Source organism: Mycolicibacterium sp. MU0053 (genome assembly GCF_963378095.1).
In the GTDB taxonomy this organism is placed as follows: Bacteria; Actinomycetota; Actinomycetes; order Mycobacteriales; family Mycobacteriaceae; genus Mycobacterium; species Mycobacterium burgundiense.
Genome location: NZ_OY726397.1, coordinates 3,249,711 through 3,700,554 on the forward strand (window position 1 = coordinate 3,249,711; position 450,844 = coordinate 3,700,554).

The following is a 450,844-nucleotide window of genomic DNA, read 5'->3' on the forward strand; positions in this document are numbered from 1 at the left end:
TCGCGATAGCCGGGGCCGGAGCGGTGGGTCGCTCCATCGCCCGCGAACTGTTGGAGAACTCCCACGATGTGACGCTCATCGAGCGCAACGCCGAACACATCGACGTCGACGCCATCCCGGCCGCGCACTGGCACCTCGGCGACGCCTGCGAGTTGTCGCTGCTGGAATCGGTGCGCGCCGAGGAATTCGACGTGATGATCGCCGCGACCGGCGACGACAAGGCCAACGTGGTGCTTTCACTGCTGGCCAAGACGGAGTTCGCGGTGCCGCGCGTGGTGGCCCGGGTCAACGATCCGCGCAACGAGTGGCTGTTCGACGAGGCCTGGGGCGTCGACGTCGCGGTGTCCACCCCGCGCATGCTGGCCTCGCTGGTGGAGGAGGCCGTGGCCGTCGGCGACCTGGTGCACATCATGCAGTTCCGCAAGGGCGGCACCAACCTGGTCGAGATCACCCTGCCCGACGACACCCCGTGGGGCGGCAAACCGGTGCGCAAACTGGACCTGCCCCGCGACGCCGCGTTGGTCACCATTCTGCGCGGGCACCGGGTGATCGTGCCGCAGGACGACGAACCGCTCGAAGGCGGCGACGAGTTGCTGTTGGTCACCACCCCCGAGGTCGAGGACGAACTGCGGGCGCTGCTGCGACCGCCGTCGGTCTGAGCTTCAGTCGCGGCCGGTGACGTCGGCCCCGGGGGTATCGGCCGAGGCGTCGACGGCGGGCGCCGGCGCGCCCTGGTTGACGGCATGGATGGCGCGTTGGGCCGTCTTGATCGCCAGGTAGGTACCGAGCGCCAGCGCCGCGGTCAGCGGCCAGCCCATCGCGATGCGGGCCACCCCCAGCCAGCCGGTCTGATCGGCATCGTAGAGGTGCTGCTGGACCAGGAACCGGGACGCGAACAGCACCGCCCAGGCCAGCGTGGCGATGTCGAAGGCCCGGGTGGCCCGGCGCACCGACCGCCATTGATGGCCCTGCCCGTTGGTCCAGCCCCAGACATAACCGACGACCGGTCGGCGAATGAGCACCGAGATGCCGAACACCGAGGCCCAGAACAGCGATGTCCAGATGCCGAGCAGGAAGTAGCCTTTGGACTCCCCCATCAGGTAGGCGATCAGCGCGCAGATCCCGACCCCGAAGAATCCGGAGATCGCCGGCTGAGTGGTCTCCCGTCGCGCGAGTCGCCACACCAGGATCACCGTCGCGGCGACGAGCGCCGAGATGATCGCCGGCATCAGGCCGAACAGCGAGGAGATGGGCACGAAGACCAGTACGGGCAGCGACGAGTAGATCAGTCCACTCACGCCACCCATCTGGTCGAGCAGGCCTTGGGCGCCGGTGCGTTTGTCTGTCAAAGTCCCAGTGTTCGTGTCGGATCAGCGGATTTCGTAGTGCGGGTTGTAGATCGCCTTGGTGCCGTTCTCGAGCGTGCCGAGCCGACCGCGGACCAGCAGTGAACGCCCGGACTCGATGCCGGGAATCCGCCGTTGCCCCAGCCACACCAGCAGGACCGTGGCCGTACCGTCGAACAGTTCGGCCCGGACCCCGCCAGCGCAGCCCTTGGCGTTGGTTTCCACACTACGCAGGGTGCCGACGATGGTGACTTCCTGACCGCGCTTGCTGTCGATCGCGCGCTGCGCGCCGGTGTGCGCGGCCTCATCGGTGAGCTCTTCGACGTCGCGCTGTTCGGGGTCTTCCGTCAGCCGACGGGTGAGCCGACGCAGATAACCTGCGGCCGTAGCCATGGCTTCTCCTGCTTCTTCGTTGCACTCGTTGTGCGAGCTGCCCTCGCCACCGTAGACCCCTGCGTACCCAATTGCCACGAGGCGCTACCCGCCCCCGCATCCGGCGTTCCGCGCACACCAGGCACCATCACTGAATGGCTGTTGACCTCCGCGGTGTCCGCACCGTGCTGCTGCCCGGAACCGGCTCCGACGACGACTACGTCCGACGGGCGTTCGGCCCTGCTCTGCGCGCCGTCGGGGCCGTGGCGATCACCCCCGCCACGGTGCCGCATCGGCTCATCGACGCCTACCGACAGGCGCTGGACGAGGCCGCCGAGGCGGGTCCGATCGCGGTCGGCGGGGTGTCGCTGGGGGCTGCCGTGGCGGTCGCCTGGGCGCTCGAGCATCCGGGGCGGACGGTGGCGGTGCTGGCGGCCCTACCGGCCTGGAGCGGTGACCCGCGGGAGGCGCCGGCCGCCGCGATGGCCCAACTGTCGGCGCAGCAGTTGCGCAGCGACGGCCTGGCCGCAGCCACGGCACGGATGCAGCAGTCCAGCCCGGGGTGGCTCGCCGCGGAGTTGGCCCGGTCCTGGGCGGGTCAATGGCCCGATCTGCCCGACGCGATGGAGCAGGCCGCGCGCTACATCGCCCCCACCGCATCCGAGCTGACCGCCCTGCGGCCGCCGCTGGGGGTCGCGTCGGCGGCCGACGATCCGGTGCACCCGCTCGAAATCGGCGCCGAGTGGGTGGCGGCCGCCCCGAGGGCCGCGCTGCGCACCGTCACGTTGGCGCAGTTCGGTGCGGATCCGGGGGCCTTGGGTGCGGCGTGTCTGGCCGCGCTCGACGACGTGGCCGACTGACCGGCTCGAACCGATTGTCTCGCTCCTGCGCCGCCGCTGGCGCGTCGGCTCCGTCGACTCGACTAGCCGCCGGTGATCGTGTTGGTGCTACGCAGTTGCTGCATGGCCGACACCGAGCGACGCGCGGCCGGGTTCGGCGGCTCCGGCTCCGGCGGTGCCTGCTGTCCGGCCTGCTGTCCGGCCTGCTGGGCGGCGGCCTGTTCGGCGGCGGCCCGCAGCTGGGCGGCCATCGGCTCCGGCAGTTGCACCGGCAGCGGAGTGCGGACCGGCATGGGGGTGTCGCCGCGCCGGACCACCGTGTCGGCCAACGCATTTCGGGCTTCCTGGACCAGCGCGGCCATGGTCTCCAGCGTGCCGTTGACCACGCACCGGATCATCCAGCGGTAGCCGTCGACGCCGATGAACCGGACCGCTCCGGAGGCCGTGCCGACCACCTCTCGCCCCCACGGGCCGGTCTCGATGCTGACCTCGGCGCTGTCCTTGCGCAGGGAGTCCGCCAGCTCGCCGGCCACCTCCCGCCACAGCCCGGCGCTCTTGGGCGCGGCGTAGGCCGCAACGGTGAACCGTCCGTTCGGGGTCACCACCCACACGGCGCTGGGCACGCCGGCCTCATTGAGTTCGACCTGCACCTGCCCGGCCTCGGGCATCGGGATGAGCACCGACCCCAGATCGAGCCGTCCCACCGCCGCGACGTCCGGGTCGTCGAAATCCTCGATGTCGAACGGGCCGTCGAGGTCGTCGGCGTCGTAGTCCTCGTCGTAGTCCAGGCCGCTGCTCACCGCGCTCTCGGCGGGCGCGCCGTCGTCGTCCTGCTTGCTCTTACCAAATGCCATCACAGACTCGCATGTCCTCCGGAGGAACCGTGACCGCCATCGCCACGGGTGGTGGCCGAAAGTCCGGCCTCGTCGAATGAGCTGACCTCGATGAGTTCAGGCAACTCGACCTGCTGCACCAGCAGCTGCGCGATGCGATCACCCCTACTGATCAGGATACGTTCGCTGGGATCCAGATTGATCAATGAAACCTTGATCTCTCCCCGATAACCGGAATCGATGGTGCCGGGACTGTTGACTATCGAAAGCCCCACGCGCGCAGCCAGACCCGAACGCGGGTGGACCAGCCCAACCATTCCCACCGGAATCGCGACCGCGATACCGGTCGGAACCAACGCGCGTTGACCCGGCCCCAACTCGACGTCTTCGGCGCTGAACAGGTCCACTCCGGCGTCGCCGGCGTGGGCACGCTGGGGCAACGGGAGTCCGGGGTCCAGGCGAACAACAGCCAGACGAGTCGACACGAGGCCACAGACTACCCTTGGCCGGGTGTCGGACTCGGGTGTGACCTCTCAGCAGGTGCGATACCGCGAGCGCCTTTGGGTGCCGTGGTGGTGGTGGCCGTTGGGGTTCGGCTTGGCGGCGTTGATCGCCGCGCAGGTCAACCGGGCGCTTTCGGAGACCGATTTCCCGGAGTGGGTGCCGTTCGCCGCGCTCTTCGCGGTGGCGGTGGGCGTGCTGCTGTGGTTCGGTCGCGCCGAGGTGGCTGTGATCTCCCGGGACGGTCAGGTGGAACTGTGCGCCGGTCCGGCGCACCTGCCGGCCGGCGTCATCTCCCGCAGCGCCGAGGTGCCGCGGTCGGCGAAGTCGGCGGCACTGGGCCGCCAACTCGATCCGACGGCCTACGTCCTGCATCGGGGATGGGTGGGACCGATGGTGCTGGCGGTACTCGATGATCCGGACGACCCGACGCCGTACTGGCTGGTCAGCTGCCGTCATCCGGACCGCGTGCTGGCTGCGTTGAACGGCTGATCAGGCCGCGCAGTCGTTGCAGATCATCACGCCGTTCTTCTCGCTCGCGAGTCGGCTGCGGTGCTGGACCAGGAAGCAACTCGAGCAGGTGAACTCGTCGGCCTGCTTCGGAACCACCCGCACCGACAGCTCCTCACCGGAGAGGTCCGCCCCCGGCAGTTCGAATGATTCCGCGGACTCCACCTCGTCCACGTCGACGACCGCCGACTGGGCCTCGTTGCGACGGGCCTTCAGTTCCTCCAGCGAATCTTCGGACACTTCATCTGTCTCGGAGCGCCGCGGCGCGTCATAGTCGGTAGCCATAACCTCTTCCCCTCGTCGTCCCCGTGCGCACAACGTGCTGCAGCATGGCTTTGTACCAGTGCCGAACGCGTGCGCCAAATGATTCGTGCCCGTATCGGCCTCTGTTCAACTGTGATTTACGTCACACTCTGTGCCGGCGCTTCTCGATTCCGTTGCGGACGGCGCCGCAAAGGTGCTCTAGAGTTCGGGCGTGGTCGCACAAATCACCGAGGGAACTGCCTTCGACAAGCGCGGATTACCCTTCCGCCGCCGCAACATCATCCCCGGCGTCGTCACCGTGGCGGTGCTCGCCGTCGTCACCGCGCTGGTGTGGATGATCGCGCTCACCCGGCCCGAGGATGTGCACCAGGCCGCGGTGTGCAACCCCCCGCCGGCCCCGGCCGACGGCGGTACCGCGCCCACACCCGGCGAGCCGGTGTCGCGCTCGGAGATGGCGGAGGTGATGCCGGCCAAACTCGCCGAGACCAAGATCAACGTCCTGAATGCCAGCGGACAGGGCGGACAGGCCGGCGAGGTGTCCGGGGCGCTGCGCGACCTCGGCTTCGCCCAACCCACCGCCGCCAACGATCCGCTCTACGCCTCGGCCCGGCTGACCTGCCAGGGTCAGATCCGCTTCGGACCCAACGGGCGGGCCGCGGCCGCCGCGGTATGGCTGGTGGCCCCCTGCACCGAACTGTTCGAAGACGGTCGCGGCGACGATTCGGTCGACCTGGCAATCGGGACCGAATTCGGCACCCTGACCCACAGCGACGACATCGACGCCGTGCTGGCCGGGTTGCGTCCCGACGCCACCGAACCGGCGGATTCGCAGTTGCTCAGCAAGATCCACTCGGCAAGCTGCTAGCGCCTACTCCCGCAGCGGCGCGAGCCCTCCGAGCCCGCGCAGGACCTCCTGCAGCTCATCGGCGATGCCGGGCGCGCTCGCGGCGGTGAGGGCCGCGTCGTGCCCCGGATCCGGCACCAGCACCACGGCGCCGGCCTCGGCCGCGATCAGCGCCCCCGCCGCCCAGTCCCACACCTTGAGGCCGTGCTCGTAATGGGCATCGAGGCGGCCCGCCGCGACCAGGCACAGATCCAGCGCCGCCGACCCGATCCGGCGCACGTCGCGAACCGCCGGCAGCAGCCCCGCCAGCAGCGCCGCCTGGGCCCGCCGGCGGTGTGGCGAATAGCCGAAGCCGGTGCCTATCAGCGCCATGTCCAACCGCGTCACGGCACTGCAGCGCAAGTCCACCACACCCGTCGGGCCGCTGACGGTGGCGCCGAAACCCAGTGCCGCCGAAAAGATTTCACCACCGACGACGTCGGCCACGGCCCCGGCCACCGAGACGCCGTCGATCTGCGCCGCCACCGACACCGCGTAGGCCGGGATCCCGTAGACGAAGTTCACGGTGCCGTCGATCGGGTCCAGCACCCACGTCACCGTCCCCGCGGCGACCGCGTGCGTGGGACCGCCGCCCTCCTCGCCGAGCACGGCGTCGCCGGGACGCAGCTCGGCCAGCCGACGGCGCAGCAGCGCCTCGGTCTCGGTGTCGACGACGGTGACCGGGTCGGTCGGGGTGCTCTTGGCGGCGACGGCGTCGAGGACCGGGTTGGCGCCGAACACCTCGGCGCGGCGCGACCGCACGAACGCGGCCGCCTCGGCGGCCACCTGCTCGGCGACCGCCCGCAGCGCAGCGACATCCTGACCTGGGGGCACGGCGGGGTTCGTCACCGCTCCATCGCAACACACCGCAGGCGCGACGCACTATGTTTGAACCGCTGACCGCCACGCCGCCCAGGAGTTGCCATGACCGCGCAAGTTCCCAGTCCTGCCGCAAACCACGGTTTCGGCATCGACGTCGGAGGCAGCGGCGTCAAGGGCGGCATCGTCGATCTGGGCACCGGGCAGCTGGTCGGGGAACGCTTCAAGCTGGCCACGCCCCGACCGTCCACCCCGGACGCGGTCGCCAAGACCATCGCGGCCGTCGTCGCGCATTTCGGTTGGACCGGACCGCTGGGGGTGACTTATCCCGGCGTGGTGACCGACGGCATCGTGCGCACCGCCGCCAACATCGACGACTCGTGGATCGGCACCAACGCCACCGAGGTGTACCGCACGGCGCTCGGCGGCCAGCCGGTGACGGTGCTCAACGACGCCGACGCCGCCGGCCTGGCCGAGGAGCGCTTCGGTGCGGGTCGCGACCAAACCGGGGTGGTGGTGTTGCTGACGTTCGGGACCGGGATCGGCTCGGCGGTGATCCACAACGGTGTGCTGCTACCCAACACCGAGTTCGGCCATCTCGAGGTCGACGGCAAGGAGGCCGAGCACCGGGCCGCCTCCTCGGTCAAGGAGCACAAGGGCTGGACCTACGAACGCTGGACCAAGGAGGTCACCAAGGTGTTGGTGGCCGTCGAGAACGCGGTGTGGCCGGATTTGATCATCGCCGGCGGCGGCATCAGCCGAAAGGCCGACAAGTGGGTTCCGCTGCTGACCAACCGCACCCCCGTGGTGGCCGCCGCCCTGCAGAACACCGCCGGGATCGTGGGAGCAGCGATGGCGGCGCACGGGGACGGCACCGGGTAGCCTCGAACGCAGGAGACGCGCTGAGTTACTTCTCGACGCGGTCAATCGCCGCACTGTCGTTACAATGGTCGAGGCGGCCGCCCAACGAATAGCGGTGAAGCTCCAAACCAGAGACTGACGCCGACATTCCAATGCCGACGCTTGCGGTGACGCACGCCCTGCGCACCGGAAGTCAGCACGACCGAAAGGGTGTACGTGGCAGCGACAAAAGCCAGCACCGATGAGCCGGTGACGGCCACCGCCACCAAAGCCTCCGCATCAGGCACGGCGGCCAAGCGCGCGCCCGCCAAGCGGGCCACCAAGGCGGGACGGGCGACCAAGGCCGCCGATGGTGCGGCCAAGCCCGCCAAGGCAGCACCTCGCAAGGCAGCCGCCAAGGCCGCCGGCGGGGCGCCCGCACGGGGCCGCGCCAAGAAGGCGACGACGAAAGCCGTCGACGCCGACGGCGTCGAAATCGAGGACGTCGAGACCGAACCGGGCGACGAACTCGAGGCCGACCCCGACCTGGTGGTCGGCGTGGATCTCGAAGACCTCGAGGACGAGGACGAGACCGACGCCGCAGCCCCGGCCGGCACCAAGAAGGCCGCGTCCGGCAAGTCCGCCAAGGACGATGACGACGACGACATCAACGAGCCGTCCGAGAAGGACAAGGCCTCGGGCGATTTCGTCTGGGACGAAGAGGAGTCCGAGGCGCTGCGGCAGGCCCGCAAGGACGCCGAGCTCACCGCTTCGGCCGACTCGGTCCGCGCCTATCTCAAGCAGATCGGCAAGGTGGCGCTGCTCAACGCCGAAGAGGAAGTCGAGCTCGCCAAGCGCATCGAGGCGGGGCTGTACTGCACCCAGCTGATGACCGAGTTCGCCGAGAAGGGCGAGAAGCTGACGACGGCGCAACGCCGCGACTATCAGTGGATCTGCCGCGACGGCGACCGCGCCAAGAACCATCTACTCGAGGCCAACCTGCGGCTGGTCGTCTCGCTGGCCAAGCGATACACCGGCCGCGGGATGGCGTTCCTGGACCTCATCCAGGAGGGCAACCTGGGCCTGATCCGTGCGGTCGAGAAGTTCGACTACACCAAGGGCTACAAGTTCTCCACGTACGCCACCTGGTGGATCCGCCAGGCCATCACCCGCGCCATGGCCGACCAGGCCCGCACCATCCGTATCCCGGTGCACATGGTCGAGGTGATCAACAAGCTCGGCCGCATCCAGCGCGAGTTGCTGCAGGACCTGGGTCGCGAGCCCACGCCCGAAGAGCTGGCCAAGGAAATGGACATCACGCCGGAGAAGGTGCTGGAGATCCAGCAGTACGCGCGTGAGCCCATCTCGCTGGACCAGACCATCGGCGACGAGGGCGACTCCCAACTCGGCGACTTCATCGAGGACAGCGAAGCCGTGGTCGCCGTGGACGCGGTGTCGTTCACGCTGCTGCAGGATCAGCTGCAGTCCGTGCTCGAGACGCTCTCCGAGCGCGAGGCGGGCGTGGTGCGGCTGCGGTTCGGCCTCACCGACGGACAGCCGCGCACCCTCGACGAGATCGGGCAGGTCTACGGCGTGACCCGCGAGCGGATTCGCCAGATCGAGTCCAAGACCATGAGCAAGTTGCGGCACCCCAGCCGCTCGCAGGTGCTGCGCGACTACCTGGACTAGATCGTCAGCGGCGGGAACCGGCCGTCGGCGTCCGGGAGGTACGGGGTGATTCTGCTCACCGCGCGGACGGGCACCGGCCCGTACAGATGGGGGAAAACCATCGACGCGGGATCGGTGGGCACCCCGGGTTCCCACCGCAGCGGCGCCGCGAGCAACGCCGGATTCAGGTACAGCAGTACCAAATCGCGCCGGCCGGCATAGAGCCGGTTGGCGGGCAGATGCACCTGCTCAGGCGTCGACAGGTGGACAAATCCCACCTCGCGCAGCGACGCCGGCCGGTACTCGGCGGTGCCGGCGGCCTCGGCCCAGTCCGCGGCCGCGCAGAGGTGAACGAGGTCGGCCGGGGTCGCAGGCATGGCATCAGCCTGCCGCAGCGGCGCGACGAAGCGAAGGTGAGACACGACACACCGGTGCAGCCTTGGGGAACAACGCCGGAACGCCGAACGTCTGACAGAGTAAGAGATCACGCGAGGAACGGAGGAGCCATGACCGCAACTCTGACCAGTCCGGCTTTGACACGGGCTGATCGCTGCGACCGGTGCGGTGCTGCCGCCCGGGTGCGCGCCAAGCTCCCATCCGGAGCCGAATTGTTGTTCTGCCAGCACCACGCCAACAAGCACGAGGCCAAGCTGGCCGAACTCGCCGCGGTGCTGGAGACCAGCCCCGCTGAGTAGTAAGTCGCCGTCGGAGCGTCGCGCTTCGCAGATTCGCCGGAAGTCAGGAATGCTGGTCTGGTCATGAGCGACCAGACCGCGAAGCCTTCCCGACACCACATCTGGCGCGTTTCGAAAAGGACGCTGTCGAAGGCGTGGGACGACTCGATCTTCGCCGAGTCCGCGCAGGCCGGGTTCTGGTCGGTGCTCTCGTTGCCGCCGTTGCTGCTGGGCATGCTCGGCAGCCTGGCCTACATCGCACCGCTGTTCGGCCCGGCCACGCTGGCGACCATCGAAGACCGGCTGGTCAGCACCGCGGCCAGCTTCTTCTCCGACAACGTCGTCACCGAGATCATCGAGCCCACGATGCGCGACATCGTGCAGGGCGCACGCGGCGAGGTGGTGTCGCTGGGCTTCGTGATCTCGCTGTGGGCGGGCTCCTCGGCGATCTCGGCCTTCGTGGACGCCATCGTGGAGGCGCACGACCAGACCCCGCTGCGGCACCCGGTGCGGCAGCGCTTCTACGCCCTGGGCCTGTACGTGGTGGGACTGCTGATCATCATCATCTCGGCGCCGTTCCTGGCCCTAGGGCCGAGCAAGGTCGCCGAATACATCCCGGACAGCTGGGACAACGTGCTGAGGTTCGGCTACTACCCGGCGCTGGCCCTGGGGTTCATCATCGCGATCACCGTGCTGTACCGGGTGTCGCTACCCCGGCCGCTGCCGACGCATCGCCTGGTCATCGGGGCGGTACTGGCAACGACGGTGTTCATGGTCGCCACCGTCGGGCTGCGCATCTACCTGAGCTCGATCACCCGCACCGGTTACACCTACGGCGCGCTGGCCACCCCGATCGCGTTCCTGCTGTTCGCGTTCTTCCTGGGGTTCGCCATCATGATCGGCGCCGAACTCAACAACGCGATCGAAGAGGAGTGGCCCGCGCCGGCCACGCACACCCACCAGCTGCGCTCCTGGCTCGAGGAGAAGGCGACCGCCAAGGCCGACGGAAAGACGGCGCGGCCGGTCGCCCAGGTGCCCGACGGGGCACCGGAGACCGAGCAGCCCGCGTGGCCTACGTCTTCTTGAGCTGCTCGTAGATGCGCTTGCAGTCCGGGCACACCGGTGAGCCGGGCTTGGCCGACTTGGTCACCGGGAACACCTCGCCACACAGCGCGACCACATGGGTGCCCATCACCGCACTCTCAGCGATCTTGTCCTTCTTGACGTAGTGGAAGAACTTCGGCCGGTCGCTGTCCGTCCCGTCGTCAGTGCGTTCGTCGGTGTCGGTGCGCTCGATCGTCTGAGTCTGCATAGGTGACATTGTGCCGCAGAAAATTACGGGCGGGGAACCGGTCCGTTCACAGCCGCTCATCTGTGCAAGAGTGGAGGAATGAAGCACAGCCAAGAGCTGGGTTTCGACGACGAAGGTCGGCCGGTACTCATCACGCGCGCAGCGATTCCCTCGGAAGAGGAGCATCGCCAGCGGGTTCGCAAGTACCTGATCATGATGTCCTGCCGCGTCCCGGCCCTGCTGCTCGCCGCGTGGGCCTACAGCGTGTGGCACAACGGGTGGATATCGCTGGCGATCGTCGCGGTCTCGATTCCGCTGCCCTGGATGGCGGTGTTGATCGCCAACGACCGGCCACCCCGTCGCGCCGAGGAACCCCGCCGATACGACGGCGCCGCACGGACGTCGCTGTCCCCCACCGAGGAGCATCCCGCCCTCGATGCCGGCGGCCGCTACGTCGACGGGATCGTCGTGGACGCCGAGGATCCTCGGCCTGCGGCGAATCCCGACGCCGAACCTCCTGGCTGAGCGCGTGGCTCGCGCGATTCTCAGCGCATTCTCAGGTCAATCGGCCATTTCTGCACGTCAGACGGTGTGAAACCGCGACATTGTGGGAACTCTTTGCTCCGTTAGGGCGTTAGAACGTTTGACAGTTCGAGCCACTAAGGAGGCCGATATGGCGAATGCCACCGCAACCCGGATCGACGGGGATCTGGACGCTCAGAGCCCAGCCGCTGACTTGGTACGGGTGTATCTGAACGGTATCGGCAAGACCGCGTTGCTCAACGCCGCCGATGAGGTGGAACTCGCCAAACGGATCGAAGCTGGGCTGTACGCGCAGCACCTGCTGGCGACGCGGAAGCGACTGGGCGAGACCCGCAAACGTGCTCTTGCCGAGGTGGTGCGCGACGGCCAAGCCGCGCGCAGCCACCTGTTGGAAGCCAACCTGCGCCTGGTGGTGTCGTTGGCCAAGCGCTACACCGGCCGCGGCATGCCGCTGCTGGACCTGATCCAGGAGGGCAACCTCGGCCTGATCAGGGCCATGGAGAAGTTCGACTACGCCAAGGGCTTCAAGTTCTCGACTTACGCCACGTGGTGGATCCGGCAGGCGATCACCCGCGGTATGGCCGACCAGAGCCGCACCATCCGGCTCCCGGTCCACCTCGTCGAACAGGTCAACAAGCTGGCCCGGATCAAGCGCGAGATGCACCAGCAGCTGGGTCGGGAGGCCTCGGACGAAGAACTCGCCGAAGAGTCGGGCATTCCCGTCGAGAAGATCAACGATCTGCTCGAGCACAGCCGCGACCCGGTGAGCCTGGACATGCCCGTGGGCTCCGACGAGGAGGCGCCGCTGGGCGACTTCATCGAGGACGCCGAGGCGTTGTCGGCGGAGAACGCGGTGATCTCCGAATTGCTGCACACCGACATCCGGCACGTGTTGGCCACGCTCGACGAGCGGGAGCAGCAGGTGATCCGGCTGCGGTTCGGCCTCGACGACGGCCAGCCGCGCACGCTGGACCAGATCGGCAAGCTCTTCGGACTCTCGCGGGAACGCGTGCGTCAGATCGAGCGCGAAGTGATGTCGAAACTGCGCCAGGGCGATCGCGCCGACCGGCTCCGTTCGTATGCCAGCTAACGAATAACCGTCCTCGCACTTCAGTGTGCCCGCCGCTCCCCCTCGGCGGGCACACTGCTATCCGGGTGGCGCGGCGACGTTAGAGGTCCATTGGCGCAGCTCGCCAAGTAGACTTGGGCGGACGGAGGGTGGCATATGAACGACCTAGTCGATACAACGGAGATGTACCTACGGACGATCTACGACCTCGAGGAAGAGGGCGTGATCCCGTTGCGCGCGCGGATTGCCGAGCGGCTGGAACAAAGCGGTCCTACCGTGAGCCAGACCGTATCGCGGATGGAGCGTGACGGATTGCTCCGGGTGGCCGGCGACCGGCATCTGCAACTCACGGAGAAGGGACGGTCGCTGGCCGTCGCCGTGATGCGCAAGCACCGGCTGGCCGAGCGGCTGCTGGTCGATGTGATCGGCATGCCCTGGGAAGACGTGCACGCCGAGGCCTGCAAGTGGGAGCACGTGATGAGCGAGGAGGTCGAGCGCCGACTGGTGGCCGTGCTGGACAACCCGACCGTGTCCCCCTTCGGTAACCCGATCCCCGGGCTTTCGGAGCTGGGCATCGGCACCGCGAACGGCTTCGAGGATTACAACCTGGTGCGCCTGACCGAGCTGCCGCCCGGCTCCCCGGTCGCGGTCGTCGTGCGCCAACTGACCGAACACGTCCAAGGCGACACCATGCTGATCAGCCGTCTCAAGGACGCCGGCGTGGTGCCCAACGCCCGCGTCACCGCCATCGTGAACCCACCCGGGGAGGTCACCATCGTGATCCCGGGTCACGAGAACGTCGACCTGCCCCACGAGATGGCCCACGCGGTCAAGGTGGAAAAGGTCTGACGGCGCCGCGCAGCGGCTACCCCGCCGCGCGGCCGGAGTGCCGGCGCGGCGGGAGTCCGACGCCGATCCGTTCGGCGAGCCGGTAGCCGGTCAGCGCGAGCCGGCGGATGTGCTGCGGCCGCAACCCCGAGTGCAGCGCATCGTCCAGCATCCCCGCCATCCGGTGTGTCTCGTCGATGCAAAGGGCCTGCTCCAGGGCCACCCCGGCCAGCGGACCGTCGCCGCGTACATAGGCGAAGAACGCGAGCAGGGTCAACGCCTCGGCACGCCACGGGGCCGGCAACGCCCGCGACAGCACCGCCCACAGCGACTCCGCCTGATCCGCGGACTCGCCGATCGCCAGCCCGTAGAGCGCGTCCCGAACCGTGATGTCGGTCAGTGCGTAGGCCAACGCCGCGAGTTCGACGTCGGTGAGAACATCGCCGGCCCCGACGCGGTGCACCGCGGCCAGGGTGTCCTCCAGTGCGCGGCGACTCGCCGCCTCGGGGTTCGCGGCGCGGGCGGCGTCACCGCCCCCGCCGGCGAGCGCGGCAACGGCCCGTGCGATCGCCGGCTGATCGCGTTCGGCGTCGAGGTCGATCACGGCCTGCATCTCCGACCGGCTGCCGTACAGCCGTCGCCCGTCGAGCACCGCCGCGACCGACAGCGGCGAGGCCCCCGGATCGTCGATGCGACCGCCGGCGCCACAGCCGTCGACGCAGTGCCATCGGCCGCCCTCGGCGATGCGGTCGACCACGTGCACGGCGGTGAGCTGCACATCGTTGTCGGCCAGCAACTCGCCCAGGTCCGCGCACATCTGCTGGTATTCGTCGTTGCACATCGGGCACCGGGCGCCCTCGGCGTCGACGATCACGGCGATGACCGCATCGGTCTGTGCCGCCGACGCGACATCAACCAGATGTTCCAGCTCCCCATCGAGACACGGCCCGAGATCGACCCGCATGACCGCGCCCAACTGGCCGCGGTCGATGCCGACCAGGACGAGCGACTTCACCGGGGCGAAGCCCAGCACCGCGGGCAGGGCGGCGATCAGTGCCGCGGGGCGGTTGAACACGAAATCAGGGGTCTGCGATGTCATGCCCGAACGGTCCCAACCGCCGCCGTCACCACCGGCCCCGAGACCGGCCGGATCGCTGCGATGTGTGGATGAAGTCGCAACTGTGAGTACACCCGCGGAGGGACACGCCCGGCCCGACAGCCGTTCGCTGGTAGCCGAAATCGGGACTTCCCCGCCCCGATAATCTGTTGGACCCGGTGTGTCGCGGTCCCAGCTGTGTTTGCCGCGACGCTCTGGGGGACACTTAGAGGTAACGGTCCGGCAGCCGACGGCTGCCCCAGCCGTAACGAGGAGGCGAATACATATGACTCACGTACCAGGTCAGGACCAACCCGAGCAGACCGGTATGTACGAGTTGGAGTTCCCCGCGCCGCAGCTGTCCAACGCCGACGGCCGCGGGCCGGTGCTGATCCACGCCCTGGAAGGGTTTTCCGATGCGGGCCACGCGATCCGGTTGGCCGCCGCGCACCTCAAGGACACCCTCGACACCGAGCTGGTGGCCTCGTTCGCGATCGACGAGCTGCTCGACTACCGCTCCCGTCGGCCCCTGATGACCTTCAAGACCGACCACTTCACCGACTACGAGGACCCCGAGCTGTCCTTGTTCGCGCTCCACGACAGCGTCGGCACGCCGTTTCTGCTGCTGGCCGGCATGGAACCCGACCTGAAGTGGGAGCGGTTCATCAGCGCGGTGCGCCTGCTGGCCGAGCGGTTGGACGTCCGACGCACCATCGGGCTCGGCGCGATCCCGATGGCGGTGCCGCACACCAGGCCGATCACGCTGACCGCGCATTCCAACGACCGTGAGCTCATCGCCGAGCACACCCCGTGGGTCGGCGAGGTTCAGGTTCCCGGCAGCGTCTCGAGCCTGCTCGAGTATCGGATGGCCCAGCACGGCCACGAGGTGGTCGGATTCACCGTGCATGTGCCGCACTACCTTGCGCAGACCGATTACCCGGCGGCGGCGCAGGCCCTGCTGGAAGAGGTCGCGCGTTCGGCGTCGCTCGAACTGCCGACGCATGCGCTCAACGAAGCGGCCGCCGAGGTCCGGGTCAAGATCGACGAGCAGGTCGAGGCCAGCGCCGAGGTCGGCCAGGTCGTCAACGCGCTCGAGCGCCAATACGACGCGTTCGTCTCGGCGCAGGAGAACCGGTCGCTGCTGGCACGCGACGAGGACCTGCCCAGCGGTGACGAACTCGGCGCCGAATTCGAGCGGTTCCTGGCTCAGCAGTCCCACGAGAAGTTCAACGACCCGTTTTCCGACGGCGACAGCACGCCGTAGCCGAACGGGGCGAACCCCGCAGCGCTCCCCCAGTAGAGTCGGGCCATGGGTACCGATGTGACTGTGTTGCGGGTGTTCACCGACTCGGCCGGAAATTTCGGAAACCCGCTGGGGGTCGTCGACGCCGCCACGGTGGCACCCGACGACCGTCAGCGGTTGGCCACCCACTTGGGTTACAGCGAAACAGTTTTCATCGACCTTCCCGCCCCCGGCGCGCCCACTGCCACCGCCCGTATCTTCACGCCGGTGACCGAACTCCCCTTCGCGGGCCACCCGACCGTCGGGGCCGCGTGGTGGCTTCGGTCCCAGGGCTGCGCCATCCACACGCTGCAGGTCCCGGCCGGCATCGTGCAGGTCAGCTACGACGTGGGCCCGCACCGGCGCACCGCGATCAGCGCTCGGGCCAGATGGGCACCCGAATTCGCCATCCACGATGTGGACTCGGTCGACAAGCTGGCGGCGGCCGACCCCGATGACTTCTCCGACGACGTCGAGCACTATCTGTGGACGTGGACCGATCGGGACGCCGGCAGGATCCGGGCCCGGATGTTCGCCCACAGCCTCGGGGTGCTTGAGGACGAGGCCACCGGCGCAGCGGCGGTGCGGCTCACCGATTACCTGAGCCGGGATCTGCTGATCACCCAGGGCAAGGGCTCCGAGATCGAAACCCAGTGGAACTCCGAGGGGTGGGTCCGCATTGCCGGCGGCGTCGTCGACGACGGGGTACGCACCGTCGACTGAGTCGGCGTCGCAGGTCAGCCGGCGGCCAAGCCCTCACGGTGCTGACGCAACGCCTGGATCTCCCGCTCGAAGTCGTCGGCGGAGGTGAAGGACCGGTAGACCGAGGCAAAGCGCAGATAGGCGACCTCGTCGAGCTCCCGGAGCGGCCCCAGGATCGCCAGTCCGACCTCGTGGCTCGGCACTTCCGGACCCGCGGCTCGCACGGCGTCCTCGACCTGCTGGGCGAGCACGTTGAGCGCGTCGTCGTCGACCTGGCGGCCCTGGCACGCCCGGCGCACGCCGCTGATCACCTTCTCGCGGCTGAACGGCTCGGTGACGCCGCTGCGCTTGACGACGGCCAACACCGCGGTTTCCACGGTGGTGAAGCGCTTGCCGCACTCCGGGCAGGATCGCCGTCGGCGGATCGCCTGACCCTCGTCGGTCTCGCGGGAGTCGACCACGCGCGAATCGGGATGCCGGCAGAAAGGACAGTGCATGTCCGCTCCTTCATCGCACCGGCATTGAGATGACGTGTTCGACTCAGAGACTACCTGCGCCCGCTGTGGCCGGGCCAGCGCGTCGAGCGCCACCGCCTCAGCCCACCGGGGCGATGAGGGTCTGCCCGGCGGCGATGGCCGGCGAGTCCAGTTCGTTGAGCTCGCGAATGCGTTCGACCACGCTGCTCACCGGGGCCTGCGGTGCCACCCTGGCAGCCAACCGCGCCAACGTCTCCCCCGACTGCACCTGGACCACCCCGAGCTGATTCGGCACGGACCCCGAGGCGTCGCGGACCTTCTCACCGAACTGCGCCACCGCGCCGAGCCAGACCGTGATCAGGGCCGCCAGCAGCGCCAGACCCACGACGGTGACCGGCGTGATCGCCTTGGCGGGCCGCCGGGTGTGCACCGCGCGGGAAACCCGGACCCCGGTGCCGCGATGGCGCGGTCCGGCCACGGCGGGCCGGGCGGGCCGCGGCCGGTTGCCGTCGACCTCCCGCGGCAGGGCCCGCGTGCGCCTGCGAGCCCGGCCCGCGGGGTCGAACTCGACCGACGAACCGGTGTTCAGGGGGTGTTCCCAGGTCTCCGGGTAAGCGCTGATGCGTGTCATGTCCGATCCTTCCGGTCGATGCGAGCCGTACATTCGTTCGCTCCTATGTTCGAATGTAATCGATCACCTGTTCGAACAGAAGCCCGAAACCGAACGTGTGATCGAACTGTTGCCGAACGATAAACCGGGGCACCGACATCCCGCGGGGACCGCACGCGACCCAGACACACCTCGAACACATGTTTGATTCTTGGCCGCCGGAGGACTAAATTCAGCCCCATGGCTGACACCGAGACCGGCAGCACCTCCGCAGACTCCAAACCGGGCAGCGACGCCAAGCGTGGCGTGCGCGACACCGCGCTCACCGAACGGCAGCGCACCATCCTCGAGGTGATCCGTTCCTCTGTCACCACCCGCGGCTACCCGCCCAGCATCCGCGAGATCGGCGATGCGGTCGGTCTGACGTCCACCTCGTCGGTGGCCCATCAACTCCGCACCCTGGAACGCAAGGGCTACCTGCGCCGCGATCCCAACCGGCCGCGCGCGGTCGACGTCCGCGGACTCGATGAGACGCCGCCGGCCGCGGTGACCGAGGTCGCCGGCTCCGACGCGTTGCCCGAGCCCACTTTCGTGCCGGTGCTCGGCCGGATCGCCGCCGGTGGGCCGATCCTGGCCGAACAGGCCGTCGAGGATGTCTTCCCGCTGCCGCGCGAACTCGTCGGCGAGGGGTCGTTGTTCCTGCTCAAGGTCGTCGGCGAGTCAATGGTGGACGCGGCGATCTGCGACGGCGACTGGGTGGTCATCCGGCAGCAGAACGTCGCCGAGAACGGCGACATCGTCGCGGCGATGATCGACGGCGAGGCCACCGTCAAGACCTTCAAGCGCACCACTGATCAGGTGTGGCTGATGCCCCACAATCCGGCGTTCGAGCCGATTTCGGGCAACGATGCCGCAATCCTGGGCAAGGTCGTCACCGTCATCCGCAAGATCTGACCCGGGCCGACGGGTCTAGTCGGCCCGGCTGAACCCGTTCGCCTCGGCCAATTCCGGGCTGGCGAACCAGATTTCGGCGACCGTCTCGTCATAGCCCGGCGTGCCGGGGACGTGGTACCGGCCCGTGCGCATGCTGCCCTTGATGGGGTAACCATCCGGTGCCCGATGCGGGTCGTCGAGCGGCAGGTGGATCGCCGGCGGGGCCCCGGCGTCCTGGCCGGCGTCGTCGTCGCGCTCCTCGGCGACTGCCTCGTCCTCGGCCGGCTGGGTGAACCGGGCGCCCTCGGAGTATTCGGCGGGCGGTGGCGGCACCGCGCCGTACACGGGCGCGAACAGCGAGCCCGGTCCGGGCAGGTAGTCGTCGTCCTCGGGCGCATCCCAGGACGAGCGGCGCTGATCGGCGCCGTAGGCCGCGTGGCGACCCGGCTGCTGCTCGGTATCGACGGCACCCACCACCCGAGTTGGCGCGGTGTCGACGGCGTCGGGGTCCTCGTCCTCGTCGGTCTCGTGCAATCCCCGGTGAGTGAACAGACCACCGTCGTCGGGGTCGTCGAAACGGGCGGGTGTTTCCCCGCGATCCGACCATCCCGAGCGCGGCGGCGCCAGGTAGCCGCCGTCGTCGTAGCCGCCATCGTCGTAGCCGTCGTCATCGGCTTCGGGGACCTCGGACCGCACCGACCAGCGGCTGCGTTCGGACTGGAAGTCGTCGTCCTCGTCGTGGCGGTCCTCGTGCACCTCGGCCGCCGGGTCGCGGTCGGCGTAGCCGTCGTCGTAGCCGGGCCGGTAGCGCGACTCCGGCTCGACGTCCTCGTCGTCCTCGGCCTCGGCTGCCGACCGTGCCGAGCGGCGCCGGCTCATCGCGAACCACGCGTACAGGGAGCCCAGGATCAGCAGCGCCAGCGGCACGATCCACCACAGCCACCAGTTCTGCCAGGCAATCCCACTGTCCTCCGCCGGGGCCGGCGGGGTGGCCGGGGTGCTGGGCACCGGAGCGTTGGGCACCTCGAGACCGACGAGCGGTTCGGCGAGGTTGGCCGGCTCACTGCTGAAGGTGTTGTTGGCGCTGTCCCACGAGATCTCGCCGCCGCTGAACTGCTGCGTGACGACGGTGCCCTCGGTGTTCTGATCGCCGACCGGCACGCCCAGCTCGCCGGCGGCCCCACCGAGTTTGTCCCACGCCGCCTTCATCGCGCCGCCGACAATGACCGCGCCGTGGTCCTGGGTCCAGAAGATGACCGGATGGTCGGGTGCGGAAAACTCCTGCATGCGGCTGTCCGGGACACCGCCGTCGGTCTCGCTGCCCACCGGGAAACCGAAGTCGCCGGCGGGACCGCCCGCGGATTCGTACTTGGCCAGGATGTCCCCGGTCACGGCGACGGCCCCGGTCTCGGGCGTGTAGAAGACCTTGCCGCCCGCGAAGTCCTGTCCGGTCCCGCCGTCGCCGATCGGGTACTGCTGCCCCGCGCGCGCACCCAGTGGCCCGGCCGCGCCGCCGTTGGCCCGCCAGGCCGCCGCGATCGCCGAGGTCACATCCGAGGGGATGTTCAGACCACCCAGCTGACCCGCCAGTTCGGGCGGCTCGGTGGCGAAGGTCCGCGTCCGGGTGTCGAACGACAGCAGTCCGCGGGTGAAGCGCTGCGAGACCACGTCACCGCTGTAGGTCTCGTCCTCGGTCGGCACGCCCAACACGCCGGAGGACCCGCCGAGCTGATCCCATGCGGCGTTGATCGCGCCCCGAACCACCCAGGCACCGGTTTCCGGGGTCCAGAAAATCACCGGATTGTCGGCCGCGCTGAAAGTCGAGTTGCGGCTCTCGGGGCTGACGCGGCCCGGCCCCTCGTCAATTTTGGGGAAGCCGAGATCACTGTCGGCGGGTCCGCCGAGTGCACGGTATTTGTCGAGAATTGCGCCGTGCATGATCTTCGCACCGGTGGCCGGCGAGAAGAAAATGGCGCCGCCCGCGTAATTTTGTCCGAAACCCTCGCCGGCCGGGTAGACACCGCCGTCGGGCGGACCCAACTGAGAGGTGTCCCCACCGGCGGCGCTCCAGGCCGCATTGATGGCGTCCGCAGCGTCGGTCTCCGGCGACGCATTGGCAATCGGCGCATACAACGCCGCGGTTGCGACCGCGACGATCAGGCCCATTGCCGCTCGGCCGACAATGCCGAATGACATTCGTTGTCGTGTCATCAAACTCACCCACGCTCCCCGACCGCTGCATGTCGCCATATTGCGCCCACCACCGGCCTCATCAGCGCCACTTCCGAATCGACGCAGCTTGAGGCCATATAGAGGTCATTTTGCAGACAATACCCACAGCTGTCGCAAATAACGTGGAGCCGCGACCGTTCTGCGCGTTATTGATATCCGATGGTTTTGTTCACCGCCGGGCAATTCCGGCGGCGTCAGACACCGAGCTTGCGACCCAGGATTTCCTTCATGATCTCGGTGGTACCGCCGTAGATGGTCTGCACCCGCGCGTCGAGATAAGCGCGCGCCACCGGGTATTCGCGCATATAGCCGTAACCGCCGTGCAGTTGCAGACAACGGTCGATCAGCTTGACCTGAGCTTCGGTCGAATACCACTTGGCCATCGCGGCCTGCTCGGCGGTGAGCTTGCCCTCGAGGTGCAGCTTCAGGAACTCGTCGACCATGATCCGGACCGCGGTGGTCTCGGTGGCCAGTTCGGCGAGCACGAAACGGGTGTTCTGGAAGCTGCCGATGGGCTTGCCGAACGCCTTGCGCTCCTTGGTGTACTGCACGGTGGCGTTCAGCACCGCTTCCATCGCCGAGATGGCCATGACGGCGATCGAGATGCGCTCCTGGGGCAGGTTCTGCATCAGGTAGACGAAACCCTGGCCCTCCTCGCCGAGCAGGTTCTCCACCGGCACCTTCACATCGGTGAAGGACAGCTCGGCGGTGTCCTGGGCGTCCAGGCCGATCTTGTCCAGGTGGCGGCCGCGCTCGAAGCCGGCCATGCCGCGCTCGACGACCAGCAGCGAGAACCCGAGGGCACCCTTGTCCGGATCGGTCTGCGCCACCACGATCACCAGGTCGGAGTGGATACCGTTGGTGATGAAGGTCTTCGCACCGTTGAGAATGTAGTGGTCGCCGTTCCTGACCGCACGGGCCTTGATGCCCTGCAGGTCGCTGCCGGTGCCCGGTTCGGTCATCGCGATCGCCGTGATCAGCTCTCCGCTGCAGAACTTGGGCAGCCAGCGCTGCTTCTGCTCCTCGTTCGTCAACCGCAACAGGTACGGCAGCACCACGTCGTTGTGCAGCGAGAAGCCCAGCCCGCTGTAGCGAGCGGCGGTCGTTTCCTCGACCAGCACCGTGTTGTACCGGAAGTCGTCGTTGCCGCCGCCGCCGTACTCCTCCGGCACCGCCATCCCGAGGAAGCCCTGCTTGCCCGCCTCGAGCCAGACATTGCGGTCGACGATCTTGTCCTTTTCCCACTGCTCGTGGAACGGGGCGACGTGCTTGTCCAGGAAGCCCCGGTAGGACTCGCGGAACAGTTCGTGCTCGGGCTCGAACAGGGTGCGCTCGTACATCGTGGCGTTGCTCACGGGACCTCCGGAAAGTTTGATCAAAACGCGAAAACTCGTGCCACGACGATATCTCAACCGGGTGGTTGGTTGAAAATCGGTCAGCGGGCTTCCGCGGCCGCCAACCGGGGCGCGACGAGGTCGACGTAGGCGTTGCTTATCCGGACGGCGTCGGCCATCGGATAGCCCCGCATGATCACCGCCGAGAGCACGGTGTTGATGACGGCCCACAACATCAGCGCCGCGTCGGCGGCCTGCTGCTCGCCGAGGGCCGCGAAATCGCGGGCCAGGGTGGCCACGGCCACCCCCGAGAACTCGTCCATGATCTGCGCCGCCTGGGCGTCGGTCGAGTTCTGCAGCACCATGCAGACCTTGAAGAAGCCCGGCCACCGTTCGAAGCTGGCGAGGATGGCCGTGACCTTGGCCCGCACCCGCGCTTCGGCCCCGCCGGCGCCGGTGGCGTCGGCCTCGAACACCGGCCGCGCCCATTCCCGCAGCACCGCGGCGTAGACGTGCTCTTTGGAGCTGAAGTAGCGGTACAGGGTGCCCAGCGCCACCTGCGCGTCCTCGGCGACATCGCGCATCTGGATCTGGTCGTAGTCCTGCTTCTTGAGCGCCGCCAGCGCGGCGGCGACGATCTGCGACCGGCGGGCCCGCTTGTAGGCCGGCAGGTCGGACCCGTCCGCTGCGGGCCCCGGGGACGCGGCCGGCTGCTTCATTTCCGCGGGAGTCCCAGGATCACGGTCGCGATGATGTTGAGCTGGACCTCCATGGTTCCCCCGCCGATGAGTTCGGCCGGCAACTGCAGGGTGTGCGCCACCGCCGTCGCCTCCGGACCCGCGATCAGCGACGTGCGCCCGGCGAATTCCATTGCCGCCGTGCCGATGCGGCGAAGGATGACCCCCGTGGCGACCTTGGCGATACTGGTGGCCGGTCCGGGCGAGTGCCCGGCGAGCCGGTTGAGGGTGTCCCGCAGGCCCAGCGCGGCCACGGCGTTGGTGGCGGCGCGGATCTCCCCCAGCACCCGCACCACGTCGTCGCGGTCGACGGCCGGATCCTCGCTCAACGCCCGCAGCACGGCTTCCCGGTCGTCCTTGAGATAGCCGCTGATGGCCGCGCGTTCACTGGCCATCGTCGCCACCGCCAGCGACCAGCCGTCGGCGGGTCCGCCGACCAGCATGTCGTCCGGGATGAACACGTCATCGAGGAACACCTCGTTGAAGTGCGCCTCGCCGGTTGCGGTGCGCAGCGGCCGGACGGTGATACCCGGCGTGGTCATGTCGAGCAGGAAGTAGCCGATCCCGCGGTGTTTCGGGGCGTCCGGATCGGTGCGGGCCAGCAACGCACCGAAGTCGGCGCGGTCGGCCGAGGAGGTCCACACCTTCTGACCGTTCACCCGCCAGCCGCCGTCGACACGGGTGGCGCGGGTGCTCAGCGCCGCCAGGTCCGACCCGGCCGCGGGCTCACTGAACAGCTGACACCAGGCCACGGTGCCACGCAGGATCGGATCGGCGAACCGCTGCTTCTGCTCCTCGGACCCGGACGCCAGGATGGTCGGCAGGATCCATTCGGCGATGCCCAGCGAGGACCGGACCACCTGCGGACGCTTGTCGAACTCCTCGGCGATGATCAACTGCTGCATGGCCGTGGCGTCCAGCCCCCACGGCACCGGCAGATGCGGGGCCAGCAGCCCGGCGGCTGCCAGCACATCGCGCTGGTCACCGCTGTACAGGTTGAGGTAATCCGGGCTCTGGCGGCCGGGCGTGGCATTGCTCAAGGTGGCGGCGCGGTCCAGGGTTTCGACGACCGCGGCCCGGAACTCGGCCTCGGCAGCCGGCAGGGTGACCGAGAAGTCACGCGGTGCGCAACCGGGTTCGCCGAGCGCGCGCGCCCAGCGGCCGGCCGGACCGCTGAGCGCCGCCAGGCTGATGGCGCGCCGCCAGTACAGGTGCAGATCGTGTTCCCACGTGTAGCCGATCGCACCGAACATCGTCAGCGCGTCCAAGACCAGATCGGGCAGCCCGGCGTTGGCGACAATCGCCGCCCCCGCCGCGGCGACCTGCAGTTGCTCCGCCGACTGGGCGACGGCCCGGACGGCGTCCCACGCGGCCGCCGCGGTCAACTCGGCGTCCACATAGAGCCGGGCGGCCTTGTGCTGCAATGCCTGGAAGGCGCCGATGGGTCTGCCGAACTGTTCGCGCACCTTGAGATGGTCGATGACGTTGTCGGCGCACCAGCGAGCGATGCCGGCGGCCTCGGCCGCCAGCAGCGCCACCGAGATGCAGCGCGCCCGTCCCGCATCGATGCCCTCGATGACGTCGGCGCCGGGCACCAGGTGATCGGTGACGCGCAGCGCACCCACGTCGCGGGTCAGGTCCGTCGCGGACACGGCGCTGCTCTGCAGGCCCGGTGCGGACGCGTCCAGCACGGCCCACAGCACGGCCCCGGCCGCGGTACGGGCGCTCACCAGGATCCGGTCCGCGGCGCGCAGCCCCACCTCCGGGCCGACGGCACCGCGCAGCGACCAACCCCCGTCCACCGGCGCCGCTTCGAGCTGTCCGGCCTCGGGCAGCACCACCACGGCCGTGCTGCCGGCGGCGATATCGGCGAGCAGCGCTCCCACCGCGGATCCGGGGGCAGCGGTGGCCGCGACCGCGCCGGCGACCATGGTCGGCAACAACGGACCGGCCAGCAACGCATATCCGGCCGCATCCAGGACGCAGGCCGCATCGAGCAGATCGCCGCCCTGCCCGCCGCACGACTCCGGCAGGTTCACGGCGTGAAATCCCTGGGCCACCAACGCCGCCCAGAAGTCGGGGCGGGCCCCGGCGGCCAACCCGTCGAATTCGGCCCTGGTCTTGGTCAGCGGTGCATGGCGCTGGGCGAAGCCGAGCACGGCCTCGCTCAGCTGGGTCTGCTCGTCGGTCAGCGCCAGTGCCACGGTGTGGGTCCCCTCATCGCCGGGCGGTGTATTTCAGCAGGGTGACCCCGCTGTCGGTGCAGTCCACGAACACCGGCGTCACGGCCATGCCGACCGCCACCTCGGCGGGTTCGACGTCCACCAGTTCGGTGGCGAACCGCGGGCCCTCGTCCCAGGCCACCACGGCCACCAGGTGCGGGACGGCGTCGGCGAACTGCGGTGCCACCGGCCGCTGCGCGACGGCAAAGCTGACCAGGGTCCCCGCCCCCGAGATCTGGCGCCACTGCAGGTCGTCGGCCAGAGTGCCGGGGGCGAGCACGCGCGGGTAGAACACGTAGCGGTCCAGCGAGGGCGAGAACTGGATCCACACCTCGTGCCGGCTCAACCCGTCCCAGAACGGCTGCGAGGTCGGGGTGGGCAGCGGCATCGGCCGCGCGGAAGCTGTCGTCATCGCTGTTAATCCCCTTCCAGGACAAGGGCTTCTTGCTCACTGAGCACGCCGCCGTTGCCGGAGACGAACGCGCGGTGACAGTCCGCGACCTGGGTTCGGCCGGCCCGGCCCATGAGCTGCCGGGTGGCGTCGCAGACGTGGTGCATGCCGCCGCCGTTGCCGGGCTGCCCGTAGCCCAGCTGACCGCCGGCGGTGTTCATCGGGAAGTCGCCGCGGAACGTCAGGTCGTGCCCGTTCACGAACTGCATGCCCTTGCCCTTTTCGCAGAACCCGGCGTCCTCGAGCGTCAGCAGCGCGGTGATGGTGTAGCAGTCGTAGATCGACACCATGTCCATCTCGGCCGGGGTCAGGCCGGCCATCGCGAACGCCTTCGGCGCGATGTGTTGCATCGGGGTGTTCAGGGGCTCCTCGGCGTACACCGCGGACTTGTAGGGCACCCGCTCGCCGAAGCCCTTGATCCACACCGGGCGATGTCGACCCGTGCGCGCCAGGCGCTCGTTGGTCACCAGCACGGCCGATCCGCCCATGCACGGCATCACGATCTCGAGCATCCGCAGCGGGGCCGCGATGACGGGGCTGGCGAGCACGTCCTCGGCGGTCAGCGGCTTGTGCTGGAACACCGCGCCGGGCGTGTGGTTGGCGTTGACCCGCTGGTCGACGACGATCTTGGCCATCGCGCGCTCGTCGTATCCGTAAGCGGCCGAGTACATCTGGGCAACCTGCGCATAGGGCCCGTTCTGGCCGAGGTAGCCGTACGGGATCTCGAATTCGGCCTGCGGGGAGCCGTAGCGGAAGCTGGACGCGCCGAAGTGCAGCGCATCCCCCATGTTGGGCAGCCGCTCCGGATGCATCGGCGTCAGGTAGTTCGCCGGGATCGCACACAGCACCGCCTCGCAGATGCCCAACTCGATGGCGGCCGCGGCGCGCCACACCATGGCGGCCGCGCTGGCACCGCCGAGGTCCACATACTCGGCGAAGTTCACCTTCAGCCCCAGATATTCGACCACCGTGGAGGGGACGAAGAGCTCCGATTCGAAGATCCCGGTGGTCACCAGGCCGTCGACGTCTTCGACGCGCAGCCCGGCATCGGCCACCGCGGCCGCGGCCAGCCGCGCCCACTGTTCCAGCAGGAATTCCGGCTTACCAGCGGGTTTGCGCTCCGCCGGTAGCTCGTGGAAACCGACTATCGCGGCTTCACCTCGCAGGCCCATGTCCGCCGTCCCTTCGCGTCTCCGGGCAGCGTACTAGAATGAGAACCTGATTTCGATTTTGCCCCGGGGCTAGGCGGTGGCGAACCCGCGCAGGCTCGCGGCCAGCCCGGCCGGGACCTGTCCTTTGATCCGGGTGCCGGCCGCGGTGTGTTCGGTCGCATCGATGCGCCCGATCTCGTGCATCCGGGCCACCAGGTCGCCACGCTCGTAGGGGATGGTGACATCCACCGAGACATCGGTGGGCTCGACCAACTCCCCCATCCGCTGCCGCAGCCGGTCCAGCCCCTCGCCGGTGTGCGCGGAAACGAACACCGCCGCCGGCAACGCGCGCCGCAGCTTTGCCAACGCCAACTCGTCGGCGGCATCGATCTTGTTGACCACCAACAACTCCGGCGCGGGCTGACCGTCGCGGTCGGCGATGACCTCGCCGACGACCGCACGCACCGCCGAAATCTGGGCCAGCGGGTTGGCGTCCGAACCGTCCACGACGTGCACCAGCAGGTCGGCGTCCACCACCTCTTCCAGAGTGGACTGGAAGGCCTCGACGAGCTGGGTCGGCAGATGCCGCACGAAGCCCACGGTGTCGGTCAACACGAACGGGCGACCGTCGTCGAACTCGCCGCGGCGCGTGGTCGGTTCGAGGGTCGCGAACAGTGCGTCCTCCACCAGGACGCCGGCGCCAGTGAGCGCATTGAGCAGGCTGGACTTGCCGGCATTGGTGTAGCCGACAATCGCGACCGAAGGCACATCGCTGCGGCGGCGGCCACCCCGCTGGGTATCGCGGATCTTCTTCATTTCCTTGATCTCACGACGCAGCTTGGACATCCGTTCCCGGATGCGACGGCGGTCGGTCTCGATCTTGGTCTCGCCCGGTCCGCGGGTACCCACCCCGCCCCCGGCGCCGCCCGCGCGACCACCGGCCTGCCGGGACATCGACTCACCCCAGCCGCGCAGCCGGGGCAGCATGTACTCCATCTGGGCCAGCGACACCTGCGCCTTGCCCTCGCGGCTGGTGGCGTGCTGGGCAAAGATGTCGAGGATCAGCGCGGTGCGGTCGATCACCTTGACCTTGACGGCCTTCTCCAGCGCGGTCAGCTGGGCGGGCGAGAGTTCGCCGTCGCAGATGACTGTGTCGGCACCGGTGGCCAGCACCACCTCGCGCAGTTCCTGGGCCTTGCCGGAGCCGATGTAGGTCGAGGGGTCCGGCTTGTCGCGACGCTGAATCAGTCCCTCGAGCACCTCGGAGCCGGCGGTCTTGGCCAGCGCCGCCAACTCGGCCAGACTGGCCTCGGCGTCGACGGTGTTGCCGTCGGTCCAAACCCCCACCAGCACAACGCGTTCCAGCTGAAGTTGACGGTACTCGACTTCGGAGATGTCCTCGAGTTCGGTGGACATTCCCGCGACGCGGCGCAGCGCCGCGCGGTCGTCGAGGGCCAGCTCACCCAGGGTGGGCTCGGCGGGCAAACGGGTGTCATCAGTCATGGGCGATCCCCGATGGTGGCACAGCCCGCGACCTTCCCGCCAATGAGTTTCACGTCTGCGCGCTCCACCAGGCCCGCGCCAATTCGCCGTGGGCCACCAACACCGACGGTCCGCGCAGGTAGCTGGTCGCGTCGGTGATCGTCACGGCGACCTCGCCGCCGGGCACCGCCACGCGCACCGTCCCGGTGTCGGCGTCGAGGTGTCGCAGCGCGGCCACCGCGGCCGCGACCGTGCCGGTTCCGCAGGACCGGGTCTCGCCCACGCCGCGTTCGTGGACGCGCATCCGCACGGCATTGCCGACCGGTTCGACGAGCGGTGTAGTTCCGCGAGGAAGAGGCCGGTCGACAACTGAATCCACCGGCGCGGTGAGCACCTCGATGTTGACGCCGTCGGGAAACAGCGCGGCGTCGAAGTCCACGGGTGCGGCGACATCCAGCGCGGCCAGCTCCGCAGCCGTCAGCGTGGGGTCCACGCAGGCCAGATGCGGATTGCCGACATCGACCGCCAGGCCGGTGAAACGCCGGCCGCCGACGGTGGCGGCGCCGGTTCCGAAGAAGTTGGCCTTGCCCATGTCCACCGTGACATCGGCGTTGACCGCGTCATGTCCGTGCACCACCACCGGCCGCGCGCCGGCCACGGTGCCGACCACGAACTCGGCGCCCGACTCCAGTCCTGTCGCGCACAGGTAGTGGGCGAACACCCGCACGCCGTTGCCGCACATCTCGGCGACCGATCCGTCGGCGTTGCGGTAGTCCATGAACCAGTCGTCGGCGGCGACGCCGGCAGGCAGCGCGCCGAGGACGCCGGCGGCCACGGCCGCACCGGCCCGGGTCACCCGCAGCACCCCGTCGGCACCGAGGCCGCGCCGGCGATCGCACAGCGCACTGACCGCCGCAGCGGACAGCTCCACCTCGGCGGGGATGTCGAGCAGCAGCACGAAGTCGTTCTGTGTGCCGTGCCCCTTGGCGAACTTCACCTGTTCAGGATACGTGCCGCCAGGCCGACAACGCCTGACTCAGCAGTTCGGTCCCCGCCCCGTCGAGCCAGCGCACCCGGTGGTCGCGACGAAACCACGACCGTTGCCGTCGCACATATCGGCGGGTGCCCGTGAAGGTGGGCTCGCGGCCGCCATGACCGTCGCCGCCGGCGTCGAGGTCGGCCAGCACCTGCGCATACCCGAGCGCGCGGGAGGCGGTCACCCCCGCCCGCAGGCCGACCTCGCAGAGCGCACGCACCTCCTCGACCAGTCCGTGGTCGAACATCGCGTCGGTGCGGGTGCGCAGCCGCTCGTCGAGAAGTTCGGTGTCCCAGTCCAATCCGATGATCGCGGTGTCCCAACGCGGCACCGCGCCGATGGTCGGGGCCGACGCCGCGAACGGTTGCCCGGTCAGCTCGATCACCTCGAGCGCGCGCACGATGCGCCGACCGTCGGTGGGCCGGATCGCCGCGGCCGCCGCCGGGTCCCGCACGCCGAGCTCGGCGTGCAGCGCCGCGGTGCCGACCTCGGTGAGTCGCTGCTCCCAGCGCGCCCGCACCGCGGGGTCGGTGGCCGGAAACGCCCAGTCGTCGAGCAGTGACTGCAGGTAGAGCATGGACCCGCCGACGATCACCGGCACCGCCCCGCGCGCGGCGATGTCCTCGACGTCGGCGGCCGCCGCCTGCTGATAGCGCGCCACCGAGGCGGTCTCGACGACATCGAGCACGTCGAGTTGGCGGTGTGGAATGCCGCGGCGCTGCTCCCGGGTGAGCTTGGCGGTCCCGATGTCCATTCCGCGGTACAGCTGCATGGCGTCGGCGTTGACGATCTCCCCGCCGAGGCGTTCGGCCAGGTCCAGCGCCAGGGCGGATTTGCCGGTGCCCGTCGGCCCGATCACCGCGATGGGTCTCACGGCAGCCAGACGCCCGCGAAGTAGCCGACACCGAAGGGCGCACCGCGGTAGTAGGCACGGGCCTGCCGCGGCTGTTCCAGGAGGCCGGCGAGCACCGCGAACGGCACCCGGCCCACGATCAGTTCCGGGAGCCGCCGCAGCGCGGCACCGTCGCCGCCGGCCAACGCATCCTCGAGGCGCTGCTGCACGGCCACCGATTCCGGCTGGTGGCCCCCGGGCGCGCCCGGGGTCAAGGTGTGCGCGCCGTCGGCGACGACCAGCACGCCCACCTCGTCGGCGACGGCGTCGATCTCGGCGCGCAGCCGCGCACCGGCTGCGGTGGCGTCCTCGGCGTCACCGTCCGGGGCGAACCATCGCACCTCGGCACGGGCCGCCGGGGCCGCGATGCCGCGCACCCAGCCGGTGATCAGGGCGCACAGCGGGAGATCCGCGGGCTGGGCGGCGTCCGCCGAAAGACCCACCGGCACGTCGACCCCGTAGCCGGCGAACGTGCCCGTGGCCGCCGGGCTCGCCGCGCCGGCGAGCGGACCCGCTCCTACCGCGATCCACCGGTCCGGCAACGCCGCCGCGCTGGCCAGCACCGCCTCGCGAGCCGCGGCGAGCTCATCGGCGGCGGCGCCCGCCAACTGCGGCACCAACACGGGTGCCGAGGGAATGATCGCGACGGCGGTCAACACGGCTGCAACGTTATCGGGCGGCGGCCGCGGCGCCGGCCTTCGCCTCGTCCCGGGCCAGTGCCGCGGTGGCGATCACCATCATCGCGATCGCGACCAGCAGGATCAGCCAGCCCGACTCGCCGGGACGTAGCGTCTCCCCGAGCACGACGATGCCCAACACGGAGGCCACCAGCGGCTCGGCGATGGTCATCGTCGGCAATGACGCGGTGATGGCCCCCGCCCGGAACGCCGACTGCTGCCACGCCGTCCCGGCGACCGCCACCAGCACCCACGCGTAGAGCTCCGGGGACCGCAACAGCGCCCCGGCGCCCGCACCGAGCAGCTCCACCAGGCCCTTGGTCAGCACCGCGAACACCCCCCAGAGCGCGCCGGAGACCAGCGCCAGCAGCACCGCGCGCGCCGGGCCGGTGCTGCGGCCCGCGGCCAGCACGCAGCCGATCAACAACGGCACGAGGACCGCGGCGACCACGGCCCAGGTCTGCGTGGTGGCCCGGGCTTGGCCGGCCGTCGGATTGCCGACGGTGACGATGATGGCCACCGAGGCGGCCAGCAGCACCGCCCAGGTCCACTCGGCGCGGGTGACGCGTCGGTGCGCGGCCCGGGCGCTCAGCGGCAGCGCAAACAGCAGCGAGGTCACCAGAATCGCCTGCACCAGCAGCACCGACCCCAGCCCCAGCGCGGTCGCCTGCAGCGCGAATCCGATCGCACCCACGCCGCTGCCGAGCCACCAGATACGTTCCCGCAGCAGCTTCAGAAACAGGCCGGCGTGGCCCACCGGCGCGTCGGTGACCTGGTGCGCTGTGCGCTGATGGATGACATCGCCGATCGCGATGAACAGGGCCGCGCCCAGGGCCAACAGGGCGGCGATGTCGGCTTTGGCCATGTCCGGCGAGACTACCTGCTTGAATACCCCTGTTAGACAAGGCGCCGCGTCGCGCGGCAGTGCGCGGAGAAATCCGCTTGGAGAATAGGTACCGGTAGGCCATGACCACACAAGATCCGATGAACGGCGAAGCGTCCCCGACACCGGCCCCCCGCCCCGTTCCGGGGCCGATCCCCAGGCCGGGGCCTCGGCCGGGGCCACACCCGGCCGCGGTGGTGCCCGCAGTCCCGTCGAGTGACCCACACCGGTTCGGCCGCGTCGACGACGACGGCACGGTGTGGTTGATCAGTAGCTCCGGTGAGCGGGTCATCGGATCGTGGCAGGCGGGCGACGCCGAGGCGGCGTTCGTACACTTCGGTCGCCGCTTCGACGACCTGGCGACCGAGATCACGCTGATGGAGCGCCGGCTGGAGTCCGGCACCGGCGACGCCCGCAAGATCAAGGCCGCGGCGGCGACACTGGCCGAGACGCTGCCGACGGCCAGCGTGCTCGGCGATATCGACGCCCTGGCGGCCCGGCTGGGCAAGATCGCCGAACACGCCGAGACCGCGGCCGCCGAGGAGAAGGCCAAGCGCGAGGAACACCGCGCGGCGCAGACCGCCCGCAAGGAGGCGCTGGCCGCCGAGGCCGAGGACCTCGCGGCCAACGCCACGCAGTGGAAGGCCGCCGGTGATCGGCTCCGCGCGATCCTCGACGAGTGGAAGACCATCACCGGCCTGGACCGCAAAACCGACGACGCGCTGTGGAAGCGTTATTCAGCGGCCCGCGAGACGTTCAACCGGCGTCGCGGCTCGCACTTCGCCGAGCTGGACCGCGAACGGGTGGGCGCCAGGCAGGCCAAGGAGAAGCTCTGCGAACGCGCCGAGGCGCTGTGCGACTCGACGGATTGGGGTCCCACCAGCGGGGCGTTCCGCGACCTGCTCGCGGAGTGGAAGGCCGCCGGGCGGGCATCCAAGGATGTCGACGACGCGCTATGGCGCCGGTTCAAGGCCGCGCAGGACAAGTTCTTCTCGGCCCGCAACGCGGTGACCGCCGAGCGCGACGCCGAGTTCAAGGCCAACGCCACCGCCAAGGAGGCGCTGCTGGCCCAGGCCGAGAAGATCGACCTGTCCAACGCCGACGCCGCCCGGGCGGCGTTCCGGGCCATCGGCGAGAAGTGGGATGCGATCGGGAAGGTGCCGCGCGAGCGCACCGACCTGGAGCGGCGGCTGCGTGCGGTGGAGAAGAAGGTTCGCGACGCCGCGGACGCCGGCTGGACCGACCCGCAGGCGCAGGCGCGCGCCGAGCAGTTCCGCGCTCGGGTGGCCCAGTACGAGAAGCAGGCCGCCAAGGCCGAAGCGGCGGGCCGCACCAAGGAGGCCGAGGAGGCCAAGGCCAACGCCGAGCAGTGGCGGCAGTGGGCCGCGGCGGCTGAGGGTGCGCTGACCAGAAAGCGCTGACGCTCAGGGCTCCCGCGGGGGCTCGTCGGGCGGATCGGCGGCCGGCGGCAGGTCATCGAGGAGACTCCGGGACTGCCGCTTGGCGGCCTCCTGGCGCCGGGCGTCCTCGGCCGCCAGCTGCACCGCGGTGCGGGTCCACACCACCCGCGCCCAGTGGAACGCCAACAGGATGACGGCCACCCAGGCCAGGAACAGGCCGATCCCGGGGCCGGGTTCGCCGGGCGCCGCGGTCTGGCGGGTCCACACCGCCAACATGCCGATCGCGGCCGCCAGCCAGGAGCCGGCCAGCGCCACCCACGCCAGCACCCAGCGCCGGGTCAGCAGACCCAGCATCGAAAAGCCCACGCCGAAGATCAGCGCCAGCCAGCAGAACAACCGGTGCGGCATGGCCACGCCGACCTCCATCGCGGCATCGTTACCGAGTAGGACGTCGACGCCGCGCGCGGCGCCGGTGTGCGGCAGGATGAACGAGACCAGCAGCACGAAGACCAGGACGGCCACCACCAACGCCCGGGCACCGGGGTCGATCTCGCCGGCCACCCGCTTCTCGGCCGCTTCGATGTCGGCCCGGAAGCCCTCGAAGTCGTCGGCACCGCGCGGCGCGGTCATCGTGCGCACCCCGCGGCCGCGGGCGCCGGGGCCGGGACACCGAGACCGGGCAGTCCCAGCCCGACGGTGCGGGGCCGTTGACCCGTCTCGTGCGCATCGCCGGCGCGGGTGCGGCGGTGCTCGAGCAGCGCGCCGTCGGCGATCAGGTGATGCGGTGCGGCCGCGGTGACGACGGTCTTGACCACGTCGCCGGGACGGACCCCGGCCCCGCCGGGCACGAAGTGCACCAGGCGGCCGTCGCGTGCGCGGCCGCTCATCCGCGCCGTAGCGGTGTCCTTGCGACCCTCACCCGCGGCAACCAGAAGTTCGACGGTGTTGCCGAGTTGCGCAGTGTTTTGCTGCAGGGAAATCTCCTCCTGGAGTGCGATGAGCCGTTCGTATCGTTCCTGGACGACGGCCTTGGACAGTTGATCGGGCAGGTCGGCGGCCGGTGTGCCCGGACGCTTCGAATACTGGAAGGTGTAGGCGCTGACGAACCGGGCGCGCCGGACCACCTCGAGGGTCGCCTCGAAATCCGCTTCGGTCTCGCCGGGGAACCCCACGATGATGTCGGTGGTGATCGCGGCGTGCGGCATCGCCTCGCGGACGCGGTCGATGATGCCGAGGTACCGGTCGGCGCGGTAGGAGCGCCGCATGGCCTTCAGGATGCGGTCGGAGCCGGACTGCAACGGCATGTGCAGCGCGGGGCACACGTTGGGGGTCTGCGCCATGGCCTCGATCACGTCGTCGGTGAACTCGGCCGGATGCGGTGAGGTGAAGCGCACCCGTTCCAGCCCGTCGACGCGGCCGCAGGCGCGCAGCAGGGCGGCGAAAGCGCCGCGGTCGCGCGGGGTCTCGGGATCGGCGAACGACACCCCGTAGGCGTTGACGTTCTGACCGAGCAGCGTGACTTCCAGCACGCCCTGGGAGACCAGCGATTCGACCTCGGCGAGGATGTCACCCGGACGGCGGTCCACCTCCTTGCCGCGGAGCGCGGGCACGATGCAGAACGTGCAGGTGTTGTTGCATCCCACCGAGATGGAAACCCATGCGGCATAGGCGGATTCACGGGCCGCCGGCAGCGCCGAGGGAAACTCTTCGAGGGCCTCGGCGATCTCGACCTGGGCGACCCGGTTGTGCCGGGCGCGTTCGAGCAGCGTCGGCAGCGAACCGATGTTGTGGGTGCCGAAGACCACGTCGACCCACGGCGCGCGGGTGAGCACCGCTTCGCGATCCTTTTGTGCCAGGCAGCCACCCACCGCGATCTGCATGTTCGGGTCGCGCTGCTTGCGCGGCACCAGATGGCTGAGGTTGCCGTACAGCTTGTTGTCGGCGTTCTCGCGGACCGCGCAGGTGTTGAACACCACGATGTCGGCGTCGGTCCCGTCGGGGGCGCGCCGGTACCCGGCGGCGTCCAGCAGGCCGGCCAGCCGCTCCGAGTCGTGCACGTTCATCTGGCAGCCGTAGGTTCTGACCTGATACGTGCGGGTCGGTTCCGCAGACGGCGCGACAGGCGGCTGGGTCGCGGGAGCACAGGCCGAAGTCACCCGTCCATGGTACGGACGGGTGCGCACCAGACCCAACTCGACGGTTTCCGCGCCTGCGCGCGCATCGCGGGTTGGGTGGGTAAGGTCTTGGCCCATGGCCGCCGCCGCTGAGAACGACGTGCCGATGATCTCTCTTTCCGCGGTCAACAAATACTTCGGTGATCTCCACGTCCTCAAGGACATCGACCTCGAGGTGCGCCGCGGTCAGGTGATCGTGGTGCTGGGACCGTCCGGCTCGGGCAAGTCCACGCTGTGTCGGGCCGTCAATCGCCTCGAACCGATCGATTCGGGCACCATCACGATCGACGGCCGGGAACTGCCGAGCGAGGGACGCAAGCTCGCCGAGTTGCGCAGCGACGTCGGAATGGTGTTCCAGTCCTTCAACCTGTTCGCGCACAAGACGATCCTGGAGAATGTGGCGTTGGCGCCGACCAAGGTCCGCAGAACGCCCAAGGAGCAGGCCCGGGCCGAGGCGATGGCGTTGCTCGAGCGAGTCGGCGTGGCCAACCAGGCCGACAAGTATCCCGCGCAGCTCTCCGGGGGGCAGCAGCAGCGGGTGGCCATCGCCCGGTCGTTGGCGATGAAGCCCAAGGTGATGCTGTTCGACGAGCCCACCAGCGCGCTGGACCCCGAGATGATCAACGAGGTCCTCGCGGTGATGACGGCGCTGGCCGAAGGCGGAATGACCATGCTGGTGGTCACCCACGAGATGGGCTTTGCCCGCCGCGCCGCCGACCGGGTGGTGTTCATGTCCGACGGGGCCATCGTCGAGGACGCCCCGCCGCAGGAGTTCTTCTCCAACCCGACGACCGACCGCGCCAAGGACTTCCTTGGAAAGATCCTCAATCACTGATGGCGAAAGGAAACTCCATGCCCACCTTCCGATTCCGCCGGGTCGCGGCCGCCGCGCTGGCCGCGCTGCTGCCGTTGGCGCTGACCGCATGCGGCAGCGACGAGAACAAGATCGTCATCGGCACCAAGTTCGACCAGCCGGGCCTGGCGATCAAGAATCCGGACGGTTCCATGAGCGGCTTCGACGTCGACGTCGCCGCCTACATCGCCGACAAGCTGGGCTACTCCCCCGAGCAGATCGAATGGAAGGAAGCCCCGTCCGGCCAGCGCGAGACGCTGATCCAGAACGGTCAGGTCGACTACATCGTCGCGACCTACTCGATCACCGACTCCCGTAAGGAAAAGGTCGACTTCGCCGGCCCGTACCTGCTCACCGGCCAGAGCCTGCTGGTGCGCGCGGACAACACCGACATCACCGGCAAGGATTCGCTGGAGAACAACAAGGTGCTGTGCTCGGTCACCGGTTCGACCCCCGCGCAGAAGATCAAGGACGAGTTCCCCGGTGTGCAATTGCAGCAGTACGACACCTACTCGGCCTGCGTGGAGGCGTTGAAGAACAAGGCCGTCGACGCGCTGACCACCGACGAGGTGATCCTGGCCGGCTACGCCGCGCAGACTCCGGGGGCGTTCAAGATCGTCGGCGAACCGTTCTCCGAGGAGCGCTACGGGGTCGGCCTGAAGAAGGGCGACGCGGAACTGCGGGACCAGATCAACGACGCGCTGGAGCAGATGCAGGCCGACGGAGCCTGGGCCGCCGCGTTCGAGCAGAACCTGGGTCCGGCCGGCATCGCCACCCCGACGCCGCCCGCGGTCGACCGGTCCTGAGACCGCGCACGGGACCGGGTAGCCAGTGGAGGTTCTGACCGAATACCGCGAGCAGGTGCTCGCGGCGTTCCTGGTGACCATCAAGCTGACGCTGTACTCGGGCCTGGGCGCGTTGGTACTCGGGACGGCGCTGGCCGCGATGCGGCTGGCGCCGGTACCGGTCCTCAACTGGATCGGCACCAGCTACGTCAACGTGGTGCGCAATACCCCGTTGACGTTGATCCTGCTGTTCTGCTCCTTCGGCGTGTCCCAGACGCTGGGGTTCACGCTGGTCGAGGCGGGCTCGCCAACCTCGGTCGCCGACAGCAACTTTCGCCTGGCGGTGTTGGGCCTGGCCGTCTACACGGCCTCGTTCGTGTGTGAGACGGTCCGATCGGGCGTCAACACCGTGCCGCTCGGCCAGGCCGAGGCGGCCCGCTCCCTCGGTTTCACCTTCAGCCAGAACCTGCGAATAGTGTTGCTGCCACAGGCGTTCCGCGCGGTGATCATTCCGTTGGGGTCGGTGCTGATCGCGTTGACCAAGAACACCACGATCGCCTCGGCGATCGGGGTGGCCGAGGCGGCGCTGCTGATGAAGGAAATGATCGAGAACACCGCGGCGCTGGTGGCGGTCGGCACCATCTTCGCGATCGGCTTCGTGGTGCTGACGCTGCCGATGGGGTTGTTCTTCGGCTGGCTCAGCAAGCGGATGGCGGTGGCGCGATGAGCGGCGCGACGGTCCTGTTCGACGCCCCGGGCCCGCGGGCGCGGGTCCGCAACCACATCGCGACCGCGGTCACCGTCGCGGTGTTGGCGCTGATCGCCTGGGTCGGCTATGCCGCACTCGCGGACAAGGGCCAGTTGACGGCCGAGAAGTGGCAGCCGTTCCTGACCGGCAACCTGTGGCGGACCTACGTGCTGCCCGGCATCCAGGGCACGCTGACGGCCGCCGCGATCTCGATTGTGCTGGCGCTGGTACTGGGCCTGGTGCTCGGCGTGGGCCGGCTGGCCCCGAATGCCGCGGTGCGGTGGGTCTGTTCGGTGCTCGTGGAGTTCTTCCGCGCGGTGCCCGTGCTGATCATGATGATCTTCGCGTACTTCCTGTACGCGCAGTACGGGCTGTTTCCGTCGCAGCAGGTGGCGCTGGCCGGGGTGATCACCGGACTCACGCTCTACAACGGTGCGGTGATCGCCGAGATCGTGCGCGCGGGGGTGCACTCGCTGCCGCGGGGGCAGGCCGAGGCGGCCGCGTCGTTGGGCCTGACCTGGGGTCAGACCATGCGTTCCATCCAGTTGCCGCAGGCGATCACCGCGATGCTGCCGGTCTTGATCTCGCAGTTGGTGGTGGTGCTCAAGGACACCGCGATCGGCTACCAGATCACGTTCGTCGAGATGGTCCGACAGGGCACCGTGGTCGGTTCCGCATACGGCAACTACATTCCGGCGCTCATCGTGATCGCGGTGTTGATGATCGCAGTCAACTTTGCGCTGTCCGCACTCGCAGTGCGGGTCGAGCGCCGGCTACGGCAGTCCCGCCGGGCCCCCGAGCCGATGGCCGCCGAGCAGCGCACCGAACAGCCCGGGGATTGACCGGGAGCACTAGACCCGGCGTCGGTCCCGTTCGGCCGCCAGTTCCGCGGTGACCACGTCGAAGGCCATGCCCTGCTGATAACCGCGGCGGGTCAGCATCGCGACGAGCCGGCGGGTGATCTTGGGATCGTCGCCCTCGGCCAACCGGTCGCGGCGCAACTTGGCCCGCACCAACTCCTCGGCACGTTGGCGTTCGGCGCCGGCATCGATGTCGGCCAGCGCCGCGCTGATCACCTCGTCGTCGACGCCCTTGGTGCGAAGTTCGGCCGCCAGCGCGCGTTTGCCCTTGCCGGCGTTGATCCGGCGCGAGCGCACCCACTGCTCGGCGAAGTCGGCGTCATCGATCAGGCCCACCTCGGCCAGCCGGTTCAACACCGCCCCGCTGATCTCGTCGGGATACCCGCGCTTGCTCAGTTGTTCGGTGAGTTCGGCGCGGGTGCGAGCCCGCACGGTGAGCAGGCGCAGACAGACTGCTCGCGCCTGCTCCGCGCGCTTGACCGGGTCGGCCTGTTCGGCCGACTCGGCCTCGGCGGGATCAGAAGTCGACGGGGGCGGGCAGGACGTCACCGGTTGAGCCAACGCTCGCATCATCGGTCAGCACGGCGCCGATGCCGAGCTTCTCCTTGATCTTCTTCTCGATCTCCACGGCCGCGTCCGGGTTGTTCAGCAGGAAGTTGCGCGCATTCTCCTTGCCCTGCCCCAGCTGCTCGCCCTCGTAGGTGAACCACGATCCGGACTTGCGGATGAAGCCGTGCTCGACACCCATGTCGATGAGCGAGCCCTCCTTGGAGATGCCCTTGCCGTAGAGGATGTCGAACTCGGCCTGCTTGAACGGCGGCGCAACCTTGTTCTTGACGATCTTGGCGCGGGTGCGGTTACCCACCGCGTCGGTGCCGTCCTTGAGGGTCTCGATCCGTCGGACGTCGATGCGCACCGAGGCGTAGAACTTCAAAGCCTTTCCGCCCGTTGTCGTTTCCGGGCTGCCGAACATCACCCCGATTTTCTCGCGCAGCTGGTTGATGAAGATCGCGGTGGTGCCTGAATTGCTCAGCGCGCCGGTGAGCTTCCGGAGCGCCTGGCTCATCAGGCGGGCCTGCAGGCCGACGTGGCTGTCGCCCATCTCGCCCTCGATCTCGGCGCGCGGGACCAACGCGGCCACCGAGTCGATGACCAGGATGTCCAGCGCACCGGAACGGATCAGCATGTCGGCGATCTCCAGGGCCTGCTCGCCGGTGTCGGGCTGGGACACCAACAGCGCATCGGTATCCACACCGAGCGCCTTGGCGTACTCGGGGTCCAGTGCGTGCTCGGCGTCGATGAACGCCGCGATTCCGCCGGCGGCCTGCGCGTTGGCGACCGCGTGCAGTGCCACGGTGGTCTTACCCGAGGATTCCGGGCCGTAGATCTCGACCACGCGACCACGCGGTAGGCCGCCGATACCCAGCGCGACATCCAGCGCGATGGATCCGGTGGGGATCACCGAGATCGGCTGGCGCGTTTCGTCGCCGAGCCGCATCACCGAGCCCTTGCCGTGACTCTTCTCAATTTGCGCGAGAGCAAGCTCGAGGGCCTTCTCGCGATCGGGGGCCTGCGCCATGATGTTCCTCCGGTAGTCGTTTCGGTGACCGGTGTTCGGTCGGTTGGCAGTGACGCTAGATCAGCCCTCCGACAAATCTCGTCGGCCGAACATTCACCACAATAACGAACAGGTGTTCGAGTGCAAGTTAGGCGCGCCGCGCGTGTCAGGCGAGGCCGTCGAGGACGCCGGCGAGCTCGGCGGGTCGCGACAAGAACGGCGAGTGACCGCCCCCAAGCTCGATGACCGCGGCACCCAACCGGTCCGGCGCCACCCGTCGTGACCAGTCCGGATTCACAATCCGGTCCTCGGCGCAGACGATGTAGGTCGACGCCCCGGCGGGCAGCGGATCGTCCGTCCACACCTGCCGGGCCGGCCCGTAGGCCTGCGGGCGCAGCCGCGCCAGGGCGGCGGCCGCGATGTCCGGCTCGCAGTCCTGGTAGAGCAGCGTGCGGGCCAGTTCGTGGTCGCTCCAGGTGGTGCAGCCGTCCGCCCGGCTCAGTCCGCGCAGATATGCCGGATCGGTCAAGCCGCCGTCGCGCTCCTGATCGGCCTGGCTGCGCCCGGCCTCGGGCAGCATCGCGCACAGGTACACCGCGTGGCGCACCGTCCGGCGCTGCGCCACCAGCGGCACCACGTGGCCGCTCAGCGAATGCCCGACCACGATGTGGTCGTCGTCGGGACCCATGGCCGCGATCACCGCGTCGGCGTAGTCGGCGAAGGTCGCCGTGGGGACGTCGATCGGCAGGTCGGGGGCCACCACCCGGTGCCCGCGTCGCTGCAGTTCCGGCGTCAGCCGCTCCCAGCACCACGCGCCGTGCCAGGCGCCGTGCACCAGGACAACGGTGCTCATGTTTTCACCACTGGTCGCGGGGCACGTCGAAGTCGGCACACAACGCGCGCCAGACCTCGCGTGGTTCGACCCCGTCCTCGATGGCTTGCGCGGCGGTTCGCCCACCCACGCCGGTCAGGACGTGGTCGACGAGCAGCGAGGCACCCCGCACCTCGCCGAATTGGTCGGTGACAAGGACGTGGAACTCGGTCAACCGCACGCGACGAATCTACCGAACTACTTCCTGGCACACCCGTACCGGATCGGCGACCTCGGCAGCCGAGGCACCGGCGGCGCGGGCGGCCTCGGCGTAGCGCGGGGCGGCCAGCACTTCCCGGACGGCCGCCACCAGCGCCTCGGCGGTCAACGGCCGGACCAGCTGCGCACTGCCCTGGCGCACAACGCGATTGGCCATCTCCCATTGATCGCCGCCACCCGGAACCACCACCATGGGTACCCCGGCCAGCAGGGTCTTGGCCACGATGCCGTGTCCGCCACCGCAGATCATCAGGTTCGCACCGGTCAGCAACCGGTCCTGGCGTCCCAGCCCGACCACGGCCCACGGCGGGACCTCGAGATCCGCTCCCCCGAGCCGCGACACCGCCACCCGGGTCCCGGCGGGCAGGCCGTCCCCGGGGACCAGGCACTGCAGGGCCAGCTCGGCCATCCCGGTGGTCCCGGTGGTCGCCGTCGACGGCGCGACCACGATCAGCGGCCCGTCCCCGGCCGGCGGGGTGAGCACCTGCGAGGTCGGCTCGAAGTGCAGCGGACCCACCACCACCGCCTCCGCGGGCCAGTCCGGCCGCGGCACCTCCAACGCCGGCAGGGTCGCGATCAGCCGACGCAGCGGACCCGGATCGCGGGCGGGCAGACCGATACTCACCCGCGCCGCCGAGCGCTGCGCCAGACCCGCCTGCCAGGACCGCGCGGTCAGCTTGCGCATGACCGCATCGCGCAACCGGCCCCGCAACCCGGTGCCCGGGGCCAGCCCGCTGCCGATCGGCGGCAACCCCTTCGACGGCAGGTAGAGCGGGTGCGGGTTGAGTTCCACCCACGGAATGCCGAGCAGTTCCGCGGCCATCCCGCCGCAGGCGGTGATGACATCGGAGACCACCAGATCCGGTGCGAGCTCCGCGAGCTGTGGCGCATTGAGCACCGCCATCCGGGCGGCCCGGCGGTGGATCTTCTGCCCCGCGTCGGTGTCGTCGTCCTCCTCGGTGGGATCGAGTCCCAGCAACTCGGTCGCCGCGAGGCCGGCCGTGCGCGCGGTCTCGAGCCACTCGACGCCGGTGAACAACGTGGGATCGGCGCCGGCGGCCTGCAATTTGAGGCACAGCGCGATGGCTGGGAAGGAATGACCGGGATCGGGGCCGGCGACCACGGCTACGCGCATCGCCACAGCCTGCCACAGCGCACTAAGCTGACCCCATGACGGAGCAGAGCACCGATCTGGAAGCCGAAGCCAACATCGCCATCGTGGAGAAGTTCTTCTCTGCACTCCGCGACAAGGACCTCGACACCGCCGATTCACTGCTGGCCGACGGGCTGGTCTATCAGAACGTCGGACTCCCAACGATTCACGGTCGCCGGCGTGCCATCAAATTGTTCGCCGGCATGCAGCGACCCAGCATGGGCTTCGACGTCAAGATCCACCGCAGCGCGGCCGACGGGCCCACCGTGCTCAACGAACGCACCGACGCGATCACCGTCGGCCCGGTCCGGGCGCAGTTCTGGGTATGTGGCGTCTTCGAGGTCCACGACGGCCGGATCACGCTGTGGCGCGACTACTTCGACTTCTTCGATATCACCAAGGGCCTACTGCGCGGCCTGCTGGGCGTGGTCATCCCGGCGCTGCGGACCACGCTGTGACGGATCGCACGTCGCACGCGGTTGTAACATTGTTGTAACATTTGGTTAAGACCATGACTGATAACAACGCCGCGCCGACCAAGCCGAATCCCTTGCAATACGTCCGATATTGCTACGGCGGTCGGCTGCCCAACTCGATGCGCGACTGGGTGCGCCACGACCTGGCGGGCAAGGGCGCCACCCGTCGCATGATGGTTCGGATGTTCATCCCGGCGGTGCTGATCCTCGCGCCGTTCTGGCTCATCCCCACCACGCTGTACGTGCACCTGGGCATGACGCTGCCGATCCTGATTCCGTTCGTGTACTTCTCGCACGCCTTGAACAAGGTGTGGCGGCGGCACATGTTGCGCACGCACGGCCTGAACCCCGGGTTGGTCGACGAGATCTCCCGCCAGAAGAAGGCGCACGTGCACCAGGCGTACGCGGACAAGTACGGCCCGCGCATCGGACCGCCGTCCAGCCACGACGTGTGAGCTGTCAGGCCTGGCGCAGCTGACCTAGTTCGTCGAACGCCTGCGCCCAGCCGAGCAGCCGGTCGGTCGCGTCGGTCAATTCGCTGCGATAGCGGTGCTGCGAGGCCAGCAGTTGCGGTGACGGCGCCCCGCCCCCGTTGGCCGCCGATACCAATTGCGCTGCGGCGGTGACCATCTCGTTGTACTGACGGACACCGATGCCCAGTTGCGCGGTGTAGGCGTTGATGGTCGGCGCGAGGTAGGCCCGGGAGTTGGGCGCGGTGGTGGCCGCCTGCTCCATCGACACCACCTGCGCCGCGGTGGCCGCCATCGCGGTCGCGGTCTGGTTGGCCACCGCGGTCAGATCCTGCACCTCACCGACCGGCAACAGATTGCCGCGTTCCATCACGCTCAGCAGCGAGAACAGGCCGCGCTCCGAGGCGCCCAGGGCGTACATCGCCGGGCGCGCGGCCGAACCGTGCGGCGGCAGCCGCCGAGTGGCGGCCGGCCGCTTCGGCGGCAACGGCGTCGAGCGCAGCCACCGGTATCGCAGGAACGCCAGCGTGGCCGGGAACGCCGCGCCGGCGGCCAGCAGTCCGGGGATCAGCAGCGCCCAGGCGGGCGTGCTCCAGGTTGCCAGCAGCACCGTCACCAGAATGCAGAACAGGGTCGCGAAGGTGAACAGCAGTCCGATCCGCAGCGCCCATTTGCGCTTACGCAGCAACCGGGCGCGCGGGTCGGCGGCCAAGCTGAGTTTGTGGGCGACCAGGTCGGCGGCCTCGCTGGCGCCGTCGATCCCCCGTTGCAGCACCGCTCGCCATTGCTTGGTTAGAGGCTTGACCGCCATCGTTCTACCTTCATTCGCACTGGCCAGCTCAGCTACTGACTGAGCGGCTTATCGGGGGCGGCCTCAGCGGCCGGTGTCGCGGGGGATGCCTGCGGGGTGCCGGACGTGGTCCCGGTCGTCCCCGAGGTCAATGACTCGCCGCGCATGGAGGCCCGGATCTGCTCGAGCCGCGAGTGCCCGGCCATCTCCACGCTGGCCTGCTGCACCTCGAGCATGCGGCCCTGCACCGAATTCTGTGCCAGTTCGGCCTCACCCATGGCGTTGGCGTAGCGGCGTTCGATCTTGTCGCGGACCTCATCGAGGCTCGGCGTGTTGCCCGGCGCGGCGATCTCGGTCATCGACCGCAGCGACGCGCTGACCTGCTCCTGCATCTTGGCCTGCTCGAGCTGGCTGAGCAGCTTGGTCCGCTCGCTGATCTTCTGCTGCAGCACCATCGCGTTCTGCTCGACGGCCTTCTTGGCCTGACCGGCGGCCTGCAGCGCCTGATCGTGCAGCGCCTTGAGATCCTCGACGCTCTGCTCGGCGGTCACCAACTGCGCCGCGAACGCCTCGGCGGCGTTGTTGTACTCGTTGGCCTTGGTGGCGTCGCCGTTCCCGACTGCCTGGTCGGCGAGCGTGATCGCCTGCCGGACGTTGGCCTGCAGCTTCTCGATGTCGGCGAGCTGCCGGTTGAGGCGCATCTCGAGCTGACGCTGATTGCCGATCACCTGGGCGGCCTGCTGGGACAGGGCCTGATGCTGACGCTGAGCCTCCTCGATGGCCTGCTGAATCTGGACCTTCGGATCGGCATGCTCGTCAATCTTCGAATTGAACAGCGCCATCAGGTAGCGCCATGCCTTAACGAACGGATTGGCCATGAGTGTCATGCCGCCTAACGTTGTCGGTGGTGTCTGGTGTGACTCGACCTGCGCAGACCAATTTATCGGTTCGGCGGCGTTCGCCACACTCCCCTACTCGAAAATCGAACGTGGCGCCGATCAGGCCACTGCCATCGCGACCGGCTTGACCGGCGGGATGACGACCTTGGTGCTGGCGTCGATGCGCGCGGCGCCACCGGCGCCGGGTTCGGCGTGTTCGTGGTGGGCCATCTGCTCGCCGGCGTCGGTCAACACCAGCGACAGCGGAATGTCCAGCGCCGAGCAGATCGCGCTGAGTAGCTCGCTGGAGGCCTCCTTGCGGCCCCGTTCGACCTCAGAGAGGTAGCCGAGGCTGACTCGGGCGGAGTCAGACACCTCGCGCAGGGTGCGGCCCTGGGCCGTACGGGCACGACGCAGCACGTCTCCAACGACCTCCCGCAGCAACAACGTCATCGTGTCTCCTTTGCTCCGCGGGGACGGCGCGTCGACAGGGACGGCGCGCCCAGCGCGGACTTCGTCGGGCTCTGTGGTGATCAACGTCTACGACGTCGCGTTTGGTTCCCGGGGAGCCCGGCGAAAATCCCGGATCGCCGAGACCAGATAGTCGATGCCGGTCCACACCGTGAGCAAGATCGCCAGCCCCATCACGACCGAGGCCGTGGTGTGCCAAACCGTGGGCCAGGCGTCCAGCGGTAGCACGAACAGTCCGATACCGACGGCCTGCACCAAGGCCTTGAGCTTGCCGCCGCGGCTGGCCGGGATCACGCCGCGGCGCAGCACCGCGAATCGCAGCACCGTGATGCCGATCTCGCGCACCAGGATGACCACCGTCACCCACCAGGGCAGGTCGCCCAGCATCGACAGCCCGATCAGCGCCGAACCGATCAGCAGCTTGTCGGCGATCGGATCGGCGAGCATGCCGAACTCGGTCACCATGTTGTATTTGCGGGCCAGCTGACCGTCGAGCCGGTCGGTAATCACGGCGACCGTGAAGATCGCGAAAGCCGCGATGCGGTTCGCGAATTCGTGACCGTCGCCGGCGAAGAGCACCAGCAGGAAGACCGGAACCAGCACGAGCCGCAGTGCGGTCAACAAGTTAGCGGCATTGACCACGGAAGGGCGCCGGGCCGCCGGTTCAATTTCAGGGTGCCCCGACACCGCAATAGAATATCGGTGGCGTCTAAGAGCCCGGCACCCGATACTGTCCACCCGTGAACGAGCCGCAATCCACCGCCCCGACAGTGCGTCGCGCCCGCACCTCCGACGTGCCGGCGATGAAGCGTCTCGTGGACACCTACGCGGGCAAGATCCTGCTGGAAAAGAACCTGGTCACGCTGTACGAAGCGATCCAGGAATTCTGGGTCGCCGAGCTCGACGGCGAGATCGTCGGCTGCGGCGCGCTGCACGTGATGTGGTCGGACCTGGGTGAGGTCCGCACGGTGGCCGTCGATCCCAAGGTCAAGGGCCGCGGGGTGGGCCACGCGATCGTGGCGAAGCTGCTCGAGGTCGCCCGCGAGCTGCAGCTCGAGCGGCTGTTCGTGCTCACCTTCGAGACCCGGTTCTTCAGCGCGCACGGCTTCCGCGAGATCGACGGCACCCCGGTGACCGCCGAGGTGTACGAGGAGATGTGCCGGTCCTACGACATCGGCGTCGCCGAGTTCCTGGACCTGAGCTACGTCAAGCCCAACATCCTGGGCAACACCCGGATGCTGCTGATCCTGTAGCCGAAACTCACCCTTGGGCCGGAAAGTCCGAATGGATTCCGGCATTTCGCCGATCTCGGTACCTAAAACTCCGGCTCGTCGTCGGTGTCGGAGTCCTCGGCCGCGCGGCCGCTGTCGCCGCGGATCAGCGCCAGCGTCGAGGCCAGCTCGTCGGGCTTGACCAGCACCTCGCGTGCCTTGGACCCCTCGGACGGCCCGACGATGTCGCGTGTCTCCATCAGGTCCATCAGCCGGCCCGCCTTGGCGAACCCGACCCGCAGCTTGCGCTGCAGCATCGAGGTGGAGCCGAACTGCGAGGACACCACCAGCTCGACGGCCTGCAGCAGCACGTCCAGGTCGTCACCGATGTCGGGGTCGACGTCCTTGCGCTCGCCGCCGGGCTTGGCGGCGGTCACGCCGTCGGTGTAGTCGGGCTCGGCCTGGTCCTTGCAGGCCTCGACGACGGCCTGGATCTCCTCGTCGGTGATGAACGCGCCCTGCAGCCGGATGGGCTTGTTGGCGCCCATCGGGAGAAACAGGCCGTCGCCCATGCCGATCAGCTTCTCCGCGCCCTGCTGATCGAGGATGACGCGGCTGTCGGTCAGCGACGACGTCGCAAACGCCAGCCGCGACGGCACGTTCGTCTTGATCAGCCCGGTCACGACGTCCACCGAGGGGCGCTGGGTGGCCAGCACCAGGTGGATGCCGGCCGCACGGGCCTTCTGGGTGATCCGCACGATGGCGTCCTCGACGTCGCGGGGCGCGGTCATCATCAGATCGGCGAGCTCGTCGACGATGGCCAGGATGTACGGGTAGGGCTTGTATTCCCGCTTGCTGCCCAGCGGGGCCGTGATCTCGCCGGAGCGCACCTTCTCGTTGAACACGTCGATGTGACGCACCCGGGAGGCCTGCATGTCCTGGTAGCGCTGCTCCATCTCCTCGACCAACCAGGCCAACGCCGCCGCGGCCTTCTTCGGCTCGGTGATGATGGGGGTGATGAGGTGCGGGATGCCCTCATACGGCGTCAGTTCCACCATCTTCGGGTCGATCAGGATCATCCTGACCTCCTCGGGGGTGGCCCGCGCCAGCAGCGAGACCAGCATCGAGTTGACGAAGCTGGACTTACCGGAACCGGTGGATCCGGCCACCAGCAGGTGCGGCATCTTGGCCAGGTTGGCCGAGATGAAGTCGCCCTCGATGTCCTTGCCGAGTCCTATCACCAGCGGATGGTGGTCGCGCCGGGTGCTGGGCGCGGTCAGTACATCCGCGAGCCGGACCATCTCGCGGTCGGTGTTGGGGACCTCGATACCCACCGCGGACTTGCCCGGGATGGGCGCGAGCATGCGCACGCTCTCGGTGGCCACCGCATAGGCGATGTTGCGGTGCAGCGCGGTGATCTTCTCCACCTTGACGCCGGGGCCGAGTTCCACCTCGTAGCGGGTGACGGTGGGTCCGCGGGTGCAGCCGGTGACGGCGGCGTCGACCTTGAACTGCTGCAGCACCGAGGAAATCGACTCGACCATCGCGTCGTTGGCCGCGCTGCGCCGCTTCGGCGGATCGCCGGCAATCAACAGATCCAGCGGCGGCAGCACATACGGGCCCTCCACCACGCGGTCCACCACCGCGACCGCGGCCGGTTCGGGGGCGGTCTTGGCGGCCGGCTTGCGCTTGCGCGGCTTGGCGGCCACCGCGGGCTCCGGAATGGTCGGCGGGTCGTCGAGGCCCACGGCGGTCTCGTCGTTCAACGGGTAGTTGTCGTACGGCGTTCCGCCCGGCCACCTCTGTGGCTCATCCTGATACGCCGCGGGGTCGTCGTAATAGCCGTCGGAGAAGTCTTCGGTATCGCGCTGTCCCGCTTCATCTTCGGCGTACTCGTCGTACTCATCGTCGTAGTAGTCGTCGTACTCGCGGTTGAAGCGGGTGCTGAACATGTGGTGCAGCGTGGCGGGCACCTCGCGGATGGTGGTGCCGGTCAGCAGCAGTAGCCCGAAGACCACGCCGATGAACAGCAGCGGTGCGGCGATCCAGACCGTCAACCCGTCCGACAACGGTCCGCCGATCGCGAAGCCGAAGAACCCCGCCGCACCCTGGCGGGCGCTCGGGTCCTCTGGTGAACCGGACCACAGATGCCACAGTCCCAGGGCCGGCAACGCCACCATCGCCACGCCGAGGATCAGCCGGGGCCGCGCCTCCGGATCGGGCGCGGTGCGCATCAGCGCGATCGCGACGGTCGCGACGGCGATCGGCAGCAGCATCACCGACGAGCCGACCATGGTGCGCAGCACCTCGTCGATCCACGCCCCCACCGGCCGCGCCGCGTCGAACCACGAACTGGCAGCGATGACACCGGCGATCCCCAGAAGGGCCAGCGCGATGCCGTCGCGCCGGTGGCCCGGTTCGATATCACGGGCCCGGCCCACCGACCGCGCGGTACTGCCGGCACCCCGCGCCAGCATCAACCAGGTGGCCCGCGACGCCCGCCCGACGGCGACACCGGCCGCCGCCACCGGCGACGGGCCGTGTTGGGGCCGACGCGCCGGCGCCTTCTTACGTGGCGGGGCGGGCCGCTTGGACCGCGCGGCCGACTTCGAACCGGCCCCCGACCGCGCCCCTGACCTGCCCGTTTTCGCGCCGGAACGCGCAGCGGTCTTACTTGCCATGGGCCCAAGCCTAGTCGCAACTACCTCATCAGCACCATCCGCCACACTGGTCACGAACGGGTGTCCGCGAGGTCGCTGCGCACCCTGAACCCGGTCTGTGGCCGAATCGTTATCGGCTCGTGGCCGTCCTGGGCCGCGTCCACCCCCGCACCGGCTGCACCCATCCGCGCCGGAGTGCCGCCGCCCGGTTAGGGTGTGGGACGTCACATCACCTCATCGAGGAGACCCGCATGCCCGTTGTTGTCGTCGCCACCATGACCGCCAAGCCCGAGTCGGTGGACGCCGTCCGGACCGCGTGCACCGAGGCGATCGCGGCGGTCCACGACGAACCCGGTTGCCAGTTGTATGCGCTGCACGAGACCGACCGCACCTTCGTGTTCATCGAACAGTGGGCGGACGCCGAGGCGCTCAAGACGCACAGCACCGCACCGGCGGTGGCCAAGATGTTCGGCGCGATCGGCGAGCATCTCGACGGCGCACCCGACATCAAGATGCTGACGCCGGTCGTGGCCGGTGATCCCGCCAAGGGCCAACTGCGCGCCTGATGGGCACCAGTCTCAGCGGTAAGACCGCGTTCATCACCGGCGCCGCCCGCGGGCAGGGCCGGGCGCACGCGGTCAAGCTGGCCTCCGAGGGCGCCGACATCATCGCCGTCGACCTGTGCGGCCAGATCGAGTCGGTGCCCTATCCGTTGGCCACCCCCGACGACTTGGCCGCCACGGTCAAACTGGTCGAGGAGACCGGGGCGCGGATCGTGGCGGTCGAGGCCGACGTCCGCGACCGCGACGCCCTCAAAGCAGCACTGCGCACCGGCACCGCCGAACTCGGCGACCGCCTGGACATCGTGATCGCCAATGCCGGCATCGCACCGATGGCCGCCGAGGGCGCCTGGCAGGACGTCATCGACGTCAACCTGACCGGGGTCTATCACACGGTCGACGTGGTGATGAAGCCGATGATCAAGTTCGGCAACGGCGGGTCCATCGTGCTGACCAGCTCGGTGGCCGGCCTGGTTGGCCTGGGTTCCCCGGTAGCGGGCTCCGTCGGGTACGCCGCCGCCAAGCACGGCATCGTCGGACTGATGCGTGTATACGCCAATGTCCTTGCGCCCTACCGGATTCGGGTCAACTCCGTGCACCCGGCCGGGGTGGACACCCCGATGATCGACAACGACTTCACCCGGTCCTGGCTCTCCGGCCTGGCGCAGCAGAGCGAGGGCGGTCCGGATATGGGCAACGCGCTACCGGTGCAGACGCTCGACGTCGAGGACATCGCCAACGCGGCGTACTACCTCGTCTCCGATGCCGGCCGCTATGTCACCGGCGTGGCGCTGCCCGTCGACGCCGGGTATGTGAACAAGCGCTGAGAGACTGCTCCGGTGCCCCGAAACGCTCCAGCACAGACGGCCTTTGGCCCGATGGCACTCGCGGCGGTCGAGCACCACGAGCCGGTCGATCGGCGCCTCCTCGATGATGATCTGGCGGCCTCCTTCCTGCCCGCCCATCTGCGGGCGATCGTCGCGGCGACCCGAGCCACCCCGCTGCGTAACGCGCTGATCCGAAGTTCGGAGCGCAAAGCCCCCGGGATGTGGGCCAGCATGATGTGCCGCAAGCGGTTCATCGACGACCGGTTGTCCGACCCGCTCAACGAGTTCGACGCCGCGGTGATCCTCGGTGCCGGCCTCGACACCCGGGCCTACCGGATCGCCCGGCACAGCAATCTGCCGGTCTTCGAAGTCGATCAGCAGGTCAACATCGACCGCAAGCGGGTCGCGGTCAACCGCACGCTGGGCGCCATGCCGCCGTCGGTGCGGCTGGTCGCGGCCGACTTCGAACACGACGACGTCATGGGCGCGCTGTCCGCCCACGGTTACAACGCCGCCCAGCGCACCTTCTTTGTCTGTGAGGGCGTGACGCAGTACCTGCACCCGCACACGGTTACCGCGCTGTTCGAGCAGCTTCGCGCCGCAGCGACCGGCAGCCGGCTGATCTTCAGCTATGTGCGACAGGATTTCATCGACGGCACCAACTACTATGGTGCCCAGGCCTTGCACAAGAAATTCCTGGGATCACAACCGTTGTGGCACACCGGGTTCAAGCCCGAACTCCTGCACGAGTATCTCGGCGAGCACGGTTGGCGACTCATCGAGCAGGCCGGACCGAGCTACTACCGCGACATCTACATCCGCCCCGCCGGACGTGATCAGGTGGCTTCGACAATCGAATGGACGGCCCACGCCGAGTTGCCCTAGCGACGGGTGAAGCTACTACCACCTGGGTACACCTTCGTTACAGGTTGCAAATTCGGCTACGAGGCAGGGGTGCAGAAGTGGCGGCGCGGTGCAGACGCTGACGGTAGGTTTGGTCGCCGATCCCGGTTTGTCCACCACGATCGTCGACTCGCTGGCCGCGGAGCTACCAAGGAAATTCGCCGAGCAGATCAGCGACCGTATCCACTGGAAGGTCGAAACCCACACCCGCGCCCTGCCGCTGGACGAGCAGGGCAACGTCGAGGTGTGGGAGCACAGCGACCGCTTGATGCGTCAGCAAGGTTGGGATCTGTTCGTCTCCGTGACGGAGCTGACCCGGCGGTGGGGCGAGACGCTGGTGGCTTCCGATACCAACAAGACCTACCGCGCCGCGGTGATATCACTTCCCGCCCTGGGGCCGATCCGGTTGCGGCACCACGTCACGAAGTCGATCGTGCGAGTTGTGCACGTCCTGTTCGATTCGGAGGGCTCGAACACGTACCGGCCAGGCCGCTCGCGGCCCTCCCCCTTGCACCCGACCCGCGAAGAGGTCGCCGACGACAGCAGCGGCCGAAATGTGGTGGTGGAGCTCAGTCCGGTACGTGGTCGACTCCGGCTGGTGCTGGGCATGGTCCGGGTCAATCGTCCGTGGCGACTGTTGCCGAGCCTGTCGAGCGCCATCGCGGCCGCGGTGGCTGCCGCCGCATTCGGCGTGTTCTACTCCAGCATCTGGAACATGGCCGATTCGATGAGTGGGACGCGATTGGCCATCATCAGCGTGGTGGCGATCATGTCCATGATGCTGTGGCTGATGCTCTACAACGGGCTGTGGGAGCGTCCCCGCGACCTCGATCAACGCAGCAACGCCGCGCTGTACAACACCGCCACGGTGCTGACGTTGGCAGCGGGGGTGACAAGCATGTACGTCCTGCTTTTCACGGTCGTGCTGCTGGGCTCGCTGATCATCGTTCCGCCGGACTACCTGGAGTCGGTCCTGGCTCACCCGGCGAGCTGGCGCGATTACACCGAACTCGCATTGTTGGCAAGCTCGTTGGGGACGTTCGCCGGGGCACTGGGATCCAGTTTCGAAAGCGACCGCGCCGTCCGCAGTGCCATGTACGGGAAACGGGAGCAGGAGCGGCACGCCAGGACGACGCGCTGAATTGGCGGCTTAGGTCGCGACGACTATGGGAATAGCTCCCTGCAGAAGCCACCGAGCCGGGAGGACTCATGACGATCTCGCCCACCGATGTGCGGCGGTTACTCGCTGCGCCGGACACCGACGCGCTGCTGGTCTTGATAGAGGGGCGCACCGAGGTCATCCCCGCCGCCGCGCTGGACTCCGACGAATTTCGGGGTGCCTTGACCGTGACGTCCCGGACGGAATTGATCGACCGCGTCGGCTCCGCCGACCCGACCGAACATGAGGTGAGCGAACAGGCGGCGAGCCTGGACGCCGAGATCGCGAACCTCGGCGCCTGATCACGCGTCAATTCGTCTCGCCGGTCTCCGCCGAGTCGTCGGCGCCTTCCGCTTGATCCGGTTGCGGTGCGGCCCGCTGCTGCAGCATTTCCGGATCCCCGTCCGGGTCGTCGTGCTCCTCACCGCGTCGGTGTTTGCCGGCCATGCCACCGCCACCTTTCGGGCTCGCGCGTCGGGTTGTCGCGTCCTCCGGGATTGCCCTCCGCGAAGACGCCTCAAACGCTGCAGGGCCGGCCGGCCGCGGGTAGCCCAGATGAGAACGCTCTCATCTGAGTCTCACCTGGGTTCCACGGCGCACCAGCACTGTGGGCATCATGCGCGTTCTACTGATGTGTCTGGTGGCGCTGGCCGTGGTGGCCGGCGCCGGTGTCGCGGTGGTCTCGTTGCAGCCGAGTGCCGCCGAAGAGCCGCTGCGGCCCATCCGGGTGCAAGCCCCGCACCAGCCGGACCCCTCGGGCGCCGACGCCCCGCCCACCGCGGCCACCCCGGTCCCCCGGCCGCGGCACGCCCATGCCGGTCCCCCGGATGTGCCGCCGCCCCCGCCGGCCATCCAGACGATCAACCCGCCCGCGCCGGCGACCGGCGGTCCGCCGCACCACGACTGGGCCGACGACGATGATGATGATTGGGACGACGACGATTGGGACGACGACGACTGAGACGACTGATCCGGTGGCCGCGGCACCCCGGGCGGGCAAGATGGCCACCATGAGCCAGGCCCCCAGCACATCGAGGTGGAGTCGGATCCTGCCGAGCGCAGCCCGGACCCGCATCATCGCCTGGGTCCTGCTGCTGGTGATGGCGGCGCTGGGCATCGTGACGCTGGCCACCTGGCTGCTGCTGAAATCGAGCATCAACGCGCGGATGGACGAGGCGCTGCGCGTCGAGGTCGAGGAGTTCGGCGAACTCAGCGCGCCGGGGGTCAACCCACGTACCGGCGAACCGTTCGCCAGCATCGACGAGGTGATCCACGAGGCCATCGCCTACAACATCGCGCGACCCAACGAGAAGTTCCTCGGCTACGTCGACGGCGTCTACCGCACCCAGAGCCGCCAGGAACCCGGCGCCACCGAAGTGCTCGCCCAGGACGAGGTGTTCGGCCGGCGAGTCGCCACGGTCACCGAACCCACGGCGGGCCTTTACGAGCACCCGAGCGCCGGCGAGGTCCGCTACCTGGCGATCCCGGTCTCGCTCGACGGCGACGACTCGCGCGGGGTGATCGTGGCGGCCTACCTCGGCGACGCCGAACGCGAGGCCGCCGACAACGCCGCCCGGATGCTGCTGCTGGTCGGATCGGTGACGATGGTGGGCGCCGCCGCGGGCGCCTGGCTGCTGGCCGGGCGCGTCCTGCATCCGCTGCGCGACGTCGTCGCCACCGCGCACACCATCACCGACACCGACATGTCGCAGCGCATCCCGATGCGCCGCGGCGGCGAACGCGACGAGATCAACGAACTGGTGGCCACGCTCAACGGCATGCTCGACCGCATCGAGGCCGGCATCGCGGTGCAACGGCGTTTCATCGACGACGTCGGCCACGAGTTGCGGACCCCGATCACGATCGTCCGCGGCCACCTCGAGGTGCTCGACCCCACCGACGCCGAGGACATCGCCGCGACCGTCGCGCTCGTCGACGACGAGCTGACCCGGATGAACCGGATGGTCTCCGACCTACTGGTCCTCGCGCACTCCGAGCAGCCGTCGTTCCTGCAACCGGAGCACACCGACGTCGCCGTGCTCACCGAGGACGCCTTCATCAAGGTCTCCCGGCTGGCCGAGCGCAACTTCGTCCTGGAAACCACCGCGGACGTGACGGCGGTCTTGGATCCGCAGCGCATCACCCAGGCCCTGGTTGCGTTGGCCGACAACGCAACTCGGTTCACCGCACCCGGTGCACGGATCGGGGTGGGGTCACAGTTGTCCGGCGGCTGGCTGCGATTCTGGGTCTCCGACTCCGGCCCCGGGGTCAGCCCGGCCGATCAGGCCCGCATCTTTGACCGGTTCGCACGCGGCAACGGCCGGCACTCCGGCGACGGGGCCGGGCTGGGCCTGTCGATCGTGCGGGCGATCGCCGTCGCGCACGGCGGCGACGTCCTGCTCGACAGCGTGCAGGGGCGCGGTGCCACGTTCAGCATCACCATTCCCGCAGTCCTGGAGGACCGATGGCCCGCATCCTGATCGCCGAAGACGAGCCCAGAATCTCGTCGTTCATCCGAAAGGGGCTGACCGCGAACGGCTTCACCGTCACCGAGGTCACCGATGGAGCGTCTGCCTACGATTACGCCCGCACCGGCGAGTTCGATCTGATGGTGCTCGACATCGGACTGCCGACCATGGACGGTTTCGAGGTGCTGCGCAGGTTGCGTGCCGAAGCCAATCAGCTTCCGGTGGTGATGTTGACCGCGCGCACCAGCGTCGCCGACACCGTTGCGGGCCTCGAGGGTGGCGCCGACGACTACATGCCCAAACCGTTCCGCTTCGAGGAACTGCTGGCCCGGATACGGCTGCGGCTGTCCACCGAACGGGTCAGCGAACTGACGGTGTTGTCCTACGGTGGACTGAGCCTGGATCTGCGCACCCGCCGCGCCCGGGTGGACGGGCGCACGATCGACCTCTCGGCGCGCGAATTCGCGCTTGCCGAAACGTTCCTACGCCACCCCGGGCAGGTGTTGTCCCGCGAACAGCTGCTGAGCCAGGTGTGGGGTTACGACTACGACCCGGGCTCCAACGTGGTGGACGTCTACGTCCGGTATCTGCGGCGCAAACTCGGACCGGAGCGCTTTGTCACGTTGCGCGGCATGGGTTATCGCCTCGACGCGTTGCCGTGACGCGCGCTAGATCTCCAACACGGTCGGCACGATCATGGGTTGGCGCCGATAGGTTTCACCCACCCACTTGCCGACCGCACGCCGCACCGCCTGGGCGACCCGTCCGGAATCCGTGACGCCCTCGGCCGCCAACTTCTCCAATTCGGCTGCCACCTTCAGGGTGGCCGGTTCCAGCGCCTTGGGATCCTCGGAGAAGCCGCGCGCGTGCAGATGCGGGGTCGCCGCGGGCTTGCCGGTGCCGCGGTGCACCACCACCGTGATGGCGATGAATCCCGAGGACAGGATCAGCCGCTCGCCGAGGGTGGCATCGCCGACATCCCCGGTGATCAGACCGTCGACGAACATCTTGCCGACCGGTACCGCGCCGGCAATGGAGGCGACCCCCTTGACCAGGTCGACGCTGACCCCGTTCTCGGCCAGCATGATGTTCTCTTCGGGCACCCCGGTGCTGACCGCGAGCTTGGCGTTGGCCCGGAGGTGCCGCCAGGTGCCGTGCACCGGCATCACGTTGCGGGGCCGCACACCGTTGTACAGGAACAGCAACTCGCCGGCGTAGGCGTGGCCGGAAACGTGTACGCGCGCTTGGCTGTTGGTGACGACACGGGCGCCGATCTTGGCCAGCGCGTCGATCACGCCGTATACCGCTTCCTCATTACCGGGTATCAGCGAACTGGACAGCACGATCAGATCGCCGTCGGTCAAGGTGATGCTGCGGTGCTCGCCGCGCGACATCCTCGACAGTGCGGCCATCGGCTCGCCCTGGGTGCCGGTGGTCACCAACACCACCCGGTCCGGCGGCAGTTCCTCGGCGGCGCCGATGTCGATGACGTTGTCGTCGGCCACGGTCAGGAACCCGAGCTCCTTGGCGATGCCCATGTTGCGGACCATCGAGCGGCCGACGAAGGACACCTTGCGCCCCAATGCGACTGCGGCATCGACGATCTGCTGCACGCGGTCGACGTTGGAGGCGAAACACGCGACGATCACCCGGCCGTCGGCGCCCCGGATGAGGCGGTGCAGGGTGGGCCCGATCTCGCTCTCGGACGGACCGACCCCCGGATGCTCGGCATTGGTGGAGTCGCACAGGAACAGATCGACCCCCGCATCGCCGAGCCGCGACATGCCGGGCAGGTCGGTGGGCCGACCGTCCAGCGGTTGTTGGTCGAGTTTGATGTCGCCGGTGTGCAGGACCGTCCCGGCGCCGGTGTGCACGGCGATCGCCAGCGCATCCGGGATCGAGTGGTTGACCGCGAAGTACTGGCATTCGAAGACCCCGTGCGTGCTGCGCTGCCCCTCGGCCACTTCGACGAAGATCGGCTTGATGCGGTGTTCGCGACATTTGGCGGCCACCAACGCCAGCGTGAACTTCGAGCCGACGACGGGGATGTCGGAGCGCAGCTTGAGCAGGAACGGGATGGCCCCGATGTGGTCCTCGTGGGCGTGCGTGAGCACCAGCGCCTCGATGTCGTCGAGACGGTCTTCGATGTGGCGCAGGTCGGGCAGGATCAGGTCGACACCCGGCTCGTCGTGGCCCGGGAACAGCACACCGCAGTCGAGGATCAACAACCGGCCGAGGTGTTCGAACACCGCCATGTTGCGGCCGATTTCACCGATGCCGCCGAGCGCCGTTATCCGCAGCCCGCCGGCCGCCAGGGGTCCGGGCGGTGCCAAATCCGTATTCATGGTGTTCCTATCGAAGCAATGCAGCGGCCCGCAATTCAGCGGTCAGCGCTTGGAGTTGCTCGTCGGTGGCCGGGACTTGCGGCAAACGCGGGTCGCCCGCGTCGAAGCCTTGCAGCCGCAGCCCGGCCTTGGACATGGTGACGCCGCCGAGGCGGTATTGCGCGGCATTGAGCGGTCCGAGGGCCACGCTGGTCTTGCGTGCGGTACCGATGTCGCCGGAGTTGAACGCCGACCACATTTCGCGCAGCTGGGCCGCGGCCAGGTGGCCCCACACGCTGATGAAACCGACTGCGCCGACCGCCAGCCACGGCAGGTTCAGCGCATCGTCGCCGGAGTAGTACGCCAGCCCGGTCTCCGCCATGATCTGGGCGCTGCCGTGCAGGTCGCCCTTGGCGTCCTTGACCCCCACGATGTTCGGATGCTCGGCCAGTAGCCGCATGGTGTCCCATTCGATCGGGACGACCGAGCGCGGGGGGATGTCGTAGAGCACGTTCGGCAGGTCGGTGGCGTCGGCGACGGCGCGGAAATGCGCCAGCAAACCGCTCTGCGGGGGCCGCGAGTAATAGGGCGTGACCACCAGCAAGCCGTGGGCGCCCGCGGCCGCGCTGCGCCGGGCCAGGCCCACGCTGTGCGCGGTGTCATAGGTGCCGGCACCGGCGATGATGCGCGCCCGGTCCCCGACGGCGTCGAGCACCGCGGAGAGCAGTTCGATCTTCTCGTCATCGCTGGTGGTCGGCGATTCGCCGGTGGTGCCCGAGATCACCAGACCGTCACAGCCCGCGTCCACCAGACGGATGGCGAGCTTCTTGGCGACGGCCGTATCTAGCGCGCCCTTCGAGTCGAACGGCGTCACCATGGCAGTCAGCACGGTGCCTAACCGTGCGCCGACGTCGAATCCGCTGGTGCTCACGGCGTAAGGGTACCGCGCGCAATCAACGCAGTTTCACGCCTCGGTCCCCAACGGGCTGGTGGCCACTTCGGTGCCGTCGGCCTGGGTATGGATGGTGAAATCGGCGAACGCCTGCGGCGCGACAGCTACCAATTGCCGCAAGCATTCGATGGCCAGCCGACGGATCTCCACGTCGGCTTGTTCGCTGGCACGCATCGCGATGAAATGCCGCCACGCCCGGTAGTTGCCCGTCACCACGATGCGGGTCTCGGTGGCGTTGGGCAGGACCGCACGCGCGGCCTGGCGCGCCTGTTTGCGCCGCACGGTGCCGGCCGCGCCGGCCAGTTTCTCGTCGAGTTTGGTCAACAACTCGGTGTAAGCCGCGCGACTGGCATCGGTCGCGGCCAGGAACAACCGTTCGAGTTCCGGGTCGCCGTCGATCCCGGGCGGCAGCACCACCTGCGAATCGTTTTCGGGCACATACCGCTGCGACAGCTGCGAGTAGGAGAAGTGCCGATGCCGGATCAGTTCGTGCGTGCAGGATCGCGAGATTCCGGTGATGTAGAAGCTGACCGAGGCGTGTTCGAGCACCGAGAGGTGGCCGACATCGATGATGTGCTTGAGGTAGGCGGCGTTGGTCGCGGTGCGCGGATTCGGCTTGTCCCAGCTCTGGTAGCACGCCCGCCCGGCGAACTCGAGCAGCGCGGGTCCGCCGTCGGCGTCGGTGCTCCACGGCACGTCCGGCGGCGCGGTGAACTCCGTCTGGGCGATCAGCTGCACGCGCAGCGGTGCGGTCTCGGCCACGCGGTGAGCCTAACGCGGCGGGTCGCCGGGTTGCCGGAGGTGTGATCGGAGGATCCGCCCGGTCGCGGCGGCGGTCAGGCCGATACCCGTCGGCTCAGCTCCCCCGCCAGGTCCCCGCGGTCACCGACCCGCACCGAACCCAGGTCCAGCCAGCCGGCCATCGCGTGTAGCTCGGGGGCCAGGGCGGCGGCCACCCGGGCGCGGTCCTGGCCGTCCTCGCTGAACGCGCCGAGCACGTGCAGGGCGTTGGCGGCCCGGTCGGCTTTCAGATCCACCCGGCCGACGAGTTTCCCGTCGAGCAGGAACGGCCACACGTAGTAGCCGTAGCGGCGCTTGGCCGCCGGTGTGTAGATCTCGATGCGATAGTGAAAGCCGAACAGCCGTTCGACCCGCGGGCGGAAGAACACCAGCGGGTCGAACGGGCACAGCAGCGCCGTCCCGCGGTCGGTACGCGGAATCTTCTGTCCCACACGCAGATACGCCGGCGCCCCGTCGATGTCGACCCGTTCCAGCTCGCCGCTGGCGGCCAGCTCCGCCAGCGCGGGTTTGACCTGGGCGGCGCCGAGGCGGAAGTAGTCGCGGATGTCGGCTTCGGTGCCCACCCCCAGCGCGGTGGCAGCGCGCAGGGTCAGCTCGCGCACCGCGTCGGCGTCGTCGACCTCGCGGGCCAGGACGTCGGCGGGCAGCACCCGTTCGACCAGGTCGTAGTGCCGGGCGAAGCCGACCCGGGTGGCCGTCGTCAAGACCCCCGCCGACCACAGTGCCTCGGCAACCCACTTGGTGTCGCTGCGATCCCACCAGGGTCCGCGTTGTCCGCGCGGTTCGGCCTTCAGATGCGCCTCGATCTGCCCGGCGGTCGACGGGCCGATCTCGGCCACCGCGGCCACGATGTCCTCGGCCAATTGCCGGTTCTTGCGGACGATCTCGGTACCCCAGCGGCCGTGGGTGTATTCGCGCATCCGCCAGCGCAGTAACGGCCAATCGTCGACCGACATCAGCGCGGCCTCGTGCGCCCAGTACTCGACCAGCAGCCGGGGCGACCGGGCGCTGTGGCTCCACGCCGCCCGGTCCAGCAGCGCGCGGTCATACGGTCCCCACCGGCTGAACACGGGCGCATAATGCGCGCGTACCGCCACCGACACCGAATCCAGTTGCAACACCTGGATACGCGAGATCAGCCGGCGCAGATGAGCGCGGGTGACGGCGCCGCCGGGCCGGGGCTCGTGAAATCCCTGCGCGGCGACGGCAATCCGACGCGCTTGGGCAAGACTGAGTCGCGCCATCAGCGCCAGTAACTGGCAAACCGGTACCGCAGCCCCGTCGAACTGGTCAGCCAGTCCTCGGTTGCTCCCTGCCAACTCTCGTCGAGCAGCGGAGCCACCGCGTCGTCGTCGTTGCGCGGCAGGTCGATCTCGATCTCGGTGACCTCGCACCGCGACGCCAGCGGCAGCGTCAGGGCGTAGATCTGCGCGCCGCCGATCACCCAGGTGTCCTCGATCGGCACCTGCTCCAGATCAGTGACCACCTCGGCGCCCTCGGCCGCGTAATCGGAGCTTCTGGTGAGTACGAGATTGCGGCGGCCCGGCAGTGGACGAACCTTGGCCGGCAGCGACTCCCAGGTCAGCCGGCCCATCAGCACGGTGTGGCCCAGCGTCAACTCCTTGAAGCGGGCCTGGTCTTCGGGCAGCCGCCACGGGATGGTGTTGGCGCGGCCGATCACACCCGAGGTGGACTGCGCCCAGATCAGGTTCAATGCCATGGGCTCACACCGCCACCGGCGCCTTGATCGCCGGATGCGGATCGTAATTCTTGATCACGACATCCTCGTAGGCGTAGTCGAACAACGAGTCCCGGTGAGCCAGAACAAGTTCCGGGTAGGGTCGCGGGTCACGCGACAGCTGCTCGGTGACCTGGTCGACGTGGTTGTCGTAGATGTGGCAGTCGCCGCCGGTCCAGATGAACTCCCCTACATCCAGGCCCGCCTGAGCCGCCATCATGTGGGTCAGCAGCGCGTAGCTGGCGATGTTGAACGGCACTCCGAGGAACAGGTCGGCGCTGCGCTGATAGAGCTGACAACTGAGTCGCCCCTCGGCCACGTAGAACTGAAAGAACGCGTGGCACGGCGGCAGCGCCATCTGCGGGATCTCCCCCACATTCCACGCCGAGACGATGTTGCGGCGCGAGTCCGGATCGCTCTTCAACAGCGCGAGCGCGGCACTGATCTGGTCGATGTGCTCCCCGGACGGCGTCGGCCAGGACCGCCACTGGACGCCGTACACGGGACCGAGATCGCCTGCCGGACCGGCCCATTCGTCCCAGATGGTGACGCCGTGCTCCTGCAGCCAACGCACGTTGGAGTCACCGCGCAGGAACCACAACAGTTCATAGACCACCGACTTGAGGTGCACCTTCTTGGTGGTGATCAACGGGAAACCGGCGCTGAGGTCGTAGCGCAACTGATGACCGAACAAGCTGCGGGTGCCCGTGCCGGTGCGATCGGATTTCGGGATCCCGGTCTCGAGCACCAGCCGCAACAGATCCTCGTAAGGCGTAGCGATCGGCATCTGGTCAGCCTACCGCCGCTGGTTCCGAGTTCGGCCGGTACACACTCCGGTGGGCGGCATTCGGTACCGCTCGGCCACCTCGGTGCGGACGGCACGGTAGAACAGAGGCATGCCCCTCATCAAAGACACCGTGACCACTGCCGACGGCACCTGCGCCGTCACCTTCGCCACCCCCGAGGGGGACGGCCCCTGGCCTGGCGTCGTGATGTATCCCGACGCCGGCGGTCCGCGGCAGACCTTCGACGAGATGGCCGCCCAACTGGCCGCCGCCGGGTATGCCGTGCTGGTACCCGACATCTACTACCGCCACCCGGACTGGGCGCCGTTCGACATGGCGACCGTGTTCGGTGACGCCAAGGAACGCGGCCGGCTCTTCGCGATGATCGGCAAGGTCACCCCGGACATCATGGCCGCCGATGCCGCCGCGCTGTTCGACTACCTGGCGGCCCGGCCCGAGGTGCGCGGCGCGGCGTTCGGCACCACCGGCTACTGCATGGGCGGGCGCACCTCGTTGGTGGTTGCCGGCCGGCTACCCGACCGGGTGGCGGCCGCGCTGTCGTTCCACGGCGGCGGGCTGGCCTCCGACGATCCGGGCAGTCCGCACCTGCTGGCCGGCGCCATGCGCGCGCCGGTGTATGTCGGTGGCGCCAAGAACGACGCGTCGTTCACCGCGGCGCAGGCCGAAACGCTGGACAAGGCGTTGACGGCCGCCGGTGTCTCACACACCATCGAGTTCTACGAGGCCGGGCACGGCTTCGCGGTGCCGGACAACGCGCCCTACGACGAGGCGGCCGCGGCCCGGCACTGGACGGCCATCACGGAGTTCTTGGGTCAGCACCTGCAAAATCAGACGTAGCGGTTGCGGCCCGCCGCCGCGCCCGCAACCATCTGCACCGCGTACACCGCCAGCGCCATGATCCACGGCGCGGTCCAGCCGCCGGTCAGGTCGTGGAGCAGTCCGAACAGCAACGGGCCCAGGCCGGCCAGCAGATAACCGAAGCCCTGCACCATGCCCGACAGCTGGGCGGTGTCCTCGGGGGTGCGGGCGCGCAGCGCGATGACGGCCAGCGCCAACGAGAACACCGACATCCCGAAGCCGACCAGGATGCTCCACAGCAGCGGCGCGGCCCCCGGGTCGACCGCCAACCCGATCATGCCGACGAAGCCGACGACGCCGAGTCCGACGATCCATCCACTCTGATGGCGCTGCCGGGCGGCCAACGGCGTGATGAACAGGCTGATCGGCACGGCCAGCAGCGAAACCAGGCCGACCAGCAGCCCGGCGCTGCGCTGGCTCACCCCGTGGTCAATGAAGACCTCGGCCAGCCACCCCATCACGATGTAGGCCAACAACGACTGACAGCCGAAGAACAGCGTGATGGTCCAGGCGAGCCGGTTGCGCAGCAGCGAACGCGTGGGTGCGGCGGGCGCCGCGGTCTGCGGGGTGACCCGGCCGAGCCCGCGGGCCCCCACCAGCCACAGCAGCAACGCGAGCAGCGCCAGCACCGCCCAGCTGCCCAGCGCACCCCGCCAGCCGCCCAGCGCGTCCCCGAGCAGCGGCGTCGCGGCCGAGCCCAGGGCACCGCCGCCCTGCAGGGCGGCGGTGTAGACGCCCGTCATCAGGCCGATGCGCGCTGGGAACGATCCCTTGATGACGACCGGGATCAGGACGTTGGCCAACGCGATTCCCGCGGTGGCCACCAACGTTCCGCCGATCACGACATAGGGGCCGTCGAGTACCCGCACGCCCAGCCCGATCGTCAGCACCGCCAGCGCCAGGGCGATGGCGCGCCCCACCCCGAGACGGCGCGACAGCCACGGTGCCGTCAGGCCGGCCGCGGCGAAACACAATCCCGGCAGGGTGGTGAGCACGCCCGCCCAGGTCGCCGACACGCCCAGGGCCTCGCGCATGTCACCGAGCAGCGGGCCGACGCTGGTGATCGCCGGGCGCAGGTTCAGCGCGGTCAGGATAACCGCGGCCACCAGCAGCGCACCCCCGGCCACCATCACCGGGGGCCGGATCTCTACGGCACCGTCGAGTTCGAGTTCGAGCTCGTGCTCGTATTCGACTCGGAAGTGGGCGCGGCCCTTGTCGTTCACCACGCCATGGTGCCCTATGCCGCGATCACCGCCGCGGCCGCGGCGTCCTCAGCGCCGGCGTGCGTGCATGAAAGTCGCGACGCTGCGGAAGATTCCGCGCGCAGCGTAGATCGCCGCGACGACCGACAACCCGATGAGGACGATGAACATCACCATCCAGTTGGTGCGGCTGTGGCTCACGTTCCACCACACCACGGTGAACAGCACCGCGCAGATGAAGACCACGATGTCGCGCCAGTTGCCGCTGTAGCTCGCCGCCAGCGCGCGGATCTCCCGGTTCCTCTCGACCGCGGTGACGATGTCATCGATGCGGATGTCGATGGATCGCTGCAAGGCTTCGCGACGCTCGGTCTGCTCCGGCGGAATCCGCTCGAGCAGTTCCATATCCGCCTTGATCGCACCGCGCAGGTCCGGGCCCTTGATGTTGCCTGCCACCAATCCCAGCAATGCACCCCCGGCAATCGGTGCGGCGCCCAACGCGAGTTCAGCCATTCCGGGCATGGCGGTGACGCTACCCGAGTGCGCAGCGGATGTTCTGCGGTATGTCAGCGCCCGTACCTGGAGTTCCCGCCGATGACGAAGTCCGGAAGAGTGTCGCCCTGACGCTTGATCGCGTCGATGTAGAGCTGACGGGTGACCGCGGCGTCGACGTGGCCGACGTAGTTGCCCTGCTCGTCGTAGTTGAGGAAGGCGCCATAGATGATGAACAGCGCCTCGGTGTCCTCGGTGTTGCTTGCCGGAGCCTCCAACGTGTGGGTCGAACCGGCCGGCTCATAGATGTAGGTGCCCGCTACGTTGAGGGATTCTCGGCCGTATTCCCGGTAGAACCAGCTGCCGGAGGTGGTGTAGCCGTGCACTGCACCGGTATGCAGATGCGTGGGAATCACCGTGCCGGGCGCGAATCGGATATTGGCCACCGTGAGACCGGCCTCCACATCGGCTACGAGGAGTTGGGCGGACATTCCCGGCGCCAGGACATCAATCGCCCACGGCACGTCCTTGGTCTGCATGGTGAGCGCGATCGGGGGGGTGATATCGGTGACGGTCATCGTGACTCCTTGGCTGTGATGTATTGCCCGACGAACAGGGCCTGTGTCCATCATGACCACTTATCCACCCGATTCCTTGTCATTTCACGACTTATATTTTACATTTGACGACTATGGCGGATCTGGTGCGCGCGTCGTCACTGGTCCATGTGCCGGAGTTGATCACCGAGCATGGCGGCGATCCGCAGCGCTTCCTCACCGAGGCGGGTATCGATCCGGAGGTCCTGGGCGATTTCAATCGCTACATCCGTTACACGGCCCTGACCACACTCGTCGGCAATGCGGCCCAGGAGCTGGCCGTACCGGACTTCGGGCTCAGACTGTCCAAGCTGCAAGACCTCGAAATGCTGGGCCCCATCGCAGTGCTGGCTCGCAACGCCGCGACTGTGCAGGCCGCGCTCGTCGGGGTGGCCAAGTATCTGCACACCTACTCCCCGGCGATCAAGGCCGATCTGAATGTGGGCGAGAACATGGCTCGCGTTGAGTTCGCGATCACACTGGCCAGGGTTCCGCACCGGGCCCAGATGATCGAGGTGGCACTCGGCGTCATCAGGGGCATGTTCGCGATGCTCTCCGACTCGGACTTCCGGCCGCACCGGATCACCTTCCGCCATGCCCGGATATCGCCGACCGAGGTGTACCTCGATGCGTTCCGGTGTCCGGTCGAGTTCAACGCGCAGGCGAACGCTCTGTTCTTTCCCCGTTCCCTGCTCGCACAACGCATTGCCGGCGGCGACTCGCAGTCGTACGCATTGGCAGCTCGTTATCTGACCGGCCGGCGGCAACACCGGAATGTGGAAGAACACGTGGTGGAGTTGATCGACAAGCTGATGCCACTGGGACAGGCATCCCTCAACGACGTCGCCCGCACCCTCACGCTGCATCCGCGGGTCTTGCAGCGACGTCTGGCCGAGGCTGGTACCAGCTTCGGGCAACTCCTCGACGACCGGCGTCGAGAGAGCGTCACGGAATTGCTTGCGGTTCCCGACCTGCCGCTGTCCTCGGTGGCCACCCAACTCGGCTACACCGAACAAAGCTCCCTGACCAGGAGCTGTCGTCGCTGGTTCGGCGCAGCACCACTGGCGGTTCGGCGCACGCGGGCCGGCCGAAGCGTTCATTCTCGTCTCGAAGTGTGAGCAGTTCCTCAGAAAGTTTCGACCAAGGCCGGTCGTGGGCATACAGAGCACAGGCCCGACGGGATTGCGTCGGGCACAATCGAGGAGTTGAACGAGCATGAGCGGTATGGATAAGGCGAAGAACAAGCTCGATGATCTCGGCGGCAAGGCCAAGGAAGCCACCGGCAAGGCCACCGACGACAAGAGCACCGAGAACGAGGGCAAGCTCGACCAGGTCAAGTCCAATCTCAAGGACGCCGGCGAGAAGGTGAAGGACGCCTTCAAGTAGGCCCCACGCCCTCCCATCGGCCCGTCATCGACATCCTCGGTGGCGGGCCGATTCGCGTGCTAGCCCATGAGCGCGGCGGCTACCGTCGCGCCGAGGTTCCAGCACGCCTCGAGGTCATCCTTCGTCGGCTTGCCGGAAACGATGACCGTCTCGGCGGCGCGCTCCCAGCCCAGCCCGGCGGTGATGCCGTCGAGCGCACGCACGGCGCCCTCGGTGCCTTCGTTGCCGTGCAGCCACACCCCGAACGGTCGCCCCCGGGTGGAATCCAGCAGTTGGTAGTAGGACTGATCGAACGCGTGCTTGAGCGCACCCGAGATGTAGCCGAGGTTGGCCGGCGTGCCCACCAGGTAGCCATCGGCCTCGAGCCAGTCCACGGCCGACACCGTCAGCGCCGGTCGCCGGATCACCTCCACCCCCTCGATCTCGGGGTCGGTGGCACCGGATACGACGGCCTCGAACATCTCGTGGCAGTGCGGCGACGGGGTGTGGTGGACGATCAACAGCCGCGCCGTCAGGGTGGTCACGTCGCTCGCTTCCTGCTCGGGTCGGGTGGCCCTACCCGGACGCTATCAGCGCTCCGACTCTAAGAAGGTCACGACCGCGACACGCCGTACACCCAATCGTTGCCTTAGATTTGCCTTATTTTTCTTAGTTTTCGGTGTATGGTCGTTACGCATAACGGTAATGGCGTCGCCCCGCGGGCACGGCCATCCGACCCACTGTTGGCAGCCAGGGAAGGAGCCAGCATGCAATCAGACACATCCCGGCGGGTCGCACTCGTCACGGGTGCATCCCGAGGAATCGGCGCCGAAGTCGCCCGGCACCTCGCCGACGCCGACACCCACGTCGTCGTCAACTACCGGCACAACGCCGCCGGTGCCGACGCGGTCGCCCAGGACATCCGCAGCGCGGGCGGCCACGCCTCCACGGTCGCCGCCGACGTGTCCGACGACGCGGCCACCACCGCGATGATCAACGATGTCGCCCACCGGTTCGGTCGGTTGGATGCGTTGGTGCTCAACGCATCCGGCGGACTGGAACCGGACTCACAACCCAACCACGCCATGCGCGTCAACCACGACGCGCAGCGACGGCTGGCCCGGCTCGCGCTGCCACTGATGCCGGCCGGTGGCCATCTGGTGTTCGCCACCAGCCACCAGGCGCACTTCTATCCGTTGAAGGCGGTGCCGAAGGGCTACGCCACCGTCGCGGCCAGCAAACGGGGCGGGGAGACCGCCCTCTACGCCATGCGCTCGCAGTTCGACCATCGCGACATCCACTTCACGGTGGTCTCCGGCGACATGATCGACGGGAACAGCTTCGGCAATCTCGGCGACCGGCCCGAGTTCACGGCGTTCGCCGCGGCGATCGCGCGCGCGGCGACCGCACCCAAGCCCACGGGAATCGTCTACGTCGGCGGCCCGGACCATCTCGCGCGGATGTCCGCCTAGGGCCCTGAACGGCTCGCCCGCTACCGCTGCTCCTGCAGTTCGACGGCCTTCTTCATGGCCGCGCGCGCCCTGGTGCGGTCGCCGGCGTAGTCGTAGGCGCGGGCCACTCGATACCAGCGCACCCAATTGTCCGGGTCGGCGTCGAGTTCCGCCCGCACGGTGTCGAACAACGCATCGGCGGCGCCGCGCTCAATGCGTCCGCTCGCGCGCCGGGGCAGCGTGCTGACATCGAGTTCCAGCCCCTGCTCGGCGGCCAACCGGGCCAATCGCTGATGCGCGAATCCCGCTCTGAGGGTGGCGATCATCGCCCACAATCCGATGAACGGCAGGATCAGCAGCGCCAGCCCCAGACCAACCGGGGCGGCGCGGCCGTCGCCGATCAGCGCCACGGCGATGCGCCCGAGCAGCACGAAGTACACGACCAGGGCCACGCACAGGAAGCCGATCAGCACCTGGGTACGCAGGACGTGCATCAGCCCAGGTTCATCAGGGACTCGATGCCGATGGTCAATCCGGGGTGCGCGGCGATATTGCGGACGCCCAGCAGGACGCCCGGAACGAACGACGTGCGGTCCAGGCTGTCGTGGCGGATGGTCAGCGTCTCGCCCTCGGTGCCGAACAGCACCTCCTGATGGGCCACCAGACCGGTCAGCCGCACCGAGTGCACGGGGACCCCGTCGACGTCGGCCCCGCGCGCGCCGTCGAGCCCGGTGCTGGTGGCATCGGGGTTGGGCGGCAGGTCTTTTCGCGCCTCGGCGATCAGCTTGGCGGTGCGGGCGGCGGTGCCCGACGGGGCGTCGGCCTTGTGCGGGTGGTGCAGTTCGATGATCTCCACCGACTCGAAGTACGGGGCGGCCTGCCGGGCGAAGTGCATGGTGAGTACCGCGCCGATCGCGAAGTTCGGCGCGATCAGCACGTGGGCGCCGGGTTTGGCCGCCAGCCAGTCGCCGACCTGATCCAGCCGCTGCTGGGTGAACCCGGTGGTCCCGACGACGGCGTGAATTCCGTTGTCGATCAGGAACTTCAAATTGTCCATCACCACGTCGGGATGGGTGAAGTCGATCACCACCTCGGTGCCGCTGTCGGTCAGCAGGGACAGGTCATCACCGTCGTCGACACCGGCGGACAGGGTCAGATCATCGGCGGCCTCGACCGCGGCGACCATGGTCGCGCCCACCTTGCCCTTGGCGCCCAGCACTCCTACTCGCATGGGTGCAGCCTACTGCCCCTACTTGACCGTCAATCCGGCATCTACCGGCAGGGTGACGCCGGTGATGTAGCGCCCGGAGTCCGAACACAGGTAGACCATCGCCTCGGTCACATCGCGGCATTCGACCATCGGGGTGGGTAGCAGATTCGTCAGGACCGCGGCGAATTCGGGGTGCTCGCCGAGGTACTGGGCAACCTCGGCGTTCTCGATCATCGGGGTCGCGACACCGGTCGGATGCACCGAGTTGACCCGGATGCTGTGCTCGGCGAGTGTCGTTGCGTAGTAGCGCATCAGCCCGACCACCCCGTGCTTGGCGGCCGTGTAACCGGCTCCGCCGTGGCTCTTCGTGGCGAAGCCCGGCCCCACGGATTTGAGCCCGGCCGCCGAACTCGTGATCACGATGGCACCGCCGCCACCGTGCCCGAGCAGTGCCGGCAGCGCCGCCTCGATGGTGAAGTACACGCCGTTGAGCATCACGTCGATCGAGTCCCGATAGGCGGACAGCTGCTGGGACGGCGCACCGAACACCGGACCGATACCGGCGTTGGCCAGCACATAATCGATACGACCCAACCGGCCGACCGCATTGTCCAGCACGTCGCTCAGCTGTTCGAGGTCCCGGACGTCGGCCTGCTCGGCGATGATTCTGCGGCCCGCCTTCGCCACGAGCTCGGCGGTTTCGTCCAAATCCGCCGGCGTACCCATCGGGTAGGCGACGCTGCCGAGTTGGGCGCATAGGTCCACCGCGATGATGTCGGCGCCCTCCTCGGCGAACCGCACCGCATGCGCGCGGCCCTGCCCTCGGGCAGCGCCGGTGATGAATGCCACCTTGCCCTCGAATCGTGCCGCCATCTGCTGCCTCTCGTCGTGGATCAGACTGGCCAGGAATGCAACTGACCGGTGTTGTGCCTGATAATGACCGCCGGGATCGGGTGCGGCAGGGCCTATCGCGCTCCTCGCGGAGACTGCACAATGCGGATCGTCATCTCTGTGCAGCACGCCATGGCCCGCCGCCGGAAACGGCGCTTGACTACCACCATGTCTGCTATCCGGATTGATCGCGACGGTCGTGTCGCGCACTTGGTGCTGGCCCGCCCGCAACGGCGCAACGCGCTCGACGAGGAACTCATCGCCGACCTGAACGACGCCGTTGCCGAGCTCGAGTCGGCCGTCGACGTCGGCTGCGTGGTGGTGCGCGGCGAGGGGCCCGGCTTCAGCTCCGGTATCGACGCCGCGACGCTGGAGCGCCTCGCCACCCCGGACGGACTCCGCCGCATCCGCGGTGCGTTCGTGGCGGCCTACGACCGGCTCGAGGCGCTGCCGATACCGACCGTCGCGAGCGTGCACGGCTGGGCTATCGGCGCCGGATTCGAACTGGCGCTGGCGTGCGACCTGCGGGTGATCGCCGGCGACGCCACGCTGGGCCTGCCGGAGACCCGGATGGGCGTGGTGCCCGACGTCGGGGGTGCCGCACGGCTGGCGGCGCTGATCGGGACGGGCCGGGCCAAGGAACTGATCCTCACCTCCGCGATGATCGACGGGACCCGGGCCGGGCGGCTGGGCATCGCCAACCGGGTCGCCCCGGCGGCGCGGCTGGCGGCCGCGACGGCGACCCTGACCGACGAGTTGCTGGCCTGTTCGACGACCGCCAACGGGCTGGCCAAACGCATCATCGACCGCGCCGCCCGGCCGCTGTGGTCCGAAACCCTCGACGCGGAACTCGACGCCCAACTGCAGTGCATCGCGACACCGGAGTTCGCCCTCGCCTACCGGCGGTTCCTGGCCGCGCCGGGCGCCAACACCCCGCAAGCCCGCCGATGACTCGGCGCGAGCTCCGCATTCCGGCCGGCGACACCACGATCGCGGCCTGGCACTATGCGGCCGCCGGCCCGGGCCGGCGGCCGTGCGTGGTGATGGCCCATGGCTTCTGCGGCACCCGGGACGCCGGGCTGGTGGGCTTCGGTGAGCGCTTCGCCGCCGCCGGGATCGACGCGCTGTGCTTCGACTACCGCGGTTTCGGCGCCTCCGGCGGACAACCCCGCCAGATCATCGATTTCGCCGCACAGTGTCAGGACTACCACGCGGCGCTCACCGCCGCCCACCGCCTGGAAAACGTTGCCGGCGTGGCTATCTGGGGCACCTCACTATCCGGTGGCCACGTGTTCTCGGTCGCTGCGCAGCGGCACGACCTGCTCGGGGCCATCGCCCTGACCCCGATTGCCGACGGGCTGACGACGTTACTGCGGATGCGGCACACGATCACCGCCGGCATCGCGGTCCGGCTCTGCTTCGCCGCGGTGCGGGATGCGATCGGCGCGCGCCTCGGGCGTCCCCCGGTGCTGCTGCCCGCGGTCGGCGCCGCGCACACCGTCGCGATGCTCACCACACCGGACGCCCTGCCGGGCTATCTGGCAGCGGCCCGGCATGCGCCGCTGTGGCGCAACGAGTTCGCCGCCCGCATGCTGCTCCACGTGCCGCGGTATCGGCCCGGCCGGCACGCCCACCGCATCAGCTGCCCGATGCTGGTGCAGATCGGCACCGCGGATCTCAACGCCCCCGCGGACCTGGCCCGAGCCGCGGCCCGACGGGCCAACGCCGACGTCCGTGAGTATGCCGAGACCGGGCATTTCGATGTGTATGACTGCGGACCGGCCTTCGATGCCGTTGTCGGCGAGCAGATTTCGTTCCTGTTGTCACTGTCGGAAAGGACAGCTTCATGACTGCCACCAGAATTCCCCGGGCCTGCGTGATCGGCGCCGGATCGGCGGGGCTGGCCGCCTGCGCCGGGCTGAAGAACGCCGGCATTGCGTTCGACTGCTACGAGAAGAGCGACCGGGTGGGCGGCCTGTGGGTCTTCGACAACCCGAGCGGGGTCGCCGCCGCATATCGCACGTTGAGTTCCAACGCGCCGAAGGCCTACATGGGCTACCGCGACTTCCCGATGCCCGACGACCTGCCGGCGTATCCGAGCCACTGGGATTTCGCCCGCTACTTCGATGACTACGCGCGGCACCACGGCCTCCACGATCACATTCAGTTCCAGACCGAGGTCACCCGGGTCACGCCGCTCGACGGCGGCGGCTTCGAGGTGCGACTGGCCGACGGCCGCGTCCAGCTCTACGACCAGGTGCTCGTCGCCAACGGTCACCATTGGGACGCCCGCATGCCGGAGCCGATGTTCCCGGGCGACTTCGCCGGCACCGTGATGCATTCCCGAGACTACCGAGACGCCGCGTTCATGGCCGGAAAGCAGGTGGTGGTGGTCGGAATCGGCAACAGCGCGGTCGATATCGCCTGCGAGGCCGCACATCTGGCCGACAAGACCTATCTTTCGGTGCGACGCGGTGCCCACATCATGCCGAAGTACGTGTTCGGGATGGCACCGCCGAACTGGTTGCTGAACTCGGCGTCACACAAGCCCGGGCGCGTGCTCCTGGGGGCACTGATGCGGTTGGTGAACGGTCGCGCTCAGGACTACGGACTGCCGGCGCCGGATCACTCCTTCGGCGACGCCCATCCCACCATGTCGGCCGGCCTGATGGATGAACTGCGGCTGGGCCGCATCACGCCCAAACCACCGATCGCGGAGCTGCTCGGCGACCGGGTCCGGTTCGCCGACGGCAGCATCGAAGCCGTCGACGTGATCGTCTGCGCCACCGGCTACCGGATCACCTTTCCGTTCTTCGACCAGGCCTACGTCTCGGCCCCCGACAACCAGATCGCGCTCTACCACCGCGTGGTCGACCCGGACCGGCCCGGATTGTTCTTCGTCGGGCTGTGCCAACCGCTGGGGGCCATCCAGCCGTTGGCCGAGTTGCAGGGCAAATGGATCGGAGAGCTGCTTGCCGGCCGCTGCGCGCTGCCCACCGCCGAGCTCATGCGCCGCGCCATCGACGCCGATCAGCGTTGGCTGCGCAAGCGATTCATCGACTCCACCCGCCACACCGTCCAGGTCGACCACAACCACTACCTGAAGACGCTGCGCCGCGAGATCCGCGCGGGGCGACGACGGGCGCGCCGCCTCGGACCGAACCCCGTGGGCCCGCACACCGGGTCGCCCCGATTGGTATCCTCGGCAACCGGTTTGACCGATACTGACCTGCCGCAACGTCCGGCCCAGTAACATCTCAGCGGTGGTCAGTGTGGGCACCGCCGATGACGCGATCGTCGCGTGCGCCCATGATCTCGCCGCCCGGGCCGATGAGGTCGCGGTGCAACTCAGCGAGCAGTTGGCGGGGTCGGTACCCGAATTCTTCGACGACGACGATCTGGTGCGTGAAGTCGAGGCCAGCGCGTACGGGAATGTGGCGGCGATGCTCTCGGTGTTCCGGGCCGAGACGGTGGCCGAGCAGGTACCGATCCGGCCGGAAGTGACCGCGTTCGCCTCGACCGTCGCGCGGCGGCAATTGCCGCTCGAATCGCTGATCCAGTCCTACCGCGTGGGGCAGACGCTGTTCTCCCGGCTCTGGATGGATGTGCTCGCCGAGCGACTCACCGAACAGCACGTGTTCATCGAGGCGTTGCACCAGAGCTTCGACGAGCTGAACATCTACCTCGATCGTGTTGTCGCCCAGTTGGTCTCCGATTACGAGCGCGAGCGCGACCGATGGGTGCTGGGGGCGGCGGCGCGTCGCACCGCCGTGGTGGAGCGGCTGCTCCGCGGTGATCGCATCCCCGTTGAGCACGCCGGCCGCCAGCTCGATCACGACCTGCGGGCCCCCCAGACCGCTCTGGTGGCCTGGATGCCCTCGCACGGCGAGGTGGACTTGCAGCTCGGCGCGCTGGCACGCACCCTGACCGCCCTGGCCGCCGCGGCGGGGGTGCCGCAAATGCTGATGCTGCCCGCCGGCACCTGCGCGATGTGGGCCTGGATCGCCGGCGAGCCCGATCCCGACCGACTCGCCGAATGCGCCGAGCAGCTCCCGAAGTCAGAGGTCTTGATCGCGGTCGGCCAGACCACCGCGGGCGCGGACGCGTTCCGGGTCAGTCACGAACAGGCGCAGCGGGCGCGCCGGGTCGCCGCCCGGATGCCGTCACCGCGGCGGCTGACCCTGCACGCCGACGTCGCCACGGTCGCGCTGCTCGCCGGTGAGGAGGAGGAATCCCGCCGTTTCGTGGCCCGGACCCTCGGCGAGCTCGCGGTCCGCACCACCGCGGCCGAGCAGTTGCGGGAGACATTGTGGGTCTTCCTGCAGGAGGGCGGCAACACCCGGCGGGCCAGCGAACGGCTGTTCATGCACCGCAACACCGTGCTTTACCGGCTACAGCGCATCGAGGCGCTGCTCGGCCATCCACTGCAGCGCCGGCGACTGGACCTCGAGGTGGCGTTACTGCTGACCAAGACGTTCGGCGAGGACATGCTGCCCGTCGATGCGCACTACACCTGACGACTGCTGCTCGCCCAATATGGCTGGCGCAGTTCGCGTTTGAGCACCTTGCCGGCCGCCGAGACAGGCAGCTGCGCCACGAAGTCGACGCTGGTCGGCGCCTTGTAGCCGGCGATGAACTGCTTGGCGTGCCGGCGGACCTCCGCCTCGGACGTGTGGGCACCAGGTCGCAGCACCACGACGGCGTGTACCCGTTCGCCCCACCGCGCGTCGGGAATGCCGATGACCGCACACTGGGCCACCGCTGGATTGCGGGCCACCGCGCTCTCCACCTCGACCGAGTACACGTTCTCACCGCCGGTCACGATCATGTCCTTCATCCGGTCCACGACGAACACATAGCCGGCCTCATCCATGTATCCGCCGTCGCCGGTGTGCATCCACCCGTCGCGCAGCGCAGCGGCGGTTTCCGCGGGTTTGTTCCAGTAACCGAGCATGACGTTGGCGCCGCGCACCACGATCTCACCGACGGTGCCCCGCGGCGCCTCGATGCCGGTCTCGTCGACGACACGCACCTCGCAGTTGGGTGCGGCGCGGCCGGCCGAACCCAGCAGTCGGGGCTCGGCGTGGTCCTCGGGACCGAGCAGCGTTGCGATGGGCGCCAATTCGGTCATCCCGTAGGCCTGGGTGAACGATGCCTGCGGCAGTGCGGCGGCGGCACGTTCGAGCATCGCCGCCGGAATCGGTGCGGCGCCGTAGAGGACCGCGCGCACGCTGGACAGGTCGTGCGCGGACAGGTCGGGGTGGTCGATGATCGCCTGGATCATCGTCGGCACCAGGGCGACGTCGGTGACGCGCTGGGATTCGACGGCCGCGAACACCGCGCTCGGATCGAAGCGCGGCACAATCACGTGCGTGCCGCCGAGCAGCGTGGCGGCGCCCCAGGCCGCCAGGTCCGCCAGATGAAACATCGGCGCGGCATGCAGATAGCGGGTCTGGTGGCCCGCTCGGAACAAGTGGCCGGAGGCGATGGCGCCGAGCCACGACGTCACCATCGCGGCGTGCGAGAGCATCACGCCCTTGGGGTCGCCGGTGGTCCCGCCCGTGTAGAAGATGCCGGCCAGTTCGGCGCCGCCGCGCCTGGCATCCGGCACGCCGCGCGCGCCCGCGAGCAGGTCCTCGTAGTCCACCGTCGCCTCGGGGGCCGTACCGTCTCCGCAATACACCACCGCCGTCAGGTCCGGACAGCCGCCCCGGATCGCCGCCAGCATGCCGGCATGCGCCTCGTCGACCAGCAGTACCTTGGCGTCGGAATCCCGTAGCGCATAACCGATCTCGGCCTCGCTCCAACGGGTGTTCAGCGGGGTCAGCACCGCGTCGGCCCACGGCACCGCCAGCAAGTATTCGTGGTAGCGGTCCGAGTTCAGCGCCAGAATCGCCACCCGGTCGCCGGTCCGTACGCCCAAATCGGTTAAGCCACCGGCCAAGCGGGCGACACGGTCGGCGACCTCCCGGAAGGTCCGGACCCGCCGGCCACAGATCGTCATGTCCATCTCGGGTGTCTGTTGAACACCTCGATGCAATCCCTGGGTCAAATACATTGCTGCGCCTCTAACCAGGCTCGGGGGTCCAGCAGCGGACCCTGCGAAAAACTTGTCGGCTGAGGGTAAGCAGGCCCGACGCGTCGATCCGGGCGATGTTGCAGGATGTGGACGGCCCGTCGATAGTTTGTTCGCGTGCACAATCCCCCGGCCGAATCGACGTGCCGGCGAACTCCGCACGCTCCTTCTGACCCAATTGATCGTTCCGGCGAGATTAGGGTGGGGAGATGAGAGTCGGCGTCCCGATGGAGACCAAGAACAACGAGTTCCGGGTGGCGATCACCCCGGCTGGGGTGCTGGAGTTGGCCCGGCGCGGTCATGAGGTGTCCATCCAGGCGGGCGCAGGCGCGGGCTCGGCCATCTCTGATCTGGACTATTTGGCCGTCGGCGGCAAGATCGTCGATTCCGCCGAACGGGTGTGGACCGAGGCCGACCTGATCCTCAAGGTCAAGGAACCCGTCGAGGCCGAGTACCGGCACCTGTGCCGGGATCAGACCCTGTTCACCTACCTGCATCTGGCCGCGTCCAAGCCGTGCACCCAGGCGTTGCTGGCCGCCGGCACCACCGCGATCGCCTACGAGACGGTTCAGTTGCCGGACGGTTCGCTGCCGCTGCTGGCACCCATGAGCGAGGTCGCCGGGCGGCTGTCGGCGCAGGTCGGCGCCTATCACCTGATGCGTTCGCACGACGGCCGCGGGGTGCTGATGGGTGGCGTACCGGGCGTCGCGCCGGCCGAGGTGGTCGTGATCGGCGGCGGCACTGCCGGTTACAACAGCGCCCGGATCGCCGCCGGCATGGGCGCCGACGTCACGATCTTCGACATCAACCTCGAGCGGTTGCGGGACATCGATGCCGAATTCGGCGGGCGGATCCGCACCCGCTACTCGTGGACCTCCGATTTGGCGGCCGCGGTCAAGGAAGCCGACCTGGTGATCGGCGCGGTGTTGACCCCGGGCGCGCATGCGCCGATGCTGGTATCCAATTCCCTTGTCGCCCAGATGCGGTCAGGCTCGGTACTGGTCGACATCTCGATCGACCAGGGCGGCTGCTTCGAGGACTCCCGGCCCACCACCCACGACGATCCGACGTTCATGGTGCACGAGAGTGTTTTCTACTGTGTGTCCAACATGCCCGGCTCGGTACCGCGCTCCTCGACCTTCGCCCTCACCAACGCGACCATGCCCTACGTACTCGAGCTGGCCGACCGGGGCTGGCGGGCGGCCTGTCAGGCCGATCCCGCGCTGGCCAGGGGGCTCTCCACCCATGCCGGCGCGCTGCTGTCCGAGCGGGTCGCCGCCGACCTGAAGCTACCGTTCACCGACCCGGCCGACCTGCTGGCGTGATCGCCGCTCAGTCCAACAGGTCACCGTCGACATAGCACCACCGGCCGGCGCGCCTGGCGAACCGCGACCGCTCGTGCAACACACCTGCTCGGTGGTGGGCGATGAACTCGACCTCGCCGCGGGCATCGCCGGGTTGTCCGGCCCCGGTGGCGAGGATCTGCAGGCCGGTCCAGTGCGGCTGATCATCAGCGGTGAGCTCACCGGGCCGGGTGCGCGGATGCCAGGTCCGCCAGACGAAATCCAGATCGCCGGTGGCATACGCGCTGTAGCGGGCCCGCATCAGGTCCTCGGCGGTGCCGGCCTGCCGCTCCCCCACATGCAGCGGTAGGCAGCAGGAACCGAACGCATCGTCGCGGCCGCAGGGGCAGGGGTCGGTGGCACGCACGGCCCCAGTCTGCCCGGCGCCCGCCACCGGCCGGGGATCGACTCCCTACGGCGTGAGGCCGGCGATCACGTCGGCGGCCGGGCGGGCGGCGGCCGCGGCGAAGTTGGTCCCCGCCCACAGATTGGTGCCGGCCGGATCGCCGGCCGCGACGGCCGCGCGCCGGATCGGCGAGGTCATGTAGTGCACCTCGGGATATCCGGCGGGCGCGAGATCGTCGAACCGGCGCATGAAGTCGTTGCGCAGGCCGCGGGCGAAGCGGCCCGAGAACGCCCGGGTGATCGCGGTTTCGGTGAAGTCCCCGGAGATCAGCGCCGTGCGGTGGACGGGGTTGGTACCGGCCTCGTCGGCGAGCAGCAGTGCGGTGCCCACCTGCGCCGCGGCCGCTCCGGCAGCCAACACCGAGGCCACGCCCCCGGCGCCGCCCAGACCGCCGGCCGCGATGATCGGCACGTCGACCACACCGCGGACCGCCGCCAACAACGCGGAAAGGGACTGCTCGGGAGGCCGCCCGGTGGGGTTCCAGTTGGCACGGTGCCCGCCGGCTTCCGGTCCCTGCACCACCACCGCGTCGACACCCTGTGCGACGGCCGCAGCCGCCTCGTCGGCGCTGGTGACGGTCATCATCGTGGACATGCCCAGGCCGCGAAGCCGTTGCAGCACAGCCTGTTGCGGCAGGGCGAAGGTGAAAGACACCACCTCCGGGCGCAGGTCGGCGATCACCTCGAGCTTCTCCGACCAGCCGTCGTCGTCAAAGCGGGGCGGGCCGACCTCGACGCCGAACCGCTCGGCCAGCGCGGTCAGTTCCCCGCGGTACCGGAGCAGTTTCTCGGGCGCGGCCACACTGGCTTGCGGCACAAAGAGATTGACGCCGAGGGCTTGGGTGCTGGCTGAGCGTGCCGCGTGGAGATCTGTCGCCAACCGCTGTGCCGGTAGGTATCCCGCCGCGAGGAATCCCAGCCCGCCGGCGTTGGATACCGCGGCGGCCAGTGCCGGCGTGGTGGGGCCCCCGGCCATCGGGGCGCCCACCAGGGGCACCTCGAGGTCGGCCAGGGTGAAGGTCATCGGGTCCCTGCCCTCGCCCTGAGTCGGTGCGGCAGAGCACGGGTGGAGGAACACGGCCCGAGCACCGCGGCGCCGAACGGTTTGGTCAGCAGTTGGCGCGCCACGGCGTTGACCTCATCGAGGCGCACGGCGTCGATCTGCGCCAGCGTCTCATCGAGGCTGCGATGCTTGCCGTAGTTGATCTCGCTGCGGCCGATCCGGTGCATCCGCGAGGCCGAGTCCTCCAACCCGAGCACCAGTCCGCCGCGCAGCGAACCCTTGGCGATCCGGCATTCCTCTTCGGTGATGCCGTCGGTGGCGATGTCTTCGAGGACGTCGAGGGCCACGGTGACCACCTCGTCGAACCGCTCGGGCAGGCAGCCCGCATACATCGACAAGGTGCCGGTGTCGGCGAAGGTGTCCACCATCGAGTAGACCGAGTACGCGAGCCCGCGTGACTCCCGAATCTGTTGGAACAGACGCGAACTCAGTCCGCCGCCCAGTGCATTGTTGAGCACCGCCAGCGCCCAGCGATGCTTCCAGTTGCGGCCCGGCGCACGCACTCCGAGCATCAGATGGGTCTGCTCGGCGTCCCGGCTCACCAATTCCAGCGCCGGTAGCCCGCTCACCCGGCCGCTGCCGACCCGAGGGGCGGCAGCGTTGCGGCCCTCGACGATGCGCGCACCGAAATGCTCGCGCACCAGGGCCACCACCTCGTCGTGATCGACATTGCCGGCCACCGCGACCACCATCCGATCGGGGGTGTAGCGCCGCAGGTGGAACGAATGCAACTGGTTGCGTGTCATCGCCTCGACGGACTCCACGCTGCCGATCACCGGCCGGCCCACGGGGTGGGTGCCGAACATCGCCGAGGAGAACACGTCGCCGAGGGTGTCTTCCGGATCGTCATCGCGCATCGCGATTTCCTCGAGCACGACGTCACGTTCGACCTCGACATCCTCGGCCGCGCATCGCCCGTTGAGGACGACGTCGGCCACCAGGTCGACGGCCAACGCCAGATCGCAGTCGAGCACATGCGCGTAATAGCACGTGTGTTCCTTGGCGGTGAACGCATTCAGTTCCCCGCCAACCGCATCCATGGCCTGGGCCATGCCGACCGCGGTGCGGGTGGGGGTCGCCTTGAACAGCAGGTGTTCGAGGAAATGTGCGGCACCGGCCACGGTGGGACCCTCGTCGCGGGAACCGATGCCGACCCACACCCCGACTGAGGCCGAGCGTACCGACGGCACGAACTCGGTGACGACCCGCAGGCCGCCCGGTAGAGCGGTGCGGCGCACGGCCAACTGGTCGTGCGCCGCTCCGTCGGCTCTAGGCGTCGGCGGTCGCAACATCCGTAGACGCCGGAGTGTCCTCCGGTGCCTCCGCTGCCGCGGCGTCGTCGTCAGCGACCAAGATCAACGAGATCTTGCCGCGGTTGTCGATGTCGGCGATCTCGACGCGCAGCTTGTCGGCCACCTTCACGACATCCTCGACCTTGTTGATGCGCTTGCCGCGCCCCAACTTCGAGATGTGCACCAGGCCGTCGCGGCCCGGCAGCAGCGACACGAACGCGCCGAAGTCGGTGGTCTTGACGACCGTGCCGAGGAACCGCTCGCCGACCTTGGGCAGCTGCGGGTTCGCGATCGCGTTGATCTTGTCGATCGCGGCCTGCGCGGCCTCACCGTTGGAGGCGCCGACGAATACCGTGCCGTCGTCCTCGATGGAGATCGACGCGCCGGTCTCCTCGGTGATCGAGTTGATCATCTTGCCCTTGGGCCCGATCACCTCGCCGATCTTGTCCACCGGCACCTTGATGGTGGTGATCCGCGGCGCGAACGGGCTCATCTCGTCGGGCTCGTCGATGGCCTCGGCCATGACCTCGAGGATGGTCAGCCGCGCGTCCTTGGCCTGGGCCAACGCGCCCGCGAGGACCTGCGACGGGATGCCGTCGAGCTTGGTGTCCAGCTGCAGCGCCGTGACGAACTCCTTGGTGCCTGCGCACTTGAAGTCCATGTCGCCGAAGGCATCCTCGGCGCCGAGGATGTCGGTCAGCGTGACGAAGCGTCTTTCGACGCCACCACCCTCAATTTCCACGTCATCGGACACCAGGCCCATGGCGATGCCGGCCACCGGCGCCTTCAGCGGCACACCGGCATTGAGCAGCGACAGCGTGGAGGCACAGACCGAACCCATGGAGGTGGACCCGTTGGAGCTCAGCGCCTCCGAGACCTGCCGGATGGCGTACGGGAACTCCTCGACGCTCGGCAGCACCGGCATCAACGCGCGCTCGGCGAGTGCGCCGTGGCCGATCTCGCGGCGCTTGGGCGAGCCGACGCGGCCGGTCTCACCGGTCGAGTACGGCGGGAAGTTGTAGTGGTGCATGTAGCGCTTGGAGGTTTCCGGTCCCAGCGAGTCGATCTGCTGGGCCATCTTGACCATGTCGAGGGTGGTGACACCCATGATCTGGGTCTCGCCGCGCTCGAACAGGGCACTGCCGTGCGCCCGCGGGATGATCGCAACCTCGGCCGACAGCGCCCGAATGTCGGTGACGCCACGGCCGTCGATGCGGAAGTGGTCGGTCAGAATGCGCTGCCGGACAAGCTTTTTGGTCAGCGCACGGAAGGCGGCGCCGATCTCCTTCTCGCGGCCGGTGTAGGTCTCGGCGAGGCGCTCGAGCACCTCGACCTTGATCTCGTCGGTCCGGTCGTTGCGCTCGTTCTTGCCGGCGATCGCCAGCGCGGCCGACAGCTCGTCGGTGGCCACCGAGGCCACCGAGTAGTAGACGTCCTCGCCGTACTCGGGGAACAGCGGGTAGTCGGCGGTCTCTTTACCGGCGGCGTCGTGCAGTTCCTGCTGCGCCTGGCACAGCGCGGCGATGAACGGCTTGGCGGCCTCGAGGCCCTCGGCCACGACGGCCTCGGTCGGTGCGGACGCGCCGCCGGCGATCAGGTCGATGACGTTGTCGGTGGCCTCGGCCTCGACCATCATGATCGCGACGTCGTCGGCCGTCTTACGACCGGCGACGACCATGTCGAACACCGCACGTTCGAGCTGCTCGACGGTGGGGAACGCGACCCACTGGCCGTCGATGAGTGCGACCCGGACGCCGCCGACCGGGCCGGCGAACGGCAGGCCGGAGATCTGGGTCGACGCCGACGCGGCGTTGATGGCCAGCACGTCGTACAGATCCTTGGGATCCAGGCTCAGGATGGTGACCACGACCTGGATCTCGTTGCGCAGACCGCTGACGAATGTGGGCCGCAGCGGCCGGTCGATCAGCCGACAGGTCAGGATCGCATCGGTGGACGGCCGGCCTTCGCGACGGAAGAACGAGCCGGGGATGCGGCCGGCGGCATACATCCGCTCCTCGACGTCGATCGTCAAGGGGAAGAAGTCGAAATGGTCTTTGGGAGTCTTGCTGGCGGTCGTGGCGCTCAGCAGCATGGTCTCGTCGTCGAGGTAGGCCACGACGGCGCCGGCGGCCTGTTGGGCCAGCCGGCCGGTCTCGAAACGGATGGTTCGGGTGCCGAAGCTCCCGTTGTCAATGACGGCGGTCGATTCGAACACGCCTTCGTCAATCTCAGCAACAGACATAGATGTCCGCATGCCCTCTCTGGTATTCAAACTTTTTCGCGTCGTCACGCGTCCAGTCCCCAGATGCGGCTACGGCCGTCGATCGAAGCTGCCGGAATTCTTCCGGCAGCCACTACCGAAGACCGCCCACATTGGCGACCTTTCCCACTACGGGGAGCAGTGACGCGCTGGAACGGTGCGCGCGGTCTGCGCGAACCGCACCGATGTCCGCAGGCCGAACAGACCCGGAACAGCCTTACTCTACACCGCGGGGCTGTCAAAACCGACAAACGCGCAGGTTAGCGCGTCAGCGCTGGTTCTCCACGCACACGGTGAACAGGCGTTCCTCGTAGGCGTAGCCCTGCCCGCTCAGGCACTGATCGACGTTGGCGACGCCGGTCAGGATCTGGGTGGCGCGCTGGCGATGCGGCACCGAGCGATCGGCGCAGTCCACCCGGATCGGATCGGTGTGGTGCTCGGGGTGCACGCTCATGCAGCCGCCGACCACCCAGTCGATGTCCAGGCAGACCGTGCTGACCGTGTCCGACAGCCCGCCCCGCTGGGAGTAGAACGAGTCCGCGTCGCGAGGGCATTGGTCACCGCCGGGGCCTTGGACCGTGGCGATCACCTTGTAGTTGGATTCCGCGCTCCCGCAGGCCACCTCGTGGGCCTCGGGGCGGTCGATGGCGCCGCCGACCCGAAGGCAGTCCCCCACGTCGAGATCGTTGGCTCGCGTGTTGGCCGGCGGAACCTCGGCACAGCCGGTCACCCAGGCCGCCGCGATGATCACCACGGCGGGGATGACGCGGCGATGAGTCAGCGCCGCAGACCCAGCCGCTCGATGAGCGAACGGTAGCGGGCCACGTCGACCTGGGCGATGTACTTGAGCAGGCGACGACGGCGACCGACCAGCAGCAGCAGTCCGCGCCGCGAGTGGTGGTCGTGCTTGTGCAGCTTCAGGTGCTCGGTGAGGTCGGTGATGCGCTTGGTCAGCAACGCGACCTGCGCCTCCGGCGATCCGGTGTCGGTCTCGTGCAGACCGTAGGTGCCCAGGATCTCTTTTTTCTGCTCGGCGGTAAGCGCCACGAATTCACTCCATCTTTTCAGTCCGCGAACTTTGCACATCCCCGGCGGGGATCTGACGCGGCCACCGCGAACTGCAGCCCACGTCAACGTCGTCGCAGAGTCTAACAGCGCCACCCGCCCGGCCACGATTCGCCAGGCTGCGGCCCCGAATCAGCCGGCGTCGCCCAGGATCGCGCGGGCCTTCTCGGTGTCGACGTGCATGGTCTTGACCAGTTCGTCCACCGAATCGAACTTCTCCTGGCCGCGGATCCGCGCGACGAAGTCGACGGCCACATGCTGGCCGTACAGGTCGGCCGCGGTGTCCAGGACGAACGCCTCGACGGTGCGGGTGCGCCCGGAGAAAGTCGGGTTGGTGCCCACCGAGACCGCGGCCTGATACCGCTCACCCGGTATCACCGTGCCCATCACGGGGCCCTGGCCGAGCACCGTGAACCACGCGGCGTAGACGCCGTCGGCCGGGATCGCCGAGTGCATCGGCGGGGCCACGTTGGCGGTCGGGAAACCCAGCCCCTTGCCGCGACCGTCGCCGCGCACGACCACGCCCTCGACGCGGTGCGGGCGGCCCAGTGCCTCGGTGGCCGCCGCCATGTCGCCGGCGTCGACGCACGATCGGATGTAGGTCGAGGAGAACGTCACGCCGTCGTTCTGATCCTGCTCGGTGACCAGCGACATCGCCTGGACGGAGAACCCGAACCGCTCGCCGGCGGTGCGCAGCATCTCGACGTCGCCGGCGGCCTTGCGGCCGAAGGTGAAGTTCTCCCCCACCACGACTTCCACCACGTGCAGCCGTTCCACCAGCAATTCGTGCACGTAGCGGTCCGGGGTGAGCTTCATGAAGTCCGCGGTGAACGGCATGACGAGAAAGACGTCGATGCCGAGTTCCTCGACCAGTTCGGCGCGCCGGGTCAAGGTGGTCAGCTGCGCGGGGTGATTACCGGGAAAGACCACTTCCATGGGGTGCGGATCGAAGGTCATCAGCACCGCGGGCACCCCACGGGCACGGGCCGCCTTGACCGCGCGGGCGACCAACTCGGCGTGTCCGCGATGCACCCCATCGAACACACCGATGGTCAGGACGCATCGGCCCCAGTCCGTGGGGATCTCGTCTTGTCCCCGCCACCGCTGCACGTCGACAAGCCTACGACGCCAGGGTCCGCCGGTTCGCCCGGGTTGCCGAACCGGGCGCGCCGCGCCGACCACCGGCGGCACGCGGGACACCCGGACGCGGAGACCATTGCCTAAACTCGTCCTCGTGAGTCTTCCTGGTGGTCTCGACAGTGGTGCCGGCGACCTGACCACGGTCGCCCAGGACTACCTGAAGGTCATTTGGACCGCTCAGGAATGGTCGCAGGAGAAGATCAGCACCAAGTTGCTCGCCGATCGCATCGGCGTCTCGGCCAGCACGGCCTCGGAGTCCATCCGCAAGCTCGCCGGCCAGGGCCTGGTGCACCACGAGAAGTACGGCGCGGTGACCCTGACCGAGCGGGGGCGCTCGGCCGCGTTGTCGATGGTCCGGCGGCACCGGCTGCTGGAGACCTTTCTGGTCAACGAGCTGGGCTACAGCTGGGACGAGGTGCACGACGAGGCCGAGGTGCTCGAGCACGCGGTGTCGGACCGGATGCTCGACCGGATGGATGCCAAGCTGGGCTACCCGACCCGCGATCCGCACGGCGACCCGATCCCGGCCGCCGACGGCAAGGTTCCGACCCCGCCGGCCCGGCAGCTGTCCGATTGCGCCGACGGCGACGTCGGCACCGTGGCACGCATCTCCGATGCCGACTCGGACATGCTGCGGTACTTCGACACCGTGGGAATCAACCTCGATTCCCGGCTTCGGGTGGTGGCGCGGCGCGACTTCGCCGGGATGATCTCGGTGGCGGTCGAAAACACCGACGGCTCCACCGACCCCGACATCGCCATCGAGCTGGGAAGCCCTGCAGCCCAAGCTATCTGGGTTGTTCCCAGCGGAACACGAGGGTCAGGCGAAGTCGGCGCGGACAGCCTCTGAGGCATACACCCCGAGCAGGTCGCGGGCCGAAACGATGCTCACCAGCTTCCCGGCGTCCTCGACCAGCAGGTGACGGATGTACTTATCGGTCATCCGCAGCGCCGCCTGTTCCACGGTGGTATCGGCCGCACACCACAACAAGGTCGTGCTGGCGATCTCGACGGCCGGGGTCGAGGCGAAATCCCGTCCGGCGGCCACGGCGCGGGCTACATCACGTTCGCTGATCAGCGCGGTCGGCCGCTGCTCGTCACCGATCACCACCACCCCGACGCCGTTGGCGACGAGCGCTTCGGCCGCCTCGAGAACACTGGCGTCGGCGGGGATGCGCACCACCGAGTCCCCGGTGATGTCTGCGATGAGGATCGATCCGGCCGCGGGAATGCTAGTCATAGCCCTCATCCTGCCATTGGCGGCAGCCGCGCATCAGGGACCTACGTCGTCACCGACGGGACTTACGGCAGTGTCGCGGGGCGCACCACGACCACCGATTTGGTACGGCCGCCCGAGCCGTCCTCCAGCAGCGCCATCACCCGGCCGTCCGGCGCCACGGCGGCATAGATGCCGGCGATACCGGCGGCGGGCAGCGGCCGGCCGTGGCCGGTGTCCTCGGCCTGACCCGCATCGAGTTCGCGGCGGGGAAACGCCAGCAGGCACGCCTCGTCCAGCGAGTAGCTGAGCTCGGGCGCCTCGGCCAGCTGTTCCAAGGTGCGGGCGTGTTCCAGACCGAACCCGCCGACCCGGGTGCGCCGCAGCGCCGTCAGGTGTCCACCGACACCGAGCGCCACGCCGATATCGCGGGCCAGCGCACGGATGTAGGTGCCCGCCGAGCAATCGACGACGACCTCGACGTCGATGCGGTCCGCGCCGCGGTGCACGGCCGTGATGTCGAAGGCGTCGATGCGCACCGCGCGGGCGGCCAGTTCGACGGTCTGCCCCTCGCGGGCGAGTTGGTAGGCGCGCTTGCCGCCGACCTTGATCGCGCTGACCGCCGACGGCACCTGTTCGATGTCGCCGCGCAGCGCGGCCACCGCCGCGCTGATCGCCGCATCGGTGACCCCGGCCGTGGCGGCCTCGTGCAGCAGTTCGCCCTCGGCGTCGTCGGTCGAGGTGACCTGGCCCAGCCGGATGGTGGCGGTGTAGGTCTTGGACGACCCTGCCACCAGACCCAGGATCTTGGTGGCCCGTTCGATCCCGATCACCAGCACCCCGGTGGCCATCGGATCCAGGGTGCCGGCGTGGCCCACCTTGCGGGTGCCGAACAGCCGACGGCAGCGTCCGACGACATCGTGACTGGTCATCCCCCCGGGCTTGTCGACGACGACCAAACCGGGCGCGGGAATCGGCTTGCTCACAACACGATCGCCGTCAGCGCCAGCCCATCGGTGACCGACCAGCGCCCCCGCAACCGGGTCAACGGCGGCCCGAACCGCGCGGCCGGATCGATCAGGATCTCGGAGGTGAAGGTCCCGGCGTTGCCGGCCGCGTCCACCTCGAAGGTGATGTGGGCGTCCTCGAAACCCAACCAGCGCTGGGTCAGCGGAAACCAGGCCTTGTAGGTGGCCTCCTTGGCGCAGAACAGGATCCGATCCCAGTGCAGGCCGTCGGGCAGGGCCGCCAGTTGGGCACGCTCGATGTCGAGGCTGATCGCCGGGAGCACGCCCGCGGGCAGCACATCGTGGGGTTCGGCGTCGATGCCGACCGACCGCACCACCGCGGCCGATCCCACCACCGCGCCGCGGTACCCCTCGCAGTGCGTGAGGCTGCCGACCACACCGTCGGGCCATTGCGGTTCGCCCTTGCTGCCCTTGAGGATCGGGGCGGGCCCCAACCCGAGATCGCTCAACGCCAGGCGCGCGCAGTGCCGCACGGTGATGAACTCGTTGCGTCGCTTGGCCACCGACGAGGCGATCAGCGCCTCCTCCTCCGGCAGCGGAACCAGCCCGGGCGGGTCGTGGAACACCTCGGCCGAGGCCACCGACTCCGGCACGATCGCCGCGATGCGCTTGGTCATGATCGCCTGCTGCGCAACCGATCTCGGAACTTCTCCGAGGTCGCCCGCATCTCCGGGGTGATCATGAAATGCCCGCCGAACTCGTTGAGGTAACCGGGAGCGTACTGCGGGTCCGGCAGGACTTGCCGCAGCCAGCGATAGGGTTTGCGGCGCCGCCATTCGCGCGGATAACCCACCGACACCTCCTCGAAGCGCACACCGTCGTACCAGGTGGTGCGCGGAATGTGCAGGTGACCGTAAACCGAGCAGATCGCGTTGTACCGGGTGTGCCAGTCGGCGGTCTCGGTGGTCCCGCACCACAGCGAGAATTCGGGATAGAACAGCACATCGCAGGGTTCGCGGACCAACGGGAAATGGTTGACCAGCACCGTCGGCGTCATCCAGTCGAGGTCCTCGAGACGCTTGCGGGTCTGCGTGAGCCGGTCGCGGCACCAGGCGTCCTTGGTCGCGTAGGGCTCGCTGGAGAGCAGGAACTCGTCGGTGGCCACCACATTCTGTTCCCGCGCGATCGCGAGCCCCTCGGCCTTGGTGGTGGCTCCGGCCGGCAGGAACGAGTAGTCATAGAGCAGGAACATCGGCACGATGGTCGCCGGGCCGCCCTCCTCGGTCCACACCGGATACGGATGCTCGGGGGTCACGACGCCCATCTCGTCGCACATGTTGACCAGATAGTCGTAGCGGGCGCGGCCGAACACCTGCACCGGATCCTTGCCGGTGGTCCACAGTTCGTGGTTGCCCGGCACCCAGATCACCTTGGCGAAGCGTCTGCGCAGCAGATCCAGCGACCAGCGGATCTCATCGGTGCGTTCCGCGACGTCGCCGGCGACGATCAGCCAGTCATCCGGCGAGGACGGGTACAGCGACTCGGTGACCGGCTTGTTGCCGGTGTGACCGGTGTGCAGATCGCTGACCGCCCACAGGGTCGGGCGCGATCTGCCCGCAGTCTCGTGTGTCACGACAATCCACCCTAGTCATCTGTCTCGACCGCGGTGCGCGGCCCGTAGTGACGAACTAGAACAGGTTCTCGTTTGTTCCTTGTACACTCCCCGCAAGGTCGGTTGCGCAACGAGAGTGGGGTGGTGATGGTCGCCAGAATGCGGTTGTTCGCGGTATTGGGGGCGGTGCTCACCGCGATCGTGGTCACGCTGCAGACCGCCGCGCCGCTGGTCCCGGGCCCCACCGACGTCGCGCTGCGATCCACCGACACGCCGATGACGTCGACGAGCGGCAGCAGCGTGATCAACTACACCGACCCCGAGCCGTTCAACCCGTGCACCGACATCCCGTTGGACGTCGTCAACGGGCTGGGGCTGGGATTCGGCCCGCCCGAGCAGGAGAACTCGCTGCGCTGCAAGTACGACGCGGGCCAGTATCAGATGGCGGTGGAGGCCATCGTCTGGCGGACCTACGAGAAGTCACTGCCCGCCGATGCCGTCGAATTGGACGTCAACGGGCACCGCGCGGCCCAGTTCTGGGTGATGAAGCCCACCGACTGGAACGACCGCTGGTGGATCACCTGCATGATCACGTTCCGGACCAGCTACGGCGTCATCCAGCAGTCGCTGTTCTACTCGCCGATCTACTCACCCAGCCGCCCGGACTGCATGCAGGAGAACCTGATGCGGGCCCACCAGCTGACCCCGCACTACAAGTTTTGAGCAACCCGGTCGTCTCCCGCGGCGTGAAAAAGGCGCTCAGCAGGGCGCTGCGGGTCCCGCCGCCGCGTACCGACTTCCGCGTCGAGCGCCGGGTACCGGTCCCCATGCGCGACGGCGTGCAGTTGATCGCCGACCACTACATCCCCGAGACCGACCGGCCGGCGGGCACCCTGCTGGTGCGCGGACCCTACGGTCGGCGCTGGCCGTTCTCGGCGCTGTACGCCTCCGTCTACGCCACCCGCGGCTATCACGTGGTGCTGCAGAGCGTGCGTGGCACGTTCGGTTCCGGCGGGCACTTCGATCCGACCGTCAACGAGGTCGCCGACGGCGCCGACACCGCGGCCTGGCTGCGTTACCAACCCTGGTACACCGGATCGTTCGGCACGGTCGGGTTGTCGTATCTGGGAGCCACGCAGTGGGCGTTGCTGCAGGATCCGCCGCCGGACATGGCGGCGGCGGTCGTCGTGGTCGGCGTGCACGACTTCGCCGCCAGCAGCTGGGGCACCGGCTCGTTCTCGGGCAACGACTTCTTGGGCTGGAGCAACATGGTCAGCCACCAGGAGGATCCCGGCGTGCTGCGAACCGCGCTGCGACAGGCGCGGGCCGGCCGGGTGGTGGCGAAGGCGCTCGACCAGGTCCCGCTGGCCGAGACGGGGCGCCAACTGCTCGGCGCAGGCGCCCCGTGGTGGGAATCGTGGGTCGAGCACCCCGCCGTCGAGGATCCGTTCTGGGACCGGTACCGATTCCAGGACGCGCTGGATCGGACCCGGGTGCCGATCCTGTTGATCGGCGGCTGGCAGGACCTCTTCCTGGAGCAGACCCTCGAGCAGTACCGGCGGCTACGCGCCCGCGACGTCGACGTCGCCATGACCATCGGGCCCTGGACGCATAGCCACATGACGGGCAAGGCCGCACCGGCGGTGCTGCGCGAGTCGCTGGGGTGGCTGGACCGGCACCTGGCCGGCCTGCCCACGCCGCCCCGGAGCCGGGTCCGGGTCGCGGTCACCGGCGGGGGTCGATGGCACGAGCTGGCCGAATGGCCGCCGGTGACCACCGCACAGACGTGGTACCTGGAATCGGGGCGGCTGACGCGCACGCCCGCGCCCGAATCGGCGGTGGCGTCGTCGTCGTTCACCTTCGATCCGCGCCATCCCACCCCCACCGTCGGCGGCCGGTTGCTGTCGGCGGCCGGTGGGCGCCGCCGCGACGACTCGCTGGCCGCGCGCGCCGATGTGCTGGCCGTCGACAGCGACCCGCTGGCGACCGAGGTCCACGTGTACGGCGCGCCGGTGCTCGAACTCGACCACGCCTCCGACAATCCGTACGTCGACGTCTTCGTCCGGGTCAGCGAGGTCGACGCGAAGGGCCGCTCCCGCAACCTCAGCGACGGCTATCGGCGGCTGGTCTGCTGCCCGGGGGACGCTCCGGTGCGGCTGGAACTCGACGAGATCGCCCACCGCTTCGCGGCCGGTTCCCGGATCCGCGTGCTGGTGGCCGGCGGCTCGCACCCACGGTATGCGCGCAATCTGGGCACGGGTGAGCACCCCGCCCGGGGCACCGCGATGCGCCCGGCCACCCACACCATCGGGCACCGCGGTCGTTCGCGGCTGCTGCTGCCGGTCGGTGCCGCCCGACCGTCAACCGACTGAGCTGCGCACCCGCTCGGCGATCTCGGCACCGGAGATCGAATCATGAACGGGCTCGGCCAGTTTCACGTCGTCCTCGGCCAGGGCGAGGTCCACCCAGCTCTTGCAACCCGCGTAGTCGGACAGCCGCGGCAGCCGCAGCGGTTCGATCAGGGCCCAGGTGGTGACCACCAGCACCGTCAGCCGATGCTTCGGACGGAAGTCCAGCCGGTCGGTGCGCACCGACTCGGCGGTCCAGATGTGCAGATCCTCGATGTCGCCGAGTTGGTCGGGCCGCTGCACCTCGATCGCCGCGTCGACCTTGGCGGCGGCGCGCACCACGATCTCGGTTTCGGTGCTGTCGGCGGCCGACGGCGCCAACAGGTCGCGGTGTTCGGGGCGCATCCGCTCGGCATGACTGTGCGCGACGGTCGGAAACAACAGGAACTCCTCGGCCGCCACGTCGAAGCGCTTCTCGTGAATGCCGCCCTTGCGCAGCAGGATCCGCTGGCGGCCGTCGAGCAGCGCGTGCACCGCCGCGCTCCACTCCTTGAGTGCGGCGGTCATGAGCCGCGGGCGGCGATGCGTGCCCGGACCTCGGGACGGCGCAGCGGCGGCTGCGTCTTGGGCGGCTGACGGCGCGGCGGCAGGTCTTCGAGCAGCCGGGCCGTGATCGCGGTGACCTCCGCGACGGCCACCTCGAACGCCTCGGCGTTGGCGTCGGAGGTGCGGGCGATCCCGCTGACCTTGCGCACATACTGGCGGGCCGCCGCCTCGATCTCCACGGGGGTCGCCGGCGGCTGCAACCCGCGCAACTCGGTGATGTTCCGGCACATGGACTCCAACGTAGGCCCGTTGCGCGCCGGTGGCTACGGTGATGCTCATGAGTGCCTCTGACATCCTGCTGATCGATACCACCGACCGGGTCCGGACGCTGACGTTGAACCGGTCGAAGTCGCGCAACGCGCTGTCCACCGGGTTGCGCTCCGAACTGTTCGGGGCGCTGGCCGGGGCCCAAGCCGACGCCGACGTCGACGTGGTGATCCTGACCGGCGCCGATCCGGTGTTCTGCGCCGGTCTGGACCTCAAGGAACTCGGCGACACCACCGATCTGCCCGACATCTCCCCCAAGTGGCCCGCGATGGACAAGCCCGTGATCGGGGCCATCAACGGCGCGGCCGTGACCGGCGGGCTGGAACTGGCGCTGTACTGCGATGTGCTGATCGCCTCCGAGAAGGCCGCCTTCGCCGACACCCACGCACGGGTCGGGCTAATGCCCACCTGGGGGCTGTCGGTCCGACTGCCGCAGAAGGTCGGGGTGGGGCTGGCTCGGCGGATGAGCCTGACCGGCGACTACCTGTCGGCCGCCGATGCGCTGCGCGCCGGCCTGGTCACCGAGGTGGTGCCGCACGAGCAGCTGCTGGACGCAGCGCGTGCGGTGGCGGCCTCGATCGTCGGCAACAACCAGAAGGCCGTCCGCGCGCTGCTGGACTCCTACCACCGCATCGACGGCGTGCAGACCAACCCGGGGTTGTGGATGGAGGCGGAGGCCGCGCGGGCCTGGATGCGCTCGACCAGCGGTGACGACATCGCCGCCAGCCGGGCCTCGGTGATCGACCGGGGCCGCGCCCAGGTCCGCTGACCCGCCCCATCCCCCATCCCCCATTCCCCCATCCCGCGAGCGTGCGGGTCCCCGGGCGACACGCCGCTAGCTGGGCGTAGTTTGCGCACCTTCGCGGGGGCGCTAAACCCGCTGCGCGGCAACCGCTCCCGCGGCATGTAGCCATCGCAGCGGATCGCCGATCGCCGCGTCGCCCGAACCCGCGAGCTCGGTCAGCGACACGGTCGGCACCGTGCACTGCGCGGCGACCTGGCCGGCGACGACGACCGCGGCCGTGCCGGCCTGTTCAGCCGCGGCCAGCACGTGCCCGACCAGCTTGCCGCCCAACGAGGTGTCGTCGAAGCGACCCTCGCCGGTCACGACGACGTCGGCGTCGGCGAGGTGTCGCGGCAACCCCGTGAGCGCGGCGATGCGCTGCGAACCGGACGTCGTGGTCGCACCCCAGGCCAGCAGCCCGAATCCGACTCCGCCGGCCGCCCCGGCGCCGGGTTGCTCGGGGTCGGCGGCCAGCCCGGCCGCGCGCAGGGCCTGCGCCCAGCGCCGCAGACCGCTGTCCAGCCCGGCGATGTCCTCGGGGTTCGCGCCCTTCTGCGGGCCGAAGACCGCCGCGGCTCCCCGCGGACCGTACAGCGGTGCCTCGGTGTCGGCGAGCAGTTCGACGCCGCCCGGAGGCAGCGCCGCAAGTCCTTCCGCGTCGACGTGTGCCAACTCGGCCAGGCCACGCGCGCCGACGCCGATCGGGTTGCCCCCGGCGTCGAATGCCTTGAGCCCGAGTGCCATCAGCACTCCGGCGCCGCCGTCGGTGCTGGCCGATCCGCCCAGCCCCACCTGCACCGAGCGCGCGCCCGCGGCCAGTGCCGCCGCGATCACCTCGCCCAGCCCGCGACTGTCGGCGCGCCACGGGTCCAGCCGCGGCAGCAACGCGATCCCGGAGGATTCGGCGAGTTCGGCCACCGCGCGGCCGTCGTCGTCGAGGAGCCAGCGCGCGGGCACGCGCCGACCGTCCGGGCCGTGCACCTCGAGTTGTCGCCAGTGCCACGCCCCGGCGGTCGCGATCGCCTCGAGAGTGCCCTCACCCCCGTCGGCCTGGGGCAGCAGCACGATCTCGTCGTCGCCGCGCATCGACCGCCAGCCGTGCGCCAGGGCCGCGGCCACCTCGGCGGCCGAGGCGGAACCCTTGAAGGAGTCCGGCGCGATCAGGACCTTCACAGGGCGGGCAGCACCAGATCCGAGTACCTGCGCTTCATCGTCTCGATGACCGCACGCCCCTCGGTTGCCCACACCGCCTCGTTGAAAATCTCGACCTCCACGTCGCCGTCGTAGCCCGCCGTCGCCACCAGTGTGCTGATGGCGTCGAAGTCTATGACGCCATCGCCCATCATGCCGCGCGACACCAACGGGTCGGCGGTCATCGGCACCAGCCAGTCGCATATCTGGTAGGAACTGATGCGGCCTTCGCGGCCCGCCGCGGCGATTCCGGACGCCAGGTCGGGATCCCACCACACGTGGAAGGTGTCGACGACGACGCCGACCACGTCCGCGGGATGCGGAGCCGCCAATTCCAACGCCTGCCCCAACGTCGAGATCACCGCGCGGTCGGCGCAGAACATCGGGTGCAGCGGTTCGAGCGCGAGCCGCACATGGTGCTCTGCCGCGTACGGCGCCAGGGCGGCGATCCGGTCGGCCAGCCGAGCGCGGGCACCGGCCAGGTCGCGATCCGGGATGCCGCCGGCCACCAGCACCAGCTCGGAAGTGCCCAGGGTGGCGGCCTCCTCGATGGCGCGGCGGTTGTCCGCCAGCGCCGCCGGGCCGTTGTCGATCCCGGTGAGAAAGCCGCCCCGGCACAGGCTCGAGACTCGGAGTCCGTTGTCGTGCACCAGCTTCGCGGCCATGTCCACGCCGACCTCGGCGACCCGGTCGCGCCAGAGCCCGATCGCCGGCAGCCCCGCGTCGGCCGTGCCTTCCACCGCCTCGCGGAGTGTCCAGGACTTTGTCGTCATGGTGTTGAGCGACAACCGCGCGTATTCCGTGCCCGCGGCCGTCATGAGCCGACACCGTGCACGGTCAGGAACATCCGCATCCGGCCCGCCGCCAGGTCCGGGTCCGACAGCAACCCGGCACGGTCGGCGAGCACGAACAGCTCGCACAGGTGGCCCACCGAGCGGCCCGAGGCAAGCCCGCCGACCATCGCGAAGCCGGGCTGCTGACCGTTGAGCCAGGACAGAAACGCGATGCCGGTCTTGTAGTAGTAGGTCGGGGCGGCGAAGATGTGTCGGCCCAATGCGCGGGTGGATTCCAGGATGTCGCGGGCGCGCTCGGTGTTGCCGCCGTCCAACTCCTGCAACGCGGTCGAGGCCGCCGGGTAGATCGCGGCGAAGATGCCCAACAGCGCATCCGAATGACCCGCGCCGTCGCCGATGATCAGTTCCGGGTAGTTGAAGTCGTCGCCGGTGTACAACCGCACCCCGACGGGCAAGGCGCGACGCAGTGCCACCTCGTGTTCCGCGTCGAGCAGCGACACCTTCACACCGTCCACCTTGTCGGCGTGGTTTTCGATCAACTGCCCGAAGGTGGTGGTGGCCGCGGCGATATCGGTGCTGCCCCAATAGCCGCGCAGCGCGGGGTCGAACATCTCCCCCAGCCAGTGCAGGATCACGGGCTGGTCTGCCTCGGTGAGCACGGCCGCGTACACCGACAGGTAGTCGACCGGCGTGGTCGCGACGTGTGCAAGCGCCCGGGAGGCCATCAGGATCACCTGCGCGTCGGCCCCGCGCACGACGTCGATCTGGGTGCGGTAGGCGTCGGTGATCGCCGCCAGGCCGCGGGCGCCGGCAGGGACGTCGGCGATGGCGAGATGGTCGGTGCCGGCCCCGCAGGCCAGCCGACCGCCGACGGCGGCGGCCTCGCGCCCGCTGCGGGCGATCAGGTCCTTGGTGGCGGCCCAGTCCAGGCCCATCCCGCGTTGGGCGGTGTCCATCGCCTCGGCGACACCGAGCCCGTAGGACCACAGCTGATGGCGGTAGGCCAGGGTGTGGTCCCAGTCCAGGTCGGCCGGTGCGCCCGGGGTGTTGTCGGCATCCACCTTGGGGATGACATGTGCTGCGGCATAAGCGATCCGGGACGAGAGTGGCGCGTCGGGACGCCGCCATGGTCCGGGGCGGCCGAGCTCGTGGCGGCGCAACTCGCCGCCAACCGGCAGCGTGAGCCCGATGCCGGTGGCCGTGGCCGTGGCCGTGCCGGCGGCGGTCACAGCTCGATCTCCGGGACAACGATGCGCCGGCCCTCGGCCGAGCTGCGCAGCCCCAGCTCGGCCAACTGCACTCCGCGCGCGGCCGACAGCAGGCCGAACCGGTGCGGGCGACCCGCGACCACGTCGCGCAGGTACTCCTCCCACTGCAGTTTGAAACCGTTGTCCAAGTCGGCGTTCGCGGGCACCTCGAGCCACTGGTCGCGGAACGTCTCGGTCACTGGAAGATCGGGATTCCAAACGGGTTTGGGCGTGTGGGCGCGCTGCTGGGCGACACAGCGTCGCAGTCCGGCGACCGCGGAGCCGTGGGTGCCGTCGACCTGGAATTCGACGAGTTCGTCGCGGTACACCCGGACCGCCCACGACGAGTTGATCTGCGCGATGATGCCGCCCTCGATCTCGAAGATGCCGTAGGCCGCGTCGTCGGCGGTGGCGTCGTAGGGTCGGCCCTGCTCGTCCCAGCGGGTCGGGACGTGGGTGACGGTGCGGGCGGTCACCGCCTCGACGGCGCCGAGCAGCCCCTCCATCACGTAGTTCCAATGGCAGAACATGTCCACGGTGATGCCGCCGCCGTCCTCGGCGCGGTAGTTCCAACTCGGACGTTGGGCCGGCTGGCCGTCCCCCTCGAACACCCAGTAGCCGAATTCGCCGCGCATCGACAGGATGCGCCCGAAGAAGCCCTCGTCGACGAGCCGGCGCAGCTTGACCAAACCCGGCAGATAGAGCTTGTCGTGCACCACCCCGGCGACGACGCCGGCGTTCTCGGCCATCCGCGCGAGTTCCACTGCTTCGCTGAGTGTTTCGGCAGTCGGCTTCTCGGTGTAGACGTTCTTGCCCGCCTTGATCGCCGCGGTCAGGGCAGCCATCCGCCGAGAGGTGACCTGCGCGTCGAAGTACACCTCCACCGTCGGATCGGCGATCACCGATGCCAGGTCGGTGGTCCAGCCTTCGACGCCGTGGGCGGCGGCGATTTCGGCGAGCTTGTCGGCGTTGCGGCCGACCAGGATCGGTTCCACCTCGACCCTGCGGCCGTCCTCGAGCAGCAGTCCGGTGTCACGCAACGGCAGGATGGACCGCAGCAGATGTTGGCGGTAGCCCATCCGGCCGGTCACGCCATTCATCGCGATACGGAGTTTGGTGCGGCCGGAGCCGGGAGATGCAGACATGCGCGAATTCCTCGTCTAGTGAACCGGCGGATCGGACGCCGACAGCCAGTGCGGTCGATGGGACCTGGCGCCGCGACCATCTCGGCAACGAGTGGGCGGCGATGCGTGCACTTCGGAATGCGCTTTCCAAGGTAGACTGCGCAGGCGTTCCGGTCAACTCCGGAACTCTCGAAAAACGAGCGGGAGCGGCGATGGCGGCGGTAACCCTGCAGGACGTGGCGCAGCGGGCCGGAGTGTCCCAGGCCACCGCATCGCGCGTGCTCAACGGCTCGAGCCGGGTGCCGGGCGAGGATGTCGCGGATCGGGTCCGCACCGCCGCGCGCGAACTCGGCTACGTCCCCAACGCCCAGGCGCAGGCACTGGCGCGGGCCTCGACGGGACTGCTGGGCCTGGTCGTCCACGACATCGCCGACCCCTACTTTTCGTCGATCGTGCGCGGCGCGCAGGCCGCGGCGCGCGCCGCGGCCAAGCAGGTGCTGCTGGCCAGCACCGACCGGGACTTCGACATCGAACGCGAATCGGTCAGCACCTTCATCGCCCACCGCGCCGACGCGATCGTACTGGCCGGCTCGCGCCAGAGCGGGCATTTGGACCGCGAACTGGAAGCCGAGTTCGAGCGCTACCGCGCCAACGGCGGACGGTTGGTCGTCATCGGCCAGCCATTGGCATACGGCGGCGCTGTCGAGCCCGAGAACCAGGCCGCCGCAGCGGAATTGGCCGAGGCACTGATGGACGCCGGACATCGCCAATTCGCGGTGATCGGCGGCCCGGGCAGCATCCGCACCGCGGTCGATCGCCGCAACGGATTCGTCGAGGCCCTCTGCCGACGGGGGCTTTCCACGGTCGTGGAGGTCTCGGGCGACTTCACCCGCGACGGCGGGTACTCCGCGGCCCGTCGGCTGGCCGCCGCGCTGCAGCTCGAACCCGGCGCCGCGGCCGCGCCGGTGTGCGTCTTCGCCGTCACCGACGTGATGGCGATCGGCGCCATCGCCGCCTGGCGCGAGCTGGGCCTGCAGGTGCCGCGTGATGTGTGCATTGCCGGCTTCGACGACATCCCCACGCTGCGGGACCACACCCCGAGCCTGACGACCGTCGCGCTCCCGCTCGAGCGGATCGGTGCGCGTGCCGTCGAGCTCGCACTTCACGGCGCCGGCGACATCGATGACCTGCGTGAACGCGTACCCGGACGGGTCCTGCTGCGGGACAGCACCCGTCTGGACTGAGGTACGCGCACCCGGGACGCACCCCCGATGCAGTTGACAGTGTGTGCGAGGTCACGTTATCGTCGGAACCGCTTCGGAAAGCGCATTCCCAGCGGGTGAGGATCTTCGCTCCCGCGCCACTGCGACCCTTAGGAACCTCGATGGCGGTAACCGCTTCGACTCGCGCCCAGACACCGGCGGGCGGCCCGGCCGCCCGGCCCGTCGCCCCACGGGCGCGGCGGACCTTCTCCCCACGCCGCACCGCGGCTTCGGTGTGGCGGCCGCTGATCCTCGTCATCGCCCTGGTGGCCGGCTGGTGGGCGGTTACCGAGGCCCAGCTGGTGGCCCCCTACATCCTGCCGTCGCCCGCCGATACCTGGAATGCCGCCGCGGACAACGTCGGCTACCTGGCACAGCACACCTGGGTGACGACGTGGGAGACGGTGGCCGGCTTCGTGATCGCCGCCGTCCTCGGCGTGTTCATGGCGGTGGTGATGGTCTACTCCACGAGCCTGGAGAAAACGGTCTACCCCCTCATCCTCTTCGCCCAGGTGATCCCCAAGATCGCCGTCGCGCCGCTGTTCATCGTGTGGTTGGGCTTCGGTCCCTCGCCGAAGATCCTGGTCGCCGTGCTCATGGCGTTCTTCCCGATCGTCATCTCGGGGCTGGCCGGGATGCGGTCGGTGGACCCGGAGATCCTGGAACTCACCTCCACGATGGGCGCCAGCCGGTTCAAGACCTTCTGCAAGGTCCGGCTGCCGGCCGCACTGCCCCAGCTGATGTCCGGGCTCAAGGTCGCCGCCACCCTCGCGGTCACCGGTGCGGTGGTCGGCGAATTCGTCGGCGCCAATGAAGGGCTCGGCTATGTCATCCTGCAGGCGAACGGAAATATCGACACCGCAATGCTTTTCGCGGCGCTGATCATCATGTCGATGCTCGGGATCCTGATGTTCGCGATCATCGAGATCGCTGAACGCCTGCTCATCCCCTGGCATTCATCGCGGCGCATCGTCAATTCCGCCGCCGTGTGACCATCGACCCAAACGAACCAGGAGCTGATCCATGATCGTCACCCGACCCCGTCTCACGGCCGTAGCCGCGGCCGCCGCCGCGATGCTGGCGCTGGCAGGCTGCGGTAGCGGCGCCGAGAACACCGCGGCCACAGCGGGTTCCACCGCCCCGGCCACGCTGATGTTGAACTGGTATCCGTACGGTGAGCACGCCCCGTTCTACTACGGCGTGCAGGAGGGCATCTTCGCCAAGCACGGCATCGACCTGCAGGTCGACGCCGGCCAGGGCTCCACCAAGACCGCGCAGGCGGTGGGCTCGTCGAAGGTCGACTTCGGCTGGGCCGACGCACCCGCGGTGCTGAGCAACATCGACAAGGGCGTCGACATCAAGAGCGCGGGAGTCTTCCTGCAGACGACACCGTCGGCCGTGCAAGTGTTCGCCGACTCCGGGATCGAGACCCCGCAGGATCTTTCGGGCCGCACCATCGCGGTGTCCGCCGGCGACGCCCCGACCACCACGTTCCCGATCTATCTCGAAAAGGTCGGCGTCGCCGAGGATCAGGTGACCCAGCAGAGCCTGGACGCCGCGGGCAAGATGGCCGCCATGCTGGCCGGCCGGGTCGACGGGCTGATCGGCTTCTCCCACGACCAGGGCCCCACCGTTGCCGACAAGAGCGGCCGGGACGTGCATTACCTGCGTTACTCCGATGCGGGCCTGAACTTCTACAGCAACGGCCTGATCGCCAACACCGCCACCATCGAGGGTGACCCGGAACTGGTGCAATCGATGGTCGACGCGACCAGCGAGGCGTTCGCCGCGGCCGTCGCCGACCCCGACGCCGCGGTCGAGGCGATGGTCGGCAAGGATCCGCAGATGCCGCCGCGCGAGGTGCTGCTCGAACAGTGGAAACAGACCATCCCGCTGCTGTCCACCCCCGCCACCACCGATCAGGCGCCCGGCTTCAACGCCCCCGAGGACTGGACCACCACCGTCACCACCTTGACCGAGGCCGGACTGCTGGAGTCGGCGAGAGACCCCGGTGTTTACTGGGACGCGTCGTTCGCGCCCAAGGCCGAGCAGTAGGAAGGGCAACGACATGACCGCCGCAACACTCCCCCGACCGAAGACCACTGTGACCGAAGACGCCATCGCGATCGACGACCTCAACGTCACCTTCTCCTCCAAGCGCGGCACCGTGACCGCCCTGCAGGACATCAACCTGCGGGTGGCCGACGGCGAGTTCGTCTCCATCGCCGGACCGTCGGGCTGCGGTAAGTCGACGCTGCTCAAGGTCATCGCCGGGCTGACCGACTCGACCTCCGGCGAGGTGCGCCTGCGGGGCAACCCGGTCCGCGGACCGCAACGCGAGATCGGCTACGTGTTCCAGCGCGCCGCGCTGCTGGAATGGCGTTCGGTCCGGCGCAACGTGTTGCTGCAGGCGGAGATGCGGGGCATGCCGCGCAAGCTCGCCCAGCAACGCTGCGACTACCTGATCGAGATGACCGGCCTCAGCGGATTCGAGAGCGCGCTGCCGCATGAGCTGTCCGGCGGTATGCAGCAACGTGTTTCGTTGTGTCGGGCACTCCTGCACGAACCGGATGTGCTGCTGATGGACGAACCCTTCGGCGCGCTCGACGCGTTGACCCGGGAGAAGATGAACGTCGAGTTGCATCGCATCTGGCGCGAGACGGGCACCACCGTCGTCCTGGTGACGCACTCGGTCGCCGAGGCGGTGTACCTGGCAAACCGCGTGGTGGTGATGAGCCCGCGCCCGGGACGCATCGCGGAGACGCTGGGCGTCGACCTGCCCGCCGAACGTGCCTACGGCGAGACGATGGAACGCCCGGCGTTCATCAAGGTGGCCAACCGGGTGCGTGATCTACTCGGTAGCCCCACCGCCGCAGACTGACCCCGCCCCGACGTCCCCCCGCGAGCGCATTCCCCGCGAGCGTCCGAGTCTCCGGCCGACACGCCGACCGAAATGCGGAGTTTCCGCACGCTCGCGAGGGATTGGCCATGCGGAGGGCGAGGGTGAGCGGGTGGGCCATGTGAAGGATCTGAGACTGGCCGCGGGCCGCGGTTCCTTTTCGAGATTGCATCCTCGGCGTTCACATTGAGTCCATGGCGGGAATTCGGTCGATTTAGCGCCGCCAGCGCAACCTCAAAGCCACCAAGGCAATCTCGGCTTTGTCCAGCATCCATGCGGATACTCGCCACGTGGCGGCCGCCAGCGTCAACGCCCAACACGGCGCGAAAGCAGCACGAGTGGCGCACGTGCCCACCAAGACACCCGCGAACGTGCGCAAACTACGTGAAAACCCCGGCGTGTCGGCCGGGGACCCGCACTCTCGCGGGGAGAGAGGGGGCGGCCCTAGACGGCCCAGCGGCCCGAGAGGGTGCGCACGCCGACGAAGACCAGGCGCAACACCATGAACGTCGACAGCCCGGCCCAGATCCCCCACAGGCCCCAGCCGAAGGCCAGCGACAGCCAGATCAGCGGCAGGAACCCCAGCAGAGCGCTGGCCAGGGTGGCGTTGCGCATGAACTTGGCGTCGCCTGCGCCCAGCAGCACCCCGTCGAGTGCGAAAACGATTCCGGCCACCGGTAATTGGGCCACCAGGAACCACCACGGCACCCCGATGTAGTCCAACACCGACTGATCGGTGGTGAACACCTTGGGCAGCACCGTGGCGCCGGCCCCCATCACCGCCGCCAGCACCGTCGCGGCCGCGGTGGAGAACACCGTCACGCGCCCGGCCACCGCCTTGGCATGCCCGGGGCGACCGGCGCCGAGAGCGGCGCCCACCAGTGCCTGGGCGGCGATCGCCAACGAATCCAACGCCAGCGCCAGAAAGCTCCACAGCTGCAGCACCACCTGATGGGCGGCCACTGCGGCCGCACCGAAGCGCGCCGCGACCGCGGCCGCCGAGACGAAACAGGCCTGAAAGGCCAACGACCGCAACAACAGGTCCCGACCCATCACGGTCTGCGACCGCAGCACCGCCGGATCGGGACGCAGCCGCACCCGCTCGACGAGCAACGCCCGGCAGAACAGCGCCGCGGCCAACCACTGCCCGCACACATTGGCCACCGCGGAGCCGGCCAACTCCAGGCGCGGCAACCCCAGCCAGCCGTACACCAACAACGGACACAGCACCGCCGACAGCGCGAAGCCGATGATCACGTACCGCAGCGGCCGCACGGTGTCCTGGACGCCACGCATCCAGCCGTTGCCGGCCAACGAGATCAGGATCGCCGGCGCGCCCAGGATCGCGATGCGCAGCCACGGCAACGCGGCCTCGGCGATGTCGTCGGAACCGGCGATGACGGTGACCACCGGCGCGGCGAAGGCCTCCACCACGGCGATGATCAGCAGCCCCAGCCCGACCGCCAGCCAGGTGGCCTGGACCCCCTCGTGCAGCGCGGCCGGGCGGTCGCCGGCGCCGTAGTGCCGCGCCGAACGGGCGGTGGTCCCGTAGGACAGGAAGGTGCCCTGCGAGGCCACCAACGAGAGGATCAACCCGCCGATGGCCAGGCCCGCGAGGGCGAGCGCACCGAGGCGGCCCACCACCGCGAGGTCGAACAGCAGGTACAACGGTTCGGCGGCCAGCACCCCGAGGGCCGGCAGTGCCAGCCCGGCGATGGTACGGCTCGACGGCGCCTCCGGGTCACCCGAGGGCCGCACGCAACTCCCTGACCACCTCGGCCACGGTGCCCGTCGTCGAATAGCCCGCGGCGAGCCGATGGCCGCCACCACCGAATCCCGTTGCCACGGTGGACAGGTCGTAGGACTTGGCGCGCATCGACACCGACCAGTGTTCCGGTTCGATCTCCTTGAACACCACCGAGACCTCGGCCTGTTGGGCGGTGCGGACGATGTCGACGATGCTCTCGACCTCCTCCGGCCGCGCGTCGACCCACTCGTGGTGGGCGACGACGGCGTAGACGAGACCGCTGCCGTCCAGCGCCTCGGGGATCAGCTGCGCCGAGGACAGCACCCGCGCCAGCATCGGCAGCCAGGAGAACGGGTGGGTGTCGAGCAGCGTGCGGCTGATCGCGGCGTTGTCGACGCCGAGTTCGACCAGCCGGGCCGCGAGCCGGTGCGCCCGCGGGCTGGCCCAGCGAAACGATCCGGTGTCGGTGATCAGCCCCGCGTACAGGCAGTGCGCGACGAACTTGTCGATCGGTTTGTCCCAGGCATCCAGCAACTCCGCGATCAGCAGCGTCGTCGAATCGGCCGACGGGTCGACGTAGTTGGCCGAGCCGAACAGCTGGTTGGACGCGTGGTGGTCGATGACGAGCACCTCGGGCCGCGCACCGTGCTCGTCGCGATCCAGCAGCGCGCGCAGTCCGCCGAGGCGGTTGACGCTGGGGATGTCGACGGTGACCACCAGGTCGGGGTGCGGATGCACCTGTTCCGGGCGTGCCAGCAGATGCCCGCCGGGCAGGCTCTGCAGCGACTCCGGCAGCACCGCCGGCGCGGCAAAGCTGACCACCACGTCCTTGTCCGCCTGCTCGAGCACCTGCGCCAACGCCAGGCCCGCGCCGATGGTGTCGGCGTCGGGATACACATGCGCGACGACGACGATGGTCTCGGCGCGGTCGAGCACGTCTGCGGCCCCGCGCGCGTCGACGCGGGTTCCTACCAGGGCTGTGTCAGCCGTCGGTTCGATCGCCGTCACCGGTGTCCTCGGGTTCGGTCGGTTGGGCTCCCTCGTTGCCCTCCACCCCAGTGACACGGTACGGGTCGGCCTCCCCCGCCGGTTTGGCACCCTCGCGAACCCGGGCCAGGTCGGCGTCGGCGGCCCGCGCCCGGGCCAGCAACTCCTCCATCCGATGGGCGGCATCCGGCACGGTGTCGCGCTCGAAGGCCAGCGTGGGGGTGTACCGAACTCCGGTTCCCGCACCGACTTTCGTCCGCAGCACGCCCTTGGCGCTCTCCAGTGCGGCCGCCGCCCCGACGTAGTCGGGTTCCTCGTCGAGGCTGCGGCCCAGCACGGTGTAGTACAGCGTGGCGTCGTGCAGATCACCGGTCACCTTGGCGTCGGTGATCGTGACGCCTGCCAGCCGCGGATCCTTGATCTCGTACTCGATTGCCGAGGCGACGATCGTCGAGATCCGCTTGGCCAGCCGTTTCGCCCGCGCGGGATCGGCCATCGCTAGCTGAACCTGCCGGTCTTATTCGCTGCGCTCATCATCCGCGCTCTTTTTCCACCAGCTCGTAGGCCTCGATGACGTCGCCTTCCTTGATGTCGTTGTAGGTCAGAGTCAGGCCACATTCGTAGCCGTCGCGGACCTCGGTGACATCGTCCTTCTCGCGCTTCAGTGAGGACACCGTCAGATTCTCGGCGACCACCACGTTGTCACGCAGCAGTCGCGCCTTGGCGTTGCGCCGCATGATGCCGGAGGTGACCAGGCAGCCGGCGATGTTGCCGACCTTCGACGACCGGAAGATCGCCCGGATCTCGGCGCGGCCGAGTTCCTTCTCCTCGTAGATCGGCTTGAGCATGCCCTTGAGCGCGCTCTGAATCTCGTCGATGGCCTGGTAGATGATCGAGTAATACCGGATGTCGACACCCTCGCGGTTGGCCAGTTCGGTGGCCTTACCCTCCGCGCGGACGTTGAAGCCGATGATGATGGCATTCGAGGCCGACGCCAGGTTGACGTTGGTCTCGGTGACGCCACCGACGCCGCGGTCGATGACGCGCAACTCGACCTCGTCGTCGATCTCGATGCCCAGCAGCGCCTCCTCCAGCGCCTCCACGGTGCCGGAGTTGTCGCCCTTGAGGATCAGGTTCAGCTGACTGGTTTCCTTGAGCGCCGCGTCCAGATCGTCCAGGCTGATCCGCTTGCGCGACCGGGCCGCCAGGGCGTTGCGCTTGCGCGCGCTGCGCCGGTCGGCGATCTGCCGGGCGATCCGATCCTCGTCGACCACCAGCAGGTTGTCGCCGGCCCCGGGAACCGAGGTGAACCCGATGACCTGCACGGGCCGCGACGGCATCGCCTCTTCGACGTCCTCGCCGTGCTCGTCGACCATCCGACGCACCCGGCCGTAGGCGTCGCCGGCGACGATCGAGTCGCCGACGCGCAGCGTGCCGCGCTGGATCAGCACCGTGGCCACCGGGCCGCGACCGCGGTCCAGATGCGCCTCGATCGCCACACCCTGGGCTTCCATGTCGGGGTTGGCCCGCAGATCCAGGGCCGCGTCGGCGGTCAGCAGCACCGCCTCGAGCAGGGCGTCGATATTGGTGCCCTGCTTGGCCGAGATGTCGACGAACATGGTCTCGCCGCCGTACTCCTCGGCGACCAGGTTGTATTCGGTGAGCTGCGCCCGGATCTTGGCCGGGTCGGCGCCCTCCTTGTCGATCTTGTTGACCGCGACCACGATCGGCACATCGGCGGCCTGCGCGTGGTTGATGGCCTCCACCGTCTGGGGCATGACGCCGTCGTCGGCGGCGACCACCAGGATGGCGATATCGGTGGCCTTGGCACCACGGGCACGCATGGCGGTGAACGCCTCGTGACCGGGGGTGTCGATGAACGTGACCAGGCGCTCGTTGCCGTCCAGCTCGGTGAGGACCTGGTAGGCGCCGATGTGCTGGGTGATGCCACCGGCCTCGCCCTCGCCGACATTGGCTCGACGGATGCTGTCCAGCAGTCGGGTCTTGCCGTGGTCGACGTGACCCATGACGGTGACCACCGGCGGCCGCTGTTCGAGATCTTCCTCGCCGCCCTCGTCCTCGCCGTAGGTGAGGTCGAACGATTGGAGCAGCTCACGGTCCTCGTCCTCGGGCGAGACGACCTGGACGACGTAGTTCATCTCGCTGCCGAGCAGCTCGAGGGTCTCGTCGCCGACCGACTGGGTCGCGGTCACCATCTCACCGAGGTTGAACAGCGCCTGCACCAGCGATGCCGGGTTGGCGTTGATCTTGTCGGCGAAGTCGGACAGCGACGCGCCGCGGGCCAACCGGATGGTTTCGCCGTTGCCGTGCGGCAACCGCACGCCACCGACGACCGGCGCCTGCATCGAGTCGTATTCCTGACGCTTCTGCCGCTTCGACTTGCGGCCGCGCCGTGGGGCACCGCCGGGCCGACCGAACGCACCGGCCGCACCGCCGCGCTGACCGGGACGACCGCCGCCGCCGGGACGACCGCGGAAACCACCGGTCGGGGCACCTGCGCCGGCACCTGGAGCGCCGCCGGGACCGCCGCCGCCGCGGTAGTTACCGCCGCCGCCGGCACCGGGACGAGCGCCCTGACCTGGGCCGGGACGCGGGCCGCCGCCGGGACGAGGACCCGGGCGGGGTCCACCGCGACCGGGCGCACCGGTGGCGGGACGGGGCGGCATGTTGCCGGGGGTGACGCCGGGGCGCACCGCGCCGGGTCCGGGGCGCGGACCACCGGGGCCGGCCGGGCCGGGCCGGGGGCCCTGCGGACGCGGAATGGCGCGTTCGACGGGCTGCTGGGTGGAGAACGGGTTGTTGCCGACGCGGGGCGGACGCGGTGCGCCGGGCTTGGGACCCGGGGTCGCGGGCCGCGGCGCGGGGGTGGCCGCCGGCGGAGCCTGCGCGGCCGCCGCCGGGGCCGCGGGTGCCGCAGGTGCGGGTGGCGGGGTGGGCGCGGGCGGCGGGGTGGGTGCCGCCGGCTTGGGCGCGGCCGGCTTGGGTCCGCCGGGCTTGGGGCCCGCGGCCGCCGGAGCGCCATCGCCGGCAACCGGTGCCGCGGGTGCCGCAGGCGCGGCAGCAGCCGGGGATGTCGCCGGGGTTTCGGGGGCTTTCTGGGCCGGGGGCGCCTTCTCGGCTGCCTTACCGCCACCGAACGACTCGCGCAACCGGCGCGCGACGGGTGCTTCCACCGTCGATGATGCCGATTTCACGAACTCGCCCTGCTCGCTCAGTCGAGCGAGGACTTCCTTACTTGTAACACCGAGTTGCTTCGCCAACTCGTGCACACGGGCCTTGGCCACTACTTCTCCTCATCTGGAGGCGGCAGCAGTGCTCAGGCCGACGCCTCGGGTTTAGCTATGACGCATGGTCATCGAGACTTCACGGTGTGCTCATGTTCTTCGCTACCTGTCTTTTAACCGAGATCGTCGGGTGCTCCGATTGCTCGAAGTACTCAACCACCGCGGACGTGTCCGGTGGACCGGTGATACGCAGTGCTCGTACAAAGGCCCGCCGTCGAAGCGCTTCCTGCAGGCACTGCGGATCGGGATGCAACCACGCACCCCGACCAGGAAGATTACCCGCTGTGTCAACCATGACGGCGACGCCATGCTGGCGCTCGTCGTCACCGCTGCAATCAGCCACTACCCGAAGCAGATCGACGGCCAGCTCTCGTCTCCGGCACCCGACACACGTTCGCACCGGACCTTCGGTTCGGCGGTGCTCCCGTGCGATGGGGACAGAATTCTCGCGCTGGATCACGGTTCAGTCTACCGTTACCGCAGCCCGCGTCTGAACCAGTGTCAGTTTGCCGTCGTCGGCTAACTCTCGGGCGCGCCGCTGCGCGGCGTCCCGGCGGCCCCGGCCTGCTCGGCAGGGGTTTCGGCGTCGCTGCGAATGTCGATGCGCCAACCCGTCAGGCGCGCCGCCAGCCGGGCGTTCTGTCCTTCCTTGCCGATCGCGAGCGACAGCTGAAAGTCCGGAACCACGACACGCGCGGCGCGGGTGTTGGGGTCGATGACCGACACCGAGACCACCTTGGCCGGCGAGAGCGCGTTGGCCACGAACCGGGCCGGATCCTCGTCGTAGTCGATGATGTCGATCTTCTCGCCGGAGAGTTCGCTCATCACATTGCGCACGCGCTGGCCCATCGGACCGATGCACGCGCCCTTGGCGTTGAGGCCCGAGACGCGCGAGGTCACCGCGATCTTCGAACGGTGGCCGGCCTCCCGGGCAACGGCGACGATGTCCACCGAGCCGTCGGCGATCTCGGGAACCTCCAGCGAGAACAGCTTGCGCACCAGGTTCGGATGGGTCCGCGACAGTCTGATCTGGGGTTCGCGCACGCCGCGGGTCACGCCGAGCACGAAACACCGCAGCCGGTCGCCGTGCTCGTAGGATTCGCCGGGCACCTGCTCGGAGGCCGGAATGATGCCCTCGGAGTACTTGGTTTCGCTGCCCATCCGCAACACCACTTCGCCGCGGGCGTTGGCGCGCGCGTCGCGCTGGATGACGCCCGCCACGATGTCGCCCTCACGGGCCGAGAACTCGCCGTAGAGCTTCTCGTTCTCGGCGTCGCGGAACCGTTGCAGCATGACCTGGCGGGCGGTGGTCGCCGCGATCCGGCCGAAACCGTCCGGGGTGTCGTCCCATTCGCTGATGACGCGACCCTCGTCGTCGTGCTCGCGCGCGATGACCTTGACCGCGCCGGTCTTGACGTCGATGTCGATGCTCGCATCGGGCTGGTGGCCCTCGGTGTGGCGGTAGGCGGTCAACAGCGCCGACTTGATGGTCTCGAGAAGTTCACCGGCCGGGATGCCCCGGTCGGCTTCGATCGCGTGCAGTGCGGCCATGTCGATGTTCATTGATCGGCCCCCCTTCCGGTTTGGTCCACCAGCTCCAATTCACGCTTGCCGGGTGCGGAAAAATCCACTTGGACAACAGCTTTGACTATGTCGTCGAGATTGAGTTGGCGCACCGACCAGTCCGACCGGTCCCGGACCACGACGTGCAGCAGGCCGTCCTCGACGGCCGCGACGCGTCCGGTCAGCGTGGTTCCGTCGGCCAGTTCCAGCGCCACCTTGCGGGTCCGCGCGCGGCGGAAGTGCTTGGGATCTGTCAGCGGGCGGTCGACGCCCGGGGAGGTCACCTCCAGGACGTACGCCGCAGTGACCTCGGGCACGCCATCGAGCAGTTGTGATGCCGCCCGGGACAACTCGGCAACGGCGTCCAGCGTCAGGGCGGTGTCACCGTCGGCGACGATCACGATCCTGGCGGGACGCGCGACGGTGTCGATGACGACGTCCTCGATTTCGTATCCCGCGCGTTCGAATTCGGCACCGAGGAGTTCGATCACCTGCGGCGACGTGGGTAGCCCCCCGGAAGATACGGCGCGCTGCGTCACGGTGGGGGCTCCTCATCTTGAATTGTGCAGCCAGCAGTCGCGGGACTGCCCGCGACACCAATGACCCAGGATACGCCAGGATTCGAGTGCCTTGACGCCAATCGCGGTGCGCCTCGGCCGACGCCGCCCGGCGGTGATGGCAGGATGTGGTCCGTGCGCAGGCGTGAGGTGTTGATGGGCGCCGGCCGCGGCGTGATCGGGCTGGCGTTGATCGCGGTGACAGCGGGAGCGTCGACCGCGTGCGGCACCGACGCGCCGCCCGAGATCGATCCGCTGCAGAAACCCCGGGAACTGGCCGACTCCGATGCCGACCTGGCCCGCCGCGCGGCCACCGCGGCGCCGCCGGCGCTGGTTGCGGCGCTGACCCAGATCGCCGCCGAGCGGACTCAGCACGCCCAGGCGCTGGCCGAGGAGATCGCGCGCGAGGCCGGCGAGCCGTTGCCGACGCCGACCGCGGTCGCGACCGCGACGACCACGCCGCCCGGTTCCGCCACCGCGACACCGCAGGCCGGGCCGGCGCCGTCGGTCGCCGACGTCGTCGCCGCGTTGCGCAGCGCCGCGGACAACGCCGCCGACCTGGCGGCGGGCCAATCCGGTTACCGCGCCGGGTTACTGGCCTCGATCGCGGCGGCCTGCACTGCGTCGTTCACGGTGACCCTGCCGACCCCGAAGGCGGCCTCATGACATCGCCGGTCACCTCGCCCGAACCGCAACGGCCCTCGGAGCCGGCCGCCGCGGCCCTCTTCGACGCGCTCACCGTCGAGCACGCCACCGTCTACGGCTACGGCATTGTCTCCGCGCGCTCCACCCCCGAGGACAACTATCTGGTGGCCAAGGCGATCACCGCGCACCGCGACCACCGCGAGGCCCTGCTGAGCATGCTCGAGCGACGCGGTGTCGAGGCACCGTTGGTGGCACCCGGTTATCAGCTGCCGATGCAGGTCGACGACGCCGCCGACGCGGCGAACCTGGCGCTCCGGATGGAGAACGACGCCGCGGTGGCGTGGCGTGCCGTGGTCGAACAGACCGACAACAGCGATGAACGCACCTATGCGGTTTCGGCGCTGACCCAGAGCGCCGTCGACGCCGCCCACTGGCGGCAGGTGCTCAAGATCTGGCCGGTCACCAGCGCGTTCCCGGGCGGCGCCGAGTAGGTCCGGCGCCGGGTCAGGTCAGCGCGCCGGCAATCGCCGCGGCCCCGCCGTCGACCGCGATCTCCCGGGTCTCACCGCTGAACCGGTTGCGCAGTTCGACCACGCCCTGAGCCCAGCCGCGTCCGACCACCACGATCCAGGGCACCCCGATCAGTTCGGCGTCCTTGAACTTGACCCCCGGTGAGGCCGTCCGGTCGTCGAACAGCACGTCGAGGCCCAGGGTGTCCAGCTCGCCGGCCAGTTCGGTGGCCCCGGCGCGCGCGGCGGCGTCCTTGTTCGCGATCACCAGGTGCACGTCGAACGGCGCGACGCTGGCCGGCCAGCGCAACCCCAACTCGTCGTGGTGCTGCTCGGCGAGCACGGCCACCATCCGCGAGACCCCGATCCCGTAGGAACCCATGGTCAGCCGCACCGGCTTGCCGTTCTCGTCGAGCACGTCGGCGGAAAACGCGTCGGCGTACTTGCGGCCCAGCTGGAAGATGTGGCCGATCTCGATGCCGCGGGCGCTGACCAGTCGGCCCTGTCCGTCCGGTGCGAGATCGCCGTCGCGCACCTCCGCGGCCTCGATGGTGCCGTCCGGGGTGAAGTCGCGGCCGGCGACCAGGTCGACGACATGCTTGCCGGGGGCGTCCGCGCCGGTGATCCACGCGGTGCCGTCCACGATCCTGGGGTCCACCAAATAACGAACCCCGTTGTCCTGCAATGCCTTCGGGCCGATATACCCCTTGACCAGGAAGGGGTGGCGCGCAAAGTCGCCGTCGTCGAGCATGGCGTACTCGGCCGGTTCCAGCGCCGCGGCCAGTCGCTTGTCGTCGACCTCGCGGTCGCCAGGGACCCCGATCGCCAGCAACTCCCACTCGCCGCCGGGTTCGCGCACCTTGAGCAGCACGTTCTTGAGCGTGTCGGCCGCGGTGATCTCGCGGCCCAGCCCGGCGGTGTTGGCCCACTCGACCAGGGTCGCGATGGTCGGGGTGTCGCCGGTGTCGTGGACGACCGGATCGGGCAGCCCGTCAAACGGGATCGGCTCGGGCGGGGTGGTGACCACCGCCTCCACGTTGGCGGCGTAGCCCGATTCCGGGCACCGCACGAAGGTGTCCTCGCCGACCTCGCTCTCGGCCAAAAATTCCTCCGAGGCGCTGCCGCCCATCGCACCCGAGACCGCAGAGACGATCACGTAGTTGACGTTGAGGCGGCCGAAGATGCGCTGATAGGCCTCCCGGTGCGCGTGGTAGGCGTTCTTGAGGCCGCTGTCGTCCACGTCGAACGAGTACGAGTCCTTCATGATGAACTCGCGTCCGCGCAGGATGCCGGCCCGCGGGCGGGCCTCGTCGCGGTACTTGGTCTGGATCTGGAACAGGATCAGCGGGAAGTCCTTGTAGGAGCTGTACTCCCCCTTGACCGTCAGGGTGAACAGTTCCTCGTGGGTGGGGCCCAGCAGGTAGTCGTTGCCGCGGCGATCGTGCAGCCGGAACAACGTGTCGCCGTATTCGGTCCATCGGTTCGTGGTCTCATACGGCGCCCTCGGGAGCAGCGCCGGGAACAGGATCTCCTGCCCACCGATGGCGGCCATCTCGTCGCGGACGACCTGCTCGATGCGGCGCAACACCCGCAGCCCCAGCGGCAGCCAGCTGTAGAGGCCAGGGCCGATCGGCCGGATGTAGCCGGCCCGGATGAGCAGCTTGTGGCTGGGAACTTCGGCGTCGGCGGGGTCGTCTCGAAGCGTCCGAAGGAACAGCTGCGACATACGGGTGATCACAGCGGGCCAGCTTACTGAGCGGGTCCGCGCCGCCCGGAGACGGCTGGGTCGGACGCGGCGGGCCCGAGCGCGCTACAGCTCACCGGCGTCGAGCGCGTCCTTGACTTCCTGGGCGTGGGCGACCTGCTTGGCGGTGTAGCCGATGAACAGCGCCGCGGCGCCGACCAGCACCGCGACGGCGGCCACCCACAGCAGACCGAAGGTGTAGCCGGAGTCCAGCGCCGCCATCTGCGCCTCGTTCATGTTCTTGACCGGGCCGGTGGTGCCGCCCAGATACAGCGTGCGCGAGGTGATGACGGCCTGGATGATGGCCAGCACCAGCGGGCCGCCGAGGCTCTGCAGCATGAGCGCGATCGCCGATACCGGACCGATCTGGTCGAAGCCCACCCCGGCGATCGCCGACAGCGTCAGCGGCACCACGATCATGCCGATGCCGATACCGCCGACGGTGATCGGGACGACCAGGTTCGGGAAGTACGGGATGCCGGCATTCAGCGTGGAGCCGTACAACATCGCCCCGAGCACGATGACACCGCCGACGATGACCAGGATTCGCGGCGGGAACAGCCGCACGAGCTGCGACGATGCGCCGAGGCCGATCCCCATGCCGATCACGAACGGGATGAAGCCGATGCCGGCGCGCAGGGCGCTGTAGCCCAAGATGTCCTGCACGTACAGGCCGATGAGCACGGTCAGCGTGAACAGCACACCGCCGGCCAGGAAGATGGCGGCGAAGGTGGCCAGCCGGTTGCGGTCGCGGAACAGTTCGAAGGGCACGACGGGGTTGACCGCGGAGCGCTCGACCACGATGAACGCCGCCGCAAAGACCAACGCCGCCGCCCCGGAGCCCAGCGTTATCGGAGTCAGCCAGCCGTGTTCGGGACCGCTGGAGAAGCCGAACACCGCGGCGGTGCAGCCCAGCGTGGCCAGCAGTGCGCCGGCCGCGTCCAGCTTCATCCGCTCGCGTTGGGTCTCGCGCAGGGTGGCGTGCGCCAGATAGATCACCAGCACCCCGATCGGCACGTTGACCAGGAACGCCAGCCGCCAGGACACCTCGGTCAGCGCACCGCCGACCACCAGGCCCATCACCGAGCCGATGCCGGTCATCGCGGCGAACACCGCGGTGGCGGCGTTGCGTGCCGGTCCCTTCGGGAAGGTGGTGGCCACCAACGCCAGACCCGTCGGACTCGCGATGGCCGCGCCGACACCCTGCAGCAGCCGCGCGATCACCAGCGTGGCCTCATCCCAGGCGATACCGCACAGGATCGAGGCGATGGTGAACAGCGCGACGCCGACAATGAAGGTGCGCTTGCGTCCGATCGTGTCGCCGAGTCGGCCGCCCAGCAGCATCAGCCCGCCGAAGGTCAGCACGTACGCGGTGATCACCCAGCTGCGGCCCGCGTCGGACAGCCCCAGTTCGTCCTGGATGCGTGGCAACGCGACGATTGCGATGGTGCTGTCCATCGTCGCCAGCAGCTGCATGCCGCCGATGGCGACCACTGCGTAGATGAATCGCCGCGACGGCAGCCAGGCCGGCAGCGATTTGTCGACCGGAACCGGCAACACGCGACCTCCAGCCTTGGCAGACTCCGCCCGCTCTGCATCGTTGAGAGCCGTCATAGCGAGCTACCCTACAGTAATATTAAGAGATGCTTAAGCTCGGTTGGTCAGGGTGACACCGAACTGAGATCTGGTCCGGCACTGCCGCGGCCCCGGCGGGACCGCACCCGCCCCGACGCGCCTCAGGACTCGCCGAGCGCGTCCTGCAGGCCCACGACCTGCCCTATCACGATGATCGCGGGCGGTCGGATGTGCTCGGAGCGGATGGTCTCCGCGATGTCATCGAGCCGCGCGCGCACCACGCGTTCGGCGGCGGTGGTGCCGTGCTGGATCGCGATCACCGGCGTCTCCGCAGGTCGGCCGCCCTTGCGCAACACCTCGGCGAACAATTCGATCCGTTCGACGCCCATCATCAACACGATGGTGCCGGACATTGCCGCCAGCGCGGACCAGTTCACCAACGATTCGGGGTGATCCGGCGCCAAATGGCCGCTGACCACCACAAATTCGTGGTTGACGCCGCGATGGGTCACCGGAACACCGGCCAGCGCCGGCACCCCGATGGCGCTGGTGACGCCCGGAACAACTGTGACGGGGATGCCAGCCTCGGTGCAGGCGAGGACTTCCTCATAGCCGCGCGCGAAGACGAACGGATCGCCGCCCTTGAACCGCACCACGAAGTTGCCGGCCCGCGCGCGGTTGATCAGCAGTTCGTTGATCGCGTCCTGGGCCATCGCCCGGCCGTACGGAATCTTGGCGGCGTCGATCACCTCGACGTGCGCCGGCAACTCGGCCAGCAGGTCCGCGGGCGCCAACCGGTCGGCGACCACCACATCGGCCTGCGCGAGCAGGCGCCGTCCCCGCACCGTCACCAGTTCGGGGTCGCCAGGGCCGCCGCCGACCAGCGCCACGGTGCCCTTGCGGGCGGTGGGCCCCTCGCCGCCCTGCGCCTCGACGATCACGCCGGCCTGCAGGGCTTCGCGGATGGCGGTCCGGATGGCGGCCGAGCGGCGGTGCTCACCGCTGGCGAGCACACCGACGGACAATCCGTCGTACTCGAAGGTGGCCGGGGTCAGCGCCGTTCCCTCGCGGGCGATGTCGGCGCGCACACAGAAGATCTGCCGTCGATCGGCCTCGGCCACCACGGCCGCGTTGACGGCCGGGTCGTCGGTGGCGGCGATCACGTACCAGGCGTCGGCGAGGTCGCCGTCGCGGTAGTCACGCAGGATTACCGTCGCGCCCGCCATCGCCTCGACCGCCGGGGTGGCGGCGCGGGTGATGACATGCACGTCGGCGCCGCTGGACACGAGTAGGCCGAGGCGTCGTTGCGCCACCGTGCCGCCGCCGACCATGACAACCTTTTTACCGGCGAGTCGCAGGCCGACGAGATAGGCGTTATCGGTCACTCGCCGAGCTTAGACGCTGCGGCATACGCCACGAAGCGACGGACCGCGGCCGGGGTGGCAACGGGGTGGATATGCAGATAGGACGCATGCACGCCACCGTGCACCGCGCCGTCGCTGACCGTACTGCCGCCCGGCAGCCGATACTTCCATGCCGGCGGATACGGTTGGGCGAAATCGACTGCGGTGCGGTGGAATTCGTGTCCCGTGACGCGAGCGCCGGTGGTGTGCAGCACCGAGTCGGCCGCGGCGACCGCGTCGCGATAGCCCAGGGTAAGCCGCTCGGTGAAGCGCGCCGAACCGTGCAGCACATCACACATCGGGTGACCGTCGAGATCACCCATCAGATACGTCAGTCCCGCGCACTCGGCGTAGATCGCGCCGCGTTTCGCCAGCGCCCGCACCCCGTCGCGCAGGGCGTGGTTGGCCGAGAGCTCACCGGGATACTGCTCGGGGAAGCCGCCCGGCAGCACCAAAGCCGCGGCCTGCTCGGGCAGCGGGTCGGTGAGCGGGTCGAACTCGACGACGTGGGCGCCGGCGGCCCGCAGCAGTTCGGCGTGCTCGGCATAGCTGAAGCTGAACGCCCGACCGGCCGCCAGCGCCACCACCGGGTTGCCGGCGACCGGTTCACCGATCGCGTCGGCGGCGCGCCACTGCTCGACCGCCACCCCCGAGGTGGCAACGCGCAGCACCGCCGCGAGATCGACGTGGCGGCCCGCCAGTTCGCCCATGGCCGCCACCGCGGCGTGCGCTTCCGCGCCGTGTTCGACCGCGGTGATCAGCCCGAGATGACGCGACGGGACGACGAGGTCGTCAACGCGCGGGATCGCACCGAGCACCGGGATGCCCGCCACCTCGCAGGCCTGTCGCAACACCTGTTCATGACGGCTGCTGCCGACCCGGTTGAGGATCACCCCGGCCAGTCGGGTGCCGGGATCGAACGTCGAGAAGCCGTGCAGCAGCGCGGCGATGCTGTGGCTTTGACCGCGGGAATCCACCACCAGGATCACCGGGGCGCCCAGCAACGATGCCACCGCTGCGGTGGAACCTTCTGCCGGGCCGCTGCATTCGGGATCGATGCGGCCGTCGAACAAACCCATCACGCCCTCTACCACCGCGATGTCGCAGCCCCCGACGCCGTGGGCGTACAGCGGTGCGATCTGCGCCGGAGAGACCAGCACCGGGTCCAGGTTGCGGCCGGGCCGGCCGGTGGCCAGCGCGTGATAGCCCGGATCGATGAAGTCCGGGCCCACCTTGAAACCGGCGACCCGGTGGCCGGCATGACGCAGGGCGGCCATCAAACCCGTTGCCACCGTGGTCTTTCCGCTGCCCGAGGACGGTGCGGCGATGACCACCGCCGGCGCGATGGAGCGGGGCTGCGGCATGGGTGCTTCTCCCCCGCGCTCAGGCGGCGTCGCGCACGACGTCGGTCAGCACGTCCGCCCGCAGTTGCTCCAGCCGCAGCACCGGCGCGTCCAGGGCGGTGGCCAAATCGGCGGCCAGACCCAGCCGGATGTAGGAGTTCTCGCAGTCGATCACCACCGCCGCCGCACCCTCGGCCACCAGCCGCGCCGCGGCGATCTTGGTGCGTCCCAACGGATCGACGCCCCCGGTGGCGCGGCCGTCGGTCAACACCACCACCAGCGGCCGACGGGTGCGGTCGCGGGCCTTCTCCCGGCGGACCAGTTCGGCGGTGCGCAACAGTCCTTGCGCCAGCGGAGTTTTCCCGCCGGTGTCGAACCGGGTCAGCCGCCGCGAGGCGATATGCGAGGACGAGGTGGGCGGCAACAACACCTGCGCCTCGGCGCCGCGGAAGGTGACGACGGCGACCTTGTCCCGACGTTGGTAGGCGTCGCGCAGCAGCGACAGCGCCGCACCGCTGACCGCCGACATCCGGTCCCGCGCGGCCATCGACCCCGAGGCGTCCACCAGGAAGATCACCAGGTTGCCCTCGCGGCCCTCGCGGATCGCCTGGCGCACATCGGCGGCCGCGGGCCGGATCCGACCCGGCCCGCTCGAGCGGGAGGCCGCGGCGAGCACGGTGGCGAAGACGTGCAGACCGTCGCCCGCGTCGGTCGGGCTGACGCCGACCACCCCGCCGGTCCGGTTGCGGGCCGTCGATCGACGTCCGGGGGCACCCTCGCCCACACCGGGCACCCGCAGGGCGCGGGTGCGGAACGCCGGGGCCGGCGGCGCGCTGGGGGTGCTGGGGGCCGGCCCGGTGACCGCCGAATCGCCTTGGGGCTCGGCAGGTTCGGACGCCTCGGCGGGATCGGGGCTACCACCGCCGGGCGGATCGGGATCCGGCTCGGGCTCGCTGTCCTGCAGCGCCTCGTCCAGGGCACCGGGATCCAGGCCGGGATCGTCGAACGGGTCGCGCCGACGTCGGTGCGGCAGTGCCAGCTCGGCGGCCACCCGGATGTCTTCCACCTCAACCTGATCCGCGCCCCGCCAGGCGGCATGGGCGACCGCGGTGCGGGCCACCACCAGGTCGGCCCGCATCCCGTCGACGTCGAACGCCGCGCACAGCCCCGCGATCCGACGCAGGTCGTCATCGCCGAGTGCGACCCGGGGTACCCGGGCCCGCGCGTCGGCGATCCGGCGGGCCAGCTCGGCATCGGCGGCCGCGAATCTCGCGGCGAATGCCGATGGGTCCGCCTCGTAGGCCAACCGGGCGCGGATGACGTCGGTGCGCACCTCGACATCGCGGGAGGCGCGCACGTCGACGGTCAGGCCGAAACGGTCCAGCAGCTGCGGGCGCAACTCGCCCTCTTCGGGGTTCATCGTGCCGATCAGCACAAAGCGCGCCTCGTAGGAGTGTGAGACGCCGTCGCGCTCGACGTGGACGCGGCCCATGGCCGCCGCGTCGAGCAGCACATCGACCAGATGGTCGTGCAGCAGGTTGACCTCGTCGACGTAGAGCACCCCGCGATGGGCGCGCGAGAGCAGGCCCGGCGAGAACGCATGCTCGCCGTCGCGAAGCACCTTCTGCAGGTCCAGTGACCCGACCACGCGGTCCTCGGTGGCCCCGATCGGCAGCTCGACCAGCCGGGCGTCGTCGATCTGCGCCAAGATGTCGGCCAGCGCACGGACCGCGGTGGACTTCGCGGTGCCCTTCTCGCCACGGATCAGCACGCCGCCGATCTCGGGCCGGACCGCACACAACACCAGCGCCAACCGGAGTTGGTCGTGGCCGACGATCGCGCTGAACGGAAATGGGCTGTGGATGGGACTTCCTCGCTTCTCCTCGGCGCTCACGACGGCGCCATACCTTCTTTGCGACCACTCAGTCGCACCATCGGCACGTGCGGAATGCCGTCCTCGACGAACTCCGCACCGTCGGGCATGAACCCGTGCTTGCCGTACATCGGCTGCAGATAGGTCTGGGCGTTGGATCCGGCACGGATACTCGCCGACTTCGGCCAGCGCGGCCTGCAGCAGCCTGGTGGTGTGGCCCCGGCCGCGCGCATTGCGCTGGGTGCATACCCGGCCGATCCGGAACGCCTTCTGGCCGCCGGCGTGTTCCTCGGTCAGCCGCAGCGTGCAGATGACGGTGGGCGCGGCGGGTCCGTCGGCTTGTTCGAGCCAGAAATGCCGCGTCTCGGCGAGCAGGTCGCGACCGTCGAGTTCCGGGTAGGGACACGCCTGTTCGACGACGAAGACTTCCACCCGCAGCTTGAGCAGCTCGTAGAGGGTGGGAGCGTCGAGATCCTTGGCCCAGGCCCGACGCGGCAGCACGGTCACGGCACGGTCACCGGCTCGGAATCTCTTGTCGTGGAATCGGATCCGAGGCCCAGCACCTTGGTTCCCCAGGCCCACACCTCGTCGTAGAGCGCCGGGTTGTCGGACAACACCGTGCCCAGCGACGGAATCATGTCCTTGAGCTTGCTCTGCCACGCGGTGCTGTACCGGTCGGCGAAGCAACGCTCCATGACCTCGAGCATGGCGGGCACGGCGGTCGAGGCCCCGGGCGAGGCGCCGAGCAGACCGGCGATGCTGCCGTCGGCGGCGGTGAGCACCGTGGTGCCGAACTCCAGTGTGCCGCCCTTGCCGTTTCCCGGCTTGATCACCTGCACGCGCTGACCGGCCACCGACAGATCCCAATCGGCATCCACTGCGGTGGGCGCGAAGTCGCGCAACATGTCCACGCGGTCGGTCTCGGACAGCATGAGCTGGCTGACAAGGTAGCTCACCAGGCTCATCTGGGTCAGCCCCACGCTCACCATGGAAGCCACGTTGTTGGGTTTGACCGACAACGGCAGATCGGTGAAGTGCCCCTGCTTGAGGAACTTCGGCGTCCAGCCGGCGAACGGCCCGAACAGCAGCCACTGCTTACCGTTGATGAAGCGGGTGTCCAGGTGCGGGGCCGACATCGGCGGGGCGCCCAGCGGCGGAAAGCCGTACACCTTGGCCTGGTGTGCGGCGGTCACCGCGGGATTGGCGGTACGCAGGAACTGCCCGCCGACCGGGAATCCACCGTAGCCCTTGGCCTCGGCGATCCCGGACTTCTGCAACAGCGGCAGCGCGGCGCCACCGGCACCGACGAAGACGAACCGCGCGTTGATCTTGCGGGTCGCGCCGGTGCGCCGGTTGCGGACCTTGACCAGCCAGCTGCCGTCGGACTGCTTCGACAGATCGCGGACCTCGTTGCCGAACAACACGGTGGTGCCGTTGCGGGCGCCGTAGCCGATGAGTTGCTTGGACAGGGAGCCGAAGTCGATGTCGGTGCCGTCGTCGGCCCAGTTCAGCGCGACCGGTTCGGAGAAGTCCCGGCCGGCGGCCATGTACGGCAGGCGCCGCGCGAATTCGTCGGGGCTGTCGATGAACTCCATGTTCGCAAACAGCGGGTTGTGCACCAGCGCCTCGCGGCGGCGGCGCAGATAGTCGATCCGCTCCGGGCCCTGCACGAAGCTGACATGCGGGATCGGGTTGATGAAGCTGCGCACATCGGTCAGCACGCCGTTCTCGACGGCGTGCGCCCAGAACTGGCGCGACACCTGGAACTGCTCATTGACCGTGACGGCCTTCTTGATGTCGATCGACCCGTCCGGGCGCTCGGGGGTGTAGTTCAACTCGCACAGCGCCGAGTGTCCGGTGCCGGCGTTGTTCCACGGATCGCTGCTCTCGGCCGAGGCGCCGTCCAGGCGTTCGATGAGCGTGATCGACCAGTTCGGTTCGACGAGGCGCAGCAAGGCTCCCAGGGTGGCGCTCATGATGCCGGCGCCCACCAGCACTACGTCGGTTTTTTCTACGTTGGCATCTGACACCGGATCGTTGGTCCTTCGCGCGTCGTCTGTTGACCGAGGTACCGAGCCCGGTCATGTGGGGTCGTCTCAGGTTAGCCCGCCGCGGTGCGTGTTAATCCGGCGAGTCAGGTGATCTTCCAGACACCGGCCGCAGCTAAGGTTGAACCGTGACGGTATGGGAGGCCGACGTCCTACCCGGCTACCACCAGCACAGGATGGAACTGGGCGCCGACCCCGACGGCGAGGGCGACCTCATCGCGACCCTGGTGCGTCGCGGTCCCGCCGCCCCGGCGCGGCACGCGGTGCTCGGCGTGCACGGCTATACCGACTACTTCTTCAACACCGAGATGGCCGACCGGTTCGCGGCCCGCGGGCTCGCCTATTACGCCCTGGACCTGCACAAATGTGGCCGGTCCTGGCAACCCGGGCAGACCCCGCACTTCACCACCGACCTGGCCCGCTACCACCTCGAACTGGAACGGGCGCTGGCGGTCATCGCCGCCGAAACCGACGGCGCCCGGGTATGCGTCGTGGGCCACTCCGCCGGCGGACTGGTCGTCACGCTGTGGCTGGACCGGCTGCGCCGGCGGGATCTGACCGCCGCCCTCGGTGTCGGCGGCCTGGTCCTCAACAGCCCGTTCTTCGATCTGCACGGGCCCTCGATCCTGCGGGCCGCGCCCACCTCGGCGGCGCTGATCGCCTTGGCGCGGATGCGCAAGACGCGCGTGGTGCGCAAACCGAAAGAGGGCGGCTACGGCACCACGCTGCACCGGGACTTCCACGGCGAATTCGACTACAACCTGGACTGGAAGCCGGTGGGCGGGTTCCCGATCACGGTCGGCTGGATCAACGCGGTGCGCCGCGGCCACGCCCGACTGCACCGCGGCCTCGATGTCGGTGTGCCCAACCTGATCCTGCGCTCGGATCACTCGGTCGCCGAGACCCGCGACGACCCCGAGGCCATGCAGCGCGGCGACGCCGTCCTCGACGTCCGGCACATCGCCCGGTGGGCCGGTTGCGTCGGCAACCACACCACGATCGCCCCGATCGCCGACGCCAAACACGACGTATTCCTGTCGCTGCCCGCGCCGCGGGCCGCGGCCTATGCCGAACTCGACCGCTGGCTGGACCGCTACCTGGGCAGCAGCACCGCCGAGACCTCCGAGACAACCAGACAGGGCTGACGTGGACCACTTCGATCTGACCATCATCGGTACGGGCTCGGGCAACTCGATCCTCGACGAGCGCTACGAATCGAAGCGGGTCGCCATCTGCGAGCAGGGCACCTTCGGCGGCACCTGCCTCAACGTCGGCTGCATCCCGACCAAGATGTTCGTCTACGCGGCCGAGGTCGCCAACACGATCCGCGACAGCGCCCGCTTCGGTGTCGACGCCCGGATCGACGGGGTGCGCTGGCGCGACATCGTCTCGCGGGTGTTCGGTCGCATCGATCCCATCGCGTTGGGCGGCGAGCGGTATCGACGCTCCTCCCCCAACGTCACCGTGTTCGACGGCCACACGAAGTTCGGCCCCACCCGCGGCGACGGTCGCCATCTGCTGCGCACCGAGGCCGGTGCCGAGTTCACCTCCGATCAGGTGGTGATCGCCGCGGGCGCGCGCGCGATGGTGCCACCGGCGATCGGTGCGAGCGACATCAAGTGGCACACCAGCGACACCATCATGCGGATCCCCGAGGTGCCCGAACATCTGGTGATCGTCGGCGGCGGATTCGTTGCCGCCGAGTTCGCTCATGTGTTCTCCGCGTTGGGATCTCGCGTGACGCTGGTGCTGCGCGGTGCGACGCTGCTGTCGCACTGCGACGACGACATCGGCGAACGGTTCACCGACATCGCGTCACGCAAGTGGGAGGTGCTGTTCGGTCGCACGGTCACCGGCGGGCGCACCGACGATGCGGGCACCACGGTGGAACTCGACGACGGCTCGATGCTGCGCGCCGATGCGGTACTGGTGGCCACCGGCCGCCGGCCGAACGGCGATCTGCTCGACGCCAAGCTGGCCGGCGTCGAGGTGACCAGCGCCGGTCAGGTTGTCGTCGACGAGTATCAACGCACCAGCGCCCGGGGCATTTTCGCGCTCGGCGACGTCTCCTCGGATTATCAGCTCAAGCACGTCGCCAACATGGAAGCCCGGGTGGTGCGCCACAACCTGCTGCAGGAGTGGGCGGACACCGATGCGCTCGCGAGCGCCGATCACCGGTACGTGCCCTCGGCGGTGTTCACCGACCCCCAGGTCGCCCACGTCGGCCTGACCGAAAACGAGGCCCGCGCATTGGATCTCGACATCAAGGTCAAAATCCAGGATTTCGGCGACGTCGCCTACGGCTGGGCCATGGAAGACGGCACCGGGGTGTGCAAGATCATCGTCAACGCCGACAACGGGATGATCCTGGGCGCCCACATCATGGGCCACCAGGCCGCGACGCTGATCCAGCCGCTGATCCAGGCGATGAGCTTCGGGCTCGGCGCCCAGGACATGGCCCGCGGCCAATACTGGATTCACCCCGCCCTGCCCGAGGTGGTCGAGAACGCACTGTTGGCCCTGTGCGGCGAGCCGACCTGGCCCGCGCCCAAGCGCCACTGACTCCCCCGCGATTTCGGTGCGCCTGGGGGCGCTCAGCGCCTCCCGGCGCACCGAAATCACCTAGTTGTGGGCGGCGCCGATCCAGTGCAACAGGTCGTGCACGGTGGGGTCCTCGAGCCGGTAGCTGACCTGCCGCCCGATCCGGGTGGACGACACCCAGCCCTGCTGGCGCAGCACGCGCAGCGCCTGCGAGACCGCGTTCTCCGAACGGTTCAACGCGTCGGCCAGGTCGCCGACACAGATGCCGGGCGCGCGGTGCAGTCCCAGCAGGATCTCCAGGCGGCCCGGGTCCGACAGCAGGTCGAACCGCTGCGTCCAGCCCGCGATGTCCACATCCGCCAGCGCCGAGGTCGCCAACACGACCTGGGGCGGTCCCTGTTCGTGCTCCATGATCCCCCTCAATCTAGTCCAGGAACCCGTGCCGCAGGATCGACCACGCGGTGCCGGTCATCGCGCCGGGACCCGCCGACCGCGGCGCGCTCGGGCGGCCGCCACCACCGCGCTGAACAACCGCAGGTCATCGAGGCGCTCCTCGGGATGCCATTGCACGGCCACGCAGAACTGCGGCCCCTGGCCGTGCGGGTCGACCTCGACGGCCTCGATGACTCCGTCGGCGTCGTGCGCGCTGGCGATCAATCCCCGACCGAGCGTGGCGATGGCCTGATGGTGGTAGCACTGCGCGTCGGTGGACTCGCCGACCACCGCGGCCACCCGGGTGCCGGGCACCGTGCGGATCCCGGACGTGCTGAAAACCGCGTTGCCGACCTGGTGGCGGGTGTGTCCGACGAGGTCGGGCAGGTGCTGGTGCAACGTGCCGCCGAGTGCGACGTTGAGCAACTGGGCGCCGCGGCAGATGCCCAGGACCGGCAGGTTGTCCGCCAGCGCGGCGCGCAGCAGGGCGAACTCCCAGGCGTCGCGTTCGTGGGCCGGTTCGTCGGTGGCCGGATGCCGGGCCTGCCCGTACGTCGCCGGGTCGATGTCGGGTCCGCCGGTGAACACCAGTCCGTCCAGCCCGCCCACCACCTGCTCGGCGATCGCGTCGGTGACCGGCTGTGGTGGCAGCAGCGTCGCGATGCCGCCGGCCCTCGTGACCCCGTCGAAGTAGACGGCCGGCAGGAAGCTCGCGTGCACATCCCACACCCCGGTCTGCGCCTGTTGCAGATAGGTCGTGAGCCCCAGCACCGGTCGAGCCGCCTCCGCGCCGTTCAAGATCCACGCACCCCTTCCCGTATCGGTGGGCGAACGGCCTCATTCTCACCGCACCGGCATCGAAGACGAAATCCCCACGGAGCGTCACGATCCCAGCGCGGTCGACGGTCTGTGACACACGTCTCTTCGCGCCGCCGCGCGGGTTTGAACTCGGGGGACGCGGGTAAACATCAGCAGCATCAGCGGCACCACCGGGGCGGCGGTGCACGACCACTGGAGATACGAGCAGATCGGGGTAGGGTCGAACCGATGTGTGGAGCGACCGGAGAGGTCCGACTCGACGGCAGGACACCCGATGTGGCTGCCGTGTCTGCGATGGCCGCCGTCATGGCACCGCGAGGTCCCGACGGCGCCGGAGCCTGGTCCCAGGGCCGGGTGGCACTGGGTCACCGCAGGCTGAAGATCATCGATCTGTCCGAGGCCGGCGCGCAGCCGATGGTGGACTCCGATCTGGGACTGGCGATCGCCTGGAACGGCTGCATCTACAACTACAAGCAGTTGCGTGATGAGCTGATCTCGGTCGGCTACCGGTTCTTCTCCCACAGCGACACCGAGGTGTTGCTCAAGGCGTACCACCACTGGGGTGACCGATTCGTCGAGCGGATGTTCGGCATGTTCGCGTTTGCGATCGTCGAGCGCGACAGCGGGCGGGTGCTGCTCGGCCGTGACCGTCTCGGCATCAAGCCGCTTTATGTCACCGAGGACTCCCGGCGCATCCGGTTCGCCTCGTCGCTGCCCGCGCTGCTGGCCGGCGGCGGGGTGGACACCCGCATCGACCCGGTGGCGCTGCATCACTACCTGAGCTTCCACTCCGTGGTCCCGCCGCCGCTGACGATCCTGCGCGGCGTCCGCAAGGTGCCACCGGCGACCCTGATCGCCATCGAACCCGACGGCACCCAGCACACCTCGACGTATTGGACGCCGGACTTCACCCGCCACGCCGACCGCACCGACTGGACCGAACGGGACTGGGAGGACGCCGTCCTCGACTCGCTGCGACGCGCGGTCGAGCGCCGCCTGGTCGCCGACGTTCCGGTGGGCTGCCTGTTGTCCGGCGGCGTCGATTCCAGCCTGATCGTCGGCTTGCTCGCCGAGGCCGGACAGACCGGTTTGCAGACGTTTTCCATCGGGTTCGAGTCGGTCGGCGGCGTCGCCGGCGACGAGTTCAAGTGGTCGGACATCATCGCCGAGCGCTTCAACACGCAGCACCATCAGATCCGGATCGACACCCAACGCATGCTGCCGGCGCTCGACGGTGCGATCGGCGCCATGAGCGAGCCGATGGTCAGCCACGACTGCGTCGCGTTCTACCTGCTCAGCCAGGAGGTCGCCAAGCACGTCAAGGTGGTGCAGTCCGGTCAGGGCGCCGACGAGGTCTTCGCGGGGTACCACTGGTACCCGCCGATGGCGGAGCCGTCCGCGGCCAGCCTGCAGGGCGCGGTCGCCAGCTACCGCGGCGCCTTCTTCGACCGTGATCAGGCCGCGATGGATCGCCTCGTGGCCGGATCCCCGGGCGATGTGGTCGCCGCCGACGACCCCAGCGGGCGGTTCGTCACCGAGCATTTCGCCCGGGCCGGCGCCGAGACCGGGGTCGATCGCGCGCTGCGACTCGACACCATGGTGATGCTCGTCGACGACCCGGTGAAGCGGGTCGACAACATGACCATGGCCTGGGGCCTGGAGGGCCGCGTCCCGTTCCTCGATCACGAACTGGTCGAACTGGCCGCGGGCTGCCCGCCGCACCTCAAGACCGCCCTCGACGGCAAGGGGGTGTTGAAACAGGCGGCTCGCCAAGTCATCCCGTCGGAGGTCATCGACCGGCCCAAGGGGTACTTCCCGGTGCCGGCGCTCACCCACCTCGAAGGCCCCTACCTCGACATGGTCCGCGACGCGCTCTACGCGCCGGCCGCCAAGGAGCGCGGACTGTTCGCACCCGACGCGGTCGACCGTCTGCTGGCCGATCCCAACGGTCGGCTGACGCCGCTGCGCGGCAACGAATTGTGGCAGATCGCGCTGCTCGAACTCTGGTTGCAGCGCCACGGCATCGACGGACCGGCCGCGTGACGATGAATGCCGTCGAGCACTCCCCGCCCGGCGACCCCGCCCGCGAACCCATCACACTCGGGCTGCATGACGCCTCGCCGCAGCATCTGGTGGACGCCATGGCCGACGACGTGGTGCTCGAATTAGGTTGGGGCCGGCTGATTTTCGGCCAGACCTTCGCCGACCCCGAAGTGCTGGCCGCCACCCTGGCCCATGAACGGCCCGGCCGGCGCGACATCTGCATCTACGCTCGCGAATCGCATGTGCTGATCTCCCGGGCGCCCAACGAGCTGTTCATCGATCCCAGCCACACCTACCGGCTGCGCTTCAGCGAGCCGCACTCCGAACCCCCACCGCCGTCCGGGTTCAGCATCCGCACCCTGGAATCCCCCTCGGACGCCGACGAGATCAACCGCGTCTTCGTGCGGTGCGGCATGGTGCCCGCCCCCACCGACGTGATCTGGGAGAACCACCTGCGCGCCGACGCGGTCGACTATCTGGTCGCGGTGCGCGACGACGGCGGCATCATCGGGACCGTCACCGGTGTCGATCACCACCGGCTGTTCGCCGACCCCGAGGACGGCTCGAGCCTGTGGACCCTGGCCGTGGACCCGACGGCGGGCCTGCCCGGCATCGGCGCCGCGCTCACCGCGCAGTTGGCGTCGATCTTCCGCGACCGGGGCCGCGCCTACATGGACCTTTCGGTGGCCCATGACAATTCGGCGGCGATCGCGCTGTACGAGAAGCTGGGCTTCACGCGCGTCCCGGTGCTGGCGGTCAAGCGCAAGAACGCGATCAACGAACCGTTGTTCACCCCGATCCCCGAGACCGTCGACGACCTCAACCCGTACGCGCGCATCATCGCCGATGAGGCCATGCGCCGCGGCATCCGGGTCGAGGTGCTCGACGCGGAGACCGGCGAAATGCTGCTGACCCACGGCGGTCGCAGCGTGATCACCCGCGAATCGCTGTCGGAGTTCACCTCCGCGGTCGCCATGAGCCGCTGCGACGACAAGCGACTGACGCGGCGGATCGTCGGCGAGGCCGGCGTCGTGGTTCCGCGCGGCCGGCTGGCGACCTTCGACGAGGCCGACCACGCGTTCCTCGCCGAGGTGGGCGATGTCGTCGTCAAGCCGACCCGCGGCGAACAGGGCAAGGGCATCACGGTCGGGATCAGCAGTTCCGAGGCGCTCGACGCCGCACTGGTCCGCGCCCGCGAGCAACACCCGGAGGTGCTGATCGAACAGCGCGCCACCGGCGACGACCTGCGGTTGGTGGTGATCGACGGCAAGGTGGTGGCCGCCGCGCTGCGCAAGCCCGCCGAGATCACCGGAACCGGTACCCACACCGTGGCCGAACTCATCGAGGCCCAGAGCCGTCGGCGCGAGGCGGCCACCGGCGGCGAGTCCCGCATCCCGATCGACGACGTCACCCGCGACACCGTGGCCGAGGCCGGCTGGTCCTTCGACGACGTGCTGCCCAAGGGCACCCGGCTGCGGGTGCGCCGGATGGCCAATCTGCATCAGGGCGGGACCATTCACGACGTCACCGACCAGGTCCACCCCGAGTTGTGCCGGGTCGCGGTCACCGCGGCCGCGGCCATCGGCATCCCGGTCACCGGCATCGACCTGCTGGTCCCGGACGTCACGCGCGACGAGTACGTGTTCGTCGAGGCCAACGAGCGCCCCGGGCTGGCCAACCACGAGCCGCAGCCGACGGCCGCGGCCTTCATCGACTTCTTGTTCCCGGGTCAGCCCGGCCTGCCCCAGGCGTGGACCGCGGCCACCGCACCCGAATAGGGCTGGCTCACCACGTGCTGGTGCGCAACACGATCTCGCCGGCCAGCTGGGCGGTGGACTCGGCGGCGTTGCGCCGGCCGAGCAGGTCGACCACCCGGAAGTCCCCGAACACGAACTGCTGACTGGCCAGCGCGACCGAGCGCGCCGCGGCCGTGCTCACCAGGGCGGTGGTGTTGAGTTCCACCGGCGGGCAGTCGGCGTCGCGGATCACGCCGTCGGAGTCGGCGGCCCGCGGATGTCCGCGGTCGACGACCACGAGCGCGGTGAACCGATCGAGGCGCCGGGCCGCCAGATCCCAGGCCAGCTCGGCGCCCGCGCGATCACCGACCAGCACCGCCCAGGGCACGGTCAGCCAGTCCAGGATTTCCAGCACCGACTCCGGCTTCAGGCGGGGCTCCGGCCCGATGACCACGGTCCGCAACGACGCGGTGTGCAACCGTTGGCAGACACTGTCATAGGCGGCGGTCGCCTGTTGGGCGGCGCCGAGTAGGACCACGACCGGGCCCGTCTCCGGGCCGGAAACGTCGACCGGGATCGGGAAGCCGTCGACGGTCATCGTCGTCGGAGGCATGCGGTCACGGTACAGGGCGTCGGTGTCGCCCGACGCCGTTTCTGTGCGGCTGCTGTCCACTCTCAGCCTGCTATCAGAAGTCACGAAGCCGCGCCGTCTGTCGACCGAAGACGTCCAGAAAAGTCTGCGGCAGTGACGCTTTCACGGGAATCGCGGTGTTCGGCTCGGCGGTCACCAATCCGAAGGTCGCCATGGACCCGACGTTGGCGAACGCCATGTAGATGGTGCTCTGCTCCCCGGGCAACTCCATGCTCTGCCGGTACACCAAGACGTCGGCGCCGTCGGCGGCGGCACGTTCGGCATCCGGCAGCCGGGTGGTGGTCATCGGGATGCCGGGCGACGCGTCATCGAAGAACACCTCGAAGCTCGCGCAACGCTCGGCGGTGTTCTCCAGCGCCGCCAGATCCAGCGGCCACGACAGCACCGTCATCGCGATGCGGGCGCCGTCGTAGCCGACGTTGTATTTCACGGCGCTGCCCGGCCCCCGCTCGGCCGAGGCCGCGATCACCTTGGTCAGGCCGTCCGAACAGTTCGGCGGCATGCTCGACATCGACGGCGGCGACTGGGCACCGTCGGGTTGGCCCGGCTGCTCGATGATCCGGGAGTACTGCACACCGGGTGGAAAGTCCGCTTCGGTGAGAACCGCCCGGTCCAGCTTGGCGCCCGGCCAGGTGGGAGTGCCGGTCAAGGTCGGCGCACAGGCGCACACCCACATCGTCAGGCCCGCGAGCAGCCACGCCGCGGAGCGACGGCTCACGGGAGGGTGAGGATTTCGGCGCCGTCGTCGGTGACCACCAGGGTGTGCTCGAATTGCGCCGTCCATTTGCGGTCGGTGGTCGCGACGGTCCAGCCGTCGTCCCAGATCTCGTAGTCCAGCGCGCCCAGGTTGATCATTGGCTCGATGGTGAAGGTCATCCCGGGTTCCAGCACGGTCTGCACCGACGGCTCGTCGTAGTGCAGCACCACCAGACCGTTGTGGAAGGTGGTCCCGATGCCGTGTCCGGTGAAGTCGCGAACTACGTTGTAGCCGAACCGATTTGCATAGGCTTCGATGACCCGGCCGACGACCGACAGCTGCCGCCCGGGCTTGACCGCCTTGATGGCGCGCATGGTGGCCTCATGGGTGCGCTCGACGAGCAGGCGGTGCTCCTCGGAGACATCGCCGGCCAGGAAGGTGGCGTTGGTGTCGCCATGCACGCCGTCGAGGTAGGCGGTGACGTCGATGTTGACGATGTCGCCGTCCTCGATGACCGTCGAGTCCGGGATGCCGTGGCAGATGACCTCGTTCAGCGAGGTGCAGCAGGACTTCGGGAACCCCTTGTAGCCCAGTGTCGAGGGATAGGCGCCGTGGTCCAGCATGTACTCATGGGCCACCCGGTCGAGTTCGTCGGTCGTCACACCGGGCGCCACGGCCTTGCCGGCCTCGGCGAGCGCACGGGCCGCGATCCGGCCCGCGACCCGCATCATCTCGATGACCTCGGGGGTCTGCACCCAGGGCTCGCTGCCCTCGCGCACGGTCGGCTGCCACGCGTACTCGGGGCGTGGGATCGACTTGGGGACCGGCCGGGTCGGCGAGAGCTCACCGGGGCGTAGCGGCGTGCGAACAGGCATATAAGCAGGGTAGTCGCAGGGCGTCCCGGGTGCCGACGCGCCGGAGCGCCGCGCGCCGCCGAGGTAGCGAGAATCACAATCTCCGTTGGCGAGAGCGCTGCTACCGTAGGTCGGTGACCGAGACCGTGCACCTGCTCCACCTGCTGGATTACCGCACCGCGGTGGAAACCGACGAACGCGTCGTGATGGAGATGGACAACCGCCCCGATCTGGCGAACGTCCGCGGCGCACTGCAGGGCGGCCTCATCGCCACCTTGATCGACATCGCCGGCGGGGTGCTGGCCGGCCGCAACGTGGGACCCGACCAGGATGTGACCACCGCCGACCTGAACATCCACTACCTCGCCCCGGTCGTGGAGGGACCCGCCCGGGCCGAGGCGACGATCGTGCGGGCCGGGCGGCGCTTGATCGTGACCGCCGTCGATGTCACCGATGTGGCTCGCGATCGGCTGGCGGCGCGGGCGACGTTGAGCTTCGCCGTCCTCGACAAGCGTTGAGAATCAGCGGATTCCGCGGCGCAGCCGCCAACCCTTGCGGGGTCCGCGGATGTCCACCGAACCCCACACCACCTTGCCGCTGAGGACCACGTGCGGCCGGCCCTCGCCGGGGGCGTCGGTGCGATAGTCGTTCGCGCTGCCGACGATGACCTCGACGTCGTCGATCGAGGCGCTGGCCCCGTCGGGTAGCCGCAGATCCAGCGAACTGAACTTCAGATCGAGTTCGATGACCACGATCGGACCGGCGAACCGGGCGCGGGTCAGATCCAGGTTCACCGTGCCCATCCGCCGCACCAGGGCCAACCTGGTGGGCACCGCCCACTCGCCGTGACGCTTGAGCGAACCCATGACGCCGCGCAGTTCGACCCGGTCGGTGGCCGAGGTGACGATCGCCCCCGGCCCGGGCAGGTCGTCGACCAGCACATCGAGTTCGGCACGCAGTCGCGCGACCGAGACCTGCGCGGAGCGCTCCTCGAACTCCTCGATGTCGATCAGCCCGAGCGCGACGGCGTTGTGCAACCGGCGCAGCGTGCCGTTGCGATCGGCATCGGAGATCCGCATCGGGGCTGGTTGGTGATCGATTTCGGACATGGCGTGCCCCAGTTTACGGGCGCACCCGGAACGGGCGCGCCAGGTCAGGTCAGGTAGCCGTCCGGCAGGCTGTCGAACATCTGCTTGGTCATCCGCACCGCGTACTCCGAACTGCCACCGCCGACGATCAACGCCGCGAACGCCATGTCGCCGCGATAGCCGGCAAACCAGGCGTGCGAACCGCCGTTGAACTCGGCCTCACCGGTCTTCCCGCGCACGTCGCCGTAGCCGTTGAGTTCCTTGGCGGTGCCGTTGGTGACCACCATGCGCATCATCGACCGCAGCCCCTCGAGCTGGTCCGGGCCCACCGGCGGGCGCTCCCCGATGATCTCGGTGGAGCGGCCCAGGATCAGCCGCGGGACCGGGGCCGCGCCCGCCGCGACCGTCGCCGCGGCCATTGCCATCCCGAACGGGCTGGCCAGCACCTTGCCCTGACCGAAGCCATCCTCGGTGCGTTCGGCCAGATCGACGGTGGGCGGCACCGAGCCGGAGACGGTCATGATGCCGTCGATCATGTAGTCGGGGCCGATGCCGAACTGGGCGGCCGCGGTGGTCAGCGCGCGCGGCGGCATGCGGCTCGCCAGCTCCGCGAACGTGGTGTTGCACGAATTGGCGAACGCCTTGGACAGCGGCACGGTCCCGAGATCGAAGCGGTTGTAGTTGGGGACGGTGCGGTGCCCGATGTCAATGGTTCCCGGGCACCCCAGCAGCGTGTTCGGCGTGGCCATGTCGCGTTCGATCGCCGCACCGGCGGTGATGATCTTGAAGGTCGAGCCGGGTGGATACATGCCCATGGTCGCGGTGGGCCCGTCGACGTCGGCGGCGGCGTTCTGGGCCACCGCCAGGATGTCGCCGGTCGAGGGCCGCAGCACCACCATCATCGCCTTGCGGCCCTGCCCGTTGACGGCGTTCTGCGCCGCGTTCTGCACCGCGCGATCCAGGGTGATCGACACCGAGGGTGCCGGTTCGGCGGGTACCTCGCTGAGCACACCCACGTCGACGCCGTTCTGGTTGACGCTGACCACGCGCCAGCCGGCCTCCCCGTCGAGGTCGTTGATCACGGTCTTCTTGATCTCGTTGATGATCGCCGGCGCGAAGGTGGGGTCGGTGGGCAGCAGATCGGCCAGCGGGGTCACCACCACGCCGGGCAGATGTCCGATCGCGGGCTTGACCCGGTCGTGGTCGTCCTTGCTCAGGGTCGCCAGTTCCATCGGGGTGGCGACGGCGCTGGCCCGCTCGGCCAGCCGCTGCGGGTCCAGGGTGTCGTTGAAGGGTCGCAGCGCATCGACGACGGCGCGCGCGGTCGGCATCAACTCCAGCCCGGCCTCGCGAGCGTCGATCGCGTAGCGGTATTTGTTGCCCGGCACCAGCACATCGGTGCCGCCGACCTCGTTCACCGAGGCGCGCCGCGGCGGGTCCCCGCGCAGTTCCAGACTCTGGTTCTCCCCCAGCCTGGGGTGCAAACCCGTTGCGGTCCAACGGACTTCCCACTTGCCCTCGTTGCGGACCAGGTTCAGCTCGCCGTCATAGGTCCAGGTGCGGTCCTTGGGCAGGTGCCAGCTGTAGCGGTAGTGCACGGCGCCGGTGTCCTCGGTGAACCGCGAGCCCAGCACCTCGGCGTCCAGCCCGGTGGCCTGCAGTCCCGACCAGGCCGCATTCAGGGCGGCGCGCGCCTCCTCCGGGCGATCCGACAGGTCGGCCGCCGCGGAGGTGTTGCCGGCCGCCAACTGGGCGAAGAACGCTTCGGCCGCGGGCGTCGGGCCGTCGGGCCGCGGGGTGCAGGACGGCAGCGCCGCGACCAGCAACGCCGCTAGCACGCCCGCGCCGATGCGTGTGACTGTTGATCTAATTGTGACCATTGGGACTGATGTTAGAGCGGTGACGACGGTTAATCGGGTAGCGACACCGCGCGCCGGTCGGCGAGGCGTCGAGATTGCACTGACGGCCCTGACATTGCACCTGAGGCGTGATCGAGGCCGCATTTGCACCCGCAGCGCAATGTCGGCGCCCTGAAGGCAATCTCGCCGCGGAGGTGGCCGTCGGGGCGCCCAGCTCAGTCGAGCAGCACCGTCGCGAAGGTACCCACCTCGGTGAAGCCCGCGCGCTCATAGGCCGCGCGCGCGACCGTGTTGTAGCTGTTGACGTACAGGCTCGCGATCCGACCGCCGGCCACCAGGGCCTTCCCCACGGTGGCGGTCCCGGCCGTGCCCAGCCCGTGGCCGCGCCGATCCGGGTGCACCCACACCCCCTGGATCTGCCCCACGTGCGGGGACTGGGACCCGACCTCGGCCTTGAAGATCACCTCGCCGTGTTCGAAGCGGGCCCAGGCGCGGCCCGCGGCGATCAGGTTCGCGATCCGCCTGCGGTAGCCCCGGCCGCCGTCGCCGACGCGCGGGTCGATTCCGACCTCCCCGATGAACATGTCCACCGCGGCAATCAGGTACGCGTCGAGTTCGTCGAGGCGCACCCGGCGCACCGCGGGATCTACCGGGCTGCTCGGCGCGGTGCTCAGCGCCATCAGGGGTTGCTGTTCGCGCACATCGCGCGCCGGACCCCAGGCCCCGTCCAGCCGTTGCCACATCGGCAGCACCAGTTCGGCGGGTCCGACCAGCGAGGAGCAGCGGCGCGCCCCGCTGAGCGCCTTCTCGGCGAAGGCCGTCAGATCGGCGACGCTGCCGCGCAGCGGGATCAGATTGGCGCCGGCGAAACACAGCGATTCCTCGGGGTGCCGCCGGGTCCACAGTTCGCCGCCGATCGCGGTCGGATCCACGCCGTAGTCGGCCACGCGCGCGGCCACCATGCAGGAGACGACGGGGTCGGCGTCGAGCACGCGGCGCACCGCGGCGGCATCGCGCACCACGGCCACCTGACGGTCTTCGCTCAGGCGAAAGAGCGGCGGAGCCGACATTGGCACTCTCTCTACGACTGCGGCCATCGGCGAGGGCCGCGCGCCACTAGCTTACGGTCACCACCGGCGGACCGCTGGGAGTTCCCGCGTCCCCGGGTGCCGCGCCCATTTCCGAGGCGATCCGCAGGGCCTCCTCGATGAGGGTTTCGACGATCATGGCCTCGGGCACGGTCTTGATCACCTCGCCCTTGACGAAGATCTGGCCCTTGCCGTTGCCGGAGGCGACGCCGAGGTCGGCCTCGCGGGCCTCGCCGGGCCCGTTGACGACGCAGCCCATCACCGCCACCCGCAGCGGCACCTCCATGCCCTCGAGCCCGGCGGTGACCTCGTTGGCCAGCGTGTACACGTCGACCTGGGCGCGCCCGCACGACGGGCACGAGACGATCTCCAGCCCGCGGGGCCGCAGGTTGAGCGACTCCAGGATCTGGTTGCCGACCTTGACCTCCTCGACCGGCGGCGCCGAAAGCGAGACCCGGATGGTGTCGCCGATCCCGCGGGACAGCAGCGCACCGAATGCGACGGCGGACTTGATGGTCCCCTGGAAGGCCGGCCCGGCCTCGGTCACACCGAGATGCAGCGGGTAGTCGCACTGGGCGGCCAACTGCTCATAGGCCTCGACCATGACCACCGGATCGTTGTGCTTGACGCTGATCTTGATGTCGCCGAACCCGTGCTCCTCGAACAGCGAGGCCTCCCACAGCGCCGACTCCACGAGCGCCTCCGGGGTGGCCTTGCCGTACTTCTCCATGAACCGCTTGTCCAACGAGCCGGCGTTGACCCCGATGCGGATCGGGATGCCCGCCGCGCCGGCGGCCTTGGCCACCTCCCCGACCCGGCCGTCGAATTCCTTGATGTTGCCGGGGTTGACCCGCACCGCCGCACAGCCGGCGTCGATGGCGGCGAAGATGTACTTCGGCTGGAAATGAATGTCGGCGATCACCGGGATCTGCGACTTCTTCGCGATCGTGGCCAGCGCGTCGGCATCCTCCTGCCGCGGGCAGGCCACCCGGACGATGTCGCAGCCCGAGGCGGTCAGCTCGGCGATCTGCTGCAGGGTGCTGTTGACGTCGTGGGTCTTGGTGGTGCACATCGACTGCACCGAGATCGGGTGCTCACTGCCCACGCCAACGTCGCGGACCATGAACTGTCGGGTCTTGCGTCGGGGCGCCAGGACGGGCGCTGGCGGCGCAGGCATCCCCAAACCGATGGACATGAGGAGTCCCCTTCTTCTAGCTAAAACAGGGTGATCGGGTTGATGACGTCGGCGGTGACGGTCAAGAGCATGTACCCGGACACCACTATCAAGACTACGTAGGTCGCCGGCATGAGCTTGAGGTAGTTCACCGGACCTGCGGCGACCTTGCCGCGGGCCTTGCGGATCATGTCCCGGATCTTCTCGTAGGTCGCGATCGCGATGTGGCCGCCGTCGAACGGTAGCAGCGGCACCAGGTTGATGACGCCCAGCACGAAGTTGAGCTGCGCGAGGAAGAACCAGAACGCCATCCAGACGCCGTGCTCGACGGTCTCGCCGCCGATGCGCGAGGCACCCACCACGCTGATGGGCGTGTCCTGGTCGCGTTCGGCGCCGCCGATGGCGTCCACCAGCGCGCCGACCTTGGTGGGGATGTTGATCAGTGCCTTGCCCAGATGAACCGCGAGTTCGCCGGTGAACGCGACCGTGGCCGGTGCCGCCGTGAGCGGATTGTGCTGGACGAACGGTTCGGGCTCCAGCGCTCCGACGCCGATCGCCCCCACGGTGCTGGGCTCGGTCGCATCGGAGCTGAGGTAGCGCTGGGTCGGGACGACGTCGACGATGGTCTCGACGGTCTGCCCGTCGCGCTTGAGCACGATCGGCACCGGCCCGTCGAGGCCCCGGATGACCTCGGCCATGTCGGCGAACGTGTCGACCTCGGTGCCGGCGACCTTCACCACCTCGTCGCCGGCCTGGATCCCGGCCTGCGCGGCGGGGCCCGGGCCCGAGCACTCACCCATCTCTTGCGGACCGATTTGCGATGCGACACAGAGAGTTTGGCCGACGACGGCGGTGGTGGGCTGGCTCAGGTTCGGCAGCCCCCACACGATCGCGATCACGTAGATGATCACCAGGCCGAGGGCGAAGTTCATGCCCGGCCCGGCGAACAGCACCGCGACCCGCTTCCACACCTTCTGCTTGTACATCGCATACGGCCGATCGGCGGGATCCAGTTCGTCGACCGCGGTCATCCCGGCGATGTCGCAGAACCCGCCCAGCGGCACGGCCTTGACGCCGTATTCGGTCTCTCCCAGCCGATTCGGCCGACGGGTGGACCACAGCGTCGGCCCGAAGCCGACGAAGTAGCGGCGCACCTTCATCCCGGTGGCACGCGCCACCCACATGTGACCGCATTCGTGCAGGGCCACCGAGACCAGAATGGCCAGGGCGAACAGCACCACGCCAAGTACGTACATCATCGGGCGGGCAGAACCTCCTGTGGGGCGTTTCTCTTCCACACTGCGTGTGCCTCACGTCGGGCCCAGTGCTGCGCGTCGAGTACTTCGTCAACGGTAGCCGGTTCCGCGGCCCATTGACCTGCGGCGTGTACTACCTCACCCACGGTGTCGACGATCGCGGGGAACGAGATCTTCCCGGCGAGGAAGGCCGCGGCGGCCTCTTCGTTGGCGGCGTTGTACACCGCGGTCAGGCAGCCGCCGGTCTTACCGGCCGCGCGGGCGAGGTCCACGGCGGGGAACACCGCGTTGTCGAGCGGCTCGAACTCCCAGGTGGAGGCGGTGCTGAAGTCGCAGGCGGGCGCCGCACCGGCGACCCGGTCCGGCCAGCCGAGCGCGAGCGAGATGGGCAGTTTCATGTCCGGCGGGCTGGCCTGGGCGATGGTCGACCCGTCGGCGAAGGTGACCATGGAGTGCACGATCGACTGCGGGTGGACCACGACGTCGATGTGGTCGTAGTCGATCCCGAACAGCAGGTGTGTCTCGATCAACTCGAGGCCCTTGTTGACCATCGAGGCCGAGTTCAGGGTGTTCATCGGTCCCATGGACCAGGTGGGGTGCGCGCCGGCCTGCTCGGGCGTGACCGACTCGAGGTCGGCCGCGGCCCAGCCGCGAAAGGGCCCGCCGGAGGCCGTCAGCACCAACCGGGCCACTTCGTCCGCGCGTCCCGACCGCAGGCACTGGGCCAGCGCGGAGTGCTCCGAATCCACCGGCACGATCTGTCCGGGTGCGGCCGCGGCGAGCACCAGCGGACCGCCGGCCACCAGCGACTCCTTGTTCGCCAGGGCGAGCCGGGCCCCGCAGCCCAGCGCGGCCAGGGTGGGCCGCAGCCCCAGTGCGCCGACGAGCGCGTTGAGGACGACATCGACCCCGGTCGTCGCGGCGGTGTCCGCGACGATGCGGGTGGCGGCGTCGGGCCCGGCATACGGGACATCCCCGAGCCGCTGCGCGGCGGCCTCGTCGGCCACGGCGACGTTCGTCACGCCGGTCTGGGCCCGCTGGGCGGCCAGCAGATCGATGTTGGCGCCGCCGGCGGCCAACCCGACGACCTCGAAACGGTCGGGGTTGGCAGCGATCACCTCCAACGCCTGGGTGCCGATCGACCCGGTGCTGCCGAGGATCAAGACCTTGAGGCGCTCATCTGTCACGAATCCATTGTGCCGCCTGCCGGCGCGAGAAACCGCATCGGCATTTCCTACAAGGTGTTGGAAAATCAGACACTCTGTAGGAAACTGGGGCCATGAGTACTTTTCGCGCTTGGTTTTCCGAGCTGACAGCGGCGCCGGAGCCGACCCCGGCCGAGGACTACGGATTCTTCGGTCCCGACTCCGTCACCTGGCGGGTCTGGAGTTACCCCACCTCCCTGACCATCGGCTTTCAGCGCGCCGTGGTCGTCGAAGAGCTCGACCCGGCCCTCGTTGCCGCCGTCGACCAAACCCATGAGATCTACCGCCGGCCCCGCACCCGGTACGACCGGACGCTGCGCTACTTCGCGATGGTCGCGTTCGACGACAGCCGGTCGACCACCAAGGCCGCCGACGTCCTGGTCAAGATCCATTCCAAGGCCATCGGTACCGATCCGGTCACCGGTCGGCGCTACGACGCCAACGATCCGGATTCGCAGCTCTGGATTCACCTGACCGCCTGGCATTCGATCCTCAAGGCCTATGAGAAGTACGGTCCGGGCCCGCTTTCCGAGGACGACGAACGCCGCTACTGGGCCGACTGTGCGGTGGCCGCCGAACTGCAGACCTGCGATCCCGCCGACGTGCCGCGGACCCGCGAGGGCGTGCAGGACTACTTCGATCGGATGCGGCCGGAGCTGATCGGCTCGGACATCGCCAAGCGGGCCATGAAGCACCTGCTGCGCGCCGAGGTGATGCTGCCGGAGATGCCGCGGGTGCTGCGGCCCGCCACCTGGGTTGCCACCGCGGTCCTGCGGCGCGGCACGCTGGCGACCATGCCGCGCTGGATGCGGGAGCTCGCCGGGTTGTCCACCTCGCGCGTGCTCGACGCCCTGGCGGTGCCGCCGCTGCGGGTGGCGTTCGCGGCGGTGGCCCTGAGCACCCGGCTGCAGTTGATCCTGCTGCAACTGCTGTCCCCCACCACCGTGCCGGTCGCCGCGCGGGTGCTGCGTTCGGTGCCCGCGATCAATCCGGTCACCACCACGCCGCGCGTCGCGCAGGCCCGCTTCGGATACGACAATCCGCGCGCGGCCCATCAGGGACTGCGCGCCCGGCAGCAGCAGCGAGTGTTCGACGCCGGCGCCGCCCCCAGCGACGAAGGCATCGTCGAGTCGCAACCCATCCTGGGCACGGTCGGGTGAACGGCAGCCGCACCGGTGCCCGGGCCCGAGCCGAGCACCTGGGCCCGCAGCGACGCCGCCCGCAGGTGCTCGACGCCGCGTTGGAGATCGCCGCCGACCGCGGCCTGGCGCACATCACGATGGGCAACATCGCCGCCCACCTGGGCGTCAGCCGCCCGGTGGTCTATGACTGCTTCCCCGGCCGCGGCGACGTGCTGGCCGCCCTGCTGGAACGCGAAACCGAGGTCGCGCTGAGTCGGCTGCTCGCGATCCTGCCGCCGCTGAAGACCGGTTCGGTCGAGGAGATGTTCGTCGAGGGTTTCCGCTCGTTGCTCGGTGATGTCCGCGACCGTCCCGCGTCCTGGCGCATCATCTTCACCAACGATCCGGATCCGGTGTTGGCCCAGGCGATCTCGGCCGGTCGCCGCCAACTCTGCGAACACACCGCTACCGTCATGCGTCCGCTGCTGCAACGTTGGCAGGTCGACGACCTCGAGCGGGTGTTGCCGGTACTGACCGATCTGTTCCTCGGAATCTGCGAGACCTCGGCGCGCACCATGCTCGCCGAGGACTCCGACTGGCAGCCCGATGAGCTGGCCGAGATCGTCGGCCGAGCGGCGTATCGGGCCCTGCGCGCCCGCTCTTCATGACGCGTTTGTGACGCGAATCTTTTTCGGACAAGTCCGGATTGCCGTCGGCTCCGAATGCTGGGTGTAGTTCACCACTGACGGACGAAGGAGTCTGCACCCATGAAGTCGATTCAGATCAAGACGATTACGGTCGGGTTTGCCGCCCTGGCCACGCTCGGGCTGGCGTCGTGTTCCTCCGACGGCGCCACCGAGACCGACACCTCGCCGTCGGCTGCCGCGGACATGTCCGCCGCGACCTCGGCGATGATGACACCGGTGTCGACCGAGATGTCGGCGCCGGCAAGCAATCTGGTCGGCGCGGGGTGCGCCGCCTACGCCGAACAGGTGCCGTCCGGCCCCGGCTCGGTGGCCGGCATGGCGCAGGACCCGGTGACGGTCGCGGCGTCGAACAACCCGCTGCTCACGACGCTGACCTCGGCCCTGTCGGGTCAGCTGAACCCCGAGGTGAACCTGGTCGAGACCCTTGACGGCGGCGAGTTCACCGTCTTCGCGCCGACCGACGAGGCCTTCGGGAAACTCGATCCCGCCACCGTGGAGACCCTCAAGACCGACAGCGAGTTGTTGACGTCGATCCTTACCTATCACGTGGTGCCCGGCCAGGCCGCCCCGGACCAGGTCCCCGGTGAGCATCAGACCGTTCAGGGCGCTCCGGTCACCGTCACCGGCGCGGGTGACGACCTGATGATCGGCGATGCCGGATTGGTCTGCGGTGGCGTGCAAACCGCCAACGCGACCGTCTACCTGATCGACACCGTGCTGATGCCGCCGGCCAACTGAGCCGGTCGTCGGGTTTGAGCGCGGCGGAATCAGGGCAGCATGACCGACATGGCGACGCCGGTTCATCTGCTCTGGTTCCGCCGCGATATCCGGCTGGCCGACCATCCGGCCCTGCTGGCGGCCGCGGCCGATGACGCCCAGGTGCTGGCCTGTTATGTCCTCGATCCGCGGCTGGCCACGGCCGGTGCGCGTCGGCGTCAGTTCCTCTACGACTCGCTGCGTGAACTGCGGGCCGGCCTCGACAGTCGGCTGCTGATCCTGCGGGGGCGCCCGGAGAATCGAATCCCCAAGCTGGCCAAAGAAGTTGGCGCATCCGCCGTGCACGTCAGCGCCGACTTCACCCCGTTCGGTACCCGCCGCGACGACGCGGTGCGCGCCGCGCTCGGTGACATCGCGCTCGAGGCGACCGGCTCGCCGTACCTGATTGCACCGGGGCGGGTGCGAAAGAACGACGGCACGGCCTACCGGGTGTTCACGCCCTACCACCGGCGCTGGGTCGAGCACGGGTGGCGCCCGCCGGCGAAATCGGCGGCCGCCGCCGCCCGCTGGATTGATCCCGCCGACACCGGTGAGCGCAACCACGACATCCCCGATCCCGGCAGCACCCTGAGCATTCCCGCCGGGGAACGGGCCGCGCGGACGCGGTGGACGGACTTCGTCGAACAGCACCTGCCCGCCTATGCCGACGCGCGGAACCGCCCCGACCTGGACGCCACCAGCCGCATGTCGGCCTACCTGCACTTCGGCAACATCCATCCCCGCACCCTGGCCGCCGACCTCACCGGTGCGGCCGCCGGGCCCCGCGCCTATCTGCGGGAGCTGGCCTTCCGGGACTTCTACGCCGCGGTGCTGCACGAGTGGCCGCGCAGCGCCTGGTGGAACTTCAACCAGGCCTTCGACGCCATCGAGGTGGACCGGGACGAGGACGCCGAGCGCACGTTCGAGGCCTGGAAGGAGGGGCGGACCGGCTTTCCGCTCGTCGACGCGGGCATGCGGCAGCTGCACCAGACCGGGTTCATGCACAACCGGGTCCGGATGATCACCGCGTCGTTTTTGGTCAAGGATCTGCATCTGCCGTGGCAATGGGGAGCCCGGTGGTTCCTGGACCAGCTGCTCGACGGGGACATCGCCAGCAATCAGCATGGCTGGCAATGGGCCGCCGGTAGCGGCACCGACGCCGCCCCCTACTTCCGGGTGTTCAATCCCGACGCCCAACGCACCAAGTTCGACCCGGACGGTGACTACGTGCGGCGCTGGGTACCGGAGCTGGACACCCCGGCCTATCCGGCGCCCATCGTGGACCACGGGGAGGCGCGCCGCGAGGCGCTGCGCCGCTACGGGTCCATCAGCTGAGCTACGCCCGCACCCGGTATGCCAGAATGTCTCCCATGGTCAGCACCGAAGTTGAGCGCTACGACAACGACGTCGACCCCGCCGACGTGCCGTCGGCGAAGTGGGGTTGGAGCCGGGTCAACCACCGCACCTGGCACATCACCGGTTTCGTCATCGCAATCTTCCTGCTCGCCACGATGCACGGCGCTCATCCCGGCAACGTGGAGAACATCTTCGTGATCGGGTTCGCCGTGGCCGTGCTGGTCATCACGATCCGCGACATGGTCGGCCGCCGACGCGGCTGGCTGCGCTGAGCGCCTAGCCCTCTTCGGCGGCCAACTGGCCGCAGGCGGCCGCGATCTCGCGCCCCCGGGTGTCCCGGACCGTGCAGGACACCCCGTGCGCGCGCACCCGCCGCACGAATTCCCGCTCCACCGGTTTGGGACTGGCGTCCCACTGACTGCCGGGCGTCGGATTCAGCGGGATGAGGTTGACGTGGACCAACGGACCGAATGCCGCACGCAGCTTCTTGCCCAGCAGATCCGCGCGCCATGGCTGATCGTTGACGTCGCGGATCAACGCATACTCGATCGACACTCGGCGCCCGGTCACGTCCGCGTAGTAGCGGGCCGCGGCCAGGGTCTCGGAGATCGCCCACCGGTTGTTGACCGGCACCAGGGTGTCGCGCAGTTCATCGTCGGGGGCGTGCAGCGACAGCGCCAGGGTGACGCCGAGCCGCTCGTCGGCGAGGCGCCGGATCGCCGGGGCCAGCCCGACCGTCGACACCGTCACCGACCGCGCCGAGATCCCGAATCCGTTCGGCGGCGCGTCGATGATGCGGTGCACGGCGGCCAGCACCCGGTTGTAGTTGGCCAGCGGCTCGCCCATCCCCATGAACACCACATTCGACAGTCGCCCGTCGAAGTCGTCGCGCATGGTCGCCGCGGCCAACCGCACCTGCTCGACGATCTCGGCGGTCGACAGATTGCGGGTCAGACCGCCCTGGCCGGTCGCGCAGAACGGGCAGGCCATCCCGCAGCCCGCCTGTGAGGAGATACACACCGTGCTGCGCTCGGGGTAGCGCATCAACACCGACTCGAACGTCGTGCCGTCGGCGGCGCGCCACAAGGTTTTCTGCGTTTCGCCGGCATCGCAGCCGATGTGCCGGACCACGCTCAGCAGCGTGGGAAACAGCGCCGCACCGACCTGATCGCGCACCGCGACGGGCAGATCGGTCATCAGCTGCGGATCGCCGATCAGCCGGCCGTAATACTGGTTGGCCAGCTGCTTGGCCCGAAATGCCGGCAGTTCCAACTCGCCCACGGCGTCGGCGCGCGCGGCGGCATCCAGGTCGGCGAAGTGCGCCGGCGGCTTTGCCCGCCGCGGCGCCTCGAAGACCAATTCCTGCTTCATCACCGCCCAGTATCCCGGTTGAGGGCGGCCAGCACCCAATCGTGGACCGGGTACGCGCGTGTCAGGCCAGCAGCGAAAGCACGATCCAGGTGGCCACCGCCGACGGCAGGATCGAGTCGATCCGGTCCATCAGGCCGCCGTGGCCCGGCAACAAGGTGCCCATGTCCTTGATCCCCAGATCCCGCTTGACCTGGGACTCCACCAGATCGCCGAGGGTTCCGGTGATGACCAGCATGATCCCCAACGGGATGCCGATCCAGGCCGGCTTGTCGAGCAGGACGGCGACCGCGAACACTGCCGCCGCGGTGCCGAACACCAATGACCCCGCGAAGCCCTCCCACGACTTCTTCGGGCTGATCGCCGGGACCATGGTGTGCTTGCCGAAGAGCACGCCCGCGGTGTAGCCGCCGATGTCGGAGAACACCACGGCGAGCACCATGCAGAAGACCCGGGCCCAGCCGTCGGCCGGATACACCAGCAGCACCCCGAAGGCGCCGCACAACGGTATCCAAGCCGCCAGGAACACCGTCACCGACACATCGCGCAGATAGTTCTGCGGTGGGGTCTTGAGACCATGGGCCAGCAGCCGCCAGACCAGACACACCAGCACGGTGCCGCCGAAGGCGCCCAGCGCACCGGCCGCGCCGAAGGGCCAGGTCAACCAGATCATGGCCTGGCCGCCGACCAGCAGCGGCAGCACCGGGATCGCATAGCCGCCGTCGCGCAGCCGGCGCACCACCTCGTGGGTGGCGATCGCGATGGCGACCGCGACCACCGGAATCCACACGTAGGGCACGTACAGCAGGATCGCGATGAGCGAGGCGCCGAGGGCGACGCCGACGGCGATCGCCGCGGGGAGGTTCCGTCCGGCCCGGGACGTCTTGGGGGGCGGCCCGCCGGAAGCCGGGCCGGGTTCAGTCTCTGCCACGAGCACAATTGCCAAAGGCCTCAGACCTCCAGCAATTCACCTTCCTTGTGTTTGACCAGGTCGTCGATCTGAGCGGTGTACGTGTGCGTGGTCTTGTCGAGGTCCTTCTCGGCCCGGGACACCTCGTCCTCGCCGGCGTCGCCGTCCTTCTTGATCCGCGCCAGTTCCTCCATCGCCTTGCGACGGATGTTGCGGATCGCGACCTTGGCATCCTCGCCCTTGGCCTTGGCCTGCTTGACCAGGTCGCGGCGGCGTTCCTCGGTCAGCTGCGGAATGCTCACCCGGATGATGTTGCCGTCGTTGGTGGGGTTGACGCCCAGGTCGGACTTGCGGATGGCGTCCTCGATGTTGCGCAGCTGCGAGGCCTCGTAGGGCTTGATCACGACCATCCGCGCCTCGGGCACGTTGATGCTGGACAGCTGGGTGATCGGGGTCATCGCTCCGTAGTACTCGATGTTGATGCGGGAGAACATGCCCGGGTTGGCCCGGCCGGTGCGGATGGACGCCAAATCATCGCGCGCCACCGTCACGGCCTTTTCCATCTTCTCCTCGGCGTCGAAGAGTGCCTCGTCGATCATCGCCTGATCTTCTCCCGTCGCTTCCTGTTCAGCCCTGATCGCACCCGTGCTCAGGTGGTGACCAGTGTTCCGATCTTCTCACCAGCGACTGCCCGAGCGATATTGCCATCGGTCAGCAGATTGAAGACCAGGATCGGCATGCCATTGTCCATGCACAGCGAGAACGCGGTGGCGTCGGCCACGCGCAGCCCCTGGTCGATGACCTCACGGTGGGAGATCTCGGTGAGCAGTTCGGCGTCCGGGTTCTCCCGGGGATCGTCGGTGAAGACGCCGTCCACGGCCTTGGCCATCAGGACCACGTCGGCGCCGATCTCCAGGGCGCGCTGCGCGGCGGTGGTGTCGGTGGAGAAGTACGGCAGCCCCATGCCGGCGCCGAAGATCACCACCCGGCCCTTCTCGAGGTGACGCTGGGCGCGCAGCGGGATGTACGGTTCGGCGACCTGTCCCATGGTGATGGCGGTCTGAACTCGGGTGTCGATGCCTTCCTTCTGCAGGAAGTCTTGCAGCGCAAGGCTGTTCATCACGGTGCCGAGCATGCCCATGTAATCCGAGCGGCTGCGTTCCATCCCGCGCTGCTGCAACTGGGCGCCGCGGAAGAAGTTGCCGCCGCCGATCACCACGGCCACCTGCACGCCGCTGCGGACCACGTCGGCGATCTGGCGGGCCACCTGCGCCACCACGTCGGGGTCCAGTCCCACCGCGCCGCCGCCGAACATCTCGCCACCTAGTTTGAGCAGGACACGCTGGTATTTGGGGCGGACTTCTGCGGCATCGGTCATGGTCGGCCCCCTCAGGCTGGAAGCGCTCTTCTTGCACGGAAGCACCACCCCGGGCGGGCCGAGACGGCTGGAGCCCATCCTGCCTCATCGCCAGGCCCGATTCGGCCGCGGGGGTTTGTGCGGTGCGTCGCGGCGGGGCGCCTGCGGCGCCGACGGCGGCCCAGCGGTAACATCACCTGTCTACCTGAACAGATGAGCGGAAGGCCGGCATGCGGGCTCGAACGATAGTCACCCTCGCGGCGATCGGTGCGCTGCTGACCGGCTGCGCCGGCGCGACCGAGCCGCCGCCCGATCAGATCGTGCTGGCCGAGGGCCAAGAGCTGGGCGGCTTCAATCCGGTGAGCGGTTATGGCGAGCAAGGGGTTTCGCCGCTGTATGACGGCCTGCTGCGGCCGGCGGCCGACGGCGACGCGCTGATCCCCGAGTTGGTCCCGGCCCTGGCCGAGGGTGCGCCCGAATCGGTGGGGCCGCGTCGCTGGCGGCTGCCGCTGCGGACCGATGTCACGTTCTCCGACGGCAGCACGTTCGATTCGGCCGACGTCGTGGCCACCTACGGGGCGCTCAAGGACCCGGTCGTGGCGTCCGAGATCTCCACCAACGTCGACGCGATCGCCGACGTGGCCGCCGACGGACCGGATGCGGTGATCGTGACCATGCGCACCGACGCCAACCCCGAGCCCTACCTGCTGGCCGGGATCGTGCCCGCGGAGCGGGTCGAGGCCAAGCCGGCCGCGGACTGGGCCTTGAACACCGCCCCGGTCGGCACCGGACCCTATGTGTTGGAGAGCCTGCGACCTGATCAGGCCGTGATGGTCGCGCGCGACGACTACTGGGGCGAGCGGGCGCAGGTCGCCCGGATCGTCTACACCCACACCCCCGACGACAACGTGCGCGCGCAGCGGCTCAGCACCGGCGAGGTCGACGGAGTCAGCCTGCCGCCGCGGCTCATCGACTCGCTGCAGGGCGACGACATCACGACGGTGGCGGTCAAGTCGGCAGACTGGCGCGGGGTGTCCTTCCCGGCCGGCAACGCCTTCACCGCGGACCCGCAGGCCCGGTTGGCGATGAACCGCGGCATCGACCGCCACGCCCTGATCCGCGACGTGCTCAGCGGCTACGGCCGCCCGGCCCATACGCCGGTGGCCGACGTCTACGGCGCGGCCTACAACCCGCAGGCCGTCTTCGCCTTCGATCCCGCGGCGGCGACCGGACTCCTCGACGCCGCAGGTTGGCGCCCCGGCCCCGGCGGAGTCCGCGAAAAGGACGGCGCGCGAGCCGAGTTCGAGCTGCTCTACAACGCCGCCGACACCGTGCGCCGGGATTTGGCCGTCGCGTTCGCGGCGGCCGTCAAGCCGCTGGGCATCGCCGTCCGGACCCGTGGCACCAGCTGGGACGAGATCGACACCAGCTTCGAACGTTCCGCGGTGCTCCTCGGCGGCGGCTCGACGCCCTACAGCATCGATGCCCAGGTGTACGACACGTTGCACACCCGGCTGCCGAACTCCTCGCCGTACGCCAATCCCGGAAACTTCACCTCCCCCGGACTCGACGAGCTGCTCGATGAGGCCAGGCAGCTGCCCGACGGAGCGGCCAAGGACGAGCTGTACCGGCAGGTCCAGGCCAGCTACCTGAGCCGACCCAGCAACGTGTTCCTGGCGTTCCTCGACCACACCTACGGCTACCGCGAGTCGGGCTGGAACCAGAGCGCACCGATCCTCGAGCCGCATTCCCACGGTGTCGCGTGGGGCCCCTGGTGGCGATTGAACGCATGGACGCGTTGACCGCGATCGCCGTCGACGACCGCCTCGCCACCCGGCGCGGCGAACGGCTCGGCGCGGCGGGCCGGTTGCTCGCGATCCGCGCGGCCATCGCCGTTCCGGTGACGGTCGCGGTGTCGGCGGCCATGTTCGCGGTGGCCTCGCTGTCCCCGTTCGATCCGCTGGTGGCCTACCTCGGCGACCGCTATCAGACCGCGACCCCGTCACAGCGCGAGGAGTTGCGCATCGCCTACGACGTCGGCCAGCCCTGGTGGCAGGCGTGGTGGCAGTGGCTGGGCGGCCTGGCCCGCGGTGACCTCGGCTGGTCCTCGACCCAGTCCCAAGCGGTGAGCACCGTGCTGGCCGAACGGATGCCGTTCACGTTCGCGCTGTCCGGGTTGGCGTTGATCATCGCCGCCGCGCTGGCCATCGCCCTGGGATGTCTGGCCGGGATGCGGCGTGGGCCCGTCGACAAGCTGTGCACCGGCTTCGCCGTCACCTTCGCCGCCGTTCCCCCGTTCGTGGTGTCGCTGGCGCTGGTCACGGTGTTCGCGGTCGGACTGCATTGGCTGCCCACCTCCGGGGCCCGACCGCCGGGCGGCCAGTACACCGTCGCCGGTCTGCTGACCTACGGGTTGCTGCCGCTGATCGCACTGACCGTCGCGCAGATCCCGTGGCTGCTGTTGACCACCCGCGCCGCGGTGTTGGAGGCCTGCGCATCCGATGCGGTGCGGGCCGCCCGGGCCCGCGGCGTGCACGGCTGGCCGTTGCTGCGCTCCCATATCGCGCCGGTATCCGTGCTTCCCACGTTGGCGTTGCTGGGCACCCGGCTGCCGGAACTGATCGCCGGGGCAACGATCGTCGAGACCGTGTTCGGGTGGCCCGGTGTCGCCGCGGTGCTGGTGGATTCCGCCGTGGCGCTGGACTTCCCGTTGATGGCGGCGCTGACGGTGGGCGCGGCGTTCGCGGTGCTGGTGGGATCGGCGATCTCCGATGCGGCCGCGGTGGCCCTGGACCCCCGGATCGAGATGCGCGCATGATCACCGTCCCTCGCACCGGCACGCCGCCGCGTCGGCTGTCCTCGTTATGGCCCGTCGCCGTGCTGGCGCTCATCGCGCTCGCCGCGGTCCTGATCCCGGTGTTCGCCGGCGAACAGGGCGCCGACTTCGCCGCGGCGTTGCGACCACCTGGACCCGGAAATCCGTTGGGCACCGATCATTTCGGCCACGACCTGCTGGTGCGCTGCGCGCAGGGCCTCCAGATCTCCTTGCTGATCGCCGCGGTGTGCGCGCTGATTTCCACCGTGCTCGGCGTGCTGATCGGCACCACGTCGGCCCTGGTCGGCGGCTGGCTCGACGCCGTGGTGATGCGGGTGGTCGACGGTTTCAACGCGCTGCCGCATCTGGTGCTGGGCATCGTGATCGCCGCGATGTGGCGCGGCGCGCCGTTGGCCATCATCGCCTCGATCGCCCTGACCCACTGGCCCGCGGTGGCCCGGGTGGTGCGGGCGGAGTTGCTGGCGGTGACCGATGCGGGTTGGGTGCAGACCTCGCGACTGGCCGGGGCCTCGCGCTGGTTCGTCGCCCGCCACCACTTGTTACCCGCGGTCACCGGCCAGGCCGTGGTGGCCATGGTGATGCTGTTGCCGCATGCGGTGTGGCACGAGTCGACGTTGTCGTTCCTGGGGGTGGGCCTGTCCCCCGAACAGGCCAGCCTGGGCACGCTGCTCGGGCAGGCGCGCGGCGATGTGCTGACCGGCGCCTGGTGGACTCTGGTGGTCCCGGCCGCGGCCCTGATCGTGACCGCACTGACCTTCTCCGCAGCCGGATCGATGCTGCGTCAACGCAATTCCCCGCCAACCGGACAGGTGTGGTAACCATGGGCTCAATAGCCGCCTTGGAGCAACTCACCGTCGACATCGCGACCCGGCCGGGCCGACGCTCCCCCAGCGTGCAACCGCTGTGCGAGGTCGATCTGAGCGTGAACGCGGGAACGGTGACCGCGCTCATCGGCGAATCCGGTTGCGGCAAATCCCTGGTCGCCGCGGCGCTGTGCGGACTGCTGCCGCCGGGATCGCGGGTGCGCGGCCGAATCATGTTCGACGGCAACGACCTCGCCCACGCCGGCGAGCGCTGCTGGCGACCGCTGCGCGGGCACCGGATCGGACTGGTCCCGCAGTCACCGGCGACGTCGTTCACCCCGGTGAGCACGATCGGCAGCCAACTCGCACAGGTGTGCCGACTGCTCGGGTCCGACCGCACGGCGGCCGAACTGCTCGCCGCCGCACACCTGCCCGCGGCCAGCGGCAGCCGGTACCCACATGAACTCTCCGGGGGGATGGTCCAGCGCGCGGCCCTGGCCGCGGCGCTGGCCGGACGGCCCGACGTGCTGGTCGCCGACGAGCCGACCTCGGCGCTGGATCCCGACAATGCCGCGCTGGTCTGGCAGCTGCTCTCCGACGTGGCCGCCGACGGGGTCGCCGTGCTGGTGATCACCCATGATCTGCCCTCGCTGCTGGCGGCGCAGGTGTGCGACGACATCGCCCTGATGCGGGCGGGCACCATCGTAGGACGCGCGCCGGTCAGTGAGTTTGCTTGCAGCACCGACGCTTACGCCGGCCGATTCTTCGCCGGGGCGCTGCTGTGAGCGTCGCGGTCCTGCACGCCGACCGCGTGTCGGTCAGTTTCCCGGGCCAACCCGTGCTGCGCGACGTCACCGTGCGCGTCGGCACCGGGGACACCCTGGGGGTGCGCGGACCGTCCGGCTGCGGCAAGACCACGCTGCTGCGGGTACTGGCCGGGCTGCATGCCCCGGACGCGGGCACGGTCCGCTACTCCGGGTCCCCGGCGCCCGAACCCGGCGCCCTGGCGATGCTCGCCCAGCACCCCCGCCAGGTGTGCAACCCGCGCTGGACGCTGGAACAGATCGTCACCGAGCCCGCCCGGATCCGCGGTGGGGCCACCGTCGGCACGGCCGAGGCCGTCGACCGGGTCGGACTGCCGACCGCGTTGCTCGACCGCTACCCGGCGCAGGTCAGCGACGGGCAACTGCAGCGGGCCTGCCTGGCGCGGGTGCTGCTGCAGCAACCGCGCTATCTGCTGTGCGACGAGCCGACCGCGATGCTGGATCCCATTGCCGCCGAGGACATCACCGAACTCCTCGGCCGGCTCTCCGAACAGGCCGCGGTCGTCGTCGTCAGCCACACTCGGACCCTGATCGGCGCGCTGGCCGACACCGTGCTGGAACTGACGCCCGAGCCCGCTCAGCTGTCCTGAATCCGCGCGAACGGGGCCGCGGCCTCGAGTTCGAACGCCAACTCCAACAGTCTGGCATCCTGCCCCAGCGGCGCGCTGAACATCATTCCGATCGGCAGCCCCGTGCTGGACTGGGCCAGCGGCAGCGAGATCGCCGGATCACCGGTGATGTTGTGCAACGGGGTGAACGCGACCCAGTCGATGAGCCGGTCGATGACCTGCTCGTAGTCCGCCATCGGGTCCAGCGCCCCGATCGGCGGGGTCTCATGGGCCAGGGTCGGGGTGAGCACCACATCGAAGCGCCGGTGCACCGCGGCAAGGCTGCGTCGCGTGGTGGCCAGCCGGGCGATCGCGGTCGGTATGCGATGCAGATTGCGGGCCGCATGCCGGTCCAGGCCCAGCGACAGGTTGTCCAACCGGGTTCGGTCGAAGCTCGCCCCGAACCTCTTGCGGCCACCGCGCACCAACGCCATCGACAGCAGCGCCCAGTACAGCACGAAGTCGTCGACGAAGGATGGCCGCACCGGTAGCTCTTCGAGCGGCTCGACATGGTGTCCGAGGGTCTCCAGCAGGGCCGCAGCCTTGAGCGTCGCCTCGCGGACCTCCGGTGCGCTGTCGCGGCGAATCGACCGGGTCACCACCGCGATGCGCAACCGCTGATGGGCGGGTCCGGTGACATCGCCGATCGCGGGCAGTCTCCGGTTACGCCAGGCGCGTTCAGCCTCCCGATAGAACGCGGCGGTGTCGCGCACCGAGCGCGTCAGCACACCGTTGGCGACGATCTTGATCGGCATCTCGGCGTGCTCGGCCTCCAACGGCAGCCGGCCGCGGGACGGCTTGAGTCCGACCAGTCCGGTGCAGGCGGCCGGGATTCGGATGGAGCCGCCCCCGTCGTTGGCGTGCGCGATCGGCACCGCACCGGTCGCCACCAACACCGCCGACCCCGACGAGGACGCTCCGGCGGTGTGCTGCGGATGCCACGGATTGCGGACCGGGCCCAGCCGCGGGTGTTCGGCGCTGGCGCTGAAGCCGAACTCCGACATCTGGGTCTTGCCCACGATGTTGAGGCCGGTCGCGAAGAACAGCCGGGTGAAGTCGCCGTCGGCGGCCACCGGAAACGGGCGCCACGCGTCGCTGCCCTTCATGGTGGGCAGGCCCGCCACATCCGAGTTGTCCTTGATCGCGGACGGCACCCCGTCGAAGAACCCGCCGTAGGGGCGGTTCGCGCGGGCCCGGGCGCGGTCGAAGGACTCGCCCGCCAACGCGTTCAATGCCGGATCCACCCGGGCGGTCCGGTCGATCGCGGCCTCGATGGCCTCGCTCCGCGAGATCGTGCCCGCCTCGATCGCCTCGGCCACCGCCACCGCGTCCAGTTCGCCCAGCGCGTCGTCGCCGAAGACCTGCATGTGTGCCATCGCCCGACGCTAGCAGCCGCGCATAGGCGAAACCCCGCGCCGCCGGGGTCGCCGGCATGGCGCGGGGTTTCACAATTGAGCGGTGGGTGCGCCGCTCAAGTCTCAGGCTTGGCCGACCTCGAACCGGACGAACCGGGTGATGGTCACGCCGGCCTCGTCGAGCAGGGCCTTCACGGTCTTCTTGCTGTCGGACACCGACGCCTGCTCGAGCAGCACGACATCCTTGTAGAAGCCGTTGACGCGACCCTCGACGATCTTGGGCAGCGCCTGCTCGGGCTTGCCCTCGGCCTTCGCGGTCTCCTCGGCGATACGCCGTTCGTTGGCCACGACGTCCTCGGGCACGTCCTCACGGGTGAGGTACTTGGCCTTCAGCGCGGCGATCTGCAGCGCTGCGGCGTGCGCGGCCTGCTGATCGGAACCGGTGTACTCCACCAGCACGCCGACCGCCGGCGGCAGGTCAGCCGCCCGCTTGTGCAGGTAGGTCGCGACCGTGCCGTCGAAGTACGCGGCGCGGCGCAGTTCGAGCTTCTCACCGATCTTGGCGGACAGGTCGGCGACGGCCTGCTCGACGGTGCCCCCGCCGAGCTTGGCTGCCTTCAACGTGTCGACGTCGCCCGCCTTGGCCGCCACGGCGGCATCGAGGATCTGGCCGGCCAGTTCCTGGAATTCGGCGTTCTTGGCGACGAAGTCGGTCTCGGAGTTCAGCTCGATGAGCGCGCCGTCCTTGGCCGCCACCAGACCCTCGGCAGTGGCGCGCTCAGCGCGCTTGCCGACGTCCTTGGCGCCCTTGATGCGCAGGATCTCGACGGCCTTGTCGAAATCGCCGTCGCTCTCAGCCAGCGCGTTCTTGCAGTCGAGCATTCCAGCGCCGGTCAGCTCCCGAAGTCTTTTGACATCGGCAGCGGTGTAGTTAGCCATGTAAGCCTTCTCCTGAAGAAATTACGAAGCGTCAGTGGTGGGTTCGGTGACCGTCGCGGTGACGGTGGCCGTCGCGGCGGTGCCCTCGGTGGGCGCGGCGGCCGTGCCCTCGGCAGCCCCGGCCGTGGCGGTGGCCAGCAGTTCCTGCTCCCACTCGGGCAGCGGCTCTGCGGCGGCCTGCGGCTTGTCATCGGCGGCGCCGGCACCGGCGCGCGCCTGCAGCCCCTCGGCGACGGCCGACGCGATGACCTTGGTCAGCAGCGCGGCCGAGCGGATGGCGTCGTCGTTACCCGGGATCGGGTAGTCGACCAGGTCGGGATCGCAGTTGGTGTCCAGGATCGCGATGACCGGGATGTTCAACTTGCGCGCCTCGCCGACGGCGATGTGTTCCTTGTTGGTGTCGACGACCCAGACGGCCGAAGGCACCTTCTGCATGTCCCGGATGCCGCCGAGGCTGCGCTCGAGCTTGTTCTTCTCGCGGGTCAGCATCAGGATTTCCTTCTTGGTGCGACCCTCGAAGCCACCGGTCTGCTCCATGGCCTCGAGTTCCTTCATCCGCTGCAGGCGCTTGTGCACCGTGGAGAAGTTGGTGAGCATGCCGCCCAGCCAGCGCTGGTTCACATAGGGCATGCCGACGCGGGTCGCCTCTTCGGCGATGGATTCCTGGGCCTGCTTCTTGGTGCCGACGAACATGATCGACCCACCGTGGGCGACGGTTTCCTTGACGAACTCGTACGCCTTGTCGATGTAGGTCAGCGTCTGCTGCAGGTCGATGATGTAGATGCCGTTGCGGTCGGTGAAGATGAACCGCTTCATCTTGGGGTTCCAGCGACGGGTCTGATGCCCGAAATGAGCGCCGCTGTCGAGCAGCTGCCTCATGGTTACGACGGCCATGGTGAATGCCTATCCAGTTCTTGTCGGTTGTCATTCGGCATCGGTTGAGCCGAACCCTGGCGACTGCTTTGATGCCGGACCCACTCCTGAGAGCGGGACCGCCCGGCATGCAGGCACGGACCCCGAAAACAAATCCGTTGTGCAGACGCGCGAAGTCAGCCCGAGCAATCGAGCTGCAGGAAGCAGTTTACACCGTGTCGGGGGGTGCTTCGTCCACAGCGTTTGTGGACCGCCGCGGCGGTCCACAGGCGCGGACCGCCCGGTGTTGGCAGGTGGGGCCGCGGCGCGCTGAACTGGGCCATGCGCTGGATTGCCGCGGCACTCGTCCTGATTCTGCTCGCCGCACCCGCGCGGGCCCAGTGGCCCCGGCTGGACTGGCCGCTGCGGCCGGCGCCCACCGTGCTGCGCAGCTTCGACGCGCCGACACCGAATTGGCAGCGCGGACACCGCGGTGTCGACCTTGGCGCTCGCGTCGAGGCGACGGTCTACGCCGCCGGGCCCGCGCGAGTGGTGTTCGCCGGGATGCTGGCCGACCGTCCGGTGGTGTCGCTGGCCCATCCCGGCGGACTGCGCACCAGCTACGAACCGGTGCGTCCGGCGGTGCGCGTCGGACAGCTCGTCGACGCGGCGAGCCCGATCGGAACAGTGCAGGCCGGGCACCCCGGCTGCGCGGCGCCGGCCTGCCTGCACTGGGGCGCCATGTGGGGTCCGGCCGCCCGGGCCGACTACGTCGATCCGCTGGGTTTGCTGGCCCAGACGCGGGTTCGGCTCAAGCCACTACCCGGTTGAGGAACTCGGTCACCGCGGCCGACACCTCGGCGGGCCGGTCGCGCTGCACCCAATGCCCGGCGCCGTCGACGAGCACCAGGCGCGCCTGCGGGATCAACCGGGCCGCGGTCCGCGCGTGCGCGACCGGCACCCCGCCGTCCTCGGTGCCGTGGACGATCAACGCCGGGGGCCGGAACGACGAGAGCCGGTTCGTGTAATCGGTGCGCTGGGTGCGCCACCCGACCTGATCGCGCTGCCACTGCGCGAACTGCTCGAACCCGTGTCCGGCCTTGGCCGCGGCCTGTACCTCCGCCATCAACTCCGGGGTCCGTTGCGCGGGATCGCGGATCAGGGTGGACATGCTCCACGACAGCATGGCCGCGTTGCCGGCCATCCAACGACTCAACCCGGACAAGGCCCCGGTCTTGACCATGGCGGCGGTCACCGCCTGCTGCAGCGCCGACAGCGGCCCGTCGGAGAGCCGGCCCATGATGCCGTAGGTGCCGAAAAGCAGTGCCGCCCGGACTCTTTCCGGCCGGGCCAGGACATGCCCGATCGTCAGCCCGCCGCCCAGCGAAAGCCCGCCCAGCACGTAGGCGTCCAACTCCAGGGCGTCGACGAACTCGCCGACATAGGCGACCAGATTGGCTTGCGTGCACGGCCAGGGCGCGGGCGGGCTCTGGCCGAATCCGGGGTGGTCCGGCGCGATGACGCGGTAGCCGGCGGCGGCCAGGTCGGGGCCGAGCCGACCCCACGACAGCGTGGCGCTGTCCACGCCGGCGCCGTGCAGCAACACCACCGTCGAGGACGGCGTACGCGGCGGCCGCCATTCGCAGTAGCTCACCGGGCCCCAGACCAGGTCGACGGTCGTGCGGACGGTGCTGCTGTCGGTCATGCGCGCGGATGGGCCTGATCGTGCACCGCGCGCAACCGCGCGACGGTGACATGGGTGTAGAGCTGCGTGGTCGCCAGCGAGGAATGTCCGAGCAGTTCCTGCACGATGCGCAGGTCCGCGCCACCCTCGAGCAGATGCGTCGCCGCGCTGTGGCGCAAACCGTGCGGCCCCATCGCGGGTGCGCCGGCGACCGCACCGACGGTCTCGTGCACGACGGTGCGGGCCTGCCGGGGATCGATCCGGCGCCCCCGCGCGCCCAGTAGCAGCGGCGGTCCCGAATCCGGCGTGGCCAGCTCGGGACGACCGTCGGCCAGCCAGCATCGCAGCGCCTCGGCCGCCGGTTCGCCGAACGGCACGGTGCGTTGCTTGTTGCCCTTGCCCAGGACGCGCAGCACGCGCCGGTCCACGTCGACGTCGTCGACATCCAGGCCACACAGCTCGCTGACGCGAATGCCGGTGGCATACAGCAGCTCCACAATGAGCCGGTCGCGCAGTGCCAGCGGATCACCTTGAACTGCACCGGATTTGGCCGCGGCCATGGCATCCAGCGCCTGGTCCTGGCGAAGCACCGCGGGCAGGGTCCGGCGCGCCTTGGGCACCTGCAGGCGCGCGGCGGGGTCCACGGCGAGCAGGCCACGGCGGGTGGCCCAGGCCGTGAACGCCTTCACCGCCGAGGTGCGCCGGCCCACCGTGGTGCGGGCCGCGCCGGCCGCGGCCTGCGCGGCCAGCCAGGACCTCAGCACCGGCAGCGTCAGCGCCGCGAGGTCCGCGTCGGGGTCGCGGGCGCCGACGAAATCGAACAGCGAGCGCAGATCGCCCAGGTAGGCCCGTCGGGTGTGGGCCGAGCGGCCCTTTTCCAGCGTGAGGTGCTCGGCGAACTCGGCCAGGACCACCTCGAGGCTCGCGGACATGGAACTACCGTCGCAGATGCTAGGCCGGTTTGGCCGCTTCGGCCTCGGCGAGTTCGCGTTTCCACTGGCGGAAGGTCTCCTCGGTGCGGCCGCGGCGCCAGTACCCGGAGATCGAGGACGCCCACTTGGCCGGCACCTCGCGTTCCTTGCGAATGTAGGCCCGCAGGTTGTGCATCACCGCCTGGGCCTCGCCGTGGATGAAGACCTGCACCTGCCCGGGCAGCCACGGCGCGGCCTTGACCGCCTCGATCAGTGGCGCCCGGTCGCCGGCCTGGTCATCGGAGACCAGATCGGCCCGACCACCGCGGTATACCCAGGTGAGCCTGACACCGTCGGGGACCGACAGTTCCAGTTCGTCGGCCTGATCCGCGATTTCGATGAAGGCGTAGCCGACCGCGTCCGAGGGCAGCGCCTCCAACGCGGTGCTGATGGCCGGGGTCCCGGCCTCGTCGCCGGCGAACAGGTACCAGTCGGCGGCCGGATCCGGCGAAAACCCGCCGTTGGGATCGGTCAGGTACAGCGGGTCACCGGGTTGTGCGCCCGCCGCCCACGGCCCGGCGACGCCCTGATCGCCGTGCACGACGAAGTCGATGGTCAGTTCCCGGGCCACCGGATCGACCCTCCGCACCGTGTAGGTGCGGACCACGGGTCGTTGCTCGGGCCCGAAACTGTCCAGCGTCAGCGGCCTTTCGAGCGCCGCCACGTCGACGCCGACCGGCACGAAGGCGATCTTCAGATAGGAATCGGTGGCGTCCTTCGGGGTGAAGGCATCAAATCCCTTTCCGCCCAATATCACCCGAACCATATGCGGTGTGATCCACTCGGTGCGCACCACCTCGAGGGTGTGCAATGGACGGCCCGCCACATTTCCTCCTGAAAACTGCCCGACTGCTGAAATACTCGTTGCTCCCGACTATACGGAGAAGCGCCGGCGGGATGTCGGCTTGCACCCGCAGGCCCGCGACGTGCGGGTACGGTGGAACCCGCAGCTGGTCTGCCATCGCCGCGCCCGCGTGACGGTGGCATCGAGTGTCGTGCGCCCCCGGGTGCGTGGCGCGAGAGGGAACCCGGTGAGAATCCGGGACTGTCCCGCAGCGGTATGCAGGAACGAACGCCGTCACCAGCACTGGCCACCGGGCCGGGAAGCGACGGTCAGTAGGAGTGCCGGATCCCGGTACGCGCCCGCGAGTCCGAAGACCTGCCGGTTGCGCTGGACGCGCCGCGTCCGGCCGCACACCGCCTCGTGGAATGGGCGTCGGGCATGCGTGGTCGTCGACTCCGCGGCACGACGCCTGTAGGCGATGGGCATCCCGTCGTAGTAGAAGGACGTCGCAGTGTCTCGCACGCAGTCAACCCCTTTCACCACAACCACTCTGGGCTCCCCCAGGATCGGCCCCAACCGCGAACTCAAACGTGCCGTCGAGCGCTATTGGGCCGGCCGAACCGACCGTGCCGAACTGGAATCGGTGGCCGCCGAGCTGCGGCGGCGGACCTGGTCGGCGCTGGCCGAGGCCGGCCTGGATTCGATCCCGGTCAACACGTTCTCGCTGTATGACCACGTCCTGGACACCGCCGTCATGCTGGGCGCGCTGCCACCGCGGGTCGCCGCGATCCCCGACGAGCTGGACCGGTACTTCGCCGCCGCCCGGGGCACCGATGAGGTGGTGCCGCTGGAGATGACGAAGTGGTTCGACACCAACTACCACTACATCGTGCCGGAGATCGGTCCCGAGACCTCGTTCCGCCTGCATCCCGACAAGGTGCTCGCGGAACTCGATGACGCTCGTGCACAGGGAATTCCGGCTCGCCCGGTGCTGGTCGGCCCGATCACCTTCCTGGCTTTGAGCAAGGCGGTCGACGGTGCGGGTGCGCCGCTCGGGCGCCTCGATGAGCTGTTACCGCTCTACCGTGACCTGCTGGGCCGCCTCGCCGACGCCGGCGCCGAATGGGTTCAGATCGACGAACCCATCCTGGTCACCGATGCGGTGGACGACGCCGCACAGCTGGCCGAGCGGGCCTACCAGTTTCTCGGCGACAGCCACCAGCGCCCCGCGATCTTCGTCGCCACCTACTTCGGCGCCCCCAACGGGGCGCTGCCCGCGTTGGCCCGCACCGCGGTCGAGGCCATCGGCCTGGATTTGGTGTCCGGCAGCGAGCAGGCCGTTGCGGCGGTCCCCGAACTGGCCGACAAGCTGCTGGTCGCCGGCGTGGTCGACGGCCGCAACATCTGGCGCGCGGACCTGGAAGCGGCGCTGGGCAAGCTGGCCGCACTGCTGGGCTCGGCCGCCGCGGTGGCGGTTGCTACGTCGTGTTCGACGCTGCACGTGCCGTACTCGCTGGCTCCCGAGACCGAACTCGACGACGCCCTGCGCAGCCGGCTGGCCTTCGGGGCGGAGAAGGTGACCGAGGTCGTCACGCTGGCGCGCGCGCTGCGCGACGGCCGCGACGCGGTGGCCGAGGCGATCGAGGCGTCCAACGCCGCGCTCGCCACCCGCACGGCCGACCCGCGTCTGCACGTGGCAGCGGTGCGGGCGCGGCTGGATTCCATCCTGGCCGCCGGCTTCGGCCGCGGCCCGGCCGCCGAGCGCCGCACAAGCCAGGACGCCCGGCTCAAGCTGCCCGCCCTGCCCACCACGACCATCGGCTCGTACCCGCAGACGGTCGAGATCCGCCAGGCGCGCGCCGCGCTGCGATCCGGTGCGATCGACCACGCCGGCTACGTGGCGAAGATGAAGGCCGAAGTCGCCGAGGTGATCCGGCTGCAGGAGGAACTGGGCCTGGACGTGTTGGTGCACGGCGAGCCGGAACGCAACGACATGGTGCAGTACTTCGCCGAGCAACTCGATGGATTCTTCGCCAGCCAGAACGGCTGGGTGCAGTCCTATGGCAGCCGCTGCGTCCGCCCGCCGATCCTGTTCGGCGATGTGGTCCGGCAGAAACCGATGACCGTCGAGTGGATCACCTACGCGCAGTCGCTGACCGGGAAACCCGTCAAGGGGATGCTCACCGGGCCGGTGACGATCCTGGCGTGGTCGTTCGTCCGCGACGACCAACCGCTGGCCGACACCGCCAACCAGGTCGCGCTGGCGATCCGCGATGAGACCGTGGACCTGCAGCACGCGGGCATCGCGATCATCCAGGTCGACGAGCCGGCGCTGCGGGAGCTGCTTCCGTTGCGCCGCAAGGACAAAGACGACTACCTCAACTGGGCGGTCGGCGCGTTCCGGCTCTCGACGTCCGGGGTCAACGACGCCACCCAGATCCACACCCACCTGTGCTATTCGGAATTCGGCGAGGTGATCGGCGCGATCGCCGACCTGGACGCCGACGTGACGTCGGTGGAGGCCGCCCGGTCCCACATGGAGATCGTCGGCGACCTCAACGGCGCCGGCTTCTCCAACAGCATCGGCCCCGGCGTCTACGACATCCACTCACCGCGCGTGCCGGGCACCGCGGAGATCGCCGCGGCGCTGCGGCTGGCGCTGGCCGCCGTGGGACCCGAACGGCTGTGGGTGAATCCGGACTGCGGGCTCAAGACGCGCCACCAGGAGGAGGTCGTGGCCTCGCTGCGCAACATGGTGGATGCCGCCAAGCAGGTCCGCGCCGCGCAGTCCTGATCGGGTTGCAACGGGTCCCAGCCCGCGCAGCGGTTCACGTTCCGAGTGCCAGTCGCAGCGGCGGGCTGTACAGCTGGATTAATTCATCAGAGCTCATCGAGGCAAGCGGTTCGAGGCGCAGGATGTAGCGGGTCACGATCAGGCCGGCGATCTGAGCACAGAACATCGCGGCGCGCTTACGGGCGTTCGCCCCGCCGATGCGCGCTGCGATCAGGTCGATCAGTTCGACTTCGACCATCTCCTTGAGGAGGTTGGCCACCACCACGTCGTGGGCTGCGCCGGCCACCAATACGCGCAGCGGTGCACCACTGTCGGGATCTTCCCAAAGGTGCAGTAAGGAGCGCAGCGCACGCTGGGGAAACAGGGCGGGATCCCCCTCTGCGGCACGACCGAGGATGACGGTCGGATTGGTGGCCAGGGCCAGGGTAGCGCCCAACAATCCCTTCTTGGAGCCGAAATAGTAGCTGACCAGGGCAAGGTCAACGCCGGCATCCATCGCTATCGATCGCATGGTGGCCGTCTGATACCCGTCCTCGAGGAAGCGGCGTCGGGCGGCATCGAGAATCTGCCTGCGCGTGTCCGGGTTTCCAGGCCTGCGTCCCCGGCGCGAAACAGAATTCATCATGGTTGAGATTGTATTCGCCGCAGGGGCAGAGTGAGTGCGATGCAGCACCGCAACGAACGGTCGTCTCCCACACGTCCCGTTCTGGTCCCGCCGCCCAGCCCTGCGGCGGCGTCTCGCCGTTGCCCGCGAAAGGCGCGCGGATGAGCGATATTTCGGCAGCGAGCCTACTCAGACGAGGCTGGATGCTGCTGGTGGTCGTGGTGGTCGCGGCGGTCTCGGGATTCAGTGTGTATCGACTTCAGGGAGTCTTCGGAACGCACAGCGACGCCTCGCCCGCCAACGTCACCTCGAATGACATCGTCCCTTTCCACCCAAAACACGTGATCCTCGAGGTTTTCGGACCTCCGGGCACGGTCGCGACAATCAACTACCTCGACGCCGATACCGCACCGCGCGAGGTCCGCGAGACGACTCTGCCGTGGGCCCACACGATCACGACCACACAGCCGGCGGTCTTGGCAAACCTGGTGGCGCAGGGCGACCGCGACGTGATCGGCTGCCGCATCACCGTCAACGGCGTTGTCAAAGACGAGAGGACCGTCAACAAGGTGAACGCCTATACCTTCTGCCTGGATAAGTCCGCATGAGTGCCGGGTACGGTGCTGGGGTCGGCCTCTCGGGGACCATCCGCCGGTTGGCGGTGCTGATCCTGTTGTTCTGGGTGGGTCTGGCCGCCATCACCAATGCCGTCGTGCCGAGATTGGAAGAGGTTGCAAAGCAACACAACGTGGCGATGAGCCCCGGGGATGCGCCGTCGATGCAGGCGATGAAACGGATCGGCGAGGCGTTCCACGAATTCGATTCCGACAATGCGGCCATGATCGTCCTGGAGGGTGACGAGCCGCTGCGCGAGGACGCGCACCGCTACTACGACACCCTGGTCCAGCAGCTGGCCGAGGACACCGAACACGTGGAGCATGTCCAGAACTTCTGGGGCGACCCGCTGACAGCGGCGGGCGTACAGAGCACCGACGGCAAGGCTGCCTACCTCCAGGTCTATCTGGCGGGCAACCAGGGCGAGGCGTTGTCGAACGAATCCGTCGCTGCGGTCCGCGACATCGTGGCAGCTACGCCGCCGCCGAACGGGGTTCGCGCCTATGTCACGGGCGCGGGACCACTGCTCGCGGATCAGTTCGGTGCCGGCAGCAAGGGCACCGTCAAGGTCACGATGATCACTCTCCTCGTGATCGCGGTGATGTTGTTCTTTGTCTATCGTTCGGTGGCCACCATGGCCCTGGTGTTGGTCATGGTTTTTGTGCAACTGGCCGCGGCCCGGGGAATTGTCGCGCTGCTGGCCGATTCCGGAATCATCGGGCTTTCGGTGTACGCGACCAACCTGCTCACCTTGCTCGTCATTGCGGCCGGGACCGATTACGCGATATTTTTCATCGGCCGATATCAAGAATCGCGTGGGGCCGGCGAGGATCGAACGACGGCCTATCACACGATGTTTCACGGCACCGCGCACGTTGTCCTGGGTTCGGGATTGACCATTGCCGGCGCGGTCTACTGTCTCAGCTTTACCCGGTTGCCCTATTTCAACAGTCTCGGCAGTCCCGTCACGATAGCTGTCCTGGTGGCGCTGGTGGCTGCGCTCACGTTGATCCCTGCCGTCCTTACCGTCGGCAGTCGGCTGGGCCTTTTCGAACCGAGACACACCATGCGGACACGCGGATGGCGGCGGATCGGTACCGCCGTTGCGCGCTGGCCGGGACCGATCCTGACGGTGACGGGCACGGTCTCCGTCATCGGCTTGCTGGCACTGCCGGGTTATGAGACGAGTTACGATGTCCGGCACTACATTCCTGCCAGCGCTCCGGCAAACATCGGGTACGCCGCCGCCGAGCGCCACTTCCCTTCGGCCCGGCTTCATCCCGAGCTACTGCTGGTCGAAGCCGATCACGATCTGCGCAACCCGGCTGACATGCTGATCCTGGAAAGGATTGCCAGGGAGGTCTTCCGCGTTCCCGGTGTCGCCCAGGTCCAGTCCATCACCCGGCCGCTCGGCACGCCGATCGACCACAGCTCGATCCCTTTCCAGATCAGCCTGCAGAACACCGGACAGGTCATGAACCTCACCTATCAACGGCAACGCGCCGACGACATGCTGAAACAGGCCGACGAGCTCACGAAATCCATCGACGTGTTGAAACATCAATACACGTTGCAACAAGAACTGGCAGCTACTACGCATGACCAGGCGGAAAGCTTTCAGGAAATGACCGCCACTTTGAGCGAGATCCGGGACAATATGGCGAATCTCGACGACTTTTTGAGACCTATCCGCAATTACTTCTATTGGGAGCCGCATTGTTACAATCTGCCGTCCTGCTCTGCGGCAAGGTCCGCCTTCGAGGCTCTGGACGGTGTCGACCGGATGAGCGGGCAGCTGAAAAGCGTCGGTGAAGCCCTCGAGAAATTGAATGCAATTCAACCGCAACTGGTAGAACTGATGCCCGGCCAGATCACCAGCCAAGAGACAAATCGTGAACTGCTGCTCTCCAGTTACTCGACGATGTCGGGGATCTACGATCAGATGGCGGCGATGACCGGAAATTCAATGGCCATGGGGCAAGCGTTCGATGCCGCCAGGATCGATGATTTCTTCTATCTACCACCGGAAGCCTTCGATAATCCGGACTTTCAGCGCGGTTTGACGATGTTTCTCTCGCCGGACGGTCACGCGGCCCGCATGATCATCACCCATGACGGCGATCCTGCGACCCCTGCGGGCATTGCGCGTATCGACCCCATCAAGAACGCGGCGAACGTGGCCGTAAAAGGCACCCCCTTGCAAGGCGCCGAGATCTCGGTCGCCGGCACCGCTGCCACGTACAAAGACATCCAGGACGGCGCCAAATACGACCTGATGATCGCCGCCGTCGCCGCACTCAGCCTCATCCTGCTCATCATGATGTTCATCACGCGCAGCCTGGTCGCTGCAATTGTCATCGTGGGTACGGTGGCACTTTCGTTGGGTGCCTCGTTCGGACTATCCGTGCTCGTGTGGCAGCACATTTTCGGCATCCCACTGTATTGGATTGTCCTCGCACTGGCCGTTGTCGTGCTCTTGGGGGTCGGGTCGGACTACAACCTATTGCTGATCTCCCGATTCAAAGAGGAAATCGGCGCCGGTATCAAAACGGGGATGATCCGAACAATGGCCGGCACCGGATCCGTGGTGACGGCCGCCGGCCTCGTCTTCGCTGCGACCATGTCGTCATTCGTCTTCAGCGATTTGCGTGTTCTCGGCCAGATCGGGTCCACCATCGGCCTCGGCCTACTGTTCGACACCCTCATCGTGCGCGCGTTCATGACCCCGTCGATCGCGGTCCTGCTCGGACGCTGGTTCTGGTGGCCACAACGCGTGCGGCCCCGCCCGGCACCTCAGGTGCTTCGCCCCTAGAGGTCATCCTGCCGGGCGGGCCGTCACAGCCCGCTGCCCCGCGCGATCCGCCACCGGCCGTCGCGTTGTTCGACCAGGCCGACGATCTCGAGCATGGCGAGCGGGCCCAGCACCTGCTGGGCGGGCACCGCCGCGGCCACCGCGATCTCGTCGACGCTCGCACCGCCGCGACCCGGCAACGCTTCGAACACCGTCCGTTCGACGTCGGACAGCCCGTCCAACGGGGACACCGGATGCTCCGGATCCTCGGCGAGTTCGCCCATCCGCCCGACGATCTCGACAATCTCCTGCGGGCGCGTCACCAACTCCGCACCCCGGCGCAGCAGCTGGTGGCAGCCCGCCGAGGCGCCGGAGGTCACCGGGCCCGGCACCGCACAGACCACCCGCCCCATCGCGGTGGCCCACGCCGCGGTGTTGGCCGCGCCGCTGCGCAGCCCGGCCTCGACCACCACGGTGGCCCCGGAGATCGCCGCCACCAGCCGATTCCGGGTCAGGAACCGGTGCCGCGCCGGTCGAACACCCGGTGGGTACTCCGAGAGCAGCAGCCCGGCGGTGGCGATCCGGTGCAGCAGCGCGGAGTGCCCCGCCGGATACAGCACATCGATGCCGCCGGCCAGCACCGCCGCGGTGGTTCCCTCGTTGGCCAGCGTGCCGCGGTGCGCCGCCCCGTCGATCCCGTACGCCCCGCCGGATACCACCGCGACGTCGCGGTCCACCAAGCCGCCCGCCCAGTCCGCGGCGATGTGCTCCCCGTAGGCCGTCGCGGCCCTGGTGCCGACGATCGCCGCCGAGCGCAGCGCGACCTCGTCGAGTCGGGCCGGTCCCAGTGCCCACAACACCAGGGGCGCCCCCGCGCGGGACTTGCCGCGCAGTTGCCCCGCCCCGAACGCCGCGAACGCCAGGTGCGGCCACTCCTCGTCCGCGCGGGTGATCAGCCGCCCACCGCGGCGGGCCAGCACCTCGAGATCGGCGGCAACACAGTCGAGGTCGCGTCTGGCCTCGGTCGCCTCGCGCAATCCGGCCGGCACCTCGCCGCGGCGCACCAGTGCCGCCGCTTCTACCGGCCCGCGTTGTGCGACCAGCTCACCCAACTGCGGACACGGCGGCTCCACCACCCTCGACAGGTAGGCCCACGCGTGTCGGTCCTCGGCGTTCATCGGGCCGCGCCCGGCTGCCGGAAGCTCAGTGCCACCACGATGTCCTCGGGAGTCGGCGACGTCCGGCCCGCGAGGTCGCACAACGTCCACGCGATCCGCAACGAGCGGTCCACGCCGCGGATGCTGAGCAATCCGCGGTCCAGCGCGGTGCGCAGCGGTGCCATGGCGATCCGGCTCGGCCGAAAGGCGCGGCGCAGCACCGGTCCCGGTACCTCGGCGTTGGTCCGCACCCCGACCACGCGCCACCGCTCGGCGGCCGCCGCACGCGCTGCCGCCACCCGGGCCCGCACCGCCGCCGATGGCTCGCCGGTTTCCGCACCGAGTGCCCCGGCCCGCGCCGGCTGCATCTGCACCCGCAGGTCGACCCGATCCAACAGCGGACCCGACAGCTTGCCCAGATAGCGCCGTTTCACCGCGCCGGGACAGATGCAGTCCTGCGGATCGGCGGGTGCACACGGGCAGGGGTTGGCGGCGAGGATCAACTGAAACCGGGCCGGATACCGTGCCACCCCGTCGCGGCGCGCGAGCCGGATCTCGCCTTCTTCCAAGGGGGTTCGCAGGGCCTCCATGGCACTGACCCCGATCTCGGCGCATTCGTCGAGGAACAACACCCCGCGGTGGGCGCGGCTGACCGCGCCGGGACGCGCCATCCCGGCGCCGCCGCCCACCAGCGCGGCCACGCTCGAGGTGTGGTGCGGGGCCACGAACGGCGGGCGGGTGATCAGCGGGGTCTCCTCGGCGAGCAACCCCGCCACCGAGTGAATGGCGGTCACCTCCAATGATTCACTGCGCGACAGCGGCGGTAGCAGTCCCGGAAGTCGCTGTGCCAGCATGGTTTTGCCGATCCCGGGCGGACCGGTGAGCATGAGGTTGTGCCCGCCGGCCGCGGCCACCTCGACCGCATACCGGGCCTGCGTCTGCCCCACCACATCGGCCAGATCCGCGGCGGAGTCGTCGGCCGGGGTACCCGCCGCGACCCGGCCGGCCAGGCGCACACTGCCGTCGAGCCAGCCCTGCAATTGGCGCAGCGACTCGGTGCCGTGCACCTCGATACCTTGGACCAGACTGGCCTCCGCGAGATTCGCCTTGGGCACCACCACCGTCGGCCAGCCGTCGCGGCGGGCCGCCAATACCGCCGGCAGCACGCCCCGCACCGGCCGGACCCGGCCATCGAGCGCCAACTCACCGAGCAGGATGGTCTTGTCCAGCTGCGGCCACGGCTTCTTGCTCGTCGCCGACAACACCGCGCTGGCCAGCGCGATGTCGTAGGTGCTGCCCATCTTCGGCAGCGTCGCCGGGGACAGCGCCAGCGTCAGCCTCGACATCGGCCACTGGTTGCCGCTGTTGGTCACCGCCGACCGGACCCGGTCCCGGGACTCCTGTACGGCGGTGTCCGCCAAACCGACCAGATGCACACCGGGCAGGCCCGAGGTGATGTCGGCTTCGATCTCGACGAGTTCACCGCGCAATCCGCTGACCGCGATCGAGAACGCCCGTCCCAGAGCCATCACACCACCCCCTGCAGGTGGCTGATCTCGGGTTCGCGCCGCCGCCCGATCCGGACCCCGACGACGTCGATGCGCAGATTCGCCCAGCGGCCATCCTGGGCGGCCAGCCACAGTGCGGCCAGCCTGCGTAACCGCCGCACCTTCTCCGGCGGGACGGCCTCGGCCAGTCCCCCGAAACCGTCCCCGGTGCGCGTCTTGACCTCGACGAAAATGACTGTGCCCGAGTCGTTGTCGGTGGCGATCACATCGAGCTCACCGTAGCGGCAGCGCCAGTTGCGCGCCACGATCGTCAGTCCGAGGCCGACCAGATGATCAACGGCCAGTTGTTCCCCGAGGGCTCCCAGCTGCGCCCGTGTCCACGTCGTCATGGCAGCCAGGATGGCCGCACCACCCGACACGGCGTTAACGGGTCACCGGGTCGATCCGCCGATCAGAGGTAGTTGTGCACAGTTACGCCCCGATCCACAGCCCGCGCGTCCCGGACCCGCACCCGCACCCGGATCGAGTCAGACCGCCGCAGAACTATCGTCGTCGTCGACGTCGTGGCGGACCACCCGTACCCGGCCGTGTGGCAGGCACACCATGTAGCCGTGGTACTTGCCGTAGAGCTCCCACGCGGTGGCGTGGTCGTCCGGTGCCACGTCGATGCGGTGCCCCCGGGAAAAGCTCAGGTGCAGGCAGCCCTCGTCGTCGCAGCGGGCATGCGTGCACACGGCGCCGGCGAGATCGAGCAGCGGGCGTTGTTGGTCCGGCACGTGGGCCGGGTCGATGAGCACTTCTTCTTCGGGATAGCCGGCCACCGGCGGCAGCGTCAGCCGCAATGGTCGGGAGATCACCAGTTCGTTGTAGTCGTCGAGGTTCAGGACCAGACCGCCGCGCAGTGACATCCGCTGGACGGTGCACTGCTCGATCCATTGCGTGAGCATGAAGCGCTCCCTTCGCCGCGTCGTTGGGGCAGACCTCCATGGTATGCCCGCACGTCGCTACGAGACGGGTGGTCTTGAAATCTCCGGATCGGCGCCCTACTCGGGCAGCCGCAGCTCCGGCTTCTCGACTTCTTCGATGTTGACGTCCTTGAAGGTGATCACCCGGACCTGCTTGACGAACCGCGCCGGTCGGTACATGTCCCAGACCCAGGCGTCGGCCAGGCGCAGCTCGAAGTACACCTCGCCGTCGGCGTTGCGCGGGATCAATTCGACGCTGTTGGCCAGGTAGAACCGGCGCTCGGTCTCCACGACGTAGCTGAACTGTCCGACGATGTCCTTGTACTCGCGGTACAGCGAGAGCTCCATCTCGGTTTCGTACTTCTCGAGATCCTCAGCACTCATCTGGTTCGCAGTCCTTCTTGTGTCCACTCGGAGATATCTGGCATTGTCCGCCTACCCGTTCTCACGTCGTTGTTCAGGCTCGCACGGCGCGGCCAGGCGGCGCACGTTGATGAAGGAATACCGGTGCTCGGCGCACGGACCCAACGCGGCCAGCGCCGCGCCGTGCGCGGGCGTGCTGTAGCCCTTGTGCTCGGCGAATCCGTAGCCGGGAAACTTCCCATCCATCTCGACCATCAGCCGGTCCCGGCTGACCTTGGCCAACACGCTAGCCGCCGCGATGCACGCCGCCGCGCCGTCCCCGCCGATCACCGGCAGCGACGGCACCGGCAGGCCTGGCACCCGGAACCCGTCGGAGAGCACATAGCCCGGCCGCACCGCCAAGCCCGCCACGGCCCGCCGCATCCCCTCGATGTTGGCGACATGCACCCCGCGCCGGTCCACCTCCGTCGAGTCGATGAAAACGACGTGAAAGGCCAACGCGTACCGGCAGATAAGGGGGAAGAGTTGCTCGCGCTGCTTCTCGGTGAGCCGCTTCGAATCGTCGAGCAGCGCGAGGCTTTCGCGGCGATTCGGTCCCAGCACGCAGGCCGCGACCACCAGCGGTCCCGCGCACGCACCGCGGCCGACCTCGTCGACGCCGGCGACCGGACCCAGCCCGTTGCGATACAGCGCGGACTCCAGCGTGCGCAGCCCCGACGATTTGCGGATCACGGTCCGCGGCGGCCAGACGGCGGTCACCCTAACCGCCTTGCTGCGGGTTGAGCGTGTTCACACCACCCCACCGCGATGGTGGCCAGGCGATGAATTGTGCCTTGCCGATGACGTTGTCCACCGGGATGGTGCCGTTCATCGGGTCGCCCGTGCAGATCAGGCCCTTCGGGGCGTCCTCGGGCGTGCTGGTGCAGTGGGCGCGGGAGTCGGCCGAGTGGGTGCGGTTGTCGCCCATCACCCACAACCGGTCGGGCGGCACCGCCACCGGACCGAACTCGTTGCCGAGGCACGGATACACCGCGGGGTCGGCATTCATGGTCTCGGGATCGAGATAGGGCTCGTTGAGCGGCTTGTCGTCGACCGTCAGACCGGTATCGGCCCGGCACTGCACGGTTTGGCCGCCGACCGCGATCACCCGCTTGACGAGGTCGTTCTGATCGGGCGGGACGAATCCGATGACCGACAGCGCGTCCTGCACCCAGCGAATTGCGGTGTTGTCCGAGCGGATGGACTTGTAGCCGACATTCCACGACGGCGGCCCCTTGAACACGATGAGGTCGCCGGGTTGCGGCTCGCTGAACCGGTAGGTCAGCTTCTCGACCATGATCCGGTCGCCGACGCAGCCGGGGCACCCGTGCAACGTGGGCTCCATCGACTCCGAGGGAATCAGATAGGGCCGCGCGACGAACGTCAACATCACGTAGTAGAGGACCAGCGCGATCACGATCAGGATCGCGCCCTCGCGAAGAGCGGAATGCTTCTTGGTGCTCTCCGCGCTGTCGTCCTCCGGAGTGGGCGGGGCCTGCCGTGCAGCTTGGGCCGAGTCCTCGGTGTCGGTCACGGGATCAGCGTAGCCACGCCGAAAACACCCCCGCGCAGCAGCGTGCGCGGGTCGCGCAAGATCAGCGCTTCTCCTTGATCTTGGCCTTCTTGCCGCGCAGTTCGCGCAGGTAGTACAGCTTGGCGCGACGCACGTCGCCACGGGTGACGACCTCGATCTGCGCGACGTTGGGCGAATGCACCGGGAAGGTGCGCTCGACGCCGACGCCGTAGCTCTCCTTGCGGACCGTGAAGGTCTCCCGGACGCCACCGCCCTGACGACGGATCACGACGCCCTTGAAGAGCTGGATACGTTCCTTGGTGCCCTCGATCACCTTCACGTGCACATTCACGGTGTCGCCGGCGCCGAAGGCCGGGATGTCGTCGCGCAGCGACGCCTGGTCGACGAAGTCCAGCGTGTTCATCGGTGACTCTTCCTTGCGGGTCGCGGCTCAGTGCAGCAGCACTCGCTCTGGTGAGCGATGCGGTTGCCGAGCCGATGTTCGGGCCAAATCAGGTTCTCGTACAGTTCTCGCGCAGCCGGCTGAGACACCGGCAGGCGCGGACAACTGCTCAATTGTGCCAGACGGCGCCCACGGGAGCGAAATCGTGGACGCGACCGGCGCTGACAGGCCTGTGACCTCGGCGTGCCTGGCTGGCCGCGGCGCGCTCGCGCTGATTAGGCTGAATTTCGCGGCCCGGCGCAGCGGCGCGGCCCGCAATCCGTCCCCGGTTCGTAAGCCGTCCTCGAGGAGATGCATGCGTCGGCGCCTGGTGAGCGTGCGAGGTATCGCCGCGGTGACCATCGCGGTGCTGCTCGCCAGCACCGCCGGCTGCGAAGCCCGGGTCCATGGCAGCCCCGGCGACCCACCCGTCGGCCCGCGCCCGGCCGTGGCGCCCGAGGCTCCGGGTGACGCCGCGGCGTCGGCGCCGCCGAATCCGCCCGCCGGGTCGTTCGACGACCTGGCCGCCCGGGCCGCCCATGCGGTCGCCGACGCCGCGGCCAAGGGCGCCGACATCGCGTTCATGGTGCACGACCGCCAGACCGGACAGCAGGTGTCCGCCGGGGGCCGGGGGCTCGCGACGGCCTCGGTGGCCAAGGTCTTCATCGCCGACGACTTGTTGATGCGCGAACCGGACCTGTCCCCCGCCGACCGCACCGCACTCGAGGTCATGCTGCAGTCCTCGGACGACGATGCGGCCGAGCAGTTCTGGAATCGCGGCGGCGGCGACGCGATCATCGGTCGCGTGGCGGCCCGCTACGGCCTGACGGCCACCGCGCCGCCGAACAACGGGCGGTGGTGGAACACCCTGAGTTCCACCCAGGACCTGGTCCGCTTCTACACCAAGCTGCTCGACGGCGGCGGCGGGCTGCCGCCCGAGCGCGCCAACCTGATCATCAACAATCTGGCGCTGTCCACCGCGAGCGGCATCGACGGCTATCCGCAACGGTTCGGCATTCCCGACGGGCTGCCCGCGGAACCCGTTGCGGTCAAGCAAGGTTGGATGTGCTGCATCGGCGCCGACTGGATGCACCTGTCCAGCGGATATGTCGGCGCGGACCGCCGCTACGTAATGGTGATCCATGCGCTACAACCGACCGACGACGCCACGGCACGGGCCACCATCACCGATACCGTCCGGGCGATGTTCCCGGGCGGCCGCGTCTAGTCCAGCAGGTCCGGACGGCGCTCCCGGGTGCGCTGCACCGCCTGTTCATGGCGCCACGCCGCCAGTTTCGCGTGGTCACCGGAGAGCAGCACCTCGGGCACGTCCAGCCCGCGCCAACTCGCCGGCCGCGTGTAGCTCGGCCCTTCCAGCAGCCCGTTGGAGTGCGAATCCTCCTGGTGCGAGGCGGGATTGCCCAGCACGTCGGGCAGCAACCGGACCACGGCCTCGATCATCACCAGGGCCGCGGCCTCGCCCCCGGCCAGCACGTAGTCGCCGATGGAGACCTCCTCGACCCGCATCCGCCGGGCGGCGTCGTCGGCCACCCGCTGATCGATGCCTTCGTATCGACCGCAGGCGAAAACCAGATGCTGCTCGCCGCTCCACCGGGTCGCGGTGGCCTGATCGAACAACCTGCCCGCGGGCGTCGGAACCACCAAGAGGGTTTGCTCCGAACAGATTTCGTCGAGTGCGGCGCCCCACACCGGTGCCCGCATCACCATGCCGGGGCCGCCGCCGTACGGGGCGTCGTCGACCGATCGATGCACATCGTGGGTCCACCGCCGCAGATCGTGCACCCCGAGTTCGACGATGCCCGCCTCGATCGCCTTGCCCGGCAACGCCTGCCGCAGCGGCGCGAGATAGTCCGGAAAGATGGTGATGACGTCGACGCGCATGCCCACCCCGGCTACTCGAGATCCAGCAGGCCGTCCGGCGGGTCGATCTCCACGATCCCGTCGGCCAGGGACACCGTCGTCACGATCGCGGCGACGAACGGCACCAGAATCTCGGCCCCGGCCGGAGTTTTCACGCTCAGCAACTCGCCCCCGGCGGTGTGCAACACCTCGACGACGGTGCCGACCTCGACGCCGTCGACCGTCCGCACCGTCAGCCTCTCGAGCTGATGGTCGTAGTACTCGTCGGGTTCCTCGATCGGCGGGAGGTCCTCGGAATCCACCACGAACAGCGTGCCGCGCAGCGCGTCGGCGGCGTTGCGATCGGCGACACCGGCGAGCCGTATCAACAGCCGATTGCCGTGCGTGCGCGCCGATTCGATGGTGTAGCTGCGGGCACCCGCACCGCGGGATGCCTTGGCCTGCAGCATGTTTCCGGGAGCAAAGCGCTCCTCGGGGTCGTCGGTGCGGACATCGACGACAACCTCGCCGGTGATGCCGTGCGCCCTGGCGACCCGACCGACCACTAGCTCCACGAGAGCACCGCGCTTACTGGTCGGTGTCCACCACGTCGACCCGGATACCGCGGCCGCCGATGCCGGCGACCAGGGTGCGCAGCGCGGTTGCGGTACGTCCACCGCGTCCGATCACCTTGCCCAGGTCGTCGGGGTGTACATGCACCTCGACGGTGCGACCACGACGGGAGGTGACCATGTCGACGCGAACGTCATCGGGGTTGTCGACGATTCCGCGCACCAGGTGCTCTACGGCGTCGACGACGACCGTGCTCATTCTGCGGGTGCCTCGGCGGCCTTGGCCTCGGTGCTCTCCTCGGCCTTCTCGTCAGCCTTGGCCTCGGTGCTCTCCTCGGCCTTGGCTTCGACCTTCTCGTCGGCCTTCTTGGCGGGCGCCTTCTTCTTCTTGGGCGTGGTCGCCTCGCCGGCGGGCGCACCGTCAGCCTCGGCCAGCGCGGCGTTGAACAGGTCCAGCTTGCTGGGCTTGGGCTCCTTGTGCTTGAGGGTGCCCTCGGCGCCCGGCAGGCCCTTGTACTTCTGCCAGTCGCCGGTGATCTTCAGCAGCGCCAGCACGGGTTCGGTGGGCTGGGCGCCGACGCTCAGCCAGTACTGCGCGCGCTCGGAGTCGATCTCGATGAGGCTCGGGTCTTCCTTCGGGTGGTACCGGCCGATGACCTCGATGGAGCGTCCGTCGCGGCGGGTACGCGCATCGGCGACCGCGATGCGGTACTGGGGATTGCGGATCTTGCCGAGGCGGGTGAGCTTGATCTTGACAGCCATGTGAAGTCTTTTTCTCCTACGATTGCCACGCTGCAATTCAGCGATGCCGGGCGGGTTGCCCGAATCCGGTTTTGCCTCGCGTGTGTGACGCCGCACGGCGCATCCGGTGAAGGAAGCCGCGGGGCAGACAGCGGTTCATTGTGCCAGAACGAGGGGTCCGGGCGGAAATCGTCGCCGCTCAGCGGCCCCGTCCACCCGCCTCGGCGGCGTTACAGCAGCTTGTCGAAGCACTTTTCCTCGACGCGCCGGGTCAACCGCCAGCCGTCAGTGGTGCGGACCAGCTCGTCGCAGTACCAGATGCCGACGAACAGCACCTGCTTGGTCTCCTGATCGAAGACCAGTGGATTGAAACAGATCGTCCGCGCGGTCGCGGTGTCCCCGTCGAAGCGGATATCGAAGTTGCCGAGCAGGTGCGAATACGCCGGAAAGTTCGGCAGTATCTCGGCCAGCCACGCCTTGACCTCCGGGTACCTACCGTCGATGCCGCCGGTGACGCGGTAATCGATGTAGGCGTCCGGCGTGAACACCCGGTCCAGGTCGTCGAAGCAGCGCTGGTCGATCGCAGTCGCGTAATCGACCAGCAGCTGCTGGATCTCGAGACGGTCGGAGATTTCTTCCAGGCTCAGCACGTCCCCATTCAACACCGTTAAGCTCGGTGCCCATGCGAAAGCTGGCAAGCGGACTGACCCTGATGCTGCTCGCGGTGGCGCTGACGATCCCCGGCATCGACGGCACGGCCCGCGCCGACGCGGTCGACGTCCAACCCGCGGGTTCGGCGCCGATCCCGGCCGGCCCCGCCGAAGCGTGGATCGTCGCCGACATGGACAGCGGGCAGGTGCTCGCGGGCCGCAACGAGGATCGGCACTACGCGCCTGCCAGCACCATCAAGACGTTGCTCGCGCAGGTCGTCCTGGACGAGGTCCCGTTGGATTCGACCATCGTGGCCGTCGAGGCCGACACCGAGGTGGAGTGCAACTGCGCCGGAGTGGCCCCGGGGCAGACCTACACCGCACGCCAACTGCTCGACGGTCTGCTGCTGGTCTCGGGCAACGACGCCGCCAACACTTTGGCGCGGATGCTCGGCGGCACCGAGACCGCGCTGGCCAAGATGAACGCCAAGGCCGCCCTGGCCGGCGCGCACGGCACCAATGCCGGCAGCGTGTCGGGCATCGACGGCCCCGGAATCGCCATGTGGTCCACTGCGCACGACATCGCGGTGATCTTCCGGTCCGCCATGAGCTACCCGGTGTTCGCCGAGATCGCCGCCCAACCGTCGGCGGTCTTCCCCACCGAGACCGGCCAGCGGGTGCTGGTCAACCAGAACGAGATGCTGGGCCGTTATCCCGGCATGCTGGCCGGCAAGACCGGCTACACCGACCTGGCCCGTAAGACCTACGTCGGTGCCGCCCACCGCGACGGCCGCAACCTGGTGGTCGTGCTGATGCACGGCCTGGTCACCGAGGGTGGACCCACATACTGGGACCAGGCATCCAGCCTGCTGGATTGGGGATTCGGCCTGGACCGCGGCGCCGGTGTCGGCGTGCTGTAAGCGAGATCGCACCGTGGCCGGGGGGTGACCCGGACTCAATAGGCTCGACGTTCGTGCCCTCGCGACGATCGCTGCCCCGGGCGGTCAGGGTGCTGGCCCTGCTGGTCAACGTTGCCGTGCTGGGCGCCATGCTGAGCGCCCCCACCGCCGGCGCGCAACCCGACATCGGCGCCGGCGCGGTCACCGCACCGGACGGCCCGGCCCGGGCTTGGCTCATCGCCGATATGGACACCGGGCACATCCTGGCCGGCAAGGACCCCCACGCGTCGTACGCGCCCGCGAGCACCATCAAGGTGCTGCTGGCCATGGTCGTGCTCGATCACCTCGCGCCGGGCGCCGCGGTGCGCGCCAACGCCAACCACACCCGGGTCGAGTGCTCGTGTGTGGGACTGGTGCCCGGGCAGGTCTACACCGTCCGGCAGTTGCTCGAGGGGCTGCTGATGGTCTCCGGCAACGACGCGGCGAATCTGCTCGGCGACCTGCTCGGCGGCTACCGCGCGGCGATCACCCGAATGACGGCCAAGGCGCAGAGCGTGGGTGCCCGGAACACCCGCGCGCTGTCGCCGTCGGGACTCGACGGCCCGGGCTGGGAATCCCGCACCACCGCCCACGATCTGGCGATCCTGTTCCGCCGCGCGCTGGCCTACCCGCTGATCGCGCACATCATGCGCCAGCCCTCGGCGATGTTTCCGGCCCGGACGGGCCACAAACAGATCGTCAACCAGAACAAGCTGCTGCAGCGTTATCCGGGCAATCTCGGCGGCAAGACCGGCTTCACCAATCTGGCCGGTGACACCTTTGTCAGCGCGGCCCAGCGCGACGGCCGCCGCCTGGTGGTGGCGCAGTTGAAGGGCAGCGGCGACCTGTACGACCAGGCGATGCGGCTCTTCGACTGGGGGTTCGCCCGGCCCCGCTGACCCCGTGGGGCAGGACGGAATCTACGGGTAGGTCTTGCCGCGCAGCACGACCAGGTCCGGGCGGTTCAACACGCCCGGCTCGCGCGGGTCCGCGGAGTAGCAGACCAGGTCGGCGGGCGCGCCGTGCGCGAGCCCGGGCCGGCCCAACCAGTCTCGGGCGGCCCACGAGGCCGCCCCGAGGGCGTCGGTGGGGCTCATTCCGATCCCGGTCAACGCGGCGACCTCGTCGGCGATGCGTCCGTGCGCGATCATGCCGCCCGCGTCGGTGCCGGCATAGATCGGCACGCCCGCCTCGCGGGCGGCGCCGACCCGCTGCCGGCACGAGCCGTACAGATCCTGCATGTGTTTGGCGTAGGTCGGGTATTTCGTTGCCGCCGAGGCGATTCCGGGGAAGTTCTCGATGTTGATCAGGGTCGGCACCAGCGCGGTGCCGTGTTCGAGCATGAGGTCGATGGTGTCCTCGGTGATGCCGGTCCCGTGTTCGATGCAGTCGATGCCGGCCTTGATCAGACCCGGCAGCGCGTCCTCACCGAACACGTGGGCGGTCACCCGCGCCCCATTGGCGTGCGCGGCCTCGATCGCGGCGACCAGCACGTCGTCGGACCACAACGGGGCGAGGTCCCCCACCGACCGGTCGATCCAGTCCCCCACCAGCTTGACCCAGCCGTCGCCGAACCGGGCCTGCTCGGCCACGTACTGCGGCAGTTGCGACTCGTCCTCGATGTCGATCGGCAGGTTGGGGATGTAGCGCTTGGGGCGGGCCAGGTGTCTACCGGCGCGGATGATCCGCGGCAGGTCCTCGCGGTCGTCGAAGCTGCGGGTGTCCACCGGCGAGCCGGCATCGCGCAGCAGCAACGCGCCGACGTCGCGTTCGGCTTCGGCCTGCGCGGCCGCCCCCGCCAGGTCGGTCGCGCCCTGCGGCGCCAGCCCGACGTGGCAGTGGGCGTCGACCAGGCCGGGGATGATCCAGCCGTCGGTGAACACCGTCTGGGCGTCGGGGACCGGTTCGGCCGAGAGCACGCCGTCGGCGATCCACCAGTCCACCGGTTCGGCATCGGGCAGACCGATGCCGCGTACGTGCAGGCGCACTACTTCTGACCCGGGAACTTCAGCTTGGACAGATCGAAGTCGGCCAGCCCCGGGGGCAGCTCGTCCAGTCCGGGGGGCAGCTTCGACAGATCCGGGAAGCCGCCGGGCACGCCGAGCGGGTTACGCGCCTTCGGCTGAGTCGGGCCCGCCTTCTTCTTGCCCTTCTTGCCCTTGGCGTTCTTGGCGTTCTTACGGCTCTTCGACTTGCGGTTCATGCCCGGGATGCCGAACTGGCCGGCCATCGACGACATCACCTTGCGTGCCTCGAAGAACCGGTCGACGAGCTGATTCACTTCGGAGACGCTGACACCGGAACCGTTGGCGATCCGCAACCGGCGCGAGGCGTTGATGATCTTGGGGTCGGCCCGCTCGGCCGGGGTCATGCCGCGGATGATCGCCTGCAAGCGGTCCAGGTGCGTGTCGTCGACGGCAGCCAGCGCGTCCTTCATCTGCCCCGCGCCGGGCAGCATGCCCAGCAGGTTGCCGATGGGACCCATCTGGCGGATCGCCAGCATCTGCTCGAGGAAGTCCTCCAGGGTCAGCTCGCCCGAGCCAATCTTGGCGGCGGCCTCTTCGGCCCGCTGCGCATCGAAGACCTGCTCGGCCTGTTCGATCAGGCTCAGCACATCGCCCATGCCGAGGATCCGGCCCGCCATCCGGTCGGGATGGAAGACGTCGAAGTCCTCGAGCTTCTCACCGGTGGACGCGAACAGGATCGGCACGCCGGTGACCTCACGCACCGACAGCGCCGCACCACCGCGGGCGTCACCGTCGAGCTTGGTCAGCACCACACCGGTGAAGCCGACGCCGGCGCCGAAGGCCTCGGCGGTGGCCACCGCGTCCTGGCCGATCATCGCGTCGACGACGAACAACGTCTCGTCCGGTGAGACCGCATCTCGGATGGCGGCCGCCTGGGCCATCAGCACCTCATCGATGCCCAACCGGCCCGCGGTGTCGACGATCACCACGTCGAAATGCTTGGCCTTGGCCTCGGCGAGGCCCGCCGCGGCGACGGCCACCGGGTCGCCGGGGCCGGCGCCGACGGCGCCCACGGCCTCGTCGGCGGTGCCGGGGTGCGGCGCGAACACACTGACGCCGGCGCGCTCGCCGACGATCTTGAGCTGATTGACCGCGCCCGGGCGCTGCAGATCGCAGGCCACCAGCAGCGGGGTATGGCCCTGGCCGCGCAACCATTTGGCGAGCTTTCCGGCCAGCGTCGTCTTACCGGCGCCCTGCAGGCCGGCCAGCATGATCACCGTCGGCGGCGTCTTGGCGAAGGCCAGTGTGCGGGTCTCGCCGCCGAGGATGCCGATCAGTTCGTCGTTGACGATCTTGACGACCTGCTGGGCGGGGTTCAGCGCGCCGGAGACCTCGGCCCCGCGGGCCCGCTCCTTGATCCGCGCGATGAAACCGCGCACCACGGGCAGCGAGACGTCGGCTTCCAGCAGGGCCAGCCGGATCTCGCGGGCGGTCGCGTCGATGTCGGCGTCGGTGAGCCGGCCCTTGCCACGCAGGCCCGCCAGCGCATCGGTCAACCGGTCGGACAGGGATTCAAACACGGGGCCAGCCTAACTGTTCGCCGTGGCCGCCTTGACGGCGCTCAGCCCGCATCCTCCACCGGTGGTGCCGGCGGCGGGGCGGGCAGCACCTCGTGCAATCGGCGTTCCAGATCCTGCTGTTTGTCCGCCAAACCGGGGCCGACAAGTCCGAACACGTCCACCACCGAGGAGCCCAGGGTGGTCACGCGCGCCCACGCGATGTCGACACCGGCGCGTTCGAGCACCGCGGTCAGGATCGCCAGCATGCCGGTCCGGTCGGTGCTGCGCACCTCGACGGTGAGCCGGTCCGGGGCCCCGCCCGGATGCCAGATGATCCGCGCCGGTGCCACCGGCGGGTGGATCGGGACGCCGGCGCGCAGCGTGCTGGCCCGACCGCGGGCCTCAGGTCCGGCGGTCTCGGCGTCGCGGCGCTGCAGCGCGGCGATGACGTCCAGCTCACCACCGAGCGCGAGCACCAGTTGCTGGCGCAGCACGCCGACCGCCGGCGGCTCACCGAAGTGCGGGGCCACCACGAACGAATTGATGGCCGACCCTTCATGGCTGTTCACCGAGGCCGAGTACACCCGCAACGAGTGCAGGGCGAGCACACCGGCGGCCTTGGACAGGAAGCCCCGCTCGTCCGGGGCGATCATCGTGACGATGTAGGTGCGCGGGCTGTCCCCCGGCGCCATCCGGACATGCACGGTGCCGTCCTCGGCGGCCAGCGAAAGGTCCTGGGGGTCAATTGAATCGGCCTGTGGCAGCGGCTCACCGGCCATCACGAGCCGGCAGCGACGGACCAGTTCCCCGATCAGTGAGGCCTTCCACTCCCCCCACACCCCCGGGCCGGTCGCCAGCGAATCCGCCTCGACCAGGGCGTGCAGCAACTCCAGCAGCACCGGGTCCCCGTCGAGCTTGTCCACCACCGCGGCGATGGTCTCGGGGTCCTGTAGATCCTTGCGGGTCGCGGTGCCGGCGAGCAGCAGGTGGTAGCGGACCATCGCCGAGAGCGTGTCGATGTCCGCGGGCCACAGTCCCAGCCGGACGCCGATCTGAACGGCGAGCTCGGCGCCGACCACGCTGTGGTCGCCGCCGCGGCCCTTGCCGATGTCGTGGCACAGCGCCCCGAGCAGCAGCAGGTCGGGGCGCGATACCCGGGTGGTGAAACCGCTTGCAAACGATACGGTTTCGATCAAATGCCGGTCCACGGTCCAGATGTGCACGATGTCGCGCGGGGGCAGATCGCGGATCGCTCCCCACTCCGGGAAGAGCCGCCCCCACAGGCCCGTGCGGTCCAGCGCCTCCACGGTGCTGATCGCGGCCGATCCGGCCGCCAGCAGCACCAGCAGATCGTTGAGTGCCGGGGCCGGCCACGGTGCGCGCAGCTCCGGCGCCGAGGCGGCCAGTCGGCTCAGCGTGGCCGCCGACATCGGCAACCCGGTGGTGGCCGAGGCCGCGGCCACCCGCAGGATCAGGCCCGGGTCCCGTTCCGGCCGGGCGTCGCGGGCCAGGATCACCTCGCCGTTGTATTCGACCACGCCCTCGTCCAGCGGTCGCCGCTTCGGCCGACGCACCGCCGCGAATCCCCTTTTGGGGAGCGCATTTCGGGCCGTTCGGATGCCGGAGTCGACGTAGTAGCCGATGGTGCGGGCGGCGTCGGACAGCCGGCGCGCCAGGTCGAAGCGGTCCCCGACGTGCAATGCGGCAGCGATTTCGTCGGCGTGCTGCGCCAACAACAGGTCACGTCCGCGGCCCGAGACCCGATGCAGTTCGGTGCGCACGTCCAGCAACGCCCGGTGGGCATCGCCGAGCGTGCCCATCGGCGAGGCCAGCAGCCGACTCGGATAGACATCGGCGAGTTGGGCGATGGCCAGCGCGTTGAGCAGTTGCACATCCCGCAGGCCGCCGCGGCCACTCTTGAGGTCGGGTTCGGCCCGGTGGGCGATCTCCCCGCTACGCTCCCAGCGCCCACGGGTGTGCTCGGCGAGTTCCTCGAAGCGCGCGGCGATTCCGGTCCGCCACTGCCGCCAGGCCCCCCCGACCAGCAACGCCGAAAGCGCACCGTCGCCGGCGATGTGGCGGGCTTCGAGCATCGCCAGCCCCGCCGAGATGTCGGTGCTGGCCACCTGCAGCGCCTCCGGTACGGTGCGCACGCTGTGGTCGAGCCGGATGTTGGCGTCCCACAGCGGATACCACAGCAGTTCGGCGACCTTCGAGACCACCTCGTGGGGCATATTGTCGTGCAGCAGCATCAGATCCAGATCCGAGAACGGCACCAGTTCGCCGCGCCCCAACCCGCCGGTCGCGATGATCGCGAAGCCACTGGTCGCGGTGATGCCGATCTCGGTGGCCTTGCTGGTGAGCCAGAATTCGTGCAGTTCGAGCAGGGCCTGCCGCAACCCGGCGGCGTCGAGATGTCGTCCCGCGCCGGCGAGCAGATGCTTGACCGCGGTCGCCAGATCGGTGGCCGGCTTCGACGCGCCCGCCGCCGGCGCCTCCCATCGGGAGGCTCCGGCGGCGGGGTCGGGTGTCTGCTTCATTTCGTCCTCCCCATGTTCGTCATCCGGTTGACGCTCACCGGCGTGAAGTCCGGGAAGACTTCGACTGACTGTCAGAAACCGTTGGGCATCAAAGGGCGTCGCTGCCCCGCTCACCGGTGCGTACCCGCACCACGGTCTCGACCGGGCTCACCCAGACCTTGCCGTCGCCGATCTTGCCGGTGCGGGCGGCCTGCACGATGACGTCCACCACCTTGTCCACGGCGGAGTCGTCGACGACGACCTCGACGCGCACCTTGGGTACGAAATCCACGGAGTACTCGGCGCCCCGGTAGACCTCGGTGTGACCCTTCTGTCGCCCGTAGCCCTGGACCTCGCTCACGGTCATTCCCAGAATGCCCGTCTGCTCCAGACCGGTCTTCACATCTTCAAGCGTGAACGGTTTGACGATTGCGGTGATCAGCTTCATTTCGTCGATCCCTTCCAATTCACAGTCGATTCTCCCCGATCAGACGAGCTCATAAGCGGTTTCCGCATGCGTGGTCTCATCGATACCAGTGTGCTCGTCCTCTTTACTGATGCGCCAACCCAGCGGCTTGACCATGAAGGCGATGATGGTGGTCATGATCGCAGTAAACACGACGGCGATGAGGGCGATCGTGAACTGCACGACGAGTTGCTGGAATCCACCGCCGTAAAACAGGCCGGTGTCGAGTGCCAGCAGGCCGATGCCGATGGTGCCCCACAGCCCCGAGACCAGGTGAACTCCCACCACATCGAGCGAATCGTCATAACCGAGCTTGTATTTCAGCGCGATGGCCAGCGACGAGAGCGCACCGGCCACACCGCCCAGAACCAGCGACCCGATCGGGGACAGCGCGCCGCAGGCCGGAGTGATCGCGACCAGACCCGCGACGATGCCCGAGGCGGCACCGACGCTGGTGGCGTGACCGTCGCGGATGCGTTCCACCAGCAACCAGCCCAGCATCGCGGCCGCGGTCGCGGCGGTGGTGTTGACCCACACCTGACCGGCGATCATGTCCGCGGCACCCTCGGAGCCGACGTTGAAGCCGAACCAACCGAACCACAGGATGGCCGCACCCAGCATCACGAACGGGATGTTGTGCGGACGGAAGGTGGACTTGCCGAAGCTGGTCCGCTTGCCCAGCAGGATCGCCAGGATCAGCGCTGCCACGCCCGCGTTGATGTGAACCACTGTGCCACCGGCGAAGTCGATGGGCGCCACGGTGGCCGACACCGTGCCGTCGTCGGCTGTGCTGGTGCCGAAGAGCCAGGACGCGAACCCGTTCTCGCTGCCCGAGAGCAGACCGCCGCCCCAAACCATGTGCGCCAGCGGGAAATACACCAGGGTGACCCAGATGCCGCCGAAGACCAACCAGGTGCCGAACTTCATCCGCTCGGCGACCGCGCCGCTGATCAGCGCGACCGTGATCACCGCGAAGGTCAGTTGGAAGCCGACCCAGACGATCGCGGGGACGGTGCCGAAGCCGCCGATGACAAACGCGTCCGCCCCGTCGATGACCCGGGTTTCGAGCAACTGGCCGACACCGAACAACGAGAACGGATTGTCGAAGATGCCGAGGATGTCGCTTTCGCCGGTGTGCCCCGAGGAGAACGACATCGAGTAGCCCCACAACACATAGATCACGCTGACGATGCCGATGGAACCGAACGACATCATCATCATGTTGAGGACGGACTTCTGCCGGGACAGACCGCCGTAGAAGAACGCCAGCCCCGGCGTCATGAACAGCACCAGGGCGGCCGCGGTAAGAACCCACGCCGTATCGCCGGCACTCAAGCCGTCCGGCCCGAAGGGCGCGAACGCTTCATCTGGTAAGGCTAAGAGCACTTGGGTGAACCTCCTCGCGAAGTACGCCGACTTAACGGCCTCGCAGAGAAGGTTCTACAGCTGCGGTTTCACCGGTGATTCTGTTGTGTTTCCTGCTTGTGAACGGATTTCCGCACCTCGTTACACTCATGTTTCGTCCAGCCAGACAGCCGGATTCAGCGCTCCCCCAGCAACGCATCGACGAACGCGGTCGGCTCGAACGGGGCCAGATCGTCGGGGCCCTCGCCCAGCCCGACAAGCTTGACCGGCACGCCCAATTCCTGCTGGACGCGGAACACGATGCCGCCCTTGGCCGTGCCGTCGAGCTTGGTCAGCACCACCCCGGTGATGTCGACGACCTCGGCGAACACCTTGGCCTGCGGCAGCCCGTTCTGCCCGATGGTGGCGTCGAGCACCAGCAACACCTCGTCGACCGTGGCGCGTTTGCTGATCACCCGTTTGACCTTGCCCAACTCGTCCATCAGGCCGGTCTTGGTGTGCAGCCGCCCCGCCGTGTCGATGACGACGACGTCGGCCCCGGACTCGATGCCCTTGTCGACGGCGTCGAAGGCCACCGACGCCGGGTCGGCGCCCTCGGGGCCGCGCACCACCTCCGCGCCCACCCGGGAGGCCCAGGACTGCAGCTGATCGGCCGCGGCCGCGCGGAAGGTGTCGGCGGCACCGAGCACCACGCGGCGCCCGTCGGCCACCAGCACCCGGGCCAGCTTGCCCACCGTGGTGGTCTTACCGGTGCCGTTGACACCCACCACCAGCAACACCGAGGGCGCGCCGGGATGCGGCAGCGCCCGGATCGACCGGTCGTACTCCGGATGCAGCTGCGAGATCAGCGCATCGCGCAGCACGGTGTGCGCATCGGCGGTGGTCCGCGCGCCGCTGGAGACCAGCTTCGCGCGCAACTGCTCCATCACCGCGGCGGTCACGGTGGGGCCGAGGTCGGCACCCAGCAGGGTGTCTTCGACGTCCTGCCAGGAGTCCTCGTCGAGGTCGCCGCCGCCGAGCAGCCCCAGCACGCTCTTGCCCAGCGCGTTCTGCGATCTGGCCAACCGCCCGCGCAGCCGGTCCAGCCGGCCCTCGGTGGGGGCGATGGTGTCCAGCGCGGGCTCGGCGGGTGCAACTGCCTCGGGCGCGGTGACCGGCGGCGCAGGCTCGGGCTCGACGGCGGGTGCCGCGGGCTCGACTACGGGCGCCTCGGGCTCGACGACGGGTGGTTCAGGGAGCTGGACATCGGCAATGGTGCGCTTGGGGGCGTCCCGCGGGACGGTGGCGTCGTCGCCGATGACCGGGACGCGGTCCTCGGTACGGCTGAACGAGATCCCCGATGACGTCGTGTAGCCGCCCGAGCGGTCGAGGGTCTTGGTCTCGTCCTTCGGTGCCAGGCTGATCTGACGCCGCCGATACCGCACCAGCCCCACGGCGAGCGCGGCAACAATGAGTACGGCAATGACCGCTATCGCGATCCAGAGAGCTTCTGACATTGGACCATTGTTCCAAAGCCCGCCGCGACGCCCGGCAGCGCACGGGTGTCGACCCGGCCGGAAAGTGGGTACCCGGGCAGCCATGGCAACGGTTGACATCTCCGAGTCCTCGACGCTGACCCCCGCGCAGGCCTGGGCACTGGCCTCGGACCTGCGGCGCTTCGACGAATGGCTGACCATCTTCGGCGGCTGGCGGGGGCCCGTGCCCGCCGAGGTCGCGGCCGGCACCGAGGTGTCGTCGCTGATCAAGGTCAAGGGTTTCCGCAACGTCATCCACTGGGAGGTGACCCGCTACGAGGAGCCCCGGCGCATCGGGCTGCACGGTCACGGTCGCGGCGGCGTCCAGATCCAGCTGGACATGACGGTTGCGGACAACCCCCGCGGTTCAACCTTCCACCTGGTGGCGGAGCTGCGGGGCGGCCTGCTTTCCGGGCCCGTGGGACGACTGGTGGCCAAGGTGCTCGAATCCGATGTCCGACGGTCGGTGCGCAAACTCGCCACCTTGTCCCCGGCGGGCTCCGAGCGCCGCTAACCGGTGGTGCTGACCAGCTCCTGGCCGCGCATGCGCTGGGAGATGACCTGGGTGATGCCGTCACCCTGCATGGTCACGCCGTACAGCGCGTCGGCGATCTCCATGGTCGGCTTCTGGTGCGTGATGATGATCAGCTGGGATTTCTCCCGCAACTGCTCGAACAGGCCGATCAGCCGACGCAGGTTGACGTCGTCGAGGGCCGCCTCCACCTCGTCCATGACGTAGAACGGCGACGGCCGGGCCCGGAAGATCGCGACCAGCATCGCGACCGCGGTCAGCGACTTCTCCCCGCCCGAGAGCAACGACAGCCGCTTGATCTTCTTGCCGGGTGGGCGGGCCTCCACCTCGACCCCGGTGGTGAGCATGTCCGACGGGTCGGTCAGGAGCAGCCGGCCCTCGCCGCCGGGGAACAGCGACGAGAACACCTGGCTGAACTCGCGTTCCACGTCCGCGTAGGCCTCGGCGAACACCTGCAGGATGCGGGCGTCGACGTCCTCGACGACGTCGAGCAGGTCCTTGCGGGCGGCCTTGACGTCCTCGAGTTGGGTGGACAGGAAGTTGTAGCGTTCCTCGAGCGCCGCGAACTCCTCGAGCGCCAGCGGATTGACCCGGCCCAACTCGGCCAACTCCCGCTCGGCCCGCTTGGCGCGGCGTTCCTGGGTGGGCCGGTCGAAGGGCATGGGTGCCGGCGCGGTGACCTGCTCGCCGCGCTCGCGGGCCTGCTCGTACTCGGCCATCTCCAGTTCGCTGGGCGGCAGCGGCACCTCCGGCCCGTACTCGGCCAGCAACTCTGTGGTCGCCATGCCGAACTGTTCGAGCACCTGCTCTTCGAGTTGTTCGATGCGCATGGCCGCCTGCGCCTTGGCCACCTCGTCGCGGTGCAGGGAGTCGGTCAGCGCCGTGATCCGGGCACCCAGCGCGTCGACCTCCGCGCGGGCGGCGCTGAGCGCGGCCGCCCGTTGGGCGCGTTCGGCGGTCAGCCGGTCCCGGGTGCGCGAGGCCACGGCCACCACGGCGCTCAGTCTTTGGGCCACCTCGCGGCCCGCGGCGGCGACCGCCGCGGCGACGGCGGCGGCGTGCTCGCGGGCGGCCGCGGCTTGCTGGGCCCGCACCCGCGCTTCGCGTTCGGCGGCGGCCGCGCGGCGCAGTGAATCCGCCCGTCCGCGAACGGCATTCGCGCGTTCTTCGGCGGTCCGCACCGCCAGTCGGGCCTCGACTTCCGCGGCGCGGGCGGCCTCGGCGGCCGAGACGACCTCCGCGCGGTCCGTCGGTTCGGTGTCGACTTCCGACGGGGTGTGCTGCGCGTTGTGCAGCCGGGTTTCGAGTTCGGCGAGTTCGGCCACGGTCTGGCCGCGGCCGGCCTCGAGTTCCTCGCGCTGCTTCATCTGGCGGCGCCATTCCTCCTCGGCGATCCGGGCCTCCTGGCCCAGCCGGCCGAGCTGTTCGTAGATCGAGGAAATCGCGGCGTCGGACTCGTTGAGCGCGGCCAGCGCCTGTTCGGCGGAGTCTTTGCGGGCGGCCTGCTCGGCCAGCGCACCCGAGAGCGCGGCACCCAACTCCGAGGTCTGGGTCTCGGCGGCCGCCAACTCTGTCCTGGCCTGCTCGATCGCCGACACCAGTTCCAGCGATGACGGTTTGCGGTCCGAGCCCCCGGTGATCCAGCCCGGCCCCACCAGGTCGCCCTCGGTGGTCACGGCGCGCAGCTGCGACCGGCGCGCCACCAGGTCGATTCCCGCTCCGAGGTCCTCGACCACCACCACGTCGCCGAGCAGCGCGGTGACGGCACCGCGCAGCCGCTGGGGCGTCTCGACGAGGTCGAGCGCCCACTGCGCGCCGGCGGGCAGTTCCCCGTTGCCCCGCGTCGGCTCGGGCCAGTCACCGAGCAGGATCGCGGCTCGCCCGCCGTCGGCGGTCTTGAGCGCCTCGACCGCCGAGTGGGCCGCACTCGGCGATTCCGCGGCCATCGCGTCCGCGGCCGAGCCGAGCACCGCCGCGAGCGCGGTCTCGTACCCGGCACGCACTTTGAGCAGACCCGCGACGGTACCGAAAAAGCCTGCGTCGCCGCGGTTCTCGGCGAGCCAGGCGGCGCCGTCCTTGCGGTCCAGGCCCACCGACAGCGCCTCGATCCGGGCCCGCAGCGAGGCCACCAGACGTTCGGCCGAACGCTCGGCCGCCTGCAACTCGGCCACCCGCTCGTCGGCGAGCCGCAGCGCCGTCACCGTGCGGTCATGTTGTTCGTCGAGTCCGACCTCGCTCTGGTCGAGCTCGCCGACCCGGCTCTGCACGGTTTCGAACTCGGCCTGGGCGGCCTCCACGCGGCCGGCGGCCTCCTCGATGCCGTGGGTGAGGCGGGCCACCCGCTCGTCGATCGATTCGACGCGGGCGCGCATGGTCTCCACCTGGCCGGCCAGCCGGGCCAACCCCTCCCGCCGGTCGGCCTCGGCCCGCACGGCGGCGGTATGGGCGCGTTCGGCTTCTGCGGCCACCTGTTCGGCGTGCGCCAACTCGGCCCGGGCGGCCTCGGCACGCATCCGGGTCTCCTCGAGAATCTCGAGCAGTTCCCGTTCCATCTCGGCGATCTCGTCGGCCTCGGCCTCGAGTTCCTCGGGGTCGCGGCCGCCGCTGCGTACCGGCTCGGCCTCGAGCAGCTGGGCTCGTTCGGTGGCGATCCGCACGGTCGCGCTGACCCGCTCGGCCAGCGCGGACAGCCGGAACCAGGTTTGCTGCGCGGCGTCGGCGCGCGCGCTGAGTGTCCCGACCGCCGATTCGTGGGCGGTGAGTTCCTCGTTCGCGGCGGCGTGCCGTTCCACGGCCTCCTCGTGCTCCTTGCGCAGCACCGCCTCGGTGCCCCCGACGCCGTCGAGCTCGGCCTGCCGCCGCACCAGATCGTCGGCGGCCAGCCGCAGCCGCGAGTCCCGCAGGTCCGCCTGGATGGTCTGCGCGCGGCGCGCCATCTCGGCCTGCCTGCCCAGCGGTTTGAGCTGGCGCCGCAGTTCGGTGGTGAGGTCGGTCAGCCGGGCCAGGTTCGCGGCCATCGCATCGAGCTTGCGGACCGCCTTTTCCTTGCGTTTGCGGTGCTTGAGCACCCCGGCCGCTTCCTCGATGAAGGCGCGGCGATCCTCGGGCCGCGATTCCAGGATCTGCGCCAGTCGGCCCTGACCGACGATGACGTGCATCTCGCGCCCGATTCCGGAGTCGCTGAGCAACTCCTGGACGTCCATCAGGCGGCAGCTGTTGCCGTTGATCTCGTACTCGCCGGCGCCGTCGCGGAACATCCGCCGCGTGATCGAGACCTCGGAGTATTCGATCGGCAGCGCGTTGTCGGTGTTGTCGATGGTGACCGTGACCTCGGCGCGGCCCAGTGGGGCGCGCGTCGAGGTGCCGGCGAAGATGACGTCCTCCATCTTGCCGCCGCGCAGGGTCTTGGCGCCCTGCTCACCCATCACCCAGGTCAGCGCGTCGACGACGTTGGATTTTCCCGACCCGTTGGGGCCCACCACGCAGGTGATCCCGGGCTCGAACCGCAGAGTCGTCGGCGAAGCGAAGGACTTGAAGCCCTTCAGCGTCAGACTCTTGAGGTGCATGGCGTGCCAGCGTACCGGCCGTGGGTTCCGCTAGCGTTCAACGAAACCCTGGATCGGCTCGGCGGCCTCGGACCAATCCCACACCACGTTGTCGACGGTTCCGGGCGTCGAGGTCCCCCGCAGCAGCTCGAGCAACGCCGCACAGGACTCCCGCGGGCCCTGGGCGACCACCAGCACGCGGCCGTCGGGCTGGTTCTTGGCGTAGCCGGTCAGTCCCAGTTCCAGCGCGCGCGCCCTGGTCCACCACCGAAATCCGACACCCTGCACCTGGCCGTGCACCCACGCCGTCAACCGCGTGCTCACGTCGGGTTCGCCGCGATCTCGAAGCTCACCTCGGTGCCCGACTTGAGGGTGCGTCCCACGGTGCAGACCTGGTCGATGGCGCGGTTGACCACGATGCGCAGCCGCTGCGCCTCGGCCTCGGTCAGACCGGACAGATCGACCACCAGGGTCTCCGCCAGGTGCGGGTAGCGTTCCTGCTCGCGGTCGGCCGCGCCGGAAACCTCGATCGTGGCCTGAAAGTCATCGCCGAGCCGGCGCGCCAGCGGCTGGTCGCTGCTCATGCCGCTGCAGGCGGCCAACGCGATCTTCATCAACTCGCCGGGGGTGAAGACGCCGTCGACGTCCTCGGAGCCGACGAGCACCTCGGCGCCGCGTGAGCTGCGCCCGGTGTAGCGCCGGGTGCCGGTGCGTTCGACCCACAGTTTGGTCATGGTGCTCCTTGTGTTTGTCAGGCGCGCGGTCGGGACTGGCGCGGCTTGGGCTGACAGCGCGGACAGTAGAACGACGAGCGGTTCATGAATTTGTCCCGCCGGATGGTGGCCCCGCAGCGTCGGCACGGCCGGCCCTCGCGGCCGTAGGCATCCAGCGACCGATCGAAGTATCCGGATTCGCCGTTGACGTTGACATACAGCGCGTCGAAGGAGGTGCCGCCCTGCTCAAGCGCCTCGTGCATCACCTCGGTGGCTGCCTCGAGTGCCGCGGCCAGCTGGGCCCGGGTCAGCTTCTCGGCCAGCCGGAGGCCGTTGATGCGGGCCCGCCACAGCGCTTCGTCGGCGTAGATGTTGCCGATTCCGGAGACCACCGTCTGATCGAGCAGCTGCCGCTTGATCTCAGAGTGCTTGCGCCGCAACACCGTTACCACCGCGTCGGGGTCGAACAGCGGATCCAGCGGGTCCCGGGCGATGTGGGCGACCGGCGCCGGCACCACCGAACCGTCCACCTCGACCAGATCGGCCAGCTGCCAGCCACCGAACGTGCGTTGGTCGACGAAGCTGAGGGTGGTGCCGTCGTCGAGTAGCGCCGCGATGCGGACGTGGTCGCTGCGCGGGACGGGCCCGATCAGCATCTGCCCGCTCATCCCGAGGTGCACCACCAGCGCCTCGTCCTCGGAGAGCACCAGCCACAGGTATTTGCCGCGCCGGCCGGTACCGATCACGCGGGCGTCGAGCAGCCGGGCGCTCAGATCCGCGGGCCCGGCCTCGTGGCGGCGCACCGCCCGCAGGTGGTGCACCCGGACCGCGCTGATCGACCTGCCGACGACGTGGCCGGCCAGCCCGCGACGAACCACCTCGACCTCGGGTAGCTCCGGCATGTCAGGCCTGATCCAGCGCAGTCCACGCCGTCGCGGCCGCCTTCTGCTCGGCTTCCTTCTTCGAGCGACCCACCCCGGCGCCGTATTCGACGTCCATCACCACCACGGTGGCGGTGAACTGCTTGTCGTGGTCGGGACCGGTCGCGGTGACCAGATAGGTCGGGGCGCCCAACCCGCGCGCGGCGGTCAGTTCCTGCAGGCTGGTCTTCCAATCCAGGCCGGCTCCCAAGGTCGGCGCGGTGTCGAGCAGCGGCCCGAACAGGCGCAGGATGACCTCCCGGGCCACCTCGATGCCGTGCTCTAGATAGACCGCCCCCAGCAGCGACTCCATTCCGTCGGCCAGGATGCTGGACTTGTTCGCGCCGCCGGTGTTCATCTCGCCGCGGCCCAGCAGCAGGTGCGCCCCCAGCCCGCCCTCGACCAGCCCGCGCGCGACGTCGGCCAGCGCATGGGTGTTCACGACCGAGGCGCGCAGCTTGGCGAGGTCGCCTTCGGCGCGGTCGGCGTGCCGGTGGAACAACTCGTCGGTGATGGTCAGCCCCAACACCGCGTCACCCAGGAACTCGAGCCGTTCATTGGTGGGCAGGCCACCGTGCTCGTAGGCGTAGCTGCGGTGCGTCAACGCCAGCGTGAGCAGTTCCTCGGGCAGTTCCACCCCGAGCGCATCGAGCAGCGGCTGCGTGGATTCAGTCATCCTGGGCCCGCGTCGTATCCGCGACCTCCAGATCGGCGAGCTTGGCCCACCGCGGGTCGATCACCTCATGGGAGTGGCCGGGCTCGGCGTCGGCCAGCGCGACTCCGCAGTGCTGGCACAACCCGGGACAGTCCGGCGAGCAGACGGGCGACAGCGGCAACTCCAGGCCGACCGCATCGACGATCGGCTGCTCGAGGTCCACCGTGTCATCGACGACGCGGCCGACCTCGTCCTCCTCGGTGGTCTCCTCGGTCGCGCTGTCCGGATAGGCGAACAATTCGGTCAGGTCGATGCTCACGGTGCCGGTGATCGGCGTCAGGCAGCGCGAACACACACCGACGGTGGGCGCGCTGACCGTGCCGGTCACCAGGACGCCCTCCGACACCGACTCCAGGCGCAGGTCGAGTTCCACCGGGGCGTCCTTGTCGATGGCGACAAGATCCAACCCGATCCGCGATGGGGAGGCGACCGTCTCGGTCACGGTGGTCATCGAACCGGGGCGCCGTCCCAACCGGGACACGTCCAAAGCCAGCACCGAGCGTGGGTTCCGCCGCGTTGCCCCTGCTCGTGTTCTTGACATAACCCAAGATTCTACTTGCGCGCGGTGACACGCCCGTTCGGCCGTGACCGCCGGTCGGAATCATCTCGATTATTACCCTCGGACGCGCCGCGGTCCGCACCCACAATGTCAGTTGGCCTGCGCTGAACAGGCGCGAGCCCAACCAACTGCGAAGGATGATCGTGACGGTCAAGCTGCACTGGTTCCTGCCCACCTACGGGGACAGCCGAGCAATCGTGGGCGGTGGGCACGGCACACCCGCCGGAGCCGCCCACAGCGACCGCGAGGCCACCCTCGACTACCTCGCCGCGATCGTGCGGTCCGCCGAGACCTTCGGCTTCACCGGGGCGCTGATCCCGACCGGTGCCTGGTGCGAGGACGCCTTCATCACCGCCGCGATGCTGGCCCGCGAGACCATGTCGCTGGCGTTTCTGGTGGCGTTCCGACCGGGTCTGGTGAGCCCGACGCTGTCGGCGCAGATGGCCGCGACGTTCGCCCGGCACGCGCCCGGGCGCATCCTGCTCAACGTGGTCGTCGGCGGCGAGGCGCACGAACAGCGTTCCTTCGGCGACTACCTGGACAAGGACGGGCGCTATCAGCGCGCCGACGAGTTTCTCGACGTGGTGCGCCGGCTGTGGGCGGGCCAGACCGTCACCACCAACGGCAACCACATCTCGGTGCAGCAGGCCTCGTTGGCACTGCCGCCGAACCCGGTGCCGCCGTTGTACTTCGGCGGCAGCTCGGCGGCCGCCGGACCCGTCGCCGCCCGCCATGCAGATGTCTACCTGACCTGGGGTGAGCCGCCCGAGGCGGTGCGCGAGAAGATCGCCTGGATCAGCGCCCTCGGCGAACGGCAGGGCCGCACACTGCGGTTCGGCATCCGGCTGCACACCATCTCCCGCGACACCTCGGCCGAGGCCTGGCAGCAGGCCGATCGGCTGATCGCCGGTCTCGACGAGGACACCGTGGGCGCCACCCAGGCCGGTCTGGCCCGCAGCCAGTCCGAGGGCCAGCAGCGGATGCGGGCCCTGCACGAGTCCCACCGGGCCGCCGGCACCTGGCACGACGCGCGCAGCCTGGAGATCGCGCCCAACCTGTGGGCCGGTGTCGGTCTGGTGCGCGGCGGGGCGGGCACCGCGCTGGTCGGCAGCCACACCGAGGTGGCCGACCGGATCGCCGATTACGCCGCGATCGGGATCGACGAGTTCATCTTCTCCGGCTATCCGCACCTCGAGGAGTTGTACTGGTTCGGCGAAGGGGTCGTACCGATCCTGCGGGAGCGCGGACTGTTCGACCCGGCGGTGTCGACGCCGTCGCCGCCGGCCTCGATCCCGTTCGTGAGCGCCGCCCAGTGACCACGCAGGCGGAGGCCATCCGGATCTCGTCCGTCGCCCAGGCCCTGGCGATCGCCCGCGGGCTGTCGGAGACCTACGCCGCGGGGGCCCGGGACCGCGACGCCTACCGCGACCTGCCCACCGAGCCCGTGCACGACCTCAAACGCTCTGGGTTGCTGACTCTTTCGGTGCCCGCCGAGTTCGGCGGCCTGGCCGCCCCCGCGACCGTGTTGGCCGAGGTGTTCCGGCTGCTCGCCCACGGCGATCCGTCGCTGGCGCAGATCCCGCACTCACACTTCACGTTTCTGGAGGCACTGCGGTTGCAAGGGGCGCGGTCGCAACAGTCGTTTTTCTACCGCCTCGTGCTCGACGGCGCCCTGCTGGCCAACGCGCAATCGGAACGCGGCCCGCATCCCGTCGACGTCGACACCACCACGGTGGTGCCCGGAGACCCGGGTGGTTTCCTGCTCACCGGCCGCAAGTACTACTCGACCGGCGCGCTGTTCGCCGACTGGCTGGTGGTGCGGGCGTCGCTGTCCGACGGATCGCTGGAAACCCCGACGGCGAGCACTCCCAAGGTGATTGCGTTCGTCCCGGCCGACGCCGCGGGTGTGCAGGTGGTCGACGACTGGGACGGGATGGGGCAGCGCACCACCGCCTCGGGGACCGTCACCCTCGACGATGTCGAGGTGCCGGCCGATCACGTCATCGGGTTCAGCGAGATCTTCGCCGCGCCCACGGTGTACGGTGCGCGCGCCCAGTTATGGCATGCCGCAATCGATGTCGGCGTCGCGACCGGCGCGCTGGCCGAGGGGGTGCGACAGGCCGACCGGGCCCGGCCGCACTTCGAGGCCGGGGTGGCCACCGCGGCCGAGGATCCCACGCTGATCAACGTGGCCGGCGAGCTGACGGTGACCGTCCGGGGCGCCCAGGCCCTGCTCGCCGAGGCCGCGCGTCAGGTCGACGCCGCGCAGGCGAACCTCACGGCGGACACCGCGGCCGCCGCCTCGATCGCGGTGGCCACCGCGAAGGTCGCCGCGGCCCGCGCGGCGCTGGAGGCGGCCGCCGTCCTGTTCGAACTCGGCGGCACCCGCAGTGCCACGACATCGGGCAATCTGTCCCGGTTTTGGCGCGATGCGCGCACCCACACGCTGCACGATGCGACGCGCTGGAAACTGCAGCACATCGGCCGCTACACGCTGTCCGGCACGCGACCGCCGCGCCACGGCCAACTCTGAGGTGAGCTAGCGCTGCACGTAGTCGTGCGTGCCCGCCGCCGTCCGCAACTGATGGCGGCCGCGGCTGACCGAGCGCAACGTGCCGTTGAGGTGGTCCTCGAACTCCGCGAGCTTGTTGTCGACATAGATGTCGCACTCGCCGCGCAGTCGGTCCGCCTCGGCGTGGGCCGCGTCGATCAGGCGGGTGGCCTCGGCGTTGGCCGAGGTCACCACCTCGGTCTGCGACACCAGTCGCTGCTGTTCCTTGATGCCCTCCTGAACGGCCTTGTCGTAAGACAGGTTGCCGCTCTCGACCAGGCGGTCGGCCTCGGCCTTGGCCCGGCTGATGCTGGCTTCGTAGTCCCGCTTCGCGACAGCCGAGAGGCGGTTGGCCTCCTCGCTGGCCTCCCCGACCATCCGATCGCAGTGCGCGCGCGCCTCCGCGACCATGCGGTCGGCCTGCGCCTTGGCGTCGGCCAGCAGGCGGTCGGCCTCGGCGCGGGAGTGGCCCAGCACCGAGTCGGCCTCCTGGGTCGCGGACGCGACCATGGCGTCGGCGTGCTGTTTGGCGTCGCGCAGCATGCCGTCGCGGGCGTCGAGGACGTCCTGCGCGTCATCCAGTTCGCCGGGGATGGCGTCCTTGATGTCGTCGATCAGTTCCAGGACGTCGCCGCGGGGCACCACGCAGCCGGCCGTCATCGGGACTCCGCGGGCCTCCTCGACGATGGCACCCAATTCGTCGAGAGCTTCAAATACTCGGTACACGGCGCACCCTCCAGGTTGAGACGTTGTTACTAGTGTGCCTGGTGTTACGCCTGTGACAGCGTTGGTGACGTCGGTGTGTCGCGTTTAGCTCCGCAGTTTCTCCTGCACACGGCGGTGCACGGACTCCGGCAGCAGCGCCGACACATCACCGCCGAGGCCCGCGACCTCCTTGGCCAACGACGACGAGACGAACGAATACTGCGGGGCGGTGGCCACGAAGAAGGTGTCGATGCCGGCGATATGCCGATTCATCTGCGCCATCTGCAGTTCGTATTCGAAGTCCGTGCCCGTCCGCAGGCCCTTCACGATCGCGGTGAGCCCGCGCTGCTTGGCGAAGTCGACCACCAGGCCGCGGCCGGACTCGACCCGCACGTTGGGCAGGTGCCGGCAGGACTCCTCGATCAGCGCGATCCGCTCCTCGAGGGTGAACATGCCCTTTTTGTTCGGGTTGACCAGGACCGCGATGACGACCTCGTCGAACTGCACCGCGGCGCGCTCGAAGACATCGAGGTGGCCCAGCGTGATGGGGTCGAACGATCCGGGGCAGACGGCGCCACTCATGGGTGACGACCGTAGCAGGCCAGCTCCAGCCGGGTGTCGCCGTATTTGCGCTCCCGCAGCAGATCCCAGCCGGCCGGCCAACTCAGTGCGCCGCCGCGGCCCCGCTCCACCACCGCCAGAGTGCCCTCGGCGACCCAGCCGTGCTCGGTGAGACCGGCCAGCACCGCCTCGACGGCGCCGTCGGCCACGTCATAGGGCGGATCGGCGAAGATCAGGTCCACCGGCGCCGTCGCACCGGCGGCGATCACCGCGGCCACCGTGCCGCGGCGCACCGTGGCCCCGCTCAGCTGCAGCGTCGCGATGTTGGCGGTGATCACCGCCGCGGCGCGCGCGTCGCTTTCCACGAACACCGCGCGCGACGCGCCGCGCGAGAGCGCCTCCAGACCCAACGCGCCGGATCCCGCGTACAGGTCGAGCACCGCGAGGCCGTCGAAGTCCAGGCGGGCGGCCAGCACGTTGAACAGCGACTCGCGCACCCGATCGGTGGTGGGGCGGGTTCCGCGGGACGGCACCGCGATCCGCCGGCCGCCCGCCGCGCCCGCCACGATCCGGGTCAGCTGACCACCACCAGCAGATCCCCGCCCTCGACCTGGGCGGTGTCCGACACCGCAACCCGCGCCACGGTGCCCGCCTTGGGAGCGGTGATCGCGGCCTCCATCTTCATGGCCTCGATGGTGGCGACGGTCGCGCCGGCCTCGACGGTATCGCCCTCGACCACGCTGATCGTGACGACCCCGGCAAAGGGGGCGGCCACGTGGTCGGCGTTGGTGCGGTCGGCCTTCTCCGCGGCCGGCACCGCCGAGGCGATGCTGCGATCACGGATCAGCACCGGCCGCAACTGGCCGTTGAGGATGCACATCACGGTGCGCATGCCGCGCTCGTCGGCCTCGGAGATGGCCTCCAGCCCGATCAGCAGCTCGACTCCCTTTTCCAGCTTGACCCGGTGTTCCTCACCGCGACGCAGCCCGTAGAAGAACTGATTCGCGCTGAGCTGGCTGGTGTCGCCGTACTCGTCGCGGTGGGCCTCGAACTCCTTGGTGGGCCCGGGAAACAGCAACCGGTTCAACGTGGCCTGGCGTTTCGGGCCCGGCGCGGCCAGCACCTGCTCGTCCTCGGGCGACAGTTCCGGCACCGGCTTGGCCGCACCACGCCCCTCAAGAGCCTTGGTGCGCAACGGTTCCGGCCAGCCGCCGGCGGGTTCCCCGAGCTCGCCCCGCAAGAAGCCGATCACCGAATCCGGAATGTCGTAGCGGCCCGGATCGGCCGCGAACTCATCGGCCCCGATCCCGGCGCCGACCAGCGCCAGAGCCAGATCCCCCACCACCTTGCTCGACGGGGTCACCTTCACCAATCGGCCCAGCACGCGGTCGGCGGCCTCGTAGTTGGCCTCGATGTCCTCGAACCGGTCCCCGAGTCCCAACGCGATCGCCTGCTGGCGCAGATTGGACAGCTGCCCGCCGGGGATCTCGTGGCGGTACACCCGCCCGGTCGGGAAGGGAGGGCCGGACGCCGCAACATCGAACGGCGCGTACATCTTTCGCAGCGCCTCCCAGTACGGCTCCAGATCGCAGACCGCATCCAGCGACAGACCGGTGTCGAAGTCGGTGTGGGCAGCGGCGGCCACGATCGAACTCAACGCCGGCTGACTCGTCGTGCCCGCCAACGGCGCGGCCGCACCGTCGACGGCGTCCGCGCCGGAATGCCAGGCCGCCACATACGTCGCCAACTGCCCGCCCGGGGTGTCATGGGTGTGCAGGTGCACCGGCAGGTCGAAGCGGGACTTCAGGGCGGCAACCAGGGTTTGGGCCGCCGGCACCCGCAGCAGGCCCGCCATGTCCTTGATCGCCAGCACGTGCGCGCCGGCCGCCACGATCTGCTCGGCCAGGCGCAGGTAGTAGTCCAACGTGTACAGCCGCTCACCGGGGTCACTGAGATCGCCGGTGTAGGACATCGCGACCTCGGCGACCGCGGTACCGGTCGCGCGGACCGCCTCGATCGCCGGGCGCATGGACTCCACGTTGTTCAGCGCATCGAAAATCCGGAAGATATCCACCCCGGTGGCCGTGGCCTCCTGCACGAACGCCGTGGTCACGGTGGTCGGATACGGCGTGTAGCCCACCGTGTTTCGGCCCCGCAACAGCATCTGCAGACAGATGTTCGGCATCGCCTCCCGCAACGCCGCCAGCCGCTCCCACGGGTCCTCTTTCAGGAAGCGCAGCGCCACGTCGTAGGTCGCCCCGCCCCAGCACTCCATCGACAACAACTCCGGGGTCATCCGCGCGACGTACGGCGCCACCGTCAGCAGGCCGGTGGAGCGAATCCTGGTGGCCAGCAACGACTGATGGGCATCGCGGAACGTCGTCTCGGTAACCAGCAACGACGGCGAATCGCGCATCCAGCGCGCGAAGCCCGTCGGCCCCAACTCCACCAACCGCTGCTTGGAACCCGGCGGCGGCGGCACGGACAGGTCCAGGTCCGGCAGCTTGTCCTGCGCGTACACCTTGGACGGGCGTTCGCCGTGCGGTTGATTCACCGTCACATCGGCCAGATAGTTGAGGATCTTCGTGCCGCGATCGGCCGAGGAGCGGGCCGTCAGCAGCTGCGGACGCTCGTCGATGAATGAGGTCGTCACGCGTCCGGCCAAGAAGTCGGGATCATCCAGAACCGCTTGCAGGAACGGGATATTGGTGGACACCCCGCGAATCCGGAACTCGGCCACCGCACGCCGGGCCCGGCGCACCGCGGTCGCGAAGTCCCGGCCGCGGCAGGTCAGCTTCACCAGCATGGAGTCGAAGTGCGCACTCACGTCGGCACCGAGGTTGGTGCCGCCGTCCAACCGGATCCCGGCGCCGCCCGGTGACCGGTACGCCGTCACCCGCCCGGTGTCGGGACGGAATCCGTTGGCCGGATCCTCGGTCGTGATGCGGCACTGCAGGGCGGCCCCGTGCGTGACTATCGCGTCCTGACTCAGCCCCAGATCGCTCAGCGACTCGCCGGAGGCGATCCGCAGCTGCGCCGAGACCAGATCCACATCGGTGATCTCCTCGGTCACGGTGTGTTCCACCTGAATCCGCGGGTTCATCTCGATGAACACATGCTGACCGCGCTCGTCGAGCAGGAATTCCACCGTGCCCGCACAGGTGTAGCCGATCTGGCGCGCGAATGCCACGGCGTCGGCGCAGATCTGGTCGCGCAGCGCGGGATCGAGATTCGGCGCCGGCGCCAACTCGATGACCTTCTGATGCCGCCGCTGCACACTGCAGTCCCGCTCGAACAGATGGATCACGTTGCCGTAGTTGTCGGCCAGGATCTGCACCTCGATGTGGCGCGGGTTGATCACCGCCTGCTCGAGAAAGACCGTCGGATCCCCGAACGCGGATTCGGCTTCCCGGGAGGCGGCGTCGATCGCATCGGCCAGATCAGCCGGATCGGCGACCCGGCGCATACCCCGGCCACCACCACCGGCGACGGCCTTGACGAACAACGGGAACTGCATCGACTTCGCCGCCGCCAGCAACGCCTCCGGCGACGACGACGGCTCCGAGGAGGCCAGCGCCGGCAGGCCGGCCTCGCGCGCGGCGGCGATCGCGCGTGACTTGTTGCCGGTCAGTTGCAGGGTTTCGGCCGACGGTCCGACGAACGTGATGCCGGCGGCAGCGCAGGCCGCGGCCAACTCCGGGTTCTCCGACAGGAAGCCATAGCCCGGATAGACCGCATCGGCGCCGGCAGCGCGCGCCGTGGACACGATCTCGTCGACCGAGAGGTACGCCCGGACCGGATGCCCGGACTCGCCGATCTGATAGGACTCGTCGGCCTTGAGCCGGTGCACCGAATTGCGGTCCTCGTACGGATACACCGCCACGGTCCCGACCCCGAGCTCGTAGGCCGCGCGGAAGGCGCGAATCGCGATCTCGCCCCGATTCGCCACCAGTACCTTCGATATCACTGCGGCCCCTGCCTCTTTGGGATGTCGGTTAGATCAGCGTCGACCAGTAGTCCCAGAACCTGACCAGGCTCATCAAAAACAATGCTGTGAACCATAGCGTGACAATCGACCATCGCCACTGATAGATGACCCGCAACACCGGGTTGCCGGCCAGCGGGCGCAGCGCGACGGACGCGACGACGGCCAGCAGCGGAATGGTGACCGCCCAGACCACCATGCAGTACGGGCACAACGCGCCGATGCGGTACAGGCTCTGAAAGATCAGGTAGTGCACGAAGGCCGCACCGAGTGCGGTACCGATGGCCAGGCCCACCCAATACCATTGCGGCAAGCGAACTTTGGCAACTACCAGCACGCCGGTGACGATCACCACGGTGAACGCAATGACCCCGATCAGCGGATTCGGGAATCCGAATGCCCCGGCCTGCGGGGTGTTCATCACCGACCCGCAGGACAGCACCGGGTTCATGTTGCACGACGGCACATAGGCCGGGTCGATCAGCAGTTCGACCTTCTCCACCATCAAGGTGAAGGAGGCCAGCAGCCCGACGAGACCGGCGAGCAGGATCCACACCGCACTCGGTCGGCCCACCGCGACGCCGGTCTGCGCCGGCTCCCGTTCGTCCGTGGCGCGGTCGACGTCCGGCGCGGTGGACTCGACGCTCATGGGGCCGGGGCGGGCGCCGGGGCCGGAGCGGGCTGAGGCGCCGGGGCCGCGGTGTCGAGGCCGGGGACCTCACCGACGATGTCGGTGACCGCGGCGATCAGGGCCGCCGGGGTGCTCTGCTGGTAGTCCTCGCCGTTGATCCGGACCGACGGGGTCGCGGTGACGTTGGTCGCCGCGGCCAGGCCGCCGACCATGTCGACGAACTTTCCACCGTTGACGCATTCGGCGACGCCGTCGACCACACCGGCCTGGCGGGCCGTCTCGATCAGCGCGCTGTTCGGGGTTCCGGTCGGCTGCTGCTGCATGAACAACGCGGTGTGGAAGCGCCGGAACGCCTCCTTGGTGGGGGTGGTGTCGGCCTCGGCCACGCAGTAGCCCGCGTTGGCGGCCCGCGAGGAGCCGTCCTGGTTCACCGGCGAGTCCATGATCCCCAGCATGTAGTAGTCGACCGCCACGGCGCCGCTGTTGATCAGCTTGTTGATGGTGGATCCGAAGGCGGCCTCGAACTCCGCGCAGTGCGGGCACAGGAAGTCCTCGTAGACCGAGATGACGACCTTGGGCTGATCGCTGTCGTCGGCCTTGATGACAGAGGTCGACTCCACCCGGACGGCCTGGGCCTCGCCGGTCTGGCGCTTGTCGCCGTTGCTGACGATGTAGAACACCAGCCCCACCGCGAAGAGGACCACGATCGCGGTCAGACCGATCTGTACGGCCAGGTTCCGCTTGCGGTCGGCCGCCTTCAGGTCGTACTTGGCGGTGCGTTTCGATGACTTGGCCACGGGTGTGATGATCCTTGCGCTTGCAGGTCTGCCTAAATAGCGCGCTCCAGCGTACCGGCGGCCGCTGGCAGCGCTTCAGGGACGCCGGAGGTGGGCCGCGAGCGCGGAGACCATCTCGGCGATGGCGCGGCTCACCGCACCACCCAACTCGTTGAAATTGGCGAAGCCGTGCAGCAGCGAACCCATCGCCCGCAGATCGACCGGCACCCCGGCGGCCGCCAGCGCCTCGGCGTAGCGGTTCCCCTCGTCGCGCAGCGGATCGAATCCGGCGGTCAGCACCAGCGCCGGCGGCAGTCCCGCAAGGTCAGCGGCCTGCAGCGGCGAAACCCGGGGGTCGGTCACGTCGACTCCCGAGCCCGCCAGATAGGCCGCCCCGCACCAGTCCAGGTCCCGCTGGGTCAACACGAAGCCGCTGGCGAACAGCGCCCGCGATCGGCTGGGCGCGGCGATGTCGGTCCACGGGTAGATCAACAGCTGCAGCACCGGCAGCGGCACCGAATCGGTGCCGGCATCGCGGGCCGCCTGGGCCACCGCCGCGGCCAGCGCCCCGCCGGCACTGTCGCCGCCCACCGCGATGCGCAGCGGATCGGCCCCGAGTTCCGCGGCGTGCGCAGCGGCCCACCGGTAGGCGGTGAAGCAGTCCTCGACGGCAGCCGGCGCCCGGTGTTCGGGCGCCAACCGGTAATCCACCGACAACACCTGGACGTGCGCGTCGTGGCAGATCTGTCGGCACAACGAGTCGTAGGAGTCCAGGTCGCCGAGCACGTAGCCGCCACCGTGGTAGAACACCAGCAGCGCCGTCGACCCCGCCGCCGCATCGTGCGGTCGGTAATGGCGGGCTCCGATCACCCCGGCCCCGGGGCGCGGAATCGACACCGACTCCACCGCCACCGGCGCCGGCGGTCCACCGAGGGCCACGCACAGATCGCGGAAGGCCTGCCGGCTGGCGGCGACATCCTGCTCGTCGAGCACCAGGCCCGTCACGCCGTTCAGACGCAGCGCCGCGACCAGCAACTGCAGGGTGGGGTCCAGGGTGTTGCCGTCGATCACCACCGCGCCGCCGCCGCCCAGCGCCCGCTGCACGGGGGCGGGGATCCGGGGCAGCACCTTGGGGGTGAGCTTGGCGCCGATGCGCAGCATCGCCAGCGGCGGCCTGCGTTTGCGCTTCGGTACGGGTGGCAGCGCGTCGGTCACAGCCAGAACCGTAGTGGACTCCGGTCGAGTCCACTGCTGTTCGCTGAGTAAGATCAACAACCCAGATCGGCCGACCGTGTGACCGACTACCGACAATATGACTTTCAAGGGCAGGTGCGATGACGTCGAAAGGCCAGTCGGGGGCGACTGTTCCGGTAATCGGACTCAATGACGAGAACACCATGCCCGCGTTGGGCCTGGGCGTCGGCGAGCTGGGCCCCGAGCAGACCGAGGCCGCGGTGGCCAGCGCCCTGGAGCTCGGCTACCGCCTGATCGACACCGCCGCGACCTACGAGAACGAGGCCGCGGTCGGCAAGGCGATCCGCGAATCGGGCATCGACCGCGCCGAGATCTTCGTCACCACCAAACTCGCCAACGCCGAGCAGGGCTTCCAGTCCTCGCAGGACGCGCTCAAGGCCAGCCTGGACCGGCTCGGCCTCGAGTACGTGGACCTCTACCTGGTGCATTGGCCCGACCCCGCCCGGGGCAAGTTCGTCGACAGCTGGGGCGGCATGCTGCGGTCCCGCGAGGACGGGCTGACCAAGTCGATCGGCGTGGCCAACTTCACCCCGGAGAACCTCTCCGATCTGATCGACCTCACCTATGTGGTGCCCGTGGTGAACCAGATCGAGCTCCATCCCCTGCTCAATCAGGCCGAGTTGCGGTCCGTGCACTCCGAGCACGGCATCGTCACCGAGGCGTACTCACCGCTGGGGGTCGGCAACCTGCTGGACAATCCCGCCGTGACCGCGGTGGCCGCCGGGTACGACAAGTCCGCGGCACAGGTGCTGCTGCGGTGGAACCTGCAGCTGGGCCACGTCGTCATCCCGCGGTCCTCGTCGCCCGAGCGGATCGCGCAGAACCTCGACGTCTTCGACTTCGAACTCAGCGCCGACGACATGGCCAAGCTGAGCTCGCTCGACAGCTCCACCCGGTTCCGTCCGGACCCGGAGACCTACTCCGGGATCTAACCGGCGGTTCTCGCCCACCGCAACGGGTTTCAGCCCGCCGGGCAGCTACCGGCCGCGTGCCGCAGCACGACCGCCGAGGGGGCGTCCACCGGCAGCGCATAGCCGCGCAGCACCTCGATGAACTGCATCGCGTACTGGCAGTGGAACGCGATGTTCGGCGGCATCCAGACGCCGGGTTCGGCGTCCCCCTTGTTCTGGTTGGCCTGTCCCTGGACCGCCAGCAGATTGGCCGGATCGTTGGCGAAGCGCTTGCGCATGGGGTCGGTCCAGTGCCGGGCGCCCAGATCCCAGGCCAGCGCCAGCGGCACCAGATGGTCGATCTGCACCGCGGCGCCGGTCTGGTTGCCGCGGACAAAGGACACCACCGCGTTGGTGTAGGGATCGTGCAGCGTGCCGGTGGCCACGGCATCCGGGCAGCGTTTGATCGCGACATAGGTCTTGTCGATCAGGTCGCGGTTGAGGATGTCGTTGCGGGTGTCGCAGCCGTTGCGCCCGCCCGGCGCATCGTTGTTGTCGTCCCAGGCATCTCCGAAGGCGGCCCGCCGGTAGTCATAGCCACGAACCCGCAGCGGTATCACCGCAATCCCGGCCAACACGTCGGCACCCGGCACCACGGTCGGCGGGCCACCGGTGGCCTGCGCGATGACGTCGCGGTCGCCGGTGGTGACCAGCACCTGGCCCGCCACCACAATCGACAAAACTGCCAGGGCCGCGAGCCACAGCAGGGTTGTCCGCTTCACGACTTGTCCAGATACTCGACGCGGTCGGTATCGCTGAACGGGGCCGCCAGTAGCGCCATGCCGCGGTTGTCGGGATCGGTTTCGTAGAACTCCGTGCAGAATGTGCGCGCGGCGTCGATGATGTCCCGATGCTCGATCAGCGACAGCAGCCGCAGGCCGAAGGACCGGCCGGACTGGTTGCGGCCCAGTACATCTCCTTCGCGCCGCTCGGCCAGGTCGAGGTCGGCCAGGACGAACCCGTCCAGCGTCGAGGCGACGGCCTTGAGCCGCGTCCCGGCCTTGGACTGCTCGGGCAAATCGGTGACCAGTAGGCACAGACTCGGATGCGATCCGCGACCGATCCGGCCGCGCAACTGATGCAGCTGGCTGATCCCGAACCAGTCGGCGTCGATCACCACCATGGCCGTGGCATTGGGCACGTCGACCCCCACCTCGATCACCGTGGTGCACACCAACACGTCGATGTCGCCCGCGCGGAAACCCGCCATCACGGCGTCCTTCTCGTCGGCCGGCAACCGGCCGTGCATCAACCCCAGCCGCAGCCCCGCCAGCGCGCCGCTGCGCAGCTTCTCGTACAGGTCGACGACGGCGGTGGCGGAGCGGTTGGTCTCCCCGGTGGGCGCGGCCGGGGGTTTGGCGGTCTTGTCCTCCTCGTCGATGCGCGGTGCCACCACATACGCCTGCCGACCGGCCTCGACCTCTTCGACGACGCGCTGCCACGCCCGGTCCAACCAGGCGGGTTTCTGCTTGGCGAAAATCACATTGGTCGCGATCGGCTGCCGGCCGCGCGGTAGCTCCCGCAGCGTGGAGGTCTCCAGATCGCCGTAGACGGTGAGCGCGACGGTGCGCGGGATCGGCGTCGCGGTCATCACCAGCAGGTGCGGGGTAATTCCGTCAGTGGCCTTGGACCGCAATTGATCTCGCTGCTCGACCCCGAATCGGTGCTGTTCGTCGACGACAACCAGACCGAGCCGGTGAAACTCCACCGCCTCTTGCAGCAGCGCGTGGGTGCCGATCACGACACCGGCCTGTCCCGAGGCGATCTGCGCGCGCGCATCGCGTTTGGCGGCCGCCGACATCGATCCGGTCAGCAGCGCGAGGCCGGTCGCCTCCGCCTCGGCCCCCAGCTGACCGGCCATCGCCAACGGCCCGAGCACGTCGCGGATGGACCGCGCATGCTGTTCGGCCAGGACCTCCGTCGGGGCCAGCATGGCGCACTGGTAGCCGGCGTCGATCAGCTGCAACATGGCGAGCAGCGCCACCACGGTTTTCCCGGAACCGACCTCACCCTGCAACATACGGTTCATCGGCCGCGTGGCGGTCAACTCGCCCGAGATGACCTCCAGCACCTCACTTTGACCGCCGGTGAGCTCGAACGGCAGGCGCGCCAGCAGCGCCGAGCGCAGCCCGTCGTCGCGCACCGGCGCCGCGGGCCCGGTCTCGGCCAACTCGCCGAACCGGCGCTGCGCCAGCGCCCATTGCAGCCCGACCGCCTCGTCGTAGCGCAGCCGCTCGAGGGCACGCTCGCGCACCGCCGGCTTCTCGGCCAGGTGAACCGCGCGCAGCGCCTCGTCCTCGGACATCAGATCCAATTGCTGCCGAATCGATTCCGGCAGCGGATCGGACACCGGGTCCAGGACCGCCAGCACCTGACGCACACAGGCGTAGATGTCCCAGCTTTGCAGCTTGGAGCTGGCGGGATAGATCGGAAAGAAGTCCCGTTCGAACACCGACAGATCGAAATCGCCTGCAGAATCCGCTGTTTCAGCGATCTTGACCAGCGACTTGGTCCCGCCCCCGGCGCGGCCGATCGGCGAATCGAGGATCAGAAACCCCGGATGGGTCAGCTGCATGGTCCCCCGGAAGTAGCCCACCTCCCCGGAGAGCATCACCTTGGTGCCCTCCACCAGAGTCCGCTTGAGGTACTTGGGATTGAAGAACGTGGCCGTGACCTTGGGCCGCCGATTGCCCAGCGTGACCACGAGGTACTCGCGCTGGGGTGCGCGACTCATCTTGCGCAGGTCGGTCGTGGTGATGGTGTCGACCAAGGTGATGTGCTCGCCCTCCTCGGGCGGCTCGTCGGCCTCGCCGAGCACCGTCGATCCGCGGCTGTACTTGCGCGGATAATGCCGCAACAGGTCGTCGACTGTGCGGATCTCGAAGGTCGACTCCAGCGCCTCGGCCGCCTTCTTGCCGACGATGAAGTCCAATGGATCCCCGAGTGCCACCATCGCTATTCGACTCCGATGATCAGGGCGTCGCCGAGATGTCCGGTGGGATAGGTGACCACCTCGGAACCGAGGTGATGCCGCTGCACATGCTCGGTGAGCAACACCGCCACGTGTTCCTCCACGCCGGCACCGACCAGGACGGTCACCAACTCGCCACCTACCGCGAGCAGGAGATCGATCAACCCGCGCCCGGCCGCCACCACGTCATGGCGCACCACCAGCACCTCGTCACCGAAGATCCCCAGGCCGTCGCCCACCCGGCAGGGCCCCGCCCAGGTCAACGCCTCCTGATCGGCGACGCGCACCGACCCGAATCGGGTCGCGCCGGCGGCCGCGGCCATGGTGTAACCGTCGTCGACCCCGTGGCGGCCCGGGTCATGCACCGCCAGCGCCGCCAGACCCTGCACCATCGACCGCGTCGGTACCGGAACGACGTCGACGCCCCAGCCGATCGCCGCCGTGCAACCGGCCACCAACTCTTCGGCGGCCACGTAGCCGTTGGGCAACACCAACACGGATGCGGCGCCGGTGTCGATCACGGCGCGCAGCAGCTGCCGGGCACTGATCGCCGGTTGCTGCCCGGAGGGCGCCGACCGCAGCACCGCGGCGCCCTCGTCGGCGAACAATCGCGCGGCGCCGTCACCGTCGACGACCGCCAGCACCGCGCGTTCGCGCGCCCAACTGCTCGGCGCCACCCCCGACGAACCCGGGTTCAGAGCGGAGATCTGGATTCGGCTGGGCACCGCGATATCCAGTGCGGCCTCGACGGCCGCGCCGGCGTCGTCGGCATGGACGTGCACCGAGTAGCCCGCGTCGGGAGCGGCGGCGATGACGACGGAGTCCCCCAGCGCTTCCAGCCGCACCCGCAACTCGTCCACCCGGGCCGGGTCGCAGTGCGCCAGCACATACATCACTTCGTAGGCCGGCGCGGACTGCAATTCGGTCGCCCGGGTGGCGGCCGGCTTGTTCGGCACGAACACCGGGCGCGTCGGACTCACGCCGCTGACCGTCGCGCACAGCGCGTCGAGCAACACCAGCAGACCGCGGCCGCCGGAATCCACCACCCCGGCCTCGGCCAGCACGGCCAACTGTTCCGGTGTCCGGTCCAGGGCGACGGCGGCCGCGTCGGTGGCGATCGCGACGGCATCCGGCAGCCCGGCCCCGATCTGGGCGCTGTCCTCGGCCGCTTCGGCGGCGGCTTCCAAGACGCTGACGATGGTGCCGGCGACCGGAACGCCGCCCATCGCCGCGACGACCTGGTCGACGGCATGGCGCAGCATCGCCGCGAACAGGGCGGCATCGACCGCGTCCGCGGCCGCTGCCCCGGTGACGTCGGCGACGGCCCGCAGGATCTGCGACAGGATCACCCCGGAGTTGCCGCGGGCGCCACGCAGCGCCCCGGCGGCGAGGGCACCGGCCACCGCGCCGAGGCCGCGTTCCTCGATCGCGTCGGCCCGGGCCGCGGCCGAACGCATGGTGAACAGCATGTTGGTGCCGGTGTCCGCATCGGCCACCGGAAACACGTTCAGGGTGTTGATCTCGTCGCTGTGGGCGATCAGGTCGCCGACACAGGTGTGCGCCCAGTCCCGCAGGGCCGCACCATCGAGCCGACGCTCCGACATCGATGCCCCTTTCCTGCCGCCCGGTGCGGGCGCTAGCCTAGTCGCGACCGCCGACAGTTTTGTACCCGCTGTCGGCGCGCGTTTTGGCGATCTGAGCGGGCGCCGGTATCCTGGTCAGGTTGTCGGTGCCACCCGCCAGGCGGTCGTTGGCCCCCAGTACATACTGAAGCTTGATGAAGAGGAGTGTGCCCCATGGCTGCCGTGTGCGATATCTGCGGGAAGGCCCCCGGCTTCGGCAAAATCGTGTCGCATTCACATCGCCGGACCAGTAGGCGCTGGAATCCGAACATCCAGGTGGTGCACGTGGCCGAGCGCCCCGGAGCCAACAAGCGGCGCGTCAACGCCTGCACCTCCTGCATCAAGGCGGGCAAGGTGCTCCGCGGCTGATCAGCCCGGGCACCTTCTTTCCTGCTTTTTCGTGCCGTCGGCAGGCGGCGCGCTACCTACCGTCGTCGGCGATTCGCGAGTTCCCGCGATCCAAGTGGGTTTAGGCAGCCGTGCATCGGGTATCGCACGGTTCATGACCCTTTCGCGATCACAAACCAAGGCCGTAGTCGCATCGTTTGCCGCAGCCGGATTGCTGTTGACCGCCTGCGGTGACAACTCCGACTCGGACGACTCCACCACCACGACCGACACCACGGAAACCACCACGTCGGAAGTCGTCATCGAGACCGAGACGGAAACCACGACCGAGATGGTGCCGCCCGCGGAACAGGTGCCGCCGGGCGAGCAGGTGCCGCCGGGCGAGTACGCTCCCCCGGCCGATGACGGTGACGGCGATATCGACATCAACATCCCGTCGCCGCCGGCAATCCCGGCGCCCCCGGCTATCCCGTCACCGCCCCCGATCCCGTCGCCGCCGCCGATCCCCGCGCCGTAGCCGTCAGGGCAGGCGCCAGTCGATCGGCTCGGCTCCCTGCTTGATCAGTAGCTCGTTGGCGCGACTGAACGGACGCGAGCCGAAGAAGCCTCGGCTTGCCGACAAGGGGGACGGGTGCGGGGATTCGATCACCCCGCACCCGCTCCCCAGCATCGGCTTCAGCGTCCCGGCGTCGCGCCCCCACAGGATCGCGACCATCGGGGCCGGGCGGGCCACCAGGGCGCGAATGGCGCATTCGGTGACCGCCTCCCAGCCCTTGCCGCGGTGCGAGGCCGGATTACCCGGGCGGACCGTGAGAACTCGGTTCAGCAGCATCACACCCCGCGCCGACCACGGCGTGAGATCGCCATTGGACGGTTTCGGCAGATCGAGGTCCTTGCCGTATTCAGAGAAGATGTTCTCCAGGCTGCGCGGCAGCGGCCGCACCTCCGGCGCCACCGAAAAACTCAATCCCACCGCGTGACCCGGCGTCGGGTAGGGATCCTGGCCGACGATCAGCACTCGCACCGCGTCAAAGGGAAAGGTGAAGGCGCGCAACACATTTTCCCCCGACGGCAGATAGCTGCGGCCGTCGGCCAGTTCGGCGCGCAGGAACTCACCGAGCTCGGCGACCTGACCGGCCACCGGCGCGAGCGCCTGCGCCCATCCCTGATCGATGAGTTCGTTCAACGGGCGGGCAGTCACGAGCAACCAACCTAATTGAACGACTCCCAGCCCGCCGAACCGGTCCACCGCCGACCGTCGACGAGCACGTCGGGGCCGTCGGCGGCCGCGGATACGGCGCCGATCGATCGCCACCCCGGTGGGAGCTCGCCGGGGAAGCAGGCCACCAGCGCGTGATCCTCACCGCCGCCGAGCACCCAGGCTGCCGCGTCGATGCCGAGCCGGTCCGCCGCTGCCGCCAGCGCCTCGAGGTCGGGCTGCAGCCCCTGGGCCGCAACCTCGATCCGCACCCCCGACGCCGTCGCGAGATGCCCGAGGTCGGCGAGCAGACCGTCGGACACGTCGGTCATCGCGCGGGCGCCGCCCGCGGCCGCCGCCCGCCCCTGACCGTAGGGCGGTTGTGGGACGAGGTGCCGGCCGCACAGGTCGTCGAAACCCGGCGCCCCGGCCGCGAGCAGCGCGTATCCGGCCGCCGATCGGCCCAGCTGTCCCGCCACCGCGACGGTGTCGCCCGGCCGGGCGCCGGCACGGGTCACCGCGGTGCGGCCGCCGAGTTCACCGAACGCCGTCACCGACACCACCCACACCGGGCTCGAGACCAGGTCGCCACCGACGATGCCGGCCCCACCGCACCGCTGGGCCTCGTCCCACAGGCCGTCGGAAAGTTGTTGGACCAGTCGCGCGGGGGTATCCCCCGGAGCGCCGATGCCGACGACGAACCCGACGCTGCGCGCACCCATCGCCTCGATGTCGGCAGCGTTCTGGGCGATGGCCTTGCGGCCGACATCGTGCGGCGCCGACCAGTCCAGTCGAAAGTGGCGGTCCTGCACGAGCATGTCGGTCGAGATCACCATCCGCGCGTCGGGGACCGCGATCACCGCGGCGTCATCGCCGGGTCCGATCAGCACCGAATCCGGTTGCCGGCGCCCCGCGACCAGGCGGTCGATCACCGGAAACTCGCCCACCTCGCGCAGCGTGCGGTCGTCGTCAGTCATCCCACCTCATCGCAATTCGCGGAGCCGGGGCGCTCACCGGCTGCGGTACGTTCTGACGTAGCCGGCCGGTGCGGCCTTAGGCACGGACACGTCAGTGTATGAGACAAGGACGGTGAAACAGCGTGGTCGATCTGCCCGATCGTCCCGAGGGGGCGCCCCCGCAGGACGGTCCACCCCGATGGGTCTTCATCGGCGCGGTGGCCGTGGCCGTCGCCGCCGTCGTCGCGGTGCTGCTGATCGCCGCGAACCGGGATCTGGCGCCGGTGCCCGTCGCGGCGGTGCCCGCGCCCCAGGCCGGCAGCGCCGAGTGCGAACGATTGCTGGCCGCCCTGCCCGAGACGCTGGGCGACTACGAACGCGCCCCGACCGCCGATCCGGCGCCCGCCGGGGTGGCGGCGTGGCGTGCCGACGCCGCCCCGGAGCCGGTGATTCTGCGCTGCGGGCTCGACCGGCCCGCGGACTTCATGCAGGGGGTGCCGCTGCAAATGGTCGATGAGGTCAACTGGTTCCGGGTCAGCGAGGGCGACCGGATCACGTGGTTCGCGGTCGACCGTCCGGTGTACGTCGCGCTCACCCTGCCCGAGGATTCGGGGCCGACGCCCATTCAGGAACTCTCCGCGGCGATCGGCGCCGCGCTGCCGACCCGTCCCATCGATCCCGCGCCCGCGCGCTGACCCGAGATTCACACCTGGGCTTTGAGATTGGCAGCGCGGCGGGAAGTCGGTCGAATTTCCGCCCTGGGTGCAATCTGAACGCCATGGCGGCCATCTCGGCGCCCCAGGTCAATGCAGCTAGCGCAGCCCGGTCCCGCGCGCCAACGCCGTTTCCACCATCGCGGTCAACAGCGTCGGATAGTCCACGCCGCTGGCCGCCCACATCTGCGGGTACATCGAGATCGTGGTAAAGCCCGGCATGGTGTTGATCTCGTTGACGACGGGGCCGTGCTCGGTGAGGAAGAAATCGACCCGGGCCAATCCCTGGCAATCGATCGCGGCGAAGGCCCGGATCGCGAGCTGACGGATCTCGTCGGCGACGGCGTCGTCGATCTTGGCGGGGACATCGAGTTCGGCGGCGTCGTCGAGGTATTTGGTGGCGAAGTCGTAGAAGCCGTCCTCGCGCCCGCGAACGCCGGCCACCCGGATCTCGCCGACGGTGCTGGCCTCGATCCGGCCGTCCGGCAACTCGAGGACGCCGCATTCCAGTTCGCGGCCGACGATCGCGGCTTCGACGATGACCTTGGGGTCGTGCCGACGGGCATCGGCGACCGCCGCCGGCAGATCCGCCCACGAGGTCACCCGGTTCACCCCCATCGAGGAACCCGCGCGTGCCGGCTTGACGAAGACCGGCAGCCCGAGGCGCTCCTGCTGTTCGGGGGTCAGGGTCGGTGTACCGGCCCGCAGCACGACGTGATCGCCCACCGGCAACCCGTCGGCGACGAGCAGTTTCTTGGTGAACTCCTTGTCCATCCCGGCGGCGCTGGCCAGCACCCCGGCACCCACGTAGGGCACACCCGCGAGTTCCAACAGGCCCTGGATCGTGCCGTCCTCACCGAACGGGCCGTGCAGCACCGGGAACACCACATCGACCGCGGCCAGAATCTCACCGGCGGCCGCCGTCTCCAGCGACATCAGTTCGCCCCGGCGGTGCGGCCCGGCGGTCAACGCCAGTTCCTGGCCCAGCGCGTCGGCAACCTCCGGTAACCGGCCATCGGCGATCGTCAGGCTGGCGGGGGTGGCCGTGGACAGCACCCAGGCGCCCTCGCGGGTGATGCCCACCGGCACCACCTCGAACCGCTCGGGGTCGAGGTTGCGCAAAATGCTTCCGGCTGAAACGCAGGAGATGGCGTGTTCGCTGCTGCGGCCGCCGAAGACGACCGCAACGCGCACCAAGCCGGAGCGGGCAGGCGGCTCAGGAAAGCGGTCAGGCACAGTCACAGCTTAGAGAGGCTACGTCACCGCGGCGGTCAGCGCCCTTTCAATATCGGCCACCACGTCGTCGGTGTCCTCGATCCCGGCCGAGATCCGGATGAATCCCGCGCCGACGTCGTCGCCCCAGCGCGCCCGGCGGTCCACCGAGGTATGGATGCCGCCGAAACTCGTCGAGGACACCAGCAGGTCGCTGCGCCGCACCAGTTCGTGGACGGCCGCCGCGTCGGCGAGTTCGGCGCTGACCAAACCGCCGAACCGGCGCATCTGTCCCACCGCCACCGGATACGACGGATCGTTCGGCAGGCCCGGATACCGCACCCGGGCCACGGCCGGGTGGGTGTCCAACATCGCCGCCAGCGCCCCGGCGGTGTCACATTGGCGCTCGTAGCGCAGGCCCGCGCTGCCGAGGCTGCGCAGCACCAGCCACGCCTCGAAGACGCCGAGGATCGGGCCGGACAGCAGCCGTTCGCGCGTAATCGCCGCCATCAGTTCCGGATGCGAACCCGCGACGTAACCGGCGAGCAGATCGCTGTGCCCGGAAAGGGCTTTCGTCGCGCTGGCGACCACCAGGTCCGCACCGAGCGACAGCGGCTGCTGACCCAGCGGCGTCGCGGCGGTGTTGTCCACGATCAACCGGGCGTTCTTCGCGCGGCAGAGCAAACCCAACCGATGTAGGTCCACCACATCCAGGCTGGGGTTGGCGGGCGTCTCGGCCAGCACCACATCGGCGCGCTCAGCGGCCGCGAGCATGTCGGCGCTCGGGGCGGCGATGACTGTAACGCGTTCGCGCGCAAGGTATTCCCGGGCATAGGCCCGCACCTGGTAGTACCCGTCGGCGGGCACCACCAGCACCGAACCCGGCTTGGCGAGCACCCGCAGCACCGAGGTGATGGCGGCCATCCCGGATCCGAAGACCAGCGCCGAGGTGGCGCCCTCGAGCTGTGCCAGCGCCGATTCCAGCTGCCGCCAGGTGGGATTGGAGCCGCGGCCGTAGGTGTCGAGATCGGCCTCCTCGTCGCCGGAGAGGTGATAGGCCGCCGCGGGGGTCGCGACGGGCGCGACGGGCTGACCGGGAACCGCTTGCGCGCTCGCCGCTTTCACCGAACGGGTGGACGGTCCAGTCGCGCCATAGCTGTCGGTCATCGCCGCTACTCCGGCTTGGTGCTTCGTCCGAGCAACAGTGCGACCGCCTCGTCGACGGACAGACCGCGGTGGCACACCCGGTGCACCGCATCGGTGAGCGGCATCTCCACGTCGTAGCTCGAGGCGAGTGCGAGCACCGATTCGCACGAGGTGACGCCCTCGGCGACGTGTCCGCTGGTGGCCTGCTGCGCCGCCTGCAGGGATTCACCGCGACCGAGGCGCTCGCCGAATGCCCGGTTGCGCGAATGCGTCGAGGAGCAGGTGGCCACCAGATCGCCGACGCCGGCCAGCCCGGCCAGGGTCGCGCCCTTGGCGCCGAGGGCGATGCCCAGCCGCATGATCTCGGCGAGGCCGCGGGTGATGATCGCGGCGGCGGTGTTCTCCCCCAGGCCCACCCCGGCGGCCATCCCGCACGCCAGCGCGATGACGTTCTTGCACGCCCCGCCGATCTCGGTGCCGACGACATCGGAGTTGGTGTAGGGCCGGAAGTAGCCGGTGCTCAGCGCGCGTTGCAGTGCCACCGCCCGCCCGGAGTCGGTGCAGGCGATGACGGTGGCAGCGGGCTGCTGTTCGGCGATCTCGCGGGCCAGGTTCGGACCGGAAAGCACCGCGATCTGCGCCTGGTCGACACCGGTTACCTGCGCGATCACCTGACTCACCCGCATCAGCGTGCCGAGTTCGATGCCCTTGGCCAGGCTCACGAGGGTGGCGTCGGGTTCGAGGAGGGGTTTCCACTGCTCGAGGTTGGCGCGCAACTGCTGCGACGGCACCGCCAGCAGTACCGTGCTGACGCCGGCCAGCGCCTCCGCCGCGTCGGTGGTGGCCCGGATCCCGGACGGCAACACCGTGTCGCCGAGGTATTCGCGGTTGGTGGCCTGCGCATTGACCTCGTCGGCCACCGCCGCGCGCCGGGCCCACAGTCGGACATCGCTGCCCGCCTCGGCCAGCACCTTGGCCAACGCCGTTCCCCATGCACCGGCGCCCATCACCGCCGCGGTACTCACCGTGCTGGCCATATCTCCCTCGTCGACGCGTTGGCAACCCATGTGCCCGTCAGCCTAGCGAGCGGCGCTGGCAGGATGATCCACATGAGCGGCACGCAGCAGCGCAGGGCGCGAGAGCGCCCCGATGTCGACGCGGTCGCGCTGGTCATCGCAGTCAAACGGCTCAGCGCCGCCAAGACCCGATTGGCGCCGGTGTTCTCCGCGGGCACCCGCGAGGTGGTGGTGCTGGCCATGCTCATCGACACCATCGTCGCGGCGGCCCAGCTGGCCGAGGTCGCCTCGATCACCGTCGTCACGCCCGATCCCGACGCCGCGGCGGCCGCGACCGAACTCGGTGCCCGGGTGCTGGTCGACCCCACCCCCGCCGGACACCCCGACCCGCTCAACAACGCCATCGCGCTGGCCGAGACCGATGTCAGCGCTGAAACCTCCAACATTGTTGTGTTGCAAGGAGATCTGCCCGCTTTGCAACCCCAGGAGCTGGTCGAGGCGTTGGCCGCGGCCCGGACCCACCGCCGCAGTTTCGTCGCCGATCGGCACGGTTCGGGCACCTCGGCGCTGTTCGCTCTCGGCGTACCCGTCAACCCGCAGTTCGGCACGGATTCAGCGGCCCGCCATCGGCATTCGGGCGCCGTCGAACTCACCGGTGCCTGGCCCGGCCTGCGCTGCGATATCGACACCCCGGAGGACCTGATCGCGGCGCGCCGACTCGGGATGGGCGCCCTGACACGCCGGGCCATCGAGCCCGGCGCCCCGATCCCCGAGCATCGATCTACGCCATAGGGGATGATCGGTGGTGTGACCGACACCGACGCCACACAGGCTGCAGCGCCCGCTTCAGCAACCGACGGCCAGGATTGGCGGACGCGGATCGCGGCACCGGATTCCCCGCCTGCGGCCACCAGCGCCGCCGCGGAGAACGAACTCCCCGAGGATCGCTACCTCAACCGTGAACTGAGCTGGTTGGACTTCAACGCCCGGGTATTGGCGTTGGCCGCCGACCCGTCGTTGCCGCTGTTGGAGCGGCTGAAATTCCTGGCCATCTTCGCCTCGAATCTCGATGAGTTCTACATGGTCCGGGTGGCCGGTTTGAAACGCCGCGACGAAATGGGTCTGTCGGTGCGCTCCGCCGACGGCCTGTCGCCACGCGAGCAGTTGCGCCGGATCGGCGAACGCACCCAGCAGATCGCCAATCGGCACGCCCAGGTATTCCTCGACGCGGTACGCCCCGCGCTGGCCGAGGAGGGCATCCGGGTAGTGGGTTGGGCCGACCTCGACGAGGGTGAGCGGGATCGGCTGTCGACCTATTTTCATGAACAGGTCTTCCCGGTGCTGACCCCGTTGGCGGTCGATCCCGCGCATCCCTTCCCGTTCGTGAGCGGCCTGAGCCTGAACCTGGCGATCACGGTGCGGCAACCGGAGGATGGCACCACGCACTTCGCCCGCATCAAGGTGCCGGACAACGTCGACCGCTTCGTCGAACTCAAGGGCGAGGAGCGCGGCGACGGGAATCACGACGTGCGGTTCCTACCCACCGAGGAATTGATCGCAGCGTTTCTGCCGGTGCTGTTCCCGGGCCTGGAAATCGTCGAGCATCACGCGTTCCGAATCACCCGCAACGCCGATTTCGAGGTCGAAGAGGATCGCGACGAGGATCTGCTCAAGGCGCTGGAGCGGGAGTTGGCTCGCCGCAGATTCGGTTCGCCGGTGCGTCTCGAGGTCGCCGACGACATGACCGAGAACATGCTCGAGTTGTTGCTGCGCGAACTCGACGTGCATCCCGGCGACGTCATTCAGGTGCCGGGACTGCTGGACCTCTCGTCGCTGTGGCAGATCTACCGCGTCGACCGACCGCGCCTGAAGGATTCGACGTTCGTGCCGGCGACGCCGGCGGCGTTCGGCGAACGCGAGACACCCAAAAGCATTTTCGCGACCCTGCGCGACGGCGACGTGTTGGTGCACCATCCCTACGACTCGTTCTCGACGACGGTGCAACGGTTCATCGAGCAGGCCGCGGCGGATCCGAATGTGCTGGCCATCAAGCAGACCCTGTACCGCACCTCGGGCGACTCCCCCATCATCGACGCGCTCATCGACGCCGCGGAGGCCGGCAAGCAGGTGGTGGCGCTCGTCGAGATCAAGGCTCGCTTCGACGAGCAGGCCAACATCAAATGGGCGCGCGCCCTGGAACAGGCCGGTGTCCACGTGGTTTACGGCCTGATCGGCCTCAAGACCCATTGCAAGACCTGCCTGGTGGTGCGGCGCGAGGGGTCCACGATTCGGCGCTACTGCCATATCGGCACCGGCAATTACAATCCGAAAACTGCTCGGCTTTATGAGGATGTGGGTCTGCTGACCGCGGCGCCGGACATCGGCGCCGACCTCACCGACCTGTTCAACTCGCTGACCGGGTACTCCCGCAAGGTCAGCTACCGCAACCTGTTGGTGGCCCCGCACAGCGTGCGCAAGGGGATCATCGAGCGCATCGAGCGCGAGGTCGAGGCCGCCCGCGACGGGGTGGAGGGGCGAATCCGGTTGAAGGCCAACGCTCTGGTCGACGAGCAGGTCATCGACGCGCTGTACCGGGCGTCCCAGGCCGGGGTGCGGGTCGAGGTCGTGGTCCGCGGCATCTGCGCGCTCAAGGCCGGGGTGGAAGGTCTGTCCGAGAACATCGCGGTGCGCTCGATCCTTGGCCGGTTCCTGGAACACTCCCGGATTCTGCATTTCAAGGCCATCAACGAATTCTGGCTCGGCAGCGCCGACATGATGCATCGCAATCTCGATCGCCGCGTCGAGGTCATGGCCCAGGTCAAGGATCCACGCCTGACCGCGCAACTCGACGAGGTGTTCGAGTCGGCGCTGCATCCGGCGACCCGCTGCTGGGAACTCGGTCCCGACGGTCGTTGGAACGCATCGCCGGTGACGGGCCAGACCGTGCGCGATCACCAGGTGTCCTTGATGGAGAAGCATCGTCAGCCCTGACCGTGCCCGCACCGGTGGCCGTTGACCGTCGAATTGACATGCAGGAGTTGAGGTGCCGAAACAGAAACCCCCAGAGCCGGTGCTCGCTGCCGGTGCGGTGCTGTGGCGGCCGGGCCCCGCGGGCCCGTCGCTGCCCGAGGTGGCTGTGATCCACCGGCCCCGCTACGACGACTGGTCCCTCCCCAAGGGCAAGGTCGATCCCGGCGAGAGTTTGGCGGTCACCGCGGTCCGGGAAATCCAGGAGGAGACCGGTTATCACGCCGAACTCGGACGGCGGCTGATGTCGGTCACCTACCCGGTGGAGGAGGGCACCAAACACGTCCAGTATTGGGCGGCGCGCGCCGGTTCGGGTGTATTCAGCCCGAATCACGAAGTGGACAAGCTGTTGTGGCTGCCGGCCGAGGAGGCGCTGACGCAACTGAAGTATGAGCACGACCAGGCGGTGTTGCGCCAGTTCGTCGAACTCCCGGCGGACACCCGCAATCTGCTGATCGTCCGGCACGCGACTGCCGGACGGAAGGGCAAGTTCCGCGGCGACGACCGAAAGCGCCCGCTGGACAAGAACGGTCGGGCCCAGGCCGAATCCCTGGTGGGCCTGCTGCTGGCGTTCGGCGCGCGGGAGTTGCATGCCGCCGACCGGGTGCGCTGCCATCAGACCATCGCGCCGCTGGCCGACGAGTTGGGGGTGGCGGTGCACAACGAACCGTTGCTGACCGAGGAGGCCTACGCCGAGCATCCCAAGCGCGGCCGGGCCCGAGTCCTCGAAATCGCCGCACTGCCAAGCACCAGGGTTATTTGCACACAGGGCAAGGTGATCCCCGACCTGATCTCATGGTGGTGCAAGTCCGCGGGGATTTCGCCGGAGACGTCACGAAACCGTAAGGGAAGCGTCTGGATTCTGTCGTTGGCGGGCGAGCGGCTGGTGGCCGCCGACCACCTCGACAGTCCGCGGCCCGTCCGCTAGGAGCGGCCGAACACACGAATACGCCGCGGGAGTTCAACTCCCGCGGCGTATTCGCGTTGAACTACTTGCGGCCCTTCTTGGCCGGCGCCTTGCGGGCCGGAGCCTTGGTTGCGGCTTTGCGGGCCGGCGCCTTCTTGGCGGCGGTCTTCTTGGCCGGTGCCGCCTTCTTGGCGGCGGTGGTCTTCTTGGCCGGTGCGGCCTTCTTGACCGCGGCCTTCTTCGCCGGTGCCGCCTTCTTGGCGGCAGCGGTCTTCTTGGCCGGCGTCGCCTTCTTGGCCGGTGCGGCCTTCTTGGCGGCGGTCTTCTTGGCCGGTGCGGCCTTCTTGACCGCGGCCTTCTTCGCCGGTGCCGCCTTCTTGGCGGCGGTCTTCTTGGCGACCTTCTTGGCGGCCTTCTTGGCCGGACCTGCGACAACTCCGCGCTTCACGGCCGGACCGTCAGCCGGGAGCTTTTGTGCCCCAGAGACAACCGCCTTGAATTGCGCGCCCGGACGGAAGGCGGGAACCGACGTCGGCTTCACCTTCACCGTCTCGCCGGTGCGCGGATTCCGCGCAACACGAGCGGCGCGCCTGCGCTGCTCGAAAACCCCGAAGCCGGTGATCGTCACGCTGTCACCCTTGTGCACGGCGCGCACAATGGTGTCGACGACATGCTCGACCGCGGCCGTGGCCTGACGACGGTCCGAGCCCAGTTTCTCCGTGAGCACGTCGATCAGCTCTGCTTTGTTCATCCCAAAACCTCCGAAACCAGTGGCCCTCTTTGGACCGACTAGTGGACACGGTAAACCCTGTAATGGCTGATTTCCAAGAGCCACGCGCGGTTTCAGGTAATGCCAGCGAACTTTTTTCAATCCGGTTGGGGCCCTGCGGCGGTGGCAAGGGCGGTACAGAACCCGGTTAACCCACCGTCAATTAGGGCCTTTCGCGCCCCTCAGGAGGCCGGCAATGTGCGCGGTTTCCACGCCGGCCGGGCCGCCTCGTAAGCCTCGATCTCATCGCGTTTCCGCAGCGTAAGGCCAATATCGTCGAGCCCTTCGAGCAGCCGCCAGGCGGTGTAGTCGTCAATGATGAACGGCACCACCGCCGTTCCGGCGACGATATTTCGATCTTGAAGATCCACAGTGATTTCCAGCCCTGGGTGCTGTTCGATGAGCTTCCAAAGAAGTTCGACATCATCTTGTGAAACTTGGGCGGCCAGCAGCCCGGCTTTCCCGGCATTGCCCCGGAAAATGTCGGCGAAGCGGGGCGAGATGACCACTCGAAAGCCGTAGTCCATCAAGGCCCAGACTGCGTGCTCGCGTGAGGAACCGGTGCCGAAATCCGGGCCGGCGACCAAAACCGAGCCACGGTCGAAAGGCGGCAGATTCAAAACGAAGCTCGGGTCGTTGCGCCATTCCGCGAACAATCCATCCTCGAAACCCGTTCGGGTGACGCGCTTCAAGTAGACCGCCGGAATGATCTGATCGGTGTCGACATTGGACCGCCGCAGCGGGACGCCGATGCCGGTGTGGGTTCTGAAAGCATCCATCAGGGTTCTCCTCTGAGTCCAGTCTGCTAGTTCAGGTCGTCCGGGGAGGACAGCTTGCCGCGAATAGCGGTGGCAGCGGCCACTGCCGGGGACACCAGGTGAGTTCGGCCACCCTTGCCCTGTCGGCCCTCGAAGTTGCGGTTGGACGTCGATGCGCAGCGCTGCCCCGGGGACAACTGATCGGGGTTCATGCCCAGACACATCGAGCAGCCCGCCTGGCGCCACTCGGCTCCGGCGGCCACGAAAACCTCGCCGAGGCCTTCGGCTTCGGCCTGGACGCGCACCCGCATGGAACCCGGCACGATCAACATCCGCACGCCGTCGGCGACCTTGCGCCCGCGCAAGACCTCGGCGGTCGCGCGCAGATCTTCGATGCGGCCGTTGGTGCAGGAGCCCACGAAGACGGTGTCCACGGGGATCTCCCGCATCGGGGTACCGGGTTGTAAGTCCATATACGCCAGTGCCTTCTCGGCCGAGAGCTTCGTGGCGTCATCGGTCATCAGCTCCGGATCGGGCACCGTCGCCGACAACGGAACACCTTGTCCGGGGTTGGTTCCCCAGGTCACGAACGGGCTCAGCGAGGCGGCGTCAAGGTGGACCTCGGTGTCGAATTCCGCGCCCTCGTCGGTGCGCAACCGGTCCCACGCGGCCACGGCGTCATCCCAATCCGTGCCGGTCGGAGCGTGCGGCCGGCCCTTCAGATACTCATAGGTGGTCTGGTCCGGGGCGACCATGCCGGCCCGGGCGCCCGCTTCGATGCTCATGTTGCACACGGTCATCCGGCCCTCCATCGACAGTGCCTCGATGGCGCTGCCGCGGTACTCGATGACGTACCCCTGCCCGCCGCCGGTGCCGATCTTGGCAATGACGGCCAGGATGATGTCCTTGGCGGTCACGCCGACGGGCAGGGTGCCGTCGACGTTGACCGCCATCGTCTTGAAGGGTTTGAGTGGCAACGTCTGCGTGGCCAGCACGTGCTCGACCTCGGAGGTGCCGATCCCCATGCCGAGCGCGCCGAAGGCACCGTGGGTGGAGGTGTGACTGTCCCCGCATACCACGGTCATGCCGGGCTGTGTCAGGCCCAGTTGTGGTCCGATGATGTGCACGATCCCTTGTTCGGCATCCCCCATCGGGTGCAACCGGATGCCGAATTCGGCGCAGTTGCGCCGCAACGTGTCGACCTGTGTGCGCGACACCGGGTCCGCGATCGGCTTGTCGATGTCGATCGTCGGGACGTTGTGGTCCTCGGTGGCGATGGTCAGATCCGGTCGATGCACCGGCCGGCCGGCCAACCGGAGACCGTCGAAGGCCTGCGGGCTGGTCACCTCGTGGACCAGATGCAGGTCGATGTAGATCAGATCCGGTTCGCCGTCGCCGGAGGCGACGACGTGGTCGGCCCAGACCTTTTCGGCCATGGTGCGCGGTGCAGTATTGGTGGCCATCACTTCTCGATTCCCCCGCTGGGCTGGATCGTTGGACTGGCAATCTCAGCATGCGGGACGCTAGTATCTCCCTGTGAGACAGGATAGCGGCATCGGCGTCCTTGACAAAGCCGTGGGCGTGCTTCATGCGATCGCCGATTCGCCGTGCGGCCTCGCCGAACTGTGCGAGCGGACCGGGCTGCCCAGGGCCACCGCGCACCGGCTGGCCGCCGGTCTCGAAGTCCACCGGCTGCTCGCCCGCGACAGCGAGGGCCGGTGGCGACTGGGTCCGGCGCTGGCCGAACTCGCCGTCCACGTCAGTGACCCGCTGCTGGCCGCCGGCGCCCAGGTGCTGCCGAAGCTGCGCGAGATCACCGGTGAGAGCGTGCAGTTGTACCGCCGGGAAGGCACCGCACGGGTATGTGTGGCCGCCTTGGAACCGCCTGCCGGGCTTCGCGATACCGTCCCGGTCGGCGCGCGGATGCCGATGACCGCCGGCTCCGGGGCGAAAGTCCTGTTGGCCTACAGCGACGCCGGCACCCAACAGGCCGTGCTGCCGGCCGCGAAGTTCAGCGACCGCACCCTCGCCGAGGTCCGCAAGCGGGGTTGGGCACAAAGCGCCGCCGAACGCGAGCCCGGGGTGGCCAGTGTGTCGGCCCCGGTCCGCGACGCCAAGGGTGCGGTGATTGCTGCGATTTCGGTGTCCGGACCCATCGACCGGATGGGCCGCCGACCCGGTGTCCGGTGGGCCGCCGATCTGCTGGCCGCCTCGGACGCGTTGACCCGCAGGCTCTAACGACGACCGCGGCGCAGCACGTAAGCGGCGGCGCCGACTGCGAATACCGCCACACCGGCCAGGATTGTCGAGACCGGCAGGGCGAACGCCAGCGTCAGACAGCCCAGCATCCCGAACACCGGCAGCAACCGGCGGGTCCGCCCCTCGGTGTCGCGCAGCGTGAAGGCCGACGCGTTGGCGATCGCGTAATACACCAGCACTCCGAACGACGAGAAGCCGATGGCGGCACGCAGGTCGAGGGTGGCCGCGAGCACCGCGACCACCACCCCCACCGCCAGCTCGGCGCGATGCGGCACCCCGAACCGTGGGTGCACGGCCGCCAAGGCCGGGGGCAGATGCCGATCCCGCGCCATCGCCAGGACGGTGCGGGACACCCCGAGCAGCAGCGCCAGCAGTGAGCCCACCGCGGCGATCACTGCGGCCAGCGCCACCACCGGCACCAAGACCGGCACCCCGGCCACCGTCACCGCCGCCACCAACGGGGCCGCCGAGGCGGCCAACCGCTGGGGGCCGAGGATCGCCAATACGGCCACTGCGACGGCGCCGTAACAGAGTGTGGTCAACGACAGGGCGATCAGGATCGCGCGCGGGATGACCCGGACCGGATCGCGCACCTCTTCGCCGAGTGTCGCGATGCGGGCGTACCCCGCGAACGCGAAGAACAACAGTGCGGCCGACTGCAATACCCCGGGAACGCTCGCGTCCTGCCCCGGGGCGACGCGGCCGGCCTCGGCCAGACCGGAGGTGAACACCGCGACCACGACGGCCGCGAGCACCGTCAGCACCACCCCGACGATCACCCGCGTCGCCAACGCCGACTTCTGCACGCCGAGATAGTTGACGACGGTGACGACGATCACGGCCGCGATCGCCATCGCCTGCGGACTCCCGGGCCACACGTAGTGCCCGACGGTCAACGCGATCGCCGCGCAGGACGCGGTCTTGCCGACGATGAAGCCCCACCCGGCCAGGTATCCCCAGAACTCGCCGAGGCGCTCTCGGCCGTAGACGTAGGTGCCGCCGGACACCGGGTACCGGATCGCCAGCCGCGCCGACGACACGGCATTGCAGTAGGCGATGATCGCCGCGAGCGCCAACCCGAGCAGCAAAGCGGGCCCGGCGGCCTGCGCGGCGGACGCGAGCGCGACGAAGATGCCGGCGCCCAGCATCGCCCCCAGGCCGATCGTCACGGCGTCGAGGAGGCCGAGCCTGCGGGGCAAGCCAACTGGGGCATCCGGGGGCGGGCCGGCGGTCATCGTGGCCGACCATACTGCGCGCTTGGCCCTTACGCACGGCAGCGACCTGGAACACTGTCGCGCATGGGAACCAATCAGCGCTCGCAGATCGTGATGTCCGAGGACGAGATCACCGAATTCGTCACCACCAGTCGCACCGGAACGTTGGCCACCATCGGTGCCGACGGGCAACCCCACCTGGTGGCCATGTGGTATGGGATCGTCGACGGGGAAATCTGGCTGGAGACCAAGATCAAGTCGCAGAAGGCCGTCAACCTGCGGCGCGATCCCCGGTTCACCTTCATGATCGAGACCGGTGACACCTACGACACCCTGCGCGGCGTGTCGTTCGAGGGCACCGTAGAGATCACCGACGAGCCGGACACCGTCTTCCGCGTGGGCGTCAGCGTGTGGGAGCGCTACACGGGGCCGTACACCGAGGACATGCGGGCGGGCGTCGACATGATGATGAACAAGAGGGTGGCCGTGCGATTGATCACCAACCGGGTCCGTTCCTGGGATCACCGCAAGTTGGGCTTGCCCGCCATGCCGATGTCCGGATCCACCGCCCCGCAGGCCTGATTCGCGGATCAGGACCTGCCGGCTGGTTGGTACCCCCGATGGGATTCGAACCCACGCTACCGCCGTGAGAGGGCGGCGTCCTAGGCCGCTAGACGACGGGGGCTAGAACTTCCGGAGGGTCAGCATAGCCGACCTTGCACAGCTGGCCTAATCCTCCGGATCACTTCGTTTCAGCTGGGGTACCAGGACTCGAACCTAGAACGACGGTACCAGAAACCGCTGTGTTGCCAATTACACCATACCCCATTTTCGACCCATCCTTGCTGGTGAGAGCGCTTTCGCCGCTGTAGGCGCCGATTCGGTGCGCTGACACCAGCCCTTCATGGGCCGACGAGCAGACTACCAAAGATTACCGGCACCTTTCACACCGGAGTCACCCGCCGCTGACCGGCAGGGCCGCCCGCGCCGCCCGCAGTCGGGCCAGACTGCGGTCGCGGCCCAACAACGCCAGCGATTCGAACAGCGGCGGGCTCACCAGCGAGCCGGTGACCGCCACCCGGACCGGACCGAAGGCCTTCCGCGGCTTGAGCGCCAGCTCGTCGATCAGGCTGGCCTTCAGCGCGGCCTCGATCGCCTCGGTGCTCCAGTCCCCCACGTCTTCGAGCGCCGCCACCGCGGCGTCGAGCACCGGGGCGGCCTCGGCCTTGAGTTCCTTGCCCGCGGCCTTCGGGTCGATCTCATAGGAGCGCTCGTCGAAGAACTTCAGCAGCGTCCAGGCGTCGCCGAGCACCACCACGCGGGTCTGCACCAACCGCGCCGCCTCGCCGAAACCGGCGTCGTCGAGTCCGGTGTCGTGGCCGTGGTCGGTGAAGTAGTCGCGCAATCGAGCGGTGAAGTCGTCCTCGTCGAGCAGCCGGAGGTGTTCGGCGTTGAGGGCGTCGGCCTTCTTCTGATCGAACCGGGCCGGATTCGAGTTGACGTCGACCACGTCGAAGGCCGCGATCATCTCCTCGATGCTGAAGATGTCCCGGTCATCGGCGATCGACCAGCCCAGCAGCGCAAGATAATTCAGCAGGCCCTCGGGGATGAAGCCCCGCTCCCGGTGCAGGAACAGGTTGGACTCCGGATCGCGCTTGGACAGTTTCTTGTTGCCCTCGCCGAGCACCGGCGGCAGGTGACCGAACTGCGGGGTCTCCTCGGCAACGCCGATCCGGATCAGGGCCGAATACAACGCCAACTGCCGCGGTGTGGACGGCAGCAGATCCTCGCCGCGCAGCACGTGGCTGATCTTCATCAACGCGTCGTCGACGGGATTGACCAAGGTGTACAACGGATCCCCGCTGCCGCGAGTCAACGCGAAATCAGGCACCGAGCCCGCCGGGTAGGTCGTCTCACCTCGGACCAGATCGTGCCAGGTCAGGTCGGCATCGGGCATCCGCAGGCGCACAACGGGTTTGCGGCCCTCGGCCAGGTAGCCCGCTCGTTGCTCCGCGGTGAGGTCGCGGTCGAAGTTGTCGTAACCGAGTTTCGGGCTGCGGCCGGCCGCGATATGGCGGGCCTCGACCTCCTCGGCGGTGGAGAACGCCTCGTAGGCCTCCCCCGCCGCGAGCAACCGGTCGATCACGTCGAGGTAGATCTCGCGTCGCTGCGACTGCCGGTACGGACCGTAGGGTCCGCCCACTTCGGGCCCCTCGTCCCAGTCCAGGCCCAACCAACGCAGCGCATCGAGCAGCGCCTGATAGCTCTCCTCGTTGTCGCGCGCGGCGTCGGTGTCCTCGATGCGGAACACGAACGTGCCGCCGGTGTGCCGAGCGTAGGCCCAGTTGAACAGCGCCGTACGGATCAGGCCGACATGCGGCGTGCCGGTCGGTGACGGACAGAACCGGACCCGCACATTCGAAGTGGACGACGTCATTATTTTCCTTTACGCACAACGGGATTGGTCAACGTGCCGATCCCTGAGACGGTGATGCTGACGGTGTCGCCGTCCTCGATCGGTCCAACCCCCTCCGGAGTACCGGTGAGGATCAGATCGCCGGGCAGCAGCGTCATCACCTTCGAAACCCATTCGACGATGGCGCCGACGTCGTGGATCATCAGCGCGGTGTTGGACTGCTGGCGCACCTGACCGTTGACCGTGGTCTGCAGGTCCAGGTTGGCCGGGTCGAGGTCGGTGACGATCCACGGACCCACCGGGCAGAAGGTGTCATGGCCCTTGGCGCGCATCCACTGGCCGTCCTGCTGCTGCTGATCGCGCGCCGAGACGTCGTTAGCAATCGTGTAACCGAGGATGTTCTCGGCGGCCCGGGGGGCCGGAACGTCCTTGCAGGGCCGGCCGATGACGACGGCCAATTCGCCCTCGTGATGCACCGGGTTGGCATCGGCGGGCAGTTGGATGGCCACCCCGGGCCCGATGATCGCGGTGTTGGGCTTGAGGAAGATCACCGGATCCTCGGGCGCGGTGCCGCCCATCTCCTCGGCGTGGGCCGCGTAGTTCTTGCCGAGACAGATCACCTTGCTGGCCAGGATCGGGGCCAACAGCCGGATGTCGGCCAGCGGCCAGGACCGTCCGGTGAACGTCGGTGTGCCGAAGGGATGTTCGGCAATCTCGCGGCAGGTTTCCTGGCCGGCGTCGCCTTCGATGCTCACGAAGGCGACACCGTCTGGGCTGGCAATTCGACCGAGTCGCATTGGCCCAGCTTAGTGAGTGCCCGGGCTGACCCGCCGCGCGGTGACCAAGGCCACCAGAAAGTCCTCCAGGTGCTCGCGGCTGATGTCGAGTTCGCCCCGCAGCCAGCCGGTGACCAGGTCGAAGCCGCCCGCGACCAGGGTCAGCGCCGCCAGGTCCAGGTCGGGCGCCACGGCGTCGGCGGCCAGGCCGGCGAGCAGCGCGCGACCCTGATCGGACATGATCTGCGCCAGCGACTTGATCAGATCCCGCCGCCGGGCCCGCAGTCCCTCGGTGGCCTGTGACTCGATCAGCAGTGGCCCGCGCCGCGGATCCGCGACCAGATGCCGCAGCCCCGTCCCGATCGCGGCGCGCGCCCGCACCACCGGATCGGGGGCACTGTCGTTGATCGCGGCCACCATGGCCGTGGAGGCCAGCACGATCTGGGCGTCGAATATCGCCAGCAGCAATTCGTCGGTGGTGCGGAAACTTTCGTAGAAGTAGCGGTCGTTGAGCCGGGCCGCCGTGCAGACGCCGCGGACGGTGAGACCGGCGATCCCGGATTGCTCGATCAGGTCCAGCGCCGCATCCATCAGCGCGGCCTGACGTTTGGCGCGCCGCTCCCCGGAGGTGGCGCCGCCGTAGGTGCGCGCCCGCGTCGACATGGCATCGATTGTCGCACCCGTTTCCTTGACCGACCCCGCCTTCTGGTGAAGACTGTCACCAAATAGAGGGAAGGTGCGCCACCGATGGGACCTGCTGCCGAGAAGTTGCCGAATCCGCCGGCGTTGACGGTGTTCCCGTTCAACCTGTTCATGCGTCTGCTGCCCGGCGAAGACGTCCGCGCCACGGCGGCCCAGCGCCATTCGTTTCGCCGCTACGCCGACCTCGGCGATCCGGTGGCCGACGATGTCGTCGCGATGATCCAGCGCCTACCCACCGGTGCGGGTCGGGCGATGTTCGACACCGCTGTCGAGCACGGCATCGACGCGGTCGACGACGCCCCCGCGGAGTTGGTGGCCTTCTTCGCCGCCGTCGACGATCAGCCCTATTGGCTCGATCACGACAAGCTCGAGTTGGCCGCCCGGGTCAGCATGCGCACCGGAGTCGTCGGCATCGGTCTTGCGCTGCCCGGATTGGCGCTCACCGGCGGGTATTTGGCGTCCAAGGCCGACAAGCCGTTGGTGGGCACCGGCGATCTGCACCGGATGGCGCCGCGGCGGCTCAACGAGACCGCCGCGTGGTACATCGACGTCACCTCTCCGGGTGGACTGCACCGCTTCGCCGACGGGTTCACCGGCACGCTGCGGGTCCGGTTGATGCACGCGCTGGTGCGCGCGGCGATGAACCGGCGCGACGACTGGGATTACGAGGGTTGGGACGCCCCGATCAACCAGGTCCAGTTGGCCGGCACCCTGATGTTGTTCTCGCTGGCCAACCTCGCCGGCTGTCAGGCCATGGGGATGCGTTTCTCCGAGCGCGAACGCGACGCGGTGTTCCACTTCTGGCGCTACGTCGGCCTGCTGATGGGCGTGCACCCCGAGCTGGTACCCACCTCCGAATCCGACACCTGGCGGTTGTTCTGGCTGGAAGCCGACAGCGAATTCGAACCCGACGAGGATTCGTACCTGCTGGCCCAGGCGCTGCACGCCGACCGCAACGAGGGTTGGGTCACCGAGTTGGCGCGCGGCTACCTGTCGTCCTACAGCCGGCTGATCCTGGGCAAGACCAACGCCGACCGGCTCGGCCTGGCCGACAACAAGGGACTGCAGGCCGCGGTATTGGCCACCTCGGCGGTCAACCGAGCCCTGGAGTACCGCCGAATTCTGCCCGGCATGACATGGCTCAGTGAGGAATTGGGGCAACGCGCGCGTCGGGGTCTGGTTGCGCGCGGGATGGCGCAGACGCGTGGCGACCGCAACTACGATCGCCACGACCGCCTGGCCGCCGCGGGCTGACGGCACCTTCTCCGCAAGCTGCCGGACACCCGACGTTCACCGCAAGCACCCCAGCAGCTCATCCGGATCCGCAACGCTCACCACGCTGATGCGCGCGACGACCGGAGGCTGCACCGTGGCAAGAACGAACGTGGGATCAACCCTGGCGGTGGCGGGTGCCGCGGCGCTCGTGGCAGCCGCCTGCTCCTCGACCGAGCCGGCCGGCCCCGAAGCGCCGACGCGCCCGGACGGGCCGGTCGCCGCGTCGTCGATCACCTGGAATGTGCCCGCGGCCGAGCGCTATCACCGCCTCGCCACCTATCCGATCTACCTGAACCGTCCGCCCGCCGAGTCCGCCGAGACCGAGACCGTCGCGGAGATCTCGGCGGTGACCGACGACGGCAACACCGTGATCTACACCGACGCGGTGGCCAACCGCGTGGGATTCCTCGACATCACCGACCCGGCGAATCCGATTGGGCGCGGCACACTCTCGCTGGCCGAGCTGGGCAACGCCGTCGACCAGCCCACCTCGGTGGCCGTGGCCGGTGAGCACCTGATCGTCGTCGTGGACACCACCGGCGGTGGTTTCGCGGCGCCTTCGGGGCGCATCGATGTGGTGCGGATCGCCGACCGCACCCTGCTGCACAGCATCGACCTTGGCGGGCAACCGGATTCGATCGCCGTCAGCCCCGACGGATCATTTGCCGCGATCGCGATCGAGAATCAGCGCGACGAGGAGTTCACCCCGGCCGGCGGCGAGGAGGGCGACCTGCCGCAGCCGCCAACGGGATTCGTCTCGATCGTCGACCTCGTCGGTGCACCCGCCACCTGGTCGCAGCGCAAGGTCGAGTTCGACGTCGAGGCGGCCCGCGCCGCGGGTCTGGACACCCCCGAGGATCTCGAGCCCGAGTACGTGAGCATCAACGCGCGCGGTCAGATCGCGGTGACGCTGCAGGAGAACAACGGCATCGCGATCATCGACGGTCCCACCGGCGAGGTGGATTCGATTTTCACCGCCGGAACCCAGTCGGTCGACGGCATCGACACCGCCGAAGACGGCGTGATCGACCAAAGCGGTTCGATCGACGATCTCCCGCGCGAGCCGGACGCGATCGCCTGGGCCGGCGACACTCACGTCGTCACCGCCAACGAGGGTGACTGGAAGGGCGGCACCCGCGGCTGGACGGTCTTCGACGCCGGAACCGGGGAGGTGGTCTGGGATTCCGGCAGCTCCTTCTCGGAGCTGGCGGTCTCGGCGGGTCTGCACAACGAGAGCCGCGCCGAGTCCAAGGGACCGGAGCCCGAAGGGATCGCCGTCGCCGAGGTCGGTGGCCGACCGCTCGCGCTGGTCGGCTCCGAGCGCTCGAACTTCGTCGCGTTCTACGACATCAGCGACATCGCCGCGCCGGTGTTCCGGCAGTTGCTGCCGTCGACCAACGGTCCGGAGGGCCTGCTGCCGATCCCGCAGCGCGACCTGTTCGTCGTCTCCTCCGAGGCCGACGACGCCGAAGCCCGGGTCCGGGCGTCGGTGACCGTCTACGGCTACGGTGCCGAATTCGCCGCCGAGGGCGCGGTTCCGGCCTTTCCGTCCATCGTCTCCGGCGCCGTGGACGGCGTCCCGATCGGGTGGGGCGCGCTCGGGGCCCTGAGCGCCGATCCGCTCGACGAGAACCGCCTGTTGACCGCGACCGACGACGCCTACGGACCCGCGCGGGTGCTCGGCGTCGACGTCTCCCAGACACCCGCGCTGATCGACCGCGAGATCGCCGTTACCGAGAACGGCACCGCGGTGACACTGGATGTCGAGGGCATCGCGGGCCGACCCGACGGCGGGTTCTATCTGGCGGTCGAGGGGGCCGAAGGCGTGGCGAACCAACTCGTCAGCGTGGCCGCCGACGGTGCGATCAACGCCCGCATCGCGTTGCCGGCGGATATCGCCGCCGCGCTCGGCGGTCAGGGGCTCGAAGGCGTGGCACTGGACGGCGACACCGTGTGGGTCGCGCTGCAGCGCGAACTGTCCACCGATCCGGCCGGGGTGGCCAGGATCGGCAAGTACAGCCCGGAATCCGGCGAATGGCAGTGGTACGGCTACCCGTTGGAGAGCACTGACCACCCGGATGACTGGATCGGGCTGTCCGAGATCGGGGTGCACGACGGTGCGCTGCTGGTGCTGGAGCGCGACAAGCGGGGCGGTCCGGATGCCCGCGTCAAGGCGCTCTACCGGGTCGAGATGCCCACCGCGGCCGGCGTCACCGGCGCCGCGGACCGGCCCGAGGTGCTGACCAAGACCCTGGCCCGCGACCTGTTGCCGGACCTGCGGGCCACCGGCGGCTGGGTGCAGGAGAAGGTCGAGGGTGTCGCGGTCGCCGGTAACGGGAAGCTGTTCGTGGTGACCGACAACGACGGCCTCGACGATGCCAGCGGCGAAACGGTGTTCCTTGATCTGGGGCCGGCTCACGACGCGCTCGGGTGATCCGCGCCCTCCCAGATCCTGAGACCGATTTTCAACGCCTTGGGAGGGCAGGCACAATGGTCGGGTGACCGGCGGCGATATCAGCACCCAGCGACGCTGGTCCATGTTGGTGATCGCGCTGGCGGCCACCCTGTTCGCCAACGTTTTCATCAACGGCACCGCGTTCCTGATCCCCACCCTGCACAGCGAGCGCGGCCTGGACTTCGCCCAGGCCGGCCTCATGGTCGCGATGCCGAGCTTCGGTACGGTCGTCACGCTGCTGGCATGGGGTTACGTGGTGGACCGGGTCGGTGAGCGGCTTGTCCTGACCGCGGGTTCGGCCCTGACCGCGGCCGCGGCCTTCGCCGCCGCGTCCGTCGATTCGCTGCCCGCGGTGGCGGCGTTCCTGTTCCTCGGCGGCATGGCGGCCGCCAGCAGCAACACCGCCAGCGCCCGGGTGGTGGTCGGCTGGTTTCCGCCGCACCAGCGCGGGCTGGTGATGGGCATCCGGCAGACCGCACAACCGCTCGGAGTCGCCTTGGGCGCCTTGGTGATTCCGCAACTCGCCGAGTCTCGCGGGGTGTCGGCGGCGCTGTTGTTTCCCGCCGGGGTGTGCACGCTCGCCGCGGTCATCACGGCCGTCGGCGTGCTCGATCCCCCGCGTCCGCCGCGCGCCGATGCGCACCACACCGAGTTGGCCAACCCCTACCGGAACTCATCGACGCTGTGGCGGATCCACGCGGCCTCGGTGTTGCTGGTCATCCCCCAGTCGATGGTGTGGACCTTCACCCTGGTGTGGTTGATGGCCGACCGCGGGTGGTCGGCGGTCTCGGCCGGGGCCATCGTCACCGCCGCCCAGATCCTGGGCGCCGCAGGCCGCATCGCCGCGGGCAGATGGTCGGACGTCGTCGGCTCGCGACTGCGCCCGGTTCGGACCATCGCGTGGGCCGCCGCGGTCGCGATGGGTCTGCTGGCGTTGACCGATCAGCTCGGTTCGTCCTGGGCGATCGCGGTCATGATGGTCGCGTCGGTGGTCACGGTCTCGGACAACGGCCTGGCGTTCACCGCCATCGCCGAGATCGCCGGACCGTTCTGGAGCGGGCGGGCGCTCGGGATGCAGAACACCGCGCAGTTGTTCACCTCGGGGGTGGTGCCGCCCGCCTTCGGCGCCCTGATCGGCCTGGCGGGATTCCCGGTCGCCTTCGCGGTCTGCGCGTTGTTTCCGTTGCTGGCAATCCCGCTGGTGCCGGTTCGCGACGACCCGATGGGCTAGAGCCGGCCCAGAATCCGTTCCCCGACCTCGCTGGTCGACAGCTTCGCGTCACCCCGGCTGGCCAGGTGCCGCTCGACGGCCTTGTCGACCCGCTCGGCGGCACCCTCCTCACCGACGTGGGCCAACAGCAACGCGACCGACATCACCGCGGCGGTGGGGTCGGCGATGCCCTGGCCGGCGATGTCGGGAGCACTGCCGTGCACCGGTTCGAACATCGACGGATTGGTCCGGGTGGCATCGATATTGCCGCTGGCGGCCAGCCCGATCCCGCCGCACACCGCGGCGGCCAGATCGGTGATGATGTCGCCGAACAGGTTGTCGGTGACAATGACATCGAACCGGCCGGGATCGGTCACCAGGTGGATGGTGGCCGCGTCGACGTGCTGGTAGGCGACCTCGACATCCGGGTATTCGCGGGCGACCTCGTCGACCACCCGGGACCACAGACCGCCGGCGAAGGCCAACACATTGTTCTTGTGCACCAGGGTGACGTGCTTCCGACGCCCGGCGGCGCGCGCAAACGCATTGCGCACCACGCGTTGGACACCGAACGCGGTGTTCACGCTGACCTCGGTGGCCACCTCATGGGGCGTACCGACGCGCAGGGCGCCACCGTTTCCGGTGTAGGGGCCTTCGGTGCCTTCGCGCACGACCACGAAATCGATCTGCGGATCACCCGAAAGCGGGCTGCTGACACCGGGATACAACCGTGAGGGACGCAGGTTGACGTGATGGTCGAGCGCGAACCGCAGCTTGAGTAGCAGGCCCCGCTCGAGCATGCCGCTGGGCACCGACGGATCCCCGATCGCGCCGAGCAGGATCGCATCGTGCTCGCGCAACTCCTCGATGACCGATTCCGGCAGGATCTCGCCGGTGGCGTGGTACCGACGCGCGCCGAGGTCGTAGTCGGTCTTTTCCACGCCCGGCAGCACCGCATCGAGCACCTTCACGGCCTCGCCGATGACCTCTGGTCCGATGCCGTCGCCGGCGATGATCGCGAGTTTCATGTCAGGTCAACCACTTCCAGTGTGGTGGCCTCCACCGCGGATGCGATGGTGGCGCGGACGTCCTCGGGCACGTCGCGGTCCAACCGCAGCATGATCGTGGCGCCCCCACCCTCGGCGTCCTGGCTGAGCTGAGCCGCGACGATGTTCACACCGGCGGTGCCGAGCAGCGTGCCGATCTTGCCCAGCGCACCCGGCTGATCGCTGTAGTTGATGAGCAGGTTGACGCCTTCGGCCCGCAGGTCGAAGTTCCGGCCGTTGATCTGGACGATCTTCTCGACCTGCTGGGGTCCGGACAACGTGCCGGAGACGTTCACCGACGAGCCGTCGGCATGGACCGCACGCACATCGACGACGCTGCGATGATTGGGGCTTTCGGTGGCGGTCACCAGGTCGGTGGACACCCCGCGCACCTTCGCCAGCGACGGGGCGTTGACAAACGTCACCGGATCATCGAGGACCGTGGAGAACAGCCCGCGCAGCGCCGAAAGTTGAAGGATGTCAACCTCTTCCGAAGCCAGCTCGCCGAAGACACCGACGCTCAACGAAACCGGCGGGTCCTCCGACAGGGTTCCGACCAACACGCCGAGTTTGCGCACCAGCTCCAGCCACGGGGCGACTTCCTCACCGACGGGCCCGCCGGCGACGTTGACCGCATCCGGGACGAACTCGCCGGCCAGCGCCAGCTTCACGCTCGCGGCGACGTCGGTGCCGGCCCGGTCCTGGGCCTCCTCGGTCGAGGCCCCCAGGTGCGGGGTGACCACCACTTGGGGAAGCTCGAACAGCGGGCTGTCGGTGCACGGCTCGGTGGCGAACACATCCAACCCGGCGGCGCGGACATGACCGCTCTTGATCGCATCGGCCAGGGCCTGCTCGTCGATCAAACCGCCGCGCGCGGCGTTGACAATCACCACACCCGGCTTGGCCTTCGCCAGCGTCTCCGCGCCGAACAGGCCCGCGGTCTCCGGGGTCTTGGGCAGGTGCACGGAGATGAAGTCGGCACGGCCGAGCAATTCGTCGAGCGGCAGCATCTCGATGCCCAGCTGCGCCGCGCGCGCCGGCGGCACGTAGGGGTCGTAGGCCACCACGTGGGTGCCGAAGGCGGCCAGCCGCTGAGCCACCAGCTGACCGATCCGACCGAGCCCGACCACACCGACGGTCTTGCCGAAGATCTCGGTACCGGAGAACGCCGAGCGCTTCCAGGTGCGCTCGCGCAGCGTGGCGTCGGCGGCGGGGATCTGCCGGGCGGCGGCGAGCAGCAGCGCCAGCGCGTGCTCGGCGGCGCTGTGGATGTTGGAGGTTGGCGCGTTCACGACGAGGACACCGCGCGCGGTGGCGGCGTCGACATCGACGTTGTCCAGGCCGACACCGGCCCGGGCCACGATCTTGAGCCTGGGCGCCGCGGCCAGCACCTCCTCGTCCACCGTGGTCGCCGAACGCACCAGCAGGGCGTCGGCGTCCGGCACGGCGGCCAGCAGTTTTTCACGGTCCGGACCGTCCACCCAGCGGATTTCGACCTGGTCCCCCAGGGCTTCCACGGTGGACGGGGCCAGCTTGTCGGCGATCAGTACAACGGGCAAACTCACCCGGACAGCCTAATGGGCGGTAATTTCGGAGGCGAGGGCAGGAGCGTTGCGGGTACTCCTACCTGAACGTACGCCGAACAGTCTGGGGTGGATGTGGACGTCACAGTAGTCGGGAGCGGCCCGAACGGGCTGGCCGCAGCAGTGCTCTGTGCCCGCGCCGGGCTCTCGGTCCGGGTGCTCGAGGCGCAAGCCACGGCCGGCGGCGGCGCCCGCACCCTGCCAGACCCGGAATTCGCCGGGGTCTCGCACGACATCTGCTCGGCGGTGCACCCGCTGGCGTTGGCCTCGCCGTTCTTCGCCGCCTACGACCTGCCCGCGCGTGGCGTGAACTTGTCGGTGCCGGAGGTGTCCTACGGCAATCCCCTGCCCGGGCGACCCGCCGCGATCGGTTACCGCGACATCGATCGCACCTGCGCCGAGCTCGACGACGGCGCGTCGTGGCGGCGGCTGCTCGGCCCACTGGTCGACGACTGCGACAACGTGGTCGCGCTGGTGCTCGGCGACAAGCGCTCGATGCCGCCGAGCCTCTCCGCGGCCGCCAAGCTGGTCCCCCGAATGCTCCTGCAGGGCGGCCCCGCGTGGAACACCCTGGCCGGCGCTGACGCTCGGGCGCTGTTCAGTGGCGTTGCCGCACATGCTATTTCGCGAATGCCGTCGCTGGTGTCCGCAGGCGCGGGCCTGATGCTGGCGAGCCTGGCGCACGCGGTGGGGTGGCCGATACCGGCGGGCGGGTCACAGGCCATCCCGGACGCGCTGCTCGCCGACCTACGCGCCCACGGCGGCGAAGTGGTGCTCGGCGAGGAGGTCACCAGCCCGCCGCCGGGGGTGGTGATCTACGACACGGCGCCCACCGCGCTGCTGCGCATCTACGGCGACCGGCTACCGGCCCGCTACGCCAGGACGTTGCGGCGCTACCGGTACGGGCCGGGGGTGGCCAAGGTCGACTTCGTCCTCAGCGGTGAGATCCCGTGGCGGGATCCCCGCCTGGCGGCGGCACCCACCCTGCACATGGGTGGCGACCGAGCCATGATGGCGCGCGCCGAGCGCGACGTCGCCCACGGGCGGCACGCCGACTGGCCGATGATCCTGGCGGCGCTGCCGCATCTGACGGACGCCGGCCGCATCGACGCGCAGGGCCGCCGACCGTTGTGGACCTACGCGCACGTGCCCGCGGGGTCGCCGGTCGATCAGGCCGAGGCGGTGACCAAGGTCTTCGAGGAGTTCGCGCCCGGCTTCCGGGACCTGGTGGTCGGGGTGCGCAGCGTGCCGGCCGCCCGGCTTTCGGAGCACAACGCGAATCTGGTCGGCGGGGACATCGGGGTGGGCGGGGCCAACCTGTTCAGCGTCGCGACCGGCCCGGCCCTGCGCTGGAATCCGTGGTCGACGCCGATACCCCAGGCGTATCTGTGTTCCTCGGCCGTCCCGCCCGGCAGCGGCGTGCACGGCATGGGTGGCTACTACGCCGCCCGCACGGTGTTGCGTCGCGAATTCGGCCTGGAGCTACCAACGATTTCGGCGTGATTTCCCGCGCTCACCGCGGGAAATCACGCCGAAATCAGGTGTGACTGTTTAAGCAGTTTCGGTGATGGGGCGATCCACCCAGCTCATCAGGTCACGCAGCTTCTTGCCGGTGACCTCGATGGGATGCTCGGCGTTCTCCTTGCGCAGCTGCTCCAGCTCCTTGTTGCCACCCTCGACGTTGGCCACCAGACGCTTGACGAACTTGCCGTCCTGGATGTCCTTGAGGATCGCGCGCATGCGGTCCTTGGTGTCGGCGTCGATCACGCGCGGACCCGACAGGTAGCCGCCGTACTCGGCGGTGTCGGACACCGAGTAGTTCATCCGGGCGATGCCGCCCTCGTACATCAGGTCGACGATCAGCTTGAGCTCATGCAGCACCTCGAAGTAGGCCAGCTCGGGCGCGTAGCCCGCCTCGACCATGACGTCGAAGCCGGTCTTCACCAATTCCTCGGTGCCGCCGCACAGCACGGCCTGCTCACCGAACAGGTCGGTCTCGGTCTCGTCCTTGAAGGTGGTCTTGATGACGCCGGCCCGCGCGCCGCCGATGCCCTTGGCGTAGGACAGCGCCAGGGCCTCACCTTCGCCCTTGGGGTCCTGCTCGACGGCGATCAGGCAGGGCACGCCCTTGCCGTCGACGAACTGGCGCCGCACCAGGTGGCCCGGGCCCTTCGGGGCGACCATGCCGATGGTGATGTTGGCCGGCGGCTTGATCAGACCGAAGTGGATGTTGAGCCCGTGGCCGAAGAACAGCGCGTTGCCGTCCTCGAGGTTGGGCTCGATGTCTCCTCTGAAGATCTCGGCCTGCGCGGTGTCCGGCGCGAGCAGCATGATCACATCGGCCCACTTGGCGACCTCGGCCGGGGTGTCGACCTCGAGTCCCTGCTCGGTGACCTTCTCGCGGGACTTCGAGCCTTCCTTGAGGCCCACCTTGACCTGCACACCCGAGTCGCGCAGCGACAGTGAATGTGCGTGGCCCTGGCTGCCGTAACCGATCACGCCGACCTTGCGACCCTGGATGATGGACAGGTCTGCGTCGTCGTCGTAGAACATCTCAACGCTTGATTGTGCTGCCAACTACTTCTTCCTTATCTATTCGTGGTGCGGTGAATTTGGGGTTATTTCGCGGAGCCGATGCCGCGCGGGCCGCGTGCCAACGAGACGACGCCGGATTGCACGATCTCGCGGATGCCATACGGCTCGAGCACGCGCAACAGGGCCCCGATCTTTTCCTGGGTACCCGTGGCCTCGATCGTCAGCGACTCGGTGGAGACGTCGACGACCTTGGCGCGGAACAGGTTCACCGCCTCGATCACCTGGCTTCGGGAACCGGCGTCGGCACGGACCTTGATCATGGCCAGCTCACGCGACACCGAGTTCTCCTCGTCCTGCTCGACGATCTTGATCACGTTGATCAGCTTGTTGAGCTGCTTGGTGATCTGCTCGAGCGGGAAATCTTCGACCGAGACGACGATGGTCATGCGCGACATGTTCTTCTGCTCGGTCGGACCGACCGCCAGTGACTTGATGTTGAAGCCACGGCGGGAGAACAGCGCCGACACCCGGGCCAAGACACCCGGCTTGTCCTCGACGAGCACCGACAGCGTGTGCGTGGTCACTCCGGTGCCCATCAGACCTGCTCCTCGTTGTCGAACAGCGGACGGATGTCGCGGGCCGCCATGATCTGGTCGTTGCCTGTGCCCGCGGCGACCATCGGCCACACCTGGGCGTCGGCGCCCACGACGAAGTCGATCACGACGGGGCGGTCGTTGATCGCGCGCGCCTGGTTGATCACGTCTTCGACGTCTTCGGCGCGCTCGCAACGCAACCCGACACAGCCGAGCGCCTCGGCCAGCTTCACGAAATCGGGGATGCGCTGACTGTGCGTGGACAGGTCGGTCTGGCTGTAGCGCTCCCCGTAGAACAGGGTCTGCCATTGCCGCACCATGCCCAGGTTGCCGTTGTTGATCAGCGCGACCTTGATGGGTGCACCCTCGATGGCGCAGGTGGCCAGTTCCTGATTGGTCATCTGGAAGCAGCCGTCGCCGTCGATGGCCCACACCTCGGCCTCGGGCCGGGCCATCTTGGCGCCCATCGCCGCCGGGATGGCGAAGCCCATGGTGCCCAGACCGCCGGAATTCAGCCAGGTGCGCGGCTTTTCGTACTTGATGAACTGGGCGGCCCACATCTGGTGCTGACCGACCCCGGCGACATAGACCGCATCCGAACCGGCGATCTCACCGAGCTTCTCGATGACGAACTCGGGGCTCAGGCTGCCGTCGCTCTGCGGGCCATAGCTCAGCGGGTAGGTGGACCGCACGCCGGCCAGGTACTCCCACCACTGATCCATCTTGATGTTGCCGGGCACATCGTCACGACGCAGCGCCGCGGTCAGTTCGACGATCACGGCCTTGACGTCACCCACGATCGGGACATCGGCGTGGCGGTTCTTGCCGATCTCGGCCGGGTCGATGTCGGCATGAATCACCTTGGCTTCCGGGGCGAACGAGTCCAGCTGGCCGGTGACCCGATCGTCGAACCGGGTGCCCAGCGCGATCAGCAGGTCGCTGCGCTGCAACGCGGCCACCGCAGCGACCGTGCCGTGCATACCGGGCATGCCCAGGTGCTGCGGATGGCTGTCCGGGAAGGCGCCGCGGGCCATCAGCGTGGTCACCACCGGAATGCCGCTCAGCTCGGCCAGCTCCAGCAGTTCGGCGGTCGCCTCACCCCGGATGACACCGCCGCCGACGTACAGCACGGGTTTGTGGGACGCGGCGATCAGCTTGGCGGCCTCGCGGATCTGGCGGTTGTGCGGCTTGCTGTTCGGCTTGTAGCCGGGCAGGTCCATCTCCGGCGGCCAGCTGAAGGTGCACTGGCCCTGCAGCACATCCTTGGGGATGTCCACCAGCACTGCCCCGGGACGCCCGCTCGAGGCGATGTGGAAGGCCTCGGCGATGACGCGCGGGATGTCGTCGCCGCTGCGCACCAGGAAGTTGTGCTTGGTGATCGGCATCGTGATGCCGGAGATGTCGGCCTCCTGGAAGGCGTCGGTGCCGATCAACCCGCGGCCGACCTGACCGGTGATGGCCACCACCGGGATCGAGTCCATCTGCGCGTCGGCCAACGGCGTGACCAGGTTGGTGGCCCCGGGCCCCGACGTCGCCATCATGACACCGACCTTGCCGGTGGCGTGCGCATAGCCGCTGGCCGCGTGGCCCGCGCCCTGCTCATGGCGGACCAGCACGTGGCGCAGCTTCTTCGAGTCGAACAACGGGTCGTAGACCGGCAGTACCGCCCCGCCCGGGATCCCGAAGATGGTTTCCACGCCCATCTCCTCCAGCGAACGGACCACCGACTGCGCGCCGGTGAGCTGTTGCGGCGGGACGCGGTTGCCGGTCCCGGAGGGCTGGTCGTTCGTGGGTTTGGGTGCAGTCACCGAAGCGGGTGGCCGCGTGGTGGGAGCGCTCACGATGTGTCCTTGCTGATCATCTGGCTGGTTAGGTTCTTAGGTGGTGGGCCGGAGCAACAAAAAACCCCCGTCAGCTGTTGCTGCACGAGGGTTGCGCGTTGATGCTCGTAGGCTTGGCCTGGTGAGGGCCTCGCTAGACCTTACGCGGCACCAACGCGCCGGCTTACTACTACGAGAATCTCGCGGGTGGTCATAGCGCATGACGGTAGTCCTGGTCCAGTGCCCGCGTCAAATTCCTTGACCTGCGCGGACTGCCGTCCCGCTACCCAGGCAAGATGGCGGGATGGCTGCCGCACCCGAAGCTCCCGTGGTGATCAGGATGTCCCCGATGGCGCATCTTGCTGTCGTGGTCATGGCCTTCGCCATGCTGCTGCCCATCCTGGCCCTGCCCTGGCTCACGCCCATCCTGCTCATCCCGGTGCTGGCGTCGGTGAGCATCATCCGGTTGCGCACCGTGGCAAACCGCGACACGCTGACCGCTCGGTCGCTGTGGAAGAGCACCACGGTGGGCTGGGACGAGGTCAAGGGTCTGAAGTTCACCAAGAGTTCCTGGGCCCGGGCGACCCTCGTCGACGGCGGTGAACTCACGCTGCCCGCGGTGTCGTTCTCGACGTTGCCGCTGCTGGCCGAGGCCAGCGGCGGGCGGGTGCCCAACCCCTACGAGTGAGGATCAGGCCAGCGGGTTGGTGCCGTTGAGCAGCACCCAGACCGCGATGCCGCCGCCGACACCGAGCAACAGCGCCACGAACGAGCCGATGAACGGTCGGCGCGCCCACCCGCGACCCGCGTCGAACCCGTAGCGGCCGGGCCCGATCAGGATGATCGCGGCCGCGATCACGATCAGGGTCAGCTGGAATTCGTGCCCGTCGGGCAGGAAGAACTCCACGCGTCCGGAGTCCTGTTGCGTCACGACGGCGGCGAGCAGGCCGTTGACCAGGTAGGCCAGCGCCGCGGCGGCGGCCAGCGGCGTGAACAGGCCGAGCACCAGCAGGACACCGGCGGCGATCTCGGTGCCCGCCGCCAGGTAGGTCAGCAGTTCGGCGTGCTGATAACCCAGGTTGGCCAGTCCGTCACCGAAGCTGCCCAGCCCGGACCCGCCCCACCAGCCGAACGCCTTCTGCAGACCGTGCGCAATGAGCAGTGCCCCGAAACCGGCGCGCAGCAGCAGCAATCCGAGGTCCTGGGTGCCGCGCCGGCCGGCGCGGCGCGCCGCGTCGTAGTCATCGGGTTCGATCGCCGCGGGGCCGATCATCGGCGGACGGTCATCGTGCGGCGCCACGTAGGGCAGCGGTTCGGGATCGTTGAGCAGGCTGTAACCCGTCGCGGACGGGGCCGCTCCGTACTGTGGGATTGCGGTGGTTTCGAAATCGCCGCCGTAGGTATCCGACGGCATGTCGTCCTCGGGGTCGACCAGGCTCGCCGTGCTGGGCCGCGAGGGACCGGCCCCGGACGACGTGTCGCCCGGCCGCTGCCAGCTTGGGTCATGCGATGGACTCGTCACGTCTGCCAGGGTAAGTGCAACCCTTCTCAGATCCCGGCATTTGCGGCCCGCTTTCGGCGACCTATATCGGATGGTGACGTTCCCGGTGGGGGGCGCGGGCACCGCCCGTGGCGGGCACCGCACGACGATCCGTAACCTGACTGCATGCAGATCCGCCGTCCGGTGCCGCGCGTGCTGACCGCGACGTGCGCCGTGCTCGTCCTGGTTTCGGCGGGCGCAGCGGGGTGCGCGCGCTTCGACGACGCGGTGTCACAGCCCTTCACCACCGAACCCGAGCTCAAACCGCCCACCACCACGACGCCGCCCCCGCCGCCACCGCTGCCGGGCAAACCGTTCCCCAAGGCCTGCCCCGCGACCGGTGTCATGCAGGGCTGCCTGGGCAGCACCAGCGGACTGATCATGGGGCCGGCCGGCAAGACCGCGCTGGTCGCCGAACGCACCACCGGCGCGATCAAGGAAGTGGCGATCAACGCCGAGCCCAAGGTGATGACCACCATCCCGGTCGACGGGTCCGGCGACGGCGGACTGTTGGACATCGTGAAGTCGCCGACCTTCAACCAGGACGGGTTGATGTACGCCTACATCAGCACCCCGACGGACAACCGGGTGGTGCGCATCGCCGACAACGACCCGCCCAAGGAGCTGCTCACCGGAATCCCGAAGGGCGCAACCGGCAACGCCGGCGCGCTGATCTTCACCAGCCCCACCACGCTGCTGGTGCAGACCGGGGACGCGGGCAGTCCGGGAATGGCCGCCGACCCGGGGTCGCTGGCCGGCAAGCTGCTGCGGATCGAGCAGCCGACGACCCGGGGCCAGGCCCCGCTGACCACCGCGCTGAGCGGACTCGGCGCGGCCGGTGGCATGTGCACCGACCCGGCCGACGGCGCGCTGTACATCACCGACCGCACCCCCACCGCCGACCGGTTGCAGCGGATCACCAAGGACTCCACCACCTCGACGGTGTGGACCTGGCCCGACAAGCCCGGCGTCGCCGGCTGCGCGGCGCTCGACGGCACCGTTCTGGTCAATCTGGTGGACACCAAGCAGACCGTGGCGGTGCGGTTGGCCGCCGACAGCGGCGCGGTCACCGGCGATCCGGAGGTGGTCCGCGACGGTCAGCACGGTCACGCGTGGGCGGTGCGGCTGTCCCCGGACGGCAACGTGTGGGGCGCCACGGTGAACCGGACCGTCGGCGACCCGGACAAGCTCGACGACGTCGTCTTCCCGCTGTTCCCGGAGGGCGGCTTCCCGCGCAACGAGGCCGAGATCACCTAGGAGGGTGGGTCGGTAACGCGTTGAGGGGGTGCGGGGTGTCGAATGTGGGTAGCGATCGCATTTCACGTGATGTGGGTGATCCGGGTGCCCGCTCGGTGTGGAGGTCTCCGATGGGTCGGGTGCTGGCAATTGAGACGCCCCATCGGATGGCTTGTTAGGCCGGTAGGGCGGTCAGTCCGGTAACTCCGATGTGGCCGTGCAGTTTTCGTAGGTTGTGGCAGGCGGCTAGCAGCAGCCATTCTCCGCGGGCTTGGTCGAGTCCTCGCAGCAGCAGATGTTTGGCGTTCTGCAGGGTGCTCATCTGGCCGAAGACCGGTTCGACGATCGCTTTGCGGCGGGCATAAACGGTCTGTCCGCGTTTGGTGGCCAGCTTGCGGGCCATCCGCTGTTTTGCGGTGGCCTCGGCGGGGATGCGTCCCCGCGGGGCGACCGGTGGCGGGTCATCACGGCGGGGGCGGCCGGGGGCGATGAAGAACTCGGTGCCATGTTCTTCGGTGAACCCGGCGGCGGCGTCGAGGTTGGCGGTGCTGGTGTAGCCGGCATCGGCGAGCATTTGGCTAGGAATCTGGCCGGTGTTGGTGACGGTTTGTTCGGTCATCGGCATCAGCGTGTTCACGTCGGCGGCGTTGGTGCCCACTTCGGTGGCCACGATCACCTGATGATCACCGTCGACGACGGCCGCGGCGTTGTAGCACTGGTGGAATGCCCCGTCGCCGGTGAGCATGATCTTGGAATCGGGGTCGGTGAAGTTGCGTTGCGCCTTCGGTTTCGGTGTCGCGGCCTGCGCAGCCGCGGCACCCTTGCCCGCGGCGGTGTCATCGTCGTCACCGCGGTCTTTGGCCCGCTGCTCAGCGCGTTCCCGTGCCGCTTGGGCGGCTTCGGCTTCCAGGGCGGCCTTGGCTTCCCGGATCTTGACCAGCCGGGTTTCGCGCCGCGCCAGCTCCGCCGGTAGTTCGTCACCGCGGCGATTTTTGCCGAACGCCTTGTCTTCGGCGGTGTCGATGCGCTGCGCCTCGGCCAGCAGTGCTGAGACCTCGCCGGCCAGGATCTTTTCCTTCTCGGTCATCCGGACGTAGCTCATGGCTTTGCGTTTGGAGGCATTGGCGCGCACCTTCGTGCCATCGAGTGCGACCTGGCCCAGGCTGACCATCCCGGCGGCCTGGCACAACGCCAACGCTTGGACGAACAGGTGTCCCAACGCCGAGAGGTGGCGTTTGCGGAACCGGGCGATCGCCCGATAGTCCGGGGCGCTGCCTGCAGCCAGCCACCGAAACGCGACCACATCGGTGCAGGCGGCTTCCAGCTTGCGCGAGGAACGAACCCCGGTGGTGTAGCCATACAGCAGGATCCGCACCATCAGCCGCGGGTCATACGGTGGCCCACCGCGGACCTCGGTATAGGCGGCGTGGATCCGGGACAGGTCCAAGTGCTCATCGACCAGATCGGCGATGAACCGGACCAGGTGCTCGGCCGGTAGCCAGTCATCCAGCGATGGCGGCAACAACAAGTCTTGATCCGGGTTGAACGGGCGAAACGACTTATCCACCGGCGCCTTCGGCGCCACAGAATGCGAATCCACCCGCAGTTCGGGATCTACCTCGAACAAACCCTCGGCATCGAGATCATCAGGCACACCCCATGATCCCCTACACCCGCCGCCAACCCAGACACCCCACCCGGCGTGTTACCGACCCACGCTCCTAGGCCTTTTCGACCGCGGCCATCACCAGTTCGCGCACCCGGGCCGCGTCGGCCTGGCCCTTGGTGGCCTTCATCACCGCGCCGACGATGGCGCCGGCCGCTTGCACCTTGCCGCCGCGGATCTTCGCCACGACATCGGGGTTGGCGGCCAGGGCCTCGTCGACCGCGGCCTGGATCAGTCCGTCGTCGCGGACCAGCGCGAGCCCGCGGGCCGCCATCACGGCCTCGGGTTCGCCCTCGCCGGCGAGCACGCCCTCGATGACCTGCCGGGCCAGCTTGTTGGACAGCTTGCCCTCCTCGACCAGCTTGACCACCGCCGCCACCTGGGTCGGGCTGATCGGCAGCGCATCGAGTTCCACTCCGCTCTCGTTGGCCTTCTGCACCAGGAAGTTGCCCCACCAGGCGCGAGCGGCCTCGCTGGGCGCACCCGCGGCGACGGTCGCGGTCACCAAGTCCACGGCGCCGGCATTGACCAGATCGCGCATCACCTCGTCCGAGATGCCCCAGTCGTCCTGAATTCGCTTGCGCGACAACCACGGCAGCTCGGGAATGGTGACCCGGAGCCGCTCCACGAGTTCGTCGCTGGGTGCGACGGGTTCGAGGTCCGGCTCGGGGAAATAGCGGTAGTCCTCGGCGGTCTCCTTGGTGCGGCCGGGGCTGGTGTAGCCGTCTTCATGGAAGTGCCGGGTTTCCTGGGTGACGGCACCGCCGGCGTCGAGCACCGCGGCCTGTCGGCGCATTTCGTAGCGCACCGCGACCTCGACACTCTTGAGCGAGTTGACATTCTTGGTCTCGGTGCGGGTGCCGAATTCCTTGGCGCCCTTGGGCTTCAGTGAGATGTTGGCATCGCAGCGCATCGAGCCCTGATCCATCCGGACATCGGAGACGTTCAGCGCGCGCAGCAGGTCGCGCAGTGCGGTCACATAGGCGCGGGCGATCTCGGGAGCACGCTCGCCGGTCCCCTCGATCGGCTTGGTGACGATCTCGATCAGCGGCACGCCGGCGCGGTTGAAGTCCGCCAGCGAGGTGGTCGCCCCGGCGATGCGGCCGGTGTCGCTGCCCAGGTGCGTCAGCTTGCCGGTGTCCTCTTCCATGTGGGCGCGTTCGATCTCGATCCGCCAGGTGGTGCCGTCGTCCAGCGGCACTTCGAGGTAGCCGTTGACCGCGATCGGCTCGTCGTACTGGGAGATCTGATAGTTCTTGGGCTGATCGGGATAGAAGTAGTTCTTCCGGGCGAACCGACCCCAGGGCGCGATCTGACAGTTCAGTGCCAGTCCGATGCGGATCGCCGACTCGACCGCGGCCTGGTTGAGCACCGGCAACGAACCCGGCAGACCCAGGCACACGGGACACACCAGCGTGTTGGGCTCGGCGCCGAACATGTTGGCGCAGCCGCAGAACATCTTGGTCGCCGTCGAGAGCTCGACGTGCACTTCCATGCCCATCACGGGGTCGTAGCGCGCAACCACATCGTCATAGTCGATGAGTTCGGCGATCGCAGCAGTCATGCCCGCGATCTTAGTTGTCGGCTACCCGAAGAAAGCCGCCGCGTCGTCGTAGCGGCTCTGCGGAACCAGCTTCAACTGCGCCGTGGCCTCGGCCAACGGGACCCGACCGATGTCCTCCCCGCGCAGCGACACCATCATCCCGTACTCGCCGGCGTGCGCGGCATCGGCGGCGTTGACGCCGAACCGGGTGGCCAGCACGCGGTCATAGGCGGTGGGCTTGCCGCCGCGCTGCACGTGGCCGAGCACCGTCACCCGGACGTCCTTCTTGATGCGCTTCTCGACCTCGAGGCCCAGCTGCTGGGCGACCCCGGTGAACCGCTCGTGACCGAACTCGTCGACGCCGCCCTGGCGCAGCTGCATCGAGCCTTCGGCCGGCTTCGCGCCCTCGGCGACTACGCAGATGAAGTGCGAGTCCCCGCGCACGAAGCGGGCCTTGATCAGCCGGCAGACCTCTTCGACATCGAAGGGCTGCTCGGGGATCAGCGTCATGTGCGCGCCGGAGGCCAGCCCGGCGTTCAGCGCGATCCAGCCGGCGTGCCGTCCCATCACCTCCACCAGCATCACGCGCTGATGCGACTCGGCGGTGCTGTGCAGCCGGTCGATCGCCTCGGTCGCGATCATCAGCGCGGTGTCATGCCCGAATGTCACGTCGGTGCAGTCGATGTCGTTGTCGATGGTCTTGGGCACACCGACGACCGGCACCCCCTCCTCGGAGAGCCAACTGGCCGCGGTCAGCGTGCCCTCGCCACCGATCGGGATCAGCACATCGATGCCGTTGTCGTCGAGGGTCTGTTTGATCTGGTCCAGGCCCGCGCGCAGCTTGTCCGGGTTGACCCGGGCGGTGCCGAGCATGGTGCCGCCCTTGGCCAGCAACCGGTCGTTACGGTCGTCGTTGACCAGTTGGACCCGGCGGTCCTCCAACAGGCCGCGCCACCCGTCCTGGAATCCGACCACGGTCGAGCCGTACCGGGCATCGCAGGTCCGCACCACCGCCCGGATGACCGCGTTGAGCCCTGGACAGTCGCCGCCTCCGGTGAGTACTCCGATCCGCATAGGCTCTATCTAACCGGTTCAGAGCGCCGTTGGCAGCGGCCCTCGGGCGGCTTCGAAAGCCGCCCCCACCCGATAGAGCCGATCATCGGCCAGCGCCGGCGCCATGATCTGCAGTCCCACCGGCAGGTTGTCGTCCGGCGACAGGCCCGAGGGCACCGACATGCCGCAGTGCCCCGCGAGGTTCAGCGGCAGGGTGCACAGGTCGAACAGGTACATCGCCAGCGGGTCGTCGACCTTCTCCCCGAGCCGGAATGCGGTGGTCGGCGTGGCCGGCGACACCAACACGTCGACGGACTTGTAGGCCTCGTCGAGGTCGCGCGCGATCAGGGTGCGGACCTTCTGGGCCTGGTTGTAATAGGCGTCGTAGTAGCCGGCGGACAGGGCATAGGTGCCGATCATGATGCGGCGCTTTACTTCCGGTCCGAAGCCGGCCGCCCGCGTCAACGCCATGACGTCCTCGGCGCTGCGCGTGCCGTCGTCCCCGACCCGCAGCCCGTAGCGCATGGCGTCGAAGCGCGCCAGGTTGCTCGACACCTCCGACGGCAGGATCAGGTAGTAGGCGGCCATCGAATAGTCGATGTGCGGACAGTCCACCTCGGTGATCTCGGCGCCGAGCGCGCGCAGCTGCTCCACCGCTGCGTTGAACGACGCCAGCACGCCGGGCTGGTATCCCTCGCCGCTGTGCAGCTGAGCCACCACGCCGACCTTGATCCCCGTGAGGTCACCGGTCGCGCCGGCCCTGGCCGCGGCCACCACGTCGGGAACCGCGGCGCTCACCGAGGTCGAATCGCGGGGGTCGTGACCGGCGATCACCGCGTGCAGCAGCGCGGTGTCGAGCACCGTGCGGGCACACGGGCCGCCCTGGTCCAACGACGACGCGCACGCGATCAGGCCGTATCGACTCACGGTGCCGTAGGTGGGCTTGACGCCGACCGTCGCGGTCAGTGCCGCGGGCTGGCGGATGGAGCCGCCGGTATCCGAACCGATCGCGAGCGGCGCCTGAAATGCCGCCAGGGCCGCGGCGCTGCCGCCGCCGGATCCGCCCGGCACCCGGTCGGTGTCCCACGGGTTCCGGGTCGGCCCGTACGCCGAGTTCTCCGTGGAGGATCCCATGGCGAACTCGTCCATGTTGGTCTTGCCCAGGATCGGAATCCCGGCGGCGCGCAGCCGGGCGGTGACCGTCGCGTCGTACGGCGAGGTCCACCCTTCCAGGATCTTCGACCCGCAGGTGGTCGGCATGTCGGTGGTGGTGAAGACATCCTTGAGGGCCAACGGGACCCCGGCCAGCGGCGAGGGCAGCGATTCGCCGGCGCCGACCTGCTGGTCCACGGCGGCGGCGGTGGCCAGGGCCTGGTCGCCCGCGACGTGCAGGAAGGCGTTGTAGTCGCCGTCGGTGCTCTCGATCTGCTCCAGGCAGGCCGCGGTGACCTCCGTCGAGGACACCTCCTTGGCCACGATCTTGGCCGCGAGCTCGGCGGCCGAGAGTCGAATCAGGTCGGCGTTGCTCACTGGCTCTCCCCCAGGATCTGCGGGACCTCGAACCGGCCGTCGGCGGCGCGCGGCGCCTCGGCCAGCGCCTGCTCCTGGGTCAGGCTGGGCACGATGGTGTCCGGGCGGGTGACGTTGACCACCCGCAGCGGGTTGTCGGTGGCCTCGACATCGGTGACGTCGACGGCCTGAATGCGGCTGACGTGATCGAGAATCGCGCCGAGCTGGCCGGAAAAACCTTCCAGTTCGTCGTCGGTCAGCGCCAATCGCGCCAGCCGCGCCAAGTGGGCGACATCCTCTGTGGAGACCCGGGGGCCTGGGGAGCTCTGCGACACGAGGGCCAAGCCTAGTCGGTGCGGGCTCGGCGCCGCCGAGCAGGCAATTCCGAGGTGCCCGCCCGGCGGCGCTGTGAAAAGGTGTGCGCGTGCCTTCCTATCTACTGCGGGTCCGATTGGATGACAAGCCGGGCAGCCTGGGCTCGCTGGCCGTCGCGTTGGGATCCGTCGGCGCGGACATCCTGTCCCTCGACGTCGTCGAGCGGGCGTCCGGCTACGCGATCGACGACCTTGTGGTGGACCTGCCGGCCGGGGCCATGCCCGACACGCTGATCACCGCCGCCGAGGCGCTCAACGGCATCCGGGTGGAGTCGATCCGGCCCCATACCGGGTTGTTGGAGGCCCACCGCGAGCTCGAACTCATCGACCGGGTCGCGGCGGCCACCTCGCGGGCCGCCCGACTGCAGGAGCTGGTCGACCAGGCGCCGCGGGTGCTGCGGGTCGGCTGGTGCACCGTCGTGCAGCTCGGCGACGCGGGACTGCAGCGGATCGCGGGCAGCCCGGGCGCACCGGAGACCCAGGCCGAGGCGGCGCCGTGGCTGCCGCTCGCGAGCGCCCGGGCCCTCGACGGCGCGGCCGATTGGGTGCCGCAGGTGTGGCGCGACATGGACACCACGGTGGCCGCCGCTCCGCTGGGCGACCCGCATGTCGCGGTGCTGCTCGGCCGGCCCGGCGGGCCGGACTTCCGGCCGTCCGAAGTCGCCCGCCTGGGCTATCTGGCCGGCATTGTCGCCACGATCCTGGGCTGAATCAGACTGCCCGGCAGCGCTATTCGCCGTTGTCGGGCGGCTCCGAGCCATCGGATCCGGGCCCGTGCGCCAGCAACCGGCGAAAGCCGTCCTCGTCGAGAATCGGCACGCCGAGCTCGACGGCCTTGTCGTATTTGGACCCGGGGGCATCGCCGGCGACCACGTAGGCGGTCTTCTTCGACACCGAACCGGCGGCCTTGCCGCCGCGTGCCAGGATCGCCTCCTTGGCCTCGTCGCGCGAGAAGCCCGGCAGTGAACCGGTCACCACGATCGACAGGCCCTCCAGGGTCCGCGCGATGCTGGTGTCGCGCTCGTCGGCCATCCGGACGCCGGCCGCGCGCCACTTGTCGACGATCGCGCGATGCCAATCGACGGTGAACCACTCGACGACCGCCGCGGCGATGGTCGGACCCACGCCCTCGACGGCGGCCAACTCCTCCTCGGTGGCGGCCTCGATTTGCTCCAGCGTGCCGAATTCTCCGGCCAGGGCGCGCGCCGCCGTGGGGCCGACATGGCGGATCGACAGCGCCACCAGGACCCGCCACAGCGGCTGGGCCTTGGCCTTGTCGAGGTTGTTCAGCAGCAGCTCGCCGTTCTTCGACAGTTCGCCCTTCTGCGTCGTGAACAACTCGGTGCGCAACAGGTCCTCGGCGGTGAGGGTGAACAGGTCGCCCTCGTCGGCCAGGACCCCCGAGGTCAACAACGCGGTGGCTGCCTTCTCCCCCAACGCCTCGATGTCGAAGGCACCGCGACCAGCCAGGTGGAACAACCGTTCGCGCAGTTGCGCGGGGCAACTGCGCGAGTTGGGGCACCGGATGTCGGCGTCGCCCTCCTTGGCGGGCGCCAACGGGCTACCGCACTCCGGACACGTTGTCGGCATGACGAATTCGCGCTCGGTGCCGTCCCGCAGGTCGACCACGGGTCCGAGCACCTCGGGGATGACATCGCCGGCCTTGCGGATGACGACGGTGTCCCCGATCAGCACCCCCTTGCGCTTGACCTCCGAGGCGTTGTGCAGGGTCGCCAGCCCGACCGTCGAACCGGCCACCTTCACCGGTTCCATGTAGGCGAACGGGGTGACCCGCCCGGTCCGCCCGACATTGACCTTGATGTCGAGCAGCTTGGTGGTGGCCTCCTCGGGCGGATACTTGTAGGCGATCGCCCAGCGCGGCGCCCGCGAGGTGGACCCGAGCCGGCGCTGCAGCGAAACATCGTCGACCTTGACCACCACGCCGTCGATCTCATGCTCGACGTCGTGGCGATGCTCGCCCCAATAGGCGATGCGCTCCTCGACCGCGGCCAACCCCTGCACCCGCGCGGTGTGCTCGGAGACCGGCAGTCCCCAGGCAGCGAGCGCGAGGTAGGCGTCGTGCAGGGAGGCCGGAGTGAAACCCTCGACGTGTCCGAGGCCGTGGCAGATCATCCGCAACTTGCGCTTCGAGGTCACCGCGGGGTTCTTCTGCCGCAACGACCCGGCGGCACTGTTGCGCGGGTTGGCGAACGGCGGTTTGCCCTCGGCCACCAGGCTGGCGTTGAGCGCTTCGAAATCGGCGATGCGGAAGAACACCTCGCCGCGCACCTCGAGCACCGCGGGCACCGGGTAGTCGTCGGTGGCGGACAACCGCGTCGGGATGTCGTCGATGGTGCGGGCGTTCATGGTCACGTCCTCGCCGGTGCGCCCGTCACCGCGGGTGGCGCCGCGCTCGAGCCGGCCGTCGCGGTAGACCAGCGACAGCGCCACGCCGTCGATCTTGAGTTCGCACAGGTAGTGCTGGTCCGCGCCGATCTCGGCCCGCAGCCGGGCGGTCCAGGCGGCCAGCTCCTCGACGTTGAAGACGTTGTCGAGGCTGAGCATCCGCTCGAGATGCGCGGCCGGCGCGAACTCGGTCGCGAATCCCGCGCCGCCGACCAGCTGGGTCGGCGAATCCGGGGTGCGCAGTTCGGGGTGCTGCTCCTCGAGGGCGATCAGCCGGCCCAGCAGCGCGTCGAACTCGCCGTCGGAAATCGTCGGCGCGTCGCGGACGTAGTAGCGGAACTGGTGCTCGCGCACCTCGTCGGCGAGGTCCTGCCATTCGCGACGCAGATCGGCTTCTTTCGGAGCCGCCTCCACGGCGTCTCCGGCATCGGGGTCAGCTGGGCTCACCATGGCAGGTTAACCAAGTCCGCCGACACCGAACCCATGCACTTATGCTTCGGAGCGTGCCTCATCCGATCATGTTCGACGACGACGATCCGGGCCTGGCCGAGTTGCGACGCATCGCGCTGGATTTCCCCGGCGCGGCCGAGAAGGTGTCGTTCGGTCGCCCGGTCTTCCACGCACCGAAGATGTTCGCGATGTACGGCGGAACCTGCAAGACCACCGGCGAGACGGTCGCGTTCCCGCACTCGGTGCTGGTCAAGGTCGACGAGGCCGAGCGGCCCGCCCTCGAGCAGGACGGCCGCTTCTTCTCGCCGATGTATTTCGGGCCTTTCGGCTGGCTCGGGCTCGATCTGACCGCCGCCGAGGCGGATTGGGAGGAGATCACCGAACTGGTGGATGCGTCCTTCCGGCTCGCGGCGGCCAAGAAGCTGATCAGGGAACTGGACGCGCGCCGACGCTAGTCGGGGTCGTTCTCGACGAACTCGCGCAGCCGGCCGATGCGTTGATCCCAACGCCGCGACAGCGCGTCGAGATACTCGCCGGCCTCGGTCAACGATTCCGGCCGCATGGTCCAAACGCGTTCCCGGCCCCGTTTTTCGCTGCGTACCAGGCCGACCGATTCCAGCACCGCGAGGTGTTTGGCGGCCGCCTGCCGGGTCGCCGGGATGGCCTGGGTCAGCGCGGAGGTCGAGCAGGGTCCGGCATCGCACAACCGGCTGATGATGCGCAACCGGTTGGCGTCGCCGAGGGCATCGAAGACCGGTGCGGTCGCCGCGTCCGGGACGGCTAGGCCCATTGGGCTGCCGTGACGTAACGACCGATCAGCTTCAGTTGCTCGGCCCAGCCCTGGGAGTTGTCTGCGAACGCGGCGCCGCGATGCTCGGCCGGCACCGCGTCGAAGCCCGATTCGACGATCTCGAGCAACACCTCGCCGTCGGTCTCGGTCAGGGTGAACTCCACCAGGGTGGTCAGATCAGCGAACTCCGCGCCCGCCACCGGGTTCCAGCGGAAGGCAAACCGCCGCGGCGGATCCACCGTGACGATATGCAGCGGAAAGCTGTGCACCTCATGCTCGCGCTGCGCGGCGGCGATGTCCTCGTCGACGGCGGTGCCGGTCATCTGGCAGGAGACGGTGGTGCCGGCGACGAATGGGCCGTCGACCCGCATGCCGAACCAGGTGCCGAATTCGCGTGCATCGCTGATGGCGCGCCAGACCCGGTCCAGCGACGCATGCAACACGGCGCTCTTCTCGATGCGATCGGTAGACATAATATGCAACCTCCAGGTTTCCTTTTGGGAAAGGTTAACCCCACATCCCCGCATTGCGCAACCCCGTGGTTGCTCTTATCCGGCGCTCGTCAGATCGATTCGGGGTCGGCGGCGAGGCCGTCGACCACCTGCTGACACAACTCCACCGTGCGGCGCGCCCACGCCGGACTCGCGCCGGCCAGGCCGCAGGCCGGTGTCACCCCGACCCGTTCGGCCAGTACGCCCCGGGGAAAGCCCAGCCGGTCGACGACCGCCGCCACCGTGGCCGCCACCTGCTCAACCGAGGGCCACCCGTCCGGATCGACCGCCGGCACCGCGCCGAACAGCACCGTCCGACCAGACTCGAGGAACTCGCCGAGGTGATCGAGATCGGCGCGCTGCAACGCCGAGGCATCCACCGATACGGCGTGGATACCACTGCGGCTCAACACCTTCCACGGGATGTCGGCAGCACAGCAATGCACCGCCACCTCGGTGCCGACCCGGTCGACACAGCCGTCGAGCAGTTCGACGGCCAGCGCCTCGTCCACCGGGTGCACCGGGTTCAGGCTCGTCACCCCGGTCAGGCGACCGGCCAGCGCGGCCGGCAGCACGGGCTCGTCGAACTGCACCACCACGTCGGTCTCGAGTCGGCGGGCCACCGTCGCCCGGTGCGCGGCCACCCCCTCGGCCAGTGAGACCGCCAGATCGCGCACGGCTCCGGTATCCGTGATGGCCCGATGGCCGTTGCCCAGTTCGAGTTCGGCGGCCAGGGTGATCGGCCCCGGCGCCTGTAGCTTCACCACGCGTCCGGAACCGCGCAGCCCGGCGATCTCCCACGCCTCCTCCAGTGCATCGAGGTCCTCGTCGAGCAGACTCGTCGCCCGCCGAGCCACCGAGCCACGCCGGGCGGCAATGCGATACCCGCGCGGAACGGTGTCGATCGCGATGTCGATCAGCAGCGCCCCGGCCCGGCCGATCAGATCGGCACCGATCCCCCGGGCGGGCAGCTCGACCAGGTGCGTCATCGAATGCAGTTCTCCGACAACGACTTCGGCTGCTTGCCGCGGTGCGGTCCCGGGCCAGGACCCGATACCGGTTGCGGTGGCGAAAATACTCACCGCTCAACCGTATGGGATGGGGCTACAGTTCGACGGGTGGGCCTCGGCATACGGCTGCTCGGCTGGTGTCTGGTGACGCTGGCCCTACCGGGATGCACGGTGACGGCGGGCGGACTCGCAGCCGCGCCCGCCAGGGTCCGGCCGTGGTCGCCACCGCTGGTCGAGGCGCACGCCGTGCTGCTGGACCTGGACAGCATGCGGGGCATCACCGGCGGTGGCCCCGAGTTGAACATCATTCCCTCGATGGACACCGCCTATCCCGTCGACATCGAAGCGCTGGCCGATCAGACACCGCCGCCGTGCCGGTTCCTGTTCGCCGAGACCGCGACGTTCGGCGCCGCCATCGACGACTTCCACAAGGTGAGCTACCAGTACCCGCCGAGGGCCGGGCTGATCTCCCAGGCCGCCGCCGTCTACACCGACCCACCCACGGCCCGGAAGGTGTTCGAGGATCTGTCGCAACAGGCCACCGACTGCGGGCGGACCCCCTTCGGTCGGACCTACCTCGGCGCCGTGAACTCCGACGACGAGTCGCTGCGTACCAGGTCCGGCGACTGCGGCCGCGACTACCGACTCAAGGCTGTGGTGCTCGCCGAGGTGACCTTCTGCGGCTTCGGCGAATCCGTGCCGCAGATCGTACTGACCAACTTGCTGCGCGGGGTACCCGGGTAGGGTGCTCAGACCCGAATCACATTCGGCCCCAAGGCCTCATAGCGCTCGGCCTCGACCGCCGGCAGTTCCACCCCCGTCACGATCGCCTCGAAATCCGCCACCTCGGCGAAGCGGCAGAAGTGGGCGAGCCCGAATTTGGAGTGCGCGCCCACCAGCACCGCGCGCCGCGCGGAGCGCACCGCGGCCCGCTTGACCGCGGCCACCGCGGGATCGGGGGTCGTGAGCCCGTGCTCGACCGAGATCCCGTTGGTGCCCAGATAAGCCACGTCGACGACCAGGCTTTCCAACATGCCCACCGCCCAGTGGTCGACCGTCGCCAACGTCCGCCCGCGCAACCGCCCGCCGAGCAGCAGCACGGTGACGGTGGCGCTGCGCGCCAGGGCATCGGCCACCAACAGCGACGACGTGACCACGGTCAGTTCGGCGTCGGCCAACCGCTCGGCGATCAGCCGCGGACTGAAACCCTCGTCGAGGTAGACCGTCTCCGCACCGCGGCGCAGATCGGCTGCCGCGGCGGCGATCCGGTGCTTCTGGGCCAGATCGACCTGACTGCGGTACTGCAGCCCGGACTCGAACCCGGCCGTCTCGAGCGGGATCGCGCCGCCGTGCACGCGCTTGAGCAGGCGCCGGCCGGCCAGCGCCGTCAGGTCGCGCCGGATCGTCTCGCTCGCAACCTCCAGTTCGGCGGCCAGCACAGCGACCTCCACGCGTCCCCTGGTGCGGGCGAGTTCGACGATCCGGCGCTGCCTGGTCTCGGAATCCACGCGGGGCCACCGCTACCCGGACAGCACGGCGCGCACGTCCTCGGCCGTCGTGGCCGTCCGCAGCCGCTCGACCTCGGCGGGCTTGAGGAAGACCTGAGCGATCCGCGTGAGCAACGCCATGTGGTCCTGGCCGGCACCGGCGATGCCGACGACGAACTCGGCGGGCTTGCCGTTCCAGTCGACCGGGTCGGAATAGCGCACGAAGGACATTCCGGTGCGCCGGATGGTGTCCTTGGCCTCGTTGGTGCCGTGCGGGATCGCCAGGCCGTTGCCCATGTAGGTGGACACCGAGGTTTCGCGTTCGTGCATCGCCTCGACATAGGACGGCTCGACCGCACCGGCGGCCACCAGCAGTCGGCCCGCCTCGGTGATGGCCTCCGCCCGGGTGCGCGCCGTCCCGTTCAACACGATCGAGTCCGGTGCCAGCACATCCGCACCGTCCGGCGCGGGCGCGTCGTCCTCGGCGGCGGGTTGCGGTTCGGCATTGCCGGCCGCGTCATCGCGGCCGAGCAGTTCCACGATCTCGTCGTAGCGCGGGCTGCCCATGAAGTCGTCCACCGAGACATGAATCGCCGACGGGGTTTTCAACCGGGCCCGGTCGGTCAGGTCCCGGTGGGTGACCACCAGGCTGTAATCGTCGGTGAGGTTGGCGATCGATTGGTTGGTGACCTTGACCTCGCGGTGGCCCGCCTGCTGCACCTTCTTGCGCAGCACCGAGGCGCCCATGGCCGAGGACCCCATGCCGGCGTCACAGGCGAACACGATGTTTCGAATGGGCCCGGTTCGGGCGCCGCCGTCGACCAACGCGCCGGCCACACTGGACTTCTTGCCCTTGAGCGCCTCCATCTCGGCGGTCGCCGCCGCGAGGTCCGGATCCTCGGTGGCGCGGTCGGTCCTGAGCAGCACGGCCGCGACCGCGAACGACACCGCGGTGGCGCCAAGCACCGCCAGCGTCACCCCCAGGAAGCTGCCGCCGGGGGTTTGGGCGTAGATCGCGATGATCGATCCGGGTGCGGCCGGTGCCCGCAGGCCCGAGTTGAACAGCACGTTGATGAACACCCCGGTCATGCCGCCCAGGACCGCGGCGATGATCAGTTTGGGCTTCATCAAGACGTACGGGAAGTAGATCTCGTGGATACCGCCGAAGAACTGGATGATAGCCGCACCCGGGGCCGAGGCGCGCGCCATGCCCCGACCGAAGACCATGTACGCCAACAGGATTCCCAGGCCCGGGCCGGGGTTGGTCTCCAGCAGGAACAGCACCGACTTGCCGGTCTCGAGGGCCTGGGTGGAACCCAACGGGGTCAGCACGCCGTGGTTGATCGCGTTGTTGAGGAACAGCACCTTGGCCGGTTCGATGAAGATCGAGGTCAGTGGCAGCATGTTGTTCTCCACCAGGAAGTCCACCGCGCTGCCGGCCGCCCGGGTGAACGACGAGACAATGGGGCCGATCCCGAAGAAGCCGAAGATCGCCAGGATCATCCCGAGGATGCCTGCGGAGAAGTTGTCGACGAGCATCTCGAAGCCGGGCCGGATCTTGCCCTCCCAGAGCGCATCCGCCTTCTTCATCAACCAGCCACCAAGCGGGCCCATGATCATCGCGCCCATGAACATCGGCACGTCGGCGCCGGCGACCACACCGATGGTGGCGATCGCCCCGACCACGCCGCCGCGCACGCCGTAGACCATCCGGCCGCCGGTGACCCCGATCAGCAACGGCAGCAGATAAGTGATCATCGGGCCGACGACGCCGGCGCCCTCGAACGCGCCCCAACCGCCGATCTTGGCCACCCAGCCGTTGGGATCCTGCAGCGCGTTGAACAGGCCGGGCAACCAACCCGCCTCGATGAACAGCGCGGTGATCAGGCCCCAGGCGATGAACGCGCCGATGTTGGGCATGACCATGTTCGACAGCGCCGTGCCCAGCTTCTGTACCCGGACCCGCAGGCCGGTGCGCGAGGGCGTGGCTTCAGTGGTGGACAACTCATGACCTCCGGTCTCGGCACGACAGTGATGCCAGTCACATCACTCGGTCGCTTGCAGTAAACCGCATAACCGGGCATGTCGGCAAGCATTCGGGCATAAATGGGCAAACGATCTAGTGGTTTTATGCCCGTTTTGGCCCTAGGGTCGGCTAGAGTGCTGTCAGAGGTCCACTGCACGTGAACTGGAACACACCCCCACCCGACGCCGGAAGGACAACGCCATGCTGGCCCTGCGCTACTACGCACCCGAGGACGTCCGCCTCGAGGACGTCCCCGAACCGACCTGCGGACCCGACGAGGTCAAACTGCGGGTGCGCAACTGCTCGACGTGTGGCACCGACGTCAAGATCTTCTACAACGGCCATCAGAACCTGTCCCCGCCCCGCACCATCGGCCACGAGATCGCCGGCGAGGTCGTGGCGGTCGGCGCCGACGTGAACGCCACCTACGGCACCAACTGGCAGGTCGGCGATCGGGCCCAGGTGATCGCCGCGGTGCCGTGCGGTGAGTGCCACGAGTGCCGCAAGGGCTGGATGGCGGTGTGCCAGAACCAGACCTCTATGGGTTACCAGTACGACGGCGGCTTCGCCGAGTACATGATCGTCCCGCGGCAGGTGCTCAAGGTCGACGGCCTCAACCGCATCCCGGACAACGTCGGCTACGACGAGGCCTCGGCCGCCGAACCGTTCGCCTGTGCGATCAACGCCCAGGACCTGCTCGGCATCGAGGAGGGTGACACCGTGGTGGTGTTCGGTGCCGGCCCGATCGGTTGCATGCACATCCGGATCGCCCGCGGTGTACATCGTTGTGGCCCCATCTATCTCGTCGATGTCAACGAGGCGCGCCTGAAGATGTCCGCCGACGCGGTTTCCCCCGACGAGATCATCGACGGCTCCAAGGTCGATGTCGTCGAGCGCGTCCTGGAGTTGACCGGTGGCCGGGGCGCCGACGTCGTCATCACCGCGACCGCGGCCAACATCGCCCAGGAGCAGGCCATCGCGATGGCCGCTCGCAACGGCCGCATCTCGTTCTTCGGCGGGTTGCCCAAGAACAATCCGACGATCACGTGCGACTCCAATGTCGTGCACTACCGGCAGTTGCACATCCACGGTGCCAACGGTTCAGCGCCGGAACACAACAAGCGGGCGCTGGAGTACATCTCCACGGGGCAGGTCCCGGTCAAGGACCTGATCACCCGGCACGTGCCGCTGGCGCAAGTGCTCGAGGCGTTTCAGATCGTGAAGAACGGCGAGGCGATCAAGGTCACCATCGAGCCGTGACCGGGTGATTTCGGCGTGATCCCACACGCTCAGCGTGGATTATCACGCCGAAATCACGAGATCGTCGCGCTGGCGAGCACCTCATCGCCGACATCCTCGGCGTCGGGCCGGTAGAGCACCATCGTCTGCCCGGGCGCCACCCCCCGCAGCGGGGTGTGCAGCCGCATCCGCAGCTCGCCGTCGACCACCTCGACGACACCGGGGGCGATCCCACCGTGCGCGCGCACCTGGACCTCACACTCGAGCGGGCCGGCCCACGCTGCGCCGGAGGTGAAAACCGGTCGCTGACCGGTCAATTCGACGACGTCGAGATCGGTGGCCGCACCCACCCGGACGGTGCCGGTGGCGGCGTCGATCCCGGTCACATAGCGCGGCGCACCATCGGGTCCGGGGCCCGCGATGCCCAGCCCCTTGCGCTGCCCGATGGTGAACCCGTGGACGCCATCGTGTTCGGCCAGCACCGCGCCGCCGGCGTCGACGACCGCGCCGGGGCGCACGCCGATCCGGGCGCCGAGAAACGCGCGGGTGTCCCCGGTCGGGATGAAACAGATGTCGTGGCTTTCGGCCTTCTGCGCCACCGACAGCCCGCGGCGGGCCGCCTCGGCGCGGATCTCCGGCTTGGCGGTGTCGCCCACCGGAAACACCGCGTGCCGCAACTGTTCTGCGGTCAGCACCGCCAGCACATACGACTGATCCTTGTCCTTGTCGACGGCGCGGCGCAGCCGGCCTTCGGACAGCCGCGCGTAGTGGCCGGTGGCCACCGCGTCGAAGCCGAGCGCCAGCGCGCGGGCGGCCAACGCCGAGAACTTGATCCGCTCGTTGCACCGCACGCACGGGTTGGGCGTCTCCCCGCGGGCGTAGGACTCGACGAAGTCGTCGATCACGTCTTCTTTGAAACGGTCGGCGAAGTCCCAGACGTAGAACGGGATCCCGAGGACGTCGGCGACGCGTCGGGCATCGCCGGCATCCTCCTTGGAGCAGCACCCGCGCGATCCGGTTCGCAGCGTTCCGGGCGCCGACGACAGCGCCAGGTGCACCCCGACCACGTCGTGGCCGGCATCGACCATGCGGGCGGCGGCGACCGAGGAATCCACCCCGCCGCTCATCGCCGCCAGCACCTTCATCAGCGCACCACCCCGGCGCTGGCCAGGGCCGCCTGCCGGGCGCGTTCCACTGCGGCCGGCAGCACCCGCAGGGCGGCGTCCACGTCCTCGTCCACACTGGTGTGCCCCAGCGACAGCCGGATCGATCCGCGGGCGGCCACCGCGTCGGCTCCCATCGCCATCAGCACATGCGAGGGCTGTGCCACCCCGGCCGTACAGGCCGAGCCGGTGGAGCATTCGATTCCATTGGCGTCCAACAACATCAGCAGCGAGTCACCCTCGCAGCCCCGAAAGGTGAAGTGGGCATTGCCGGGCAGCCGGTGGGTCCGCGAACCGTTGACCACCACATCCTCGATCTCGGTGAGCACACCCTCGATCAGCCGGTCCCGCAGCGCCTGCAACCGGGCACTGTTGGCCTCCTGGCCGTCGACGGCGACCCGCAACGCGGCGGCCATCGCCACCGCGCCCGCGACATCCGGTGTGCCCGAGCGCACGTCGCGTTCCTGACCGCCGCCGTGGGACAGCGGCACGCAGGCGGTGTCGCGGCGCAGCAACAGCGCCCCCACCCCGGTCGGACCGCCGAATTTGTGGGCCGTGACGCTCATCGCCGCGCATCCGCTGGCGGCGAAGCTGAGCGGAAGGTGACCGGCGGCCTGCACCGCGTCGGTGTGCATGGGCACGTCGAACTCGGCGGCCAGGGCGGCCAGTTCGTCGATCGCCATGATGGTGCCGACCTCGTTGTTGGCCCACATGATCGACACCAGCGCGACGTCATCGTGCTCCTCGAGCACGGCACGCAAGGCGGCCGGAGCCACCGCTCCGTCGGCGTCGGTGGGCACGTAGGTGATCTGCGCGCCTTCGTGCTCGCCGAGCCAGGCGACCGCGTCGAGGACCGCATGATGCTCGACCCCGGTGGTGACGATCCGGCGCCGGCGCGGATCGGCGTCGCGGCGGGCCCAGTAGATCCCCTTGATCGCGAGGTTGTCGCTTTCGGTGCCGCCCCCGGTGAAGATCACCTCGGACGGCCGCGCGCCCAGCGCCGCGGCGATGGTCTCCCGGGACTCCTCCATCCGGCGGCGGGCGGCGCGACCCGCGGTGTGCAGCGAGGAGGCGTTTCCGACCGTGGCCAGCACAGCCGTCATCGCCTCGATGGCGGCGGCGTGCATCGGGGTGGTGGCGGCGTGGTCGAGGTACACCGGAGTGGCGGGGCTCATGACCCGTCCAGGGTACCCGCCGGGCGGAGCGACCCCGTTGGCAAGCTAGGCGGCCAGGGCATGCCCCGTCGAGGCCATCCGGGGCCCGGTGGCGTGGACGGCGGCCTGACAGCGCAACGCCAACCCGCGCCGGTCCTCTCCGGGCAACTGCAGCGATTCCACTCGGACGTGGGCCACCGTGCGACGCGCGACCACCAGCCGGCACACCGACGCCCACAGCGTGTCCTCGCCGATGTAGGCGGGCACCGTCGAGGTGCTGCCATCGCGGTGGTGATAGCTCAGCCGCAGCGGTTGCACCGGTCGTTCGGCGTCGATCGCGGCCTGGAACAGCGCCGGTCGAAACGATCCATGCCCCAGTCCACACCAGGTGGTGCCCTCCGGAAACGCCACCACGGTGTGCCCCGCCCGCAGCCGGTCGGCCACGGTGGCCACCACCGCCGGCAATCGGCGCAAGCTGCTGCGCTCGATCGGGATCACCTTCATCAGCCGGGCCAGTACTCCCACGCCCGGCCAGTCGATCAGGTCGGCCCGGGCGACGAACGATCCGGGCAGAACCGCGCCGATCGCGAAGATGTCCACCCAGGACACGTGGCCACTGACCACCAAGACCCCGGGCAGGTTGCGGATCGGCCCGCCCGAGACGGCGATTCGCACGCCGAGGGCGCGCAACATGAGCCGGCAATAGCCGCGCTGCAGATGCGAACGTCCCGGCAGCGGCACCGCCAACAGCGGCAGGGCGGGCAGCAGTACGACCGCCAGCGTTGCGCGCAGGAGCACCCGCAGCGCGATGCGCAGCCGCCGAGCGTTGGGGCCGGCCCCGGCGTGCAGGCACGCCTCGGTGCACGAGGCCCGCGGCAGCCAGGCGTGCTCGCCGCCGCCGATCACCGATCCGCCCCCGGGTCGGCCCCCATCGACCTGAGCCGGCGCAGATACCGGGTGTCGGCGCGACTCTTGGCCAGCAGCGCGGGAAAATCCCCCACCCCGAACTGTGGGTCGTGTGCCGGTTCGCCGCACACCTGGGCGCCCAGTCGCAGATAGCCGCGCAGCAGGGGCGGCAGGCCCGGCCGAGTCGGCGGTGCGATGTCGTCGAGTCCGCGGCCCTCGAGGACCACCGGGCGGTACGGGTACACCGTGTGCTCCGGGGCCGCGGGGTGGCGGCGGGACACGAAGTCGCGCACGCCGCGGATCCGGGTGCCGGGCGCCACGGCAGCGTCGGGATCGGCGATCGGGACCGAGACGCAACCGGCCACATAGTCGTAGTCGCAGCGATCCAGGTAGGCCAGGATCCCGGTCCACATCATCAACACCACCGCGCCGTTGCGATGGTCGGCGCGGACCACCGCACGGCCCATCTCCACCAGCGACGGCCGCAGCGCGTCCCAGCCGCCCACATCGAATTCCGTTGCGGTGTACAGACCCCCGGCGGCGATCGCACCCGGCGGCGGCAGCATGCGGTAGCAGCCGACAAGCTCTCCGGTGGCGTCGTCGCGGACCAGCAGGTGATCGCAGAACTCGTCGAAGTCGTCGGCGTCGCGGCCGTCGGTGTCGGCAGCGCGCAGCGCGAAGCCCGGTTCGGTGCTGAACACCTCGTGCCGCAGCCGCTGGGCGGCCTCGATCAACTCGGCGTCGGTGGACAGCAGCAGCGAGTAGCGCGCCGCGCCGGCGGGGTGGTCGGTTCGATCGGCGGAGATGAGGACGGCTGCTGTGCTCATGATCAGCACGTTCGCGCAGTTACTGGGCGGGGCGGCAATCAGCGCGTGACGTGTTCGTGAGCGTCAGGTGACGAGTTGCCCCCGGGCCCCCACGCAAAAGACCCCCGGAGACCAGCTCCGGGGGTCTTTCGACGAGAACCAGCTCAGCCCTTGCGAGCCTTGACCGCCTCGGTCAGCTGCGGGGCGACGTTGAACAGGTCACCCACGATGCCGTAGTCGGCGATCTCGAAGATCGGTGCCTCTTCGTCCTTGTTGACCGCGACGATGGTCTTCGAGGTCTGCATACCGGCCCGGTGCTGGATCGCGCCGGAGATGCCCAGGGCGATGTACAGCTGCGGCGACACGGTCTTGCCGGTCTGACCGATCTGGAACTGACCCGGGTAGTAGCCGGAGTCGACCGCGGCACGCGAGGCGCCGACGGCGGCACCGAGCGAGTCGGCCAGTTCCTCGACCACCGAGAACTTGTCGGCGCTGCCGACACCGCGACCACCGGCGACGACGACCGAGGCCTCGGTCAGCTCCGGACGGTCACCGGCGACCGCCGGCTCGCGCGCGGTGATCCGGGTGGCGTTCTCCGCCTGCGCGGGCACCTCGACGGTGACCTGCTCGCCGGCACCGGCGGACGGCGCCGCCTCGATGGCACCCGGACGCACGGTGATCACCGGGGAGTCGCCGTTGGCCTGGGCCTCGACGGTGTAGGCGCCACCGAAGATCGAGTGGGTGCCCTTGGCACCCTCCTTGACCTCGACGACGTCGACCAGCAGACCGGCACCCTGACGCGCGGCCAACCGGCCGGCGATCTCCTTGCCGTCGGCGTTGGCGGCAATCAGCACCGCGGCGGGGCTGTTCTGCTCGACCAACGCGGCCAGCACGTCGACGTAGGGCGTGATGAGGAACTTGTCGGCGTCGTCGGACTCGGCGACGTAGATCTTGGCGGCGCCGGCCTCCTTCAGCCCGTCGACCAGCGGGGCCGCTGTCCCGGGAGCGCCCACCACAACGGCGGCGGGCTCGCCCAGCACCTTGGCGGCGGTGATCAGTTCGGCGGTGACCTTCTTCAGGGCACCTTCGGCGTGCTCAACGAGCACAAGTACTTCAGCCATGGATTCTTAGCCTCTTTGCTCTGGGTTGGAAGTCTTAGATCAGCTTCTGGGCGACCAGGTAGTCGGCGATCTTGGTGCCGCCTTCGCCCTCGTCGGCGATCTTCTCGCCCGCGGTCTTGGGCGGCTTGGGGGTGGAAGCCAGCACGGTCGAACCGGCGTTGGCCACGCCCACCTCGTCGCCCTCGACACCGATCTCGGCCAAGGTCAGGGTGGTGACTTCCTTCTTCTTGGCGGCCATGATGCCCTTGAAGGACGGGAAGCGCGGCTCGTTGATCTTCTCGTTGACGCTGACCACGGCAGGCAACTCGGCCTCCAGGGTGAACACCCCGTCGTCGGTTTCCCGCTCGCCGGTGACCTTGCCGTTCTCCACGTTGAGCTTGCGCACGTGGGTCAGCTGCGGCAGCCCGAGGTACTCGGCGATGATCGCCGGGACCGCGCCGCCGACACCGTCGGTGGCCTCGTTGCCGGCGATGACCAGCTCGGTGCCCTCGATGGTGCCCAGCGCGCGGGCCAGGGCCCACCCGGTCTGGACGACATCGGAACCGTGCATGCCCTCGTCGTTGAGGTGGACCGCCTTGTCGGCGCCCATCGACAGGGCCTTACGGATCGCCTCGGTGGCGCGCTCCGGTCCGGCGGTGAGCACCGTGACCGTGCTGTCGCCGCCTTCCCTTTCCTTGATCAGCAGCGCCTCTTCCACGGCGCGCTCGTTGATCTCGTCCAGCACGGCGTCGGCGGCCTCACGATCCAGCGTGAAGTCGCTGTCGGACAGCTTGCGCTCCGACCACGTGTCTGGGACCTGTTTGATCAGGACCACGATGTTCGTCATGACTCTGGTTCGTCCTCCTCGACGGGCCTCACCGCGGCGGCAACCGCTGTGAGGAGCTTGGGCCTAAGGCCAGTTGGTCGGCCCACCTCGCAATGTTACTAGCGGGTAACTTATGGTGGTCCGCTCGTACACCATAACCGAGCAAGCTGCATGTTCCTGCCGTCCGGTACGGCTTCGTGCTGCGGTGCGCTGTGTCGGCCAACCGCTTCGGGTTAGCCTGCCTTCACAATGAGCGCATTCGTGACCGACGGTCCCCTCGACCCCAATCCTGCCGCGCGGCCCCCCGAGGCCGCCGCCGCGCCGCCCTCGGAGCTGCCCCTCACCGGTGAGCGGACCATCCCCGGACTGGATGTCGAGAATTACTGGTTCCGTCGACACGAGGTCGTTTACCTGCGGTTAGCCCCGCTGTGCGCGGACCGGGAGGTGCTCGAGGCCGGCTTCGGGGAGGGCTACGGAGCGGACCTGTTGGCCGGTGTGGCCCGTCGCGTCATCGGGGTGGACTATGACGAATCCGCAGTCGCCCATGTGCGTGCCCGCTACCCGAAAGTGCAGGCGCATCACGGCAATCTCGCCGAGCTGCCGTTGGCGGATGCATCGGTCGATGTTGTGGTCAATTTCCAGGTCATCGAACATCTGTGGGATCAGTCACAATTCGTGGCCGAATGCCTGCGCGTGTTGCGGCCGGGCGGGACATTGCTGATGTCGACGCCCAATCGGGTGACGTTCACCCCGGGCAGCGACACCCCGATCAACCCCTTCCACACCCGCGAACTCAACGCCGCCGAACTGACCGAACTGCTGGTCGACGGCGGTTTCACGATGCGGTCCATGAGCGGGGTCTTTCACGGCGCGGCGCTGCGCGCCCTCGACGCCAAGCACGGCGGCTCGATCATCGAGGCGCAGATCGCCCGCGCCCTGGCGGATGCGCCCTGGCCCGCGGAGTTGCTGGCCGACGTCGCCGCGGTCACCAGTGCCGATTTCGACCTGCTCGATGCCGACGAGGCCGACATCGATGCCAGCTTGGACCTGGTGGCCATCGCGGTGCGGCCGTGACCGCGCCGGTCCCGGGCATGTTCAGCCTGGTCCTGCACACCCACCTGCCCTGGCTGGCCCACCACGGTCGGTGGCCGGTCGGCGAGGAGTGGCTCTACCAGTCCTGGTCGGCGTGCTATCTGCCGCTGATGCGGGTACTGCGCACGATGGCGGACGAGGATCGGCGCGGGGTGCTCACCCTCGGGATGACCCCGGTGGTGACCGCACAACTCGACGACCCGTACTGCCTCGACGGCATGCACCACTGGCTGACCAACTGGCAGTTGCGCGCCCTGGAAGCCACCACGGTGCCGGGTGAGGGTTCAGAAGCGTTGCGGGCCTTCGGAAGACGTGAATACGCCGAAGCCGGCCGCGCGCTCGAGGACTTCGCCACCCGGTGGCGGCACGGCGGCAGCCCGCTCCTGCGCCAATTGGTCGACGCCGGCACCATCGAGCTGCTCGGTGGCCCGCTGGCCCACCCGTTTCAGCCGCTGCTGAATCCGCGACTGCGCGAGTTCGCGTTGCGCGAAGGGCTAGCCGACGCGGCGCAGCGACTGGGCCACACGCCCAGCGGCATCTGGGCCCCCGAATGCGCCTACGCCCCGGGCATGGAGACCGAGTACGCCGCCATCGGGATCAGCCACTTCATGGTCGACGGGCCGTCGCTGCACGGCGACACCACGCTGGGCCGCCCGGTCGGCGACACCGACGTCCTGGCATTCGGCCGCGATCTGCAGGTCAGCTACCGGGTCTGGTCACCGAAGTCCGGCTATCCCGGGCACGCGGCCTACCGCGACTTCCACACCTACGACCACACCACCGGACTCAAACCGTCCCGGGTCACCGGGCGCAACGTGCCCTCGGAGGCCAAGGCGCCCTACGATCCGGAGCGCGCGGATGCGGCCGTCGACGCGCACGTCGCCGATTTCGTGCAGGTCATCCGGCGCCGCCTGATATCGGAGTCCGAACGGATCGGGCAACCCGCCCATGTGATCGCCGCCTTCGACACCGAGCTGTTCGGGCACTGGTGGTACGAGGGCCCGATCTGGCTGGAGCGGGTGCTGCGCGCGCTGCCCGCCGCCGGGATTCGGCTCGGCACCCTCGGTGCTGCCGCCGCGGCCGGGTTCACCGGCACGCCGGTCGATTTACCGCCCAGCTCTTGGGGTTCGGGCAAGGACTGGCAGGTGTGGTCGGGCCCGCAGGTGGCCGATCTGGTGCAGTTGAACGCCGAAGTCGTCGACACCGCGCTGAACACGGTGGACAAGGCGCTGACCCAGGCCGCCGTCCCCGGTCGCACCGTTGCCCGCGACTACGTCGCCGACCAGATTCTGCGCGAGACGCTGCTGACGGTCTCCAGCGACTGGCCCTTCATGGTCAGCAAGGACTCCGCGGCCGAGTACGCGCGCTACCGGGCACACCTGCATGCGCACGCCACCCGGGAGATCGCCGGCGCGTTGGCCTCCGGTCGCCGCGATGCGGCCACCCGGCTCGCCGAGAACTGGAACCGCGCCGACGGTTTGTTCGGCGCATTGGACGCCAGGCGGTTGCCCCGCCCATGACCCCCGCCCTGCCCCCGCCCCCTTCTTCATCCCCTCCTTCATCCCGCGAGCGGGCGCGTCCCCGGCCGACACGCGGTGCATTTCCCGTTGTTTCCGCACGCTCGACCCGTGATGAGGCACGCCCATGAAAATCCTGATGGTGTCGTGGGAGTACCCGCCGGTCGTGATCGGCGGCCTCGGCCGACACGTGCACCACCTGGCCACCGACCTGGTGGCCGCGGGCCACGAGGTGGTGGTGCTGTCGCGGCGGCCCACCGGCACCGATCCGTCCACGCACCCGTCCACCGACGAGGTCGCCGAGGGCGTGCGCGTCATCGCCGCCGCCCAGGATCCGCACGAATTCACCTTCGGCACCGACATGATGGCCTGGACGCTGGCCATGGGCCACGCGATGGTGCGCGCGGGCCTGACGTTGCGCGACTGGCAGCCCGACCTGGTCCACGCGCATGACTGGCTGGTCGCCCACCCCGCCGTCGCATTGGCCGAATTCTTCGACGTGCCACTGGTTTCCACCATTCACGCCACCGAGGCCGGCCGGCACTCCGGTTGGATCTCCGGTCCGGTGAGCCGGCAGGTGCACGCGCTGGAATCGTGGCTGGTGCACGAATCGGACTCACTGATCAGCTGCTCGGCCTCGATGCGCGAGGAACTCACCCGACTGTTCGGCCCGGGGCTGTCCGAGATCAACGTCATCCCCAACGGAATCGACACCGCCGGCTGGCCTTTCGAGCCCCGTGCCACCCATTCGGGCCCGCCGGAGCTGCTGTACTTCGGTCGGCTGGAATACGAGAAGGGCGTCCACGAGGCCATTGCCGCGCTGCCCCGTATCCGTCGGACCCATCCCGGCACCACCCTGACCATCGCCGGGGACGGCACCCAGCTCGACTGGCTGGTCGAACTGGCTCGCAAACACAAGGTCCGCAAAGCGACCAAATTCATTGGCCGGGTTGATCATCAGGCCCTGCTGCAATTGCTGCACCGCGCGGATGCGGCCGTGTTGCCCTCGCATTACGAACCGTTCGGCATCGTGGCGCTGGAGGCCGCGGCCGCCGGCACCCCGCTGGTGACCTCCAACGTGGGCGGGCTGGGCGAAGCCGTGATCGACGGGGTCACCGGGGTGTCGTGTCCCCCACGCGACGTCGCCGCCTTGGCCGCGGCCGTGCGCGTGGTGCTCGACGATCCGGCCGCCGCCCAGCAGCGCGCCGAGGCGGCGCGGGAGCGGCTGACGGCCGACTTCTCGTGGGCGACGGTGGCCGAGGAGACCGCGCAGGTGTACCTGGCCGCCAAACGCGGCGAGCGACAGCCTCAGCGGCGTCAGGTCATCGTCGAGCGCCCGCTGCCGGACTACGGCTAGGTCGTCCAGCCCCGCCATCGAGCCACGAGCGTGCACAGACCCGGGATCTGCCCCGGCGTGTCGGCCGGGGACGCGCCCGCTCGCGGTGGGGGCGGTGGGAGTGGGGGCGCGCGGGAGGGTTAGCGGGAGGCTTTCTTGCGCTCGATGTCGGCCAGCGCGGCCGCCAACTCCGCGCGTTGCGCCGCCGAACTCTCCCACGCGAGCTTGCGGTTCTTGACCACCTTCGCCGGCGCGCCGACGGCAATCGAGAAGTCCGGGATCACGCCACGGACCACCGCGTGCGAGCCCAGCACGCAGCCCCGGCCGATCGCGGTGCCGCGCAGAATGCTGACCTTGGCCGCCACCCAGGTGTCCGGCCCGATCCGGACCGGGCTCTTGACGATGCCCTGATCCTTGATCGGCAGGCTGATGTCGTCCATCTTGTGATCAAAATCGCAGACGTAGCACCAGTCGGCCATCAGCACCGAATCACCGAGCTCGATGTCCAGGTAGGTGTTGATCACGTTGTCGCGACCCAGCACCACCTTGTCGCCGATGCGCAACGAGCCCTCGTGGCAGCGGATGGTGTTCTTGTCACCGATGTGCACCCAGCGACCGATCTCCATCTGCGAGAGCTCGGGCGTGGCCTGAATCTCCACGCCCTTGCCCAGGAACACCATGCCGCGGGTGATGATGTGCGGGTTGGCCATCTTGAACTTCAGCAGCCGCCAGTACCGCACCAGGTACCACGGGGTGTAGGCCTTGTTGGCCAGCACCCATTTCAGCGACGCGAGCGTCAAGAATTTGGCCTGCCGCGGATCACCGAGCCGCGAACCGCGCCACCGCTTGTGGATTGGTGCACCCCACATGGTCGTCATGGGCGGGAAGCTTACGCGAGCACCAAACCCCGACGGGTTACCCTCGGTGGACTTCGGCCTCGTTCGAGGCTCGGTCGAACTGATCCGGAAAGGAACCCTGGTGCATCGGCGACTTGTTGCTCTGGCATCCGCCACGCTGGTCACCGGATTGGTACTCGCCGGATGCGCGGACACCGATTCCTGGGTCGAGGCGGCCCCGGCGGTCGGCTGGGCCGCGCCCTACGCGGACGCCGCCAACAGCAGCTACACCGACACCGCGGGCGCTCGGGAGCTGGAGCTGGACTGGACCCGCTCGGTCAAGGGCGAACTCGGCGCCGCGGTGGCACTCGGCGCCGAGGGTTATCTGGCGGCCAACGCGCAGACCGCGGCCGGCTGTTCGCTGATGGCGTGGGAGAACGACAACGACGGTCGCCAGCGCTGGTGCACCCGACTGGCCCAGGGCGGCGGGTTCGCCGGACCGCTGTTCGACGGCTTCGACAACCTCTATGTCGGGCAGCCGGGCGCCATCCTGTCGTTCCCCCCCACGCAGTGGATCCGCTGGCGCCAGCAGGTCATCGGGATGCCGCTGACCCCACGGCTTCTCGGAAACGGCCAGTTGCTGGTCGTCACGCATCTGGGCCAGGTGCTGATTTTCGACGCCCACCGCGGCAACGTGGTCGGCAACCCGATCGACCTGGTCGAGGGCGTCGACCCGACGGACCCGCAGCGCGGCCTCGACGACTGCGCACCGGCGCGTCCACGCTGTCCGGTGGCGGCGGCGCCGGCCTTCTCGCCGGTGTCCAACACCGTCGTGGTGAGCCTGTGGCAGCCCGGTCGGCCCGCGGCCACCCTGGTGGGCCTGCGCTATCGCCCCGGCCAAAACCCGTTGCTGACCCAGGAATGGAGCAGCGACGTCGTGCGCGACGGTGTGGTGGCCGCCCCGGTCTTCTCCGCCGACGGCTCCACGGTGTACGTCAACGGCCGCGACGAGCGGCTGTGGGCACTGAACGCGGCCGACGGCGAGGCCAAATGGTCGGTGCCGCTGGACTATCTGGCCCAGACACCGCCGACGGTCGCCCCCGACGGCACGATCGTCGCCGGCGGCGGCCCGGGCGCGACGTTGACCGGGATCAAGGATTCCGGTGCCGCCGCCGAGGTCCGCTGGCGGCGCGGCGACGTCGAAACCCTGAGTTCGGCCAGCCAGGCCGGCGCCGAGGTCGCCTACACGGTGGCGCGCTCCGGCGCCCACGGCATGGCGCTGGTGGCCTTCGATCCCCGGGACGGCGAGACCGTCAACAGCTATCCGCTGCCGCAGGCCACCGGCTTTCCCGTCGGCGTCTCCGTCGGGGCCGACCGCCGGGTGGTGGCGGCCACCAGCGACGGGCAGGTCTACAGCTACGCCGCGGTGTAGCCGGACACGCCCTCAGACCACCAGCGGGGGCAGCGCCGAGCGCGGCACCGACACGGTGTGCGCCCCGGCCGCGCCGGCCATGATCGCCCCGCGATCGAAGTAGAAGATGAGCGCCTCATCGGTGATCGCGAAGCTCTGGTAGCTGGCCGGATCCAGGCCTGCGGTCGGCGACACCAAGTCGGGCACCCCAAGTCGAGAAGTCAATTCGCGCTGCACAATCGGCAACAGCTCGGGCACCGGCCGCGCGCCCGGGGCGAACAGATCCGCGAAGCCGAGGGGGCGTTGCCGGATCAGGTCGTAGTTGAAGGTGCGGTACCACGTGGACGGGTGGGCTCCGCCGACGTTCTGGTAGACCTCGAACGCCACCGAACGGGTGGTGGCGGTGGCCGCCTCGGTGGCCTTCATCTCCATCCGGTACGGCAGGTTGTGCGCCTGCGGATCGTGGGCGGCGGCCACGAATTCCTCACGGGTGCTGGTGATGAAGTCGGTGATGGCGCGCTGATCCGGATAGTCCAGCGGGAAGCTGACATCCATCTCGTACTCGGGCTGCGACTCGTGCGCCCGGCACAACCCGTCCGCGGCCAGGGTCCCGCCGAAGTCGCCGCAACCGCTGGCGGCGGCCGCCCCGGGCGCCCAGCCCAACAGAACCGTCGCGATCAGCGCGGTGAGAACCCAGGCGCGCACCATGGGGCCGAGCCTAGCGCGGCGCGGACGCGGGACGGGGCGATCGGCAGATGAAGGCATGCGGCCGCGCCGCCGGGCCGGCGCCGATGCGGGTGATCACCACCGACAGCGCGGTCCCGCCGCGGGGCCGCATCCGGCGCCGCAGTTCATCGGGATCGACCCGCACCCCCCGCACCAGGATCTCCAGCGCGCCGCAGTCGTGCGAGGTAAGGGCTTGTCGCAGAGCCTTTTCCGTGAAGGGCAGGTGCGCCACGACCTCGAAGCCGCGGACGCCCGGCGGCACGGAGTCACCGGTGAGATAAGCGATCTCGGGGTCAAGCTGCCACAGACCGTGGCGAGCGCCGTAGTGCCGCACCAGCCCGGCCCGCACCACCGCGCCGTCGGGGTCGACGATCCAGCGACCCACCGGACCGTGGCCGCAGTCGTCGTCTTCGGCGTCGGTGATCTGCTCACCCGTATCCAGCACCGTGGCGCGCCGGGTGACCCCCGATTCGGCCAGCCCCGCCGACCACAGGCACGCTTCGCGGACCGACGCCCGCCACGAGGTCACCTCGACCTCGCCGCGAAAACCCATGTCCGCCAGGCCCGCGAAGTCGATGCCCGGGGCACATTTGACCACCAGGTCACGGCCGACATAGACCTCCAGCAGGTCGTCGAGCGCCGGCGCGTAGGCGCGCGGGTGGAAGCGGCGTCGCCCCGCGCTGCGCCGCGCGGGGTCCGCGACGACGACGGTGTCGGCGGTGACCGGCGCCAGCGCATCGGCGCGACAGATCAGCACCGCGTCATCCAGATTGTGCCGGGCCATCGCCAACCGGACCGGATCGATGTCGCTGCCGATCACCGCCGCTGCGGTCTCGCGCAACGCGGCGAGTTCCGCCCCGATCGAGCAGGTGACGTCCGACACCCGGCGCGCCGCCAACCGCCGGGCCCGGTGCGCGGCGACCGGGGCCGCGGTGGCCTGCTGCAGCGCCTCGTCGGTGAAGAGCCACTGCTCGGTGCCGGCCAGCTTGGCCGCCGCTTTCCGGCGCAGCAGCGTGGTCTCCACCAGCACCGCGGTGTGGGCGCCGTAGCGGGACCGCACCGCGGTGATGTCGGTGATGCGGTCGCCGGCCAGTGGCAGCGCGGCCACCTCGGCCAGGGCGGCCACGCCCTCGGTCGAGGTCAGGAATGCGACGTCGGCGCGGGTGAACGCCAGCCCCGAGCTCAGGAGGGCTTGACCCCGGTGACCATCACGTTGTAGAACCAGCCCTTGGGCACCACCCGGCGCCATACGTTGGCATCGACCCAGCTCAAGGTGGTCCAACTGCCGAACGCGAACTTGGCCCAGTTCCAGCCGAGTTTGCCCGACGGGACTGTCGACTCGAAGGTCCGCACCGGCCAGCCCAGCATCGCGGCGGTGAACTCCTCGCTCGCCGTCTGCACTTCCACCGCCCCGGCGTTGGAGGCCATCGTCTCGAGGTCCTTCGGGTCGAAGGTGTGCAGATCGACGATCCACTCCAGCGCCGCGGCCCGCGAGTTCTCGTCGAGTTCTTCCTGGGGCCGGCGCCAGCTGCTCAGAAACGGCAGCTTCATCGCCGCCACGGTGGTCTTCCAGGTCAGGTCGGCCAGCGCGCGAGCGTAGGTATTTCCGACCGTGGTCGGTTCACCGGCGAAGATGAAGCGGCCGCCCGGCTTGAGCACCCGGACCACCTCGCGCAGGGAAAGCTCGACGTCGGGGATGTGATGGAGCACCGCGTGCCCGACCACCAGGTCGAAGGTGTTGTCCTCGTACGGAATACCCTCGGCGTCGGCGACCTTGCCGTCGATGTCCAGCCCGAGGTTCTGGCCGTTGCGGGTGGCGACCTTGACCATGCCCGGGGACAGGTCGGTGACTGAACCGCGGCGTGCCACCCCCGCCTGGATCAGGTTGAGCAGAAAGAATCCGGTGCCGCAGCCCAATTCCAACGCACGGTCATAGGGCAGCTCACGCTGCACTTCCTCGGGTACCGCGGCGTCGAACCGGCCCCGCGCATAGTCGATGCAGCGCTGATCGTAGGAGATCGACCATTTGTCGTCGTAGCTTTCTGCTTCCCAGTCGTGGTAGAGCACCTGGGCGAGCTTGCTGTCCTTCATGGCCGCCTCGACCTGCTCCGCGGTGGCGTGCGGGTTGGGCGCCGGCGATTCGTGCGTGCTGGTCATGGGGAGCCAGCCTAATAGGACGCGGTCACCGTAGACGAATGAGGCGGTCAGGAGCGCCGCACAAACCGCCTCAAGTGGCGGTGCTGGCGCTGAAAACCTCGAGGTAGCGCGCCCGCTGCTGCTCGGGTGGGCAGCGGCCGTCGATGATGTCCTTGGCGGCCGCCACCGCGAGGGCCGGGGCAGCGACGAACCGGCCGGCGCGGGCGCGGGCCGCGTCGTAGACCGCGTCGGGGGCCACCAGTTCTTCGACGAGACCGATCGCGGCGGCCTCCTCGGCGTCGACGAACCGCCCGCTGAAGACCATGTCCTTGGCGCGGGCGGCGCCCACGACGGCCGCCAGCCGACCCAGTGCGGCGGCATCGGGGATGAAGTCCGCGAGGATCTCCGAGGCGGCCACCTTGACGTTGTCGCCGGCCACCCGCCAGTCGGCCGCCAACGCCAGCCACAACCCGCTGCCGAGCGCGTAGCCGGTCACGGCGGCCACCGTGGGTTTCGGGATCGAGGCGACGGCCTCGATGGCGTCATCGCGGACGGCGGCGGCGACATCGGCCTCGGCCGCGCTGAGGGTACGCAACTCCGGGACGTCGTCGCCGGCCGAGAAGATTTCGTGCCCCCCGAAGATGATCACCACCGAGATGTCCTCGCGCGCGCCGGCCTGCGCCGCGGTGGCCGCCAGTTCGCGGTACATCTGCCGGGACAGGGCGTTGGCCGGCGGGCGCGCGAGCCAGATGGTGCCGATGCCCGGATGGTCCGGGTCGGTGTGCAGGCTCACGAACTCGTGCTGAATGGTCACGGGGCACGTCCGGCGCGGGCCGCGTTGTAACGGTCGCTGTCGAAGAATTCGATCTCCCAGTTGCCGTTGGCCTCGGTCAGGTGCGGCTGCACGGCGACGATCTTGCGTTCGACGGCCAGGATCTCCTCGACGGTCCGGCCGCCGGCCAGCGAATCCAGCTGCGTCCAGGTGGGCGGCAGCAGGAAAATACGTTGCGCCGCGAACTCTTTGAGGGCCGCCTCGGGCTTGGCCCACGCCACCCGGTCCGATTCGGTGTTCTCCCCGTCGGCCAATTGCCCGGGCGGCAGCGCGCCGACGAAGAAGTAGGTGTCGTAGCGCCGGGTCCGTTCCTCCTCGGGGGTGACCCAGTTGGCCCACGGCCGCAGCAGATCGGCCCGCAGCATCAGCCCCTCGCTGCGCAGGAAGTCCCCGAATGCCAGCGAGTTGTCGGCCAGCGCCTGGCGCGCCTGTCGGTACACGCTGGCGTCATCGACAAGGAGATCGGGGTCGTCGGCGGCGCCGGCGAACAGCACGCCGGATTCCTCGAATGTCTCGCGGGCCGCGGCGCATACCAGCGCCAGCGCGAGGTCCTCGTCGACCCCGAGCCGCTCGGCCCACCAGGACGGCGGCGGGCCGTGCCAGTCGATGTCGGCGCTGCGGTCGCGGTCGTCGACACCGCCGCCGGGAAAGACGACCACCCCGCCGACAAACTCCATCGCCCGGTGGCGACGCATCAAGAACACCTCGGTACCGCCGGGCGCCTCGCGCACCAGCATGACCGTGGCGGCGGGGCGAACCGGCAGGGGCGCCTGAGAACTCATGCCCGTCTCCTGTGTGCGGCGCGACTGCGGACGCGTCGCGCGAAATAGCGTCCGTCGATGTTGTCGACGGTGATGGCCTGCCCGAATGCCTTCGACAGGTTCTCCGAAGTCAGGACGTCCGCGAGCAGGCCGCTGGCCACCGCTTCGCCCTCGGCCAGCATCAGGCAGTGCGAAAACCCCGGCGGGATCTCTTCGACGTGATGGGTGACCAGCACGATGGCCGGGGCGTCGGGATCGGCGGCCAGGTCGGCCATCCGCGCCACGAGTTCTTCGCGGCCACCGAGGTCGAGGCCCGCGGCGGGCTCGTCGAGCAGCAGCAATTCCGGATCGGTCATCAACGACCGCGCGATCAACACCCGCTTGCGTTCACCCTCGGACAGCGTTCCGTAGGTGCGGTCGGCCAGATGTTCGGCGCCGATGCTTTCCAACATGTCGACGGCCCGCGCATAGTCCTGGTCCTCATAGCGTTCCCGCCATCGGCCCAGCACCGAGTAACCGGCCGAGACAACGAGGTCGCGCACCACCTCGTCGGTGGGAATCCGCTGTGCCAGCGCTGAAGACGACAGCCCGACGCGGGCCCGCAGTTCCGAGACGTCGACGCGACCCAACCGCTCGCCGAGCACCCAGGCCGTCCCGGTGGAAGGGTGCTCCATGGCGGCGGCGATGCGCAGCAGCGAGGTCTTGCCCGCGCCGTTGGGCCCGATGATCACCCAGCGTTCGTCGAGTTCGACCTGCCAGCTCAGCGGTCCGATGAGGCTGCGTCCGCCGCGACGCAACGCGACGTTGCGGAAGTCGATCAACAGGTCGGCGTCGGTGACGTCGGCTGGGGCGGTATCGGCTTCGGGCACTCGACCATGGTAGTCATGCGATTTCGCGACCGGTTCGCCCGCCGCACCCATCGGCTCGCCTAGTCCGGTGGGATCTCGACGCGGCGCAGCGTGCCGTCGACCGCGTCGGCCGCTTCGATCTCGCCCCGCGTGATACCCAGAAAGAACAGCACCGTGTCGAGGTACGGATAGCTCAGCGAGGCGTCGGCAACCTCCCGCAGAGCGGGTTTGGCGTTGAACGCGACCCCCAGTCCGGCGGCGGCCAACATGTCGATGTCGTTGGCGCCGTCGCCCACGGCCACGGTCTGCTCCATCGGCACGCCGGCCTGGCTGGCGAAATCGCGCAGCGCCTTGGCCTTTCCGGGACGGTCGACGATGGGTCCGGTCACCCGGCCGGTGAGCTTGCCGTCGACGATCTCCAGGTGGTTGGCCGCGACGTAGTCCAGCATCAGTTCCTCGGCCAGCGGCTCGATCACCTGGCGGAACCCGCCGGACACCACACCACAGTGAAATCCCAACCGGCGCAAGGTCCGCAGCGTGGTCCGCGCACCGGCAGTCAGTTGGAGCTCCTGGGCCACCTCGTCGACGACCTCGGCCGGTAGACCGGCCAGGGTCGCCACGCGTTCCCGCAGCGAATCCTCGAAGTCGAGTTCGCCGCGCATCGCCGCCTCGGTGATCTGCGCGACCTTGGCTTCGGCGCCCGCACGCGCGGCCAGCATCTCGATGACCTCGCCCTGGATCAACGTCGAGTCCACATCGAAGACGATGAGCCGCTTGGCCCGTCGTTCCAACGAATAGTTCTCGACGGCAAGGTCCACGCCCTGCTCGCGGGAGACGCGCGCCAGCTGCTTCTGCAGATTCTTGGCGTTGCCCGGGGGTACCGAGACCCGCAGTTCCAGCCCGGTAACCGGATAGTCGGAGACGCCGCGAATGGTGTCGATGTTGACGCCGAGCGCGGCGGCCTCACGGGCCAGGACACCGAACGCCTCCGCGGTGATGGGCCGACCCAACACCACGATGGTGTGCGTGGACGGCTCCGCGATGACCTGCATGTCGTCGCTGCGCTCGATCGTCACCTCGAGGCCCACGTCGTGGATGGCCTTCTCGACGGCGTCGTTGAACTCCGTGCCGCCGACCACCTCCGGTCGCCCGGACACCAGCACTCCGAGGGTGAGCCGACCGCGGATCACCACCTGCTCCACATTCAGCAGCTCGACCCGGTGGGACGAGAGCACGCCGAACAACGCAGAGGTGACGCCCGGTCGGTCCACACCGGTGACTGTGATGAGGACCGACACCTTCCCCGATGAGGGGGCCACGGTCACCCCTTAGGTGCGGACGTTTGCGTCGTCGAGCCGGGTGACGTCACCATCATCGGGACCGTGAGACCGTCCCACGTGCGCCTCGGCCCGCATCCGCTCCACCATGTGTGGATAGTGCAGCTCGAAGGCCGGCCGCTCGGAACGGATCCGCGGCAGTTCGGTGAAGTTGTGCCGCGGCGGCGGGCACGTGGTGGCCCACTCCAGGGAGTTGCCGTAGCCCCACGGGTCGTCGACCGTGACGACCTCGCCGTAGCGCCAGCTCTTGAAGATGTTCCAGACGAACGGCAGCACCGAGATGCCGAGGATGAACGAGCCGATGGTGGACACCACGTTGAGCGTGGTGAAACCGTCGGTGGCCAGGTAGTCGGCGTAGCGACGCGGCATGCCCTCGTCACCGACCCAGTGCTGCACCAGGAAGGTGGTGTGGAAGCCGATCAGGGTCAGCCAGAAGTGCAGCTTGCCCAGCCGCTCATCGAGCATCCGCCCGGTCATCTTCGGGAACCAGAAGTAGATGCCCGCGTAGGTGGCGAACACGATGGTGCCGAAGAGCACGTAGTGGAAGTGCGCCACCACGAAGTAGCTGTCGGTGACGTGGAAGTCCAGCGGCGGGCTGGCCAGCAGCACACCCGAGAGGCCACCGAGCAGGAACGTGACGATGAAGCCGACCGAGAACAGCATCGGCGTCTCGAACGTCAACTGGCCCTTCCACATCGTGCCTATCCAGTTGAAGAACTTGATACCGGTGGGCACCGCGATCAAGAACGTCATGAAGGAGAAGAACGGCAGCAGCACGGCCCCGGTCGCGTACATATGGTGCGCCCACACCGCCAGCGACAGTGCGGCAATGGCCAGGGTGGCGTAGATCAGCGTGGTGTAGCCGAAGATCGGCTTACGGGAGAACACCGGGAATATCTCACTGACGATGCCGAAGAACGGCAACGCGATGATGTACACCTCGGGGTGCCCGAAGAACCAGAATAAGTGTTGATACAACAACACACCGCCGTTGGCCGGGTCGTAGATGTGTGCACCCAGATGTCGGTCGGCGGCCAGGCCGAGCAGCGCCGCGGTCAGCAGCGGGAACGCCAGCAGCACCAGGATCGAGGTCACCAGGATGTTCCAGGTGAAGATCGGCATCCGGAACATCGTCATACCGGGGGCGCGCATGCAGACCACGGTGGTGATCATGTTGACGCCACCGAGGATGGTGCCCAGACCACTGACGGCCAGGCCCATGATCCACAGGTCGCCACCGGCACCCGGCGAGTGCAGGGCGTCGGACAGCGGCGCGTAGGCGGTCCAGCCGAAGTCGGCGGCGCCGCCGGGGGTGATGAACCCGGAAGTAGCGATCAGGGCGCCGAACAGGAACAGCCAGAACGAGAATGCGTTCAGCCGCGGGAACGCCACGTCGGGCGCGCCGATCTGCAGCGGCAGCACCAGGTTGGCGAACCCGAACACGATCGGCGTCGCATAGAACAGCAACATGATGGTGCCGTGCATGGTGAACAGCTGGTTGAACTGCTCGTTCGACAGGAACTGCAGGCCCGGCATCGCCAGCTCGGTGCGCATCAGCAACGCCATCAGCCCGCCGACGAAGAAGAAGAAGAAGCAGGCGACGCAGTACATGATGCCGATCAACTTGTGATCGGTGGTCGTGATGAGCTTGTAGATCAGGTTGCCCTTGGGACCCATTCGCTCCCTATAGGGACGAGTGGCCTCGAGTTCCCGCAACGGGGGCGCTTCGGCGGTCAAGAACTCCTCCAAACATCCGGATCCGGGCATGGTGCCAGGGGACTTAGATCTTCTGTGCCTGAATCCTAGCTCCCATCCGCGCCGCTGTCGGCACGGGTCCGACAATCTGTCGTAGATGTCGCGATCCGCGGCCTTCGGACGTGGCCCGACCTGCGGCTCGAGGCGGATCCATCGGTGGGTGTTACCGTCGGCCCCGTGCCGATTCGCGTCACTTCCGTCACCCTCGCCGCAACGTTGACGCTGCTGGTCGCGGGCTGCTCCGCGCCGCAGGGCCAAACCCCTGTCACGCCGTCGAGCACCGTGATCACCAGCACGACGACCGTCGCCGGTGCGGGCGTGCTGGGCAATGAGCGCCGACCCGACGAATCGTGTGCGGCCGAACCCATGGCGCCGGACCCCGGCGAGTCCCCCCGCCGGGTCGGCAGCGGGACCGAACGCGGCGACATCGACGTGCCGGCCGACCCGCAGCGCATCGTGGCGCTCTCCGGCGATCAACTCGACGTGCTGTGCGCGTTGGGGCTGCAGTCGCGCATCGTGGCTGCGGCCCTGCCGGACGGGTCCGATTCCCAGCCCGCCTATCTGGGCACCGTCGTTCATGAACTGCCCGCAGCGGGATCGCGGACATCGGTGGACGCCGCCGCGATCACCGCCGCCGCGCCCGACCTGATCCTGGGGTCCCAGGCGTTGACCCCGCAGGCCTACGGCGAGTTGTCGGCCATCGCGCCGACGGTGTTCACCGGCGCCCCCGGCGCCGACTGGCGCGACAACGTGCGCGCCATCGGGGCGGCGACCGGACGCGCCGACGCGGCGGCCGAGGTGATCGACAACTTCATGGCCGACGCCGAACAGACCGGCGTCGCCAATGACGCCACGCACTTTCAGGCCTCGGTGGTGCAGTTCACCGAGGACACCGTGCGGGTGTTCGGCACCCGGAACTTCCCGGCCAGCGTCCTGAGCATCGTCGGGGTGGATCGTCCTGCCGCACAACGCTTTACCGATGATGCCTACGAAGAGATCGATATCACCGACGTCGACGACGCCGACCTTTCCGCCGCCGACGGCGACATTGTGTATGTCTCGTTCGACTCCCCGGCCGCCAAGGATCGCGCCACCACGGTGATGGGTGGCGACGCCTGGCGGGCATTGTCGGCGACCCGCGACAACCGCGTGTTCGTCGTCAACAACGAGGTCTGGCAGACCGGGCAGGGCCCAGTGGCCGCCCGCGGCATCCTCGACGATCTGCGGTGGCTCAACGCCCCCATCAACTGACCCAGTGGCACCTCGGAAGGACCCCATGTTTCACGTTCTGACGCTCACCTACCTGCAACCCCTCGAGGTGGTCGACAAGACCCGCCCCGATCACGTCGGGTGGATCCAGCGCGAGATCGAGGCCGGCCGGCTGCTGCTGGCCGGGCGCCAGGAATCCCAGCAGGGCGGGGTGCTCATCACCGGTGATATCGACACCGCCGCGGCCGAGGAGTTGATGGCCAATGACCCCTATCAGCTGGCCGGACTGGTGCGCTACGAGCGGCTGAGCTTCACCGGGTCGCTGCGCGCGGCCGGACTGTAGCGGTTCCTGCCGGCCCTAGTCTTGACACAGAACCGCATAGTTTCGCCACGGAGAGGGCAGCCACCAAAGATGACCACCACAGTTTCCGCCTACGCAGCCACCTCAGCCACCGACCCGCTGACCAAGACCACCATCGAGCGGCGCGACGTCGGGCCCCACGACGTGGCCTTCGACATCAAGTTCGCCGGCATCTGCCATTCCGACATCCACACCGTCAAGGCCGAATGGGGCCAGCCGAACTATCCGGTGGTGCCCGGCCACGAGATCGCGGGTGTGGTGACCGAGGTCGGCTCGGCGGTCACCAAATACCAGGTCGGTGACCGTGTCGGCGTCGGATGCTTCGTCGATTCGTGCCGGGAGTGTGCGAACTGTCAGGCCGGCATCGAGCAGTACTGCACCGGCGGCGGCATCCGCTCGACCTATAACGCGACCGAACGCGACGGCAGTCCCACCTACGGCGGGTACAGCACCGCGATCGTCGTCGACGAGAACTACGTGCTGCGCATCCCGGACGCCATCCCGCTGGACAAGGCCGCTCCCCTGTTGTGCGCGGGCATCACCGTGTACTCGCCGCTGCGGCACTGGAACGCCGGCCCCGGCACGCGCGTCGCGGTCATCGGCCTCGGCGGCCTCGGTCACATGGCGGTCAAGATCGCGGCCGCGATGGGCGCCGAGGTGACGGTACTGAGCCAGTCGCTGAAGAAGATGGAGGACGGGCTGCGGTTGGGCGCCCAGGCCTACTACGCCACCAGTGATCCGGACACCTTCAAGAAGCTCACCCGCGGCTTCGACCTGATCATCAATACCGTCTCGGCGAACCTCGACATGGGCGCGTACCTCAACCTGCTCGACGTCGACGGCACCCTGGTTGAGCTGGGTGCCCCGGAGAAGCCGCTGGTGGTCCCGTTCTTCCCGCTGGCCGGCATGCGCCGCAGCCTGGCCGGGTCGATGATCGGCGGCATCGCGGAAACCCAAGAGATGCTGGACTTTTGCGCCGAGCACGACGTCGCCTGCGAGGTCGAGGTGATCGACGCGTCCTACATCAACGAGGCGTACGAGCGGGTTATCTCCAGCGACGTGCGCTACCGGTTCGTCATCGACACCGGCACGATCTGAGCCGGGCGGGTCAGAACTCCCAGTCGTCGTCCTCGGTGTTGACGGCCTTGCCGATGACGTAGGAGCTGCCCGACCCGGAGAAGAAGTCGTGATTCTCGTCGGCGTTGGGGCTCAACGCCGACAGGATCGCCGGGTTGACGTCGGTCTCGTCCTTCGGGAACAGCGCCTCATAGCCGAGGTTCATCAGCGCTTTGTTGGCGTTGTAGCGCAGGAACTTCTTGACGTCCTCGGTGAGTCCGACCCCGTCGTAGAGATCCTGGGTGTACTCCACCTCGTTGTCGTAGAGCTCGAACAGCAGCTCGTAGGTGTAGTCCTTCAGCTCCTGACGGGTGGCCTCGTCCTGCAGCGCGAGGCCCTTTTGGTACTTGTAGCCGATGTAGTACCCGTGCACCGCCTCGTCGCGGATGATCAGCCGGATCATGTCGGCCGTGTTGGTCAGCTTGGCCCGGCTGCTCCAGTACATCGGCAGGTAGAAGCCGGAGTAGAACAGGAAGCTCTCCAACAGGGTGGAGGCCACCTTGCGTTTCAGCGGCTCGTCACCGTTGTAGTACTGCAGCACGATCTCGGCCTTGCGCTGCAGGTTGGTGTTCTCCTCCGACCAGCGGAACGCGTCATCGATCTCGGCGGTCGAGCACAGCGTGGAGAAGATCTGGCTGTAGCTCTTGGCGTGCACCGACTCCATGAATGCGATGTTGGTGTACACCGCCTCCTCGTGGGGGGTGAGCGCATCGGGGATCAGGCTGACCGCGCCGACCGTGCCCTGGATGGTGTCGAGCATGGTCAGGCCCGTGAAGACCCGCATCGTGAGTTGCTTTTCGTGCTCGGTCAACGTCCCCCACGACGGGATGTCGTTGGACACCGGCACCTTCTCCGGCAGCCAGAAATTGCCCGTGAGGCGATCCCAGACCTCGGCGTCCTTCTCGTCTTGGACACGATTCCAGTTGATGGCCGAAACCCGATCAATCAGCTTCATTCCGTCGGACACCTGAACCCCTCTTGAACGTGACGCTGGAAAGGACGAACCTGTGTCCGCAACACTACCGCTGGGGGCCCATAACAGGCGGTAACACAACACGTTGTGTCGCCGGCGGCGGCAGGGGTCCTAGCCGCCGGCCGTTTCGGCCGGCTCGCCGGCGTCGTCCCTGGGTACGGCCTCGTGGATGGGCAGGTCCGGGTCGATTCGGACCCCGAGCAGCGCCGTGGTCCCGATGATGGCGCCCATCATGATGGTGGTGAGGTGCGCGATGAACTTCTCGCGCGGCATCCGGCGGGGACTCTCCGGGCTGGGACCCAACCACCAGTCGGTCGAGGATGCGGCCGTCCCGAATGTCGCGAACGCCGCCAGTTCGATCGCCTCGCGGTCGAGTTCCATCTCTCGCAACTCGTTGTTGAACAGCTCGGCCATGGCCAGGGTGATCTCGCGGCCCTCGTTCACCGCGCGCATGGTGGCCTCGGCCTGCTCCGGGAAGCGACCCTGCAACACGAACCGCACGACGTTGGGATGTTCGTCCACCAGGTAGACGTATTGCTCGATGCTGCGCTGAATGACCTCGCTGGCCGAATCCGTGGTGAGGTTGATGACCGGATAGATCTCGGCCCACAGCATGTCGCGCAGACGTTCCCCGATCGCCTGGAAGAGGTCCGACTTGTCGGTGAAGTGCCGGTAGATCTTCGGCTTGGCCGTCCCGGCCTCTTCGGCGATCTCGCGCACGCTGACCTCCGGGCCACGGCGGTCGATCGCGCGGAACGCTGCGTCGACGATCTCGGCCCGGACCTGCTTGCGGTGCTCACGCCAACGTTCGCTGCGGGCGTCCACTTTGGGCCCGGCGGTGGTCTCACCGCCCGGCTTCGGCTTGGGTCGAGGCACAACGCGCACGATCAGCACTGTACTCGCCCCCGGGGTGCTGACCTGGCCATACACGGTGGATGGCGCACTGTGCCGGTGATGACATGGGTCACAGAATGGTCAGACTCCCCGAAAGACATTGGGACTCAGCGAATTAGTCCCGAGACGGACGTTTCCGCACCCGGTTCTCGCAAGAAATGTCGTTAACATGGTGGTAGTGCCCAAAACAACCGAGGACCGAATCGAGATCTGTTAGTGACGCGGCGATTCGACATTGCGATCGCGGGCGGCGGGCCGGCTGGATCGGCGGCGGCGTGGCAAGCAGCACAGGCCGGCGCACGAGTGGTCGTGCTGGACAAGGCCGAGTTCCCGCGTGACAAGCCGTGCGGTGACGGACTGACCGCGCGCGCGGTGAGCTACTTGCAGAAAATGGGCCTCGGTCGTGAGGTTGACCAGTTCCACCGGGTGAACCGGGTCACCGTCTTCAGTCCGAGCCGGTGGGAGCTGTCCTTCCCCAAGCGTCCCGGCATGCCCGATCACGGGCACACGGTCAGCCGCACCCAGCTGGACGCGCTGTTGCTCAAACACGCCGAGTCGGCCGGGGCGACCATCCGGCAGTCGGCGGAGGTCGCCCGCCCCGAGCTCGATGACGCGGGTCGGGTGGCCGGGGTGGCACTCAAGAACGGCGAGAAGGTCCTCGCCGACGCGGTGATCGCGGCCGACGGCGCCTACTCCCCCATCAAACGGGCGCTGAACATCGACTCGCAGTACCGGGGCTATTCGGCGATTGCGATCCGGGCCGAGATGCCGCTCGGCCGACCGGATTCCGACAGTCTCGACATCTATCTCAAGCTTCGGTTCGGAGACGATCAGCTGCCCGGCTACGGCTGGGTGTTCCCCATGGGCGAAGGTCGGTTCAACATCGGCCTGGGCTACGTCAACAGCTATCGAAACTGGCAGTCCATCAACGCAACTCAGTTTCTGGGCGAGTTCCTGCGCACGTTGCCGCCGGAGTGGGGGCTGCCCGACATCGCCGAACTGAAGAAGAACAAGAGTGTGCGCGCCTGGCGGTTGCCGATGGGCTTCACGACGTGGCCGCCGTGGCGGCCCGGGGTGCTGTTCGCCGGGGATGCCCTTGGTGCGGGCAAGCCCGCCTCCGGTGCCGGGATCTCCAAGGCGCTGGAATCCGGTTTGACCGCGGGCGAATGCGCGGTGGCCGCGTTGACCAACGGCGGCCCCGACGATTTCACCAACTACGCCCAACGCATGGACGCGGCGTGGGGTTCGGAGTACCGGCGCGGGCGCCTCGTGCACCGACTGCTGGGCCACCCCGTCATCGCCGACGCCGGCCTGAAGGCGATCGACAATGCGTTCTTCCGTGACCGGTTGCTCAAGGCGCTCTACAAGAAGGCGCAGGGTCCGCAGCACAGCTACTGAGGACGGGGTCTCGCGTTTTGACTCGGTGGGTGGCTGATCTCGAGGTAGCCGAGGATCGCTCCTGCTCACCGAAAGCTGTCGCGGCCGAATCCAGCTTCGCTCCGGTGTTCGACGTGCGGGCCGCCAACCGCCGCGCCATCGCGTCGACCGCAGCCTGCACCGCCGAAACCGCCGCCGAAGGGCTGATGCGCCGGGCCCACGCCGACCCGACCAACACCGCCAACCAAGTCCACCGCCGCCGCATCATGCTGCGTCGCCAACGACTGCAGGCCACCCAGCGGCATAACAGTTGATGAGGCAACGACCGCAGTCAGCACCACACTCCAACACCACCAGGCAGCGATTGATGCCTGGGTGGCGAATGGCGCTCCCGATCGGCTGAGGCTTTCGCTACCGTTCGATTGCGGGGAGGTACTTGTCCGAGGCGCCAACGCCCCTGTGCCTGGCACTGCCGTGCTCGTAGTACTGAAAGGACTCGGAATGGGCAATGGATCGTGTTGACGGGATACCCCACAAGATGAGTGACCTCCCAGTGCCGTATGACCTAGAGCAGTTTTTTGGTGCATATTTTCACCAGGATTGGCCTCTTGAAGCCGACGACTGGCACGGAATTGTCGCTCTCTACTCAGCTTCTTCTACACGCACTCCAGAGCACCTCCGGACACTCGCTGCGCACGTCGATGAGTTGCGGGCCAGCCGACTTGATGAGTCCGAACTGCACGCCGTGATGATGAAAATGGGCGGCTTCTACGACCCTCGGCCTGAATCCACCTATAAAGACTGGTTGGGTACGGTCGCCGAGCAACTGCGCCTGCACGCGGCCGCAATCGAATCCGGCGACAAGCCCCCACCACCATGAACGATGGCTCAGTTCCACACGCGATTCAGCAGTTCTTCGCTGCCTACTTCCACCAGGATTGGGATCTGGAAGCCGACGATTGGCAAGGAGTCGTCGACATCTACGTCAACGACGACCCCACCGCCGCACCCCTACGGACACTGGCCCAGGAAATTGACAACCTACGCGAGACCCGTACCGAGCCTGAACTTGAGCAACTCCTGGCGCACACGATCGGCGCCTACCATAACCCCCGGCCCCTGCCCTTTACAGAATGGCTGGGGCAGGTCGCCCACCGGCTGCGCCTGCACGCCACCGCAATCGAGAATGGCACCGCGCTCTGAACACCATGAGGGACACTCAACTTCGCCTGTTCCACCAGGAATGGGGTTTCGGGCCGACCCCACGCGGCGGTTAGGACACAGGGGCCTTCGCCAGCCCGATGCAGCACCGAATGGACTGATCATGGACGCACGAATACTTGACGATGCAATCGTCATGAGCACTAGAGATTCCGTCATTCCCGCAGTCGACCGCTGGAAGGTCATTACTGCGTACGGCCCCGAACACGGTTGCGCTACCTCAATTGATGAACGCAACATTGCTCCGTAGCGCCGCTGACCGGTAGCGGGTGCAACGTAAAGTCGCGACTATGGATCAACGCATCAGCCTGATCACGCTCGGCGTCGACAACCTCGCATGCAGCCGGGCTTTCTTCGAACAGGGCCTGGGCTGGACGGCCAGCGGCGAGTACGACGAGGTGGCGTTCTACCAACTGCCCGGCATCGCGCTCGCGCTGTTTGGTCGCGCCGATCTCGCCGCGGACACCGGGGTGGCGGTCGACGGCCGGTTCAGCGGTATCAGCATCGCGATCAACGAACGCACCGAAGCCGACGTCGACGCCGTGATGGCCCGAGTGCAGGCCGCCGGAGCCACCGTCGTCAAACCGCCGCACAAGACCTATTGGGGTGGTTACTCCGGCTACTTCGCCGACCTCGACGGTCACGTCTGGGAAGTCGCCGTGAACCCGGCCTGGACCATCAATGCTGATGGCACCGTGACGATCTGAGCGCGGCCGATCCCGTCAGCGTCGACCGCGCTTCGGCCGACCCGGCTTGCCGCCGCCCTTGCCCCCCGCGGCGGCGCGGGCGGCCTGCTTGGCCAGCGTCTTCTCCCGCGCGGTCCGTTTCGGCACCTGCTGGTCCAGTCCCCGCGATGATCCGGGCCTGCGGCCCCGCACAATCCCGATGAATTCCTCGATCAGCGCGTGCTGCGACCCTTCCGGAACGGCCAGCGCCACCGGACAGGTCGGCGCGTCGGTGATCGGGCGGTAGGTGAGGTCCTTGCGGTGATACAGCCGTGCGAGCGACTGTGGGACGACTAGCGATCCCATCCCGGCGGCGACGAGTTCTATTGCCTCAATGGTGGTTTCGGGCCGGTGATCGACCGTGGCACCGGTACTCGTCCAGGCGAGAACGTCGTCCAGCGGGAGCAGCACCGGTTCGCCGTCGAGGTCCGCGGCGGTGACCGCGTCGTCGGCACTGAGGAGGTGGTCGGTCGGCACCACGACCACCGTCGTCTCCTCGTAGAGCGGGATGACGGCCAACCCGGAGGTGTCGGTCGGCAACCGGAGCACCGCCAGGTCGACGGTGCCGGCCCGCACTTCGGCGGCCGCGTCGGCGGCGGCGACGGTGCGCAGCTGCAGCAGTACGTCGGGTTGGCGCTGCGCCCAGGTCCGAGCCCACTTCGCGGGTGTCGCGCCGGGCACGTACCCGAGGGTGAGGGAGCGCAGGGTCACCGCATCAGGCTACCGATACGCTGGTGCCATGAGCAGGCCGAATGCGCAGTCCATGAAACCCGCCACGGCGGCCAAGAAGCTGGACGTGTACTTGCCCGCCACGCCTGCTGAATTCCAGGAGAACCCGATCACCCGTGACGAGCTTGCGGCCCTGCAGGCGGACCCGCCGCAGTGGCTCAAGGACCTCCGGAAGAACGGGCCGCACCCGAAGAACCTGGTAGCGGCCAAGCTGAGCATCTCGATCGCCGGTCTCGCACGCGGCGGCGTCGGCGATGCGCTCACCACCGAGCAGATCGATCAACTGATCGAGGAGATGCCGGAGTGGTTGGTCGCCGAACGCGAGAGCTATCAGCAGGTCCTGCGGGAGGAGCGCCGCCTCAAGGCCCTGCGTGCGGATCAGGCTCGCGAAGGCTGATTCTGGGGCGGACACGGCGGCATCGCGCGCCGGCCTGCCGAGACCGCAGCGACACTGGGACCGCAGCCAGCCTGAAGCCTCGTCGAAGGTGCGGATTCATCCGCTCCAGCGGCGTGTTGCGGATGAAACCGCACTATCGAACATCCCAGCCAGAGCGTGCGGGTCGCAAAGCCGTCTTGGCGACAGGTGCACCCAACATGCTCAAACGAGTGCAGGCCAGGGGAACATCTCCCCCTGGCCTGCGACTTTGCCCAAGCTCTACAGCATGCAGGACACGCAGCCCTCGACTTCGGTGCCTTCCAGCGCCATCTGCCGCAACCGGATGTAGTACAGCGTCTTGATGCCCTTGCGCCACGCGTAGATCTGCGCCTTGTTCACCTCGCGGGTGGTGGCGGTGTCCTTGAAGAACAGCGTCAGGCTCAACCCCTGGTCCACGTGCTGGGTCGCCGCGGCATAGGTGTCGATGATCTTCTCGTACCCGATCTCGTACGCGTCCTCGTAGTACTCGAGGTTGTCGTTGGTCAGGTACGGCGCCGGGTAGTAGACGCGGCCGATCTTGCCTTCCTTGCGGATCTCGATCTTCGACGCCACCGGGTGGATCGACGACGTCGAGTGGTTGATGTAGGAGATCGACCCGGTCGGCGGAACGGCCTGCAGGTTCTGGTTGTAGATGCCGTGCTTTTGCACGGACTCCTTCAACCGCACCCAATCCTCTTGGGTGGGAATACGAATGTTGGAATCGCTGAACAGCTGACGAACCTTGTCGGTCGCCGGCTCCCACACCTGATCGGTGTACTTGTCGAAGAACTCACCCGAGGCGTACTTCGAGCGTTCGAAGCCCTTGAAGTGCGCGCCACGTTCGATCGCGATGCGGTTCGACGCGCGCAGCGCGTGGTAGAGCACGCAGTAGAAGTAGATGTTGGTGAAGTCGATGCCTTCTTCGGAGCCGTAGTGGATCCGCTCCCGCGCCAGGTACCCGTGCAGGTTCATCTGTCCCAGGCCGATGGCGTGGGAATCGTTGTTGCCCTGCTCAATCGACGGCACCGAGGTGATGCTGGTCTGATCCGACACCGCGGTCAGGGCCCGAATCGAGACGTCGATGGTCTGCGCGAAGTCCGGCGAATCCATGGCCTTGGCGATGTTCAGCGAGCCAAGGTTGCAGGAGATGTCCTTGCCGATCTTCTTGTAGGACAGGTCATCGTTGTACTCCGATGCCGTGGAGACCTGCAGGATCTCCGAGCACAGGTTGGAGTGGGTGATCTTGCCGTCGATCGGGTTGGCGCGGTTCACCGTGTCCTCGTACATGATGTACGGATAGCCGGACTCGAACTGCAATTCGGCCAGCGTCTGGAAGAACTCGCGGGCCTTGATTTTGGTCTTGCGGATCCGGCCGTCGTTGACCATCTCGTGGTACTTCTCGGTGACCGAAATGTCGGCGAACGGTACCCCGTAGACGCGCTCGACGTCGTACGGCGAGAACAGGTACATGTCGTCGTTCTTCTTGGCCAACTCGAAGGTGATGTCCGGGATGACGACGCCGAGGCTCAGCGTCTTGATCCGGATCTTCTCGTCGGCGTTCTCCCGCTTGGTGTCCAGGAAACGGTAAATGTCGGGGTGATGCGCATGCAGGTACACCGCCCCGGCACCCTGGCGAGCACCGAGCTGATTGGCGTAGGAGAACGAGTCCTCCAGCAGCTTCATGATCGGGATGACACCCGACGACTGGTTTTCGATGTTCTTGATGGGTGCGCCGTGCTCGCGAATGTTGGTCAGCAGCAACGCCACTCCGCCGCCGCGCTTGGACAGCTGCAGCGCCGAGTTGATGGAGCGACCAATGGACTCCATGTTGTCCTCGATGCGCAGCAGGAAGCAACTCACCGGCTCGCCGCGCTGCTTCTTACCCGAGTTGAGGAACGTCGGCGTGGCCGGCTGGAATCGGCCTTCGATGATTTCGTCGACGACCTTCTCGGCCAGCGCGGTGTCACCGGCGGCCAGCGTGAGCGCCACCATCACGACACGGTCCTCGAAACGCTCGAGATAGCGCTTACCGTCGAAGGTTTTCAGCGTGTAGGAAGTGTAGTACTTGAACGCACCGAGAAAGGTCGGGAACCGAAACTTCTTGGCGTAGGCGCGATCCAGCAGTTCCTTGACGAAGTTGCGGGAGTACTGATCGAGCACCTCACGCTCGTAGTAGTCCTTCTCGATCAGGTAGTCGAGCTTCTCATCCTGGCTGTGGAAGAACACGGTGTTCTGGTTGACGTGCTGCAGGAAGAACTCCCTGGCCGCCAGCACATCCTTCTCGAACTGAATCTTGCCGTCGGCGTCGTAGAGATTCAGCATCGCGTTCAACGCGTGGTAGTCGAGCTCTGTCTGGCCCCCGGAATGCGCAGGCTGCGCCCCCGAAGTGACTACAGGTTCTGCAGCTGTGACGGTAGGTGACACGTCTGTTCCTTCCAGAAGTCTTGCAAGCCCGCGCGGACGGCGAATACGTCGTCCGTGGTTCCCATGAGTTCGAATCGGTAGAGATAGGGGACGCCGCATTTGCGGGAGACGATGTTGCCCGCATAGGCGAACTCGGCGCCGAAGTTGGTGTTGCCCGCAGCGATCACGCCGCGGATCAACGACCGGTTGTGTTCATTGTTCAGAAAGGCGATGACCTGCTTGGGGACGTAGCCCGCACCGTCGGGGTCCGGTCCGTTGGCGCGACCGCCGCCGTAGGTCGGCAGCACCAGCACGTACGGGGTGTCGACCTCGACGCGGCCGCGCAGTGGGATGCGAATGACATCGTCGGCGGGCAACTCCAGTTTCGCCACGAACCGGTGGGTGTACTCGGAGACGCTGGAGAAGTAGACGAGGCTGCCGCGCGGATGATCTGCGCGTTCGGTGCGCCCGGTGTCAATGTTCGCCATTTCGGCCCCTCCTTCCCCGGCACCCGATCGTGACTTTCTCCTCAAGCGATCGCGGCCGGGGCCCCCGCCAGCGCCTTGATCCGGTCCGGCCGGAAGCCTGACCAGTGCTCGCTGCCGGCGACGACGACGGGCGCCTGCAGGTAGCCCAGCGCCATCACGTAATCGCGCGCCTCGTCATCCACGCTGATGTCGACGACCTCGTAGGCGATGCCCTGCTTGTCCAGCGCCTTGTAGGTGGCGTTGCACTGCACGCAGGCCGGTTTGGTGTACACGGTGACGCTCATCTTCTCCTACGTCTCCCTCACTATGCTCAGCGAAGTCGATGGGTTGATCGACTTGTACTCGAATACGGATTTGTTCAACTGTGGGACTCACTGCTATTCAGCACGCCGGTCGGGCCCGGAATTCCATCTCGCCGGTACCCCCTCCGCCGAGGTTCCTCGGCGTGAACCGGGGTGAACCGAGTCGGTTTCTGCGGTCCGGCTGCCCTCGATGATCTTGGGTCTGTCGGCCTGTCAGACACTACACCTAGTGGCCGACATTGCGAAGAGATACCAGATGTTCTGAACAACATTCGTGGAATTCCCAGGTCGTAAGCCCCCGGGGCACGCCGCGCCCCGGCGTGTCGCAGATCACAACACGCCGAAAGTGCCTCGGCTCCGAGCGGAATGTGCTCCACGGCTGACATCTCTACCACCGGCCACCGACAGATCCATCCCGGGCGCTCCCGCGCCTCGGGCGCCGGGCGGGCTACAGCAAAGTCGCCGACGGGTCAAGGCAGACCCGCCGGCGACACGCCGTCGACTACGTGCGAATGCTCAGTTGGCGACCAACGAGGTGGCGACCTGACCGGACAGTTTGGTCAGCACCTCACGCAACTGGCCGCTGAAGGTCGCGTGCTCACCCGGGTGCTTGCCGTCGAACTCAGTCGTCGGCACGGACAACACCGCGTCCTCGACCGGGCGCGCCCCGGCGATGCCGAAGGACTTGCGCGCCTCGTCGTGGGCCCAGGTACCGCCGTAGCGGCCGAGCGCCGCCCCGATGATCGCCACCGGCTTGCCCTTGATCGCACTGTCGCCGTAGGGCCTGGAGAGCCAGTCGATCGCGTTCTTGAGCACGGCCGGGATGGTGCCGTTGTACTCCGGCGTCACCGCCAGCACGGCGTCGGCGGCCAGCGCGGCATCTCGCAGCGCCGCCGCAGCGGCGGGGACGTTGTCGTTGTCGAGGTCCTCGTTGTAGAACGGCACCTGACCGAGTCCCTCGTGCATCGTGAGCACGACCCCCGCCGGCGCGTTGTCCGCCGCCAGGGCGGCGATCTGTCGATTGATCGACTCCGCGCGCAGACTGCCCACCAGCACCAGCACGTTCACCGCGTCCGCCTCGGCCATTTGTAAAGTCCCTTCGTCCAGGTTGCCTCTGACATCGTCTCAGCGTGCAACCGGACTGTGGTCCGTATAATTCCGGCTGAGCTAAAATAGTTCTCGTGAGTTCCGTCGGTGCAGCTTATGGGCTCTCCCTCGCCGACGCCACGCCTCCCGAACGCGAAGACGCCGCCCGCAACCGGGTGCTGCTGCTGGACGCGGCGCGCCGCCTCATCGCCGAACGAGGCGCCGACGCGGTCACCATGGATGACATCGCCGCGGCTGCCGGAGTCGGCAAAGGAACCCTGTTTCGCCGGTTCGGCAGCCGCGCCGGCCTGATGCTGGTGCTGCTCGACGAGGACGAGCGCGCCAACCAGCAGGCGTTCCTGTTCGGCCCCCCGCCGCTGGGACCGGAGGCTCCGCCGCTGGAGCGACTGGTGGCCTTCGGGCGGCAACGCATCGCCTTCGCCCATTCCCACCACGCCCTGTTGACCGCCGCCAGCCGCGACCCACAGGCCCGCGCCACGGCGGTGTTCCTGGTGTTGCGCCGACACGTGTATGTCCTGTTGGAGTCCGCCGGCACCAGCGGCGACCTGGACGCCCAGGCCGACGCACTGCTGGCCCTGCTGGACGCCAACTACGTCGAGCACCGCCTCAACGACGACGGCTTGACCGTCGACGACTTGGGCGATGCGTGGGAAAGCCTGGCCAGCAAGCTGTGCGGGACGTAGCCGACTCCCCGCCCGCGGGCACCGCCCGGCGCGAAGCGTCGCGCTGGATCCTGCACGTCGATCTCGACCAGTTCCTGGCCGCCGTCGAACTGCGCCGGCACCCCGATCTGGTCGGGCTGCCCGTCATCGTGGGCGGCAACGGGGATCCCCACGAAGCACGCAAGGTGGTGACGTGCGCATCGTATGAGGCCCGGGAGTTCGGGGTGCACGCCGGCATGCCACTGCGGACCGCGGCCCGGCGCTGTCCGAACGCGACATTCCTGCCGGCGGATCCCGCGGCCTACGACGCCGCCTCGGAGGTGGTGATGGAACTGCTGCGCGACCTCGGCCATCCCTGCGAGGTCTGGGGCTGGGACGAGGCCTACCTGGCCGCGCACACCGACGATCCGGTCGCGCTGGCCGAACAGATCAGGGCCGTCATTGCGGCCGAGACCGGACTGTCGTGTTCCGTCGGCATCAGCGATAACAAGCAACGCGCCAAAGTCGCCACCGGGTTCGCCAAGCCCGCTCGCGTCTTCCGCCTCACCGACACGAACTGGATGGACGTCATGGCCCAGCGCCCGGTCGACGCGCTGTGGGGCGTCGGCCCCAAGACCGCCAAGAAGCTGGCCGCCATGGGCGTCACCACGGTGCGCGACCTCGCCCATACCGATGCCGAGACCTTGACCTCGGCCTTCGGACCGTCCACCGGGCTGTGGCTGCTGCTGCTCGCCAAGGGCGGCGGTGACGACGACGTCAGCCCGCAGCCCTGGGTGCCGCGTTCGCGCAGTCACGTGGTGACCTTTCCCACCGATCTCACCGACCGTGGCGAAATAGATTCGGCCGTCATCGAATTGGCGCAGCGCACGCTCGGCGAGGTCGTCGCCGACGGCCGCATCGTGACGCGAGTGGCCGTGACCGTCCGCACCAGCACGTTCTACACCCGGACCAAGATCCGCAAGCTCGCCGCGCCCAGCACGGCAGCGACAGTGATCACCGAGACGGCACTGGCGGTGCTCGATCAGTTCGAACTAGACCGCCCCGTCCGGTTGCTCGGCGTGCGACTGGAACTACAGATGCCCGCTCAAGAGTTGAACCGCCGATAGCAGAGATCGCCGTCGGACTGGTCCAGCAGACCGGAGCGAAACGCCACGATCCTGGTGAACCCCGCCGGCACGGTGGCGCCGTCGACGTCGGTGGCCACCCTTCCATTGGTCAGCAGTCCCGCCGCGGCCTCGTCGACGTCACCGGCTGTCAGCCACAGCTTCTCCCCCGACTCGATCTCCACCGGGTCGCTGAGGTGGCGCTGCGCCACGCCGGTCAGGCACGCGGTGCGCAGCGCCGCCGCGGCCGACCGCAACGGCAGGCCCCGTTCCTGCTGCACCGCCAGCAGATACCGGGACACCACGATGGACAACGCGGTGTTGTCGCCTTGCAGCAGCACAGCATCCGTCCGCTCATCGCCGGCCTCGCCCATGGTCCGCAGCGGATCGACATCCACGGTGACGGTGTTGGTGGCCGGGCAGTAGGACGCGGGCGGACTGGGCTGCGCGTCGGGGCAGCGGTGATCGTCCTGCGACAAGGCGAATGCCAGGCTGGGCGCCTGCTTCGGTTCGTAGATCTGATTGAGACCCTCGAAAAGCACCGTCAAAGTCCGTTCGTTGATGGGGGCCTCACCGGTCTCGACGGCACCGTCGCGGCTTTCCTGGAGGTTCATCGGAAGCTCCCCGCGACGTTCCTCGACATCGCGCAGATCGATTGCGGCACAACTGTCGAGCCCGCGAACGAAGCCGGTCTGGAAAGCGGCGACCCGGTCCACCGCGGTACCGTGCCCGAATTCGAGCATCTTGGTGTCGTCGGGCCCCAGGACGGGATCCCGGATCGCGATCAAACTGGCCAGGACGTGGCTCAAGCCGTCGGCGGTGTCGATCTGGAACCGACGCGAATTCCCTTCGGCGACATGCCGGATGTAAACGCCGGCAAAACAATCCGCCTGCTGCTCCCGCACGATCGGCGCGGTGTCCTGGTCCACGAGTTCGGCCAGGTACTGCAGCGCGTGCCCGTATTCGTGGGCCACCAACCCCACCACCGACATCGGACCGAAGTACTTCACTCCGATCGGTAGCAGTAGGCCCCGGTCCCAGGCGATCGACCGGTCCCGCGGACAGAAGAACGCATTCGGCTGACCGTAGGGGCTCGCACCGCAGATGCGCGGGCTGTCGCGATCCTCGGAGTCGTAGGAGATCAACCGGTTCACCCTGCGAAACGTCCCCGCGAATGCCTCCCGGTAGTGCGCCGACCAGAATTCCTCGATGTCGTTGACGGCCAGCAGCGCCAGGGCGTCGATCTCCCCCTGGTCGGTGTTGAACACCTTGCCGACGGGTCGGGGCGCATCGGGACGCGGCCCGCTGGGCCCGTCGACCGCGGGCAGGCCGCCAACCCGGAACGGGTCGTACAGCGGCGATACGGCGGATCCCTCGGTGTGTTCCGAGCACCCGCTCAAGGCCGCGGCCACCGCTACGACCATCAACACCGCCAGCGCCACTGCGCAGGTCCGGGCGCGGTGCGGGAGCTTCGTCATGGTGTGTCCTTCCCGTTCGACGCCCGAGGAGCGCCAGCAATCGCCACGTTTCGGGACAAATCGTAGCTCATGCTTCACTTTGCGCCTGTCAGTTTCGCGGATAACGGCGTTGAATCGATGAAACCGAAGCGCTAAGCCGGCCGCACCACCGGCGGAACCGCGCTGGATTGCCGTCGTCTAGCCCATTTGAGCTGCATTTATACCGGATAGCTCGGCGGCCCGAAGACGAATGCATCGCGCCCCCTTGCGGTGCTACGGTTTATCACTTAAAGTCGTAGCATCCGATCCCGGTATCGGGTCCGAGCAAGGAGAGCGCGATGACACGAACCATCCCCCTGGTAGCGCTGACGGGCGCCATCGCTGCGGCCGGTTTCGCCGCCGCCCCGGCATCGGCCCTGACCGGGCCGCACCCCACGTTCACCTACGTCTCGCACCTGGAGGCGCTGCTGCCGACGCCGGATCAACTCGGGCGCATCACCCGCGCGTCGGCGCCGATGCGGGTGGTGGGCTCCGCCGCGGAGCTGCTCGACTCCGCCGCGGGCAACCTCGAACCCGCGCGCTGCATGGGCGCCTATGAGCCCGGACACCGCGAGGCCTATCGGGTCGCCGGGCCGACGAGCGTCGCCACCCAGCTGGTCACCGACGGAAAGCCCGGGCGCGCTCGGCATTTCGTGAACCAAACCGTGCTCAGCGCGGCCAGCCCGGACGCCGCGGCCGGCCAGGTGCGCGCATCCACCCGTGCCTGGTCGAGCTGCGGTGAACGGGTCGTCGCCCACACCGACACATCTGGTGCGGTCACCGAGTGGGCGCTGGGCCCGGCCGAACTGCACCGCAACGACACCGTGCTGGTGCAGCGTCAGGTTGGCCGGCACGTGATCTGCGAGCGCGCGATGACCGCCGCCAACGGAACAGCCGGTGCGGTCATCGCCGACGTGGTCGCCTGCGACCTCCGCGGCGCCGATCCCACCGGCCGAGCCGAACAGATCGCGGTGGCGATCGCGCACAACTCGCAGCCGGCCAACTGACCCACGACATCGCTTCGCACCGAAAGGAACCACCAATGAGCACACCCGGCTACGACACGAGCAACGACCAGACCGTACACATTCCGCCGCGCGGAGCGAACCTGCCCGGGCCGCAGCCATCCTGGCCGGCCCCGAACTGGCCCCCGCACCCGGGGGTGCCCCCGTGGCAACCGCCCCCGCGTCCCCGGGCCCAACGGCTGCGCTGGGTTGCGGTCTCGGCCGCGGTGGTGATCGGGGCCGCCACGCTCGGGTCCGTCCTCGTGGCCAACCGCGACGAGCCGGCGCCGAATCCCCCCGCGGCCGGCGCGGTCGAAGATCCATCACCGCAGGCCGACCCGTCCGACGGGACCGAGACGCCCGATGCGGTCCGCCCCGTACCGGTGGCGGCGTTGTCCGGTCTGCTGTTGAACCTGCCCGAAGCCGCCGCGGTCGTCGGTTCGGCGACCATGGCGGGCTCCGTCGACTCCGGGGAGCGGATCTATGAGGCCATGGCCGACGAACCGCTGGTCGACAACGACTGCATCGCCCTGTATTCGGGCAAGTTATTGGCCTATCGGGGCAGCGGTTTCACCGCGTCCCGGCAGCAGTTCCTCACCGGTGACGCGCCGCGGCGCAAGCTCGTTCAGACCGTGGTGTCCTTCGCCGACCCCGCGGCCGCGCAGCGGCACGTGAGCGCGACGAGGGCCAAATGGGACGGCTGCGCCAACCGCACCGTCAACCTCGCGGTGGTGGGCGCCACCGCCGGCGAATACTGGGCCGTCCAGAACGTCACCGAGGACGCCGGGATTCTGTCCACCACCACCATCGAGGAAGCCGGCGACGGCTGGCTGTGCAGAAATGCCCTCGCGGCGCGCAACAACATCGTGCTGGATTTCGCGATTTGCGGCACCGACGTGCCGGAGTCCGCGGTACCTGCCTTCGTCGACAAGGTCGCCGGCAAGATCGCGCGCATCCGGGATTGACCGGTGCCCACCGGGGTGTCACCGGTACCGGCTACCGTCGGCCCCATGCTGTCGACCGTCGCCATCCACGGCTACCGATCCCTGCGGGACACGGTGTTGCCGCTGAGTCGACTGACCGTACTCACCGGCGCCAACGGCACCGGTAAGTCCTCGGTGTACCGGGCGTTGCGGTTGCTGTCCGACTGCGGCCGCGGCGAGGTCATCGCGGCACTGGCCCGCGAGGGCGGTCTACAGTCGGCGCTGTGGGCCGGGTCCGGCACCAAGAAACGTACCGTGGAGCTCAAACTCGGCTATGCCGCCGACGATTTCGGCTACCTCGTGGATCTCGGCCTGCCGCAGATCGCCGGCCACACTTCGAAGTTCGACCGGGATCCGGAGATCAAACGCGAGGTGGTGTTCGCCGGTTCGGTGCTGCGGCCGGCGACGACATTGGTGCGTCGGGGCGGTCCACTGGCGCAAGCCTGCGACGACTCCGGACGCGGATTCGCCGAATTGACCCGGGCGCTGCCGTCCTACCACAGCGTCCTCGCCGAATTCGCCCATCCGGGACAGTCGCCGGAACTCGCCGCCGTGCGAGACCGGTTGCGCGGCTGGCGGTTCTACGACGGCTTCCGCGTGGACGACGGGGCGCCCGCGCGCCGGGCCAGCGTCGGCACCCGCAGCCCGGTGCTCGCCGACGACGGTGGCAACCTGGCCGCAGCAATCCAGACGGTCCTCGAAGCCGGCTTCGAGGACCTGCCCCACGCGGTTGCCGAGGCTTTTGCCGGCGCGACCATCGCGACCTCGGTCAGCGACGGCTACTTCGATGTGCAATTGCATCAGCCCGGCGTGCTACGGCCTCTGAGATCCGCCGAATTATCGGATGGCACACTGCGTTTCCTGCTCTGGGCCGCCGCACTGTGCAGTCCGCAACCGCCATCGCTGATGGTGCTCAACGAACCGGAGACCTCGTTGCACCCGGAGTTGGCGCAACCATTGGCCCGGCTGATCAGCGCCGCGGCCCACCGGACTCAGGTCTTCGTGGTGACCCATTCGCGCCAGCTGCTCGAATACCTCGGCGCGGACGCCGCCGTGCTGGAGTTGATCAAGGAATCGGGTCAGACGCGGGTAGCGGGGCAGGGTCTGCTGGATGCTCCTGCGTGGCAGTGGGGTTCGCGGTGAGCGCCCCGGCACTCCAGTTCGGTCGCGGACGCAGCACCCGGGTGAAGAACACGTTCACCCGGCGCATCGCGACGCTGTAGGGCCACCACGCCAGCCGCTTGAACGCGTAGAACGCCCGGATGTCTCCCGAGGTGTAGATCAAATACCGGTTCTTCAGTATCCCGGCCAGGATCTTGTCCGCCGCCTTCTCCGGTGACACCGCGTGGCCGCTGAACAGGTTCACCCAACGGGCGACCTTGGGGTCGTCGCGGTCCACCCCGGCGATCTCGACCGTCTGCACCAATCCGGTCTTCACCGCACCCGGCACCACCACCGACACCCCGATGTTGTGGCGGGCCAAATCGAATCGCAGTACCTCCGAGAGGCCGCGCAGGCCGTACTTGCTGGCACTGTAGGCGGCATGCCACGGCAAGGCCACCAGGCCCGCGGCCGAGGAAACGTTCACCAGCTGACCGCCGGTGCCCGCGGCCATCATCGGCGGGATGAAGGTCTCGATCACGTGGATCGGACCCATCAGGTTGATGTCGATCATCGATCGCCACTGCCGGTGGCTGAGTTGGTCGACGGTGCCCCACGCGGAGACGCCCGCGACGTTGAGCACGATGTCCATGGCCGGATGGCTGGTGTGGATGTCGGCGGCAAACCCGGCCACCGCGTCATAGTCGGAGATGTCCAACGCGCGATGCTCGCCCACCACGGCGCCCAATGCCCGCACATCGGCGACGGTCTGTTCCAGACCCGCGGCGTCGCGGTCGGTCAGGTACAACTCGGCCCCGTCGGCCGCCAGCCGCAGCGCGATCGCGCGTCCGATGCCGCTGGCAGCGCCGGTGACAAAGCACCGCTTCCCGCCGAAACTCTTCACCATGATCGAAACGATACCGACGGTATCGCTCAGAGGGCGGCGCCGCCCCACAAGCTGGTCAGCCACAACTGTTCGAGAACGCCGACGCCGCGTTCGATGCCGCGGTCGGGGCAGAGGAAGCGCTGATCGCGCGAGAGCAACATCACGGTGGTGGCGCCCAGGGTTCGGATCAGCGCGGGGACGTCGTCGCTGATCGGGCGCGCGGTACCGGCCGCGATCTCGTTGCGGACCACCTCGACGATCTGGTCGACGACGCGGGCGAACTGGTCGTCCTGCACCTTGCGGATCTCGGCGTCGGTGGTGCGGGCGGCGTTACACGCCGTCATGATCGGGTCGTTGCGGGCGAACACGACGGCCGCCGACCCCACCATCCGGCGGGCGAACTCCGCCGGCGATTCGTCGGCACCGCGTGGGGCGAAGTATTGGGTGAGCTCCTCGAGTTCGTGCGCGGCCTCGGCGAGGATTTGGGCCAATACGGCGTATTTGGAATCGAAGTAGAAGTAGAAGCCCGACCGCGCCACGCCGGCCCGGTCACTGATGGCGCTCACCGACAGGTCGGCGAAGGGCTTTTCCTCCAACAGTTCGCGCACCGCGTCGACGATCGCCTGCCGTTGCTTGTCGCCTCGTCGGCGCCCGGACGGCTCAGCCCCCGCCGTCGGCGTCCTCCGCTGCTCAACACTCACGCAACAACCATGCACCACGCCGCGGCCGGATGGAAACTTGACACGCGTCAAGTCAGCCGGTGAAATAGAGGGCAAGTGGCCCCTGCCACAGCCCGACCCCACCTGCAGCAAAGGAGCTCCCAGTGGCCCCAGCGACGATCAGCACTCCCCGTTACCTGCTTGACCAGGCCAAGCGTCGGCTCACCCCGACCCCCAACACCCTGCCCGGCATGGGCGCGATCGAAAAGCGCCTAAAGAACAAGAAGTGGGACGAGTTCGTCTTCTCCACTCCGCCGGCCAGCAGTGACCTCAAACCCATCATGGGTGATTCGGGCCTGCCGGTGCTGGGCCACATGATCGAGATCTTCCGCGGCGGACCTGATTTCATCCTGTCGCAGTACCGCAAGAACGGGCCGGTCCACTTTTCGCACTCCCCCGCGCTGTCGGCAGTGATGGCGCTCGGCCCCGACGCCACCCAGACCATCTTCTCGAACCGCAACAAGGACTACTCGCAGCGCGCCTGGGATCCGGTGATCGGGCCGTTCTTCGAGGGCGGCCTGATGCTGCTCGACTTCGACGAGCACATGTTCCACCGCCGGATCATGCAGGACGCGTTCACCCGCACGCGGCTGACCGGCTACATCCCGCACATCGACTCGGTCGCTTCGAAGGTGGTCGCCAACGATTGGGTGGCCGACGACCCGCGGTTCCTGATCTTCCCCGCCCTCAAGGAACTGACTCTCGACATCGCCTCGGAGGTGTTCATGGGGCACCCCGCGGGCACCGACAAGGAGCTGGTCACCACCATCAACAACGCGTTCACCACGACCACGCGGGCCGGCAACGCGATCGTGCGCAAGCCGGTGCCCCCGTTGAAGTGGTGGCGTGGCATCCAGGCCCGCAAGACGCTGGAGGACTACTTCAACAGCCGGATCGACGAGAAGCGGCGCACCGAGAGCACCGATATGTTCAGCGTGCTGTGTCACTCCGCCGACGAGGACGGTCAGACCTTCACCGACGATCAGATCGTCAGCCACATGATCTTCTTGATGATGGCCGCGCACGACACGTCCACCTCGACCATGACGACGATGGCCTACCACCTGGCGGCCAACCCCGAGTGGCAGGAGCGGCTGCGCGAGGAGTCCGAACGCATCGGCGACGGGCCGCTTGACATCGAGGCACTGGAGAAGCTGGAAACCTACGACCTGGTGATCAACGAGGCGCTGCGGATGATGACCCCGCTGCCGTTCAACTTCCGCCAGGCCGTGCGCGACACCGATTTGCTCGGCTACTTCATCCCGGCCGGCACCAACGTGGTGACCTGGCCCTCGATCAACCACCGGCTGCCCGAGCTTTGGACCGATCCGGACAAGTTCGACCCGGATCGCTTCGCCGAGCCGCGCTCGGAGCACAAGCAGCACCGCTACGCGTTCGCCCCGTTCGGCGGCGGCGCGCACAAGTGCATCGGCATGGTGTTCGGCCAGCTGGAGATCAAGACCGTCATGCACCGGCTGCTGCGGAAGTACCGGCTCGAGCTGGCCCACCCGGGCTATCAGCCGCGCTACGACTACGGCGGCATGCCGGTGCCGATCGACGGCATGCCGATCGTGCTGCGCCCCCTGAAGTGATTCAGCCGGCCAGTCGGTTGGCGCAGGCGATCAACGCCCGCAGCGCCGACTGGCCGGGATCGGGGTCCCAACCCAGCGCCCATTCATCGCGGGTCCCGTTGCTGCCGTGCACCGCGGTGACGGTGTCGGCGCCTGCCTGGAGCTGGTGAAAGCTCAGCAACTCGACGGCGAAGCCGTGCTCGTGCAGCATCTCGGTCAGCGCCGCCACCGGACCCGCGGCAGCCACCGAAGACTTGCAGACCCGGTCCCCGATTGCCAAGGTGGCCTGGAATTTTCGGTTCTGCAGCCCCGGTCGGGCGCCGGGCCGACCCGTGCCGACGCAGGCCCACGCGCCCAGTTGCAGCGGTCCCGACGACGGCCCGTAGGTGGCCAGCACGGCAGCCCAGGACATCCCGGCGGTGCGCTGGCGCAGTCCGCGCGGCAGGGGCGCGGCGAGAATGTTCGCAAGTGGTCGTTCGGTGCTCGGGGTGAAAGTCATGTGCCGGTCTTCTCGGTAGCGAGCGAAGTGACCGACGGGCAGTAGCTGACGACCCACAGCGGGGGGTCGGTCTGAATCAGACCCCGCTGCGGGGCACTACTACGAGAAGATGACGCTGCACGCTCGCGACCATAGCGACTGTGGTCATCGGGTGCAACCGGATAACCGGGCGGGACGGTATAGTGGATTGAGTAATTCCTAAATCCGTAAATTGAAGGACCGTCCATGCCGCTCACATCCGATCAGCCGCTTTATGAGATCAAGGCCAACTTGTTCAAGGCATTGGCGCATCCTGCTCGGATTCGAATTCTCGAGATCCTCTGCGCCACAACCGACCCGACGCCGGTCAGCGAGATGCTCACCGAAACCGGGATGGAAGCCACCCTACTGTCTCAGCACCTCGCTGTGCTCAAGCGCCACCGGGTGGTCAGCGCCGAGCGTGTCGGCAATGCCGTGTTCTATCGGTTGGCGCACCCGAAGATCGCCGAACTTCTGCTGATCGCCCGAGCTTTCCTGGCCGACACCCTCTCAGCGGCCGGCCGCCAACTCGAGGCCATGCGGGATCTGCCGCCGCTGCAGGGCAAGCAGTGAGTTCGGCGTTGACGGCGGTGGCGCGTCTGCTCCCCCAGCGCGCCGACTACGCCGAGTTCCCGCGCTCCTGGCGACACGACATCCTGGCCGGGATCACCGTCGGGGTGGTGGCGCTGCCGCTGGCGCTGGCATTCGGGATCAGCTCCGGGGTGGGTGCGGCAGCCGGGCTCGTCACCGCGGTGGTCGCCGGACTCGTCGCCGCGGTGTTCGGTGGTTCGAACGTTCAGGTCTCCGGACCGACCGGGGCGATGGCCGTGGTGCTCGCCCCCATCGTCGCCGTCTACGGGCTGGGCAGCATCGCGCTGGTCACGGTGCTCGCCGGGCTCATTGTGCTCGCGGCCGGGATCACCCGGCTGGGCCGGGCCGTCACCTTCATCCCCTGGCCGGTGATCGAGGGCTTCACGCTGGGCATCGCGACCATCATCTTCCTGCAACAGGTGCCGGCCGCGGTGGGCCAACCGGCGCCGGAGGGCAAGACCGCGCTCTTCGCTGCCTGGGACGTCATCCGCACCGCGCAATGGTCGACGGCGTCGACCGCCCTGTTGGTGGTCGGCTTCGCGGCCCTCTTGATGGTCGTCCTGCCGAAGCTGCACCGCTCGATTCCGGAGTCGCTGACCGCAGTCGTCGCGGCCACCGTGCTCGTCGTCGTGCTGGGCCTGGAGGTGGCACGCATCGGGGAACTGCCCAACACCCTGCCCGCACCGGTGCTGCCGCACGCCGACCTCGGGGCGCTGCGCACCCTGCTCGGGGCCGCGGTGGCGATCGCCGCGCTGGCCGCCATCGAATCGCTGCTGTCGGCGCGCGTGGCGGCCACGATGTCGCCGACGGGTCCGTATGACCCCGACCGGGAACTGGTCGGGCAGGGCCTGGCCTCGGTGGCCTCCGGGATGTTCGGCGGCATGCCCGCCACGGGTGCGATCGCCCGCACCGCGGTCAATGTGCGCTCCGGGGCCCGCACCCGCGTCGCGGCGATCGTGCACTCCCTGCTGCTGCTCGGGGTGGTGTATCTGGCCACCGGGCCCGTTTCGACCATCCCGCTCGCGGCGCTGTCCGCGGTGCTGATGGTGACGGCCTTCCGGATGATCTCGCGCTCCACGATCCTCACGGTGCTGCGCTCGACGCGGTCGGACGCGTTCACCTTCCTGCTGACCGCGGGGATCACGGTGTGCTTCGACCTCATCGAGGCGGTGCAGATCGGCATCCTGATCGCGGCATTCTTCGCGCTGCGCTCGGTCGCGGGGCGCAGCAGCGTGACCCGCGAGAAGCTGCCCGGCCCCGCCCAACCCGGCGACGAGCGGATAGCGCTGCTACGACTCGACGGCGCGATGTTCTTCGGTGCGGCCGAACGGATTTCAAGCGCCATCACCGATGCCGACAATCCCGAGGTCACGGTGGTCGTCATCCGGATGTCCCAGCTGGGCATGCTGGATGCCACCGGCGCCCACACGCTGGGGCGCATCGCCGAAGAACTCGAGGCGCGCGGCATCACCGTCATCATCAAGGGTGTGCAACCCGAACACATGAATCTGCTGACCAACGTCGGGGTGATCGACTCGCTGCGGCACGAAAACCACCTCATCGACTCCCTCGACGACGCGATCGCCCACGCCCGCAGCCACGCTAACCGCTGAGCCGCCGATTGGTGACCGCCAGCTGATCCGTCGTGCAGCGCTGCAGGTCGCTCACCTGTGCGGGGTCAAGACGGCCGCACAACCGGTCCCAATGCAATGCGACCCGATCGCCGGGTGCGACGTCGGGCACCGCGCTGTATCCGGCCACCCACACCTGGACCTGGCGTGGCGCGGGGCCGGTCAGCCGCAACTCGCGGCCGTCCCAGCTCAACTGCCGGCAACGGACCTCGATCCGGTCACCCCGGCGGGTGAGCACGGTGGCCGGGGTGATGCGGCAGCTGTCCAGAATCCGGACCGGGGCCGCGTCGGCAACCTTGCCGAGCAGCCGAGACCACGGATACACCCCGAAGACGTGAAAGCAGTGATTGGCGGCGGCCTCGTCGGCGAGTTCGGTGCTCAGATGCAACCAGTAGCGTCCCGCCTGGGGTCCGATCACCGCCAGCAATTGCCCGAGAAACCGCTCGGGGTCCAGATCCGCACCGAGACCCCCGCCCAGCCAATAGGATTCGACGAGCCGACGGTCCAGCGGATCGGCGACGCCGGTCATCCGCGACAACACCTGAAGGTAGGGCCACGCACCGGAGAATCGTCGGGCGGCGGCCCGGATCTGTTCCACCGAACCGCTACTGAGCGCGGACTTGTCCGACGGCCCGCAGTAACCGAGCTGATTGGGCGCATAGGCGTAGCGGGCGAACATCTCCGCCCCCCCGATGTCCGCCTCGGCCACCGGGATCACCCGCGCCCGGCCCGCCCGACGAGCTGCGCGGCGTCCCGATGCAGCCGACCGAAGTTGTAGTACGCCGCACAGGCGCCCTCCGGGGACACCATGCACGTCCCGATCGGCGTCTCCGGAGTGCACGCCGTGCCGAAGACCTTGCATTCCCAGGGCTTGAGCACCCCTTTGAGCACCTCTCCGCACTGACACGCCTTCGGATCGGCAACCCGCAAACCCGGCATGGCGAACCGCAGCTCGGCGTCGAAGTCGGCGAACTCGTCGCGCAGCTTCAGAGCGCTCTGCGAGATGAAGCCGAGCCCGCGCCACTCGAAATGCGGTCGCAGGGCGAACACCCTGCCCAGCAGCGCGAGCGCGGCGGGGTTCCCCTCGGGATGCACGATGCGCGAATACTGGTTTTCCACCTCGCAACGCCCCTCCCGAATCTGGCGTAGCAGCATCGCGACCGAGGCCATGATGTCCAACGGCTCGAAACCGGCGACCACCAGCGGCTTGCCGTATACCTCCGGAACAAAGCGGTACGGCCGGTTTCCCACCACCGTCGATACGTGTCCGGGCCCCAGGAAGCCCGACAGCCGCAGATCGGGTGATTCCAGGATCGCCTTGATCGGCGGCACGATCGTGACATGGTTGCAGAACACGCTGAAGTTGGTGACCTCGAGATCGCTTGCCCGCACCAGGGTTACCGCGGTCGACGGCGCGGTGGTCTCGAAACCGATTGCGAAGAAGACGACTTGGTGGTCGGGATTGTCAACGGCGATCTTGAGGGCGTCCAGCGGTGAGTAGACGAAACGCACGTCTGCCCCGCGAGCCTTGGCATCGAGCAGGCTGCCGTTGGAACCGGGTACCCGCATCATGTCGCCGAAACAGGTGAAGATCACGCCCGGCCGCTCGGCCAGCCACATCGCGTCATCGATCCGACCCATCGGAATCACACACACCGGACATCCGGGACCGTGCACGAGTTCGACCTGCGGCGGCAGCAGGTGCTCGATGCCGTGCCGGTAGATGGTGTGGGTGTGTCCGCCGCACACCTCCATGAACTTGAACGGTTCGCCGTTATCGCCACCCGTGGACAGCACATCGATGGCACCCAACAACTTTCGGGCGGCCGCCGGATCTCGGAACTCATCGATGTATCGCATATTGCTTCCCTTCAGACGATCGAGGATGAGTCGAAGGCTTCGATCTCGGTGTCGTAGGCGTCACCGAGCTTCTGGACCGCGGCCAGCGTCAGCAGCGCCTCGGTTTCGTCGATCTTGGCCATCGCGAAACCGACATGAACCAGCACCCAATCGTCCGGCTCGGGCATCTCCTTTTCCAGCAGACGCACACTGATGTTCCGCTGCACGCCGTTCACGTCGACCTTCGCCATGAAGTTCGCGGCATCGGTGATCTCGACGATCCGCGCCGGGATTCCCAGGCACATGACACCACTTCCCTTTCCTCGTTGTGCGCCGCGCGATCGCGCACCTGTCATCAACAGATTCGCGGTAACGGATCTCCCACCAACATGTCCACGATCCGGGTGCCGCCGAAGCCGGTGCGCAACACGACCGTGGCCGCCGGTTCAGCGGCAATCTCCCCGATTTCGGCCGCCTGGACGCCCAGCGGGTGCGAGCGCAATGCCGCGAGGCCGGCGTCGACCTCGTCCGGGGCGACCACCGCGATCAGCTTTCCCTCGTTGGCGACGTAAAGCGGGTCGATTCCCAGCATCTCGCAGGCACCGGCCACCATCGGCTGCACCACCAGTCGCTCCTCGTCGAGGATCACCGCGACACCGGCGGTCTGGGCCAACTCGTTGCACACGGTGCCCACCCCCCCGCGCGTCGGGTCGCGCAGCCAGCGGGTGGCGGGCGCGGCGGCCAGCAGTCGCTCCACCAGATCGCTCACCGCGGCGGTGTCGGAGTGGATGTCGGCCTCGATGTCCAGGTCCCCCCTCGCCATCATCACCGCCATGCCGTGATCGCCCATCGATCCGGACAGCAGTACCCGATCGCCGGGACGGACCGAGGCCGGCGACAGCGTCCGATCCGCGGGAATCACGCCCACCCCCGCGGTGGTTATGAACAGCCCGTCGGCCGCGCCCCTGGGAACCACCTTGGTGTCACCGGTGACGATCTGCACCCCCGCCGCCGCCGCGGCAACCGCCATGTCGGCGACGATCTCCTTCAATTCGGGAATGCCGAAACCCTCTTCGAGTACGAATGCCGCGCTGATCCACGCCGGGACCGCGCCGGCCATCGCCAGGTCGTTCGCGGTCCCGTGCACCGCCAGGTGTCCGATCGAACCGCCGGGAAACCGCAACGGCTGCACCACGAACGAGTCGGTGGAGAAGGCCAGCCGCTCGCCGCTCGGCAGCGTGACGATTGCCGCGTCGCCGAGGGATTCCAGCGCCGGGTTGCGGAACGCCTCGAGGAACACCGCATCGACGAGGGCGGCCGACGACTTGCCGCCGGCACCGTGCGCCAGCGTGACGATCTCGTCGCGAAGCCGGGGACGACGACGCCGGAATGTCTCGATGCGCTCGATCACCTCCCCCTCGGCGAATCCGGGGCCCGACGACAGGTAGTCACCCACCGGCTTGGTCATGAGGGTTCCTTTTCGTGCACCGCGGACCACAGCTGATAGCCGAGCAACGCCTGGGCCTCCTGGATGCGGTGGATGCTCTGTGACCTGACGATGAAACAGGCATCCACGTCGGCGCTGGTGGCGAATGCGCCGCCGTCGTACCCGGCGAACCCGATCGTGTACATGCCACGCTGGCGCGCCTCCCGCAGGGCGACCGTCAGATCCGCTGAATTTCCACTGGTGGACAGCGCAATCGCGATATCACCGGCGCCGGCGCGGGCGATCAACTGCCGAGCGAAGACGAGTTCGAACCCGACGTCGTTGCCCAGCGCCGTCAGGATCGCCTGATCGGCGGTCAGGCACCACGCCGGCAACGGCCGTCCCCCGGGAGGACGCGCGAACAGCGCGGCCAGCGTCGCCGAATCGGTCGAGCTGCCCCCGTTGCCGAAGGTGAAAAGCCGTCCCCCGGCGGCGAACCGGCGGGCCATCTCGGTGGCTGCGGCATCGATGAGATCCTTGTTCGACTCCAGGGTGGACCGTCGCAGGGCGGCGCTTTCGGCCGCTTTCGCCTGCGCCGAGGCCGCCAGGTCGGCAAGCAACGGTTCGGGATCCGCTTCCTGCGAATCGATGAACGGATAGAGGAAATCGGTGGCCTCCCCTGATCGTTCGGTGCTCATTGGCCGGCCTCCTCCGCATCGACGCGGCTGATCGCCAGCCCCGCGTGCACCAGCAGCAGGTCGCCGGCGGCCACCGGGCCGATCAGCGAGGTCTCGACGGTTTCGTCACCGTCGGCGGTACGCACCAGCGCCCCGGTGGGCGGTGACGAAGCGAGCACCTCGGCGATGCGACCCTCGTCGCTGCAGACCACACATACGTCGTCGGTACCGTCTTCGACGGTCAGCAGGCCGGGATGTTCGAAACAGACGTGGGTCAGCTCCCAGAGCAGGTGATAGAGCAGGACGAAGCCGCCGGTCGCGGGTACCCACGGGTCGGGGTCGTCGAGCCACAGCACGTGGTCGGCCGCGCCGGCCGACGGACGGGTGCCATTGCCGATCCAGACCGTGCTGACACCCCAGGCCGGTGCCCGGCGCATGACCGACCGCACATCGGGTTCGGCGGCACCGGCCACGGCAATCACGATGTCGCCCGGCCGCGCCGACACGCGGACCACATCCACCAGGTCCGGGCCGGTCAGGGCCACCGCGGGCAACGCCCGCTTCCCGACGATCACGGGGTGCACGAATTCGACCGCGACGTGCTGCGCGTGCGGCTGCCAGGCGGGGGCCAGGCACCACATGGTGGCGCCCTTGGCGAAGCGTCTCGCCAACATAAGTGCGGTGGCGGCGAGGTCGGCCGCCAGGTCCGCGCCGATCCCCCGGTCGATCACCGTGCTTGCCATTTCCTCAGCCCTCCTCCGTCGAACCCGCGGCGTGCTCCAACGCCGTCAACACCGACACGGCCGCCTGACCCAGTGCCAGCCCGCCGTCATTGGGCGGGACCGTCCGATGGATCAGGACGGTGAACCCGGCCTGTTCGAGCCTGCGGCGGCAGGCCCGCAACAGCAGCACATTCTGGAAAACCCCGCCGGTGAGACCCACCAGCCGGCAGGGACCGCTGACCAGCCCGACCACCTCGGCGACCGCGGTGGCCACGGCGCGATGGAACTCCGCGGCCAGCACGCCGCGATCGATTCCGCCCCGCAACGCGGCCACCAGCGCGCGGATCAGCGGCGCCGCGTCGATCACCCCGTCCGCGTCGACCGCCAGCCGCAGCATCGGCACGGTCCCGACCGCCGGCGCGGCCGCCGCGGCCAGCACCTCGAGCTCGATGGCCGCCTGCCCCTCATACTCGATGCGGTGCCGCAGCCCCAACAGCGAGGCAACCGCGTCGAACAACCGGCCCATACTGGTGCACGGGACACAGCCCAGCCCGCCGGCGAGCTGCGAGCGCAACAACCGCAGCTCCTCGGGGGCGGCCGCGGCCACCGGGGCCAGGTCGGCATTCCATTCGATACCGGCCGCCGACAGGTGCGACAGCGCCATCCGCCATGGATTGCGCACGGCGAGATCACCGCCCGGCAGCAGCACCGACCGCAGATGAGCCACCCGGGTGAAGCGTTGGCTTGCAGTTCCCAGGGCCAGGATCTCGCCGCCCCAGACCGTGCCGTCACAGCCAAACCCGGTGCCGTCGAAGGCAACCCCGATTATCGGCTCGCCGAGCCGGCCGTGTTCGGCCAGCAACGAGACCACGTGCGCGTGGTGATGTTGGACCAGATCCAACGGCCGGCCCCCGAGGTTGCGCTCGGCCCAACTCCGGGTCAGGTACCCCGGGTGCAGGTCGGCGGCCAGCCGGATCGGTGGCCGGCGAATCCCGCTGAGCTGACGCACGGAGCGTTCGAAGGCTTGCAGCGTTTCCCAGCTGCCCATGTCGCCGATGTGCGCCGAGCAGTACGCGCGGGTGCCCTCGGTGAGGCAGAAGGTGTTCTTCAGTTCGCCGCCGACGGCGAGCACCGCCGGACCCTCACGCCCGAGATCGACGGGCAGCGGTGCGTATCCGCGGGAACGTCGGATCGGCAGTTCCCGGCCGTCTACGACGCGCACCACCGAATCGTCGCAGGGCACGTAGATCGCACGATCGTGGTCGAGCACGGCGTCGCTGAGCCGTGGAAGCCGTTGTGCCGCATCATCATCGGTGTAACAGATCGGTTCATCGGAGCGATTTGCGCTGGTCAGTACGATCGCGTCGGGTACCGGTGTGGCCGTATCGGGCACCGCGGCCAGCAGCAGGTGGTGAATCGGCGAGTACGGCATCAGCAGTCCGATCCAGGGGCTGCCGGGTGCGACTCCGGGCACCACCGGCGCATCGGGCCGGCGCCGCAGCAACACGATCGGCCGACGCCGGCTGGTCAGCACCGCGGCCTCGTAATCATCGATCTCGGCGAACCGCCGCGCGATTTCGAGATCGCGCACCAGCACCGCGAAGGGTTTGGCGGCCCGGGCCTTCCGCTGTCGCAGCAGCGCCACGGCGTGCTCGTGGTCGGCGGCGCAGCCGAGGTGGTAGCCGCCAATGCCCTTGATGGCAACGACCTTGCCCGCGGCAAGGGCGCGTTGGGTCGCAGCGAGGGCGGCGTCGGTTCCGTCGATCCGCTGGTCCCCGGCCCGGAACCACAGCGTCGGTCCGCAGTCGGGGCACGCGACCGGCTGAGCGTGGAACCGACGGTCGGCGACGTCGTGGTACTCAGCGGCGCAACGCTCACACATCGCGAAGTCGGCCATCGTGGTGGCCGGGCGGTCGTAGGGCAGCGAGACGATGATCGTGAAGCGCGGTCCGCAATCCGTACAGGTGACGAACGCGTGCCGGTATCGGCGGTCGGCCGGATCGAAGAGCTCGGCCACGCAGTTGTCACAGACCGCGATGTCGGGCGGGATGGCCGTCGTGGCTCCGTCGACCTGGCGGCTCTCCACGATGCGGAATGCCGATTCACCGTCGACGACCGGCGTAGGCTCGGCCGGCGCCAACGCGCTGATCGCCGCCAGCGGCGGCGCCTCCGAGACGAGCCGGTGCGCAAACCGCTCGATGTTCCGGGCGACCCCCTGCACCTCGATGAACACCGCGGCGGAGTCGTTGCCGACGAATCCGGTCAGCTCGAGTTCGGTGGCCACCCGGTGCACGAACGGGCGGAAACCAACACCCTGCACCACCCCGGTGACAGTGAACCGGCACCGCAGCCGAGGGGTGTCAGGCAGCTTGTCCCACAGGGGATTCCGTCGGATCTCGCCGCTGCGCGGAACGCGCTGGAGTGCGCCGATGGTATCGGGTCGCTCCCGCACCGCCGCCGAAGGCGCCTTCCGACTGCTCGTGATGACCTCCTGAGCAGGAATAACGTCCCGCGTCAGATGGGCTGTCGACGCGGGGCCGTAAGCTCAGGCTAGACCCGGCATCCAGTGCCGACAATCCCAATCGACACAATCTCCTTCGATTTTCATTGTTATCGCGTCCACAATCGGGGCAGCATGGAGTGGTGCACGAGCTCTCACTGTGCGAGGCCATCGCCGGCGTTGTGCGGCCACACGCCGAGGGCAGGCACGTCGATGTGGTGCGCGTCCGAATCGGTGCACTGCGCCAGGTGGTCCCGGAATCGCTGGAGTTCTGCTGGTCGCTGATCCGCGACCACGAACGGATGCCTGATGCCGAACTCGAACTCGAGTTCGTCCCCGCCGAAGTGGTGTGCCGGTCATGCCAAGCGCGCTCGCGGATCTCCTCGCGATGGTCGGTGCTGTGCCCACGGTGTGACAGTGCCGACGTCGAGGTCGTCCGCGGCAACGAATTCATGGTGACGTCACTGGACGTGACCTGACAGCAGACCGGACAACAAGGAGGTCGTCACATGGGCCGTTTCCACCGCCATGCGGATGGCACCGTGCACAGCCACGACCACGACCACGGCGATCACAGCGGCTACGCGACCGGCGCACAGCGCATCGACGTGCTGGAGTCGATCTTCGCCGAGAACGACAGTCGCGCCGACATCAACCGGGCCATCTTCGAGAGCAACGGGATCCGGGTGCTGAACCTGATGAGCTCCCCGGGTTCGGGCAAGACGACGGTGCTCGCCGCCACTCTCGACGCGTTGGCCGACCAGATCGCCGTCGGGATCATCGAGGGTGACATCGCCACCGATCTGGACGCCGCCAAGCTCGGCGGTCGCGGCGCACAGATCTCATTGCTCAACACCGACAACGGTTTTGGCGGCGAATGCCACCTGGACGCCCCGATGGTCAACCGGGCGCTGCAGGGTCTGGACCTACCCGGGCTGGACCTGGTCGTCGTCGAGAACGTCGGCAACCTGGTCTGCCCGGCGGAGTTCGATGTCGGCGAGCACGCCAAGGCCATGGTCTATTCCGTCACCGAGGGTGAAGACAAACCACTGAAGTATCCGGTGATGTTCCGGTCGGTGGATGTCGTCCTCCTGAACAAGATCGACCTGGTGCCCCATCTGGATGCCGATGTCGACCGCTATATCGCCCATGTGCGCACGGTCAATCCCGACGTCACGATCTTCCCGGTGAGTGCACGGACGGGCGCAGGCATGGCTGCGTGGTTCGACTGGCTGCGACGCTTCGTCGAGCGCGACCCAGCCTAGGACAGTTCCCGGCGGTCGGGAGGCCTTGCTTACGGTACTGACCTGCCCGTTGACATCGCCGACTGCGCGGAGTAAACCCGAGATAACGCCGCGCAAGTGGGCCGACGTCGACTCCGGCGGCGCAGGGGTTCGGGTTGGTGCCGAACCCGCCCCGGAAAGCTGCACCATGCCAACGGAAGCAGCAGTCAAAGCGGAACAAACGCTGATCCATGTGCTGTGGATCAACGCAGGTCTGAGTTGTGACGGCGATTCGGTGGCGTTGACTGCCGCCACCCAGCCGACCATCGAGGAGATCGCACTCGGAGCGCTGCCCGGTCTCCCCCAGGTGGCCGTGCACTGGCCCCTGATCGATTTCGAGTGCGGGCCCGCCGGCGGTGCCGATGACTTCCTCGAATGGTTCTTCAAAGCCGATCGCGGCGAACTCGAACCGTTTGTCCTCGTCGTCGAGGGCTCGATTCCCAATGAACAACTCCACCAGGAAGGCTACTGGTGCGGGTTCGGCAACGACCCCGCCACCGGTCAGCCGATAACCACCAGCGAATGGCTGGACAGGTTGGCGCCCAAGGCCACCGCAATCGTCGCGGCGGGCACCTGTGCCACCTACGGCGGCATCCACGCGATGGCCGGCAACCCGACCGGAGCCATGGGCGTCCCCGACTACCTCGGTTGGGACTGGAAGAGCAAGGCCGGCATCCCGATCGTGTGCGTACCCGGCTGCCCCACCCACCCGGACAATCTCTCGGAGACACTGACCTACCTGCTGTACATGGCCACCGGTCAGGCGCCCATGATCCCGCTCGACGACGCCCTTCGACCACAGTGGCTGTTCGGCTTCACCGTGCACGAGGGCTGCGATCGGGCGGGGTATTACGAACAAGGAAACTTCGCCACCGAATACGGCTCGCCCAAGTGCATCGTCAAGCTGGGCTGCTGGGGTCCGGTCGTGAAATGCAATGTGCCCAAACGTGGTTGGATCAACGGTGTCGGCGGTTGTCCGAACGTGGGCGGCATCTGCATCGGCTGCACCATGCCGGGTTTCCCGGACAAGTTCATGCCGTTCATGGACGAACCCCCCGGCGGCAAGCTGTCCACCGCCGCCTCCGGGGTCTACGGGTCGGTGGTGCGCGGCCTGCGTCAGCTCACCGAGCGCAGCGTGGACAAGGAGCCCAAGTGGCGCCACCGTGGTGCCGAACTGACCACGGGCGCCCGCCGCACCTGGTAACAGCCAAGACTTTCCACCGACCCAGAAGGTACTCCGATGACAACGATCATCCCCGAGCCGTCGCAGGTGAAGAAGGAGCCGGGCCAACTCGTCGAGATGGCGTGGGACCCGATCACCAGGATCGTCGGCAGCCTCGGCATCTACACCAAGATCGACTTCGAGAACCGCGAGGTCGTCGAGTGCCACAGCACCTCGTCGATCTTCCGGGGCTACTCGATCTTCATGAAGGGCAAGGACCCCCGCGACGCGCACTTCATCACCAGCCGCATCTGCGGCATCTGCGGCGACAACCATGCCACGTGCTCGTGCTACACGCAGAACATGGCCTACGGCGTCCAGCCGCCGCATCTGGGCGAGTGGCTGATCAACCTGGGCGAGGCCGCCGAGTACATGTTCGACCACAACATCTTTCAGGAGAACCTGGTCGGGGTCGACTACTGCGAGAAGATGGTCTCCGAGACCAACCCGAGTGTGCTGGCGAAGGCCGAGAACACCGCGGCACCGCACGCCGATGCGCACGGGTACCGGACCATCGCCGACATCATGCGGGCGCTCAACCCGTTCTCCGGCGAGTTCTACCGCGAGGCGCTGCACGTCAGCCGCTACACCCGGGAGATGTTCTGCCTGATGGAGGGCCGCCACGTCCATCCATCGACGCTGTATCCGGGCGGCATCGGAACCACGGCCACCATCCAGTTGATGACCGATTACATGACTCGGCTGATGCGCTACGTCGAGTTCATGAAGCGCGTGGTGCCGATGCACGACGACCTCTTCGACTTCTTCTACGAGGCGATCCCCGGCTACGACCAGGTCGGCCTGCGTCGCACCCTGCTCGGCTGTTGGGGCAGCTTCCAGGATCCGGAGGTGTGCAACTTCGCCTACAAGGACATGGAGAAGTGGGGCAACGCGATGTTCGTCACCCCGGGGGTGGTCATCGACGGAAAACTGCTCACCCATTCGTTGGTCGACATCAATCTGGGCATCCGGATCCTTTTGGGCAGTTCGTATTACGACGACTGGACCGACCAGGAGATGTTCGTCAAGACCGATCCGCTGGGCAACCCGGTGGACCGTCGGCATCCGTGGAACCAGCACACCAACCCGCGGCCGCAGAAGCGGGACATGGAAGACAAGTACAGCTGGGTGATGTCGCCGCGCTGGTTCGACGGCACGGACCATCTCGCGCTGGACACCGGCGGTGGCCCATTGGCCCGGCTGTGGGCGACGGCGCTGGCCGGCCTGGTCGACATCGGCTACGTGCAGGCGACCGGCCACAGCGTGAAGATCAATTTGCCCAAGACCGCACTGAAGGGGCCCGTCGAGCTGGAGTGGAAGATCCCCCAGCACGGCAGCAACACCATCGAGCGCAACCGGGCCCGCACCTACTTCCAGGCCTACGCCGCGGCGGCTGCCCTGCATTTCGCCGAGAAGGCGCTGGTGGAGATCCGCGCGGGCCGAACCAAGACCTGGGAGAAGTTCGAAGTTCCCGACGAGGGCATCGGCTGTGGCTTCACCGAGGCGGTGCGCGGCGTGCTGAGCCACCACATGGTGATCCGGGACGGCAAGATCGCCAACTACCACCCCTATCCGCCCACACCGTGGAACGCCAACCCGCGGGACAGCTACGGCACGGCCGGCCCCTACGAGGACGCAGTCCAGGGCACCCCCATCTTCGAGGAGAATGACCGGGAGAATTTCAAGGGCATCGACATCATGCGCACGGTGCGCAGCTTCGATCCGTGCCTACCCTGCGGCGTGCACATGTACCTCGGGGAGGGCAAGACGCTGCAGCGGTTGCACTCGCCGACGCAGACGGCCACCGGGGACTGACCCATGGCCGGTCGCGCGAGTTCCCCGGGAGATGACAGTCAGTGGCGCGCGGCGGGCGACCGCATCCAGGCCCTGCTCGACGCCGCCGGCGCCGGCCCTGGCGGACCCCGCGCGCGCGAACGTGCCGAGCAACTGGTCGGCGAGGTGGTCGATCTCTACGGCGAAGCGCTGCAACGGATCGCGGCGCTGACCGCGGCGGCAGATCTGGACAGGCTGGCCGGCGACGACCTGGTCGCGAGCCTGCTATTGGTGCACGGGCTGCACCCGCATGAGCTGCGCCGCCGGGTGTCCGACGCCTTGGACCGGGTCCGCCCGTACCTCGGATCGCACGGCGGGGACGTGCACCTGCTTGAGGTCACCAGCGGGCCCGAAGGCGCGACCGTGCGACTACGCTTCGCGGGCAGCTGCAAGACCTGTCCGTCCTCGGCGGTCACCCTGGAGTTGGCCGTCGAGGATGCGATCCGGGCCGCCGCGCCCGAGGTCACCGCGGTCGAAGCGGTTGCCGCGGCCGAAGTTGCGGCCGCGCCCGCCGCCCCGGTGATCCCCGCCGATTCCCTGCTCGACCGGGTCCGCGCGCACCCGTCGAGGACCGCCTGGCACCGCGTTCCCGACATCGCCGAGCTGGCTCCGGGCGAGGTCGGTGGCTTCGACGTCGACGGGACCGCCGTCCTGGCCTGCCGGATCGGCGACAACCTCTACGCCTACCGCGACCGCTGCCCGTCGTGTGACGACTCGTTGGCCGGGGCGGTCTTGCACCGCATTCTGGGGTCGCCCGATCCGGCGCTGCGGTGTCCCCGCTGCCGCCGCCACTACGACGTCGTGCATGCCGGTGCCGGCCTCGACGGCGAGGCGCTGCGGCTCGAACCGCTGCCGCTGCTGGTTCGGGACGGCGTGCTGGCGCTGGCCGTCGACACCGAACCCACCGAGGTCCCGGCATGACCAGCCCTTACGACGTGCTCTCGCGCATTACTTCCCGACGCCCGGACCCGGTGGCCGGCCAGCGCTGCGAAATGTGCGGCGAAGCCATCGTCGAGCAGCATCAGCATGTCGTCAACGTCGCCGGCCGCCAGCTGATGTGCGTGTGCCGCGGGTGTTATCTACTGTTCACCGACAGCACCGCCGACTTGCGCTACCGGGCGGTGCCAGATCGCTACTTGACGTTCCCGGACTTCGTGGTGGACCGCCGAGCATGGGACGCCCTGCAGATCCCGGTCGGAGTTGCCTTCTTCTTCCGCAACTCGGCTCTGGGACGGATCGTCGCGTTCTATCCCGGTCCGGCCGGGGCGACCGAATCCGAACTGGACCTCGGTCAATGGGATGCGGTCACCGCCGCGGACAGCCGCACCACCCTGCTCGCCGACGACGTCGAAGCACTGCTGATCCGGATGCCCGAAACCGGGGCGCCACAGTGCCTTCTGGTCCCGATCGACGCCTGCTACGAGTTTGTCGGAGGACTGCGATCGTTGTGGCGTGGCTTTGACGGCGGCGGTGATGTCCGCGTTTTCATCGATGGATTCTTCACCGCCCTCGGGGCCCGAGCCAAGGAGCAGCGATGAGCCTTCCGGCCCGGGACGATCTCATCTTCTCGGTGCTCGGGGTGACTCCCGAACCGTTCGCGGTCACCCCGGTACTCACCGCGAAGATCGGCGTGTCAACCGGTGCCGAGAACTCCGGAGACCCCGTGCACGCGATCGCATTGCGGTGCCAGGTGCGCATCGAACCGGTGCGGCGCGGCTACTCCGACGACGAGGCCGCCCGACTGCTGGATCTCTTCGGTCCCCGCGAGCGCTGGGCCCACACCCAGCACACTTTCCTGTGGCAGCACGCGGTGGCGATGGTGCCCGGCTTCGTCGGGACCACAACGGCGGACCTGCCGCTGGCGTGCACCTATGACTTCGAGGTGTCCGCGGCGAAGTATCTGCACGCGCTGCGCGACGGGGCGGTGCCGCTGCAGTTCTTGTTCAGCGGGACCGTTTTCCGTAAGGGGGCCAACGGCTTCTGGGTGCAGCAGGTGCCCTGGGACTGCGAGGACCGCCACGATCTGCCGGTATCGCAGTGGCGAGACCTGATCGAGGCGCATTACCCCGGCAAGGGCTGGGTCCGGTTGGACCATGACACGATCGCCGCCCTGGCTGCCTACAAGGCGCGGCGCGGTCTGCTGGATCTCGACGCCGCCGTGGCCAGCCTGCTACCGGTCGAGGAGCAGGTCCCGTGACCGCCGAGCACACCGGGATGGACCAGGCTCGCGCCGTTGCCGACGCGGTGTTGTACGAGGGCTACCTGCTGTATCCCTATCGCGCCACGTCGAGCAAGAATCAGGCGCGCTGGCAATTCGGGGTGCTCGGCCCGCCCGGTGCCGAACCGTCCGGACTGGGCGAAGACCCGTCGATCTCGGCGCAGTTGCTCGTGCACCACGGCACCGGATTGCGGTTCGTGGTCCGGTTCCTGCATCTGCAGCACCGCCGCGCCGAACGCACCGTGGACACCGGCGGATACGAACATGTGGACACCCTCACCACACCCACCGGTTCCTGGCTGACCTGGGACGAGGCGATCGCGACCGAATTATCGTACGGGCCATGGTATTTCACCGATGAGCAATGCTCATTTCCGGTGTCGGCGCCCTCGACCGTCGATATCGAGGAGTTGGCCGGCGGCCGGTTGGTGCGGGAGCGGCACGGCGTGCACGGCCTGCTGGAGGTCGCCCCGGAAACCGTGGCAGCCGAGGAAACGCTGCACCGGGTGACCGTGACCGTTCGCAACACCGGTGCCGCAGCGGTCGACCGTCGTGACGCGATAGCCCGGTCGATGATCGGCACGCACGTGCTTGTCGAGGCTGTCTCGGGTGGCTTCGTGTCGCTGCTCGAACCCCCCGACAACGCACTCTCGGCGGCGCGCGGGTGCGAGCACCACCGCTGCTTTCCGGTGCTGGCGGGGCCCGCGGGTTGCGATGAGCTGGCGCTGATCTCGCCGATCATTCTCTACGACCACCCCGAGATCGCCGAGGCCAGTCGGGGTGACCTCTTCGACGCGACGGAGATCGACGAGATCTTGACGCTGCGGGTGATGACGATGACCGACGACGAGAAGGCCCAGGCCCGAGCCACCGATCCGCGGGCGGCCCGCATCATCGATCAGTGCGACGGCATGTCTGTCGAGGCGATGATGGACCTGCACGGGGTGTTGCGCGATCCACACGCCGACCCCGACGCCGGCCGCGTCGGCCTGATCCCGGCGATACCCGAGGGTGTCGACTGGTGGGACCCGCTGGCTGACAACGCTGTTGCGCCCGACGTGGACGGCGTGCTGATCAACGGAGTGCGGGTGGCCCGCGGCAGCAGAGTCAGGCTGCGGCCGCGGCGCCGCGCCGATGCCCAGGACATGTTCGTCGCCGGCAAGGCGGCCCGGGTCACCTCGGTGCACGAAGACGTCGAGGGCGGTAAGCACGTCGGCGTGGTCGTCGAGGACCATCCGGACGCCGCGCTGCCCGAGAGCTACGGCCGCTACCTGTACTTCTCCCCCGATGAAATCGAACCCTTGCCCGGAATCAGTCCATAACGCGCAGAAAGGAGTCCCTCATGGAAGTAGTCGGCTGGATCGCAACGGGTGTCGTCGTTGCGGTGCTGGTGGCCGGTCTGGCGGTCGGGGTGGGATCGATTCCCGACATCCGCCGTTACCTGAAGATGCGGCAGATGTAAGCGGTGGCGGCGCGAATCCTCGTTGCCGGAATCGGCAACATCTTCCTCGGCGACGACGGCTTCGGACCCGAGGTCATTCGTCACGTCGGCATCGATGACCCCGACGTGCGCGTCGTCGACTATGGCGTTCGCGGTATGCACCTGGCCTACGACCTGCTCGACGGGTGCGACATCCTGGTGCTCATCGACGCGCTTCCGGACCGCGGCGCCCCGGGACAGGTGCAGATTTTCGAGGTCGACCACGAAGCACCGGAGACCACACCGGCTCTGGATGCGCACGGCATGGACCCGGCCGCGGTCTTCGCGAGCCTGCACGCCCTGGGTGGGACTCCCCCGCGCACGGTCGTGATCGGCTGTCAGGTCGAGACCGTCGCCGACGGCATCGGGTTCTCCGATCCGGTTCGGCGTGCGGTTCCCGCTGCGACACAGGCAGTTGCCTACACCGTGACGATGCTGCGCGGGCACCACGGTGCGCTCTCGGGGAGCGCGGACTGATGTGCCTGGGAATTCCCGGCCGGGTGCTGCAGTTGCTGGACGGCTACTCCGGTCAGCTGGCACTCGTCGATGTCGCCGGTGAGCCGCGCAAGGTCAACATCGGCATGCTGGCCGACGAAGCACCGGCCCCGGACGACTGGGTGATCATCCACATGGGCTTCGCGCTGGAGAAGACCGACGAGGCCGGTGCGGCCGCAGCGATGGCCGGACTGGAGCTGATGGGACGCGGCGACGCCGGCCCCTGAACACCCCATCAACCGGCGACGGTCCGGCGCGCAATGACCGTCAGATACTCCCATTCCATCCCCGATGGCCCCGCCAGCGCGGCGTCGCCGAGTTCGGCCAGTGCGGCATCCAACGCGGCAACGCGGTCGGGATCCTCGGCGATCCCCCGGTAGGCGACGATCGTCGGACCGTAGTTGGCCTTGAAATAGTCACGGAAGGCCGCACCGTCGGCGAACCGGTCCACCGCCAGGGTCCGTCGCTCCGCGGTCAGCTCATCGACGTTGCCGTCGAGCAACGCCACCACGTGTCCCTCGCTGCCCCACAGCGGCGGCGGCGAGACGCCGGGCGGCGGCGCCGGCACGAAGGGCCGCATGGTCGCGAACATCTGACCGATGAATCCCTCCGGGGTCCAGCTGAGCAGCGCGATGGTACCGCCGGGCCGGCACACCCGGGTGAGCTCGGCGGCCGCCTGCTGGTGATGAGGCGCGAACATCACGCCGATGCAGGACATCACGGTGTCGAACTCAGCATCGGCGAACGGCAACGCTTCGGCGTTGGCCGCCCGCCAGGTCAGGTCCAATCCCTGCGCGGCGGCCCGCTGCTTTCCGCACTCCAACAGCTGCGGTACCAGGTCGCTGGCCGTGACGTCGGCCCCGGTGGCCGCGGCCGCGATCGCCGCGTTGCCGGTGCCGGCCGCCACGTCGAGCACCCGCATACCAGGACCGATACCGGCCGCATTGACCAGTTCCTGACCCAACGGCGCCACCACCTCGGTCGCGATCGCCGGATAGTCCCCCAGGCCCCACAGGGTGCGGTGCTTGGCTTCCAGTTCGCGGTCGAAGACCGCGGATCTCGGTGTGTTCATATCGCCCCCCTCGCCGCACCGCGGTGTCGGCTACTTGCGGATTGCACAGCCCGCCGCGACATTGCCGCAATGCGACTCAGATCTGCATTTGTCGCAACGGCATCGGCAGCCGTCATTGGAGAACGGCCTCGGTCCTTCGCGATCGCGGTCTCGACGTGTCATGACCAACCCCCTTGTGTGGCTGACCTCGAGACTAGTTGTAATGGCCAGGGAGGTTGTGAACGGCGTGGTGCGCGGAAGTAGGTGAGGACCTCCGGTATCGGTGTGGTTACCACACACACGCCGATCACCAGGAGGTCCTCGTGTCCCACGCTAATGCTTCGCTGACCCCGAAGGGGCGATTGAAACTCGCCAAGCTGATTGTCGATGAGGGTTGGTCGATCCGACGTGCTGCTGAGCGGTTCCAGTGCTCACCGGCCACAGCGAAGAAGTGGGCCGATCGCTACCGGGTCGGTGGCGCGGAGGCGATGTTCGACCGACCCAGCCGTCCGCGCCACAGCCCCAACCGGCTGCCGGCACGTCGGGAGCGTCGGATCGTCAAGCTGCGCTTCACCCGCCGCTGGGGGCCCGATCGGATCGCCGCACACCTGCACGTGCCGCGATCAACGGTGCAGGCGGTGCTCAAGCGCTACAAGATGCCCCTGTTGAGGCACCTGGATCAGGCCACCGGCCTGCCGGTACGCCGCCCGAAGCCCAACCGCTACGAGCACGCGGCGCCGGGCGATCTGGTGCACGTGGACATCAAAAAGCTCGGCCGTATCCCCGATGGTGGTGGGCACCGCAAGCTCGGCCGGCAAGCGGGGCGCAAAACCCGCAGCGGGATGGGCTACGCCTACCTGCACCACGCGGTCGACGACCACAGCCGACTGGCCTACTCCGAAGAACTCGACGACGAACGCAAGGAGACCGCCGCAGCGTTCTGGCGCAACGCCAACGCCTTCTTCGTAGACCATGGCATCATCGTTCGGCGCGTCCTCACTGACAACGGATCATGTTACCGCTCAAAGTGTTTCGCCGAAGCACTAGGCGATGTGATCACGCACAAGCGAACCCGACCGTATCGGCCGCAGACCAACGGCAAGGTGGAACGCTTCAACCGCACCCTGGCCGCCGAATGGGCCTACGCCCAGACCTACCGGTCCAACGACGCCCGCGCGCAGACCTACCAAGATTGGCTGCATCACTACAATCACCACCGACCCCACACCGGTATCGGAGGAAAGACCCCCATCGAGCGCCTACGCGTTCACAACCTGCCTGGTCATTACAACTAGTCCTCGAAGCCGGCTTACCTGCGGGAATTCACCGGTTCTTCCAGACGGAGCGGCCGAACCGCCACAGGTAGCGCGGGGTTCCGGTCAGCGCGGGCCGGGTGGGCCAGTCGTCGGCGCGGAAGTAGGCATCCGATCCCCCGTCGACGAAGATCACGCTGCCGCAGAGAAATTCCGCCGCATCCGAGAGCATGAACAGCATCCAGTCGGCGAGTTGCTCCGGCGCCCCGAAGCCGCCGACGGGCACCGGGAAGGCCCGGATCGTCTTGGCTTCCTTGGGGGTGGCGAGTTGCTTCTCCAGCAGTGGCGTCAGGATCGCACCGGGCGCCAAGGCGTTGAGCCGGATGCCCGCGCGCGCCCACTGCGGCGTCACGGCCTGGCGACGCACCCACCGCGAGACCGCGATCTTGGACGCCCCGTAGGCCATCGACGGCGCATTCGTCCCGAACAGCCGCATCGCGCCCACCGCACGGTCGGCGTCGCCGGCCAACAAGGCGCGCACCGCGCGACGCGGCACCAGCGGGATCGTGGTGGTCGAGTTGCTGGACACCACCACGACTTTGGCGCTGCGCTCACCGCTGCCGCCACGCGCCAGCGCCGGTCGCCAGGCCTGCAGCAGGTCGACGACGCCGAAGTAGTTGACCTCGAAGATGATTCGGGACCGGCCCGCGCCCGGGGTCGGTCCGACGCCGGCGGCCAGCACGGCCCCGTCCAGGCGTCCGTCGGCGGCGGCGAGCACCTCGGCCGCCGCCGCCGCCCGTCCCGCCGAAGTGGACAGGTCGGCCGTCACCTCCGCCTCGGCGAGGTCCACGCCGATCACCGTGTGCCCGGCGGCGCGCAACTTCAGCGTCGCCTGCCGCCCCATTCCCGACGCTGAGCCGGTCACCGCGTAGGTACCCATTCATTCCTCCCGTTGTTCATGTGGCGCGGCGGCGCCGGCCAGTCCCGCCGTCAGCAGGGTGTGGGCGTGTGGATCGCCGTTGAGCAGTCGGCTGGTGCGGGCCGTGATCTGCCAGCGTCCGTCGATGCGTTGCAGTACGAAGTGATTGGCCGCGGCGCGCCAGACCCGGTAGCCGGCGGCGCGTTCCGCGTCGTCGGACTCGCGCACCACCACCAGCGACTCACACACGGCCACCGCGGCGTCGCCGGTCACGGTGACGACGGCGGGGCCGAGGAAATGACTGCAGCCACCGGCGACCAGCTTCTGGTGCGCATTCGAGCTGACCATGTCGTGCACCGCGGTCCGGCCCCGCATCTGCCAGTTCTCCACGTCGTAGGTGCCGTCGCCGGCCCACAGTTGCGCGGTGCGGTCGGCGTCGCCGGCGTCGACCGACGGACCGTAGGAGGCAATGAGTTTGGCGATGTCGTGTTCATCCTCCAGGCGCTGCAACCTGGCCAGGACGGTGTCGTACGTGTCGTCAGCCGGCATCGGCGACCTCCCGTAGGGTGGCGAGTTGTTCGCAGTAGTGCTCGGCGTTGCGGGCGGTGATGACGCAGGTGACCGCGGTGGCGCCGGCGGCCCGCAATGTCGCCAGCCGCCTGCGGGTGCGGTCCGCGTCGCCGGCGGGATCGAGTGCCGTCCCGGTCGACAGCAGCACCTCGAAGCCCGGCGGCAGTTCCACCGCATCGAGCATCGTCCGCACCTCCGCCGGCGCCAAGCCGAACGGCATCCAGCCATCGGCCAGGCCCACCGCGCGGTTCAGCGACGCGGTCGAACGCCCGCCGACCCAGATCGGCACCTGCGACTGCACCGCGCAGGGCTGCAGCAGCATGCCCGAATAGTCGTAGAACTCGCCGTGGTACTCCGGCTCGGTGGTCGACAGCGACGCCCGCAGCGCTCGGATCGCGTCGTCGGCGCGCGCGGCGCGCAGTGGCCACGCGGCGCCGAGCAGGTCGAATTCCGGTGTCAGCGAGCCGATTCCGACGCCGAGGACCAGCCGTCCGCCGCTGATCTGGTCCAGGGTGCCGTAACGTTTGGCGATCTCGAGCGGATGGTGATAGCCGAGCACCAGCACCGAGGTGGCCAACCGGATTCGGCGGGTGTGCGCGGCCAGGAAACCGAACGTCGCCAACGGATCCCAGTACACCGCGCCGCGGGTGGCGGCATCGGCGGTCGGCACCGCGACGTGTTCGGAGCAGGTCAGATACTCATAGCCCAGTTCATCGGCGGCCGCCGCGATCTGGGCCAGCTCGTCGGCGCCCGCGCCGGCCTCCCAGGGGGCGGCGACCCCCGGAATCTGGATGACGACCGGCGTCGACAACCCCAGTCGCATGCTCAGCGCGCCCGCGCCGTCAGCGCCTGGATGATGCGGTGCGACTCGAGCACGACCCGCGCGCGATCCGGGGCGCTGTTGGCCGCGGCTCGCGCCGCGTTTCCGCCCGCGACGTACACCGGTCCGTCGGCCAGGTGCGCGAGGCCCTCGGCGGCCACCTCGGCCGGGTCGTTGACGATCAGGCCCGGGACGTCGAAGTCCAGCCCGGCGCGCTCCATCGCCGGCGTCCGGGTCACCCCGAGCACGAGTTCGAGGACGTCGACGCCCCGCTCACGCAGTTCCAGCCACAGGCTCTCGGCGAACATCCGCGAGAAGGCCTTGGCGCCGGCGTAGACGGTGTGCCGGGCGGTGCCCATGTAGCCCGACAGCGAGCCCACCAGCAGGATGCCGCCCCGTCCGCGGCCGACCATGGCGCGGCCGTAGTGCTGTACCAGTTCGAGCATCCGGGTGACGTTGAGGTCGGTCACCTTCTGGAATTCGGTCAGGTCGGCATCCAGGAACGGTTCGTTGCAGGTGCTGGCGCCGGCGTTGTAGATCAGCAGGCCCACCTCGAGATCCGCGGTCGACGCGGTGATCCGCGCCACCGCCTCGGGGTCGAGCAGGTCCAACGACAGCGCGCGGACCTCCACGCCGAGGTCGCGGCAGCGCGCCGCGGTCTCCTCGAGCGGGCCCGGCTTGCGTGCGATCAGCACCAGGTTGACGCCGTCCCGGGCGAGTTGTCGCGCGAACTCGGCGCCCACGCCCTCCGAGCCGCCGGCTATCACCGCCCACGGCCCGTACTTGTCCCGGTCGGTCATCGCGTCCTCCTCAGTTACCCGGCATCCGGGGCTCAACGCACGACCACGGAGCTCGGCTCTCGGGGCGCACCCAGCAGCGCACGATGCGACGGGGGGCGACGGCCAGCTTCGTCGGTGATGCCGTAGCGCTCGGCCAGCTCGGCCCCGATGAAGGTCTGTCCGCTCAGCTCGTTCAACGCCGGATCTCGGTAGAGCGCATCGATCAGATGCCCGGTGAACTCCGGGGTTTCGGCGTGCTCGGCGGTCTTGGCCAGCGCCTCGGCATCACCGGCGAAGGCCGCGCGCAGCTTCTCGGTGAGCAGGATGCCCATCCAGATCGACGCCGTACTCACCGCGGTGCCGCGGAAGTCGACCGCCATGTCCGCTGCCAGCTTGTCGATTCCGGCCTTCTGCGCGCCGTAGGCGGGCCCGTGCATGTAGCACACCGCACCCGGCGACGACGTGAACGCGATCAGCCCCCGGTCCTGGCGCAGCAGCAGCGGCGCGGCATGCCAGGCCGCGACATACGCCGAGCGCAGTCCGACGTCCAGCACGTCGGCCAGCCCGAGGGGCTTCTCCCAGAACGGCTTTGGGCTTACCAGTTCATCGGCGATCGACGCGGCGTTGTTCACCAGCAGGTCCAGTCGACCGGCCTCGGCGCGCACCCGTTCGAACAGTGCGGCCACCGCCGCGTCGTCGCGGTGATCCACCGCGACCGCGACGCCGCCGGGCGGGGCCGTCGCGATGGTCCGGCCGGTGCCGTAGACGCGCCACCCGCGGCCGGCCAGTGCCGCGGCGATCCCGCGTCCGGCGCCTCGACTGGCCCCCGTCACCACCGCGACCCGCGTTGCCTCGCTCATCGCGTCAGCGTCCGGTATCGGCCGCGAACGACGCGTAAATGGCCTCGACCGGTGACCGCCATCGGATCTCGAGTTCGCGCCGGGTTTGACTGTCGTCCATGGGGATCGCGGCGGTGATCAATTGGGCGGCTTCGTGACTGAACCCGCTGCCCAGCGGAACGACGGACGCCGCGAGGTCGGAGAGCTGTCCGAGGCGACGGAACATCGCCGCGGTCATCGGGATTCGCCGGACCTTGCGACCCGAGCCCTGCTCGACCGCGGCAATCATCTCATCGAAGCTGAGCATCTCACCTCCGCACAGGTAACGCTTGGGGCCGCGGCCGGGGCGCATCGCGCGCTCGTGCACCAACGCCACATCCCGGACGTCGATCATCTGCATGCCCGCGGCCCCGACCTTGGGCGCGATGCGGTAGCGCACAATGGTTCCCCAGCCCTGCTCGGTGATGCCGGCGGCGGTGTCCAGGGCGGGGCCGACCACGCTGGACGGATACGTCACCACCACCGGCGCCCCGTCGTTTTGCAGCTCGCGCGCCAGCCGGTCGGCGTACGACTTGGTTCGCGCGTACGCCGATTTGCCTTGCGCGGTCGGCGAATCCGGGGTGATCACCGGACCAGGGGGCGGAAACAGCGCGCTGTAACTGGACACCAGCACAATCGGATCGAGGTTCAACTCGACGCCGCGCCGCATGATCCGCTCGCTGGCGTAGGCGTTGATGTCCCACATCAACGCCTCGCGACTGTCGTCGGTGCCCACCACCCCGGCGCCGTGCAGCACGGCTTCGCAGCCCTCGAGCAGTTCGTCGACGACGTCGGCGGTCCGCAGGTCACCGTGGACCACGTCCACCGGCCCGGCCCCGCGCAGTCGCTCCAGCAGTGTGTCGTTGGACCAGTGCGGCTCCACCAGAAGCTTCACGCTGTGCCCGGCCGTCAGCAGTTCGGCCACCATGTGAGCGCCGACGTAGCCGGTACCGCCCGTTACCGCGATATGCATCGCGGTCAGATTACCCTGCGCAGGTCCACGGTTTACCGACTACACCCACCAGGACGACAACGCCTCCTGATGCCGCCGTGAGCGGTGTTGGGCCATGCTGTCGTCCCCGTCGCGGATGGCCGCCACGATGCGGCCGTGAGCGCGGTACATCTCGAGGGCGTCGCCGGGGCCGGGCATGGGTTGCATGGTCGGGGTCCAATGCCGGCCGAACAGCTCGATGATGATCCGCAGGAAGATGTTCAGCACCCGGTTGCCGGCCAGTTCGGCCAGTTCGGTGTGGAAGGCCAACTCGGCCCACCCGGCCGCGCGGGGATCCTCGGGCGCCGCACCGTCGGGCGGTCCGTCGTGTCGACCCGCCAGGAAGGCGACCACGTCCGGATCGGTACGGCGGGCGACGACGGCGGCGACGTTGTCGACCTCGATGGCCTCGCGCACCAGGTTCAGGTCCATCCGGGTGGGCCGGCGGTAGTCGAGGTAGAGCGCAATGGTGTCGACGGCCGCCTCCGGTTGCGGCTCGGTGATGATCAACCCCCCACCCGGACCGCGTCGCATGCGAGCCACGGTGTGGTAATCGAGTAGCCGAACCGCCTCGCGCAGAGTCGATCTCGACACTCCATACCGCTGCAGCAGGTCGGCTTCACCACCGAAGACGGTCCCGGTCCGCCAGCCCTCGGTCGCGATGTCCTCATGGATCGCGGCGGCCAGCACCTCGGCCCGCTTGCCCCGTACCGCGGCCGGTGCGCCACCGCGCCCCGGGCCGGGCCGATGGTGGCGCTGCAGCCATCCCGTCACGGTCTGCACGTGATCCTCGGTCAACGTCGCGGCACGGCCGGCGTCACCGGCGGTGATGGCCGCCACGATCGCCCCGTGGTCGGCCGCCAGGCGCCGCAACCCGTCCGGCGTCGGCGGGCGCGCCCCCCGGGCATAGCGCGCGGTCAGCCGCGTCAGCACCTCCACGAACAACGTCAACACCGGATTGCCCGCCAGCTCGGCCCACTCGATGTGCAGTTCGCCGTGGCCCGGCTGGCCATCGGTGGCCGCGAGAGCGCCTCGCAGGGCGTCGATCTCGGCTTCATCGACGCGTTCGGCGGCCAGCCCGGCAGCCAGCGGCTCCAGTAACAGCCGGGCCTCGAGCAATTCCGAGATCGTGGTGCCGGCGTACTCCAGGTAGATGACCATCGCCCGGGTCGCCGGGGCCGCATCCGGCGGGGTGACAATCAGGCCGCCGTTCGGACCGCGTCGCATCCGCGCCACCTGATGGTGTTCGACCAGCCGTACCGCCTCGCGCAGCACCGCCCGGCTGACGCCGTACCGTTGTTGCAGCACTGGTTCCGAGCCCAGCGATTCGCCGACGGGCCAACCGCGCCGAATGATGTCGGCCTCGATCAGTCGGGCAATGTGCGAGGCCCGGTGGCCTGCGGGGGGACCCGGGTCCAGCACCTATTTGATCAGCGGATCGCGCGGCATCCCCAGGATCCGTTCGGCGATCTGATTCCGGGTGACCTCGGAGGTGCCGCCGGCGATCGCCATCCCGCGGGCACCCATCGCCAGTTGCGCCACCAGGGCGGTCGGACCGTCCATCAGCACCAGTTCGGAACCGCTGAGCGCACCGGCGATGCCCGCGTACTCGCCCATGTGTTCGGCAAGCTTGAGTTTGGTGATGTTGCCCTCGGGTCCGGGGCCGGCGCCCTCGATGCTGCGCACCGCCCGGCGCAGGTTCAGCAGCCGGATCGCGTGGTCGTCGGCCAGGTAGTTACCGGCCCGAATCTTCGCGCCGGTCACGCGATCTCCGAATTCGTTCACCATCGGAATCACGGTCTCGGGCTTGATGCCGCCGACCCCGGCGCCGCTGCCGATGCTGACGCGCTCATTACCCAACGTCGCGCGTGCCACGGTCCACCCGGTGTTGGGCTCGCCCACCACGTCCTCGTCGGGAACGAAGACGTCGTTGAAGAACACCTCGTTGAATTCCGAACCGCCGGTGATCATCCGCAGCGGTCGCACCTCGACCCCGGGCGCCTTCATATCGACGATCACGGTGGTGATGCCCGCGTGCTTGGGCACATCGGGATCGGTGCGGACGGTGGCCAGACCGCGCCGACAGTAGTGCGCGCCGCTGGTCCACACCTTCTGCCCGTTGATCTTCCAGCCGCCGTCGACGCGCACCGCCCGGGTCTTGACCGCGGCCGCATCCGAGCCCGCGTCCGGCTCGGAGAACAGCTGGCACCAGATCTCTTCCCGGCGCAGCGCCTTCTCGACGAATCGTTCGATCTGCGAAGGGGTTCCGTGCTGGACCAGAGTCAGGATGACCCAGCCGGTGATGCCGTAGTCCGGGGCCTTGACGCCGGCCGCGCGGAACTCCTCGTCGATCACCAACTGCTCGACGGCGTCGGCGGCGCGTCCCCACGGCTTGGGCCAGTGCGGCATCACATAGCCGGTGGCGATCAGGCGGTCCAACCGGTCAACCTCGTCCAGCTTGGCGATCTCCGCCGCGTCGGCCCGGACGCTCACCCGCAGTTCCTCGGCCTCCGGCGGCAGGTCCAGGCTGTTGTTGCGCCGCACGCCCGCTGCGGTCAGATCGAAGACATCGGCGGCCGCCGCCTCGTCACCGAGCGCGGCGCGCAGCACCATCGCGCGCCGCAGATGCAGGTGCGCGTCGTGTTCCCAGGTGAATCCGATACCGCCGTGCACCTGGATGTTCAGTTCCGCGTTGCGCAGGTAGGCGGGGAACGCCGAGGCGGCCGCGCCGGCCGCCATCAGTGCGAACTCCTGATCCGAATCGCCCTGTGCGCGGGCGGCATCCCACACCAGCGCCAGCGCCGATTCGGCCGCCACCACCATGTTCGCGCAGTGGTGCTTGACCGCCTGGAAGGTCGCGATGGTGCGGCCGAACTGCTGGCGCACCTTGGCGTACTCCACCGCCGCGTCCAGGCAGTCACCCGCGCCCCCGACCGCCTCGGCGGCGAACAGCGCACGGGCGTGAGCCAGCGCCGACGAACGAGCACCGGTGATGATGTCGTCGTCGCGCACGGCCACGTCGTCGAGTTGCACCCGTCCGGACCGGCGGGTCGGGTCGAGATTGTCCGGCACCTGCACCGACACCCCGGCCCGGTCGCGCTCGACGATCAGCAGATCATCGCCGGCGGCCAGCACTAACAGATCGGCGAGGGCGGCGCCGAGAACCACCCCGGCCTTGCCCTTGGCACGGCCGTTCTCGATGACGACGTCGCCGGCCAATCCGACTGCGGCGGTGACCGACCCGTCGATCAGTCCGGGCAGCAGCCGGGTCTTCTGTGCGTCGCTGCCGGTGCGCTCGATCACGGCCGAGGCCACCACGGTGGGGACGAAGGGGCCCGGGGCGACCGCGCGGCCGAGTTCCTCGAGGACCACCACCAACTCGGGCAGGCCGAAGCCGGACCCGCCGTACTCCTCGCCGATGTGCAGGCCCAGCCAGCCGAGACCGGCCAACTCGGACCAGAACGCCGGACGCGTCTCCTCCGGTGCGTCCAGCAGTTCCCGGGCCGCGGCACGGGCTTTCTGAGCGGTGAGGAACCCGCGGGCAACCCCGGCGAGCTCACGATGGTCGTCGGTCAACGCGATGCCCACGGGTTCTCCTCGTCCTAGCGTTTAGAGTGCACTCTATTGCAGAGCAGCCTACTTGGGCGCGAACCGCTGGCCCGCATCGAGGCGCAGGCACTGCCCGTTGAGCATCGGGTTCTCGACGATCGCGGTGACGAGCTTGCCGTACTCCTCCGGGCGGCCCAGCCGCTTCGGGAACGCGGCGTCCTTGGTCAGCGCGGTCGCGAACTCGTCCGGGATGCCCTTGGTCAGACCGGTCGCGAACAGGCTCGGCGCGATCGCGAGCACCCGCACGCCCACCGACCCGAGGTCGCGGGCCATGGTCAGACACATCCCCGCGATGCCGGCCTTGGCCGCGGTGTAGGCCACCTGGCCGATCTGTCCCTCGAAGGCCGCGATCGAAGCGGTGTTGATGATGACGCCGCGTTCCTCGTCCTCAGGCTCGTTGTTGGCCATGTGCTGGGCCGCCAGCCGGCTGATGTTGAAGGTCGCGACCAGGTTCAGATCGATGGTCTTGCGGAACGAGTCCAGGCTGTGCACGCCGGCCTTGCCCAGCGTGCGCTCCCCGATTCCACCGCCGGCCGTCGTGACGATCACGTGCAGACCACCGAGGTCGGCGACCGCCGCCGCGAGCGTCTCCTCGGTGCCCTCGAAGTCGGTGACATCGACGGCGTAGAACTTGCCACCCAACGCCTCGGCGACATCCTTGCCGTCGGAACCCTCACGGTCCAGGATCGCCACGTCGGCGCCCTTGGCCTTGAGCAATTCCGCCGACGCCCGTCCCATGCCCGATGCTCCACCGACGACGATGGCCTTCTTGCCGCTGATCTCCATGCAATGCCTCCCTAAAGCCTAAAGCCTGATTTCGTTACAAAGTTAACGCCTCGTGTCACGGTACGGCACCCCGGGGGCGATAAATGAGTGTCCGGATCTCGAGTCTTCCCCGGTGCCGGTGGATTGTGCGACGGTGAATCCATGCGGTTGACCGATGTCGCGACCACCTCGGCGCAGGTCGGCGCGTCCGCGTCCCGGTCGGCGAAGATCACTCAACTCGCCGCGCTGCTGTCCGCCGCCGCCGTCGAGGCCGACCCCTCCGACCGCTCCCGGCAGGTCGCCACAGTCGTGTCGTGGCTCTTGGGAGAGCTGCCACAACGCCAGATCGGGGTCGGCTGGGCGGCGCTGCGGTCCCCGCCGGCCCCCGCGACGGCGCCGACCCACACCGTGTCGGGCGTCGATGCCGCCTTGACCGAGATCGGCCGGGTGGCCGGCAAGGGATCGACGGCGCGGCGCGCGGCTTTGGTCGCCGCCCTGTTCGGCGAGGCCACCGCGGACGAGCAGCAGTTTCTTCGTCGCCTGCTGTCCGGCGAGCTGCGGCAGGGCGCGTTGGGCGGAGTGATGGCCGATGCGGTCGCCAAGGCCGCCGGCCTGCCACCGGTGGCCATCCGGCGCGCGGCCATGCTGGCCGGAAACCTGCCCGCAGTCGCCGCGGCAGCGCTGACCGGCGGCGCGGCGGCGGTGGCCGAGTTCTCGTTGCAGGTCGGCCGGCCGGTGTCACCCATGCTCGCGCAGACCGCCGCCGATGTCACCGACGCCCTCGAACGCCACGGCGGGACAGCGATTTTCGAGGCCAAGCTGGACGGCGCGCGGGTTCAGATCCACCGCCACGACGACACCGTGAGCGTGTACACCCGCAGCCTCGACGACGTCACCGCGCGGCTGCCCGAGGTGGTCGCCGCGACGCTGGCGCTACCGGTACGCACCCTGATCGCCGACGGCGAGGCGATTGCACTGCGCCCCGGCGGCCGGCCGCACCGCTTCCAGGTGACCGCCTCGCGGTTCGGTCGCCGCGGCGATGCGTCGGTCGCCGCTGCCGCACAACACCTCTCGGTGTTCTTCTTCGACCTGCTGCATGTCGACGGCACCGATCTGATCGACGAGCCGACCACGCAGCGGCTGGCCGCACTGGACGCGCTGGTGCCCGACCGGCTGCGGGTCGACCGCCTGCACACCTCGGACCCCGACGCGGCCGCACAGTTCCTGGCGGCCACCCTGGCCGCGGGCCACGAGGGCGTACTGGCCAAGTCCGCATCCGCGCCCTACGAGGCGGGCCGGCGCGGCTCGGGCTGGTTGAAGATCAAGCCGGTGCACACCCTGGATCTGGTGGTCCTCGCCGTGGAATGGGGGTCGGGCCGGCGCACCGGCAAGCTGTCCAACATTCACCTCGGGGCACGCAGTCCCGACGGCGACGGTTTCGTCATGCTGGGCAAGACCTTCAAGGGCATGACCGATGCGATGTTGGAGTGGCAGACGGCCCGGTTCCTCGAGCTAGCCGCCGGCCCCACCGACGGTTACGTGGTGCGGCTACGCCCCGAGCAGGTGGTGGAGATCGCGTTCGACGGTGTGCAGAAGTCGTCCCGCTACCCCGCCGGGATGGCGCTGCGGTTCGCCCGGGTGCTGCGTTATCGCGACGACAAGTCGCCCGCCGAGGCCGACACCGTCGACACGGTCCGGGCGATCTTCGACAGCTGAGGCGCCAGTGGTGACAAGATCGATCCACGCGTCAACGTAGCTCAGTCAACCCGAATCAGTGGAAGGCCTACCACGTGGCAATACCTGCCGCCACGCCCTCGGAGGGCACCGAGGAGACCGTCGGAGACATCACCTACATCCGCACCGACCAGGACCTGCCGCCGGTAGCGATCATCGACCGCTCCCCCATCACCACCAAACACAAGCTGATCTTCGCGACCATCGCGATCCTCGGCGCGTTGGCGTGGGCGATCATCGCGTTCTTCCGCGGAGAAACCGTCAACGCCGTGTGGTTCGTGATCGCGGCGATCTGCACCTACGTCCTGGGCTACCGGTTCTACGCGCGGCTCATCGAACTGAAGCTCGTCCAGCCCCGCGACGAACACGCCACTCCCGCCGAGATATTCGAAAACGGCACCGACTACATGCCGACCGACCGGCGCGTGCTGTTCGGCCACCACTTCGCCGCGATCGCCGGGGCGGGTCCGTTGGTGGGTCCGGTGCTGGCCACCCAGATGGGGTTCCTGCCGGGTGCCATCTGGATCATCATCGGTGCGGTGGTCGCCGGCTGCGTGCAGGACTACCTGGTGCTGAGCATCTCGACGCGCCGGCGCGGCCGCTCGCTGGGCCAGATGGCGCGCGACGAACTCGGTGTCGTCGGCGGCGTGGCCGCCATTGTCGGCGTGCTGGTCATCATGGTGATCCTGCTGGCGGTGTTGGCGCTGGTGGTGGTCAACGCCCTGGCCGACAGCCCGTGGGGCGTGTTCTCCATCGCGATGACCATTCCGATCGCCATCTTCATGGGCCTCTATCTGCGCTTCTTCCGGCCGGGACGGGTGTCGGAGGTGTCGCTCATAGGTGTCGTGCTGCTGCTGCTCGCGGTGGCCTCCGGCGGGTGGGTGGCCGACACCGCCTGGGGTACAGACTGGTTCACGCTGTCCAAGGTCACCCTGTCGTGGTGCCTGATCATCTACGGCCTGGCCGCCTCGGTGCTGCCGGTGTGGTTGCTGCTGGCGCCCCGCGATTACCTGTCGACGTTCATGAAGGTCGGCACCATCGCGTTACTCGCGGTGGGAATCCTGGTCGCGCGGCCGCTGATGGAGGCGCCCGCGATCTCGCAGTTCGCCACCCGGGGCGACGGTCCGGTGTTCGCCGGGGCGCTGTTCCCGTTCCTGTTCATCACGATTGCCTGCGGTGCGCTGTCGGGGTTCCATTCGCTGATCGCCTCCGGCACCACCCCGAAGCTGCTGGAGAAGGAAAGCCAGATGCGGCTGATCGGCTACGGCGGCATGCTGACCGAGTCGTTCGTCGCGATCATGGCGCTGATCACCGCCTCGATTCTCAACCAGCACCTGTACTTCGTGATGAACGCACCGGCGGCGGCAACCGGCGGGGCGGCGGAGTCCGCGGCGGACTACGTCAACAATCTCGGTTTGTCCGGGCAACCCATCAGCGCGGACGAGATCACCGCGGCCGCCGAAAGTGTCGGGGAGGAATCGATCATCTCCCGCACCGGCGGCGCACCCACCCTCGCGTTCGGGATGGCCGAGGTACTGCAGGTGTTCGGCGGCCCCAACCTCAAGGCGTTCTGGTATCACTTCGCGATCATGTTCGAGGCGTTGTTCATCTTGACGACGGTCGACGCCGGCACCCGGGTGGCCCGCTTCATGTTGTCCGACGGCCTGAGCAACATCGGGGGCCCGATGCGCAAGCTGCGCGACCCCAGTTGGCGGGTGGGCGCCTGGACCTGCAGCGTGGTGGTGGTCGCGGCGTGGGGGTCCATCCTGCTGATGGGGGTGACCGATCCGCTGGGCGGCATCAACACCCTGTTCCCGCTGTTCGGTATCGCCAACCAGTTGTTGGCCGCGATCGCGCTGACCGTTGTCACCGTGGTGGTGATCAAGCGGGGCCATCTCAAATGGGCCTGGATACCGGGGGTTCCGCTGCTGTGGGATCTGATCGTGACGATGACCGCGTCGTGGCAGAAGATCTTCTCCGGCGATCCCAAAGTCGGTTACTGGACTCAACATTCGCAGTACGTGGCGGCCAAGGCGGCCGGCCAGACCAGCTTCGGCGCCGCCAAGACGCCGGGCGAGATCGACGCGGTGATCCGCAACACCTTCATCCAGGGCACGTTCTCCATCATGTTCGCGGTGCTGGTGCTCATCGTGTTCCTCGCCGGAGTTGTGGTGGCGCTGCGTTCGATCCGCGGCACCGGCCGACCGTTGACCGAGGATGAACCCGTGCCCTCACGCATTTTCGCTCCCGCCGGCATGATTCCGTCCACCGCCGAGAAGGAGGTGCAGCAGCAATGGCACGAGCTATCAACAGCCTCCGGCAAATCCGTTGGTACTGGGCATCATTGATGGGCGACAACCACTACCAGCGCTACGTCGAACACCGTCGGCGCCGCCACCCGGGTCAACCGGTGTGCTCCGAACGCGACTACTGGCGGATGCGGCATGCCGCCAGCGACGCGAACCCCGGCGCGCGCTGCTGCTGAGATGACCCGACCAGCGGCAGCGCAGGACACCGGCGTCGGATACCCGCTGGCGACCTACCGATACGTCCGGCTGGCCCTCGTTGCGGTCGTCGCCGGCCTGCTGGCCTCGATGGTGCTGGCGGCCACATCCGACAACTGCTGGCAGACCTCGATCAGTGCGTTCTACTACACCGTCGCCCACGCGGTTTTCATCGGCGCGTTGTGCGCGGTGGGAGTATGCCTGATCTCGTACAAGGGCCTCACGACGCCCGAGGACATCCTGTTGAACTTCGCCGGGTTCCTCGCCTTCGTAGTGGCATTGGTGCCCACCAGCAGTCCCCTGCACAACCCCAAAGATCCGGCCACCAGTTGTGGACTCTGGTTGCCGACCCACAGTGTCACCACCGCCGCGGTGAGCAACAACGTCATCGCCGTGCTGGTCGGGGCCGCGGTGGGCATCGTGACGTATCTGGTGGTGCGCGCGCAGGCCGGGCCCGCCCCGGGCGCCGATGTGGACCACGGTGCCCACCGCTTCGAGCCGGACCGCCCGCCGCGACCGGTGCTGGTCGCGGTGGCCGACTTCGTGCTCAAGTGGGTTCAGGTGGCCGCGCCGGTGCTGACCGCCGCGGCGCTGGCGGCCGGGCTGCTCTGGTTTCTGATCGACCGCGATTCTTTCTCGGCCGGCGCGCATTCCGCGGCCGCGATCGCCATGTTCAGCGGCATCATCGCGGTGGTGGTGCTGTATGCGTGTTACTCGATCCAGCACTTCTGCCACTGCCGCGCTCGCGGGCGATTCACTGTGGGGTACATCACCATCGCGGCCGTGATGAGCGCCACGTTGGTGGTGGTGGGCGTCCTGCACGTGCATCTGCGGACCTGGAATTACGCGATTCTGGGCCTCGAAATCGCTCTGATCGTTGAGTTTGCGGCTTTTTGGCTGCTGCAGACGCTGGATTCGTGGAACGGCCAGTACCGTCCCGTCGTGCCGCGGGCACCGTTGCGGCCCGCCACAACGACGGCCTCGGCGGAGGCGGACTGAATGATGCGTTATGCTGGGCGAGATGCTGACGCGCCACAGCGCCCGTCGGTACGTCGTGAAATCTTTTGGGAACTCACCGCATCTCGGTGAGGAGCACAACCCACACGAACAGTTCTCGCGGCGATCGATTTTGCCCACCGGCAATCTCGCCACCTTAGCCTGTCATGTAACGGTTGTTGCCGCGATGACAGCGATGCCTGAAAGGCAACACTCTCTGTGACAATTGAACCCACTTTCGCCAGCCTCGGTGTTTCCGACGGACTGGTCAAGACGCTTGCCGCACAAGGCATTAGCGCACCCTTTCCGATTCAGACCAAGACACTGCCGGACTCCATGACGGGCCGCGACGTGCTGGGCCGCGGAAAGACCGGCAGCGGTAAGACCCTGGCGTTCAGCCTCCCGTTGGTGACCCGGCTGTCGCCCGGACGCCGCCGTGCGGCGCAACCGTCGGGCCTGATCCTGGCGCCCACCCGCGAACTGGCCACCCAGATCACCGCAACGCTGCAGCCGCTGGCCGCCGTTGCCGGCTTGACCGTCACCACCATCTTCGGCGGCGTGTCCCAACACCGTCAGGTCCAGGCCCTCAAGGCCGGCGTCGACATCGTGGTGGCTTGCCCCGGCCGCCTCGAAGACCTGATGCGTCAGGGCGAAATCAGCTTGAAGGCCGTGGAGATCACCGTCATCGACGAGGCCGACCACATGGCCGACCTGGGCTTCCTGCCCGGCGTCACGCGCATCCTGTCGGCGACCCCCTCCGGTGGTCAGCGCCTGTTGTTCTCGGCAACCCTGGACAACGGCGTGGACAAGCTGGTGGCGAAGTTCCTGCGGGAACCGGTCCTGCATTCGGTCGATGAGGTCAACTCCCCCGTCGCCGCGATGACCCATCACGTGTTCCACGTCTCGGGCGTCGAGGACAAGCGGAGACTGGTGCAGTACCTCGCTTCGGGCACCGGGCGCCGAATCCTGTTCCTGCGCACCAAGCATCAGGCCCGCAAGCTGGCCAAACAACTCACCGAGGCCGGTGTGCCGTCGGTTGATCTACACGGCAACCTGTCCCAGCCCGCACGCGACCGCAACCTGGCCGCGTTCACCAGTGGTACCGCCCGGGTGTTGGTGGCCACCGACATCGCGGCACGCGGCGTGCACGTCGACGATGTCGAACTGGTCGTGCACGTGGATCCGCCGATGGAGCACAAGGCCTACCTGCACCGGTCCGGACGCACCGCGCGCGCCGGCAATGCCGGCGACGTCGTAACAGTGGTGCTGCCCGAGCAGCGTCGCGATACCCGGACCCTGCTGCAGCGCGCGGGGATTCGCGTTGAGCCGCAGCAGGTCTCGGCCGAGTCCGATTCGGTGCGCGATCTGGTCGGGGAGTTGGCTCCCTTCCAGAAGCCCAAGCCCGTTGTCGCGCAGCCGGTCTCGCAGAATCGCTCGAAGCCGCCCCATCGCAGGTCCGGTGGCGGATCACCGGCGGGTCGCGGTGGCGCCCGTTCGGGGCATCAGGGTTCCGGCGGTGGCCGGGGCCGGCGGCCGCAGCGCGCCGCTTCGGCCTAACCAACTCGTGGACACACCGGCAGGCCCGTTGGGCCTGCCGGTGTTGTCGTCGCTGACCTCAGTGGCCGCCGCTGCGCTGCACGCGCACACTGCGTGCGGTCACCGTCACGCACATCCGACCCGGTAGATACAGCTCGATCTGGCTCATGGACTCAGCCTCCTTTCGCCGCAGCAAAACCGCTAACAGCAGCGCTCTCGGTGTTCTATGCCGATCGGCGAAAACCGGCACCTGCGCCGTTGCAGCACACCAAGAACCGACCTCAGGCTAACGGCACTTGCGCTCTCACGCCATCAGACTTAGGTTTTTATCAGACTTAAGTGGCCGCTTATTGGGGACTTGTTGCATCGATCACGGCTTGTTCTAATACAAAGATGCCGGTCCTCAGGCGCGCCGCCACAGCCCGCGCCGTCTCCGCCGGCGAGGTGTTCGCTCTGATCCGCGCCGGCGCGGTGAGCACCCGGAGCGAAGTCCGCGCGGCCACCACATTGTCGCGGACCGCGGTTGCGGCCCGGGTGGACGCGCTCAAGACGCTCGGGCTGGTCACCGAGCGCGAAGAGGGCGCTTCCACCGGGGGTCGGCCCCCGACGCTGCTGCGCTTCGACGGCGCGGCCGGAGTCGTGTTGGCCGTCGCGATCGGCCGCAGCCGCACCTGCCTGGCGATCGCCGACCTGGCCGGAACCGTTCGGGCGCACTGCGAGGTCGATCTCGACGGTCGCGCGGGACCGGAGGAGTTGATGGCGGATGTGACCAAGCGCCTCGAGGCCCTGGTCGGCGAGTCCGGCCACGACCTCGCCGAGATCCGCGGAGTGGGCCTGAGCCTTCCCGGTGCCGTCGATCAACTGCGCGGCGCCAGCATGAATTCCCCGATCATGAGCGGCTGGGACGGCATCGCGCTTGCGCCGTACTTCGCGCCTCTGACGGCGGCGCCGGTCGTCGTGGACAACGACGCCAACGTCATGGCACTGGCCGAATGGCGCGACGGGCACCGGGACGTCGACGACCTGCTAATGCTGAAGCTCTCGACCGGTCTCGGCGCCGGGATCATCGCGGGCGGTGCGCTTCGGCGCGGGGCGGTGGGTGCCGCCGGCGAGTTCGGACACAATAAAATCGCGGCCGCGCAAGGACTTCCGTGTCGATGCGGCGACACCGGCTGCCTCGAAGCCATCGCCGGGGGCTGGACCCTGGTCCGCACCCTGCAGCAACACGGGCACACCGTCGGACATATCCGCGATGTCGTCGACTTGGCCAACCGCGGCGAACCCGAGGCGCGTCGCCTGCTGCGCGACAGCGGCCGACACATCGGTGAGGTGGTCGCCGCTGCGGTCAACCTCCTCAACCCGGCGGTCGTGGTGGTCGGCGGCGATATGGCACGGGCGTACGACTTCCTGGTGGCCGGCCTACGCGAAACCCTCTACGGCACCGCGACGGCCCTGGCGACCCGCGCCCTGCAGGTCGTGCCCGCCTCGCACGGGGACCGCAGCGCCGTCGAGGGGTCGGTCGCGTTGATCCTCGACCGGATCCTGTCCGCCGACGCCGTCGACGCCGCCCTGGCCGGCCCCTGACCGCTGCCCACACCCAGGGATGGACCCGCGTCCGGGCGTCTGGCAAGATTTGATCAAATATCGAAAATAGCCGGACCCGAGGGTGAGGACGACGAATGGACTTGGAGTGGTCAGCGCAGGATCGCGCATTCCGCGATGAGGTGCGCGAGTTCCTCGAACAGAAGCTCACCCCGGACCTGCGCGCCGCCGGCCGGCTGATGACCAGCGTGTACGCCGACCATGAGGCCAGCATGGCCTGGCAGGCCATCCTGCACGAGCGCGGTTGGGCGGCCCCGGCGTGGCCGGTGCAGTACGGCGGGTGCGATTGGACGCTGACCCAGCACTACATCTTCAGCCGCGAGTCGCAGTTGGCGGGCGCCCCGTCGCTCTCCCCGATGGGGATCAAGATGGTGGCCCACGCCATTATCAAATTCGGCACCGACGAGCAGAAGGCGTTCTTCCTGCCGCGCATCCTCACCGGTGAGGTGTTCTTCTGCCAGGGCTACTCCGAACCGGAGTCGGGCAGCGACCTGGCCTCGCTGCAAATGGCCGCGGTCGCCGACGGCGACGACCTGATCCTCGACGGCAGCAAGATCTGGACCACGCATGCGACCGAGGCCAATTGGATGTTCGCCCTGGTCCGCACGTCGCGGCTGGAGCGCAAGCAGCAGGGCATCACCTTCGTGCTGCTCGAGATGGACACCCCCGGCATCGAGGTGCATCCCCTGGTCATGACCTCCGGCGAGGAGGTCCAGAGCCAGGTGTTCTTCTCCGGGGTGCGGGTCCCGCAGGCCAATGTGCTCGGCGAGATCGACGACGGCTGGACCGTGGCCAAGTACCTGTTGGAGTTCGAGCGCGGCGGCGGCGCCACCGCCCCGGCGCTACAGGTGATGGCGGAGGAAATCGCTACTGCCGCAACACATCAGCGTGGACCCGACGGCGCACCGCTGATCGAGGACCCCGCCTTCGCGCGCAAGCTCGCCGATGTCCGGATCCGCACCGAGGTGCTGGAGATTCTGGAATTCCGGACCCTGGCGGTGGTCGCCGAGGGCGGCAACCCCGGGTCGGCCTCCTCGATGCTCAAGGTGATCTCGACCGAGTTGAGCCAGGCGATCACCGAGTTGGCCCTCGAGACCGCCGGTCCGCGGGGCCGGGTCTATCAACCCCATGCCACCCGTCCGGGCGGGCCGGTCACCGAATACGAGCCACCGGCCGACGGCTACGTCAGCGGACAGCCCTGGCAGGCGGTGGCACCGTTGCGGTACTTCAACGACCGCGCCGGATCGATCTATGCCGGCAGCAATGAAATTCAGCGGAACATCCTCGCCAAAGCGGCGCTCGGGCTCTAGGGAACTGGTATGGAATTCAACCTCAGCAAGGAACAGGAACTGCTGCGCGACGGCCTCGCCAAGTTCCTCGACACCCGCTATGACCTGCCGAGGAGCCGCACCGCGGCCAAGACCGGCTCGGGGTGGCAGCCCGAGATCTGGCGATCGTTCGCCGACGAACTCGGCATCCTGGGTGCCACCTTCGACGAGTCCGTCGGCGGGATCGGCGGTGGCGCAGAAGAAATGATGGTCATCACCGAGACGTTGGGCCGCGCCCTGGTGGTCGAGCCCTACGTCAGCACCGTGGTGGTGGGCGGCGGACTGCTGGCGCGCGCCGACACCGCGCCGGCCCGCGCGGTGCTGGAACAGATCGTGGCGGGCACCGCCGTCGTCGCGCTGGCCCATCTCGACGCGGAGGGGCCGGCCGCCGCGGCCTCCGACGGCGACGGCTGGGTCATCACCGGTGCGAAGTCGGTGGTACTCGACGCGCCGTTGGCCACCCACCTGTTGATCACCGCAGACACCGCTGAGGCCACCTCGCTGTTTCTCACCGAATTCGATGCGTCGGCCCTACCCGCCGGGCTCACGGTGCACAGCTATCGGACCATCGACGACCGGCAGGCCGCCGACCTGGTGTTCGACGGCCTGCGCCTGCCCGCCGACGCCAGGCTCAGCGTGGCCGAACCGTCGCTGGCGCGGGCTCTGGACGAGGGTGCGGCCGCGGTCGCGTCCGAGGCGGTGGGCTGCATGCGAAAGGTGTTGGCCGACACCGTCGAATACTCCAAGCAGCGCCAGCAGTTCGGTCAGCGCATCGGCAGCTTCCAGGTGCTCCAGCACCGCATGGTCGACATGTACATGGAGCTCGAACAGGCGGTGGCGGCGGTTTATCTCGCGGTCCTGAATCTGGATGCCGAACCGGCGACGCGAGCCCGGGCGGTCTCGGCGGCCAAGGCGACCGTGGGGCGCGCGGCCCGCTTCATCGGCCAGAACGCGGTGCAGTTGCACGGCGGCATGGGCATGACCGAGGAACTGGCCATCGGCCACTACTTCAAGCGACTCACCGCGGTCCAGTACGAATTCGGCAGCACCGACTACCACGTGACGCGCTACGCGGAGCTCACCAAGCCCTAGCCTGAACCGACGACTGTCAGCTGGTGTCTCGTTGTGCGCGTGCGCTTTTCATGCGTTGCGCACGTTCGGCACCGCGGGTGCGGGTGCGGCGGGGCATCTGCAGGCCACGGTTCGGTGTCGACGCGCTCCCCGACGCCGCCAGCGTAAGCGTGGCAGTCGTGACGTCCCAGTCCGGGAACACGAGGCGACTCCCGGGATGGGTGGTGTACGTGTGACCAGTGGGCGAAGTCCACACGATGGTGCCGTCGGGATGCTGCACATCCGACCAGCCCTGCTCACCGGTCCAGAAGGTCTTGAGCAAGTGATTCTTGCGGCACAGGCAGCGCAAATCCGACGGATGGGTCGGCCCCACCGGGTACGGAATCACATGATCGATGTCGCAGAACTGCGCCGGGGTGCTGCAACCGGGGAACCGGCAGAACATGTCCCGAGCGCGGACGAACGCGGCCAGCGCCGCCGACGGCCGGTAGCCGGGCTCGGGGTGTGTCGGTGGTGCGGTGAGGGGTTTGACTCGGGCGCCGTTGAGCAACAGCTCTTGCAGCAGCGGCTGGGGGACGATGCCGCCGCCCTGCAGCACTGCTGCCGGCTGCCGCACCGGCGCGGGCGCGGCGGTCTGCGTTGCGTCCTTCGAGATTCCGGTGCGGGCCGCGGTGATGGCGCGTTCGTCGGCCAGCACGTGGATGACCGCCGGGCTGCGACTCGGCTTCACCGTGGCGCCGGCACAGCCGGAGTTGCCGCACCGACAGGCCAACGGACCGGACTCGGCGGCCATCGCACCCAAGGCATCAACGCGACGCTCACCCGCACTGCGCGGGTCACCAGCACACAAGTGCCGAGTCAGCTCGACCAAACGCTTCTTGATCAGCGCTGCGTCGGTGCTGTAGAGCCGGCCCCACATCGACGACGTGCCGGTGTCATCCTCAGGCTTACCGAACTGCACATCCCGACCCCGCGCCGCAGCCTCGAAGGCGCGGACCGCATCGGGGTCGTGTTCGGCGAGGACCTTGTCGATTGCCAGGTCTAGTTTGGCGTCCGAGAGCGGCCCCCAGTGGACAGCCTGGTCGGCGATCGCGGAGTCGATGGCCGCCAGGGCGTCGTCGTCGATGACCAGATGGGTGCGCCAGGCGATGGTCGAGGCCGTCCGCGCGCTCACGGCACCGGCCGTCAGCAAGGCGAAGACGCGGGGCAGACGGGTGTGCATCGCCCGCGCCAGATACATCTGACCAGAAGCCCGCCGCTGGCTCAGGCCCAGCGCGGCGCCGATCTCGGCAGCGGCGGCGTCCCAGGGATCGCAGGCCCACAATTCGCGTTCGTCGTCGTCAAGCAGACGCAGATCCATCAGTGCGTGGATCGCCGCCAACCTCCGGGCCGCAGCGGCGGCTTCGGCACGTGCGGCGTCGGTGATCGCGGTGATGACGGCCGTGTCATCGTCCGGATCGAAGCCTGATTCGCACATGCGTTCGATTATCGTCCGCCCGGGCGTCGCTCGCTCGTGCGGACCGCCCAGCTGTGGATGAAGTCGCGACTGTGGACAACTCCCCCCTTGCGGGTAACCATCCGGCGCACCACAAGCGATATACCCGTATCAACCCGGGTCGGGGTGAACGGAAAGCTCATGTTCACAAGATTCGTCCTCGCCCTGGCGGTCGCCCTGACCGCCGGGTTTCTCACCGTGGCCACCCCGCCCCCGGCGGCCGCGGACAGCGTCGAGATGCTCGAGGTCCCCTCCGCGGCGATGGGCCGCGACATCCGCGTCCAGTTCCAGGGCGGCGGCCCGCACGCGGTCTACCTGCTCGACGGCCTGCGCGCGCAGGACGACCGCAGCGGATGGGACATCAACACCGGCGCGTTCTCCTGGTTCAACGGATCCGGTCTCTCGGTGGTGATGCCCGTCGGCGGCATGTCCAGCTTCTACACCGACTGGTACCGGCCCGCGGTCGGTAACGGCACCACCCAGACCTACAAATGGGAGACGTTCCTGACCTCCGAACTGCCCGCGTGGCTGTCGGCGAACCGTGGCATCAGCCCGAACGGCAATGCCGCCGTGGGGCTTTCGATGTCAGGCAGTGCGGCGTTGATCCTGGCCGCCTACCATCCGGGCCAATTCGGTTACGCCGCTTCGCTGTCCGGGTTCCTCAATCTTTCCGAAGGCTTCTGGCCGATCCTGGTGAGTGTGGCCATGGCCGATGCGGGCGGCTTCAACGCCCTGGACATGTGGGGGCCCTACGGTGGGTCGGCGTGGCAGCGCAACGACCCGATGCTGCAGATCGGACGCCTCGTCGGCAACAACACCCGCATCTGGGTGTACTGCGGCAACGGCAACCCCTCCGACCTGGACGCGGGGTTGGGCAATGCCCAGATCCCTGCCCAGTTCCTGGAGGGCGTCACGATCCGCACGAACAAGAACTTCGCCTCGGCCTACCAGTCCGCCGGCGGGTCCAACGGCGTGTTCAACTTCCCCGCCAACGGAACCCACAGCTGGGGATACTGGGGTGGACAACTTCAGGCGATGTTGCCCGACCTGCAACGCGTGTTGGGGGCGACGCCGGCGGCCTGAGTCGAAAGCCTCAGAGTCTGAATCGGCCGGCGAACCCGCGCAGCGGCAGGTCGGCGCTGGTGAGCAGTCCCGGGGGTGCGGCCACCACCTGCGGTATCGCGTTGAGCGCCGGCAGACCGGTCACGGTCATGCCGATCGAGGCGAAGGCCGTGGGATCGGCAAGGTCCACACCGGGTTTCGGGAAGATCATGTGCTTGTTGTACACGTACGGGTCCCCCGCGATCTTGGTGATGTAGCAGCCCTTGATGTCCCAGCTGGGGTCGGTGAACGGCGTCATCTGCCATTCCAGATGCGTCTCGACGCGGGGCACGCCGTCCACCATCCCCTGGTACTTGATGTAGTTGCCGCCGAGCGATCCCTTGGGCAGCTGGTACCAACCCAGGTCGACGTCCTTGGTGCAGGCGCCCAGCTCGGCGCTGAAGACCACCTCGTCGAGTTCCAGGTCGAAGCAATCGGCCATCATCAGCACGCTGTCGGCGAAGACCCGGGTGTACTTCTCCAACATCTCCGGAATCTCCGGGTCGTCGACCGGGCGACCGTAGCCGACCTCGATCCAGGTTTCCTTGGAGTGATGGCAGGACACGTCGACGGATTCGATGGTGGTGACGTTCTCGATGTCGGCGACATCGGCCGAACACACCACGCCCAGAATCTGATTGACCCCCGGGTTCATGCCGGTGCCGTAGAACGTCGCGCCGCCCTTGGCGCAGGCTTCGGCCAGGAGTTCGGTGACCGGCTTGCCGGAGGGGTGCGGATGGTTGGTATCGCGGTGCCAGCCGGTGATCCAGTCGGCAGTGGTGACGATGTTGATCCCGGCCTCGAGAACCCGCACATACAGATCCTCGTCGGGAAACACACCGTGGAACGTCACTACGTCGGGCTTGGCGGCGAGGATCTCCTCGATGGTGCCGGTGGCGCGCACACCGACGGGGTCGATGCCGCCGAGTTCCCCGATGTCCTTGCCGACCTTCTCCGGCGAATAGCAATGCACGCCGATCAGTTCGAGTTCGGGCCGGTTCTGAATGCGCCGGATCATCTCGCTGCCGACATTGCCGGTTGCGACCTGGAATACCTTGATCGGGTTGGCGGGCATCGGGACGCCTTTCTAGGAGTGGGTTGCCAGCTCGGCGGCGCTGCCACCGCGGCCGTCGGGATAGAACTGCTTGGCCCAGTTCCGGATTGCGGTGAATCCCTGGTGTTCGGAACTGGCCAGCGCGGGCGGGTCGGAATACCGCTGGTGCGCCCAGATGTGCACGTCCTGACTGAACTGGCGGATCACCTCTTGGCCGAACTCGGCGGCCTTCGCGGCGGCGCGTTCCGGATTCCGGGCGGCCGAGTCCCCTTGCGGGCGACCGATGTACACCATGAAACGCACGTCGGAGGTGGACTCGTCGACCGGCGTGATCGCCGAGATCGTGCGGTTGTCGATCATCCCCCAGCTTTTGGTCACCGCTATACCGAGGCCACCGTTGATGGCCTCGACACCGCTGTTGATGTCCTCGATCGACTGGGCGTCGTCGCCTTCGAAGGTGATGGTGAAGTCGACGAAGGACACCGGCGCGTCGAAGTCGTGCCGCGTGAACACCGGAACGATCGGCGTCTGGTGGACATACTTGAAGTGCGCGAAGTCCACGCCGTTTTCCAGCACGTACTGCGGGTGCATTTCCAAGCCCTGCCGAAACAGCCGCTGCTGCGGGTAGTAGCCGGCGGCGCTGCTGCCGTCGGCGAAGTCAGCGAAGACATCGGGGGCCTCGAAGTACGGCTCGCGGTCTTGGAGGTCGTGCCAGATGTACACCGAGTCGTTGCGCTCCACCACCGGGTAGGTCTTGATCCGCCGGCCCCGGTTGGGCCGGTCCTCATACGGGATGCACACGTTGCGGCCCTCGCCGTTCCACTGCCAGCCGTGGAACGGGCACTGCAGCACCTCGCCGACCACGGTGCCGCCGTGGCCGAGATGAGCGCCGAGATGTTCGCAGTAGGCGTTCATGACAGTCAGCTGTCCGCCCTCGGCGCGCCAGGCGATCATTTCCTGATCGAAGTACTTCATGGTGTGGACCGCGCCGACGGCGACCTCGTCCGACCAGGCGACCTGGAACCACCCTGTGGGTTTCATGGACAATGGCGGCTTTGCCATCGAGTGACCTCTCATAGGCGCTGCGGGCCGGACCCGCAGAACAATAGTGCCCTTACCGGCAGAATAATAGGGGGCACTGTGAAATGGTGCGGAAACCACTACTATCAGGCGCTATGACCGCCGCAGGCACCGAGGGAAGGCGCAGCAATCGGCGCGGCGCGGCCACTCGGGAAAGCATGCTCGAGGCCGCGGTGCGCTGCCTGGCCTCCGGCGACCCGGGCGCGGTGTCGGCCAGTCGGATCGCCAAGGAGATCGGTGCCACCTGGGGCACCGTGAAGTATCAGTTCGGCGACGTCGACGGGTTCTGGGCCGCGGTGCTGCACCACACCGCCGAACTGCGCGGCGAATTCCCGGTGCAGACCGACCGTGACTCGTCGCTGCGCGCCCGCGTTTCCACCATCATCGAAACCCTTTACGCGGGACTGACATCCAGCCATTCCCGAGCCATCGAGAACCTGCGCGCGGCCCTCCCCAGCGACCCCGCCGAACTGCAACGCCTCTACCCACGCACCGCCGCGGAACTGTCGGCCTGGGGCGACAGCTGGCTGCGATCGTGTCAGCGGGCATTCGCCGACCTCGACGTCGACGCTCACCGGGTCCGCGAGGTGGCGGCGTTCATCCCCGGCGCGATGCGCGGCATCGTGTCCGAACGTCAGCTCGGCAGCTTCTTCGATCTCGACGAGGCTCGGCGCGGACTCACCAACGCCATCGTCTGCTATCTCGAGCACTCGGCTCAGGACAGCGAACGCTCCAGCGCGGCAAGCGAATCGACCAGGTAGCTCTGGTCGAACGGCGGCATGCCGCCCACCGTGTCCCGGAAACTCTGCGGCGTGCCCGTCCAGTCGTAGGTCAAGATGACCTCGGTCCCGGCGTCGTTCGGCTTCAGGTCGTACCGCCAACTCCAACCGCCGGGCTGGTGGTTGCCGTCGTCGTCGAGGGTGCCCGGCAGCCAGCCGATAGCGCGGTCGGCCTCGAACACGTCGACCAGGTTGTGCATGACGTAATGCCCGCCCGCGAACTCCAAAAACATGTTCACCGCGAACATTTCGCCGCCGCCGGTGATCTTCTGCTCGGGATCCACCGCGTCGCGCACCCAGTCGCTGGGCTCGACATCCTGGTGCCGCGCCGGGTCGGCCAGCACCGCGAACACCTGCTGCGGCGTGGCGGCGACCGTGCGGGTGACCACATACCGCTGCTCGTTCACGCGCTGACCCCCTGCCCGTACAGCCTGGCGACGTCCGGGGAGTCCAACCACTTGGCGTAGGTCGGCGACTTCGGCCAGCCCGCCGGCGAGTCCTGCCATTCCTCTTGCCGGCCCCACGGCAGGAGGTCGACCAGGGCGAAGGTGTAGCTGAGTTGTTCGGTGCCGCGCCCGTTGGTGTGCCAGGTGCGGTACACCGTGTCCCCGTCGCGCAGGAACACGTTGACCGCGAAGCCCTCGTTGGGCGCGGCGTCGACGTCGGCACCGAAAGAGCTTTCCGACGACGAATACCACGCCATCTTGTTGCCGACTTTGTCGCGGTAGGCCAGCGCCTCGGCGATGGGCCCGTTGGTGACGATGACGAAGCGGGCGTCGTAGGCGTCCAGGAAGTCCAACCGGGTGTATTGCGAGGTGAGCCCGGTGCACCCGCCGCACTGCCATTCCGCGCCGTCGGACCACATGTGGTGATAGGTGATGAGCTGGGACCGCCCCTCGAATACCTCGGCCAGCCGGAGCGGGCCCTCCGCGCCGATGAGGGTGTATTCGGGCAGTTCAACCACGGGCAACCGACGGCGCTGCGCAGCGATCGCGTCGAGTTCGCGGGTCGCGGCTTTCTCCCGTCGCCGCAAATCGGCGAGTGCGGCGGCCCACGTCTGTTGATCGACCACCGGCGGTTTGGCTTCGCTGTTCATTCGCTCTCCCTCCGCGAGTTCGGCACTTCTACAGGGTTTGACCAACCGCGCCGGAGATACTCATCGCCGGGCTGGATATCGGGGGTGCCGGGCACGTCGCTGCACCAAGAACATAGGATGCCCTTACCTCAGACGCCAGGGTTTGGCGGAAAGTGAGTACTGACAATGGTGTGCATCGAAGGCGACGGGCAATGAGTGTTGAACTTCGCGACGCCGCCGGACTGCGAGTCCTCATCGTCGGCGCGTCCTCCGGAATCGGTCATGCCGTCGCCACCAGCGCCGCCCAGCGCGGAGCCACCGTCGCGGTGGCGGCCCGCCGACTCGACCTGCTGACCGAGCTGGCCGAATCCGTCGGCGGCAGCGCGTTCGAACTCGACGTCCAAGACCCCAAGGCCATCGAGCGGGTCGTCGGCCAGGCCGCCGAGGCGCTCGGCGGAATGATCGACGCCGTCGTCTTCACCAGCACCGTCGTCCCGATCGCCTACGTCGAGGACACCGACGTCGCCACCTGGCTGCATGCGTTTGCCGTCAACGCCATCGGCGCGAACTACGTACTGCGAGCCGCCCTGCCGTACCTGAGCAACGAGGGCGTCGTGCTGATCACCTCCAGTCGTGACGTGGGCCGTCCACGTGCCGGCGTTGCGGCCTACGACGCCAGCAAGGCAGCGCTCGACGAGATCCTCAACTCCTGGCGCAGCGAGCACCCCGAACTGTCGGTCATTCGAGTGGGCATGGGCCCCACCGAGGACACCGAGATCCTGCGTGGCGCGGATCGCGATCTGCTCGACGAGCTGTTCCGGTCCTGGGTCGCGCATGGGCAGCTGCCCGCCCAGATGTCGGAGCTGCGGGACGTCGCAAACACGCTGGTATCACTGCTCACCGCGGCATACGCCAATCCGAGTGTGGTACCCGAGGTCGTGCAGTTGGCACCGCGCATCCGGAAGCGCGACGCGAAGCCACCCACCGCGATCACGCCTTGACGTTCGGCATCGATCAGGTCTCGGTCAGCAGCAATCGTCTGCGCGGCGACGGCAGCAGCCGATACCGTGTCCGGCAATCAAAGGGGATGAGATGAAGTTCTGTGCGCCATTTGCGGCTTCCGTGTTGATGGCGGGCGGGTTGCTGTTCGCCGGGCCGGCCACCGCTGCGGGCGACGACGCCACCGAAACCTGGACGATGCCCGACGTGACCGGCAAGACGCTGGCGCAGGCCCAATCCGCGATAGCCGGACTCAGCGACGACGTCACATTCCGCACGGTGTCCACGGACATGACGGGCTACGCGCGCCCGCAGCTCAGCGCTCCCAGCTGGACGGTCTGCGCGACGGCGCCCCGGCCCGGCGGCACCATCACCGCGAAGACCACGGTCATCTTCGGCGTCGTGCGGTTGCACAGCGAACCCTGCTGACCCACTCCTCCACTTTTCTCGGCGAGCGGCTCACAGGCTCCGGCGTTACGCTTCCCCGTGCCCGATAGCATTCGGGCGCGCTCAACTGGGGAGCCATCATGATCAAATTTCTTGCGCCCGCCGCCGCGGTCGGCGCCGTTGCGCTCGCAGCCGGGCTCACCTTTGCCGGACCCGCCGCGGCCGACGACCCCGAATGGGAGATGCCCGACCTGGTCGGTGCCACCCTCGAGCAAGCCGAATCCTCGGTGGCTGCACTCAGCGACCAGATCACCTTCGAGACCGAGGACCTGACCGGCCTCGGACGCGAGCAGCTCAGCCCCGCCAACTGGACGGTCTGCGCCACCGTTCCGGAGGCCGGTGAAACCCTCACCGCGGACTCGACCGTCGGGTTCGTCGTGGTGCGCCAGCATCAGGAATCCTGCGAGTAGGCCAACTTTCCGGGGCGGCCGATGAGTTTGCCGCGCCCGCGGTGTCTACCTACGTATGCGGGTTGCACCAACCCGTTCCGAGACCCGGAAGGGGCACCCATGGTCATCGTGGCGGGACACATCCTCGTCGAGCCAACCCGACGCGAGGCCTACCTCGCGGATTGCGTCGATGTCGTCGAACAGGCCCGGGTGGCGCCGGGGTGCCTGGACTTCGCGATCACGGCCGACCTGATCGAACCCGGGCGCATCAACGTCTTGGAGCGCTGGGACACGCGCGCGGCGCTGGAGGCGTTCCGCGGCGGCGGGCCGGGTGATGATCAAAGTGCGGTAATGCTGTCGGCATCGGTGGCGGACTACGACGTGGCGCACGCCGGGTAAACGAAAACACCCAACCTGTCAATCCATTGTCAACCTCCTGTGGATGACTTCGGCGGCAGATCTGGGACTACTCGGTGGAGGCCGCCCGCGCCGGCATGGCGCAGGCCTACATCTATCGCGGCCGACCGGTGCAGCGCTACCCGCAGATCGCCGCCGCCGAGCGGGAGGCGCAGGCCGCCGGGCGGGGGCTGTGGGGGCCGCCGTGCCACGGCGCCACGGAGTCGGTGCGCCGCTAGTCACGCTACGGCGATCGCCCCGTTTTCCAGTTCTCGGATGGCGCTGCGCAGGCCGCGCCGCTTGCCGGTCGCGGGGTCGACGCCGAAGCTCTCCCGCATCCCGTCGCGGATGCGGAACTTCAACTCCGAGTTCGTCTCCGGCGCGTTGTCGGAGCTCGCCTTGAGCAGCTTGTCGGGCAGGGCGAGTTTGGCGATGGTCCGGAACGACTGCAGGTACTGGCGGCCCAGCGACCCGGTGGTGTAGGGCAGGTCGTACTTCTCGCACAGTGCCCGCACCCGCTCGCTGATCTCGGCGTAGCGGTTGCTCGGCAGGTCGGGAAACAGATGGTGCTCGATCTGATAGCACAGGTTGCCGCTCATGAACGCCATCAGCGGACCGGCGTGAAAGTTGGCCGAGCCCAGCATCTGTCGCAGATACCATTCGGCCCGGGTCTCGTTGTCGAACTCTTCCTTGGTGAACTTCTCCGCACCGTCGGGGAAGTGCCCGCAGAAGATCACCATGTACGCCCAGTAGTTGCGGATCAGGTTCGCGACCGCGTTGGCCGCCAGGGTGTACTTCCAGTTGGGACCCGCCAACGCCGGGAACACGATGTAGTCCTTGCCGACCTGCTTGCCCACCTTCTTGCCGATGATCCGCAGATCCTTCCGCACCTCGGCCAGCGACTTCTCGCCCTTGCGGTACTTCGTAGTCTCCAGCCCGTGGGCCGCGACGCCCCACTCGAACAGGGTGCCCAGCAGCACGTTGTAGATCGGGTTGCCGATCATCCACCGTTCCCAGCGCTGATCGCGCGTGAGTCGCATGATGCCGTACCCGATGTCGTCGTCGAGGCCGACGACGTTGGTGTACTTGTGGTGGATGAAGTTGTGCGACTTCTTCCAATGCGTACCGGGCGCGGTGGTGTCCCACTCCCACTCGGTCGAGTGGATCTCGGGGTCGTTCATCCAGTCCCACTGCCCGTGAATGATGTTGTGGCCGAGTTCCATGTTCTCGATGATCTTGGCGGTGCCCAGCATCGCCGTCCCCACGCACCAGGCCACCTTGTTGCGGCTGGCGAACAGCACCGCACGGCCCCCCGCGGCCAGCGCGCGCTGCAATTGGATGGAACGCCGGATGTAGCGGGCGTCGCGTTCGCCGCGCGATTCCTCGATGTCGGTGCGGATGGCGTCGAGTTCCCGCTCCAGCGCCTCGACGTCCTCGGCTGTCAGGTGTGCGTAACGTTTGATGTCGGTGATGGCCACCGGTTCCTCCCCTAGATCTTGAGTGTGCAGTCGCCTGATGCGGTGGACACGCAGGTGTTGATGCGGTCCCCCGCGCCGTGTTCGTCGCCGGACCGGAAGTCGCGGACGTGACCGTCTTCCAGCGGCAGGACGCACGTCTGGCAGATACCCATCCGGCAACCGAAGGGCATCTGGATGCCTACCTTCTCCCCCGCCTCCAGAAGCGAGGTGGCGCCGTCGATTTCGATGGTCTTGTCGGAGATGGCGAAGGTGACGGTGCCGCCTTCACCGCCCTTGTCGGTACGGTCGATGGTGAAGCGCTCGGTGTGCAGCGCATCGGACAATCCCGCTGCGTCCCACACGGCTTCGACCGCGTCCAGCATGGGCGTCGGGCCGCAGGCCCAGGTGGGCCGGTCGCGCCAGTCCGGCACGAGGTCGTCGAGACGTTCGAAGTCGAGCTTCCCGTCCTGCGCCGTGAGTTGCAGATGCAGGCGGTAGCCGGACTGGCGTGCTTCCAGGGCACGCAGCTCGTCGTAAAAGATGACGTCCTCGGCTGATGGCGCAGAGTGCAGGTGCACGATATCGGGACTCTGGCCGCGGGCGGTCAGCGACCGCAGCATCGCCATCAGCGGGGTGATACCGCTACCTGCGCTGACGAACAGTATGTTCGGCGGCGGCGGATCGGGCAGCGCGAAATCCCCCTTGGGGGCCGCCAGGCGCACGACCGTCCCGGGTGTGACGCCGTTGACCAGGTGGGTGGACAGAAATCCCTCGGGCGTCGCCTTCACGGTGATCGTGATGTGCTTGTCGTGCCGCTGCGGTACCGAGGTGAGCGAGTACGACCGCCAGTGCCAGCGTCCGTCGACGCGCAACCCGATGCCGACGTACTGGCCGGGCTGGTAGTCCGCGGCGAATCCCCAGCCCGGCTTGATCGTCACCGTGGCGGAGTCCGCCGTCTCCCGACAGACGTCGACGATCTGGCCGCGCAGCTCCCGCGCCGTCCACAGCGGGTTGAGCAGCTTGAGGTAGTCGTCGGGCAGCAGCGGCGTGGTGGCGCGCGCCGCCAGTCCGCGCAGCACATTGACCTTCGGGCTGACCGCCGCCTCGACGTTCTTGGCGGGCTTGATGCTCCACCGCGCCACCTTGCGCAGCGGCGGAGTCAACGGCTGGGTCATCGCCGAACACCCGCCCAGGATCGCGTCGTTGTCATAGTTCGGGTGGTACCCGTGAGTAACCCAGTTCACACTTCAGATTGGGTGAGTGTTCCGAACAACGAGTCGAGGTTCGGGTAAAGCCAACGCTTTTGGCGGGGCAGCCAACGAAAAACCCGCCCTGACCGAAGTCAGAGCGGGTTTTCGAACGTGGAGCTAAGGGGATTCGAACCCCTGACCCCCACACTGCCAGTGTGGTGCGCTACCAACTGCGCCATAGCCCCTCAAGTCGTGCTCATCGAAGTTACACCACAACCCCATCCGCCTCAAAACCGCTGCTCAGGGAACCTCGCCGGAGACCTCTGGACCCAGTGGACGCGCCGAGGTGTGCTCATGCGACGACCGCGGACGCGTTTCCTGGGCCAGCATCCACCCGAACGAGGCCAGCACCAGGATGGCGCCGCTGATGAGGAACGACCACGAGAACGACAGATGCTGGGCGATCAGGCCCACCAGGGTCGAGCCCACGATCGAACCCAGGTCGGCCATCATCTGGAAGGTGGCCACGGCCGTACCGCCGCGCGCCTTGTTGCCGATGATGTCGGCCACGGCGGCCTGCTGCGGCGAGGAGAACATCCCGGTCGCCGCCCCGGCCAGCAGCGCACTGACCAGGAACAGCGACAGGTCATCGGTGAAGCCCACGATCGCGGTCGCCACACCGGCGGCGGCCAGGCCGATGATCAGCAGGATGCGGCGCCCGACCCGGTCGGACAGATGGCCGCTGGGGATCACCGCGGCCACGTTGCCGATCGCGAAGGTCGCCAGCGCCAGGCCCGCCACACCCACGCCCTGGCCCAGCACCTCGACGACGAACAGCGGCACCAGTGCGATGCGCAGACCGAACGCCGACCAACCGGTGGCGAAGTTCGACAGCAACGCCGCCCGGTACGCCCGGTTGGGCAACACGTCGCGCAGCCGCACGGGCGCCTCGGTCGCCGGGGCCGGCGCCGCCAGTGACGAATGCCGCAGGCTGATGAACACCACGGCGGCGGCCACCATCAGCGCACCGCCGTAGATCAGGAACGGCGCCGAGAGGCCCAGCCCGGCGGTCAGCGCCCCCAGCACCGGCCCGCCGACCGAGCCCACCAGAAACGCCGAGGAGAACATGCCGGCCACCCGGCCGCGGGCATTCTCCGGACTGATCCGGATCATCAACCCCAACGCCGAGATGAAGAACATCGTCGATCCGATACCGCCGATCGACCGGAACAGCAGCAGCTGCCAATACGACTGGGCAAACGCGCACGCGCCGGTGGACACGGCCACGATCAGCAATCCGCCGACGTAGATGCGCCGCTCGCCCAAGCGCTGCACCAGCATCCCGGCCGCGGGCGCAAACAGCAGCCGCATGAGCGCGAACGCGGTGATGACGAACGTCGCGGCGCTGATCGACACCCCGAAGTGCCGCGCGTATTCGGGCAGCACCGGCGCGACCACCCCGTAGCCCAGCGCGATCACGGCGTTGGACGCGATCAGCACCCATACTTCGGACGGCAGCTTGGGCTTGGACGGCCGGCCCTCAGCTACTGAACTCACGCAATGACTGTATTCACCACGTCGCGGGCGGCAGCCTGCACCTCCGCCAGATGCTCCGGACCCCGGAATGATTCGGCGTAGATCTTGTAGACGTCCTCGGTGCCCGACGGGCGGGCAGCAAACCAGGCGTTCTCGGTGGTGACCTTCAACCCACCCAACGGGGCCCCATTGCCGGGGGCCCGGGTGAGCTTGGCGGTGATCGGCTCGCCCGCCAGCTCGGTGGCACTGACCTGTTCGGCCGAGAGCTGGGCCAGCCGCGCCTTCTGCTCCCGGTCGGCCGGCGCGTCGAGACGCGCGTAGGTCGGGGCGCCGTAGCGCTCCGCGAGTTCGCCGTAGCGCTGCGACGGCGTCTCGCCGGTGACCGCCACGATCTCGGCGGCCAGCAGCGCCAGGATGATGCCGTCCTTGTCCGTGGTCCACACCGAGCCGTCCGTGCGCAGGAACGACGCGCCCGCCGACTCCTCCCCGCCGAAGCCGATGGCCCCGCTCATCAACCCGTCGACGAACCACTTGAACCCGACGGGCACCTCCACCAGATCTCGGCCCATCCCGGCGACCACCCGGTCGATGATCGAACTGCTGACCGCGGTCTTGCCCACGGCGACCGCGCCGGGCCAGTCGGGCCGGTGGGTGAACAGGTAGTCGATGGCGACGGCCAGGTAGTGGTTCGGGTTCATCAGGCCGCCGTCGGGGGTGACGATGCCGTGCCGGTCGGAGTCCGCGTCGTTGCCGGTCGCGATCTGGTAGTCGGCGTTGCCGCCGTCGAGGGTGCGGATCAACGAGGCCATCGCGTTCGGTGAGCTGCAGTCCATCCGGATCTTGCCGTCGGTGTCCAACGTCATGAACCGCCAGGTGGCGTCCACCAGCGGGTTGACCACCGTGAGGTCGAGTTGGTGCCGTTCGGCGATCGCACCCCAGTAGTCAACGCTGGCCCCGCCCATGGGATCGGCACCGATCCGGACCCCCTCGGCGCGGATGGCGTGCAGGTTGACGACGTTGGGCAGGTCGGCGACGTAGGCGTCGAGGTAGTCGTGACGCTGCGCGCTGTCCCGCGCGCGTGCCACCGGGATGCGTTTCACGTCGCGCAGACCGTCGCGCAGAATTTCGTTGGCCCGCTTGGCAATTGCGGTGGTGGCGTCGGTGTCGGCGGGCCCGCCGTTCGGTGGGTTGTATTTGAAGCCGCCGTCGCGCGGCGGGTTGTGCGACGGGGTGACGACGATGCCATCAGCGCGCGCGGCGGGCCTGCCGGAATCGCGGCCGCGATTGAACGTCAGGATGGCGTGACTGATCGCGGGGGTCGGGGTGTATCTGTCGGCCGAGTCGATCATCGCGACGACGTCGTTGGCGGCCAGCACCTCCAGTGCGGTCGTCCACGCCGGTTCGGACAGCCCATGGGTGTCCCGCCCGAGGAACAGCGGCCCGGTAGTGCCCTGCGCGGCACGGTATTCGACGATCGCCTGCGTGGTGGCCAGGATGTGCGCCTCGTTGAACGCACCGTCCAGGCTGGATCCCCGATGCCCGGAGGTGCCGAACGCCACCTGCTGGGCGATGTCCTCGGGGTCGGGCGCCACGCGGTAGTAGGCGGTCACCAAGTGCGCCAGGTCGATCAGGTCTTCAGGTTGCGCCGGTTGCCCGGCGCGAGGATGGGCGGCCATGCCAGCAATTGTGCCCTGCGGATTCGCCGAGACGGCGGTTCCGGCACCAGACTGGTCGCCATGACGAGCGAGTGCGGGGTGACCAGTCGATGAAGTTACGACACGACCCGCGCACCGCAGTGCTGATCGCGTTGATCCTCACGATGGCCCTGGTTGCCATGGACACCACCATCCTGGCGACCGCCGTCCCCCAGGTGGTCGGTGATTTGGGCGGCTTCGACCAGGTGGGCTGGGTGTTCTCGGTCTATCTGCTCGCCCAGACCGTGACGATCCCGATCTACGGCAAACTCACCGATCTCTACGGCCGCAAGCCGATCCTGGTGGTCGGGGTGGTGGTGTTCCTGATCGGATCGGCGTTGTCGGCCGGAGCGTGGAACATGGTGTCGCTGATCGCATTCCGCGCCGTTCAGGGCATCGGGGCGGGCGCGATCGGCAGCACGGTGCAGACCGTGGCCGGCGACATCTACACCGTGGCAGAACGCGGCCGGATCCAGGGCTACCTGGCCAGCGTCTGGGGAATCTCGGCCGTGATCGCGCCGGCGCTCGGCGGCCTGTTCGCCCAGTACCTGTCGTGGCGCTGGATCTTCCTGGTGAACATTCCGATCGGCATCTTCGCGCTGTTCCTGATCGTGCGCGATCTGCACGACGACGTCGTCCGCCGCCGTCATCACATCGACTACCTGGGCGCGATCCTGGTACTCGTCTCGGCGGGAATGCTGATCCTCGGACTGCTGCAGGGCGGAACCACCTGGGCTTGGGGATCGCCGGCCAGCATCGCCGTCTTCACCATCGGCGCGCTCGCCGGCGCCGCCCTGATCCTCGTCGAGCGCCGCGCGGCCGAGCCGATACTGCCGCCGTGGCTGTTGACCAGTCGCCACACGGCGGCTTCGTTGGCGGCCACCGCCACCGCCGGGACCATCGTGATCGGCCTGTCGGTCTACCTTCCCAACTGGGGACAGACCGTGCTGGGACTGTCTCCCATCGCGGCCGGATTCGTGTTGGCCACCATGAGCATCACCTGGCCGCTGGCCTCGGGCATCTCCGCGCGCATCTATCTGCGGATCGGTTTCCGCAACACCGCGCTGTTGGGTGCCTTTGCCGCCGTCGGCGCTGCGGCCGGGTTCGCGATGCTGGGCCCGGGCGCCCCGGTGTGGCAGCCGGTGGCGTGCACGGCGCTGATGGGCGCCGGCATGGGCTGGTTGTTCTCGCCGTTGATCGTGGGTCTGCAGAACACCGTGGGGTGGGACCAGCGCGGCACCATCACCGGCGGGCTGATGTTCTCCCGGTTCCTCGGGCAGAGCGTGGGTGCGGCCGGGTTCGGCGCGGTCGCCAATACCGTGCTGCGACGTCAGAGCGACCAGCCGGCGGCCGTGGCAATGCATTCGGCTACCCACGCCGTCTTCGTGGGGTTGCTGCTGGCCGGCCTGCTCACCGCGGCGATCCTGGTCATCGTGCCGCGCCGGTTTCCCAGCCACGCCGCGGCTGAGGCGCAATCCGCAACCTAGTGTCACGACGGTGATCGTCGGTCCCCAGCGACCGCGAGAGGTGTTGATGCTCCTAGGCTCGACCCATGTGGACGCGATGGTGGACGCGTCTGGCGGCCCGCTTCAACTTGCTACCGATGGTCCTATTGCGGCGCGCCATGCGGGCATTCAACCGGGCACCGCGACCGGTGCGCCAAGCATGGCGGCTGAGCCTGCGTACGCTCCGTGGCGCCAGCGCGGACCGCGTGCCCGGCTTGGCCGCGGAGGTCGCGCTATTCTCGCTGATCTCGCTGCCCGCGTTACTGCTGGCAATCCTCGGATCGTTGGGGTACATCGCCGATGCCCTGGGCCCCGAGGGCACCGAAGGCCTGCGCCAGCTGGTGCTCGAGATCCCCGAGACGTTCCTCTCGGAACAGACCTACCACGCCTACCACCAGATGGTCGAGAACATGCTGGCTCAACGGCGGGGCAGCGTGATCTCGATCGGCATTCTGTTGAGTGTGTGGACCGGCTCCCGAGCCATGCATCGGCTCTTGGAGACCATCGCGATCGCCTACGGCGTCGGTCCGCGGCCACTCGGGCCACGGCGCCTCCTAGCGCTCGGCTTGACCGTCGCTGGTCTGCTCGGCGCGGTGGCGCTGCTGCCGCCACTGGTCCTGGGTCCGCGCATCATCGAATGGTCGGTCCCCGAGGCGGCGGCCGCCGCCACGCTACAAGTCCTCGAACTGTTGTTCTGGCCGGCCGTGGCCGTGCTGGTCCTCGTCGGGCTCGCCACCATCTATCACCTCGGAGTCCCCTGGCATACGCCGTGGCGGCGCGACCTGCCCGGGGCGCTGCTCGCGATGGCGTTGTGGCTCACGGCAGCCGCGGGCCTGCGTGCCTACCTCGAATTCAGCGTGCAGGACGACGCGGCCTACAGCCAGGTCGCGGTGCCGATCGCGGTAGTCCTCTGGCTGTATCTCACGGCACTGGCCGTGCTACTCGGAGCCGAGGTCAACGCAGCGATCGAAAAAATGTGGCCGCACGAGCGTCAGCCCTGGCGTCTCGGAAGGACTGCCCGCGCGACCGTGCGCTGAACATCGGCAAAGGCGTTCGGCTTACGGTCATACTTTGCCTCGTGTTCGGTCACGATAAACGCGTACTGGCGGCGGTGTTCGTGGGCGGCGCAATCGGCACGGTGGCCCGCGCGGCCCTGGCCGAGTTCGCGGTGCACGACCCGGCCCGGTGGCCGTGGGCGACGTTCGTGGTGAACATCATCGGCGCGTTCCTGCTCGGGTGCATCAGCACCCGGTTGCCCGCGGCCGGCTACGGCCGAGCCCTGCTCGGCACCGGTTTCTGCGGCGGGTTGACGACGTTCTCCACGATGCAGGTGGAAACGCTGCGGATGCTCGAACACCAGCATTACGGCCTGGCGTTCGGCTACACCGCGACCAGTGTCGCGGCCGGACTCGCCGCGGTCTACCTCGCGATCGCCCTGGGGCGCCGGTGAGCATCCTGGTGTGGCTTGCGGTCGCGGTGATCGGCGGTGTCGGCTCGGTGGCCCGGTTCTTGGTGGACAGCGCGGTGACGCGCCGCATCGCCCGCACGTTTTCGTACGGCACGCTGGCGGTCAACCTGAGCGGCGCGCTGCTGCTGGGTTTCCTGGCCGGGCTGGCGCTGGGACCGCAGGCGGCGCTGTTCGCCGGGACCGCGTTCGCGGGTGCGTATACGACGTTCTCCACCTGGATGTTTCAGACGCAGCAACTCGCCGAGCACCGCCGGTACCGGATGGCCATCGCCAACATCGTGGTGAGCCTCACCCTGGGGATCCTGGCGGCCTGGCTGGGACAGTCGATCGCGGCCCTATGCAGGGGGTAAGCCTAGCCTAGGCTTACCCGGCCGTGTAGCGTCGCACGCCATGGAAACGTCTCACCCGGAAGCGGTCAGCGCGGCACTCGAAGAGATCCTGCGCGACGATCTCAGCGTCGACATCAGCCGTATCACGCGTGATTCGCGACTGGTCGACGATGTCGGGCTGGATTCGGTGGCGTTCGCGGTCGGCATGGTCGCCATCGAGGACAAACTCGGCGCCGCCCTCACCGAAGAAGACCTGCTGAGCTGCGAGACCGTCGGGGACCTCGAGGCGGCCATCCTGGCCAAGGTTCCCGCCGCCAAGTGAACGTGTTGACGTCCGCGCTGACGCGGGCGATGACGGAGTCGAACAAGGACCTGGTGGTTCTCGACCGCGAAAGCGGCGAATGGGTCCGCCACCCGTGGGCCGAGGTGCACGCGCGCGCCGAGAATGTGGCCACCCGCATCGGCGCCGGCCCGGCCGGCGCCGTGGGCTTGGTCGGCGAGGTGACGGTCGAGTTCGTCGCGGGTCTGCAGGGCGCCTGGCTGGCCGGGCGCGCGATATCCATTCTGCCGTCACCGATCCGCGGCGCCGATCCGGCGCAGTGGGCGCTGGCCACCCTCAATCGGTTCCAGGGCATCGGCGTGGCCACCGTACTCTCCGCGGGTCCCAACCTGACCTTGCTGCAGGACGCCGGGGCCCCGGTGACACTGCTCGACCTTCCGGAAGTGGGCCACCCCCAACGCTCCACCACGTTCACACCGGTTCCCGACGACGGGGTCGCCGTGTTGCAGGGCACCGCGGGGTCCACGGGCACGCCGCGCACCGCCGTGCTCTCCCCCGACGCGGTGTTCCACAACGTCAGTGGACTGCTGCAACACATCGGGGTCGACGGTGCCGTCGACGTGGGGTGTTCGTGGCTGCCGCTGTACCACGACATGGGCCTGACGTTCCTGCTCAGCGGCGCGCTCAGCGGCAGCGAACTGTGGTTGGCGCCCACCGCGGCGTTCTCGGCCTCCCCGTTCCGTTGGCTGAGCTGGCTCGCGCAGAGCCGGGCGAGCCTCACTGCCGCACCGAATTTCGCCTACAACGTGATCGGCAAGTACGCCCGGCGGGTACCCGACGTCGACCTGTCGGCGTTGCGGTTCGCGATAAACGGCGGCGAACCGATCGATTGTGAAGGATTCAGTCGCTTCCTCTCCGAGTTGAGTCGGTTCGGTCTCGATCCAGGTGCCGCTGCGCCGTCCTATGGTTTGGCCGAGGCGACCTGCGCGGTCAGCGCACCGGTCCCCGGCCGGGGCCTGCATGCCGACGAACTGTGGGATCCGGCAACGGAATCCGTGCATAAGCACGCTGTGCTGGGCAATCCGATCCCGGGCATGGAACTGCGGATCGCGGCCTCCGACGAGCACTCGGCCGACACCGGCAAGGAGATCGGCGAGGTGGAGATCCGCGGCACCTCGATGATGTCGGGATACCTCGGTACCGGCAGCCTGGCCCCCGGGGAATGGTTCAAGACCGGCGATATCGGCTATCTCACCGACGGCGGACTCGTGGTCTGCGGACGCGCCAAAGAACTCATCACGGTGGCCGGCCGCAACGTCTTTCCCACCGAAATCGAGCGCGTCGCGGCACAGGTGCGCGGCGTCCGCGAGGGCGCCGTGGTGGCCGTCGGCACCGAAGACGGTGCGCCCCGACCGGGGTTGGTGATCGCGGCCGAGTTCCGTGGCCCTGATGCCGACGGCGCCCGCAGCGAGCTCATCTCGCGGGTGGCCTCCGAATGTGGCGTGGTGCCCGCCGATGTCATTTTCCTGACGCCCGGCTCGCTGCCCCGAACCTCGTCGGGCAAGCTGCGGCGCCTCGAAGTCAAAAACAATCTGGAGGCGGTACGGGCATGACGGCTACGGTCGAACTCACGGTCGACGACTACCGGCGGCTACTCGACGAGGTCTTCGACGAACGCGTGGTGGCCTGGACCGCCGAAGCCGAAGCCTCCGAACGCTTTCCCCGCGCACTGATCGAATATCTGGGATCGACCGGCGTTTTCACCGGCAAGTGGGGCGACGGCCCGCAACCGCACGTCGGCAAGCTACTCGAGTTGGCGTATCAGCTCGGGCGGTTGGGCTCGGCCGGGATCGGCGTCGGGGTCAGCCTGCACGACTCCGCGATCGCCACCCTGCGACGGTTCGGCAAGTCCGACTACCTGAAGGACATCTGCGAGCAGGCCATCCGCGGTGAGACCGTGCTCTGCATCGGCGCGTCCGAGGAATCCGGCGGCTCCGACCTGCAGATCTGTGAGACCGAGGTGCGTTCGGCCCGAGGTGGTTTCGAGATCCGCGGCACAAAGAAATTCGTATCGCTGTCCCCCATCGCCGACCACATTCTGGTGGTGGGGCGCGGCATCGACCACGACCAGAGCAGCCGGCACGGCAATGTGCTGCTGATCGCGGTTCCTGTCGCGCAGACCGAGGTCCAGAAGCCCTACCGCAAGGTGGGCGCGGGTCCGTTGGACACCGCCGCGGTGCACATCGACACCTGGGTCCCCGAGGACGCGTTGATCGCCCGGGCCGGCACCGGACTGGCCGCCATCTCGTGGGGGCTGGCCCACGAACGAATGTCGATCGCCGGCCAGGTGGCTTCCTCATGCCAGCGCGTGTTGGGCATCACGCACGCCCGGATGGTCAACCGCAGCCAGTTCGGCTCGACGCTGTTCGAACACCAGGCGTTGCGGCTGCGGATGGCCGACATGCAGGCCCGGGTCGATCTACTTCGGCACGGCCTCAACGGTATTGCCGCATCCGGCAAGCTCGACCTGCGCGCGGCCGCCGCGGTGAAGGTGACCGCGGCCCGACTCGGCGAAGAGGTGGTGTCCGAATGCATGCACATCTTCGGCGGATCCGGTTACCTGGTCGATGAGACACCGCTGGGCCAGTGGTGGCGGGACATGAAGCTGGCCCGGGTAGGCGGCGGCACCGACGAGGTGCTGTGGGAACTGGTGGCCGCGGCCATGCGTCCCGACCACGACGGCTACGCCGAGTTGATCGGCGGCTGACCGCCCCGTCCGATCAAGCCGGCCGGTGCAGCGCGTACAGCGCCATGCGCCGGTTGGCCATCTCGTGCTCACCGAGGAACTCACAGCCGGCGAACTCGCACAGGCGCCGGGCACCGGAGTTGCGGTGATCCGGGTCGAACATGATTCTGCGGCACTGCGGTTCGAGTTCGAACAGGCTCTTGGTGAGCCGCGGAAGCAGCAGTGGACCGAACCCGCGGTTGACAATCCGAAGGTCGGCGATGGCGGCGTGCAGACCCAGGTCGTGGGGGTCGGCGTCATAGCGCGGGGCGATCGAATCCTGGGCGGCCCGATACACCTCGATATAGCCGAGGTCCGCACCGTGCCGCGCGCACACCAGGGGCCGGGAGTAGGTGCCGGCAAGCTGCGCGCGCAGGTACCCGCGCCAGCGCTCCTCGGGCCAGTCGTACTCCCAGGCCTCGGCCAGGTGCGGACGGTTCATCCACTCCGAAATCATCGCGGCATCAGCCACCGGATCGGCCACCCGGATCGCGTAGGGCTCGCCGATCACCGGCGTCGCCGGCGGCGGTACCTCGCGCACCTCGTCGGGAATCTCGGTCAATTCCCGGGGTAGCACGGGAAGCGCTGCCGAGGAAACGGTGGGCAATCCGTTGGGCGTAACCAGCCGCGGAACTGACTCAGTCATCGAGCGCTGAGCCTACCGGAGCGAGGAGAGGCTAGGTTTGCCTACCTTAGGCCTTCTTCCCTGTCAGCACCGTCAGCAGGACAGCCGAATCCTCTACCGCCTCCAGCGAATGCCGCACCGGCGGAATCACCACGAAGTCGCCCGTCGCGCACTCACACGACTCGTCGCCGGCCAGCAGTCGCACCTTGCCGCGCAGCACCTGCAGGGTCGCCTCGCCCGGGCTCTCGTGCTCGGCCAGTTCCTGGCCGGCCAGCAGGGCGATCACCGTCTCACGCAGGGAATGCTCGTGGCCACCTCGCACGGTGTGCGCCGAGCGCCCGGCGCGCGCGCTCCGGGCGGCCTCCAGTTGCGCATCAGCGACCGAATTCAGCGATATTGATTCCACCGTCACTCCTCTTTCCGCGGTCAGGATGTAAGCAGCAGGATTCCGGTCGTCAGCAGGGCTATCACCTTGACCGCCTCCAGCACGACATAAGCGTAGTGAACACGGGAGCGAGACCGCACGGCCCCACCGGAACCGCCCGCCAGCACGGTGTTGGACCGGCGCACCAACGCGGGCCGAACCGCCGCGAGTTGAATGATCAGCGCAGCCGACGCGGCCGCGAAGGCGACGATCGCGGCCGTCGACGGCGGAGCCACGACCATGGCCACCACCACGACTGCCGCGAGCACCGCCTCACATCCGTTGAGCGCGCGAAATACCAAGCGGCCGATGCCGAGACCGATGGGCAACGTCACCCCCGGCGCCCGAAACTTCAACGGGGCTTCGAGGAAGGAGATCGCCAGCACCATCCCCAACCAGACGAAAACCGCTGCCGCAGCGGCGGATCCACCAGCGTTCATGTTTCCTCCAGTACCCGAGTCAACACGAACGCCTGGCTGAGATTGAGGTCTTTGGTCGCCGTTACCAGGGTTAAAGGTCCCTGTTTGGCCAACGCATGGAGTTCTTCGAGGGCCTCGGCCGCCGCGCCGTGCGCCAGTTCGTCGCGATAACGCGCGCTGAACTCGTCGAACTTCCCCGGATCGTGGTCGTACCAGTGTCGCAGCTCGGTCGACGGGGCCACTTCCTGGCACCAGCGGCCCACTCGGGGGTCCTCCTTGCGGATCCCTCGCGGCCACAGCCTGTCCACCAACACTCGCAACCCCTCACCGGGTTGCGGTGCCTCGTATACCCGCGCTGCTCGCACCGATGTCAGTTGAGCACGCCGATCCACTGCCGGGCCAACTCGCCGACCCACGCCTCGGCCTCGATGGGGTCGCGCGGCGGGCAGGACACCAACACCAGTTCGTCGATCCCGGCATCGGCCAGCCGGCGGGCGTCCCCCGGCATCGGTGCGCGCAGGGACACCGCCAACCGGAGGTCACCGGGCTCGCGGCCGGCGGCCCGCGCCAACCGGCGCAGCGTCGACGCGGCCAACGCGGCGTCCTCCACATCGGGCAGGCTGAATCCGTACCAGCCATCCGCCCACGCCGCGGCGTGCCGCAGCGCGGCGTCGCTGTTGCCGCCCAGCACCACCGGCAGCGTGCGGTTGCGCGGCTTCGGGTTGACCCGGACGTCCTCGAACGCGACGTACTCACCCTGGAACGAGGCCACGTCGTAGCGCCACAGCGCCCGCAACGCCCGCACGTATTCCGCGGTCCGCGCCGCACGCCCCTCGAACGGGACTCCGAGCGCGTCGAATTCCTCCTTGGCCCACCCCATCCCCACGCCGAGCGCGACGCGGCCGCCGGAGAGTTTGTCCAGGGAGGCGGCCTGCTTGGCGACCACCACCGGGTTGTGTTCGGGCAACACCAGGACACCGGTCGCCAAGCCGATGCGAGTGGTCGCGGCGGCCGCGAAACTCAGCGTGATGAACGGGTCCAGCCAATCGGTGTCGGCGGCCACCGGGTCCACCCCGTCGTCGGAATAGGGGTAGCGGGAGGCCCGTTCGCCCACCGCCACGACGCGTTCGCTGGCCCACAACGTGGCGAATCCCGCGCGGTCCGCCGCGCCGGCCACCGCGTCGATCACGGTGCGCTCCGCGCCCGTGCCGATGCCCAGTGCGTGCAGGCCGACGTCCATGCGCCGATCATGTCAGGCAAAATCATCGCTATGAGCGACGATCCGGTTGCGGTCCTGCAACGGTGGGAGGACGCCGGAGCGGTGTGGCGGGTGTTGCGCCGCGGGGCAGACGGTGTCACCGTCGGCCTGTTCACCTGCGACGGCGGCGAGGAGGTCGACCGGCTCACCTCCAGCGCCGCGGCGGTGTCCGAGTTCATCGGCGACCGTGGCAGCAATCTGGACTGAGGCGGCGAACCGAGACCCGGCCGGGACTTTTAATTGGCTGGACGGCGTTGCAACACCCGGTATGATGAACAGTCCTGCTGAAGGTCGGCAGGGATTGTGGGCGAAGTTCACAGACAAGGGGCTGAACGGTTTCGACTTCGCGCATCGAATCAAGGGAAGCGTGCCGGTGCAGGCAAGAGACCACCGTAAGCGTCGTTGCAACCAATTAAGCGCCGATACAAATCAGCGCGACTACGCTCTCGCTGCCTAAGCGAAGCTAGTCCGTCAGACCGGGAACGCCCTCGCCCCGGACCCTGGCGTCATCTAGAGGGATCAACCGATGAGTTCGGTCGCGGGACTGATCGGGACAACCAACAGCGACTGGGATCGTCATCTCGGCTTGTTCGCGTGACCGGGAGATCCGAGTAGAGACCTAGCGAACTGCGCACGGAGAAGCCTTGAGGGAATGCCGTAGGACCCGGGTTCGATTCCCGGCAGCTCCACAATCGAAGATGCAGGCCAGGCCCCCCGGAAACGGGGGGCCTTTCTTGTGTCGTCATGGCAGTCGGGTCCTGACCCGCCTCGAGCGGCACGAATTTCGCAAAACCTGCCGAACACGTCGGCAAAGGGCGAATAGTCATCAGAGGTAGAACCCACGCTAGGAAGGCCGAACGATCATTCGACGAGATCATGTCTCGTCCGGGCGGTGCCCAGCTTCAAACTCCTGAGCGCGCCCCACGGGCAGCAATCACCTCAGGAGAAGTCATGACCATCGCTCACCCCACCCGTGCCAGTTGGCCTCGGGTCCGAACCATCGCCGCCGGCCTGCTGGCCGCGATTGCGCTCGCCGTCGGCATGGTCGCCAACCCGGCACCGGCGCACGCCGCTGACCAATTCATCGGGCTGGCGCTGGGCTACATCAACGAGAATCCCCCGGTGACGATGGCCGGGGGTTCGGCGATCAGCGCCACCCAGGACCAGGCCGGCACCGGCGCGTTGACGAATTGTTCGGGCAACGGCGGCAACCACTGCGTCACGCAGGTCATCGCCAAGAACGAGTGCGCCGCGGCCGCCTCCAACGACTACGGCGAGATGACGGGGGCATCCGACCCGTCGCTCGGCGCCGCCCAGAGCAAGGCCAAAGCCAAGCTGCAAAGCCAGCAGGGCGCGAAGGTCATCGTGTCGGGTTGCGCGGATGGCGGCACCCCGCCGCCGCCGAACGAGCCGCCACCCGCGCCGAAGCAGGGGCCGACGGTGTCGTTCGACCCGATCGTGGGCGGCCTCGTGGCTCACATCACCGACCGCAGCGGAGTGGCGTCGCAGTGCACGTACGTGACGGACAACTTGAACCGCAGCTTCGCGCTAGGCGCCAACGCCACCTACGACCTCAGGATCGTCCCGGCCATCCCGCGTTTCCGGGATTGGACCGTCACGATCACCTGTGACAACGGAACCAGCACGACGGTGACGACGTTCTTCTGAGCCCGCAGTCCTCACGGTGAACTCGACGGATCGATCACCGAAATTCACTGTGAGGGTCGCGCTTCGCGAAGTTCCGCAACCCGGGCGGGGTGTTCGACGCGGATACCGCCGAATGCATCACCATGCCGGCTCGTTGCCGCAGCTCACTCCCCCGGCGCCGGCTCCATCGAGCCGAGGTAATACGTCTCGTCCCCGCTCGGGTAGCCGCCGCCGCTGGTGGCGATGTGGACATGGTCGTAGTGGTTGAGCGTTTCCGACCCGTAGTCCGCGGTCCAGCTCGGCGCGCCGATGCCCGGGTAGTAGCCCTGCCGCCAGATCACGTGAATGACGCCCCAGCGCTCGGCGTTGGCCAGCGCCAAGCCCGCGATCTGGTTCCCCAGTTCGATGCCCTTGTCGGAGCCGTGGTTCGGGATCATCACGTCGATCGCCAACCCGTTCGGATGCCACTGCAGGGCGTCCTGCCGGTACCCGCCGATGGTCTTGATCTCGGGGAACATCACGCTGATGGCGCGCGCCGCCCAGATGGTCCGCACCTGCAACCCCGCCTCCGGCGCCACGCTCGAGGCGGGCAACTCGAATTGGAAGTCGCGGGCCGCGGCGACGGGCGAGCTGGCCGCCAGCAGGTCCGCCTCGGCGGGACTGACGATCCGGGGCGCATTCGAGGGCGCGGCTTCCGGCGCGGTCGGGATGGCCGCCGCGGTGTCGACGCGCGCCACGGGCTGCGCACCCTGGGCATAGAGCATGCCGCCCGAGACGAGCACCGAGACGCCGAGGACGAACAAACGTCCCCGGTGACTGGCTAACAGGTTGCGGCCCACGGACAGCACCTTACTGCCATGTCCGGCACTGGTATGGCAATCCCCACCAGAGATTTGACCCCATTGGGCCGGTCTGGTTTGGTGGCCGGTTCCAGGGGTTGCTTCGTTTGGAGTGATGCAGTGAGCAGGGCAGCCAGTCGGCAGACGCCGACCCGTCGGCCAGCAGAGTTGAAAGATCTCACGTTGTTGGTCACCGTTCCCGGTGACCCGCAGTCGGTGCGGGTGTTCACCGACGCGGAAAGCGACGACGCGAATACCTACGCCGCCGAAACCGGCGGCCAGCTGACCCGGCTACCGCGGTAGCTTTTGGTACGGCAACCAGGAAAGGGCACGACCAATGGCAACCAAGCGGTGGAGCGATCTCTCGACCAGGGCCAAAGCCGGCATCATTCTCGTCGCGGCGGTGGACGCGGGGCTGCGGTCATGGGCGCTGCGGGACCTGGCTGCTCGCCCCAAGGATCAGGTCCGAGGACCCAAGTGGGCGTGGGCCGGCGGCATCAGCGTGCTCGGCACCTCCGGCGTGGTGCCGGTGGTCTATCTGGTCTGGGGCCGCACGAGACCGGCTCAGATCACGTAATTGAGGTTGTCCACCACGCGTTGACCCACCTGCGCATCGCCGTCAAATTCGATTGCGTCGGAGCGTGCCTCGCACAGTGGTCGGCCGCCGCACAGCCGGGTGAACTGCAGTCCGTCGAGCCGGATCACCGTCGTGGGTTCCGCGTTGAACTCATCGACCACCGCCGCGCGTCCCTCGACCGCGACGCGGATGACGCGCGCCATCGGCCCGGTCAACTCGATGGCCACCCGGGACCCGTCCGGCGCCTTGCCGAGCTTGCCGACCACGAAACCCATACTGGCCGCGATCTCGTCGAGCGCCAACCGGGCCGCGGGTCCGGCCAGCTCCGCATCGGACGACGGCCGTCCCACCGCCTGCCGGATGTCCTGTTCGTGCATCCAGCAGTCGAACGTCCGGATCCGCATGAACCTGCCGTAGCTGTCCGGTCCGGCCGGTGTGGCGGTGACGCCGTTCCACACGTCCTCGCTCAGTTCCCGCAGTGCGGCCCGACGTTGGGCCAGGACTTCCCGGTAGCGCGTCAACATGGCCTCGGCACTCTCGTTGCGCAACGCCAGAATCCAGTGCTCGTTCAACTCGCCGATCGGGTTGCGGACATGGTCGAGCCCGGACACCTCGACGCCGGACTCCGGGGTGGGCGTGCCGGCCAGCATCGACTCGGTGCCGATGATGTGTGCCAGCACGTCGTGCACCGACCACCCCGGCAGCGCTGACGGCCGCTGCCAGTCGGCTTCGGGCACGTTGGCCATCAACTGTTCGATGTCGTCCCACGACGCGAAGAGACCGTCGAGGACTTCGGCTTTGTCCAGCTCGAGAACCGGGCGGGGGCTGCTCATCCGCCGACCGTACCGCGCCGGGCGCGCGCGCGACGCTTGCCTTCGTGCATTGCGGCGACGCGGGCGACCGGAATGGTGCGACCGTGCTCGATCACCTCTTTCGGTAGCGCCTGCGGAGCGGGCATCGACTCGGCCCACGGATCGCGCCCGCCCAGCGCATCGAGGGCGGTGTGCAGCGTGAAGTCGCCCGGCGCGATCCGGTCGAGGTCCGACCATGCCACCGGAAACGACACCGGGGTGCCCGCCCGCAGCCGTGGGCTGTACACGGCCGCCACGGTCGCGCCACCGGCACGAGTGGCGTCCACGAACACCTTCCCGGCGCGATCCTCGACGATGAACGCGGTGGTCGCGATCGCGGGATCGAGTGCTTCCGCGCGGGCCGCCAGGGCGCGCGTGGCCGCGGCCACGTCGTCGACCGGGGCGCTGTCGTCGATCGGAACGAAGACGTGCAGGCCCCTGGAACCACTGGTCTTGACGGCGCCGGCCAACCCGCAGTCGGCGAGCGCCCGCCGCACCAGGTGCGCGACCGCCACCACGGCGGAGAAATCGGCGCCGGCCGGCGGGTCCAGATCGAGCACCAGATGCGTCGGCCGGTAGATGTCGGCGGCCAGGCCCAGCGTCGGGTGGTACTCGATGGCCCGCTGATTGGCCAGCCACAGCAGAGTGCGCCGGTCGTTGCAGAGGGCGTAGTGGATCTCGCGCTTGGAGGCCTCCGCCCAGATCGCCACCGTGGCCACCCAGTCCGGGGTGTACTTCGGGACGTTCTTCTGCATGAACGGGGCGCGCCCCCGCAGTGCCCGCAGCACCGTCAGCGGTCGGTCGGTCAGCACCGGCAGCAGGCGATCGGCGACGGCGTCGAGGTAATCCACCAGGTCGCGTTTCGTGGCCTCGGCGTCCGGGCCCAGCGGTTGATCCAGGTTGGTCAGGTCGACGCCTGCGCGCTGCTCTCCCGCGGCCATCCGCCCAGCCTACGATCGACGAATGACCGTCGTCTTGGCAATTCGGTGCGTGAACGGGATCGTCCTGGCGTCCGACTCTCAGATCACCGACCCCGGTCGCGGTTTGAGTTACCCGGCGCAGAAACTGCATCCGCTCGGCGCACACGCGGCGTGGGGCGGCAGCGGATCCCGCGCGGCGCTCTACGACATCGAACAGGTCTTCAACGACGAGGCCGACGCCATCATCGAGGAGAAGAACCTCGGGCACGCCCTGCAGGCCAGGGTGCTGCCGATCCTCAAACACCACTACGAGAACTTCATCTCCGAGGTGCCGGGCCAGGAGGCGGCGGGCACCCCCGCGACCTACATCCTGGCCGCCGGCTACGCCGGTGAGGTGCCGTTCATCGTGGACCTCGACCCGAACGGGCTCGTCGCACACCACGAGGAGACGGGTTTCCAGGCCATCGGGAGCGGCGCGCCGATGGCCCAGCAGGCGCACGCGCTGCTGTCCCATTTCCGGATGACCGAACGCGAGATCGATTACGGCGTGGTGGCCGCGCTCCGCGTGCTCGACGCGCTCGATGCGACCTCTCCGAGCGTGGGCGGCCCGATGGATCTGTGCCGGATCACCCCGGAGGGCGCGCACCATCTGTCACCGAAAGAGGTCGACGGTATACGGCGGCAGGTGGGTCGCTGGGTCGAACTCGAGCACCAGGCCCTCGATCGACTCTTCGACGGCAAGTAGCTAGGGCATTCCCTTCGCGCGCCGCCCGAGTTCGCGGATGATCTCGCGATCGGCATCCCGACGGGCCAAATCCTGGCGCTTGTCGTGCGCCTGCTTACCGCGGGCCAGCGCCAACTCCACCTTGACCTTGCCGTCGATGAAGTACAGCGACAACGGGACCAGGGTGAGGTTGCCGTCGCGGATCTTGCCCACCAAGGTGTCGATCTGTCTGCGGTGCAACAACAGCTTGCGGTTGCGCCGCGGGGCGTGGTTGGTCCAGGTGCCCTGCACGTACTCCGGGATGTGCAGATTGCGCAGCCAGATCTCACCGTCGTCGACGGTGGCGAACGCATCGGCCAGCGAGGCCTGGCCCTCGCGCAGGCTCTTCACCTCGGTGCCCTGCAGGACCACGCCGGCCTCGAAGGTTTCGAGGATCGCGTAGTGGTGCCGAGCCTTGCGATTGCTCGCGACAACCTTGTGGCCCAGCGCCTTCGCGCTGTCGTTCTTCTTGCTCTTGGCCATTCGCTACCTTCGCACGTACAGCCGCAGCGTGGCATACCCGGTCGCGGCGGCCATCGCCACACCGACCAAGAACAGGATCGGCGAAATGTAGAGAATGTCGGCGTAGTCGATCCGCGCGATCAGGTTGGCTTGATAGAACTGGTCGAGGGCCTTCTCCAGGAACAGCGCCCGCACCAAGATCAACCCGATGACCGACAACACCACCCCGATGGTGGCGGCCAGCACCGCCTCGAGCAGGAACGGCAGCTGCGTGTACCAGCGACTGGCTCCGACCAGTCGCATGATGCCGATCTCGGTTCGTCTGGTGTATGCGGCGACTTGAACCATGTTCGCGATCAACAAGATTGCGCCGATGGCCTGCACCAGAGCCACCGCGAACGCCGCGCTGGACAACCCGTCGAGCACCGCGAACAGTCGGTCGATCAGATCCTTCTGGTTCAACACGTTGAGGACGCCGGGTTGGCCCGCGATCGCCTCGTCGAACTGCTTGTGCTGCTCGGGGTCGTCGAGCTTGACGATAAACGACGCCGGGAACGAATCCGTGCCCGCCACATCCTTGTATTGCGGGAACTTGGAGATGGCGTCCTCATACGCCGCGTCGCGGTTGAGGAAGCGCACCGAACGGACGTCATCAAGGTCCTCGATCTGCGCGCGCAGCGCCTTACAGGCGTCACCGCCGCAGTTCGGATCGTTGGCCGACACGTCGTCGGTGAGGAACACCTGCGTCTCGACCCGGTCGAGGTAGATCGCGCGGGACTGGTCGGCCAACCGCACCACCAGCAGACCGCCGCCGAACAACCCGATCGAAATGGCCGTCGTCAGGATCATCGCGACCGTCATAGTCACATTTCGACGAAGCCCGGTCAGAACCTCGTTGAACAGGAAGCCAAAACGCACTATCGATCCATTCCGTAGACGCCGCGCTGCTCATCGCGGACCAGGCGGCCCAGCGACAGTTCGACCACGCGCTGGCGCATCGCATCGACGATGTGGTGGTCGTGGGTGGCCATCAGGACGGTGGTTCCGGTCCGGTTGATGCGCTCCAGCAGGTCCATGATGTCCTTGCTGGTCTCCGGGTCCAAGTTTCCGGTGGGCTCATCGGCCAGCAGCACCAGCGGGCGGTTGACGAACGCGCGGGCGATCGCGACCCGCTGCTGCTCACCACCGGACAGCTCGCCGGGCAGCCGGTTGGCCTTGCCCGAGAGCCCCACCATCTCCAGCACGTCGGGCACCACGCGGTTGATGGTGTCGGGGCGCTTGCCGATCACCTCGAGGGCGAACGCGACGTTTTCGAACACCGTCTTCTGCTGCAACAGCCGGAAATCCTGGAAGACGCAGCCGAGCACCTGGCGCAGGCTCGGGATGTGGCGGCCGGGCAGCTTGTTCACGTGGAACTTCGAAACCTGGATGTCGCCGGAGTTCGGGGTGTCCTCGGCGAGCAGCAATCGCATGAAGGTCGACTTGCCCGAACCCGACGGGCCGATGAGGAAAACGAACTCACCCTTGTCGATCTTGAGGCTCACATCATCGAGCGCGGGACGCGCCGATTGCTTGTACTGCTTGGTGACACGGTCCAGGGTGATCATCACGGCACGCCAGTGTAGCGGGGCTCGGCGGCAGCGCGGCTACGGCGCGTTCGGCGGTGCGTCCGGGGCCGGCGCCTCGGCGGGGGCGGGCGGCGGCGGAAACAGATTCGGGAACAGGTTCGGCAACCCCGGCGGAGGTGGGGGCGTCGTCGTCGCGGTGGTCTCGGCCTCTTCGTCGGGCGGCGGCGGCACCTCCCCCGGTGTGGTCGTCGGCGTCGTCGTGGGGGTGGTCTCCGGCGCGGTGGTCTCCGTCGTCGTCGTCGTGGTCGGCGCTGTGGTGGTGGGCACGGGGGTCCGCACCCGGGTGCGCGGCACCCAGGTGTACTGCGGGTCGGGCACATAGCCCGGGGGCACCACCTGGGTGCCCGGATCCGGTGCGGGCGCCGGGGCGTAGGTGTAGTACGTCCACCACGTCGCGAAGAACGCGATCAGCAGCACCGCGGTGGAGGTCCGCACCCGACCGCCGAACAGATGAGTGGGCACCTTGAACTTGGGTTGGTCCGTGCGCTTACCTGCCACCGTCGGACCCCTGCTTCTCGTCGCGCTTCGCACCGGCGGCCGACGGCAGGGTGTCCACCACGGGGTCGGCTCCAGTCGCCGTGACAACGCCTTCCTGGCTCAGCGCGCGCACCACGAGCGCGCGTAGGCGTCGACCCACCTCGTATTGCTTGCCGGGCAAGGTGCGCGCCACCATGCGCAGGTTGACGTTGTCGATGCCGATGCTCTCCACCCCCATCAGCGACGGCTCGTCGAGTAGCAGATCCTTCAAGTAGCGGTCCTCCAGCGACGCGCTGCCGACCTGGTGCAACACCTCGTTGACGCGGTTGATGTCGGCGGCCACCGGAACCGGGATGTCGATGACCGCGCGGGCCCAGTCCTTGGACATGTTCAACGACCTGACGATATTGCCGTTGGGGACCGTGAACACCTCGCCGTCGGAAGTGCGCAATTTGGTCACGCGCAGCGTGACCTCCTCGACCGTTCCGACCGCACCCTCGGCCGCGCCGAGCATATTCAGTTCCACCAGGTCACCGAAGCCGTACTGGCGCTCGGTGATGATGAAGAAACCGGCCAGCAGATCCTGGACCACCTTCTGGGCGCCGAAACCGATCGCGGCGCCCAACACCGCGGCCGGCGCCACCAGCGACCCGACCGGAATGTCGAGCACATTGGTGATCTGAACTGCCACGATCACGCTGAGCATCACGATCGCGACCCACGAGATCACCGAGGCCACCGCCTGCCGGTGCTTGGACGCCTCCGAGCGCACCAAGCCGTCGCCGGCCTGGAACCCCTCCTCGAGGCGTCGGGTCACCTTGCGCGACGCCCAGCCGATGAAGCGCGCCGCCAGCAGCGCGCCGAGCACCATCAGCACGATCTGCAGCCCCTTGGCCAAAATCCATTCGCCCACGGTGCCGTGCCAGAAGTTGTGCCACTTCTGCGCCCAGTCGAAGGCCAGCACGCTGGCCCCCGCGGTATCAGTCATCGTCTTTCCGGTTGCGCCATCGGATACCCGCCTCCAGGAAACCGTCGATGTCACCGTCGAGCACGGTGGCCGGGTTGCCCACCTCGTATTCGGTGCGCAGATCCTTCACCATCTGGTACGGATGCAGTACGTAGGAGCGCATCTGGTTGCCCCACGAACTGCCGCCGTCGCCCTTGAGCGCGTCCATCTCGGCACGTTCCTCTAAGCGCTTGCGTTCCAACAACTTTGCCTGCAGCACCCGCATTGCAGCCACCTTGTTCTGCAGCTGCGACTTTTCGTTCTGGCAGGTGACGACGATGCCGGTGGGGACGTGGGTGAGCCGGACCGCCGAGTCGGTGGTGTTGACCGACTGACCGCCGGGCCCGCTGGAGCGGTACACGTCCACGCGCACGTCGCCCTCGGGGATCTCGATGTGGTCGGTGGTGTCCACCACGGGCAGCACCTCGACGTCGGCGAACGAGGTCTGTCGTCGGCTCTGGTTGTCGAACGGACTGATCCGGACCAGCCGGTGGGTGCCCTGTTCGACCGACAACGTGCCGTAGGCGAACGGCGCGTGCACCGCGAACGTCGCGCTCTTGATCCCGGCCTCCTCGGCGTAGGACGTGTCGAACACCTCGACCGGGTAGCCGTGCTTCTCCGCCCAGCGGATGTACATCCGCATCAGCATCTCGGCCCAGTCTGCGGCGTCCACCCCGCCGGCCCCGGACCGGATCGTGACGACGGCTTCGCGCTCGTCGTACTCACCCGAGAGCAGCGTGCGGACCTCCATCGCGGCGATGTCCTCGCGCAGCGTCGCGAGTTCGGCATCGGCCTCGGCGGTCGCCCGCTCGGCTTCGGCGCCCTCCTCCTCGGCGGCCATCTCGTAGAGCACCGGCAGATCATCGAGTCGCTGCCGCAGGGCCTCCACGCGACGCAACTCGCCCTGGGCGTAGGACAGCTCGCTGGTGACCTTCTGTCCGCGCGCCTGATCGTCCCAGAGGCTGGGGTCGGACGCTTCCTGCTCGAGTTTGTCGATGCGCTGGCGGAGGTTGTCGATGTCGAGCACCCGCTCCACGGTGGTCAGAGTGGTGTCCAGCGCGGCGATATCGGATTGACGATCGAGTTCCACGGCTGTTCACGTTACCGGCGCGCCGATACGGCGTGACCACAGGCGGCATCTGGACAGCACGTTTACCATCAGGTCTGTAAACAGCTTTGGTAGCGCGCGACCCCGACTCTTCGCCGATCCAGCCCACGCATCGGCCAGAGTCTCCCGCGCCGCAAAGCTCTCGCTCCGCCTGCGCGCGACAGCCCGTCAGCACGCGGCATGGTCTCGACAGAAGGTTCTGCGTTCATGTCTCAGGTGCGCCCCTATCACGTGGCGATCGTCGGTTCTGGTCCCTCCGGATACTTTGCTGCGGCAGCGCTGCTGAAGCAGGCCGACGCCGCGGGCGGCCGCGATGTTCACATCGACATGCTGGAGATGCTGCCGACGCCCTGGGGGCTGGTCCGCTCCGGCGTCGCACCCGACCACCCCAAGATCAAGACCATCAGCGCCCAGTTCGAGAAGACCGCCGCCGATCCGCGTTTCCGGTTCTTCGGCAACATCACCGCCGGCGAGCATGTGCAGGCCGACGAACTCGCCGACCGCTACGACGCCGTGATCTACGCGATCGGCACCCAGGCCGATCGTCCGCTCGGGATTCCCGGCGAGGACCTGCCCGGCAGCGTGGCCGCCGTCGACTTCGTCGGTTGGTACAACGCCCACCCGCACTTCGAACAGATCGCCCCCGACCTGGCCGGTCGTCGGGCCGTGGTGATCGGCAACGGCAACGTGGCGCTCGACGTCGCCCGCATCTTGGTCACCGACCCGGAGGTGCTGGGCGCCACCGACATTGCCGATCACGCGTTGGATTCACTGGGTGCGCGCGGCGTCGAGGAGGTGGTGGTGCTGGGACGTCGTGGGCCGCTGCAGGCGACGTTCACCACGCTGGAATTGCGCGAGTTGGGCGCCCTGGAGGGACTCAGTGACGTCGACATCGTGCTCGATCCGACCGACTTCGCCGGCATCAGCGACGAGGACGCCGAGGCCGCCGGCCGCACCGTGAAACAGAACGTCAAGGTGCTGCGTGATTATCTGGGTCGCGAGACCACCCCGGGCAACCGCCGCATCGTGTTCCGGTTCCGCACCTCCCCCATCGAGATCAAGGGCGCCGACCGGGTCGAGTCGATTGTGCTGGGGCGCAACGAACTCGTCGCCGACGACAACGGGCGCATCGTCGCCAAGGACACCGGCATCCGCGAAGAGTTGTCCGCGCGACTGGTGGTCCGCGCGGTCGGCTACCGGGGCCGGCCCGTCCCCGGCCTGCCGTTCGACGAACGCAGCGGGATCATCCCGAACACCGACGGTCAGGTCGACGGCCGGACCAATGAGTTCGTCGTCGGCTGGATCAAGCGCGGCCCCTCCGGGGTGATCGGCAGCAACAAGTCGGACTCCGCCGCCACGGTCGAACGTTTGCTGGCCGCACTGTCCGACGTCGAGCTGAGCGAGCGGAGCCCGGACTACCCCGAGGAGCTGGCGCGGTGGTTGCTGTCCCGGCAACCGGACCTGGTCACCGACGAGCACTGGGGCGCCATCGACGCCCACGAGCGCGCCGGGGGTGAGCCGACGGGCCGGCCCCGCGTGAAACTGACCAGCGTGGCGGAGATGCTGCGGATCGGCCACGCCTGAGGTTCGCTCCGCGCCGAGCGGCCCATAGCGCTCAGACCGGCTGCTCGGGCTCGCCGAACCGCCAGTTGTCGGGGTTCTTCGGCGAGTACACGACCGGAATCAGCTGACCCATGGTCGGCCAGGTGTCGACGTCGACGGCCATCCGCTGATACACGACATGCTCGTGGACGGTGGGCCCGGTGATCACGCCGCTGATCGTGACGTACTGCTCGCCGATGTCGTCGGGGCGCGGGCTCACCCCGGTCACCAGCAGCGTGCCGTGCGCCATATCGGAGCCGGGCCGGGGCCCTCGCTTCATGAATCGGGGCCCGATCAACAGGACCAGGGCGCCGACGAGGAGGAGCAGCACTCCGATTTCCCACACGCACTCATGGTAGGACTCCAACCATGAGTGACCGCGAAGTCCACGAAGATCTTCAGCTTGCCCTCGCGTTGGCCGACCGCGCCGACGCCATCACCTTGGACCGATTCGGGGCACTTGACCTGCGCATCGACACCAAGCCGGACCTCAGCCCGGTGACCGATGCCGACGAATCCGCCGAGTCCGAACTGCGCACGGCCCTGACCCGGGAACGCCCCGACGACGCGATCTTCGGTGAGGAGTTCGGTGGGACGGCCTCGCAGCGCGGACGGCAATGGGTCATCGATCCGATCGACGGGACCAAGAACTTCGTCCGCGGGGTTCCGGTGTGGTGCACCCTGCTCGCGCTGCTCGACGACGGCGTGCCCGTCGTGGGAGTCGTCAGCGCACCGGCACTGGGGCGGCGGTGGTGGGCCGCCCAGGGTCAGGGCGCGCACGGCTCGTTCAACGGGCGCACCCGGAAACTGTCGGTGTCCGGGGTCGCCGAACTGGACGCCGCGAGCCTGTCGTATTCGGACCTCACCACCGGCTGGGAGGACCATCGGGAGCGGTTCGTCGCGCTGACCGACGAGGTCTGGCGAGTCCGGGCCTATGGCGACTTCTGGTCCTACTGCTTGGTCGCCGAGGGGGCCGTGGACATCGCCGTCGAACCGGAGGTCAAGCTGTGGGACCTGGCGCCGCTCGACATCCTCGTACGCGAGGCGGGCGGCCGTTTCACCAGCATCGATGGCGAAGCCGGACCGCACGGCGGCAGCGCCTTGGCGACCAACGGCCGGCTGCACGATCAGGTGGTCGAGCGGCTGCGCAGGGTGTGAATTAGCTAACAAGAACGCCGTACCTTACTTTGGAGTAAGATACGGTTGTTCACACCTGCTCCCAACCCCTTGAGGCTGCTGACACATGACCACCAACCCCACCCGCCACGAGAGCGCCGTCGGTCTGCAGAAGCACAAGCGCACCGCGACCGATATCGGGCTGGCACTCATCACCCCGATCATCGGCCAGGAGTTTCTGGACAAATACAACCTGCGCGATCCGCTGAATCGTGGCCTGCGCTACGGCGTCAAGACGGCGTTCTCGGCGGCCGGGGCCTCCACGCGGCAGTTCAAGCGGATCCAGGGCCTCGGCAAGGCGCCGACCCGGCTGGAAGCCGCCCGTCCCGAAAAGGGCTCGGACTACTTCGACCTGACGCCCGATGACGATCAGCAGCTGATCGTGGCGACGGTCAAGGAGTTCGCCGAGGAGATTCTGCGGCCCGCGGCCCCCGACGCCGACGACGCGGCCAGCTATCCCCCCGACCTGTTGGCCCGGGCCGCCGAACTGGGCATCACGGCCATCAACATCCCCGAGAGCTTCGACGGCATCGCCGAACGCCGGTCGACGGTCACCAACGCGCTCGTCGCCGAGGCGCTGGCCTACGGGGACATGGGCCTGGCGCTGCCGATCCTGGCCCCCGGCGGTGTCGCCGCCGCGCTGACCCACTGGGGCAGCGCCGATCAGCAGGCGACCTACCTCAAGGAATTCGCGGGCGAGAACGTCCCGCAGGCCTGTCTGGCCATCGCCGAACCGCAACCGCTGTTCGATCCGACCGCGCTGAAGACCACCGCGGTGCGCACCCCGAGCGGCTACCGCCTCGACGGCGTCAAATCGCTGGTGCCTGTCGCCGCCGACGCCGAGGTGTTCATCATCGCCGCGCAGTTCAACGGCAAGCCCACGCTGTTCATCGTGGAGGCCGACGCCGCGGGCCTCACGGTCAAGGCAGATCCCAGCATGGGCATCCGTGCCGCGGCGCTGGGTCAGGTGCACCTGAACAAGGTCAGCGTGCCGTTGTCCGCCCGCCTCGGCGAGGACATCGCCGAGCAGAGCCACGACCGTAACTACTCCGAGGCCATCGCACTGTCCCGATTGGGTTGGGCCGCACTGGCAGTCGGCACCTCCCACGCCATGCTCGACTACGTGGTTCCCTACATCAAGGAGCGCGAGGCGTTCGGCGAGCCCATCGCCCACCGGCAGTCCGTGGCATTCATGTGCGCCAACATCGCCATCGAACTCGACGGCCTGCGCCTGATCACCTGGCGTGGCGCCGCACGCGCTGACCAGGGCCTGCCGTTTGCCCGCGAAGCCGCGCTGGCCCGCAAGCTCGGCACCGACAAGGGCATGCAGATCGGCCTCGACGGCGTGCAGTTGCTCGGCGGTCACGGCTACACCAAGGAACACCCGGTTGAACGCTGGTACCGCGATTTGCGCGCCATCGGTGTCGCCGAGGGTGTTGTCGTCCTCTAACGGCCTCCAACGAACGGAAGAACTGCCATGGCAATCAATTTGGAAATGCCGAAGAAGCTCCAGGCCGTCATCGAGAAGGGCCACCAGGGGGCTGCCGAGATGCTTCGGCCCATCTCCCGCAAATACGACTTGAAGGAACACGCCTACCCGGTCGAACTCGACACGCTGGCCGACCTGTTCGAGGGCATCTCGGAGGCCAAGACCATCTCCTTCGCCGGGGCCGAGGCGTTCGCCGACTCCGGGGCCACCGGCAAGAAGGCAAATGTCAACGGCGCCAACATGTCCGCGTTGCTGAATGCGCTGGAGATCAGCTGGGGCGATATCGCGCTGCTGCTCTCGGTGCCGCGGCAGGGACTGGGGAACGCCGCGATCTCCTCGGTGGCCACCCCGGAACAGCTCGAACGGCTGGGCAAGGACGTCTGGGCCGCGATGGCGATCACCGAGCCGAGCTTCGGTTCGGACTCGGCGGCGGTGTCGACGACAGCGAAACTCGACGGCGACGAGTACGTCATCAACGGCGAGAAGATCTTCGTGACGGCGGGGTCCCGCGCCAGCCACATCGTGGTGTGGGCGACGCTGGACAAGTCCAAGGGCCGCGCGGCCATCAAGTCGTTCATCGTGCCGCGCGAACATCCGGGCGTCATCGTCGAGCGCCTCGAGAACAAGCTGGGCATCAAGGCCTCCGACACCGCGGTGATCCGGTTCGACAACGCCCGGATCCCCAAGGAGAACCTGCTGGGCGACCCGGAGATCCACGTGGAGAAGGGCTTTGCCGGCGTCATGGAGACGTTCGACAACACCCGTCCCATTGTCGCGGCGATGGCCGTCGGAGTGGCCCGCGCCGCGCTCGAGGAACTGCGCAAGATCCTCACCGACGCCGGTATCGAGATCTCCTACGACAAACCCGCGCACGCGCAGAGCGCGCCGGCCGCCGAGTTCCTGCGCATGGAGGCCGATTGGGAGGCCGGCTATCTGCTGACGGTGCGCTCCGCCTGGCAGGCCGACAACCGGATCCCGAACTCGAAGGAAGCCTCGATGGGTAAGGCCAAGGCCGCCCGGGTGGCCAGCGACATCACCCTCAAGGCAGTCGAAATGGCAGGCACCACTGGCTATTCCGAGCAGACGCTGTTGGAGAAGTGGGCGCGGGACTCGAAGATCCTCGACATCTTCGAAGGCACGCAACAAATCCAGCAACTGGTGGTCGCGCGTCGGCTGCTCGGACTGTCCTCCACCGAGCTGAAGTAGCACCGGTTCGACGTAGGCTGCCAGTCATGGCGAGCCGCGAACCGGGCAGCACCCGACTGTCGGTGCAGGACTGGTTGCAGGCGGGCTACACGATCCTGGCCGAGGAGGGCCGGCAGTCCCTCAAGGTCGACCGGCTCTGCCAGCGCCTGAGCGTCACCAAGGGCAGCTTCTATTGGCATTTCACCGATATGGCGGGGTATCGCGGTGCGCTGATCGAAGCCTGGGCCGAGCAGCGCGGCGAGGAACACCGGGTCTACCAGCAGATTCAGGACCGCGAACCGGCCGAACGGCTGTCGATGCTGGTGACGGCGCTGGTCAGCCCGCGGCATTGGAAACTCGAACGCGCGATGCGGGAATGGGCCCGCAATGACGACAGCGTGGCCGCCGGCGTGGATGCCGCCGACCGACGGGTGCTCCGCACGGTGCGTCAGGCGTTTCTGGACCTCGGCTTCTCCCCCGCGGAGGCCGAACTCCGGGCGCAGACGACCTTCGCCGCGGGCATCGGCTTTCTGCAGATCGCCGGTCGCAAGACGCATCCGCTCACCGCCGCGCAGCGGGAGCGGTTCCTCGAGTTCATGTTGCGGCCCTGACCGTGATTCCGGCGCGCTTACCGGCGCTGAGCGCGGGTAAGCGCGCCGAAACCGCGGGGGTCTTGACGGGTGCGCGGAGCTGAAAGTAAAGTCAGTTTTACTTTCACGCGAGTAGGAGCTGTCCCCATGGAATCGTTCGTCCACCTGCGCAAAGGCAAAACCCCCAAGCGCATTCACGCCGATCTCGACGGGCTCAAGGACGACGAGCTCGGTCGCGGCGGATTCGTCGGCCGGACCGCCAACATGTACCGGCGCAACGATCCCACCGCCTACCGGAGTGTCGGTCCGTTGCGTCCCACCGACGTCCTGAGCTCCGAACTCAAGCCCGGCGACGCCACCGATGCCCACGGCGCACCGCTGTTGATGTTCTCCAACGCCGACTGTCAGGTGCTGCTGAGCCGGCGCACCGAGCAGATGCCGTTCTTCGTCCGCTACGTCGACGGCGATCTGCTGTGCTTCGTCCACCAGGGTTCGGGACGCCTGGAGACCGAACTCGGGCCGCTGGACTACCGCCCCGGCGACTGGATCTACATCCCGAAGGCGTGCACCTGGCGGCAACTCCCGGCCGAAGAGACCACCCTGCTGATGATCCAGGCCACCGACGAGTTCCGGGTCCCGCCCGCGGGCACCCTCGGTCGACACTTCCCCTTCGACCCGGCGCAGGCGGTCATCCCGGACCCGCAGCCCATCGATGACGGCGAGGGCCCACAGGTCGACGGCGAGTACGAGGTGCGGCTCATGCACGAGGGCGGGCCGACATCGCTGTTCTACCAACATCATCCGCTCGACGTCGAGGGCTGGCGCGGTGACAACTTCCCGTTCACCTTCAACATCGACGACTACACCGTCATCACCTCCGACAGCGTTCACCTGCCTCCCACCGTGCACCTGTTCATGCAGGCCACGGGTGTCTACGTGATGAACTTCCTGCCCAAGCCCGCCGAGACCGTCCCGGGCACCGAACGCACCCCGTGGTATCACCGCAACGTCGACTACGACGAGATCGCGTTCTTCCACGGCGGGACGCTCTACGGCATTCCGATGCCCCCGGGCCTGGTTTCCCATGCGCCGCAGGGCGTCCACCACGGCGCGCCCGAGAAGGCGCGGGAGCGGGCCCGGCGCAAGTTCGACGACTACGACCGGGTGGACTGGTCGGTGATCGCGGTCGACACCCGCCGTCGCCTGGTCCCCTCGCCCGAAATCCTCGCCAACGATCTGGGACAACACTGACATGACGACAACCGAAGCGCCGGTCAAGCACGCCTACGAGCGCATCCCGTATCTGGTTGCCTATCAGAACACTTCGGCTGTACGCGACGTCTACGGCGGGGTTGCCGAATTGGTGGTACTGGAGAGCTACCTGCTCAAGCCGAAGGACAAGCCGTCGGATACCGTCCTGATCTTCATGCATCCGATCGGCGGCGGCGCCTACCTGCCGATGATCAACGGGCTGGCCCGCGCCGGCCACCATGTCATCTACTGCAACAGCCGATTCCGCGGCACCGACTCCGCGCTGCTGATGGAGAAGGTGGTCGAGGATCTCGGCGAGTGCATCAAGGACGCCAAGAACCGCCTGGGTTACGCCAAGGTGGTGCTGGCCGGCTGGAGCGGTGGCGGCTCGCTGTCGGTGTTCTATCAGCAGCAGGCCCAGCACCCCACGGTGACCGCCAGTCCGTCCGGCGACGGCCCCGACCTGACCAAGCTCGGCTTGATCCCGGCCGACGGCATCATGCTGCTGGCGGCGCACGTCAGCCGGCACGGCACCATGACCGAATGGCTGGACGCCTCGATCCTCGACGAGTCCGACCCCACCAAGCGCTATCCCGAACTGGACCTCTACAACCCCGAGAATCCGAATCAGCCGCCGTACTCGCCGGAGTTCCTGGAGCGCTACCGGGCGGCCCAGATCGCCAGAAACCGGCGAATCACGAAGTGGGTCAAGGAGAAGCTCGCGGAGCTCAAAGCGAGCGGCGGTCCCGCCGCGGACACCGCCGAGTTCGCCTTCGTCGTGCACGGCACCATGGCCGACCCGCGCTGGCTCGACCCCAGCGTCGATCCCAACGACCGCAAGCCCGGCACCTGCTATCTGGGCGACCCCCAGGTGGTCAACAACTCGCCCGTCGGGCTCGCCCGGTTCTGCACGCTGCGCAGCTGGCTGTCCCAGTGGAGCTATGACGACGCCAACGGGGACGCGGTCAAGGCGGGTCCCGACATCGCCATCCCGGCGCTGGTGATCGGAAACCTGGCCGACGATGCGTGCACCCCGAGCCACACCCGCCGGCTGTTCGAAGCCATCGGGCACCCCGACAAGGAGATGCACGAGATCGCCGGCGCCAACCACTATTACGCCGGCCCCGATCAGCGCGACACCCTGCGCGAGGCGGTGGGCATCTGCACCGATTGGCTGCACCGGCACGGCTTCTCGCAGGAACCCTCATGACGGTGACCGGACCGCTGGGCGGCATTCGGGTCATCGAGGTCGGCACGCTGATCTCCGGGCCGTTCGCCGGTCGGCTGCTCGGCGACATGGGCGCCGAGGTGGTCAAGATCGAACCGCCCGGTGCCCCGGACCCGTTGCGCACCTGGGGACAGGCCGAACTCGACGGTGAGCACTTCTTCTGGACGGTGCACGCCCGCAACAAGAAGGCCGTCACGCTGAACCTGCGCGCAGCCCGGGGGCGCGAACTGTTCCTGGACCTGGTGGAACGCTCCGACATCATCGTCGAGAACTTCCGGCCCGGCACGCTGGAGAAGTGGAACCTGGGTTATGACGTGCTGTCCGAACGCAATCCGGGCATCATCCTGGTGCGGATCTCCGGCTACGGCCAAACCGGCCCGGAGGCGCACAAGGCCGGCTACGCCTCGGTCGCCGAGGCCGCCAGCGGTTTGCGGCACATGAACGGCTTCCCGGGTGGTCCGCCGCCCCGGCTGGCGCTGTCGCTGGGCGACAGCCTGGCCGGCATGTTCGCCGCCCAGGGCGCGCTGGCCGCGCTGTATCGCCGGACCGTCACCGGGACCGGCCAGGTCGTCGACGCCGCGTTGACCGAATCCTGCTTGGCCATCCAGGAATCCACCATCCCGGACTACGACGTCGGCGGCGTGGTGCGCGGCCCGTCGGGCACCCGGCTCGAGGGCATCGCACCGTCGAACATCTACCGCAGTTCCGACGGCAGCTGGGTGGTGATCGCCGCGAACCAGGACACCGTGTTCCGCCGGCTCTGCGACGCGATGGGCCAGCCGGAACTGGCCACCGACGACCGGTTCGTCAATCACGTTGCGCGCGGACGCAATCAAGATGAACTCGACAAGATCATCGGCGAATGGGCCGGCCTCCGGACGCCCACCGACATCATCGACACGTTGTCGAAGGCCGGGGTGATCTCCGGGCCCATCAACACCGTCGCCGAGGTCGTCGCCGATCCGCAACTCAACGCGCGCGGCATGATCGCCGACCACTTTGACGAACGGATCGGCCGCAACGTCAAGGGGCCGGGCGTGGTCCCGGTGCTCTCCGAGTCCCCGGGCACCATCCGCTCCGCGGGGTCGGCCCGACCCGGACAGCACAACGACGAGATCTACCGCGGTCTGCTCGGTCGCAGCGCCGAGGAACTCGAGCAGTTGCGGGACGAAGGAGTGCTATGAGCAAGTTGCCCGCCCACGTCACCATCCGCGAGGTCTGCCTGCGCGACGGTCTGCAGATCGAAGAACCGATCTCGTTGGCGGCCAAGATCGAACTGCTGGAGGCGGTCGTGGCCACCGGCGTTCGCGAGGTCGAGGCGACCGCGTTCGTCTCGCCCTCGAAGGTTCCCGCGTTGGCCGATGCCGAACAGTTCGCGACCGAGCTGAAACGCTTTGACGGCGTGGAATTCTCCGCCCTGGTCGCCAGCCCCAACGGCGCCCGCCGGGCGCTGGCCGCCGGCCTCAACTCCATCGAGTACGTGGTGTCGGCGGCGGATTCGCACAGCCGCGCCAACGTGGGACGCGGCACCGCGGAAGCCACCGCCGCGATTGCCGAGGTGCTCGAGATCGCCCGCGACGGCGGCGCGACCCTGGAGGTCATCGTCGCGACCGCGTGGGACTGCCCGTTCGACGGGCCGACACCGCCGCAGCGGGTCCTCGACATCGTGACCGCGGCCTGCCGGGTCGGTGTCGACCGCATCGCGATCGCCGACACCATCGGCACCGCCACCCCCCGGCGGGTCGGCGCACTGCTGGCAGGGGTGCAGCCGATCGTCGGCGACACCCCGCTGGGCGCACACTTCCACAACACCCGCGGCGCGGGGCTGGCCAGCGCGTATGCGGCCGTGCAAGCCGGCGTCACCCGCCTCGACGCCGCGATCGGCGGTCTCGGCGGGTGCCCGTTCGCGCCCGGGGCCAGCGGCAACATCGCCACCGAGGACCTGGTCTACCTGCTGCGCGACAGCGACATCGAGACCGGGGTCGACCTCACCAAGGCCATCGAGGCCGCCGCGGTGGCGCAACGGGTCATCGGCCACGAACTGCCCAGCTCGCTGCTGCGGGCCGGGGACCGGATCCTGTCCTGATGACACCTCGCACGCTGTCGAGCAAGGGGCAGCAGACCCGGGCCGCGATCGAGCAGGCGGCCCGGAAGCTGTTCGCCGAACGCGGCTTTCATGGCACCACGTTGGCCGACATCACCTCAGCGGCGGGCAAGTCCGCGGCGGTGTTCTACCGCTACTTCGACGACAAGGAGGATCTGCTCGCGGCGCTGGCCCAAGGCTTCCTCCAGGACATCCTGGCACCGTCCGGCTCCGAGCTGCGGCTGCCCGAATCCCCCGAGGACCAGGACTTCTTCACCGTCGCGGTGACCGGATACTGGAACATGTTCAAGCAGAACATCGGGATCATGGTGGCCGTGGACCAGCTCGGGGCCGGTCAGCCCCGCTTCGCCCAGGTACAGAACGAATTTCGGCGCTTCGGGATGGACATCGTGCGCGCGTCCATCCGCGCCGCCCGCGCCCAGGGCTATGCCGCCGACCTCGACCCCGACCACGTGGCGCTCGCGATCGCGTTGATGTTCGAACAGTTCACCACCGTCTACCTGCGGCCCGACGCGGCCGCACTGGGTGTGCGCTGCACCGACGAGGATGCGGTGCGCACCCTGGCGACCATCTGGCAGAAGACGCTGTACGGTCGCTAGCCATAGCTCAAACCGAGGAGTTCAGTCGTGGATTTCACTCTGCCGGATCACCTGCCCGGTCTGCTCGCCGAGATGGATGCCTTCATCGAAGCCGAGATCAAGCCGCTGGAACGCGAGAACATGCAGTACTTCGACCGGCGCCGGGAGTTCGCCCGCACCGATCTCGGCAACGGCGGCATTCCCAACCGTGAGTGGGAGGACCTGCTCGACGAGATGCGCCGCCGCGCCGACAAGGCGGGCTGGCTGCGCTACGGCCTGCCGTCGGAGTTCGGCGGTCGCGACGGCAGCAACGTGGACATGGCCGTGATCCGGGAACACCTGGCGCACAAGGGCCTCGGGCTGCACAACGACCTGCAGGACGAGTCGTCGATCGTCGGCAACTTCCCGCAGGTGATCATGATGTCGCGGTTCGGCACCGAGCAGCAGAAGAAGGACTGGTGCCAGGCGCTGATCACCGGCGAGAAGTCGATGGCCTTCGGTCTGAGCGAGCCGAACCACGGCAGCGACGCCACCTGGCTGGAGACCCGCGCGGTCCGCGACGGCGACAGCTGGGTGATCAACGGCACCAAGCGCTGGAACACCGGGGTGCACCGGGCCACCCACGACCTGATTTTCGCCCGGACCTCCGGGGAGGCCGGGCAGGCCACCGGCATCACCGCGTTCCTGGTGCCCTGCGACGCCGAGGGCTTCAACGTGCCCTACTACTGGTGGACCTTCAACATGCCCAGCGACCACGCCGAGGTCGAACTCAACGACGTCCGCATCCCCCTCGACGCGGTGCTCGGCGAGGTCGATCACGGGCTCGAGGTGGGGCAGACGTTCCTGCACGAGAACCGTATTCGGCAGGCCGCCAGCAGCCTGGGCGCCGCGCAGTACTGCATCGACCGGGCCGCCGCCTATGCCGGGGAACGAATCGTGTTCGGCAAGCCGCTGTCGGTGAACCAGGCCGTGCAGTGGCCACTGGCGGAGTTGCAGACCGAGGCGCAGATGGTGCGACTGCTGGTGTACTACGCCGCCTGGCAGCTGGATCGGGAGAACCACATGGAGGTCTCCGACAAGGTCTCGATGGCGAACTATCGCGCCAACCGGCTGGTGTGTGAGGCCGCAGACCGCGCCATGCAGATCCACGGCGGCCTCGGGTACAGCCGGCACGAGCCGTTCGAGCACATCTATCGACACCACCGTCGCTACCGAATCACCGAGGGCGCCGAGGAGATTCAGATCCGGCGGGTCGCGCAGCGCATGCTCAAGTTCGGACGTAAATGAGCCTGGCCCCGGCGCTCGGCGCCATCCTCGACGCCGAGATCGACGACCTGACCCGGCTCACCGGCGGGGCGAGCCGCGCCACCTGGTCTTTCACCGCCCGCACCGGATCCGGGGCCCGGTCGCTGATCCTGCGCACCGGTCCGCCCGATGAAGTGCACGCGAGCATGGAACTGGAGGCTCGCGTGCAGGCGCTGGCCGCCGGGCGGGGCGCGCCGGTGCCGGAGATCATCACCGCGTCGAACTCCGTTGAGCCACTGGGCAACCCGTACCTGATCTGCACCGCCATCGGTGGCGAGACGATCGTCCGCCGGATCTACCGCGGCCTCGACGACGCCGGCCGCGCGAGCCTGCTGCGGCAATGCGCGGACGCGCTGGCCAAGATCCATCGGATCGACCCGGCCGAAGCGGGCCTCACCGCCGGCGACCCGGTCGCACAGATCCGCGCGGAACTGGACGGCACCGGCGACACCACGGCCACCTTCGAGTACGCGTTTCGTTGGCTGGATCGCCATCGCCCGGCCGCGAGCACAGCGGTGCTGGTGCACGGCGACTTCCGGATGGGAAACCTGATCGTCGCCGGGTCGGAGCTGGCCGCGGTGCTCGACTGGGAGCTGGTGCACGCGGGCGACCCGGCCGACGATCTGGCCTGGTTCTGCATCCGGGCCTGGCGGTTCGGTGCGCCGAAGGAGCTGGCCGCCGGCGGGCTGGGCAGCATCGAGGACCTCCTGACCGCCTACGAGGCGGCCGGCGGGGCCCGGATCGACCGGGCCGTATTCCGTTGGTGGCTGGTGCTGGCCACGTTGCGCTGGGGGGTGATCTGCCGGTTCCAGGCGCAGCGTCACCTCTCCGGCCAGACCCCGTCGGTCGAGCTGGCGACGATCGGTCGCCGGGTCTGCGAGACGGAATGGGACCTGCTCAACCTGATGGAGACGCCATGAACCTGCACGGCCGGCCCACCGCGGCCGAACTCGTCGGCGCCGTGGCCGATTTCCTCGACGGCGAGGTGCGCGAGGCAACGCGCCCAGATCGCGCCGGCGGCGACAGCCAGGTGAACTTCCACGCCCGCGTCGCGGCCAACGCGCTGCGGATGGTGGCGCGCGAACTGACCGGGGCCGACGGCGCCGCAGCCGTCGTCGCCGCTGTGAATCGGCTGGGAGCCGCCGACGAGGCCGAGTTGGCCGCGGCGATCCGCCGCGGTGACCTCGACGACCGCAGCGACGACGTGCTGACCGGTCTGCGGACGGTGGTACGCCATCGGCTCGCCGCCGCACATCCCGGCTACGAACAGGAGTGAGCGATGCCCGTCACCGACGAACCCGCGATCATCGACGTGGCCGACACGCTGTTCCGGGCCATCGAACAGACCGACATCGCGATGATCGAAAAACTGTTCAACGACGACATCGCCGTCTGGCACAGCGGTGACGCCGCCGACAACGACCGCGCCCGCGCGCTGCGGGTGATCAGCTGGTTCATCAACCGCACCGTCGAGCGCCGCTACGAGATCCTCGACCGGCAGGTCTTCGAGGGCGGTTTCGTCCAGCAGCACATCCTGCACGCGACCGGCACCAATGAGGGGGTAATCGCGCTGCGGGTGTGCATCGTGATCAAACTGGCGGCCAACGGTCTGATCAGCCGCATCGACGAGTACTTCGATCCCAAGGACATGGCTGCGCTGATGTAGCCCGAGAAGGCGACCGTGGCCGTAGCATCGGCCCCATGTCGGACAGTCCGGTGCGCGTCCTGGTCTATAGCGACAATCCCCGCACTCGTGAGCAGGTGATGCTCGCGCTGGGCAAGCGGGTCCATCCCGATCTGCCCGAACTCAGCTATCTCGAGGTGGCCACCGAGCCGGTGGTCATCCAGCAGATGGACGCCGGCGGCATCGACCTGGCCATCCTGGACGGCGAGGCCACCCCCGCAGGCGGAATGGGTATCGCCAAACAACTCAAGGACGAGCTGGACGTGTGCCCGCCGATTCTGGTGCTGACGGGGCGTCGAGACGACGCCTGGCTGGCGAATTGGTCGCGCGCGGAGGCCGCTGTGACACAGCCGATCGACCCCATTGAGCTGGGTGAAGCCGTGGTGGGTCTGCTGCGCCGAGCGCCGGCCTGACCGCCGGCCGCCATCACCGCGAAATTATCTGCGGCCCTTACCGATTCGCGCGGGAGCGCACTTCATGGAGTTGGGCCGCGCCGTTGTTTCGATCCTAGCCAAAACGCGTCGGAGCGACGGCCAAGATCGCTAGGCTGTGTGGTAGCTCACATCGACAGCCCGAGCGAGGGAGCGCAGCAGTACTCATGGAGCTCTATACGCCCATCCTGGTTTTGGGGGCCATCGCGGCCGCCTTCGCGGTGGGTTCGGTCGGGATCGCGCTGGTGATAGGGCCCCGGCGCGACAACCGGGCCAAGGCGATGGCCTATGAGTGCGGTATCGAACCCGCACCGCAGGACGCCGGCAGCGGCCGGTTCCCGATCAAGTTCTACCTGACCGCGATGTTGTTCATCATCTTCGACATCGAGATCGTCTTCCTCTACCCGTGGGCCGTGGCATTCGACCAGTTGGGCACGTTCGCGCTGATCGAGATGGGGTTGTTCATGGCGACGGTGTTCGTGGCGTATGCGTATGTGTGGCGCCGCGGCGGATTGGACTGGGACTGAACATGGGACTCGAGGAGCAACTTCCCGGCGGGATTCTGCTCACCACCGTGGAGAAGGCCGCCGGCTTCGTGCGCAAGGGCTCGCTGTGGCCCGCGACCTTCGGGCTGGCCTGCTGCGCCATCGAGATGATGGCCACCGCGGGCCCGCGGTTCGACATCGCCCGTTTCGGCATGGAGCGGTTCTCGGCGACGCCGCGCCAGGCCGATCTGATGATCGTGGCGGGTCGGGTGAGCCAGAAGATGGCCCCGGTGTTGCGCCAGGTCTACGACCAGATGATGGAGCCCAAATGGGTGCTGGCCATGGGGGTCTGCGCGTCCTCGGGCGGAATGTTCAACAACTACGCGATCCTGCAGGGCGTCGACCACGTCGTCCCGGTCGACATCTACCTGCCCGGCTGCCCACCGCGGCCCGAGATGCTCCTCCACGCGCTGTTGACGCTGCACGCCAAGATCGCCGAGATGCCCCTCGGCGTACACCGCGACGAGGTGGTGGCCGCCGCCGAGCGGGCCGCGCTCGAGTCGCCACCGACCATCGAGTTCAAGGGGCTGCTGCGATGAGCAACCGAAACCCGCACTACGACCCCGCCGAGCCCGAGGTCATCGACGTGCGCACCGGCATGTTCGGGGCCGAGGGCACCGGCGACACCTCCGGCTACGGGCGACTGATCCGGGAGGTGGCGCTGCCCGGCAGCAGCCCCCGCCCCTACGGCGGGTACTTCGACGAGGTCGTCGACCGGCTGGCCGAGGTGCTCGGCACCGAGTTCAGGGCCGCCGTCGAGCGCATCGTCGTCCACCGCGAACAGCTGACTTTGCAGATCCACCGGGAACGCCTGCCGGTGGTGGCCCAGGCCCTACGCGACGACGTCGGCCTGCGGTTCGAGTTGTGTGCCGGCGTGTCCGGGGTGCATTACCCCGGCGACGAGGGCCGCGAACTGCACGCGATGTATCCGCTGCTGTCCATCACCCACAACCGGCGCATCCAGCTGGAAGTGACCTGCCCGGACTCCGACCCCCATGTGCCCTCGCTGTATTCGGTGTATCCGACCGTCGACTGGCACGAACGCGAGACCTACGACTTCTTCGGGATCATCTTCGACGGACATCCCGCGCTGACCCGCATCGAGATGCCCGACGACTGGGTCGGGCACCCGCAGCGCAAGGACTATCCGCTCGGCGGTGTGCCGGTGGAATACCACGGCGCGCAGATCCCGCCCCCAGACGAGCGGAGGGCTTACCACTGAGATGACCGACATCAGGGAACACACAGTCACGCTGGGCGGCCAGGACTGGGACGAGATCGTGGCGCTGGCCAGGGAGGCCTCGCAGGGCACCGCGGGCGAACGCATCGTGGTCAACATGGGGCCGCAACACCCGTCCACACACGGCGTGCTGCGGCTGATCCTGGAGATCGAGGGCGAAACCGTCACCGGAGCCCGCTGCGGAATCGGCTACCTGCACACCGGGATCGAGAAGAACCTCGAGTTCCGCAACTGGACCCAGGGCGTCACCTTCGTCACCCGGATGGACTACCTCTCACCGTTCTTCAACGAGACCGCCTACTGTCTCGGGGTCGAAAAGCTGCTCGGCATCACCGATCAGATTCCCGAGCGCGCCACCGTGATCCGGGTGCTGCTGATGGAGCTCAACCGGATTTCCAGCCATCTGGTGGCGCTGGCCACCGGCGGCATGGAACTCGGGGCCATGAGCGCGATGTTCTACGGATTCCGCGAGCGCGAGGAAGTGCTGACGGTGTTCGAGGCCATCACCGGCCTGCGGATGAACCACGCCTACATCCGTCCCGGCGGGCTGGCCGCCGATCTGCCCGAGGGCGGCGCCGACCAGGTGGCCGCACTGCTGGAACTGCTGCCGGGCCGGTTGGCCGAGTTCGAGGCCTTGCTGCGGGACAACCCGATCTGGAAAGCCCGCAACGTCGGCATCGGCTTTCTGGACCTGACCGGCTGCATGGCCCTCGGCGTCACCGGCCCGGTGCTGCGCGCCACCGGTCTGCCGCACGATCTGCGCAAGTCCCAACCGTATTGCGGCTACGAGACCTACGACTTCGACGTGATCACCGGATCCAACAGCGACTGCTACGACCGGTATGTGATCCGGGTCGAGGAGATGAAGCAGTCGTTGCGGATCGTCGAGCAGTGCCTCGACCGGTTGCGGCCGGGCCCGGTGATGATCGAGGACAAGAAGCTGGCCTGGCCCGCCGATCTGACGCTGGGGACCGACGGGTTGGGCAACAGTCCCGAGCACATCGCCCGGATCATGGGCCGGTCCATGGAGGGTCTGATCCATCACTTCAAGCTGGTGACCGAGGGCTTCCGGGTGCCGGCCGGACAGTGCTACGTCGCCGTCGAATCCCCGCGGGGGGAACTGGGCGTGCACATGGTCTCCGACGGCGGCACCCGCCCCTACCGCGTGCACTACCGCGACCCGTCGTTCACGAATCTGCAAGCGGTGGCGGCGATGTGCGAAGGCGGCATGGTCGCGGACCTGATTGCGTCGGTGGCCTCTATCGACCCCGTCATGGGCGGGGTGGACCGTTGACGAGCCAACCGATCAACAACCGCACGGTCGATCTGACGCTGGGTCCGCGCCCGGACGAGCCCGGGCCGCCCATCGGTGGTCCGCTGACCTATCCGCCCGAGGTGGCGGCCAGGCTCGCCGCGGACGCCGCGGTGATCATCGCCCGGTACCCGCACTCGCGCTCGGCACTGCTGCCGCTGCTGCACCTGGTGCAGTCCCAGGACACCTACTTGACCGCGGCCGGAATCTCTTTTTGCGCAGCGCAATTGGGCCTCACCGACGCCGAGGTGACCGCCGTGGCCACGTTCTACTCGATGTACCGACGCAACCCCACCGGCAAGTATCTGGTGGGGGTCTGCACCAACACGCTGTGCGCGATCATGGGCGGCGACGCGATCCTGGAGACGCTGGAAGCCCACCTCGGCGTTCGGCCGGGCGAGACCACCGAGGACGACCAGGTGACACTGGAACACCTCGAATGCAACGCCGCCTGCGACTACGCACCGGTGGTCATGGTGAATTGGGAGTTCTTCGACAACCAAACCCCCGCCGGCGCACGCGAACTCGTCGACGCGCTGCGGGCCGACGAACCGGTGACCGCGACCCGCGGCGGCCGGATCTGTTCCTTTGCCGAAACCGCCCGCACCCTGGCCGGACTCCCCGACCCGGACCGCGAACCCGACCGGTCCGGCCCGGGACCCGCGACGCTGGCGGGTCTGCGGGTGGCCCAGGCGCTCGGCATGACGGAAACGGGAGACTGAATGACGAACCCGACGCCCCTGGCCCCGGTGCTGAGCCGGTTCTGGGATGTCGATGAACCCTGGTCGCTGCGGACCTACCGGGATCACGACGGCTACCGCGCCCTGGACAAGGCGTTGGCGATGGATCCCGATGACGTCATCGCCCTGATCAAGGACTCGGGGCTACGGGGGCGCGGCGGCGCCGGCTTCCCCACCGGGACCAAGTGGTCGTTCATCCCGCAGGACGACACCGGTCCCGGCGCCAAACCGCCCGGTTCGACGAGCGGTGTAGTTCCGCGAGGAAGAGGCCGGGCGACAACCAAACCGCACTACCTGGTGGTCAACGCCGACGAATCGGAACCCGGTACCTGCAAAGACATTCCGCTGATGTTGACCACCCCGCACTTTCTGATCGAGGGGGCGATCATCGCGGCGTACGCGATCCGGGCCCGACACGCGTTCATCTATCTGCGCGGCGAGGTGGTCCCCGTGCTGCGCCGCGTGCAGGCCGCGGTCGCCGAGGCGTATGAGGCCGGCTACCTGGGCCGCGACATCGGCGGAACCGGATTCGATCTGGAACTGATCGTGCACGCCGGTGCGGGCGCCTACATCTGCGGTGAGGAGACCGCGCTGCTGGACTCACTCGAGGGTCGGCGCGGCCAACCCCGCTTGCGCCCACCGTTTCCCGCCGTCGCGGGACTCTACGCGTGCCCCACGGTGGTGAACAACGTCGAGTCGATCGCCTCGGTGCCGCCGGTGGTGCTCCGCGGCGTGGACTGGTTCAAGTCGATGGGCTCGGAGAAATCGTCCGGGTTCACGCTGTACTCGTTGTCCGGGCACGTCACCACGCCCGGCCAGTACGAGGCCCCGCTGGGCATCACGCTGCGCGAGCTGCTGTCCTATGCCGGCGGCGTGCGCGCCGGTCACGAACTGAAGTTCTGGACCCCCGGCGGTTCCTCGACCCCGCTGCTGACCGCCGAACACCTCGATGTGCCGCTGGACTACGAGGGGGTGGCCGGCGTCGGTTCGATGCTGGGCACCAAGGCCTTACAGATCTTCGACGAGACCACCTGCGTGGTGCGCGCGGTGGCGCGCTGGACCGACTTCTACGCCCACGAATCCTGCGGCAAGTGCACCCCGTGCCGGGAGGGCACCTATTGGCTCAAGCAGATCTATGAACGCCTGGAAAGCGGCCGCGGCACCGCCGAAGACCTCGACAAGCTGCTCGACATCTCCGACATCGTGCTCGGCAAGTCGTTCTGCGCGCTGGGTGACGGGGCCGCGATGCCGATCCAGTCGTCGCTGAAGTACTTCCGCGCCGAGTACGAGGCCCATCTGCACGGTGGGTGCCCGTTCGATCCGCACGCATCGATGCTCGTCGCACCGGAGGAGGTGGGCGCATGACCCTCGCCGAATACGGCTCCGAGGCCCCGCCGGTCGAAATGGTCACGCTGACCATCGACGACGTCCAGGTCTCGGTACCCAAGGGGACCTTGGTGATTCGCGCTGCCGAACTGATGGGCGTGCAGATCCCGCGGTTCTGCGACCATCCGCTGCTGGAGCCGGTCGGAGCCTGCCGGCAGTGCATCGTGGAGATCGAGGGCCAGCGCAAGCCGATGGCGTCGTGCACCATCGCGGTCGCCCCCGACATGGTGGTACGCACCCAGCACACCAGCGCCGAGGCCGACAAGGCCCAGCACGGGGTCATGGAACTGCTGCTGATCAACCACCCGCTGGACTGCCCGGTGTGCGACAAGGGCGGGGAATGCCCCCTACAGAACCAGGCGATGTCCAACGGCCGGGCCGAATCCCGGTTCACCGACGTCAAGCGCACCTTCCCGAAGCCCATCAACCTCTCGGCCCAGGTGCTGCTCGACCGGGAACGGTGCGTGCTGTGTGCGCGCTGCACCCGGTTCTCCGAGCAGATCGCGGGTGACCCGTTCATCGAACTGCTGGAACGCGGCGCGCTGCAGCAGGTCGGGATCGCACCCGGCGACGCCTTCGATTCCTACTTCTCCGGAAACACCGTGCAGATCTGTCCGGTCGGTGCGCTCACCGGGGCCGCCTACCGGTTCCGCGCGCGGCCGTTCGACCTGGTGTCCTCGCCCAGCGTGTGCGAGCACTGCGCCTCCGGGTGCGCGCAACGCACCGACCATCGGCGCGGCAAGGTGATGCGGCGACTGGCCGGCGACGACCCGGAGGTCAACGAGGAATGGAACTGCGACAAGGGCCGCTGGGCGTTCACCTACGCCACCCAGGGCGACCGCATCCACACTCCGCTGCTGCGCGACGATGACGGCGCCCTGCGGCCGGCCTCGTGGTCGGAGGCGATCGGCGTCGCCGGGGCCGGTTTGGCGGCCGCGGTGGGGCGGGCCGGCGTGCTGGTGGGCGGCCGGGTCGGTGTCCGGGATGCGCTGGCCTACAGCCGCTTTGCCCGCATGGTGCTCGACACCAACGACGTCGACTTCCGAGCCCGTCCGCACAGCGCGGAGGAGGCGCAGTTCCTGGCCGCCCGGATCGCCGGTCGCCCGATGACGGTGACCTACGCCGATCTGGAGTCGGCACCGGCGGTGCTGCTGGTCGGGCTGGAGCCCGAGGAGGAATCCCCGATCGTGTTCCTGCGGCTGCGCAAGGCCGCACGCAAAAACGGGTTGGCGGTGCTCTCGGTGGCACCGTTCGCGAGCCTCGGCCTGACCAAGATGAACGGGCGGCTGGTCATGGCCCCGCCCGGGGGTGAGGCCGCGGCACTCGATGCGCTCGCCCCGGAGTTACCCGACGGCACGATCATCATGGTCGGCGAACGGCTGGCCACCAGTCCCGGCGGCTACGCGGCGGTGGACCGACTGGCCGAGGCCACCGGCGCGCGGCTGGCCTGGGTGCCACGGCGCGCCGGGGAACGCGGCGCCCTGGAGGCCGGTTGCCTGCCCAACCTGCTGCCCGGCGGACATCCGGTCGCCGACCCGCGGGCCCGCGCCGCGGTCGCCGACGCCTGGCACAGCACCGCGCTGCCGGCCGCGGCGGGCCGGGACACCGCCGCGATCCTGGCCGCCGCGGGCGCCGGCGATCTCGGTGCCCTGCTGATCGGGGGCGTCGAACTGGCCGACCTGCCCGACCCGGTGGCCGCGCGGCTGGCCATCTCGGCGGCCCCGTTCGTCGTCAGCCTCGAACTGCGCCACAGCGAGGTCACCGCGCTGGCCGACGTGGTGTTCCCGGTGGCACCGGTGGTGGAGAAGTCGGATGCCTTCCTGAACTGGGAGGGCCGGGCCCGACCGTTCGAGGCCTCGCTGGCCAGCAACGCCACCGCGGATTCGCGGGTGCTGCAGACCCTGGCCGACGAGCTCGGCGTCGACCTCGCCCTGCAGGATTCGGAGCCGTCGGCGTGGCGCGGCGAGCGCCCGGCCACCCCGGCGACCCCGGCGCGACACCCGACGCCCGGTCCCGGCGAGGCCGTGCTGGCAACGTGGCGAATGTTGTTGGACGCGGGCCGGTTACAGGACGGCGAGCCGCACCTGGCCGGCACCGCACGCCCACCGGTGGTGCGCCTGTCGGCCGCGACGGCCGCCGAGATCGGCGTCGCGCCGGGCGAGGTGGTGACGGTGCGCACCGACCGCGGTTCGATCTCGTTGCCCCTGCTGCTCGCCGAGATGCCCGACCGGGTGGTGTGGTTGCCGATGAACTCCCCGGGCAGCGCGGTGACCGGACAGCTGGGGGCTGTCTCCGGCGACGTGGTGCACATCGAACGGGGCGACGCCTCGTGACGCATCCCGATCCCGGAATCTTCGGCCTCGATCCGATGTGGCTGATCGTGACCAAGGCCGTGGCGATCTTCGTCTTCCTGGTGCTCACCGTGCTGATCGCGATCCTGGTCGAGCGCAAGGTGTTGGGCCGCATGCAGATGCGCTTCGGCCCCAACCGGGTGGGCCCGAACGGGTTGCTGCAGTCGCTGGCCGACGGGGTCAAACTGGCGCTCAAGGAGGGCTTCATCCCGGCGGGGGCGGACAAGCCGATCTACCTGCTGGCCCCGATCATCGCGGTGATCCCGGCCATCCTGGCGTTCGCGGTGATCCCGATGGGTCCGGTGGTGTCGGTCTTCGGCCACCACACCCCGCTGCAGCTCACCGACTTCCCCGTCGCCGTGCTCTACGTGTTGGCCGTGACCTCGATCGGGGTGTACGGAATCGTGTTGGCGGGTTGGTCATCCGGGTCCACCTATCCCCTGCTCGGCGGGCTGCGCTCGTCGGCGCAGGTGATCTCCTACGAGATCGCGATGGCGCTGTCGTTCGTCGCGGTGTTCCTGTACGCCGGCACCATGTCGACCTCGCAGATCGTCGCCGCGCAGGACCGCACCTGGTTCATCTTCCTGCTGCTGCCGTCGTTCGCCGTGTATCTGGTGGCCATGGTCGGGGAGACCAACCGCGCCCCGTTCGATTTGCCCGAGGCCGAGGGCGAACTCGTCGGCGGCTTCCACACCGAGTACTCGTCGCTGAAGTTCGCGATGTTCATGCTCGCCGAGTACATCAACATGACCACGGTCTCCGCGCTGGCCGCCACCATGTTCCTCGGCGGCTGGCAGGCACCGTGGCCGATCAGCCTGATCGACGGCGCGAACAGCGGGTGGTGGCCGCTGATCTGGTTCGTGGCCAAGGTGTGGGGCTTCATGTTCTTCTACATGTGGCTGCGGGCGACGTTGCCGCGGCTCCGCTACGACCAGTTCATGGCGCTGGGCTGGAAGCTGATGATTCCGCTGTCGCTGGCCTGGATTCTGACCGTCGCCACCACCAAGACGGTGCGCGCCGACGGCGCCGCGCCCTGGCTGACGGTCGCGATCTACCTCGCGTTCACGGTGGTGCTGGTGCTGGTGCTGATGTCCTGGAACGCCCACCGGTGGCGCCGCCGGCAGGCCGTGGCGCCGCGACTCCCCGACGGTCCGGACAGCACGGGCTCACCGTATTTCCCGGTCCCGCCGATCCCCAGCAAGGAGGAGGTTCGTGGCTAGATTTCTGGACGCACTCGCAGGTTTCGGGGTGACGTTGTCAACGATGTTCAAGAAGCCCATCACCGAGCAGTATCCCGACGACAAGCTGCCCACCGAGTCCCGCTATCACGGCCGGCACCAATTGAACCGGTACGCCGACGGTTTGGAGAAGTGCATCGGTTGCGAGCTGTGCGCGTGGGCCTGCCCGGCCGATGCGATCTACGTCGAGGGCGACGACAACACCGAGGCCGAGCGGTTCTCACCGGGTGAGCGCTACGGGCGGGTGTATCAGATCAATTATCTGCGGTGCATCGGTTGCGGATTGTGCATCGAGGCCTGCCCCACCCGGGCGCTGACCATGACCAACGACTACGAGATGGCCGACGACAACCGGTCGGACCTGATCTACGGCAAGGACAAACTGCTCGCACCGCTGCAGCCCGGGATGACCGCTCCCCCGCACGCGATGGCCGAGGGCGCCACCGACGAGGACTACTACCTGGGCAACGTCCTGGGCGAGATCCAGGGCCCGGTCGGCGGCGGCGCCCGATGACCGCGGAGGCGATCGCGTTCTGGGTGCTGGCCGCGATCGCGGTGGCCGGCGCCCTCGGCGTGGTGGCCGCCCCGAAGGCGGTGTACTCGGCGATCTTCCTGGCCGCGACCATGATCAGCCTCGCCGCCCTGTACGTCGCCCAGGGGGCGCTGTTCCTCGGCGTGGTCCAGGTGGTGGTCTACACCGGCGCCGTGATGATGCTGTTCCTGTTCGTCGTCATGCTGATCGGGGTGGATTCCACCGAGTCGCTGGTGGAAACGATTCGCGGCCAACGGGTTGCCTCGGCCGTTGCCGGGCTGGGCTTCGGGGTTTTGTTGATCGCCGGGATCGGTACGGTGTCGACGAGCGGCTGGACGGGCGCCGCGGCCGGACTTGATCCCGCCTACAACGTCGAGGGCATTGCGGAGCTGATCTTCATCCGCTACCTGTGGGCGTTCGAACTGACCAGTGCGCTGCTGATCACCGCGGCCCTCGGGGCCATGGTGCTGGCCTACCGGGAGCGGCTCGGACGTCGCAAGACCCAACGCGAGCTGTCCCAGGAACGCTTCCGCGGCAGCGGCCACCCCACCACGCTGCCCAGCTCGGGGGTGTTCGCGCGGCACAACGCCGTCGACATTCCCGCGCTGCTGCCCGACGGCTCACCGGCCGCGCTATCGGTCAGCGATGTCCTGGTGCCCCGGGGCTTCGAGCACGGGGGTGTCGATGAATCCCGATAACTACCTGTACCTGTCGGCGCTGCTGTTCACCATCGGTGCCGCGGGGGTGTTGTTGCGGCGCAACGCGATCGTGATGTTCATGTGCATCGAGCTCATGCTGAACGCCTGCAACCTCGCGTTCGTCAGTTTTTCCCGCATGCACGGCCAGCTCGACGGCCAGGTGGTCGCCTTCTTCACCATGGTGGTCGCCGCGTGCGAAGTGGTGGTGGGGCTGGCGATCATCATGGCCATCTACCGCACCAGACAATCCGCCAACGTCGACGACGCACACCTGCTGAGGCATTGATCAGGTGGTGACGGGAGTGACCATGCTGTGGCCGCTGATCGCGCTGCCCCTCGCCGGGGCCGCGGTGCTCCTGCTCGGGGGCAGACGCACCAACTCCTGGGGGCACCTGCTGGGCTGCGCCACCGTGATCGCGTCGTTCGCCTGGGCGGCCGTGGTTTTCGCCGAGCTGCTGGCACGCGACGCGACGGACCGGGTGGTCGGCGAGCGCCTGTTCTCCTGGGTGCCGGTCGCGGAACTGCGCGTCGATTTCGGATTGCAACTCGACGCCCTGAGCGTGTGCTTCGTGCTGCTGATCACCGGGGTCGGCGCGCTCATCCACCTCTATTCCATCGGCTACATGGCCGGTGACGCCGCCCGCAGAAGGTTTTTCGGCTACCTGAACCTGTTCGTGGCCGCGATGCTGCTGCTGGTGTTGGCCGACAACTTTCTGGGCCTCTACGTCGGCTGGGAAGGTGTCGGCCTGGCGTCCTACCTGCTGATCGGATTCTGGGCGCACAAACCGAGCGCGGCGACCGCGGCGAAGAAGGCGTTCGTGGTCAACCGGGTCGGCGACGTCGGCCTGGTGATCGCGATGATGGTGATGTTCGCCAACTTCGGAACCCTGTCCTACGCCGGAGTTTTCACCGCCGCCCCCGAGGCCTCCCCGGGCGCGCTGACCGCGATCGGGCTGCTGCTGCTGCTCGCGGCGTGCGCCAAGAGCGCGCAGGTGCCGCTGCAGTCCTGGCTCGGTGACGCGATGGAGGGCCCCACCCCGGTGTCGGCGCTCATCCACGCGGCGACCATGGTCACCGCGGGCGTGTACCTGATTGTCCGCGCGGGCCCGGTGTTCAACCTGGCCCCGCACGCGCAGACCGCGGTGGTGACCGTCGGCGCGGTCACGTTGCTGTTCGGCGCGATCATCGGCTGCGCCAAGGACGACATCAAGAAGGCGCTGGCGGCGTCCACCATGAGCCAGATCGGTTACATGGTGCTCGCCGCCGGCCTCGGACCGGTCGGCTACGCGGTGGCCATCATGCATCTGCTGACACACGGCTTCTTCAAGGCCGGCCTGTTCCTCGGCGCCGGATCGGTCATGCACGGCATGAACGACGAGACCGACATCCGTCGCTTCGGCGGGCTGCGCGCGCTGATGCCGATCACGTTCGTCACCTTCGGACTGGGCTACCTGGCGATCATCGGGGTGCCCCCGTTCGCCGGCTTCTTCTCCAAGGACGCGATCATCGAAACCGCGTTCGCGGCAGGCGGTCTACGCGGCTGGCTGCTCGGCGGAGCGGCCCTGCTCGGCGCCGGGATCACCGCGTTCTACATGACCCGGGTGATGCTGTTGACGTTCTTCGGCCGGCGCCGGTGGGCACCCGATACCCACCCGCACGAATCGCCGCCGAGCATGACGCTGCCCATGGTGGTGTTGGCATTCGGTTCGGTCAGCGCCGGGGCTCTGCTGGCTCTCGGCGGCCGACTCGTGCACTGGCTCGAGCCCGTGGTCAACCCGACCGGAATCCACGCCCACCATGTCGTTCCGGTGTGGGTGATGTCGACGATCACGCTGTCGGTGGTCGCCGTCGGCGTCCTCGTCGCCTACCGGGCCTATGGCCGGCGCGCGGTTCCGGAGACCGCCCCCGCCGACGTCTCGGCGCTGACCCGCGCGGCGCGCCGCGATCTCTACGGCGATGCGTTCAACGAGGGCGTGTTCATGCGGCCCGGCCAGCTGCTCACCCGCGACCTGGTGCGGGTCGACGAGGTGGTCATCGACGGTGTCGGCAGCGGCCTGGCGACGATGGTCAGCCGCAGTTCCGACGCGCTGCGCCGAGTGCAGACCGGCTTCGCCCGCTCGTATGCCCTGACCATCCTCGCCGGGGCCACCCTGATGGTGGCGGCCGTCCTGCTGACGGGAGTGTGGCGGTGAACGACTTCCCGATCCTGACGGTGCTCTGGGCCCTCCCGCTGCTCGGGGCGGCCGTCATCATCCTGCTGCCCGCGGCACTCCAACGTTTCGCGAAGGTCGCCGGCGTCGCGGTGTCGCTGGCCGTGCTGGCGATCGCGCTCATGCTGGCCGTGCAGTTCGACCCCGCCGGCGCGCAGTATCAGTTCGTCGAGGATATGGCGTGGATTCCGTCCTTCGGCACCGGCTACATCCTGGGCCTGGACGGAATCGCGTTGGTGCTGGTGGTTTTGACGGCGGTGCTGGTGCCGCTGCTGTTGTTGGCCGGCTGGACCGACGCCGACGACACTCCCGGCGAGAAGCAACTGCTGTCCGGCCGGGCCCCGCACGCCTACGTCGCGCTGACACTGGCCGTCGAGGGGATGGTGCTGATCGCCCTGCTCGCCCTCGACGTGTTGCTGTTCTACGTGTTCTTCGAGGCCATGCTGATCCCGCTGTACTTCCTGATCGGCGGCTTCGGCGCGCACCGGGCCGGGCGGTCCCGGGCGGCGGTGAAGTTCCTGCTGTACAACCTGTTCGGCGGCTTGATCATGCTGGCCGCGATCATCGGCCTGTACGTCGTGACCGCCGGCAGCGACGCGTTCGACGGCGGCACCTTCGACTTCCGCGCGATCGTGGCCGCGGTCGCAAACGGTGAACTCGACGTCAACCCCGCGGTGATGCACGCGCTGTTCCTCGGGTTCATGCTCGCGTTCGCGATCAAGGCCCCGCTGTGGCCGTTCCACCGTTGGCTGCCGGATGCCGCGGTGGAATCCAAACCCGCCACCGCGGTGCTGATGATGGCCGTCGTCGACAAGGTCGGGACCTTCGGGATGCTGCGGTACTGCCTGCCGCTGTTCCCCGATTCGGCCACGCTGTTCGCCCCGGCCATCATGGTGCTGGCGGTCATCAGCATCATCTACGGCGCCATCCTGGCGTTCGGGCAGACCGATTTCATGCGGCTCATCGCCTACACCTCGATCTCGCACTTCGGGTTCATCATCCTGGGCATCTTCGTGATGACCAGCCAGGCCCAGTCCGGCTCGACCCTGTACATGATCAACCACGGGCTGTCGACCGCGGCGTTGTTCCTGATCGCCGGTTTCCTGGTGTCGCGCAGGGGTTCTCGCGTCATCGCCGATTACGGCGGCGTGCAGACGGTGGCGCCGGTGCTGGCCGGCACCTTCCTGGTCGCGGGACTGGCCACCCTGTCATTGCCCGGGCTGGCCCCCTTCATCAGCGAATTCCTGGTGCTCATCGGAACCTTCACCCGCTACCCGGTGTTGGCGGTGCTCGCCTCCGCGGCGCTGGTGCTCTCGGCGATCTATGTGCTGTGGATGTATCAGCGGATGATGACCGGGCCCGTCACCGCCGGCAGCGAGAACGTGCGCGATCTGATTCCCCGGGAACTGGCGGTGGTCACCCCCCTGATCGCCCTGCTGCTGGTGCTCGGCTTTTATCCGAAACCCGCGCTGGATCTGATCAACCCGGCGATCCAGCACACCCTGACCACCATCGGTCAGACCGACCCGTCGCCCGCGGTGGCAGAGGGAGCAGCGGAATGACCACGGTGTTAGCGCTGCAGGCACCCAGCGTCGAGTACGCCCAGCTTTCGCCGATGCTGATCGTGATCGGCGTCGCCGTCGCGGGCGTGCTCGTCGAGGCCTTCCTGCCGCGCCGACTCCGCTACCGGACCCAACTGCTGTTGAGTCTCGGCGGTCTGAGCGCGGCACTGATCGCGGCGGGGATACTGCTGCGTGACCTGGGCGACGGAACGGGGACCTCGGCGGTGACGGGGTCCGTCGCCGTCGACGCGCCCGCGCTGTTCCTGCAGGTCACCGTTCTGGTGATCGCGATCCTGGGCGTGCTGCTGATCGCCGAACGGCGGGCACCGAGTCCCGAATCCGACGATCCGGCAGGCGGTTTGGATGCCTTCACCCCGCAGGCCGCGGCGGTGCCCGGCAGCGTGGCCGAGAAGGAGGCCACCCGGGCCGGGATAATCCAGACCGAGGTGTTCCCGTTCACGATGTTCGCGGTCACCGGGATGCTGCTGTTCGGCGCCGCCGACGACCTGTTGACGATGTTCATCGCCCTGGAGGTGCTGTCGCTGCCGCTGTATCTGGTGTGCGGCCTGGCGCGGCACCGCCGGTTGCTCTCGCAGGAAGCCGCGCTGAAATACTTTCTGCTGGGCGCGTTCTCGTCGGCGTTCTTTCTGTACGGCATGGCCCTGCTCTACGGGTACAGCGGCACCTTCGCCCTGACCGGCATCGCCGACGCCATCGCCGAACCCGGCGGGCAATCCTCCAGGGTGGCGCTGGTCGGCGTCGGCCTGGTGGCTGTCGGACTGCTGTTCAAGGTGGGCGCGGTGCCGTTCCACTCCTGGGTTCCCGATGTGTACCAGGGCGCCCCCACCCCGATCACCGGATTCATGGCGGCGGCGACCAAGGTGGCGGCGTTCGGCGCCATGCTGCGGTTGTTCTACGTCGCGGTGCCTGAACTGCAGGCCGGGTGGCGGCCGATGATGTGGGCGGTGGCCATCGCGACCATGGTGATCGGCACCGTCGCTGCGGTCCGGCAGACGAACGTCAAACGCCTGCTGGCGTATTCGGCGGTCTCCCACGCCGGATTCATCCTCACCGGCGTCGTCGCGCTCACCGACAGCGGGGTCTCCAGCACGCTGTTCTATCTGTTCGCCTACGGGTTCTCGACCCTGGGCGCGTTCGCGGTCGTCGGCCTGGTCCGCGACAGCACCGGCGCCGAGGACTCGGAGATGGCCCGCTGGGCCGGGCTGGGTCGGCGCTATCCGCTGGTGGGGGCGGTGTTCGCGCTGTTTCTGCTCGCCTTCGCCGGCATCCCGTTGACCAGCGGGTTCGTCAGCAAGTTCGCGGTGTTCAAGGCGGCCGGCGAGGGCGGCGCGATGCCGCTGGTGGTGGTCGGTGTCGTGGCGAGCGCGATCGCCGCCTACTTCTACATCCGGGTGATCGTGTGGATGTTCTTCACCGACCCGCCGCCGGATGCTCCCGTCGTGGTGGTTCCCAGCTGGACCGGCAAGGCCACGGTGGGCCTGACGGCGGGCATCACGCTGCTGTTGGGCGCCCTGCCGCAGCCGCTGCTGGATCTGGCCAACAACTCCACGCAGTTCCTGCGCTAGCGTCAGACCATGTCTGTCGTCACCACCACCGACCACGGCGCGGTGCGCGTCATCACCATGAACCGGCCGGAGGCGCGAAACGCCCTGGGCCACCTGCTGATCGAGACGCTGTACGGCGCGTTCGCCGACGCCGACGCCGATCCAGCGGTGCGCGCGGTGGTCCTCACCGGGACCGACCCGGCGTTCTGTGCCGGCGTCGACCTCAAGGAGGCCGAGCGGTTGGGCGACGCGTACTTCGCGCGGTTCCAAAGCCACAACTGCATCACCAAGCCGGCCGAGATGAGCACCCCGATCATCGGGGCGGTCAACGGGCCGGTGTTCACCGGCGGGCTCGAGATGGCGCTGGCCTGTGACTTCCTGATCGCCTCGGAGCGTGCGGTATTCGCCGATACGCACGCGCGGGTCGGGATCCTGCCCGGCGGCGGGATGACGGCCCGGCTGCCGCAGCGGGTGGGCGCCGGCATGGCTCGGCGGTTGTCGATGACCGGTGAGGTGGTCGACGCCGCACGTGCCGAACGCATCGGCCTGGTCACCGAGGTGGTGGCACACGAGCGGCTGCTACCGCACGCCGTCGATCTGGCCACCCAGATCGCCGAGGTACCCGCACCGACCATGGCCGGCCTCAAGGAAATCTACCGACGCGGCTGGGCCGGGGTCACCGACGCCGCCCTGGCGACCGAAAAGCAGATCGCCGGCGCTCAGCAGCTGGATGCGGCGGGCCTGGCGCAACGCCGGGCCGACGTGATGGCCCGCAACAAGAGCCAGATACCGTAAGTGTTCCCGTAGAACCATTCAGCGAGGATCACACATGCAGACGGCGACCTTGACCCCCTACTTCGTGGCCGACGGAGACCAGTTCGTGCCCAACGAGATCGCCCAGGGTGGGTGGGGTCCCACCCTCGGCGGCCAGGTGGTCGGTGGACTGTTGGCCCGCAGCATCGATGCCCAACGCGTCGACGCCGACCTGATCCCGGTCCGGCTCACGGTCGACATGCTGCGGCGGGTGGCCACCGAACCGGTGCAGGTACGCGCGGAGGTGCTCCGCGTCGGCGGCCGCATGCAGTCCATGGCGGCGACCATGACCCAGCACGGCGAGGTCGTGGCCCGCGCCTCCGCGCTCTGCCTACGCCGCGGCGAACAACCCGGGGAGCAGGCGTGGAGCACCCCGATCGAGATGCCGCCGCTGCCGCGCGAGCCCGCCGAGTTCGACAACGCGATCCCGATGTTCGTCAAGGCCTACGGCCGGGACCCGGGCATCAAGGGCGGCATGGAATGGCAGCACGACGGCCCCCGATATGCCTGGGTGCGCGAGGTCCGCGAACTGATCGCCGGCGAGCCCAACTCGCCGTTCGTGCAGGCCGCGCTGGCCGTCGACGTCACGGCGTCGATGACCGGATTCACCACCTCGGGACTGGGATTCATCAACGCCGACTACACGTTGACGCTGTGCCGGCTGCCCGAGGGACCCTACATCGGGATGGCCGCGCTGACCCACTACAGCGCGGCGGGCCTGGCCACCGGCACCGCGAGCCTGTTCGACGCGCAAGGGCCCATCGGTACCGGGGTGACGACCGCGATCGCCAACCCGCACTTCGGCGCGCGGAGCTTCGTCAGGTCCGCGGGGTCAAAGTGAACGGGAGCCAGTAGGTACCCGGCCCGTCCCCCGGGCACCCCGGCGCGGCGACCGTGAAAGTGCGCTCCCCGGCGAAACTTCCGGCGCCGCTGGGACGCAGGAAGTCCGACCGCATCGTGGTCACCGGGCTGCCGTCGTCACAGTGGAACGGGTACTCGCCGCTGGACTCCCACCGGTCACCGTTCCACCGGTAGTCGAACAGCACCGGTGCATCGGGGTTGTCCGCCAGCTCGGTCAGCAACAGCCAGTGCGCAACACAGCCGTCGGCTCCGCATTCGGTGGCGAAACTGGCGGCCTGGGTGGACGGTTCGGAAACGTCCGGCCGACCGTTGAAGGTCTGCCTGGAGTGATCCAGGTAGGTGTCGTAGGAGCCGTACAGCGGAACCGGCTCGGCCCGGTCGGCGTGCGCCGCCGGGACGCCCGCACCCGCCGCGACGGTCAGTACCAGCACGGCGCCGATTCTGGGCAACATGGCTCTGAATAGCACACCGTCGGCGCCGCTAGGAGCCGAATGGCGCAAATGTCCCGTCCAGCACGTCGCGGTGTCCGACGGTGCGACCGGTGACCCGGTTCGGGTCCACGAGCGCGAGGCGCACCACCGCTTCGGCGAAGTCATCCTCGGACCCGGCGTTTTCGAAGTCGGCCCGGTAATAGGACAGGCCGGGCGTCATCATCGCCTGCGACGGGGACAATGCGTTGACCGAGATGTTGCGCCGCTGCAACTCATAGGCGGCCGAGGACGTCAGGTGTTCCAGCGCCGCCTTGGATCCGCCGTAGCCGGGCAGGATTCCACCGGAGAAGTCCTCGTAGGGTCCCGAACCCGGGATGCGGGAGGCGACCGAACTGATGTTGATGATCGCGCCGCGGCCCGCGGTGATCATGTCCGGGGTCACCAACTGCATGAGTTCGTAGGCCGCGAACACGGCAATCTCGAAGTGCCGCCGGAACGCGTGCACCGGAGTGCCGACGAAGGCGGGCCAATCCGCGGCCGGCGCAAGGGGTTTAGCCGGCTTGTCGGGCTTGGCTGCCGGCGCGGCGGCACCGTCCTTCGGTGGGCGGCCGGGCGCGGTGAAAGCCGCATTGTTGACCAGAATCGTCGTCGGCCCCAACGCATCTCGCGCCTCGGCGACAATCCGCGGCAGATCTTCCCGCACGGTCAGGTCCGCCCGGATGGCGACCGCGGTGCCGCCGGCCTGCTCGATCTCGGCCACGGTTTCCCCGATGGTGCCGGGCAGCCGCTCGTTCCACACCTGTTCGGTGCGTGCGACCACGGCCACCTTGGCACCCTCGGCGGCCAACGCCAGAGCGACCGCGCGGCCCAGGCCGCGGCTGGCACCCGTCACGATGGCGACGTCGCCGTCCAGTCTTGCCATGCTCATCTCCTCACGCCGTGCACCACGATCGCGGTGGTCTGATCGACCCAAGCATCATCGACCACGATGTCTGGGGCCAACAACATTCTCAGCAGGGTCGCGCCGCCGATCACCTCGACCAGTCGATCCGGGTCGATGTCGGCGTGCACTTCACCGCGGCGTTCGGCCTCGACCAGCCGGATCCGGACGGCTCCGAAAACGTCGATGAAACGCCGCATCACCCGCGCGTTCAGATCGGCATCGGCAGCCATGTCCGCGATCAATCCCGGTAATGCGGCCCGTACCAGCGGGCTGGTGAAAACGTCCTTGGCCGCGGCGATCATCGCGCGGATGTCGGCGGCGATATCGCCCGCGGGCATCGCCAGCGCGGTCGGTGCGGCCGGAAACGCGGCCTCGTGCACCAATTCCGCCTTGCTCGACCAGCGGCGGTACAGCGCGGTCTTGGTGGTGCCGGCCCGCTCCGCGATGGCGGCCATCGTCAGATTGGCGTACCCGACCTCGACGAGCAAATCCCCCGTCGCGGCCAGGATCGCCGCGTCGATGCGCGGGTCCCGCGGCCGGCCCGCCGCGGCGGCCTTGTCAAGCGGTGCCTGGTCTGGTTTCATAACGCTACTCACAGTATCGTAATTGCGTCGCGAAGGAACAGTCCAATGGCGAACGAACCGACCACCGACTCCGTCACCGTGGAAAACGTCGACCGCCTGCAACGCTCCAGCCGCGACGTCACCGAACTGCCGAAACTGTTGTCGCAGTGGCTTTCCCGGGTGACCAACGGCGCCCTGTCCCCCGAGATCACGGTGGAGAGCGGCATCGACTCCAACGGCATGTCCTCCGAGACGATCATCCTGACCGGACGCTGGGACGAGGACGGCACACCGGTCGAACAGAAGTGGGTGGCCCGGGTGGCCCCGACGGCGGCCGATGTTCCCGTATTTTCTTCTTACCGGCTGGACCATCAGTTCGAGGTGATGCGGCTGGCCGGCGAGCTGACCGATGTTCCGGTCCCGCGGGTGCGCTGGCTGGAGGACACCGGCTCGGTGCTGGGCGCACCGTTCTTCCTGATGGATCACGTCGACGGGGTGGTCCCGCCCGACGTGATGCCCTACACCTTCGGCAACAACTGGTTCGCCGACGCGCCCCCGGAACAACAGCGGGCGCTGCAGGACCGTTCCGTCGAGGTGATCGCCAAACTGCACTCAATTCCGCACGCGGAACAGACCTTCGGATTCCTGGCCGATGCCGCCGGACCCGGCGACACCGCGTTGCGGCGGCAGTTCGGCTGGCTCAAGGACTGGTACGAGTTCGCGGTGCCGGACCTCGGCCGTTCGGCGCTGGTGGACCGCGCGCTGAAGTGGCTCGAGGACCACTTCCCCACCGACGTCGCGGCATCGGAGTCGGTGCTGGTGTGGGGCGATGCCCGGATCGGGAATGTGCTCTACCGCGACTTCGAACCGGTTGCGGTGTTGGACTGGGAGATGGCCACGCTGGGCCCCCGCGAACTCGATGTCTCCTGGATCATCTTCGCGCACCTGGTGTTTCAGGAACTGTGCGGTCTCGCGGGGCTGCCCGGACTGCCGGACGTGCTGCGCGAGGAGGACGTGCGCGCCACCTACCGGGACCGGACCGGCGTCGAGCTGGGCGACCTGCGCTGGTTCTACATCTATTCAGCGGTCATCTGGTGCTGCGTGTTCATGCGCACCGGGGCGCGGCGGGTGCACTTCGGCGAGATGGAAAAGCCCGCCGACATCGAGACGCTGTTCTACCACCGGTCGCTACTCGAAAAGCTGTTGGAAGGAAACGCCTGATGCTCGGTCCCATGGACGAATTCCCGGTACACCAGCTGCCGCAGCCGATCGCCTGGCCCGGCTCGAGCGACCGAAACTTCTACGACCGTTCCTATTTCAACGCCCACGACCGCACCGGCGATATCTTCGTCGTCACCGGCATCGGCTACTACCCCAATCTGGGCGTCAAAGACGCGTTTCTGCTCGTGGCCCGCAACCAGACCCAGACGGCGGTGCACCTGTCGGACGGAATCGACCAGGACCGGCTGCGTCAGCACGTCGGCAACTACCGCGTCGAGGTCAACGAGCCCCTGCACAAGCTGCGCATCGTCCTCGACGAGACCGAGGGCATTGCCGCCGACCTGTCGTGGGTGAGCCTGTTCGACGCCGTCCAGGAGCAGCGCCACATTCTGCGTACCGGTAACCGGGTGACCCTGGACGCCCAACGCTTCGCGCAACTCGGTTGCTGGCAGGGACATTTGGAGATCGACGGCGAGACCATCACCGTCGACCCCGACGTTTGGATCGGCAGCCGCGACCGGTCCTGGGGCATCCGGCCGGTGGGCGAGGCCGAGCCGGCGGGCCGGCCGGCCGATCCGCCGTTCGAGGGTATGTGGTGGCTGTATGTGCCGATGGCCTTCGAGCACTTCTCGATTGTGCTGATCATCCAGGAGGACCCCAGCGGGTTCCGCTCGCTCAACGATTGCACCCGGGTCTGGAAGGACGGCCGCATCGAGCAGCTCGGCTGGCCGCGGGTCAAGATCCACTACACCTCGGGCACCCGGATCCCGACCGGCGGCGTCATCGAGGCCACCGCCGCCGACGGGTCCGCGCTGCGGTTCGAGGTGGAGTCCAAGCTGGCCTGCCCCATCCACGTCGGCGGCGGCTACGGCGGCGACTCCGACTGGATCCACGGCCAGTGGAAGGGTGCGAATTTCACCGAACGGCTGACCTACGACATGACCGACCCGGCGATCATCGGGCGCGCCGGCTTCGGCGTCATCGACCATGTCGGGCGCGCGGTCTGTCACAGCGGCGACGGCTCCACCAGCGAGGGATGGGGCCTGTTCGAGCATGGCGCGCTGGGCCGGCACGACCCGTCCGGCTTCGCCGACTGGCTGACCGTCGCCCCGTAACGGTCAGGGCGCGGGTGGCGCCGGCACGTGGTCCCAGCCGGGCGGCGGAGCGGCCGGCTCGTCGTACCAGCCGGGCGGCGGTGGGCCGCTCAGCGGAAAATAGCCCTCCGGCAGCGGCGGGCCACCCTGTGGCGGCTCCGCGGAGTTGCGTTCGGGCGGCCTACCCGCGGGGTCGTTGAGCGAGGTGAACCCCTCTGGCAGCGGCGGCGGCGACCCGGCACCGGGCGGCGGCGGGGGCGGCGCACCCTCCGGCGCCCCGGCGAGCGCGCCGACGGGATCACCGCTGCGGGCCGCGCGGAACACGTCCATCAGGTACCCGAATTGGCCGCCGGACTGGCCCTGCCCGTAGACGGGGTTCGCCATCTCCGGTACCGGCGGCGGACCGACAGGCGGCGGGGCCGGGGCCGGCGGTACCGGGCCGGGCTCGACGGGATCGGCACCGGCGGTGGCGGCCAGCGCCAGCGCACCGACGGCGACGACCGCGCCGGCGATCGCAGCGCGCGCGGCAGCGGATGGGGTCACACGTCCTAGCTCTGACGACACCGCGCAAGGCTAACCCCTCACCGCGGTTTCGGCGCGTTTTCCCGCGGCGGGCGCGGGTTAGCGCGCCGAAATCGCAGCGCGAAGCTCGGCGACGACGCGCTCGGGCCGCTCCATGAGGTCCTGCCAGGTGAACCGCAGGATCTGCCACCCTTTGAGGGCCAGGGAGTTCTGCCGGCGGCGGTCGGACTGGAAGGTGTTTTGGTCCTGGTGGAATGCCCAGCCGTCGATCTCCACGGCGACCTTGGCCTCGGGGAACGCGAAGTCGACAACATAACCGCCGACGGGATAGTTGGCGATCCACCCGGTGATGCCGGCCAGGTCGACCACGCGAACGAATTCCCGCTCGGCCTGCGAACGGGCCCCGTTGCCCGCGGCCTGCAACATCCGCCGCGCGCGGGGAGCGCCGTAGCGGCCCTTGTTGTTCAGATGCGCTCGCCACAGCTGGCGCAACTCGGTATGCCGCTGCAACGCCGTGTCCATGACGCGGGCGCCGCCGCCGCGCCGTGCGACAGCTTCGACCACGGTCAATGGCAGCGACGTGACCAGAAGTCGCCGCCGCTCCACGACATCGTTGGCACGCAGATCGCGGCGCCGAAGCCGAGTTCCCGGCCGGCTCCGCCCGTGCGAACTCCGCGGGACCGTCACCTCCACGAGTTCCGGCGCCTCGGTCACCAGACCGTGCCACCAGGCGGCGGCGAGCCCACTGGCGACGGCTCGGGGTCCATGGGCCCACACGCCGACGCGAATTCGAGCCGCCGCGGTGAAGGGCCGGTCGTCGACAAAGTAGACGCCGCGCGCACAACGCAACCAATCCTTGGTCCGCACGCGTCGATGCACCGCGTCCTCGCTGAGCCCGCACCGCTTGGCCTGACCCAACGTGATGACGCCGTCCTGAGATCGCAGATATTCGTTCAGCACAGTTAGTTGGACCGTTCCAAGCGACAATCGGTTCCACCCCGTGCGATTTCGGCGCGCTTTCCCGGTCCCATCGCGGGTAACCGCGCCCAGATCGCTAGGGTGCGGGTATGCGTGCAGTCCAGATCACCAGCCTCGATGGACCGGAAGCGGTCCAGATCAACGATGTCGCCGAGCCGGCGGCCCCCGACGACGCGGTGGTCATCGACGTCCACGCCGCCGGGGTGGCCTTCCCGGACGCGCTGTTGAGCCGCGGGCTCTATCAGTACAAACCCGAACTACCCTTCAGCCCGGGCGGGGAGGTGGCCGGCGTGGTCCGCAGCGCGCCCGCCGGGGCACACGTGGCCGCCGGCGACCGCGTGCTGGGCCTGACGATGATCACCGACGGTATGGCCGAGGTGGTCGTGCTCAGCACCGATCGGGTGTTCAAGCTGCCCGACAACATTTCGTTCGAGGCCGGCGCCGGCATCTTGTTCAACGACTTGACGGTGCACTTCGCGCTGCGCACCCGCGGCCGGCTGCTGCCCGGTGAGACCGTGCTGGTGCACGGCGCGGCCGGTGGCATCGGCACCTCGGCGCTGCGGCTGGCACCGGCGCTCGGCGCGGCCCGCACCATCGCCGTGGTGTCCACCGAGGACAAGATCGAACCGGCCAAGGCCGCCGGTGCCGACGACGTCGTGCTGGCCGACGGGTTCAAGGATGCGGTCGCGGAGCTGACCGAGGGGCGCGGCGTGGACATCGTCGTCGACCCCGTCGGCGGCGACCGGGTCACCGACTCGCTGCGGTCGCTGGCACCGGCGGGCCGGCTGCTGATCATCGGCTTCACCGGCGGCGACATCCCGACCATCAAGGCAAATCGACTGCTGCTCAACAACGTTGATGCGGTCGGCGTGGGCTGGGGCGCATGGGCGCTGTCGCATCCCGGCTACCTGGCCGAGCAGTGGGACCAGCTGGAAGCGCTGCTGGCCGCGGGCACGGTGTCCGCCCCGCAGCCGCAGGTCTATCCGATGGAGCAGGCCGGCGCCGCGATGGCGTCGTTGGAGAACCGCACCGCGCGCGGCAAGGTCGTGCTGCAGATCCGATAGCCGATCAGCGCAGCTCGTCGATGATCTCGGCCTGGATCTGCACCGGCAGCGGGCCGCCGGAGTACATGCACACGGTGTCGGCGATGCCCTCGGCCCGCTCACGGATATGGGCGGCAATGTCTTTCGGCGAGCCCACCGCCGCGATGGTGCGCAGCACGTCGTCGTCGATCAGGGAGCCCATCTCCTGCCAGCGGCCCTGCTTGGACAGCGCGTGCAGGTCGGTCTGCAGATCGCCCCAGCCGTGCGTCTCCAGCACCGGCCGGTAGGCGGGCGTGGAGCCGTAGAACGCCAGCAGTTGCCGGGTGCCGGCGTGATCCGAATCGTCCAGCCCCGGGGACACGATGATCTCGGGCACCACGTTGAACTCGGTGCGGCCGGACGCGGCCAGCCCGGCCCGCACCGCCGACATCGTGTGCTCGCGCAGGAATTTCGTGGTTCCGAACGGCATTACCAACAGTCCGTCGGCGTGCTCGGCGGTCGCCCGGGTCAGCCGCGGCCCCAGCGCCCCCACATAGATGGGCGGCGGACCATACGGGTTGGCCCCCGGGCTGAAAGTGGGGGTCATCAGCCGGTGCGTGTAGAACTCGCCGCGGAAGTTCAGCCGCTCCCCCGTCGACCAGGTGGCAAAGATCGCCCGCAGCGCCGCGATGAGTTCCACCATGCGGTCCACGGGCCGATCGAAGTCGGCGCCGAAACGCTTCTCGATCTGCGTGCGGATCTGGGTACCCAGCCCCAGCACAAACCGGCCTTGCGACAAGAGCTGATGATCGATCGCCTGGTGGGCGAGGTGAATCGGGTTGCGCGGAAACGCGATTGCCACATTCGTCATGAGGTCCAGGCCGCCGACGGTGCTGGCCAGCGTCAGCGGCGTGAAAACGTCATGAGGCCCCTCGAAGGTGAACACCCCCGCCGCTCCCGCTTCGCGCAGCGCGTGCGCGCGCTCGATCGCATCAGTGGGACCCGCCAGCGCCGTCAGAACTTTCACTCCGCACCTCCGCGTGCAGCCTAGTACCTGCTTGACTGGACCCATGCGTACGCAAGCAGATGTCGTGGTGGTCGGAGCGGGTTTCGCGGGGTTGACCGCCGCGCGGGAACTGAATCGTCGAGGACACGACGTGGTGGTACTGGAGGGCCGCGACCGGGTCGGCGGGCGTTCGTTCACCGGCACGGTCGCGGGCACACCCGTCGATCTCGGCGCCACCTTCGTCGGCCCGACCCAGGACGCGGTGTTGGAGTTGGCCGCCGAATTGGGCTGCGCCACCACGGCGACGTTCTGCGAGGGCCAGAACCTGATCAACTGGCGGGGCGCGGTGCGCCCCTATTCCGGCACCATCCCGGCGCTGGGAATGCGCGCGCTGGTGAACCTGGCCTGGGTGCGGCTACGGTTCGCGTTGTTGGTGCGGCGGATGCCGGTGCGCCGGCCGTGGACCGCGTTGGACGCCCACGAACTCGACGGGATGTCGCTGCGCCAGTGGCTGGACTCGGTGCGGGCATCCCCGGACACGGTGGACCTGATGTCGATCATGGCGCGGGTGACCTGGGGCGCCGAACCGCAGGACGTGTCGATGCTGCACGCGGTGCGCTACGTCAAGGCCGCCGGGGGCCTGAATCGCATGCTCGACGTCGGCGGCGGCGCGCAACAGGACCGGTTCCCGGCGGGCACCCAACAGATCGCGCAGAAGATCGCTGCGGACCTCGGCGATCGGGTGATGCTGAAGGCGCCGGTGCACGCGATCGGTTACGACGACGATGGCGCCACCGTGAGCTGCGAGGCCGGCACGATCCGGGCGAAAGCTGTTGTCGTGGCGGTCCCGCCGCAGCACCGGGGCGCCATCGCCGTCACCCCGGAGTTACCCGAGGAGAACGTCGCGCTGCCGCGGCTGTGGCCGCAGGGCAGGCTCAGCAAGGCCTACGCCGCCTACGACACCCCGTTCTGGCGCGCCGACGGCCACTCCGGAGAAGCGTTGTCGGACACCGGGCCGGTCTTCATCACCTTCGACGTCAGCCCCGGCGCGGGTGGACCGGGCATCCTGCTGGGATTCATCGATCCACGTGAATTCGACGCGCTGGCCCCGGACCAACGCCGCGAGCGGGCCGTCTCCGGATTCGCGGCACTGTTCGGCGAGCCGGCGCGGCACCCCATCGACTATGCCGACTTCAGTTGGGGCACAGAGCCGTTCGCACCCGGAGGGCCCACCGCGGCGGTACCACCGGGCTCATGGATCGCGGCGGGCAAGGCGTTGGGCACCCCGGTCGGTCCGCTGTTCTGGGCCGGCACCGAAACCGCAGACGAGTGGACCGGGTTCCTGGACGGGGCGGTGCGCTCGGGACTGCGGGCGGCCGACGAGGTCGCCCGGCACCTGCGCGCGCTCCCCTAGCCGCGGACGGACTCGATCAGCGTCCGCAGGTGGTGATTGACCTCGGCGGGCCGCTCCAAGATCGCGCAGTGCCCGCCCGGAAGCTCCACCAACTCAACCAGATTGGGCACCGACTCGGCGATGCGCCGCTGGGCGGCGATCGGCAGCAGCCGGTCGTGGGCGCTGCCGATCACCAACGTCGGAACCGTCAACCCATCCAGCGGGATGTGGCGCTTTTCCACCGAATCCATCAACATCCGCGCGCAGCCCCCGCGGCCGGCCGGCGGCGTGGTGGCGAACAGGTCGTAGACGAAGTCGGTGATCTCCGGGTGCGCGTCCCGGCCGACGGCCAGCCTGGCCACCACACCGCGACTGGGCCGCTGTACCGCGCGCAGGGCCGGGATCCCGCCGAATCGCCGGATCACCTCGGTGGCCACCACCGCGCGCGGATTGGCCAGTCGCGGCGTCAACGCCAGGAACCTGACCTGACGGACCAATTCACCGGTGGTGGTGTTGATCAGCGCGACCGCGTCGGCCCGCTCGGCGACCTTGTGCCGATAACGGTCCGACCACGCCTCGATGGCGATGCCGCCCATCGAGTGCCCCGCGAGCACCGCACGCTCGCCGGGAGCCAGGGTGGTCTCGAGCACCGCGTCAAGGTCGGCGGCCAGATGATTGAGGCTGTAGTGACCGCGTGGCGGCACGCCGCTGCGGCCGTGGCCGCGGTGGTCGTAGGCGATGATGCGGTAGTCGCCGGCCAGTGCGGCGATCTGTTCGCGCCAGACCCGGATTGCGCACGTGATGCCGTGGGACAGCACAATCGGGTAGCCGTCTTCCCGGCCGAACACCTCGGTGTGCAGCCGGGTGCCGTCCGCGCCTCGGACCAGCACCGGCCGACCTACCGGCAGGTTCGCTCTGGTGGGCGTACTCATGGGGCACCTCCTGCGCCGCGGCTCCTTTGCCGCATCTCATGAGCATAACCGTTGTCATGCCGATGACAGCGCACCTACCACGCGATACGACCCCGAGCCAGCTGCCTCGCGGCCGTACCGAGAAATTGCCTGCGGTTAGAAGACGTGCACGTAGTCGACGAGCATCTGCGCCGGATAGGTGCCGCCGGACGGGTCGCCGCCGCCGGATCCGGCGACCGCCAGATTGAGCACCGGGACAAAGGTGTAGCCGGGATTGTTGAACGGCCACGGATCCATCGAGAACGCCGGCACCGTGAAGATCGGCTCCATGCCGGGCGCGTAGTCCTTCCAGAAGTACAGCCCGCTGCTGTTCCAGGTGGTGCGCCAGGTGTGCCAGTTGCCATCGATGGGGATCCGCATGGTGCGGTGCGAGGTGCCGTCCAGCTTGGTGTGCACGGTCATCCCCGACGGCCAGTCGTTGTTGCCGTACCACTCCATCAGGTCGATCTCGCCGCCATCGACGGGATTGTTGTTCAGAATCCACCAGGCCGGCCAGCAGCCGGCGGTTTGGCATTCCAGCTTGATCCGGGCTTCCCAGGTGCTGTTGATCCCCACCGGTTGGGTCCCGGTGATCTTGGCACCGAAGTACTTGCCGCCTTCTTTGGTGGCGCGAATGACCAGGTTGCCGTTGCCGTCGAGGAACAGGTTCTCGCGGCTGTCCCGGTATTCGCCCATGTTCTCGGGCCGATCCCAGAACACCGGGTTCTTGATCCGCTCCCGGGCGGGCTCGACGCGCCACTTCGAATAGTCGATGCTCGAGCCGGCCGGGCCGTCGAAGTTGTCAGAAAAACGCATGGCAGGTGCGGTCGCGGCCGACGGCGCCGGTTGGCCGGGCAGGGACGGAGCGTCCGGCCCTACCGGGGCATCCGGCTGGGCTGGTTCGGCCAGCGCCTTTGGGAGGGGAAGCGCGGCGCCGAGGGCGCCGAGTCCCGCCATCAACATCATGTTGCGACGATCGATTTGAGGCACGTCTAGCACCCTAAAGCACCGGTGGCGATACGGCTGCACACCGCCGAAACGTGTCTAGCTGCGTCATTGTCGGAGGCTCAGCGTCAGCCGTTCCAGGCGGCGGACGAGGATGCTGGGCAGCCACGGCCCGACGTCGACGGGTTCGATCCAGCTGGTGCGCTCCAGCAGCGTCCCCAGCACGACCCGCGCCTCGAGCCGGGCCAGTGCGGCACCGACGCAAAAGTGCACGCCTTTACCGAACGCCATGTGCCCCTTGCCCGCAACGCGGTCGAGCCGGAACTCGTCGGGTGCGTCGAACTGAGCGGAGTCGCGGTTGGCCGCGCCCCACATCAGCAGCAGCCGAGAGCCCGCGGGCACCGGCACGCCGGCCAGTTCGGTGTCCCGCCGAACGTGGCGGTAGTGCCCACGAAAGGGTGGCTCGTAACGCAGCACTTCCTCGATGAAAGCCCCGAGGACTTCGGGGTTCGCGCGCAGTTGGCGCTGCACCCCAGGCTGGGTCCCCAGGATCCACGCCGCGCTGCCCAGCAGGGACGCGGTCGATTCGCCGGCGGCACTGAACAACGTCAGCATCATGCCCAGGGCGGGAATCTGCTCCAGTTCGCCGGTGGCGCACCGCGCTGCGAGATCACCGATCAAACCCGGAACGGGGGTGTCGGCGGCCCGGGCGAAATGCTCCAGGACATACCCGGACAGTTGCATCGCCGCCACTCCCGCGGCCTCCAGTTGCGCGGCGGTGACGACGCCGTCCAACAACGTGGTGGTGGCGTAGCCGAGCCGGATGAGCTCGTCGACGTCGCCCTCCGGTAGGCCCAGCAGTCGCGCCACCACCAGCATGGGCAGCCGGTTCGCGACGGCGCCCATCCATTCGATGTCTCCGTCGGGACCGGCCTGCTCCCACAGCCGCCGCATGGTCTGCGCGGCGTAGTCCTCGATCACCTGGACGCGTTTCGCCGACAAGTGCGGCAACAAGATCTTGCGTTGCGCCGCATGCACGGGATCGTCGGCGGTGGCCAGCGCATGGATCGGGGCATCGAGTTCCCCCATGGGAAACGCAGTGACGCTGCCGTCGTCGCCGAAGACCATGGTGGCAGTCAGATTGGAGGAGAAATCCTCGACTCGGCTGACCGCCTCGACCACGGCGTCCCAGCCGCAGACGGCGTAGAACTGCGAGTCGCCGATTCGATGCACCTGCGCCTGTGCGCGCAATTGCGCGTAGCGCGGGTAGGGGTCCTGCAGTGCGTCGGTGCCGAAGAGTCGGCGGGGATCGTCAAGAGCTTGCATGGGCCCAGGCTGCGCGCGGTGGCATCGGAGATCAATGAAGGCGGCGAAAGTCGAGGGGCCACCCGCGGCAGACCTGGACGGATTACTCCCAGACGCGGGCGCCCACCAGCACAGATCGGTGAGAGAAAATCGTGATTGACTCGCAGTGTGCGAGAATCTACGGATGGCCCTGCAAGACTGGTTGGTGGGTGACCGGCACGACGCGGCGGCCGACCGGATCTACGCGGGAGCGACCGCACTGATCACCCGCCGCGGTTACGACGCCTTCACCATCGATGCGCTGGCCGCCGCGATCCATTGCTCACCGGCCACGATCTACCGCCACACCGGCGGAAAGGCCGCCATCCGCGACGAGGTGGTGGCGCGGCTGTCGCTGCAAGTGGTGGACACCGTCCGTCGCGAGATAGCCGGACTGCACGGATCCGACCGGGTGGTCACCGCCACCGCTGTGGCCTTGCGCGAGATGCGGTCCGAACCGTTCAGCCCGATGATGCGGGCCGTCCAACCCGGGCCCGGCAGTGACTGGCTGACCGCCTCGCCCATCGTCACCGGGCTCGCCGCCGAGATGCTGGCACAGTCCACTCCCGACCCGCTTGCTGCCCAGTGGCTGATCCGGGTGGTGATGTCGCTGTGGTTCTGGCCGCTCAAGGACACCCGCGAGGAGACCGAGATGCTGCGGCGACTCTTGGGTCCGCCGTTCGACGGCTGACCGCTCGGGGATACTGAGGCGATGTCTGACCGGTCTGACCGCAACGTCCTTGGTGGCCCACTCGAACCGTGCGGCACCGAACCGCTGACTGGGTTCCACCGCGACGGGTGCTGTTCGGCCGGACCCGAGGACATCGGCCTGCATACCATCTGCGCCGTCGTCACCGCCGACTTCCTCAAGCATCAACAATCCATCGGCAACGACCTGTCCACCCCGGCTCGCGCCTATCGCTTTCCCGGCCTGACCCCCGGCGACCGGTGGTGTGTCACCGCGCGGAACTGGCTACGCGCCCACCACGCCGGGTGCGCCGCGCCGGTGGTCCTGGCCTGCACCCACGAACGGACCCTGGACGTGGTTCAGCTGGAAACGTTGCGGCAGTACGCCGTTGACGTGCCCGACGACGTGGGCGACTTGGACTAGCCGAAGTTCGTGACAGGGCTGAGCGCATCGCGGACGAACTGGGTGATGTTCAGCGCCGGATTGCCGTCGGGGTAGCTGACGGTCGCCAGGATGTTGCCGCCGGCGGCGATGAAGTCACCGTCGGCGCGGCCCTGATGCGTGCTCGAGGTCACCAGGATGATGCCGGTGGTGCCCGCCTTCTCGGCCAGCGGAACGGAGAACCTGGCGTTCTGCACGGTGCTGTTGGCGCGGTCCTCGACGATGATCCGGCTGTTCGGAATACCGAGCGTGACGAGCATCTTGCGCATCTGCTCGGCCTCGGTGACACCGTTGCGCGGGTTGCCGCCCGTGACGATGACCGGCGACTGCGGGTAGCTGTGCGCGACCGCCAGCCCGGCCAGCACCCGTCGGCGCAGCAGCGGACGCATGCTGCCGTCCGGATGCAGGCCGTAGCCCAGGATGACGATCGCCGGTTTGGTGAAGTCCTTGCCCGCCGGTGTCGGCGCGGCCTGCGCAATCCCCAGTTCGACGCCGCCCAGGATCGTGACCAATGCCAGCGCCAGCGCGGCCACCGGCGCCTTCCATCGGCTGCGCATACACCCTCCGCGACTCTGGGACAGCTGAGGTCCACGTTACTGACGATGATGTCGTTGCAGGGCGGGCGATTGTTACCCCCGGGGCGGTCAGTCCCCCTGCTCCCCGAGGTCTGCCAGAAACTGCGCCTCCGCGTTGTCGATGGCGGTCAAGGCTTCTGCGGTCAACTCCTGGCGTATCCCTGCCTCGGCGTGCGCGAATGGAATGTAGGCGCGCAACAGGTCGGGCAGATCCTGCAGGCATTGGAACGACGCGTAGCCTATTTCCACCGCGGCGTCATTGAACAGGTTTTCTACCCGAACCTCGCTCCACCGCAGCGGATCCCCGGTCCCGTCTTCGATACAGGTCTCTAGGAGATTGCGGTGATCGGATGTGTCGAACCGCTGCCCCACCAGCGAGGCGAAGTACCTGTCGAGAAATTCCCGCTGCTCGTCGTCGGTGATGGCGGGCCCCTGATAGCCGGAACCACCCGTCGGCAGCGACCGACAGAGCCACTGCACCAGCGGCCGGCACGCCGGCCAGGTGTCGGATTCCATTGGAGTATGCGAGATCTCGTCGGCGATCAGAGCCTCGTTCAGCCACGCGCAGGCATCGTTCAGACTCATCTCGACCAGCTCGGTATCGGCGTCGGTGCGATTGTGCTCAGCTACCGCGAGAACGGCCTCGAGCGAATCCGGGACGAAGAACGCGTCCCCGGCAGTGGACATCATGTTGTGATCGATGAACACCACGCAGGTCATCTCGTAGCCGTGGGGTAGCCGCACCCCGAGCATCAGGTCGTCACCGTCGCCGAGCACATGGGTCATCCGCACCGCCCGGTACACGTTGGTCTGCGCCAAATCGGGGATCCACGGCGGCAATTCGTCGTCGCGCTGCGAGACCTCCTGCGCGCAGCGGCTCGTCAAGTCGGGATCCTCGGCCAACTCCGCGAGCACCGCCAGCAGCGCGGTGGTCTCCGGGATCGGTACCGCGATGAAACTCTCGGCCAGGTCGTCGAGGTCGGGCGCGTCGGGCTCGGACTCAGGTTCGGGCGCTTCCAGCAACGGCGGGTCCGGCACCGTGGCCTGGACGATGGTGCTGACCAGCCACAGCAGATGCAGCGGATGGTCGGCGGCCAGCGCCTCGCGCACCTCCTCGACCAACGGAAACTCCTCGGGAGCCTCTGTCGGCGTCTCTTCCCGGCGGCGCCGACCGATGCGCCGGGCATCCCGTCGGGCCTGCTTGGCCTCGCGTCGTTGGCGGCCATCAGTCATGACCGGAACCCTACCGACCACGGACGCCTTCAGTTGGGCACTACCGTGACTGGGCAATGCAGCCCGGACGCGTTGCCCAACCGCGCGTCGGCGGTGACGAGGGCGCAGTCCAGATTCTCGGCCAGGGCGACGTACATTGCGTCGTAGGCGGAAACCCCGTGGCGAAGCTCCCAAACCCGATCCAGCAGCGGCCCTGCGGCGTAACGGATCAACCCGATCCGGCTCCAGGCCTGGACACAGCTGTGGCCATCACCGGCACTCAGTGTTCCGGAGGCAGCGAGCCGTCGCAGCGCGCTGACGACCTCGACGTCCACCAGATGCGGCGCATGCAAAGACTCGGCGGCGACCAACCGGCGGGCCTGACCGTCGTTGAGCAATGCCGACACCGCAGCGGAAGCATCGAGGACAATCACCGCCGCTCAGCCCGCACCGACTCCACGATTGAATCGGCTGAAATCCCCAGATCGGGCAGCGTGGCCACCAACGCGGCGTTGTCCACCCGCCGGGTTGCCGCATCAAGCTCGCGGATGGCTACAGCAGTCACCGATGTTTTCGCCGAGCGCGCCAGCCGTTCGAGGCGGTCCATCACCTCTTCTGGCACGTTACGCAAATGCAAAGTCCGCATGCCCAACATTGTATGCGTGGTGCTGGCATATTGCTAGCAGCTAGCTAGCATTAGCGGGCCCGGCGCTGCAGGATGAAGCCCACGGTGGGCTGCGGAGGTATCCACGGCTGCCTCGGAACTCAAACGCGCCGGTGGAGTCCAGTCGCTGGGCGGCAACTCTTGGACGAGAATGAGCCTTCGGCGTTATTGCAAAGTGCTGAGCAGACGCTTAGCATCGTGCCGACGACCAAGAGTGGTCGCCCTACGGTGAGGATCCCGGCCTGTGACTGAGACGACCACGCGGCCGGGGATCTGCCGCATCTGCTCCGCGCACTGCGGCGTGCTCGCTACCGTGGTCGACGGCAGGCTGACCAAAGTGACCGGCGACCCGGACAATCCGATGTTCAAGGGTTACACCTGCAGCAAAGGCCGTGCGTTACCGGAGATCCACAACAACCCGAGCCGCCTGCTGCACAGCCAGAAGCGCCAACCTGACGGAACCTACGCGCCCATCGACGCCGAACAGGCCACCGACGAGATCGCGGACCGCCTCAAGCACCTCATCGAAACCTACGGACCCCGCTCGGTGGCGCTGTATCTCGGCACCAACGGGCTGCCGTACCCGCCGAGCCCGTTGACGGCCAACGCCTTCATGCGCGCCATCGAATCACCGATGTTCTTCACCGCCAACACCATCGACCAGCCCGGCAAGCAGATCGCGCTGGCTCTGCACGGGCACTGGCTGGGTGGAGACGTCCCGTTCAACGAGGCCGATACCTGGATGCTTGTCGGAACCAACCCACTGGTCTCCAAGTCGATCGGAATTCCCGGCCAGAACCCGGGTCAGAGCCTGCGCGCCGCAATTGCCCGCGGCATGAACCTCATCGTCATCGATCCCCGCCGCTCGCAGACCGCGGCGCGCGCGGCGATCCACATCCAGCCCCGACCAGGCGAGGACGTCGCCATCGTCGCCGGGATCATCAATTTCATTATCCGCGAAAACCTCTGTGACACAGGGTTCCTCACCGAGAACGTCGTCGGTTTCGAGGAGTTGGCTGCCGCTGTCTCGCCCTTCTCGCCGGAGTACGTGTCCGAGCGCGCCGATATTCCGGTTCAGCAATTGATCGACGCGGCACACTTGTTCGCCACGCATGGGAGCCGCGGGGGCATGGTGAATGCTGGTACCGGAGCGAACTTCTCCGCGCACGGCACTCTGCTGGAGTACCTCTGTTTGTGCCTGACCACGATATGTGGACGCTGGCAGCGTGCCGGTGAGCGCGTACTTCGGCCCAACACGTTGATGCCGGCCTACACCGCCAAGGCCCAAGCACATCCGCCGTACGAGGGTTGGGGTTACGGCGAGCAGTTGCGGGTCCGTGGCCTCACCGACACCGTGGCAGGCCTGCCGACCGCTGCCCTGGCTGATGAGATCCTGCTGGAGGGCGAGGGACAGGTCCGGGCCCTGATCTGTGTCGGCGGCAATCCGATGGCTGCCTGGCCGGACCAGCGAAAGACCTACCGCGCCATGGAGTCTCTCGATCTGCTGGTCACCCTGGACACTGAGATGTCACTGACCTCGCGGCTCGCCGACTACGTCATCGCACCGATGATGCAGATGGAAACCCCGGCCATGACCCAAGGCAGCGAGCTCATCAAATACTACGCCGGCGGGACCGGCATTCCGGCGGCGTACGCGCAGTACGCGCCGCGCCTCATCGATCCACCCGAGGGCGCAGACCTGGTCGAGGAGTGGAAGTTCTTCCTCGGCCTGGCCAAGCGCATGAACCTGCAGATGTTCTTCGTCAACTTCTTCGGCGGGGGCGGCGGCAGGTTCATGGAGTCGGCGCCGGTGGTGGTCACCATGGACAAGAACACCAACCTCACCACCGAGGAATTGTTCGTCGAGATGTGCGCCAACTCCCGCATCCCTCTCGACGACGTCGCCAGCCACCCCCACGGCCGCATCTTCGACATCGACGCTGTGGTGCAGGAACGCGACCCCGACTGCACCGCGCGCCTCGATATCGGCAACCCGCGCATGCTCACTGAACTCACCGAGGTGTTGGCCGAGGACTTTCACACCGCGCGCAGCGACACGGCCTACCCCCTCCGGTTGATCTCCCGCAGGCACGGCAGCTTCATGAACTCCTCGGGCACCGGCCTCGCCAAGCTCAACGGGGGCAAACCCTACAACCCGGCTTACATGCACCCCAACGCGCTCAATGCGCTCGGCTTACAGTCGGGGGACCTGGTGACAGTGACCTCGCCACACGACTACATCCCCGCCATCGCCGAGGCCGACGACAGCCTGCGTCACGACGTGATCGCCATGCACCACGCCTTTGGCGGTCTCCCGTCCGAGGACGACGAGGTCCGCGAACGTGGAAGCAACGTCGGGCGCCTCGTCCCCACCGCCATCGAGTACGACCCGATCTCCGGACTGCCCCGGCAGAGCAACATCCCGGTGAATGTCACCGCGCGCACGGTTGAAGAAGTGGACAACCTGGCTTAGGGGTTATCCGCGCACTCACTTGCCGGTGTGGCGTCGCAGGATGAAACCCACGGTGGGCCGGCCATCGAACTCTGGCAGCGGACTTGCGGCCGCCTCGATCTGTCGGCGCGCCTGTTCGATGACCGGTGTGGCCGGGTCGAGTGGCCTCGTGCGCGGCCAGGGCCTCGATCGCGGCGTCGAGGTAGCCCTCGACCGGCTCCCCGTGCGTGGGCTGCGGACCGTTCTCGAACAGCCACCGCGGCGGATCGGTTAGGGCGTCGAAGGCGCCGGCCACCGCGGTCGCGCATTCGATGTGGTCGCGTTGGTTCGGCGCGCCCGGCTCCCATTCGGGACCGCCGTAAATGGCGAGCACCACCTCAGGTTCGACTGCGATGATCGCCTCGGCGATCTTGGCGCGCAGTTCAGGAGTGTCGTAAATGCTGCCGTCGAGAAAATCCCAGAATTGCACGTCGTGCACGCCGACGATCGCGGCCGATTCCCGCTGCTCGCGCTCGCGGACCGGACCCGCGATCTCGGTGGGCATGCCGGCGATTCCCGCCTCACCCCGCGACGCCAGCGCGTAATGCACCCTCTTGCCGGCCGTCGTCCACTTGGCCACCGCCGCGGCCATCTCGTACTCGGCATCGTCCGGATGCGCCACCACCACCAGTGCGGTGCGCCAGTCCGCCGGAAAGGGCTGCACCCTCAGGGATCCCCGGAATCGTTTGCGGGGACGGCATTCTCCTCCGCTTCCTCAGGGTCCTCGATCTCGTCGGTCTCATCGGCGCGCAGGTCGATCTGTTCGTTGACGTAGCGCGCGACGACGGCGACCATGGCGACCGTAGGCACGGCCAGGAACGCCCCGACGATCCCGAACAGCGAACCGCCCGCGGTGACACCGAGCAGAACGAGCACCGGATGCAGCTTCATGGTGCGACTCTGCAGAATCGGCTGCAGCACATTGCCTTCGATCTGCTGGACCGCGATGATGAGCGCGAGCACCAGCAGCGCGTTGGTGAAGCCGTTGGCCACCAGCGCAATCAGCACCGCCAGCGCGCCTGCCACGAAGGCGCCGACGAACGGCACGAACCCGCCGATGAACGTCAGCACCGCCAGCACCGGTGCCAGCGGCACGCCGAGGATCAACAGCCCGGCGCCGATGAAGACCGCGTCGATCAGGCTCACCGCCGCCTGGGCGCGGATGAAGCCGCCGAGGTTCTTCCACATTTCGGCCAGTACCTCGGCGAGGTGCCGACCCGCGCGGCTCCCGGTCGTGCGCGTCAACCAGGGCAGGAACCGGCGGCCGTCCTTGAGGAAGAAGAACGACAGCACGATGGTCAGCAACAGCGTCAGGACCAGCGTCCCCACGGTGCTGACGCCGGTGACGACGCCGCTGGCGATCGCCGAGGACGACTCCCGCATGGCGTTGACGACGGTGTCGACATAGCCGTCGAACTGTTCCTGCCGCAGGTTGATCGGTGGGCCCGCGATCCACTCCTGCAGCCTGCTGATGCCCGCTGTTGCCTGGTCGATGAGCTCCGGCATCTGGTTCAACACCGGCGGCACGATCAGCGCGACCACACCGGAGGCGAGAGCGAGGAACAGCAGCAGGGTGGTCGTGGCCGACGCTGCCGGCGGCAGGCCTACCCGGTCCATCAGCAACCGGGCCGGCGGCCAGAGCACGGTGCACAGCACCACCGCAAGCAGCACCGGCAGGACGATCACCCACAGCTGTGCGGCAATCCAGGCGAGCACCACGGTGCCCGCGGCGATGGCCACGAGGATCACCGACCACTTCGCCAGCCAGGTGCCGCCGGCACCGATCACGGCGCCGCGATCCGGCCTGCTTCGGCTCGGCGAGCTATCGGAACCGGGATCGCTCACGAGAATCCTTCCAACGCCATGGGGCCCACGCTATCGCCATCGACGGCGCGTCGGTCACCGATGTCGAATAAGCCGTTGAGCTGCGTGCTCCAAACCCGACGCCCTACATTGTCAACGGCGGCCCATCCCGGTGCCGGCCGGACCGGGAGGCACCGTGTTAGCGAAGGTCCATAGCGCGATGCGGCTGGCCGGGATGCGTCCGATGCCGAGGTGGCCCGCACGCACGACAGTGGAGCTGTGCGGCAAGCGGATTTTGCTGACCGGCGCGTCGTCGGGCATCGGTGCCATAGCTGCGCAGAAGCTCGCCGCGGCCGGCGCGACGGTGATTGCCGTCGCACGACGGGAGGCCCTGCTGGGCGAAGTCGTGGGGCAGATCGTCGCGTCGGGCGGCAGCGCCCTCGCCGTCCCGACCGATCTGACCGACCTCGGCCAGATCGACGAGTTGGTGGAGGCGGTTGGCCCCGTGGACATTCTGATCAACAATGCGGCCCGGTCCATCCGCAGGCCGCTGGCCGAATCGCTGGCACGCTGGCATGACATCGAACGGGTGATGGCGCTCAACTACTATGCGCCGCTGCGTCTGATCCGGGGCCTGGCGCCGGGCATGGTCGAACGCGGTGACGGCCACATCATCAATATCGCCACCTGGCGGGTGCTGCCGGAATCCTCACCCATGTTCGCCGCGTACAACGCCTCCAAGGCGGCACTGAGCGCCGTCAGCCGGGTCATCGACACCGAATGGGGATCCTCCGGCGTGCACTCCACCACGGTGTACTACCCGCTGGTCGCGACCCCCATGATCGCCCCCACCCGGGCTTACGACGGCCTGCCCGCGTTGACCCCCGATGAGGCCGCCGACTGGATGGTCACCGCGGCGCGCACCAGACCGATCCGCATCGCGCCCCGCAAGGCGATCGCACTACGGGCGCTCGACGTCGTCGCGCCGCGCGCCCTCAACAACATCCTGGAACGCGAGACACGACGCATGAACGCGCGCAACGCGATGACCGTCGTTGATCCCGCTCCAGCCTGAGGCGCGCCAAATGTCGAGCACGGCAGGGGAACACCGGCCGGAGAACCTGGTGCTGGGTGCGGTCCTGACCACGGTGGCCTTCTTCTGCGTCGCACTGGTGGCCGCCCTGGCCAAGGTGTCGGCTCAATACACCTCGACCGGCGTCCTGTTGCTGTTCCAGAATCTGATCTGCTTGATCTTCATCGCGCCGGTCGCGTGGCGCGGCGGCCGGTCCGCGTTGCGCACGGACAAACTCGGGCTGCACGTCGTGCGCGCGGTGACCGGCACCGCCTGTTGGTACGCACTGTTCTTCGCGATCACCCAGCTCCCCCTGGCCAACGCCACGCTGCTGACCTACAGCGCGCCGCTGTGGATGCCGTTGATCGCCTGGGCCGTCACGCGCCAGCGGGTGTCGCGGGCAACATGGCTGGGTGCCGGAATCGGCTTTGTGGGCATCCTTTTCGTGCTGCAGCCGCAAGGCCACGCCTTCAACATCGGCGAGCTGTCCGCGCTTGCCGGCGCGGTCCTGCTGGCCGTCGCGATGATGTCGGTGCGCTGGCTCGGCGCGACCGAGCCGATCACCAGGATCTTGTTCTACTACTTCCTGATCTCGGCGGTGCTGATCCTCCCCATCGCCGTGCTGGACTGGCAGCCCTTCCCGGCGCAGGCCTGGGCCTGGTTGATCGGCCTCGGGGTGGCGCACCTGCTCTCGCAGATCCTCATCGTGGTGGCCTACCGGTACGCCTCCGCGGAGAAGGTGGGGCCGTTCATCTACTCCGTCATCGTGTTCACCGCGCTGATCGACTGGATCGTCTGGGATCAGCGACCGACGCTGTTCGGCTACCTCGGCATGGCGCTGGTCATCGGCGGCGGCCTGGTGGCCGTGCGGGCCAGAGGCGCCGTCGAGCGCACCGAAGCCTGAGGTCACCTGCGCCGATCGGACCCCAACCCGTTACAAAATACTGCTCGTCTGGCAGGATGCTTGACAGTCTGCTGACTGGACAGCATGTCTAGCGAATTACGACGAGGAGCGCCACCCGATGCCAGAGACGGCCACCGACCCGGGGCCCAAACCGGCCGAGTACGACGCCGAGTGGGTGCGCGCGAAGTACGCGTTCGAGCGCGACAAGCGGCTGCGGCCCGACGCGGTGAACCAGTTCGTCGAGGTCACCGCCGATTTCTCGCATTACGCCGACGATCCGTGGACCGAACGGGTCGAGCGTGATCCGGTGCGCGACCACGTCCAGGTGGCGATCATCGGCGCCGGCCTGGGCAGCATTCTGGCCGCGGCACGCCTGCAGGAGGCGGGCGTCGACGACATCAGGATGATCGACACCGCCGGCGACTTCGGCGGCACCTGGTACTGGAACCGGTATCCCGGCGTGCAATGCGACGTCGAGTCCTACATCTATCTGCCGCTGCTCGAGGAACTGAACTACATCCCGACGGAGCGCTACGCGCACGGCGGGGAGATCCGCGAGCACCTGCAGAACTGCGCCAAGCACTACGGCCTGTACGAGAACGCACTGCTGCAGACCACCGTCACCGGCATGGACTGGGACGAGCGGGCCAAGAACTGGCGGATCCGCACCGACCGGGGCGACCACTTCACCGCGACGATGGTCGCGGTGTCCCCGGGATCGCTGACCCGCCCGAAGCTGCCCGGCATTGCGGGCATCAACGAGTTCCGCGGGCACACCTTCCACACCAGCCGCTGGGACTTCGGATACACCCGCGGCGACGAGTCCGGCGGACTGACCGGACTGGCCGACAAGCGCGTCGGCGTCATCGGCACCGGTTCCACTGGGCTGCAGTGCATTCCGTATCTGGGCGAACACGCACAGCACCTGTATGTGTTCCAGCGGACCCCGAGCACCGTCTCCGAGCGAGGTAACCGGCCCACCGATCCGCAGTGGGCGGCCGGCCTCAGGCCCGGGTGGCAGCGCGAGCGGATGGAGAACTTCACCCGCGTCACCTGCGGGGTCGAGATGGACGTCGACCTCACCGACGACGGGTGGACGCAGAAGGCGCTCGCGCTGTCCGAACCCGCCGTCGCCCGCGAGACCGCGCGACTCGGCCGCGAGATGACCGTCGAAGAGATCACCGACTTCCTGTTCCGCGCCGACTGGGACGCGATGGAGCGCCTGCGCGCGCGCATCGACACCACCGTCAAGGACCCGAAAACCGCTGCGGCACTGAAGCCTTGGTACCGTCTCAACTGCAAGCGCCCGGGCTACCACGACCAATACCTGGACACCTTCAACCGCCCCAACGTCACCCTGGTCGACACCGATGGCCGCGGGGTGGAGCGGTTCATCGAGACCGCCGTGGTGGTCGCCGGCGTCGAATACGAACTCGACGCGCTGGTGTTCGCCACCGGATTCGAGGTGGGTACCGAGTTCACCCGCCGACTCGGGTTCGAGATCGTCGGCAAGGAGGGTGTGCGCCTCGGCGACAAATGGGCCAAGGGCATGCGGACGTTGCATGGGCTGCAGACCCACGGCTTCCCCAACTGCTTCTTCCTCGGCTACACCCAGTCCGGGGTGTCCCCCAACTACACCCACACCGCCGAGGAACGCGCGCGCCACTTCGCCTACCTGGTACGCACTTTCGTCGAACGCGGCGCCACCACCATCGAAGCCACCGCCGAAGCGGAAGAGGACTGGCTGGCGACGATGAACGAATCCTCGGAGAAGCCCAAGGCCTTCTACGCCGAGTGCACCCCCAGCTATCTCAGCTCCGAGGGTGACAAAGAGAATCCGCACGGCATGTTGTCGACCAACTTCGGCGGGAAGCCCGTCGAGTTCTTCGACATGCTGGCCGAATGGCGCTCGACGGGCCGGTTGGAGGGGGTGACACTTGCGTGACCGAAACCACTGATGTCGCCGAAACCGGGTCCGCGGCACCGAAACTCACGATGCGGGACCGCCACCGCATGATGACCCGGGACCACATCATGACCGCCGCGCTGGACGCGTTCGCCGAACGCGGGTATGTCGCGGTGACTATCGACGACATCGTGCGCCGTGCCGGCATCGGACGGGCGACGTTCTACCTGCATTTCGACAGCAAGGCCGCGGTGCTGCGCGAGCTACGCAACACCCGGATGATGGTGTGGTCCCAACAGGACGCACCGCGCGGCGGCAGATCGGGTCGCCCGTCGATCCGGGCGTTCTTCGAAAAGGTCGTCGATTTCTATACGTCCGCCCCGGAGCTCTACATGGCGCTGCACCAGGCGCGCGCGGCCGATCCGGAGTTCGCCGCGGCCCACCGCGCCACCATGGAAGCCGACGTCGACGAGTGGGTGCAGGCCGACGCCATGCCTGGTGCCACCGAGGATCGGATCCGGCTGGCGATCGCGATGATGTACACGATGGTCGATTCGTTCATGCATTTATGGCTCGTCGACGGCTGGCCGCTGGAGCGCGCGGCCGCCATCGAAGCCATGACCGACGCCCTGCACGCCACCATGCGCTGAAGCGCCTCTTGATAGGAGTCCCCATTGGAGCGACGCTTTCTGCATCTGAACCTGGTGGCCAACGACATCAACCTGCACCAGGGCGCCCACGGCTACGAGCAGGCGCACGGCGTACCCGAGCGCAGCACGTTCGAGCGCCTGCTCGATTACGGCCGGTTCGGCGACGAGGGGTTGTTCACCGCACTGTTCGTCGGCGACATCCCCGGCATGCAGGGCTCGCCCGCCGTCGACGGCGGGCCGGCGGAGCCCATCACCGCGCTGACCGCAATTTCGCAGCACACCAAGCACGTTGGCCTCATCGCGACCGCGTCGACGACGTTCTACGACCCGTACAACCTGGCGCGGTTGTTGGCCTCACTGGACCAGGCCTCCGACGGTCGCGCCGGGTACAACGCGGTGACGTCGGTGATCGACGATTTCGCGCTGAACTACAGCCTGGTGCGCCATCTGGACCGCGAGGAGCGCTACGCGCGCGCCGACGAGTTCCTCCAGGTGCTCCGGGCGCTGTGGGACAACCGCACGTTACGCACGGATCCCGACGGCCGGACGCGGTTCCATGCCGAGCCGATCAACCACCGGGGCAACCTGTTTCAGGTCGCCGGGCCGCTGAACGTCGCACCCAGCCGGCAGGGTCGGCCGCTGATCGCCCAGGCCGGCGGGTCGGGGGCCGGGATCAGGGTCGCCGCCAAGCACGCCGAGATGGTGTTCACCAACTCGTCCACCCGCCAGAGCGCCGCCGCCTACCGCGAGACGTTGGACAAGGCGCTGGTGGAGCAGGGGCGCGCGCCCGGGTCCGTCCCGCCCATCCCCGGCCTCATCCCCTACCTCGGCCGCACCGCGAAGGAAGCCGAGGAGAAGCTGCACGAACTGGACAGCTACGTCGACTGGGCGCCGATCGCGCCGTTCGCCCTGGGCCAGTTCGGTCTCGAGATCCCGGTCGGGGACCTCAACGACCCGTTCCAGGTTGAGGCGTTGCCGGTTCCCGCCGATGTCGAGACGACGATCAAGAGCACGTTCGGCAATTATGTGGGGCTGTACAACTGGATTCAGCAACACCCCGGCGTGACCGTGCGCGATGTCGTCGCCCAGGCCGTCGGCCGTGGCGGCGCCACGCACCGCAAGTTCATCGGCTCCTACGACGACATCGTCGAGGACCTCGCGGCCTGGCACGCCGACGGCAACGTCGGCGGATTCAACCTGATGTTCTCGGCGGGCGCGCAGTCCATCCGGGAGTTCATCGACGAAGTGGTGCCGCGCCTGATCGACCGCGGCATCTACCGCAGCACGCCGGCCGATCGTCCGTTGCGCGAAAGGTTCTGAGAAAGGTTTCAAGGCGGTCCCGACCGGGGTAAAGGGCAGGAGCGCGGCGCCACGGGGGCGCCCCAGAGCATGGATGGTGGTGCGGTGATTCCTTTCATTTGCCCTGGTTGCGGCCAGTTCGACATCGATTCGCCCGACTGCTCGTCGTGCGCGGCAACCGATCACGCGGTGCAGGACGCGGCATAACAGCACCGCTACGTGTCGCGGGCCAGCTGAATCTGCTTCTTGATCTCCCGGTAGGCCGCGACTCGCGATAGCACCCGGTCTGCCGCCGAGTCCGCGGGCGTGACGTCCGGGGTGGCCTCGATCCCGTAGAGCATCGCGCTGAGCTTGCCGTGCAGTTCGGCGCGCTGCTCGGCGGTGCGCGCGTCGTCGCGTTCCTTCTGCAGGGACGCGTCGACGAGTCGGGCTTCCTTGGCGCACCTTCCGATCAACTCCACGCGTTCGATCGCGGTGGTCTCCAAATTTTTCGCGGCGGCCTTGGCCTCCGCGAGCAGCTTGCGATCATCGGCGCTGGGATCAGCCAGGGCGGACAATTCGCCGGCGACCTTGTTCAGCGCAAAAGCCTTCTGGAAACCCGTCGCGATCGCCGCGATGTCTGCGGTGAAATCGATGTCGCCCAGCCACCCCTCGCGGGCGGCCTCGGAGGCCGCGATCTTCCTCACCGCCGATTGTGCGGACTCGACTCGGGCGGCGTTCTTCTCGCCCATGGTGTCGATGCGTTGCTGTTTTTCTCTGCGGATCTTTTCTTCGCGGTCGCGCTTGGCCTTGGCCGCGTCGGCCGCGCGCTGCTTGCGAGCCTGCTCCTCGGCCTCGAGCATGTTCTTGTGGACGGCCTTGCCGATGGTGACCCCGATCCATACCACGACGGCGATTGCAGCCGTGACCCCGAGAAAGATCCAAACCTCCTTCGGGATCACCGCGATCAGTATGAAGATGGCGAATATGCCAGCGCCGACTCCGCCGGACTCCTTACCCCTCGCCATGAACGATCCCCCCTACTCGCCCGCGGCCCCTGCCGGCGGTATGGACGGATGCTAGCGGGGCACTGGGACAACCCACCCGCAGTTAGCTGCGGCCGGCACAGGTCTGTCGCGCCGACCGGCCGAGCCTCGGCGCCCCGATCGGCCAACTCCCGCCATGCCCAGCCGGGAATCACGATCTTCGAGTTTTCGGTCCAGCGCGCCCACGGCAAATCACCTCCTGACGAGGGTGTAACAGGCTACATGGATAGACTCCTGGAATGTTTCCCCGGCGTGCCGCGCGTCGTTCGGCCCTGTTGGGTGCATCGGCACTGGTCCTCACTGCAATCCCGCTGGCCGTGCCCGTAGCTCCGTCGGCCGCCGCCGAAGACTGCCCGGTCGCCGAGGTGGTGTTCGCTCGCGGCACCGACGAACCAGCCGGCATGGGCCGCGTCGGTGAGGCCATGGTCAACTCGCTTCGGCGGCAGACCGGCGGCTTGGCTATCCGGGCTTACCCCGTGGATTACAAGGCCACCATTACTCAGCGGCATAGCGGCGCGGGTGCCAAGGACGCGATCGACCGCATCCGATCGACCGCGGACTCCTGCCCCGACACCAAGATCGTGTTGGGCGGCTATTCGCAGGGCGCAAGTGTGATCAACATCGTGGCCGGTTTCGACGGTGTCAATTGGGGCGATCCACTGCCGCGTAAGTACATGGACAACGTTGCGGCGGTCGCGACGTTCGGCAACGTCGCGGGCCGCACAGGTGGGTCGACGTCGACCCAGGATTCACCGCTCGCCACCAAGGCGATCGACTTGTGCCATCCCAGCGACCCGATTTGTCACGACGGCCCGGGCAACTCCTGGAGCGGGCACACCGAGGGTTACATCCCGCTGTACACCGATCGGGCGGCGGCGTTCATCGCGGCTGCTGTGCTGACCCACGGAGCGCCTAGCTACGGTTCGCAGCCGTCCTATGCTCCACAGACCGAATACGGTCAGGCGCCCGGCCCGCAGCAGCCCAGAACCGTCCGTCCGGTGCCCCCCGTGCCGACTCCGACGGTGCCTGGCCCGTACTACAGCGGCGGCTTGATCTAGTACTTTGTCTCGCGACCACCGCCTGCCGGCGTGGTGAGTTAGCAGTAGGCGTCGGCGGCGCCCCGGTTCTCCCGACGTACCAGCGGCACAAGATCGCGCGAGACCTCATCGGCGTCAGCGGACACCGGAGGGCTCCATCCGATCTCCCAGGATCAACGGGGCCAGCCGTTCGGCCGATCGCAGCCCCCGCGCCGACGTCGACCACAGGCCCATCGCCACGATCAGCACGCCCAGCACTACGCAGATGAACCAGAGCGGCCGCGCCGCGACGGCGAAGTCAGTACCGCCCTGCGCCAGGGCCGAACCCGCGACCGAACCGCACAGTGCCACACCGATACTCACCCCCACCTGACGGCTGGTCGAGGTCACCGCCGAAGCCGCCCCAGCCCGGTCGGTCGGCATCCCACTGACGGCGGCATTGGTGATCGGCGCGTTGACCATCGAGAAGCCGATACCGAACACCGCGAAGACCATCAGCAGCCACCACAGCGGCGTGGCGGCGTCCAGAGCGGTGAGCATGCCGGCCGCGGCCGCGATCAGCACCCCGGCGGTCACCAGCGACGGCCGAGCACCGTAGCGGCCCACCAGGCGACCCGACAGCGGGGAGAAGACCAGTGCACCGATCGCGATGGGCAGGTAGATCAGGCCGGTGTGCATCGCGGAGTAGCCGCGCTCGCCCTGCAGGTACAGCGACATCATGAACAGGAAGGCGCCCCAGGCGGCGAAGGCGCTGACGGCGTTGATGGTCGCGGTGGCGAACGGGATGCTGCGGAAGAACCGAAGGTCCAGGAACGGGTCGACCCGCCGGGACTCGTAGGCCAGGAACGCGACGAACGCCGCGACCGCGGCGACGGCGGTCCCGACCACCCGCGGATGTCCCCAGCCCAGCACCGGACCCTCGATCAGTGCGTAGACGGTGCCGAACAGGAGCAGGATCGCCAGGCCCTGTCCCACGACGTCGACGTTGCGCATGGTCGTCGATCTGGACTCGGGCACGAACACGGCGGTCAGCACCAGGGCGGCCGCGCAGATCGGCAGGTTGATCCAGAACACCGAGCGCCAGCCGATGGTGTCGATGAGCAATCCGCCGACGATCGGACCGAGCGCCATCGAGATTCCGACGACCCCGCCCCAGACACCCAGGGCCCGGGCGCGTTCCACCGGTTTGGTGAAGATCTGCGAAATGATGGACAGAGCAACTGGGTTGAGCATCGAACCGCCCACCGCCTGCACGAAGCGCGCGCCGATCAGCGTCTCGATAGTCGGCGCCAGGCTGCAGGCGAGGGAGCCGAGGGCGAACAGTGTCAGCCCGATCTGAAACACCTTCCGGCGCCCGAGGCGGTCTCCGGTGGCCCCGGCCAGCATCAGCAGCGAAGCCAGCACCAGGGTGTAGATGTCGATGACCCACTGCAGCTGCGCGGGCGTGGCGGCCAGATCGGTGCGGATCGACGGGATCGCAACGTTCACGATCGTCGCGTCCATCGAGACGATGAGCAGGCTCAGGCAGCAGGAGAACAGGATGACGGCCTTGCGTCGTGGGGTCATCGCCTCGACGGGTGCAGTCACCGGAGGATTGTGAAACTACAACTGTCCTGGCGCAAGCTGTCGGGCATTACCCGGTGCCGCGCAGGTGTCGTCGGTGCCCTAAGCGGCCTGTCGGTGGTCGATCTTAGGCTCGACGCCAACCGTGCAGGAGGCCGGAGAATGAAGATCCTGGTAGCAACAACACTCACCCAGGGCGCCCGCGACAACGACTACAACTACTGCGTCCCGGGGGAACTCCTGTGGGTTCAAGAACCCTGCGACCGAGACCAGCGTGACCCCGACGGCGGTTGCGGATGCGGCCGCGGTTTCGCCGGTGCCGCATCGCACCGTGCGACTACCACCGCGCAGGTCATCGCGGCCGATTTCACCCACGACGAGCTTCTGGTTGCGATGCAGACGAGTCTGGCCGACGGCGGCTGGCCATCGGACTGGGCTGTGGAAGTCGTCGAGGACAACCTGATGATCGCGTCGGGATTTCCGGTCGGAACCGTCATCGAGCGGCGACTCTACGAGTTCTCGCCTCGGACAGGTTAGGCACGGGAGCCGGTAAAGCATCCCGGCACCTGGCCGCCAATGGAAAATGGCCCCCAGGCTTGTTGCCTGAGGGCCATTTTCGTTAGTAGCGGGGACAGGATTCGAACCTGCGACCTCTGGGTTATGAGCCCAGCGAGCTACCGAGCTGCTCCACCCCGCGACGGGTAAACACCAGGTTACCCACCTATCGCCAGGAGTCCAAATCGGGTGCTCAGCCGTGGTTTTCGGGCTCTTTGGAACGGTGCTGATCGATGCGCGCGCCCAGCGCCGAGACTGCGGTTTGATACGCCGCATCGGCCCCGCGGCATGTCGCGGATGAAACCGCAGTGTCGAGTCGCCACAAGGCATCCAGGGGGCCACCACGGGGGCATACCGGGCGAGGGGCCGATCCCGCCACCACCGCTTCACTGCCGAAGACGGGCGCGAACGTGCGCAAACTACGGGATTTCGGCGGCGTGTCGGCCGGGGACACGCCCGCTCGCGGCAAGGGGGCGGCAAGGGGGCGGCGCGCTCGCGCTTGGGTGCGGAGGCGACCTCCGCACCCAAGCGCCAGGTGAAGCTATCCGGCGCTGTCGAACTTGGTCATCGCGTCGTCGAGGCGTTGCAGCGCTTCGCCGTACTCGGCGAAGTCACCGCTCTGCTGCGCCTGACGCACCGCGTCCATGGCTGCCCCGATCTCCTGCAGCGCCGCGGCTTTCGGTCCGCTCAGCTGTTGCGGGACACCGTCGGTCGCCGGCGGTACCGCCGCGGCCGGGGCCGGTGTGCTCGGCCGTCCCTCCGCGGGCGGAGTGCCCGCGGGCGGTGTCTGCTGAGCCGCCGGCTGACCGCCACCAGGGGTGCTCGGAGCCATCGGTGCGGGTCCGACCGCGGTGGCGCCGGCACCGGCACCGAAGATCTGGTCCAGTGCCTCACGCACCGTCGGCGCGTAACCCACCTTGTCGCCGTACATCATTGCGACCCGGATCAACCGCGGATAGGTGGACGCGGCGTCGGCCCGGCCGGGTGAGGCGTACACCGGCTGCACGTAGAGCAGGCCGCCGTGGCCCACCGGCAGCGTGAGCATGTTGCCCCACTGGATGCGGTTCTGGCCGTCTCGACCGATCTGGCCGAGGTGCTCACTGACCGAGGTGTCGGTGTTGATCGCACCGTGGGCCAGCGATGGACCACGCACCTGGCCCGGAACCGTCAACACCGTGAGCTGACCGTAGTTCTCCGGGTCGGAGTTGGCGCTGATGAACGACGCCAGATACTCGCGGTTGAGCTGGTTCATCGCACTGGTCAGCTGGAACGCCGCCGAGTTGTCCCCCTCGGTGGGGCTGTTGGCCACCACGTAGTACGGCGGCTGGAAGGTGCCCTGTCGGATCGGGTCCTGCGGCACGTTCCAGAAGTCGGACGTCGAGAAGAACGTCACCGGATCGTCGACGTGGTAGCGGGCCAGCAGCGAGCGCTGGACCTTGAACAGGTCCTCGGGGTAGCGGAAGTGCTGTGCCAGGGAATCGGAGATCGCGCTGTTGGGCTGGATGGTATCCGGGAACACCTTCATCCACGCCTGCAGCACCGGATCGCTCTCGTCGTGCGCGTACAGCGTCACCGTGCCGTCATACGCATCCACGGTCGCCTTCACCGAGTTGCGGATGTAGGACACCTGCTTGTCGGGTACCAGCCGGTTGTTGACGCTCGGCGTGGTGGAGTCGGCCGTCGCGCTCGAGAGCACCGTCAGCTCGGAGTACGGGTAGTTGTCCAAGGTGGTGTAGCCGTCGATGATCCACTTGATCCGGCCGTCGACGATCGCCGGGTACAGCATCGAGTCGGTGGTCAGCCACGGCGCCACCGCCTGCACCCGCTCGGCGGGATCGCGATTGAACAGGATCTTGCTGTCCGGCCCGATCACGTTGGAGAACAAGAAGTTTCGCTCCGCGAACTTGGCGGCGAACAGCGACCGCGCCACCCAACTGCCCAGCGGGACACCGCCGGAACCGGTGTAGGTGTAGTTCTTGGTCTCGGTGTTGGTCTCGTAGTCGTATTCGCGGTCGACGCCGTTGCTGCCGACGATGGCGTAGTCGGCCGGCGCGGAGGCGATGATCGGCCCGTAGTAGATCCGGGGCTGCTCCAACTCGGCGGGCCCGGGCGAGACGACGGTGCCGTTGGCCCCGACGACGCTGGCCAGGAACTCCGGGTAGCCGCCATTCTGGTTGGGGTCGTTGGCGATACCGCGCACGGTGTTGGCCGGCGAGGCGATGAACCCGTTGCCGTGGGTATAGACGCTGTGCCGGTTGATCCAGTCGCGCTGGTTGTCGATCAGCCGGGCCGGGTCGAGTTCGCGGGCGGCGACCACGAATTCGCGGATATCGCCGTTGGGCATCCGGTAGCGGTCCATCGACAGCTCTTCGGGGAAGGCATAGAAGTTCTTGGCCTGCTGGAACTGCGTGAACGCCGGGCTCACGATGCGCGGGTCGAGCACACGGATGTTGGAGATCGTCGCGCTGTCGGCGGCCACCTGCTGCGCCGAGGTGGGTGCGTCACCGCTGTAGTCGCGGTAGGTCACCTTGTCGTCGGTCAGACCGTAGGCATCCCGGGTCGCGGTGATGCTGCGGCTGATGTATTCGCTTTCCTTCTGCGCGGCGTTGGGCTTGACGCTGAACTGCTCGACCACCAGCGGCCAGCCCGCGCCGACCACCACCGAGGACAACAGCAGCAGCACCAGTCCGATGGCCGGGATCCGCAGGTCGCGCAGCACCAGCGCGGAGAACACCGCGACGGCGCAGATGACGGCGATGGCCAGCAGGATCAGCTTGGCGGGCATCACGGCGTTGATGTCGGTGTAACCGGCGCCCGTGAACGGCTTGCCCGCCCGGGTGTTGCTCAACAGCTCGTAGCGGTCCAACCAGTAGGCCACGGCCTTGAGCAGGACCAGCACGCCCACGATGGCGACCAGCTGGATGCGCGCGGCGCGGGTGACCGCACCCTCGCGACCCGACAACCGGATGCCGCCGAAGATGTAATGGCCCACCAGGTTTGCCAACAACGCCAACACGATCGCGACGAACAGGTAGGACACCACGAGCCGCAGGAACGGCAGTTCGAACGCGTAGAAGCCGAGATCCTTGCCGAATTGCGGGTCGGTCACGCCGAAGTCGCCGCCGTGCAGGAACAGCTGCACCCGCACCCAGTAACTCTGGGCGACGAGACCGGAGAGCAGACCGATCAGCACCGGGATGCCGATGCCGATGAGCTTGGGCTGCGAGAGCACCGCCGTGCGGTACCGGACCACCGGGTCGTTGGGCCCGCTGGCCGGCACGAAGACCGGCCGGCTGCGGTAGGCCAGCATCAGCCCGATGAACACGATGGCGCCCACCAGCAGCGCCGCCACCAGGAACACGGCAAGCCGGGTGAACAGCACCGTGGTGAACACCGAGCGGTACCCCAACTCGCCGAACCACAGCCAGTCGACATAGGTGTCGATGAACCGTGGACCGACGAGCAGGAGCACGACGGCCACCGCCCCGATGACGATGAGGCCCCGGCTACGCCGAGTAAGGCTTGGCATCTTTGCGGCAGGCCGCATACCCACGTGTGAACTCCCGGTCAGAGCGGATTAGTTGGTGCCAACTGTACGCATGCGTTTCGCACCGGCCGCCAGTGACCGTTCTAACAATGCGGCGGTTCGCCACCAGCTGAAAGCGTTTCCAGCGCGTCCACGGCCGAACCGAGGTCGTCGACTTTCACCAGCTGCATGCCGTCGTGTTTTGCCGTACGCGCCTCCGCGCAGTTGTCGGCGGGCACCAAGAACACCGTGGCACCGGCGTCGTGGGCAGCGGCCAGCTTGTGCGTGATGCCGCCGATGCTGCCGACCTTGCCATCCCCGGCGATGGTGCCGGAGCCGGCGACGACGCGGCCGTCGTTGAGTTCGCCGGGGGTCAGCTTGTCGATGACGGCAAGGCTGAAGATCAACCCGGCCGACGGCCCACCGATGTTGGCCAGGTTGAAGTCGACGGTGAACGGCGCCCACGGGGCATCGCGCACCCCGACCCCCAGGAAGCCGTAGTCGCGGTCGTCGTTGGCGCCCAGCGTGATGTTGGTGGTGCCGGGCGCCTCGTTCTTGCGGCGGTAGTCCACGACGATGACGTCGCCGGGCTTGGTGTGCTCCAGCAGCGAGGTGAACGCCTCCACGGTGGCCACGGGCGTCCCGTTGACGCCGTCGATGGCGTCACCGGGCTGCAACTTGTCCTTGGCTGGCCCGTCGTCGGAGACGGTCTCGACGGTCACCGCCTTCGGGTAGTCGAGGAAACCCAGCGCCGCGAATGCCGCGCTGTCTTCGGAGTTCTTGAACTCCGCCTGATTGGCCTTGTCGATGTCGTCACGCGTCTTCTCCGGCGGATACACCAGATCGCGCGGGAGCAACTGCTCGCGGCCCGAGAGCCACAGCGTCAACGCCTGGCCGAGGGTCAGGGCGTCGCGCTGCGACACCGTGGTCATGTTCAGCTGACCGGAGGTGGGTTCGGTCTCGGTGCCTTCGATCTGGACGACGGGTTTGCCGTCGAAGTCGCCGAGGGTGTTGAAGATGGGCCCGGGCCCCAGGGACACGAACGGGACCGTGACGGCCGCGAGTAGTACGCCGAAGGCGAGGATCGGCACGAGCGCCACGACCAATGTCAGAATCCGCCTGTTCACGCCGCCAAGAGTAGACGCGGCGGTTCACTGACAGCGTGACCGCCGACCGCACGAACGCCGATGGCGATGAGTACCGTTGAGATATGGCCGACATGCCCTTCGGGTTCTCCCATGGAGACGATCCCGATCGAGACAAGAACAAGAAGGATCCCAGCGGTTCGGCCGGCGGTCCGGCGGACCCCTTCGGCCTGGGTTCCGGTGACATCGGTGACCTCGGTCAGATCTTCACCCGGTTGGGCCAGATGTTTTCCGGTGCGGGCAGCGCGATGGCGGGCGGGTCCGGATCCGGTCCGGTCAACTACGACCTCGCACGCAAGCTGGCCGCGAATTCGATCGGGTTCGTCGCACCCATCCCGCCGGCGACGGCCAACGCGATCGCCGATGCGGTGCGGCTGGCCGAGACCTGGCTCGACGGATCCACCGCGCTGCCCGCCGGCACCACCAGCACCGTCGCCTGGACCCCCACCGAGTGGATCGATCACACGTTGGAGACCTGGAAGCGGCTGTGCGACCCAGTGGCGGAACAGATTTCGACGGTGTGGGCCTCGGCGCTACCCGAGGAGGCCAAGGCCATGGCCGGCCCGTTGCTGTCGATGATCTCGCAGATGGGCGGCATGGCCTTCGGTTCGCAGCTGGGGCAGGCGCTGGGCAAATTGAGCAAGGAAGTGCTGACCTCGACCGATATCGGGCTCCCGCTGGGCCCCACGGGGGTCGCGGCGTTGCTGCCGCAGGCCGTCGAGGAGTTCTCCGCCGGACTCGAGCGGCCGCGCAGCGAGACCATGACGTTCCTGGCGGCCCGGGAGGCCGCGCATCACCGGCTGTTCAGCCACGTGCCGTGGTTGTCGAGTCAGCTGTTGGGTGCCGTGGAGACCTACGCCCGGGGCATCCAGATCGACATGAGCGGCATCGAGGAATTGGCGCAGGGCTTCAACCCGGCGTCGATGGCCGACCCGGCTGCCATGGAGCAACTGCTCAATCAGGGCATCTTCGAACCGAAGGCCTCCCCCGAGCAGACGGCGGCGCTGGAACGCCTCGAGACGCTGCTCGCGCTCATCGAGGGCTGGGTGCAAACCGTGGTGGCCGACGCGCTGGGTGAGCGGATTCCGGGCGCCGAGGCGCTCGGGGAAACCCTGCGCCGGCGCCGGGCCAGCGGCGGTCCGGCCGAACAGACCTTCGCCACCTTGGTCGGGTTGGAGTTGCGGCCCCGCAAGCTCCGGGAGGCCGCCACGCTGTGGCAACGCCTGACCGAGGCCGCCGGGATGGATGTCCGCGACACCGTGTGGCAACACCCCGACCTGCTGCCGACCGCAGCCGACCTCGACGAGCCGGCGGGCTTCATCGACCGCATGATCGGCGGCGACACCAGCGGGATCGACCGGGCGATCGCCGACCTGGAGAAGCAGTTGCTCGCCGCGGACGACGATGCGGGGCGAGGAACGAGCCCAGCTGAGGAGCCGCGAGATCAGACCGCGGACGACGATGCGGGATCGGACGACGAGCGCGCCGACGGGGACGGTTCCCCGGACCGGTAGGCCTGTGGACGGGTGAGCCCGCCTGACCGGGCGGGCGTGCCAGAGTCTGCGCATGACGCAGCTGTTCAGCCTCGATCCGGCGATGCCGGTGCTGGTGCGACCCGATGACGCCGTGCAGATCGGCTGGGACCCACGCCGGGCGGTGCTGGTACGCCCGCCCCGCGGGCTGACCGCCGCGGCGTTGGCCGACGTGTTGCAGACCATGCGCTCCGGGACCGACCTGGACCGGCTGCGCGCCGAAGCGGCCCGCCACGGCGCCGTGGACGCCGCCGAATGCGCCGAGCTGGTCGCCGCGCTGGTCGCGTCCGGGGTCGCGCACCTGGGTGCGACCGCGCACGGTCGCAGCACCGCGGTCCGGGTGCACGGCCGGGGACCGCTGAGCGATCTGCTGGTCGAGGCGCTGCGGGCCACCGCCGTACGGGTCAGCCACAGCAGCCAGCCGCATGTCGTCGTGCGGGCCGAGCGCACCGACCTGGTGGTGCTCAGCGACTACCTGGTGGCCGACCCGCGGCTGGTCCGCGATCTGCATTCGGCCGGGATGCCGCACCTGGTGGTCCGGGTCCGCGACGGCACCGGATTGGTGGGCCCGCTCGTCGTCCCCGGCATCACAAGCTGCCTGACCTGCGCCGATCTTCATCGCAGCGACCGCGACTCGGCGTGGCCGGCGCTGGCCGCGCAGCTGCGCGACACCGTCGGCGTGGCCGACCACTGCACCGTTCTGGCCACCGCCGCGCTGGCGTTGGGTCAGGTGCTGGCCGTCGTGAGGGCCGTGCGGACGGCCGAAACCAACGCGGTGGTGCCGGCGGCTCCGCAGACCTTGTCGGCGACGCTGGAATTCGACGTCGGTGCCGGCACGATCGCGACGCGGCGCTGGCCGCGACACCCCCGATGCGCCTGTTGAGAACGCTTGTTGCCACATCGATGCAGAAGCACTCGGGTTCGTGGTGGATGATGGTCGGGTGGCAGAGATTAGGCGCGGTGGTATGGCGCGCAATGCAAAGATCGCGGGACTGGCCGGCGGAATGGCGGGCCGGGCAGCGCTGGGCTTTGGCAAACGGCTGACCGGAAAGTCGAAAGACGAGGTCAACGCCGAACTGGTGGAGAGTGCCGCCCATCAGTTGTTCACCGTGCTCGGCGAACTCAAGGGCGGGGCCATGAAGGTGGGCCAGGCCCTGTCGGTGATGGAGGCCGCCGTCCCCGAACAGTTCGGCAAGCCCTACCGCGAGGCCCTGACCAAACTGCAGAAGGACGCCCCGCCGCTGCCGGCGGCCAAGGTGCACCGCGTGCTGGACGCGCAGCTGGGCACCAAGTGGCGCGAGCGGTTCCAGTCGTTCGACGACGCCCCGGTGGCCTCGGCCAGCATCGGGCAGGTGCACAAGGCGGTGTGGTCCGATGGCCGCGAGGTCGCCGTCAAGATCCAGTACCCGGGTGCCGACGAGGCGCTGCGCGCCGATCTGAAGACCATGCAGCGGCTGGTCGGCGTGTTCAAGCAGCTCGCACCCGGCGCCGACATCCAGGGCGTCGTCGACGAGCTGATCGAACGCACCGACATGGAACTGGACTACCGCCTCGAGGCCGACAACCAGCGGGCGTTCGCCAAGGCCTATGACGGCGACGACAAGTTCGTCATCCCACACATCGTGGCCAGCGCCCCGAAAGTCGTCATCGCCGAGTGGATCGAGGGCATCCCGCTGTCCCAGATCATCCGGGACGGCACCCAGGAACAGCGTGACCTGATGGCCACTCGGCTCTTCGAATTCTGCGACGACGCACCGCGACGACTCGGGATGGTGCACGGCGATGCGCATCCCGGCAACTTCATGCTGCTGCCCGAGGACAAGATGGGCGTCATCGACTTCGGTGCGGTGGCACCGATGCCCGGCGGCTGGCCCGTCGAGCTCGGACAGATGCTGCGCTACGCGGTGGACAAGGACTACGACAAGCTGCTGCCCACCATGGAGAAGGTCGGGTTCATCCAGAAGGGTGAGAAGGTCTCGACCCGCGAGATCGACGACATGCTGCGCCAATACGTCGAACCGCTCGAGGTGCCGGTGTTCCACTATCGGCGCTCCTGGCTGCAGCGGATGACCAACGTCGAACTCGACCGGGCCGCCGGCCAGATCAAGGCCGCCCGACAGATGGACATCCCGGCCAAGCTGGCGATTCCGCTGCGGGTCATGTTGTCGGTGGTGGCGATCTCCTGCCAGCTCGACGCGCATGTGCCCACCCGGCGCATCGCCGACGAGATGGTGCCCGGCTTCGCCAATCCCGACGCGGTGTAGCTGCTCGCCGAGAGTTGCCCTGTTGTACGCGTTTTGCGAGAGCGGTTAGGCGGCGACCGAATCCTTGCGGGGCCGGCCGCGTGGGCGTTTGCGCGCGACGATCGATCCGCGTTCGACGATCTCGCCGCCCCACACGCCCCACGGCTCCTCGCGTTCCAGCGCCGCGCTCAGGCACTGCCGACGGATCGGGCAGTCGACGCAGAGCTCCTTGGCGCGCTCGAGGTCGGCGGGATTCTCGGCGAACCACAGGTCGGGGTCTCCGACATGGCACGGCAGCACCGGCTGTTGTTGCTCTTCCGAACAAGCACGGACTGTCAGGGCCGACATGTCCTTCACCTGCTTCCTGGTCTCTTGGCAATTGAAATTCCGTGAGATCCGGACCAGGGCATTCGGGAGACTCCCCGAAAAACACTTTGGCCACGGATCCGGGTGACGTCGGGTCCGTGGCCTGATGGCTGATTTCGCGGGTTTCTAGCGGAAACCCCGATTCACGAACGCGACAGTCGCGGCGGCGGGACGGCGCTTGGCGTGCGGTGCCGCCGGCAGATGGGCCGCGGGAGCTCGGAAGGCCCCGGCGACGCGCACCACGGCGGCGTCGGCTACGCCGATGCCAACTGCTGTGCTAATCATCGTGAAGGCCCCTTACGGTGCTCGGTGCGTGAATGTGCGCTTGTAGAGGTTAATCGGTCGGTGCCGTATCCGACAAGCGATTTTTGACCTGCGGTTTTACCCGCCGTGGACGAGGTCGAGCACGTCGGCACCGAACTGTTCGAGCTTGCGCGCCCCGATTCCGGAGATCGCCACCAGCGCGGCGTCGTCGGTGGGTCGGGTCTCGGCGATCGCGATCAAGGTGTTGTCGCTGAACACCACGAAGGCCGGCACCTTGAGTTCCTGCGCGGTGCGCAGCCGCCATTCCTTGAGCCGGGTCAACAGGTCGGTGTCGATGTCGGCCGCGCATTCCTCACACCGGCCGAGGATCAACGCCGCCGGGGTGCTCAGGGTGGAGTTACAGACCCGGCAGCGCTTGTTCGCGCCGCGAGACCGTCGCGTACCGGCCGCCGGTGCCGCGGTGGCGCTCGTCTGTGGCGCGATCCCGTTGAGGAACCGCGACGGTTTGCGGGTCTGACGCCCGCCCGGGGTTCGCGACAGTGCCCAGCTGAGCGCCAAATGCACTCGGGCCCTGGTGATTCCGACGTAGAGCAGGCGCCGTTCTTCTTCCACCTGCTCGCTGTCGGGGCCGTGGGTCAGCGCGTGCGAGATCGGCAATGTCCCGTCGTTGAGCCCGACCAGGAACACCGCATCCCACTCGAGGCCCTTGGCGGCGTGCAGCGAGGCCAACGTCACGCCCTGCACCACCGGTGGGTGCCGGGAATCGGCGCGCACCCGCAACTCGGCCACCAGCGCGGGCAGGCTCAGCTCGGGGCGCGCGGCCACCTCCTCGTCGACGAGCTGGGCCAGCGCGTCGAGCGCCTCCCAACGCTCGCGGGCCTTGGTGCCCGTCGGCGCGTCGGCGCTCAGGCCCAGCGGCTCCAGCAGGGCGCGCACCGCGCCCGGCAGGTCGGTCCCGTCGGCCTCGGCTTCGGAGCGATCGGCGGCGCGCTGCAGCGCCACCAGGGCCTGCCGAATCTCCTGCCGGCTGAAGAACCCCTCCCCGCCGCGCACCTGGAAGGCGATGCCCGCTTCGGTGAGCGCTTCCTCGTAGGCCTCGGATTGGGCGTTGATCCGGTAGAGCACCGCGATCTCGGCCGGCGGCGTGCCGGACTCGATGAGTGCGCCGATGGCCTCGGCGACCGCGGCGGCCTCGGCGACCTCGTCGGAATGCTCCGAAAACGATGGTTCCGGCCCAGGATCACGCTGGCCCACCAGGTGCAGCTTGCTGCCCGCGACCCGGCCGCGCGCGGCCTTGATCACCCGGTTGGCCAGCGACACCACCTGCGGTGTGGAGCGGTAGTCGCGTTCGAGGCGCACCACGGTCGCGTCGGGGAACTGCCGGGAGAAGTCCAGCAGGTAGCGCGGCGAGGCACCGGTGAACGAATAGATGGTCTGGTTGGCGTCGCCGACGACGGTCAGATCGTCGCGGGCACCCAACCAGGCCGACAGCACGCGGTGCTGCAGCGGGGTGACGTCCTGAAATTCGTCGACGACGAAGCAGCGGTAGCGGTCCCGGAACTCCTCGGCCACCCCGACGTCGTTCTCGATGGCCGCGGCGGTGTGCAGCAGCAAGTCATCGAAGTCGAGCATCGCGACGTCACCGCGGGCCTTGAGGTTCTCGTAGCCGGCGTAGACGGCCGCGACCCGCGCGGCGTCGAGCGGAATATCGCGACCGACCTCGGCCACCGCGGCCGGATACTGCTCGGGGGTGATCAACGAGGCCTTCGCCCACTCGATCTCACCGGCGAGGTCGCGGACGTCGTCGGTGCTGGCCTGCACCCGCGCCCGGTTGGCGGCCTGGGCCACCACCGAGAACTTGCTGTCGAGCAGCTGCCACCGGGTGTTGCCGACCACGCGGGGCCAGAAGTAGGACAGCTGGCGCCGGGCGGCGGCGTGGAACGTCAACGCCTGCACCGCCCCGACCCGCGGGGCGTCCGGTTCGGCGGCGTCGATGCTGCGCAGCCGGGCGCGCATCTCGCCGGCGGCCCGCGACGTGAAGGTGACCGCCAACACCTGACCGGCCGCCACCTGACCAGCGGCGACGAGGTGCGCGATGCGGTGAGTGATGGTGCGGGTCTTCCCCGTTCCCGCACCCGCCAGCACACACACCGGGCCGCGGGGCGCCAGCACCGCCTCGCGCTGTTCGTCGTCAAGACCGTCGGTGGGCATGGCGTTCATCTTGGCAGGCGCTGGTGACAAGATGTCACCCATGACCGCTAGCGAGACAGCACTGATCATGTACACCACGACGTGGTGCGGGTATTGCAAAAGGCTGCAGACCGCGTTGAAGTCCGAAGGCATCAGCTACACCGAGGTCGACATCGAGGTCGACGCGGCCGCGGCCGAGTTCGTCGCCACGGCCAACGGCGGTAACCAGACCGTGCCCACGCTGAAATTCCCCGACGGCTCGACACTGACCAACCCCAGCATCCGGGAGGTCAAGGCGAAGCTCGCGGGCTAGCCGAGCGTGCGCAAACCCCGCAAAAGTGTCGGCGTGTCGGCCGGGGACACGCACGTTCGCGGGGTTGGGGGGCTCGCGGATTGGGGGCTCGGGACTAGCGGGATCAGTCGCGTTCGGCCCAGGATTCGATGATCTCCCGGGCGATCGAGATCGACCCGGGCAGAAGCAGTTTCGATGCCGAGGCGGCCGCGCTGGTCCAGTCCCCCACCGCCAGGGCGGCGCGCACCTCGTCGCGGGTGAACCAGGCCGCCTCGACGATCTCACCGTCGTTGAAGCTGAACGGCTGATCCGGGTCGGCCACGGCGTGGAAACCGACCATCAGCGACCGCGGGAACGGCCAGGGCTGGCTGCCCAGATAGCGGATGTCGCGCACCGCCAGCCCGACCTCCTCGGCGATCTCGCGCGTGACGCAGGTCTCGAACGACTCGCCGGCCTCGACGAAGCCGGCCAGCAGCGAGAACATCCGCTCCGGCCACGTGCGTTGCCGGGCCAGCACCACCCGGTCGCCGCCGTCGTGCACCAGGCAGATGACCGCCGGGTCGATCCGCGGAAACTCCTCGTGCCCGGTGACCGGGTTCAGCCGGGACCAGCCGCCCTTGACCGGTTTGGTGGGCGCCCCGTCGACGGCCGAGAACCTGGCGCTGTCGTGCCAATTGAGCAGCGCGGTTGCCGAGGACACCAGGTACGCGCTGACGTCGTCGAACACCACCCCCGCGCGACGCAGATCGAGCACCTGCGCCTCGGCCCCGTCGTCGGGGGCCTGCAGCGGGGCGCGGATGGCCCAGACGTGCCGGCCGCCCTCGATGCGCCCCAAAAAGACCGCGTCCTCGGGCGGGGTGTCGCCCAGCTCGGCGGTGCCGCCCAGCAGCACGTGTCCATCGACGATCAACACCTGACCGCGGTGGTCGACGCGCAGGACCGCGGCCTGCGACCAACCGGCGATCGCGGCGTCGATGTCGGTGCGCAGGTGATCGGACCGGTCGGCGCCCACCCTCGACAACAGGGGGATGTTGCGCAGTTGAAACTCAGTCACGTTCGTCACCACCGCTTCGGACGTAGAGCACCCGGTCGCCTTCCTCCAGGGAATCGACCTCTGGATCGTCGACCCGCTTGAGCACACCATTGCGCACGACGCCTAGCACGATGTCGACCAGGTGCTTGGGCGAGCCGCCGACCTCGGTGCGTTCCACATCGCGTTCGACGATCACGAAACCCTCGTCGGGGGTCAGCAGATCCTCGATCAACTCCACCACGCTCGGGGTGCTGGTGGCGATGCCCAGCAGCCGACCGGCGGTCTCGGAGGACACCACGACCGAATCCGCACCGGACTGCTTGAGCAGGTGCTGGTTCTCGGCCTCCCGGATCGCGGCGATGATCTTGGCGTTGGGTGCGAGTTCGCGCGCGGTCAGGGTGACCATCACCGCGGTCGGGTCGCTGTTGGTGGCCACGATGATCGACTTCGCGTGTTGGGCACCGGCCAGCCGCAGCACATCGGATCGGTTGGCGTCACCGCGGACCGTGACCAACCCGGCGGCGCTGGCGCGGTCCAGTGACGGCTGATCGGTGTCGACGACGACGATCTCGGCGGGCGGGATGCCATCGGCGATCATCGCGGTGACCGCGGTCTTGCCCTTGGTGCCGTATCCGATGACGACGGTGTGGTTGCGCACGGTGTTCCTCCAGCGCTGAATCTTCAGTGCCTGCCGCGAGGCGGCGGTCAGGGT

Annotated in this window: 456 protein-coding genes, 4 tRNA genes, 1 other RNA gene, 3 pseudogenes and 1 riboswitch (2 of these 465 only partly in view); of the genes and pseudogenes, 203 read left to right on the top strand and 261 right to left on the bottom strand. The window is 68.5% G+C overall.

The annotated features are described in order from the left end of the window. Positions 1-659, top strand: partial view of a potassium channel family protein gene (locus RCP80_RS15170; protein WP_308478457.1) — the 3' portion only. The gene continues 7 nt to the left of window position 1, outside the view; only the last 659 of its 666 coding nucleotides appear in the window; its start codon lies off the left edge, out of view; its stop codon occupies positions 657-659. A gap of 3 nt (positions 660-662) precedes the next feature. Here RCP80_RS15170 and RCP80_RS15175 read toward each other — a convergent pair whose 3' ends face one another. Together RCP80_RS15175 and RCP80_RS15180 are read right to left on the bottom strand one after the other, a co-directional pair. Beyond that, on the bottom strand, positions 663-1,307 hold the full coding sequence (locus tag RCP80_RS15175) for a DUF3159 domain-containing protein (protein WP_308482860.1): 645 nt from the start codon (positions 1,305-1,307) through the stop codon (positions 663-665). A gap of 63 nt (positions 1,308-1,370) precedes the next feature. Beyond that, complete coding sequence (locus tag RCP80_RS15180; RefSeq protein ID WP_308478458.1) at positions 1,371-1,739, bottom strand: OB-fold nucleic acid binding domain-containing protein; 369 nt, start codon at positions 1,737-1,739, stop codon at positions 1,371-1,373. Positions 1,740-1,873: 134 nt separating this feature from the next. On the opposite strand from RCP80_RS15180, the gene RCP80_RS15185 reads away from it, so the two are divergent. Beyond that, on the top strand, positions 1,874-2,578 hold the full coding sequence (locus RCP80_RS15185; RefSeq protein WP_308478459.1) for an alpha/beta hydrolase: 705 nt from the start codon (positions 1,874-1,876) through the stop codon (positions 2,576-2,578). Positions 2,579-2,640: 62 nt separating this feature from the next. Here the strand turns inward: RCP80_RS15185 and RCP80_RS15190 are convergent, their stop codons facing one another. Together RCP80_RS15190 and dut are read right to left on the bottom strand one after the other, a co-directional pair. After that, positions 2,641-3,411, bottom strand: a complete 771-nt coding sequence (locus tag RCP80_RS15190; protein ID WP_373693353.1) for a DUF3710 domain-containing protein — start codon at positions 3,409-3,411, stop codon at positions 2,641-2,643. Continuing rightward, positions 3,411-3,875: a dUTP diphosphatase gene (gene dut / locus RCP80_RS15195; protein WP_308478461.1), complete on the bottom strand. Its 465-nt coding sequence runs from the start codon at positions 3,873-3,875 to the stop codon at positions 3,411-3,413. The genes RCP80_RS15190 and dut overlap by 1 nt, the downstream gene beginning before the upstream one ends. Before the next feature lie 25 nt (positions 3,876-3,900). Here dut and RCP80_RS15200 point away from each other — a divergent pair, with 25 nt between their 5' ends. After that, the gene (locus tag RCP80_RS15200) at positions 3,901-4,383 is read left to right on the top strand and encodes a DUF3093 domain-containing protein (protein ID WP_308478462.1); all 483 of its coding nucleotides are present in this window, start codon (positions 3,901-3,903) and stop codon (positions 4,381-4,383) included. Here RCP80_RS15200 and RCP80_RS15205 read toward each other — a convergent pair whose 3' ends face one another. Further along, entirely contained in the window at positions 4,384-4,686 is a 303-nt protein-coding gene (locus RCP80_RS15205; protein ID WP_308478463.1) for a DUF4193 domain-containing protein, read from the bottom strand. Positions 4,687-4,876: 190 nt separating this feature from the next. On the opposite strand from RCP80_RS15205, the gene cei reads away from it, so the two are divergent. Further along, positions 4,877-5,530 carry an envelope integrity protein Cei gene (gene cei, locus RCP80_RS15210; RefSeq protein WP_308478464.1) on the top strand — a complete coding sequence of 218 codons (654 nt, stop codon included), beginning with the start codon at positions 4,877-4,879 and terminating at the stop codon, positions 5,528-5,530. A 3-nt stretch (positions 5,531-5,533) separates the two neighbouring features. On the opposite strand, the gene RCP80_RS15215 is transcribed toward cei, so the two are convergent. Then, the gene (locus RCP80_RS15215; RefSeq protein ID WP_308482861.1) at positions 5,534-6,382 is read right to left on the bottom strand and encodes an inositol monophosphatase family protein; all 849 of its coding nucleotides are present in this window, start codon (positions 6,380-6,382) and stop codon (positions 5,534-5,536) included. Positions 6,383-6,472: 90 nt separating this feature from the next. Between RCP80_RS15215 and ppgK the strand changes: the two genes are divergently transcribed. Next, positions 6,473-7,249, top strand: coding sequence for a polyphosphate--glucose phosphotransferase (gene ppgK, locus RCP80_RS15220; RefSeq protein ID WP_308478465.1), 777 nt, complete (start codon positions 6,473-6,475; stop codon positions 7,247-7,249). A 195-nt stretch (positions 7,250-7,444) separates the two neighbouring features. Continuing rightward, positions 7,445-8,896, top strand: a complete 1,452-nt coding sequence (locus tag RCP80_RS15225; RefSeq protein WP_308478466.1) for an RNA polymerase sigma factor — start codon at positions 7,445-7,447, stop codon at positions 8,894-8,896. On the opposite strand, the gene RCP80_RS15230 is transcribed toward RCP80_RS15225, so the two are convergent. Beyond that, complete coding sequence (locus tag RCP80_RS15230; protein WP_308478467.1) at positions 8,893-9,252, bottom strand: DUF952 domain-containing protein; 360 nt, start codon at positions 9,250-9,252, stop codon at positions 8,893-8,895. The two genes, RCP80_RS15225 and RCP80_RS15230, sit on opposite strands and share 4 nt — an antisense overlap. 129 nt (positions 9,253-9,381) lie before the next feature. On the opposite strand from RCP80_RS15230, the gene RCP80_RS15235 reads away from it, so the two are divergent. Both RCP80_RS15235 and RCP80_RS15240 read left to right on the top strand, forming a co-directional pair. Then, entirely contained in the window at positions 9,382-9,570 is a 189-nt protein-coding gene (locus RCP80_RS15235; RefSeq protein WP_308478468.1) for a DUF7455 domain-containing protein, read from the top strand. Between the two features lie 63 nt (positions 9,571-9,633). Further along, the gene (locus RCP80_RS15240; protein ID WP_308478469.1) at positions 9,634-10,635 is read left to right on the top strand and encodes a YihY/virulence factor BrkB family protein; all 1,002 of its coding nucleotides are present in this window, start codon (positions 9,634-9,636) and stop codon (positions 10,633-10,635) included. Here RCP80_RS15240 and RCP80_RS15245 read toward each other — a convergent pair. Then, a complete protein-coding gene (locus RCP80_RS15245; protein WP_308478470.1) occupies positions 10,622-10,861 on the bottom strand; it encodes a DUF3039 domain-containing protein in 240 nt (79 codons plus the stop codon). The genes RCP80_RS15240 and RCP80_RS15245 overlap by 14 nt on opposite strands. Positions 10,862-10,939: 78 nt before the next feature. Between RCP80_RS15245 and RCP80_RS15250 the strand changes: the two genes are divergently transcribed. From RCP80_RS15250 to RCP80_RS15260, 3 genes are all read left to right on the top strand, one after another. Beyond that, positions 10,940-11,365 carry a DUF3099 domain-containing protein gene (locus RCP80_RS15250; RefSeq protein WP_308478471.1) on the top strand — a complete coding sequence of 142 codons (426 nt, stop codon included), beginning with the start codon at positions 10,940-10,942 and terminating at the stop codon, positions 11,363-11,365. A gap of 118 nt (positions 11,366-11,483) precedes the next feature. After that, positions 11,484-12,473 (top strand): sigma-70 family RNA polymerase sigma factor, encoded by a 990-nt coding sequence (locus RCP80_RS15255; RefSeq protein ID WP_308478472.1) that lies wholly within the window; start codon positions 11,484-11,486, stop codon positions 12,471-12,473. A 135-nt stretch (positions 12,474-12,608) separates the two neighbouring features. Further along, positions 12,609-13,301, top strand: a complete 693-nt coding sequence (locus RCP80_RS15260) for an iron-dependent transcriptional repressor DtxR (RefSeq protein ID WP_308478473.1) — start codon at positions 12,609-12,611, stop codon at positions 13,299-13,301. 16 nt (positions 13,302-13,317) lie between these two features. Here RCP80_RS15260 and RCP80_RS15265 read toward each other — a convergent pair whose 3' ends face one another. Then, positions 13,318-14,379: a DUF4192 domain-containing protein gene (locus RCP80_RS15265; protein WP_308478474.1), complete on the bottom strand. Its 1,062-nt coding sequence runs from the start codon at positions 14,377-14,379 to the stop codon at positions 13,318-13,320. Between the two features lie 283 nt (positions 14,380-14,662). Here RCP80_RS15265 and RCP80_RS15270 point away from each other — a divergent pair, with 283 nt between their 5' ends. Then, complete coding sequence (locus RCP80_RS15270) at positions 14,663-15,640, top strand: proteasome assembly chaperone family protein (protein WP_308478475.1); 978 nt, start codon at positions 14,663-14,665, stop codon at positions 15,638-15,640. Positions 15,641-15,685: 45 nt separating this feature from the next. Then, positions 15,686-16,381, top strand: coding sequence for a PhzF family protein (locus RCP80_RS15275; protein WP_308478476.1), 696 nt, complete (start codon positions 15,686-15,688; stop codon positions 16,379-16,381). 14 nt (positions 16,382-16,395) lie between these two features. On the opposite strand, the gene nrdR is transcribed toward RCP80_RS15275, so the two are convergent. Further along, positions 16,396-16,857 (bottom strand): transcriptional regulator NrdR, encoded by a 462-nt coding sequence (gene nrdR / locus RCP80_RS15280; RefSeq protein WP_308478477.1) that lies wholly within the window; start codon positions 16,855-16,857, stop codon positions 16,396-16,398. Positions 16,858-16,954: 97 nt separating this feature from the next. Further along, positions 16,955-17,467: a LysM peptidoglycan-binding domain-containing protein gene (locus RCP80_RS15285; protein ID WP_308478478.1), complete on the bottom strand. Its 513-nt coding sequence runs from the start codon at positions 17,465-17,467 to the stop codon at positions 16,955-16,957. Positions 17,468-17,686: 219 nt separating this feature from the next. On the opposite strand from RCP80_RS15285, the gene lexA reads away from it, so the two are divergent. Then, positions 17,687-18,400 (top strand): transcriptional repressor LexA, encoded by a 714-nt coding sequence (gene lexA, locus RCP80_RS15290; protein WP_308478479.1) that lies wholly within the window; start codon positions 17,687-17,689, stop codon positions 18,398-18,400. Between the two features lie 15 nt (positions 18,401-18,415). Here the strand turns inward: lexA and RCP80_RS15295 are convergent, their stop codons facing one another. The 11 genes from RCP80_RS15295 to RCP80_RS15345 form a co-directional block, all read right to left on the bottom strand. Beyond that, positions 18,416-20,590 (bottom strand): LGFP repeat-containing protein, encoded by a 2,175-nt coding sequence (locus RCP80_RS15295; RefSeq protein WP_308478480.1) that lies wholly within the window; start codon positions 20,588-20,590, stop codon positions 18,416-18,418. A 215-nt stretch (positions 20,591-20,805) separates the two neighbouring features. Further along, entirely contained in the window at positions 20,806-21,966 is a 1,161-nt protein-coding gene (locus RCP80_RS15300) for an acyl-CoA dehydrogenase family protein (RefSeq protein WP_308478481.1), read from the bottom strand. Between the two features lie 80 nt (positions 21,967-22,046). Continuing rightward, on the bottom strand, positions 22,047-22,664 hold the full coding sequence (locus tag RCP80_RS15305) for a TetR/AcrR family transcriptional regulator (protein WP_308478482.1): 618 nt from the start codon (positions 22,662-22,664) through the stop codon (positions 22,047-22,049). Beyond that, positions 22,661-24,886 carry an acyl-CoA dehydrogenase family protein gene (locus RCP80_RS15310; RefSeq protein WP_308478483.1) on the bottom strand — a complete coding sequence of 742 codons (2,226 nt, stop codon included), beginning with the start codon at positions 24,884-24,886 and terminating at the stop codon, positions 22,661-22,663. The genes RCP80_RS15305 and RCP80_RS15310 overlap by 4 nt, the downstream gene beginning before the upstream one ends. 13 nt (positions 24,887-24,899) lie before the next feature. After that, the gene (locus RCP80_RS15315) at positions 24,900-25,316 is read right to left on the bottom strand and encodes a Zn-ribbon domain-containing OB-fold protein (protein ID WP_308478484.1); all 417 of its coding nucleotides are present in this window, start codon (positions 25,314-25,316) and stop codon (positions 24,900-24,902) included. Positions 25,317-25,321: 5 nt separating this feature from the next. Then, complete coding sequence (locus tag RCP80_RS15320) at positions 25,322-26,527, bottom strand: thiolase family protein (protein ID WP_308478485.1); 1,206 nt, start codon at positions 26,525-26,527, stop codon at positions 25,322-25,324. 69 nt (positions 26,528-26,596) lie between these two features. Beyond that, complete coding sequence (gene hflX, locus RCP80_RS15325) at positions 26,597-28,009, bottom strand: GTPase HflX (protein WP_308478486.1); 1,413 nt, start codon at positions 28,007-28,009, stop codon at positions 26,597-26,599. Between the two features lie 49 nt (positions 28,010-28,058). Continuing rightward, positions 28,059-28,985: a diaminopimelate epimerase gene (gene dapF, locus RCP80_RS15330; protein WP_308478487.1), complete on the bottom strand. Its 927-nt coding sequence runs from the start codon at positions 28,983-28,985 to the stop codon at positions 28,059-28,061. Positions 28,986-28,989: 4 nt separating this feature from the next. After that, entirely contained in the window at positions 28,990-29,898 is a 909-nt protein-coding gene (gene miaA, locus RCP80_RS15335) for a tRNA (adenosine(37)-N6)-dimethylallyltransferase MiaA (RefSeq protein ID WP_308478488.1), read from the bottom strand. Further along, on the bottom strand, positions 29,895-30,575 hold the full coding sequence (locus RCP80_RS15340) for a class III extradiol ring-cleavage dioxygenase family protein (protein ID WP_308478489.1): 681 nt from the start codon (positions 30,573-30,575) through the stop codon (positions 29,895-29,897). Before RCP80_RS15340 ends, miaA begins: the two co-directional genes overlap by 4 nt. A 10-nt stretch (positions 30,576-30,585) precedes the next feature. Continuing rightward, a complete protein-coding gene (locus tag RCP80_RS15345; protein WP_308478490.1) occupies positions 30,586-31,458 on the bottom strand; it encodes a DMT family transporter in 873 nt (290 codons plus the stop codon). Between the two features lie 101 nt (positions 31,459-31,559). Between RCP80_RS15345 and RCP80_RS15350 the strand changes: the two genes are divergently transcribed. After that, the gene (locus tag RCP80_RS15350) at positions 31,560-32,897 is read left to right on the top strand and encodes a DUF349 domain-containing protein (protein WP_308478491.1); all 1,338 of its coding nucleotides are present in this window, start codon (positions 31,560-31,562) and stop codon (positions 32,895-32,897) included. 3 nt (positions 32,898-32,900) lie between these two features. Here RCP80_RS15350 and RCP80_RS15355 read toward each other — a convergent pair whose 3' ends face one another. Both RCP80_RS15355 and miaB read right to left on the bottom strand, forming a co-directional pair. After that, positions 32,901-33,506: an Rv2732c family membrane protein gene (locus tag RCP80_RS15355; protein WP_308478492.1), complete on the bottom strand. Its 606-nt coding sequence runs from the start codon at positions 33,504-33,506 to the stop codon at positions 32,901-32,903. Next, positions 33,503-35,032 carry a tRNA (N6-isopentenyl adenosine(37)-C2)-methylthiotransferase MiaB gene (gene miaB / locus RCP80_RS15360; protein WP_308478493.1) on the bottom strand — a complete coding sequence of 510 codons (1,530 nt, stop codon included), beginning with the start codon at positions 35,030-35,032 and terminating at the stop codon, positions 33,503-33,505. Before miaB ends, RCP80_RS15355 begins: the two co-directional genes overlap by 4 nt. A gap of 124 nt (positions 35,033-35,156) precedes the next feature. Here miaB and RCP80_RS15365 point away from each other — a divergent pair, with 124 nt between their 5' ends. Genes RCP80_RS15365 through RCP80_RS15380 form a run of 4 tightly spaced genes read left to right on the top strand, consistent with a single transcriptional unit; the run spans position 35,157 to position 38,278 of the window. Further along, the gene (locus RCP80_RS15365; protein WP_308482862.1) at positions 35,157-35,885 is read left to right on the top strand and encodes an amino acid ABC transporter ATP-binding protein; all 729 of its coding nucleotides are present in this window, start codon (positions 35,157-35,159) and stop codon (positions 35,883-35,885) included. A gap of 17 nt (positions 35,886-35,902) precedes the next feature. Then, a complete protein-coding gene (locus RCP80_RS15370; protein ID WP_308478494.1) occupies positions 35,903-36,709 on the top strand; it encodes a glutamate ABC transporter substrate-binding protein in 807 nt (268 codons plus the stop codon). 25 nt (positions 36,710-36,734) lie between these two features. Then, on the top strand, positions 36,735-37,415 hold the full coding sequence (locus RCP80_RS15375) for an amino acid ABC transporter permease (RefSeq protein ID WP_308478495.1): 681 nt from the start codon (positions 36,735-36,737) through the stop codon (positions 37,413-37,415). Further along, positions 37,412-38,278 (top strand): amino acid ABC transporter permease, encoded by an 867-nt coding sequence (locus tag RCP80_RS15380; RefSeq protein ID WP_308478496.1) that lies wholly within the window; start codon positions 37,412-37,414, stop codon positions 38,276-38,278. The genes RCP80_RS15375 and RCP80_RS15380 overlap by 4 nt, the downstream gene beginning before the upstream one ends. 9 nt (positions 38,279-38,287) lie before the next feature. Here RCP80_RS15380 and recX read toward each other — a convergent pair whose 3' ends face one another. The 5 genes from recX to RCP80_RS15405 all read right to left on the bottom strand — a co-directional run bounded on the left by recX (position 38,288) and on the right by RCP80_RS15405 (position 42,079). After that, positions 38,288-38,845: a recombination regulator RecX gene (recX, locus tag RCP80_RS15385; RefSeq protein ID WP_308482863.1), complete on the bottom strand. Its 558-nt coding sequence runs from the start codon at positions 38,843-38,845 to the stop codon at positions 38,288-38,290. Further along, positions 38,814-39,875: a recombinase RecA gene (gene recA / locus RCP80_RS15390; protein WP_308478497.1), complete on the bottom strand. Its 1,062-nt coding sequence runs from the start codon at positions 39,873-39,875 to the stop codon at positions 38,814-38,816. The genes recX and recA overlap by 32 nt, the downstream gene beginning before the upstream one ends. A gap of 145 nt (positions 39,876-40,020) precedes the next feature. Continuing rightward, positions 40,021-40,707, bottom strand: a complete 687-nt coding sequence (locus tag RCP80_RS15395; protein ID WP_308478498.1) for an alpha/beta hydrolase — start codon at positions 40,705-40,707, stop codon at positions 40,021-40,023. Between the two features lie 4 nt (positions 40,708-40,711). After that, the gene (locus tag RCP80_RS15400) at positions 40,712-40,906 is read right to left on the bottom strand and encodes a DUF3046 domain-containing protein (RefSeq protein WP_308478499.1); all 195 of its coding nucleotides are present in this window, start codon (positions 40,904-40,906) and stop codon (positions 40,712-40,714) included. Between the two features lie 9 nt (positions 40,907-40,915). Further along, a complete protein-coding gene (locus RCP80_RS15405; protein WP_308478500.1) occupies positions 40,916-42,079 on the bottom strand; it encodes a glycosyltransferase in 1,164 nt (387 codons plus the stop codon). Positions 42,080-42,114: 35 nt separating this feature from the next. Here RCP80_RS15405 and RCP80_RS15410 point away from each other — a divergent pair, with 35 nt between their 5' ends. Both RCP80_RS15410 and RCP80_RS15415 read left to right on the top strand, forming a co-directional pair. After that, the gene (locus tag RCP80_RS15410) at positions 42,115-42,555 is read left to right on the top strand and encodes a limonene-1,2-epoxide hydrolase family protein (protein WP_308478501.1); all 441 of its coding nucleotides are present in this window, start codon (positions 42,115-42,117) and stop codon (positions 42,553-42,555) included. Between the two features lie 53 nt (positions 42,556-42,608). Next, on the top strand, positions 42,609-43,028 hold the full coding sequence (locus tag RCP80_RS15415) for a DUF5313 domain-containing protein (protein ID WP_308478502.1): 420 nt from the start codon (positions 42,609-42,611) through the stop codon (positions 43,026-43,028). Positions 43,029-43,032: 4 nt separating this feature from the next. On the opposite strand, the gene pspM is transcribed toward RCP80_RS15415, so the two are convergent. The 4 genes from pspM to pgsA form a co-directional block, all read right to left on the bottom strand. Next, a complete protein-coding gene (gene pspM / locus RCP80_RS15420) occupies positions 43,033-43,854 on the bottom strand; it encodes a phage shock envelope stress response protein PspM (RefSeq protein WP_308478503.1) in 822 nt (273 codons plus the stop codon). A 32-nt stretch (positions 43,855-43,886) separates the two neighbouring features. Further along, positions 43,887-44,711: a phage shock protein PspA gene (pspA, locus tag RCP80_RS15425; protein ID WP_308482864.1), complete on the bottom strand. Its 825-nt coding sequence runs from the start codon at positions 44,709-44,711 to the stop codon at positions 43,887-43,889. Positions 44,712-44,831: 120 nt separating this feature from the next. Beyond that, positions 44,832-45,164, bottom strand: coding sequence for a transcriptional regulator ClgR (clgR, locus tag RCP80_RS15430; RefSeq protein WP_308478504.1), 333 nt, complete (start codon positions 45,162-45,164; stop codon positions 44,832-44,834). Positions 45,165-45,251: 87 nt separating this feature from the next. After that, positions 45,252-45,824 carry a CDP-diacylglycerol--glycerol-3-phosphate 3-phosphatidyltransferase gene (gene pgsA / locus RCP80_RS15435; RefSeq protein ID WP_308478505.1) on the bottom strand — a complete coding sequence of 191 codons (573 nt, stop codon included), beginning with the start codon at positions 45,822-45,824 and terminating at the stop codon, positions 45,252-45,254. Positions 45,825-45,922: 98 nt separating this feature from the next. Between pgsA and RCP80_RS15440 the strand changes: the two genes are divergently transcribed. Continuing rightward, complete coding sequence (locus RCP80_RS15440) at positions 45,923-46,435, top strand: amino-acid N-acetyltransferase (protein WP_308478506.1); 513 nt, start codon at positions 45,923-45,925, stop codon at positions 46,433-46,435. Positions 46,436-46,497: 62 nt separating this feature from the next. On the opposite strand, the gene RCP80_RS15445 is transcribed toward RCP80_RS15440, so the two are convergent. Further along, a complete protein-coding gene (locus RCP80_RS15445; RefSeq protein WP_308478507.1) occupies positions 46,498-49,074 on the bottom strand; it encodes an FtsK/SpoIIIE family DNA translocase in 2,577 nt (858 codons plus the stop codon). A gap of 230 nt (positions 49,075-49,304) precedes the next feature. On the opposite strand from RCP80_RS15445, the gene RCP80_RS15450 reads away from it, so the two are divergent. From RCP80_RS15450 to RCP80_RS15470, 5 genes are all read left to right on the top strand, one after another. Then, entirely contained in the window at positions 49,305-49,619 is a 315-nt protein-coding gene (locus RCP80_RS15450; protein ID WP_308478508.1) for a putative quinol monooxygenase, read from the top strand. Beyond that, entirely contained in the window at positions 49,619-50,440 is an 822-nt protein-coding gene (locus tag RCP80_RS15455) for a mycofactocin-coupled SDR family oxidoreductase (protein ID WP_308478509.1), read from the top strand. The genes RCP80_RS15450 and RCP80_RS15455 overlap by 1 nt, the downstream gene beginning before the upstream one ends. A 12-nt stretch (positions 50,441-50,452) precedes the next feature. Then, on the top strand, positions 50,453-51,325 hold the full coding sequence (locus tag RCP80_RS15460) for an SAM-dependent methyltransferase (RefSeq protein ID WP_308478510.1): 873 nt from the start codon (positions 50,453-50,455) through the stop codon (positions 51,323-51,325). Positions 51,326-51,413: 88 nt separating this feature from the next. After that, positions 51,414-52,484 (top strand): hypothetical protein, encoded by a 1,071-nt coding sequence (locus tag RCP80_RS15465; protein ID WP_308478511.1) that lies wholly within the window; start codon positions 51,414-51,416, stop codon positions 52,482-52,484. A gap of 68 nt (positions 52,485-52,552) precedes the next feature. Then, on the top strand, positions 52,553-52,804 hold the full coding sequence (locus RCP80_RS15470; protein ID WP_308478512.1) for a hypothetical protein: 252 nt from the start codon (positions 52,553-52,555) through the stop codon (positions 52,802-52,804). Positions 52,805-52,811: 7 nt separating this feature from the next. Here the strand turns inward: RCP80_RS15470 and RCP80_RS15475 are convergent, their stop codons facing one another. Next, a complete protein-coding gene (locus RCP80_RS15475; RefSeq protein ID WP_308478513.1) occupies positions 52,812-52,949 on the bottom strand; it encodes a hypothetical protein in 138 nt (45 codons plus the stop codon). Positions 52,950-53,118: 169 nt separating this feature from the next. Here RCP80_RS15475 and RCP80_RS15480 point away from each other — a divergent pair, with 169 nt between their 5' ends. From RCP80_RS15480 to RCP80_RS15490, 3 genes are read left to right on the top strand one after another with little or no spacing between them, the layout of a single operon-like run. Next, complete coding sequence (locus RCP80_RS15480) at positions 53,119-53,463, top strand: hypothetical protein (RefSeq protein ID WP_308478514.1); 345 nt, start codon at positions 53,119-53,121, stop codon at positions 53,461-53,463. Between the two features lie 49 nt (positions 53,464-53,512). Beyond that, a complete protein-coding gene (locus RCP80_RS15485; RefSeq protein WP_308478515.1) occupies positions 53,513-54,982 on the top strand; it encodes a sensor histidine kinase in 1,470 nt (489 codons plus the stop codon). Beyond that, the gene (locus RCP80_RS15490; RefSeq protein WP_308478516.1) at positions 54,967-55,632 is read left to right on the top strand and encodes a response regulator transcription factor; all 666 of its coding nucleotides are present in this window, start codon (positions 54,967-54,969) and stop codon (positions 55,630-55,632) included. Before RCP80_RS15485 ends, RCP80_RS15490 begins: the two co-directional genes overlap by 16 nt. A 6-nt stretch (positions 55,633-55,638) precedes the next feature. On the opposite strand, the gene RCP80_RS15495 is transcribed toward RCP80_RS15490, so the two are convergent. The 6 genes from RCP80_RS15495 to RCP80_RS15520 all read right to left on the bottom strand — a co-directional run bounded on the left by RCP80_RS15495 (position 55,639) and on the right by RCP80_RS15520 (position 61,572). Further along, entirely contained in the window at positions 55,639-57,315 is a 1,677-nt protein-coding gene (locus RCP80_RS15495; protein WP_308478517.1) for a ribonuclease J, read from the bottom strand. A 7-nt stretch (positions 57,316-57,322) separates the two neighbouring features. Continuing rightward, positions 57,323-58,225 carry a 4-hydroxy-tetrahydrodipicolinate synthase gene (gene dapA, locus RCP80_RS15500; protein WP_308478518.1) on the bottom strand — a complete coding sequence of 301 codons (903 nt, stop codon included), beginning with the start codon at positions 58,223-58,225 and terminating at the stop codon, positions 57,323-57,325. 33 nt (positions 58,226-58,258) lie between these two features. Next, complete coding sequence (gene thyX / locus RCP80_RS15505; protein ID WP_308478519.1) at positions 58,259-59,008, bottom strand: FAD-dependent thymidylate synthase; 750 nt, start codon at positions 59,006-59,008, stop codon at positions 58,259-58,261. 74 nt (positions 59,009-59,082) lie between these two features. Then, positions 59,083-60,291, bottom strand: a complete 1,209-nt coding sequence (locus tag RCP80_RS15510; protein ID WP_308478520.1) for a winged helix-turn-helix domain-containing protein — start codon at positions 60,289-60,291, stop codon at positions 59,083-59,085. Further along, the gene (locus RCP80_RS15515; protein WP_308478521.1) at positions 60,291-60,767 is read right to left on the bottom strand and encodes a dihydrofolate reductase; all 477 of its coding nucleotides are present in this window, start codon (positions 60,765-60,767) and stop codon (positions 60,291-60,293) included. Before RCP80_RS15515 ends, RCP80_RS15510 begins: the two co-directional genes overlap by 1 nt. Positions 60,768-60,771: 4 nt before the next feature. Further along, positions 60,772-61,572 (bottom strand): thymidylate synthase, encoded by an 801-nt coding sequence (locus RCP80_RS15520; protein WP_308478522.1) that lies wholly within the window; start codon positions 61,570-61,572, stop codon positions 60,772-60,774. 109 nt (positions 61,573-61,681) lie between these two features. On the opposite strand from RCP80_RS15520, the gene RCP80_RS15525 reads away from it, so the two are divergent. Further along, positions 61,682-62,428 carry a dienelactone hydrolase family protein gene (locus tag RCP80_RS15525; RefSeq protein WP_308478523.1) on the top strand — a complete coding sequence of 249 codons (747 nt, stop codon included), beginning with the start codon at positions 61,682-61,684 and terminating at the stop codon, positions 62,426-62,428. On the opposite strand, the gene RCP80_RS15530 is transcribed toward RCP80_RS15525, so the two are convergent. From RCP80_RS15530 to RCP80_RS15540, 3 genes are all read right to left on the bottom strand, one after another. After that, complete coding sequence (locus RCP80_RS15530; RefSeq protein ID WP_308482865.1) at positions 62,419-63,579, bottom strand: MFS transporter; 1,161 nt, start codon at positions 63,577-63,579, stop codon at positions 62,419-62,421. The genes RCP80_RS15525 and RCP80_RS15530 overlap by 10 nt on opposite strands. 141 nt (positions 63,580-63,720) lie before the next feature. Continuing rightward, positions 63,721-64,173: a hypothetical protein gene (locus RCP80_RS15535; protein ID WP_308478524.1), complete on the bottom strand. Its 453-nt coding sequence runs from the start codon at positions 64,171-64,173 to the stop codon at positions 63,721-63,723. Between the two features lie 44 nt (positions 64,174-64,217). Continuing rightward, positions 64,218-64,721 carry a 2,4'-dihydroxyacetophenone dioxygenase family protein gene (locus RCP80_RS15540; protein WP_308478526.1) on the bottom strand — a complete coding sequence of 168 codons (504 nt, stop codon included), beginning with the start codon at positions 64,719-64,721 and terminating at the stop codon, positions 64,218-64,220. 113 nt (positions 64,722-64,834) lie between these two features. Between RCP80_RS15540 and RCP80_RS15545 the strand changes: the two genes are divergently transcribed. After that, positions 64,835-65,857: an AraC family transcriptional regulator gene (locus RCP80_RS15545; RefSeq protein ID WP_308478527.1), complete on the top strand. Its 1,023-nt coding sequence runs from the start codon at positions 64,835-64,837 to the stop codon at positions 65,855-65,857. A 97-nt stretch (positions 65,858-65,954) separates the two neighbouring features. Further along, a complete protein-coding gene (locus RCP80_RS15550; RefSeq protein ID WP_308478528.1) occupies positions 65,955-66,125 on the top strand; it encodes a CsbD family protein in 171 nt (56 codons plus the stop codon). Positions 66,126-66,184: 59 nt separating this feature from the next. On the opposite strand, the gene RCP80_RS15555 is transcribed toward RCP80_RS15550, so the two are convergent. Next, the gene (locus RCP80_RS15555) at positions 66,185-66,640 is read right to left on the bottom strand and encodes a flavodoxin family protein (RefSeq protein ID WP_308482866.1); all 456 of its coding nucleotides are present in this window, start codon (positions 66,638-66,640) and stop codon (positions 66,185-66,187) included. Positions 66,641-66,871: 231 nt separating this feature from the next. On the opposite strand from RCP80_RS15555, the gene RCP80_RS15560 reads away from it, so the two are divergent. After that, positions 66,872-67,576, top strand: coding sequence for an SDR family oxidoreductase (locus RCP80_RS15560; protein ID WP_308478529.1), 705 nt, complete (start codon positions 66,872-66,874; stop codon positions 67,574-67,576). Positions 67,577-67,596: 20 nt separating this feature from the next. Here RCP80_RS15560 and RCP80_RS15565 read toward each other — a convergent pair whose 3' ends face one another. From RCP80_RS15565 to RCP80_RS15575, 3 genes are read right to left on the bottom strand one after another with little or no spacing between them, the layout of a single operon-like run. Next, entirely contained in the window at positions 67,597-68,049 is a 453-nt protein-coding gene (locus RCP80_RS15565; RefSeq protein ID WP_308478530.1) for a hypothetical protein, read from the bottom strand. Continuing rightward, complete coding sequence (gene dapB, locus RCP80_RS15570; RefSeq protein ID WP_308478531.1) at positions 68,049-68,786, bottom strand: 4-hydroxy-tetrahydrodipicolinate reductase; 738 nt, start codon at positions 68,784-68,786, stop codon at positions 68,049-68,051. Before dapB ends, RCP80_RS15565 begins: the two co-directional genes overlap by 1 nt. Positions 68,787-68,804: 18 nt before the next feature. Beyond that, a complete protein-coding gene (locus tag RCP80_RS15575) occupies positions 68,805-69,638 on the bottom strand; it encodes a mycofactocin-coupled SDR family oxidoreductase (protein ID WP_308478532.1) in 834 nt (277 codons plus the stop codon). A 186-nt stretch (positions 69,639-69,824) separates the two neighbouring features. Here RCP80_RS15575 and RCP80_RS15580 point away from each other — a divergent pair, with 186 nt between their 5' ends. The 4 genes from RCP80_RS15580 to RCP80_RS15595 are packed head-to-tail and all read left to right on the top strand — an operon-like array spanning position 69,825 to position 74,173. Then, positions 69,825-70,607 carry an enoyl-CoA hydratase/isomerase family protein gene (locus RCP80_RS15580; protein WP_308478533.1) on the top strand — a complete coding sequence of 261 codons (783 nt, stop codon included), beginning with the start codon at positions 69,825-69,827 and terminating at the stop codon, positions 70,605-70,607. Further along, positions 70,604-71,506 carry an alpha/beta hydrolase gene (locus RCP80_RS15585; protein WP_308478534.1) on the top strand — a complete coding sequence of 301 codons (903 nt, stop codon included), beginning with the start codon at positions 70,604-70,606 and terminating at the stop codon, positions 71,504-71,506. Before RCP80_RS15580 ends, RCP80_RS15585 begins: the two co-directional genes overlap by 4 nt. After that, positions 71,503-72,909, top strand: a complete 1,407-nt coding sequence (locus tag RCP80_RS15590; RefSeq protein WP_308478535.1) for a flavin-containing monooxygenase — start codon at positions 71,503-71,505, stop codon at positions 72,907-72,909. The genes RCP80_RS15585 and RCP80_RS15590 overlap by 4 nt, the downstream gene beginning before the upstream one ends. Positions 72,910-72,919: 10 nt before the next feature. Continuing rightward, positions 72,920-74,173: a PucR family transcriptional regulator gene (locus RCP80_RS15595; protein ID WP_308478536.1), complete on the top strand. Its 1,254-nt coding sequence runs from the start codon at positions 72,920-72,922 to the stop codon at positions 74,171-74,173. Here the strand turns inward: RCP80_RS15595 and RCP80_RS15600 are convergent. Beyond that, positions 74,164-75,714, bottom strand: coding sequence for a long-chain-fatty-acid--CoA ligase (locus RCP80_RS15600; RefSeq protein WP_308478537.1), 1,551 nt, complete (start codon positions 75,712-75,714; stop codon positions 74,164-74,166). The two genes, RCP80_RS15595 and RCP80_RS15600, sit on opposite strands and share 10 nt — an antisense overlap. A gap of 227 nt (positions 75,715-75,941) precedes the next feature. Between RCP80_RS15600 and ald the strand changes: the two genes are divergently transcribed. After that, complete coding sequence (gene ald, locus RCP80_RS15605) at positions 75,942-77,057, top strand: alanine dehydrogenase (protein ID WP_308478538.1); 1,116 nt, start codon at positions 75,942-75,944, stop codon at positions 77,055-77,057. A gap of 7 nt (positions 77,058-77,064) precedes the next feature. On the opposite strand, the gene RCP80_RS15610 is transcribed toward ald, so the two are convergent. The 7 genes from RCP80_RS15610 to RCP80_RS15640 all read right to left on the bottom strand — a co-directional run bounded on the left by RCP80_RS15610 (position 77,065) and on the right by RCP80_RS15640 (position 84,270). Continuing rightward, positions 77,065-77,442, bottom strand: a complete 378-nt coding sequence (locus RCP80_RS15610) for a YchJ family protein (RefSeq protein ID WP_308478539.1) — start codon at positions 77,440-77,442, stop codon at positions 77,065-77,067. Between the two features lie 45 nt (positions 77,443-77,487). Beyond that, on the bottom strand, positions 77,488-78,504 hold the full coding sequence (locus RCP80_RS15615; protein WP_308478540.1) for a nitronate monooxygenase: 1,017 nt from the start codon (positions 78,502-78,504) through the stop codon (positions 77,488-77,490). Then, a complete protein-coding gene (locus tag RCP80_RS15620; protein WP_308478541.1) occupies positions 78,501-79,835 on the bottom strand; it encodes a M16 family metallopeptidase in 1,335 nt (444 codons plus the stop codon). Before RCP80_RS15620 ends, RCP80_RS15615 begins: the two co-directional genes overlap by 4 nt. Further along, positions 79,813-82,077, bottom strand: coding sequence for a polyribonucleotide nucleotidyltransferase (locus RCP80_RS15625; protein WP_308478542.1), 2,265 nt, complete (start codon positions 82,075-82,077; stop codon positions 79,813-79,815). The genes RCP80_RS15620 and RCP80_RS15625 overlap by 23 nt, the downstream gene beginning before the upstream one ends. Positions 82,078-82,363: 286 nt before the next feature. After that, a complete protein-coding gene (lppU, locus tag RCP80_RS15630) occupies positions 82,364-82,858 on the bottom strand; it encodes an LppU family putative lipoprotein (RefSeq protein ID WP_417852382.1) in 495 nt (164 codons plus the stop codon). A gap of 14 nt (positions 82,859-82,872) precedes the next feature. Next, positions 82,873-83,142, bottom strand: coding sequence for a 30S ribosomal protein S15 (rpsO, locus tag RCP80_RS15635; protein WP_308478544.1), 270 nt, complete (start codon positions 83,140-83,142; stop codon positions 82,873-82,875). Between the two features lie 150 nt (positions 83,143-83,292). Further along, entirely contained in the window at positions 83,293-84,270 is a 978-nt protein-coding gene (locus RCP80_RS15640; RefSeq protein WP_308478545.1) for a bifunctional riboflavin kinase/FAD synthetase, read from the bottom strand. 124 nt (positions 84,271-84,394) lie between these two features. On the opposite strand from RCP80_RS15640, the gene mntR reads away from it, so the two are divergent. Continuing rightward, positions 84,395-85,150, top strand: a complete 756-nt coding sequence (gene mntR / locus RCP80_RS15645) for a manganese-binding transcriptional regulator MntR (protein WP_308478546.1) — start codon at positions 84,395-84,397, stop codon at positions 85,148-85,150. Here the strand turns inward: mntR and RCP80_RS15650 are convergent. From RCP80_RS15650 to RCP80_RS15665, 4 genes are all read right to left on the bottom strand, one after another. Next, on the bottom strand, positions 85,121-85,540 hold the full coding sequence (locus RCP80_RS15650) for a CBS domain-containing protein (RefSeq protein ID WP_308478547.1): 420 nt from the start codon (positions 85,538-85,540) through the stop codon (positions 85,121-85,123). The two genes, mntR and RCP80_RS15650, sit on opposite strands and share 30 nt — an antisense overlap. A gap of 62 nt (positions 85,541-85,602) precedes the next feature. After that, positions 85,603-86,502 carry a tRNA pseudouridine(55) synthase TruB gene (truB, locus tag RCP80_RS15655; protein WP_373693354.1) on the bottom strand — a complete coding sequence of 300 codons (900 nt, stop codon included), beginning with the start codon at positions 86,500-86,502 and terminating at the stop codon, positions 85,603-85,605. Further along, entirely contained in the window at positions 86,499-87,161 is a 663-nt protein-coding gene (gene pptT / locus RCP80_RS15660) for a 4'-phosphopantetheinyl transferase PptT (protein ID WP_308478548.1), read from the bottom strand. The genes truB and pptT overlap by 4 nt, the downstream gene beginning before the upstream one ends. Beyond that, positions 87,158-88,117: an ACP phosphodiesterase PptH gene (locus RCP80_RS15665; protein WP_373693355.1), complete on the bottom strand. Its 960-nt coding sequence runs from the start codon at positions 88,115-88,117 to the stop codon at positions 87,158-87,160. Before RCP80_RS15665 ends, pptT begins: the two co-directional genes overlap by 4 nt. A 126-nt stretch (positions 88,118-88,243) precedes the next feature. On the opposite strand from RCP80_RS15665, the gene RCP80_RS15670 reads away from it, so the two are divergent. Together RCP80_RS15670 and RCP80_RS15675 are read left to right on the top strand one after the other, a co-directional pair. Continuing rightward, a complete protein-coding gene (locus RCP80_RS15670; protein ID WP_308482869.1) occupies positions 88,244-88,819 on the top strand; it encodes a DUF3558 domain-containing protein in 576 nt (191 codons plus the stop codon). Next, on the top strand, positions 88,816-90,468 hold the full coding sequence (locus RCP80_RS15675) for a CocE/NonD family hydrolase (RefSeq protein ID WP_373693356.1): 1,653 nt from the start codon (positions 88,816-88,818) through the stop codon (positions 90,466-90,468). Before RCP80_RS15670 ends, RCP80_RS15675 begins: the two co-directional genes overlap by 4 nt. On the opposite strand, the gene RCP80_RS15680 is transcribed toward RCP80_RS15675, so the two are convergent. Further along, positions 90,457-91,011 carry a DUF1802 family protein gene (locus RCP80_RS15680; protein ID WP_308478550.1) on the bottom strand — a complete coding sequence of 185 codons (555 nt, stop codon included), beginning with the start codon at positions 91,009-91,011 and terminating at the stop codon, positions 90,457-90,459. The two genes, RCP80_RS15675 and RCP80_RS15680, sit on opposite strands and share 12 nt — an antisense overlap. Further along, complete coding sequence (locus tag RCP80_RS15685) at positions 91,008-91,280, bottom strand: DUF2277 domain-containing protein (protein ID WP_308478551.1); 273 nt, start codon at positions 91,278-91,280, stop codon at positions 91,008-91,010. The genes RCP80_RS15680 and RCP80_RS15685 overlap by 4 nt, the downstream gene beginning before the upstream one ends. A gap of 47 nt (positions 91,281-91,327) precedes the next feature. Between RCP80_RS15685 and RCP80_RS15690 the strand changes: the two genes are divergently transcribed. Continuing rightward, a complete protein-coding gene (locus RCP80_RS15690) occupies positions 91,328-92,086 on the top strand; it encodes an enoyl-CoA hydratase (RefSeq protein WP_308478552.1) in 759 nt (252 codons plus the stop codon). Positions 92,087-92,188: 102 nt separating this feature from the next. Here the strand turns inward: RCP80_RS15690 and RCP80_RS15695 are convergent, their stop codons facing one another. From RCP80_RS15695 to RCP80_RS15710, 4 genes are read right to left on the bottom strand one after another with little or no spacing between them, the layout of a single operon-like run. After that, positions 92,189-93,274: a glycerate kinase gene (locus RCP80_RS15695; protein ID WP_308478553.1), complete on the bottom strand. Its 1,086-nt coding sequence runs from the start codon at positions 93,272-93,274 to the stop codon at positions 92,189-92,191. Next, entirely contained in the window at positions 93,271-94,110 is an 840-nt protein-coding gene (locus RCP80_RS15700; RefSeq protein ID WP_308478554.1) for a sugar phosphate isomerase/epimerase family protein, read from the bottom strand. Before RCP80_RS15700 ends, RCP80_RS15695 begins: the two co-directional genes overlap by 4 nt. Beyond that, a complete protein-coding gene (locus RCP80_RS15705) occupies positions 94,107-95,315 on the bottom strand; it encodes a dihydrodipicolinate synthase family protein (protein ID WP_373693357.1) in 1,209 nt (402 codons plus the stop codon). The genes RCP80_RS15700 and RCP80_RS15705 overlap by 4 nt, the downstream gene beginning before the upstream one ends. Next, a complete protein-coding gene (locus RCP80_RS15710; RefSeq protein ID WP_308478555.1) occupies positions 95,312-96,478 on the bottom strand; it encodes a Gfo/Idh/MocA family protein in 1,167 nt (388 codons plus the stop codon). The genes RCP80_RS15705 and RCP80_RS15710 overlap by 4 nt, the downstream gene beginning before the upstream one ends. Positions 96,479-96,669: 191 nt before the next feature. On the opposite strand from RCP80_RS15710, the gene RCP80_RS15715 reads away from it, so the two are divergent. The 4 genes from RCP80_RS15715 (at position 96,670) to RCP80_RS15730 (ending at position 100,600) form a co-directional block, all read left to right on the top strand. Next, positions 96,670-97,701, top strand: coding sequence for a LacI family DNA-binding transcriptional regulator (locus tag RCP80_RS15715; protein ID WP_308478556.1), 1,032 nt, complete (start codon positions 96,670-96,672; stop codon positions 97,699-97,701). Between the two features lie 140 nt (positions 97,702-97,841). Next, positions 97,842-98,711, top strand: a complete 870-nt coding sequence (locus tag RCP80_RS15720; RefSeq protein WP_308478558.1) for an ABC transporter permease — start codon at positions 97,842-97,844, stop codon at positions 98,709-98,711. A gap of 31 nt (positions 98,712-98,742) precedes the next feature. Next, positions 98,743-99,774 (top strand): ABC transporter substrate-binding protein, encoded by a 1,032-nt coding sequence (locus RCP80_RS15725; protein ID WP_308478559.1) that lies wholly within the window; start codon positions 98,743-98,745, stop codon positions 99,772-99,774. Between the two features lie 13 nt (positions 99,775-99,787). Next, entirely contained in the window at positions 99,788-100,600 is an 813-nt protein-coding gene (locus tag RCP80_RS15730; protein ID WP_308478560.1) for an ABC transporter ATP-binding protein, read from the top strand. A 462-nt stretch (positions 100,601-101,062) separates the two neighbouring features. Here the strand turns inward: RCP80_RS15730 and RCP80_RS15735 are convergent, their stop codons facing one another. The 7 genes and pseudogenes from RCP80_RS15735 to rimP form a co-directional block, all read right to left on the bottom strand. Then, a complete protein-coding gene (locus tag RCP80_RS15735) occupies positions 101,063-102,376 on the bottom strand; it encodes an MATE family efflux transporter (protein ID WP_308478561.1) in 1,314 nt (437 codons plus the stop codon). Next, entirely contained in the window at positions 102,360-103,373 is a 1,014-nt protein-coding gene (locus RCP80_RS15740; protein WP_308478562.1) for a DHH family phosphoesterase, read from the bottom strand. Before RCP80_RS15740 ends, RCP80_RS15735 begins: the two co-directional genes overlap by 17 nt. Continuing rightward, the gene (gene rbfA / locus RCP80_RS15745) at positions 103,348-103,848 is read right to left on the bottom strand and encodes a 30S ribosome-binding factor RbfA (RefSeq protein ID WP_308478563.1); all 501 of its coding nucleotides are present in this window, start codon (positions 103,846-103,848) and stop codon (positions 103,348-103,350) included. Before rbfA ends, RCP80_RS15740 begins: the two co-directional genes overlap by 26 nt. A 37-nt stretch (positions 103,849-103,885) precedes the next feature. Next, the gene (infB, locus tag RCP80_RS15750; protein WP_308478564.1) at positions 103,886-106,657 is read right to left on the bottom strand and encodes a translation initiation factor IF-2; all 2,772 of its coding nucleotides are present in this window, start codon (positions 106,655-106,657) and stop codon (positions 103,886-103,888) included. A 79-nt stretch (positions 106,658-106,736) separates the two neighbouring features. Next, on the bottom strand, positions 106,737-107,117 hold the full coding sequence (locus tag RCP80_RS15755) for a YlxR family protein (protein WP_308478565.1): 381 nt from the start codon (positions 107,115-107,117) through the stop codon (positions 106,737-106,739). Between the two features lie 64 nt (positions 107,118-107,181). Further along, positions 107,182-108,220: pseudogene (gene nusA / locus RCP80_RS15760) on the bottom strand (transcription termination factor NusA); the annotation flags it as partial. Then, entirely contained in the window at positions 108,217-108,759 is a 543-nt protein-coding gene (rimP, locus tag RCP80_RS15765) for a ribosome maturation factor RimP (RefSeq protein ID WP_308478567.1), read from the bottom strand. The gene rimP and the pseudogene nusA, both read right to left, overlap by 4 nt. A 144-nt stretch (positions 108,760-108,903) precedes the next feature. Between rimP and RCP80_RS15770 the strand changes: the two genes are divergently transcribed. Beyond that, positions 108,904-109,443 (top strand): hypothetical protein, encoded by a 540-nt coding sequence (locus RCP80_RS15770; protein WP_308478568.1) that lies wholly within the window; start codon positions 108,904-108,906, stop codon positions 109,441-109,443. Next, positions 109,440-109,913, top strand: a complete 474-nt coding sequence (locus RCP80_RS15775) for a ferritin-like domain-containing protein (protein WP_308478569.1) — start codon at positions 109,440-109,442, stop codon at positions 109,911-109,913. Before RCP80_RS15770 ends, RCP80_RS15775 begins: the two co-directional genes overlap by 4 nt. 13 nt (positions 109,914-109,926) lie before the next feature. Here RCP80_RS15775 and RCP80_RS15780 read toward each other — a convergent pair whose 3' ends face one another. The 7 genes and pseudogenes from RCP80_RS15780 to mqo all read right to left on the bottom strand — a co-directional run bounded on the left by RCP80_RS15780 (position 109,927) and on the right by mqo (position 119,899). After that, entirely contained in the window at positions 109,927-111,669 is a 1,743-nt protein-coding gene (locus RCP80_RS15780; RefSeq protein ID WP_308478570.1) for a proline--tRNA ligase, read from the bottom strand. Positions 111,670-111,741: 72 nt separating this feature from the next. Next, positions 111,742-113,289 (bottom strand): MFS transporter, encoded by a 1,548-nt coding sequence (locus tag RCP80_RS15785; protein ID WP_308478571.1) that lies wholly within the window; start codon positions 113,287-113,289, stop codon positions 111,742-111,744. Between the two features lie 122 nt (positions 113,290-113,411). Further along, positions 113,412-114,635 carry a uroporphyrinogen-III C-methyltransferase gene (cobA, locus tag RCP80_RS15790; protein WP_308478572.1) on the bottom strand — a complete coding sequence of 408 codons (1,224 nt, stop codon included), beginning with the start codon at positions 114,633-114,635 and terminating at the stop codon, positions 113,412-113,414. Beyond that, positions 114,632-116,017, bottom strand: coding sequence for a cobyrinic acid a,c-diamide synthase CobB (locus tag RCP80_RS15795; protein WP_308478573.1), 1,386 nt, complete (start codon positions 116,015-116,017; stop codon positions 114,632-114,634). The genes cobA and RCP80_RS15795 overlap by 4 nt, the downstream gene beginning before the upstream one ends. 19 nt (positions 116,018-116,036) lie before the next feature. Beyond that, the gene (locus tag RCP80_RS15800) at positions 116,037-117,860 is read right to left on the bottom strand and encodes a VWA domain-containing protein (RefSeq protein WP_308482873.1); all 1,824 of its coding nucleotides are present in this window, start codon (positions 117,858-117,860) and stop codon (positions 116,037-116,039) included. A 26-nt stretch (positions 117,861-117,886) separates the two neighbouring features. Beyond that, positions 117,887-118,376, bottom strand: a pseudogene (locus tag RCP80_RS15805) (GNAT family N-acetyltransferase). After that, positions 118,373-119,899, bottom strand: a complete 1,527-nt coding sequence (gene mqo, locus RCP80_RS15810; RefSeq protein WP_308478574.1) for a malate dehydrogenase (quinone) — start codon at positions 119,897-119,899, stop codon at positions 118,373-118,375. Before mqo ends, RCP80_RS15805 begins: the two are co-directional and overlap by 4 nt. A 146-nt stretch (positions 119,900-120,045) precedes the next feature. Between mqo and RCP80_RS15815 the strand changes: the two genes are divergently transcribed. After that, on the top strand, positions 120,046-121,062 hold the full coding sequence (locus RCP80_RS15815) for an alpha/beta hydrolase (protein ID WP_308478575.1): 1,017 nt from the start codon (positions 120,046-120,048) through the stop codon (positions 121,060-121,062). Position 121,063: 1 nt separating this feature from the next. Next, positions 121,064-122,479: a mycothione reductase gene (gene mtr, locus RCP80_RS15820; protein WP_308478576.1), complete on the top strand. Its 1,416-nt coding sequence runs from the start codon at positions 121,064-121,066 to the stop codon at positions 122,477-122,479. A 60-nt stretch (positions 122,480-122,539) separates the two neighbouring features. On the opposite strand, the gene RCP80_RS15825 is transcribed toward mtr, so the two are convergent. Continuing rightward, complete coding sequence (locus RCP80_RS15825) at positions 122,540-122,869, bottom strand: ArsR/SmtB family transcription factor (RefSeq protein WP_308478577.1); 330 nt, start codon at positions 122,867-122,869, stop codon at positions 122,540-122,542. Positions 122,870-122,926: 57 nt separating this feature from the next. After that, entirely contained in the window at positions 122,927-123,688 is a 762-nt protein-coding gene (locus tag RCP80_RS15830) for a gamma-glutamyl-gamma-aminobutyrate hydrolase family protein (RefSeq protein ID WP_308478578.1), read from the bottom strand. A gap of 249 nt (positions 123,689-123,937) precedes the next feature. Between RCP80_RS15830 and RCP80_RS15835 the strand changes: the two genes are divergently transcribed. Further along, positions 123,938-125,752 (top strand): N-acetylglutaminylglutamine amidotransferase, encoded by a 1,815-nt coding sequence (locus RCP80_RS15835; RefSeq protein WP_308478579.1) that lies wholly within the window; start codon positions 123,938-123,940, stop codon positions 125,750-125,752. A gap of 2 nt (positions 125,753-125,754) precedes the next feature. Further along, positions 125,755-127,530 carry an N-acetylglutaminylglutamine synthetase gene (ngg, locus tag RCP80_RS15840; RefSeq protein WP_308482874.1) on the top strand — a complete coding sequence of 592 codons (1,776 nt, stop codon included), beginning with the start codon at positions 125,755-125,757 and terminating at the stop codon, positions 127,528-127,530. A 7-nt stretch (positions 127,531-127,537) separates the two neighbouring features. Here ngg and RCP80_RS15845 read toward each other — a convergent pair whose 3' ends face one another. The 3 genes from RCP80_RS15845 to map form a co-directional block, all read right to left on the bottom strand. Beyond that, a complete protein-coding gene (locus RCP80_RS15845; protein ID WP_308478580.1) occupies positions 127,538-128,101 on the bottom strand; it encodes an alpha/beta fold hydrolase in 564 nt (187 codons plus the stop codon). A 73-nt stretch (positions 128,102-128,174) separates the two neighbouring features. Then, positions 128,175-128,858, bottom strand: a complete 684-nt coding sequence (locus RCP80_RS15850) for a hypothetical protein (RefSeq protein WP_308478581.1) — start codon at positions 128,856-128,858, stop codon at positions 128,175-128,177. Next, a complete protein-coding gene (gene map, locus RCP80_RS15855; protein WP_308478582.1) occupies positions 128,855-129,712 on the bottom strand; it encodes a type I methionyl aminopeptidase in 858 nt (285 codons plus the stop codon). Before map ends, RCP80_RS15850 begins: the two co-directional genes overlap by 4 nt. A 113-nt stretch (positions 129,713-129,825) precedes the next feature. Here map and RCP80_RS15860 point away from each other — a divergent pair, with 113 nt between their 5' ends. After that, entirely contained in the window at positions 129,826-130,209 is a 384-nt protein-coding gene (locus RCP80_RS15860) for a PaaI family thioesterase (protein WP_308478583.1), read from the top strand. Positions 130,210-130,212: 3 nt separating this feature from the next. Here the strand turns inward: RCP80_RS15860 and RCP80_RS15865 are convergent, their stop codons facing one another. From RCP80_RS15865 to dxr, 6 genes are all read right to left on the bottom strand, one after another. Next, the gene (locus tag RCP80_RS15865; RefSeq protein WP_308478584.1) at positions 130,213-130,800 is read right to left on the bottom strand and encodes a DUF1707 SHOCT-like domain-containing protein; all 588 of its coding nucleotides are present in this window, start codon (positions 130,798-130,800) and stop codon (positions 130,213-130,215) included. A 44-nt stretch (positions 130,801-130,844) separates the two neighbouring features. Then, positions 130,845-132,659 (bottom strand): penicillin-binding transpeptidase domain-containing protein, encoded by a 1,815-nt coding sequence (locus RCP80_RS15870; protein ID WP_308478585.1) that lies wholly within the window; start codon positions 132,657-132,659, stop codon positions 130,845-130,847. A 194-nt stretch (positions 132,660-132,853) separates the two neighbouring features. Then, positions 132,854-133,708 (bottom strand): GNAT family N-acetyltransferase, encoded by an 855-nt coding sequence (locus tag RCP80_RS15875; protein ID WP_308478586.1) that lies wholly within the window; start codon positions 133,706-133,708, stop codon positions 132,854-132,856. A 46-nt stretch (positions 133,709-133,754) separates the two neighbouring features. Further along, complete coding sequence (gene ispG / locus RCP80_RS15880; protein ID WP_308478587.1) at positions 133,755-134,921, bottom strand: flavodoxin-dependent (E)-4-hydroxy-3-methylbut-2-enyl-diphosphate synthase; 1,167 nt, start codon at positions 134,919-134,921, stop codon at positions 133,755-133,757. A 20-nt stretch (positions 134,922-134,941) separates the two neighbouring features. Beyond that, on the bottom strand, positions 134,942-136,159 hold the full coding sequence (locus RCP80_RS15885; RefSeq protein ID WP_308478588.1) for a M50 family metallopeptidase: 1,218 nt from the start codon (positions 136,157-136,159) through the stop codon (positions 134,942-134,944). Further along, complete coding sequence (dxr, locus tag RCP80_RS15890) at positions 136,156-137,343, bottom strand: 1-deoxy-D-xylulose-5-phosphate reductoisomerase (RefSeq protein WP_308478589.1); 1,188 nt, start codon at positions 137,341-137,343, stop codon at positions 136,156-136,158. Before dxr ends, RCP80_RS15885 begins: the two co-directional genes overlap by 4 nt. Positions 137,344-137,435: 92 nt before the next feature. On the opposite strand from dxr, the gene RCP80_RS15895 reads away from it, so the two are divergent. From RCP80_RS15895 to RCP80_RS15915, 5 genes are all read left to right on the top strand, one after another. Then, complete coding sequence (locus tag RCP80_RS15895; protein WP_308478590.1) at positions 137,436-138,521, top strand: oxygenase MpaB family protein; 1,086 nt, start codon at positions 137,436-137,438, stop codon at positions 138,519-138,521. Then, positions 138,518-139,150, top strand: a complete 633-nt coding sequence (locus tag RCP80_RS15900) for a TetR/AcrR family transcriptional regulator (protein ID WP_308478591.1) — start codon at positions 138,518-138,520, stop codon at positions 139,148-139,150. Before RCP80_RS15895 ends, RCP80_RS15900 begins: the two co-directional genes overlap by 4 nt. A gap of 99 nt (positions 139,151-139,249) precedes the next feature. Then, the gene (locus RCP80_RS15905) at positions 139,250-139,927 is read left to right on the top strand and encodes a fasciclin domain-containing protein (protein ID WP_308478592.1); all 678 of its coding nucleotides are present in this window, start codon (positions 139,250-139,252) and stop codon (positions 139,925-139,927) included. Between the two features lie 48 nt (positions 139,928-139,975). Beyond that, positions 139,976-141,280 (top strand): cryptochrome/photolyase family protein, encoded by a 1,305-nt coding sequence (locus tag RCP80_RS15910; RefSeq protein ID WP_308478593.1) that lies wholly within the window; start codon positions 139,976-139,978, stop codon positions 141,278-141,280. A gap of 35 nt (positions 141,281-141,315) precedes the next feature. Next, positions 141,316-141,573, top strand: a complete 258-nt coding sequence (locus RCP80_RS15915) for a DUF2631 domain-containing protein (protein ID WP_308478594.1) — start codon at positions 141,316-141,318, stop codon at positions 141,571-141,573. 4 nt (positions 141,574-141,577) lie between these two features. On the opposite strand, the gene rlmN is transcribed toward RCP80_RS15915, so the two are convergent. The 4 genes from rlmN to pyrH all read right to left on the bottom strand — a co-directional run bounded on the left by rlmN (position 141,578) and on the right by pyrH (position 144,957). Beyond that, positions 141,578-142,672 (bottom strand): dual-specificity RNA methyltransferase RlmN, encoded by a 1,095-nt coding sequence (gene rlmN / locus RCP80_RS15920; RefSeq protein ID WP_308478595.1) that lies wholly within the window; start codon positions 142,670-142,672, stop codon positions 141,578-141,580. A 61-nt stretch (positions 142,673-142,733) separates the two neighbouring features. Next, positions 142,734-143,600: a phosphatidate cytidylyltransferase gene (locus RCP80_RS15925; RefSeq protein ID WP_373693358.1), complete on the bottom strand. Its 867-nt coding sequence runs from the start codon at positions 143,598-143,600 to the stop codon at positions 142,734-142,736. Positions 143,601-143,620: 20 nt separating this feature from the next. Further along, positions 143,621-144,178: a ribosome recycling factor gene (frr, locus tag RCP80_RS15930; RefSeq protein WP_308478596.1), complete on the bottom strand. Its 558-nt coding sequence runs from the start codon at positions 144,176-144,178 to the stop codon at positions 143,621-143,623. Between the two features lie 50 nt (positions 144,179-144,228). Next, on the bottom strand, positions 144,229-144,957 hold the full coding sequence (pyrH, locus tag RCP80_RS15935) for a UMP kinase (protein ID WP_308478597.1): 729 nt from the start codon (positions 144,955-144,957) through the stop codon (positions 144,229-144,231). Positions 144,958-145,166: 209 nt separating this feature from the next. Between pyrH and RCP80_RS15940 the strand changes: the two genes are divergently transcribed. From RCP80_RS15940 to RCP80_RS15960, 5 genes are read left to right on the top strand one after another with little or no spacing between them, the layout of a single operon-like run. After that, positions 145,167-146,738, top strand: coding sequence for an ABC transporter substrate-binding protein (locus tag RCP80_RS15940; protein ID WP_308478598.1), 1,572 nt, complete (start codon positions 145,167-145,169; stop codon positions 146,736-146,738). Beyond that, positions 146,711-147,754 (top strand): ABC transporter permease, encoded by a 1,044-nt coding sequence (locus RCP80_RS15945; RefSeq protein ID WP_308478599.1) that lies wholly within the window; start codon positions 146,711-146,713, stop codon positions 147,752-147,754. The genes RCP80_RS15940 and RCP80_RS15945 overlap by 28 nt, the downstream gene beginning before the upstream one ends. Then, positions 147,751-148,590 carry an ABC transporter permease gene (locus RCP80_RS15950; protein WP_308478600.1) on the top strand — a complete coding sequence of 280 codons (840 nt, stop codon included), beginning with the start codon at positions 147,751-147,753 and terminating at the stop codon, positions 148,588-148,590. The genes RCP80_RS15945 and RCP80_RS15950 overlap by 4 nt, the downstream gene beginning before the upstream one ends. Positions 148,591-148,592: 2 nt before the next feature. After that, positions 148,593-149,360, top strand: coding sequence for an ATP-binding cassette domain-containing protein (locus tag RCP80_RS15955; protein ID WP_308478601.1), 768 nt, complete (start codon positions 148,593-148,595; stop codon positions 149,358-149,360). 26 nt (positions 149,361-149,386) lie between these two features. Beyond that, entirely contained in the window at positions 149,387-149,989 is a 603-nt protein-coding gene (locus RCP80_RS15960) for an ABC transporter ATP-binding protein (protein ID WP_416223204.1), read from the top strand. On the opposite strand, the gene RCP80_RS15965 is transcribed toward RCP80_RS15960, so the two are convergent. The 3 genes from RCP80_RS15965 to rpsB all read right to left on the bottom strand — a co-directional run bounded on the left by RCP80_RS15965 (position 149,977) and on the right by rpsB (position 153,195). Then, positions 149,977-151,383 (bottom strand): amidase, encoded by a 1,407-nt coding sequence (locus RCP80_RS15965; protein WP_308478603.1) that lies wholly within the window; start codon positions 151,381-151,383, stop codon positions 149,977-149,979. The genes RCP80_RS15960 and RCP80_RS15965 overlap by 13 nt on opposite strands. A gap of 102 nt (positions 151,384-151,485) precedes the next feature. Beyond that, on the bottom strand, positions 151,486-152,301 hold the full coding sequence (tsf, locus tag RCP80_RS15970; protein WP_308478604.1) for a translation elongation factor Ts: 816 nt from the start codon (positions 152,299-152,301) through the stop codon (positions 151,486-151,488). Between the two features lie 21 nt (positions 152,302-152,322). Continuing rightward, entirely contained in the window at positions 152,323-153,195 is an 873-nt protein-coding gene (gene rpsB, locus RCP80_RS15975; RefSeq protein ID WP_308478605.1) for a 30S ribosomal protein S2, read from the bottom strand. 300 nt (positions 153,196-153,495) lie between these two features. On the opposite strand from rpsB, the gene RCP80_RS15980 reads away from it, so the two are divergent. Further along, positions 153,496-153,984 carry a M23 family metallopeptidase gene (locus tag RCP80_RS15980; protein WP_308478606.1) on the top strand — a complete coding sequence of 163 codons (489 nt, stop codon included), beginning with the start codon at positions 153,496-153,498 and terminating at the stop codon, positions 153,982-153,984. Here RCP80_RS15980 and RCP80_RS15985 read toward each other — a convergent pair. Genes RCP80_RS15985 through RCP80_RS15995 form a run of 3 tightly spaced genes read right to left on the bottom strand, consistent with a single transcriptional unit; the run spans position 153,965 to position 156,634 of the window. Beyond that, positions 153,965-154,858, bottom strand: coding sequence for an alpha/beta fold hydrolase (locus RCP80_RS15985; protein WP_308478607.1), 894 nt, complete (start codon positions 154,856-154,858; stop codon positions 153,965-153,967). The two genes, RCP80_RS15980 and RCP80_RS15985, sit on opposite strands and share 20 nt — an antisense overlap. Next, entirely contained in the window at positions 154,855-155,769 is a 915-nt protein-coding gene (locus RCP80_RS15990; protein WP_308478608.1) for a tyrosine recombinase XerC, read from the bottom strand. Before RCP80_RS15990 ends, RCP80_RS15985 begins: the two co-directional genes overlap by 4 nt. 19 nt (positions 155,770-155,788) lie before the next feature. Beyond that, complete coding sequence (locus RCP80_RS15995) at positions 155,789-156,634, bottom strand: siderophore-interacting protein (protein WP_308478609.1); 846 nt, start codon at positions 156,632-156,634, stop codon at positions 155,789-155,791. A 195-nt stretch (positions 156,635-156,829) separates the two neighbouring features. Next, a riboswitch (cobalamin riboswitch) is annotated at positions 156,830-156,969 on the top strand. 134 nt (positions 156,970-157,103) lie between these two features. On the opposite strand from RCP80_RS15995, the gene metE reads away from it, so the two are divergent. Then, positions 157,104-159,386, top strand: a complete 2,283-nt coding sequence (gene metE, locus RCP80_RS16000) for a 5-methyltetrahydropteroyltriglutamate--homocysteine S-methyltransferase (RefSeq protein WP_308478610.1) — start codon at positions 157,104-157,106, stop codon at positions 159,384-159,386. A 34-nt stretch (positions 159,387-159,420) separates the two neighbouring features. Here metE and RCP80_RS16005 read toward each other — a convergent pair whose 3' ends face one another. After that, complete coding sequence (locus tag RCP80_RS16005) at positions 159,421-160,011, bottom strand: TetR/AcrR family transcriptional regulator (protein WP_308478611.1); 591 nt, start codon at positions 160,009-160,011, stop codon at positions 159,421-159,423. A gap of 140 nt (positions 160,012-160,151) precedes the next feature. Here RCP80_RS16005 and RCP80_RS16010 point away from each other — a divergent pair, with 140 nt between their 5' ends. Together RCP80_RS16010 and RCP80_RS16015 are read left to right on the top strand one after the other, a co-directional pair. After that, positions 160,152-160,598: an MmpS family transport accessory protein gene (locus RCP80_RS16010; protein ID WP_308478612.1), complete on the top strand. Its 447-nt coding sequence runs from the start codon at positions 160,152-160,154 to the stop codon at positions 160,596-160,598. After that, on the top strand, positions 160,595-163,417 hold the full coding sequence (locus RCP80_RS16015) for an MMPL/RND family transporter (RefSeq protein ID WP_308478613.1): 2,823 nt from the start codon (positions 160,595-160,597) through the stop codon (positions 163,415-163,417). The genes RCP80_RS16010 and RCP80_RS16015 overlap by 4 nt, the downstream gene beginning before the upstream one ends. A 23-nt stretch (positions 163,418-163,440) precedes the next feature. Here the strand turns inward: RCP80_RS16015 and dprA are convergent, their stop codons facing one another. From dprA to rplS, 8 genes are all read right to left on the bottom strand, one after another. Beyond that, complete coding sequence (gene dprA, locus RCP80_RS16020; RefSeq protein WP_308478614.1) at positions 163,441-164,574, bottom strand: DNA-processing protein DprA; 1,134 nt, start codon at positions 164,572-164,574, stop codon at positions 163,441-163,443. Then, a complete protein-coding gene (locus tag RCP80_RS16025; RefSeq protein WP_308478615.1) occupies positions 164,571-166,082 on the bottom strand; it encodes a YifB family Mg chelatase-like AAA ATPase in 1,512 nt (503 codons plus the stop codon). The genes dprA and RCP80_RS16025 overlap by 4 nt, the downstream gene beginning before the upstream one ends. Further along, positions 166,082-166,450, bottom strand: coding sequence for a YraN family protein (locus RCP80_RS16030; protein WP_308478616.1), 369 nt, complete (start codon positions 166,448-166,450; stop codon positions 166,082-166,084). The genes RCP80_RS16025 and RCP80_RS16030 overlap by 1 nt, the downstream gene beginning before the upstream one ends. Positions 166,451-166,588: 138 nt before the next feature. Continuing rightward, entirely contained in the window at positions 166,589-167,008 is a 420-nt protein-coding gene (locus RCP80_RS16035) for a DUF6188 family protein (RefSeq protein ID WP_308478617.1), read from the bottom strand. 96 nt (positions 167,009-167,104) lie between these two features. Further along, positions 167,105-167,410, bottom strand: coding sequence for a DUF2469 domain-containing protein (locus tag RCP80_RS16040; protein WP_003893809.1), 306 nt, complete (start codon positions 167,408-167,410; stop codon positions 167,105-167,107). 51 nt (positions 167,411-167,461) lie between these two features. After that, a complete protein-coding gene (locus tag RCP80_RS16045; protein ID WP_308478618.1) occupies positions 167,462-168,148 on the bottom strand; it encodes a ribonuclease HII in 687 nt (228 codons plus the stop codon). A gap of 1 nt (position 168,149) precedes the next feature. Further along, a complete protein-coding gene (lepB, locus tag RCP80_RS16050) occupies positions 168,150-168,962 on the bottom strand; it encodes a signal peptidase I (RefSeq protein ID WP_308478619.1) in 813 nt (270 codons plus the stop codon). Positions 168,963-169,023: 61 nt separating this feature from the next. Beyond that, entirely contained in the window at positions 169,024-169,365 is a 342-nt protein-coding gene (rplS, locus tag RCP80_RS16055) for a 50S ribosomal protein L19 (RefSeq protein WP_308478620.1), read from the bottom strand. A gap of 334 nt (positions 169,366-169,699) precedes the next feature. Here rplS and RCP80_RS16060 point away from each other — a divergent pair, with 334 nt between their 5' ends. Further along, positions 169,700-170,611, top strand: a complete 912-nt coding sequence (locus RCP80_RS16060) for a hypothetical protein (RefSeq protein ID WP_308478621.1) — start codon at positions 169,700-169,702, stop codon at positions 170,609-170,611. Here RCP80_RS16060 and trmD read toward each other — a convergent pair. The 5 genes from trmD to RCP80_RS16085 form a co-directional block, all read right to left on the bottom strand. After that, entirely contained in the window at positions 170,608-171,285 is a 678-nt protein-coding gene (gene trmD, locus RCP80_RS16065; RefSeq protein WP_308482876.1) for a tRNA (guanosine(37)-N1)-methyltransferase TrmD, read from the bottom strand. The genes RCP80_RS16060 and trmD overlap by 4 nt on opposite strands. Before the next feature lie 11 nt (positions 171,286-171,296). Next, positions 171,297-171,818 carry a ribosome maturation factor RimM gene (rimM, locus tag RCP80_RS16070; RefSeq protein WP_308478622.1) on the bottom strand — a complete coding sequence of 174 codons (522 nt, stop codon included), beginning with the start codon at positions 171,816-171,818 and terminating at the stop codon, positions 171,297-171,299. A 13-nt stretch (positions 171,819-171,831) separates the two neighbouring features. Next, complete coding sequence (locus RCP80_RS16075) at positions 171,832-172,074, bottom strand: RNA-binding protein (RefSeq protein WP_003878715.1); 243 nt, start codon at positions 172,072-172,074, stop codon at positions 171,832-171,834. Next, positions 172,071-172,577 (bottom strand): 30S ribosomal protein S16, encoded by a 507-nt coding sequence (gene rpsP, locus RCP80_RS16080; protein ID WP_308478623.1) that lies wholly within the window; start codon positions 172,575-172,577, stop codon positions 172,071-172,073. The genes RCP80_RS16075 and rpsP overlap by 4 nt, the downstream gene beginning before the upstream one ends. Positions 172,578-172,786: 209 nt before the next feature. Then, positions 172,787-173,206: a nuclear transport factor 2 family protein gene (locus RCP80_RS16085; protein WP_308478624.1), complete on the bottom strand. Its 420-nt coding sequence runs from the start codon at positions 173,204-173,206 to the stop codon at positions 172,787-172,789. A 32-nt stretch (positions 173,207-173,238) separates the two neighbouring features. Here RCP80_RS16085 and RCP80_RS16090 point away from each other — a divergent pair, with 32 nt between their 5' ends. Then, positions 173,239-174,126: a D-alanyl-D-alanine carboxypeptidase family protein gene (locus RCP80_RS16090; RefSeq protein WP_465270701.1), complete on the top strand. Its 888-nt coding sequence runs from the start codon at positions 173,239-173,241 to the stop codon at positions 174,124-174,126. A 128-nt stretch (positions 174,127-174,254) separates the two neighbouring features. Then, complete coding sequence (locus tag RCP80_RS16095; protein WP_308482878.1) at positions 174,255-175,043, top strand: D-alanyl-D-alanine carboxypeptidase family protein; 789 nt, start codon at positions 174,255-174,257, stop codon at positions 175,041-175,043. Positions 175,044-175,064: 21 nt separating this feature from the next. On the opposite strand, the gene RCP80_RS16100 is transcribed toward RCP80_RS16095, so the two are convergent. The 6 genes from RCP80_RS16100 to ftsY form a co-directional block, all read right to left on the bottom strand. Then, complete coding sequence (locus tag RCP80_RS16100) at positions 175,065-176,132, bottom strand: amidohydrolase family protein (RefSeq protein WP_308478625.1); 1,068 nt, start codon at positions 176,130-176,132, stop codon at positions 175,065-175,067. After that, positions 176,132-177,691 (bottom strand): signal recognition particle protein, encoded by a 1,560-nt coding sequence (gene ffh / locus RCP80_RS16105; RefSeq protein WP_308478626.1) that lies wholly within the window; start codon positions 177,689-177,691, stop codon positions 176,132-176,134. Before ffh ends, RCP80_RS16100 begins: the two co-directional genes overlap by 1 nt. Before the next feature lie 41 nt (positions 177,692-177,732). After that, positions 177,733-180,210: a [protein-PII] uridylyltransferase gene (locus RCP80_RS16110; RefSeq protein ID WP_308478627.1), complete on the bottom strand. Its 2,478-nt coding sequence runs from the start codon at positions 180,208-180,210 to the stop codon at positions 177,733-177,735. 88 nt (positions 180,211-180,298) lie between these two features. After that, a complete protein-coding gene (locus RCP80_RS16115; protein WP_005148837.1) occupies positions 180,299-180,637 on the bottom strand; it encodes a P-II family nitrogen regulator in 339 nt (112 codons plus the stop codon). 39 nt (positions 180,638-180,676) lie between these two features. After that, the gene (locus tag RCP80_RS16120; RefSeq protein WP_308478628.1) at positions 180,677-182,041 is read right to left on the bottom strand and encodes an ammonium transporter; all 1,365 of its coding nucleotides are present in this window, start codon (positions 182,039-182,041) and stop codon (positions 180,677-180,679) included. Between the two features lie 155 nt (positions 182,042-182,196). Then, complete coding sequence (gene ftsY, locus RCP80_RS16125) at positions 182,197-183,516, bottom strand: signal recognition particle-docking protein FtsY (protein ID WP_308478629.1); 1,320 nt, start codon at positions 183,514-183,516, stop codon at positions 182,197-182,199. 82 nt (positions 183,517-183,598) lie between these two features. Between ftsY and RCP80_RS16130 the strand changes: the two genes are divergently transcribed. Next, positions 183,599-184,048: a type II toxin-antitoxin system Rv0910 family toxin gene (locus tag RCP80_RS16130; RefSeq protein ID WP_308478630.1), complete on the top strand. Its 450-nt coding sequence runs from the start codon at positions 183,599-183,601 to the stop codon at positions 184,046-184,048. On the opposite strand, the gene smc is transcribed toward RCP80_RS16130, so the two are convergent. The 6 genes from smc to RCP80_RS16160 are packed head-to-tail and all read right to left on the bottom strand — an operon-like array spanning position 184,045 to position 190,500. Continuing rightward, positions 184,045-187,632: a chromosome segregation protein SMC gene (smc, locus tag RCP80_RS16135; RefSeq protein ID WP_308478631.1), complete on the bottom strand. Its 3,588-nt coding sequence runs from the start codon at positions 187,630-187,632 to the stop codon at positions 184,045-184,047. The two genes, RCP80_RS16130 and smc, sit on opposite strands and share 4 nt — an antisense overlap. Before the next feature lie 30 nt (positions 187,633-187,662). Continuing rightward, positions 187,663-187,935 (bottom strand): acylphosphatase, encoded by a 273-nt coding sequence (locus RCP80_RS16140; RefSeq protein ID WP_308478632.1) that lies wholly within the window; start codon positions 187,933-187,935, stop codon positions 187,663-187,665. Further along, complete coding sequence (locus tag RCP80_RS16145; RefSeq protein WP_308478633.1) at positions 187,932-188,345, bottom strand: OsmC family protein; 414 nt, start codon at positions 188,343-188,345, stop codon at positions 187,932-187,934. The genes RCP80_RS16140 and RCP80_RS16145 overlap by 4 nt, the downstream gene beginning before the upstream one ends. A gap of 17 nt (positions 188,346-188,362) precedes the next feature. Beyond that, positions 188,363-189,226 (bottom strand): bifunctional DNA-formamidopyrimidine glycosylase/DNA-(apurinic or apyrimidinic site) lyase, encoded by an 864-nt coding sequence (gene mutM, locus RCP80_RS16150; RefSeq protein ID WP_308478634.1) that lies wholly within the window; start codon positions 189,224-189,226, stop codon positions 188,363-188,365. A 1-nt stretch (position 189,227) separates the two neighbouring features. Beyond that, positions 189,228-189,920 (bottom strand): ribonuclease III, encoded by a 693-nt coding sequence (rnc, locus tag RCP80_RS16155; RefSeq protein ID WP_308478635.1) that lies wholly within the window; start codon positions 189,918-189,920, stop codon positions 189,228-189,230. Further along, positions 189,913-190,500, bottom strand: coding sequence for a YceD family protein (locus RCP80_RS16160; RefSeq protein WP_308478636.1), 588 nt, complete (start codon positions 190,498-190,500; stop codon positions 189,913-189,915). The genes rnc and RCP80_RS16160 overlap by 8 nt, the downstream gene beginning before the upstream one ends. A gap of 161 nt (positions 190,501-190,661) precedes the next feature. Between RCP80_RS16160 and RCP80_RS16165 the strand changes: the two genes are divergently transcribed. Continuing rightward, entirely contained in the window at positions 190,662-191,834 is a 1,173-nt protein-coding gene (locus RCP80_RS16165) for an LLM class flavin-dependent oxidoreductase (protein ID WP_308478637.1), read from the top strand. After that, positions 191,831-193,051 (top strand): SfnB family sulfur acquisition oxidoreductase, encoded by a 1,221-nt coding sequence (locus RCP80_RS16170; protein ID WP_308478638.1) that lies wholly within the window; start codon positions 191,831-191,833, stop codon positions 193,049-193,051. The genes RCP80_RS16165 and RCP80_RS16170 overlap by 4 nt, the downstream gene beginning before the upstream one ends. A gap of 6 nt (positions 193,052-193,057) precedes the next feature. Here the strand turns inward: RCP80_RS16170 and sepIVA are convergent, their stop codons facing one another. The 7 genes from sepIVA to RCP80_RS16205 form a co-directional block, all read right to left on the bottom strand. Continuing rightward, positions 193,058-193,795, bottom strand: a complete 738-nt coding sequence (gene sepIVA / locus RCP80_RS16175) for a cell division protein SepIVA (protein ID WP_308478639.1) — start codon at positions 193,793-193,795, stop codon at positions 193,058-193,060. 84 nt (positions 193,796-193,879) lie between these two features. Beyond that, positions 193,880-194,356, bottom strand: a complete 477-nt coding sequence (coaD, locus tag RCP80_RS16180; RefSeq protein WP_308478640.1) for a pantetheine-phosphate adenylyltransferase — start codon at positions 194,354-194,356, stop codon at positions 193,880-193,882. After that, positions 194,353-194,913 (bottom strand): 16S rRNA (guanine(966)-N(2))-methyltransferase RsmD, encoded by a 561-nt coding sequence (rsmD, locus tag RCP80_RS16185; RefSeq protein ID WP_308482879.1) that lies wholly within the window; start codon positions 194,911-194,913, stop codon positions 194,353-194,355. The genes coaD and rsmD overlap by 4 nt, the downstream gene beginning before the upstream one ends. Next, positions 194,910-198,302: a pyruvate carboxylase gene (locus RCP80_RS16190; RefSeq protein ID WP_308478641.1), complete on the bottom strand. Its 3,393-nt coding sequence runs from the start codon at positions 198,300-198,302 to the stop codon at positions 194,910-194,912. The genes rsmD and RCP80_RS16190 overlap by 4 nt, the downstream gene beginning before the upstream one ends. Positions 198,303-198,330: 28 nt before the next feature. Beyond that, entirely contained in the window at positions 198,331-198,969 is a 639-nt protein-coding gene (locus RCP80_RS16195) for a vitamin K epoxide reductase family protein (protein ID WP_308478642.1), read from the bottom strand. Further along, a complete protein-coding gene (locus RCP80_RS16200; protein WP_308478643.1) occupies positions 198,966-199,748 on the bottom strand; it encodes a DsbA family protein in 783 nt (260 codons plus the stop codon). The genes RCP80_RS16195 and RCP80_RS16200 overlap by 4 nt, the downstream gene beginning before the upstream one ends. Before the next feature lie 75 nt (positions 199,749-199,823). Continuing rightward, positions 199,824-200,888 (bottom strand): alpha/beta hydrolase, encoded by a 1,065-nt coding sequence (locus tag RCP80_RS16205; protein ID WP_308482880.1) that lies wholly within the window; start codon positions 200,886-200,888, stop codon positions 199,824-199,826. Positions 200,889-201,061: 173 nt separating this feature from the next. On the opposite strand from RCP80_RS16205, the gene RCP80_RS16210 reads away from it, so the two are divergent. After that, positions 201,062-201,913 carry an aldo/keto reductase gene (locus RCP80_RS16210; RefSeq protein ID WP_308478644.1) on the top strand — a complete coding sequence of 284 codons (852 nt, stop codon included), beginning with the start codon at positions 201,062-201,064 and terminating at the stop codon, positions 201,911-201,913. Between the two features lie 29 nt (positions 201,914-201,942). On the opposite strand, the gene RCP80_RS16215 is transcribed toward RCP80_RS16210, so the two are convergent. From RCP80_RS16215 to RCP80_RS16225, 3 genes are read right to left on the bottom strand one after another with little or no spacing between them, the layout of a single operon-like run. Next, positions 201,943-202,653: an HNH endonuclease family protein gene (locus tag RCP80_RS16215; RefSeq protein WP_308478645.1), complete on the bottom strand. Its 711-nt coding sequence runs from the start codon at positions 202,651-202,653 to the stop codon at positions 201,943-201,945. Further along, positions 202,650-204,884 carry an ATP-dependent DNA helicase RecG gene (gene recG, locus RCP80_RS16220; RefSeq protein WP_308478646.1) on the bottom strand — a complete coding sequence of 745 codons (2,235 nt, stop codon included), beginning with the start codon at positions 204,882-204,884 and terminating at the stop codon, positions 202,650-202,652. The genes RCP80_RS16215 and recG overlap by 4 nt, the downstream gene beginning before the upstream one ends. A gap of 2 nt (positions 204,885-204,886) precedes the next feature. Next, positions 204,887-206,506 (bottom strand): fatty acid kinase ATP-binding subunit FakA, encoded by a 1,620-nt coding sequence (locus RCP80_RS16225; RefSeq protein WP_308478647.1) that lies wholly within the window; start codon positions 206,504-206,506, stop codon positions 204,887-204,889. A 192-nt stretch (positions 206,507-206,698) separates the two neighbouring features. On the opposite strand from RCP80_RS16225, the gene rpmB reads away from it, so the two are divergent. Both rpmB and RCP80_RS16235 read left to right on the top strand, forming a co-directional pair. After that, on the top strand, positions 206,699-206,893 hold the full coding sequence (gene rpmB / locus RCP80_RS16230) for a 50S ribosomal protein L28 (RefSeq protein WP_308478648.1): 195 nt from the start codon (positions 206,699-206,701) through the stop codon (positions 206,891-206,893). Between the two features lie 133 nt (positions 206,894-207,026). Beyond that, positions 207,027-207,389: a hypothetical protein gene (locus RCP80_RS16235; RefSeq protein WP_308478649.1), complete on the top strand. Its 363-nt coding sequence runs from the start codon at positions 207,027-207,029 to the stop codon at positions 207,387-207,389. 3 nt (positions 207,390-207,392) lie between these two features. Here the strand turns inward: RCP80_RS16235 and RCP80_RS16240 are convergent, their stop codons facing one another. Both RCP80_RS16240 and RCP80_RS16245 read right to left on the bottom strand, forming a co-directional pair. Continuing rightward, the gene (locus RCP80_RS16240) at positions 207,393-208,073 is read right to left on the bottom strand and encodes a uracil-DNA glycosylase (RefSeq protein ID WP_308478650.1); all 681 of its coding nucleotides are present in this window, start codon (positions 208,071-208,073) and stop codon (positions 207,393-207,395) included. 11 nt (positions 208,074-208,084) lie between these two features. Further along, on the bottom strand, positions 208,085-209,047 hold the full coding sequence (locus RCP80_RS16245) for a thiamine-phosphate kinase (RefSeq protein ID WP_308478651.1): 963 nt from the start codon (positions 209,045-209,047) through the stop codon (positions 208,085-208,087). Between the two features lie 122 nt (positions 209,048-209,169). Between RCP80_RS16245 and RCP80_RS16250 the strand changes: the two genes are divergently transcribed. After that, positions 209,170-209,721, top strand: a complete 552-nt coding sequence (locus RCP80_RS16250; protein WP_308478652.1) for a DUF3515 domain-containing protein — start codon at positions 209,170-209,172, stop codon at positions 209,719-209,721. Positions 209,722-209,838: 117 nt separating this feature from the next. Here RCP80_RS16250 and RCP80_RS16255 read toward each other — a convergent pair whose 3' ends face one another. Genes RCP80_RS16255 through RCP80_RS16265 form a run of 3 tightly spaced genes read right to left on the bottom strand, consistent with a single transcriptional unit; the run spans position 209,839 to position 213,134 of the window. Next, positions 209,839-210,936 (bottom strand): D-alanine--D-alanine ligase family protein, encoded by a 1,098-nt coding sequence (locus RCP80_RS16255; RefSeq protein WP_308482881.1) that lies wholly within the window; start codon positions 210,934-210,936, stop codon positions 209,839-209,841. A 57-nt stretch (positions 210,937-210,993) separates the two neighbouring features. After that, complete coding sequence (locus RCP80_RS16260; RefSeq protein WP_308478653.1) at positions 210,994-212,118, bottom strand: cystathionine gamma-lyase; 1,125 nt, start codon at positions 212,116-212,118, stop codon at positions 210,994-210,996. A 5-nt stretch (positions 212,119-212,123) separates the two neighbouring features. Further along, entirely contained in the window at positions 212,124-213,134 is a 1,011-nt protein-coding gene (locus RCP80_RS16265) for an NAD(P)H-dependent glycerol-3-phosphate dehydrogenase (protein WP_308478654.1), read from the bottom strand. 72 nt (positions 213,135-213,206) lie between these two features. Here RCP80_RS16265 and cofC point away from each other — a divergent pair, with 72 nt between their 5' ends. From cofC to mutT1, 3 genes are read left to right on the top strand one after another with little or no spacing between them, the layout of a single operon-like run. Beyond that, positions 213,207-213,905: a 2-phospho-L-lactate guanylyltransferase gene (gene cofC, locus RCP80_RS16270; protein ID WP_308478655.1), complete on the top strand. Its 699-nt coding sequence runs from the start codon at positions 213,207-213,209 to the stop codon at positions 213,903-213,905. A 15-nt stretch (positions 213,906-213,920) separates the two neighbouring features. After that, positions 213,921-216,104, top strand: a complete 2,184-nt coding sequence (locus tag RCP80_RS16275) for an RNA degradosome polyphosphate kinase (protein WP_373693359.1) — start codon at positions 213,921-213,923, stop codon at positions 216,102-216,104. Positions 216,105-216,156: 52 nt separating this feature from the next. After that, positions 216,157-217,068, top strand: a complete 912-nt coding sequence (gene mutT1 / locus RCP80_RS16280) for an 8-oxo-(d)GTP phosphatase MutT1 (RefSeq protein ID WP_308478657.1) — start codon at positions 216,157-216,159, stop codon at positions 217,066-217,068. Between the two features lie 61 nt (positions 217,069-217,129). On the opposite strand, the gene RCP80_RS16285 is transcribed toward mutT1, so the two are convergent. The 3 genes from RCP80_RS16285 to leuC form a co-directional block, all read right to left on the bottom strand. Next, a complete protein-coding gene (locus tag RCP80_RS16285; protein WP_308478658.1) occupies positions 217,130-217,798 on the bottom strand; it encodes an HU family DNA-binding protein in 669 nt (222 codons plus the stop codon). A 200-nt stretch (positions 217,799-217,998) separates the two neighbouring features. Beyond that, on the bottom strand, positions 217,999-218,595 hold the full coding sequence (gene leuD / locus RCP80_RS16290) for a 3-isopropylmalate dehydratase small subunit (protein WP_308478659.1): 597 nt from the start codon (positions 218,593-218,595) through the stop codon (positions 217,999-218,001). A gap of 26 nt (positions 218,596-218,621) precedes the next feature. Continuing rightward, positions 218,622-220,037 (bottom strand): 3-isopropylmalate dehydratase large subunit, encoded by a 1,416-nt coding sequence (leuC, locus tag RCP80_RS16295; RefSeq protein ID WP_308478660.1) that lies wholly within the window; start codon positions 220,035-220,037, stop codon positions 218,622-218,624. A 73-nt stretch (positions 220,038-220,110) separates the two neighbouring features. On the opposite strand from leuC, the gene RCP80_RS16300 reads away from it, so the two are divergent. Next, positions 220,111-220,812 (top strand): IclR family transcriptional regulator, encoded by a 702-nt coding sequence (locus RCP80_RS16300; RefSeq protein ID WP_308478661.1) that lies wholly within the window; start codon positions 220,111-220,113, stop codon positions 220,810-220,812. Here the strand turns inward: RCP80_RS16300 and RCP80_RS16305 are convergent. Further along, positions 220,809-222,068 carry an APC family permease gene (locus RCP80_RS16305; protein ID WP_308478662.1) on the bottom strand — a complete coding sequence of 420 codons (1,260 nt, stop codon included), beginning with the start codon at positions 222,066-222,068 and terminating at the stop codon, positions 220,809-220,811. The two genes, RCP80_RS16300 and RCP80_RS16305, sit on opposite strands and share 4 nt — an antisense overlap. A gap of 63 nt (positions 222,069-222,131) precedes the next feature. Between RCP80_RS16305 and RCP80_RS16310 the strand changes: the two genes are divergently transcribed. Continuing rightward, positions 222,132-222,629 carry a PPOX class F420-dependent oxidoreductase gene (locus RCP80_RS16310; protein WP_308478664.1) on the top strand — a complete coding sequence of 166 codons (498 nt, stop codon included), beginning with the start codon at positions 222,132-222,134 and terminating at the stop codon, positions 222,627-222,629. A 27-nt stretch (positions 222,630-222,656) separates the two neighbouring features. On the opposite strand, the gene RCP80_RS16315 is transcribed toward RCP80_RS16310, so the two are convergent. From RCP80_RS16315 to RCP80_RS16335, 5 genes are all read right to left on the bottom strand, one after another. Beyond that, positions 222,657-222,732: transfer RNA gene (locus tag RCP80_RS16315), tRNA-Glu, on the bottom strand. A 71-nt stretch (positions 222,733-222,803) separates the two neighbouring features. Continuing rightward, positions 222,804-222,875: transfer RNA gene (locus RCP80_RS16320), tRNA-Gln, on the bottom strand. Between the two features lie 127 nt (positions 222,876-223,002). Further along, a complete protein-coding gene (gltX, locus tag RCP80_RS16325) occupies positions 223,003-224,484 on the bottom strand; it encodes a glutamate--tRNA ligase (RefSeq protein ID WP_308478665.1) in 1,482 nt (493 codons plus the stop codon). Continuing rightward, a complete protein-coding gene (locus RCP80_RS16330) occupies positions 224,484-225,260 on the bottom strand; it encodes a fumarylacetoacetate hydrolase family protein (RefSeq protein WP_308478666.1) in 777 nt (258 codons plus the stop codon). Before RCP80_RS16330 ends, gltX begins: the two co-directional genes overlap by 1 nt. A gap of 9 nt (positions 225,261-225,269) precedes the next feature. After that, positions 225,270-225,902, bottom strand: coding sequence for a TetR/AcrR family transcriptional regulator (locus RCP80_RS16335; RefSeq protein ID WP_308478667.1), 633 nt, complete (start codon positions 225,900-225,902; stop codon positions 225,270-225,272). An 84-nt stretch (positions 225,903-225,986) separates the two neighbouring features. Between RCP80_RS16335 and RCP80_RS16340 the strand changes: the two genes are divergently transcribed. From RCP80_RS16340 to RCP80_RS16350, 3 genes are all read left to right on the top strand, one after another. Beyond that, positions 225,987-227,195, top strand: coding sequence for an oxygenase MpaB family protein (locus RCP80_RS16340; RefSeq protein ID WP_308478668.1), 1,209 nt, complete (start codon positions 225,987-225,989; stop codon positions 227,193-227,195). 88 nt (positions 227,196-227,283) lie between these two features. Next, positions 227,284-229,650, top strand: coding sequence for an esterase-like activity of phytase family protein (locus tag RCP80_RS16345; RefSeq protein ID WP_373693360.1), 2,367 nt, complete (start codon positions 227,284-227,286; stop codon positions 229,648-229,650). Between the two features lie 103 nt (positions 229,651-229,753). Then, positions 229,754-230,902, top strand: coding sequence for an MFS transporter (locus RCP80_RS16350; RefSeq protein ID WP_308482882.1), 1,149 nt, complete (start codon positions 229,754-229,756; stop codon positions 230,900-230,902). Here the strand turns inward: RCP80_RS16350 and RCP80_RS16355 are convergent. Beyond that, the gene (locus RCP80_RS16355) at positions 230,899-231,909 is read right to left on the bottom strand and encodes a 3-isopropylmalate dehydrogenase (RefSeq protein ID WP_308478670.1); all 1,011 of its coding nucleotides are present in this window, start codon (positions 231,907-231,909) and stop codon (positions 230,899-230,901) included. The two genes, RCP80_RS16350 and RCP80_RS16355, sit on opposite strands and share 4 nt — an antisense overlap. Further along, on the bottom strand, positions 231,906-233,492 hold the full coding sequence (gene serA / locus RCP80_RS16360) for a phosphoglycerate dehydrogenase (protein ID WP_308478671.1): 1,587 nt from the start codon (positions 233,490-233,492) through the stop codon (positions 231,906-231,908). The genes RCP80_RS16355 and serA overlap by 4 nt, the downstream gene beginning before the upstream one ends. Positions 233,493-233,585: 93 nt before the next feature. Here serA and RCP80_RS16365 point away from each other — a divergent pair, with 93 nt between their 5' ends. Then, a complete protein-coding gene (locus tag RCP80_RS16365) occupies positions 233,586-235,013 on the top strand; it encodes a phytoene desaturase family protein (protein WP_308478672.1) in 1,428 nt (475 codons plus the stop codon). Between the two features lie 48 nt (positions 235,014-235,061). On the opposite strand, the gene ilvC is transcribed toward RCP80_RS16365, so the two are convergent. From ilvC to RCP80_RS16380, 3 genes are all read right to left on the bottom strand, one after another. After that, a complete protein-coding gene (gene ilvC, locus RCP80_RS16370; protein ID WP_308482883.1) occupies positions 235,062-236,063 on the bottom strand; it encodes a ketol-acid reductoisomerase in 1,002 nt (333 codons plus the stop codon). 65 nt (positions 236,064-236,128) lie between these two features. Next, a complete protein-coding gene (ilvN, locus tag RCP80_RS16375; RefSeq protein WP_308478673.1) occupies positions 236,129-236,641 on the bottom strand; it encodes an acetolactate synthase small subunit in 513 nt (170 codons plus the stop codon). After that, complete coding sequence (locus RCP80_RS16380; RefSeq protein ID WP_373693361.1) at positions 236,641-238,479, bottom strand: acetolactate synthase large subunit; 1,839 nt, start codon at positions 238,477-238,479, stop codon at positions 236,641-236,643. Before RCP80_RS16380 ends, ilvN begins: the two co-directional genes overlap by 1 nt. 283 nt (positions 238,480-238,762) lie before the next feature. On the opposite strand from RCP80_RS16380, the gene RCP80_RS16385 reads away from it, so the two are divergent. Then, complete coding sequence (locus RCP80_RS16385) at positions 238,763-239,146, top strand: PH domain-containing protein (protein WP_308478675.1); 384 nt, start codon at positions 238,763-238,765, stop codon at positions 239,144-239,146. Between the two features lie 3 nt (positions 239,147-239,149). Here RCP80_RS16385 and RCP80_RS16390 read toward each other — a convergent pair whose 3' ends face one another. Next, entirely contained in the window at positions 239,150-239,980 is an 831-nt protein-coding gene (locus RCP80_RS16390) for a DoxX family protein (protein WP_308478676.1), read from the bottom strand. Between the two features lie 144 nt (positions 239,981-240,124). On the opposite strand from RCP80_RS16390, the gene RCP80_RS16395 reads away from it, so the two are divergent. Next, complete coding sequence (locus RCP80_RS16395; RefSeq protein ID WP_308478677.1) at positions 240,125-241,255, top strand: PQQ-dependent sugar dehydrogenase; 1,131 nt, start codon at positions 240,125-240,127, stop codon at positions 241,253-241,255. A 154-nt stretch (positions 241,256-241,409) separates the two neighbouring features. Here the strand turns inward: RCP80_RS16395 and RCP80_RS16400 are convergent, their stop codons facing one another. The 5 genes from RCP80_RS16400 to gatC form a co-directional block, all read right to left on the bottom strand. Further along, a complete protein-coding gene (locus RCP80_RS16400) occupies positions 241,410-242,801 on the bottom strand; it encodes an IS1182 family transposase (protein ID WP_465270707.1) in 1,392 nt (463 codons plus the stop codon). A 154-nt stretch (positions 242,802-242,955) separates the two neighbouring features. Continuing rightward, positions 242,956-244,464: an Asp-tRNA(Asn)/Glu-tRNA(Gln) amidotransferase subunit GatB gene (gene gatB, locus RCP80_RS16405; RefSeq protein ID WP_308478678.1), complete on the bottom strand. Its 1,509-nt coding sequence runs from the start codon at positions 244,462-244,464 to the stop codon at positions 242,956-242,958. 21 nt (positions 244,465-244,485) lie between these two features. Continuing rightward, on the bottom strand, positions 244,486-245,517 hold the full coding sequence (locus tag RCP80_RS16410; RefSeq protein ID WP_308478679.1) for an ATP-dependent 6-phosphofructokinase: 1,032 nt from the start codon (positions 245,515-245,517) through the stop codon (positions 244,486-244,488). Between the two features lie 18 nt (positions 245,518-245,535). Beyond that, positions 245,536-247,026 carry an Asp-tRNA(Asn)/Glu-tRNA(Gln) amidotransferase subunit GatA gene (gene gatA / locus RCP80_RS16415; protein WP_308478680.1) on the bottom strand — a complete coding sequence of 497 codons (1,491 nt, stop codon included), beginning with the start codon at positions 247,024-247,026 and terminating at the stop codon, positions 245,536-245,538. Further along, a complete protein-coding gene (gatC, locus tag RCP80_RS16420; RefSeq protein ID WP_308478681.1) occupies positions 247,023-247,340 on the bottom strand; it encodes an Asp-tRNA(Asn)/Glu-tRNA(Gln) amidotransferase subunit GatC in 318 nt (105 codons plus the stop codon). Before gatC ends, gatA begins: the two co-directional genes overlap by 4 nt. Before the next feature lie 89 nt (positions 247,341-247,429). On the opposite strand from gatC, the gene RCP80_RS16425 reads away from it, so the two are divergent. After that, positions 247,430-248,089, top strand: a complete 660-nt coding sequence (locus RCP80_RS16425; RefSeq protein WP_308478682.1) for an ACT domain-containing protein — start codon at positions 247,430-247,432, stop codon at positions 248,087-248,089. Positions 248,090-248,108: 19 nt separating this feature from the next. Here RCP80_RS16425 and ligA read toward each other — a convergent pair whose 3' ends face one another. Continuing rightward, a complete protein-coding gene (gene ligA, locus RCP80_RS16430) occupies positions 248,109-250,232 on the bottom strand; it encodes an NAD-dependent DNA ligase LigA (RefSeq protein ID WP_373693362.1) in 2,124 nt (707 codons plus the stop codon). 56 nt (positions 250,233-250,288) lie between these two features. Here ligA and RCP80_RS16435 point away from each other — a divergent pair, with 56 nt between their 5' ends. Then, a complete protein-coding gene (locus RCP80_RS16435; RefSeq protein WP_308478684.1) occupies positions 250,289-250,690 on the top strand; it encodes an MmcQ/YjbR family DNA-binding protein in 402 nt (133 codons plus the stop codon). On the opposite strand, the gene RCP80_RS16440 is transcribed toward RCP80_RS16435, so the two are convergent. From RCP80_RS16440 to RCP80_RS16450, 3 genes are all read right to left on the bottom strand, one after another. Next, positions 250,687-251,025, bottom strand: a complete 339-nt coding sequence (locus tag RCP80_RS16440) for an ArsR/SmtB family transcription factor (RefSeq protein WP_308478685.1) — start codon at positions 251,023-251,025, stop codon at positions 250,687-250,689. The two genes, RCP80_RS16435 and RCP80_RS16440, sit on opposite strands and share 4 nt — an antisense overlap. Further along, positions 251,016-251,498 (bottom strand): SRPBCC family protein, encoded by a 483-nt coding sequence (locus RCP80_RS16445; protein ID WP_308478686.1) that lies wholly within the window; start codon positions 251,496-251,498, stop codon positions 251,016-251,018. The genes RCP80_RS16440 and RCP80_RS16445 overlap by 10 nt, the downstream gene beginning before the upstream one ends. An 89-nt stretch (positions 251,499-251,587) precedes the next feature. After that, the gene (locus tag RCP80_RS16450; protein ID WP_308478687.1) at positions 251,588-252,598 is read right to left on the bottom strand and encodes a methionine synthase; all 1,011 of its coding nucleotides are present in this window, start codon (positions 252,596-252,598) and stop codon (positions 251,588-251,590) included. A gap of 36 nt (positions 252,599-252,634) precedes the next feature. On the opposite strand from RCP80_RS16450, the gene RCP80_RS16455 reads away from it, so the two are divergent. Further along, entirely contained in the window at positions 252,635-253,270 is a 636-nt protein-coding gene (locus RCP80_RS16455) for a sensor domain-containing protein (RefSeq protein WP_308478688.1), read from the top strand. Between the two features lie 5 nt (positions 253,271-253,275). On the opposite strand, the gene RCP80_RS16460 is transcribed toward RCP80_RS16455, so the two are convergent. Next, positions 253,276-254,034 carry a DeoR/GlpR family DNA-binding transcription regulator gene (locus RCP80_RS16460; RefSeq protein WP_308478689.1) on the bottom strand — a complete coding sequence of 253 codons (759 nt, stop codon included), beginning with the start codon at positions 254,032-254,034 and terminating at the stop codon, positions 253,276-253,278. A 12-nt stretch (positions 254,035-254,046) separates the two neighbouring features. Then, positions 254,047-256,017, bottom strand: a complete 1,971-nt coding sequence (locus RCP80_RS16465) for a PTS mannitol transporter subunit IICBA (RefSeq protein ID WP_308478690.1) — start codon at positions 256,015-256,017, stop codon at positions 254,047-254,049. Between the two features lie 223 nt (positions 256,018-256,240). On the opposite strand from RCP80_RS16465, the gene RCP80_RS16470 reads away from it, so the two are divergent. Next, positions 256,241-257,299 carry a zinc-dependent dehydrogenase gene (locus RCP80_RS16470; RefSeq protein ID WP_308478691.1) on the top strand — a complete coding sequence of 353 codons (1,059 nt, stop codon included), beginning with the start codon at positions 256,241-256,243 and terminating at the stop codon, positions 257,297-257,299. Between the two features lie 53 nt (positions 257,300-257,352). Here the strand turns inward: RCP80_RS16470 and mnmA are convergent, their stop codons facing one another. From mnmA to RCP80_RS16500, 6 genes are all read right to left on the bottom strand, one after another. Continuing rightward, positions 257,353-258,423, bottom strand: a complete 1,071-nt coding sequence (gene mnmA, locus RCP80_RS16475; RefSeq protein ID WP_308478692.1) for a tRNA 2-thiouridine(34) synthase MnmA — start codon at positions 258,421-258,423, stop codon at positions 257,353-257,355. Continuing rightward, on the bottom strand, positions 258,423-259,616 hold the full coding sequence (locus RCP80_RS16480) for a cysteine desulfurase family protein (protein WP_308478693.1): 1,194 nt from the start codon (positions 259,614-259,616) through the stop codon (positions 258,423-258,425). The genes mnmA and RCP80_RS16480 overlap by 1 nt, the downstream gene beginning before the upstream one ends. A gap of 45 nt (positions 259,617-259,661) precedes the next feature. Then, on the bottom strand, positions 259,662-260,501 hold the full coding sequence (locus RCP80_RS16485) for a lysophospholipid acyltransferase family protein (RefSeq protein ID WP_373693363.1): 840 nt from the start codon (positions 260,499-260,501) through the stop codon (positions 259,662-259,664). Further along, positions 260,498-261,328, bottom strand: a complete 831-nt coding sequence (locus RCP80_RS16490) for a GNAT family N-acetyltransferase (protein WP_308478694.1) — start codon at positions 261,326-261,328, stop codon at positions 260,498-260,500. The genes RCP80_RS16485 and RCP80_RS16490 overlap by 4 nt, the downstream gene beginning before the upstream one ends. Positions 261,329-261,471: 143 nt before the next feature. Then, positions 261,472-262,428: an electron transfer flavoprotein subunit alpha/FixB family protein gene (locus RCP80_RS16495; protein ID WP_308478695.1), complete on the bottom strand. Its 957-nt coding sequence runs from the start codon at positions 262,426-262,428 to the stop codon at positions 261,472-261,474. A 34-nt stretch (positions 262,429-262,462) separates the two neighbouring features. Next, positions 262,463-263,254, bottom strand: coding sequence for an electron transfer flavoprotein subunit beta/FixA family protein (locus RCP80_RS16500; RefSeq protein ID WP_308478696.1), 792 nt, complete (start codon positions 263,252-263,254; stop codon positions 262,463-262,465). Positions 263,255-263,482: 228 nt separating this feature from the next. Here RCP80_RS16500 and RCP80_RS16505 point away from each other — a divergent pair, with 228 nt between their 5' ends. The 3 genes from RCP80_RS16505 to RCP80_RS16515 all read left to right on the top strand — a co-directional run bounded on the left by RCP80_RS16505 (position 263,483) and on the right by RCP80_RS16515 (position 267,199). Then, a complete protein-coding gene (locus tag RCP80_RS16505) occupies positions 263,483-264,307 on the top strand; it encodes a class I SAM-dependent methyltransferase (RefSeq protein WP_308478697.1) in 825 nt (274 codons plus the stop codon). 17 nt (positions 264,308-264,324) lie between these two features. Further along, positions 264,325-265,845 (top strand): 1,4-alpha-glucan branching protein domain-containing protein, encoded by a 1,521-nt coding sequence (locus RCP80_RS16510; protein ID WP_308482886.1) that lies wholly within the window; start codon positions 264,325-264,327, stop codon positions 265,843-265,845. Between the two features lie 124 nt (positions 265,846-265,969). After that, positions 265,970-267,199 (top strand): glycosyltransferase family 4 protein, encoded by a 1,230-nt coding sequence (locus RCP80_RS16515; RefSeq protein ID WP_308478698.1) that lies wholly within the window; start codon positions 265,970-265,972, stop codon positions 267,197-267,199. Between the two features lie 119 nt (positions 267,200-267,318). On the opposite strand, the gene RCP80_RS16520 is transcribed toward RCP80_RS16515, so the two are convergent. Next, on the bottom strand, positions 267,319-268,056 hold the full coding sequence (locus tag RCP80_RS16520; protein WP_308478700.1) for an acyltransferase: 738 nt from the start codon (positions 268,054-268,056) through the stop codon (positions 267,319-267,321). Positions 268,057-268,156: 100 nt separating this feature from the next. Here RCP80_RS16520 and RCP80_RS16525 point away from each other — a divergent pair, with 100 nt between their 5' ends. Continuing rightward, the gene (locus tag RCP80_RS16525; protein WP_308478701.1) at positions 268,157-269,446 is read left to right on the top strand and encodes an outer membrane protein assembly factor BamB; all 1,290 of its coding nucleotides are present in this window, start codon (positions 268,157-268,159) and stop codon (positions 269,444-269,446) included. 12 nt (positions 269,447-269,458) lie between these two features. Here RCP80_RS16525 and RCP80_RS16530 read toward each other — a convergent pair whose 3' ends face one another. The 8 genes from RCP80_RS16530 to ctaD all read right to left on the bottom strand — a co-directional run bounded on the left by RCP80_RS16530 (position 269,459) and on the right by ctaD (position 277,802). Then, positions 269,459-270,133, bottom strand: a complete 675-nt coding sequence (locus tag RCP80_RS16530) for an esterase (RefSeq protein ID WP_308478702.1) — start codon at positions 270,131-270,133, stop codon at positions 269,459-269,461. 10 nt (positions 270,134-270,143) lie between these two features. Then, positions 270,144-271,400: a class I SAM-dependent methyltransferase gene (locus tag RCP80_RS16535; RefSeq protein WP_308478703.1), complete on the bottom strand. Its 1,257-nt coding sequence runs from the start codon at positions 271,398-271,400 to the stop codon at positions 270,144-270,146. Beyond that, positions 271,334-272,308: a class I SAM-dependent methyltransferase gene (locus RCP80_RS16540; RefSeq protein ID WP_308478704.1), complete on the bottom strand. Its 975-nt coding sequence runs from the start codon at positions 272,306-272,308 to the stop codon at positions 271,334-271,336. Before RCP80_RS16540 ends, RCP80_RS16535 begins: the two co-directional genes overlap by 67 nt. 70 nt (positions 272,309-272,378) lie before the next feature. Beyond that, a complete protein-coding gene (locus RCP80_RS16545) occupies positions 272,379-273,101 on the bottom strand; it encodes an enoyl-CoA hydratase-related protein (RefSeq protein ID WP_373693364.1) in 723 nt (240 codons plus the stop codon). Then, positions 273,098-273,901 carry an NUDIX hydrolase gene (locus RCP80_RS16550; RefSeq protein ID WP_308478705.1) on the bottom strand — a complete coding sequence of 268 codons (804 nt, stop codon included), beginning with the start codon at positions 273,899-273,901 and terminating at the stop codon, positions 273,098-273,100. Before RCP80_RS16550 ends, RCP80_RS16545 begins: the two co-directional genes overlap by 4 nt. After that, positions 273,898-274,749: an ABC transporter ATP-binding protein gene (locus RCP80_RS16555; RefSeq protein ID WP_308478706.1), complete on the bottom strand. Its 852-nt coding sequence runs from the start codon at positions 274,747-274,749 to the stop codon at positions 273,898-273,900. Before RCP80_RS16555 ends, RCP80_RS16550 begins: the two co-directional genes overlap by 4 nt. Before the next feature lie 59 nt (positions 274,750-274,808). After that, positions 274,809-276,047 (bottom strand): phosphoserine phosphatase SerB, encoded by a 1,239-nt coding sequence (gene serB, locus RCP80_RS16560; protein ID WP_308478707.1) that lies wholly within the window; start codon positions 276,045-276,047, stop codon positions 274,809-274,811. A gap of 9 nt (positions 276,048-276,056) precedes the next feature. Further along, positions 276,057-277,802 carry an aa3-type cytochrome oxidase subunit I gene (gene ctaD / locus RCP80_RS16565; protein ID WP_308482888.1) on the bottom strand — a complete coding sequence of 582 codons (1,746 nt, stop codon included), beginning with the start codon at positions 277,800-277,802 and terminating at the stop codon, positions 276,057-276,059. A gap of 195 nt (positions 277,803-277,997) precedes the next feature. On the opposite strand from ctaD, the gene RCP80_RS16570 reads away from it, so the two are divergent. The 3 genes from RCP80_RS16570 (at position 277,998) to RCP80_RS16580 (ending at position 280,488) form a co-directional block, all read left to right on the top strand. Next, on the top strand, positions 277,998-279,071 hold the full coding sequence (locus RCP80_RS16570) for an ABC transporter substrate-binding protein (RefSeq protein WP_308478708.1): 1,074 nt from the start codon (positions 277,998-278,000) through the stop codon (positions 279,069-279,071). A 25-nt stretch (positions 279,072-279,096) separates the two neighbouring features. Then, positions 279,097-279,372 carry a YciI family protein gene (locus tag RCP80_RS16575; protein WP_308478709.1) on the top strand — a complete coding sequence of 92 codons (276 nt, stop codon included), beginning with the start codon at positions 279,097-279,099 and terminating at the stop codon, positions 279,370-279,372. A 69-nt stretch (positions 279,373-279,441) separates the two neighbouring features. Beyond that, on the top strand, positions 279,442-280,488 hold the full coding sequence (locus RCP80_RS16580) for an NAD(P)-dependent alcohol dehydrogenase (RefSeq protein ID WP_308478710.1): 1,047 nt from the start codon (positions 279,442-279,444) through the stop codon (positions 280,486-280,488). A gap of 10 nt (positions 280,489-280,498) precedes the next feature. Here the strand turns inward: RCP80_RS16580 and nrdF are convergent, their stop codons facing one another. Next, on the bottom strand, positions 280,499-281,461 hold the full coding sequence (nrdF, locus tag RCP80_RS16585) for a class 1b ribonucleoside-diphosphate reductase subunit beta (RefSeq protein WP_373693365.1): 963 nt from the start codon (positions 281,459-281,461) through the stop codon (positions 280,499-280,501). A gap of 129 nt (positions 281,462-281,590) precedes the next feature. Further along, on the bottom strand, positions 281,591-282,364 hold the full coding sequence (locus RCP80_RS16590) for a TetR/AcrR family transcriptional regulator (RefSeq protein ID WP_373693366.1): 774 nt from the start codon (positions 282,362-282,364) through the stop codon (positions 281,591-281,593). A 225-nt stretch (positions 282,365-282,589) separates the two neighbouring features. Between RCP80_RS16590 and RCP80_RS16595 the strand changes: the two genes are divergently transcribed. From RCP80_RS16595 to RCP80_RS16615, 5 genes are all read left to right on the top strand, one after another. After that, positions 282,590-283,771, top strand: a complete 1,182-nt coding sequence (locus RCP80_RS16595; RefSeq protein ID WP_308478712.1) for an NAD(P)/FAD-dependent oxidoreductase — start codon at positions 282,590-282,592, stop codon at positions 283,769-283,771. Between the two features lie 29 nt (positions 283,772-283,800). Continuing rightward, the gene (locus RCP80_RS16600) at positions 283,801-284,064 is read left to right on the top strand and encodes a hypothetical protein (protein ID WP_308478713.1); all 264 of its coding nucleotides are present in this window, start codon (positions 283,801-283,803) and stop codon (positions 284,062-284,064) included. A 194-nt stretch (positions 284,065-284,258) separates the two neighbouring features. Further along, positions 284,259-284,630 carry a contact-dependent growth inhibition system immunity protein gene (locus RCP80_RS16605; RefSeq protein WP_308478714.1) on the top strand — a complete coding sequence of 124 codons (372 nt, stop codon included), beginning with the start codon at positions 284,259-284,261 and terminating at the stop codon, positions 284,628-284,630. Then, positions 284,627-284,953 carry a contact-dependent growth inhibition system immunity protein gene (locus RCP80_RS16610; protein WP_308478715.1) on the top strand — a complete coding sequence of 109 codons (327 nt, stop codon included), beginning with the start codon at positions 284,627-284,629 and terminating at the stop codon, positions 284,951-284,953. Before RCP80_RS16605 ends, RCP80_RS16610 begins: the two co-directional genes overlap by 4 nt. 308 nt (positions 284,954-285,261) lie before the next feature. Beyond that, a complete protein-coding gene (locus RCP80_RS16615) occupies positions 285,262-285,678 on the top strand; it encodes a VOC family protein (protein WP_308478716.1) in 417 nt (138 codons plus the stop codon). Positions 285,679-285,693: 15 nt separating this feature from the next. Here RCP80_RS16615 and RCP80_RS16620 read toward each other — a convergent pair whose 3' ends face one another. Beyond that, positions 285,694-286,407 carry a LysR family substrate-binding domain-containing protein gene (locus RCP80_RS16620; protein WP_308478717.1) on the bottom strand — a complete coding sequence of 238 codons (714 nt, stop codon included), beginning with the start codon at positions 286,405-286,407 and terminating at the stop codon, positions 285,694-285,696. Positions 286,408-286,435: 28 nt separating this feature from the next. Here RCP80_RS16620 and RCP80_RS16625 point away from each other — a divergent pair, with 28 nt between their 5' ends. Further along, positions 286,436-286,822 (top strand): DUF5997 family protein, encoded by a 387-nt coding sequence (locus RCP80_RS16625; protein ID WP_308478718.1) that lies wholly within the window; start codon positions 286,436-286,438, stop codon positions 286,820-286,822. A 258-nt stretch (positions 286,823-287,080) separates the two neighbouring features. Here RCP80_RS16625 and nrdE read toward each other — a convergent pair whose 3' ends face one another. The 4 genes from nrdE to RCP80_RS16645 all read right to left on the bottom strand — a co-directional run bounded on the left by nrdE (position 287,081) and on the right by RCP80_RS16645 (position 291,119). After that, positions 287,081-289,264 carry a class 1b ribonucleoside-diphosphate reductase subunit alpha gene (gene nrdE, locus RCP80_RS16630; protein ID WP_308478719.1) on the bottom strand — a complete coding sequence of 728 codons (2,184 nt, stop codon included), beginning with the start codon at positions 289,262-289,264 and terminating at the stop codon, positions 287,081-287,083. Beyond that, a complete protein-coding gene (gene nrdI / locus RCP80_RS16635; RefSeq protein WP_308478720.1) occupies positions 289,231-289,731 on the bottom strand; it encodes a class Ib ribonucleoside-diphosphate reductase assembly flavoprotein NrdI in 501 nt (166 codons plus the stop codon). Before nrdI ends, nrdE begins: the two co-directional genes overlap by 34 nt. 41 nt (positions 289,732-289,772) lie before the next feature. Continuing rightward, entirely contained in the window at positions 289,773-290,015 is a 243-nt protein-coding gene (gene nrdH / locus RCP80_RS16640) for a glutaredoxin-like protein NrdH (protein ID WP_308478721.1), read from the bottom strand. 534 nt (positions 290,016-290,549) lie between these two features. Beyond that, complete coding sequence (locus RCP80_RS16645) at positions 290,550-291,119, bottom strand: NADPH-dependent FMN reductase (protein ID WP_308478722.1); 570 nt, start codon at positions 291,117-291,119, stop codon at positions 290,550-290,552. Positions 291,120-291,214: 95 nt separating this feature from the next. On the opposite strand from RCP80_RS16645, the gene RCP80_RS16650 reads away from it, so the two are divergent. Then, positions 291,215-291,823: a TetR/AcrR family transcriptional regulator gene (locus tag RCP80_RS16650; RefSeq protein WP_308478723.1), complete on the top strand. Its 609-nt coding sequence runs from the start codon at positions 291,215-291,217 to the stop codon at positions 291,821-291,823. Then, on the top strand, positions 291,811-292,908 hold the full coding sequence (locus RCP80_RS16655; RefSeq protein WP_308478724.1) for a DNA polymerase IV: 1,098 nt from the start codon (positions 291,811-291,813) through the stop codon (positions 292,906-292,908). The genes RCP80_RS16650 and RCP80_RS16655 overlap by 13 nt, the downstream gene beginning before the upstream one ends. Here RCP80_RS16655 and RCP80_RS16660 read toward each other — a convergent pair. Continuing rightward, entirely contained in the window at positions 292,887-294,383 is a 1,497-nt protein-coding gene (locus RCP80_RS16660) for a neutral zinc metallopeptidase (RefSeq protein ID WP_308478725.1), read from the bottom strand. The two genes, RCP80_RS16655 and RCP80_RS16660, sit on opposite strands and share 22 nt — an antisense overlap. A gap of 317 nt (positions 294,384-294,700) precedes the next feature. Between RCP80_RS16660 and RCP80_RS16665 the strand changes: the two genes are divergently transcribed. The 3 genes from RCP80_RS16665 to RCP80_RS16675 are packed head-to-tail and all read left to right on the top strand — an operon-like array spanning position 294,701 to position 297,531. Continuing rightward, positions 294,701-295,408 (top strand): sensor domain-containing protein, encoded by a 708-nt coding sequence (locus RCP80_RS16665; RefSeq protein WP_308478726.1) that lies wholly within the window; start codon positions 294,701-294,703, stop codon positions 295,406-295,408. Between the two features lie 35 nt (positions 295,409-295,443). Continuing rightward, positions 295,444-296,370: a sensor domain-containing protein gene (locus RCP80_RS16670; protein WP_308478727.1), complete on the top strand. Its 927-nt coding sequence runs from the start codon at positions 295,444-295,446 to the stop codon at positions 296,368-296,370. Between the two features lie 45 nt (positions 296,371-296,415). After that, the gene (locus RCP80_RS16675) at positions 296,416-297,531 is read left to right on the top strand and encodes an AAA family ATPase (protein WP_308478728.1); all 1,116 of its coding nucleotides are present in this window, start codon (positions 296,416-296,418) and stop codon (positions 297,529-297,531) included. Here RCP80_RS16675 and RCP80_RS16680 read toward each other — a convergent pair. After that, a complete protein-coding gene (locus tag RCP80_RS16680; RefSeq protein ID WP_308478729.1) occupies positions 297,455-298,396 on the bottom strand; it encodes an SDR family oxidoreductase in 942 nt (313 codons plus the stop codon). The genes RCP80_RS16675 and RCP80_RS16680 overlap by 77 nt on opposite strands. Before the next feature lie 26 nt (positions 298,397-298,422). Beyond that, positions 298,423-299,076, bottom strand: coding sequence for a TetR/AcrR family transcriptional regulator (locus RCP80_RS16685; RefSeq protein ID WP_308478730.1), 654 nt, complete (start codon positions 299,074-299,076; stop codon positions 298,423-298,425). Between the two features lie 122 nt (positions 299,077-299,198). Between RCP80_RS16685 and RCP80_RS16690 the strand changes: the two genes are divergently transcribed. Next, positions 299,199-300,686: a cytochrome P450 gene (locus tag RCP80_RS16690; protein WP_308478731.1), complete on the top strand. Its 1,488-nt coding sequence runs from the start codon at positions 299,199-299,201 to the stop codon at positions 300,684-300,686. A 1-nt stretch (position 300,687) separates the two neighbouring features. On the opposite strand, the gene RCP80_RS16695 is transcribed toward RCP80_RS16690, so the two are convergent. Then, entirely contained in the window at positions 300,688-301,164 is a 477-nt protein-coding gene (locus RCP80_RS16695) for a 2-isopropylmalate synthase (protein WP_308478732.1), read from the bottom strand. Between the two features lie 225 nt (positions 301,165-301,389). Between RCP80_RS16695 and RCP80_RS16700 the strand changes: the two genes are divergently transcribed. Both RCP80_RS16700 and RCP80_RS16705 read left to right on the top strand, forming a co-directional pair. Next, entirely contained in the window at positions 301,390-301,755 is a 366-nt protein-coding gene (locus RCP80_RS16700) for an ArsR/SmtB family transcription factor (protein WP_308478733.1), read from the top strand. Next, complete coding sequence (locus RCP80_RS16705; RefSeq protein ID WP_308478734.1) at positions 301,752-303,386, top strand: SulP family inorganic anion transporter; 1,635 nt, start codon at positions 301,752-301,754, stop codon at positions 303,384-303,386. The genes RCP80_RS16700 and RCP80_RS16705 overlap by 4 nt, the downstream gene beginning before the upstream one ends. On the opposite strand, the gene RCP80_RS16710 is transcribed toward RCP80_RS16705, so the two are convergent. Genes RCP80_RS16710 through hypF form a run of 7 tightly spaced genes read right to left on the bottom strand, consistent with a single transcriptional unit; the run spans position 303,376 to position 310,448 of the window. Further along, positions 303,376-304,083: a DUF6390 family protein gene (locus RCP80_RS16710; protein WP_308482890.1), complete on the bottom strand. Its 708-nt coding sequence runs from the start codon at positions 304,081-304,083 to the stop codon at positions 303,376-303,378. The two genes, RCP80_RS16705 and RCP80_RS16710, sit on opposite strands and share 11 nt — an antisense overlap. 35 nt (positions 304,084-304,118) lie before the next feature. Continuing rightward, entirely contained in the window at positions 304,119-305,264 is a 1,146-nt protein-coding gene (gene hypD, locus RCP80_RS16715; protein ID WP_308478735.1) for a hydrogenase formation protein HypD, read from the bottom strand. 11 nt (positions 305,265-305,275) lie between these two features. Continuing rightward, positions 305,276-305,548: a HypC/HybG/HupF family hydrogenase formation chaperone gene (locus RCP80_RS16720; RefSeq protein ID WP_308478736.1), complete on the bottom strand. Its 273-nt coding sequence runs from the start codon at positions 305,546-305,548 to the stop codon at positions 305,276-305,278. Positions 305,549-305,598: 50 nt separating this feature from the next. Further along, positions 305,599-306,711, bottom strand: coding sequence for a hydrogenase expression/formation protein HypE (gene hypE, locus RCP80_RS16725; RefSeq protein ID WP_308478737.1), 1,113 nt, complete (start codon positions 306,709-306,711; stop codon positions 305,599-305,601). Then, positions 306,708-307,367, bottom strand: coding sequence for a D-sedoheptulose-7-phosphate isomerase (locus tag RCP80_RS16730; RefSeq protein ID WP_308478738.1), 660 nt, complete (start codon positions 307,365-307,367; stop codon positions 306,708-306,710). The genes hypE and RCP80_RS16730 overlap by 4 nt, the downstream gene beginning before the upstream one ends. Then, on the bottom strand, positions 307,364-308,089 hold the full coding sequence (locus tag RCP80_RS16735; RefSeq protein ID WP_308478739.1) for a HypC/HybG/HupF family hydrogenase formation chaperone: 726 nt from the start codon (positions 308,087-308,089) through the stop codon (positions 307,364-307,366). Before RCP80_RS16735 ends, RCP80_RS16730 begins: the two co-directional genes overlap by 4 nt. A 4-nt stretch (positions 308,090-308,093) precedes the next feature. Then, positions 308,094-310,448 (bottom strand): carbamoyltransferase HypF, encoded by a 2,355-nt coding sequence (hypF, locus tag RCP80_RS16740; RefSeq protein ID WP_373693539.1) that lies wholly within the window; start codon positions 310,446-310,448, stop codon positions 308,094-308,096. Between the two features lie 263 nt (positions 310,449-310,711). Between hypF and RCP80_RS16745 the strand changes: the two genes are divergently transcribed. The 11 genes from RCP80_RS16745 to RCP80_RS16790 all read left to right on the top strand — a co-directional run bounded on the left by RCP80_RS16745 (position 310,712) and on the right by RCP80_RS16790 (position 319,326). Beyond that, positions 310,712-311,047, top strand: a complete 336-nt coding sequence (locus RCP80_RS16745) for a hydrogenase maturation nickel metallochaperone HypA (protein ID WP_308478740.1) — start codon at positions 310,712-310,714, stop codon at positions 311,045-311,047. A gap of 30 nt (positions 311,048-311,077) precedes the next feature. Continuing rightward, positions 311,078-311,833: a hydrogenase nickel incorporation protein HypB gene (hypB, locus tag RCP80_RS16750; RefSeq protein WP_308478741.1), complete on the top strand. Its 756-nt coding sequence runs from the start codon at positions 311,078-311,080 to the stop codon at positions 311,831-311,833. A gap of 166 nt (positions 311,834-311,999) precedes the next feature. Further along, entirely contained in the window at positions 312,000-313,055 is a 1,056-nt protein-coding gene (locus RCP80_RS16755; protein ID WP_308478742.1) for an NADH-quinone oxidoreductase subunit B family protein, read from the top strand. 36 nt (positions 313,056-313,091) lie between these two features. Next, positions 313,092-314,888, top strand: a complete 1,797-nt coding sequence (locus RCP80_RS16760) for a nickel-dependent hydrogenase large subunit (RefSeq protein ID WP_308478743.1) — start codon at positions 313,092-313,094, stop codon at positions 314,886-314,888. Positions 314,889-314,891: 3 nt separating this feature from the next. Then, complete coding sequence (locus tag RCP80_RS16765; RefSeq protein ID WP_308478744.1) at positions 314,892-315,827, top strand: NifU family protein; 936 nt, start codon at positions 314,892-314,894, stop codon at positions 315,825-315,827. Further along, complete coding sequence (locus RCP80_RS16770) at positions 315,824-316,444, top strand: DUF5947 family protein (RefSeq protein WP_308478745.1); 621 nt, start codon at positions 315,824-315,826, stop codon at positions 316,442-316,444. Before RCP80_RS16765 ends, RCP80_RS16770 begins: the two co-directional genes overlap by 4 nt. Then, positions 316,441-317,103: a DUF6084 family protein gene (locus tag RCP80_RS16775; protein WP_308478746.1), complete on the top strand. Its 663-nt coding sequence runs from the start codon at positions 316,441-316,443 to the stop codon at positions 317,101-317,103. Before RCP80_RS16770 ends, RCP80_RS16775 begins: the two co-directional genes overlap by 4 nt. Before the next feature lie 17 nt (positions 317,104-317,120). Further along, positions 317,121-318,446 (top strand): hypothetical protein, encoded by a 1,326-nt coding sequence (locus RCP80_RS16780; RefSeq protein WP_308482892.1) that lies wholly within the window; start codon positions 317,121-317,123, stop codon positions 318,444-318,446. Positions 318,447-318,466: 20 nt separating this feature from the next. Beyond that, a complete protein-coding gene (locus RCP80_RS26005; protein ID WP_373693367.1) occupies positions 318,467-318,586 on the top strand; it encodes a DUF6893 family small protein in 120 nt (39 codons plus the stop codon). A 3-nt stretch (positions 318,587-318,589) separates the two neighbouring features. Beyond that, complete coding sequence (locus RCP80_RS16785) at positions 318,590-319,081, top strand: hydrogenase maturation protease (RefSeq protein WP_308478747.1); 492 nt, start codon at positions 318,590-318,592, stop codon at positions 319,079-319,081. After that, the gene (locus tag RCP80_RS16790; protein WP_308478748.1) at positions 319,081-319,326 is read left to right on the top strand and encodes a HypC/HybG/HupF family hydrogenase formation chaperone; all 246 of its coding nucleotides are present in this window, start codon (positions 319,081-319,083) and stop codon (positions 319,324-319,326) included. Before RCP80_RS16785 ends, RCP80_RS16790 begins: the two co-directional genes overlap by 1 nt. Before the next feature lie 8 nt (positions 319,327-319,334). Here RCP80_RS16790 and RCP80_RS16795 read toward each other — a convergent pair whose 3' ends face one another. Beyond that, positions 319,335-320,171: a class I SAM-dependent methyltransferase gene (locus RCP80_RS16795; RefSeq protein WP_308478749.1), complete on the bottom strand. Its 837-nt coding sequence runs from the start codon at positions 320,169-320,171 to the stop codon at positions 319,335-319,337. A 302-nt stretch (positions 320,172-320,473) separates the two neighbouring features. Between RCP80_RS16795 and RCP80_RS16800 the strand changes: the two genes are divergently transcribed. Then, positions 320,474-321,445: an IS481 family transposase gene (locus RCP80_RS16800; RefSeq protein WP_308478750.1), complete on the top strand. Its 972-nt coding sequence runs from the start codon at positions 320,474-320,476 to the stop codon at positions 321,443-321,445. Between the two features lie 28 nt (positions 321,446-321,473). Here RCP80_RS16800 and RCP80_RS16805 read toward each other — a convergent pair whose 3' ends face one another. From RCP80_RS16805 to RCP80_RS16845, 9 genes are read right to left on the bottom strand one after another with little or no spacing between them, the layout of a single operon-like run. Next, positions 321,474-322,343: an SDR family oxidoreductase gene (locus RCP80_RS16805; protein ID WP_308478751.1), complete on the bottom strand. Its 870-nt coding sequence runs from the start codon at positions 322,341-322,343 to the stop codon at positions 321,474-321,476. Continuing rightward, positions 322,344-322,871 (bottom strand): nuclear transport factor 2 family protein, encoded by a 528-nt coding sequence (locus RCP80_RS16810; RefSeq protein ID WP_308478752.1) that lies wholly within the window; start codon positions 322,869-322,871, stop codon positions 322,344-322,346. After that, positions 322,861-323,715, bottom strand: coding sequence for a TIGR03619 family F420-dependent LLM class oxidoreductase (locus tag RCP80_RS16815; protein ID WP_308478753.1), 855 nt, complete (start codon positions 323,713-323,715; stop codon positions 322,861-322,863). Before RCP80_RS16815 ends, RCP80_RS16810 begins: the two co-directional genes overlap by 11 nt. Before the next feature lie 2 nt (positions 323,716-323,717). Continuing rightward, entirely contained in the window at positions 323,718-324,512 is a 795-nt protein-coding gene (locus tag RCP80_RS16820; RefSeq protein WP_308478754.1) for an SDR family NAD(P)-dependent oxidoreductase, read from the bottom strand. Between the two features lie 32 nt (positions 324,513-324,544). Continuing rightward, positions 324,545-325,351: an SDR family NAD(P)-dependent oxidoreductase gene (locus tag RCP80_RS16825; RefSeq protein WP_308478755.1), complete on the bottom strand. Its 807-nt coding sequence runs from the start codon at positions 325,349-325,351 to the stop codon at positions 324,545-324,547. Positions 325,352-325,355: 4 nt separating this feature from the next. Then, positions 325,356-326,342 (bottom strand): NAD-dependent epimerase/dehydratase family protein, encoded by a 987-nt coding sequence (locus RCP80_RS16830; RefSeq protein WP_308478756.1) that lies wholly within the window; start codon positions 326,340-326,342, stop codon positions 325,356-325,358. Between the two features lie 39 nt (positions 326,343-326,381). Next, positions 326,382-327,782: a FadR/GntR family transcriptional regulator gene (locus RCP80_RS16835; RefSeq protein WP_308478757.1), complete on the bottom strand. Its 1,401-nt coding sequence runs from the start codon at positions 327,780-327,782 to the stop codon at positions 326,382-326,384. Continuing rightward, on the bottom strand, positions 327,783-329,948 hold the full coding sequence (locus RCP80_RS16840; protein WP_308478758.1) for an acyl-CoA dehydrogenase family protein: 2,166 nt from the start codon (positions 329,946-329,948) through the stop codon (positions 327,783-327,785). Positions 329,949-329,996: 48 nt separating this feature from the next. Then, positions 329,997-330,755 carry an SDR family NAD(P)-dependent oxidoreductase gene (locus RCP80_RS16845; RefSeq protein WP_308478759.1) on the bottom strand — a complete coding sequence of 253 codons (759 nt, stop codon included), beginning with the start codon at positions 330,753-330,755 and terminating at the stop codon, positions 329,997-329,999. Positions 330,756-330,896: 141 nt separating this feature from the next. On the opposite strand from RCP80_RS16845, the gene RCP80_RS16850 reads away from it, so the two are divergent. From RCP80_RS16850 to RCP80_RS16885, 8 genes are all read left to right on the top strand, one after another. Next, positions 330,897-332,450: an ATP-dependent DNA ligase gene (locus RCP80_RS16850; protein ID WP_308478760.1), complete on the top strand. Its 1,554-nt coding sequence runs from the start codon at positions 330,897-330,899 to the stop codon at positions 332,448-332,450. Between the two features lie 74 nt (positions 332,451-332,524). Further along, complete coding sequence (locus tag RCP80_RS16855) at positions 332,525-334,816, top strand: carbon starvation CstA family protein (protein WP_308478761.1); 2,292 nt, start codon at positions 332,525-332,527, stop codon at positions 334,814-334,816. Beyond that, entirely contained in the window at positions 334,762-334,953 is a 192-nt protein-coding gene (locus tag RCP80_RS16860; protein WP_308478762.1) for a YbdD/YjiX family protein, read from the top strand. Before RCP80_RS16855 ends, RCP80_RS16860 begins: the two co-directional genes overlap by 55 nt. 1 nt (position 334,954) lies before the next feature. Further along, entirely contained in the window at positions 334,955-335,971 is a 1,017-nt protein-coding gene (locus RCP80_RS16865; protein ID WP_308478763.1) for a diphosphate--fructose-6-phosphate 1-phosphotransferase, read from the top strand. 216 nt (positions 335,972-336,187) lie between these two features. Further along, positions 336,188-337,525 carry a DEAD/DEAH box helicase gene (locus tag RCP80_RS16870; RefSeq protein WP_308478764.1) on the top strand — a complete coding sequence of 446 codons (1,338 nt, stop codon included), beginning with the start codon at positions 336,188-336,190 and terminating at the stop codon, positions 337,523-337,525. Between the two features lie 372 nt (positions 337,526-337,897). Beyond that, a complete protein-coding gene (locus RCP80_RS16875) occupies positions 337,898-339,088 on the top strand; it encodes an ROK family protein (RefSeq protein ID WP_308478765.1) in 1,191 nt (396 codons plus the stop codon). 95 nt (positions 339,089-339,183) lie between these two features. Continuing rightward, positions 339,184-340,416: an acyl-CoA dehydrogenase family protein gene (locus tag RCP80_RS16880; RefSeq protein ID WP_308478766.1), complete on the top strand. Its 1,233-nt coding sequence runs from the start codon at positions 339,184-339,186 to the stop codon at positions 340,414-340,416. Between the two features lie 9 nt (positions 340,417-340,425). Beyond that, positions 340,426-341,526, top strand: a complete 1,101-nt coding sequence (locus tag RCP80_RS16885; RefSeq protein WP_308478767.1) for an acyl-CoA dehydrogenase family protein — start codon at positions 340,426-340,428, stop codon at positions 341,524-341,526. Positions 341,527-341,542: 16 nt separating this feature from the next. Here RCP80_RS16885 and RCP80_RS16890 read toward each other — a convergent pair whose 3' ends face one another. Continuing rightward, on the bottom strand, positions 341,543-342,982 hold the full coding sequence (locus RCP80_RS16890; RefSeq protein WP_308478768.1) for an HNH endonuclease signature motif containing protein: 1,440 nt from the start codon (positions 342,980-342,982) through the stop codon (positions 341,543-341,545). A 159-nt stretch (positions 342,983-343,141) separates the two neighbouring features. On the opposite strand from RCP80_RS16890, the gene RCP80_RS16895 reads away from it, so the two are divergent. Continuing rightward, the gene (locus tag RCP80_RS16895; RefSeq protein WP_308478769.1) at positions 343,142-344,083 is read left to right on the top strand and encodes an esterase family protein; all 942 of its coding nucleotides are present in this window, start codon (positions 343,142-343,144) and stop codon (positions 344,081-344,083) included. A gap of 10 nt (positions 344,084-344,093) precedes the next feature. Here RCP80_RS16895 and RCP80_RS16900 read toward each other — a convergent pair whose 3' ends face one another. Together RCP80_RS16900 and RCP80_RS16905 are read right to left on the bottom strand one after the other, a co-directional pair. Beyond that, positions 344,094-345,176 carry an NAD(P)H-dependent amine dehydrogenase family protein gene (locus tag RCP80_RS16900; RefSeq protein WP_308478770.1) on the bottom strand — a complete coding sequence of 361 codons (1,083 nt, stop codon included), beginning with the start codon at positions 345,174-345,176 and terminating at the stop codon, positions 344,094-344,096. 12 nt (positions 345,177-345,188) lie between these two features. Continuing rightward, positions 345,189-346,217: an aromatic ring-hydroxylating dioxygenase subunit alpha gene (locus tag RCP80_RS16905; protein ID WP_308478771.1), complete on the bottom strand. Its 1,029-nt coding sequence runs from the start codon at positions 346,215-346,217 to the stop codon at positions 345,189-345,191. A 113-nt stretch (positions 346,218-346,330) separates the two neighbouring features. Between RCP80_RS16905 and RCP80_RS16910 the strand changes: the two genes are divergently transcribed. Then, complete coding sequence (locus RCP80_RS16910; protein WP_308478772.1) at positions 346,331-346,996, top strand: TetR/AcrR family transcriptional regulator; 666 nt, start codon at positions 346,331-346,333, stop codon at positions 346,994-346,996. Here RCP80_RS16910 and RCP80_RS16915 read toward each other — a convergent pair. Next, complete coding sequence (locus tag RCP80_RS16915; RefSeq protein WP_308478773.1) at positions 346,951-347,421, bottom strand: SRPBCC family protein; 471 nt, start codon at positions 347,419-347,421, stop codon at positions 346,951-346,953. The two genes, RCP80_RS16910 and RCP80_RS16915, sit on opposite strands and share 46 nt — an antisense overlap. Continuing rightward, complete coding sequence (locus tag RCP80_RS16920; protein ID WP_308478774.1) at positions 347,418-348,110, bottom strand: DUF899 domain-containing protein; 693 nt, start codon at positions 348,108-348,110, stop codon at positions 347,418-347,420. Before RCP80_RS16920 ends, RCP80_RS16915 begins: the two co-directional genes overlap by 4 nt. Before the next feature lie 191 nt (positions 348,111-348,301). Between RCP80_RS16920 and RCP80_RS16925 the strand changes: the two genes are divergently transcribed. The 5 genes from RCP80_RS16925 to RCP80_RS16945 all read left to right on the top strand — a co-directional run bounded on the left by RCP80_RS16925 (position 348,302) and on the right by RCP80_RS16945 (position 350,559). Further along, positions 348,302-349,090, top strand: a complete 789-nt coding sequence (locus tag RCP80_RS16925) for an SDR family oxidoreductase (protein ID WP_308478775.1) — start codon at positions 348,302-348,304, stop codon at positions 349,088-349,090. 91 nt (positions 349,091-349,181) lie between these two features. After that, positions 349,182-349,517 carry a PASTA domain-containing protein gene (locus tag RCP80_RS16930; protein ID WP_308478776.1) on the top strand — a complete coding sequence of 112 codons (336 nt, stop codon included), beginning with the start codon at positions 349,182-349,184 and terminating at the stop codon, positions 349,515-349,517. Positions 349,518-349,615: 98 nt separating this feature from the next. Beyond that, positions 349,616-349,945, top strand: a complete 330-nt coding sequence (locus RCP80_RS16935) for a PASTA domain-containing protein (RefSeq protein WP_308478777.1) — start codon at positions 349,616-349,618, stop codon at positions 349,943-349,945. 99 nt (positions 349,946-350,044) lie between these two features. Then, positions 350,045-350,323: a putative quinol monooxygenase gene (locus RCP80_RS16940; protein WP_308478778.1), complete on the top strand. Its 279-nt coding sequence runs from the start codon at positions 350,045-350,047 to the stop codon at positions 350,321-350,323. A 74-nt stretch (positions 350,324-350,397) separates the two neighbouring features. After that, positions 350,398-350,559, top strand: a complete 162-nt coding sequence (locus tag RCP80_RS16945) for a thermonuclease family protein (RefSeq protein WP_308478779.1) — start codon at positions 350,398-350,400, stop codon at positions 350,557-350,559. Here RCP80_RS16945 and RCP80_RS16950 read toward each other — a convergent pair whose 3' ends face one another. The 5 genes from RCP80_RS16950 to pgm form a co-directional block, all read right to left on the bottom strand. Then, positions 350,560-351,798, bottom strand: a complete 1,239-nt coding sequence (locus RCP80_RS16950; RefSeq protein WP_308478780.1) for a fatty acid desaturase family protein — start codon at positions 351,796-351,798, stop codon at positions 350,560-350,562. 11 nt (positions 351,799-351,809) lie between these two features. Continuing rightward, positions 351,810-352,952: a ferredoxin reductase gene (locus RCP80_RS16955; RefSeq protein ID WP_308482893.1), complete on the bottom strand. Its 1,143-nt coding sequence runs from the start codon at positions 352,950-352,952 to the stop codon at positions 351,810-351,812. Between the two features lie 187 nt (positions 352,953-353,139). Continuing rightward, positions 353,140-353,212 (bottom strand) — tRNA-Ala (locus RCP80_RS16960). Positions 353,213-353,267: 55 nt separating this feature from the next. After that, positions 353,268-354,524 (bottom strand): MFS transporter, encoded by a 1,257-nt coding sequence (locus tag RCP80_RS16965; protein WP_308478781.1) that lies wholly within the window; start codon positions 354,522-354,524, stop codon positions 353,268-353,270. Beyond that, a complete protein-coding gene (gene pgm, locus RCP80_RS16970; RefSeq protein WP_308478782.1) occupies positions 354,521-356,179 on the bottom strand; it encodes a phosphoglucomutase (alpha-D-glucose-1,6-bisphosphate-dependent) in 1,659 nt (552 codons plus the stop codon). Before pgm ends, RCP80_RS16965 begins: the two co-directional genes overlap by 4 nt. 89 nt (positions 356,180-356,268) lie before the next feature. Between pgm and RCP80_RS16975 the strand changes: the two genes are divergently transcribed. From RCP80_RS16975 to mbtN, 7 genes are all read left to right on the top strand, one after another. Further along, positions 356,269-357,684: an MDR family MFS transporter gene (locus RCP80_RS16975; protein ID WP_308478783.1), complete on the top strand. Its 1,416-nt coding sequence runs from the start codon at positions 356,269-356,271 to the stop codon at positions 357,682-357,684. Between the two features lie 65 nt (positions 357,685-357,749). Further along, positions 357,750-358,739: a YihY/virulence factor BrkB family protein gene (locus tag RCP80_RS16980; RefSeq protein ID WP_308478784.1), complete on the top strand. Its 990-nt coding sequence runs from the start codon at positions 357,750-357,752 to the stop codon at positions 358,737-358,739. Between the two features lie 41 nt (positions 358,740-358,780). Continuing rightward, entirely contained in the window at positions 358,781-359,152 is a 372-nt protein-coding gene (gene crcB / locus RCP80_RS16985) for a fluoride efflux transporter CrcB (protein ID WP_308478785.1), read from the top strand. Continuing rightward, entirely contained in the window at positions 359,149-359,520 is a 372-nt protein-coding gene (gene crcB / locus RCP80_RS16990; protein ID WP_308478786.1) for a fluoride efflux transporter CrcB, read from the top strand. The genes crcB (RCP80_RS16985) and crcB (RCP80_RS16990) overlap by 4 nt, the downstream gene beginning before the upstream one ends. 40 nt (positions 359,521-359,560) lie before the next feature. Further along, positions 359,561-359,821, top strand: a complete 261-nt coding sequence (locus RCP80_RS16995; protein ID WP_308478787.1) for a mycobactin biosynthesis acyl carrier protein MbtL — start codon at positions 359,561-359,563, stop codon at positions 359,819-359,821. Beyond that, the gene (gene mbtM, locus RCP80_RS17000; RefSeq protein WP_308478788.1) at positions 359,818-361,392 is read left to right on the top strand and encodes a long-chain-fatty acid--ACP ligase MbtM; all 1,575 of its coding nucleotides are present in this window, start codon (positions 359,818-359,820) and stop codon (positions 361,390-361,392) included. The genes RCP80_RS16995 and mbtM overlap by 4 nt, the downstream gene beginning before the upstream one ends. Beyond that, the gene (mbtN, locus tag RCP80_RS17005) at positions 361,389-362,546 is read left to right on the top strand and encodes a mycobactin biosynthesis acyl-ACP dehydrogenase MbtN (RefSeq protein ID WP_308478789.1); all 1,158 of its coding nucleotides are present in this window, start codon (positions 361,389-361,391) and stop codon (positions 362,544-362,546) included. The genes mbtM and mbtN overlap by 4 nt, the downstream gene beginning before the upstream one ends. A 13-nt stretch (positions 362,547-362,559) precedes the next feature. On the opposite strand, the gene RCP80_RS17010 is transcribed toward mbtN, so the two are convergent. The 5 genes from RCP80_RS17010 to RCP80_RS17030 are packed head-to-tail and all read right to left on the bottom strand — an operon-like array spanning position 362,560 to position 365,272. Next, positions 362,560-363,210, bottom strand: coding sequence for a GNAT family N-acetyltransferase (locus RCP80_RS17010; protein ID WP_308478790.1), 651 nt, complete (start codon positions 363,208-363,210; stop codon positions 362,560-362,562). Positions 363,211-363,256: 46 nt separating this feature from the next. After that, the gene (locus RCP80_RS17015) at positions 363,257-363,595 is read right to left on the bottom strand and encodes a cupin domain-containing protein (RefSeq protein ID WP_308478791.1); all 339 of its coding nucleotides are present in this window, start codon (positions 363,593-363,595) and stop codon (positions 363,257-363,259) included. 20 nt (positions 363,596-363,615) lie between these two features. Continuing rightward, positions 363,616-364,053, bottom strand: coding sequence for a hypothetical protein (locus RCP80_RS17020; protein WP_308478792.1), 438 nt, complete (start codon positions 364,051-364,053; stop codon positions 363,616-363,618). Continuing rightward, entirely contained in the window at positions 364,050-364,397 is a 348-nt protein-coding gene (locus tag RCP80_RS17025; protein ID WP_308478793.1) for a DUF488 domain-containing protein, read from the bottom strand. Before RCP80_RS17025 ends, RCP80_RS17020 begins: the two co-directional genes overlap by 4 nt. Positions 364,398-364,402: 5 nt before the next feature. Beyond that, positions 364,403-365,272 (bottom strand): LLM class F420-dependent oxidoreductase, encoded by an 870-nt coding sequence (locus tag RCP80_RS17030; protein ID WP_308478794.1) that lies wholly within the window; start codon positions 365,270-365,272, stop codon positions 364,403-364,405. A 30-nt stretch (positions 365,273-365,302) separates the two neighbouring features. Between RCP80_RS17030 and RCP80_RS17035 the strand changes: the two genes are divergently transcribed. From RCP80_RS17035 to RCP80_RS17045, 3 genes are all read left to right on the top strand, one after another. Then, the gene (locus RCP80_RS17035; protein ID WP_308478795.1) at positions 365,303-365,497 is read left to right on the top strand and encodes a hypothetical protein; all 195 of its coding nucleotides are present in this window, start codon (positions 365,303-365,305) and stop codon (positions 365,495-365,497) included. Between the two features lie 117 nt (positions 365,498-365,614). After that, positions 365,615-365,982, top strand: a transfer-messenger RNA (tmRNA) gene (ssrA, locus tag RCP80_RS17040). A gap of 259 nt (positions 365,983-366,241) precedes the next feature. Beyond that, positions 366,242-366,958: a DUF4189 domain-containing protein gene (locus tag RCP80_RS17045; protein WP_308478796.1), complete on the top strand. Its 717-nt coding sequence runs from the start codon at positions 366,242-366,244 to the stop codon at positions 366,956-366,958. 143 nt (positions 366,959-367,101) lie between these two features. Here the strand turns inward: RCP80_RS17045 and RCP80_RS17050 are convergent, their stop codons facing one another. Further along, on the bottom strand, positions 367,102-367,776 hold the full coding sequence (locus RCP80_RS17050; protein WP_308478797.1) for a VldE C-terminal domain-containing protein: 675 nt from the start codon (positions 367,774-367,776) through the stop codon (positions 367,102-367,104). 120 nt (positions 367,777-367,896) lie between these two features. On the opposite strand from RCP80_RS17050, the gene RCP80_RS17055 reads away from it, so the two are divergent. Both RCP80_RS17055 and RCP80_RS17060 read left to right on the top strand, forming a co-directional pair. After that, the gene (locus RCP80_RS17055; RefSeq protein ID WP_308478798.1) at positions 367,897-368,079 is read left to right on the top strand and encodes a hypothetical protein; all 183 of its coding nucleotides are present in this window, start codon (positions 367,897-367,899) and stop codon (positions 368,077-368,079) included. A 34-nt stretch (positions 368,080-368,113) separates the two neighbouring features. After that, positions 368,114-368,353 carry a hypothetical protein gene (locus RCP80_RS17060; RefSeq protein WP_308478799.1) on the top strand — a complete coding sequence of 80 codons (240 nt, stop codon included), beginning with the start codon at positions 368,114-368,116 and terminating at the stop codon, positions 368,351-368,353. Here RCP80_RS17060 and RCP80_RS17065 read toward each other — a convergent pair. Then, entirely contained in the window at positions 368,341-369,186 is an 846-nt protein-coding gene (locus tag RCP80_RS17065) for a maleylpyruvate isomerase family mycothiol-dependent enzyme (protein WP_308478800.1), read from the bottom strand. The two genes, RCP80_RS17060 and RCP80_RS17065, sit on opposite strands and share 13 nt — an antisense overlap. Continuing rightward, on the bottom strand, positions 369,183-370,145 hold the full coding sequence (locus RCP80_RS17070) for a DNA polymerase domain-containing protein (RefSeq protein ID WP_308478801.1): 963 nt from the start codon (positions 370,143-370,145) through the stop codon (positions 369,183-369,185). Before RCP80_RS17070 ends, RCP80_RS17065 begins: the two co-directional genes overlap by 4 nt. Before the next feature lie 22 nt (positions 370,146-370,167). Here RCP80_RS17070 and RCP80_RS17075 point away from each other — a divergent pair, with 22 nt between their 5' ends. Beyond that, positions 370,168-370,869, top strand: coding sequence for an Ntn hydrolase family protein (locus tag RCP80_RS17075; RefSeq protein ID WP_308478802.1), 702 nt, complete (start codon positions 370,168-370,170; stop codon positions 370,867-370,869). Here RCP80_RS17075 and smpB read toward each other — a convergent pair whose 3' ends face one another. From smpB to prfB, 6 genes are read right to left on the bottom strand one after another with little or no spacing between them, the layout of a single operon-like run. After that, complete coding sequence (gene smpB, locus RCP80_RS17080) at positions 370,870-371,370, bottom strand: SsrA-binding protein SmpB (protein WP_308478803.1); 501 nt, start codon at positions 371,368-371,370, stop codon at positions 370,870-370,872. A 3-nt stretch (positions 371,371-371,373) separates the two neighbouring features. Then, the gene (gene ftsX, locus RCP80_RS17085; protein ID WP_308478804.1) at positions 371,374-372,267 is read right to left on the bottom strand and encodes a permease-like cell division protein FtsX; all 894 of its coding nucleotides are present in this window, start codon (positions 372,265-372,267) and stop codon (positions 371,374-371,376) included. Next, entirely contained in the window at positions 372,267-372,956 is a 690-nt protein-coding gene (ftsE, locus tag RCP80_RS17090; protein ID WP_308482894.1) for a cell division ATP-binding protein FtsE, read from the bottom strand. The genes ftsX and ftsE overlap by 1 nt, the downstream gene beginning before the upstream one ends. Before the next feature lie 39 nt (positions 372,957-372,995). Next, complete coding sequence (locus tag RCP80_RS17095) at positions 372,996-373,475, bottom strand: Rv3103c family proline-rich protein (protein WP_308478805.1); 480 nt, start codon at positions 373,473-373,475, stop codon at positions 372,996-372,998. Further along, positions 373,465-374,442: a mechanosensitive ion channel family protein gene (locus RCP80_RS17100; protein WP_308478806.1), complete on the bottom strand. Its 978-nt coding sequence runs from the start codon at positions 374,440-374,442 to the stop codon at positions 373,465-373,467. Before RCP80_RS17100 ends, RCP80_RS17095 begins: the two co-directional genes overlap by 11 nt. Further along, positions 374,435-375,550: a peptide chain release factor 2 gene (gene prfB, locus RCP80_RS17105; RefSeq protein ID WP_308478807.1), complete on the bottom strand. Its 1,116-nt coding sequence runs from the start codon at positions 375,548-375,550 to the stop codon at positions 374,435-374,437. Before prfB ends, RCP80_RS17100 begins: the two co-directional genes overlap by 8 nt. 225 nt (positions 375,551-375,775) lie before the next feature. Here prfB and RCP80_RS17110 point away from each other — a divergent pair, with 225 nt between their 5' ends. Then, positions 375,776-377,152, top strand: coding sequence for an FAD-dependent oxidoreductase (locus RCP80_RS17110; protein WP_308478808.1), 1,377 nt, complete (start codon positions 375,776-375,778; stop codon positions 377,150-377,152). Between the two features lie 31 nt (positions 377,153-377,183). Here the strand turns inward: RCP80_RS17110 and RCP80_RS17115 are convergent, their stop codons facing one another. Further along, positions 377,184-377,516, bottom strand: a complete 333-nt coding sequence (locus tag RCP80_RS17115; protein WP_308478809.1) for a hypothetical protein — start codon at positions 377,514-377,516, stop codon at positions 377,184-377,186. Between the two features lie 23 nt (positions 377,517-377,539). On the opposite strand from RCP80_RS17115, the gene hisN reads away from it, so the two are divergent. The 30 genes from hisN to RCP80_RS17265 all read left to right on the top strand — a co-directional run bounded on the left by hisN (position 377,540) and on the right by RCP80_RS17265 (position 407,224). After that, positions 377,540-378,328 carry a histidinol-phosphatase gene (gene hisN / locus RCP80_RS17120; RefSeq protein ID WP_308478810.1) on the top strand — a complete coding sequence of 263 codons (789 nt, stop codon included), beginning with the start codon at positions 377,540-377,542 and terminating at the stop codon, positions 378,326-378,328. Positions 378,329-378,413: 85 nt separating this feature from the next. Then, positions 378,414-379,796: an acyl-CoA dehydrogenase family protein gene (locus RCP80_RS17125; RefSeq protein WP_308478811.1), complete on the top strand. Its 1,383-nt coding sequence runs from the start codon at positions 378,414-378,416 to the stop codon at positions 379,794-379,796. Positions 379,797-379,823: 27 nt separating this feature from the next. Beyond that, complete coding sequence (locus RCP80_RS17130; RefSeq protein WP_308478812.1) at positions 379,824-381,041, top strand: acyl-CoA dehydrogenase family protein; 1,218 nt, start codon at positions 379,824-379,826, stop codon at positions 381,039-381,041. Positions 381,042-381,067: 26 nt separating this feature from the next. Continuing rightward, positions 381,068-381,631, top strand: a complete 564-nt coding sequence (locus RCP80_RS17135; RefSeq protein ID WP_308478813.1) for a TetR/AcrR family transcriptional regulator — start codon at positions 381,068-381,070, stop codon at positions 381,629-381,631. A 126-nt stretch (positions 381,632-381,757) separates the two neighbouring features. Beyond that, positions 381,758-382,861 carry a homogentisate 1,2-dioxygenase gene (locus tag RCP80_RS17140; RefSeq protein WP_308478814.1) on the top strand — a complete coding sequence of 368 codons (1,104 nt, stop codon included), beginning with the start codon at positions 381,758-381,760 and terminating at the stop codon, positions 382,859-382,861. Between the two features lies 1 nt (position 382,862). Next, positions 382,863-384,071 carry an alpha/beta hydrolase gene (locus RCP80_RS17145; RefSeq protein ID WP_308478816.1) on the top strand — a complete coding sequence of 403 codons (1,209 nt, stop codon included), beginning with the start codon at positions 382,863-382,865 and terminating at the stop codon, positions 384,069-384,071. Further along, a complete protein-coding gene (locus RCP80_RS17150) occupies positions 384,068-385,273 on the top strand; it encodes a CaiB/BaiF CoA transferase family protein (protein WP_308478817.1) in 1,206 nt (401 codons plus the stop codon). The genes RCP80_RS17145 and RCP80_RS17150 overlap by 4 nt, the downstream gene beginning before the upstream one ends. Further along, positions 385,270-386,175, top strand: a complete 906-nt coding sequence (locus RCP80_RS17155; RefSeq protein ID WP_308478818.1) for a hydroxymethylglutaryl-CoA lyase — start codon at positions 385,270-385,272, stop codon at positions 386,173-386,175. Before RCP80_RS17150 ends, RCP80_RS17155 begins: the two co-directional genes overlap by 4 nt. After that, a complete protein-coding gene (locus tag RCP80_RS17160; protein ID WP_308478819.1) occupies positions 386,175-386,792 on the top strand; it encodes a TetR/AcrR family transcriptional regulator in 618 nt (205 codons plus the stop codon). The genes RCP80_RS17155 and RCP80_RS17160 overlap by 1 nt, the downstream gene beginning before the upstream one ends. A gap of 27 nt (positions 386,793-386,819) precedes the next feature. After that, positions 386,820-388,058, top strand: a complete 1,239-nt coding sequence (locus tag RCP80_RS17165; protein ID WP_308478820.1) for an acyl-CoA dehydrogenase family protein — start codon at positions 386,820-386,822, stop codon at positions 388,056-388,058. Next, entirely contained in the window at positions 388,055-388,996 is a 942-nt protein-coding gene (locus tag RCP80_RS17170) for a phosphotransferase family protein (protein ID WP_308478821.1), read from the top strand. The genes RCP80_RS17165 and RCP80_RS17170 overlap by 4 nt, the downstream gene beginning before the upstream one ends. Further along, complete coding sequence (locus RCP80_RS17175) at positions 388,993-389,352, top strand: DUF6285 domain-containing protein (protein ID WP_308478822.1); 360 nt, start codon at positions 388,993-388,995, stop codon at positions 389,350-389,352. The genes RCP80_RS17170 and RCP80_RS17175 overlap by 4 nt, the downstream gene beginning before the upstream one ends. 3 nt (positions 389,353-389,355) lie before the next feature. Next, complete coding sequence (locus RCP80_RS17180) at positions 389,356-389,742, top strand: nuclear transport factor 2 family protein (protein ID WP_308478823.1); 387 nt, start codon at positions 389,356-389,358, stop codon at positions 389,740-389,742. 35 nt (positions 389,743-389,777) lie between these two features. Then, positions 389,778-390,173 (top strand): Rv3143 family two-component system response regulator, encoded by a 396-nt coding sequence (locus RCP80_RS17185; RefSeq protein WP_308478824.1) that lies wholly within the window; start codon positions 389,778-389,780, stop codon positions 390,171-390,173. Between the two features lie 185 nt (positions 390,174-390,358). Further along, the gene (locus tag RCP80_RS17190) at positions 390,359-390,718 is read left to right on the top strand and encodes an NADH-quinone oxidoreductase subunit A (RefSeq protein ID WP_308478825.1); all 360 of its coding nucleotides are present in this window, start codon (positions 390,359-390,361) and stop codon (positions 390,716-390,718) included. A gap of 2 nt (positions 390,719-390,720) precedes the next feature. Continuing rightward, a complete protein-coding gene (locus RCP80_RS17195; RefSeq protein ID WP_308478826.1) occupies positions 390,721-391,275 on the top strand; it encodes a NuoB/complex I 20 kDa subunit family protein in 555 nt (184 codons plus the stop codon). After that, positions 391,272-391,958 (top strand): NADH-quinone oxidoreductase subunit C, encoded by a 687-nt coding sequence (locus RCP80_RS17200; protein ID WP_308478827.1) that lies wholly within the window; start codon positions 391,272-391,274, stop codon positions 391,956-391,958. The genes RCP80_RS17195 and RCP80_RS17200 overlap by 4 nt, the downstream gene beginning before the upstream one ends. Position 391,959: 1 nt before the next feature. Then, complete coding sequence (nuoD, locus tag RCP80_RS17205) at positions 391,960-393,270, top strand: NADH dehydrogenase (quinone) subunit D (protein ID WP_308478828.1); 1,311 nt, start codon at positions 391,960-391,962, stop codon at positions 393,268-393,270. An 11-nt stretch (positions 393,271-393,281) separates the two neighbouring features. Continuing rightward, the gene (nuoE, locus tag RCP80_RS17210) at positions 393,282-394,010 is read left to right on the top strand and encodes an NADH-quinone oxidoreductase subunit NuoE (RefSeq protein WP_308482895.1); all 729 of its coding nucleotides are present in this window, start codon (positions 393,282-393,284) and stop codon (positions 394,008-394,010) included. Next, complete coding sequence (gene nuoF / locus RCP80_RS17215) at positions 394,011-395,393, top strand: NADH-quinone oxidoreductase subunit NuoF (RefSeq protein WP_308478829.1); 1,383 nt, start codon at positions 394,011-394,013, stop codon at positions 395,391-395,393. It abuts the gene before it with no gap. Beyond that, a complete protein-coding gene (locus tag RCP80_RS17220) occupies positions 395,390-397,747 on the top strand; it encodes an NADH-quinone oxidoreductase subunit G (protein ID WP_308478830.1) in 2,358 nt (785 codons plus the stop codon). Before nuoF ends, RCP80_RS17220 begins: the two co-directional genes overlap by 4 nt. After that, complete coding sequence (gene nuoH / locus RCP80_RS17225) at positions 397,744-398,985, top strand: NADH-quinone oxidoreductase subunit NuoH (protein WP_308478831.1); 1,242 nt, start codon at positions 397,744-397,746, stop codon at positions 398,983-398,985. The genes RCP80_RS17220 and nuoH overlap by 4 nt, the downstream gene beginning before the upstream one ends. Next, positions 398,939-399,517 carry an NADH-quinone oxidoreductase subunit NuoI gene (nuoI, locus tag RCP80_RS17230; RefSeq protein WP_308482896.1) on the top strand — a complete coding sequence of 193 codons (579 nt, stop codon included), beginning with the start codon at positions 398,939-398,941 and terminating at the stop codon, positions 399,515-399,517. Before nuoH ends, nuoI begins: the two co-directional genes overlap by 47 nt. After that, positions 399,514-400,233, top strand: coding sequence for an NADH-quinone oxidoreductase subunit J (locus RCP80_RS17235; protein WP_308478832.1), 720 nt, complete (start codon positions 399,514-399,516; stop codon positions 400,231-400,233). Before nuoI ends, RCP80_RS17235 begins: the two co-directional genes overlap by 4 nt. After that, entirely contained in the window at positions 400,220-400,519 is a 300-nt protein-coding gene (nuoK, locus tag RCP80_RS17240) for an NADH-quinone oxidoreductase subunit NuoK (protein ID WP_308478833.1), read from the top strand. Before RCP80_RS17235 ends, nuoK begins: the two co-directional genes overlap by 14 nt. A 22-nt stretch (positions 400,520-400,541) precedes the next feature. After that, on the top strand, positions 400,542-402,425 hold the full coding sequence (gene nuoL / locus RCP80_RS17245; protein WP_308482897.1) for an NADH-quinone oxidoreductase subunit L: 1,884 nt from the start codon (positions 400,542-400,544) through the stop codon (positions 402,423-402,425). Continuing rightward, positions 402,422-404,005: an NADH-quinone oxidoreductase subunit M gene (locus tag RCP80_RS17250; RefSeq protein ID WP_308478834.1), complete on the top strand. Its 1,584-nt coding sequence runs from the start codon at positions 402,422-402,424 to the stop codon at positions 404,003-404,005. Before nuoL ends, RCP80_RS17250 begins: the two co-directional genes overlap by 4 nt. Beyond that, on the top strand, positions 404,002-405,591 hold the full coding sequence (nuoN, locus tag RCP80_RS17255) for an NADH-quinone oxidoreductase subunit NuoN (RefSeq protein ID WP_308478835.1): 1,590 nt from the start codon (positions 404,002-404,004) through the stop codon (positions 405,589-405,591). The genes RCP80_RS17250 and nuoN overlap by 4 nt, the downstream gene beginning before the upstream one ends. Before the next feature lie 9 nt (positions 405,592-405,600). Further along, positions 405,601-406,365: an enoyl-CoA hydratase gene (locus RCP80_RS17260; RefSeq protein WP_308478836.1), complete on the top strand. Its 765-nt coding sequence runs from the start codon at positions 405,601-405,603 to the stop codon at positions 406,363-406,365. A 34-nt stretch (positions 406,366-406,399) separates the two neighbouring features. After that, a complete protein-coding gene (locus RCP80_RS17265) occupies positions 406,400-407,224 on the top strand; it encodes a thioesterase family protein (protein ID WP_308478837.1) in 825 nt (274 codons plus the stop codon). Here RCP80_RS17265 and RCP80_RS17270 read toward each other — a convergent pair. Genes RCP80_RS17270 through RCP80_RS17280 form a run of 3 tightly spaced genes read right to left on the bottom strand, consistent with a single transcriptional unit; the run spans position 407,202 to position 409,202 of the window. Continuing rightward, positions 407,202-407,696 carry an MBOE_33420 family protein gene (locus tag RCP80_RS17270; RefSeq protein WP_308478838.1) on the bottom strand — a complete coding sequence of 165 codons (495 nt, stop codon included), beginning with the start codon at positions 407,694-407,696 and terminating at the stop codon, positions 407,202-407,204. The genes RCP80_RS17265 and RCP80_RS17270 overlap by 23 nt on opposite strands. Before the next feature lie 28 nt (positions 407,697-407,724). Next, positions 407,725-408,603, bottom strand: a complete 879-nt coding sequence (locus RCP80_RS17275) for an SDR family NAD(P)-dependent oxidoreductase (protein WP_373693368.1) — start codon at positions 408,601-408,603, stop codon at positions 407,725-407,727. Beyond that, positions 408,600-409,202 carry a TetR/AcrR family transcriptional regulator C-terminal ligand-binding domain-containing protein gene (locus tag RCP80_RS17280; protein ID WP_308478840.1) on the bottom strand — a complete coding sequence of 201 codons (603 nt, stop codon included), beginning with the start codon at positions 409,200-409,202 and terminating at the stop codon, positions 408,600-408,602. Before RCP80_RS17280 ends, RCP80_RS17275 begins: the two co-directional genes overlap by 4 nt. Before the next feature lie 45 nt (positions 409,203-409,247). Here RCP80_RS17280 and RCP80_RS17285 point away from each other — a divergent pair, with 45 nt between their 5' ends. Further along, on the top strand, positions 409,248-410,402 hold the full coding sequence (locus RCP80_RS17285; RefSeq protein ID WP_308478841.1) for a phosphotransferase family protein: 1,155 nt from the start codon (positions 409,248-409,250) through the stop codon (positions 410,400-410,402). Next, complete coding sequence (locus RCP80_RS17290) at positions 410,402-411,517, top strand: Rv3169 family protein (RefSeq protein WP_308478842.1); 1,116 nt, start codon at positions 410,402-410,404, stop codon at positions 411,515-411,517. Before RCP80_RS17285 ends, RCP80_RS17290 begins: the two co-directional genes overlap by 1 nt. A gap of 3 nt (positions 411,518-411,520) precedes the next feature. Here RCP80_RS17290 and RCP80_RS17295 read toward each other — a convergent pair whose 3' ends face one another. Together RCP80_RS17295 and RCP80_RS17300 are read right to left on the bottom strand one after the other, a co-directional pair. Then, on the bottom strand, positions 411,521-412,039 hold the full coding sequence (locus RCP80_RS17295) for a hypothetical protein (protein ID WP_308478843.1): 519 nt from the start codon (positions 412,037-412,039) through the stop codon (positions 411,521-411,523). Positions 412,040-412,117: 78 nt separating this feature from the next. Beyond that, entirely contained in the window at positions 412,118-412,978 is an 861-nt protein-coding gene (locus RCP80_RS17300) for a DUF559 domain-containing protein (RefSeq protein WP_308478844.1), read from the bottom strand. A gap of 107 nt (positions 412,979-413,085) precedes the next feature. On the opposite strand from RCP80_RS17300, the gene RCP80_RS17305 reads away from it, so the two are divergent. Continuing rightward, a complete protein-coding gene (locus RCP80_RS17305; RefSeq protein ID WP_308478845.1) occupies positions 413,086-414,060 on the top strand; it encodes an NADPH:quinone oxidoreductase family protein in 975 nt (324 codons plus the stop codon). Positions 414,061-414,064: 4 nt separating this feature from the next. Here RCP80_RS17305 and RCP80_RS17310 read toward each other — a convergent pair whose 3' ends face one another. Beyond that, positions 414,065-415,036: a TIGR03617 family F420-dependent LLM class oxidoreductase gene (locus tag RCP80_RS17310; RefSeq protein ID WP_308482898.1), complete on the bottom strand. Its 972-nt coding sequence runs from the start codon at positions 415,034-415,036 to the stop codon at positions 414,065-414,067. Positions 415,037-415,088: 52 nt separating this feature from the next. Between RCP80_RS17310 and RCP80_RS17315 the strand changes: the two genes are divergently transcribed. Further along, positions 415,089-416,438, top strand: a complete 1,350-nt coding sequence (locus RCP80_RS17315) for a flavin monoamine oxidase family protein (protein ID WP_308478846.1) — start codon at positions 415,089-415,091, stop codon at positions 416,436-416,438. Here RCP80_RS17315 and RCP80_RS17320 read toward each other — a convergent pair. The 3 genes from RCP80_RS17320 to RCP80_RS17330 all read right to left on the bottom strand — a co-directional run bounded on the left by RCP80_RS17320 (position 416,435) and on the right by RCP80_RS17330 (position 419,638). Beyond that, positions 416,435-417,349 carry an alpha/beta fold hydrolase gene (locus tag RCP80_RS17320; protein ID WP_308478847.1) on the bottom strand — a complete coding sequence of 305 codons (915 nt, stop codon included), beginning with the start codon at positions 417,347-417,349 and terminating at the stop codon, positions 416,435-416,437. The two genes, RCP80_RS17315 and RCP80_RS17320, sit on opposite strands and share 4 nt — an antisense overlap. Before the next feature lie 135 nt (positions 417,350-417,484). After that, positions 417,485-418,348, bottom strand: a complete 864-nt coding sequence (locus tag RCP80_RS17325) for a glycoside hydrolase family 16 protein (RefSeq protein WP_308482899.1) — start codon at positions 418,346-418,348, stop codon at positions 417,485-417,487. Positions 418,349-418,420: 72 nt separating this feature from the next. Next, positions 418,421-419,638, bottom strand: a complete 1,218-nt coding sequence (locus RCP80_RS17330; RefSeq protein ID WP_308478848.1) for a cytochrome P450 — start codon at positions 419,636-419,638, stop codon at positions 418,421-418,423. A 163-nt stretch (positions 419,639-419,801) separates the two neighbouring features. Here RCP80_RS17330 and RCP80_RS17335 point away from each other — a divergent pair, with 163 nt between their 5' ends. Both RCP80_RS17335 and RCP80_RS17340 read left to right on the top strand, forming a co-directional pair. Then, on the top strand, positions 419,802-420,347 hold the full coding sequence (locus RCP80_RS17335; protein WP_308478849.1) for a TetR/AcrR family transcriptional regulator: 546 nt from the start codon (positions 419,802-419,804) through the stop codon (positions 420,345-420,347). Between the two features lie 21 nt (positions 420,348-420,368). Next, a complete protein-coding gene (locus tag RCP80_RS17340) occupies positions 420,369-420,767 on the top strand; it encodes a DUF2237 family protein (RefSeq protein ID WP_308478850.1) in 399 nt (132 codons plus the stop codon). Here RCP80_RS17340 and RCP80_RS17345 read toward each other — a convergent pair. The 4 genes from RCP80_RS17345 to RCP80_RS17360 all read right to left on the bottom strand — a co-directional run bounded on the left by RCP80_RS17345 (position 420,764) and on the right by RCP80_RS17360 (position 423,218). Further along, the gene (locus tag RCP80_RS17345) at positions 420,764-421,342 is read right to left on the bottom strand and encodes a YdcF family protein (RefSeq protein WP_308478851.1); all 579 of its coding nucleotides are present in this window, start codon (positions 421,340-421,342) and stop codon (positions 420,764-420,766) included. The two genes, RCP80_RS17340 and RCP80_RS17345, sit on opposite strands and share 4 nt — an antisense overlap. An 87-nt stretch (positions 421,343-421,429) precedes the next feature. Beyond that, positions 421,430-422,593 (bottom strand): hypothetical protein, encoded by a 1,164-nt coding sequence (locus tag RCP80_RS17350; protein ID WP_308478852.1) that lies wholly within the window; start codon positions 422,591-422,593, stop codon positions 421,430-421,432. 29 nt (positions 422,594-422,622) lie between these two features. Continuing rightward, complete coding sequence (locus RCP80_RS17355) at positions 422,623-423,006, bottom strand: type II toxin-antitoxin system VapC family toxin (RefSeq protein WP_308478853.1); 384 nt, start codon at positions 423,004-423,006, stop codon at positions 422,623-422,625. Then, positions 423,003-423,218, bottom strand: coding sequence for an antitoxin (locus RCP80_RS17360; RefSeq protein ID WP_308478854.1), 216 nt, complete (start codon positions 423,216-423,218; stop codon positions 423,003-423,005). Before RCP80_RS17360 ends, RCP80_RS17355 begins: the two co-directional genes overlap by 4 nt. A gap of 262 nt (positions 423,219-423,480) precedes the next feature. Between RCP80_RS17360 and RCP80_RS17365 the strand changes: the two genes are divergently transcribed. After that, positions 423,481-425,709: a molybdopterin-containing oxidoreductase family protein gene (locus RCP80_RS17365; RefSeq protein WP_308478855.1), complete on the top strand. Its 2,229-nt coding sequence runs from the start codon at positions 423,481-423,483 to the stop codon at positions 425,707-425,709. A 15-nt stretch (positions 425,710-425,724) separates the two neighbouring features. Here RCP80_RS17365 and RCP80_RS17370 read toward each other — a convergent pair. After that, positions 425,725-426,397 (bottom strand): annotated as a pseudogene (locus RCP80_RS17370) (PIG-L deacetylase family protein). Next, positions 426,394-427,578, bottom strand: coding sequence for an AI-2E family transporter (locus tag RCP80_RS17375; protein ID WP_373693540.1), 1,185 nt, complete (start codon positions 427,576-427,578; stop codon positions 426,394-426,396). Before RCP80_RS17375 ends, RCP80_RS17370 begins: the two are co-directional and overlap by 4 nt. 148 nt (positions 427,579-427,726) lie before the next feature. Between RCP80_RS17375 and RCP80_RS17380 the strand changes: the two genes are divergently transcribed. From RCP80_RS17380 to RCP80_RS17400, 5 genes are all read left to right on the top strand, one after another. Beyond that, positions 427,727-428,605 carry an SDR family oxidoreductase gene (locus RCP80_RS17380; protein WP_308478858.1) on the top strand — a complete coding sequence of 293 codons (879 nt, stop codon included), beginning with the start codon at positions 427,727-427,729 and terminating at the stop codon, positions 428,603-428,605. 10 nt (positions 428,606-428,615) lie between these two features. Further along, positions 428,616-429,506 (top strand): DMT family transporter, encoded by an 891-nt coding sequence (locus RCP80_RS17385; RefSeq protein WP_308478859.1) that lies wholly within the window; start codon positions 428,616-428,618, stop codon positions 429,504-429,506. 118 nt (positions 429,507-429,624) lie between these two features. Beyond that, complete coding sequence (locus RCP80_RS17390) at positions 429,625-431,451, top strand: flavin-containing monooxygenase (RefSeq protein WP_308478860.1); 1,827 nt, start codon at positions 429,625-429,627, stop codon at positions 431,449-431,451. Beyond that, entirely contained in the window at positions 431,448-432,062 is a 615-nt protein-coding gene (locus tag RCP80_RS17395) for a TetR/AcrR family transcriptional regulator (protein ID WP_308478861.1), read from the top strand. The genes RCP80_RS17390 and RCP80_RS17395 overlap by 4 nt, the downstream gene beginning before the upstream one ends. 24 nt (positions 432,063-432,086) lie before the next feature. Beyond that, positions 432,087-433,382, top strand: a complete 1,296-nt coding sequence (locus RCP80_RS17400) for an NtaA/DmoA family FMN-dependent monooxygenase (RefSeq protein ID WP_308478862.1) — start codon at positions 432,087-432,089, stop codon at positions 433,380-433,382. A 194-nt stretch (positions 433,383-433,576) separates the two neighbouring features. On the opposite strand, the gene RCP80_RS17405 is transcribed toward RCP80_RS17400, so the two are convergent. Beyond that, positions 433,577-434,368: a hypothetical protein gene (locus tag RCP80_RS17405; RefSeq protein ID WP_308478863.1), complete on the bottom strand. Its 792-nt coding sequence runs from the start codon at positions 434,366-434,368 to the stop codon at positions 433,577-433,579. A gap of 257 nt (positions 434,369-434,625) precedes the next feature. Here RCP80_RS17405 and RCP80_RS17410 point away from each other — a divergent pair, with 257 nt between their 5' ends. Continuing rightward, positions 434,626-435,444: a cutinase family protein gene (locus tag RCP80_RS17410; protein ID WP_308478864.1), complete on the top strand. Its 819-nt coding sequence runs from the start codon at positions 434,626-434,628 to the stop codon at positions 435,442-435,444. A 114-nt stretch (positions 435,445-435,558) separates the two neighbouring features. Here RCP80_RS17410 and RCP80_RS17415 read toward each other — a convergent pair whose 3' ends face one another. Then, complete coding sequence (locus RCP80_RS17415) at positions 435,559-436,989, bottom strand: MFS transporter (RefSeq protein WP_308482900.1); 1,431 nt, start codon at positions 436,987-436,989, stop codon at positions 435,559-435,561. Positions 436,990-437,019: 30 nt separating this feature from the next. Between RCP80_RS17415 and RCP80_RS17420 the strand changes: the two genes are divergently transcribed. After that, positions 437,020-437,523: a DUF7715 family protein gene (locus RCP80_RS17420; protein WP_308478865.1), complete on the top strand. Its 504-nt coding sequence runs from the start codon at positions 437,020-437,022 to the stop codon at positions 437,521-437,523. Between the two features lie 86 nt (positions 437,524-437,609). On the opposite strand, the gene RCP80_RS17425 is transcribed toward RCP80_RS17420, so the two are convergent. The 3 genes from RCP80_RS17425 to RCP80_RS17435 form a co-directional block, all read right to left on the bottom strand. Then, a tRNA-Met gene (locus tag RCP80_RS17425) sits at positions 437,610-437,683 on the bottom strand. Positions 437,684-438,082: 399 nt separating this feature from the next. Beyond that, on the bottom strand, positions 438,083-441,094 hold the full coding sequence (locus RCP80_RS17430) for a UPF0182 family protein (protein ID WP_308478866.1): 3,012 nt from the start codon (positions 441,092-441,094) through the stop codon (positions 438,083-438,085). Positions 441,095-441,171: 77 nt separating this feature from the next. Continuing rightward, a complete protein-coding gene (locus RCP80_RS17435) occupies positions 441,172-442,194 on the bottom strand; it encodes a YlbL family protein (protein WP_308478867.1) in 1,023 nt (340 codons plus the stop codon). Between the two features lie 83 nt (positions 442,195-442,277). Here RCP80_RS17435 and RCP80_RS17440 point away from each other — a divergent pair, with 83 nt between their 5' ends. From RCP80_RS17440 to RCP80_RS17450, 3 genes are read left to right on the top strand one after another with little or no spacing between them, the layout of a single operon-like run. Next, positions 442,278-443,726 carry a zinc-dependent metalloprotease gene (locus RCP80_RS17440; protein WP_308478868.1) on the top strand — a complete coding sequence of 483 codons (1,449 nt, stop codon included), beginning with the start codon at positions 442,278-442,280 and terminating at the stop codon, positions 443,724-443,726. A 52-nt stretch (positions 443,727-443,778) separates the two neighbouring features. Further along, positions 443,779-444,627, top strand: a complete 849-nt coding sequence (locus RCP80_RS17445; RefSeq protein ID WP_308478869.1) for a bacteriocin biosynthesis cyclodehydratase domain-containing protein — start codon at positions 443,779-443,781, stop codon at positions 444,625-444,627. Positions 444,628-444,670: 43 nt separating this feature from the next. After that, complete coding sequence (locus RCP80_RS17450) at positions 444,671-446,008, top strand: macrolide-binding ATPase MABP-1 (protein WP_308482901.1); 1,338 nt, start codon at positions 444,671-444,673, stop codon at positions 446,006-446,008. A gap of 45 nt (positions 446,009-446,053) precedes the next feature. Here RCP80_RS17450 and RCP80_RS17455 read toward each other — a convergent pair whose 3' ends face one another. From RCP80_RS17455 to RCP80_RS17465, 3 genes are all read right to left on the bottom strand, one after another. Then, a complete protein-coding gene (locus RCP80_RS17455) occupies positions 446,054-446,335 on the bottom strand; it encodes a WhiB family transcriptional regulator (protein WP_308478870.1) in 282 nt (93 codons plus the stop codon). A gap of 144 nt (positions 446,336-446,479) precedes the next feature. Next, positions 446,480-446,638, bottom strand: a complete 159-nt coding sequence (locus tag RCP80_RS17460) for a hypothetical protein (RefSeq protein WP_308478871.1) — start codon at positions 446,636-446,638, stop codon at positions 446,480-446,482. 96 nt (positions 446,639-446,734) lie between these two features. After that, positions 446,735-448,837 carry an ATP-dependent DNA helicase UvrD2 gene (locus tag RCP80_RS17465; RefSeq protein WP_308482902.1) on the bottom strand — a complete coding sequence of 701 codons (2,103 nt, stop codon included), beginning with the start codon at positions 448,835-448,837 and terminating at the stop codon, positions 446,735-446,737. A gap of 31 nt (positions 448,838-448,868) precedes the next feature. Here RCP80_RS17465 and RCP80_RS17470 point away from each other — a divergent pair, with 31 nt between their 5' ends. Then, a complete protein-coding gene (locus tag RCP80_RS17470) occupies positions 448,869-449,120 on the top strand; it encodes a mycoredoxin (protein ID WP_308478872.1) in 252 nt (83 codons plus the stop codon). Between the two features lie 103 nt (positions 449,121-449,223). Here the strand turns inward: RCP80_RS17470 and nudC are convergent, their stop codons facing one another. Continuing rightward, positions 449,224-450,153 carry an NAD(+) diphosphatase gene (gene nudC / locus RCP80_RS17475; protein WP_308478874.1) on the bottom strand — a complete coding sequence of 310 codons (930 nt, stop codon included), beginning with the start codon at positions 450,151-450,153 and terminating at the stop codon, positions 449,224-449,226. Further along, on the bottom strand, positions 450,146-450,844 hold the 3' portion of the coding sequence (locus RCP80_RS17480; RefSeq protein ID WP_308478875.1) for a potassium channel family protein. 384 nt of this gene lie beyond the right edge of the window; the window shows 699 of its 1,083 coding nt (coding positions 385-1,083); its start codon lies off the right edge, out of view; its stop codon occupies positions 450,146-450,148. The genes nudC and RCP80_RS17480 overlap by 8 nt, the downstream gene beginning before the upstream one ends.

Bases quoted from the DNA above. Each gene is read 5' to 3' on its own strand.
- RCP80_RS15175 (WP_308482860.1), bottom strand. From the start codon at position 1,307: ATGGGTGGCGTGAGTGGACTGATCTACTCGTCGCTGCCCGTACTGGTC.
- RCP80_RS15180 (WP_308478458.1), bottom strand. From the start codon at position 1,739: ATGGCTACGGCCGCAGGTTATCTGCGTCGGCTCACCCGTCGGCTGACG.
- RCP80_RS15185 (WP_308478459.1), top strand. From the start codon at position 1,874: ATGGCTGTTGACCTCCGCGGTGTCCGCACCGTGCTGCTGCCCGGAACC.
- RCP80_RS15190 (WP_373693353.1), bottom strand. From the start codon at position 3,411: ATGGCATTTGGTAAGAGCAAGCAGGACGACGACGGCGCGCCCGCCGAG.
- RCP80_RS15205 (WP_308478463.1), bottom strand. From the start codon at position 4,686: ATGGCTACCGACTATGACGCGCCGCGGCGCTCCGAGACAGATGAAGTG.
- ppgK (WP_308478465.1), top strand. From the start codon at position 6,473: ATGACCGCGCAAGTTCCCAGTCCTGCCGCAAACCACGGTTTCGGCATC.
- RCP80_RS15230 (WP_308478467.1), bottom strand. From the start codon at position 9,252: ATGCCTGCGACCCCGGCCGACCTCGTTCACCTCTGCGCGGCCGCGGAC.
- RCP80_RS15235 (WP_308478468.1), top strand. From the start codon at position 9,382: ATGACCGCAACTCTGACCAGTCCGGCTTTGACACGGGCTGATCGCTGC.
- RCP80_RS15240 (WP_308478469.1), top strand. From the start codon at position 9,634: ATGAGCGACCAGACCGCGAAGCCTTCCCGACACCACATCTGGCGCGTT.
- RCP80_RS15245 (WP_308478470.1), bottom strand. From the start codon at position 10,861: ATGCAGACTCAGACGATCGAGCGCACCGACACCGACGAACGCACTGAC.
- RCP80_RS15250 (WP_308478471.1), top strand. From the start codon at position 10,940: ATGAAGCACAGCCAAGAGCTGGGTTTCGACGACGAAGGTCGGCCGGTA.
- RCP80_RS15260 (WP_308478473.1), top strand. From the start codon at position 12,609: ATGAACGACCTAGTCGATACAACGGAGATGTACCTACGGACGATCTAC.
- RCP80_RS15265 (WP_308478474.1), bottom strand. From the start codon at position 14,379: ATGACATCGCAGACCCCTGATTTCGTGTTCAACCGCCCCGCGGCACTG.
- RCP80_RS15270 (WP_308478475.1), top strand. From the start codon at position 14,663: ATGACTCACGTACCAGGTCAGGACCAACCCGAGCAGACCGGTATGTAC.
- RCP80_RS15275 (WP_308478476.1), top strand. From the start codon at position 15,686: ATGGGTACCGATGTGACTGTGTTGCGGGTGTTCACCGACTCGGCCGGA.
- nrdR (WP_308478477.1), bottom strand. From the start codon at position 16,857: ATGCACTGTCCTTTCTGCCGGCATCCCGATTCGCGCGTGGTCGACTCC.
- RCP80_RS15285 (WP_308478478.1), bottom strand. From the start codon at position 17,467: ATGACACGCATCAGCGCTTACCCGGAGACCTGGGAACACCCCCTGAAC.
- lexA (WP_308478479.1), top strand. From the start codon at position 17,687: ATGGCTGACACCGAGACCGGCAGCACCTCCGCAGACTCCAAACCGGGC.
- RCP80_RS15295 (WP_308478480.1), bottom strand. From the start codon at position 20,590: ATGACACGACAACGAATGTCATTCGGCATTGTCGGCCGAGCGGCAATG.
- RCP80_RS15305 (WP_308478482.1), bottom strand. From the start codon at position 22,664: ATGAAGCAGCCGGCCGCGTCCCCGGGGCCCGCAGCGGACGGGTCCGAC.
- RCP80_RS15315 (WP_308478484.1), bottom strand. From the start codon at position 25,316: ATGACGACAGCTTCCGCGCGGCCGATGCCGCTGCCCACCCCGACCTCG.
- RCP80_RS15320 (WP_308478485.1), bottom strand. From the start codon at position 26,527: ATGGGCCTGCGAGGTGAAGCCGCGATAGTCGGTTTCCACGAGCTACCG.
- hflX (WP_308478486.1), bottom strand. From the start codon at position 28,009: ATGACTGATGACACCCGTTTGCCCGCCGAGCCCACCCTGGGTGAGCTG.
- RCP80_RS15345 (WP_308478490.1), bottom strand. From the start codon at position 31,458: ATGGCCAAAGCCGACATCGCCGCCCTGTTGGCCCTGGGCGCGGCCCTG.
- RCP80_RS15350 (WP_308478491.1), top strand. From the start codon at position 31,560: ATGACCACACAAGATCCGATGAACGGCGAAGCGTCCCCGACACCGGCC.
- RCP80_RS15355 (WP_308478492.1), bottom strand. From the start codon at position 33,506: ATGACCGCGCCGCGCGGTGCCGACGACTTCGAGGGCTTCCGGGCCGAC.
- RCP80_RS15365 (WP_308482862.1), top strand. From the start codon at position 35,157: ATGATCTCTCTTTCCGCGGTCAACAAATACTTCGGTGATCTCCACGTC.
- RCP80_RS15370 (WP_308478494.1), top strand. From the start codon at position 35,903: ATGCCCACCTTCCGATTCCGCCGGGTCGCGGCCGCCGCGCTGGCCGCG.
- RCP80_RS15380 (WP_308478496.1), top strand. From the start codon at position 37,412: ATGAGCGGCGCGACGGTCCTGTTCGACGCCCCGGGCCCGCGGGCGCGG.
- recA (WP_308478497.1), bottom strand. From the start codon at position 39,875: ATGGCGCAGGCCCCCGATCGCGAGAAGGCCCTCGAGCTTGCTCTCGCG.
- RCP80_RS15395 (WP_308478498.1), bottom strand. From the start codon at position 40,707: ATGAGCACCGTTGTCCTGGTGCACGGCGCCTGGCACGGCGCGTGGTGC.
- RCP80_RS15405 (WP_308478500.1), bottom strand. From the start codon at position 42,079: ATGCGCGTAGCCGTGGTCGCCGGCCCCGATCCCGGTCATTCCTTCCCA.
- RCP80_RS15410 (WP_308478501.1), top strand. From the start codon at position 42,115: ATGACGGAGCAGAGCACCGATCTGGAAGCCGAAGCCAACATCGCCATC.
- RCP80_RS15415 (WP_308478502.1), top strand. From the start codon at position 42,609: ATGACTGATAACAACGCCGCGCCGACCAAGCCGAATCCCTTGCAATAC.
- pspM (WP_308478503.1), bottom strand. From the start codon at position 43,854: ATGGCGGTCAAGCCTCTAACCAAGCAATGGCGAGCGGTGCTGCAACGG.
- pspA (WP_308482864.1), bottom strand. From the start codon at position 44,711: ATGGCCAATCCGTTCGTTAAGGCATGGCGCTACCTGATGGCGCTGTTC.
- clgR (WP_308478504.1), bottom strand. From the start codon at position 45,164: ATGACGTTGTTGCTGCGGGAGGTCGTTGGAGACGTGCTGCGTCGTGCC.
- RCP80_RS15445 (WP_308478507.1), bottom strand. From the start codon at position 49,074: ATGGCAAGTAAGACCGCTGCGCGTTCCGGCGCGAAAACGGGCAGGTCA.
- RCP80_RS15450 (WP_308478508.1), top strand. From the start codon at position 49,305: ATGCCCGTTGTTGTCGTCGCCACCATGACCGCCAAGCCCGAGTCGGTG.
- RCP80_RS15455 (WP_308478509.1), top strand. From the start codon at position 49,619: ATGGGCACCAGTCTCAGCGGTAAGACCGCGTTCATCACCGGCGCCGCC.
- RCP80_RS15470 (WP_308478512.1), top strand. From the start codon at position 52,553: ATGACGATCTCGCCCACCGATGTGCGGCGGTTACTCGCTGCGCCGGAC.
- RCP80_RS15475 (WP_308478513.1), bottom strand. From the start codon at position 52,949: ATGGCCGGCAAACACCGACGCGGTGAGGAGCACGACGACCCGGACGGG.
- RCP80_RS15480 (WP_308478514.1), top strand. From the start codon at position 53,119: ATGCGCGTTCTACTGATGTGTCTGGTGGCGCTGGCCGTGGTGGCCGGC.
- RCP80_RS15485 (WP_308478515.1), top strand. From the start codon at position 53,513: ATGAGCCAGGCCCCCAGCACATCGAGGTGGAGTCGGATCCTGCCGAGC.
- RCP80_RS15490 (WP_308478516.1), top strand. From the start codon at position 54,967: ATGGCCCGCATCCTGATCGCCGAAGACGAGCCCAGAATCTCGTCGTTC.
- RCP80_RS15495 (WP_308478517.1), bottom strand. From the start codon at position 57,315: ATGAATACGGATTTGGCACCGCCCGGACCCCTGGCGGCCGGCGGGCTG.
- RCP80_RS15510 (WP_308478520.1), bottom strand. From the start codon at position 60,291: ATGGCGCGACTCAGTCTTGCCCAAGCGCGTCGGATTGCCGTCGCCGCG.
- RCP80_RS15515 (WP_308478521.1), bottom strand. From the start codon at position 60,767: ATGGCATTGAACCTGATCTGGGCGCAGTCCACCTCGGGTGTGATCGGC.
- RCP80_RS15520 (WP_308478522.1), bottom strand. From the start codon at position 61,572: ATGCCGATCGCTACGCCTTACGAGGATCTGTTGCGGCTGGTGCTCGAG.
- RCP80_RS15525 (WP_308478523.1), top strand. From the start codon at position 61,682: ATGCCCCTCATCAAAGACACCGTGACCACTGCCGACGGCACCTGCGCC.
- RCP80_RS15530 (WP_308482865.1), bottom strand. From the start codon at position 63,579: ATGGTGGCCGGGGGTGCGCTGCTGGTGGCCGCGGTTATCCTGACCGCG.
- RCP80_RS15535 (WP_308478524.1), bottom strand. From the start codon at position 64,173: ATGCCCGGAATGGCTGAACTCGCGTTGGGCGCCGCACCGATTGCCGGG.
- RCP80_RS15540 (WP_308478526.1), bottom strand. From the start codon at position 64,721: ATGACCGTCACCGATATCACCCCCCCGATCGCGCTCACCATGCAGACC.
- RCP80_RS15545 (WP_308478527.1), top strand. From the start codon at position 64,835: ATGGCGGATCTGGTGCGCGCGTCGTCACTGGTCCATGTGCCGGAGTTG.
- RCP80_RS15550 (WP_308478528.1), top strand. From the start codon at position 65,955: ATGAGCGGTATGGATAAGGCGAAGAACAAGCTCGATGATCTCGGCGGC.
- RCP80_RS15560 (WP_308478529.1), top strand. From the start codon at position 66,872: ATGCAATCAGACACATCCCGGCGGGTCGCACTCGTCACGGGTGCATCC.
- RCP80_RS15565 (WP_308478530.1), bottom strand. From the start codon at position 68,049: ATGCACGTCCTGCGTACCCAGGTGCTGATCGGCTTCCTGTGCGTGGCC.
- dapB (WP_308478531.1), bottom strand. From the start codon at position 68,786: ATGCGAGTAGGAGTGCTGGGCGCCAAGGGCAAGGTGGGCGCGACCATG.
- RCP80_RS15575 (WP_308478532.1), bottom strand. From the start codon at position 69,638: ATGGCGGCACGATTCGAGGGCAAGGTGGCATTCATCACCGGCGCTGCC.
- RCP80_RS15580 (WP_308478533.1), top strand. From the start codon at position 69,825: ATGTCTGCTATCCGGATTGATCGCGACGGTCGTGTCGCGCACTTGGTG.
- RCP80_RS15585 (WP_308478534.1), top strand. From the start codon at position 70,604: ATGACTCGGCGCGAGCTCCGCATTCCGGCCGGCGACACCACGATCGCG.
- RCP80_RS15590 (WP_308478535.1), top strand. From the start codon at position 71,503: ATGACTGCCACCAGAATTCCCCGGGCCTGCGTGATCGGCGCCGGATCG.
- RCP80_RS15600 (WP_308478537.1), bottom strand. From the start codon at position 75,714: ATGTATTTGACCCAGGGATTGCATCGAGGTGTTCAACAGACACCCGAG.
- ald (WP_308478538.1), top strand. From the start codon at position 75,942: ATGAGAGTCGGCGTCCCGATGGAGACCAAGAACAACGAGTTCCGGGTG.
- RCP80_RS15615 (WP_308478540.1), bottom strand. From the start codon at position 78,504: ATGACCTTCACCCTGGCCGACCTCGAGGTGCCCCTGGTGGGCGCCCCG.
- RCP80_RS15620 (WP_308478541.1), bottom strand. From the start codon at position 79,835: ATGTTGCGACCGCCGACGCCTAGAGCCGACGGAGCGGCGCACGACCAG.
- RCP80_RS15625 (WP_308478542.1), bottom strand. From the start codon at position 82,077: ATGTCTGTTGCTGAGATTGACGAAGGCGTGTTCGAATCGACCGCCGTC.
- RCP80_RS15650 (WP_308478547.1), bottom strand. From the start codon at position 85,540: ATGACTAGCATTCCCGCGGCCGGATCGATCCTCATCGCAGACATCACC.
- pptT (WP_308478548.1), bottom strand. From the start codon at position 87,161: ATGACCAAGCGCATCGCGGCGATCGTGCCGGAGTCGGTGGCCTCGGCC.
- RCP80_RS15670 (WP_308482869.1), top strand. From the start codon at position 88,244: ATGGTCGCCAGAATGCGGTTGTTCGCGGTATTGGGGGCGGTGCTCACC.
- RCP80_RS15680 (WP_308478550.1), bottom strand. From the start codon at position 91,011: ATGACCGCCGCACTCAAGGAGTGGAGCGCGGCGGTGCACGCGCTGCTC.
- RCP80_RS15685 (WP_308478551.1), bottom strand. From the start codon at position 91,280: ATGTGCCGGAACATCACCGAGTTGCGCGGGTTGCAGCCGCCGGCGACC.
- RCP80_RS15690 (WP_308478552.1), top strand. From the start codon at position 91,328: ATGAGTGCCTCTGACATCCTGCTGATCGATACCACCGACCGGGTCCGG.
- RCP80_RS15700 (WP_308478554.1), bottom strand. From the start codon at position 94,110: ATGACGGCCGCGGGCACGGAATACGCGCGGTTGTCGCTCAACACCATG.
- RCP80_RS15710 (WP_308478555.1), bottom strand. From the start codon at position 96,478: ATGTCTGCATCTCCCGGCTCCGGCCGCACCAAACTCCGTATCGCGATG.
- RCP80_RS15715 (WP_308478556.1), top strand. From the start codon at position 96,670: ATGGCGGCGGTAACCCTGCAGGACGTGGCGCAGCGGGCCGGAGTGTCC.
- RCP80_RS15720 (WP_308478558.1), top strand. From the start codon at position 97,842: ATGGCGGTAACCGCTTCGACTCGCGCCCAGACACCGGCGGGCGGCCCG.
- RCP80_RS15725 (WP_308478559.1), top strand. From the start codon at position 98,743: ATGATCGTCACCCGACCCCGTCTCACGGCCGTAGCCGCGGCCGCCGCC.
- RCP80_RS15730 (WP_308478560.1), top strand. From the start codon at position 99,788: ATGACCGCCGCAACACTCCCCCGACCGAAGACCACTGTGACCGAAGAC.
- rbfA (WP_308478563.1), bottom strand. From the start codon at position 103,848: ATGGCCGATCCCGCGCGGGCGAAACGGCTGGCCAAGCGGATCTCGACG.
- RCP80_RS15770 (WP_308478568.1), top strand. From the start codon at position 108,904: ATGTGGTCCGTGCGCAGGCGTGAGGTGTTGATGGGCGCCGGCCGCGGC.
- RCP80_RS15775 (WP_308478569.1), top strand. From the start codon at position 109,440: ATGACATCGCCGGTCACCTCGCCCGAACCGCAACGGCCCTCGGAGCCG.
- RCP80_RS15785 (WP_308478571.1), bottom strand. From the start codon at position 113,289: ATGACGGCTCTCAACGATGCAGAGCGGGCGGAGTCTGCCAAGGCTGGA.
- RCP80_RS15795 (WP_308478573.1), bottom strand. From the start codon at position 116,017: ATGCCGCAGCCCCGCTCCATCGCGCCGGCGGTGGTCATCGCCGCACCG.
- RCP80_RS15825 (WP_308478577.1), bottom strand. From the start codon at position 122,869: ATGGAGCACGAACAGGGACCGCCCCAGGTCGTGTTGGCGACCTCGGCG.
- RCP80_RS15835 (WP_308478579.1), top strand. From the start codon at position 123,938: ATGTGTGGAGCGACCGGAGAGGTCCGACTCGACGGCAGGACACCCGAT.
- ngg (WP_308482874.1), top strand. From the start codon at position 125,755: ATGAATGCCGTCGAGCACTCCCCGCCCGGCGACCCCGCCCGCGAACCC.
- RCP80_RS15845 (WP_308478580.1), bottom strand. From the start codon at position 128,101: ATGCCTCCGACGACGATGACCGTCGACGGCTTCCCGATCCCGGTCGAC.
- map (WP_308478582.1), bottom strand. From the start codon at position 129,712: ATGCCTGTTCGCACGCCGCTACGCCCCGGTGAGCTCTCGCCGACCCGG.
- RCP80_RS15865 (WP_308478584.1), bottom strand. From the start codon at position 130,800: ATGTCCGAAATCGATCACCAACCAGCCCCGATGCGGATCTCCGATGCC.
- RCP80_RS15870 (WP_308478585.1), bottom strand. From the start codon at position 132,659: ATGGTCACAATTAGATCAACAGTCACACGCATCGGCGCGGGCGTGCTA.
- RCP80_RS15875 (WP_308478586.1), bottom strand. From the start codon at position 133,708: ATGTCGGCTCCGCCGCTCTTTCGCCTGAGCGAAGACCGTCAGGTGGCC.
- ispG (WP_308478587.1), bottom strand. From the start codon at position 134,921: ATGTCCATCGGTTTGGGGATGCCTGCGCCGCCAGCGCCCGTCCTGGCG.
- RCP80_RS15885 (WP_308478588.1), bottom strand. From the start codon at position 136,159: ATGATGTACGTACTTGGCGTGGTGCTGTTCGCCCTGGCCATTCTGGTC.
- RCP80_RS15895 (WP_308478590.1), top strand. From the start codon at position 137,436: ATGAGTACTTTTCGCGCTTGGTTTTCCGAGCTGACAGCGGCGCCGGAG.
- RCP80_RS15905 (WP_308478592.1), top strand. From the start codon at position 139,250: ATGAAGTCGATTCAGATCAAGACGATTACGGTCGGGTTTGCCGCCCTG.
- RCP80_RS15910 (WP_308478593.1), top strand. From the start codon at position 139,976: ATGGCGACGCCGGTTCATCTGCTCTGGTTCCGCCGCGATATCCGGCTG.
- RCP80_RS15915 (WP_308478594.1), top strand. From the start codon at position 141,316: ATGGTCAGCACCGAAGTTGAGCGCTACGACAACGACGTCGACCCCGCC.
- rlmN (WP_308478595.1), bottom strand. From the start codon at position 142,672: ATGAAGCAGGAATTGGTCTTCGAGGCGCCGCGGCGGGCAAAGCCGCCG.
- frr (WP_308478596.1), bottom strand. From the start codon at position 144,178: ATGATCGACGAGGCACTCTTCGACGCCGAGGAGAAGATGGAAAAGGCC.
- pyrH (WP_308478597.1), bottom strand. From the start codon at position 144,957: ATGACCGATGCCGCAGAAGTCCGCCCCAAATACCAGCGTGTCCTGCTC.
- RCP80_RS15940 (WP_308478598.1), top strand. From the start codon at position 145,167: ATGCGGGCTCGAACGATAGTCACCCTCGCGGCGATCGGTGCGCTGCTG.
- RCP80_RS15950 (WP_308478600.1), top strand. From the start codon at position 147,751: ATGATCACCGTCCCTCGCACCGGCACGCCGCCGCGTCGGCTGTCCTCG.
- RCP80_RS15955 (WP_308478601.1), top strand. From the start codon at position 148,593: ATGGGCTCAATAGCCGCCTTGGAGCAACTCACCGTCGACATCGCGACC.
- RCP80_RS15965 (WP_308478603.1), bottom strand. From the start codon at position 151,383: ATGGCACACATGCAGGTCTTCGGCGACGACGCGCTGGGCGAACTGGAC.
- tsf (WP_308478604.1), bottom strand. From the start codon at position 152,301: ATGGCTAACTACACCGCTGCCGATGTCAAAAGACTTCGGGAGCTGACC.
- rpsB (WP_308478605.1), bottom strand. From the start codon at position 153,195: ATGGCCGTCGTAACCATGAGGCAGCTGCTCGACAGCGGCGCTCATTTC.
- RCP80_RS15980 (WP_308478606.1), top strand. From the start codon at position 153,496: ATGCGCTGGATTGCCGCGGCACTCGTCCTGATTCTGCTCGCCGCACCC.
- RCP80_RS15985 (WP_308478607.1), bottom strand. From the start codon at position 154,858: ATGACCGACAGCAGCACCGTCCGCACGACCGTCGACCTGGTCTGGGGC.
- RCP80_RS15990 (WP_308478608.1), bottom strand. From the start codon at position 155,769: ATGTCCGCGAGCCTCGAGGTGGTCCTGGCCGAGTTCGCCGAGCACCTC.
- RCP80_RS16005 (WP_308478611.1), bottom strand. From the start codon at position 160,011: ATGATGAATTCTGTTTCGCGCCGGGGACGCAGGCCTGGAAACCCGGAC.
- RCP80_RS16010 (WP_308478612.1), top strand. From the start codon at position 160,152: ATGAGCGATATTTCGGCAGCGAGCCTACTCAGACGAGGCTGGATGCTG.
- RCP80_RS16015 (WP_308478613.1), top strand. From the start codon at position 160,595: ATGAGTGCCGGGTACGGTGCTGGGGTCGGCCTCTCGGGGACCATCCGC.
- dprA (WP_308478614.1), bottom strand. From the start codon at position 164,574: ATGAACGCCGAGGACCGACACGCGTGGGCCTACCTGTCGAGGGTGGTG.
- RCP80_RS16025 (WP_308478615.1), bottom strand. From the start codon at position 166,082: ATGGCTCTGGGACGGGCGTTCTCGATCGCGGTCAGCGGATTGCGCGGT.
- RCP80_RS16030 (WP_308478616.1), bottom strand. From the start codon at position 166,450: ATGACGACGTGGACACGGGCGCAGCTGGGAGCCCTCGGGGAACAACTG.
- RCP80_RS16035 (WP_308478617.1), bottom strand. From the start codon at position 167,008: ATGCTCACGCAATGGATCGAGCAGTGCACCGTCCAGCGGATGTCACTG.
- RCP80_RS16040 (WP_003893809.1), bottom strand. From the start codon at position 167,410: ATGAGTGCTGAGGATCTCGAGAAGTACGAAACCGAGATGGAGCTCTCG.
- rplS (WP_308478620.1), bottom strand. From the start codon at position 169,365: ATGAACACGCTGGACTTCGTCGACCAGGCGTCGCTGCGCGACGACATC.
- RCP80_RS16060 (WP_308478621.1), top strand. From the start codon at position 169,700: ATGCGTCGGCGCCTGGTGAGCGTGCGAGGTATCGCCGCGGTGACCATC.
- trmD (WP_308482876.1), bottom strand. From the start codon at position 171,285: ATGCGCGTCGACGTCATCACCATCTTTCCGGACTATCTCGCGCCGCTG.
- RCP80_RS16075 (WP_003878715.1), bottom strand. From the start codon at position 172,074: ATGAGCACGGTCGTCGTCGACGCCGTAGAGCACCTGGTGCGCGGAATC.
- rpsP (WP_308478623.1), bottom strand. From the start codon at position 172,577: ATGGCTGTCAAGATCAAGCTCACCCGCCTCGGCAAGATCCGCAATCCC.
- RCP80_RS16090 (WP_465270701.1), top strand. From the start codon at position 173,239: ATGCGAAAGCTGGCAAGCGGACTGACCCTGATGCTGCTCGCGGTGGCG.
- RCP80_RS16095 (WP_308482878.1), top strand. From the start codon at position 174,255: ATGCTGAGCGCCCCCACCGCCGGCGCGCAACCCGACATCGGCGCCGGC.
- RCP80_RS16110 (WP_308478627.1), bottom strand. From the start codon at position 180,210: ATGAAGCAGACACCCGACCCCGCCGCCGGAGCCTCCCGATGGGAGGCG.
- RCP80_RS16115 (WP_005148837.1), bottom strand. From the start codon at position 180,637: ATGAAGCTGATCACCGCAATCGTCAAACCGTTCACGCTTGAAGATGTG.
- ftsY (WP_308478629.1), bottom strand. From the start codon at position 183,516: ATGTCAGAAGCTCTCTGGATCGCGATAGCGGTCATTGCCGTACTCATT.
- RCP80_RS16130 (WP_308478630.1), top strand. From the start codon at position 183,599: ATGGCAACGGTTGACATCTCCGAGTCCTCGACGCTGACCCCCGCGCAG.
- smc (WP_308478631.1), bottom strand. From the start codon at position 187,632: ATGCACCTCAAGAGTCTGACGCTGAAGGGCTTCAAGTCCTTCGCTTCG.
- RCP80_RS16145 (WP_308478633.1), bottom strand. From the start codon at position 188,345: ATGACCAAACTGTGGGTCGAACGCACCGGCACCCGGCGCTACACCGGG.
- mutM (WP_308478634.1), bottom strand. From the start codon at position 189,226: ATGCCGGAGCTACCCGAGGTCGAGGTGGTTCGTCGCGGGCTGGCCGGC.
- rnc (WP_308478635.1), bottom strand. From the start codon at position 189,920: ATGACTGAATCCACGCAGCCGCTGCTCGATGCGCTCGGGGTGGAACTG.
- RCP80_RS16160 (WP_308478636.1), bottom strand. From the start codon at position 190,500: ATGTCAAGAACACGAGCAGGGGCAACGCGGCGGAACCCACGCTCGGTG.
- coaD (WP_308478640.1), bottom strand. From the start codon at position 194,356: ATGAGTGGCGCCGTCTGCCCCGGATCGTTCGACCCCATCACGCTGGGC.
- RCP80_RS16195 (WP_308478642.1), bottom strand. From the start codon at position 198,969: ATGAGCGTCGAGTCCACCGCGCCGGACGTCGACCGCGCCACGGACGAA.
- RCP80_RS16205 (WP_308482880.1), bottom strand. From the start codon at position 200,888: ATGCTGCGCATCGGCGCCAAGCTCACCCCCAAGGTGCTGCCCCGGATC.
- RCP80_RS16210 (WP_308478644.1), top strand. From the start codon at position 201,062: ATGACGTCGAAAGGCCAGTCGGGGGCGACTGTTCCGGTAATCGGACTC.
- recG (WP_308478646.1), bottom strand. From the start codon at position 204,884: ATGGTGGCACTCGGGGATCCATTGGACTTCATCGTCGGCAAGAAGGCG.
- RCP80_RS16225 (WP_308478647.1), bottom strand. From the start codon at position 206,506: ATGTCGGAGCGTCGGCTCGATGGTGCGGCCCTGCGGGACTGGGCGCAC.
- rpmB (WP_308478648.1), top strand. From the start codon at position 206,699: ATGGCTGCCGTGTGCGATATCTGCGGGAAGGCCCCCGGCTTCGGCAAA.
- RCP80_RS16235 (WP_308478649.1), top strand. From the start codon at position 207,027: ATGACCCTTTCGCGATCACAAACCAAGGCCGTAGTCGCATCGTTTGCC.
- RCP80_RS16245 (WP_308478651.1), bottom strand. From the start codon at position 209,047: ATGACTGACGACGACCGCACGCTGCGCGAGGTGGGCGAGTTTCCGGTG.
- RCP80_RS16260 (WP_308478653.1), bottom strand. From the start codon at position 212,118: ATGACCGACAGCTATGGCGCGACTGGACCGTCCACCCGTTCGGTGAAA.
- RCP80_RS16265 (WP_308478654.1), bottom strand. From the start codon at position 213,134: ATGGCCAGCACGGTGAGTACCGCGGCGGTGATGGGCGCCGGTGCATGG.
- cofC (WP_308478655.1), top strand. From the start codon at position 213,207: ATGAGCGGCACGCAGCAGCGCAGGGCGCGAGAGCGCCCCGATGTCGAC.
- RCP80_RS16285 (WP_308478658.1), bottom strand. From the start codon at position 217,798: ATGAACAAAGCAGAGCTGATCGACGTGCTCACGGAGAAACTGGGCTCG.
- leuD (WP_308478659.1), bottom strand. From the start codon at position 218,595: ATGGATGCTTTCAGAACCCACACCGGCATCGGCGTCCCGCTGCGGCGG.
- leuC (WP_308478660.1), bottom strand. From the start codon at position 220,037: ATGGCCACCAATACTGCACCGCGCACCATGGCCGAAAAGGTCTGGGCC.
- RCP80_RS16305 (WP_308478662.1), bottom strand. From the start codon at position 222,068: ATGACCGCCGGCCCGCCCCCGGATGCCCCAGTTGGCTTGCCCCGCAGG.
- RCP80_RS16310 (WP_308478664.1), top strand. From the start codon at position 222,132: ATGGGAACCAATCAGCGCTCGCAGATCGTGATGTCCGAGGACGAGATC.
- gltX (WP_308478665.1), bottom strand. From the start codon at position 224,484: ATGACGTCGTCCACTTCGAATGTGCGGGTCCGGTTCTGTCCGTCACCG.
- RCP80_RS16330 (WP_308478666.1), bottom strand. From the start codon at position 225,260: ATGCGACTCGGTCGAATTGCCAGCCCAGACGGTGTCGCCTTCGTGAGC.
- RCP80_RS16335 (WP_308478667.1), bottom strand. From the start codon at position 225,902: ATGTCGACGCGGGCGCGCACCTACGGCGGCGCCACCTCCGGGGAGCGG.
- RCP80_RS16340 (WP_308478668.1), top strand. From the start codon at position 225,987: ATGGGACCTGCTGCCGAGAAGTTGCCGAATCCGCCGGCGTTGACGGTG.
- RCP80_RS16345 (WP_373693360.1), top strand. From the start codon at position 227,284: ATGCGCGCGACGACCGGAGGCTGCACCGTGGCAAGAACGAACGTGGGA.
- RCP80_RS16350 (WP_308482882.1), top strand. From the start codon at position 229,754: ATGTTGGTGATCGCGCTGGCGGCCACCCTGTTCGCCAACGTTTTCATC.
- RCP80_RS16355 (WP_308478670.1), bottom strand. From the start codon at position 231,909: ATGAAACTCGCGATCATCGCCGGCGACGGCATCGGACCAGAGGTCATC.
- ilvC (WP_308482883.1), bottom strand. From the start codon at position 236,063: ATGTTCTACGACGACGACGCAGACCTGTCCATCATCCAGGGTCGCAAG.
- ilvN (WP_308478673.1), bottom strand. From the start codon at position 236,641: ATGGGCACCGGAGTGACCACGCACACGCTGTCGGTGCTCGTCGAGGAC.
- RCP80_RS16385 (WP_308478675.1), top strand. From the start codon at position 238,763: ATGGCTGCCGCACCCGAAGCTCCCGTGGTGATCAGGATGTCCCCGATG.
- RCP80_RS16395 (WP_308478677.1), top strand. From the start codon at position 240,125: ATGCAGATCCGCCGTCCGGTGCCGCGCGTGCTGACCGCGACGTGCGCC.
- gatB (WP_308478678.1), bottom strand. From the start codon at position 244,464: ATGACTGCTGCGATCGCCGAACTCATCGACTATGACGATGTGGTTGCG.
- RCP80_RS16410 (WP_308478679.1), bottom strand. From the start codon at position 245,517: ATGCGGATCGGAGTACTCACCGGAGGCGGCGACTGTCCAGGGCTCAAC.
- RCP80_RS16440 (WP_308478685.1), bottom strand. From the start codon at position 251,025: ATGGGCCTAGCCGTCCCGGACGCGGCGACCGCACCGGTCTTCGATGCC.
- RCP80_RS16445 (WP_308478686.1), bottom strand. From the start codon at position 251,498: ATGTCTACCGATCGCATCGAGAAGAGCGCCGTGTTGCATGCGTCGCTG.
- RCP80_RS16470 (WP_308478691.1), top strand. From the start codon at position 256,241: ATGCTGGCCCTGCGCTACTACGCACCCGAGGACGTCCGCCTCGAGGAC.
- mnmA (WP_308478692.1), bottom strand. From the start codon at position 258,423: ATGAAGGTGCTGGCGGCGATGAGCGGCGGGGTGGATTCCTCGGTCGCC.
- RCP80_RS16480 (WP_308478693.1), bottom strand. From the start codon at position 259,616: ATGAGCCCCGCCACTCCGGTGTACCTCGACCACGCCGCCACCACCCCG.
- RCP80_RS16490 (WP_308478694.1), bottom strand. From the start codon at position 261,328: ATGAGCACAGCAGCCGTCCTCATCTCCGCCGATCGAACCGACCACCCC.
- RCP80_RS16495 (WP_308478695.1), bottom strand. From the start codon at position 262,428: ATGGCTGAAGTACTTGTGCTCGTTGAGCACGCCGAAGGTGCCCTGAAG.
- RCP80_RS16500 (WP_308478696.1), bottom strand. From the start codon at position 263,254: ATGACGAACATCGTGGTCCTGATCAAACAGGTCCCAGACACGTGGTCG.
- RCP80_RS16505 (WP_308478697.1), top strand. From the start codon at position 263,483: ATGAGCGCATTCGTGACCGACGGTCCCCTCGACCCCAATCCTGCCGCG.
- RCP80_RS16510 (WP_308482886.1), top strand. From the start codon at position 264,325: ATGTTCAGCCTGGTCCTGCACACCCACCTGCCCTGGCTGGCCCACCAC.
- RCP80_RS16515 (WP_308478698.1), top strand. From the start codon at position 265,970: ATGAAAATCCTGATGGTGTCGTGGGAGTACCCGCCGGTCGTGATCGGC.
- RCP80_RS16520 (WP_308478700.1), bottom strand. From the start codon at position 268,056: ATGACGACCATGTGGGGTGCACCAATCCACAAGCGGTGGCGCGGTTCG.
- RCP80_RS16530 (WP_308478702.1), bottom strand. From the start codon at position 270,133: ATGGTGCGCGCCTGGGTTCTCACCGCGCTGATCGCGACGGTTCTGTTG.
- RCP80_RS16535 (WP_308478703.1), bottom strand. From the start codon at position 271,400: ATGGCGCCGGGTGGTGCCCAAGGGCTGGTTCTACAACGTGATGGTCAC.
- RCP80_RS16540 (WP_308478704.1), bottom strand. From the start codon at position 272,308: ATGACCAGCACGCACGAATCGCCGGCGCCCAACCCGCACGCCACCGCG.
- RCP80_RS16550 (WP_308478705.1), bottom strand. From the start codon at position 273,901: ATGAGTTCTCAGGCGCCCCTGCCGGTTCGCCCCGCCGCCACGGTCATG.
- RCP80_RS16575 (WP_308478709.1), top strand. From the start codon at position 279,097: ATGTTTCACGTTCTGACGCTCACCTACCTGCAACCCCTCGAGGTGGTC.
- RCP80_RS16580 (WP_308478710.1), top strand. From the start codon at position 279,442: ATGACCACCACAGTTTCCGCCTACGCAGCCACCTCAGCCACCGACCCG.
- nrdF (WP_373693365.1), bottom strand. From the start codon at position 281,461: ATGAAGCTGATTGATCGGGTTTCGGCCATCAACTGGAATCGTGTCCAA.
- RCP80_RS16605 (WP_308478714.1), top strand. From the start codon at position 284,259: ATGGATCGTGTTGACGGGATACCCCACAAGATGAGTGACCTCCCAGTG.
- RCP80_RS16610 (WP_308478715.1), top strand. From the start codon at position 284,627: ATGAACGATGGCTCAGTTCCACACGCGATTCAGCAGTTCTTCGCTGCC.
- RCP80_RS16615 (WP_308478716.1), top strand. From the start codon at position 285,262: ATGGATCAACGCATCAGCCTGATCACGCTCGGCGTCGACAACCTCGCA.
- RCP80_RS16625 (WP_308478718.1), top strand. From the start codon at position 286,436: ATGAGCAGGCCGAATGCGCAGTCCATGAAACCCGCCACGGCGGCCAAG.
- nrdI (WP_308478720.1), bottom strand. From the start codon at position 289,731: ATGGCGAACATTGACACCGGGCGCACCGAACGCGCAGATCATCCGCGC.
- nrdH (WP_308478721.1), bottom strand. From the start codon at position 290,015: ATGAGCGTCACCGTGTACACCAAACCGGCCTGCGTGCAGTGCAACGCC.
- RCP80_RS16645 (WP_308478722.1), bottom strand. From the start codon at position 291,119: ATGGCCGAGGCGGACGCGGTGAACGTGCTGGTGCTGGTGGGCAGTCTG.
- RCP80_RS16660 (WP_308478725.1), bottom strand. From the start codon at position 294,383: ATGACGAAGCTCCCGCACCGCGCCCGGACCTGCGCAGTGGCGCTGGCG.
- RCP80_RS16665 (WP_308478726.1), top strand. From the start codon at position 294,701: ATGACACGAACCATCCCCCTGGTAGCGCTGACGGGCGCCATCGCTGCG.
- RCP80_RS16670 (WP_308478727.1), top strand. From the start codon at position 295,444: ATGAGCACACCCGGCTACGACACGAGCAACGACCAGACCGTACACATT.
- RCP80_RS16675 (WP_308478728.1), top strand. From the start codon at position 296,416: ATGCTGTCGACCGTCGCCATCCACGGCTACCGATCCCTGCGGGACACG.
- RCP80_RS16680 (WP_308478729.1), bottom strand. From the start codon at position 298,396: ATGGTGAAGAGTTTCGGCGGGAAGCGGTGCTTTGTCACCGGCGCTGCC.
- RCP80_RS16695 (WP_308478732.1), bottom strand. From the start codon at position 301,164: ATGACTTTCACCCCGAGCACCGAACGACCACTTGCGAACATTCTCGCC.
- RCP80_RS16700 (WP_308478733.1), top strand. From the start codon at position 301,390: ATGCCGCTCACATCCGATCAGCCGCTTTATGAGATCAAGGCCAACTTG.
- RCP80_RS16710 (WP_308482890.1), bottom strand. From the start codon at position 304,083: ATGTTCGCCCGCTACGCCTATGCGCCCAATCAGCTCGGTTACTGCGGG.
- hypD (WP_308478735.1), bottom strand. From the start codon at position 305,264: ATGCGATACATCGATGAGTTCCGAGATCCGGCGGCCGCCCGAAAGTTG.
- RCP80_RS16720 (WP_308478736.1), bottom strand. From the start codon at position 305,548: ATGTGCCTGGGAATCCCGGCGCGGATCGTCGAGATCACCGATGCCGCG.
- hypE (WP_308478737.1), bottom strand. From the start codon at position 306,711: ATGACCAAGCCGGTGGGTGACTACCTGTCGTCGGGCCCCGGATTCGCC.
- RCP80_RS16730 (WP_308478738.1), bottom strand. From the start codon at position 307,367: ATGAGCACCGAACGATCAGGGGAGGCCACCGATTTCCTCTATCCGTTC.
- RCP80_RS16735 (WP_308478739.1), bottom strand. From the start codon at position 308,089: ATGGCAAGCACGGTGATCGACCGGGGGATCGGCGCGGACCTGGCGGCC.
- hypB (WP_308478741.1), top strand. From the start codon at position 311,078: ATGGGCCGTTTCCACCGCCATGCGGATGGCACCGTGCACAGCCACGAC.
- RCP80_RS16755 (WP_308478742.1), top strand. From the start codon at position 312,000: ATGCCAACGGAAGCAGCAGTCAAAGCGGAACAAACGCTGATCCATGTG.
- RCP80_RS16760 (WP_308478743.1), top strand. From the start codon at position 313,092: ATGACAACGATCATCCCCGAGCCGTCGCAGGTGAAGAAGGAGCCGGGC.
- RCP80_RS16765 (WP_308478744.1), top strand. From the start codon at position 314,892: ATGGCCGGTCGCGCGAGTTCCCCGGGAGATGACAGTCAGTGGCGCGCG.
- RCP80_RS16770 (WP_308478745.1), top strand. From the start codon at position 315,824: ATGACCAGCCCTTACGACGTGCTCTCGCGCATTACTTCCCGACGCCCG.
- RCP80_RS16775 (WP_308478746.1), top strand. From the start codon at position 316,441: ATGAGCCTTCCGGCCCGGGACGATCTCATCTTCTCGGTGCTCGGGGTG.
- RCP80_RS16780 (WP_308482892.1), top strand. From the start codon at position 317,121: ATGGACCAGGCTCGCGCCGTTGCCGACGCGGTGTTGTACGAGGGCTAC.
- RCP80_RS26005 (WP_373693367.1), top strand. From the start codon at position 318,467: ATGGAAGTAGTCGGCTGGATCGCAACGGGTGTCGTCGTTGCGGTGCTG.
- RCP80_RS16790 (WP_308478748.1), top strand. From the start codon at position 319,081: ATGTGCCTGGGAATTCCCGGCCGGGTGCTGCAGTTGCTGGACGGCTAC.
- RCP80_RS16795 (WP_308478749.1), bottom strand. From the start codon at position 320,171: ATGAACACACCGAGATCCGCGGTCTTCGACCGCGAACTGGAAGCCAAG.
- RCP80_RS16805 (WP_308478751.1), bottom strand. From the start codon at position 322,343: ATGGGTACCTACGCGGTGACCGGCTCAGCGTCGGGAATGGGGCGGCAG.
- RCP80_RS16810 (WP_308478752.1), bottom strand. From the start codon at position 322,871: ATGCCGGCTGACGACACGTACGACACCGTCCTGGCCAGGTTGCAGCGC.
- RCP80_RS16815 (WP_308478753.1), bottom strand. From the start codon at position 323,715: ATGCGACTGGGGTTGTCGACGCCGGTCGTCATCCAGATTCCGGGGGTC.
- RCP80_RS16820 (WP_308478754.1), bottom strand. From the start codon at position 324,512: ATGACCGACCGGGACAAGTACGGGCCGTGGGCGGTGATAGCCGGCGGC.
- RCP80_RS16825 (WP_308478755.1), bottom strand. From the start codon at position 325,351: ATGAGCGAGGCAACGCGGGTCGCGGTGGTGACGGGGGCCAGTCGAGGC.
- RCP80_RS16830 (WP_308478756.1), bottom strand. From the start codon at position 326,342: ATGCATATCGCGGTAACGGGCGGTACCGGCTACGTCGGCGCTCACATG.
- RCP80_RS16845 (WP_308478759.1), bottom strand. From the start codon at position 330,755: ATGGAGATCAGCGGCAAGAAGGCCATCGTCGTCGGTGGAGCATCGGGC.
- RCP80_RS16850 (WP_308478760.1), top strand. From the start codon at position 330,897: ATGCGGTTGACCGATGTCGCGACCACCTCGGCGCAGGTCGGCGCGTCC.
- RCP80_RS16860 (WP_308478762.1), top strand. From the start codon at position 334,762: ATGGCACGAGCTATCAACAGCCTCCGGCAAATCCGTTGGTACTGGGCA.
- RCP80_RS16865 (WP_308478763.1), top strand. From the start codon at position 334,955: ATGACCCGACCAGCGGCAGCGCAGGACACCGGCGTCGGATACCCGCTG.
- RCP80_RS16875 (WP_308478765.1), top strand. From the start codon at position 337,898: ATGCCGGTCCTCAGGCGCGCCGCCACAGCCCGCGCCGTCTCCGCCGGC.
- RCP80_RS16880 (WP_308478766.1), top strand. From the start codon at position 339,184: ATGGACTTGGAGTGGTCAGCGCAGGATCGCGCATTCCGCGATGAGGTG.
- RCP80_RS16885 (WP_308478767.1), top strand. From the start codon at position 340,426: ATGGAATTCAACCTCAGCAAGGAACAGGAACTGCTGCGCGACGGCCTC.
- RCP80_RS16890 (WP_308478768.1), bottom strand. From the start codon at position 342,982: ATGTGCGAATCAGGCTTCGATCCGGACGATGACACGGCCGTCATCACC.
- RCP80_RS16895 (WP_308478769.1), top strand. From the start codon at position 343,142: ATGTTCACAAGATTCGTCCTCGCCCTGGCGGTCGCCCTGACCGCCGGG.
- RCP80_RS16900 (WP_308478770.1), bottom strand. From the start codon at position 345,176: ATGCCCGCCAACCCGATCAAGGTATTCCAGGTCGCAACCGGCAATGTC.
- RCP80_RS16905 (WP_308478771.1), bottom strand. From the start codon at position 346,217: ATGGCAAAGCCGCCATTGTCCATGAAACCCACAGGGTGGTTCCAGGTC.
- RCP80_RS16910 (WP_308478772.1), top strand. From the start codon at position 346,331: ATGACCGCCGCAGGCACCGAGGGAAGGCGCAGCAATCGGCGCGGCGCG.
- RCP80_RS16920 (WP_308478774.1), bottom strand. From the start codon at position 348,110: ATGAACAGCGAAGCCAAACCGCCGGTGGTCGATCAACAGACGTGGGCC.
- RCP80_RS16925 (WP_308478775.1), top strand. From the start codon at position 348,302: ATGAGTGTTGAACTTCGCGACGCCGCCGGACTGCGAGTCCTCATCGTC.
- RCP80_RS16930 (WP_308478776.1), top strand. From the start codon at position 349,182: ATGAAGTTCTGTGCGCCATTTGCGGCTTCCGTGTTGATGGCGGGCGGG.
- RCP80_RS16935 (WP_308478777.1), top strand. From the start codon at position 349,616: ATGATCAAATTTCTTGCGCCCGCCGCCGCGGTCGGCGCCGTTGCGCTC.
- RCP80_RS16940 (WP_308478778.1), top strand. From the start codon at position 350,045: ATGGTCATCGTGGCGGGACACATCCTCGTCGAGCCAACCCGACGCGAG.
- RCP80_RS16955 (WP_308482893.1), bottom strand. From the start codon at position 352,952: ATGACCCAGCCGTTGACTCCGCCGCTGCGCAAGGTGGCGCGGTGGAGC.
- pgm (WP_308478782.1), bottom strand. From the start codon at position 356,179: ATGGCCGCCCATCCTCGCGCCGGGCAACCGGCGCAACCTGAAGACCTG.
- RCP80_RS16975 (WP_308478783.1), top strand. From the start codon at position 356,269: ATGAAGTTACGACACGACCCGCGCACCGCAGTGCTGATCGCGTTGATC.
- RCP80_RS16980 (WP_308478784.1), top strand. From the start codon at position 357,750: ATGTGGACGCGATGGTGGACGCGTCTGGCGGCCCGCTTCAACTTGCTA.
- RCP80_RS16995 (WP_308478787.1), top strand. From the start codon at position 359,561: ATGGAAACGTCTCACCCGGAAGCGGTCAGCGCGGCACTCGAAGAGATC.
- mbtN (WP_308478789.1), top strand. From the start codon at position 361,389: ATGACGGCTACGGTCGAACTCACGGTCGACGACTACCGGCGGCTACTC.
- RCP80_RS17010 (WP_308478790.1), bottom strand. From the start codon at position 363,210: ATGACTGAGTCAGTTCCGCGGCTGGTTACGCCCAACGGATTGCCCACC.
- RCP80_RS17020 (WP_308478792.1), bottom strand. From the start codon at position 364,053: ATGAACGCTGGTGGATCCGCCGCTGCGGCAGCGGTTTTCGTCTGGTTG.
- RCP80_RS17030 (WP_308478794.1), bottom strand. From the start codon at position 365,272: ATGGACGTCGGCCTGCACGCACTGGGCATCGGCACGGGCGCGGAGCGC.
- RCP80_RS17035 (WP_308478795.1), top strand. From the start codon at position 365,303: ATGAGCGACGATCCGGTTGCGGTCCTGCAACGGTGGGAGGACGCCGGA.
- RCP80_RS17045 (WP_308478796.1), top strand. From the start codon at position 366,242: ATGACCATCGCTCACCCCACCCGTGCCAGTTGGCCTCGGGTCCGAACC.
- RCP80_RS17060 (WP_308478799.1), top strand. From the start codon at position 368,114: ATGGCAACCAAGCGGTGGAGCGATCTCTCGACCAGGGCCAAAGCCGGC.
- RCP80_RS17065 (WP_308478800.1), bottom strand. From the start codon at position 369,186: ATGAGCAGCCCCCGCCCGGTTCTCGAGCTGGACAAAGCCGAAGTCCTC.
- RCP80_RS17070 (WP_308478801.1), bottom strand. From the start codon at position 370,145: ATGGCCGCGGGAGAGCAGCGCGCAGGCGTCGACCTGACCAACCTGGAT.
- RCP80_RS17075 (WP_308478802.1), top strand. From the start codon at position 370,168: ATGACCGTCGTCTTGGCAATTCGGTGCGTGAACGGGATCGTCCTGGCG.
- smpB (WP_308478803.1), bottom strand. From the start codon at position 371,370: ATGGCCAAGAGCAAGAAGAACGACAGCGCGAAGGCGCTGGGCCACAAG.
- ftsE (WP_308482894.1), bottom strand. From the start codon at position 372,956: ATGATCACCCTGGACCGTGTCACCAAGCAGTACAAGCAATCGGCGCGT.
- RCP80_RS17100 (WP_308478806.1), bottom strand. From the start codon at position 374,442: ATGACTGATACCGCGGGGGCCAGCGTGCTGGCCTTCGACTGGGCGCAG.
- RCP80_RS17110 (WP_308478808.1), top strand. From the start codon at position 375,776: ATGTCTCAGGTGCGCCCCTATCACGTGGCGATCGTCGGTTCTGGTCCC.
- hisN (WP_308478810.1), top strand. From the start codon at position 377,540: ATGAGTGACCGCGAAGTCCACGAAGATCTTCAGCTTGCCCTCGCGTTG.
- RCP80_RS17125 (WP_308478811.1), top strand. From the start codon at position 378,414: ATGACCACCAACCCCACCCGCCACGAGAGCGCCGTCGGTCTGCAGAAG.
- RCP80_RS17130 (WP_308478812.1), top strand. From the start codon at position 379,824: ATGGCAATCAATTTGGAAATGCCGAAGAAGCTCCAGGCCGTCATCGAG.
- RCP80_RS17135 (WP_308478813.1), top strand. From the start codon at position 381,068: ATGGCGAGCCGCGAACCGGGCAGCACCCGACTGTCGGTGCAGGACTGG.
- RCP80_RS17140 (WP_308478814.1), top strand. From the start codon at position 381,758: ATGGAATCGTTCGTCCACCTGCGCAAAGGCAAAACCCCCAAGCGCATT.
- RCP80_RS17145 (WP_308478816.1), top strand. From the start codon at position 382,863: ATGACGACAACCGAAGCGCCGGTCAAGCACGCCTACGAGCGCATCCCG.
- RCP80_RS17150 (WP_308478817.1), top strand. From the start codon at position 384,068: ATGACGGTGACCGGACCGCTGGGCGGCATTCGGGTCATCGAGGTCGGC.
- RCP80_RS17155 (WP_308478818.1), top strand. From the start codon at position 385,270: ATGAGCAAGTTGCCCGCCCACGTCACCATCCGCGAGGTCTGCCTGCGC.
- RCP80_RS17160 (WP_308478819.1), top strand. From the start codon at position 386,175: ATGACACCTCGCACGCTGTCGAGCAAGGGGCAGCAGACCCGGGCCGCG.
- RCP80_RS17170 (WP_308478821.1), top strand. From the start codon at position 388,055: ATGAGCCTGGCCCCGGCGCTCGGCGCCATCCTCGACGCCGAGATCGAC.
- RCP80_RS17175 (WP_308478822.1), top strand. From the start codon at position 388,993: ATGAACCTGCACGGCCGGCCCACCGCGGCCGAACTCGTCGGCGCCGTG.
- RCP80_RS17180 (WP_308478823.1), top strand. From the start codon at position 389,356: ATGCCCGTCACCGACGAACCCGCGATCATCGACGTGGCCGACACGCTG.
- RCP80_RS17185 (WP_308478824.1), top strand. From the start codon at position 389,778: ATGTCGGACAGTCCGGTGCGCGTCCTGGTCTATAGCGACAATCCCCGC.
- RCP80_RS17190 (WP_308478825.1), top strand. From the start codon at position 390,359: ATGGAGCTCTATACGCCCATCCTGGTTTTGGGGGCCATCGCGGCCGCC.
- RCP80_RS17195 (WP_308478826.1), top strand. From the start codon at position 390,721: ATGGGACTCGAGGAGCAACTTCCCGGCGGGATTCTGCTCACCACCGTG.
- RCP80_RS17200 (WP_308478827.1), top strand. From the start codon at position 391,272: ATGAGCAACCGAAACCCGCACTACGACCCCGCCGAGCCCGAGGTCATC.
- nuoD (WP_308478828.1), top strand. From the start codon at position 391,960: ATGACCGACATCAGGGAACACACAGTCACGCTGGGCGGCCAGGACTGG.
- nuoF (WP_308478829.1), top strand. From the start codon at position 394,011: ATGACGAACCCGACGCCCCTGGCCCCGGTGCTGAGCCGGTTCTGGGAT.
- RCP80_RS17220 (WP_308478830.1), top strand. From the start codon at position 395,390: ATGACCCTCGCCGAATACGGCTCCGAGGCCCCGCCGGTCGAAATGGTC.
- RCP80_RS17235 (WP_308478832.1), top strand. From the start codon at position 399,514: ATGACCGCGGAGGCGATCGCGTTCTGGGTGCTGGCCGCGATCGCGGTG.
- nuoK (WP_308478833.1), top strand. From the start codon at position 400,220: ATGAATCCCGATAACTACCTGTACCTGTCGGCGCTGCTGTTCACCATC.
- nuoL (WP_308482897.1), top strand. From the start codon at position 400,542: ATGCTGTGGCCGCTGATCGCGCTGCCCCTCGCCGGGGCCGCGGTGCTC.
- nuoN (WP_308478835.1), top strand. From the start codon at position 404,002: ATGACCACGGTGTTAGCGCTGCAGGCACCCAGCGTCGAGTACGCCCAG.
- RCP80_RS17260 (WP_308478836.1), top strand. From the start codon at position 405,601: ATGTCTGTCGTCACCACCACCGACCACGGCGCGGTGCGCGTCATCACC.
- RCP80_RS17265 (WP_308478837.1), top strand. From the start codon at position 406,400: ATGCAGACGGCGACCTTGACCCCCTACTTCGTGGCCGACGGAGACCAG.
- RCP80_RS17270 (WP_308478838.1), bottom strand. From the start codon at position 407,696: ATGTTGCCCAGAATCGGCGCCGTGCTGGTACTGACCGTCGCGGCGGGT.
- RCP80_RS17275 (WP_373693368.1), bottom strand. From the start codon at position 408,603: ATGAGCATGGCAAGACTGGACGGCGACGTCGCCATCGTGACGGGTGCC.
- RCP80_RS17280 (WP_308478840.1), bottom strand. From the start codon at position 409,202: ATGAAACCAGACCAGGCACCGCTTGACAAGGCCGCCGCGGCGGGCCGG.
- RCP80_RS17285 (WP_308478841.1), top strand. From the start codon at position 409,248: ATGGCGAACGAACCGACCACCGACTCCGTCACCGTGGAAAACGTCGAC.
- RCP80_RS17290 (WP_308478842.1), top strand. From the start codon at position 410,402: ATGCTCGGTCCCATGGACGAATTCCCGGTACACCAGCTGCCGCAGCCG.
- RCP80_RS17305 (WP_308478845.1), top strand. From the start codon at position 413,086: ATGCGTGCAGTCCAGATCACCAGCCTCGATGGACCGGAAGCGGTCCAG.
- RCP80_RS17315 (WP_308478846.1), top strand. From the start codon at position 415,089: ATGCGTACGCAAGCAGATGTCGTGGTGGTCGGAGCGGGTTTCGCGGGG.
- RCP80_RS17320 (WP_308478847.1), bottom strand. From the start codon at position 417,349: ATGAGTACGCCCACCAGAGCGAACCTGCCGGTAGGTCGGCCGGTGCTG.
- RCP80_RS17330 (WP_308478848.1), bottom strand. From the start codon at position 419,638: ATGCAAGCTCTTGACGATCCCCGCCGACTCTTCGGCACCGACGCACTG.
- RCP80_RS17335 (WP_308478849.1), top strand. From the start codon at position 419,802: ATGGCCCTGCAAGACTGGTTGGTGGGTGACCGGCACGACGCGGCGGCC.
- RCP80_RS17340 (WP_308478850.1), top strand. From the start codon at position 420,369: ATGTCTGACCGGTCTGACCGCAACGTCCTTGGTGGCCCACTCGAACCG.
- RCP80_RS17345 (WP_308478851.1), bottom strand. From the start codon at position 421,342: ATGCGCAGCCGATGGAAGGCGCCGGTGGCCGCGCTGGCGCTGGCATTG.
- RCP80_RS17350 (WP_308478852.1), bottom strand. From the start codon at position 422,593: ATGACTGATGGCCGCCAACGACGCGAGGCCAAGCAGGCCCGACGGGAT.
- RCP80_RS17360 (WP_308478854.1), bottom strand. From the start codon at position 423,218: ATGCGGACTTTGCATTTGCGTAACGTGCCAGAAGAGGTGATGGACCGC.
- RCP80_RS17385 (WP_308478859.1), top strand. From the start codon at position 428,616: ATGTCGAGCACGGCAGGGGAACACCGGCCGGAGAACCTGGTGCTGGGT.
- RCP80_RS17390 (WP_308478860.1), top strand. From the start codon at position 429,625: ATGCCAGAGACGGCCACCGACCCGGGGCCCAAACCGGCCGAGTACGAC.
- RCP80_RS17405 (WP_308478863.1), bottom strand. From the start codon at position 434,368: ATGGCGAGGGGTAAGGAGTCCGGCGGAGTCGGCGCTGGCATATTCGCC.
- RCP80_RS17410 (WP_308478864.1), top strand. From the start codon at position 434,626: ATGTTTCCCCGGCGTGCCGCGCGTCGTTCGGCCCTGTTGGGTGCATCG.
- RCP80_RS17415 (WP_308482900.1), bottom strand. From the start codon at position 436,989: ATGACCCCACGACGCAAGGCCGTCATCCTGTTCTCCTGCTGCCTGAGC.
- RCP80_RS17440 (WP_308478868.1), top strand. From the start codon at position 442,278: ATGGCCGACATGCCCTTCGGGTTCTCCCATGGAGACGATCCCGATCGA.
- RCP80_RS17445 (WP_308478869.1), top strand. From the start codon at position 443,779: ATGACGCAGCTGTTCAGCCTCGATCCGGCGATGCCGGTGCTGGTGCGA.
- RCP80_RS17455 (WP_308478870.1), bottom strand. From the start codon at position 446,335: ATGTCGGCCCTGACAGTCCGTGCTTGTTCGGAAGAGCAACAACAGCCG.
- RCP80_RS17460 (WP_308478871.1), bottom strand. From the start codon at position 446,638: ATGATTAGCACAGCAGTTGGCATCGGCGTAGCCGACGCCGCCGTGGTG.
- RCP80_RS17465 (WP_308482902.1), bottom strand. From the start codon at position 448,837: ATGAACGCCATGCCCACCGACGGTCTTGACGACGAACAGCGCGAGGCG.
- RCP80_RS17470 (WP_308478872.1), top strand. From the start codon at position 448,869: ATGACCGCTAGCGAGACAGCACTGATCATGTACACCACGACGTGGTGC.